The organism is Massilia sp. KIM (genome assembly GCF_002007115.1).
In the GTDB taxonomy this organism is placed as follows: Bacteria; Pseudomonadota; Gammaproteobacteria; order Burkholderiales; family Burkholderiaceae_D; genus Telluria.
Window position 1 is genome coordinate 1,364,789 of sequence record NZ_MVAD01000001.1, and the last position, 457,878, is coordinate 1,822,666.

At 68.3% G+C, this 457,878-nt stretch carries 387 protein-coding genes and 5 tRNA genes (2 of these 392 only partly in view); 177 read left to right on the forward strand and 215 right to left on the reverse strand.

The genetic code is table 11. The features are described 5' to 3' along the window. From B0920_RS05875 to B0920_RS05885, 3 genes are all read right to left on the reverse strand, one after another. Positions 1-195 carry the beginning of a glucose 1-dehydrogenase gene (locus B0920_RS05875; RefSeq protein ID WP_078031612.1) on the reverse strand. It extends 645 nt beyond the left edge of the window, so 195 of the gene's 840 nt are visible here — the first part of the coding sequence; it begins with the start codon at positions 193-195; its stop codon lies beyond the left edge, outside the window. 27 nt (positions 196-222) lie between these two features. After that, positions 223-1,356, reverse strand: a complete 1,134-nt coding sequence (locus B0920_RS05880) for a mechanosensitive ion channel family protein (protein ID WP_078031613.1) — start codon at positions 1,354-1,356, stop codon at positions 223-225. Positions 1,357-1,509: 153 nt separating this feature from the next. Further along, a complete protein-coding gene (locus tag B0920_RS05885; protein ID WP_078031614.1) occupies positions 1,510-1,686 on the reverse strand; it encodes a DUF3606 domain-containing protein in 177 nt (58 codons plus the stop codon). A gap of 214 nt (positions 1,687-1,900) precedes the next feature. Between B0920_RS05885 and B0920_RS05890 the strand changes: the two genes are divergently transcribed. The 4 genes from B0920_RS05890 to B0920_RS05905 all read left to right on the forward strand — a co-directional run bounded on the left by B0920_RS05890 (position 1,901) and on the right by B0920_RS05905 (position 5,416). Then, entirely contained in the window at positions 1,901-3,223 is a 1,323-nt protein-coding gene (locus tag B0920_RS05890) for an MFS transporter (protein ID WP_078031615.1), read from the forward strand. A 71-nt stretch (positions 3,224-3,294) separates the two neighbouring features. After that, a complete protein-coding gene (locus B0920_RS05895) occupies positions 3,295-3,618 on the forward strand; it encodes a thioredoxin family protein (RefSeq protein ID WP_078031616.1) in 324 nt (107 codons plus the stop codon). Next, positions 3,615-4,919 (forward strand): MFS transporter, encoded by a 1,305-nt coding sequence (locus B0920_RS05900; protein WP_078031617.1) that lies wholly within the window; start codon positions 3,615-3,617, stop codon positions 4,917-4,919. Before B0920_RS05895 ends, B0920_RS05900 begins: the two co-directional genes overlap by 4 nt. After that, positions 4,916-5,416 (forward strand): N-acetyltransferase, encoded by a 501-nt coding sequence (locus B0920_RS05905; protein WP_078031618.1) that lies wholly within the window; start codon positions 4,916-4,918, stop codon positions 5,414-5,416. Before B0920_RS05900 ends, B0920_RS05905 begins: the two co-directional genes overlap by 4 nt. Here the strand turns inward: B0920_RS05905 and B0920_RS05910 are convergent. Further along, positions 5,404-6,285, reverse strand: coding sequence for a YdiY family protein (locus B0920_RS05910; protein WP_229455212.1), 882 nt, complete (start codon positions 6,283-6,285; stop codon positions 5,404-5,406). The two genes, B0920_RS05905 and B0920_RS05910, sit on opposite strands and share 13 nt — an antisense overlap. 204 nt (positions 6,286-6,489) lie before the next feature. After that, positions 6,490-7,782 (reverse strand): NCS2 family permease, encoded by a 1,293-nt coding sequence (locus B0920_RS05915; protein ID WP_078031619.1) that lies wholly within the window; start codon positions 7,780-7,782, stop codon positions 6,490-6,492. 175 nt (positions 7,783-7,957) lie between these two features. On the opposite strand from B0920_RS05915, the gene B0920_RS05920 reads away from it, so the two are divergent. Together B0920_RS05920 and B0920_RS05925 are read left to right on the forward strand one after the other, a co-directional pair. After that, entirely contained in the window at positions 7,958-9,166 is a 1,209-nt protein-coding gene (locus B0920_RS05920) for a hypothetical protein (protein ID WP_078031620.1), read from the forward strand. A gap of 414 nt (positions 9,167-9,580) precedes the next feature. Then, a complete protein-coding gene (locus B0920_RS05925) occupies positions 9,581-10,759 on the forward strand; it encodes a glycosyltransferase family 1 protein (RefSeq protein WP_078031621.1) in 1,179 nt (392 codons plus the stop codon). Between the two features lie 425 nt (positions 10,760-11,184). On the opposite strand, the gene B0920_RS05930 is transcribed toward B0920_RS05925, so the two are convergent. Then, positions 11,185-12,276 (reverse strand): mechanosensitive ion channel family protein, encoded by a 1,092-nt coding sequence (locus tag B0920_RS05930; RefSeq protein ID WP_179119101.1) that lies wholly within the window; start codon positions 12,274-12,276, stop codon positions 11,185-11,187. A gap of 130 nt (positions 12,277-12,406) precedes the next feature. Between B0920_RS05930 and B0920_RS05935 the strand changes: the two genes are divergently transcribed. Beyond that, complete coding sequence (locus B0920_RS05935) at positions 12,407-12,832, forward strand: NUDIX hydrolase (RefSeq protein WP_078033306.1); 426 nt, start codon at positions 12,407-12,409, stop codon at positions 12,830-12,832. A 52-nt stretch (positions 12,833-12,884) separates the two neighbouring features. On the opposite strand, the gene B0920_RS05940 is transcribed toward B0920_RS05935, so the two are convergent. Next, complete coding sequence (locus tag B0920_RS05940) at positions 12,885-15,212, reverse strand: ATP-binding protein (RefSeq protein WP_078031623.1); 2,328 nt, start codon at positions 15,210-15,212, stop codon at positions 12,885-12,887. A gap of 185 nt (positions 15,213-15,397) precedes the next feature. Between B0920_RS05940 and B0920_RS05945 the strand changes: the two genes are divergently transcribed. Beyond that, a complete protein-coding gene (locus tag B0920_RS05945) occupies positions 15,398-16,228 on the forward strand; it encodes a phytanoyl-CoA dioxygenase family protein (RefSeq protein WP_078031624.1) in 831 nt (276 codons plus the stop codon). 33 nt (positions 16,229-16,261) lie between these two features. On the opposite strand, the gene B0920_RS05950 is transcribed toward B0920_RS05945, so the two are convergent. From B0920_RS05950 to B0920_RS05965, 4 genes are all read right to left on the reverse strand, one after another. Further along, positions 16,262-16,507 carry a hypothetical protein gene (locus B0920_RS05950; RefSeq protein ID WP_078031625.1) on the reverse strand — a complete coding sequence of 82 codons (246 nt, stop codon included), beginning with the start codon at positions 16,505-16,507 and terminating at the stop codon, positions 16,262-16,264. Between the two features lie 65 nt (positions 16,508-16,572). Next, positions 16,573-16,842, reverse strand: coding sequence for a DUF5985 family protein (locus B0920_RS05955; protein ID WP_078031626.1), 270 nt, complete (start codon positions 16,840-16,842; stop codon positions 16,573-16,575). 4 nt (positions 16,843-16,846) lie between these two features. Beyond that, a complete protein-coding gene (locus B0920_RS05960) occupies positions 16,847-17,104 on the reverse strand; it encodes a DUF5985 family protein (RefSeq protein WP_078031627.1) in 258 nt (85 codons plus the stop codon). 1 nt (position 17,105) lies between these two features. Next, a complete protein-coding gene (locus B0920_RS05965; RefSeq protein WP_078031628.1) occupies positions 17,106-17,495 on the reverse strand; it encodes a hypothetical protein in 390 nt (129 codons plus the stop codon). 167 nt (positions 17,496-17,662) lie between these two features. On the opposite strand from B0920_RS05965, the gene B0920_RS05970 reads away from it, so the two are divergent. The 5 genes from B0920_RS05970 (at position 17,663) to B0920_RS05990 (ending at position 22,416) form a co-directional block, all read left to right on the forward strand. Next, positions 17,663-18,457, forward strand: coding sequence for a DNA/RNA non-specific endonuclease (locus B0920_RS05970; protein WP_078031629.1), 795 nt, complete (start codon positions 17,663-17,665; stop codon positions 18,455-18,457). Further along, the gene (locus B0920_RS05975; protein WP_078031630.1) at positions 18,454-18,714 is read left to right on the forward strand and encodes a hypothetical protein; all 261 of its coding nucleotides are present in this window, start codon (positions 18,454-18,456) and stop codon (positions 18,712-18,714) included. Before B0920_RS05970 ends, B0920_RS05975 begins: the two co-directional genes overlap by 4 nt. Before the next feature lie 178 nt (positions 18,715-18,892). Beyond that, on the forward strand, positions 18,893-20,356 hold the full coding sequence (locus tag B0920_RS05980; protein WP_229455214.1) for a YsnF/AvaK domain-containing protein: 1,464 nt from the start codon (positions 18,893-18,895) through the stop codon (positions 20,354-20,356). A 168-nt stretch (positions 20,357-20,524) separates the two neighbouring features. Next, the gene (locus B0920_RS05985; protein ID WP_078031632.1) at positions 20,525-20,959 is read left to right on the forward strand and encodes a DUF2382 domain-containing protein; all 435 of its coding nucleotides are present in this window, start codon (positions 20,525-20,527) and stop codon (positions 20,957-20,959) included. A gap of 20 nt (positions 20,960-20,979) precedes the next feature. Next, positions 20,980-22,416: a hypothetical protein gene (locus B0920_RS05990; RefSeq protein WP_143745664.1), complete on the forward strand. Its 1,437-nt coding sequence runs from the start codon at positions 20,980-20,982 to the stop codon at positions 22,414-22,416. Between the two features lie 262 nt (positions 22,417-22,678). On the opposite strand, the gene B0920_RS05995 is transcribed toward B0920_RS05990, so the two are convergent. Both B0920_RS05995 and B0920_RS06000 read right to left on the reverse strand, forming a co-directional pair. After that, complete coding sequence (locus B0920_RS05995; protein WP_078033307.1) at positions 22,679-23,608, reverse strand: diguanylate cyclase; 930 nt, start codon at positions 23,606-23,608, stop codon at positions 22,679-22,681. Between the two features lie 205 nt (positions 23,609-23,813). Beyond that, a complete protein-coding gene (locus B0920_RS06000; RefSeq protein ID WP_143745665.1) occupies positions 23,814-24,347 on the reverse strand; it encodes a hypothetical protein in 534 nt (177 codons plus the stop codon). Positions 24,348-24,545: 198 nt separating this feature from the next. Here B0920_RS06000 and B0920_RS06005 point away from each other — a divergent pair, with 198 nt between their 5' ends. The 11 genes from B0920_RS06005 to B0920_RS06055 all read left to right on the forward strand — a co-directional run bounded on the left by B0920_RS06005 (position 24,546) and on the right by B0920_RS06055 (position 34,140). Then, positions 24,546-24,995: a hypothetical protein gene (locus B0920_RS06005; RefSeq protein WP_078031635.1), complete on the forward strand. Its 450-nt coding sequence runs from the start codon at positions 24,546-24,548 to the stop codon at positions 24,993-24,995. A 194-nt stretch (positions 24,996-25,189) separates the two neighbouring features. Further along, complete coding sequence (queE, locus tag B0920_RS06010; RefSeq protein WP_078031636.1) at positions 25,190-25,825, forward strand: 7-carboxy-7-deazaguanine synthase; 636 nt, start codon at positions 25,190-25,192, stop codon at positions 25,823-25,825. Between the two features lie 5 nt (positions 25,826-25,830). Next, a complete protein-coding gene (gene queD / locus B0920_RS06015) occupies positions 25,831-26,277 on the forward strand; it encodes a 6-carboxytetrahydropterin synthase QueD (protein ID WP_078031637.1) in 447 nt (148 codons plus the stop codon). Next, on the forward strand, positions 26,270-26,740 hold the full coding sequence (gene tadA, locus B0920_RS06020) for a tRNA adenosine(34) deaminase TadA (protein WP_078031638.1): 471 nt from the start codon (positions 26,270-26,272) through the stop codon (positions 26,738-26,740). Before queD ends, tadA begins: the two co-directional genes overlap by 8 nt. A gap of 177 nt (positions 26,741-26,917) precedes the next feature. Continuing rightward, positions 26,918-27,844, forward strand: a complete 927-nt coding sequence (locus B0920_RS06025) for an alpha/beta fold hydrolase (RefSeq protein ID WP_078031639.1) — start codon at positions 26,918-26,920, stop codon at positions 27,842-27,844. After that, the gene (gene ldcA / locus B0920_RS06030) at positions 27,841-28,758 is read left to right on the forward strand and encodes a muramoyltetrapeptide carboxypeptidase (RefSeq protein WP_078031640.1); all 918 of its coding nucleotides are present in this window, start codon (positions 27,841-27,843) and stop codon (positions 28,756-28,758) included. Before B0920_RS06025 ends, ldcA begins: the two co-directional genes overlap by 4 nt. Next, positions 28,751-30,025 (forward strand): FAD-binding oxidoreductase, encoded by a 1,275-nt coding sequence (locus B0920_RS06035; protein WP_078031641.1) that lies wholly within the window; start codon positions 28,751-28,753, stop codon positions 30,023-30,025. Before ldcA ends, B0920_RS06035 begins: the two co-directional genes overlap by 8 nt. A 115-nt stretch (positions 30,026-30,140) precedes the next feature. Continuing rightward, positions 30,141-31,745: an ABC-F family ATPase gene (locus B0920_RS06040; protein ID WP_078031642.1), complete on the forward strand. Its 1,605-nt coding sequence runs from the start codon at positions 30,141-30,143 to the stop codon at positions 31,743-31,745. Between the two features lie 66 nt (positions 31,746-31,811). Continuing rightward, entirely contained in the window at positions 31,812-32,948 is a 1,137-nt protein-coding gene (nadA, locus tag B0920_RS06045; RefSeq protein WP_078031643.1) for a quinolinate synthase NadA, read from the forward strand. Then, a complete protein-coding gene (gene nadC, locus B0920_RS06050) occupies positions 32,945-33,820 on the forward strand; it encodes a carboxylating nicotinate-nucleotide diphosphorylase (RefSeq protein ID WP_078031644.1) in 876 nt (291 codons plus the stop codon). Before nadA ends, nadC begins: the two co-directional genes overlap by 4 nt. Then, complete coding sequence (locus B0920_RS06055) at positions 33,817-34,140, forward strand: hypothetical protein (RefSeq protein ID WP_078031645.1); 324 nt, start codon at positions 33,817-33,819, stop codon at positions 34,138-34,140. Before nadC ends, B0920_RS06055 begins: the two co-directional genes overlap by 4 nt. A gap of 29 nt (positions 34,141-34,169) precedes the next feature. Here B0920_RS06055 and B0920_RS06060 read toward each other — a convergent pair whose 3' ends face one another. After that, positions 34,170-35,219, reverse strand: a complete 1,050-nt coding sequence (locus B0920_RS06060) for an alpha/beta fold hydrolase (RefSeq protein WP_229455219.1) — start codon at positions 35,217-35,219, stop codon at positions 34,170-34,172. Continuing rightward, a complete protein-coding gene (locus B0920_RS06065) occupies positions 35,216-36,124 on the reverse strand; it encodes an NAD-dependent protein deacetylase (RefSeq protein ID WP_078031646.1) in 909 nt (302 codons plus the stop codon). The genes B0920_RS06060 and B0920_RS06065 overlap by 4 nt, the downstream gene beginning before the upstream one ends. 200 nt (positions 36,125-36,324) lie before the next feature. Between B0920_RS06065 and B0920_RS06070 the strand changes: the two genes are divergently transcribed. Further along, positions 36,325-36,711, forward strand: a complete 387-nt coding sequence (locus B0920_RS06070) for a DUF5329 domain-containing protein (RefSeq protein WP_078031647.1) — start codon at positions 36,325-36,327, stop codon at positions 36,709-36,711. A 136-nt stretch (positions 36,712-36,847) separates the two neighbouring features. Continuing rightward, positions 36,848-37,633, forward strand: coding sequence for a pirin family protein (locus B0920_RS06075; protein WP_078031648.1), 786 nt, complete (start codon positions 36,848-36,850; stop codon positions 37,631-37,633). Between the two features lie 131 nt (positions 37,634-37,764). Here B0920_RS06075 and B0920_RS06080 read toward each other — a convergent pair whose 3' ends face one another. Both B0920_RS06080 and nadB read right to left on the reverse strand, forming a co-directional pair. Then, the gene (locus B0920_RS06080) at positions 37,765-38,664 is read right to left on the reverse strand and encodes a DMT family transporter (protein ID WP_078031649.1); all 900 of its coding nucleotides are present in this window, start codon (positions 38,662-38,664) and stop codon (positions 37,765-37,767) included. A 27-nt stretch (positions 38,665-38,691) separates the two neighbouring features. After that, complete coding sequence (gene nadB, locus B0920_RS06085) at positions 38,692-40,320, reverse strand: L-aspartate oxidase (protein WP_078031650.1); 1,629 nt, start codon at positions 40,318-40,320, stop codon at positions 38,692-38,694. A 191-nt stretch (positions 40,321-40,511) separates the two neighbouring features. Between nadB and B0920_RS06090 the strand changes: the two genes are divergently transcribed. Further along, positions 40,512-41,009, forward strand: coding sequence for a pyridoxamine 5'-phosphate oxidase family protein (locus tag B0920_RS06090; protein WP_078031651.1), 498 nt, complete (start codon positions 40,512-40,514; stop codon positions 41,007-41,009). Positions 41,010-41,107: 98 nt separating this feature from the next. Next, positions 41,108-41,686 (forward strand): nicotinamide riboside transporter PnuC, encoded by a 579-nt coding sequence (gene pnuC / locus B0920_RS06095; RefSeq protein WP_218669371.1) that lies wholly within the window; start codon positions 41,108-41,110, stop codon positions 41,684-41,686. On the opposite strand, the gene B0920_RS06100 is transcribed toward pnuC, so the two are convergent. The 3 genes from B0920_RS06100 to B0920_RS06110 form a co-directional block, all read right to left on the reverse strand. After that, complete coding sequence (locus B0920_RS06100; protein WP_078031653.1) at positions 41,676-42,038, reverse strand: hypothetical protein; 363 nt, start codon at positions 42,036-42,038, stop codon at positions 41,676-41,678. The genes pnuC and B0920_RS06100 overlap by 11 nt on opposite strands. A 111-nt stretch (positions 42,039-42,149) precedes the next feature. Further along, positions 42,150-42,482 (reverse strand): copper-binding protein, encoded by a 333-nt coding sequence (locus tag B0920_RS06105; RefSeq protein ID WP_078031654.1) that lies wholly within the window; start codon positions 42,480-42,482, stop codon positions 42,150-42,152. Between the two features lie 12 nt (positions 42,483-42,494). Further along, positions 42,495-42,941, reverse strand: a complete 447-nt coding sequence (locus B0920_RS06110) for a DUF411 domain-containing protein (RefSeq protein ID WP_078031655.1) — start codon at positions 42,939-42,941, stop codon at positions 42,495-42,497. Between the two features lie 154 nt (positions 42,942-43,095). Here B0920_RS06110 and B0920_RS06115 point away from each other — a divergent pair, with 154 nt between their 5' ends. Both B0920_RS06115 and B0920_RS06120 read left to right on the forward strand, forming a co-directional pair. Continuing rightward, positions 43,096-43,467: a four-helix bundle copper-binding protein gene (locus B0920_RS06115; protein WP_078031656.1), complete on the forward strand. Its 372-nt coding sequence runs from the start codon at positions 43,096-43,098 to the stop codon at positions 43,465-43,467. A gap of 71 nt (positions 43,468-43,538) precedes the next feature. Continuing rightward, positions 43,539-44,702 (forward strand): tyrosine-type recombinase/integrase, encoded by a 1,164-nt coding sequence (locus tag B0920_RS06120; RefSeq protein ID WP_078031657.1) that lies wholly within the window; start codon positions 43,539-43,541, stop codon positions 44,700-44,702. Positions 44,703-44,718: 16 nt separating this feature from the next. On the opposite strand, the gene B0920_RS06125 is transcribed toward B0920_RS06120, so the two are convergent. Together B0920_RS06125 and B0920_RS06130 are read right to left on the reverse strand one after the other, a co-directional pair. Further along, positions 44,719-45,030 carry a hypothetical protein gene (locus B0920_RS06125; RefSeq protein ID WP_143745666.1) on the reverse strand — a complete coding sequence of 104 codons (312 nt, stop codon included), beginning with the start codon at positions 45,028-45,030 and terminating at the stop codon, positions 44,719-44,721. 265 nt (positions 45,031-45,295) lie between these two features. Further along, entirely contained in the window at positions 45,296-45,574 is a 279-nt protein-coding gene (locus B0920_RS06130; protein WP_078031659.1) for a hypothetical protein, read from the reverse strand. 201 nt (positions 45,575-45,775) lie between these two features. On the opposite strand from B0920_RS06130, the gene B0920_RS06135 reads away from it, so the two are divergent. The 5 genes from B0920_RS06135 (at position 45,776) to B0920_RS06155 (ending at position 51,500) form a co-directional block, all read left to right on the forward strand. Further along, positions 45,776-47,566: an amidohydrolase gene (locus B0920_RS06135; RefSeq protein ID WP_078031660.1), complete on the forward strand. Its 1,791-nt coding sequence runs from the start codon at positions 45,776-45,778 to the stop codon at positions 47,564-47,566. Positions 47,567-48,180: 614 nt separating this feature from the next. Beyond that, the gene (locus tag B0920_RS06140; protein WP_229455220.1) at positions 48,181-48,963 is read left to right on the forward strand and encodes a hypothetical protein; all 783 of its coding nucleotides are present in this window, start codon (positions 48,181-48,183) and stop codon (positions 48,961-48,963) included. A gap of 324 nt (positions 48,964-49,287) precedes the next feature. After that, complete coding sequence (locus tag B0920_RS06145; protein ID WP_179119103.1) at positions 49,288-50,154, forward strand: methyltransferase domain-containing protein; 867 nt, start codon at positions 49,288-49,290, stop codon at positions 50,152-50,154. A gap of 300 nt (positions 50,155-50,454) precedes the next feature. Next, a complete protein-coding gene (locus B0920_RS06150) occupies positions 50,455-50,928 on the forward strand; it encodes a redoxin domain-containing protein (protein WP_078033309.1) in 474 nt (157 codons plus the stop codon). Beyond that, positions 50,925-51,500, forward strand: coding sequence for a thioredoxin domain-containing protein (locus B0920_RS06155; protein ID WP_078031664.1), 576 nt, complete (start codon positions 50,925-50,927; stop codon positions 51,498-51,500). Before B0920_RS06150 ends, B0920_RS06155 begins: the two co-directional genes overlap by 4 nt. Positions 51,501-51,962: 462 nt before the next feature. On the opposite strand, the gene B0920_RS06160 is transcribed toward B0920_RS06155, so the two are convergent. Continuing rightward, positions 51,963-52,619: a BON domain-containing protein gene (locus tag B0920_RS06160; protein ID WP_229455221.1), complete on the reverse strand. Its 657-nt coding sequence runs from the start codon at positions 52,617-52,619 to the stop codon at positions 51,963-51,965. A 247-nt stretch (positions 52,620-52,866) separates the two neighbouring features. Here B0920_RS06160 and B0920_RS06165 point away from each other — a divergent pair, with 247 nt between their 5' ends. Both B0920_RS06165 and B0920_RS06170 read left to right on the forward strand, forming a co-directional pair. Then, a complete protein-coding gene (locus tag B0920_RS06165) occupies positions 52,867-53,313 on the forward strand; it encodes a PRC-barrel domain-containing protein (protein WP_078031666.1) in 447 nt (148 codons plus the stop codon). 141 nt (positions 53,314-53,454) lie between these two features. Then, complete coding sequence (locus B0920_RS06170) at positions 53,455-54,447, forward strand: LLM class oxidoreductase (RefSeq protein WP_307188899.1); 993 nt, start codon at positions 53,455-53,457, stop codon at positions 54,445-54,447. On the opposite strand, the gene B0920_RS06175 is transcribed toward B0920_RS06170, so the two are convergent. Continuing rightward, on the reverse strand, positions 54,429-54,773 hold the full coding sequence (locus tag B0920_RS06175; RefSeq protein ID WP_078031669.1) for a DUF5335 domain-containing protein: 345 nt from the start codon (positions 54,771-54,773) through the stop codon (positions 54,429-54,431). The two genes, B0920_RS06170 and B0920_RS06175, sit on opposite strands and share 19 nt — an antisense overlap. A gap of 339 nt (positions 54,774-55,112) precedes the next feature. Between B0920_RS06175 and B0920_RS06180 the strand changes: the two genes are divergently transcribed. The 4 genes from B0920_RS06180 (at position 55,113) to B0920_RS06195 (ending at position 59,638) form a co-directional block, all read left to right on the forward strand. Further along, complete coding sequence (locus tag B0920_RS06180; protein WP_078031670.1) at positions 55,113-56,261, forward strand: low temperature requirement protein A; 1,149 nt, start codon at positions 55,113-55,115, stop codon at positions 56,259-56,261. 126 nt (positions 56,262-56,387) lie between these two features. Next, on the forward strand, positions 56,388-57,281 hold the full coding sequence (locus B0920_RS06185) for a hypothetical protein (protein ID WP_078031671.1): 894 nt from the start codon (positions 56,388-56,390) through the stop codon (positions 57,279-57,281). A gap of 4 nt (positions 57,282-57,285) precedes the next feature. Continuing rightward, positions 57,286-58,167, forward strand: coding sequence for a DUF3365 domain-containing protein (locus tag B0920_RS06190; RefSeq protein ID WP_078031672.1), 882 nt, complete (start codon positions 57,286-57,288; stop codon positions 58,165-58,167). Next, the gene (locus B0920_RS06195; RefSeq protein ID WP_078031673.1) at positions 58,160-59,638 is read left to right on the forward strand and encodes a serine/threonine-protein kinase; all 1,479 of its coding nucleotides are present in this window, start codon (positions 58,160-58,162) and stop codon (positions 59,636-59,638) included. Before B0920_RS06190 ends, B0920_RS06195 begins: the two co-directional genes overlap by 8 nt. 3 nt (positions 59,639-59,641) lie before the next feature. On the opposite strand, the gene tagF is transcribed toward B0920_RS06195, so the two are convergent. The 18 genes from tagF to B0920_RS06285 all read right to left on the reverse strand — a co-directional run bounded on the left by tagF (position 59,642) and on the right by B0920_RS06285 (position 82,919). Then, positions 59,642-60,277 carry a type VI secretion system-associated protein TagF gene (gene tagF / locus B0920_RS06200; protein ID WP_078031675.1) on the reverse strand — a complete coding sequence of 212 codons (636 nt, stop codon included), beginning with the start codon at positions 60,275-60,277 and terminating at the stop codon, positions 59,642-59,644. Beyond that, the gene (tssM, locus tag B0920_RS06205) at positions 60,274-63,774 is read right to left on the reverse strand and encodes a type VI secretion system membrane subunit TssM (RefSeq protein ID WP_078031676.1); all 3,501 of its coding nucleotides are present in this window, start codon (positions 63,772-63,774) and stop codon (positions 60,274-60,276) included. The genes tagF and tssM overlap by 4 nt, the downstream gene beginning before the upstream one ends. Before the next feature lie 28 nt (positions 63,775-63,802). Then, positions 63,803-65,188, reverse strand: a complete 1,386-nt coding sequence (gene icmH / locus B0920_RS06210; protein WP_078031677.1) for a type IVB secretion system protein IcmH/DotU — start codon at positions 65,186-65,188, stop codon at positions 63,803-63,805. Positions 65,189-65,201: 13 nt separating this feature from the next. Next, complete coding sequence (tssK, locus tag B0920_RS06215) at positions 65,202-66,539, reverse strand: type VI secretion system baseplate subunit TssK (protein WP_078031678.1); 1,338 nt, start codon at positions 66,537-66,539, stop codon at positions 65,202-65,204. Between the two features lie 29 nt (positions 66,540-66,568). Next, a complete protein-coding gene (gene tagH, locus B0920_RS06220; RefSeq protein WP_218669341.1) occupies positions 66,569-67,975 on the reverse strand; it encodes a type VI secretion system-associated FHA domain protein TagH in 1,407 nt (468 codons plus the stop codon). Positions 67,976-67,992: 17 nt separating this feature from the next. After that, positions 67,993-69,966 (reverse strand): type VI secretion system Vgr family protein, encoded by a 1,974-nt coding sequence (locus B0920_RS06225; RefSeq protein WP_078031679.1) that lies wholly within the window; start codon positions 69,964-69,966, stop codon positions 67,993-67,995. A 3-nt stretch (positions 69,967-69,969) separates the two neighbouring features. Further along, complete coding sequence (locus B0920_RS06230) at positions 69,970-70,692, reverse strand: hypothetical protein (protein ID WP_078031680.1); 723 nt, start codon at positions 70,690-70,692, stop codon at positions 69,970-69,972. 160 nt (positions 70,693-70,852) lie between these two features. Further along, on the reverse strand, positions 70,853-73,516 hold the full coding sequence (tssH, locus tag B0920_RS06235) for a type VI secretion system ATPase TssH (protein WP_078031681.1): 2,664 nt from the start codon (positions 73,514-73,516) through the stop codon (positions 70,853-70,855). 12 nt (positions 73,517-73,528) lie between these two features. Next, a complete protein-coding gene (tssG, locus tag B0920_RS06240; protein WP_218669342.1) occupies positions 73,529-74,575 on the reverse strand; it encodes a type VI secretion system baseplate subunit TssG in 1,047 nt (348 codons plus the stop codon). After that, positions 74,560-76,443 (reverse strand): type VI secretion system baseplate subunit TssF, encoded by a 1,884-nt coding sequence (tssF, locus tag B0920_RS06245; RefSeq protein ID WP_078031682.1) that lies wholly within the window; start codon positions 76,441-76,443, stop codon positions 74,560-74,562. The genes tssG and tssF overlap by 16 nt, the downstream gene beginning before the upstream one ends. Next, positions 76,440-76,955: a type VI secretion system baseplate subunit TssE gene (gene tssE / locus B0920_RS06250; RefSeq protein WP_078031683.1), complete on the reverse strand. Its 516-nt coding sequence runs from the start codon at positions 76,953-76,955 to the stop codon at positions 76,440-76,442. The genes tssF and tssE overlap by 4 nt, the downstream gene beginning before the upstream one ends. Positions 76,956-77,025: 70 nt before the next feature. Further along, positions 77,026-77,505, reverse strand: coding sequence for a type VI secretion system tube protein Hcp (locus B0920_RS06255; protein WP_078031684.1), 480 nt, complete (start codon positions 77,503-77,505; stop codon positions 77,026-77,028). Positions 77,506-77,551: 46 nt separating this feature from the next. Next, positions 77,552-79,033, reverse strand: a complete 1,482-nt coding sequence (tssC, locus tag B0920_RS06260; RefSeq protein ID WP_218669374.1) for a type VI secretion system contractile sheath large subunit — start codon at positions 79,031-79,033, stop codon at positions 77,552-77,554. Positions 79,034-79,047: 14 nt separating this feature from the next. Then, positions 79,048-79,587, reverse strand: a complete 540-nt coding sequence (gene tssB, locus B0920_RS06265) for a type VI secretion system contractile sheath small subunit (RefSeq protein ID WP_078031686.1) — start codon at positions 79,585-79,587, stop codon at positions 79,048-79,050. 74 nt (positions 79,588-79,661) lie between these two features. Then, the gene (tssA, locus tag B0920_RS06270; protein ID WP_078031687.1) at positions 79,662-80,702 is read right to left on the reverse strand and encodes a type VI secretion system protein TssA; all 1,041 of its coding nucleotides are present in this window, start codon (positions 80,700-80,702) and stop codon (positions 79,662-79,664) included. Positions 80,703-80,755: 53 nt separating this feature from the next. Beyond that, complete coding sequence (locus B0920_RS06275; protein ID WP_218669343.1) at positions 80,756-81,619, reverse strand: PP2C family serine/threonine-protein phosphatase; 864 nt, start codon at positions 81,617-81,619, stop codon at positions 80,756-80,758. Continuing rightward, a complete protein-coding gene (locus tag B0920_RS06280) occupies positions 81,601-82,317 on the reverse strand; it encodes an anti-sigma factor domain-containing protein (protein ID WP_078031689.1) in 717 nt (238 codons plus the stop codon). The genes B0920_RS06275 and B0920_RS06280 overlap by 19 nt, the downstream gene beginning before the upstream one ends. Next, positions 82,314-82,919 (reverse strand): RNA polymerase sigma factor, encoded by a 606-nt coding sequence (locus B0920_RS06285; RefSeq protein WP_078031690.1) that lies wholly within the window; start codon positions 82,917-82,919, stop codon positions 82,314-82,316. The genes B0920_RS06280 and B0920_RS06285 overlap by 4 nt, the downstream gene beginning before the upstream one ends. A 244-nt stretch (positions 82,920-83,163) precedes the next feature. Between B0920_RS06285 and B0920_RS06290 the strand changes: the two genes are divergently transcribed. Beyond that, positions 83,164-83,778, forward strand: a complete 615-nt coding sequence (locus B0920_RS06290; RefSeq protein ID WP_179119104.1) for an RNA polymerase sigma factor — start codon at positions 83,164-83,166, stop codon at positions 83,776-83,778. 72 nt (positions 83,779-83,850) lie between these two features. On the opposite strand, the gene B0920_RS06295 is transcribed toward B0920_RS06290, so the two are convergent. Both B0920_RS06295 and B0920_RS06300 read right to left on the reverse strand, forming a co-directional pair. Then, entirely contained in the window at positions 83,851-84,801 is a 951-nt protein-coding gene (locus tag B0920_RS06295) for a LysR family transcriptional regulator (protein ID WP_078031692.1), read from the reverse strand. 514 nt (positions 84,802-85,315) lie between these two features. Continuing rightward, entirely contained in the window at positions 85,316-85,642 is a 327-nt protein-coding gene (locus B0920_RS06300) for a carboxymuconolactone decarboxylase family protein (protein WP_078031693.1), read from the reverse strand. 219 nt (positions 85,643-85,861) lie between these two features. On the opposite strand from B0920_RS06300, the gene B0920_RS06305 reads away from it, so the two are divergent. After that, the gene (locus B0920_RS06305) at positions 85,862-86,650 is read left to right on the forward strand and encodes an alpha/beta fold hydrolase (protein WP_078031694.1); all 789 of its coding nucleotides are present in this window, start codon (positions 85,862-85,864) and stop codon (positions 86,648-86,650) included. On the opposite strand, the gene B0920_RS06310 is transcribed toward B0920_RS06305, so the two are convergent. Beyond that, positions 86,625-87,536, reverse strand: coding sequence for a LysR family transcriptional regulator (locus B0920_RS06310; RefSeq protein WP_078031695.1), 912 nt, complete (start codon positions 87,534-87,536; stop codon positions 86,625-86,627). The two genes, B0920_RS06305 and B0920_RS06310, sit on opposite strands and share 26 nt — an antisense overlap. 572 nt (positions 87,537-88,108) lie before the next feature. On the opposite strand from B0920_RS06310, the gene B0920_RS06315 reads away from it, so the two are divergent. Together B0920_RS06315 and B0920_RS06320 are read left to right on the forward strand one after the other, a co-directional pair. After that, on the forward strand, positions 88,109-88,810 hold the full coding sequence (locus tag B0920_RS06315; RefSeq protein WP_078031696.1) for an SDR family oxidoreductase: 702 nt from the start codon (positions 88,109-88,111) through the stop codon (positions 88,808-88,810). Between the two features lie 3 nt (positions 88,811-88,813). Next, entirely contained in the window at positions 88,814-89,260 is a 447-nt protein-coding gene (locus B0920_RS06320; RefSeq protein ID WP_078031697.1) for a hypothetical protein, read from the forward strand. Here the strand turns inward: B0920_RS06320 and B0920_RS06325 are convergent. After that, positions 89,247-89,657, reverse strand: a complete 411-nt coding sequence (locus B0920_RS06325; RefSeq protein ID WP_078031698.1) for an Rrf2 family transcriptional regulator — start codon at positions 89,655-89,657, stop codon at positions 89,247-89,249. The two genes, B0920_RS06320 and B0920_RS06325, sit on opposite strands and share 14 nt — an antisense overlap. Before the next feature lie 170 nt (positions 89,658-89,827). Beyond that, complete coding sequence (locus tag B0920_RS06330; protein WP_078031699.1) at positions 89,828-90,754, reverse strand: LysR family transcriptional regulator; 927 nt, start codon at positions 90,752-90,754, stop codon at positions 89,828-89,830. A gap of 130 nt (positions 90,755-90,884) precedes the next feature. Between B0920_RS06330 and B0920_RS06335 the strand changes: the two genes are divergently transcribed. Together B0920_RS06335 and B0920_RS06340 are read left to right on the forward strand one after the other, a co-directional pair. Continuing rightward, the gene (locus B0920_RS06335) at positions 90,885-91,277 is read left to right on the forward strand and encodes a RidA family protein (RefSeq protein ID WP_078031700.1); all 393 of its coding nucleotides are present in this window, start codon (positions 90,885-90,887) and stop codon (positions 91,275-91,277) included. 264 nt (positions 91,278-91,541) lie between these two features. Further along, entirely contained in the window at positions 91,542-93,314 is a 1,773-nt protein-coding gene (locus B0920_RS06340; RefSeq protein WP_078031701.1) for a family 16 glycosylhydrolase, read from the forward strand. Between the two features lie 62 nt (positions 93,315-93,376). On the opposite strand, the gene B0920_RS06345 is transcribed toward B0920_RS06340, so the two are convergent. Next, positions 93,377-93,883, reverse strand: coding sequence for an SgcJ/EcaC family oxidoreductase (locus tag B0920_RS06345; protein ID WP_078031702.1), 507 nt, complete (start codon positions 93,881-93,883; stop codon positions 93,377-93,379). A gap of 262 nt (positions 93,884-94,145) precedes the next feature. Here B0920_RS06345 and B0920_RS06350 point away from each other — a divergent pair, with 262 nt between their 5' ends. The 3 genes from B0920_RS06350 to B0920_RS06360 all read left to right on the forward strand — a co-directional run bounded on the left by B0920_RS06350 (position 94,146) and on the right by B0920_RS06360 (position 100,555). Then, a complete protein-coding gene (locus B0920_RS06350; protein ID WP_229455228.1) occupies positions 94,146-96,533 on the forward strand; it encodes a TIM-barrel domain-containing protein in 2,388 nt (795 codons plus the stop codon). 118 nt (positions 96,534-96,651) lie between these two features. Beyond that, positions 96,652-98,889, forward strand: coding sequence for a beta-glucosidase (locus tag B0920_RS06355; RefSeq protein WP_078031703.1), 2,238 nt, complete (start codon positions 96,652-96,654; stop codon positions 98,887-98,889). Positions 98,890-98,992: 103 nt separating this feature from the next. After that, positions 98,993-100,555 carry a glycoside hydrolase gene (locus B0920_RS06360; RefSeq protein ID WP_078031704.1) on the forward strand — a complete coding sequence of 521 codons (1,563 nt, stop codon included), beginning with the start codon at positions 98,993-98,995 and terminating at the stop codon, positions 100,553-100,555. Between the two features lie 3 nt (positions 100,556-100,558). On the opposite strand, the gene B0920_RS06365 is transcribed toward B0920_RS06360, so the two are convergent. The 6 genes from B0920_RS06365 to B0920_RS06390 form a co-directional block, all read right to left on the reverse strand. Then, the gene (locus B0920_RS06365) at positions 100,559-101,437 is read right to left on the reverse strand and encodes an SMP-30/gluconolactonase/LRE family protein (RefSeq protein WP_143745667.1); all 879 of its coding nucleotides are present in this window, start codon (positions 101,435-101,437) and stop codon (positions 100,559-100,561) included. A gap of 8 nt (positions 101,438-101,445) precedes the next feature. Beyond that, complete coding sequence (locus tag B0920_RS06370; RefSeq protein WP_078031705.1) at positions 101,446-102,840, reverse strand: MFS transporter; 1,395 nt, start codon at positions 102,838-102,840, stop codon at positions 101,446-101,448. Positions 102,841-102,900: 60 nt separating this feature from the next. Further along, positions 102,901-104,481, reverse strand: a complete 1,581-nt coding sequence (locus tag B0920_RS06375; protein ID WP_078031706.1) for an aldehyde dehydrogenase (NADP(+)) — start codon at positions 104,479-104,481, stop codon at positions 102,901-102,903. A gap of 15 nt (positions 104,482-104,496) precedes the next feature. Then, the gene (gene kdgD / locus B0920_RS06380; protein WP_078031707.1) at positions 104,497-105,408 is read right to left on the reverse strand and encodes a 5-dehydro-4-deoxyglucarate dehydratase; all 912 of its coding nucleotides are present in this window, start codon (positions 105,406-105,408) and stop codon (positions 104,497-104,499) included. 101 nt (positions 105,409-105,509) lie between these two features. Next, positions 105,510-106,238, reverse strand: coding sequence for a FadR/GntR family transcriptional regulator (locus B0920_RS06385; protein WP_078031708.1), 729 nt, complete (start codon positions 106,236-106,238; stop codon positions 105,510-105,512). A 96-nt stretch (positions 106,239-106,334) separates the two neighbouring features. Continuing rightward, positions 106,335-107,156, reverse strand: coding sequence for an NAD(P)-dependent oxidoreductase (locus tag B0920_RS06390; RefSeq protein ID WP_078031709.1), 822 nt, complete (start codon positions 107,154-107,156; stop codon positions 106,335-106,337). A gap of 249 nt (positions 107,157-107,405) precedes the next feature. Between B0920_RS06390 and B0920_RS06395 the strand changes: the two genes are divergently transcribed. Then, on the forward strand, positions 107,406-108,608 hold the full coding sequence (locus B0920_RS06395; RefSeq protein ID WP_078031710.1) for a DUF4861 family protein: 1,203 nt from the start codon (positions 107,406-107,408) through the stop codon (positions 108,606-108,608). Between the two features lie 77 nt (positions 108,609-108,685). Here B0920_RS06395 and B0920_RS06400 read toward each other — a convergent pair whose 3' ends face one another. Then, positions 108,686-109,765 carry an SGNH/GDSL hydrolase family protein gene (locus B0920_RS06400; protein ID WP_143745668.1) on the reverse strand — a complete coding sequence of 360 codons (1,080 nt, stop codon included), beginning with the start codon at positions 109,763-109,765 and terminating at the stop codon, positions 108,686-108,688. A gap of 107 nt (positions 109,766-109,872) precedes the next feature. Beyond that, positions 109,873-111,600, reverse strand: coding sequence for a DUF5597 domain-containing protein (locus B0920_RS06405; protein WP_229455230.1), 1,728 nt, complete (start codon positions 111,598-111,600; stop codon positions 109,873-109,875). A gap of 221 nt (positions 111,601-111,821) precedes the next feature. Between B0920_RS06405 and B0920_RS06410 the strand changes: the two genes are divergently transcribed. After that, positions 111,822-113,402 (forward strand): aldehyde dehydrogenase (NADP(+)), encoded by a 1,581-nt coding sequence (locus tag B0920_RS06410; RefSeq protein WP_078031712.1) that lies wholly within the window; start codon positions 111,822-111,824, stop codon positions 113,400-113,402. Between the two features lie 151 nt (positions 113,403-113,553). Here B0920_RS06410 and B0920_RS06415 read toward each other — a convergent pair whose 3' ends face one another. The 8 genes from B0920_RS06415 to B0920_RS06450 all read right to left on the reverse strand — a co-directional run bounded on the left by B0920_RS06415 (position 113,554) and on the right by B0920_RS06450 (position 123,749). Further along, positions 113,554-114,750: a sugar ABC transporter permease gene (locus B0920_RS06415; RefSeq protein ID WP_078031713.1), complete on the reverse strand. Its 1,197-nt coding sequence runs from the start codon at positions 114,748-114,750 to the stop codon at positions 113,554-113,556. A 22-nt stretch (positions 114,751-114,772) separates the two neighbouring features. After that, the gene (gene xylG / locus B0920_RS06420) at positions 114,773-116,323 is read right to left on the reverse strand and encodes a D-xylose ABC transporter ATP-binding protein (RefSeq protein ID WP_078031714.1); all 1,551 of its coding nucleotides are present in this window, start codon (positions 116,321-116,323) and stop codon (positions 114,773-114,775) included. 128 nt (positions 116,324-116,451) lie between these two features. Beyond that, positions 116,452-117,417: a D-xylose ABC transporter substrate-binding protein gene (gene xylF / locus B0920_RS06425; protein WP_229455570.1), complete on the reverse strand. Its 966-nt coding sequence runs from the start codon at positions 117,415-117,417 to the stop codon at positions 116,452-116,454. 142 nt (positions 117,418-117,559) lie between these two features. Continuing rightward, on the reverse strand, positions 117,560-119,341 hold the full coding sequence (locus B0920_RS06430) for an IlvD/Edd family dehydratase (RefSeq protein ID WP_078031716.1): 1,782 nt from the start codon (positions 119,339-119,341) through the stop codon (positions 117,560-117,562). Further along, entirely contained in the window at positions 119,338-120,219 is an 882-nt protein-coding gene (locus B0920_RS06435; RefSeq protein ID WP_078031717.1) for an SMP-30/gluconolactonase/LRE family protein, read from the reverse strand. Before B0920_RS06435 ends, B0920_RS06430 begins: the two co-directional genes overlap by 4 nt. Further along, positions 120,216-121,007: an SDR family NAD(P)-dependent oxidoreductase gene (locus tag B0920_RS06440; protein WP_078031718.1), complete on the reverse strand. Its 792-nt coding sequence runs from the start codon at positions 121,005-121,007 to the stop codon at positions 120,216-120,218. Before B0920_RS06440 ends, B0920_RS06435 begins: the two co-directional genes overlap by 4 nt. A 31-nt stretch (positions 121,008-121,038) precedes the next feature. After that, positions 121,039-122,241: a fumarylacetoacetate hydrolase family protein gene (locus B0920_RS06445; RefSeq protein WP_078031719.1), complete on the reverse strand. Its 1,203-nt coding sequence runs from the start codon at positions 122,239-122,241 to the stop codon at positions 121,039-121,041. Between the two features lie 389 nt (positions 122,242-122,630). Beyond that, positions 122,631-123,749, reverse strand: a complete 1,119-nt coding sequence (locus B0920_RS06450; RefSeq protein WP_078031720.1) for a LacI family DNA-binding transcriptional regulator — start codon at positions 123,747-123,749, stop codon at positions 122,631-122,633. Positions 123,750-124,100: 351 nt separating this feature from the next. Here B0920_RS06450 and B0920_RS06455 point away from each other — a divergent pair, with 351 nt between their 5' ends. Both B0920_RS06455 and B0920_RS06460 read left to right on the forward strand, forming a co-directional pair. Then, positions 124,101-126,917 carry a winged helix-turn-helix domain-containing protein gene (locus B0920_RS06455; RefSeq protein ID WP_078031721.1) on the forward strand — a complete coding sequence of 939 codons (2,817 nt, stop codon included), beginning with the start codon at positions 124,101-124,103 and terminating at the stop codon, positions 126,915-126,917. A 52-nt stretch (positions 126,918-126,969) separates the two neighbouring features. After that, complete coding sequence (locus B0920_RS06460) at positions 126,970-128,940, forward strand: U32 family peptidase (protein WP_078031722.1); 1,971 nt, start codon at positions 126,970-126,972, stop codon at positions 128,938-128,940. A gap of 139 nt (positions 128,941-129,079) precedes the next feature. Here B0920_RS06460 and B0920_RS06465 read toward each other — a convergent pair whose 3' ends face one another. After that, the gene (locus B0920_RS06465; protein WP_078031723.1) at positions 129,080-129,787 is read right to left on the reverse strand and encodes a CPBP family intramembrane glutamic endopeptidase; all 708 of its coding nucleotides are present in this window, start codon (positions 129,785-129,787) and stop codon (positions 129,080-129,082) included. A gap of 330 nt (positions 129,788-130,117) precedes the next feature. On the opposite strand from B0920_RS06465, the gene B0920_RS06470 reads away from it, so the two are divergent. After that, positions 130,118-130,855: an SDR family oxidoreductase gene (locus tag B0920_RS06470; protein WP_078031724.1), complete on the forward strand. Its 738-nt coding sequence runs from the start codon at positions 130,118-130,120 to the stop codon at positions 130,853-130,855. Between the two features lie 129 nt (positions 130,856-130,984). Further along, positions 130,985-131,407, forward strand: a complete 423-nt coding sequence (locus B0920_RS06475; protein ID WP_078031725.1) for a DoxX family protein — start codon at positions 130,985-130,987, stop codon at positions 131,405-131,407. A 61-nt stretch (positions 131,408-131,468) separates the two neighbouring features. Here the strand turns inward: B0920_RS06475 and B0920_RS06480 are convergent, their stop codons facing one another. From B0920_RS06480 to B0920_RS06490, 3 genes are all read right to left on the reverse strand, one after another. Further along, positions 131,469-132,167, reverse strand: a complete 699-nt coding sequence (locus tag B0920_RS06480; RefSeq protein ID WP_078031726.1) for a glutathione S-transferase N-terminal domain-containing protein — start codon at positions 132,165-132,167, stop codon at positions 131,469-131,471. 91 nt (positions 132,168-132,258) lie between these two features. After that, positions 132,259-132,858, reverse strand: coding sequence for an NAD(P)H:quinone oxidoreductase (wrbA, locus tag B0920_RS06485; RefSeq protein WP_078031727.1), 600 nt, complete (start codon positions 132,856-132,858; stop codon positions 132,259-132,261). 252 nt (positions 132,859-133,110) lie between these two features. Continuing rightward, positions 133,111-134,007 carry a LysR family transcriptional regulator gene (locus tag B0920_RS06490; protein WP_078031728.1) on the reverse strand — a complete coding sequence of 299 codons (897 nt, stop codon included), beginning with the start codon at positions 134,005-134,007 and terminating at the stop codon, positions 133,111-133,113. A 99-nt stretch (positions 134,008-134,106) separates the two neighbouring features. Between B0920_RS06490 and B0920_RS06495 the strand changes: the two genes are divergently transcribed. Both B0920_RS06495 and B0920_RS06500 read left to right on the forward strand, forming a co-directional pair. Next, positions 134,107-134,976: an SDR family oxidoreductase gene (locus B0920_RS06495; RefSeq protein ID WP_078033316.1), complete on the forward strand. Its 870-nt coding sequence runs from the start codon at positions 134,107-134,109 to the stop codon at positions 134,974-134,976. 31 nt (positions 134,977-135,007) lie between these two features. Next, positions 135,008-135,481 (forward strand): AtaL-like protein, encoded by a 474-nt coding sequence (locus tag B0920_RS06500; RefSeq protein ID WP_078031729.1) that lies wholly within the window; start codon positions 135,008-135,010, stop codon positions 135,479-135,481. Between the two features lie 72 nt (positions 135,482-135,553). Here the strand turns inward: B0920_RS06500 and B0920_RS06505 are convergent, their stop codons facing one another. The 9 genes from B0920_RS06505 to B0920_RS06545 form a co-directional block, all read right to left on the reverse strand. Continuing rightward, positions 135,554-141,187 carry a DUF4214 domain-containing protein gene (locus B0920_RS06505; protein ID WP_078031730.1) on the reverse strand — a complete coding sequence of 1,878 codons (5,634 nt, stop codon included), beginning with the start codon at positions 141,185-141,187 and terminating at the stop codon, positions 135,554-135,556. Positions 141,188-141,362: 175 nt separating this feature from the next. Beyond that, on the reverse strand, positions 141,363-144,749 hold the full coding sequence (locus tag B0920_RS25500) for a calcium-binding protein (protein ID WP_179119105.1): 3,387 nt from the start codon (positions 144,747-144,749) through the stop codon (positions 141,363-141,365). Positions 144,750-144,934: 185 nt separating this feature from the next. Continuing rightward, a complete protein-coding gene (lpxO, locus tag B0920_RS06515) occupies positions 144,935-145,834 on the reverse strand; it encodes a lipid A hydroxylase LpxO (protein WP_078031731.1) in 900 nt (299 codons plus the stop codon). A gap of 177 nt (positions 145,835-146,011) precedes the next feature. Continuing rightward, on the reverse strand, positions 146,012-146,239 hold the full coding sequence (locus tag B0920_RS06520) for a DUF6139 family protein (RefSeq protein WP_078031732.1): 228 nt from the start codon (positions 146,237-146,239) through the stop codon (positions 146,012-146,014). A gap of 110 nt (positions 146,240-146,349) precedes the next feature. Beyond that, positions 146,350-146,550 (reverse strand): hypothetical protein, encoded by a 201-nt coding sequence (locus B0920_RS06525; protein WP_078031733.1) that lies wholly within the window; start codon positions 146,548-146,550, stop codon positions 146,350-146,352. Between the two features lie 349 nt (positions 146,551-146,899). Beyond that, on the reverse strand, positions 146,900-147,814 hold the full coding sequence (locus tag B0920_RS06530) for a methyltransferase domain-containing protein (protein ID WP_078031734.1): 915 nt from the start codon (positions 147,812-147,814) through the stop codon (positions 146,900-146,902). A 117-nt stretch (positions 147,815-147,931) separates the two neighbouring features. After that, positions 147,932-148,600, reverse strand: a complete 669-nt coding sequence (locus B0920_RS06535) for an ankyrin repeat domain-containing protein (protein WP_078031735.1) — start codon at positions 148,598-148,600, stop codon at positions 147,932-147,934. 1 nt (position 148,601) lies between these two features. Further along, positions 148,602-149,384 carry a TatD family hydrolase gene (locus B0920_RS06540; RefSeq protein ID WP_078031736.1) on the reverse strand — a complete coding sequence of 261 codons (783 nt, stop codon included), beginning with the start codon at positions 149,382-149,384 and terminating at the stop codon, positions 148,602-148,604. Between the two features lie 212 nt (positions 149,385-149,596). Further along, positions 149,597-150,781, reverse strand: coding sequence for a GGDEF domain-containing protein (locus tag B0920_RS06545; RefSeq protein ID WP_078031737.1), 1,185 nt, complete (start codon positions 150,779-150,781; stop codon positions 149,597-149,599). 162 nt (positions 150,782-150,943) lie between these two features. Between B0920_RS06545 and B0920_RS06550 the strand changes: the two genes are divergently transcribed. Beyond that, positions 150,944-151,954, forward strand: coding sequence for a transporter (locus B0920_RS06550; protein WP_078031738.1), 1,011 nt, complete (start codon positions 150,944-150,946; stop codon positions 151,952-151,954). A gap of 27 nt (positions 151,955-151,981) precedes the next feature. On the opposite strand, the gene B0920_RS06555 is transcribed toward B0920_RS06550, so the two are convergent. From B0920_RS06555 to mltG, 5 genes are read right to left on the reverse strand one after another with little or no spacing between them, the layout of a single operon-like run. Next, positions 151,982-152,500 carry a GNAT family N-acetyltransferase gene (locus tag B0920_RS06555; protein WP_078031739.1) on the reverse strand — a complete coding sequence of 173 codons (519 nt, stop codon included), beginning with the start codon at positions 152,498-152,500 and terminating at the stop codon, positions 151,982-151,984. Between the two features lie 31 nt (positions 152,501-152,531). After that, complete coding sequence (locus B0920_RS06560; protein WP_078031740.1) at positions 152,532-152,909, reverse strand: PilZ domain-containing protein; 378 nt, start codon at positions 152,907-152,909, stop codon at positions 152,532-152,534. Between the two features lie 10 nt (positions 152,910-152,919). Further along, positions 152,920-153,933 carry a DNA polymerase III subunit delta' gene (locus tag B0920_RS06565; protein ID WP_078031741.1) on the reverse strand — a complete coding sequence of 338 codons (1,014 nt, stop codon included), beginning with the start codon at positions 153,931-153,933 and terminating at the stop codon, positions 152,920-152,922. A 2-nt stretch (positions 153,934-153,935) separates the two neighbouring features. Beyond that, the gene (gene tmk, locus B0920_RS06570) at positions 153,936-154,562 is read right to left on the reverse strand and encodes a dTMP kinase (RefSeq protein WP_078031742.1); all 627 of its coding nucleotides are present in this window, start codon (positions 154,560-154,562) and stop codon (positions 153,936-153,938) included. Continuing rightward, complete coding sequence (gene mltG / locus B0920_RS06575; protein WP_179119106.1) at positions 154,559-155,557, reverse strand: endolytic transglycosylase MltG; 999 nt, start codon at positions 155,555-155,557, stop codon at positions 154,559-154,561. The genes tmk and mltG overlap by 4 nt, the downstream gene beginning before the upstream one ends. A gap of 111 nt (positions 155,558-155,668) precedes the next feature. On the opposite strand from mltG, the gene B0920_RS06580 reads away from it, so the two are divergent. Genes B0920_RS06580 through B0920_RS06595 form a run of 4 tightly spaced genes read left to right on the forward strand, consistent with a single transcriptional unit; the run spans position 155,669 to position 158,598 of the window. After that, the gene (locus B0920_RS06580; RefSeq protein WP_078031743.1) at positions 155,669-156,727 is read left to right on the forward strand and encodes a folate-binding protein YgfZ; all 1,059 of its coding nucleotides are present in this window, start codon (positions 155,669-155,671) and stop codon (positions 156,725-156,727) included. A 2-nt stretch (positions 156,728-156,729) separates the two neighbouring features. After that, positions 156,730-157,020 carry a DUF4936 family protein gene (locus B0920_RS06585; RefSeq protein WP_078031744.1) on the forward strand — a complete coding sequence of 97 codons (291 nt, stop codon included), beginning with the start codon at positions 156,730-156,732 and terminating at the stop codon, positions 157,018-157,020. Further along, on the forward strand, positions 157,011-157,772 hold the full coding sequence (locus B0920_RS06590; RefSeq protein WP_078031745.1) for an NRDE family protein: 762 nt from the start codon (positions 157,011-157,013) through the stop codon (positions 157,770-157,772). Before B0920_RS06585 ends, B0920_RS06590 begins: the two co-directional genes overlap by 10 nt. 49 nt (positions 157,773-157,821) lie before the next feature. Beyond that, on the forward strand, positions 157,822-158,598 hold the full coding sequence (locus tag B0920_RS06595) for an alpha/beta hydrolase (protein ID WP_078033321.1): 777 nt from the start codon (positions 157,822-157,824) through the stop codon (positions 158,596-158,598). On the opposite strand, the gene B0920_RS06600 is transcribed toward B0920_RS06595, so the two are convergent. The 4 genes from B0920_RS06600 to B0920_RS06615 are packed head-to-tail and all read right to left on the reverse strand — an operon-like array spanning position 158,570 to position 161,834. Then, positions 158,570-159,478, reverse strand: a complete 909-nt coding sequence (locus tag B0920_RS06600; protein ID WP_078031746.1) for an SDR family oxidoreductase — start codon at positions 159,476-159,478, stop codon at positions 158,570-158,572. The two genes, B0920_RS06595 and B0920_RS06600, sit on opposite strands and share 29 nt — an antisense overlap. Positions 159,479-159,505: 27 nt before the next feature. Then, positions 159,506-160,288: an SDR family oxidoreductase gene (locus tag B0920_RS06605; protein WP_078031747.1), complete on the reverse strand. Its 783-nt coding sequence runs from the start codon at positions 160,286-160,288 to the stop codon at positions 159,506-159,508. Positions 160,289-160,320: 32 nt separating this feature from the next. Further along, the gene (locus B0920_RS06610) at positions 160,321-160,623 is read right to left on the reverse strand and encodes a Dabb family protein (protein ID WP_078031748.1); all 303 of its coding nucleotides are present in this window, start codon (positions 160,621-160,623) and stop codon (positions 160,321-160,323) included. Between the two features lie 32 nt (positions 160,624-160,655). Then, positions 160,656-161,834: an acetyl-CoA C-acyltransferase gene (locus tag B0920_RS06615; RefSeq protein WP_078031749.1), complete on the reverse strand. Its 1,179-nt coding sequence runs from the start codon at positions 161,832-161,834 to the stop codon at positions 160,656-160,658. A 287-nt stretch (positions 161,835-162,121) separates the two neighbouring features. On the opposite strand from B0920_RS06615, the gene B0920_RS06620 reads away from it, so the two are divergent. Then, positions 162,122-163,822 carry an MFS transporter gene (locus B0920_RS06620; RefSeq protein WP_078031750.1) on the forward strand — a complete coding sequence of 567 codons (1,701 nt, stop codon included), beginning with the start codon at positions 162,122-162,124 and terminating at the stop codon, positions 163,820-163,822. A gap of 73 nt (positions 163,823-163,895) precedes the next feature. Here B0920_RS06620 and B0920_RS06625 read toward each other — a convergent pair whose 3' ends face one another. Then, positions 163,896-165,986, reverse strand: a complete 2,091-nt coding sequence (locus B0920_RS06625) for a 3-hydroxyacyl-CoA dehydrogenase NAD-binding domain-containing protein (protein WP_078031751.1) — start codon at positions 165,984-165,986, stop codon at positions 163,896-163,898. A gap of 186 nt (positions 165,987-166,172) precedes the next feature. Here B0920_RS06625 and B0920_RS06630 point away from each other — a divergent pair, with 186 nt between their 5' ends. Continuing rightward, on the forward strand, positions 166,173-166,679 hold the full coding sequence (locus B0920_RS06630) for a hypothetical protein (RefSeq protein WP_078031752.1): 507 nt from the start codon (positions 166,173-166,175) through the stop codon (positions 166,677-166,679). A gap of 6 nt (positions 166,680-166,685) precedes the next feature. On the opposite strand, the gene B0920_RS06635 is transcribed toward B0920_RS06630, so the two are convergent. From B0920_RS06635 to B0920_RS06645, 3 genes are all read right to left on the reverse strand, one after another. After that, a complete protein-coding gene (locus tag B0920_RS06635) occupies positions 166,686-167,834 on the reverse strand; it encodes a DUF3616 domain-containing protein (protein WP_078031753.1) in 1,149 nt (382 codons plus the stop codon). Between the two features lie 73 nt (positions 167,835-167,907). After that, on the reverse strand, positions 167,908-168,654 hold the full coding sequence (locus B0920_RS06640; RefSeq protein ID WP_078031754.1) for a suppressor of fused domain protein: 747 nt from the start codon (positions 168,652-168,654) through the stop codon (positions 167,908-167,910). Positions 168,655-168,777: 123 nt separating this feature from the next. After that, positions 168,778-170,430, reverse strand: coding sequence for a 3-(methylthio)propionyl-CoA ligase (locus tag B0920_RS06645; protein ID WP_078031755.1), 1,653 nt, complete (start codon positions 170,428-170,430; stop codon positions 168,778-168,780). 208 nt (positions 170,431-170,638) lie between these two features. Between B0920_RS06645 and B0920_RS06650 the strand changes: the two genes are divergently transcribed. The 6 genes from B0920_RS06650 (at position 170,639) to B0920_RS06675 (ending at position 175,207) form a co-directional block, all read left to right on the forward strand. Beyond that, entirely contained in the window at positions 170,639-172,114 is a 1,476-nt protein-coding gene (locus tag B0920_RS06650) for a YdiU family protein (RefSeq protein WP_078031756.1), read from the forward strand. Positions 172,115-172,132: 18 nt separating this feature from the next. Continuing rightward, the gene (gene msrB / locus B0920_RS06655) at positions 172,133-172,528 is read left to right on the forward strand and encodes a peptide-methionine (R)-S-oxide reductase MsrB (protein ID WP_078031757.1); all 396 of its coding nucleotides are present in this window, start codon (positions 172,133-172,135) and stop codon (positions 172,526-172,528) included. A 13-nt stretch (positions 172,529-172,541) separates the two neighbouring features. After that, positions 172,542-173,171, forward strand: coding sequence for a septation protein A (locus B0920_RS06660; protein WP_078031758.1), 630 nt, complete (start codon positions 172,542-172,544; stop codon positions 173,169-173,171). After that, the gene (locus B0920_RS06665; RefSeq protein ID WP_078031759.1) at positions 173,168-173,452 is read left to right on the forward strand and encodes a BolA family transcriptional regulator; all 285 of its coding nucleotides are present in this window, start codon (positions 173,168-173,170) and stop codon (positions 173,450-173,452) included. Before B0920_RS06660 ends, B0920_RS06665 begins: the two co-directional genes overlap by 4 nt. Positions 173,453-173,560: 108 nt before the next feature. Next, positions 173,561-174,340, forward strand: a complete 780-nt coding sequence (locus B0920_RS06670) for a peptidyl-prolyl cis-trans isomerase (protein WP_078031760.1) — start codon at positions 173,561-173,563, stop codon at positions 174,338-174,340. A 90-nt stretch (positions 174,341-174,430) separates the two neighbouring features. Further along, entirely contained in the window at positions 174,431-175,207 is a 777-nt protein-coding gene (locus B0920_RS06675) for a peptidylprolyl isomerase (RefSeq protein WP_078031761.1), read from the forward strand. A gap of 59 nt (positions 175,208-175,266) precedes the next feature. Here the strand turns inward: B0920_RS06675 and B0920_RS25505 are convergent, their stop codons facing one another. The 3 genes from B0920_RS25505 to purL all read right to left on the reverse strand — a co-directional run bounded on the left by B0920_RS25505 (position 175,267) and on the right by purL (position 180,613). Continuing rightward, positions 175,267-175,452 (reverse strand): hypothetical protein, encoded by a 186-nt coding sequence (locus B0920_RS25505; protein ID WP_143745671.1) that lies wholly within the window; start codon positions 175,450-175,452, stop codon positions 175,267-175,269. Between the two features lie 125 nt (positions 175,453-175,577). Continuing rightward, positions 175,578-176,327 carry a DNA-binding protein gene (locus B0920_RS06680; RefSeq protein WP_078031762.1) on the reverse strand — a complete coding sequence of 250 codons (750 nt, stop codon included), beginning with the start codon at positions 176,325-176,327 and terminating at the stop codon, positions 175,578-175,580. A gap of 248 nt (positions 176,328-176,575) precedes the next feature. Then, positions 176,576-180,613 (reverse strand): phosphoribosylformylglycinamidine synthase, encoded by a 4,038-nt coding sequence (purL, locus tag B0920_RS06685; RefSeq protein ID WP_078031763.1) that lies wholly within the window; start codon positions 180,611-180,613, stop codon positions 176,576-176,578. A 223-nt stretch (positions 180,614-180,836) separates the two neighbouring features. Between purL and B0920_RS06690 the strand changes: the two genes are divergently transcribed. Then, positions 180,837-182,468 (forward strand): tetratricopeptide repeat-containing response regulator, encoded by a 1,632-nt coding sequence (locus B0920_RS06690; protein ID WP_078031764.1) that lies wholly within the window; start codon positions 180,837-180,839, stop codon positions 182,466-182,468. A 203-nt stretch (positions 182,469-182,671) separates the two neighbouring features. On the opposite strand, the gene B0920_RS06695 is transcribed toward B0920_RS06690, so the two are convergent. After that, positions 182,672-186,280, reverse strand: coding sequence for a hydantoinase B/oxoprolinase family protein (locus tag B0920_RS06695; protein ID WP_078031765.1), 3,609 nt, complete (start codon positions 186,278-186,280; stop codon positions 182,672-182,674). 107 nt (positions 186,281-186,387) lie between these two features. Between B0920_RS06695 and B0920_RS06700 the strand changes: the two genes are divergently transcribed. Then, complete coding sequence (locus tag B0920_RS06700) at positions 186,388-187,923, forward strand: NAD(P)H-hydrate dehydratase (RefSeq protein ID WP_078031766.1); 1,536 nt, start codon at positions 186,388-186,390, stop codon at positions 187,921-187,923. Positions 187,924-187,925: 2 nt separating this feature from the next. Here B0920_RS06700 and B0920_RS06705 read toward each other — a convergent pair whose 3' ends face one another. Next, positions 187,926-188,645 carry an ABC transporter ATP-binding protein gene (locus tag B0920_RS06705; RefSeq protein ID WP_078031767.1) on the reverse strand — a complete coding sequence of 240 codons (720 nt, stop codon included), beginning with the start codon at positions 188,643-188,645 and terminating at the stop codon, positions 187,926-187,928. Between B0920_RS06705 and B0920_RS06710 the strand changes: the two genes are divergently transcribed. Both B0920_RS06710 and mnmH read left to right on the forward strand, forming a co-directional pair. Further along, complete coding sequence (locus tag B0920_RS06710; protein ID WP_078031768.1) at positions 188,644-189,273, forward strand: arylesterase; 630 nt, start codon at positions 188,644-188,646, stop codon at positions 189,271-189,273. The two genes, B0920_RS06705 and B0920_RS06710, sit on opposite strands and share 2 nt — an antisense overlap. Then, complete coding sequence (gene mnmH / locus B0920_RS06715) at positions 189,273-190,331, forward strand: tRNA 2-selenouridine(34) synthase MnmH (RefSeq protein WP_078031769.1); 1,059 nt, start codon at positions 189,273-189,275, stop codon at positions 190,329-190,331. The genes B0920_RS06710 and mnmH overlap by 1 nt, the downstream gene beginning before the upstream one ends. Positions 190,332-190,422: 91 nt before the next feature. Here the strand turns inward: mnmH and B0920_RS06720 are convergent, their stop codons facing one another. The 11 genes from B0920_RS06720 to B0920_RS06770 all read right to left on the reverse strand — a co-directional run bounded on the left by B0920_RS06720 (position 190,423) and on the right by B0920_RS06770 (position 204,762). Beyond that, the gene (locus B0920_RS06720; protein ID WP_078031770.1) at positions 190,423-192,342 is read right to left on the reverse strand and encodes a SurA N-terminal domain-containing protein; all 1,920 of its coding nucleotides are present in this window, start codon (positions 192,340-192,342) and stop codon (positions 190,423-190,425) included. A 115-nt stretch (positions 192,343-192,457) separates the two neighbouring features. Further along, positions 192,458-192,534, reverse strand: a tRNA-Asp gene (locus tag B0920_RS06725). Positions 192,535-192,673: 139 nt separating this feature from the next. Beyond that, positions 192,674-192,750, reverse strand: a tRNA-Asp gene (locus B0920_RS06730). A 162-nt stretch (positions 192,751-192,912) separates the two neighbouring features. Then, a complete protein-coding gene (locus B0920_RS06735) occupies positions 192,913-193,185 on the reverse strand; it encodes an HU family DNA-binding protein (protein WP_005671138.1) in 273 nt (90 codons plus the stop codon). A 618-nt stretch (positions 193,186-193,803) separates the two neighbouring features. Then, positions 193,804-196,206, reverse strand: a complete 2,403-nt coding sequence (lon, locus tag B0920_RS06740; RefSeq protein WP_078031771.1) for an endopeptidase La — start codon at positions 196,204-196,206, stop codon at positions 193,804-193,806. Positions 196,207-196,478: 272 nt separating this feature from the next. After that, complete coding sequence (gene clpX / locus B0920_RS06745) at positions 196,479-197,747, reverse strand: ATP-dependent Clp protease ATP-binding subunit ClpX (protein WP_078031772.1); 1,269 nt, start codon at positions 197,745-197,747, stop codon at positions 196,479-196,481. A 271-nt stretch (positions 197,748-198,018) separates the two neighbouring features. Continuing rightward, positions 198,019-198,636 (reverse strand): ATP-dependent Clp endopeptidase proteolytic subunit ClpP, encoded by a 618-nt coding sequence (gene clpP, locus B0920_RS06750; protein ID WP_078031773.1) that lies wholly within the window; start codon positions 198,634-198,636, stop codon positions 198,019-198,021. A 215-nt stretch (positions 198,637-198,851) separates the two neighbouring features. Next, a complete protein-coding gene (gene tig, locus B0920_RS06755) occupies positions 198,852-200,192 on the reverse strand; it encodes a trigger factor (protein ID WP_078031774.1) in 1,341 nt (446 codons plus the stop codon). A gap of 31 nt (positions 200,193-200,223) precedes the next feature. After that, positions 200,224-200,310 (reverse strand) — tRNA-Leu (locus tag B0920_RS06760). Positions 200,311-200,518: 208 nt separating this feature from the next. Continuing rightward, positions 200,519-203,605, reverse strand: coding sequence for an efflux RND transporter permease subunit (locus B0920_RS06765; protein WP_078031775.1), 3,087 nt, complete (start codon positions 203,603-203,605; stop codon positions 200,519-200,521). Continuing rightward, entirely contained in the window at positions 203,602-204,762 is a 1,161-nt protein-coding gene (locus B0920_RS06770; RefSeq protein ID WP_229455233.1) for an efflux RND transporter periplasmic adaptor subunit, read from the reverse strand. The genes B0920_RS06765 and B0920_RS06770 overlap by 4 nt, the downstream gene beginning before the upstream one ends. A 118-nt stretch (positions 204,763-204,880) precedes the next feature. On the opposite strand from B0920_RS06770, the gene hpnC reads away from it, so the two are divergent. From hpnC to B0920_RS06800, 7 genes are all read left to right on the forward strand, one after another. After that, positions 204,881-205,690, forward strand: coding sequence for a squalene synthase HpnC (gene hpnC, locus B0920_RS06775; RefSeq protein WP_078031776.1), 810 nt, complete (start codon positions 204,881-204,883; stop codon positions 205,688-205,690). 122 nt (positions 205,691-205,812) lie between these two features. Further along, positions 205,813-206,646, forward strand: coding sequence for a presqualene diphosphate synthase HpnD (gene hpnD / locus B0920_RS06780; RefSeq protein WP_078031777.1), 834 nt, complete (start codon positions 205,813-205,815; stop codon positions 206,644-206,646). Further along, positions 206,633-208,051: a hydroxysqualene dehydroxylase HpnE gene (gene hpnE / locus B0920_RS06785; protein WP_078031778.1), complete on the forward strand. Its 1,419-nt coding sequence runs from the start codon at positions 206,633-206,635 to the stop codon at positions 208,049-208,051. Before hpnD ends, hpnE begins: the two co-directional genes overlap by 14 nt. A 31-nt stretch (positions 208,052-208,082) precedes the next feature. Beyond that, a complete protein-coding gene (locus B0920_RS25910; protein ID WP_179119107.1) occupies positions 208,083-208,232 on the forward strand; it encodes a hypothetical protein in 150 nt (49 codons plus the stop codon). A gap of 34 nt (positions 208,233-208,266) precedes the next feature. Further along, positions 208,267-209,046: a DUF1700 domain-containing protein gene (locus B0920_RS06790; RefSeq protein ID WP_078031779.1), complete on the forward strand. Its 780-nt coding sequence runs from the start codon at positions 208,267-208,269 to the stop codon at positions 209,044-209,046. 10 nt (positions 209,047-209,056) lie between these two features. After that, positions 209,057-209,863, forward strand: coding sequence for a GIN domain-containing protein (locus B0920_RS06795; protein ID WP_078031780.1), 807 nt, complete (start codon positions 209,057-209,059; stop codon positions 209,861-209,863). A gap of 104 nt (positions 209,864-209,967) precedes the next feature. Then, positions 209,968-210,498 carry a DUF6622 family protein gene (locus B0920_RS06800; protein WP_307188907.1) on the forward strand — a complete coding sequence of 177 codons (531 nt, stop codon included), beginning with the start codon at positions 209,968-209,970 and terminating at the stop codon, positions 210,496-210,498. Here the strand turns inward: B0920_RS06800 and B0920_RS06805 are convergent. Then, positions 210,495-210,935 carry an FKBP-type peptidyl-prolyl cis-trans isomerase gene (locus tag B0920_RS06805; protein WP_078031782.1) on the reverse strand — a complete coding sequence of 147 codons (441 nt, stop codon included), beginning with the start codon at positions 210,933-210,935 and terminating at the stop codon, positions 210,495-210,497. The two genes, B0920_RS06800 and B0920_RS06805, sit on opposite strands and share 4 nt — an antisense overlap. Positions 210,936-211,009: 74 nt before the next feature. Continuing rightward, the gene (locus B0920_RS06810; RefSeq protein WP_078031783.1) at positions 211,010-212,257 is read right to left on the reverse strand and encodes a TIGR03862 family flavoprotein; all 1,248 of its coding nucleotides are present in this window, start codon (positions 212,255-212,257) and stop codon (positions 211,010-211,012) included. Positions 212,258-212,386: 129 nt separating this feature from the next. Between B0920_RS06810 and B0920_RS06815 the strand changes: the two genes are divergently transcribed. The 5 genes from B0920_RS06815 (at position 212,387) to dctP (ending at position 215,425) form a co-directional block, all read left to right on the forward strand. Further along, a complete protein-coding gene (locus B0920_RS06815; RefSeq protein ID WP_078031784.1) occupies positions 212,387-212,773 on the forward strand; it encodes a hypothetical protein in 387 nt (128 codons plus the stop codon). Continuing rightward, positions 212,770-212,973, forward strand: coding sequence for a helix-turn-helix transcriptional regulator (locus B0920_RS06820; RefSeq protein WP_078031785.1), 204 nt, complete (start codon positions 212,770-212,772; stop codon positions 212,971-212,973). The genes B0920_RS06815 and B0920_RS06820 overlap by 4 nt, the downstream gene beginning before the upstream one ends. Then, positions 212,970-213,914 carry an alpha/beta fold hydrolase gene (locus B0920_RS06825; RefSeq protein WP_078031786.1) on the forward strand — a complete coding sequence of 315 codons (945 nt, stop codon included), beginning with the start codon at positions 212,970-212,972 and terminating at the stop codon, positions 213,912-213,914. Before B0920_RS06820 ends, B0920_RS06825 begins: the two co-directional genes overlap by 4 nt. 29 nt (positions 213,915-213,943) lie before the next feature. Further along, complete coding sequence (locus B0920_RS06830; protein WP_078031787.1) at positions 213,944-214,171, forward strand: hypothetical protein; 228 nt, start codon at positions 213,944-213,946, stop codon at positions 214,169-214,171. Between the two features lie 237 nt (positions 214,172-214,408). After that, positions 214,409-215,425, forward strand: a complete 1,017-nt coding sequence (gene dctP / locus B0920_RS06835; protein ID WP_229455235.1) for a TRAP transporter substrate-binding protein DctP — start codon at positions 214,409-214,411, stop codon at positions 215,423-215,425. Between the two features lie 52 nt (positions 215,426-215,477). Here dctP and moaD read toward each other — a convergent pair whose 3' ends face one another. From moaD to B0920_RS06865, 6 genes are all read right to left on the reverse strand, one after another. Then, positions 215,478-215,735 (reverse strand): molybdopterin converting factor subunit 1, encoded by a 258-nt coding sequence (gene moaD, locus B0920_RS06840; RefSeq protein WP_078031789.1) that lies wholly within the window; start codon positions 215,733-215,735, stop codon positions 215,478-215,480. Between the two features lie 7 nt (positions 215,736-215,742). Next, a complete protein-coding gene (gene glp, locus B0920_RS06845; RefSeq protein WP_078031790.1) occupies positions 215,743-216,984 on the reverse strand; it encodes a gephyrin-like molybdotransferase Glp in 1,242 nt (413 codons plus the stop codon). Position 216,985: 1 nt separating this feature from the next. Beyond that, complete coding sequence (gene thrC / locus B0920_RS06850) at positions 216,986-218,461, reverse strand: threonine synthase (protein WP_078031791.1); 1,476 nt, start codon at positions 218,459-218,461, stop codon at positions 216,986-216,988. Positions 218,462-218,825: 364 nt separating this feature from the next. Next, positions 218,826-220,214 (reverse strand): L-serine ammonia-lyase, encoded by a 1,389-nt coding sequence (locus tag B0920_RS06855; RefSeq protein WP_078031792.1) that lies wholly within the window; start codon positions 220,212-220,214, stop codon positions 218,826-218,828. Between the two features lie 99 nt (positions 220,215-220,313). Continuing rightward, positions 220,314-221,276, reverse strand: coding sequence for an NAD-dependent epimerase/dehydratase family protein (locus B0920_RS06860; RefSeq protein WP_078031793.1), 963 nt, complete (start codon positions 221,274-221,276; stop codon positions 220,314-220,316). 20 nt (positions 221,277-221,296) lie between these two features. Continuing rightward, entirely contained in the window at positions 221,297-222,502 is a 1,206-nt protein-coding gene (locus B0920_RS06865; protein ID WP_078031794.1) for a glycine C-acetyltransferase, read from the reverse strand. A 214-nt stretch (positions 222,503-222,716) separates the two neighbouring features. Here B0920_RS06865 and B0920_RS06870 point away from each other — a divergent pair, with 214 nt between their 5' ends. Further along, a complete protein-coding gene (locus B0920_RS06870; protein WP_078031795.1) occupies positions 222,717-223,292 on the forward strand; it encodes a helix-turn-helix domain-containing protein in 576 nt (191 codons plus the stop codon). Positions 223,293-223,359: 67 nt separating this feature from the next. Further along, positions 223,360-223,929, forward strand: coding sequence for an NUDIX domain-containing protein (locus B0920_RS06875; protein WP_078031796.1), 570 nt, complete (start codon positions 223,360-223,362; stop codon positions 223,927-223,929). A gap of 183 nt (positions 223,930-224,112) precedes the next feature. Here the strand turns inward: B0920_RS06875 and B0920_RS06880 are convergent, their stop codons facing one another. The 4 genes from B0920_RS06880 to B0920_RS06895 form a co-directional block, all read right to left on the reverse strand. Then, positions 224,113-226,284 (reverse strand): prolyl oligopeptidase family protein, encoded by a 2,172-nt coding sequence (locus tag B0920_RS06880; RefSeq protein ID WP_078031797.1) that lies wholly within the window; start codon positions 226,282-226,284, stop codon positions 224,113-224,115. A gap of 474 nt (positions 226,285-226,758) precedes the next feature. Then, positions 226,759-228,189: a tetratricopeptide repeat protein gene (locus B0920_RS06885; RefSeq protein ID WP_078031798.1), complete on the reverse strand. Its 1,431-nt coding sequence runs from the start codon at positions 228,187-228,189 to the stop codon at positions 226,759-226,761. Between the two features lie 252 nt (positions 228,190-228,441). Continuing rightward, entirely contained in the window at positions 228,442-229,092 is a 651-nt protein-coding gene (locus tag B0920_RS06890; RefSeq protein ID WP_078031799.1) for a PolC-type DNA polymerase III, read from the reverse strand. Positions 229,093-229,101: 9 nt separating this feature from the next. Then, on the reverse strand, positions 229,102-230,367 hold the full coding sequence (locus B0920_RS06895) for an Hsp70 family protein (RefSeq protein ID WP_078031800.1): 1,266 nt from the start codon (positions 230,365-230,367) through the stop codon (positions 229,102-229,104). Between the two features lie 206 nt (positions 230,368-230,573). Here B0920_RS06895 and B0920_RS06900 point away from each other — a divergent pair, with 206 nt between their 5' ends. The 4 genes from B0920_RS06900 (at position 230,574) to cphA (B0920_RS06915) (ending at position 235,544) form a co-directional block, all read left to right on the forward strand. Beyond that, positions 230,574-231,008 carry a DUF2244 domain-containing protein gene (locus B0920_RS06900; RefSeq protein WP_179119108.1) on the forward strand — a complete coding sequence of 145 codons (435 nt, stop codon included), beginning with the start codon at positions 230,574-230,576 and terminating at the stop codon, positions 231,006-231,008. Between the two features lie 152 nt (positions 231,009-231,160). After that, positions 231,161-232,072 carry an isoaspartyl peptidase/L-asparaginase gene (locus B0920_RS06905; RefSeq protein WP_078031802.1) on the forward strand — a complete coding sequence of 304 codons (912 nt, stop codon included), beginning with the start codon at positions 231,161-231,163 and terminating at the stop codon, positions 232,070-232,072. Further along, positions 232,069-232,950: a cyanophycinase gene (locus B0920_RS06910; protein WP_078031803.1), complete on the forward strand. Its 882-nt coding sequence runs from the start codon at positions 232,069-232,071 to the stop codon at positions 232,948-232,950. Before B0920_RS06905 ends, B0920_RS06910 begins: the two co-directional genes overlap by 4 nt. Beyond that, positions 232,947-235,544: a cyanophycin synthetase gene (gene cphA, locus B0920_RS06915; protein ID WP_078031804.1), complete on the forward strand. Its 2,598-nt coding sequence runs from the start codon at positions 232,947-232,949 to the stop codon at positions 235,542-235,544. The genes B0920_RS06910 and cphA (B0920_RS06915) overlap by 4 nt, the downstream gene beginning before the upstream one ends. Before the next feature lie 71 nt (positions 235,545-235,615). Here the strand turns inward: cphA (B0920_RS06915) and cphA (B0920_RS06920) are convergent, their stop codons facing one another. From cphA (B0920_RS06920) to B0920_RS06945, 6 genes are all read right to left on the reverse strand, one after another. Further along, the gene (gene cphA, locus B0920_RS06920) at positions 235,616-238,246 is read right to left on the reverse strand and encodes a cyanophycin synthetase (RefSeq protein ID WP_078031805.1); all 2,631 of its coding nucleotides are present in this window, start codon (positions 238,244-238,246) and stop codon (positions 235,616-235,618) included. A gap of 88 nt (positions 238,247-238,334) precedes the next feature. After that, complete coding sequence (locus tag B0920_RS06925) at positions 238,335-239,786, reverse strand: iron-containing redox enzyme family protein (protein WP_078031806.1); 1,452 nt, start codon at positions 239,784-239,786, stop codon at positions 238,335-238,337. Between the two features lie 146 nt (positions 239,787-239,932). Further along, positions 239,933-241,696: a thiamine pyrophosphate-requiring protein gene (locus tag B0920_RS06930; protein WP_078031807.1), complete on the reverse strand. Its 1,764-nt coding sequence runs from the start codon at positions 241,694-241,696 to the stop codon at positions 239,933-239,935. Positions 241,697-241,706: 10 nt separating this feature from the next. Continuing rightward, on the reverse strand, positions 241,707-242,930 hold the full coding sequence (locus B0920_RS06935; RefSeq protein ID WP_078031808.1) for a zinc-dependent alcohol dehydrogenase: 1,224 nt from the start codon (positions 242,928-242,930) through the stop codon (positions 241,707-241,709). 143 nt (positions 242,931-243,073) lie between these two features. Continuing rightward, entirely contained in the window at positions 243,074-243,691 is a 618-nt protein-coding gene (locus B0920_RS06940; protein WP_078031809.1) for a nicotinamidase, read from the reverse strand. A gap of 125 nt (positions 243,692-243,816) precedes the next feature. Beyond that, a complete protein-coding gene (locus tag B0920_RS06945; protein ID WP_078031810.1) occupies positions 243,817-245,217 on the reverse strand; it encodes an amino acid permease in 1,401 nt (466 codons plus the stop codon). Positions 245,218-245,620: 403 nt separating this feature from the next. On the opposite strand from B0920_RS06945, the gene B0920_RS06950 reads away from it, so the two are divergent. Beyond that, a complete protein-coding gene (locus tag B0920_RS06950; protein ID WP_229455239.1) occupies positions 245,621-247,633 on the forward strand; it encodes a tetratricopeptide repeat-containing diguanylate cyclase in 2,013 nt (670 codons plus the stop codon). Between the two features lie 84 nt (positions 247,634-247,717). Here B0920_RS06950 and B0920_RS06955 read toward each other — a convergent pair whose 3' ends face one another. From B0920_RS06955 to B0920_RS06985, 7 genes are all read right to left on the reverse strand, one after another. After that, positions 247,718-249,694: an MHYT domain-containing protein gene (locus B0920_RS06955; RefSeq protein WP_078031812.1), complete on the reverse strand. Its 1,977-nt coding sequence runs from the start codon at positions 249,692-249,694 to the stop codon at positions 247,718-247,720. 91 nt (positions 249,695-249,785) lie between these two features. After that, on the reverse strand, positions 249,786-250,550 hold the full coding sequence (locus B0920_RS06960) for a hypothetical protein (protein WP_078031813.1): 765 nt from the start codon (positions 250,548-250,550) through the stop codon (positions 249,786-249,788). Between the two features lie 88 nt (positions 250,551-250,638). Continuing rightward, positions 250,639-250,713 (reverse strand) — tRNA-Val (locus B0920_RS06965). A gap of 139 nt (positions 250,714-250,852) precedes the next feature. Next, positions 250,853-250,927, reverse strand: a tRNA-Val gene (locus B0920_RS06970). 37 nt (positions 250,928-250,964) lie between these two features. Then, complete coding sequence (dnaQ, locus tag B0920_RS06975; RefSeq protein ID WP_078031814.1) at positions 250,965-251,672, reverse strand: DNA polymerase III subunit epsilon; 708 nt, start codon at positions 251,670-251,672, stop codon at positions 250,965-250,967. A gap of 52 nt (positions 251,673-251,724) precedes the next feature. Then, positions 251,725-252,204, reverse strand: coding sequence for a ribonuclease HI (gene rnhA / locus B0920_RS06980; protein WP_078031815.1), 480 nt, complete (start codon positions 252,202-252,204; stop codon positions 251,725-251,727). Further along, positions 252,201-252,974 (reverse strand): class I SAM-dependent methyltransferase, encoded by a 774-nt coding sequence (locus tag B0920_RS06985; protein ID WP_078031816.1) that lies wholly within the window; start codon positions 252,972-252,974, stop codon positions 252,201-252,203. The genes rnhA and B0920_RS06985 overlap by 4 nt, the downstream gene beginning before the upstream one ends. 25 nt (positions 252,975-252,999) lie before the next feature. Between B0920_RS06985 and gloB the strand changes: the two genes are divergently transcribed. Beyond that, complete coding sequence (gene gloB / locus B0920_RS06990; RefSeq protein ID WP_078031817.1) at positions 253,000-253,800, forward strand: hydroxyacylglutathione hydrolase; 801 nt, start codon at positions 253,000-253,002, stop codon at positions 253,798-253,800. A 287-nt stretch (positions 253,801-254,087) separates the two neighbouring features. On the opposite strand, the gene aceB is transcribed toward gloB, so the two are convergent. After that, entirely contained in the window at positions 254,088-255,677 is a 1,590-nt protein-coding gene (gene aceB, locus B0920_RS06995; protein ID WP_078031818.1) for a malate synthase A, read from the reverse strand. Positions 255,678-255,838: 161 nt separating this feature from the next. On the opposite strand from aceB, the gene B0920_RS07000 reads away from it, so the two are divergent. Next, the gene (locus tag B0920_RS07000; protein ID WP_078031819.1) at positions 255,839-256,735 is read left to right on the forward strand and encodes a LysR family transcriptional regulator; all 897 of its coding nucleotides are present in this window, start codon (positions 255,839-255,841) and stop codon (positions 256,733-256,735) included. Positions 256,736-256,839: 104 nt separating this feature from the next. On the opposite strand, the gene B0920_RS07005 is transcribed toward B0920_RS07000, so the two are convergent. From B0920_RS07005 to B0920_RS07020, 4 genes are all read right to left on the reverse strand, one after another. Then, positions 256,840-257,043 (reverse strand): cold-shock protein, encoded by a 204-nt coding sequence (locus tag B0920_RS07005; RefSeq protein WP_036215636.1) that lies wholly within the window; start codon positions 257,041-257,043, stop codon positions 256,840-256,842. Between the two features lie 330 nt (positions 257,044-257,373). Beyond that, a complete protein-coding gene (locus B0920_RS07010) occupies positions 257,374-257,724 on the reverse strand; it encodes an Hpt domain-containing protein (protein WP_078031820.1) in 351 nt (116 codons plus the stop codon). Positions 257,725-257,734: 10 nt separating this feature from the next. Next, positions 257,735-258,385, reverse strand: a complete 651-nt coding sequence (upp, locus tag B0920_RS07015; protein ID WP_078031821.1) for a uracil phosphoribosyltransferase — start codon at positions 258,383-258,385, stop codon at positions 257,735-257,737. A 172-nt stretch (positions 258,386-258,557) separates the two neighbouring features. Then, entirely contained in the window at positions 258,558-260,240 is a 1,683-nt protein-coding gene (locus tag B0920_RS07020) for an isovaleryl-CoA dehydrogenase (RefSeq protein WP_078031822.1), read from the reverse strand. A gap of 342 nt (positions 260,241-260,582) precedes the next feature. On the opposite strand from B0920_RS07020, the gene B0920_RS07025 reads away from it, so the two are divergent. Together B0920_RS07025 and B0920_RS07030 are read left to right on the forward strand one after the other, a co-directional pair. Further along, positions 260,583-262,316, forward strand: a complete 1,734-nt coding sequence (locus B0920_RS07025) for a bifunctional diguanylate cyclase/phosphodiesterase (RefSeq protein ID WP_078031823.1) — start codon at positions 260,583-260,585, stop codon at positions 262,314-262,316. Beyond that, positions 262,313-263,806, forward strand: a complete 1,494-nt coding sequence (locus B0920_RS07030; RefSeq protein ID WP_229455243.1) for an HDOD domain-containing protein — start codon at positions 262,313-262,315, stop codon at positions 263,804-263,806. The genes B0920_RS07025 and B0920_RS07030 overlap by 4 nt, the downstream gene beginning before the upstream one ends. Positions 263,807-263,989: 183 nt before the next feature. Here the strand turns inward: B0920_RS07030 and aroC are convergent, their stop codons facing one another. Beyond that, positions 263,990-265,084, reverse strand: a complete 1,095-nt coding sequence (gene aroC, locus B0920_RS07035) for a chorismate synthase (RefSeq protein ID WP_078031825.1) — start codon at positions 265,082-265,084, stop codon at positions 263,990-263,992. 202 nt (positions 265,085-265,286) lie between these two features. Here aroC and B0920_RS07040 point away from each other — a divergent pair, with 202 nt between their 5' ends. Beyond that, positions 265,287-267,554, forward strand: a complete 2,268-nt coding sequence (locus tag B0920_RS07040) for a bifunctional diguanylate cyclase/phosphodiesterase (protein ID WP_078031826.1) — start codon at positions 265,287-265,289, stop codon at positions 267,552-267,554. An 88-nt stretch (positions 267,555-267,642) separates the two neighbouring features. Here B0920_RS07040 and B0920_RS07045 read toward each other — a convergent pair whose 3' ends face one another. Then, the gene (locus B0920_RS07045) at positions 267,643-268,095 is read right to left on the reverse strand and encodes a CBS domain-containing protein (protein ID WP_078033323.1); all 453 of its coding nucleotides are present in this window, start codon (positions 268,093-268,095) and stop codon (positions 267,643-267,645) included. Positions 268,096-268,276: 181 nt separating this feature from the next. Here B0920_RS07045 and B0920_RS07050 point away from each other — a divergent pair, with 181 nt between their 5' ends. The 7 genes from B0920_RS07050 to B0920_RS07080 are packed head-to-tail and all read left to right on the forward strand — an operon-like array spanning position 268,277 to position 277,230. Continuing rightward, positions 268,277-269,587: an O-acetylhomoserine aminocarboxypropyltransferase gene (locus B0920_RS07050; RefSeq protein WP_078031827.1), complete on the forward strand. Its 1,311-nt coding sequence runs from the start codon at positions 268,277-268,279 to the stop codon at positions 269,585-269,587. Position 269,588: 1 nt separating this feature from the next. Then, positions 269,589-270,419 (forward strand): alpha/beta fold hydrolase, encoded by an 831-nt coding sequence (locus tag B0920_RS07055; protein WP_078031828.1) that lies wholly within the window; start codon positions 269,589-269,591, stop codon positions 270,417-270,419. Continuing rightward, positions 270,416-270,727, forward strand: a complete 312-nt coding sequence (locus B0920_RS07060) for a DUF962 domain-containing protein (RefSeq protein WP_078031829.1) — start codon at positions 270,416-270,418, stop codon at positions 270,725-270,727. Before B0920_RS07055 ends, B0920_RS07060 begins: the two co-directional genes overlap by 4 nt. A gap of 40 nt (positions 270,728-270,767) precedes the next feature. Then, positions 270,768-273,302, forward strand: coding sequence for a PAS domain-containing protein (locus B0920_RS07065; protein WP_078031830.1), 2,535 nt, complete (start codon positions 270,768-270,770; stop codon positions 273,300-273,302). Then, positions 273,295-273,789: a response regulator gene (locus B0920_RS07070; protein ID WP_078031831.1), complete on the forward strand. Its 495-nt coding sequence runs from the start codon at positions 273,295-273,297 to the stop codon at positions 273,787-273,789. The genes B0920_RS07065 and B0920_RS07070 overlap by 8 nt, the downstream gene beginning before the upstream one ends. After that, the gene (locus B0920_RS07075) at positions 273,786-275,285 is read left to right on the forward strand and encodes an ATP-binding protein (protein ID WP_078031832.1); all 1,500 of its coding nucleotides are present in this window, start codon (positions 273,786-273,788) and stop codon (positions 275,283-275,285) included. Before B0920_RS07070 ends, B0920_RS07075 begins: the two co-directional genes overlap by 4 nt. Beyond that, the gene (locus B0920_RS07080; RefSeq protein WP_078031833.1) at positions 275,278-277,230 is read left to right on the forward strand and encodes a response regulator; all 1,953 of its coding nucleotides are present in this window, start codon (positions 275,278-275,280) and stop codon (positions 277,228-277,230) included. Before B0920_RS07075 ends, B0920_RS07080 begins: the two co-directional genes overlap by 8 nt. Positions 277,231-277,236: 6 nt before the next feature. On the opposite strand, the gene B0920_RS07085 is transcribed toward B0920_RS07080, so the two are convergent. After that, positions 277,237-278,589: a YihY family inner membrane protein gene (locus B0920_RS07085; protein WP_078031834.1), complete on the reverse strand. Its 1,353-nt coding sequence runs from the start codon at positions 278,587-278,589 to the stop codon at positions 277,237-277,239. 103 nt (positions 278,590-278,692) lie between these two features. On the opposite strand from B0920_RS07085, the gene wrbA (B0920_RS07090) reads away from it, so the two are divergent. The 14 genes from wrbA (B0920_RS07090) (at position 278,693) to B0920_RS07155 (ending at position 296,020) form a co-directional block, all read left to right on the forward strand. Beyond that, the gene (wrbA, locus tag B0920_RS07090; RefSeq protein ID WP_078031835.1) at positions 278,693-279,304 is read left to right on the forward strand and encodes an NAD(P)H:quinone oxidoreductase; all 612 of its coding nucleotides are present in this window, start codon (positions 278,693-278,695) and stop codon (positions 279,302-279,304) included. Next, positions 279,305-279,703: a DUF2069 domain-containing protein gene (locus B0920_RS07095; RefSeq protein WP_078031836.1), complete on the forward strand. Its 399-nt coding sequence runs from the start codon at positions 279,305-279,307 to the stop codon at positions 279,701-279,703. Beyond that, a complete protein-coding gene (locus tag B0920_RS07100; protein ID WP_078031837.1) occupies positions 279,696-281,105 on the forward strand; it encodes an FAD-binding oxidoreductase in 1,410 nt (469 codons plus the stop codon). The genes B0920_RS07095 and B0920_RS07100 overlap by 8 nt, the downstream gene beginning before the upstream one ends. Before the next feature lie 13 nt (positions 281,106-281,118). Further along, positions 281,119-281,568, forward strand: a complete 450-nt coding sequence (locus B0920_RS07105) for a DUF4124 domain-containing protein (protein ID WP_078031838.1) — start codon at positions 281,119-281,121, stop codon at positions 281,566-281,568. Then, complete coding sequence (locus B0920_RS07110; RefSeq protein WP_078031839.1) at positions 281,556-284,105, forward strand: FtsX-like permease family protein; 2,550 nt, start codon at positions 281,556-281,558, stop codon at positions 284,103-284,105. The genes B0920_RS07105 and B0920_RS07110 overlap by 13 nt, the downstream gene beginning before the upstream one ends. Continuing rightward, a complete protein-coding gene (locus tag B0920_RS07115) occupies positions 284,105-285,175 on the forward strand; it encodes a lipocalin-like domain-containing protein (RefSeq protein WP_078031840.1) in 1,071 nt (356 codons plus the stop codon). Before B0920_RS07110 ends, B0920_RS07115 begins: the two co-directional genes overlap by 1 nt. Positions 285,176-285,204: 29 nt before the next feature. Then, positions 285,205-287,025 (forward strand): ABC transporter transmembrane domain-containing protein, encoded by a 1,821-nt coding sequence (locus B0920_RS07120; protein ID WP_078031841.1) that lies wholly within the window; start codon positions 285,205-285,207, stop codon positions 287,023-287,025. A 195-nt stretch (positions 287,026-287,220) separates the two neighbouring features. Continuing rightward, positions 287,221-289,236 carry a Cache 3/Cache 2 fusion domain-containing protein gene (locus B0920_RS07125; protein WP_078031842.1) on the forward strand — a complete coding sequence of 672 codons (2,016 nt, stop codon included), beginning with the start codon at positions 287,221-287,223 and terminating at the stop codon, positions 289,234-289,236. 96 nt (positions 289,237-289,332) lie between these two features. After that, positions 289,333-290,424, forward strand: coding sequence for a low specificity L-threonine aldolase (locus B0920_RS07130; RefSeq protein ID WP_078031843.1), 1,092 nt, complete (start codon positions 289,333-289,335; stop codon positions 290,422-290,424). 56 nt (positions 290,425-290,480) lie between these two features. After that, positions 290,481-291,275, forward strand: coding sequence for a thymidylate synthase (locus B0920_RS07135; RefSeq protein WP_078031844.1), 795 nt, complete (start codon positions 290,481-290,483; stop codon positions 291,273-291,275). A gap of 165 nt (positions 291,276-291,440) precedes the next feature. Next, positions 291,441-291,941, forward strand: coding sequence for a dihydrofolate reductase (locus tag B0920_RS07140; RefSeq protein WP_078031845.1), 501 nt, complete (start codon positions 291,441-291,443; stop codon positions 291,939-291,941). Next, positions 291,934-292,572 carry a DUF4337 domain-containing protein gene (locus tag B0920_RS07145; protein WP_078031846.1) on the forward strand — a complete coding sequence of 213 codons (639 nt, stop codon included), beginning with the start codon at positions 291,934-291,936 and terminating at the stop codon, positions 292,570-292,572. The genes B0920_RS07140 and B0920_RS07145 overlap by 8 nt, the downstream gene beginning before the upstream one ends. Before the next feature lie 200 nt (positions 292,573-292,772). Beyond that, entirely contained in the window at positions 292,773-295,031 is a 2,259-nt protein-coding gene (locus tag B0920_RS07150) for an arginine/lysine/ornithine decarboxylase (protein ID WP_078031847.1), read from the forward strand. A gap of 116 nt (positions 295,032-295,147) precedes the next feature. Further along, on the forward strand, positions 295,148-296,020 hold the full coding sequence (locus tag B0920_RS07155; RefSeq protein ID WP_078031848.1) for a sigma-70 family RNA polymerase sigma factor: 873 nt from the start codon (positions 295,148-295,150) through the stop codon (positions 296,018-296,020). On the opposite strand, the gene B0920_RS07160 is transcribed toward B0920_RS07155, so the two are convergent. Next, a complete protein-coding gene (locus B0920_RS07160; RefSeq protein ID WP_078031849.1) occupies positions 296,007-296,660 on the reverse strand; it encodes a cation transporter in 654 nt (217 codons plus the stop codon). The genes B0920_RS07155 and B0920_RS07160 overlap by 14 nt on opposite strands. Positions 296,661-296,710: 50 nt before the next feature. Next, positions 296,711-297,277 carry a dCTP deaminase gene (gene dcd / locus B0920_RS07165; RefSeq protein WP_078031850.1) on the reverse strand — a complete coding sequence of 189 codons (567 nt, stop codon included), beginning with the start codon at positions 297,275-297,277 and terminating at the stop codon, positions 296,711-296,713. A gap of 149 nt (positions 297,278-297,426) precedes the next feature. Between dcd and B0920_RS07170 the strand changes: the two genes are divergently transcribed. Beyond that, positions 297,427-297,687 (forward strand): hypothetical protein, encoded by a 261-nt coding sequence (locus B0920_RS07170; RefSeq protein WP_078031851.1) that lies wholly within the window; start codon positions 297,427-297,429, stop codon positions 297,685-297,687. Between the two features lie 3 nt (positions 297,688-297,690). On the opposite strand, the gene B0920_RS07175 is transcribed toward B0920_RS07170, so the two are convergent. Continuing rightward, entirely contained in the window at positions 297,691-298,527 is an 837-nt protein-coding gene (locus B0920_RS07175) for an alpha/beta fold hydrolase (protein WP_078031852.1), read from the reverse strand. Positions 298,528-298,936: 409 nt separating this feature from the next. Between B0920_RS07175 and B0920_RS07180 the strand changes: the two genes are divergently transcribed. Further along, complete coding sequence (locus B0920_RS07180; protein WP_229455245.1) at positions 298,937-301,681, forward strand: TonB-dependent receptor; 2,745 nt, start codon at positions 298,937-298,939, stop codon at positions 301,679-301,681. A gap of 57 nt (positions 301,682-301,738) precedes the next feature. On the opposite strand, the gene B0920_RS07185 is transcribed toward B0920_RS07180, so the two are convergent. The 5 genes from B0920_RS07185 to B0920_RS07205 form a co-directional block, all read right to left on the reverse strand. Continuing rightward, on the reverse strand, positions 301,739-304,783 hold the full coding sequence (locus tag B0920_RS07185; RefSeq protein ID WP_078031854.1) for a glycosyl hydrolase family 28-related protein: 3,045 nt from the start codon (positions 304,781-304,783) through the stop codon (positions 301,739-301,741). A 78-nt stretch (positions 304,784-304,861) separates the two neighbouring features. Then, a complete protein-coding gene (locus B0920_RS07190; protein ID WP_078031855.1) occupies positions 304,862-306,172 on the reverse strand; it encodes a GntP family permease in 1,311 nt (436 codons plus the stop codon). Between the two features lie 13 nt (positions 306,173-306,185). Then, positions 306,186-309,206, reverse strand: a complete 3,021-nt coding sequence (locus tag B0920_RS07195) for a TonB-dependent receptor domain-containing protein (protein ID WP_078031856.1) — start codon at positions 309,204-309,206, stop codon at positions 306,186-306,188. Positions 309,207-310,000: 794 nt separating this feature from the next. Further along, positions 310,001-310,858, reverse strand: a complete 858-nt coding sequence (locus B0920_RS07200) for an intradiol ring-cleavage dioxygenase (protein WP_078031857.1) — start codon at positions 310,856-310,858, stop codon at positions 310,001-310,003. Between the two features lie 17 nt (positions 310,859-310,875). Continuing rightward, positions 310,876-311,373 carry a Spy/CpxP family protein refolding chaperone gene (locus tag B0920_RS07205; RefSeq protein WP_078033325.1) on the reverse strand — a complete coding sequence of 166 codons (498 nt, stop codon included), beginning with the start codon at positions 311,371-311,373 and terminating at the stop codon, positions 310,876-310,878. A 132-nt stretch (positions 311,374-311,505) separates the two neighbouring features. Between B0920_RS07205 and B0920_RS07210 the strand changes: the two genes are divergently transcribed. The 3 genes from B0920_RS07210 (at position 311,506) to B0920_RS07220 (ending at position 314,359) form a co-directional block, all read left to right on the forward strand. After that, positions 311,506-312,189 (forward strand): response regulator transcription factor, encoded by a 684-nt coding sequence (locus B0920_RS07210; RefSeq protein ID WP_078031858.1) that lies wholly within the window; start codon positions 311,506-311,508, stop codon positions 312,187-312,189. 1 nt (position 312,190) lies between these two features. Next, on the forward strand, positions 312,191-313,567 hold the full coding sequence (locus tag B0920_RS07215) for a cell wall metabolism sensor histidine kinase WalK (protein WP_078031859.1): 1,377 nt from the start codon (positions 312,191-312,193) through the stop codon (positions 313,565-313,567). A gap of 102 nt (positions 313,568-313,669) precedes the next feature. Then, complete coding sequence (locus B0920_RS07220; RefSeq protein WP_078031860.1) at positions 313,670-314,359, forward strand: response regulator transcription factor; 690 nt, start codon at positions 313,670-313,672, stop codon at positions 314,357-314,359. On the opposite strand, the gene B0920_RS07225 is transcribed toward B0920_RS07220, so the two are convergent. The 9 genes from B0920_RS07225 to B0920_RS07265 form a co-directional block, all read right to left on the reverse strand. After that, positions 314,356-316,719, reverse strand: a complete 2,364-nt coding sequence (locus B0920_RS07225) for a DNA internalization-related competence protein ComEC/Rec2 (RefSeq protein WP_078031861.1) — start codon at positions 316,717-316,719, stop codon at positions 314,356-314,358. The genes B0920_RS07220 and B0920_RS07225 overlap by 4 nt on opposite strands. 142 nt (positions 316,720-316,861) lie before the next feature. Further along, positions 316,862-319,918, reverse strand: coding sequence for a TonB-dependent siderophore receptor (locus B0920_RS07230; protein ID WP_078031862.1), 3,057 nt, complete (start codon positions 319,916-319,918; stop codon positions 316,862-316,864). A 455-nt stretch (positions 319,919-320,373) separates the two neighbouring features. Continuing rightward, positions 320,374-321,963: a T6SS immunity protein Tli4 family protein gene (locus B0920_RS07235; RefSeq protein WP_078031863.1), complete on the reverse strand. Its 1,590-nt coding sequence runs from the start codon at positions 321,961-321,963 to the stop codon at positions 320,374-320,376. A gap of 131 nt (positions 321,964-322,094) precedes the next feature. Next, positions 322,095-323,801, reverse strand: coding sequence for a triacylglycerol lipase (locus B0920_RS07240; protein ID WP_078031864.1), 1,707 nt, complete (start codon positions 323,799-323,801; stop codon positions 322,095-322,097). Continuing rightward, positions 323,798-326,641, reverse strand: coding sequence for a type VI secretion system Vgr family protein (locus B0920_RS07245; protein ID WP_078031865.1), 2,844 nt, complete (start codon positions 326,639-326,641; stop codon positions 323,798-323,800). Before B0920_RS07245 ends, B0920_RS07240 begins: the two co-directional genes overlap by 4 nt. A gap of 125 nt (positions 326,642-326,766) precedes the next feature. Further along, a complete protein-coding gene (locus tag B0920_RS07250; protein WP_078031866.1) occupies positions 326,767-327,570 on the reverse strand; it encodes a TatD family hydrolase in 804 nt (267 codons plus the stop codon). Between the two features lie 2 nt (positions 327,571-327,572). Continuing rightward, positions 327,573-328,292 (reverse strand): lipoprotein-releasing ABC transporter ATP-binding protein LolD, encoded by a 720-nt coding sequence (gene lolD / locus B0920_RS07255; protein ID WP_078031867.1) that lies wholly within the window; start codon positions 328,290-328,292, stop codon positions 327,573-327,575. After that, positions 328,285-329,547 carry a lipoprotein-releasing ABC transporter permease subunit gene (locus B0920_RS07260; RefSeq protein WP_078031868.1) on the reverse strand — a complete coding sequence of 421 codons (1,263 nt, stop codon included), beginning with the start codon at positions 329,545-329,547 and terminating at the stop codon, positions 328,285-328,287. The genes lolD and B0920_RS07260 overlap by 8 nt, the downstream gene beginning before the upstream one ends. A 51-nt stretch (positions 329,548-329,598) precedes the next feature. Further along, positions 329,599-330,870: a lipoprotein-releasing ABC transporter permease subunit gene (locus tag B0920_RS07265; RefSeq protein ID WP_078031869.1), complete on the reverse strand. Its 1,272-nt coding sequence runs from the start codon at positions 330,868-330,870 to the stop codon at positions 329,599-329,601. A gap of 179 nt (positions 330,871-331,049) precedes the next feature. Here B0920_RS07265 and B0920_RS25915 point away from each other — a divergent pair, with 179 nt between their 5' ends. From B0920_RS25915 to B0920_RS07285, 4 genes are all read left to right on the forward strand, one after another. Beyond that, complete coding sequence (locus B0920_RS25915) at positions 331,050-332,069, forward strand: hypothetical protein (protein WP_078031870.1); 1,020 nt, start codon at positions 331,050-331,052, stop codon at positions 332,067-332,069. Next, on the forward strand, positions 332,066-333,763 hold the full coding sequence (gene recJ, locus B0920_RS07275) for a single-stranded-DNA-specific exonuclease RecJ (protein ID WP_078031871.1): 1,698 nt from the start codon (positions 332,066-332,068) through the stop codon (positions 333,761-333,763). The genes B0920_RS25915 and recJ overlap by 4 nt, the downstream gene beginning before the upstream one ends. Before the next feature lie 90 nt (positions 333,764-333,853). Further along, the gene (locus B0920_RS07280) at positions 333,854-334,960 is read left to right on the forward strand and encodes a metallophosphoesterase (RefSeq protein WP_078031872.1); all 1,107 of its coding nucleotides are present in this window, start codon (positions 333,854-333,856) and stop codon (positions 334,958-334,960) included. A 125-nt stretch (positions 334,961-335,085) separates the two neighbouring features. Next, complete coding sequence (locus tag B0920_RS07285) at positions 335,086-336,771, forward strand: diguanylate cyclase (RefSeq protein ID WP_179119109.1); 1,686 nt, start codon at positions 335,086-335,088, stop codon at positions 336,769-336,771. Between the two features lie 17 nt (positions 336,772-336,788). Here the strand turns inward: B0920_RS07285 and B0920_RS07290 are convergent, their stop codons facing one another. After that, positions 336,789-337,886, reverse strand: a complete 1,098-nt coding sequence (locus B0920_RS07290; protein ID WP_078031874.1) for an MBL fold metallo-hydrolase — start codon at positions 337,884-337,886, stop codon at positions 336,789-336,791. A 330-nt stretch (positions 337,887-338,216) separates the two neighbouring features. Here B0920_RS07290 and B0920_RS07295 point away from each other — a divergent pair, with 330 nt between their 5' ends. From B0920_RS07295 to B0920_RS07310, 4 genes are read left to right on the forward strand one after another with little or no spacing between them, the layout of a single operon-like run. After that, a complete protein-coding gene (locus B0920_RS07295) occupies positions 338,217-339,347 on the forward strand; it encodes a sialidase family protein (RefSeq protein WP_229455247.1) in 1,131 nt (376 codons plus the stop codon). Further along, positions 339,347-340,066 (forward strand): hypothetical protein, encoded by a 720-nt coding sequence (locus tag B0920_RS07300; protein ID WP_078031876.1) that lies wholly within the window; start codon positions 339,347-339,349, stop codon positions 340,064-340,066. The genes B0920_RS07295 and B0920_RS07300 overlap by 1 nt, the downstream gene beginning before the upstream one ends. Then, complete coding sequence (locus tag B0920_RS07305) at positions 340,056-340,859, forward strand: hypothetical protein (protein WP_229455250.1); 804 nt, start codon at positions 340,056-340,058, stop codon at positions 340,857-340,859. The genes B0920_RS07300 and B0920_RS07305 overlap by 11 nt, the downstream gene beginning before the upstream one ends. 20 nt (positions 340,860-340,879) lie before the next feature. Further along, positions 340,880-342,901, forward strand: a complete 2,022-nt coding sequence (locus B0920_RS07310) for an LTA synthase family protein (RefSeq protein ID WP_078031877.1) — start codon at positions 340,880-340,882, stop codon at positions 342,899-342,901. 39 nt (positions 342,902-342,940) lie between these two features. Here the strand turns inward: B0920_RS07310 and B0920_RS07315 are convergent, their stop codons facing one another. Beyond that, a complete protein-coding gene (locus tag B0920_RS07315) occupies positions 342,941-343,393 on the reverse strand; it encodes a DUF4440 domain-containing protein (RefSeq protein ID WP_078031878.1) in 453 nt (150 codons plus the stop codon). Between the two features lie 118 nt (positions 343,394-343,511). Between B0920_RS07315 and B0920_RS07320 the strand changes: the two genes are divergently transcribed. The 3 genes from B0920_RS07320 to B0920_RS07330 are packed head-to-tail and all read left to right on the forward strand — an operon-like array spanning position 343,512 to position 344,961. Beyond that, the gene (locus B0920_RS07320; protein ID WP_078031879.1) at positions 343,512-343,949 is read left to right on the forward strand and encodes an MbcA/ParS/Xre antitoxin family protein; all 438 of its coding nucleotides are present in this window, start codon (positions 343,512-343,514) and stop codon (positions 343,947-343,949) included. Between the two features lies 1 nt (position 343,950). Continuing rightward, positions 343,951-344,637, forward strand: coding sequence for an RES family NAD+ phosphorylase (locus B0920_RS07325; RefSeq protein ID WP_078031880.1), 687 nt, complete (start codon positions 343,951-343,953; stop codon positions 344,635-344,637). 3 nt (positions 344,638-344,640) lie between these two features. Beyond that, positions 344,641-344,961, forward strand: a complete 321-nt coding sequence (locus B0920_RS07330; protein WP_078031881.1) for a DUF2288 domain-containing protein — start codon at positions 344,641-344,643, stop codon at positions 344,959-344,961. A 55-nt stretch (positions 344,962-345,016) separates the two neighbouring features. On the opposite strand, the gene B0920_RS07335 is transcribed toward B0920_RS07330, so the two are convergent. Continuing rightward, the gene (locus B0920_RS07335; RefSeq protein ID WP_078031882.1) at positions 345,017-345,406 is read right to left on the reverse strand and encodes a tetratricopeptide repeat protein; all 390 of its coding nucleotides are present in this window, start codon (positions 345,404-345,406) and stop codon (positions 345,017-345,019) included. Further along, positions 345,403-347,439, reverse strand: a complete 2,037-nt coding sequence (locus B0920_RS07340; RefSeq protein WP_078031883.1) for a bifunctional 2',3'-cyclic-nucleotide 2'-phosphodiesterase/3'-nucleotidase — start codon at positions 347,437-347,439, stop codon at positions 345,403-345,405. The genes B0920_RS07335 and B0920_RS07340 overlap by 4 nt, the downstream gene beginning before the upstream one ends. A gap of 145 nt (positions 347,440-347,584) precedes the next feature. Between B0920_RS07340 and prfB the strand changes: the two genes are divergently transcribed. The 3 genes from prfB (at position 347,585) to lysS (ending at position 350,916) form a co-directional block, all read left to right on the forward strand. Next, a protein-coding gene (gene prfB / locus B0920_RS07345; protein WP_143745672.1) for a peptide chain release factor 2 occupies positions 347,585-348,689 on the forward strand; the annotation gives its coding sequence in 2 pieces (ribosomal slippage) (positions 347,585-347,665 and positions 347,667-348,689; 1,104 coding nt in all). Between the two features lies 1 nt (position 348,690). After that, positions 348,691-349,353: an HAD family phosphatase gene (locus B0920_RS07350; protein WP_078031885.1), complete on the forward strand. Its 663-nt coding sequence runs from the start codon at positions 348,691-348,693 to the stop codon at positions 349,351-349,353. A 27-nt stretch (positions 349,354-349,380) separates the two neighbouring features. Next, positions 349,381-350,916, forward strand: a complete 1,536-nt coding sequence (gene lysS / locus B0920_RS07355) for a lysine--tRNA ligase (RefSeq protein ID WP_078031886.1) — start codon at positions 349,381-349,383, stop codon at positions 350,914-350,916. Positions 350,917-351,265: 349 nt separating this feature from the next. Here lysS and ppnN read toward each other — a convergent pair whose 3' ends face one another. Next, on the reverse strand, positions 351,266-352,636 hold the full coding sequence (gene ppnN / locus B0920_RS07360; protein WP_078031887.1) for a nucleotide 5'-monophosphate nucleosidase PpnN: 1,371 nt from the start codon (positions 352,634-352,636) through the stop codon (positions 351,266-351,268). Positions 352,637-352,882: 246 nt separating this feature from the next. On the opposite strand from ppnN, the gene B0920_RS07365 reads away from it, so the two are divergent. Further along, positions 352,883-354,388: a peptide MFS transporter gene (locus B0920_RS07365; protein WP_078031888.1), complete on the forward strand. Its 1,506-nt coding sequence runs from the start codon at positions 352,883-352,885 to the stop codon at positions 354,386-354,388. A 74-nt stretch (positions 354,389-354,462) separates the two neighbouring features. Here the strand turns inward: B0920_RS07365 and B0920_RS07370 are convergent, their stop codons facing one another. Further along, positions 354,463-355,362 (reverse strand): LysR substrate-binding domain-containing protein, encoded by a 900-nt coding sequence (locus B0920_RS07370; RefSeq protein ID WP_078031889.1) that lies wholly within the window; start codon positions 355,360-355,362, stop codon positions 354,463-354,465. A gap of 104 nt (positions 355,363-355,466) precedes the next feature. On the opposite strand from B0920_RS07370, the gene B0920_RS07375 reads away from it, so the two are divergent. Further along, positions 355,467-356,390: an NAD-dependent epimerase/dehydratase family protein gene (locus B0920_RS07375; RefSeq protein WP_078031890.1), complete on the forward strand. Its 924-nt coding sequence runs from the start codon at positions 355,467-355,469 to the stop codon at positions 356,388-356,390. A gap of 46 nt (positions 356,391-356,436) precedes the next feature. Here the strand turns inward: B0920_RS07375 and B0920_RS07380 are convergent, their stop codons facing one another. After that, positions 356,437-358,704: an OPT family oligopeptide transporter gene (locus tag B0920_RS07380; RefSeq protein ID WP_078031891.1), complete on the reverse strand. Its 2,268-nt coding sequence runs from the start codon at positions 358,702-358,704 to the stop codon at positions 356,437-356,439. 159 nt (positions 358,705-358,863) lie between these two features. Between B0920_RS07380 and B0920_RS07385 the strand changes: the two genes are divergently transcribed. Continuing rightward, on the forward strand, positions 358,864-361,308 hold the full coding sequence (locus B0920_RS07385; RefSeq protein WP_078031892.1) for a penicillin-binding protein 1A: 2,445 nt from the start codon (positions 358,864-358,866) through the stop codon (positions 361,306-361,308). Between the two features lie 6 nt (positions 361,309-361,314). On the opposite strand, the gene B0920_RS26230 is transcribed toward B0920_RS07385, so the two are convergent. Genes B0920_RS26230 through B0920_RS07400 form a run of 4 tightly spaced genes read right to left on the reverse strand, consistent with a single transcriptional unit; the run spans position 361,315 to position 364,283 of the window. Then, positions 361,315-361,503 carry a hypothetical protein gene (locus B0920_RS26230; protein ID WP_229455252.1) on the reverse strand — a complete coding sequence of 63 codons (189 nt, stop codon included), beginning with the start codon at positions 361,501-361,503 and terminating at the stop codon, positions 361,315-361,317. A 6-nt stretch (positions 361,504-361,509) separates the two neighbouring features. Then, positions 361,510-362,370 carry an ABC transporter substrate-binding protein gene (locus tag B0920_RS07390; protein WP_229455254.1) on the reverse strand — a complete coding sequence of 287 codons (861 nt, stop codon included), beginning with the start codon at positions 362,368-362,370 and terminating at the stop codon, positions 361,510-361,512. Further along, entirely contained in the window at positions 362,367-363,560 is a 1,194-nt protein-coding gene (locus tag B0920_RS07395) for an MFS transporter (protein ID WP_078031893.1), read from the reverse strand. Before B0920_RS07395 ends, B0920_RS07390 begins: the two co-directional genes overlap by 4 nt. Beyond that, entirely contained in the window at positions 363,561-364,283 is a 723-nt protein-coding gene (locus tag B0920_RS07400; protein ID WP_078033327.1) for a class II aldolase/adducin family protein, read from the reverse strand. A gap of 256 nt (positions 364,284-364,539) precedes the next feature. Here B0920_RS07400 and B0920_RS07405 point away from each other — a divergent pair, with 256 nt between their 5' ends. Then, entirely contained in the window at positions 364,540-365,580 is a 1,041-nt protein-coding gene (locus B0920_RS07405) for an ABC transporter substrate-binding protein (protein ID WP_078031894.1), read from the forward strand. 15 nt (positions 365,581-365,595) lie between these two features. On the opposite strand, the gene B0920_RS07410 is transcribed toward B0920_RS07405, so the two are convergent. Together B0920_RS07410 and B0920_RS07415 are read right to left on the reverse strand one after the other, a co-directional pair. Next, the gene (locus tag B0920_RS07410) at positions 365,596-366,801 is read right to left on the reverse strand and encodes a sigma-54-dependent Fis family transcriptional regulator (protein WP_078031895.1); all 1,206 of its coding nucleotides are present in this window, start codon (positions 366,799-366,801) and stop codon (positions 365,596-365,598) included. Positions 366,802-366,895: 94 nt separating this feature from the next. Then, on the reverse strand, positions 366,896-367,477 hold the full coding sequence (locus B0920_RS07415; RefSeq protein ID WP_179119110.1) for an NADPH-dependent FMN reductase: 582 nt from the start codon (positions 367,475-367,477) through the stop codon (positions 366,896-366,898). Positions 367,478-367,658: 181 nt separating this feature from the next. On the opposite strand from B0920_RS07415, the gene B0920_RS07420 reads away from it, so the two are divergent. Together B0920_RS07420 and B0920_RS07425 are read left to right on the forward strand one after the other, a co-directional pair. Continuing rightward, positions 367,659-368,735 carry an ABC transporter substrate-binding protein gene (locus B0920_RS07420; protein ID WP_078031897.1) on the forward strand — a complete coding sequence of 359 codons (1,077 nt, stop codon included), beginning with the start codon at positions 367,659-367,661 and terminating at the stop codon, positions 368,733-368,735. Further along, positions 368,725-369,792, forward strand: a complete 1,068-nt coding sequence (locus tag B0920_RS07425; RefSeq protein ID WP_078031898.1) for an LLM class flavin-dependent oxidoreductase — start codon at positions 368,725-368,727, stop codon at positions 369,790-369,792. Before B0920_RS07420 ends, B0920_RS07425 begins: the two co-directional genes overlap by 11 nt. 52 nt (positions 369,793-369,844) lie before the next feature. Here B0920_RS07425 and B0920_RS07430 read toward each other — a convergent pair whose 3' ends face one another. The 7 genes from B0920_RS07430 to B0920_RS07460 form a co-directional block, all read right to left on the reverse strand. Continuing rightward, positions 369,845-371,053 (reverse strand): LLM class flavin-dependent oxidoreductase, encoded by a 1,209-nt coding sequence (locus tag B0920_RS07430; RefSeq protein ID WP_078031899.1) that lies wholly within the window; start codon positions 371,051-371,053, stop codon positions 369,845-369,847. 10 nt (positions 371,054-371,063) lie between these two features. After that, positions 371,064-372,866: an ABC transporter ATP-binding protein gene (locus tag B0920_RS07435; protein ID WP_078031900.1), complete on the reverse strand. Its 1,803-nt coding sequence runs from the start codon at positions 372,864-372,866 to the stop codon at positions 371,064-371,066. Beyond that, positions 372,863-373,687, reverse strand: coding sequence for an ABC transporter permease (locus B0920_RS07440; protein WP_078031901.1), 825 nt, complete (start codon positions 373,685-373,687; stop codon positions 372,863-372,865). Before B0920_RS07440 ends, B0920_RS07435 begins: the two co-directional genes overlap by 4 nt. Then, on the reverse strand, positions 373,684-374,703 hold the full coding sequence (locus B0920_RS07445; protein WP_078031902.1) for an ABC transporter permease: 1,020 nt from the start codon (positions 374,701-374,703) through the stop codon (positions 373,684-373,686). Before B0920_RS07445 ends, B0920_RS07440 begins: the two co-directional genes overlap by 4 nt. 2 nt (positions 374,704-374,705) lie before the next feature. Next, entirely contained in the window at positions 374,706-376,271 is a 1,566-nt protein-coding gene (locus B0920_RS07450) for an ABC transporter substrate-binding protein (protein WP_078031903.1), read from the reverse strand. An 11-nt stretch (positions 376,272-376,282) separates the two neighbouring features. After that, positions 376,283-377,473, reverse strand: coding sequence for an LLM class flavin-dependent oxidoreductase (locus B0920_RS07455; protein ID WP_078031904.1), 1,191 nt, complete (start codon positions 377,471-377,473; stop codon positions 376,283-376,285). 151 nt (positions 377,474-377,624) lie between these two features. After that, positions 377,625-380,297, reverse strand: coding sequence for a TonB-dependent siderophore receptor (locus tag B0920_RS07460; protein WP_078031905.1), 2,673 nt, complete (start codon positions 380,295-380,297; stop codon positions 377,625-377,627). A 298-nt stretch (positions 380,298-380,595) separates the two neighbouring features. Here B0920_RS07460 and B0920_RS07465 point away from each other — a divergent pair, with 298 nt between their 5' ends. Next, positions 380,596-380,955, forward strand: a complete 360-nt coding sequence (locus B0920_RS07465) for a DUF1428 domain-containing protein (protein WP_078031906.1) — start codon at positions 380,596-380,598, stop codon at positions 380,953-380,955. 21 nt (positions 380,956-380,976) lie between these two features. Here the strand turns inward: B0920_RS07465 and B0920_RS07470 are convergent, their stop codons facing one another. After that, positions 380,977-382,251, reverse strand: a complete 1,275-nt coding sequence (locus tag B0920_RS07470; protein ID WP_078031907.1) for an AMP-binding protein — start codon at positions 382,249-382,251, stop codon at positions 380,977-380,979. 210 nt (positions 382,252-382,461) lie between these two features. On the opposite strand from B0920_RS07470, the gene B0920_RS07475 reads away from it, so the two are divergent. From B0920_RS07475 to B0920_RS07545, 15 genes are all read left to right on the forward strand, one after another. Further along, complete coding sequence (locus B0920_RS07475) at positions 382,462-382,854, forward strand: phosphonate transporter (RefSeq protein ID WP_078031908.1); 393 nt, start codon at positions 382,462-382,464, stop codon at positions 382,852-382,854. Then, on the forward strand, positions 382,851-384,194 hold the full coding sequence (locus B0920_RS07480) for a diguanylate cyclase (RefSeq protein WP_229455256.1): 1,344 nt from the start codon (positions 382,851-382,853) through the stop codon (positions 384,192-384,194). The genes B0920_RS07475 and B0920_RS07480 overlap by 4 nt, the downstream gene beginning before the upstream one ends. After that, the gene (locus tag B0920_RS07485; RefSeq protein ID WP_078031909.1) at positions 384,184-385,953 is read left to right on the forward strand and encodes a bifunctional diguanylate cyclase/phosphodiesterase; all 1,770 of its coding nucleotides are present in this window, start codon (positions 384,184-384,186) and stop codon (positions 385,951-385,953) included. The genes B0920_RS07480 and B0920_RS07485 overlap by 11 nt, the downstream gene beginning before the upstream one ends. A gap of 110 nt (positions 385,954-386,063) precedes the next feature. Continuing rightward, a complete protein-coding gene (locus B0920_RS07490) occupies positions 386,064-386,444 on the forward strand; it encodes a hypothetical protein (RefSeq protein WP_078031910.1) in 381 nt (126 codons plus the stop codon). Between the two features lie 202 nt (positions 386,445-386,646). Beyond that, positions 386,647-386,955 carry a hypothetical protein gene (locus B0920_RS07495; protein ID WP_078031911.1) on the forward strand — a complete coding sequence of 103 codons (309 nt, stop codon included), beginning with the start codon at positions 386,647-386,649 and terminating at the stop codon, positions 386,953-386,955. 160 nt (positions 386,956-387,115) lie between these two features. Next, positions 387,116-388,075: an HDOD domain-containing protein gene (locus B0920_RS07500; RefSeq protein ID WP_078031912.1), complete on the forward strand. Its 960-nt coding sequence runs from the start codon at positions 387,116-387,118 to the stop codon at positions 388,073-388,075. Continuing rightward, entirely contained in the window at positions 388,075-389,028 is a 954-nt protein-coding gene (locus tag B0920_RS07505) for a 5'-nucleotidase (protein ID WP_078031913.1), read from the forward strand. The genes B0920_RS07500 and B0920_RS07505 overlap by 1 nt, the downstream gene beginning before the upstream one ends. Positions 389,029-389,156: 128 nt before the next feature. Then, positions 389,157-391,481 carry an FdhF/YdeP family oxidoreductase gene (locus B0920_RS07510; protein ID WP_078031914.1) on the forward strand — a complete coding sequence of 775 codons (2,325 nt, stop codon included), beginning with the start codon at positions 389,157-389,159 and terminating at the stop codon, positions 391,479-391,481. Beyond that, positions 391,478-392,335 carry a formate dehydrogenase accessory sulfurtransferase FdhD gene (fdhD, locus tag B0920_RS07515; RefSeq protein ID WP_078031915.1) on the forward strand — a complete coding sequence of 286 codons (858 nt, stop codon included), beginning with the start codon at positions 391,478-391,480 and terminating at the stop codon, positions 392,333-392,335. Before B0920_RS07510 ends, fdhD begins: the two co-directional genes overlap by 4 nt. A gap of 36 nt (positions 392,336-392,371) precedes the next feature. Continuing rightward, positions 392,372-394,303, forward strand: a complete 1,932-nt coding sequence (locus B0920_RS07520; RefSeq protein WP_078031916.1) for a hypothetical protein — start codon at positions 392,372-392,374, stop codon at positions 394,301-394,303. A 109-nt stretch (positions 394,304-394,412) separates the two neighbouring features. Then, complete coding sequence (gene mfd, locus B0920_RS07525; protein WP_078031917.1) at positions 394,413-397,859, forward strand: transcription-repair coupling factor; 3,447 nt, start codon at positions 394,413-394,415, stop codon at positions 397,857-397,859. 13 nt (positions 397,860-397,872) lie between these two features. Further along, complete coding sequence (gene serB / locus B0920_RS07530) at positions 397,873-398,715, forward strand: phosphoserine phosphatase SerB (protein ID WP_179119111.1); 843 nt, start codon at positions 397,873-397,875, stop codon at positions 398,713-398,715. Positions 398,716-398,890: 175 nt separating this feature from the next. Next, positions 398,891-400,213, forward strand: a complete 1,323-nt coding sequence (locus tag B0920_RS07535; protein WP_078031919.1) for an SGNH/GDSL hydrolase family protein — start codon at positions 398,891-398,893, stop codon at positions 400,211-400,213. A gap of 140 nt (positions 400,214-400,353) precedes the next feature. Then, on the forward strand, positions 400,354-400,761 hold the full coding sequence (locus tag B0920_RS07540) for a hypothetical protein (protein WP_078031920.1): 408 nt from the start codon (positions 400,354-400,356) through the stop codon (positions 400,759-400,761). A 175-nt stretch (positions 400,762-400,936) separates the two neighbouring features. Further along, positions 400,937-401,416 carry a VOC family protein gene (locus B0920_RS07545; RefSeq protein ID WP_078031921.1) on the forward strand — a complete coding sequence of 160 codons (480 nt, stop codon included), beginning with the start codon at positions 400,937-400,939 and terminating at the stop codon, positions 401,414-401,416. A gap of 225 nt (positions 401,417-401,641) precedes the next feature. Here the strand turns inward: B0920_RS07545 and B0920_RS07550 are convergent, their stop codons facing one another. From B0920_RS07550 to B0920_RS07565, 4 genes are all read right to left on the reverse strand, one after another. Beyond that, positions 401,642-402,028: a cupin domain-containing protein gene (locus B0920_RS07550; RefSeq protein WP_078031922.1), complete on the reverse strand. Its 387-nt coding sequence runs from the start codon at positions 402,026-402,028 to the stop codon at positions 401,642-401,644. Positions 402,029-402,140: 112 nt separating this feature from the next. Further along, positions 402,141-402,473 carry a hypothetical protein gene (locus tag B0920_RS07555; RefSeq protein WP_373887895.1) on the reverse strand — a complete coding sequence of 111 codons (333 nt, stop codon included), beginning with the start codon at positions 402,471-402,473 and terminating at the stop codon, positions 402,141-402,143. 87 nt (positions 402,474-402,560) lie between these two features. Next, on the reverse strand, positions 402,561-403,391 hold the full coding sequence (locus B0920_RS07560; RefSeq protein ID WP_078031924.1) for a Mut7-C RNAse domain-containing protein: 831 nt from the start codon (positions 403,389-403,391) through the stop codon (positions 402,561-402,563). A gap of 38 nt (positions 403,392-403,429) precedes the next feature. After that, positions 403,430-404,179 (reverse strand): DUF72 domain-containing protein, encoded by a 750-nt coding sequence (locus B0920_RS07565; RefSeq protein WP_078031925.1) that lies wholly within the window; start codon positions 404,177-404,179, stop codon positions 403,430-403,432. Between the two features lie 140 nt (positions 404,180-404,319). On the opposite strand from B0920_RS07565, the gene trxC reads away from it, so the two are divergent. Together trxC and B0920_RS07575 are read left to right on the forward strand one after the other, a co-directional pair. Then, positions 404,320-404,757, forward strand: a complete 438-nt coding sequence (gene trxC / locus B0920_RS07570) for a thioredoxin TrxC (protein WP_078031926.1) — start codon at positions 404,320-404,322, stop codon at positions 404,755-404,757. A 58-nt stretch (positions 404,758-404,815) separates the two neighbouring features. Beyond that, the gene (locus tag B0920_RS07575; protein WP_078031927.1) at positions 404,816-405,178 is read left to right on the forward strand and encodes a hypothetical protein; all 363 of its coding nucleotides are present in this window, start codon (positions 404,816-404,818) and stop codon (positions 405,176-405,178) included. A 3-nt stretch (positions 405,179-405,181) separates the two neighbouring features. Here the strand turns inward: B0920_RS07575 and B0920_RS07580 are convergent, their stop codons facing one another. The 4 genes from B0920_RS07580 to phaC form a co-directional block, all read right to left on the reverse strand. Continuing rightward, on the reverse strand, positions 405,182-406,342 hold the full coding sequence (locus tag B0920_RS07580) for a cystathionine beta-lyase (protein WP_078031928.1): 1,161 nt from the start codon (positions 406,340-406,342) through the stop codon (positions 405,182-405,184). A gap of 39 nt (positions 406,343-406,381) precedes the next feature. Continuing rightward, positions 406,382-407,833, reverse strand: coding sequence for a 30S ribosomal protein S12 methylthiotransferase RimO (gene rimO, locus B0920_RS07585; protein WP_229455259.1), 1,452 nt, complete (start codon positions 407,831-407,833; stop codon positions 406,382-406,384). Between the two features lie 120 nt (positions 407,834-407,953). Beyond that, positions 407,954-408,514 (reverse strand): polyhydroxyalkanoate synthesis repressor PhaR, encoded by a 561-nt coding sequence (phaR, locus tag B0920_RS07590; RefSeq protein WP_078031929.1) that lies wholly within the window; start codon positions 408,512-408,514, stop codon positions 407,954-407,956. Between the two features lie 196 nt (positions 408,515-408,710). Then, positions 408,711-410,495 carry a class I poly(R)-hydroxyalkanoic acid synthase gene (gene phaC, locus B0920_RS07595; RefSeq protein WP_078031930.1) on the reverse strand — a complete coding sequence of 595 codons (1,785 nt, stop codon included), beginning with the start codon at positions 410,493-410,495 and terminating at the stop codon, positions 408,711-408,713. A 50-nt stretch (positions 410,496-410,545) separates the two neighbouring features. On the opposite strand from phaC, the gene B0920_RS07600 reads away from it, so the two are divergent. Continuing rightward, positions 410,546-410,752, forward strand: a complete 207-nt coding sequence (locus B0920_RS07600) for a hypothetical protein (protein WP_078031931.1) — start codon at positions 410,546-410,548, stop codon at positions 410,750-410,752. Between the two features lie 24 nt (positions 410,753-410,776). Here B0920_RS07600 and pgeF read toward each other — a convergent pair whose 3' ends face one another. Both pgeF and B0920_RS07610 read right to left on the reverse strand, forming a co-directional pair. Beyond that, on the reverse strand, positions 410,777-411,553 hold the full coding sequence (gene pgeF, locus B0920_RS07605; protein WP_078033332.1) for a peptidoglycan editing factor PgeF: 777 nt from the start codon (positions 411,551-411,553) through the stop codon (positions 410,777-410,779). Then, a complete protein-coding gene (locus tag B0920_RS07610; protein WP_078031932.1) occupies positions 411,553-412,623 on the reverse strand; it encodes an RluA family pseudouridine synthase in 1,071 nt (356 codons plus the stop codon). Before B0920_RS07610 ends, pgeF begins: the two co-directional genes overlap by 1 nt. A 96-nt stretch (positions 412,624-412,719) precedes the next feature. Between B0920_RS07610 and B0920_RS07615 the strand changes: the two genes are divergently transcribed. Continuing rightward, on the forward strand, positions 412,720-413,559 hold the full coding sequence (locus B0920_RS07615; RefSeq protein WP_078031933.1) for an outer membrane protein assembly factor BamD: 840 nt from the start codon (positions 412,720-412,722) through the stop codon (positions 413,557-413,559). A gap of 48 nt (positions 413,560-413,607) precedes the next feature. Here the strand turns inward: B0920_RS07615 and yaaA are convergent, their stop codons facing one another. Beyond that, positions 413,608-414,378 (reverse strand): peroxide stress protein YaaA, encoded by a 771-nt coding sequence (gene yaaA / locus B0920_RS07620; RefSeq protein ID WP_078031934.1) that lies wholly within the window; start codon positions 414,376-414,378, stop codon positions 413,608-413,610. Between the two features lie 30 nt (positions 414,379-414,408). Between yaaA and B0920_RS07625 the strand changes: the two genes are divergently transcribed. The 6 genes from B0920_RS07625 (at position 414,409) to B0920_RS07650 (ending at position 420,167) form a co-directional block, all read left to right on the forward strand. Continuing rightward, the gene (locus B0920_RS07625) at positions 414,409-414,864 is read left to right on the forward strand and encodes a putative toxin-antitoxin system toxin component, PIN family (protein ID WP_078031935.1); all 456 of its coding nucleotides are present in this window, start codon (positions 414,409-414,411) and stop codon (positions 414,862-414,864) included. A gap of 26 nt (positions 414,865-414,890) precedes the next feature. Continuing rightward, on the forward strand, positions 414,891-416,048 hold the full coding sequence (locus B0920_RS07630; RefSeq protein ID WP_078031936.1) for a pyridoxal phosphate-dependent aminotransferase: 1,158 nt from the start codon (positions 414,891-414,893) through the stop codon (positions 416,046-416,048). A gap of 102 nt (positions 416,049-416,150) precedes the next feature. After that, a complete protein-coding gene (locus tag B0920_RS07635; protein WP_078031937.1) occupies positions 416,151-416,339 on the forward strand; it encodes a hypothetical protein in 189 nt (62 codons plus the stop codon). A gap of 515 nt (positions 416,340-416,854) precedes the next feature. Then, entirely contained in the window at positions 416,855-417,388 is a 534-nt protein-coding gene (locus tag B0920_RS07640) for a (2Fe-2S)-binding protein (RefSeq protein ID WP_078031938.1), read from the forward strand. After that, positions 417,385-419,547 (forward strand): molybdopterin cofactor-binding domain-containing protein, encoded by a 2,163-nt coding sequence (locus B0920_RS07645; RefSeq protein WP_078031939.1) that lies wholly within the window; start codon positions 417,385-417,387, stop codon positions 419,545-419,547. The genes B0920_RS07640 and B0920_RS07645 overlap by 4 nt, the downstream gene beginning before the upstream one ends. Then, positions 419,544-420,167: an Isoquinoline 1-oxidoreductase subunit gene (locus tag B0920_RS07650; RefSeq protein ID WP_078031940.1), complete on the forward strand. Its 624-nt coding sequence runs from the start codon at positions 419,544-419,546 to the stop codon at positions 420,165-420,167. Before B0920_RS07645 ends, B0920_RS07650 begins: the two co-directional genes overlap by 4 nt. A 45-nt stretch (positions 420,168-420,212) precedes the next feature. Here the strand turns inward: B0920_RS07650 and B0920_RS07655 are convergent, their stop codons facing one another. After that, positions 420,213-421,049 carry an oxidoreductase gene (locus B0920_RS07655; protein WP_078031941.1) on the reverse strand — a complete coding sequence of 279 codons (837 nt, stop codon included), beginning with the start codon at positions 421,047-421,049 and terminating at the stop codon, positions 420,213-420,215. Between the two features lie 109 nt (positions 421,050-421,158). Here B0920_RS07655 and B0920_RS07660 point away from each other — a divergent pair, with 109 nt between their 5' ends. After that, positions 421,159-422,064: a LysR family transcriptional regulator gene (locus B0920_RS07660; RefSeq protein ID WP_078031942.1), complete on the forward strand. Its 906-nt coding sequence runs from the start codon at positions 421,159-421,161 to the stop codon at positions 422,062-422,064. Between the two features lie 9 nt (positions 422,065-422,073). On the opposite strand, the gene B0920_RS07665 is transcribed toward B0920_RS07660, so the two are convergent. The 17 genes from B0920_RS07665 to B0920_RS07745 form a co-directional block, all read right to left on the reverse strand. Continuing rightward, entirely contained in the window at positions 422,074-423,192 is a 1,119-nt protein-coding gene (locus B0920_RS07665) for a tetratricopeptide repeat protein (RefSeq protein ID WP_143745674.1), read from the reverse strand. Beyond that, positions 423,189-424,079, reverse strand: coding sequence for an ExeA family protein (locus tag B0920_RS07670; protein ID WP_078031943.1), 891 nt, complete (start codon positions 424,077-424,079; stop codon positions 423,189-423,191). The genes B0920_RS07665 and B0920_RS07670 overlap by 4 nt, the downstream gene beginning before the upstream one ends. After that, the gene (locus tag B0920_RS07675) at positions 424,079-425,890 is read right to left on the reverse strand and encodes a secretin N-terminal domain-containing protein (RefSeq protein ID WP_078033334.1); all 1,812 of its coding nucleotides are present in this window, start codon (positions 425,888-425,890) and stop codon (positions 424,079-424,081) included. Before B0920_RS07675 ends, B0920_RS07670 begins: the two co-directional genes overlap by 1 nt. 38 nt (positions 425,891-425,928) lie before the next feature. Then, on the reverse strand, positions 425,929-426,339 hold the full coding sequence (locus tag B0920_RS07680; protein WP_078031944.1) for a hypothetical protein: 411 nt from the start codon (positions 426,337-426,339) through the stop codon (positions 425,929-425,931). Beyond that, the gene (locus B0920_RS07685) at positions 426,324-427,088 is read right to left on the reverse strand and encodes a type II secretion system protein M (protein WP_078031945.1); all 765 of its coding nucleotides are present in this window, start codon (positions 427,086-427,088) and stop codon (positions 426,324-426,326) included. Before B0920_RS07685 ends, B0920_RS07680 begins: the two co-directional genes overlap by 16 nt. Continuing rightward, positions 427,085-427,732: a PilN domain-containing protein gene (locus B0920_RS07690; RefSeq protein ID WP_078031946.1), complete on the reverse strand. Its 648-nt coding sequence runs from the start codon at positions 427,730-427,732 to the stop codon at positions 427,085-427,087. The genes B0920_RS07685 and B0920_RS07690 overlap by 4 nt, the downstream gene beginning before the upstream one ends. Next, on the reverse strand, positions 427,729-428,667 hold the full coding sequence (gene pilM, locus B0920_RS07695) for a type IV pilus biogenesis protein PilM (RefSeq protein WP_078031947.1): 939 nt from the start codon (positions 428,665-428,667) through the stop codon (positions 427,729-427,731). Before pilM ends, B0920_RS07690 begins: the two co-directional genes overlap by 4 nt. Positions 428,668-428,805: 138 nt before the next feature. Then, positions 428,806-431,886 (reverse strand): DUF6701 domain-containing protein, encoded by a 3,081-nt coding sequence (locus B0920_RS07700; protein WP_078031948.1) that lies wholly within the window; start codon positions 431,884-431,886, stop codon positions 428,806-428,808. Continuing rightward, complete coding sequence (locus B0920_RS07705; protein WP_229455261.1) at positions 431,883-432,341, reverse strand: agglutinin biogenesis protein MshP; 459 nt, start codon at positions 432,339-432,341, stop codon at positions 431,883-431,885. Before B0920_RS07705 ends, B0920_RS07700 begins: the two co-directional genes overlap by 4 nt. Further along, positions 432,338-433,222: a prepilin-type N-terminal cleavage/methylation domain-containing protein gene (locus tag B0920_RS07710; RefSeq protein WP_078031949.1), complete on the reverse strand. Its 885-nt coding sequence runs from the start codon at positions 433,220-433,222 to the stop codon at positions 432,338-432,340. The genes B0920_RS07705 and B0920_RS07710 overlap by 4 nt, the downstream gene beginning before the upstream one ends. Then, positions 433,222-433,803: a type II secretion system protein gene (locus tag B0920_RS07715; RefSeq protein ID WP_179119112.1), complete on the reverse strand. Its 582-nt coding sequence runs from the start codon at positions 433,801-433,803 to the stop codon at positions 433,222-433,224. Before B0920_RS07715 ends, B0920_RS07710 begins: the two co-directional genes overlap by 1 nt. After that, entirely contained in the window at positions 433,793-434,344 is a 552-nt protein-coding gene (locus B0920_RS07720; RefSeq protein WP_078031950.1) for a type II secretion system protein, read from the reverse strand. Before B0920_RS07720 ends, B0920_RS07715 begins: the two co-directional genes overlap by 11 nt. A gap of 15 nt (positions 434,345-434,359) precedes the next feature. Next, entirely contained in the window at positions 434,360-434,833 is a 474-nt protein-coding gene (locus B0920_RS26235; RefSeq protein WP_078031951.1) for a type II secretion system protein, read from the reverse strand. Positions 434,834-434,908: 75 nt separating this feature from the next. Continuing rightward, on the reverse strand, positions 434,909-435,364 hold the full coding sequence (locus B0920_RS26440) for a prepilin-type N-terminal cleavage/methylation domain-containing protein (protein ID WP_078031952.1): 456 nt from the start codon (positions 435,362-435,364) through the stop codon (positions 434,909-434,911). Further along, positions 435,361-435,921, reverse strand: a complete 561-nt coding sequence (locus B0920_RS07735; RefSeq protein ID WP_078031953.1) for a hypothetical protein — start codon at positions 435,919-435,921, stop codon at positions 435,361-435,363. The genes B0920_RS26440 and B0920_RS07735 overlap by 4 nt, the downstream gene beginning before the upstream one ends. Further along, positions 435,918-437,156, reverse strand: a complete 1,239-nt coding sequence (locus tag B0920_RS07740) for a type II secretion system F family protein (RefSeq protein ID WP_078031954.1) — start codon at positions 437,154-437,156, stop codon at positions 435,918-435,920. The genes B0920_RS07735 and B0920_RS07740 overlap by 4 nt, the downstream gene beginning before the upstream one ends. Next, the gene (locus tag B0920_RS07745; RefSeq protein WP_078031955.1) at positions 437,156-438,859 is read right to left on the reverse strand and encodes a GspE/PulE family protein; all 1,704 of its coding nucleotides are present in this window, start codon (positions 438,857-438,859) and stop codon (positions 437,156-437,158) included. The genes B0920_RS07740 and B0920_RS07745 overlap by 1 nt, the downstream gene beginning before the upstream one ends. Before the next feature lie 163 nt (positions 438,860-439,022). Here B0920_RS07745 and B0920_RS07750 point away from each other — a divergent pair, with 163 nt between their 5' ends. The 5 genes from B0920_RS07750 (at position 439,023) to B0920_RS07770 (ending at position 447,712) form a co-directional block, all read left to right on the forward strand. Beyond that, positions 439,023-439,754: a histidine phosphatase family protein gene (locus tag B0920_RS07750; protein WP_229455263.1), complete on the forward strand. Its 732-nt coding sequence runs from the start codon at positions 439,023-439,025 to the stop codon at positions 439,752-439,754. Between the two features lie 57 nt (positions 439,755-439,811). Next, on the forward strand, positions 439,812-440,879 hold the full coding sequence (locus B0920_RS07755) for a phosphotransferase family protein (protein WP_078031956.1): 1,068 nt from the start codon (positions 439,812-439,814) through the stop codon (positions 440,877-440,879). 19 nt (positions 440,880-440,898) lie between these two features. Continuing rightward, positions 440,899-442,116 carry an acyl-CoA dehydrogenase family protein gene (locus tag B0920_RS07760; RefSeq protein ID WP_078031957.1) on the forward strand — a complete coding sequence of 406 codons (1,218 nt, stop codon included), beginning with the start codon at positions 440,899-440,901 and terminating at the stop codon, positions 442,114-442,116. A gap of 98 nt (positions 442,117-442,214) precedes the next feature. Beyond that, positions 442,215-446,789: a response regulator gene (locus B0920_RS07765; RefSeq protein ID WP_229455265.1), complete on the forward strand. Its 4,575-nt coding sequence runs from the start codon at positions 442,215-442,217 to the stop codon at positions 446,787-446,789. Further along, the gene (locus tag B0920_RS07770) at positions 446,786-447,712 is read left to right on the forward strand and encodes a diguanylate cyclase domain-containing protein (protein WP_078031959.1); all 927 of its coding nucleotides are present in this window, start codon (positions 446,786-446,788) and stop codon (positions 447,710-447,712) included. Before B0920_RS07765 ends, B0920_RS07770 begins: the two co-directional genes overlap by 4 nt. Here B0920_RS07770 and B0920_RS07775 read toward each other — a convergent pair. The 9 genes from B0920_RS07775 to B0920_RS07815 all read right to left on the reverse strand — a co-directional run. Then, the gene (locus B0920_RS07775; protein ID WP_078031960.1) at positions 447,703-448,158 is read right to left on the reverse strand and encodes a MaoC family dehydratase; all 456 of its coding nucleotides are present in this window, start codon (positions 448,156-448,158) and stop codon (positions 447,703-447,705) included. The two genes, B0920_RS07770 and B0920_RS07775, sit on opposite strands and share 10 nt — an antisense overlap. Beyond that, on the reverse strand, positions 448,155-448,619 hold the full coding sequence (locus tag B0920_RS07780) for a MaoC family dehydratase (protein ID WP_078031961.1): 465 nt from the start codon (positions 448,617-448,619) through the stop codon (positions 448,155-448,157). Before B0920_RS07780 ends, B0920_RS07775 begins: the two co-directional genes overlap by 4 nt. Next, positions 448,616-449,758 carry an acyl-CoA dehydrogenase family protein gene (locus tag B0920_RS07785; RefSeq protein ID WP_078031962.1) on the reverse strand — a complete coding sequence of 381 codons (1,143 nt, stop codon included), beginning with the start codon at positions 449,756-449,758 and terminating at the stop codon, positions 448,616-448,618. Before B0920_RS07785 ends, B0920_RS07780 begins: the two co-directional genes overlap by 4 nt. Positions 449,759-449,768: 10 nt before the next feature. Next, positions 449,769-450,959, reverse strand: a complete 1,191-nt coding sequence (locus B0920_RS07790; protein WP_078031963.1) for an acyl-CoA dehydrogenase family protein — start codon at positions 450,957-450,959, stop codon at positions 449,769-449,771. 109 nt (positions 450,960-451,068) lie between these two features. Further along, positions 451,069-451,695 carry a PEP-CTERM sorting domain-containing protein gene (locus B0920_RS07795; RefSeq protein ID WP_078031964.1) on the reverse strand — a complete coding sequence of 209 codons (627 nt, stop codon included), beginning with the start codon at positions 451,693-451,695 and terminating at the stop codon, positions 451,069-451,071. A gap of 556 nt (positions 451,696-452,251) precedes the next feature. Next, on the reverse strand, positions 452,252-454,537 hold the full coding sequence (locus tag B0920_RS07800; RefSeq protein ID WP_078031965.1) for a carboxy terminal-processing peptidase: 2,286 nt from the start codon (positions 454,535-454,537) through the stop codon (positions 452,252-452,254). Between the two features lie 171 nt (positions 454,538-454,708). Next, a complete protein-coding gene (locus B0920_RS07805; RefSeq protein ID WP_078031966.1) occupies positions 454,709-455,281 on the reverse strand; it encodes a hypothetical protein in 573 nt (190 codons plus the stop codon). 3 nt (positions 455,282-455,284) lie between these two features. Beyond that, entirely contained in the window at positions 455,285-455,836 is a 552-nt protein-coding gene (locus B0920_RS07810) for a thymidine kinase (RefSeq protein ID WP_078031967.1), read from the reverse strand. Between the two features lie 88 nt (positions 455,837-455,924). Next, positions 455,925-457,878, reverse strand: the 3' portion of a protein-coding gene (locus B0920_RS07815; RefSeq protein ID WP_143745675.1) for a penicillin acylase family protein. 281 nt of this gene lie beyond the right edge of the window; 1,954 of the gene's 2,235 nt are visible here — the last part of the coding sequence; its start codon lies off the right edge, out of view; its stop codon occupies positions 455,925-455,927.

Consider the following 457,878-nt stretch of genomic DNA (forward strand, 5'->3'; position numbering starts at 1 on the left):
AATCAGGACGTCGGCCCCTTCGCGCGCATAGGCCAGGGCCACTGCGCGCCCGATGCCGCTGTCGCCGCCCGTGATGACGGTCTTCTTGCCCTCCAGCCGCCCGCAGCCGCGGTAGCTGGTTTCGCCATGGTCGGCGGGCGGGTCGAGGGCGCGTTCGAGGCCGGGCGGTTCCTGCTGCTGCTTGGGCTGGTTCATCTGGTCTTCTCCGTGTGGGTTGCGGGCTCACTGCTTGAGGTAGCGCCTGCTGGCCGCCGGCTGGACCTCGGCCGGGCGCGCGCCTGGCGCCGGCTGCTCCTGGAGTTCCTGCAGCAGCAGGTGCTGGGGCCGCGGGGCGGTCGAGATGCCGAGCTCCTCGAACAGGCGCATGGCGTCGAGGTTGATCGCCTGCTGGGTGTCCAGGTACAGGTTGTAGTCGGTGTCGAGCATGATGTACACCACCTCGTACTCGAGCCAGTTCTGGTCGACGGTCCTGAGATGGGCACGGTCGAAGCGGACCTTATCATGCTTCTCCACCAGGGCGCGCAGGGCTGGCGGCACGCGCGCGGCCAGCTCGGGCGGGGTCGCCGGGCTCACGCGCAGCGCGAACTGGATGCGGCGCGTCACCATGCGGCGGAAGTTGAACACGGTATTGCGCAGCAGCTCGGCATTGGCCATCACGATCTGCTCGCCGCCGATGGCCCGGATGCGCGTCGTCTTCAGGCCGACATGCTCGACCGTCCCGCTGACATTGTTCACGCTGATGGAGTCGCCCACTTCGAAGGGCTTGTCGACCGCGATCGAGAGCGAGGCGAACAGGTCGCCCAGGATGTTCTGCACCGCCAGGGCGATGGCGATGCCGCCGATGCCCAGGCTGGCGACGAAGGTGGTGACGTTGATGCCGAGATTGGCCAGCATGGCCAGCACGAAGACCGCCCAGATGCTGGTCTGCAGCACCCAGATCACGAGGGTGTGCGCCACCGTGATCTGCTCGGCATTCGGACCGCGCGCGTGGGTCAGGAAGTAGCGCCGGGCCGCGACCTGCACCGCGCGGTGCAGGTAGAGCGCGACCTGGGCGCCGAGGGTGAAGAACCAGAGATGGCCGAGGCGGGTGTTCCAGGGCTCGGGCAGGTCCAGCACGGACAGCCCGATCAGGATCGCGGTGACCAGGATGGCCAGGGTCGAGGTGCGCGCCAGGGTCTTGGACAGCACTTCGGCCACCGGCCGGTGGGCGTGCTCCTCGCTGAGCTTGCCCAGGCGCCGGCGGAACAGCACCAGCGCGCCATGCATCAGGAAAAAGCTGAGCACCGTCGCCGCCAGCGCGAACAGCGCATTGGTGGGCGAGATGGCCAGGGAGCTGACAAAGCCGTGGATATCCAAACCGGGCTCCTTTCGGAAATGGGAACCGCGCCGGCGCAGCCTATGCCGCCGGCGGAACGGTCCGCTGGGATGCTGGGACTGGCGGACGGCGGGCTGCACCCGGCCGCCGCCAGGAATTGCTCACGGGCGTGGCGCCCGTGACGAGGGATGGGCTCAGCGGCCCAGGTGCTCGCGAACGGCGCTCACGCTGGTGCCGACCTGGCGCACCGCGCGCTCCAGCTCTTCGCGGCTGACGCCGAGCGCTTCGGTCCAGTGACGCACTTCCCACTCTTCGTTGACATTGATACGCGAACGGTCCTGGGGACCGTTGTTCTTCAGATCGTCGGCCATGCTTGCCTCCTTTTCAACGATGTTGGGCCCAGGGTGCCACCCATAGCCGGGGTCTTCCGTACGCTGCTTCACCCAGGCGCAGCCTTGGACCGCCTCGGCGGCGCTAGAATATGGCCGCGCTGCCGCATCCATTCCCGGGCCGGGGGCGTAACTGCACGGTCCTGGCCTGCGTGGCGGGCCGGGCCGCACAACGCACCGTATTCCTGGAGACTTCATGGATTTGAGCAGCACCAGCATCCCAACGCCCTCCCAGCCCCCGGCGCCCGCGGCCGGCGCCGCCAACCGGCCGCGCACCGTCCTGTTCGCCAGCCTGATCGGCACCACCATCGAGTTCTACGACTTCTACATCTACGCCACCGCCGCGGTGCTGGTCTTCCCGCGCCTGTTCTTCGCCGCAGCCGACCCGGCGGCGGCCACCCTGCAGTCGCTCGCCACCTTCGCGATCGCCTTCTTCGCGCGCCCGGTGGGCTCGGCCGTGTTCGGCCACTTCGGCGACCGCATCGGGCGCAAGGCCACCCTGGTGGCGGCCCTGCTGACCATGGGCCTGTCCACCGTCCTGATCGGCCTGCTGCCCACCTACGCCAGCATCGGCGCCGCCGCGCCGCTGCTGCTGGCGCTGTGCCGCTTCGGCCAGGGCCTGGGCCTGGGCGGCGAGTGGGGCGGGGCGGTGTTGCTGGCCACCGAGAACGCGCCGCCGGGCAAGCGCGCCTGGTACGGCATGTTCCCCCAGCTCGGGGCGCCGATCGGCTTCTTCCTCTCGGGCGCGACTTTCCTGCTGCTGGGCGAGCTGATGAGCGACGAAGACTTCTTCGGCTGGGGCTGGCGCATTCCCTTCCTGGCCAGCGCGCTGCTGGTGGCGGTGGGCCTGTATGTGCGCCTGAAGATCACCGAGACTCCGGATTTCCAGAAGCTCCTGGAACGCAAGGGCAGGGTGCGCCTGCCGGTGGCCACCGTGTTCTCGCGCCACCTGCGCTCCCTCGTGCTCGGGACCCTGGTCGGGATCGGCGGCTACGTCCTGTTCTACCTGATGACCGTGTTCGCCCTGAGCTGGGGCACGACGCAGCTCGGCTTCGCACGCCAGGAATTCCTGAGAGTGCAGCTGGCCGCCATCATCCTGTTCGCCCTGATGATCCCGCCCTCGGCCCTGCTGGCCGACCGCTTCGGGCGGCGCAGCGCGATGATGGCCGTGAACGCGGTGATCGCCGTCTTCGGGCTGTTCTATGGCCGCCTGTTCGGCGGCGGCGACATGGCCGCCCTCGCGCTCACCCTGGCGCTGGGCATGTTCATCACGGGTTTCGCCTACGGCCCCCTGGGCACCCAGCTGGCCGAGCTGTTCCCGGCCGAGGTGCGCTACACCGGCGCCTCGCTGTGCTTCAACTTCGCTGGCATCCTGGGCGCCTCGCTGGCGCCCTATGTCGCGACCTGGCTGGCGACCCGCCACGGCCTGGCCTACGTCGGCTATTACCTGAGCGGCGCCGCGCTGCTCAGCCTGGCAGCGCTGTTCCTGGTGCGCCGGCCGCGCTCCCGGCCGGCCTGAGACCCACGCTCGTACGGAGGGCGGTTTTGGGTTAGGCTTATGGTATCGGCAACCTGGAACAAGGAGACACCATGGCAGCACCCTACGAGACCGCCCAGCCCGAGCGCAACAGCATCGACGCCATGCCCGGCCTGGTCGCCCTGGACTTCGGCGCCAACTGGTGCGGCTATTGCCGCGCCGCCGAGCCGGCCATCGAGCAGGCCCTGGCCGACTATCCCTCGGCGCGCCACATCAAGGTCGAGGACGGCCCGGGCCGCAAGCTGGGCCGCTCGTTCCGCATCAAGCTGTGGCCGACCGTGGTGGTGCTCAAGGATGGACAGGAAGTCGCGCGCGTGACCCGCCCCGACAGCGCCGACGAGGTCCGCATGGCCCTGGCCCAGGCGGGCGCCGCATGAGCGGGGCGGCGCCAAGCCAGCCGGCCAACAAGCCCCGCACCGTGCTGTTCGCCAGCCTGATCGGGACCACCATCGAGTTCTACGACTTCTACATCTACGCCACCGCCGCGGTGCTGGTTTTCCCGCGCCTGTTCTTCCCCGCAGCCGATCCGGCGGCGGCCACCCTGCAGTCGCTCGCCACCTTCGCCATCGCCTTCTTCGCGCGCCCGGTGGGCTCGGCCGTGTTCGGTCACTTCGGCGACCGCATCGGGCGCAAGGCCACCCTGGTGGCGGCCCTGCTCACCATGGGCCTGTCCACCGTCCTGATCGGCCTGCTGCCGACCTACGCCAGCATCGGCACCGCCGCGCCGGTGCTGCTGGCGCTGTGCCGCTTCGGCCAGGGGCTGGGCCTGGGCGGCGAGTGGGGCGGGGCAGTGCTGCTGGCCACCGAGAACGCGCCGCCGGGCAAGCGCGCCTGGTATGGCATGTTCCCCCAGCTCGGGGCGCCGATCGGCTTCTTCCTTTCCGGCGCCACCTTCCTGCTGCTGGGCGAAGTGATGAGCGACGCCGCCTTCTTCGACTGGGGCTGGCGCATTCCCTTCCTGGCCAGCGCGCTGCTGGTCGCGGTCGGCCTGTGGGTGCGCCTGCGTATCACCGAGACCCCGGACTTCCAGAAGGTGCTCGACCGTAACGAGCGGGTCAAGGTGCCGGTCCTGACGGTGTTCGCGCACCACGGGCGGGCCCTGGTGCTGGGCACCCTGATCGCGCTGGCGACCTTCGTGGTGTTCTACCTGATGACCGTGTTCGCCCTCAGCTGGGGCACCGCCAAGCTGGGCTTCTCGCGCCAGCAATTCCTGCTGATGCAGCTGTTCGCGGTGCTGTTCTTCGCGCTCACCATTCCGCCCTCGGCCCTGCTGGCCGACCGCCACGGGCGGCGCATCGCGATGATGCTGGTGAGCGGCGCGATCGCCGTCTTCGGTCTGCTCTACGGGCCGCTGTTCGGCTCCGGCGGCGTCACCGAGGTCGGGCTGTTCATGGTGATCGGCATGTGCCTGACCGGTTTCACCTACGGACCGCTGGGGACCCTGCTCGCCGAGCTGTTCCCGCCAGAGGTGCGCTATACCGGCTCCTCGCTGACCTTCAACTTCGCCGGCATCCTGGGCGCCTCGCTGGCGCCCTACGTGGCCACCTGGCTGGCCACCAACTACGGGCTCGACTACGTGGGCTACTACCTGACGGCGGCCGCCTTGCTCAGCCTGTTCGCCCTGGTGCTGGCCGGCGGCATGCGGCCGGTGGGGCCGGCCCAGGCCGCCCCCCATTGAGCCAGTCCGCGCGCCGCTTCGGTCCGCTGTCGGCGCGCGCGCCCACCGCCGGCGACGCGGATTTCCTGGAGGCGCTCTACCTGGACGCCCGTCCGGACCTGGGCGCGCTGCCGGTGCCGCGCGGCGTGATCGAGGGGATCGCGCGCCACCAGCGGATGCTGCAGCGCGAAGCCTATGCGCGCGACTACCCGCTGGCCCGGGAGTGGATCGTGGAAGGGGAAGGGCGGCCGGTCGGCCGCCTGGTGCTGGACGCGAACGCCGGGGGGCTGCGCGTGGTCGACCTGTCGATCGCCGCGCCCGCGCGGCGGCGCGGGCACGCGCGCGCGCTTTTGCTGGCCCTGCAGGACGAGGCGCGCGCCGCCGGCCTCGCGCTGACGCTGCGGGTGCGGCGCGACAATGCCGCGGCGCGCCGCCTGTACGCGGGCCTGGGTTTCGTGGCGGTGGGCGGCGACGCCGCCGTGGAAGAGCTGGGCTGGCGCCCCGATCAGAAGGAATAGACCATCGTCAGCGAGGTCTGGGTGTCGGTGTTCTTCTTGTCGTCGGGGGCATTGGTGTCGTTGCGCACGCTGAAGCCGGCCTTCATCTGCATGGTGCTGTTGATCTTGGTGCTGAGCGAGGTCTCGGCGATCGAGCGGGTGTTCGAGGTGCCTTTCTCCACGCTGACGGTCTGGGCGAAGGCGGCCGAGGGGCTGACCCTCCAGCGGAACTGGGCCGCGCCGCGCACGGTGAAGCCGTTCTCGTCCTCGCCGGTGGCGCGCTCGCCGGCGAAATAGCCGGGACCGACTTCCACGTCCAGGGTCTTGTCCGTCATGTCGACCACGCGGCGGCCATGGCCGACGCCGATGGTCGAGTAGCGGGTATAGGCGCCGAAGCGGTCGTTGACATGGGTGCCGAGCACGAAGGCGCGGCGGCCCGGATCGTTGAGCTTGCGCGAGGCCTTGGCCGAGACCGCGTAGCGCTCGGCCGAGCGGGTGGTTTCCTTCTCGCCGTTCTCGTTCTCGTACTCGTCTTCCTTGAAGAAACCGCTGAGCATGAACTCGTGGCTCCAGCGCGCGGTCTCGTGGCGGGCGTCGATCTTGCCGGTCACCGAGGTGCCGGTGGTGTTGCCGGACGTGGAAATCGCGCCCAGCTCGGCCGAGGTGAACCAGCCGCCTTCGGGAATCGCGGTGGGGCGCACCACGGTCAAGGGCGCATGGACGTTGACGACGTCGGGCAGGTCGGGAGCGGCGAGGGCCGCGCCGGAGGCGCACAGGGCGAGGACGAGGATCGGCAGTGATTTCATCGGCAGGTCGAAGGCAGCATGCGCGCGCAGCGCGCCATCGTGGACGGAGGCCGCTGCGCCGGGCAGCGGCGGCTTGCGCGACATTGTAACGCAGAACTTCGCGCACGACATGCTTTTGAGCATGATGACGACACATCGGTGCAGATCCGCGTGTAATGCCTGCCGATGCGTCAGGGAGCCTGCGCGACAGGGCGAAGTCGGGTCCCAAGCGCGGGGAAAGCAGTAGCGCTGCATGCCCCCGATTGCTTGTCTGCGCTTCCGGCGCGAACCCTTCCGCCGCTGCGACTCCTAGGTGCCGACGTAGGCAATCTTGAAGGTGAACAGGGCGGCGATCACCCACACCACCGGGCGCACCTCGCGCGCGCGGCCGGTCAGGAGCTTGAGCACCGCGTAGCTGATGAAGCCGAAGGCGATCCCTTCCGCGATCGAGAAGGTGAAGGGCATGACCAGCGCGGTGACGGCGGCCGGGATGCTCTCGGTGCTGTCGCCCCATTCGACGTCGCCGAGGTCGGCCAGCATCAGGCAGGCCACGAACAGCAGGGCGGGGGCGGTGGCGTAGGCAGGCACCACGCCCGCCAGCGGCGCGATGAACAGGCAGGCCAGGAACAGCACCGCCACCGTCAGCGCGGTCAGGCCGGTGCGTCCGCCGGCCTGCACGCCGGAGGCGCTTTCCAGGTAGGCGGTGGTGCTCGAGGTGCCCAGCACGCTGCCGGCAACGATCGCGCCGCTGTCGGCCAGCAGGGCCTTGTTCAGGCGGTGCATCTTGCCCTCGACCAGCAGGCCGGCGCGGCGCGCCACGCCCATCAGGGTGCCGGTGGCGTCGAACAGCTCGACCAGGAAGAACACCAGGACCACGTTCAGGATGCCCACGGAGAGCGCGCCGGCGACGTCGAGCTTGAACAGGGTCGGCGCGATCGAGGGCGGGGCCGAGAACACGCCCTGGTAGGTATTGCCGCCGAAGATGAAGCTCAGCACCGTGACCAGCACGATGCCGATCAGGATCGCGCCGCGCACCTTGAGGCGGTCGAGGGCGACGATGACGAAGAAGCCGGCGATTGCCATCAGGGCCTCGGGCTTGTGCAGGTCGCCGGCCTTGACCAGGGTGGCTTCGTTGGGCACCACGATGCCGGCGTTCTTGAGGGCGATCAGGGCCAGGAACATGCCCAGGCCGACCGTGATCGCCACCCGCATCGAGCGCGGGATGCCGTCCACGATCATGCCGCGCAGGCCCAGCAAGGTCACCAGGATGAACAGGCAGCCCGAGATGAACACCGCCCCCAGGGCCACCGGCCAGGCGATGCCCATGCCCAGCACCACGGCGTAGGCGAAATAGGCGTTCAGCCCCATGCCCGGAGCCATCGCGATCGGGTAGTTGGCGTACAGGCCCATGACCGCGGTGCCGAGGGCCGCCACCAGGCAGGTGGCGACGAACACGGCTTCCTTCGGCATCCCGGCATCCCCGAGGATGGACGGGTTGACGAAGATGATGTACACCATGGTCAGGAAAGTGGTGAGGCCGGCGAGCAGCTCGGTGCGCACGTCGGTGCCGTTTTCCCTGAGCTTGAAGAGTCGTTCGAGCATGTAAGGTTTCCCCGTAAAGAGGGGCGGCGCCGGGGTGCGGGCCGCCCTTGTTGGCTTTTGCCCGAAGCATAACACCCCGGACGGGGACCGTCGCGGCGCCCGGCGCGCCGGCCGCTGCGCCCCTGCGCCGTGTGAGCTGCTACCATGGCGCCTTCATTAACTTACGCAGTACACCATGCCCAAGAACAAGCGTCCCGTGCCCCGCAAGTCGAACAACGTGAGGGAGCCGGACACGGCGGCCCAGGCCAAGGAGCTGGCCGACCTCGCCCTCGAGATCGCCGAACGAGAGGACGCGCCAGGCTTCGACGCCGACGACGAGCGCGAGGAAGCGCTGACGGCGGCGGTGCGCAAGGCCGTGCGCAAGAAGCGCGACGCGGTGCTGTACGAGGCGATCGAGCTGGCGCGCTACACCGATCCGCTGGCCTGCCGCCTGCTGCGCGGCCGGATCGAGGAGGAGGCGGCGACCTGGCGCTTCAAGCGCGAGGACGGTCCCGAGTACGAGATCGACGCCTTCCTGGTGCCGCTGTTCGTGCGCAGCACCGGCGGACTGGTGGCGCAGGAGAGCTTCCGGGACGAGGAGGCCTTCGCCGCCCTGGCCACCAGCTTCCAGGCCGCGGGGTTGGACAGCAAGGGCGCCAAGGTGGTGCTGATCCAGCACGCCTACGACCTGGCCGAGGTCGACCACATCGCCTACTCGACCCTGCACGAGATGCTGCGCGAGGCGGCCGCCTCGCTGCTGGAGAAGAAGCTGCAGCCGGCGCCGACCATCGAGGCCAGCATCCGGGGCTGGACCGGCGAGCCGGTGGCGCCGGACGAGACGGCGATGGAGCTGCGCTTCCTGCTCGGCTTCTCGCTCAAGCGTGCCGACGACCCCTTCTACCGGGTGCCGAAGGACGAAGCCGGCAGCGACGCCTACTTCGCGCGCCGCCTGGAGCGCTACCGCGACTGGACGGTCGACGTGGCGCCCCTGGTGCGGCGCTGCCTGGCGCTCGATCCGGAGCGCCTGAGCGTGGACTTCCTCTACCAGGACCTGTTCTACGGCGCCAAGGAGCAGGGCGTGGCCGAGCTGTCCCTGCTGGGACTGCTGTCCGAGGTGCGCCGTACCCTGGCGGCCAAGGAGCTCGAGCCCGACCAGGTGCACGCGGCCGTGGCGCCGCTCGACATGGGCGAGCACATCGTGCTGCGCGCCAACCTCTACGCCCTGGACGGCGGCCTGCCCTGGGGCAGCGTCGAGAAGGCGGTCGACCTGGCCGCCGACCTGGGGGCGGAGGTCGACGATTTGTGCGATGCACTACTGTCCATCGGACTGGAAGGCGTCTCGGTGGCGACCGGCTTCAGCCAGGACGGTCACGCCGAAGGCGCCGAGCCCTACCAGCCTGCCTGATCCATTCAGGCGCGCCACGCGCCCGCCGCCCGCCGATGTTCCGCGCGGGCCGGGCGCCGCATGCAAATATCTTCCCCAAAGCCCAGGAAAACCGTGACTTCCACGGTTTTCGATGCGCTGCACAATCAAAAGTTTTACCGTCACCCGTAGTGGATTTTCCTGTGTAGGTGTAGGAGGCCCCCTACATGAGTCCACTCAGCAATTGTTCCCCCTAGGGGAGAGAAGGAAAAAGCGCGCAAAACACAATTCCTGTTGGCAATGTTGCAATGCATAAATGAAAACATTAGAAAATTTGCATGTTACGATTGAGGGGTCAGGCCTTGGTTCAGCCGCTGTCGCACCGCGAGGAGAGAGAGAACCGGCCCGGTATTTTTGCCAACAACTATAGCGCCAGCAAGGCGAGAGGAAATCAACATGCCGACCCTGATCGTGTTTTGCCACCTGCGCTGGGACTTCGTCTTCCAGCGCCCCCAACACCTGATGACCCGTCTGGCGGAACACTACCAAATCCTGTTCATCGAGGAACCGGTATACAGCGAGGGTGAGGCACACCTGCAGAAGACGGCCGTCGCGCCGAACATTACGGTGTGCCGCCCGCATACCGCGATCCGATCCCCTGGTTTCCACGACGACCAGATCCCGACCCTGCAAACCCTGCTGGGCGACCTGGTCGCGGATGACGAAGACCCGATCGTCTGGTTCTACACCCCGATGGCGCTGCCGCTGCTGCAGGGCCTGCACCCGTCCAAGGTGGTCTACGACTGCATGGACGAACTGGCCGCCTTCCGCAATGCGCCGAAGCAGCTGCTGCAGCGCGAGAACGCGCTGCTGAACATCGCCGACCTGTGCTTCACCGGCGGCCCCAGCCTGTACCAGTCCAAGCGCGAGCGCCACGACAACGCCCATTGCTTCTCGAGCAGCGTCGACGCCAAGCACTTCCGCCAGGCCCAGGACCGTTCGCTGTCGCACCCGGACCAGGAACACGTCCCGCATCCGCGCCTCGGCTTCTACGGCGTGATCGACGAGCGCTTCGACACCGAACTGGTGCGCGCGATGGCCGCCGCCCACCCGGAATGGCAGATCGTGCTGGTCGGTCCGGTCGTGAAGATCGATCCGGCCCACCTGCCGGTGGCGCCGAACATCCACTACATGGGCCAGCGCAACTATCCGGACCTGCCGAAGTTCCTGGCCGGCTGGGACGTCTGCCTGCTGCCTTTCGCGCTCAACGAGTCGACGAAGTTCATCAGCCCGACCAAGGTGCTGGAGTACATGGCGGCCGAGCTGCCTTCGGTTTCGACCCCGATCACCGACGTCAAGGTGCCCTACGGCGACGTGGTGGCGATCGCGGAAGGCGCCGACGACTACATCGCGGCCTGCGAGCGCATGCTGGCGCTGACGGATGCCGAACGCGAGAAGATGCGCACCCGCATGCGGGAAGTCGTGGCCGGCACCTCCTGGGACAAGACCGCGGCGCGCATGCACGAGCTGATCGAGAACGTGCAGCCGGGGCACAGGGCGCTGCGCCTGAGCGGCTTCAATCCGGAGCTGGTGGCCGCCAAGGCGACGCCGCTGCCGGTCGCGAAAACGGCTTGATCCGCCTGCGACGCGGCGCCGGGCGCGAGCCCGTGCCGCGTGTGTGAACACGGGCCCCCGCGAGGGGGCCCTTTGCTTTTGGCGGCCAGAAGGCCGATCACGGCGGCCCCCCACGCAAGGAAAAAAGACCGGAGGCGCCAACCCATCAATGGGTCGCCGCTCCCGGTCCGGCTGTCCCCATGCGAGTAGGGGAACACTGCGCACTCGTCCCGCTTCCGGTGACGATGGCATGAGTTCATGGTAGGCGTGCTTCGACCGGACTGCAATAGGACCGTTCAGACCGGTCTTGTAGGCGGACTCCGGCTCGAATGCGAAGCGACGAGCTTCAACACCGACATAGAGGCGATAGGTTCACCTTGGCTCCGGCCCGACGTCGGCACAGCCCCGGCCTCCAGCGACTGGCGCTTCGCCCGGACGTCACCGGTTCAATGCCGCAGGTGGCTCGCCTGCGGCATCGAATGGGGCAGCCAGCCGCCGGCCGGGTCGCTCGGCTCGGCCACCCGGACCACCGACAGCGGGTGGGCGAACTGGATGCGCTCGCGCTCGAAAGCTCGGTAGATCTCGAGCAGGATGGCCTGCTGGGCGTCCATGTGCAGGATGTAGTCCGGGCTCTTGAAGTGGTACACGATCTCGTAGTCCAGCGACCATTCGCCGTAGCGGAAGAAGTGGGTGCGCTCGAAGTCGACGTCGCTGCGTGCCGAGACGATCTCGCGCACCAGCTGGGGGATCAGGGCCAGCTTCTGGTCGCTGGTGCCGTAGGCCACGCGCAGCACGAAGGCCACGCGCCGCGACTGCATGCGCTTGTGGTTGTGGATGCGGCTCTTGAGCAGGTCGCCGTTCGAGAACACGATCTGCTCGCCGCCCAGGCCGCGCAGGCGGGTGGTCTTCAGGCCGATGTACTCGACCGCCCCAAGGGCGTCGCCGACGATGATGAAGTCGCCGATCTCGAAGGGTTTGTCGAGCATGATCGAGAGCGAGGCGAACAGGTCGCCCAGGATGTTCTGGGTCGCCAGCGCGACCGCGATGCCGCCGATCCCCAGGCTGGCCACCAGGGTGGTGATGTTGAAGCCGAAATTATCCAGCAACATCAGGAAGGCGACCGTCCACACCAGCAGGCGCAACATGAAGAAGAGGATGGTGGCCGAGGCCTTGCGGGCGCCGTCGCCCTGGGTCAGGAGCTGGGAGCGCCAGGCGCGCACCCCGGTGTCGCCCCAGATCCCGAGCTGCAGCAGCAGGGCGCCCACGGCCACCCGCGAAATCACCAGGCTGTAGCGGTCCGGCAGCACCACGAACAGGCTGCCCAGGTAGACGCCGATCGCCAGCAGGAACACCAGGTAGGTCTTGGCCAGCATCTTGGTGACGAAGTCGTCGAGCCGGGTGGCGGTGCGCTGCGACAGCGCGTGCATCCGGCGCAGCGCGAAGGCGCGGATGAACATCATCGCCGCCGTGCTCCCGATCGCGACTCCCAAGGCGATCAGCCAGTCTTCCACAGCATTTCCTGCAAACACCAAATCCATGCGAGACTCCTCTTGCAAGCAAACCGGACAAGCCTCCAGTGTGGGGGCCGGCGGCATCCGGGCGCGCACAATTGACAGTCGCCTTATACCGCCGATACATTGAACTTTTCCATCGTGCAGGCTTTTCGGAATGGGCAAATTCTCGGTTTCATGCGGTACCCTGGTCGTCAACCCGCGCGGCGAGCTGCTGCTATGCCACGTGACCGACACCCCGAAGTGGGACATCCCGAAGGGCTTGCGCGATCCCGGCGAGACCGAGCTGGAAGCGGCCATGCGCGAACTGCGTGAGGAAGCGGGGCTGGAATTCGCCGCCGGCGCCTTCCGCGACCTCGGCCCCTTCGACTACCGGCGCGACAAGCGGCTGCACCTGTTCATGGTGGAGAGCGGACCCGGGCTCGACAGCCTGGAGCGGCTGCACTGCACCAGCTTCTTTCCGCACCACGCGACCGGCGCGCCGACGCCGGAAATGGATGGCTACCGCTGGGCGGCGCGCAAGGACTTGCGCGCCCTGTGCTGGCCGCGCATGGGCGAGGTGCTGATGGGGATCGCCTGGTAGCGCTGAATGCCGGCAGTCCGGGCGGCGCGACTTCCTTGCGCCGGACGGGCCCCTACACCCGCGCCAGCACTTCCTGGATCGCGTCCAGGGTCGCGGGCTTGGTCAGGTGCATGTCGAACCCGGCCTGCGCCGTGCGTGTGCGGTCGGCTTCGGCGCCCCAGCCGGTGAGCGCCACCAGTTTGAGTCCCGCGTAGCGCGGGTCGGCGCGGATCGCGGCCGCCACCTCGTAGCCCGACAGGCCAGGCATGCCGAGGTCGAGGAACACCACCTGGGGCTGTAGTCCCGGCAGCATGCGCAGGGCCTGGTGGCCGTCGTTGGCCACCGGCGCGCTGTGGCCCAGCAGGTTGAGCAGGGCGGACAGGGTCTCGGCGGCGTCGCGGTTGTCGTCCACCACCAGCACGGTGAGGCCGCGTCCTTCCACCGCGGCGGCGTCGGCCGGCGCAGCGGGCGCCTCCGGCGCCGTGCCTGCCGCGCCGATCGGCAGGCGCACGGTGAACACGCTGCCGGCCTTGGTGCCGGCGCTGGCCGCCGTGACGCTGCCGCCGTGCAGTTCGACCAGGCTGCGCACCAGCGACAGCCCGATCCCCAGCCCGCCAGCCCCGCCACCCGGGTGCTGGCCCTGGCCGACCTGGGTGAACATCTGGAACACGTCCTCCAGCTTGTCCGGCGGGATGCCGATGCCGTTGTCCGATACGGCGATCACCGCCTGGGCGCCGTCGCGCTCCGCCGCCAGCACGATCTTGCCGCCGCGCGGCGTGTAGCGGGCGGCGTTGTTGAGCAGGTTGCTGACCACCTGGGTCAGGCGGGTGGGGTCGGCTTCCAGCAGCAGCGGCTCGCCCGGCAGGCGCAGGTCGAGGTGGTGGCGCGCCGCCTCGATCTGGGGCATGCTGGTCTCGACCGCCGACTGCAGCACGGCGGCCAGGTCGATGCGCTCGCGCTTGAGCTGGATCTGGCCGCGCGTGATCCGGGCCACGTCCAGCAGGTCGTCGACCAGGTGCACCAGGTGTCCGAGCTGACGCTCCATGATCTCGTGCACCCGCGCCACCGCCTGGGCGTCGTCCGGCGCGCGCCGGATCAGCTGCAGGCCGCTGCGGATCGGGGCCAGCGGATTGCGCAGCTCGTGGGCCAGGGTGGCCAGGAATTCGGTCTTGAGCCGGTTGGCTTCCGCCAGGTCGGCCGCCATCTTGCGCAGCGCCTCCTCGGAGCGGCGGCGGTCGGTGATGTCGGTGAACATGATCGCCACGCGCCGCGCTTCGGGCGGGTCGACCCGCGCCGCGTACACGTCGTACCAACGCCCCAGCTCGGCCACCTCGTTCACGAAACGCACCGGCTCGCCGGTCGCGGCGACCCGCCCATAGGTGTCGAACCAGTGTTGCTCGAGGCGCGGCACCAACTGGCGCGCGGTGCGGCCGACCACGTCGTGCAGGCCGGTGTGCTTGGTGAAGGCCGGATTGGCCTCGAGGAAGCGGTAGTCGCAGGGCTGGCCGGCGCTGTCGTAGAGGATCTCGGCCACGCACAAGCCCTCGTCGATCGAGTCGAACAGGGTGCGGTAGCGCTCCTCGGTCTGGCGCAGCTGCTGCTCGGCCTCGAACTGGCGGGTGGCGTCGATCACCACACCGCGCAGGCGCGCCGGATCGCCGCCCGGGTCGCGCTCGACCTGGCCGCGCGCGATCGCCCAGCGCCAGCCGCCCCCGGGCTGGCGGATGCGGAAGGTGGCGTGGTAGGCGCGGCCTGCCGCGGCCTGGGCCAGGTTGGCCTGGACGGTGGCCATGTCGTCCGGGTGCACGGCGGCCAGGTAGGCGGCGATCGGGGCGCCGTCGGCGCGCTGCGGGGCGACGCCGAACAGGGTCGCCATGCGCGCGTCGGCGCTCACGCGGTCGCTACGGATCTCCCAGGTGAACACGGCCAGTTCGGCGGCCGAGATGGTTGCCTCCAGGCGCGCGCGCGCGTCCATCAGGGCGCTCTCGGCGCGCTGGCGCTCGGTCAGGCTGTGGAAGGCGTCGATGTAGAAACGCGCCTTGGCGCGCAGGATGGCGGCCGACAGCGGCGCATGCAGCACGGCGATGGCGCCGGCCTCGTACAAGGCCTCGATGGACATCAGGGCCGGCTGCGGCAGGCCGAGGGCGATGATCGGCGTGTGCATCGAGCGCCGCCCGGCGCGCAAGCGGCGCACCGTCTCGAGCAGCAGGGCGCTGTCGCCGCACCAGCCGGCCAGGATCAGCGCGAAATCGTGCTCGCGCGCCTGGGCCAGCGCCGCTTCCAGGGTCTCGACGCGGAGGACCGCCTGGCCGAGCTCCTCCGACACCTGGCCCACCACCGGATCGATCTCGGGCAGGTTACAGACGAAGAGGACGGTTGGACGCGGGCTGGACAGGCTCATGACTTCGTGGCGCGCAAGGATTGCCAATGCGCCATACTTGTGGACTCCGTGACAATCTATGCGTGCCCCCTCTGGCTGTCAACGTCTTATTTTCGCCATTCATGACTGTGTGGCATCGCTATGTGGAAACGCCGGCGCTATATTGCGCTCCAGGTAAAACGCTCACACCAGGAGGAGATCAGATCATGGATGCACCCACCGTTGAACAAGTCGACGTCGCCGACATCATGCGCGGACTCTATGGCGACGGCATCATTGCCTGCCGCGGCGCCTTCGAGCGCGCCTGGGTCGAGCGCCTGGGCAGCGACATCGCCGGCCTGTTCGACGCCGCCCTCAAGCGCCCCGGCGGCGCGCTCGAGCGCGGCCCCAACCGCTATTACGTCGAGGTCCACCCGGAAAGCATCAGCGGCTTCGTCGACCTGGTGAGCCACCCCTGGGTGGTGGCGGTCTGCCGCGCCGTGCTGGGGCCGGACTACCGGATCGTCGAGATCGGCTTCGACGTCCCGGGCCCGGGCGCCATGCACCAGCCCTGGCACCGCGACTTCGCGGCGCCGCCTGAGACCACGGCCGGCCGGCGTCTCAGTTCGCTCGCCTTCAACATCACCACGGTCGACGTGGACGAGGAGATGGGACCCTTCGAGATCGCACCGGGCACCCAGTGGGACACCTGGCAAGGCGACCCGATGTTCCCGCCGAAGGAGTTGTACGCCCGCTACGAGGAAAAGCGCCAGCGAAAGCTGCCGCGCATGGGCGACATCTCGGCCCGTTCGGCGCTGACCATCCACCGCGGCACCGCCAACGTCTCGAACCGTTCGCGCCCGGTGCTGGTGCTCGGGGCCGACGCGCCCGACGCCACCAATGCGGTGAAGCACGACCTGCAGGTCTCGCGCGCCTTCTACGAGAGCCTGGCGCCGGACGTGGCGCGCCACCTGAATTGCCGCGTGGTCGAGCGGCTCGAGCCGATCCAGCAGGCCCATACGATCGACGGGCTCCTGATGGGCGTCACGATGGGCTGATCGCCGATCAGCCCTTGCGCCCGGTGCTTGCGCTCAGTCCTCCTTGTCGGGGACCGGCTGGGCGGGCACCGGGGTCTTGAGGGCGTCGGGGACGGCGTCGGCAATGCCGTTGGAAGGCATCTGGCCGACCCGGCGCGCTTCGTCGGAGTGCTGGTCGAGGCTGACTTCTTCCGCGACGTCGAAGCGGCCGTCCTCCGCGCCGCCTTCGCCGGGAAGCAGGTTCTCTGAGCGCTGGTCCTGGCCGCCGGCGGCCGGGCTTGCTTTGTTGGTGCCGGTCATGGTGTTCTCCTGGGTCGTTTGGGCTTGACCGATTATGGCCCAGGCCCTTCCACGGCGGGCGCACGCTACCGGCGTTCTTCCTTGCGCGGCAGGTTCTTCTCCAGGATCGCCCACAGGATCAGGCCATAGGCCAGCAGCCGGATCAGGTAGTGCAGCGGCGAGTCCTCGCCGCCGTGGTCACGGATGGTGGCGTAGACCCGGTGCGCGCCCTGGATCGCGAAGGACAGGGCGAACCACAGGAAGAAGCGGTCGCCCGAGCTGCGCCAGAAGCGCACGAAGAACAGGGCGATGGTCAGGAGCGCCATCGCGATCGCGCCGGCCAGGAGTTCGTTCATCGTCTCATTCCTTCTCGTAGATCAGGCCGTACAGCAGGAGCAGGCAGGCCACCAGGGCGCTGATCAGGCGCAGGGGCATGAAATCCACCGTGGGGTAGATCACCTTGTCCAGCAGCAGGAACAGGTTGTTGACCGTCATGACGGCGAAGCAGGAGCCGCTCCAGAACAGCAGGCGGTAACGGGTGCGCCGGTAGCTGGAAAACAGCAGCCAGGTACAGGCCAGCGAGGTGAGCATGCACAGCGAATAGATGAGTTCGCCCATGTCAGTCGTCCTTTCGGAACCGGAAGGCGTTGGCGAAGCGCTGGGCCTTGCGGTCGAGGGTGGAATGGATCAGGTTGGTGATCTCGACCAGGTGCCGGGCGTAGAACTCGGCCAGGAGGTCGATGCGCTCGCGCAGCAGTTCGCCGGGCGCGTAGCAGTAGGCATCCTGCTGCGGCGGATCGCAGCGGCGCGCGACGCCGGCCGTGCACAGCTCGTCGAGCAGGCCCTGGGCCACCTTGTCGCTGATGTAGAGCCGCCGCGCCAGCGTCTCGCCGCGCCAGGGTTCGCCGGGAGCGCCGCGCAGCAGCAGCAGCGCTTCCAGGAAGGGTACGGAGGGGATGCTCGTCAGCACGAAGCGCCGCAAGTCCTCCGGAATCGGCGGGTTGGTCATGCGCGTGTCATCTGTTTCCTAAAAGGAAATGTGTATTGAGAAGGCGAAAAGTTTAATGCATTCCAACCAGCAATGCATTCTCAATCGTGCGCACCTATTCCTGAGCTTTTTGGACGATGCTTGCTCTAAGCTAAAATGAGGCCCGTTCTTCCTTGAGCTTAAGCAACATGTTTCGTTCATTACTAGCCCGCATCGTCCTCGCGGGCGCCATGCTCGCCGCCGGCGCCGCACAGGCCGCGAGTTGCCCCGTCCATTACCTGGATGGGCGCGCACCCGAGATCCGCAATCCCAAGCTGGCCACCGCCACCCGCGAACTGTGCTACGGCGTGTTCGGCGTCATGCACTCGGGCGTGACACGCACGCCCTTGTGGTCGGCCGAATACCTCCGCGCCGACAACCTCGAGCGCGCCGAAGGCCTGGACCGCGACAACGCCTTTCACGCCGAGCCGCGCCTGCCCCAGGGCCAGCGCGCCGAACTGTCCGACTACGCGCGCAGCGGCTTCGACCGTGGCCACCTGGCGCCCAACGGCAACATGCCGGACCGCCGCACCCAGCGCGAAAGCTTCTCCCTGGCCAACATGGTGCCCCAGGACGGCGCGCACAATCGCCATATCTGGGCTCCGATCGAACAGGCGGTGCGCAAGATGGCCAGGCGCGAGGGCGAGCTCTACGTGATCACCGGTCCGGCCTTCCTCGGCACGAGCCTGCGCAAGGTCGGCAACGTGCTCGTGCCCAGCCATCTGTACAAGGTGGTGTACAGTCCCCGCCAGAAGGCGGCCGCCGCCTGGTTTGTCGAGAACCGCGGCGACGCGCCGATCCAGGTCATCCCGGTGGCCGAGCTGGAAAGGATCGTCGGCATCGAGCTGCTGCCCTCGCTGAGCCAGCAGCAGAAGGAGCGCATGCTGCGCCTGCCGAAGATCAAGCAGCGCAAGCCCCGCAACGCAAACCAGGAGCGCACATGACATCGAAGAAGAGCAGGTTCGACCCCTACGCCAACGAAGCCGACGTGCTCGAAGTCGGCAATCTGATGCTCGAGAACCGCGTCGACCGCGTCACCATCTCGGGCGACGTCGACCTCACCGCCGACCAGGCCGGCCTGGCCGATGCGCGCCGCCTGCACGCGGCCCTCGGCGCCATCGTGGCCGCGCTGGAAGGGCGCGAGCTTCCCGATCGCCTGCCGCCACCGGACGTCAAGACGGTCGACAATCCCTTCTCTTGAGCCGCGCGCGCGGCCGCGGTCACGCGTGCATCGCTGCCTTTGATTGTCGGGGGTCAATGGTGCGCGTGCCCCAACAGGTTTGGAGTAGTCTCGATCAGGATCGGCCCACGTTGGACGCGTAGGCCAATGACTGAATCGACCTCGCCGCGGCGAGGTCCCACCTGACGGAGGAACGACCATGCAACATACGCTTGTAGCCGTGTTCGACAACCAGACCGATGCGCAGAACGCGATGAACGAATTGCTGTCGTCGAACTTTTCGCGCGAGAACGTGCGCCTCTCCGGCGCGGACACCACCGGCATGACCGGCAGTTCCAGCACCGCATCCACCACCAGCACCAGCAGCACCGCCAGCACCAGCAGCGCCGACAGCGGCGAAGGCATCGGCGCCAGCATCAAGCACTTCTTCAGCGACCTGTTCGGCGACAACGACGACGATGCGCGCCATGTCAGCCGCTACCAGAGCGCGATCAGCGGCGGCCGCCACGTGCTCACCCTGACCGCCGACTCGCTGCCCGAGGTCGAGCGCGCCGCCGACATCGTCGAGCGCTACGGCCCGACCGATATCGACGAGCACTCGGACCGCACGGGCGCGATGGCCGGCGGCCTCAGCGGCGCAGCCATGAGCGGCGGCGCCGGCCTGCAGCAATCGACCTCGATGTCGGCCCAGTCGGCCAGCGCGCAGGGCAGCCTGCAACGCAGCGACTCGCTGCAGCGCGACACCGGCGCCCAGCTCAACACCACCCAGTCCATCCCGGTGGTGGAAGAACAGCTGAAAGTCGGCAAGCGTGAGGTCCAGCGCGGCGGCGTGCGCATCTACTCGCGCATCGTCGAGACCCCGGTCAACGAGACCATCGGCCTGCGCGAGGAACACGTGAACGTCCAGCGCCGTCCGGTCGACCAGCCGGTCAATCCGCTCGACGCGACCGCCTTCAAGGAACAGACCATCGAGATGCGCGAGACCGCCGAGGAAGCGGTCGTGCAAAAGAGCGCCCGTGTGGTCGAGGAAGTGACGATCGGCAAGCAGGTCGACCAGCGCCAGGAACAGATCCGCGATACGGTGCGCCGCACGGAGGTCGAGGTCGAGCAGCTCGGCGGCGTCGGTTCGCTGCGCGACGACGACAGCGACTTCCGCAGCCACTTCAACAGCAACTACAGCGGCAGCGGCGCCTCGTACGACGACTACGCCCCGGCCTACAGCTATGGTTCGCAGATGCGCGGCGACTCGCGCTACAGCGGTCGCCAGTGGGACGATGTCGAGAGCGACCTGCGCACCGACTGGGAATCGCGCAACGCCGGCGGCGCTTCGACCTGGGAGAAGACCAAGGCGGCCGTGCGTCGCGGCTGGGATCGCATGACGGACGACGATGACGATTCCTACTACCGCAACCACTACAGCAGCATGTTCGCCAGCGGTGGGGGCAGCTACGAGGATTACGCGCCGGCCTACCGCTACGGCACCCAGATGCGCGGCGACTCGCGCTACACCAGCCGCCAGTGGGACGAGGTGGAGCCCGAGCTGCGCAGCGACTGGGAAACCCGCAATGGCGGTGGCGGATCGACCTGGGAGCGCGTGAAGGCCGCGGTTCGCCACGGTTGGGATCGGATGACGGGAGACGCGCCCTCGGGACGCGGCTACTGAGCATCGGCCACAGGCTGAACGCTGAGCACGATGGCGCCTTCGGGCGCCATTTTTCTACGACCAAGCTCGAGATCCGAGGTCGGCGAACGACTGTCCAGTCGCGCGCCCGCGACATACGGATTGGAGTACATTCAAATCGACCGCCGAGCGATCGAAGGAGCCGAACTGATGTCCAGTAACAATGCTTCAAGCAGCCCGCAGGAAGTCACCACGATTCCGGTGAGCGAAGAGCGGCTCGAGGTGGGAACGCGGACCGTCGATACCGGCCGCGGCGTCAGGGTCCACAAGACCGTGACCGAGCAGCCGGTCAGCATCGACGAGACCTTGCTGCGCGAGGAAGTGGAGGTCCGGCGCGTGCCGGTCGACCGCATCGTCGCGTTGGAGGAAGCGCCCGCCAACCGCTATGAAGGCGAGACGCTGGTGGTGCCGGTCCTCGAGGAAGTGCTGGTGGTCGAACGCCGCCTGCGCATCAAGGAGGAACTGCACATCACCCGCACGCGGCGCGAGGAGCGCTACCACGAGCAGGCCGTGCTCAAAACCGAGCAGGTGAGCGTAGAACGCTTCGACGACGCCACCGGTGGGCCGCCGGCGGACCAACCCTGACCAGAATGGAGGAAACGACCATGCAACATACACTTGTAGCCGTGTTCGACAACCGGGCCGACGCGCAGAGCGCGATGAATGAATTGCTGTCGTCGGGATTCTCCAGTGGCGACGTGCGCCTGTCGAACGCCGACCCCACGGGCCAGACCGACAGCATCACCGGCGCCTCCGACATCGCGGGCGAGCGTGACATGACGGCCGACCGGGCTGGCGATGGCGGCGGGACCGGCATCGGCGCCAGCATCAAGCATTTCTTCAGCGACCTGTTCGGCAGCGACAACGACGAGCACGTCAGCCGCTACGAAGGCGCGGTGACGCGCGGCCACCACGTGCTGACCCTGACCGCCGTGTCGTTGGTGGAAGTGGAGCGCGCCGCCGACATCGTCGAGCGCTACGGCCCGACCGACATCGACGAGCAGGCCTCGCAGTTCGGCGACGTGCCTTCCGGCACCGAGGCGCTGCGCATGGGACACGGCAGCAGCATGGGCGGCGCGGCCATGTCGGCGCAGTCGGGCGGCGCTGGCCAGTCGCTGCAGGCGGGCGGCCAGCCGACCCTGGACAATCCGGGCGACCGCAAGCTCTTCCAGCAGCAGTCGCTGAACCAGGCCGAGCCGATGGGCACCACCTACCAGGAACCGATGGGCAAGAGCGGGCTCACCGCGACCGGCGGCACCTCGCTCCAGGGTTCGACCCTGCAGGAGAATTCGGTCCAGGCCTCGTCGCTCGACGGCACCCAGCAGACCGGGGTCGGCCTGGGCAGCTCCGGCATGCAGGGCGGGACCCTGCGCTCGCCCGACCAGGGCAGCGGCGCTTACCAGGGCGGCGGGCTGCAGGGCTCGCAGCAGCGCGACACCTCGGGCGCCGCGGCGTCCACGACGCCGGGCCAGCGTGCGGGCATGCGCATCTTCTCGCGCGACAATTCGGCTTCCAGCAGCACCGGCTCCGGCATGGACGACGACGTCTACTACCGCGACCACTACAGCAGCAACTACGCCGATTCCGGCAAGGACTACGACACCTACAAGTCCGCCTATACCTATGGCCGCGAAGCCTCGCGCAGCGAGCTCTATCGCAATCGCCCCTGGGACGAGGTGCAGCCGCAACTGCAGAGCGACTGGGACAGCCGCAACGCCTCCTCGGGCGCCGGTTCGACCTGGGAGAACATGAAGGACGCGGTGCGCCATGGCTGGAACCGGCTGACCGATGACGACGATGCCGCTTACCGCAAGCACTGGAGCGCAACCTATGGCGCGGACGCCGGTTCCTACGACGAGTACCGCCCGGCCTATTCCTACGGCGAGCAGATGCGCCGCAACGCCCGCTACAGCAATCGCCAGTGGGACGAGGCCGAGAGCGACCTGCGCATGGACTGGGAGAGCCGCAATCCGAACGGGCCCTCGACCTGGGAGAAGATGAAGTCGGCCGTGCGCCAGGGTTGGGACAAGATGACCACCTGATCCCTGGGCCGGCCGGCTCGCGTCGGGCCGGCCTGTTCCGGGCCGGTTTCCCGTCGAAGCGGCGCACGAACAAGCTCATCCCGGCGCAGGCCGGGGATCCGGTTTCCCGCGCGCGCCTCTCAGGCCCACAGTAGCGGTGGGCGAGCAAACTTGGATCCCGGCCTTCGCCGGGATGACGGTGTTTGATGGTGCGATTGTTTGAAGTCGCGGGCTTCGGTGCTCGGGCGTCGAGGCCGCGGCTTGCGTTTGGCGGGGCGGCCGACTAGGCGGCGTCGCCCATGGGCAGGCTGATGCGGTTGCGCCCGAGGTGCTTGGCGCGGTAGAGGGCGGCGTCGGCGATGGCGACCAGCTGGCTGGCCGTGTTGTCGGGTCCGGCGATGGCGGTGGCGGCGCCGATCGAGACCGTGACGTGCTTGCCGCCGCCGAAGCGGCAGGGCAGCTGGAGCTGCTCGACCCGCGCGCGGATGCGCTCGGCCACGATGGCCGCGCCCTTGAGCGACTGGTTGGGCAGGATCACCGCGAATTCCTCGCCGCCATAGCGCGCCACCAGGTCGTTGGCGCGCATCTCGCTGGCCACCGCCTTGGCCACCCGCTTCAGGCACTCGTCCCCGCCCAGGTGGCCGTGGGCGTCGTTATAGGCCTTGAAGTTGTCGACGTCGACCATCAGGAGGGACAGCGGCTGCTGCTGGCGCAGGGCGCGCGCCCATTCGGCGTGCAGGGTGTCGTCGAAGCAGCGGCGGTTGGCCAGTCCGGTGAGGCCGTCGCGCGTCGCCAACTGCTCCAGGGCGACTTGGGCCATCTTTTCGTCGGTGAGGTCGCGCAGGGTTTCCACCACGGCCGACAGGCGGCCGCCGGCGTCATAGATCGGGCTGGCGTCGGCCGCCAGGTAGCGGCGCCGGCCGGCGCGCGGCATGTCGCACCAGCTCTCCAGCGAGAGCACGGCCGGCGCGCCGGCCGCGCCCTCGGTGCGTGGATAGATCTGGGGCACGGCCTCGCGGCCGTCGTCCAGGCGCCGGCGCAGCACGAGGTCGGCCAGGGTAGGGCGCTCCTGCTCGTAGAAGCTGCGCCAATGCTCGCTGGTGCCCACCATCTCGCCGGCCGGGACGCCGGTCAGCTCCTCGCAGGCGCGGTTCCAGATCATGACCCGGGCGCGGGTATCCAGCACGAACACGGGCACCGACAGGCTCGCCATCAACTGGCCGACGAAGGCCGCGTCCTGCACCGGGGATGCCGGCGGCGGAAGCTGGAGTCCTGTCTGGATACCCGTTGTGCTGATCATGGCGGTCCTTTGCGTTCACAGCAACAGCCGAATGGCTGCTGACTGGAGGCAATTTTGCTACCGCCGAGGAAACGCCTCATTGATTTTCAGCAAGTGCCCTTGCCCGTGGAAAGGCCGCTCAGGCTGCCGCCTCCATCCTCTCGCGCGGGGCGGGCGGGGGCGGGGCCCGCCCACCCCTGGCGGCCGCGACGACCTGCAGGACGCCGTCGAGCTTCCTCAAGGCGTCCCCGAGGCGCTGGCCAGCTTCCGGCGAATCTCCGGCCAGGCTGTCGTGCAGTTGCGACAATTCGGTGCGCAGGGAAACCAGGCGCCGGACCAGGCGCGGATCCGGTGTGGCCCGTCCAGGAGCTGCCACGCCCAGCGGGGCCTCGTCGCGGCAGACCAGGCTGCACAGCAGCTCGTCCTGCTCGGCCAGGGCCTGGTCGGCCATCCAGCGCGCCTCGCGCTCGGTGGCGAGCTGAAGCGCAAGGGTGTGGGCGCATTCGGCGCTGGCCAGGCTGCGGCGCAAGAGTATGCAGGCCAGCATCAGTCCGGCCAGCGCGGTCAGGGCGCAAGCCAGCAACTCGGGCGCGAGACTGCGCAGCGGGAGCGGCATGGCCTGGGCCGGCGCCGCGCCGAACAGCATGGCTAGGAAAAGCGTGGATTTGTACATAGCTTCCTTCTGACCAGATTCGGAACTTTCCGTAGGAAGGTAGCGTCTTTATCTGAAAAGAATATTGCTGATGCTCAAGAACGGTGCAGGGGAGGGGCCGCCGGCGGTGCGTGTCCACGGCCACCGGAAAGCTTGTTGAAGATATAATTCCGCCGAGCCGGGTCCGCCCGTCCCGTCCACCCGAACCGCGAAAAGCCCATGAAAAAAGCCCTGTCCTTGTTGCTCCTGGTGTCCGGCGCCGCGCTGGCCGACGATGCCGCCGTCCTGAAATGCCGCGCCCTGGCCGATACCGCGAGCCGGCTGGCGTGCTACGACGCGATGCCCCTGGCGGCAGCCGGGGCACCGGCGGCGCGCAGCGAGGCCGCCGTCCAGCCCGAAGCACGCTTCGGCCTGGCCGCTGCTCCCAAGCCGGTCAAGGACAAGGGACCGAAGATGATCCGCAGCACCGTGGCCGGCGCCTTCGAGGGCTGGTCGCCGGGCACCCGCATCGAGCTGGCCAATGGCCAGGTCTGGCGCGTCACCGAAGGCGAGGCGGTCCTGCCGCAAATGAACAATCCTCAGGTCGAGATCTCGCGCGGGGCGCTCGGCGGCTACCTGCTCCAGGTCGGCGGCTACGCCAGCACCGCGCGCGTCGCCCGCATCCAGTAAGCCAGGCCTCGCGCGACGGGCCGCCCCTTGGTGGGCGGCGGCGCTCTTCCTCCACGAACACGCCTGCAGCCAGCGCCCCCGGTCAAGGACCGGGCGAGGGCGCTGTCGCCTTTCCTACGGACCGCAAGCGGCCGGCCGGGGGCTGCGGATTGCGCCGCAGCACGCTATAATGGAAGGTTGACGAGAGGCTTACCGTGACTTACAGCATCAAAGAAATCTTCTACACCCTGCAGGGCGAAGGCGCCCATGCGGGGCGCCCGGCCGTATTCTGCCGTTTCTCGGGCTGCAACCTGTGGACCGGCCGCGAGCAGGATCGCGCCAGCGCGGTGTGCAGCTTCTGCGATACCGATTTCGTCGGCACCGACGGCGAGCGCGGCGGCAAGTTCAAGGACGCCGAGGCCCTGGCCGCCGAGATCGACAGCCTGTGGCCGGCCAGCTACACCCCCAGCAAATACGTGGTCTTCACCGGCGGCGAGCCGCTGCTGCAGCTGGACGCGGCCCTGATCGCCGCCATGCACGCGCATGGCTTCACCATCGCCATCGAGACCAACGGCACCCTGCCGGTGCCGGAAGGCGTGGACTGGGTGTGCGTGAGTCCGAAGATGGGCTCCACCCTGGTGGTCGAGAAAGGCAACGAGATCAAGGTCGTGATCCCGCAGGCGAACCAGGACCTGGCCGCCTACGAGCGCCTCGATTTCGAGAACTTCTACGTGCAGCCGATGGACGGCCCCCTGGCCGCCCACAACACGCGCCTGGCGATCGAGACCTGCCGGCGCAACCCCAAGTGGAAGCTCAGCCTCCAGACCCATAAACTCCTCCAGATTCCCTAAGCGCGATGCTGACCATTACCCGTAAACTGGAATTCGATGCCGGCCACCGGATTCCCGACCACAAGAGCCAGTGCCGCAACCTGCACGGCCACCGCTACACCCTCGAGATCACCCTGACCGGCGAAGTGATCGACGCCGACGGCAATTCCGACAACGGCATGATCATGGACTTCTCGGACGTCAAGGCGCTCGCCAAGCAGCACCTGGTCGACGTCTGGGACCATGCCTTCCTGGTCTACGAGAAGGACGAGAAGGTGCGCGACTTCCTGGCCTCGCTCCCTGGCCACAAGACCGTCGTGATCGACCGCATCCCGACCGTGGAAAACCTGGCCCAGGTGGCCTTCGGCATCCTCAAGACCGTGTTCACGGACCGCTACGGCACCGGCCTGCGCCTGCACAAGCTGGTGCTGCACGAGACCCCCAACTGCTGGGCCGAGATCGTCGATGCCTGATCGTTACATGGGGCTGGCCCTGCTCGAGGCGCGCAAGGCCTGGGAGCAGGGCGAGGTGCCGGTCGGCGCGGTGGTGGTGCGGGACGGCGAGGTGATCGCCACCGGCTACAACCAGCCGATCGGACGCCACGACCCCACCGCCCACGCCGAGATCATGGCCCTGCGCGCGGCCGCCGAAAAACTCGGCAACTACCGCCTGCCGGGCTGCGAGCTCTACGTGACCCTGGAGCCCTGCATCATGTGCTCCGGCGCCATGATGCATGCGCGCCTGGCGCGGGTGGTGTACGCCGCGGACGACCCCAAGACCGGCGCCTGCGGTTCGGTCCTCGACGTGTTCGCACAGGAGCGGCTGAATCACCATACCGAGGTGGTCAAAGGGGTGCTGGCCGAGGAGGCGAGCGCGCTCCTGAAAGCCTTCTTCGCCGAACGCCGCGCCCTGGCGCGCAAGACGCCCGCCGCCTGACCCGCCGCCCCGGCGGCGGCCGCTTCCTGCCGGTCCCGCGCCGGCGTTTGTCCGGCATGAGCGCCGCCGCCCTGGCGAAAGTGTTATGCTGATTCCACGCCGTCCCGCACGGCCACAGGAGAATCCGCTTAACCCAAGCAATGGCGCCCCACACACCCGGCGCCGACCGACTCAGCCATGCCGACTCTCAACGCCAACGGACTGCGCATCGCCTTCGACACCGCGGGCGACCCCAAATCCGTGCCCCTGCTGCTGGTGCACGGGCTGGGCATGCAGCTCACCGCCTGGCCCGAGGAATTCGTCGACGGCCTGGTGGAGCTCGGTTTCTACGTGATCCGCTTCGACCACCGCGACAGCGGCCTGTCGACCAAGTTCGAGCAGGCCGGCACGCCTCACCTGGGGCTGGCCCGTCTCAAGGCCCGCCTCGGCTGGCGCCTGCACCCGCCCTACACGCTGGAAGACATGGCCGAGGACGCCCTCGGCGTGCTCTCGGCCCTGGGCGTGGCGCGCGCCCACGTGGTCGGCGTGGCGATGGGCGGCATGGTGGCGCAGATCCTCGCCGCCCAGCATCCGCAGCGGGTCTTGAGTTTGACCTCGATCATGTCCAGCAGCGGTCGGCGCGGCCTGCCGGGGCCCACGCCCGTCGTGCGCAAGGCGCTGGCGCGCAAGCCCGCCAACAGCGCCGACATCGGCAGCGTCATCGAGCATGCCGTGGGCCTGATGCGGGCTATCGGCAGCCCGGCCTATCCCACTCCCGAAAAGACCCTGCGCAAGCGCCTCGCCCGCTCCCTAAGGCGAAGCTATTGCCCGAGCGGCATGGCGCGCCAAATGCTGGCGGTGACGGCCTCGGGCGACCGCAGCGCCTTGCTGCGTGCGATCAGCGCGCCCACTCTGGTCATCCACGGCGCCGCCGATCCGCTGGTGCCGCCCGCCTGCGGCGAAGACACCGCCCGCCAGGTCCCCGGCGCGCGCCTGGAAATCATCGAGGGCATGGGCCACGACCTGCCGCCGCAGCTGGCGGAGCGCCTGCTTGCCTTGATCGACGCCCATGCGCGGGGTAAGATGTTGCCAGACTCAACACCGCGCCTCTTCGTCAAACAGTGATCACCCCGAACATCGGCATCGCCATCGTGGCGCCGGGCGGCTACACGCCCGATCCCACGTCCGTCGAGCGCGCCATCGCGCGCCTCGAAGCCCAGGGCCACCTGGTCCACAACTATTACGATCACGGGGCGATCCATCAGCGCTTCGGCGGCACCGACGAGGCCCGCCTGGCCCAGCTCCATGCGGCGGTGCGCGATCCGGACATCCAGCTGATCGTCGCCCTGCGCGGCGCCTACGGCATGACCCGGCTGCTGCCCGACATCGACTTCGAGGCCATCGCCGCCAGCGGCAAGATCGTGGTCGGCTTTTCCGATGTCACCGCCTTGCAGATGGGCCTCTACCGGGCCACCGGCGCCCTGAGCTATGCCGGGCCGATGATCGCGGGCGACTTCGGCGCGCGCGAACCGGTGGCCTTCACCCTCGAGGATTTCTGGTCCTGTCTGGCCGGCCCGACCCACACCATCCGCGAACAGGCGGCCGGCAATCCGGCGCTGGACCTGCGCGGCACGGTCTGGGGCGGCAACCTGGCGATGATCGTCTCGCTGCTCGGCACGCCGTACTTCCCCGAGATCGAGGGGGGCATCCTCTACCTCGAGGACATCAACGAGCATCCTTTCCGCATCGAGCGCATGCTGCTGCAACTGCAGCAGGCCGGCGTGCTCGAGCGCCAGCGCGCCGTGCTGCTGGGCGATTTTTCCGGCTACAAGCTGGCGCCGACCGACAACGGCTACGACTTCGACAGCATGCTGGCCTATGTGCGCGGCAAGCTGGCGGTGCCGGTGCTGACCGGGCTTAGCTTCGGACACGGTCCCCGCCGGGTGACCATCCCCTTCGGCGCCCAGGGCCGGCTGCTGTCCGACGCCGCCGGCTTCACCCTCACGCTGTCGGATTATCCGACCCTGCGACGTGCCTGAGCGCCTCAGCGCACACACCTACTACCGGGCGAGCTGCTCGCCCGACACCTACCCAGCCTTGTCCGGCGCGCGCGAGTGCGCCGTCTGCATCATCGGCGCCGGCTTCGCCGGCCTGGGCACCGCCATGTCGCTGGCCGAGCGCGGCGAGCGCGACGTGGTCGTGCTCGAGGCGGAGGAGGTCGGCCACGGCGCTTCCGGCCGCAATGGCGGCTTCGTGTTCGGCGGTTTTTCGCTGGGCGAGCGGGCCCTGCAGCGCAGCGCCGGGCGGTCCGCGCGCCGGCTGTACGGCGACACCCTGGCCGCCGTGAACCTGATCCGCAAGCGCATCGCCCGCCACGAGATCGACTGCGACGTGCAGGAAAGCGGGGTGATCCTGGCCAACTGGTTCGACGACGACCGCATCCTGCTGGAGCAGCAGCGCTTCATGGCCGAGCACATGGGCGTCGAATGGCGCCACATCGGCCGCGCCGAGCTGGCCGACCAGCTGCGCACCACACGCTACCGGGGCGGGCTGTTCGAGCCGGACGCCTTCCACTTCCATCCGCTGCGCTACGCCCAGGGCCTGGCGCGCACCCTGGCGCGCCAGGGCGTGGCGATCCACGAGCACAGCCGTGTCACGGGCCTGAAGCGCACCCAAGGCGGCTGGCTGGTCTCGACCGGCCACGGTACGGTGTCCGCGCGCGAGGTGGTGGTGTGCTGCGGCGGCTACCTGGCCAGCCTGCACCGCCGCCTGCGCGCCGCCATCCTGCCGATCGCCACTTACGTGATGAGCACCGAGCCGCTGGGCGAACGCCTGGCCTCCAGCATCCGCACCCGGGCGGCGGTCTACGACACCCGCTTCGCCTTCGATTATTACCGCGTGCTGCCCGATACCCGGCTGCTGTGGGGCGGCCGGATCTCGATCCTGCACCGCTCGCCGCGCGCGGTCGCCCGACTGCTGTACGGCGACATGCTGCGGGTCTATCCCCAGCTCGCGGGCCTGCGGGTGGAACACGCCTGGAGCGGCCTGATGAGTTATGCGCGCCACAAGATGCCCCAGGTCGGCCGTTTGCCGGACGGCTTGTGGTACGGCATGGGCTTCGGCGGCCACGGCGTGGCCCCGACCACCCTGGCGGGCGAGCTGCTGGGCGGCGCCCTGACCGGCGAGCCGGGCCCGCTGCGCCAGTACGCACGCTGGGGCTTGCCCTGGACCGGTGGCCCGGCCGGACTGGCCGCGGCCCAGGCCACCTACTGGTATTACGGCCTGCGCGACCTGCTGCGCCGCTGAGTAGGCTGGCCGCCACGCCCCCTGCTAGGCCAGGAGGGGCGGCCGATGGTAAAATAGCCGGTTAATGTAAAGCGCGGGCAAATCTCGCGCAAAACCGCTCTTCCAAAGGTTTAACGTGCTCTCCACTGCCAATATCACGATGCAATTCGGCGCCAAGCCGCTGTTCGAAAACATTTCCGTCAAGTTCGGTGAAGGCAACCGCTATGGCCTGATCGGTGCGAACGGCTGCGGCAAGTCGACCTTCATGAAGATCCTCGGCGGCGACCTGGAGCCGTCGGCCGGCAATGTCAGCCTCGATCCGGGCGAGCGCCTGGGCAAGCTGCGCCAGGACCAGTTCGCGTACGAAGACGTGCGCGTGCTGGACGTGGTGATGATGGGCCACACCGAGCTGTGGAACGCCATCGCCGAGCGCGACGCGATCTACGCCAACCCGGAAGCCACCGACGACGACTACATGCGCGCCGCCGAGCTCGAAGGCAAGGTGGCCGAATACGACGGCTATTCGGCCGAGGCGCGCGCCGGCGAGCTGCTGCTGGGCGTGGGCATCTCGATCGACCTGCACCAGGGCCCGATGAGCGCCGTGGCGCCGGGCTGGAAGCTGCGCGTGCTGCTGGCCCAGGCCCTGTTCTCGAACCCGGACATCCTGCTGCTGGACGAACCGACCAACAACCTGGACATCCACACCATCCGCTGGCTCGAGAACGTGCTCAACGAGCGCAACTCGACCATGATCATCATCTCGCACGACCGTCACTTCCTGAACCAGGTCTGCACCCACATCGCGGACATGGACTACGGCACCCTGAAGGTCTATCCGGGCACCTACGACGACTACATGCTGGCCTCGACCCAGGCGCGCAACCAGCAGCTGGCGAACAACGCCAAGGCCAAGGAAAAAGTGGCCGAGCTGCAAGACTTCGTGCGCCGCTTCTCGGCCAACAAGTCCAAGGCCCGCCAGGCGACCTCGCGTCTCAAGCAGATCGACAAGATCAAGATCGAGGAATTCAAGCCGTCCTCGCGCGCCTACCCCTTCGTGCGCTTCGAGGGCGAGAAGAAGCTGCACCGCCTGGCGGTGGAAACCGAGGGCCTGACCAAGGCCTACGACCGTCCGCTGTTCAAGAATTTCTCGATCATGGTCGAGGCCGGCGAGCGGATCGCCATCATCGGCGCCAACGGCGCCGGCAAGACCACCTTGCTGCGCTGCATCGGTGGCGCCGAGATCACCGGTCTCGACGCCGACCAGGGCCGCACCAAGTGGGCCGAGAACGCCAACGTCGGCTATATGCCCCAGGATCCGACCGAGGAGTTCGCGAGCGACACCAACCTGACCGACTGGATGGGCCAGTGGACCCAGGAAGGCGACGACGACCAGGCCGTGCGCTCCATCCTCGGCCGCCTGCTGTTCGGCGGCGACGAAGTCAAGAAATCGGTGCGCGTGCTCTCGGGCGGTGAAAAGGGCCGCATGATGTACGGCAAGCTGATGCTGGGCCGCCACAACGTGCTGCTGCTGGACGAGCCGACCAACCACATGGACATGGAATCGATCGAGTCCCTGAACATCGCGCTCGACAAATACGCCGGCACCCTGATCTTCGTGTCGCACGACCGCGAGTTCGTGTCCTCGCTGGCGACCCGCATCCTGGAGATCCGCGAGAACGAGATCGTCGACTTCCAGGGCAATTACGAGGATTACCTGAAGAGCCAGGGCATCGACGCCTGATGCGGCAGGGCGGGGCGGCCAAGGCCGCTCCTGCGCGCCTCTTTTCATTGTGAGATCATACTTCGCATGAACACCGTACTCCCGATCAAGACCTTCGAATACGACCGGCCGGTCGCGGGCGCCGCCTGCACCGCCGAAGCCTGGGCGCGCACGCCCGCCCAACCCAGCGCGGAAGAGAAAATCGAGCTCAAGGCGCGCATCCGCCGCCTGCTCAAGGAGCGCGACGCCGTGCTGGTGGCCCACTACTACGTGGACGCCGAGCTGCAGGACCTGGCCGAGGAGACCGGCGGCTGCGTTTCGGATTCGCTGGAAATGGCGCGCTTCGGGCGCGACCATCCCGCCAAGACCCTGGTGGTGGCCGGGGTGCGCTTCATGGGCGAGACCTCGAAGATCCTGAACCCGGAAAAGACCATCCTGATGCCGGACCTGGACGCCACCTGCTCGCTCGACCTGGGCTGCCCGGCCGACGAGTTCGCGGCCTTCTGCGACCAGCACCCGGACCGCACCGTGGTGGTCTACGCCAACACCAGCGCCGCAGTGAAGGCGCGCGCCGACTGGATGGTGACTTCCTCGATCGGCCTGGACATCGTCAAGCACCTGCACGAGCAGGGCAAGAAGATCCTGTGGGCGCCCGACCGCCACCTGGGCGCCTACATCCAGAAGCAGACCGGCGCCGACATGCTGCTGTGGCAGGGCTCCTGCCTGGTGCACGACGAGTTCAAGGGCATCGAACTCGACCTGCTCAAGGCCGAACACCCGCAGGCCAAGGTGCTGGTGCACCCGGAGTCGCCGGCTGCCGTGGTGGCCCAGGCCGACGTGGTCGGCTCGACCACCCAGCTGATCAATGCGGCGCGCGAACTGGACGCCACCACCTTCATCGTGGCGACCGACAACGGGATCCTGCACAAGATGCGCATGGCCGCGCCGGGCAAGACCTTCATCGAAGCCCCGACCGCCGGCAACAGCGCCACCTGCAAGAGCTGCGCCCACTGCCCGTGGATGGCGATGAACGGCCTCAAGAACCTGGCCGAGGTGCTGGAAACCGGCGCCAACCAGATCCACGTCGATCCGGAAACCGGCCGCCAGGCCAAGCGTGCGATCGACCGCATGCTGGACTTCGCCGCCGCCAAGAAGGCCAAGGCCCTGCCGAGCGGCGCGCTGGAGCAGAACGCGACGCTGTTCTCGGGAGTGGGTCCGGCATGACGACCCTGCGCAATCCCTTCATCCCGGAAGCCGGCTTCGACGACAAGCTGCAGTCGGCCTTCGAACAGAACATCCTGGCCGCGCTGCTGGAAGACGTCGGCACCGGCGACCTGACCGGCAAGCTGGTGCCCGCCGACACGCGCGTGCAGGCGCGCGTGATCGTGCGCGAGGAAGCCGTGCTGTGCGGCGCGCCCTGGTTCGAGGGCGTGATGCTGGCGGTCGACCAGGACCTCGAGATCGACTGGAAGTACGCCGAGGGCGAGCTGATGGCGGCCGACAGCGTGGTCTGCACCATCGCCGGCGCGCCGCGCTCGTTGCTCACCGCCGAGCGCGCGGCCCTGAACTTCCTGCAACTGCTGTCGGGCGTGGCCACGGCCACCCGCCGCTACGTCGACGTGATCGCCGGCACCCGCGCCGCCATCCTCGACACCCGCAAGACCCTGCCGGGCCTGCGCCTGGCGCAAAAGTACGCGGTGCGGGTGGGCGGCGGCCAGAACCAGCGCCTGGCGCTCTACGACGGCATCCTGATCAAGGAAAACCACATCGCCGCGGCCGGCGGCGTGACCGCCGCCCTGCAGGCGGCGGACGCGCTCGATGCCGGCGTGCCGGTGCAGATCGAGGTCGAGACCATCGCCCAGCTCGAGGAAGCGCTGGCGGGCGGCGTAAAGTCTGTGTTGCTGGACAATTTCAACCTCGACATGATGCGCGAGGCGGTGCGGGTGAATGCCGGCCGCGCCTTGCTGGAAGCCTCGGGCGGCGTCAATTTGCAGACCGTGCGGGCGATCGCCGAAACCGGCGTCGACCGCATCTCGATCGGCAGCCTGACCAAGGACCTGCGCGCGACCGACTATTCGCTGCGGATCGTCGGATGAGCGCCGCGTCCAAGCTGTCGCGCTCCCTCGGCTCGCGCCTGTTCTGGCTGGGTTTCGGCCTGCTGCTGGGGCTGCCGCAACTGCTGGACGGGATCCGCTACGACCTCAACGGTGAGCTGTTCTTCGGCCTCGGCATGCTGCTGCTCGGCCTGCGCGGCTTCCTGCGCCCGGTGGTGCTGGGGCGCGCGCTGCGCATGCAGGGGCCTGCCGCGTCCGAGGACGTCACGATCGGCTCGCCCGCGCTGCTGGGCGCCCTGTCGCTGGCGATGGCGGCGGCCCTGGTCACCGGCCTGGTCCTCAAGTTCATGGCCCAGCAATAAGGGCCCGGCAATAAGGGTCCGGCGACGCCTCAGACCCCGCTCTCGCTGGCCCGCGCCAGCGCTTCCGCCCGCGCGTCGCGGAGCAGGACCGGCTCGCCGACCTGGGCGGCGATCGCATCGACCGCCGCGACCACCTTCTCGGGATGGGCGTAGTGCAGCATGTGGCCGACGCCCGGGCAGAGCTCCAGTTGTCCGTCGCGCACGCCGCCCTGCAGCCGCTCCGAATTGTGGGTGAAATCGATGATGCGGTCGCCCGTGCCGGCCAGGATCCTGACCGGCACCTTCAGTTCCCCGTAATGCCGCGCCAGCATGGCCGCGCCGGGCACCAGCATGGCGCTGTCGGCGGCCGTGGCGCGCAACTGCTTCGGCCTCAGGGCCATCCATACCGGCAGACCCTTGAAGCGGCCGGACACCGGCATCGGCGCGAAAGTGCGGCGCGTGACCGGCCGCCACAGCATGCGCGAGAGCAGGGGCGAGACCGTGTGGCTGAGCAGGTCGCCGACCACCGGCAGCGCCGGCGCCCCTGTGAAGGGGACTTCGGCGCGCAGGCTGGGGTAGTAGTAGCCGCCCAGCAGCACCAGGCCGCGCACGACCTCCGGCGCCTGCAATCCCATCGCCAGGGCCGGCAGCGTGCCCCAGGAATGGCCCAGCACGATGGCCGACTGGATCTGCAGCTCCTGCAGCGCGCGATGCAGCAGGCGCGCCTGCCGCTCCGGCGTCCAGACGGTCGTGCGCGGGCGCTCGCTGTAGCCGTAACCCGGGCGGTCGAAGGCGATCACCCGGTAATGGCGCGCCGCCGCGTCCAGCACTCCGCTGAGCTCGAAATCCTTGGCATGCACGCCGATTCCGTGCAAGAGCACCAGCACCGGACCCTCGCCGCGCTCGAGATAGTGCAGGCGCACCCCGTCGACCGTGACGAACTTGCCCTCCGGCGGGTGCTCGCGCTCGACCTCGCGCGTCTTCGCGCGCACGTAGAGCCAGGAAGCGGCCAGGCCGAGGCCGAGGCCGGCCAGCAGCAGGCCGGTGCGCGACGCGGGTGCGCGGGTGCGGAGCGCGCGGCTCCTCTGGTAGTCGCTCACAATACCCCCTTGTGGTCGATGAGCGCGGGCGGCAGGGCCGGCGGCCGGGCATTGAGCAGCTCGGCCACGAGCGGCAGCACGTGCTCGCTGGATTCATCGAGTTTGAGATGCAGCAGGTCGTCCGCACGGGTGCGTCCGAGGTTGACGGCGGCGATCAGCTTGCCGGTCTCGCGCGCCATGCGGCAGAAGCGGAAGCCCGAGTAGACCATCAGCGAGGAGCCGACCACCAGCAGGGCGTCGGCCGCTTCCATCTGGGCCAGCGCGGCGGTGGTGCGGGCCGCCGGAACGTTGTCGCCGAAGAACACCACGTCCGGCGCCAGGGCGCCGCCGCAGTGCAGGCAGCCCGGCAGCGTGAAATCGGTGATGGCGTCCGGGTCGAGCGCGGCGTCGCCGTCCGGCAGCGGCGTCGCCAGGGCCTGGGCCAGTTGCGGGTTCGCCGCTTCCAGTTGGTTCTGGACCAGGGCGCGCGGAAACTGCGCCTCGCAGGCCAGGCAGCGGACAGTGTGAATATTGCCGTGCAGCTCGAGCACGGCATGACTGCCGGCCTGGTGATGCAGGCCGTCGACGTTCTGGGTCAGGATGAAGCCGATCTTGCCGCTCGCTTCGAGCGCGGCCAGGGCCTTGTGGCCCCGGTTGGGCGTAGCCTTGGCCAGCACCGGCCAGCCCACCATGCTGCGCGCCCAGTAGCGGCGCTGCACCGCCTCGGAACGCCGGAATTCCGGTCCCTGGATAGGCTGCTTGCCGCGCCGGGCGCCGTCGCGGTCGCGGTAGTCGGGGATGCCCGACGCGGTCGACAATCCGGCCCCGGTAAGGACCAGGGTGCGCGCATGCCGCTCGAGGAAGGCGGCCAGCTCCTCGGCGCGCTGGCGCGCCGGGCCGTCCGTGATGCTGAAACCTTCTGCCATGTCGCTGAATCCTCCCTATGCCTGGGATCGTAACACCGGCGCCCAGCCGCTCGGAACACGATTCCCCGCCAACATAATGGCCCGCGAGGGGAGGGGGTGTTCCTGGTGATGTCGCCTAGATGGTTCCGTCCGCCTGGTTTCACAATGGCCGTGCGGCCGATCCACGGTATCATCGGGCATCCATTTTACGAGGGAATGTCATGCCCAGCTTCGCCCCGGCCCGCGTCCTGGCGGCCTTCTGTTTCGCCCTGAGCTGCGCGGGCGCGGCCGCCGCGCCGCCGTCGCCGGCCGTGCGGGCCGAGATCGACACCCTGCTGGAGCGGCTCAAAGGCTCCGGTTGCCATTTCGAGCGCAACCGCAGCTGGTATGGCGGCGAGCAGGCCGAGGCCCACCTGCGGCGCAAACTGCGCTACATCGAAGGGCGCAAGGAAGGCTTGACCAGCACCGAGCAGTTCATCGAACTCGCCGCCAGCGCCAGCAGCATGGCCGGCAAACCCTACCGGGTGCGTTGCGGCGGCGCGGAGCCGGTGCGCAGCCGCGACTGGCTGCTGCAGGAGCTGACCCGCATCCGCACGACCAAACCGTAACCGCTGGAGTTTCGCTTTGGCGCGGCGCGCGCCGGCTCTCAAGGAAGAGATATTGCCGAGCAAGTCCAGCGTGCTACTCTGGCAAGGGCAAGCTTGCCGACCATTTCAGGTCTCTCACCCGACGAGAGGTGCAAGGATGGAAACCCTGAGCGCGACCGACCGGACGACCCGCCCCTTGCTTGGCGCCCTGCGTCCGGAGTGGCAAAGAATGAGCGAGGGCTTGAGCATCGCCAAGATCCACCCGGCCTCGCTCTCCTGGGAGCTCGACCCGGTGCTGCAGATCGACTGGTTCAGGATGAGCAGGCGCTTCTTTCCGCCCCACCCGCATGCCGGCTTCTCGGCGGTCACCCTGATGCTGCCGAACTCCGCAGGCGGTTTCATCAACCGCGACAGCCTCGGGGACGCATCCGCGATTCCGCCCGGCGCCATGCACTGGACCGAGGCGGCGCGCGGCATGATGCACGAAGAAGTGCCGCAGATCGAAGGCCTGGAATGTCATGGGCTGCAAATTTTCGTCAACCTGCCCGCGCGCTTCAAGCTGGCCGCGCCGGCCGTGTATCACGTCGAACGCGAACAGCTGCAGCCCGTCGTGCTCGGCGGCGCGAAGGTGTATTGCTACGTGGGCGATTTCGCCGGCCTGCGGCGCGGTGCGGTCGCCCCGCGCACCACCGTCGCGCTCTGGACCATCGCGCTGGAGGCTCATGCGCCGCTGGCGCTCCCCCTGCCGCCGGACTGGAACCTGAGCCTGCTGGTCACCGAGGGCGCCATCGTCGTCGATGGCCAGACGTATCCGGAAGGCTCGGTGCTCGGCTTCGGCCATGGCGACCTGGTGCGCATCGAACCGGGCGCCACGCCGGCCGGCGCGGTCGTGCTGGCGGGGCCGGCGCTGCGTGAACCGCTCGCCGTGTCGGGCCCTTCGTGATGAGCGACCAGTCCCAGCTGACCGACGCGAAGCGCCGCTACGCGGCCGGCGAAATGGGCCGGCTCGCCCCGTCGGCCGCTGCCTAATCGCCACCGGGATCCCATGCCGCCGCCCGCGCGGCAAGGCGAGGCTCAGCGCGCCGACGCGGCGATGCCGCCCACGATCATGGCAAAGGCCAGGATGTGGTAGAGGTGGGGCGCTTCGCCCAGGAAAGCCGAGGACAGCAGGGCCGTGAACAGGGGCGTCAGGTTGATGAAGAAGGCGCCGATGCTGGGACCGGCGCGCTGCACGCCGGCGCCCCAGCAGCGCATCGCCAGGATCGCCGGGCCGAGGGCCACGTAGAGCAGGGCGGCGGCCACTCCCCAGCTCCAGGTGATGCGCAGGTCCTGGAGCGCCCATTCGCCGCCCGCCAGCGCCGCCGACCACAGCACCCCGTAGCCGACCTGGGCCAGCAGGAAGGCGGCCCAGTCGGCGCGCAGTTCCGGCGCGTCGCGCCGCTCCATCAGCATCCAGCTGTAGAAGGACCAGGCGATGGTGGCCAAAATCATGTACAGGTCGCCGATCACCAGGCGCAGCGCTGCCAGCTGGGCCAGGTCGCCGCGGCACATCACCACCAGCACCCCGGCGATCGACAGCACCGCGCCCGCCACCTGGCGCCGCTTGACCGGCGCTTTATAGAAGAGCTTGCCGACCACCAGCATCCAGACCGGCATGCCGGAGGCGACCAGGGTGACATTGATCGGGGTCGAGCTTTGCAGGGCCAGGTATTGCAGCGAGTTGTACAGGCCCACGCTGAGCAGGCCGAGCATGCTGTAGCGGCGCCAGTTCTTCAGCACGCCGCTGCCCGGGCGCAGGGCCGCGCGCCCGAGCGGCACCAGCACTGCCAGCGCCAGCACCCAGCGGATCAGGTTCAGGGTCATGGGCGGCACGGCGTCGCGCATCAGTCGGCCGACCACGGCGTTGCCGGCCCACAGGATGGGCGGCGTGGTCAGCAGCAGGATGGTCGGGAGCGTGAGCTGGGGTCGGTTCATCGCAAGGCGGTCCGCCGTCGCCGCCGGTCAGCGGCGGCGCGGCGTCAGGACGCTCGGCAGGGCCTTGGGCAGGGTGTCGGGGAAGTCGCGCGAGAAGTGCAGGCCGCGGCTCTCGTGGCGCGACAGCGCGCTGCGCACGATCAGGTGGGCCACCTCGACCAGGTTGCGCAGTTCCAGCAGGTCGGGCGTGATGCGGAAGTTGCGGTAGTACTCGTCGATCTCTTCCTTGAGCAGCTTGATGCGGTGCAGGGCGCGCTCGAGGCGCTTGGTGGTGCGCACGATGCCCACGTAGTTCCACATGAAGCGGCGCAGCTCGTCCCAGTTGTGGGCGATGACCACTTCTTCGTCGGCGTTGGTGACCCGGCTCTCGTCCCAGGCGGGCAGTGCCGGATGCTCGACCCGCGGCGCGGCCGCGATCTGGTGGGCGCAGGCGCGCCCCACCACCACGCATTCCAGCAGCGAATTGCTGGCCAGGCGGTTGGCGCCGTGCAGGCCGGTGCAGGCGGTTTCGCCCACCGCATACAGGCCAGGGATGTCGGTGCGACCGGCCAGGTCGGTGACGATGCCGCCGCAGGTGAAATGCACGGCCGGCACCACCGGAATCGGCTCCTTCGTAATGTCGATGCCGAGCTCCAGGCAGCGCGCGTAGATGGTGGGGAAATGCTCCTTGAGGAATTCCGGGTCCTGGTGGCTGATGTCGAGATGGACGTAGTCCAGGCCGCGCTTCTTCATCTCGAAGTCGATGGCGCGCGCGACCACGTCGCGCGGGGCCAGTTCGCCGCGCTCGTCGTGGGCCGGCATGAAGCGGGTCCCGGCGGCCGGTCCGGCTTCCGGCGGCAGCTTGAGCAGGCCGCCTTCGCCGCGGATCGCCTCGGTGATCAGGAAGGACTTGGCGTAGGGGTGGTACAGGCAGGTCGGATGGAACTGGATGAATTCCATGTTCGAGATGCGGCAGCCGGCGCGCCAGGCCATGGCGATGCCGTCGCCGGTGGCGGTGTCGGGATTGGTCGTGTACAGGTAGACCTTGCCGGCGCCGCCGGTGGCCAGCACGGTGTGCTCGGCTTCCACGGTCAGCACCTTGCCGTTGCGTACGTCCTGCACGTAGAGGCCGTAGCAGCGCGGCTGGCCCACCAGGTGCGGGGTGTTGCCGCGCACCCCGTCGGCGCCCAGCTTGTCGGAGGTGACCAGGTCGATCGCGCAGTGGTGCTCGAACAGCGCGATATTGGGGTGGGCGCGCACCTTCTGTTCCAGGGTGACCTGGACTGCGTGGCCGGTGGCGTCGGCGGCGTGGATGATGCGGCGCTGGCTGTGGCCGCCCTCGCGGGTCAGGTGAAAGCCCAGTTCGGCGGATTCGTCGCGGGTGAAGGGCACGCCCTGTTCGATCAGCCATTCGATGGCTTCGCGGCCATGTTCGACGATGTAGCGGGTGGCGGCCTCGTCGCACAGGCCGGCGCCGGCCACCAGGGTGTCGGCGATGTGCTGGTCGTGGCTGTCGCCCGAATCGAGCACGGCGGCGATGCCGCCCTGGGCCCAGTTGCTGGCTCCGTCGAGGAGCTCGCGCTTCGAGATGATGGCGACCTTGCGCGTTTGCGCCAGGTGCAGGGCCACCGACAGGCCGGCCAGACCGCTGCCGACGATTGCGACGTCAAATTTCATGGCGAATGTCATATTTGTACAGAGGCATCACTATAGACGATTTGCGCACCCGGCGTCAGGCGTCCGTCCGGCCGGTAAGCAGGCGAAGAGGGCGGGACAGCGGCGGGACAGCGCCCGGCCAGCGTACGGCGCCGCACCGATGCCCGCCTGGCAGCGGGCTAGGATGGCGCATCTCATCCAGGAGGATCGCCATGTCTTACGATAATTCCCAACACGCCGCCGCGCTGGCGGATCGTATCGGCGCGATGCGCTTCGCCATGTTCACCTTCCGCGACCAGCATGGCCACCTGGCCAGCCAGCCGATGACCAACCAGCAGGTCGACCGCGAGGGCGGCCTGTGGTTCTATGTGCGCACCACCACCGCCCTGTGGGACAGCATCGCCCACGACCCCGAGGTCAATGTCAGCTTCGCCAACAATGACGACAGCACCTATGTGTCGGTCAGCGGCACGGCCGAGCGCGTGGTCGACCGCGCGCAGATCCGCGCCCTGTGGAACCCGATGGTGCAGGCCTGGTTCCCGGCCGGCCCGGACGACGAGCACGTGGTCCTGGTGCGGGTGCTGCCGCACGCCGCCGAATACTGGGACTCGAACGACAGCAAGATGGTGCGCCTGTTCGCGATGGCCAAGGCGGCCGTCACCGGCAGCACCCCGGACGTCGACGCCGAGCACGGCACCATCAGGATGTAAACCTGCTTTCTTGCCTCCAGTCACGCCTGTCGCGTAGAGTAGGCGTTTTGACTGGAGCGAACCATGAGCCTGTCCTGGCGCCGCGCTGCGGCATGACGATCCCGAGCCCCCTCGAACTGGCGGCCAATGTGTTCACCGCGCTGTCCATCGTCCTCGCCGGACGCAACAGCGTTCACACCTGGTGGGCCGGCATCGTCGGCTGCAGCCTGTTCGGGCTGCTGTTCGCGCAGAGCCGGCTGTATGCGGACGTGCTGCTGCAGCTGTTTTTCGTGGGCACGAGCGTGCTGGGATGGTGGCGCTGGGCGCGCGGCGACCACGGCGCGCCCCTGCCGATCACCCATGCCGGATGGCGCACCCTGCTGTGGATGGTGCCCCTCGGCCTGGCCTGCACGGCCGCCTACGGCGCGCTGCTCCACCACTACACGGACGCCTACGCTCCCTTCGTCGACTCGGCCGTGCTGGTGTTCAGCGTGATCGCCCAGCTCCTCATGATGCAGCGGCGCATCGAGAACTGGCCGGTCTGGCTGCTCGTCAACACGGTGGCGGTGCCCCTCTACTTCAGCCGCGGGCTGACCCTGACCGCCGTCCTGTATGTGGGTTTCTGGATCAACGCCATCGTGTCCTGGATCTGGTGGCGCAAGCTGGCACGCGCCCAGGCCGCAGGCCTCAAGGCTTAGGCGGCAGGTCTTCCGGGCTTTGGTTGCCGCCGGTCTCGGGCGTGCCCAGGCCGGTGTCGCGGATGCCGGCCTGGCTCGAGCGCGTATCCTGGGCGCCGCGTCCAGGGCGCGCCATGGCGCTGTCGGGGGCGGCGACGTCCAGCGTGGGGCCGGCCGAGCCGTCCGGGGCATTGGTGGTCTCGCCGGACTGGTTGCGGCTCAGCCCGTCGCCGCCGTTGCCGCCGGTCTCCTGCTGAGTTTCGTGGCTGCGCGTGGCACCTTGCTCGCCGCTGGTCTCGCCGCCCACGCCGAGCGTGGTGGAGGGATCGTCCTGGGCCGGGGCGCCCGGGCCGGAAGGGGTCGGAGTGCTCATGATGTCGGTCCTCCTGAAATGAAGTACCGCCATTGTCCCGCTTCACGGCGCGCAAGGCTGTCGGCGCGCCGTGGATGGCCTTGTAGGAGAGCAGCTAGCCCCCCGTGCCGCTTACTTCGCGGCTTCCAGACGGGTGACGACGAAGGCGCCTTCGATGCGCTCGGCCACGAAGCGGATGGTGTCGCCCACCTTGACCTGGTCGAGCCAGGCCGGATCCTTGACCCGGAAAGCCATCGACATCGGCGGCATGTTCAGGTTCGCCAGCGGACCGTGCTTGATGGTCAGCTTGCCGGCCTCCTTGTCCACCTTGCGCACTTCGCCGCTGGCCATCTCGGCGGCGGCGGCCTGGCCGGCGTGCGCGGCATGCTGGTCCTGGGCCAGCGCCGGGGCGGCGCAAGCGGCGAAAGCGGCAACAGCGGCGAGCAGGGTGAGCGTCGATTTCATGGGCGTGTCTCCTCAGTTGTAATGTTTGTAGACGCTGGCCTTGCCGCCGTCCTTCACCAGCAGCACGTCATAGGGGTCCTTGCGCGGCCCCTGGTCCATGCCCGGCGAGCCGAGCGGCATGGCCGGCACCGCCAGGCCGCGCGCCTTGGGCTTCTCGGCCAGCATGCGCTTGATCTCGGCGGCCGGAACATGGCCTTCGAGCGCGTAGCCGTTCACGCGGCCGGAATGGCAGGAGCCGTATTGCGCCGGAATGCCGAACTTCTCGCGGTAGTCGGAGGGGTTGTCGACGTCGGTCGCCTTGACCGTGAAGCCGTTGGCCTCCAGGTGCTTGATCCATTCCTTGCAGCAGCCGCAGTAGGCCGTCTTGTAGACCTCGATCACGGGTTGGGCCGCGGCGGCGGCCAGCGGCAGCCCGATCAGCGCGGCGCTCGCGGTCTGCATGAGGAATCGTTTGATCATGGCTACTCCTGAGTAATCGGATTTCGTGTTGGTAATGTGCGTGCCCGTGGGCGCCGGCGATGCTATGGTCGCCACCACGATGCGACGCCCGCACTATACCAGCCTGGAGCGCCGCCCGCGCCCTTCGTAGCATCCACTTACATAGGGGAAGGCCATGGAAAGCCCGCGTTATACCACCTGCATCGAAGCCTGCAACGACTGCGCCGACGCCTGCGACACCTGCGCAGCCGCCTGCCTGGGCGAGGACGGGGTCAAGATGATGACGCGCTGCATTGCGCTGGACATGGACTGCGCGCAGCTTTGCCGCACCGCCGCGTCCATCATGGCACGCGGCGGCGAAGCGGCGCAGGCGGTCTGCATCGCCTGCGCCGAGGTCTGCGACCTGTGCGCCGAAGAATGCGTTCGCCATACCATGCAGCACTGCCAGGATTGCGCGGCCGCCTGCCGCCGCTGCGCCGCCGAGTGCCGCCGGATGGGCGGGCAGGCGGCGCCTGCGGCCGGCTTCGGGGTGCCCGCACCGCACTGAAGGCCCGCTCTTCCGGCAGGGGAGGGGCAATGTTATACTGTATATAAGCACAGTACTCAACCTTGCCCCCAATGCCGACTTTCCTGCCCATCGACCTCGACCCGCCGCCAGATGAGGGGGCGGAGCGGGCGCAAGCGACGCGCGCCGGCCGCGGCGCCCGCGGCGCACATGACGAGCCGATCACGGGCGCCGCCAACGACGTCGAGATCGCACGCGAATACATCGCGCACGGCGAACTGAGCGCCAAATCGATCGCCAACGTCCAGAAGGAGCTCTACCGCTTCCTGACCTGGTGCCGCGAAGAAGCCGGCAAGACCTTCCACCAGCTGAATGTGGCGGACCTCAACGCCTACAAGGAATTCCTGCGCCAGCCGCCGCCGGAATGGATCTCGGCCACCAAATGGCCGCGCAGCGATCCGCGCTACCGGCCCTTTTCCGGGCCCTTGTCCGATCCCAGCCGGCGCCAGGCCATGATCGCGGTGAAGGGGCTGCTGGCCTATGCCGAGCAGACCGGCTATCTGCGCCGCAATCCGGCGCGCCTGGTCAGGAACGTGCGCGCGCCCCACGCCAGCCGCATCACCCGCTATCTGAGCCCTCAGGCCATCGCCCTGGCCCTGGGCGCGGTCGAAGCGCGCGGCGCCGACAGCGAGGCTGCCCTGCGCCAGCGCGAGCGCGACCGCTTCCTTTTGATCGCCTTCGCCCAGACCGGCGCGCGCCTGAACGAGATCGTCGGCGCCCACATGGGCGCGATCTACAGCGAAGGCGACGGGCGCTGGTGGCTGGACGTGATGGGCAAGGGCGCCAAGCCGCGCCGCCTGCCGGTGCCACCGGCCATGCTGGCGGCCTACCGCGACTACCGGCGCGCCTACGGCCTGCCGGAGCAGACCGGCCGCGCCGACCGCATGCCCCTGGTGCTCTCCAGCCGCAGCAAGGAATTCGTGCGCGTCACCGACGAGGCGGCGTCCGAAGCCCTGAAGGCCGTGTTCCAGGCGGCCGCCGACCAGGCCGCGGCCCAGGGCGACGGCGACAGCGCCTCGGCCCTGCGCCAGGCTTCCACCCACTGGCTGCGCCACAGCATGCTCACCAACCACGCCAACAACGGGGTGCAGCTCAAGACCCTGCAGGATACCGCCGGCCATGCGAACATCGCGACCACGGCGGCCTATCTGCACAAGCAGGACCACGAAAGGCATGACGAACTGGTCGGCTCGCCGGCCGCCAGGGGCTTGTTCTAGCGGTTGCCCCGGGCGCTCAGGCCTGGGAAGGTTCGTGCTGGAGGCGGGTGACGCCGGCGGCGATCCAGACCACCGCGGCGAGGATGGACATCAGGCCCAGGAACAGCAGGGCCAGGCTCAGTTCGGGATGCAGGTCGGTGAGGTAGGCGCCGCCGAGGAAGACCACGGCCGGCAGCAGCAGGCGGTTGGCGGCGTAGCGGTTGATGCGGATGACGGCGCGCGTGGTTTCGTAGTGGACGAAGTTCAGAAGGCGGAGCGCGGGCGCCATGGTCAGCAGGCCGACGACACCCAGCAGCACCAGCGCCAGAAACAGGAATATGCCAGACACGATGATCTCCATCTCGCTACGATCGCTCCACGCGGCGCCGCGTCCGCATGCAGCGGTGGCGCCGGGATGAGTTCATTGTACTGTAATGCAAGCGCGCGCAACGCATCCATTGCTTGTTCGCGACAGCCGATCAATGCTTTTCCGCAACACATTGACCCGCGTCAATGATTCTCGTGCTTCGGGCTGATGCTTATATTCCGTAATGCCTGGAGTTGCGATTGATCGAGAATCCGCAATGTCCTGGAGTTACGGATCCGTCCCAGTCCTAGACCGGGATCGACGAGGTTCCACCGGCCGAGCTGCCGTAGTTCTGCAACTCGTCGAGTGACAGTCTGCGCTCGTTGAGCGCGGTCAGGATCGACTTGAGCTGCTCGCCATCCGGCTGGATGTAGACGATACGCTGTTCGATCTGGTTCTGCCAGTACGGGGTGTAGGGAACGTCGGTCTCGGCCATCACCTTCGCATCGAAACTGCCGTCGCCCAGTTCGCCCACCAGCGTGATGCGCGCCGTATCGGGCGTCGTATTCTTCACCGTAATGTTCATGCTGCTCCTCTCGAGTGCCCAGTTCGCATGGGTCCATTCTCCCGCAGGGGAGAGGCCGGCGCAAACCGATGGCGTCTCCCGTGCGCGGGCCGCTTGCCTTATCGTCGAAAAAATCGAACGGCACGGTCGATATTATCCGTTTTTCAATATCGAACGCCGGCCCGATACTGTCGCCATCGAAGAACACCAACAGGGAGTCCCATGAAACACCTCACACAACTGCTCACCACCTCCATGCTGGCCGCCGGCCTGCTTTCGGCCAGCGCGGCCCAGGCCCAGGCGCAGGCCCAGGCAACCCTCATCCTCAAGAACGGCAAGATCGCCACCATGGCCAGGGACGGCGAATTCGTCCAGGCGCTGGCGATCAGGGACGGCAGGATCGCCGCGACCGGCAGCAACGCCGAGGTGCTCAAGCTGCAGGGCGCGCAGACCCAGGTCATCGACGTCGGCGGCCGCACCGTGATCCCGGGCTTGAACGACTCCCACACCCACGTCATCCGCGAAGGCCTGAACTACAACATGGAAGTGCGCTGGGACGGCGTGCGCACCCTCAAGCGCGCGATGGAGATGCTCAGGGAACAGGCGGCGCGCACGCCGGAAGGGGAGTGGGTCAAGGTGGTCGGCGGCTGGAACGAATACCAGTTCGAGGAGAAGCGCCTGCCGACCCTGGCCGAGATCAATGCCGCCGTGCCCGACAAGCCGGTGTTCATCCTCTACCTCTACGGCCTGGGCTTCCTGAACAAGAAGGGCATCGAGACCCTTGGCTATACCAAGGACACCAAATACAACGAAGGCGTGGTCGAGCTGGGCCCGGACGGCAAACCGACCGGCCTGCTGGTGGCCAAGCCGAACGCCATGGTGCTGTACACCACCCTGGCCAAGACCAACAAGCTGGCCAGGGCCGACCAGGTCAACTCGACCCTGCATTATTACCGCGAGCTGAACCGCCTCGGCATCACCAGCGCGATCGACGCCGGCGGCGGCGGCCAGGCCTATCCGGACGACTACGGCGTGACCGTGGAACTGGCCAAGGAAGGCAAGGTGAGCGTGCGCACCTCCTATTACCTGTTCGTCCAGAAGCCGGGCAAGGAGCTCGAGGACTACCAGCGCTGGATCGCCACGGCCAAGCCGGACAGGAACGAGCACATGTTCTACGCCAACGGCTTCACCACCGAGGGCGCCGGCGAGAACCTGGTGTGGAGCGCGGCCGACTTCGAGAACTTCCTGGAGCCGCGTCCCGAGCTGCCGGCGCACATGGAAGACGAGCTGGAGCGGGTCGTCAGCCTGCTGGTGAAGAACCGCTGGCCCTTCCGCATCCACGCCACCTATGGCGAGAGCATCGAGCGCGACCTGGCCGTGATCGAAAAAGTGAACAAGGCCACACCCTTGAACGGCCTGCGCTGGATCGTCGACCACGCCGAGACCGTCACCGACGAGCAGCTGCGCCGCATCAAGAAGCTGGGCGGCGGCATCGCCGTGCAGAACCGCATGTACTTCCAGGGCGAAGCCTACTGGAAGCAGTACGGCGCCCAGACCCGCCAGATGCCGCCGATCCGCAAGATGCTCGAGCTCGGCCTGCCGGTCGGCCTGGGCACCGACGGCACCCGGGTCAGCAGCTACGGCCCCTGGCCTTCGCTCTACTGGGCGGTCACCGGCAAGACCGCCGGCGGGCTGGCCACCTGGCGCCCACAGGACGTGCTGAGCCGCCATGAAGCCCTCAAGCTGATGACCACGGGCAGCGCCTGGATGAGCGGCGAGGAAAAGCTCAAGGGCAAACTGGTCAAGGGCCAGTACGCCGACCTCGCGGTGCTGCCGGCGGACTACTTCACCATCGACGCCGAGAAGATCAAGGACCTCGAAAGCGTGCTCACCATCGTGGGAGGGAAGGTGGTTCATGGGAGCGGCGAGTTTGAACAACTTGCGCCCGCATTGCCGGCCGTGAGCCCGTCCTGGAGCCCGGTGAAGTATTTCGGCGGCTACCAGAACCGCTGAAGCCTCCCGAGAGGGCGAGCGACGCACCGGTCCGGGGGGGCGCCCCGGGTAGCCGGAGCGGGCAGGGGAGCGCAACTCCGCATCCGAACGACAAGGACCTGGACTTGTGTGGAGGTCTGCCCTTGTGGACGAGAGTGCGACCGCCCGGCCCTGAAGTCGGCTGGCGCGCTTCGATCGTATGGAGCGCTGGCGGCAAGCATACTGGACCTCGCGATAGGGGTAGCCGCGCAGAACACCTCTGCCGAGCACGAGGAGGTGGTCGGCATCCCGAGCTCTTATGGTAGCGAGCCGCCTGTAGGGTGCGCAGCGCAGATCGGGGTGCGCAGCGCAGATCGGCATCCTCGACCGCGCCCTGACGAAGACCTGTCGGTCCTGCACACTTGGCCCGCGGAAGACCAGGTCCTGAAACCTGATGGCTCCACTCGACATTAGCAAATATATTGTCGAGTTAATGCCGGATTGGTGGGGTTTGGTGTTGTGTTGATGGCTGGGGCTGGTTAAAGTACCTGTCTTGCATGTTTGACAGGATTTGTTTGATGGGTGTGCAAAGCCTTAGCGCAGGAGCAGGAGCTCACGAGAACGAGGATTGCGTCGCCGTGTGTGCCGGCGACGGATTGACCGATCTGATCGTGATTGACGGCGGCAGCTCGGTCGCCGAGAGGCACTACGTCGATGAGGTCCGCGGCGACGTCGCCTGGTTTGCACAGGAGTTCGCCGCGGCACTGGTTTCGACCCTCGACGCCGCGACGACACAGGGCGACGCGGCCGTCGCGGCGGCGCACCGACTCCACCGGGATTTCGTCGCCAGGACGCAAGGACAGGAGGTGCCAGCATACGCATGGCCGATCGCCGCCATGACCTGGGCCCGCATCCGCCGCGTCGAGGGCGGCCAGCGGCTCCAGCTGTACAGCCTGGGCGACTGCAAGACGCTGTTGAGGACGGCCGAAGGCCGGACGATCGATCTCGATCCTTTCGTCAATCCCCAAGAGGCGGTGTTGCAGGCCGAAATCGCCCGCCTGGTGGCCCAAGGCCTGACGGACGCGGCTCAGCGAAAGGCGCGCCTGCTGCCGATGCTGCGCGAGCGTCGCGTCCAGCAAAACGCCGCGGCTTCGCCTTCGATTCTCTGCCTGAAGCCCGCAGGCCCGTTCGCGGCGCGCACGCTCGAGCTCAGGCTGGACCCTGGCGCGGCGCTTCTGGTGATGACGGACGGCTTTTATCGCCTGGTCGATCCCTACGGACTGCACACCGACGCCAGCCTGGTCGAACGCTGCGCGGAAGCAGGCCTGAACGCGGTGCTGGAAGAACTGCGCGCCTTCGAGTCGGGCAGCGTGGCGGGTGGCGCACTGACCGTGAAGCGGGCGGACGATGCGTCCGCGGTCTTGTGGCTGCCCGACTGAGGCCTTGTGGGAAGACCTTTTTGACGAAGGGCAGTGGCCGTGGATTGGTTCGCCCAACAGCCTCCGTATGGTCCCAGCCGGTTTTGGGCTGTCGTCCATGGGGGTAGCTCGGTACCCGTCACCTGGATCGCCAGACATCCGTCCAGATATCGCATTTAACATAATATAGATTATGCGTACTTTACTCTTACACAGGCGAGCAGCGCTCTCATCCCCATTCCAATGCGATTCACGCATCCATCCACCTGACCGATGCGTATTTCTGTTGGGTCCACGGTCATCCATTTATCGCGCGGCCCGCAAACCCAGCCAAGGAGCCCTCCAGTGTCAGAGTCCATCATCCGCCGCATCAACGAACTGAGCCAAGCCGCACGCATGCTCGCCCTCATCGGAGCTGCGCTCAAGCTCAGGAACGCCGACGCCGGCGATCCCGCGATCCGCCAGGAGATCGACGCAGGCTTGCGCCTCGTCCTGGGTAGCGCGGACATCGCTATCGCGGATGCCGAGCTCACTCCTTTGCTAACGAAGATCGATATGGCCCTGACCGAAAGCGCCGAATTGTTCAAGCATCCCGCCCGCAGCGCCGGATGGCAGGTCGAGGACCAGGATCTGCTCCTGGCCATGGGGCGTGCGTCTGGCCAGGCATTCGGCCGCATACTGGCACTGGCCGAGTCGCGCCCGTCTCTTCGCAAGGCACTGGACGGCTTGTTTCTCGACGTCGGCACTGGCGTCGGCGGGATCGCTCTGGCGGCCGCGCAAAGCTGTCCCCGGCTTCGAATCGACGCCATCGACATCTGGGAACCTGCCTTACGGCTTGCCGCCGACAGCGTGGCCGCCAGCGGGCACGCGGCGCGGATTCAGTTGCGCAAGCGTGACGTGACCGAACTGGAAGCTGGTCCGCGCTACACGCTGGCCTGGCTTCCCACGATGTTCCTCAAGCGTTCCGTGCTCAATCAGGCCGTCGACCGCATCGTCGCAGCCTCACGCAGCGGGAGCTGGCTGGTCGCGCCGATCTATACGGTGCCGGATGAGCCCTTCGCGGCGCTAATGTCCTCCCTGCGCACCTTGCGCGGCGGCGGCGAACTGAGGGATCCTGCCGAGCTCACCACACTGCTGCGCTCACGCGGCTACGGGAACATCGAAGTCGACATCGGTCCGATCTCGAGCTTCGTGATCGGCAGGCTTGCCTGAACCGCTGGAAGCTGCTCTAGAATCGTCCGCGCCTGATTAAAGTCCCGTCCATGCCGGTTTAAAGCGCGCGGCTCGGTTGGCCCGTGTCATGGCCGCCGACCCAGCCATTCGGTGACCACCACGCCCTCACGCAATTCGACTTCCGGAGCTCCCCGCAGCTTCGGATGCAGCGAGGTCCGCAGCCCTGGCAGTCCCTCCATACACCCTTCCCTTTCGCCTTTCCAAAGTAAACCGGGAACTTTGTCCGACCCAGCCCGTCGTATGTTGGATGGACTTTTTATAAGAATGGGGGAGCTAAGTATGGAAACATTGAAGGCAGGCACACAGGCCCCGGAGTTCGAGCTGAACGCCACTCCGGACCAACGCGTGAAACTCTCGGATTTTCGCGGTCAGCGCGTCATCCTCGCGTTCTATCCCGCCGACTGGAGCCCGATCTGCGGAGATCAACTGGCGCTCTACAACGAGTTGCGCGAAGAGTTCACGAATCACAATGCCATCTGCATCGGCGTGTCGGTGGATGGCGCCTGGTGCCATGCCGCATTTCGCGAGCAGCGGGGATACAAGCTTGCGTTGCTGTCCGACTTCGAGCCAAAGGGCGAGGTCGCGCGCGAGTACAAGGTCTATCGGGACAAGGAAGGAGAGAGCGAACGCGCCCTGTTCGTCATCGATGAGGAAGGCGTGATTCGCTGGTCGTATGTTTCGCCAATCGGCATCAATCCGGGCGCCGACGGTATTCTGAAAGCGCTCGAACAAATGGATGGGAGCAAAAAATGAGTTTAGCAAAGCCGGTCGATGACACCGACCACAGCTTAGGACCAGCGGATGCGCCGGTGACCCTGGTCGAGTATGGCGATTTTCAATGCCCATACTGCAGGGCGGCGCACTTTTACCTGAAGAATGTGCTGGCGACCATGGGTAACGACATGCGTTTCGTGTTCCGGCACATGCCGCTGGCCCAGATCCACCCCATGGCGCAACCGGCGGCCGAGGCGGCCGAGGCGGCTGGGGCGCAAGGGAAGTTCTGGCCCATGCACGACGCGATCTACGAGCACCAGGACATGCTTGGGCCGGCGCTGCTGACGCGGCTGGCGCAGCGCCTTGGGCTCGACATGCAGCGCTTCGTGGACGACGTGCAGTCCCACCGCTTCCTGCCCAAGGTGAGAGAGGACTTCATGAGCGCCGTGCGCAGCGGTGCAGCGGGAACGCCGACCTTCTTCATCAACGGCGAACTGTACGAAGGCAGCTTCGACGACGAATCACTCATCGAAGCGTTGCGCTTTGCCGCGCATGCGCATGCCAAACACGCGGCCAAGGGGCATCACGAACCCAGGCCGCGGGCGCACTAACTTCAAGGGTGACCAGCGTTTAAGGGTATCCAGCGCGGCGCCCTCGCCGCCGCGCAGCGCCATAGCAGCGCCACAGCAGCGCATGCATCACCACGATGGATGGCCGGAGCGCTGTCCCTGCAATGGAGTGGCGTGCCGGCGGCCCGCACCCGGCCCGGCAAGCGCAGGTGCAAGCCGCGAAGCGCATCGATTGGACCCCGGTCCATGGCGGTCCCCGGGCACGAACGACTGAAGCGCAATGCGCAATTCCCTTGACTTGCCACCCTCGACGCGGATTGGCCGCGAGGCTGTTACGCCCGCGGCCAGGGAATCCGATGGAAATGATTGACCGGAGAGCGTGGGATCCAGCAACTGCACCCTGTCCCTCTATGTCGGTCGGATTTCTGCTGTAGGTCGATTACAGCTGAGGCTCAGCGCCGTCCAGGGCCGAGGATCACAGCCGTCCTGATGGTCACAGCCGCCTCAGGGCTGGATAACGATACGATCTTCCACCTTCCTCACACCCGGCGCCTGCCATGCTGCGCGCTCGGCCTGTTCGCGCTCGAACCATGAGTGCACGGTACCCTTGAGTACCACCTCGCCGTCGCTGGCCTCGACCTCGATCCTCTTCGCATCGAGCTCGGCACTGCGCAGGAAGGCTTCCTCGATCTTGCGCTTGACCTCTTGAGCGGCGACCTTGGGGGTGATCTTGATCGAGTTGATCACTCCCTTGCATCCTTTGACGCCCCTCACCGCCATATCGGCCTTCTCCTTCTGGTAGTTCCACTCGGCCTCGCCCTCCAGGGTGATCCATCCGTCCCTGACCACCACCTTGAAGTTCTGGTAGGAGTATGGCAGCTGCGTCTTCAGCGCCTCGACAGCGTCGCGTGCGATGTCCGGATCGGGACGCTGGTCGACGCTCGGCAGGCGCACCTCGAGATCGTTGGCGACACCGACCACCCCTTGCACCCGCTTCACGTCCTTCTCGGCCTCGAACTTCTGCAGGTAGCTTGGAATGAACCCTGTCAGGGTCACCACGCCGCTCTTGACGTTCACCGCAATATTGCTTGCATCGATGTCGGGGTCCCATCGCAACTCGGCCTCGACATCCCGCTTGATTTCGTCGTCCGTCTTCATCATGCCTCCCACTCGCTCCGTTTTAGAATATGACGAGTCGCTACCGCACTCGCCACCGTCCCTGCGCCGGCCGGCCTGACGCCCCCGCTGCGCATGAAGGATTCAGCATAGGTGCTCGCGGCGAGCCCGCAAGCCGGAGTTGGCCGCATAGGCCGTGGGCTTGACATAGATCAAAGTGGCAGTGACTGCGAACCGTGCGCGCCCCCCGCCCTCCTATATTTACGTGATGGCTAACCAACCAGGAGGGATCATGAAACGCATGATGGCAGTCTTGACGATATCGCTAGTTCCCCTGTGCATGGGCGTCGCATCGGCGCAGGCGCCGGCGCAATCCGCAGCACAAGCGCCAGCTGCTCCGGTTGCCGGCAGAGCGCCGCTGGGCGTTACCGTGATCGAGCTGGAAGCCGTTGTCGTCGGGTGGAGCGTCGAGCGCGACCTGCTCGGCAAAACGGTCGTCAACGACAAGAACGACAAGATCGGCAAAATCGACGACCTGATCATCTCTCCAAGCAAGGACGGCAGCACGCCCGCCGCCTCGTTCGCCATTATCGGCGTCGGCGGCTTCCTCGGAATCGGCAAACGGGACGTTGCTATCCCGATCGAGCAGATCAAGCTCAATCAAAAGCAGCTGACCTTGCCCGGGGCGACGAAGGATGCGCTCAAGGCCATGCCGCCCTTCGTGTATCAAAAGAGGTAAGCCGCAGCGTCCCTCGGCGCCAGCCCGCAGCGTCCCAGTGCGCGATTGCCGGCACGGCAGTCGCCCGCATGCCACGCTTCGGGCAGGCCGGCGGCGGTCGCGTAGCGGCGATGTCCTGGGCCCGATTCGCGGGGTGAGATCATGCCAGACATGCTGACGGTGAACCGGTCGGCCAGGCCGAGCGACAGCAAGGGTTTTCAGCGCATGTTCGCGCCGGGCCGGCTGACCCTTGGCGTATTCTTCCCGATCGAGGCTTTCCCCGGGGACCAGCCGACCATGCTCGGCCAGGAGCGCCTGGCACGGCGCGCGGAAGAGCTCGGATTCGCCGCCCTGTGGTGCCGCGACGTGCCGCTGCGCGATCCCAGCTTCGGCGACCTGGGCCAGGTCTACGATCCCTGGGTCTACCTGGGTTGGATAGCAGCGCAGACCAGGGAAATCGCGCTGGCGACCGGCGCCCTGGTCCTTACCCTGCGCCATCCCTTGCATACCGCGAAGGGCGTGGCCTCGGTGGACAGACTCTCGGGCAACCGCCTGGTCCTCGGCGTTGCCTCCGGTGACCGTCCGGTCGAGTTTCCGGCATTTGGCGTCGACTTCGATCAGCGCTACGCCCTGTTCCGCGAGAACCTGCGCGTCGTCCGCGCCACCCTGTCCGAAGAGTTCCCGCAACTACAATCGCCTTATGGCACGCTGAGCGGGAACGCAGATCTCGTGCCCAAGCCGATAAGCCCCGTGCCGATGCTCGTGACCGGTCACAGCGGGCAGCCACTGGAATGGATCGCCAAGGAAACGGACGGGTGGATCACCTACCCGCGGGCCCTCCAGCGTCAGGCCGAGGTCGCGGCGCACTGGCGCGCCGCAGTGGAGGCCGCAGCGCCAGGCGTTTTCAAACCCTTCGTGCAATCCTTCTACGTTGACCTGAGCGAAGACCCCGACGCGGCCCCGGCGCCCATCCACCTGGGCTTTCGCGGCGGCCGGAACTTCATCCTGCGCTTTCTCGAGGCGCTGCGCTCGATCGGCGTCAACCACGTCATCCTGAACCTCAAGTACGGCGCGCGTAATGCCGGCGACGTGCTGGAAGAGATCGGCAGAGAAATCCTGCCGCAGCTGGCGGCCCGTCAGGGGGACGGAGAATAAGGCAGCATCATCGGATCGCGCAGCCGGATGATCTGACGCACGTCGTCGCCGTCGATCACTTCCATGCTCGTCAGCCCTGCCGCATCCTGGTCCACGTAGATCTCGCGCGGGTGCATGATCAGGTGGTCGAGCCCGTCCAGCAGCACCTCCAGCAGATCGTTCTTGTGGTCGTAGGTGATGCCCAGCAGCTGCAACCACTTGGCTTCGGGCTGGACGCCGAACTTCAGCGACGCGGCCTCGATTTCGGTTTGCTTGCCCGTCAATAATTTCGTCATATGGTCAAAGTAGGTATGCCAAACCTCTTTGTCGAGTTTGATTGTAGCCATCGGGTCCACCTCCGCATCTCGTTGTCGACAAAGCGCCGGCCGTGATCGACCGGCGCGCCGTGCACGCACGCCGGGCCGGGCAGATCGCCGGCTGCCGGACGCAGGCACGCATCCCCGGTTAGACCGCGTGGCGCGCCCTAAATTCGCCGTGCCCAAAACGGGGGCGCATGTGCATTCGTCCATCCCTGCGCGGGCAGGCCCAAGCGATGTTGAGGCAGCCCGGCCAGCACCCAATCGTGCAAGGCGCGTTATCCGCATTCTGCTACTATCCCCTAGTCTCCACCGATCTTGGGGTGGAGGCAGCTGGAGCAGGCCCACGCAGGTCAATGTCCAGAGCTCATGTACAACACAAAATATTTCGAGGCCAACCGGCATGCCACCTGGCTCGAGCTGTTCTTCGACCTGATCTTCGTGGTGACGATCGGTGACGTCACGCATCTCCTGCACCACACCCACGAGGGGCACCTCGATCCGCTCCAGTTCTGGAAGTTCGTCCTGATTTTCGTGCCCTTGTGGTGGATCTGGGCCAGCCACACGATGTATGCCAACCACTTCGACGCGGATGACCGCAAGCACCGGATTGCAACCCTGGTCATCATGTTCCTGTTGGTCGCCGTCTCGGGCCTGATCGGTCAGCGCTTCCTGGCCAGCTATGACGCCATCGTCATCTGCTACGCCGGCGCCCAGTACATCGTTGCCCTCATGTATTTCGTCTCAAAACGCCGGCACAAGGAAGGCGAGCATCTCGCCAGGGCAGTCGGCTGGGTGATCACCATCGGAGCCACGCTCAGCCTGGCATCGATCCTGTTCCCGCCGCCACAGCGATACGTCGTGTTCTACCTCGGCATACTGTTCAATCTGCTGGCCTTCATCTTCTTCCTGTCGCGCCGTCTGGAAACCATTCCGGTGCACACCGAACACCTGATCGAACGTGTGGGCCTGCTCACCATCATCATCCTCGGCGAGTCCGTCTTCAGCCTGTCGGCCGGACTGGCCAACATCAGCTGGACGCCGGAGAGACTGGCGACCGCCGCAATCGGTTTCGTGATGATCTCGTCCATCTGGTGGGTCTATTTCGACAGTTTTCACCTGCTGACCGAGCAGAAGCTCAGCACCGGCCACTCGGTCCTGTACTCGCACTTGCTGGTCTTCATCGGCCTGTCGATCCTGGCCAGCCTGATCCGGCACGCGATCCTCGACGACATGGTGGAATCCGATTTCCGGGTGCTGGCGGCGGTTGGCTCGGTCTGCTTCTTCCTCGGCAAGCAGTACGGCTATTTCATGGAACGCCCCGAGCTGCGGACCCAACTGGTGATCAACACCACGGTCGTCTTCGTCTTGACTGGACTTGCCCTGTTACTCCGGGGGACAGGCGCGATCCTGCTCGGCCTCACCGTCGCGATGATCTGTTACGCACTGCTCAGCCTCCGTTACCTGAACGTCAAGCCTGCACGGCCAGTGCATGCGGGCGGCAGCAAGCCTCACTGACCCGCCTGCGCCAGCCCTGGCTAGCGGGCGCAAGCCCCCGCAGAAGAATTTTTCGCCGATACCCGCATCCAGTGTCGCGCGCCGCGCGTAGATGGCTTAGACCCTGACACCATCCACACCTGGCCCATGAACCTGCCGAACCAGTTACGCTGCCCCAAGCGCATCGCCCTTGGTGGCGCGCGCGGCGCCCTGGCCGCGACCGTCCTGCTGCTCGCCGTCCTGCCCGCGTTCGCCCAGAACGCCGTCATCTCGCATGCCGAAGCGCCCGCACGCCTGCTGCGCAAGACCACGGTGTTCCAGGCCCCGGCCGGGGTACGCCTGCAGGCCGGCGACATCGTCGAGGCCGGCGCGCGGAGCGTCCAGATCGAATGGGCGAACGGCGCCCGGTTCGCCCTGGGGCCGGGCGCCAGCCTGCTGGTCAAGGATGCCGGCGGCCTTCCCGCGCTCAGCGTGCTGCGCGGCTGGAGCAAGTTCGCGACCAATGCGCCCGCCGGCGGCCGGCTTTCCCTCGAGGCCGGCGCCGTGTCGCTGCAGGCGGCGGGCGCCAGCGGCATCCTCCACCTCGCCCCGGACAAGACCGAGCTTTTCGTCGAAACCGGGACCGTGGCGCTCAGCGAGACCGACCGGGCCGATGGCCAGCCGCTCGCCGTCGGCCGCGAACAATACGCGCAGCGCGACGCCGTGCGCCCGCTCGCCCTAACGCCGCGTGCGCCGCGTCTGTTCATTTCAAGCATGCCGAGGGTCTTCCTCGACCCGCTGGTCGCGGTGTCCAGCCGCGCCCCTGCGGTGGCGCCCACGCCGCTGCGCGAGGTCAACGCGGCCGACCTGGCCGCCTGGCACGAGGCCGGCCCGGCGTTGCGCAAGCGCCTGGTCGCGCAGTTCGCGCCGCGCCTGGCCGATCCGGCCTTCCGCAAGGAGGCGGAATCCACGCTGGCCGACGCCCCGGAATGGCGCGACGCGCTGCGCCGCCACACCGCCGCCCGCAACCGGGCGAACACGCCGCTCAACTACCTGTTCTGATCCCATGAAACGCTTTTCCCTGGCCGCCAAGTTCAACCTGGTCTTTCTCGCCGTGTCCGTGTTCGGCTTCTGCGCCGCCGCCATGGTCGTCAACGCCATGCTGGTCGACAGCGCGCGCGAGGAAACCCTGCAACACGCGCGCCTGCTGATGCAATCGTCCGACGCCGCCGGCAAGTACGCGGGCGCGCACGTCACGCCGCTGCTGGAGAACCGCCTGAAATTCGAGTTCCTGCCCGAGGCAGTGCCGACCTTCGCGGCCATCGAGCACCTGAACCAGCTGCTCAAGGCCTATCCGAACTACAGCTACAAGCAGGCCACGCTCAACCCGACCAATCCGCGCAACCGCGCGGCCGCCTGGGAACGCCCCCTGGTCGAGCAGTTGCGCGCGGCCCCCGGCACGGCCGAACTGGTGGGCGAGCGCGGCACCGAGGCCGGTCCCGCCCTCTACCTGGCGCGCCCGATCCGGATCAGCAACAACGCCTGCCTGGCCTGCCACGGCCGGCCGGAGGACGCGCCCCGCACCATGACCGACATCTACGGCAGCAGCAACGGATTCGGCTGGAAGCTGGGCGAAACGGTCGGCGCCCACGTCGTGTCGGTGCCGATGACGGTGCCTTTGGAACGCGCGCGCAGCCTGCTGGTGAACTACCTGTGGTCGCTGCTCGGGGTGTTCGCCTTCCTGTTCCTGACCCTGAACCTCATGGTCCACCTGTTCGTCACCCGCCGTATCGGCCGCCTGTCGCGCGTGGCCGACGAAATCAGCCTGGGCCGCTCGGGGAGCGCAGCCATCGACACCCGTGGCGGCGACGAGCTGGCCGGCCTGGCCAAGTCCTTCGACCGCATGCGCACCAGCCTGAACAGCGCCATGAAGATGCTCGATGAGTGAGCTGGCCGAACACCCGCGCGCGATCGGCAAGTATCGCCTCGAATCCGTCCTCGGCCGGGGCGCCATGGGCGTCGTCTACCGCGCCTACGATCCGCTGATCGAGCGCACCCTGGCGCTCAAGACCGTATTGCGCCAGCATGGCGACCCGGAGCAGACCCGCGAGCTGCTGCAGCGCTTCCGCAAGGAGGCCCAGGCGGCGGGGCGGCTCATGCACCCCAACATCGTCGCGGTCTACGAGTACGGCGAATCGGAGGAACTGGCCTTCATCGCCATGGAGTTCGTGGACGGCCGCCCGCTGTCGGCGCTGCCCGCCGCCGGCCCGGCCTCCCTGCCCCAGGTCCTGGCCTGGATGGGCGACCTGCTGGCGGCGCTCGCCTATTCGCATGCGCATGGCGTGGTGCACCGCGACATCAAGCCGGCCAACCTGCTGGTCACCCGCGAGGGCCGCATCAAGGTCGGCGATTTCGGCATCGCCCGCATCGAGTCCTCGACGCTGACCCAGACCGGGGCGATGCTCGGCACCCCGAGCTACATGGCGCCCGAGCAGTTCCGCGGCGAGCGCATCGACGGCCGCAGCGACCTGTTCTCGGCCGGCGTCCTGCTCTACCAGCTGCTGACCGGCGAGCGGCCTTTCACCGGCACCACTGCGACCGTCATGCAGCAGATCCTGTCGCACACCCCGCCCCCGCCTTCCTCCCTGAACCCGGCCTTGCCGTCCGCGCTGGACGCGGTGGTGCTGCGCGCCCTGGCCAAGAGCCAGGACGAACGCTTCCCGGACGCCGCCGCCTTCCGCGCCGCCCTCGAGGCGGCAAGCCTGGACCAGGCGGGCGCCGCGCAACGCTGCGCGCCAGGCCGGCGCATCGACGATGAGGACGCGACCCTGCTGCTTCCCGCAGGCGCGGGGACCTGGCCGGCGCTCCCGCCCGACAGCTCGGCCCACGGAGCGACGGCCGACCTGACGGCCTGGAAGCGGGCCGCCTTGCCGGAGCTGGAAGTGCTGCTGACCGCCCAGATCGGGCCGGTGGCGCGGCTGCTGTTGCGCCGCATCGCGGCCGCCGCGCCGGACTTCGCGGCGCTGCGCGAACAGCTGCTCTCCCACATCCCTTCGCCCGCCGCCCGCGCCGGCTTCGAGGCCGAGCTTGCGGCGCTCGAGGAGCGGCTGTTTCCGCCATCCGACATGCGCAGCACCATCGGCCGCGCTGCGGCGGCGCTGCTCCAGGAAGCGCCGCCCGCGCAGGCGCCCGCAACCCGGGACGACGCGCCGCCGGGCCCCGGCTTCGTGGCCGCCGTCAGCGCCCTGCTGGCCGCCGAGATCGGACCGATCGCCACCATCGTCGTCAAGCGCGCGCTCGCGCAGGCCGGCAGCAGCGGCCCGCTGGCCCTGCTGGAGGCGGCGGCGCGGCAGATCGAGGCGCCGCAGGCCCGCGAACGCTTCCTGGCACGCGGCCGCCAGCTTCCCGGCGCCGCCTAGCGCTCAGGCAGGGGCGGCCAGCAGCGCGCTGAAGCTGCCCGGCGCCGGCATGCCGCACTTGAGCATCAGGCCGGGCGCCTCCAGGCCGCCCTCGTCGGTCCAGAACAGCGAGCAGTCGACCAGCCCGTCGGGGCACAGCGCGCGCGCCAGGGCCAGCGATGCCGGTTGCGCCGCCGCGCCGGCGGGGGCGATGGCGGGCGCGCCGAGCACCGCGAGTTCGGCTTCCAGCGCCGCTACCGACATCGCCCCGCACATCGCGCGCAGCGCCGGCGCGGCCAGTTGCTCGAACCAGCCGCCGCCCGTGGCAGCCAGGGCCAGCAGCGCCGCGCCGTCCAGCGACGCCAGCTCGACCGCGAGGGTCAGGGGAAAATGCCGGCCCACCCGGTCCACGCTCGGCAAGAGAACGCCCGCCACCGCCGCCCGCCCGCAGACCCCCGGCCCCAGCGCGAAGCGCCATACCGGGCCGTTCAGGTAGCGCGCCAGCCAGTCCGGCCCGAGGCGCGCCCGGCTTTCCAGCATGCCGGCCTGCAGCCAGGCGTCCCAGGGCCGGATGAAGTCCGGCCCCAGGCGGCAGGACACGAAGTCACCCTGGCTGGCGAGCTTGCCGTAGAAGCCGGGCGCGGGAGTGCGCCCCCTCATAGGGCCGCCGGGCAGGCGAAGGCGGTGGCGTCGCGCCGGAAGGGGTTGATCACGCTGCCGGCGGTGAGCTCGAAGCTGGCCTTGCGGCCATCGAGCGCGAAGGCCAGGCGGTAGCGCTCGGCCTGCAGCGGCTCGAGGCTGGCGCGGTCGAGCGCGCGCAGCCAGGCCCAGGGACCATCGCTGCGTTGCTCCGGCGCTCCCGGCGCCGTCAGGCGCACCTCGCCATTGCCCTTGCCGCTGGGGAGCTGGAGGGCGACGCTGCGGCCGGCCTGGCCGGCGCGCGCGCCCACCTCCTGGCCGTCGATTTCCAGGGTCACCGCGCTCAGCCCGGGGTCGAGGGCGAGCGGCCGCAGCGCGAAGCGCAGCGAAGGCTGGCGTGCGCCGCCCGGGAAGAACATGTCGCGCAGGCGCGCGCCGCGCTGGAAGCCGTCCAGGGCGGCCTGCGAGAACCCGGCCGCGCCGCTCGCGGCGCGCCAGCGCCAGCGCGCGCCGCTCATGTCGACCGAGGCCGCCAGGTGCCTGCTGAAGAAGTCGTCCATCAGGCCCCCGGGCGCGAAGAACTTGCCGAAATCGTCGGCGGTGGCGTCGCGCGCGCTGTCGCGCGCCAGCGGGTAGCGGCCCGCGATCGCGTCGCGGCAGAACTGCGCCGGACCGGCGTTCCACAAGGCGTTCAGGCGCTCGCGCTCGCCGCCCTGGGCCAGGCCGGCGCCGGCGTCGTGCACACCGACCAGCACCGCCGCCAGCGGGGCCACCTGACCTTCGGCCCCGCGCTTGACCCGCAGCAGCGCGTCGGTGGCCGGCGCCGGGGCGCCGCTGCGGCGCGCGCCATCGGCCGCGTCGAAATACAGGGCGGCGTCGCGCAGCAGGGCCAGCATGCCGTCGAGCGGCGTCGGCGCCGGCCCGGCGACCAGCCGGTGCAGGGGCGCGAAGTGGCGGTCGACCGGATCGGCGTCGGCCGCCAGGGCCAGCGGGTCCGGGGCCGGCCCGACCGCGGCCTCGAGTTCGCGCCGGGCGGCGCCCAGCTTGGCCAGGGCGCCCTTGGCGCTGCCGGGCAGCAGGCCGTCGGGCTTGACCGCGGCCAGCCTGGTCTCGCGCGCGGCGCCCAGCAGCACCGCGCGCAGCGGCGAGTCGAGGCCGGCGAGACCGTTGGCCAGGCGCGCGGCGCTGTCAAGGCTGGGGGCGCGCGCCGGGCGCAGGTCGCCCAGGAAGGCGTCCCAGGCGCGGATGTAGTCGGCGTAGTACAACTGAAGCACGGCGGCGCGGGCCGGCTCCGCCGCCAGCGCGCCGCCCGGTCCCTCGTCCTTGCCCAGCACCCAGTTGTCGCGCGCGATGTCGAGCGCCGCCTTCCAGCTCAACTGGGCGAAGCGGCGGTAGCCGGCCAGGGTGTAGACGCCGTCGACGCCGCGCGCCAGGGGCGCGCCGCTGGCGCGCGCCAGCAGGCCGGAGGCGTCGCGCCCGGTGGCCGCGCTGACGCTGAATTCCGGCAGCCGCTCCTGGGCCAGCTGGCGCTTGACGCGGCTGTAGATGCGCTCCGAGAGCGACATCCCGGACAGGGCCTGGCGCGCCTGCGCCACCAGCGCCGCGTCCAGCTGCACCGCCTCGGCGGCCCCGTCGCCCGGCTCCAGCATGGCTTCCAGGTGGCCGAGCAGCCGCGAACGCTCCGCCTCGCCGGCCGCTCCCAGGCTGCGTTTCCAGTCCAGCTCCACCCAGGCCTGCACCGAAGCCGGGTCGAGGTACTGGCGCTGGCCCAGCATCAGGTAGACGCGCAGGGTCTCGTACAGCAGGTCCTGGCTGTTGGCGTCGCCGCGCCGCAGCGCCTCCTCCATGCGCGCGACCACGCGCGGCATGAGGGTGCTGCGCAGCAGGCGGCGATAGGTCGCGATCGCGCCGTCGCCGAGCTTCTCGCCCTGGTGCAGGCTCATGCGGTTGAGCCAGGGCACATCCCGGCCGCGCTCCGCATAGCCCGCCGGCAGGGCGCGGGCGGCGTCGAGCAAGGGAAGCGTCGCCAGCTCGTCACCCTGACCGGGGGCGGCCGCGGCCTGGCGCGCCAGGGCCGCGCTGGCGGACCTGGCCCGGTCCACCAGCGCGGCATTGCGCAGGTAGCTCACGCTCAGGGCCGCGCCCAGCGCCACGGCCAGCAGCGCGCCGCCGGCCAGCAGCGCGCGCTGCGCCAGCACGCGGCGCCGTTCGGCGCGCGGATTCAAGCCGGCCAGGCCGGCCTCGCGGAACACCACCTCGCGCAGGAGCCGGGTCAGGAAATAGCTGCGCCCCCCTCCGGGCGCGGGCGCGAGCGCGCGCCGGCCCAGGCCGAAGGAGGCGGCGACCGAGGACAGGACGCGGTCGATCGGACTGCCCTCCTGGGTGCCGCTGGTGAAGTAGACGCCGCGCAGCAAAGCCGCCTGCTCGAAGCGGTTGACCGAGAACACGGTCTGCAGGAAGGCGCCGAGCGTGCCCTCGAGCGCCGCGAACTGCTGGGGAAAGCCGTAGATCAGGGCGCGCCGCTGCGGGTCGCGCTCCTGCTGCATGCGCTCCAGCACGCGGGCTTGCAACTGGCCTTCGAGCAGGCGGAATTCGCGGACGAAGCCGCCCACGCTAGCCTGGGCCTGGGGGTCCAGCGGGAAGGTCATGCCCCACACCTGCGAGCGCTCTTCGCGCCCGAAGTGCTCGAAGAACTCCGCGAAGCCGGCCAGCAGGTCGCTCTTGGTCACCATCACATAGACCGGGAAGACCATGCCCAGCTGCTCCTGCAGCTCGTGGATGCGGGAGCGCACCGCGCGCGCCTGCGCCTCGCGCGCCGCCTCGCCGTCGCGCAGTAGGTCGGCCACGCTGATCGCGACGATGAGGCCGTTGACCGGCCGGCGCGGGCGGTGCTTCTTGAGCAAGGCGAGAAAGCCGGTCCAGGCCCCGCGCTCGGCCTGGGCCTCGCTGTCCTGGGTGGTGTAGCGCCCGGCGGTATCGAGCAGGACCGCTTCGTCGGTGAACCACCAGTCGCAGTGGCGGGTGCCGCCGACCCCGCCGATGGCTTCCGGCCCCAGGGACTGGGCTAGCGGGAACTCGAGGCCGGAGCGGGTCAGGGCCGTGGTCTTCCCGCTGCCGGGCGCCCCGACGAAGAGGTACCAGGGCAGCTGGTAGAGGTATTGACCGCGCATGCGCCAGCCGGGATTGGCCTTGCGCAGCACGTCCATGGCGGCGCGCATGCGCTCGCCCAGCGCCGCCAGCTCGTCCGCCGCCATCGCCTCGGCCGGGCTGGCGGCCACCTCGGCCATCAGGCCGGCGTTGCGGCGGCGCGCCAACCACAGGCGCAGGCCGAACACGGCGCCGGCGAGTGCGAACAGGATGCCGATCAGCAGCCAGCGCGACCAGGCGGAGGCGAACGGGGCCCGGCCGCCCAGATCGAGCAGCGGCGCCTCGAACCAGATCAGGAGCGACAACAGCGCGAGGCCGGCCAGGGTGAGTATCCAGGGCTTGCTCAGCCAATGCAGAAAACCTTGTTTCATGGGTGCAGGGTGCGAATCGCCGCGCCGGTCAGCGCGGCTGGGGAGGAGTCAGGAGGATGATGTCGACCCGCCGGTTGCGGGCGCGGTTGGCCGGACCGTCATTGGGGGCCAGTGGCTCGGTCTCGCCGCGTCCCTCGCTGGTGTAGCGCTCGGGCGGGCCGGCGCGCTCGGCCAGCAGGGCCGCCACGTTGCGGGCGCGCGCCTTGGACAGGTCGAAGTTGGAGGGCAGGCGCGCCGACAACCTGGGGCGGGTGTCGTCGGTGTGGCCGACCACCACCACCCTGCCCTGCGCCGTGCGCAAGGCGTCGCCGATGCGGCGCAGGGTGGGCAGCAGGCGCGCCTCGACCTCGTCGCTGCCGGAAGCGAAGCCGCCGTCGCCGCGCAGCGTCACCACCGAGCGCTCGGCGGTCTCGGTGACCGTCACCAGGCCGGCCGCGACCTCGGCGGCCAGGAAGCCGCCCAGGCGCGCCGGCCCGGGAGTCGACGGCGCCGGCGGCGCCGGCGGCGGCGTGCGCGCGGGCGGCGCGGCGCGTACCGCGCCCAGTCCGGCATACACCTGGTCCGACTGGCGGTTGAGCAGCCAGCTATAGGTCATCTGCAGCAGGAGCAGCACCACGCCCGCGCAGATGCCCATCACCCAGGACGGCCACACCAGCGGCCGCGCCTGGGCCTGCTGCTCGCCGCGCCAGTGCGGGGACAGGTCCTGCTCGCGGGGGCCGCGCTGCTGGGAGATCATGGCCAGCAGGCGCTCGCGCAGCAGCGCCAGTTGCTCGTGGCCGCGTTCCATCACGCGGTAGCGCCCCTCCAGGCCGAGCGCGAGGCAAAGGTACATCAGCTCCAGCAGGTCGAGGTTGCGGCGCGGGTCGGCGCTCAGGCGCTGCAGGATCAGGAAGAACTTCTCGCCGCCCCAGGCCTCGTTGTGGAAGGCCACCAGCAGGCTGCGCCGGTTCCACACGCCGCCGCCCCAGGGGGTGCTGGAGATGGTCTCGTCGATCAGGGTGCACAGGGCATAGCGGGCCGCGGCGATGCTCTCGGTGTCGATCTGGGCCGCGCGCGCCTCGGCCTCGAAGCGTCGCACGCCTTCGCTCAGCTTGTCGCGCAGGGCCGCGAGATCGGGCGCGGCGCTCAGGGTGCGCAGCGGCAGCGCCAGGTCGAGCAGCGGGTTGGCGGCGCGCACCAGCGGATTCAGTCCGCTGCCCACCGTGGCGGCCGGCAGCGCGGCCCGCGCAGCCGCGGCCTGGGCGGCGCGCAACTGCAGGGTCTCCAGCGAAGGCGGGGCCGACGGCGGGATGTCTGCCTGGCGCGCGGGCGGCTCGGCGGCCGCCGGGGCGGCGTGGCGGCGCCCGCCCGGCGTCGGGATCAGCACCGTGCGGTCCGGGTCCTGCCCGGCGTCGTAGGTATCGTTGGGGTTCATGGTGACGGCATCTTCATTGATGGTTGCGGATCGCCCAGAACTGCATCTGCAGGCCGGGGAAGCTCCCCGCCACGTGCATCGCCAGGCCGGCCGAATTCAGCAGCTGCGCCCAGTAGTCGCTGCCGCGGTCGAGCTCGAAATAGCTGTATCCGGCCAGGAAAGGCAACTGGCGCGGCGCGACCGGGAGCGGGCGCAGGACCACGCCCGGCAACTGCAGGTTGACCAGGTCGCGGATGGTCTCGACCGAACCGATCTTGACCTGGGGCGGAAAGCCGTTGCGCAGGGCCTCCGGCGGCATCTGGGCGTGCACCGCGAGCACGAAGCTGGCGGAGCGCAGCAGCGCCGGGTCGGGCATGACGGCGACCCGGATGCCGAACTGGCGCTCTTCCAGCGCGATCGGCACCACGCTCGGGTCCATTACCACCGACAGGGAGCGGCGCAGGTCGAGCATCAGGGGCGCGAAGCTGGCGTCCAGGGCGTCGTGGCGGTACACCGGGTAGCGCGGCGCGCGCTTGTCGGGACGGGTGAAGGTCGCCAGCTCGCCCGCCAGACCGCACAGCGTGCGGTAGAGGTCTTCCGGATGCAGGCTCCTGGTCGCCGCCAGGTGGCTCACCAGCGGCTCGCTGCGGTTGAGCGCCTGCAGCAGCAGGAAGTCGGCGATCTCGGACGCCCCGCTGGCCTGCGGCTGGGCCAGGCGATTCGCGAGCGCGTCGGCGCGCTGGCGCAGCAGGCCGTGCAGCTCGTCGAGAAAGGCCGCCAGGGTCGGCGCGGCGTCCAGGGCCAGGCATGGCGGCAGGTAGTCCGGGTCGAGCACCACCTGGCCGTCGGCGCGCCGCTCGACCACCCGCGCCACGCCGAGGGTCGCGTGGCCGTCCGCCACCTGCTGCTGCAGGGCCAGGCGCAGGCGCAGCTTGCCGATGCCGACCACGGCGCTCACGTCCAGCCCATTGCTGTCCCAGGCCTCGATCTCGTCGCTGCGGTGGCGCGCGAAGTTGTCCGGCCCCGGGCGGTCGTCGACCTCGGGCTGGCCATGGCGGCGCAGCGGCAGGGCCAGGGCCACCACCGCGTCGCGGGCGTCGAGCGGGATCTCGAGCGCGGGCGGCAGGTCCTCGTCGCCGTCCAGGCCGAACGGGGTGCCGTCGGGCAGGACGCCTTTGATGGCGCGCAGGGCGAGCTTGCCCAGGGCCAGCTGGGCGCGGTCGATCTCGATGTGCGCCAGGCCCCAGGCATGGGGGCGCAGCGCGCCGACGCGGGCCTCGAGGCGGGTTTCCAGGAAGCGGTCGTGCTGCTGCATGTGCTGCGGCTGCAGCAGCATGCCCTCGGACCAGATGACTTTGCTATTCCACGACATGGTGTCTCGCTAAAGAAGGACGATGGGGTTCAGGCGCGCTCGCCGCGCATGCGCGCGACCTGCTCTTCGTAGGCGACCGAGAATTTTTCGCCGAACAGGCGCTGCAGGTCCTCGTCGGCGTCGCGCGCCAGGTCGCCGTACAGCTCGACCAGGCGGTCCCACATGCGCGCCTTGCGCCGCGCGGGCAGCATGCGCTCGAGCCGGTCCGGGACCGCCAGGCGCTGCTCGATGCGGGCCGGGTCGAAGCGCTGCACCACCGCCGCCAGGGCGGCACGCATTCCGGCGATCACCGCCAGCTCATGGGCCTTGAGGTCCTCGAAGGCGGCGTCGATCGCGGCCAGCGCGCCCAGGTAGCCGGGCGCCTCGGCGCCCAGCATCTGGGCCAGGGCGCCCTCCGGGTCGGGGAAGAACTTGAGCGGATTGTTGGCGCGCGCCGCGATCATGGTCATGTCGATGTGGCTCTCGCGCTTGGTCAGGGCGCGCGCCATTAGCACGCTCATGGTGCCGCCGGTGGCGGCGCGCAGCATGGCGCCCACCAGGCGCGCCAGTTCCTCGGGCGGACGCTGGCTGCGCAGTTCGGGCAGACCCAGTCCCTGCAGCAGCGCGCGCAGCACCACCGCGTCGGCGGCGCCGGCCGGCGCGGCGGCAGGCGGGGACGGAGTCGCTTCCGGCGCCACGGGCGCGGCGACGACCGGCGGTGCGGCCGGCGCGGGCTGCGCCGGGACCGGGACCGGGACTGGGACTGGGGGTGGGGTCGGGACCGGCGCCAGCAGGCTGGCGAGCGGATCGTAGTCCTCGGGAATCGCCAGGTGGACCGGCGCCAAGGGCATGGCCTGGCGTTCGGGCGGCAGGTGGTCGCTCAGCGATCCCGGCGCGGCCAACGGCGCCGGCGCCGCCAGCCCCTCCGGCAACAGTCCATAGGGGTCGGCCGGTGGCGCCCCGCCGTCGCGCAGGATGCCGGCCAGGGCCAGGGCGTCGGCCTGGCTCGCAGGCGGCGCCAGGAAGGGACTCGAGGGCGGCGCCAGCGGCAGGGACGGCGGCGGCGGCGCGATCATGGTCTCGAGGGACTCCGGCGCGGGCGGCGGCGGGGGCAGCAGCAGCTTCACGTCGAGCTGGTAGTCGCCGATCGTCAGGCGGTCGCCGTCGGCCAGCGCGCGCGTCGCGCCGGCTCCGAGAGGCTGGCCGTTGACCAGGCTCGGGTTGGCGCCCTGGTCGCTCAACTGGAAGCGCCCGTCGACCAGGGTTACGGCCGCATGAAGGCGCGAGATGTACTTGCCCGGGTCTTCCAGGGCCAGCAGGTTGGCGGGCGCGCGCCCGATGCTGCCGCCGGCGGCGTCGAAGCGCGCTTCCAGCGGCGCCGGCGGCGGCGCGGCGCGGTAGCTCAGCACGCGCAGCAGCACGGCGGTGGCGGCGGGCGGGCGTTCCATGTTGCTCATGTTCTGGTCCTCTCGGATTACTGTTTGCCGTCGTCCGCTTCGCGGGCCGGCGCCGGCGGCGTCGGCGGCAGCACCGTCGAGGCCAGCACCATGGCGTTGGCCGCGGTCGAGGCGGAAGGCATGGGAATCGGCATGCTGGATGCCAGGATGAGCGCCGGCCCGACGGTCAGGAAGCTGGCGCCGGCCTTGAGCGTGATGCTGGCCCCGGCCTCGATCACCACGTTGGTGCCGCCCTTGATGTGCAGCGAGGTGGCGGCCTGCAGGCCGGCCCGGCCGGCGCTGGCGAGCACCATCTCCGGGCCCGCCGCCAGCGAGAACCGGCCGCCGGCGCGCTCGTTGCGGGCGCCGTCCACGTCGAGGTGGCGGTCGCCGGACGTCTTCTCGAAGCTGTCGCCGCGCGTCACGGTGTGGCGGTCGCGCCCCATCCATTCGAGGAAATCGCGTCCCACGCGGTGCTCGAGGTCGCGCTGGGCGTGCAGGTAGAACTGCTCGCTTCCCTTCTTGTCCTCGAAACGCAGCTCGTTGTAGCCGCCGCCTCCGGTGGTGGAATTGCTCTTGATGGTCGAGCGCGTGGCCTGGCCCGGCAGCGCATAGGGCGGCATGTGGTCGGCGTTGTAGACGCTGCCGGTCACCAGCGGCCGGTCCGGGTCGCCCTCCAGGAAGCTAACGATCACTTCCTGGCCGATGCGCGGCACGAACAGCGCGCCCCAGCGCTTGCCGGCCCAGCCCTGGGCCACCCGCACCCAGCACGAGCTGGTCTCGTTCTCGCGCCCTTCCCGGTCCCAGTGGAACTGGACCTTGATGCGGCCATACTTGTCGGTCCAGATCTCCTCGCCGGCCTTACCGACCACGATCGCGGTCTGCGGACCGTGGACCAGCGGCTTGCGGGTCGCGAGCGGGGCGCGGAAGTCGCGCTGCTTGGGAATCACGCTGAAGCCGCAGCTCAAGATTGGGGCGGGGTCCACCTGCTTGCCCGGGCTGGTGGCCTGGTAGGGGTCGGCGTTGAGCACATAGTCGGCCTCGATGACAAGGTAGTCGCCGTTCTGGTCGGCGCGCGGATGTTCGCGCAGCCGCAGCAGCGCCCCCGGAAACAGTCCGCGCGCGCGGGTCTCGCCGCGCACCCTGCCGTAGCTGGTGTGGGCGGCGTCCAGGCGCACCCGCGCCGCAGCGTCGCCGTCGGCGCGCTCGGTGTAGCCGCCCGGGTAGTCGTACAGCTCATGGCGCGACTCGGCATGGCCGCGGGTTGCGGCCGCCTTGACCAGCAGGTCGGCGGACGGTTTCTCGAAGTCGAAGTCCCTGAGCGTCTGGACGCCCGGCTCCACCTCGGCGCCCATGTGCCACTCGTACACCACCTCGCTCTCGCGCATGGCGTGGTCGAGCGCCGGCATGTAGAGCAGCTCGGCGTAGCCCGGCGCCGGCTTGTGGGCCGCGTAGGAGTCGGCCAGCACCAGGGTGTGGCGCCCGGCCTCGCAGCGGAAGAAATAGTAGATCCCGGCGCGCTCCAGCAGGCGGCTGACGAAGTCGAAATCGGTCTCGCGGTATTGCACGCAATACGGCAGCGGCTTGTAGCTGCGGCTGATGCCCGAGGTGTCGACGTCCGCGATCGCGTAGGGCGCGAACACCGCCTTGACGATTTCGGGCACCGCCTTGTCCTGGAAGATGCGGCAATCCGAGGAGCGGGTCAGGAACCACAGCCAGGGCCGCACCGTCGCCTGGTAGCTGCTGTAGCGGCCCTGGCGGCCGGTCATGACGAAGCGCGTGACCAGGCCGTGGAACCAGCGCTCGCCCCCGCGCGGCAGCTTGACGCTGATCGCGAGCGGGGTCGCCAGCAGCGCGTCCGGCTGCAGGTCGGCGCGCTCGCTGTACAGGTCGAGATGGTATTCGCTCAGCCGGGACAGGCCTTCGCTGCCGCGCATGTGGCGCAGCAGGAGCACGTCGGGGCCGAGGGCGCTGCGCACCGCGAGGTCGCGCCGGTTCTGTGTGGTGTTCATGGCTTATCCCAGTTTCACGCCCGGGGTGAGCTGCTTGACGTCGAGGATCTGCTGGGCCGAGCCCTTCCAGTCGGTGTACTGAATCCAGAAGGTCCAGAGGCCGCCGCGGCGCCAGCCGAACACATTGACGTAGGGATCGGCGTGCTTGGCCTTGCGGTCGAAGCGCGCCGCCAGCCCGGCATTGGACTTGCCGTTGTAGTGTTCCTTGGTCATGACGCCGAGGTTGCCGACCCCGGCATAGTCCGCGCGCGCCTCGGCGATCATGCGGGATGCGGGCAGGGTTCTGGTCCCCTTCGCGTCCATCAGGTTGTAATGGCTGAAACGCGCGGTTCCGTCGGCCTGGGCGGAATAGGCAGCGCTGCAACCGTCCATTTTCGGCGTCAGCATGATCTCGACGTCGCCGTCCGCAGGAAGCGCAGCCTGTGACTTGCCGCGCGGGACGTAGCCGCTCCAGATGGCGCGGAAGCGTTCTCCACGCGCGAGACGGTCGGCGCCGATCAACTGGGCGTCGGCCCAGCGGATCTCGTACACCCCGGCGTCCGCCTTACGGATCGACATGCCGAGGAAGACGCCGCCACGCGTGCGCGCACTGGCGTCGCGCACCGGGATCAGGACGAAGTCGAAGACGCCCCCGCCGGCCTGCGCGGGGCGTTCGCCGACATAGGTGACGATGTTATTGCGCAGGAACGCGGGAGGGTCGCGCAGGAACTCCGATAAAGCGGGCATGTGTGTCCTTCGATAAGTCAGATGGCGGGTGCGTGCACCGGCCTAGGCGAGAGCACTTACGTGCGATGGCAGCGATTGGACGCAATCGGGCGCGCCGGTTGGCGACGGGGTCCGCGACGCTGCTTCCGTGTACGGTCATGCTTCGCTCCCGGTGCGCGGATCAGTCGAATTCATAGGTGAATTCGCCATCCGCCACGCCCAGCCGGATCGCGGCCAGCGGCCTGGCGTCGAGCAGGCGGCGCAGGACTTCGCCGCTGATCGCCGGCAGCACCGTGTTGGTAAGGATGGCGTCGATCATGCGGCCGCCGCTTTCGTGCTCGGTGCAGCGGCTGGCGACCAGAGCCACCACCGCTTCGTCGTAGCCGAAGGGAACCTGGTGGCGCTCGGCGATGCGCTTGACGATCCGGTCCAGCTGCAGGCGGATGATCGCGCCCAGCATCTCGTCGCTGAGCGGGTAATAGGGCACCGTGACCAGCCGGCCCAGCAGGGCTGGCGGGAACACTTCCATCAGCGGCGCCCTGAGCGCGCCCGCGATCGCCTCGGCCGCCGGCGGCGCCGCGCGGTCGGCGCACATCCGGGTGATCAGCTCCGTGCCGACGTTCGTGGTCAGCAGGATCAGGGTGTTGCGAAAGTCGATGACCCGCCCCTCCCCGTCCTCCATCCAGCCCTTGTCGAAGACCTGGAAGAACAGCTCGTGCACGTCCGGATGGGCCTTCTCGACCTCGTCCAGCAGGACCACGCTATAGGGGCGGCGGCGCACCGCCTCGGTCAGCACCCCGCCCTCCCCATAGCCGACATAGCCCGGCGGGGCGCCCTTGAGCGAGGAGACCGTGTGCGCCTCCTGGTACTCGCTCATGTTGATGGTGATGAGATTCTGCTCGCCGCCGTACAGGGTCTCGGCCAGGGCCAGCGCGGTCTCGGTCTTGCCCACCCCCGAGGTGCCGGCCAGCAGGAAGACGCCGACCGGCTTGCCCGGGTTGTCCAGGCCGGCGCGCGCGGTCTGGACCCGGCGCGCGATGATTTCCAGCGCATGGCGCTGGCCGACGATGCGCCGGCCCAGGGCGTCGGCCAGGCCGAGCACGCCTTCTATCTCGTTCTTCATCATGCGGCCGACCGGGATGCCGGTCCAGTCCTGGACCACGGCCGCCACCGCCTGGCGGTCGACGGTGGGCAGGATCAGCGGCGACTCGCCCTGGCGCGCGGCCAGCTCTTCCTGCAGGGCGCGCAGCTCCTCCAGGCGCGCGGCGCGCCAGAATGCGTTGCCCGCTTCTTCCTCCGGTGCGCGCAGCTCGGCGCGCAGGGCCAGGATGGCGCCGACCAGCTCCTTCTCAATACTCCAGCGTTGCGCCAGTTCCTCCTCCTGTGCGCGCGCCAGGGCCAGCTCGCGCACGGCCACCCGTTCGCGCTCGCCCGGGTCGATGCCGACCGCATGCTCGCGCCCGATGATCGCCAGTTCCGTCTCCAGCGCCTCGATGCGGCGCCGGCAGTCGTCGACCTCGGCCGGGGTGGCGTGCAGGCTGATCGCCACCCGGGCGCTGGCGGTATCGAGCACGCTCACCGCCTTGTCGGGGAGCTGGCGTTCGGCGATGTAGCGGTGCGACAGGCGCACCGCGGCCTCGAGCGCCTCGTCCAGGATCTGGACCCCGTGGTAGCGTTCCAGGCTGGCGACGATCCCGCGCAGCATCAGCACCGCGCGCGCCTCTTCGGGCTGGGCCACCTCGACCGACTGGAAGCGCCGGCTCAGGGCCGGATCCTTCTCGATGTGCTTCTTGTACTCGGCGAAGGTGGTCGCGCCCACGGTGCGCAGGCTGCCGCGCGCCAGCGCCGGCTTGAGCAGGTTGGCGGCGTCGCCGGTGCCGGCCGCGCCGCCGGCCCCCACCAGGGTGTGGGTCTCGTCGACGAACAGGATCACCGGCTTGTCGCTGGCCTGGACTTCGTCGATGACCGAACGCAGGCGCTGCTCGAACTCGCCCTTCATGCTGGCGCCGGCCTGCAGCAGGCCGAGGTCGAGGGTCAGCAGGCGCACCGGCGCCAGGGCCGGCGGCACGTCGCCGCGCGCGATGCGCTGGGCCAGGCCCTCGACCACGGCGGTCTTGCCGACGCCGGCCTCGCCGACCAGGATGGGATTGTTCTGGCGCCGCCGCATCAGGATGTCGATCACCTGGCGGATCTCCTCGTCGCGGCCGACGATGGGGTCGAGCTCGCCCTTCCTGGCCTGGGCGGTCAGGTCGGTGGTGAAGCGCGCCAGCGCCTCGCCCTTGCCCAGGGCGGCCGGGGCCAGTGCCTGCGAGGCCTCACCCGGCTCGCCCGGCGTGGCCTGGAAGCCGTCGCTGGCCTGCATGGCGGCTTCCGGCGAGCCGCCCAGCAGGTCTCCGAAGCGGCCGAGCAGGTCCTCGAGCCTGATGCGCGCGAACTGGCCCGAGATGCCGACCAGGGCGTTGCGCAGGCCGGGCGTCTTGAGCAGGGCCACCACCAGGTGGCCGGAACGGACCTGGGACTCGCCGAACATCAGGGTCGCATAGACCCAGGCGCGCTCCACCCCTTCCTCGAGCTGGTGCGAGAGGTCGGTGATGGCGGCGGCGCCGCGCGGCAGGCGGTCGAGGGCGGCGGTGATGTCGCGCGCCAGGGCGGCCGCATCGATGTCGTACTCGCGCACGATGCGCAGCAGGTCCGAGTCCTGGGCCTGGAGCAGCTGGTGCAGCCAGTGGGCCAGCTCGACGTAGGGGTTGCCGCGCAGCTTGCAGAACACGGTGCTGCTTTCGATCGCGCGGTAGCACAGGGCGTTCAGTTTCCCGAACAGGGCGGTGCGGCTGATGTCAGCCATGATGTCTCCTTGTCAAGTCGAAAAAGTCCGCGCCCGGCGCGGCGCCAGCCGCAGCTGGCGGTCGTCGCTTTCCGGCGCGCGGGAGCTGAGCCAGCTGGTCCAGCCCAGCCGGGTGTCGCGGCCGAGGCGCAGCCCCGGCAGGGTTTCCCTGGTGACGATCAGCCTGAGCTCCCAGTCCAGGGCCAGGCCGGCGTATTGACGCACCCAGTCGCTCAGCTGGCGCATGCCGGGGGTGCCCGGCAGCAGCGCGCGCGCTCGCTCGGCCGTCACCGGGCCGACCAGAAGGCGGAAGCGGTGCTGGGCGTTCCAGACGCTGCGCCCCATGACCGTGCCCTGGCCCAGGCGTTCGGCGCCCGGTCCGCTCCGCAGTCGGCACAGGCCATCCTCCGGAAGGCGCATCCAGCTGCCGGCGAACTGCTCCACCTCGACCGGCGCCTGGAGGAAGTCGCCGAGGATCGCGGCCAGGCCGGTCGCGCTGCGCTGGTGCGGAGCGAGGCGCCCGGCCATGTGCAGCTTGGCCGCGTCCGGCACCGCGTCGCGTTCGCGCAGCGAGGGCATGCCGATCCCGACCAGCGCGCCGACATAGGCGGCGAAGCGGTCCTCGCCGGGCCGGTCGCGGCTCACCGCCGGCTGGGCGCTGGCCCAGGCGCGGTACAGCAGGCCGATCATGCGGTGCTGCAGCATGTCGAGGAAGCGCGCCGGGCCCGGGTCGTCGTGGTGGCGCAGGCGCTCGCGCACGTGCTCGGTCAGGTGCACCGGCATCGGCCCGTTGGCGCCGAGCAGGCCGAAGAAGTTCAGCAGCAGGCGCGGCGCGGGCATGTCCCCCTGGGCGTCGGCCTGCGCGCCCTCCCCGCCGCGCTCGAGCGCGGCCAGCATGTGCGGTTCGAAGGCGAGCGAGGCCTGCTGGCCGAAGCGCAGCGCCTCGTCCTGGGGGCGGCGCGCCTGGCCGATGCGCGGCAGTTCCGGCCAGGCGCATTCCGCCAGCCGCAGGGCCGCGTAGAAATCGAAGGACGCGGGCGTGTCCTCGAGCTCGCGCAGGAGGACTAGAGGGTCGCGCATCGTCCCATCCGTGGCGGCCAGGCCATCACCAGTCCGCGTGTGCTGCTGTGGATCCGGGTCTCGGTGAAGCTGTTCAGGCTCACGTACTTGGCCAGGAACTGCTCCAGCACCATGCCCAGCACGAACACGCCGCTTCCGGCGAAGGCGGCCTCGTCGAAACTCAGATCGACCCGCAGCCCGCGTCCGAAACTGGCGGGGCCGGGCAAGGCCAGGCGCCGCACCACGGCCTCCGCGCGCACCGAGAGCAGGCCCTCGATCTGGCGCTGGGCGCCCAGGGCCTCGCGACCGCAATACAGGCGCAGCATCTCGCGCAGGGCGCTCGCGCCGCCGGCTTCGCCATCGCCACCCTCGGCGTCGAGCAGGGACAGGTAGTTGAGCGAGAGGTGGCTGACCAGGCGCCAGGCGGTCTCGCCCTGGGCGTGCGAGGGCGCCGGCAGGCTCGGGCCGGCGACGCAGCGCACCGAGCGCACCGGGGCCCCGGCGCCGATCGTGAAATCGGTCTTGCCGGCGCCCAGCGGCATGCCGAGCACCAGGTCGCGGTTGGTGCACAAGGTCTCGACGCCGAGCTGGCGCAGACTGGCGTCATAGGGCGCCTGGCGGCCGTCCACCAGCGACAGGAAAACCTCGCTGCCGACGTAGCCGGAACGCGCTCCCTCGCGCCGCTGGCGCTCCGACAGCAGGCGCGCCTCGCGCCGCAACTGGTAGTAGGCGCGCCCCTCCCCGCCCTGCAGGTCGTTGGCGCGGTAGAAGGAATCGAAGCGCTGCACCGCGTCCGCTCCGCTGCCGTAGCCGGTCACCTCGCGCACCGCATAGACCTCGTAATCCATCGGCCGGGTGCGGTCCGGCACCACGTGGTGCTCGGCCTGGCGCTCGGACAGGTGGATGCGATCGGCGCGCTTGGGAAACAGGTTGATCGCCGGGCTGCAGTAGAGGGCGAAACAGTCGGCGTCGACCGCCGATTCGAGCAGCGGATCGAAGCTCTTGAACAGCACCGCGATCTCGATCTCGCCCTCGGCGCAGCGCCGCAGCGCCGGGTTGAGCCCGGACAGCGCCACGAACAGGAATCGCTCCGGGAGCGCGAAGTACTCGTGCAGCAGGCGGTAGCCCTCGAAGCTGCGGGCGCTGGCCGGCAGCAGGGCCTCGTCCTCGGCGCTGCCCATGGGCTGCAGGCTGGCGGCCGGCAGGAAACTGTGCCAGGCGGCGTCGCCGACCGGCTTGACCAGCACCCCGGCGGCGCGCGCCAGGAGCTGCTCCAGCATGCGCACGGGGGTGGTTTCGCTGCCGCGCAGGAACAGGGGCAGCCGGTCCAGGGCCAGTTCGGCGAAGGACAGGCCGGCGCCACAGCGCAGGCGCAGGCGCAGGGCCGCCTTCACCGGCCCCAGTCGCCCCAGGTCGACGCCGTCCAGCTGGCTGCCGCAGGCCGCATAGCGGGCCTGGGTCAGCGCCACCGGCCACAGGGTCACCTCGTGGGCGGTGCGGAATTCGCAGGCGGTCTGGTCGCCCTTGCCCAGCATGCCGTGCAGGGTGCTGCCGCGCGCCAGGGTATAGCCCTGGGCCAGGCTGCCCTCGTCCATGTCGGGCTGCATCTGCACCACCGCCATCGCCGGCGTCGGCGCCAGGTACTGGGGATAGACCAGCTCCAGCAGGTGGTTGGTGAAACGGGGGAATTCGGCGTCGACCTTGAGCTGCACCCTGGCGGCCAGGAAGCTCACGCCTTCGAGCAGGCGTTCCACATAGGGGTCGGCGCAGGCCTGGGTTTCGAGGCCCAGGCGGCCGGCGATCTTGGGGAAGGCGCGCGCGAACTCGCCACCCATCTCGCGCAGGTATTGCAGTTCGGCCTCGTAGTAGCGCAGCAGTTCCGGGCTCATCTCTCCTCCGTGTCCAGGTCGTAGAGGCGCACCGCGCCCAGTTCGAGATCGAGCTCGGTGCGCACGTAGAGCCGCTCGGGCAGGGGCTGGCCCCAGAGCTCCCCGCGGATCTCGAAGGCCAGCTGGTTGGCGCCGTCGCGCGCCTGGCCCGCCCCCAGCACCACCACGTCCAGGCTGTCGCGCAGGATGCGCGGCTCGAAGTCCCAGATCGCCTGGCGGATGGCGCGCGCCACCGCCCCGCGGTCGATGCCGGAGGCGGTCTTGCCGGCCAGGTCGGGCAGGCCGAAGTTGAGCACCGAGCGCTGCACCTGGGGCGCGCCCTCGAGCGTCTGGACGGCGGCCAGGCAGGTGGTGTTCAGCAGCCAGCCGAGGTCGCGCAGCACGGCGCGGCGCAGGCCGCGCAGGGACAGCACGCGCTGCTCGCGCGACTCCAAACGGTTGCCGCGGTCGTCGTCGGCGAGCCGGTCCAGCAGGGCCGGCTGCAGGCGGTCCTTGCTCAGCAGTTCAGCCATGCCGCCCTCCCCCGTGCCCGTGTGCGCTGTTCATAGCCCGCCTCTGCCCGCATTTGCCAAATTCGCTTCCTTAGTAGGTCGCGTTCTTTTCCAGGTCCCACTTCTTCGCGGTGCCGGTGACAACCTTGTCGCCGGTGAAGGAGTCGTACTGGTAGCTGATCTTGGTGAAGTTGATCGAGAAGGTCTCGCTCGGGCGCTCGCCGCCGCTGCTCACCGAGTAGGAGCTCACGATGGCTTCGTCCAGCTCCATCTTCAGGAACACCTGTTCCTTCTTGTCGGCGCCGCCGGTGTGGATGAAGTGGATCTCGGCCTTGCCCAGGGCCTTGCCGCACACGGCCTGCATGAACAGGTCGGCCGAGGCGATGTCGGTGGCCTTGCTGAGCGAGATCTCGGAAAACGAGGGGTTGCTGGTGTCGCGGTCGGCGCCGCCGCCGCTGCTCGAGATGGCGCGGCCGACGCCCATCTGGATCGAATCGATGGTGATCCAGTCGGCGTGGCCCGAGACGGTGGAAGTGCCTTTGATCGGGGTGGCGAATTTCAGCAGAATCATGGGTGGTCCTCAGGTGGTGGTGATCGAAATTGACGGGTGGGCGCCTTCAGGCCTTGGCCGAAGGCAGTTTGGAAACCAGGCGCAGCGACACGGTCAGGCCTTCGAGCTGGTAGTGCGGGCGCAGGAAGAACTTGGAGCTGTAGTAGCCGGGGTTGCCCTCGACTTCCTCGACCACGACTTCGGCGCCGGCCAGAGGCTTGCGCGCCTTGTCGGCCTCGGTGGCGGTGGCCGGGTTGTGCTCGACGTAGCGGCCGATCCAGTTGTTGAGCCAGATCTCCATGTCGCTGCGCTCCTTGAACGAGCCGATCTTGTCGCGGACGATGCACTTCAGGTAGTGGGCGAAGCGGCAGGTCGCGAACAGGTAAGGCAGGCGCGCGGCCAAGTTGGCGTTGGCGGTGGCGTCCGGATCGTCGTACTCGGCCGGCTTGTGCAGGGACTGGGCGCCGATGAAGGCCGCGACGTCGCTGTTCTTCTTGTGCACCAGCGGCATGAAGCCGTTCTTGGCCAGCTCGGCCTCGCGCCGGTCGCTGATCGCGATCTCGGTCGGGCAGGTCATGTCGACCCCGCCGTCGTCGGTCGGGAAGGTGTGCACGGGCAGGTCCTCGACGATGCCGCCGGACTCGATGCCGCGGATCTGCGAGCACCAGCCGTAGCGCTTGAACGAACGGTTGATGTTGACCGCCATCGCATAGGCCGCGTTGGCCCAGGTATAGTCGGCGGCGCGCGGCGCGCTGGTGGTCTCCTCGAAATCGAATTCCTCGACCGGGTTGGTCTTGGCGCCGTAGGGGGCGCGCGCCAGGAAGCGCGGCATGGCCAGGCCGACGTAGCGCGAGTCCTCGGACTCGCGGAAGGAACGCCAGGCGGCGTGCTCCGGGGTCTGGAACAGCTTGGTCAGGTCGCGCGGGTTGGCCAGCTCCTGCCAGGAATCCATCAGCATCACGCTTGGATCGGCGGCGCTGATCAGGGGCGCGTGGGCGGCGGCGGCCACCCGGGCCATCTGGGTCAGCAGCTCGACATCCGGCCCGCTGTTGTTGAAGTAGTAGTCGGCAACGAAGGCGCCATAGGGCTCGCCGCCGAACTGGCCGTATTCTTCCTCGTAGAGCTTCTTGAACACCGGGCTCTGGTCCCAGGCCACGCCCTTGTACTTGCGCAGGGTCTTGTGCAGCTCCTGCTTCGAGATGTTCATCACCCGGATCTTGAGGGTCTCGTCGCTCTCGGTATTGTTGACCAGGTAGTGCAGGCCGCGCCAGGCGCTTTCGACCGCCTGGAATTCCTTGTCGTGCAGGATGTGGTTGATCTGCTCGGTGAGCTTGCGGTCGAGCTGGGCGATCAGGCCTTCGATGGTGGCCAGCACGTCGCCCTGCAGCAGGGCCGCCCCCTCCAGGGCCTGCTCGGCCAGGGTGCGCACCGCGTTCTCGACGGCGTCGCGCGCCTTGTCGGTGCGCGGCTTGAATTCCTGCTGCAGCAGGCTGGCGAAGTCGCTGGTGGCGCTCTCCTGCGCGGCCAGCGGGGCGTTCTGTTCTTGCATGATGGCGGACATGCTCACTCCTGGGGCTGTTGTGCGGTGTCGGTGTCGGCGTCGGCCTCGGCGGGCTTCGGCGCGGAAGTCAGGGCCTGCATCAGGGCCGGGTCCTGCAGCAGGCGCGCGATCAGTTCCTCGGCGCCGGTCTTGCCGTCCATGTAGGTCAGGAGGTTGGACAGCTGGCTGCGCGCTTCCAGCAGCTTGCGCAGGGGCTCGACCTTGCGTGCGATGGCGCCGGGGGTGAAGTCGTCCATGCTCTCGAAGGTCATGTCCAGGGCGATCCGGCCCTCGCCGCTCAAGGTGTTGGGCACGCTGCTGACCACGCGCGGCTTCATCGACTTGAGGCGGTCGTCGAAGTTGTCGACGTCGATTTCGAGGAACTTGCGTTCCGCCACCGGCGGCAGCGGCTCGGCCGGCTTGCCGGACAGGTCCGAGAACACGCCCATCACGAAGGGCAGCTGCACGGTCTTCTCGGCGCCGTAGGCTTCGACGTCGTACTCGATCTGGACGCGGGGCGCGCGGTTGCGCGCGATGAATTTCTGACTGCTTTCTTTAGCCACCTTGGACTCCTGTTGATGTGGGGAGAGTTGACCTACCCGGGCTCCCCGGGCGGGTCCTGCTGTCGCGTGCGGCGCTAGGAATCGCGCCGCACGCCGCTGACCTGGGCCAGCTGGCTCAGCCCGTCCGGAGCGAGTTCCTCCAGCAGCTGAGTGAAGTTCTTGTCCACCAGCCCGCGCGCGCGCTGCAGCAGCAGGGGCACGGGACTGGAGGGTTCCTGCTGCGCATACCAGGCGCAAATGCGGTCGAGCAGGCGCAGCACGTCCTCGCGTCCGGCGATCTCGCCGCCCCTGGCCGGGGAGCGCGCCGGTCCTGCTTCCTGCGGCGCGGCCGCGTCCTCCTGCGCCTGCGGAGCGGCGGCGGCCAGGTCGAGGTAGGGCCGGAGCGCCTGCGCGGCGCGGCGCAGCAGCGTGGCCAGCGGCGCCAGGTCCAGGCCCGCCCCGGCCGCGATCCGTGCCGCCAGGGTGGTTTCGATCGCCTCGACCGCGGCGCCGGCGGCCGCCAGCGCCGCATCGAGCGCGGCCAGCGCCTCGGCCCCGGCCGCACCGAATGCGGCGTCAATGGCGGCGCGCGCCGAGCGGGCGTGTTCGCCTTCCTCGCCTTCCTTCTGCTCGGACGCGGCCTCGATGTCGCGCAGGCTGACGCTGCCGATGGCGCGCACCTGCACCAGGGGCGAGTCGCGCAGTTCGCGCAGCAGGCCGCCCTGCTCCACCAGGGCCGCCAGGGTGTTCACCCTCAGCGTCGGGTCCATGTCGTCTTCCGGGTCGAGCTGGGGATGCAGCTCGTCCCAGCGCTCGGCCAGCAGGGCCGCCACCAGGGCCAGGCCCTGGGCCAGGCCGGCCACGCCCGTCAAGCCGAGCAAGGCGCGGGTGAAGGGCACGGCGATGCGCAGGTCGCGGCTGCGCTCCATCAGGTTCAGCGCCAGTGTGCGCACCCTCGCCCAGTCGGGCGGCTCGGCGGGAGTGATGGTGCTGCCGTACTGGACTTCGGGCTTGCCGCGCGCCGCATCCTCCAGGGCGCGGAAATCGGGGTCGTACTCCAGGTTCTCGCCGGCCGGGTCGGCGCCGGCGAGCGGCGCGGCGAGCGTAAGGATGTCGGTGCTGTCGGTGAGGTGCATGTCGGTTCCAAAGCGAAGCGGGCGCTGGTGCTTGCCCGCGTGTTCGGAAGGACTTACGTGGGGGATGCGCGATTGGACGCAGGCGGCGCGATAAATTCCTGGGCTTGGGGAGCCGCGGCGCGAAAGCGCACCAGCAGCGCGGTCACGTTGTCGCGGCTGCTGTGGGCGCGCGCCAGCTCGACCAGGCCGGCGCAGGCGGCGTCGAGGGCGCGCTCGCGCGCCAGCAGGGCCTCGATCTCGGCGTGGGGCACCCAGCCGTGCAGGCCGTCGCTGCAGATCAGGAGCAGGTCGTCCGCCTGCAGTTCGTGGTAGCCGAGGTCGGGAGCGACGGCGGCGGCCGGGCCGATGGCCTGGAGCAGCAGATTCTGCGGCGGCAAAGCGCCGGGGGCGCCCGACTCCAGCGCGAGCTGGTAGGCGGTCTGATCGCGGGTGAGCTGCACCAGGCGGCCGTCGCGGTAGCGGTACAGGCGGCTGTCGCCCACGTGGAAAAGCGCGAAGGCGTCCAGCTCCGGCAGGAAGCGCAGGCCGGTGAGCGTGGTGCCCATGCCCTTGCCCTCCCCCTGGCCGCGCATGCGGTTCTCCTCGTACACCAGGTGGTTCGCGCATTCGACGGCCTGGCGCAGCAGCACCGTGCCGTGCCAGCGCGGATCGACGTCGGTCGCGTCGGGGTCAGCGCCGCCCGCTTGCGCCCCGAGGCGCGCGGGGGCGTGCGCGCCCAAAAAGGAAGCCAGCGCCGACAGGGCGGCGGCGCTGGCGATCTCGCCGCCCGCGTGGCCGCCCATGCCGTCGGCCACGGCCGCGAGGCCCAGCCGCTGGTCGACCAGGAAGCTGTCTTCGTTGTGCTCCCTGACCTCGCCCGCCACGCTGATGCCATGGGCCTCCATGAGCGCCGTCATGTTCACCAGAACTTCACGCAAGGGCCGCTCAGGACGAAGGGCGCGGTCGGCGCGGCCGCCGCCGGATCGCGCTCGTAGCTGAGCGCCAGGCGCGGGACCTTGGCGAACACCTCCTCGGCCGGCGCGGCCAGGGTGATCATGATCTTGCCGCTGGCCGGCACGTTGGCGATCGGGACCGGGACGCCGTCCTCCGGCAGGGCCCACAGGCGGGCCACCATGCCGGGCGGGATCGCCAGCGGCTGGTGGAGCTTGAGGGTCATGGTGTTGCCGCGGCGGTGCGAGCCGGCCGAGAGCACGGTGCGGCCCTGGGCGTCGCTCAGCACGCCGACGTAGCTGGCCGGCAGCGCATGGTCGACGTGGTGCATGCCGAACATGTGCGCGTTCATGTTGACGGCGCCGATTGCGAAGATGACCCCGAAGCAGAAGCCGAGCGCCGGCCGGCTCCAGGCCAGCAGGCGCTCGCGCCAGGAGGTGGCCGCCGCCTGGCGGCGCGGCCGGGTGCGCGCCGCGATCGCGGTCCACACATTGTCCGGCGGCGTCACCGGAGCCACGGCGTGGAACAGCGGCGCCAGCTTGTTGTTCCAGTCGGCCACCGCGCGCTGGGCCACGGTCGATTGACCCAGCAGGCGCGCGAAGCGCGGCCGGGCGCGCGCCGCCATGGTGCCGAGCACATAGGCGCCGGCCAGCTTGTCCAGCAGTTCGGGACGTTCGTAGTTCATCGCGCCTCCCCGGCCAGCGATTGTTGATGGGATTCCAGGCACTTGCGCAGCCGCTCCAGGCCGCGCCGCACCCAGGCTTTGGCGGTGCCCAGGGGCACCCGCAGGTGCTCGGCCAGCTCCGAGTGCGAGAGGCCGTTGTAGAAGGCCAGCGCGAGCGACTGGCGCTGGGTGGCGTCGAGCTGGGCCACACAGCGGTTCAGGGCGATCGCCTCGGTGGCGGCGTCGAACAGCTCATGCGGGTCGGCGTGTTCGGCGATGCCGTCCGGGCGGCTGATCTCGCCGTCGTCGTAGGAGTCGGTGTGCTCGGACTCGTTCTTGAACTTGCGCAGGTGGTCGAGGGCCTTGTTGCGCACCACGCTGATGAGCCAGGTCATGGGCGTGGACAGGGTCGATGCATAACTGCCGGCCTGCTGCCAGACATTGATGAAGGCCTCCTGCAGGATCTCGTCGGCGGTGGAGCGCGAGCGCAGGTAGCGCAGGGCGACCCCGTACAGGTGGGCGCTGGTGAGCTGGTAGAGCTGCTTGAAGGCTTCGTGGTCCTCGTGGGCAACGCGAGCGAGCAGGTCGACCAGGCGCTGGTTCTCGGGTGTATGTGTGAGCATGGGCTGGCTTAAGGGATAGGTTGGACTGGCGCGCCGTGCGCGCGACGATTGCTTGAGCCCAGATACGCCGAGGGGCCGCATCTGGATGCAGCCCGACGTGCTCCCGCGCCGGAAAACTTTATTTGAAAAATGGAAACGACTGTTATATGATTATTAGCGCAAGCTATCGCATCCAAAACCCTGATAGTTTTGTATAAGCAGAAACGATTGGCCCTGCCCGGCAGTTTGTCGCACGATGCCGGCCATGGATTTCACACTTGACCGACACGGCCGGCTTTCGGCCCTTATCACCGCAGCGGCCGCCGGCGACGAGCGCGCCTTCACCGAATTGCACCGGCTCACCCACAGCTACCTGCACCACGTCGCCCTGCGCCTGCTGCGCGTGCCCAGCGTGGCGGACGAAGTGCTGCAGGACGCCTATCTCAGCATCTGGCTGCATGCCGGCTCGTTCCGGCCGGGCGAAGGCAGTCCCATGACCTGGCTGATCGCCATCGTGCGCCACCGGGCGCTCAGCGTGCTGCGCAGCGCCCGCGAGGGGGACCTCGCATGGACCGGGGACGATGAGTTCGAACGCGCCGAGTGCGCGGCCGAGGATGCCGGCGAGGCCGAGACCGCCGACCTGATCCAGTGCCTGCGACTGCGCGAGGCGATGGGCAAGCTCGATCCCGCGCATCGCAACAGCCTTGCGCTCGCGTTCGGACAGGAGATGACGCACATGGAGATGGCGCGGCACATGGCCGTGCCGCTGGGGACGGTGAAGAGCTGGGTGCGGCGCGGCCTGAGCCGGCTGCGCCATTACCTCGACCACCCGGTCGACGTCGCCCCCTTGCGCAAGGTGACGGCCGGCGCCGCCGTCTAGGCCTGGCCGCCGAATCTGGCCGCCGAAACTCCCACTAAAGCTGGCCGCTGAATGCGGCCATTCGCAAGCTGCTCAGGCGCCGTCGGCGCCCATGGCCTCGAGCAGCTGGCCGCGCAGCCAGCGCAGCCCGGGCTCGTCTTCGGCGCCCGGGTGCCAGGCCATGCACAGCTGGTAGGCCTGGAGCGGGAAGCCGAGCGCGCACGCCTCCACCCCGGATTCCGGCGCGGGCGCCATGAAGGCGGGGACGGTGCAGACCAGGTCGCTGCCGGCGACGATCGCGCCGACGGCGCTGAAGTCGCGCACCGCGATCGCGACGCTGCGCGTTCGTCCCAGCCGGTACAGCTGTTCGTCCAGGAAGCCATGCAGGCTGCTGTCGCGCGCGACGTTGACGTGGTCGAGCGAACAATAGTCATCGAGCGTCGCCGGCCCGGCGCCGCGCGGATGCCCCTGGCGCTGGATCAGCACATAGGGCGAGGCCACCAGCTGGCTGGTGCTGAGCCCCGGCGGCAGCATGCAGGCGGCGCTCAGGCACAGGTCGACCTCGCCGCGTTCCAGCATGCCGCCGAGGCGCGCGTCGTCCGGCTCGGCGACGGTCAGGCGCAACTGGCGGTTGCCCAGGGCCTGCAGGCGCGCCGACAGCGCCGGGATGACGGCCGCCGCCGCCGTGTTGTTGGCGACGATGCCGAAGGTGCGCGCATCGGTGTCGGGGTCGAAGTCGTCGACGGCCGGCCGGATCGCGGCGGTCAGCGCGCCGAGCGCGGGCTGCAGGCGGCGGTGGAGCTTGAGCGCGAAGGGCGACGGCGCCAGGCCACGACCATTCTCGGCCGGCACCAGCAAGGGATCGTCGAAGAGTACGCGCAGGCGCGACAGCTTGGCCGAGAGTGCAGGTTGGCTGACATGAAGACGGGCGGCCGCCCGCGTTACGTTACATTCTTGCAACAGGATGTCGAGCGCGATCAGCAAGGGCAGATCTGCGCCGCGAAGGCGGGTCGGTACGTCCTGTAGTGTCAATGGCTTGGTCATGATGGTCGAATCCGTCGCGCTGCAAGCCGTCGCGGGCGGTGGACGGTGTGCTGCGGCGTCCACGCCGACTCCCTGCAGCGCGTTAGAGTGTAGAGTTGTTTGGAGCAGAGAAAAAGCGCAAATCGCCAATACGCTATTAACCTCAGGTTATGTACTCCCGGGCAAGGGAGTCACAAAACAGCTTCCTGAGATTGTCTCGACGACATCAGTATAGGGAGTAGACACCCGGCGCCATATCGGTCGATTTACCGATGCGGTACACGGACCGTGGGCGATTTGCCTGATCCCGAACCGGAGATACGGAGAAATGCGCCTACCGGACGCAAGCGGCGCCGACAGCTAGATGGCGCTGAGGAGGGCCGCGACGGACAGCGCAGGCGCCCATGCGCAGGTGTTCCGGCCCGCCGATGTGCGGGCAGCTCGGAGAGGAAGCTCCGCGTTCCGCGATGACCTAGGGTAGCGCCGCGACGCGACCTGAGGTATGCCGACGGCGCGCGCAGCGCTGCGGCCGCGCTCAGGGTCGCTGCGGACGGATCACGTCGTCAGCCCAGCTCAAGGCGCGCGACACGGTGGGATAACCGACGGTACACATGAGTAACAGGATCGCGTGCCGGATTTCCTCCGCAGTCGCGCCGGCTTCCAGCGCCCGGCGCACGTGGCTATGCGTCGATCCCTCCGAGCCGATCGCGATGGCCGCCGCCATCTTGATGAGATGCGCTTCCTTCGGCCCGACAGGCCCGGCCGCCGCCACAGCGCGTCCCAGCGTTTCCAGGGCAGCGAACACTTCGGTATGCTCCGCGCGTTCGGTCAAATAGTGCTGGGGAATCTGCTCATACGACATTTTCAGCTCCTGTGTGGGCCCCAGCCCAGTATAGGACACGCTGACGATCGGTCAATCTGCCATGGGCCGCAGTTCTGCAGTCGCAAACTGCGCCTTTGCGCGTTCCGGCTTTCATTCTCCAGGAATAGACTCGCTTCACATCCGGCGTGGACCGGCTGTGCCAGAAGCGCCGAAATCATCGCGCACTATTTGTCAACGCACTAATGATTTGGAGTACATATGAACCGTCTTGCTACCACCCTCGTCGCCGCCGCGCTCCTGAGCATCGCGGCCGCCCCCCTCGCTACCGCCGCCGAGGCCGGCGCCAAGCCCACCATCGTCCTCGTGCACGGCGCATTCGCCGATTCTTCCGGCTGGGACGGCGTTGCCGCCAATCTCACGAAAGACGGCTATCGCGTGGTCGCCGCCTACAACCCGCTGCGCGGCGTGAAGAACGACGCGGAGGCTGTTGCCAGCGTCCTGAGATCGATTCCGGGTTCCGTGGTGCTGGTCGGCCATTCGTACGGGGGCGCCGTCATCACGACCGCCGCCCTCGGCAACGAAAACGTCAAAAGCCTCGTCTATGTGGGCGGCTTCGCGCCCGACGCCGGCGAGAACGTGCTCGAACTGACCACCCGCTTCCCGGGCAGCACCCTGCCGGCGGCGCTGGCCGCCCCGGCGCAGCTGGCGGACGGCACGAAGGACTTCTACATCGACCAGGACAAGTTCCACCAGCAGTTTGCCGCCGACCTCACGCCAGCGAAGGCGCGCCTGATGGCGATCGGCCAGCGCCCGATCGCGGAAGCGGCGCTGAAGGAAGCGACGGCGGCGGCGGCTTGGAAACAACTGCCCTCCTACTTCATCTACGGCAGCGCGGACAAGAATATTCCGCCGGCCTCGCTGTCCTTCATGGCGGAACGGGCCCAATCACGTCGCACCGTGGTGATCAAGGGCGCCTCGCACGTCGTGATGAGCTCGCACCCGACAGCGGTCGCACAACTGATCAGGCAAGCCGCGCAGGCAAAGTGACGTCGCTCCCCTCGAGCCGGTCGCGGCTGCGTACGCATGCCTCGACCAGCCAGTCGGTGACCGCACGGTTGCGCACGCTCGTCACCGCGTCCCGGTGACTTAGCAGCCATAGCTCGCGCCTGACCTCGACCTGGGGAGACAGGCGAACCAGGCCCGGTGTCCCCTCGACCAAGCAGGGCAGCAAGGCCAGGCCAGCGCCCGCGCGGCAGGCCTGGATCATCGTACTCAAGCTGTCCAGCCGCAGCGGCGAACGCGCGGCGGGCACGCGTTGCGCAATCCACTCCATCTCGGGAAGATGGCGCAGACCCTCGTGATAACTGAGCCAGGGCAAGCTGGCCCAGTCATCAGGAACGGCTCCGCCCAGCCCTTCCCCGCCGAATACCGACCATCCGATATCCGCGAGCTTGCGCATGGCAGCCGCCGCGTCGTTTTCCGGTCGGCCGAGCCTGAGGGCGAAATCGGCCTCGCCACGGGTGAAGGAGGTATTCCGGTTCTCGCCCGCCAGCACCAGGTCGAGCGCAGGATGGCGTGCAATCAGATCGGGAACGCGCTCGAGGAGCCAATGGTCGAACAGGAAGTCGATCGCACTGACGCGCACCGGACCGCTCACACTGCCGGACAATCTCTTCGTCGAACGCAGCATCGCGGTAACGTGCCGGGCGGCGAGTTCAGCATGAGCCAGGAAGGCGCTCCCGGCCGCGGTTGGCCGTATCCCCATATGGTCACGTACGAACAGCCGCGTGCCGACGCGACGCTCGGCCGCATTCAGCCGGCGACTCACCGTCGTTGCCGCTACACCAAGACGCTCCGCTGCCGCGTTGACGCTTCCCGCTTCGAACAGCGCCAGGATGTAGGGGATATCGCCCCAGTCGAGGTCTTCTTGCATGAGCTGCTCCAGATCAGGGTGTCGTTGGACTGCCCGCGTGGCCTTGCCGTCCAGTGAATAATGCTCCTTGTTTGTCGAAGCGATTGTAGGAAGCGGCGTCCTCAGAAAAAACAGCGCGGAGGGCAATTGACTCTTTCACTGGGCAGTGCCAATCGCCGGTGCATCGAATCAGCCGCTCGCCCATGAAAGGCCTTCATGCGGAGCTGCCGCCACCGACGCTTCCCTGGCAGCCCGCCGCATTCGAGCACGAATTGAGCGACGCCCCGCCATTCGGCGCAGTCCCGCGCGCCGGTTCCCCGCCGAACCCTCCGCAGGGCGCCGTCGTCCGACGCCGCCCGATCGCTGTCCAAGCCGCACGCGCCGGGGCCGGCGCTATGGAGTCGGGGCCACATTCCGGTCGTCACAGACCACCCGAGGCGCAGGCCTACGGACTACAAGGGGGCATGCCCGATACGCGGACCGGGCTCGCTTCACGGGTACATGCATTCTTGCAGGAAGGTTCTGCACTCCGCTCACTGGGCAGCGTGCGGCGCCGTGCTTAGGATGGCGGTTTTCGAAGCACAAGGAACACCATGAACGACATCGTGATTATCGGCGGGACCCGCGGCATCGGGCGCGAATTGGCGCTGGCCTGCGCACGGAGGGGCGACGCGGTGGTGATCGCCGGCCGCGACCCTGCACGCGCGGCCGACGCCGCGCATGACATCCTTCGCGAAGCAGGACACGGGTCGGTGCGCGGCATAGCGGCGGACCTCGGCCAGCCGGCGCTGCTTCCCGCTGCCCTGTCCGGCATCCAAGGCGTGCGGCATCTCGTGATCGCCGGGGTGGAGCGCGACCATCAATCACTCGCCGGCTACGATGTCGAACGCGCCCTCAAGCTTGCCACGGTCAAGATGGTGGGCTACGCCGCGGCCGTGGCTGCACTGCGCGGACGTTTCGCGCCCGGCGCATCGGTCCTGCTGTTCGGGGGAATTTCGAAAGACCGCCCCTACCCCGGTTCGACGACCATCACGTCGGTGAACACCGGGATCGACGGACTGGTGAGGACCATGGCCCAGGAACTCAGCCCGCATCGCTGCAACGCCATTCATCCCGGCGTCGTCGCGGACAGTCCATTTTGCGCGGGTAACGAAGCCGTCCTCTCCATGGGCCGCAGCATGACACTCGCGGGCGAGTTGCCGCGCATGCGCGATATCGTGGAGGGCTGCCTGTTCCTGATGAACTGCCAGGCCGCGAACGCTGTCAGCCTGAGTCTTGACGGCGGCAGGCGCTGAACGATGCCCACGCCTGCGGTCGATCTACGGGAACTTGGATGGCACGAGGCTGCGGGTCCCTTGTCGTTCGATGGGCTGCGCGGGCGCGTGTTCGTCGTGGTCGAACTGAACCTCGGATCGAGCCTGTGCCTGCGACACAGCCTGCCACAGGCGCGCGCGATGCGACGCGCTTTCCCGGAAAGCAGTGTCGGCGTGCTGGGCCTGGTTTCGGCCGGGCTCGAGGGGATTCCGGAGGAGGAGCACAGGCGGCTAGGGCGTTGCGCCGGCATCGACTTCCCCTTCGCTGTCCTGCCCGGCCCCGCTCCGACCTCGGACCCAGGCTGCGTGATGCTGTTCGGACCTTGCGGTCGCATTGCCGCAAGCTACGCGGGTCCCGTCAGCGACAGTGAACTGGGGCGCGCCATCGGGCGCCTGCTGGCCGAGCCAGCGCTGCCGCCTACTGCTTGTTAGGCAGAAAAGCCGAGAGCTTCATCTCGCCGAATTGGCGCAGCAGATTGCCGGCGGCCGAGGCCAGCGCCAGGTCGAGCGCCCCGGTGATCGCGCCCTCGATGCGGCAGCCGGGATGGTCCACCGTGGTGCCGATCGCGAACAGCACCGGTTCTTCCAGCGCCTGGTAGACGTCCAGCACGGTGATCTCGTCCGGATCGGCGACCAGGGTCCAGCCGCCGTTGCGGCCACCGGTCGAGCTCACGTAACCGGCCTCGCGCAGGCCCGCCATCATCCGGCGCACCAACACCGGGTTGGTATCGAGCATGAGGGCCAGGTCTTCCGAACTGGCGGCCTTCTCGCGACCGTGGATATGGATCAGGACATGCAGCATTCGCGACAGGCGGAAGTCGGCTCGCATCGGGTGGCTCCAGGAATATTCTGTAACCTCAGGGGTTGCGCAATCCCGCCGAGGTCATACTGTAACGATTGAAGTATCGGAATTTACCACCGATACCTTGCCCGAACAACACCTCGCCTTTCCGCCACTCCACAAGTTGCGCGAAACACCGGGTTGCGCCACTCCAGGACTTACGGTATCCGACGCCCGGCCTGCGGCGCATAGGGCGCCAGCAGCTCGACCACCCAGTCGATGAAGACCCGCAGCTTCTTGCTCACGCGCCGGTTGGCCGGCCAGGCCACGTAGAGCGGCATCGGGGCGATCTCCCAGTCGGCGAACAGGCGCACCAGCTCTCCCTTCTCCTCGTGGCGCTGGGCCATGTAGTCCGGCAGCCAGAGCACGCCCAGGCCGGCAAGACCGGCCGCCAGATAAGCGTTGCCGTCGTCGATCGCGAGCAGGTGCCTGCCTTCCAGCCTGACCTGCTCCGCGCCGCGCCGCAGGTGGTAGGCGAAGCCCTGGCCGGCGCGTGAGCCGCGAAAACAGACGATGCGGTGGCGCGCGTCGGCCAGTTCGCCCGGGTGCGCCGGGACGCCGTGGACCGCGAGATAGGACGGGGCCGCATACACGCGCAGCGGCAGGTCCGCCACGTGGCGCGCCTGCAGCCATTGTTCGCTCATCTGGCCACCGCGCACCACGCAATCGACCTTGTCCTCGATCAGGTCGACGATGCGGTCGCTGGCGCCCATGTCGAGCTGGATGTCGGGATAGCGCGCATAAAAGCCGGGCAAGGCCGGCACCAGCAGTATGGACGCGAGCGGACTGGGCACGTCCACGCGCAATTGTCCGGACGGCGAAGCGGCCGCATTCGGCAGGCCGGATTCGAGTTCCTCGAGTTCGCCCAGCAGGCGCGCGGCGCGCTCGTAGTACACCGCGCCGTCCTCGGTCACGTTGACCTTGCGGGTGGTCCGGTGCAGCAGCTTCACGCGCAGACCGGCCTCGAGGCGCTGCACCAGCTGGGTGACGCTGGTCCTGCTCATATGCAGGGTCTGTGCGGCCTTGGTGAAGCTCCCGGCCTCCACCACCCTGACGAACACCCGCATCGCGTCGAACTTGTCCATGCCCCGCCTTTCACCATGATTGTTTGGATTATACAAATAGTGTTGGCGCGAAACGGCGGTTTATCGGGGCCGCGGCCGGCACTACAGTAGCGTCATGCCCTTGACGGCATTCACACCCAAGGAGAACCCCATGACTGTCCGAGACGTCGTCTTCCCGCCCGGCCGCCAGGCCCTGTATGACATCAACCGCTATTCGCCCGCCGTGCGCGCCAACGGCTTCCTGTTCGTATCCGGCCAGGTCGGCAGCCGCGAGGACGGCACGCCGGAGCCCACCCTGGAAGCCCAGGTAAAGCGCGCGTTCGCCAACCTCAATGCCATTCTCGAAGCGGCCGGCTGCAGCTTCAAGGACGTGGTCGACGTCACCATCTTCATGGTCAACCCGGCCGACAACTTCGAGCCCGCATGGGAAGTCGCGCGCGAATTCTGGGGCGAAGCGCCCTACCCCAACGCCACCGCAGTGGGCGTGACCTGGTTGTACGGCTTCGACTTCGAAATCAAGGTCATCGCCAAGCTGCCCGCCTGAGCCGGCCTCCCCGCTCGCCCGCGCGCCCGAGTCGCGCGGGCTTTCCACCCGCACCTGATCTTTATCAAGCGGCGCCATCGGGAATTGTGACGCGTCGCACAATTGGATTTGACGCTTGTAAAGAATCGGACTATATTTTCTCGCAATTGACTGGAAACGTTTCCACCTCCAGCTTCCCCGTATCCGAATCCAACCCCAAGAGTTGGCAAGCCGCGGTCCGGCGCCACCGGCCCGCATCATCAACGGAGTCATAGAGGAGTCGAAGTGAACAACCAACACCAACATCGTCACTCGAAGTGGAAAGCTTTCCAGACCCTTGCCGCCGGCCTCGTGCTGGCCTGGGGCACCCAGGCCGCGGCCAGCGTCAGCAATCCCGTCATCGGCCAGTTGCTCTGGTCCGAAGAATTCAACGGCCCCAGCCTCGACGGCAGCGCCTGGACCGCCTCGGACGGCAACGGCTGCCAGATCAACCTGTGCGGCTACGGCAACGCCGAACTCCAGTACTACAGCCCCAACAACGTCTCGATCGCCAACGTCCCCTTCGAATCGGGCACCCGCGCGCTGGCGATCCGGGCCCAGAACCAGACCGTGGGCAGCAATGTCTTCACCTCCGGGAAGATCGACACCAAGGGCAAGGTGCAGGTCCAGTACGGCATGGTCGAGGTGCGCATGAGCACCCCGGCGGTCGGCACCGGCCTGTGGCCTGCGGCCTGGATGCTGGGCGTCAGCCCCCAGACCTGGCCGCGCAACGGCGAGATCGACATCATGGAGATGGGGCACAAGGCCTCGGTGCGCGCCGGCGCCGGCAATGCCCCGGCCAACAATTTCGTGGGCGCCAACGTGATCACCTGGCAGCAGGCCGCCTGCGTGCCGGGCAACGAGAGCTGCGCCGCTTCCACCGCCTGGCAGACCAAGAACTGGTACATCTCGTCCGCACCCCTGGTCAACCGCTTCGTGATCTACCGCCTGTACTGGACCGAGAGCGAAATGCGCTTCACCGTGGTCGACAATGGCGTCGAGCGCAACCTGTACGATGCGCCGCTGCCGGTCAATTCGGCGTCCTTGCAGGCGCCCTTCTACCTCCTGCTCAACTTGGCCGTGGGCGGCAACTTCACCGACGCCGCCAACCCGAGCCAGGTGACCGCGCCGCTGCCGGCCACCATGTACGTCGACTACGTGCGGGTCTACCAGCTCGACGGCAAGGGAACGGTCAAGCTCGGCAACCAGACGGTGCCGGAAGTCGGCAAGTTCGGCATCTTCACCGACACAACGGCGGTGAACAACAAGCTGGTGGCGGGCACCAGCTCCGACATCTTCCTGTGGAACGGCGCCTCGACCGGCGCCGGCAATACCGCGCCCTTCGAAGGCGCCAACGTGATCGCCTGGAATTACTTCGCGCCCAACCAATGGTTCGGCGGCGGGATCCAGTCGCGCCAGGCGCGCGACCTGAGCAACTTCCGTAACGGCACGGTGCGCTTCCGCATCAAGATACCGGCCAACGTGTCCTTCAACATCGGCGTCGGCGACACCTACACCAACCAGAACTGGGTCAACTTCCCCGCAAACACCACCACGCATGGGCTGGTGCGCAACGGCGAATGGGCCACCGCGACCATCCCGGTCAGCACCCTGATCGGTCCCAAGGTGGCGCTCCAGTCCCTGCTCGACGTCTTCATGATCTCGAGCGACGCCAACCGCCTGCCCACGACCGCCTTCCAGTTTGCGATCGACGACATCGTCTGGGATTCCGGCAGCGGCGGCACCACCACCCCGCCGCAGAGCGGGCCGACCTATGTCACCCAGCTCTCCGCCACCACCCTGCAGTTCACCGCCAACACCGGCAGCTGGGCAGACGTCCACTACACGGTTAATGGCGGGGCCCAGCAGAACGTGCGCATGCGCCTGGACGGCAGCAGCAACACCTACATCGCCGGCGGGCTGAAAATCGGCGACGTGGTGCGCTACAGCTTCACCTACTGGGATCCGGCGCGCAACTACGCGATCGATACCGCCCAGCAGAGCTACACGATGAAGTAAGGCGACGCTAGACGACTCACCCCTCCGGACCGCGCCCGCGGCCGGAGGCTTCCCGGGGCTGGTCAGCCGGCGGGCCTGGCGGCCGGCCGCGGTGGCGGCCCCAAACGCATGTTCGCGTTCTCGATGTCCGACTGGATCAGCCAGCGCCCGTCGACCCTGCGCAGCACCAGCACGAACTTGCCGAAGTCGGTGTCCTGGCCCGCCGGCCCATAGCCGCCGACGAGATAGGCGAGCTCGCCCGCGCTGCGGTAATCCATCACCCGCAAATAGGTCGGCATGCCGCCGCCACCCGCGTAGGCCTTGGCGATGTCCGCGCGCCCGCGCGCCAGCGGCCGGTTGCTGGGCAAGGCGATTCCGTCCTCGGTGAACAGGGCCGCCAGGGCTTGGGCGTCATTCGCGGCCCAGGCCTTCTCGTAGTCGCGCAGGACACGCTCGACCTCCGGCGGAACGGCGACAGACGGCAGGGTGTTCGCCGGCGCCGGCACGGGGACCGCAGGCGAGGTTTGCGCCACCGCCGGAACGGCGCCCAGAAAGGCCGCCAGCATGGGCGCCACCAGATATGCACGCATCGTTTCCTCCAGATTTGAACGAACGAAGGGCCGATTCTAGCCTCGCGGCAGGCTGCCCGCCACTGAAAGTCGATACGTATGTCCTGTCCCGATGCCCGGCCGAGCCGATGTCGAATTGCAATCAAAAGGATGATTGCGCCCAACATAAAGTGTTATATTAATTAGAGAACAGCGCGAGCGGACCGGACGGAATGTTAGCGCCCGATAACGCAAAGCGCGCCCGCTGCCAGGCGGCGCGGACAGATAATTGGAGACCCAGCGCATGAGCATGAGCCACTTCCGGCAGAATTCGCCTTTCCCACTGCATCGAACTGCCGGCGTGGCCCGGGCATTGTGCGCCGCCCTCGCCTCCGCCCTGGCTGGCGGCGCCGTCGCCGCGCCCCTGGTCACCCTCGACCGCAATGGCGCCTGGGTCTCGGTCGAGGCCTATGGCCCGAACATCCTGCACGTCACCATCGCCGCGGACAAGGCCGAAGCCCTCAAGGGCCCGGGCTACGGCATCCTGGCGAAGAACGCCGACAACGGCGGCTTCCGCCACACGGCCGCCAAGGACGGCGACCTGTTCGCCTCGAACGGCATGACGGTGCGCGTCAAGCCGGCGCCCGCGCCCAGCATCCCGAGCCAGAGCTCGAAGTATTTCGCGCCCGCGCTGGCGCCGGTCGGCCTGGAGGTGAGCAACGCGCGCGGCGAGAAGATCCTCGACATGACCGGCTGGGAGATGTCGCCCCATACCGTGAACGGCGAGAAGACCTACCAGGTCGGCGCCTCCTTCTTCGCGCCTGCCGACGAACATTACTACGGCATGGGCCAGAACCAGGAACTGCTCACCGGGCTGTCCTTGCGCGGCCGTGTGATCGACTGCAAGCACTGGTACGACGCGCCGGCCGGCGAGACCGTCTGCGTGCCCTTCATGGTGTCGTCCAAGGGCTATGGCATCGTCTGGGACAACCCCTCGCCTACCCGCTTCCAGGGCGCCGTCAACGGCGTGACCCGCTTCCAGTCCCAGGTGGGCGAGCGCGTCAGCTTCTTCGTCATCACCGGCGCCGGCGTGCAGGACCTGTACACCAATTACGCGCGCCTGACCGGCAAGACTCCGATCCCGCCCAAGTCGGCCTTCGGCCTGATCCAGTCCAAGGCCCGCTACGAAAGCCAGGCCGAGGTCATGCGGGTGGCGAACACCTACCGCCAGAAGGGCTACCCGCTCGACATCATGGTGGTCGACTGGTTCTACTGGACCCGCATGGGCCAGCTCGACATCGATCCGGCCCAGTACCCGGACCCGGTGGGCATGAACAAGCAGCTGCACGACATGGGCATGCAGTCCATCATCTCGCTGTGGCCCCGCTTCGAGACCGCCGGCCGCTACTTCAACGAACTGGACGCCAAGGGCTACCTGCTCAAGGACAAGGACGGCAAGACCCAGGATGGCCTGCCCTTCCGCTCCGACCGCACCGGCGGCCTGATCGACTCCACCAACCCGGCCGCGCGCAAGTGGTTCTTCGAGAAGACCCGCGACAACGTGATGTCCAAGGGCTTCGACTATCCCTGGCTGGACGAGACCGAACCGGACCTGGTGCCGAGCGGCCTGTTCTACTCGATCGGCTCGGGCGACCGCTACTACAACCTCTACCCGCTGGTCCACGTCGAGGGCTATGCGGAACAGCTGCGCGCCTGGCGCCCGCAGCGCCGCGCCATGGTCCTGGCGCGCGCCGCCTACCTCGGCTCGCAACGCACCGGCGCCCTGTTCTGGTCCTCGGACATCAAGTCGACCTGGGAAGCCCTGGCGCGCCAGGTGCCGGCCGGCCTGAACATGACGGCTTCCGGCATCGCCTACTGGAGCAGCGACATCGGCGGCTGGCAGTCGCTCCCCAGCGTCACCCACGCCACCAAGGCCCCGCTGCTCGATCCGTCCGACGCGCGCGAGATCGTCGGTAACTACCATGATTATCCCGAGCTCTTCACGCGCTGGTTCCAGTACGGCACCTTCACGCCCACCCTGCGCCTGCACGGCTCGCGCAAGGGCAACGAGATGTGGTCCTTCGGCAAGCAGGCCGAGGCCGTCATGGCCAGGTTCAACCACCTGCGCTACCAGCTGATCCCCTACATGTACAGCCAGGCCAAGATGACCTGGGACACCGGCGCGCCCTTCATGCGCCCGCTGTGGATGGACTTCCCCCAGGACCCGAGGGTCGCCGACCTCGGCACGCAGTACATGTTCGGCCCGGCCTTCCTGGTGGCGCCGGTCACCGAGCAGGGACAGGTCGAAAAGGACGTCTACCTGCCGGCCGGCAGCGATTGGTACGACTTCTGGACCAACGAGAAGCACGCCGGCGGCCGCTGGATCAAGGCCCAGGCGCCGATCGACCGCATCCCGGTATTCGTCAAGGCCGGCTCCATCGTGCCGCTGGGCGCCCCGGTGCCCTCCACCGCGACCAGGCAGGCGATCGCCCAGATCCTGGTCTACCCGGGCAAGGACGCCGAGTTCACGCTCTACGACGACGACGGCCTGTCCTACGACTACGAAAAGGGCAAGGGCGCGAGCAGCGCGCAGCTCCGCTGGAGCGACGCCGACGGCAAGTTCAGCGCCAGCGGCGGCGAGCGCGGCTTCGCCGGCGGGGCCGCGAAACTGGTCAAGGTAATCGGCCGCTGATGGCGGCGCACGGCCGGTCCGGCGCCCCGGGCCGGCACGGCCGGACAAGGATTTGATAGCGCTCACATTTCATATATACTCGACAAGTTCCACATAAAAACCTCAAGGAGACCGTTTCATGACCAAGCCCCTGCAGCCGTCGCGCTGGGCACTCGCACTCGCCGCCGCCTTTGCCGTCCAGTTCAGCATGCCCGCCAGCGCGCAGGTCGCGCAGCCCGCGCCGAACGCCTACGCCGCAGCCAACGCCAAGGCCGAGGAGCGCGCCACCCAGCTGGTGAACCAGATGACGATCGACGAGAAGATCAGCCTGGTGTTCGGCTACTTCGGCTCTGAATTCCAGGGCAAGGTCCCGCCCAAGGAGGCGCTGGTGCAATCGGCAGGCTACGTCAAGGGCATCCCGCGCCTGGGCATCACCCCGCAGTGGCTGACCGACGCCGGCATCGGCGTGGCTTCGCAGCCGGGCAAGCAGGTGCGCGAGCGCACCAGCCTGCCGGCCGGCATCGCCACCGCCGCCACCTGGAACCCGGAACTGGCCTACAAGGGCGCGGCCATGATCGGCAAGGAAGCCCGCCTCTCGGGCTTCAACGTGATGCTGGGCGGGAGCGTGAACCTGGCGCGCGAGCCACGCAATGGCCGCAACTTCGAATACACCGGTGAAGACCCGCTCCTGGCCGGTATCATGGCCGGCGAACAGATCCGCGGCGTGCAGTCGAACGGCGTGGTCTCGACCATGAAGCACTTCGCCTACAACGACCAGGAAACCGGCCGCAACCACCTGAACGTCAAGATCGAGGACCCTGCCGGCCGCATGTCCGACCTGCTCGCCTTCCAGATCGCCCTGGAGCGCGGCAACCCCGGCTCGGTGATGTGCGCCTACAACCGCATCAACGGTCCCTACGCCTGCGAACACGATCACCTGCTCAACAAGGTGCTCAAGGGCGACTGGGGCTTCAAGGGCTATGTGATGTCGGACTGGGGCGCGACCCACTCCACCATCCCGGCCGCGCTGGCGGGGCTGGACCAGCAGTCCGGCTACCCCTTCGACAAGTCGCCCTACTTCGACGGCGCCCTTAAAGAAGCAGTGCAGAACGGCCACGTGCCGGAAGCCCGCCTGACCGACATGGCCAAGCGCATCGTCTGGGCGCTGGCCGTCAACGGCGCGCTCGACCAGCCGGTCAAGGTGGAGCCGGAGAAGATCGACTACACCGCCCACGGCAAGATCTCCCAGCTCGACGCCGAGGAAGGCATCGTCCTGCTCAAGAACGACAGCAATGTGCTGCCGCTGGCGGGCAACCTGAAACGCATCGCCATCATCGGCGGCCACGCCAACAAGGGCGTGCTGTCGGGCGGCGGCTCGGCCCAGGTCTATCCGCGCGGCGGCATGGCGGTGCCGAACGAAGGCCCGAAGGAGTGGCCGGGCCCGATCACCTATCTTCCGAATTCGCCGATGAAGGCGCTGGCGGCGCGCAGCAAGGCCAAGCTGACCTGGCATGACGGCAAGGACCCGGCGGCGGCGGCCAAGGCGGCAGCCGGCGCCGACGTTGTGCTGGTGTTCGCGACCCAGTGGACCTCCGAAAGCACCGACGTGCCCAGCCTCTCGCTGCCGAACAAGCAGGACGCCCTGATCGAGGCGGTGGCCAAGGCCAACCGCCGCACCGTGGTCGTGCTCGAGACCGGCGGCCCGGTCACCATGCCCTGGCTGGGCAGCGTGGCGGGCGTGGTCCAGGCCTGGTACCCGGGCACCAACGGCGGCGAGGCGATCGCGCGCGTGCTGACCGGCGAAGTGGATGCCTCCGGGCGCCTGCCGCAGACCTTCCCGGCCTCGGAAAGCCAGCTGCCGCGTCCCAAGGTGGACGGTGTCGGCCTGCCCAAGGACAGCCGCTTCGACGTCGACTACAACATCGAGGGCGCGGCGGTCGGCTACAAGTGGTTCGACAAGAAGGGCATCAAGCCGCTGTTCGCCTTCGGCCACGGCCTGTCCTACACCAGCTTCGGCTACGCCAACCTGCGCGCTGAACCGGCCGAGGGCACGATCCGGGTCGGCTTCTCGACCTCGAACACCGGCCAGCGCGAAGGCAAGGCCGTGCCCCAGGTCTACGTGGCCAAGGTCGGCGGCGGCTGGGAAGCGCCCAAGCGTCTCGGCGCCTGGGACAAGCTGACGCTCAAGCCGGGCGAGAGCAAGACCAGCAGCGTGACGGTCGATCCGCGCACCCTGGCCGTGTTCGACGGCGCCAGCGGCAAGTGGAAGATCGCCGCCGGCGACTACCAGGTGATCCTGGCCACCGCCGCCGACGCCCCGGTCGCGACCGTCACCGTGCGCCTGCCGGCGCGCGAGTTCGCGGCCGGCGGCCGCTGATCCGGCGCCCGCCCGGAATCCCGGACCACCCCGCCGCCGCCGCGCATTCTGCCAGGATGCCCGTCGGCGGCGGGCCGAGCACTGCTACCGACGGAGTCGCCCCATGCTGCCCAAGTCCCTGCTTTCCTTCCTGGCCGGCGCCCTGCTGGCCCTGCCCCTGTACGCCCAGGACCGCGCCATTAACGTGGACGCGCGCGCCATACAGGGCCCCTTGGGGTCCGTGCACAACCTGGTGATCGGCGCCGGCCGCGCCAACGAGGGCCTGCGCGCCGACTGGCAGCAGCAGCTCGCCGAGGTCAAGCGCGACGCGGGTTTCCGCTACATCCGCTTCCACGGCCTGCTGAGCGACGACATGGGGGTCTACAAGGTCGACGCCCAGGGCAAGGAGCACTACAACTTCCAATACATCGACGCCCTCTACGACTACCTGCTGGGCATCGGCGTCAAACCCTTCGTGGAACTGGGCTTCATGCCCACGGCGATGGCAAGCGGCACCAAGACCATCTTCTGGTGGCGCGGGAACATCACCCCGCCGCGCAGCTACGAGCGCTGGGAAGCCCTGGTCAAGGCGCTGCTCGAACACTGGACCCGGCGCTACGGCGCCGACGAGGTGGCGACTTGGTATTTCGAGGTCTGGAACGAGCCCAACCTCGACCTGTTCTGGTCCGGCACCCAGGACGACTATTTCAAGCTGTACACCCACGCGGCGCGCGCGATCAAGAGCGTCGACCGGCGCTACCGGGTCGGTGGGCCGGCCACCGCCGGCGCGGCCTGGATCCCGGAGATGATCGCCTACGCGGACAAGAACAAGGTGCCGCTCGACTTCGTCTCGACCCACTCGTATGGCGTCAACCAGGGCTTCCTGGACGAATACGGCACCCAGGGCACGGTGCTCAGCAAGGACGAATGGGCGGTCTCGGGCGACGTGCTCAAGAACCGCAAGGAGATCGCCGCCTCCGCCATGCCCAGGCTGGACCTGCACTACACCGAGTGGAGCTCCTCCTACACACCATCCGATCCGACCCACGACAGCTACCACCAGCCGGCCTATATCCTGACCAAGCTGAAGCAGGTAGGCAATGCGGCCCAGTCGATGTCCTACTGGGTGTTCACCGACATCTTCGAGGAAGCGGGGCCGCGCTTCCAGGCCTTCCACGGCGGCTTCGGGCTGATGAATACCCAGGGCATCAAGAAACCGGCCTACTTCGCCTACCAGTTCCTCAACCAGCTCGGGCCGACGGAACTCAAGAACGCCGACCAGCGATCGTATGCGACGGTGGACGCCCGCGGCAACGTCCAGGTCCTGGCCTGGGACTATACGCAGACCCTGCCGGAGGGGATCAACAACCAGCAGTACTTCATCAAGGACCTGCCGGCGCGCGACAAGGGCAAGCTGCGGGTGCAGGTGGACGGGATCAAGCCGGGCGCCTACACCCTGAGCCTGTCCCAGGTGGGCTACCGGAAGAACGACGCCTTCACGGCTTACATCGACATGGGTTCGCCCAGCCAGCTCAGTCGCCAGCAGGTGGCGAGCCTGAAGTCGCTCGCCACCGGCAAGCCCCAGGAGCAGCGCAAGGAGCGCGTGGGGGCGGACGGCAGGTTCAGCCTCGCGCTGCCGCTGCGCGAGAACGACGTCTACCTGCTGCGCCTGACCCGTTCCAACTGAGGTTCACGCCCCGAACGGGGTCTCGGCCAGGCCGCGCACGCCGGGGCGCAGCAGCAGCACCGCGCCGGCGTCGCCGCCGGTGCCGGGGTCGATCGAGGTCACCAGCATGGTGTCCAGTTCCGGCCCGCCGAAGCTGCACATCGAGGGCTTGGCCATCGGCAGCGCGATCTCGCGATCGAGCCTGCCTTGCGGCGTGAAGCGCTGCAGCAGGCCGCCGTCGTTGGCGCAGGTCCAGTAGCAGCCCTCGGCGTCCACCGCGGCGCCGTCCGGCCTGCCGGCCTGGCCGCTCAGGTCGAGGAAGAGGCGCTGCCTGGACGGCGTGCCAGTGTCCACGTCATAGTCGAAGGCCCACACGGCGCGCCGCTGCGGATGCGAGTCCGACAGGTACATGGTGCGGCCGTCCGGCGACCAGGCCAGGCCGTTCTGGGTGATCAGGCCGCTGACGAAGGGACCGCGCAAGCCCTGCTCCCTGCTGTAGCAATACAGGCCACCGACCGCCCGGGCCGCGCCCATGTCCATGAACATGGTCCCGCTCCAGAAGCGTCCCTGGCGGTCGGTGCGGCCGTCGTTGAAGCGCATGCCCTCGCCCAGTTCTTCGCGCGGCGGGCGCGCCACGCGCTCGGCCTGCACGCTGCCGTCGTCGTTCAGGCCCAGGTGGAAGATGCCGGTTTCCAGGCCGGCGATCAGCCCACCCTGTGCCGCGGCGGCGATGCAGGCCACCATTTCCGGCGCCTTCCAGTTGCGCAGCTCCCGGCTCGCATGGTCCATGCGCCAGATGCGGCGCGCCGGAATGTCGACCCAGTACCAGGCCTGTTCCTGCGCGTGCCAGGTCGGGCTTTCGCCGGTGGCGCAGTGCACGCCCTCGATGCGTTCGATGTCCATCGTTCCCCTTACAGGTCGGTGATCTCGCGGTGCGCGGGCACCAGCGCCTTCATGACGATCCAGGCGACCAGGTAGGCCAGCGCGCAGATCGAGAACATGATCATATACCCGGTCTGCAGCTCGCCCAGCGCGCCGTAGTGGTCGAACAGCCAGCCACCCAGCTTGGTGAGCAGCACTCCGCCCAGGCCGCCCGCCATGCCGCCGATGCCGACCACCGAGCCCACCGCGTGTTTCGGGAACATGTCCGACACCGTGGTGAACAGGTTGGCCGACCAGGCCTGGTGGGCCGAGGCGCCGACGCCGATCAGGATCACCGGCACCCAGAAGCTCAGGTAGCCGAGCGGCTGCGCCAGCAGCACCACCAGCGGAAACAGCGCGATGGTGAGCATGGCCCGCATGCGGCCGTGGTAGATGTCGCTGCCACGGTTGATGAACCAGGTCGGCAGCCAGCCGCCGCCGATGCTGCCCACCATGGTCATGCTGTACAGGACGGCCAGGGGCACGATCATGTCGGTGGCCGAGATGCCGTACTGCGCGCTCATGTACTTGGGCAGCCAGAACAGGAAGAACCACCATACGCCGTCGGTCATGAACTTGCCGAACACGAAGGACCAGGTCTGGCGGTAGCCCAGCAGCTTGAACCAGGAAGACTTGGGCGCGACAACCGCACCGGACGCCGGCGCGGCCGCGATGGAGTCGCTGTTGATGTAGGCCAGTTCCGCCTTGCTCAGGCGCGGTTGGCGCTCCGGCGTGTCGTACAACCACATCCACGCGATCATCCACACGAAGCCGATGGCGCCGATGCTGATGAATGCCGCCTGCCAGCCCCAGTAGGCGGCGATCACCGGCACCGTGAGCGGCGCCAGGATGGCGCCGACATTGGCGCCAGAGTTGAAGATGCCGGTGGCGAAGGAGCGCTCCTTCTTCGGGAAGTATTCGGCCGTGGCCTTGATCGCGGCCGGGAAGTTGCCCGCCTCGCCGATCGCCAGCACCGCACGCCCGACCATGAAGCCGATGATCGAGACCGGCACGGCGGCGAGACCCAGGGTGGTCAGGATGCCGTTGGCGGCTTCGCCGATGGAAATCGCGTAGGCATGCCCGATCGCGCCCAGCGACCAGACGACGATGGCCAGCACATAGGCGCGCTTGGTGCCCATGCGGTCGATCACGCGGCCCGCGAACAGCATCGAGATCGCGTAGACGAACTGGAAGGTCGCGGTGATGTTCGCGTAATCGGTGTTGGACCAGCCGAACTCCTTGCTGAGCATCGGCGCCAGCAGGCTGAGGACCTGGCGGTCCAGGTAGTTGATGGTGGTGGCAAAGAACAGCAGCGCGCAGATCGTCCAGCGATACCTGCCCACCACCGTTTGCTCCGGCACGAAGCCTATGACTTGCTGATTCATGTGATCAGTTCTTTTCCGGTTGACGGCCGGTGTCTCCCCCGGCCGGTGCTGCACTCGAATTTAACCTGCGGTCTGCATCTCCCCATTCACGATGCGCGAAAGGCCCAGGGGATTGTCGTCCCGCAGCGCCTCCGGAAGCAAGGCTGGCGGCAGGCCCTGGTAGCACACCGGCCGCAGGAAGCGGTCGATGGCGGTGGCGCCCACCGAGGTGCTGCGACTGTCGCTGGTCGCCGGGAAGGGCCCGCCGTGCACCATCGCATGGCACACCTCGACGCCGGTCGGGAAGCCATTGAAGAGCACCCTGCCCGCCTTGCGTTCCAGGACCGGCAGCAGGCGCGCGGCCAGCCCGAGGTCCTCGTCGCGCGCATGCACGGTCGCGGTGAGCTGGCCGTGCAGGTCTTCCGCAGCGGCCAGCATCTGCCCGGCGCTCTCGAAACGCACCACCAGTGCGCAGGGGCCGAACACCTCGTCCTGCAGGGCCGGATCGGCCAGGAAGCTGGCCGCGTCGCAGACGTAGAGCGCGGCCTGGGCGGCGCAGCCCGCGCCCTGCTCCAGGCCCCGGGCGACCAGTTGCAGCCCCGCGATGGCGCCGAATCGGGCGACGCCGCTCTGGTAGGCTTCGTGGATGCCGGCGGTGAGCATGGTGCCCGCGCCCTTGGCGCCGAGCGCCTGCCCGGCGGCGGCGAGAAAGGTGTCCAGCTCGGCGCCCTCGACGGCGAACACCAGGCCGGGATTGGTGCAGAACTGGCCCACGCCCAGGGTCAGCGACTCGACGAAGCCCTGTGCCAGTGCCGCCCCGCCCTCGCGCAGCGCGGCCGGCAGCAGGAACACAGGATTCACGCTGCTCATCTCGGCATAGACCGGAATCGGCTCGGGGCGCGCGGCCGCGGCGCGCATCAGCGCCATGCCGCCCTGGCGCGAGCCGGTGAAGCCGACCGCCTTGATCGCCGGATGGGCGACCAGCTGCTGGCCGATGCTGCGGCCATCGCCGTAGAGCATGGAGAACACGCCCTCCGGCAGCTCGCAATCGATGGCGGCGCGCTGCATGGCGCGGCCCACCAGCTCCGAGGTGCCCGGGTGGGCGCCATGGGCCTTGACCACCACCGGACAGCCGGCCGCCAGCGCCGAGGCGGTGTCGCCGCCCGCCACCGAGAACGCCAGCGGAAAATTACTGGCGCCGAAGACCGCCACCGGTCCGAGGCCGATCTTGCGCAGCCGCAGGTCGGGACGCGGCGGCGCGCGCTCCGGCAGCGCGCTGTCGAGGGTCGCGCCGAGGAAGTGGCCGTCGCGGACGACCTTGGCGAACAGGCGCAGCTGGTTCACCGTGCGCATGCGTTCGCCCTCCAGGCGCGCGGCGGGCAAGCCGGTTTCCTGCTGCGCGCGCTCGATCAGGGCCGGGCCCACGGCCAGGATCTGCTCCGCGATCGCTTCCAGGAAGCGCGCGCGCCGCTCGGGCGGCAGCGCGCGATAGGGGTCGAAGGCCTGGGCCGCGAGGGCGCAGGCCTGTTCCACGTCGGCGCTGGTCGCCTGGCCGAAGGCCGGACCGAAGGCGGCGCGCGTGGATGGGTTGTAAGCGTTCTGGTCGCCGCCGGCGCCGCGCACGGTGCGCCGGCCGATCACCATCAATCCCTGGATCTCCATGAGGCTCTCCATGGATCAGCGCAGGTTCTGCTTTTGGATCAGCTCGAGCAGCATCTGGTCTTCTTCCGGCGTCAGGTCGGTCAGCGGCGGACGCACCGGACCGGCGCCGTGGCCGACCAGGCGCGCGCCGGCCTTGATGATGCTGACCGCGTAGCCGGGCTTGCGGTTACGGATCTGCAGGTAAGGCAGGAAGAATTCGTCCAGCAGGCGGTTGGTGGTGGCGGTGTCGCCGGCGGCGGTGGCGTGATAGAAGTCCATCGCCAGTTGCGGCACGAAGTTGAACACGGCCGACGAGTAGACCGGCGTGCCCAGGGCCTTGTAGGCCCCGGCATAGACTTCCGCGGTCGGGAGGCCGCCCAGGTAGCTGAAGCGGTCGCCCATCCTGCGCCAGATCGAGACCATCAGCTCGATGTCGCCGATGCCGTCCTTGAAGCCGATCAGGTTGGGGTTGCGGTCGGCCAGCTTGGCCAGCGAGTCCGGGGTCAGGCGGCACTGGGCGCGGTTGTAGACCACGACGCCGATGTCCACCGAGCGGCACACCGCTTCCACGTGGGCGATCAGGCCCTCCTGGCTGGCCTCGGTCAGGTAGTGCGGCAGCAGCAGCAGGCCCTGGGCGCCCTGGCGCTGGGCTTCCTGGGCGTGGGCGATGGCGTTGCGGGTCGGGCCGCCGCAGCCGGCCAGGATGGCGACCTTGCCGCGGCAGGTCTCGACCGCGGTGCGGATCACCTGCCCGTATTCTTCGCCGACCAGCGAGAAGTATTCGCCGGTGCCGCCGGCCGCGAACAGGGCGGTGGCGCCGTAGGGCGCCAGCCATTCGAGGCGGGCCGCGTAGCCGGCGGGGTCGAACTCCCCTTGCGCGTCGAAATCGGTGATCGGGAAGGACAAGAGGCCGTGGGAGAGGGTCTTTTGTAGGTCCAGCGGGTGCATGCGAGGTCTCCAGTGTGGGATGTGTCAGGACATTGCGGGGATCAGTTGTATGTCATCGTACAACTGAGCTGACCAGCTCGCAAGCAGAAATTACAGTTTTTTCAGTTGAGCATGGACTCCAGGCGGCGCTGGGCCTGCATCAGGCGTTCGCGGCTGTTGGAAAGATGGGTGCGCATCGCGGCGCGCGCGGCCTCGGCGTCCTGGCGCTCGATGGCGCGGAAGATGTCGTCGTGCTCGCGGCCTACCCGCTCGTTGAAGTCGGCCGGACGGTCCTGCTCCAGCTCGACCGTATTCAGGCGGGCGCGCGGGATGATCGCGTTGCCGAGCTGCTCGAGGATGTCGACGAAATAGCGGTTGCCGGTAGCCTGGGCGATCAACAGGTGGAAGCGCTTGTCCGCCTCCACCGCCGGCCTGCCCTCGGCCATGGCGCGCTGCATCTCGGCCAGGGTCGCGCCCAGCTCCGCCACCTGCCCGCTGCTGCGGCGCGCAGCGGCCAGGCCCGCGGTCTCGGTCTCGACGCCGATCCGCAGCTCCAGGATCGCCAGCACGTCGCGCAGGGTCAGGATCTTCTCGGCCTCGAGCCCCAGCCCGGCTTGCGCCCGTTCGAGCACGAAGGTGCCGATGCCGTGCCGGGTCTGCACCATGCCGCCCGCCTGCAGGTGCGAGATCGCCTCCCTCACCACGGTGCGGCTGACCCCGTGCTGCGCCATCATGGCCGACTCTGTCGGCAGCTTGTCGCCGGGTTTCAGGTCACCCCGGCGGATGCTGTTGCTGATGGCTTCGACCACGCCCTGGGCGAGGTTGCGGTGCTTGCGCGGCGCTGGAATCATGGTTGCTCTGATGGGTGATGACGGTCCATTATAGAGCAAATCTAGTTGTATGATGTCTTATAAGAAGACGTCTTACTGTCCCGATCGGGAGCAAGCTCAGTATTTCGGGCCGTCGAGCAGGAACTTGCCACCCTGGTAGATGGTCGTCACATCGTCCGGCGCAGGATATTCCGCGCTGTCCGGGAACAGGTGCGCGAACCTGGCCGAGCTGTCCTTCGGCTTGAAGCCCAGGTGCGCGGCCAGGCGGTTGTCCCACCACACGCTATCGTTATCGGACATGCCGTACACGATGGTGTGACCGACGCGCGGCGCGAACAGGGAGCAGCGCAGCAGTTCGGTCAGGTCGTCGTAGGACAGGAAGGTGCTCATCATGCGCTTGTTGGCCGGCTCGGGGAAGCTGGAGCCGATGCGGATGCACACCGTCTCGATGCCGAAGCGGTCGAAGTAATAGCGGGCCAGTTGCTCGCCGAAGACCTTGGACAGGCCGTAATAGCCGTCCGGCCGGGTCGGCGAGTTCGCGTCCAGCACCTCGGTCACCCGGTGGTAGCCGATCGCGTGGTTGGAGCTGGCGAACACCACGCGCCGCGTGCCGGCCTTGTGCAGCGCCTCGTACAGGTTGACCATGCCCAGGATGTTGGCCTGCATGATAGGCTCGAACGGCTGCTCGGTCGAGATGCCGCCGAAGTGCAGCACCGCGTCGACGCCCTCCAGCAGCGCGAGCACTGCCTGCTTGTCGGCAAGGTCGCACTGCACCAGTTCCTCACCCGGGCGCGCCTCGCCCAGGTCGGCGACGTCGGACAGGCGCAGCACCTCGGCCCAGGGCTTGATGCGCTCGCGCAGCACCTTGCCCAGGCCGCCCGCGGCGCCGGTCAGCAGGATGCGTTTGAAGGGCTTGCGCGGGCCGGCTTTCTCGGTCATTCAACAACTCCTCTATCGTGTTCGGATCGGCGGCGCCGGATGGAGCAGGCGCCTGGCCGCGGCCATTGCAGCGCTGGCGGCGCGCCTCGGAAGGGCGTTTTTCAGTATGCCACAGGCGTTTGCGAGGTGGCTAGCCCGGCTTGCGGGGCCGGGCCGGGCAAATTAGAATGGCCCGCCATACCCAGGCGCCGGGCGACAGGCGCCGGCGAGGACGCGCGGCCGGCAGCCGTGAACAACAATGAGGCGAGCATGAAACCGATACTCCTTGCAGCACTGTTCGCGGCCGCCGCTCCGGCAGTCGCCGCCGAGCGCCTGGTCGTCACCGTCCAGCACGAGCTCGACATCGCGCGACCTTCCGAGACCATCGCCATTCCCTGGAGCGAAGTCAACGCCGCCCTGCCCCACGCCCTGATCCAGAAGATCGCCGTCAAGGATGCAAGCGGCCGGGTGCTGCCGCACCAGGTCACGAATATCGCGCCCCAGGCCAAGGACCCTCGGAATGTCGGCCTCGCTTACGGCGAACTGCTGTTCCAGCACAGTTTCAAGCCGGGCGAGAAACGCGCCAGCTTCACGGTCGAGAGAATCGAGGGCGTCGCGCCGCTGTTCCCCACCAGGACATTCGCGCGCCAGGTGCCGGAGCGCCTCGACGATTTCGCCTGGGAGAACGACAAGCTCGCGCACCGCACCTACGGTCCTTCGCTGGCGGCTCCGGCGCCCGCCGGCGTCGACAAGGAAGTGCTGGTGACCAGCGGCCTCGATCTGTGGTTCAAGCGGGTCGACTACCCCATCGTCGACCGCTGGTACAACAAGGGCCATGACCACTACCACAAGGACGAGGGCGAAGGCATGGACATGTACAGCGTCGGCAAGTCGCGGGGCGCTGGCGGGGTCGGGGTCTGGGACGGCACGCGCCTCCATACCAGCGTGAACTATGCGGGCTGGAAGATCCTGGCCAACGGCCCGGTGCGCACGGTGTTCGAGCTCTACTATGCCGCCTGGGACGCCGCCGGGCGTCCGGTCACCGAGACCAAGCGCTTCACCGTCGACGCCGGCCAGTACCTGGACCGCATCGACAGCACTTTCGGCGCACCCGGAGACGCACCCTTGACCATCGCCGCGGGCCTGAACAGGAATCCGGTCGACAAGAGCCAGCAGCCGAAGATCGCGGTCAAGCGCGAGGGCGCGGTGCTGCTGCAATGGATCGAGCAGGCCGGCAACGGCGCCTTCGGCACCGCGGTCGTGATGCCGGGCGCCGAGGGGTTCGCGCAGGACGAGCTGAACGAATTGATACTCGCCAGGGCCACGCCGGGCAAGCCGCTGCGCTACTACGCCGGCGGCGCCTGGAGCCGCGCCGGCGAGATCACCAGCCGGGCCGACTGGGAGCGCGTGGTCGCGGAGACCGCCGCACGCGCCGCCAACCCGGTGCGCGTCAGCCTGGAGCGCCGGCAGTAAGGCCAGGCGCCGCCGGCCCGGTTACGGAGCCGATGCGGCGACGAAGGGACGGTATCGCTGCACTCAGCCCGTCAGGGCTACCAGCCGAGTTTTTGGCGAATGAAGGTGGTGAGCCTTTTGGCATTGGCCTCATGGTGCTGCACCCGTGGATGCTTGCTGTAGCCGGTGTACTCGAAGAACAGGGTATCGATGCGGCGGTCGCCACTGGCCTGCAGCGTGCGCACGGCGGCGCTCACGTAGCCGGGCCAGACGGAACCGGCCCTGGTGGCGTCCATGCTGCCGAGGGCGCAGACGATGTAGGCCTTGGGATAGAGCGCGCGGATGCGCTCGACGAAGGCCTGGTAGGCGGCCACGCGCTGGGCGTCGTCCGGCTCCGGCTGCAGCTTGTGGTCGCGCCCGATCAGCCAGGAATCGTTCTGCATCAGGTTGATCACCACCACGTCCGGGGTCCACTTCCGGAAATCCCATTTGCTGTCGTTGTCGCCGTCCGCGTTCACCTGGTCGTAGTAATCCGGCATCGTGAACGGGAACCAGCTGATCATCACGCCGATGCCGCTGCGCGAGGTCATGTGCAGCTCGGCGTTCAGCGCGCGCGCCGTGAGTGCGGCGTAGGAGCGGAAGCTGTTCTTGTCCTTGGCGAAATCGTCGTCACCGTCCGGCGGCGCCTCGTTGCCCATGCCGCTCGTGATCGAGTCGCCGAAGAACTCGATGCGCCGCTGCAGCCGCGCCGGCGGCGCCTGCAGGCGCTCGTTGTCGTCCAGTTCCAGTCCCTGGAAGACGGTCGTGCCCTCCTCGCCCTCGGTGCGCTTGGTGATCAGAAAGCGGTGCACGCCGGGCTTGAGGCCGTTCGCGACGAGGTAGGTCTTGCTGCCCTTGTCGGCCTGGATGATGGTGGGGCGCGTCAGGTCGCCGTCAAGGAAGACGTTGAAGAAGTTCTTGCCATGCTGGTCGTCGAGCTTGACGGCCAGCGAGGTGCCGGTGAAGTTGCCGGCGATCTGGGTGTTCGGCCAGGACAGCACCGGTGCGCCGGGCGCGCTGAAATCGACCCGGCCGGTGTACTGGAGGTAGGGGTTGTCGGGCGCGATGACGGTGGCGGACAGGCCGGGCTGGGACAGGAGGGCCAGGCTCAGGGCCAGGGCGGTGGAGATCGGTTTCATGCGCATGTATGGGTTGGTGGATGATAGGTATTGGATCCTGCCTGCGGCGCCAGGGTTCGCGCGGCCGCACAGACCTGCTGCGCGAACACCCCCCGGTGCCTTCAGGACTAGTCTTGATAGGTGCCGAGGCGAACCTTGAGCACGGTCGGCTGCGCGGGCAGGTTCAGGCCATAGTCGGTCTGGTCGCCGTTCCAGTTGCGCTCCATCGTCCACCTGCCCCTGGCGTCGAAACGTCCCTCCTCCACCCGCGCCCACAAGGAGGGCTTGCCGGCATTGGCGCCGTGCGGCGCGATCTTCACCCGCGCCTGCTGGCCGACGATGAGGAACTCGTCGTCGCCCAGTTGGGCGATGGCCACGCCGCCACTCGGTTGATCAGTGCCCGCGGCATACTCGGACTTGTCCTTCAGCCATTCGCGCTCGCCGAACTGGAATTCGCGGAAGGACACGGTCGCCTTCGAGCCCTTCATCTCGACCGTCTGCGGCGCCCGGTCGTCGCCTTCGGCCACCCCATAGGTGCGACCCTCCAGCGCCCAGCGCGCCCACTGGCGCTGCATCGGCGCGAACACGCCGAAGACTCTGGCGAAGGGCTCGACCATGCGGCGGTCGGTGTACTTCGAGCCGAGCGGATAATTGCTGTAGTCGGCATAGTCGATGCCGAAGGGTGCGATGCCGATCGCGCCCATGCCCAGCGCCTGGTAGACGTAACGCGCATAGCCGGCCGCATTGCCCATCTCAGGGATCATCAGCGCATTGTCCGGGCGCTGGAACTGCCTGAGGATGGCCGTCACCTTGCTGGACTCGGGCTTGTAGATGTCCGGGCCGGCGAAGTCGATGTGGGGTGCCGCCGCCTTGTAGATGTCGAGCACGTCGTAGGTCGGGCCGCCGCTGGCGAAATTCGCCTTCCAGGGCTGGGGCGGCTGCGGGAAGGGATCGCGCAGCGCGTTGTTGACGAACATCGGCAGGTCGTAGACGGCTCGGCCGGCCTTCGCGATCTCCTCGATATAGCTGGCGATGGCCCAGGAATGGAAGTACTGCTCGGCGTAGTCGCCATAGACTTCGCGCCAGCTCCCCTTGGCCGCGCCGGGCACGGGCGCCTTCTGGCGCCCCAGCACGGCGTCCGGCACCGGCTGCGCGAAGGCGGCCTGCGCACGCGGCCCGTAGTCGCGCACCAGGCCGTAGGTGCCGACCTCGTTCTCGACCTGCACCATCAGCACCGTGCGCTCTTTGGCGTCGATCCGGCGGATGTGCTCCATCAGGGCCACGAAGGCCTTGCGGTCGGCCGCCAGGGTCGCTTCCCCGAAGGGCGAATGCGAGTAGCTGGTCTTGCCGTCCTTGTCGATCATGCGCGGAAAGCGCCGGTTGTCGAACTTGACCCATTCCGGGAGGTAGCCGGGGCCGGTGTTCTTCCAGGTGCCGAACCAGACGATCACGAGGCGCATCCCGTTGTCACGCGCACCCTTGACCAGGACGTCGACGAAGCTGAAGTCGAACTTTCCCTCCTGGGGCTCGATCTGCTCCCAGGCCACCGGCATCTCGAGCGTGTTTGCCCGCGCATCCTTCAGCGCGGCCCAGACCTTGGGCAGGGCCGCCGGGTAGTTGCTGGAGTTATGGGCCTGTCCCGCCAGCATCAGGAAGGGCTGGCCGTCGACCAGCAGCGCGTGGCGGCCGTCCTTGGCGACGATGCGCGGCAAGTCTCCCGGTGCGGCGGCCAAGTTGGCGCTCGTGGACAGGGTCAGGGCCAGGGCGGCCAGGCGCTGCATGAGGCCTTTGGCCTGGCGGGAGCCGGACGCGGACGGCGCGGCCGCGGCGGCGAAACGGGGATTCGGGACGGGCATGGGTCTCCTGAGCTGCGCTCTTGACGGCGTACCGGGCGATCCTAAACCCGCCATGTTTGATTTGCAAGAAATATGTTCGCGCTAACAAACACCTCAACCGGGGCGGCTGAGCTTAGGACCCTGCCCGGTCCGCCCCAAGCAGGAACCGTGGCTATTTGCTATGATAGCGCCCAACAATCCAGCTCCGCCCCCACCTCAACGATTACCTGCAAGGAGTATCCATGACCATCAACGGAGACATGATCATCGGCCGCCGTGTCGTGCGCGGCAGCGCCGGCAGCGTCCAGAGCTACGACCCCGCGCGCGGCGTCGCGCTCGAGCCGGCCTTCGGCGGCGCCAGCGCCGAGCAGCTGGCGCAAGCCTGCGAACTGGCCGAGGGCGCGTTCGATGCCTACCGTGCGATCGGTCTGGAGCAGCGCGCCCGCTTCCTCGAGACGATCGCCGAGCGCATCATGGAGATCGGCCCGGCGCTGATCGAGCGCGCCGGCCAGGAGAGCGGCCTGCCGGCGGCGCGCCTCGAAGGTGAGCGTGGCCGCACGGTGAACCAGTTGCGCCTGTTCGCCAAGGTGGTGCGCGACGGCCGCTTCCTCGATGCGACCCTGGACTCGGCCCTGCCCGAGCGCACCCCGCCGCGCCCCGACCTGCGCATGCGCAAGATTCCCCTCGGCCCGGTCGCCGTCTTCGGCGCCAGCAACTTCCCGCTGGCCTTCTCGGTGGCGGGCGGCGACACCGCGTCGGCGCTGGCGGCGGGCTGCCCGGTCGTGGTCAAGGCCCACAACGCCCACCTCGGCACTTCGGAGCTGGTGGCGCGCGCCGTGCACCAGGCTGCGCTCGACTGCGACATGCCGGAAGGCGTGTTCTCGATGGTGGTCGGCGAAGGCAACCAGATCGGCCAGGACCTGGTCAGCCACCCGGCGATCCGCGCGGTCGGCTTCACCGGTTCGCGCCAGGGCGGCCTGGCGCTGGTGCGCATCGCCAACGGCCGCGAGGAGCCGATTCCGGTGTATGCGGAGATGAGCAGCATTAACCCGCTGTTCCTGCTGCCGGGCGCCCTCAAGGCCGGCGGCGCAAAGCTGGCTTCCGGCTTCGTGGATTCGCTGACCCTGGGCGTGGGCCAGTTCTGCACCAATCCCGGCCTGGTGATCGGCCTCGCCGGCCCGGACCTTGACGCCTTCCGCGCCGCCACGGTCGAAGCGCTGCAGCTCAAGACCGCCGGCACCATGCTCACCGCCGGCATCCACCAGGCTTACCAGAGCGCCGTCGAGCGCCGCTCGGGCCTGAGCGGGGTGGAACTCGTCGCCCACGGCAGCCCGGAAGGCAAAGGCTGCGCCGCGCGCGCCGCCTTCTACCAGTGCGACGCGGCGACCTACCTGGCCACGCCGGCGCTGGAAGAAGAAATCTTCGGGCCGACCTCGGTGCTGGTGGTGTGCCGCGACGAAGCCGAGGTGCTGGCGGTGGCGCGTCACCTGGAGGGCCAGCTGACCGCGACCGTGCACGCCACCGAGGCGGACCACGGCATCGCCGGATCGCTGATTCCGCTGCTGGAGCGCAAGGTCGGCCGCATCCTGTTCAACGGCTTCCCGACCGGGGTCGAAGTGGCCTACGCCATGGTGCACGGCGGGCCCTACCCGGCGACCTCGGACAGCCGCAGCACTTCGGTGGGCGCGACCGCGATCGAGCGCTTCCTGCGTCCGGTGTGCTATCAGGACGTGCCTGAGGGGCTGCTGCCACAGGAACTGCGCAACGAGAACACGCTGGGCGTGCCGCGCCTGGTGGATGGGCAGCTGAAGCTGCCGGCGTGATCGTCTCGCTCTCAACACACCGCTAACCTAAAAGCGTCGTCCCCGCGAAGGCGGGGACCCAAGTTCTCTTAGCGCCGTCGTAATGCTTGAAAACTTGGGTCCCCGCCTCCGCGGGGACGACGTTAGTGGTGGAGTGGGATTTGCGTGACGCTTACCTACGCCCCGTCCTGGTCGCCACATCAAGCCACACGGCCAGGGTCAGGATCAATCCCTTGACGATCATCTGCCAGTAAGTGTCGACATCCAGCATCGACATGCCGTTGTCCAGACTGGCCATCACCAGCGCCCCCACCAGCGCGCCATGCACCGTTCCGGCGCCGCCACGCATCGAAGTCCCGCCGATGAAGCAGGCGGCGATCACGTCCAGCTCACCCGAGACGCCCGCCGAGGGCGAGCCTGCAGCCAGGCGCGCGGTATTGATCAGGCCCGCCAGCGCGCACATCAGGCCCATGAGGCCGAAGATCCACAGCTTGACCGCCTTGACGTTGATGCCCGACAGCCGCGTCGCCTCCATATTGCTGCCGACCGCGTAGATGCGGCGTCCGAACACGGTCTGCTTCGCGATGTAGCTGAACACCCCCAGCAGCACCAGCAGGATCAGCACCGGCAGCGGAATCCCTTCGTAGCTGTTGAAGGTCGAGATCAGGCCCGCCAGGACGACGCCCACCAGGGCCACACGGAACACCGAGCGCCACAGGGCGATCACCGGCAGGTTGTGGCGCGCCTGGTTGACGCGCTGGCGCCAGGCCAGCACGCAGGCCAGCGCGAACAAGACCAGGCCCAGCGCCACGCCAAAGGAGGCCGGCAGGTAGGCCTGGCCCAGCTGTTCCATCTCTGGCGAGACCGGCGCGATGGTGGCGCCGTCGGTCAGCCCCAGCACCACGCCCCGGTAGGCCAGCATGCCCCCGAGGCCGACAATGAACGAGGGTATCCCCGCATAGGCCGTCAGGAAGCCGTTGAGCAGGCCGAACACCAGCCCCGCACCGAGCACCACCGCGATCGAGAGCGGCAAGGGCATGCCATGGGTGACGTCGAGCACCGCCGCCAGCCCGCCGAGCAGGCCGAGGAGCGAGCCGACCGAGAGATCGATCTCGCCCGCGATGATGACGAACACCATGCCGCAGGCCAGGATGCCGGTGATCGACATCTGGCGCATCAGGTTCGACAGGTTGCGCGCCGAGGTGAAGCCGCCGTCGGTCTTCCAGCTGAAGAAGGCCCAGATCAGCGCGATCGCCACCAGCAGGGCGAGGATCTTGTACTGGGTGAAGATCTGCTTGAGATTGATGCCGCCGCCCGCGGCCGGGCGGCCCGCTGCCTGTCGCGGCGCCTGGAGGGTGTCGATGTTCATGTTTGTGCTTGCCTAATCAAAGTTAAACGGCCGCGCCGGCGGCCAGGCTGTCGGACTGCCCGAGCGCCGCGGCCAGCACCATTTCCTGGGTCAGGTGCTGGTTGACGAATTCGCCGCGCAGGCGGCCTTCGCCCATCACCAGCACGCGGTCGGACACGCCCAGCACCTCGGCCAGTTCGGACGAGACCATGATGATGGCGATGCCCTGGGCGGCCAGTTCCAGCATCAGCTTGTAGATCTCGAACTTGGCGCCGACGTCGACCCCGCGCGTGGGCTCGTCCAGGATCAGCACCTTGGGCTTGGTGAGCAGCATCTTGGCCAGCACCGCCTTCTGCTGGTTGCCGCCGGAAAGCGCGGTGATCGGCAGCGCCGGGCTGGCGGTCTTGAGGGCCAGGCGCCGGATCTGGTCGGCGATCTCGCGCGCCTCCTCGCCCTCGTCGATGCGGGACAAATGAGAGAAGCGGCCCAGCACCGACAAGGTGATGTTCTCGCCCACCGACAGGTCGCGTACGATGCCGTGCTGCTTGCGGTCTTCCGGCACCAGGGCGAAGCCGTGGCGGATGGCCTTGAGCGGCTCGGAGGTGTCGACCTTGCGCCCCTCGAGCCAGACTTCGCCTTCGTACTTGCCCGGGTAGGAACCGAAAAGCGCGGTTACCAGCTCGGTGCGCCCTGCCCCGACGATGCCGGCGATGCCGAGGATCTCGCCGCGCCGCAACTGGAAGGAGACGTCGTCCACCTTCTTGCGCTGCGGCTGGTCCGGGTCCCAGCAGCTCACATGCCGCGCTTCCATCACCACCTCGCCGACGGCATGCGGCAGCGACGGGTAGAGCTGGTTCAGCTCGCGCCCGCACATCTGGGCGATGATGCGGTCCACGCTCATCTCGGGCATCGGGGTGGTGGCAATGTGCTTGCCGTCGCGGATGACAACGATGGTGTCGCAGATCGCCGCCACCTCTTCCAGCTTGTGAGAAATGTAGACGCAGGCCACGCCCTTGGCCTTGAGGTCGCGGATGATGCCGAGCAGGACCTCGATCTCGGAGGCGGTGAGCGAGGCCGAGGGTTCGTCGAGGATCAGCAGGCGCGCGTTCTTGTTCAGGGCCTTGCCGATCTCGATCAACTGCTGGTGGCCGCCGCCGTAGTTCTTCACCGGCAGGACCACGTTCACATCCGGCAGCTTCAGTTCGCGCAGGATTTCCTCTGCACGGCGGTTCATGGCCGGGTAGTTCAGGCGGCCGCCCGGTAGGGTGAGCTCGTTCCCGAGGAAGATGTTCTCGGCCACCGAGAGCTCCGGCACGAGCATCAGCTCCTGGTGGATGATGATGATGCCGGCTTCCTCGGTCTCGCGCACCGAGCGCGCGCGCAGCGGCTGGCCGTCGAGCAGGATCTCGCCGTCCCAGGTCCCGTGCGGGTAGACCGCCGACAAGACCTTCATCAGGGTGGACTTGCCGGCGCCGTTCTCGCCGCACAGGCCGATGCATTCCCCTGGCCGGATCGCCAGGTCGATGCCGTCGAGCGCGGGCACGCCGTCGAATCGCTTCGCGATTCCCTTCATTTCAAGCAGATAGCCGGACATGGCGGACTCAATGTGATGCGTTGAAGATCAGGACGCGGCAGGAACAGCGCAAGCCGCACCCGGCTTGCGTGCCCCAGCCAGCCGGACGCCCGATGCGGGGCGTCGGCAGACGCTGATGGTTCAGGCGCTTATTTGCCGGCCAGCTGCGCCTGGGTGTAGAAGCCGTCCTTGACCAGGACGTCGACGTTCGACTTGTTCAGCAGCACCGGCTTGAGCAGCACGGTGTCGACCTGCTTGAAGTTGTTGTTCATCTTGGCATTGAAGGCGGGCTTCTCGTTGCGCACCAGTTGCACCGCCAGACGCGCGGCGCTGGAGGCGATCTCCTTGAGCGGCTTGTAGACGGTCATCGACTGGGTGCCGGCGATCACGCGGCGCACGGCGGCGAGGTCGGCGTCCTGGCCCGACACGGCCACTTTGCCGGCCAGCTTCTGCGCGGCCAGGGCCTGGATCGCGCCGCCTGCGGTGGCGTCGTTGGACGCGACCACTGCGTCGATCTTGTTGCCGTTGGCGGTCAGCGCGTTCTCGACGATGGCCATGGCTTCCGAGGCGCTCCAGTCCTTCACCCACTGCTGGCCGACGACCTTGATGTCGCCCTTGTCGACCAGGGGCTTGAGCACCTTGAGCTGGCCTTCGCGAAGCATCTTGGCGTTGTTGTCGGTCGGGGCGCCGCCCAGCAGGTAGTAGTTGCCCTTCGGCTTGAGCTGGACCAGGGACTGGGCCTGCAGCTCGCCGACGGTGGTGTTGTCGAAGGAGATGTAGGCGTCGACGTCGGCGCCGAGGATAAGGCGGTCGTAGGAAACCACCTTGATCTTGGCCTTCTTGGCTTCGCGGATGGCGTTGTTCAGCACCGTGGCGTTGTAGGGCACGATCACCAGCACGTCGACGCCGCGCGAGATCAGGTTTTCGATCTGGGCGATCTGGCGCTGCTCGCTGGCGTCGGCCGATTGCACGTACACCTTGGCGCCGAGTTTTTCGGCAGCCTGGGTGAAGTAGTCGCGGTCGCGCGTCCAGCGCTCCAGCCGCAGGTCGTCGATCGAGAAGCCGATTTTCGGATTCTTGGCATCCGCTTGCGCGGCGCCTGCGGAAAACAGCATCGCGCAGGCGAGGCCGACGGCCGTGATCATCTTGTTCATTTACGTCTCCTGTTGGTCTTCATCTTCTCCACGGCGCTGCCCTGCCGTGGGGTCTTGCTATTCTGCTCAAAAAACCGAACCCGCGCCACTGGCGCACGCCTGATCAGTGGTTATGGCGCGGCATGTCCTGCCCCACTCCCCGGTAGGCGAGCGCCATCTCCATGCAGGCGCCGGTGTGCAGCTGGCCGACGCTGGCGCGGTAGATCTCCTGCCACGGGGTCTGGCTGGCCGGGATCGGGGGCGGCGCGTCGCGGCGGCGCGCTTCCAGTTCCTCGTTCGAGAGCAGCACGTCGCAGCTGCCTGCGTTCAGGTCGACCCGCACCACGTCGCCGGTGCGCAGCAGCGCGAGATTGCCGCCCGCGGCGCTCTCGGGCGAGGCATTCAGGATCGAGGGGCTGTCCGAGGTGCCGGACTGGCGGCCGTCGCCCAGGGCCGGCAGCGCGTTGATGCCCTGGCGGATCAGGGCGTCGGGCGGCTGCATGTTGACCACCTCGGCCGAACCGGGCCAGCCGATCGGGCCGGAGCCGCGGATCACCAGCATGGTGCGCTCGTCGATGTTCAGGGAGGGATCGTTGATGCGGTGGTGGTAGTCGTCGGAACCGTCGAACACCACCACGCGGCACTCGAAGCGGTTCTCCGATCCGGGCGTGGACAGGTAGCGTTCGCGGAAGGCCGGCGAGATCACGCTGGTCTTCATGATCGCGAAATCGAACAGGTTGCCCTTCAGGACCATGAAGCCGGCGTTTTGCTTGAGCGGTTCGGCGAAGGGACGGATCATCTCGCGGTCTGCGCTCTCGCGGCCTTCCAGGTTGGCGGCCATGCTGGCGCCGGTGACGGTCGGGCGCTGCGAGCGCAGCAGGCCAGCCTGCTCCAGCTCCCACATGATGGCCGGCACGCCGCCGGCGCGGTGGAAGCGCTCGCCCAGGTATTTGCCGGCCGGCTGCATGTTGAGCAGCAGCGGCACCTCGTAGCCGTACTCCATCCAGTCCTCGGGCGTGATCTCGACGCCGGCGTGGCGCGCCATGGCCACGATGTGCGGCTGGGCGTTGCTGGAGCCGCCGATGGCGGCGTTGACCACGATGGCGTCGAGGAAGGCCTCGCGCGTCAGGATCTGCGAGGGACGCAGGTCCTCGTGCGCCATCTCGACGATGCGCCGGCCGGTTTCATAGGCCATCTGCCCGCGTTCGCGGTAAGGCGCGGGGATCGCCGAGCAGCCGGTGAGCGACATGCCCAGGGCTTCGGCGACGGCGTTCATGGTCGAGGCGGTGCCCATGGTGTTGCAATGGCCGGCAGATGGCGCCGAGGCGGTGGCGATCTTGAGGAACTTCTCTTCGTCGATGGAGCCGGCCGCCAGCAGGCGGCGGCCCTTCCAGATTGCGGCGCCCGAGCCCACCAGCTCGCCCTCGAACCAGCCGTCCAGCATCGGGCCGCCCGAGAGCACGATGGCCGGGATGTCGACGGTGGCGGCGGCCATCAGCTGCGCCGGGGTGGTCTTGTCGCAGCCGGTGGTCAGGACCACGGCGTCGATCGGGTAGCCGTGCAGGATCTCGACCAGGCCCAGGTAGGCCAGGTTGCGGTCCAGCGCCGCAGTCGGGCGGCGGCAGTTCTCGAAGATCGGGTGCAGCGGGAATTCCATAGGGATGCCGCCGGCGTCGCGGATGCCGTCGCGCACCCGCTTGGCCAGTTCGAGGTGGATGCGGTTGCAGGGCGAGATGTCGCTGCCGCTCTGGGCGATGCCGATGATCGGTTTGCCCGAGCGCAGCTCTTCCGGGGTGATCCCGTAGTTCATGAAGCGCTCGAGGTAGAGCGCGGTCATGTCGATGCGCTCAGGGTTGTCGAACCAGTCCTGGGACCGGAAGCGGCGCTTGGGGGTGTTCGCGTTCATGGAGTTCCTTGGTTCTGGAGGCGCAGCAGATGCTGCGACTGCCCGGGCGTCTCGACCCGGAAGGTGAACAGGCCGCCGGCCAGGGGCTGTTCGGCCAGCGCCTGCTCGCTCAGTCCCTTGCGCGCGGTGGTCGCGTAGACGGTGCGCAGGTCGTCGCCGCCGAAGGCCAGCTTGGTGACGTTGGCGCAGGGGAAGCGCACCTCGCCCGCCTTGCGGCCGCGCGGATCGAAGCAGTCGATGCGCCAGCCGCCGAAGGTCGCGACCCAGACGTAGCCCTGGGCGTCGACCGCCATGCCGTCCGGGTAGCCGCCGTCCGTCAGTTCGGTGAACAGGCGCTTGTTGGCGAGGCCGCCGGCGGGATCGAGGTCGAAGGCGTAAATCTTTTTCGCCAGGGTGTCGGTGTGGTAGAGGGTGAGTCCGTCGGGGCTGATGGCGGGGCCGTTGGTGATCACGTAGCCCTCGTCCATGGCGGCCACGCGGCCGTCATAGCGGTACAGCACCCCGGTGGGGGCTTCTTCCGCGTCGTCCATGGAGCCGAACCAAAGCCGCCCCTGGGCATCGACGTGGCCGTCGTTGAAGCGGTTGCCCGGCAGGTCGTCCTCGACCTTGGCCCAGGGCAGGAAGGCGCCGCCCTGCTCGTCGAAGCGGTACAGGCCATCCTCCAGCGAGCACACCATGCCGCCGTCGCTGGCCGGCACGATGAAGCTCACCTGGCCCGGCGCGTCCCAGCTGCGGCGCTGGCCGCCCTCGGGATCGCAGCGGTGCAGGCGCTTGCCCTTGATGTCCACGAACCAGACCTGGCGGCGCGCGGCGTCCCACAGGACGCCCTCGCCCAGGGTGGCGCCCACCTCCCACAGGCAGCGCGGCGCGGTGCTCATGCGCCGTACCAGCCCGCGTCGACGAAGTACTCGCGGCCGCTGCAGCGGCGCGCGTTGTTGGAGGCCAGGAACAGCGACAGCGCCGCCACGTCCTGCATCTCGACGCGCTCGCGCAGGCATTGGCCGGCCAGGATGCGCGCTTCTTCTTCCGGGGTGTGCCACAGGGCCTGCTGGCGCGGGGTGCGCACCGCGCCCGGGATCACGGAATTGACGCGGATATTGTGTTCGCCCAGGTCGCGCGCCAGGCCGCGGCTCAGGCCCTCGATGGCCGCCTTGGCGGTCATGTACAGCGACAGCTGCGAGGACGCCAGGTGCCAGGAGATCGAACCGAAATTCAGGATCACGCCGCCGCCGTCGCGGCGCATCGAACGCACCGCCGCCTGGGCGCAGAAGAACTGGTGGCGCAGGTTGACCGCCATCCGGTTTTCCCAGTACTCCGGGGTGACGTCGTCGATGCCGTGGCGATCGTCGTTGGCGGCGTTGTTGAGCAGGACGTCGATCCCGCCGGCTTCGCTCTCGATGGCGGCGAAGGTGGCGGCCAGGGCGTTGAGATCGGTCAGGTCGCAGCGCATGAAGCGCGGCGGATGGGCCGCGCCGGCGAGCGAGTCGGCGAGCTGGCGCGAAGCCTCGTCGGCGATGTCGAGGAACCACACGCGTGCGCCCTGCCCGACGAAGGCGCTCACCAGTTCGCTGCCGATGCCGGTGCCGCCGCCGGTGATGACGACCCGCTTGTCGCGCAGGTCGGGATAGGTCGCATAGACGAATGCGTCGTTCTTGTTGTCAGGCATAGTGTGCTCGCTAGTTTTGAAGAAGGGGCGCTCAGGCGCCGTGGTCGCGGGCGGCCAGCAGGCCGCGGCGCGCCAGGTTGTTGTAAAGGGCGCGCACGCCGAAGGTCCAGGGCGCGAGCTGGTCGCTGCGCTGCACGCTGTTGACCAGGGCGCCCAGCGCGGGCGTCGAGATCGTGACCCGGTCGCCGAGATGATGGGTAAAGCCGCCGCCGGCCGCGTCGCGGTCCTTGATGGGCGAGAACATCGTGCCCAAAAAGAGCATGAAGCCGTCCGGATACTGGTGATGCGCGCCGCAGGTCTGGGCCACCAGGTCGAGCGGGTCGCGGCTGATCTCGCGCATGCGGCTGCGGCCTTCGAGCTCGAAGCCGTCGTCCTCGCCCTGGATCAGCATGCGCAGTTCGAGCTGGCGCAGGGTGTCCATGCTGAACGCGCCGTCGAACAGGCGGATGAATGGGCCGATGGCGCAGGAAGCATTGTTGTCCTTGGCCTTGCCCAGCAGCAGCGCGCTGCGGCCTTCGATGTCGCGCAGGTTGACGTCGTTGCCGAGGGTGGCGCCGACCACCTCCGCGCGGCTGTTCACGGCCAGCACGATCTCGGGCTCGGGATTGTTCCATTGCGAGCTCGGATGCAGGCCGACTGCGGCGCCGAAGCCGACCGCCGACATCGGCTGCGACTTGGTGAAGACCTCGGCGTCCGGGCCGATGCCCACTTCCATGTACTGGGACCACAGGCCGCGCTCGACCAGCTCGGCCTTCAGGCGCATGGCCGAGTCGGAGCCAGGCTTGATGTCGGAAAGGTTGCCGCCGATCGTGGCCTGGAGCTGCTCGCGCAGGGCGCTGGCGCGCGCCGGCTCGCCCTTGGCCTGCTCTTCGATCACCCGTTCGAGCAGGCTGACCGCGAAGGTGACGCCGCAGGCCTTGATGGCCTGCACGTCGCAGGGGGCCAGCAGGCGCAGGCCGCCGGGTCCGGGCTGGCCGGCCAGGGCCGCGGCCAGCAGGCCCTCGACCTCGCCGAGGTCTTCGCCCTCGGCCTCGCGCACGATCGCCAGCAGCTCGGCGCTGCTGCGCTCGAACAGGTCGGCGACGGTGGGGGCATGGGCGCTGATGTCGATCACGCGCCCGCCGCGCACGGCGACCACGGCGGGGCCGTCGACCGGCGCGGGGCGCCACACGCGCCCGACCAGGAGCGCGCGTGCGGCGTCTTCGGGCAGCAGATTGGCTTGAAGTGCAGTCATGATGTCTCTCGTCTCAGGAGCGCCGCGTGACGGCGTGCGCGCTGTCCGTCGCGGCGGGCAGTCGGGCAGTGTTCATCGAAAGGAGACCCCGGCGTGACGAGGCGGACGGCGAATGGCCGGCCGGACCGGCGCGGTGGCGCGGGCTGCCGTGACGAAGCATGGCGTGTCTCCTTGTTCTTATTTTGGTGCTACCGGTGCGATCACAGCGCTGTAACGCAAAATGTTACCGCAACCATTTCAGTCTAAACGGCTCACGCGAGGCTTGTCAATCGATTATTTGGAGCTCGGAACAGGAAGCCTGCGGGACGCCCGCGCGGGCGGGCGAAGCGGCGCGCGCACCGCCTTTCCCGGCGGGCGCGGGGTGGCGCTCAGCGGGCGCAATGCGCCGCTCAGCCGGCGCGGCTGCGCGTGCCCGCCGTCACTGGCAGGCGCGCGGGCGGGCGGATGCGCGGGGCGGCGTCGGACTGGCGGCGCACCAGCTCAGAATCCATGGTGATCTGCTCCGGATCGGCCGGCTCGCCGTCGCGCATCGCGCGCACGCGCCGCACCAGCGACTGCACCGCCTCGCGCGCCATGCCCGCGATCGGCTGGCGAACGGTGGTGAGCTCGGGCCAGATGGTGGTCGCCAGGGCGGTGTCGTCGAAGCCGGTGACGGTGAGGTCGCCCGGCACGTCCAGGCCCAGGCGGTGCGCCACGGCGACCGTGGCGGCAGCCATGTCGTCGTTGCTGGCGAAGATGGCGGTCGGGCGCTCGGGCAGCGAGAGCAGCAGCTCGGCCGCGTCCAGGCCCGAACGGTAGGTGAACATGCCCTGCACCACCAGTTCCTCGGCGGCGTCCGCACCCTTCTCGGCAATCGCGGCCCGATAGCCCTCCAGGCGGCGCGCGCTGGCGGTCTGGTTCGGGTGGCCGACGATGAAGCCGATGCGCTGGTGCCCCAGGCTAATCAGGTGGCGCGTCATGCGGTAGGCGGCGTCGTAGTCGTCGATGCTGACCGCGCCCACGCGCGCATCGGGCAGGCCGCAGGCGACCACCACGGCCGGGACGCCGGCCTCGGTGATACAGCGCAGCACGGCTTCGCTGTCGCACAGCGGCGGCGGCAGGATGATGCCGTCCAGTCCGTTCTCGATCAGGCGCCGGGTCTGCTCGGCCTCCTGGGTGCCGGCCTCGCACTTCTCGACGAAGAGCTGGACGTTGTTCAGGCCCGACTGGGTCAGCAGGCCGACCAGGAACTCGCTCAGGTAGGCGGCGCTGGGATTGCTGTACAGGAAGCCGACGCGGATCGGCTTGGAGCCGGCCAGGTTGCGGGCTTCCTGGTTGGGGGTGTAATTCAGCGCGGCGACCGCCTCGGCCACCTTGCGCCGGGTACTCTCGCGCACCAGGCCCTTGCCGTTCATGACGCGCGACACCGTCATCGCGGAAACCCCGGCGAGCCTGGCGACGTCGACCATCGTCGGTTTGCCGCTGCGGTCCACCGGTTCGCGAAGGGCCTCTTGTTTGGCTTTCGTCATGTCTGGTTTATCCCTGGATATCTTGAGTCTCGCCATATGTTATCACATTTGCAGTAATGCAAGCCGCCCCCGGCCCTCGCCGCCGCCAGCCCGGAAGATCGCTGCACGACGCGTTTTCCGGCCATCCCGATTGCGCTAACATCGCGGGCCTTCCAAGACGTATGCATGTCAAATTAATCGCATGAATATGCAATCTTCGTGAAAGAAATGTATTGCATAATGGGTGCAGACGCTCTTATTAACGTTGCGGCAAGCCGACACTGTCTTTACGCTTGCGCTAAGATGTTGCATGTTCATCACATATAGAACAACAGCCGCCACCGATCTGGCGGCACCCTGGACCCAAGCCGTATGACCAGCGACCCGACCACCACGTTCACGTTCGGTCCTTACGCCCTGCAACCGGTGCGCCGGCTGCTGCTGCGCGACGGCGAGCCGGTCCAGATCGGCAGTCGCGCCTTCGACGTGCTCACCCTGCTGCTGGAGCGGGCGGGCGACGTCGTCTCGAAAGAAGAACTGCTGGCGCGCGCCTGGCCGCGCACCTTCGTCGAGGAATCCAACCTGAGGGTGCACATCAGCGTGCTGCGCAAGGTCTTGCGCGAGACGCTCGACGGCGTGCGCTACATCGACAACGTCGCCGGTCGCGGCTACAGCTTCGTCGGCCTCGTCTCCGCCCTGGGGCCTGCCCCGGGCCCGTTGCGGCGCGGTGCGCCGCTTGCGCCGCCGCAGCGCCTGGCTGCGCGCCTGGTCGGACGCGGCGACGAACTCGACGCCCTGGGCACGGCCCTGTCCGTGGCGCCGCTCCTGACCCTGGTCGGTCCGGGCGGGGTCGGCAAGACGGCGCTGGCGCTGGCCGCCGCGCGCCGCTATGCGCCCGACTTCCCGGACGGCGTCTTCCTGGCCGAACTCGGCGCCATCCGCGACCCGTCCCAGGCACGCGAGGTGCTGGCCGCCGCCGTCGAGCTGCCGGCCGAGGCCAGGCTTGAGGCCATCTGCGACCACCTGCGCGCACGCCGCGCGCTGGTGATCCTCGACAGCTGCGAGCACCTGGGCGATGCGCCGGCGCGCCTGGCCGCCGCCCTGCTGGCCGGCGCCCCCGGCGTGAACCTGCTCGCCACCAGCCGCGAAGCCCTCGGCCTGCCCGAGGAACGCGTGCATGCCCTGGCCCCGCTCGCCCTGCCGCTGGAAGGCAGTTCGCTGGAGGGCGTGGCGCTGGAGAGCTATGGCGCCCTGGCGCTGTTCGCCCAGTGCGCCGCCGGCGCCCTCGCCCCCGGCCAGCCCGGTCCGGCCGAGCTGGCGCTGATCGCCCGCATCTGCCGCCGGCTCGACGGCCTGCCGCTCGCCATCGAACTGGCGGCGGCGCGCGTGCCCATGCTGGGCCTGCACGGGGTGGACGCCAGCCTGGGCGACTCGCTCGACCTGCTCTCGCGCAGCCGTCCCGGCGGCGAGCCGCGCCACCAGTCGCTGCGCGACGTGTTGGACTGGAGCTATGCGCTGCTGAGCCCGGGCGAGCAGCGCATGCTGCGCTGCCTCTCGGTCTACCGCGCCAGCTTCACCATCGACTGCGCGCGCGCCGTGTGCGCGGCCGCGCCCGAGCCTTTCGAGCCGGCCGCGCTCTACAACCTGGCGGCGCGCTCGCTGCTGGTGTGCGAATACGACGGCGCCGAGGTGCGCTACCGGATGCTGGAGACCACGCGCGTCTATGCCGCCAGCCGGCTGGCCCAGGCGGGCGAACACGACGCGGTGCTGCGCGCCTACGCGCTGCGCTGCATCGGCTTGATGGCGGTCGCCAACGGCGAACGCGAGGGCCTGGAGGCCGCGCGCTGGCAGGCGCGTTACGGCGTGCGCCTGGACGACCTGCGCGCCGCCCTCGACTGGTGCTTCGGCCCGACGGGCGACACGCCGCTGGGCGTGCAACTGGCGGCAGCCGGCACCTTGCTGTGGAACGAACTTTCGCTGCTGGAAGAGCTGCGCGCCCAGGTACTGCGCGCCCTGCCCCACGCGCGCGAACCCCAGGCCGAGATGCTGCTCCAGACCAGCCTGGGAGGCGCTCTGGTCCACCTCGGCTATCCGCCCGAGCGCGCGGTCGCGGCCTTCTCGCGCGCCTACGAACTGGCGCGCAGCCACGGCGACAGCGCCCAGCTCACCAGGACCTATGCCGGACTGTGCTTCAACCACATCATCCAGGGCCAGTATCCGCAGGCGATGGCGCTGAGCCACGCCTTCGCTCCCTACCGCAACAAGGCGCGCGACCGCATCGCCGAGGACATCCACGACCGCGTGATGGCCGCCACCCTGCACTTCCAGGGCGAGCAGCGCCAGGCGCGCTTCCATGCCGAGCGCATCTACCGGTTGCCGCGCAGCACCCAGCGCGGCGCCGGCGGCAGCTCGGTCCAGTACGACGGCAAGGCGGCTTCGAGCGCCATCCTGGCGCGGGTGCGCTGGCTCACCGGACATGCCGAGGAAGCCGCCGCGCTCGCGCTCGAATCCGTGGAGCGCGCCCAGGAGATCGAGCATCCGGCCTCGCTCTGCCTGTCGCTGGCGCTCACCGCCTGTCCGGTCGCGTTCTGGAACGGCGACCAGCAGTCGGCGGCCTACTTCTCCAATTTGCTCTGTGAGCGCTCACAGGCGCATGGACTGCAGCAGTGGCAGTCCTGGGCCGAGCAGTTCCGCGCGCTGGCCTCCGGCACCTACCCGCAAGGGGCGCCGCCGCTCATGCCCGGGCCGCAGGCGGAGACCATGCATACCATCCTGCCGGGGCTGGCCGGGCCGGCGGATTTCGCCCGCGTCGGCCAGGGCCTGGCCGGCTGGTGCGCCGCCGAGCTGACCCGACAGAAGGCGGTCTGGATGCGCACCGCCGGCCGTCCGGCCGCCCAGGCCGAGGCCGAGCTGATGCGCGCAGCCTGCTTCGCCGAGAGCCAGGGCGCGCTGGCCTGGCTGCTGCGCATCGCCATCACCCGGGCCCAGTGGGCCCAGGGCACGCCGCGCCTCGGGCAGGCGCTGCAGCAGCTCTACGCCACCCTGCGCCGCTTCCCGCCGGGCTTCCCGGCACGCGGCCAGCGCGAGGCCCAGGCCCTGCTCGACGCCGCCGGGTCACCCACGTTCCCATTCCACCCAGCAAGCCACGCCGGCGGGCGCGGACGGGGCGCCGAAACCACAAGCCGCTGACGTGCGGGCGCGATCTGGCTATAATTCCGGCCTTCGCCCACAGGATCGTCCCATGTCCCTCCTCGACCACCAGCTCGAACTGCTCGCGCCCGCCAAGACCGCCGAGATCGGCCGCGAAGCCATTCTTCATGGCGCCGACGCCGTCTACATCGGTGGCCCGGCCTTCGGCGCCCGCCACAATGCCAGCAATCCGATCGAGGACATCACCGCGCTGGTCGAGTTCGCGCACCGCTACCGGGCGCGCATCTTCGTGACCATGAACACCATCATGCACGACGCGGAGCTGGAGCTGGCGCGCAAGCAGATCTGGCAGCTGTACGAGGCCGGCGTCGATGCGCTCATCATCCAGGACATGGGCCTGCTCGAAATCGACCTGCCGCCGATCCAGCTGCACGCCAGCACCCAGTGCGACATCCGCACCGTGGAGAAGGCGAAGTTCCTGGGCGACGTCGGCTTTTCGCAGCTGGTGCTGGCGCGCGAGCTCACCATCGAGCAGATCCGCAAGATCCGCGCCGAGGTCGACACCCCGCTCGAATACTTCATCCACGGCGCGCTGTGCGTGGCCTTCTCGGGCCAGTGCTACATCTCGCACGCCGACACCGGCCGCAGCGCCAACCGCGGCGACTGCTCCCAGGCCTGCCGCCTGCCCTACACCCTGAGCGACGGCCAGGGCCGCGTGGTGGCCTACGAAAAACACCTGCTGTCGATGAAGGACAACGACCAGAGCGCCAACCTGGAAGCCCTGGTCGATGCCGGCATCCGCTCCTTCAAGATCGAAGGGCGTTACAAGGACATGGGCTATGTGAAGAACATCACGGCCCATTACCGCCTGCTGCTGGACGAGATCCTGGAGCGCCGCGGCGAATTCGCGCGCGCCTCGAGCGGGACCACCCGCGTGCTGTTCAGCCCCGACGTGGACAAGAACTTCCACCGCGGCCACACCGACTATTTTGCCCAGGGCCGCCAGCAGACCATCGGCGCCTTCGACTCGCCCAAGTACGTGGGCGTGGAACTGGGCAGCGTGACCCGCATCGGCGGCGACCACTTCGACCTGCTGACCCAGGCCCCGATGGCCAATGGCGACGGCCTGAACTACATGCACAAGCGCGACACGGTCGGGATCCAGGCCAACCGCGCCGAGAAGCTGGGCGAGGACGAGGAAGGCCAGCGCTGGCGCGTGTACCCGAACGAGACCCTGTCCACCCTGCCGGGACTGAAGGTCGGCACCGTGGTGTCGCGCAACCGCGATCACCAGTGGGAGGCGGCGCTCAACAAGAAATCGTCCGAACGCAAGCTGCGCCTGGACCTCGCCCTGAGCGAAGTCGCGGGCGGGCTGCGCCTGTCGCTGGTGGACGAGGACGGGATCGCCAGCGCCCTTGATGCCGCGGTCGCGCTGAAGCCGGCCCAGCAGGCGGCCCAGGCCGAGGCCGGGCTGCGCGCCAGCCTGGGCAAGCTGGGCAACACCATGTTCGAGGCGGGCGAGATCACCCTGGACCTGAGCCAGCCCTGGTTCGTGCCCTCGGCCGCCATCAACGGGCTGCGCCGCGACGCCATCGCCGCCCACGAAGCCGCGCGCCTGGCGGCCTGGGAGCGTCCGCCGCGCAAGGCCCCGCGCGAGCCTCGCGCGGTCTATCCCGAAACCCAGCTCAGCTACCTGGCGAACGTCTACAACGAGAAGGCGCGCGCCTTCTACCACAAGCATGGCGTGCAGCTGATCGATGCGGCCTACGAGGCCCACGAAGAGCCGGGCGAAGTCTCGCTGATGATCACCAAGCATTGCCTGCGCTTCTCCTTCAACCTGTGCCCGAAGCAGGCCAAGGGTGTCCAGGGCGTGCAGGGCCAGGTGCGGGCCGAGCCCATGACCCTGGTCAGCGGCGGCGAGAAGTACACGCTCCGCTTCGACTGCAAGCCTTGCGAGATGCACGTGGTGGGCGCGATGAAGCCGGGCATCCTGAATTCGCCGCCGCCCTCGGCGGTGCCCTACAGCCCGCTGGTATTCCACAAGCAGCGGCCACGGGCTTGAGTTCTTTCGGGGCGCCTGGCATCGCTGATCGCCGAGGTTGAAAAACCGCGGTCCCATATGCGCCCCGGGTCCCGGCTTGCCGGCTTGATGCCTGGCTCGTGGCTAAGCTCATCCATATCCAGGGCACGGCGCCGTCAAACTACTTGCGTACCACGGAGTCGGCGACGGACGCCGCCTGCATCCGGCGGACGGCCGATACCATCGTCAGTGGCGCTGCCGCATGCAGCACGATCAGCCACCATAAACTGCCGGTAAAAGCATAGGCAATCGTAAAAGCGAATGCCGCAATGACGGATCCGAGCAATTGGCGGGTATTCGTAAAGCCATGTGCGACGCCGTATGAGACTGACGCCAGTATGACTCCCGTTGGCAGACCGAGGAGCGGCGTCAGGATGAGCAGCAGATAACCCCGGTATAAAATTTCCCAAGTCGCGGTGGCGATGCTCATGCATAGCACATACACCAGGGTTTCGAGTCGTGTCGCGGGCATGCGAAAAGGCAGCGAATCCAGCATAGCCTTTTGTTTGGCCAGATCCTCGGGAGAGGTTTTTCGCTCGAAATACATCTCTCCCAAACGCAGGCAAGCCAGGAGAACGAAGGCGAACAGCAAATCCCATCGTCCAGGCTGTGATAGCGGCAGGTCGAGCCCGATCTCTCGTAGCGAGTGGTCGCTCAGCAAGGACACCAGCCACAATACGACCAGCAAGCCGAGGGAAAACCTCGCCTGCCTCCAGTAATCGTGCAACGCGCCCTTGGAAGCTGTTGCCGGCTTCTGGCGAATACTCGTCCACACGCTGTAGGCGGGCAAGACGACAAGCAAGTAGACGGTAAAGAGATAGTCGTGCATGCCGATGAATGAATGACTGACGCAGTCATCGATTGCGACAGTAAATGGTCCCAGGCGCCAAGATAATGGACGAGTGAGCGCAGCTTAACACCGTCCATGCGCCGATATGCCAGCTTCCGGGTATTGCATGCGGCAGGCATCAAAACGCTCATTTCGTCTCTCGCCGAATACGACCGATGAGCCAGACACCACGCCACCAGGAATCCGGCGATGGCGGAGACTTCAACTTCTGGAGAATTGTGCAATGCGCGCCGATTATCCGGCATGTTCAGCCGCCGCGCCGGGTTTCATACTTGCTCCCACTTTTCAACCAAACATAGGGAGCAAGACATGGTCGTCAGCAATTCCAAAGTCGTTCTCATCACCGGCGCCAGCAGCGGCATCGGCGAAGCCACCGCCCGTCACCTGGCGGCCCAGGGCATGCGCGTGATCCTGGGCGCGCGCCGCACCGATCGCCTGGTCGCCCTCGCCAACGAGATCCGCGCCGCCGGCGGCGTGGCCGAAGTCGCCCAGCTCGACGTGACCGACCTCGACAGCATGCGCCGCTTCGTCGACTTCGCCGTCGACCTGCACGGCCGCGTCGACGTCCTCATCAACAACGCGGGCGTCATGCCGCTCTCGAAGCTCGAGGCCCTCAAGGTCGACGAGTGGAACCAAATGCTCGACGTCAACGTACGCGGCGTCCTGCACGGGATCGCCAGCGTGCTGCCCCTGATGCAGGCGCGGCGCAGCGGCCAGATCATCAACATCGCCTCGATCGGCGCCTACACCGTCAGCCCGACGGCCGCAGTCTACTGCGCCACCAAGTTCGCGGTGGCCGCCATCACCGAAGGCCTGCGCCAGGAAGTCGGCGGCGACATCCGCGTGACCCTGGTCTCGCCGGGCGTGGTCGAGTCGGAACTGGCGGACTCGATCTCGGACGAGCTCGCCCGCGACACCATGCGCGAGTTCCGCCGCATCGCGATCAAGCCCGAGGCCATTGCGCGCGCCATCCAGTTCGCCATCGACCAGCCGGCCGACGTCGACGTGAGCGAGATGATCGTGCGCCCGACCGCCAGCCCGTTCTGAGTCATCCATCGGCTTCGCAGATGGCTGGTATCGAAAGATATCGGCTTCTGCGATGCTCGGCCCAGGCCTAAGATGCTTTCCATCGTTCGGCACCCGGCGAACAGCTCACACACAAGGAAAGGAAAGATCATGAACGCGACCACCACCCAAACTGCCCAGGCCACCCTCTCGGTCATCGCCCGCATCCTGCTGGCCAGCATCTTCGTCGTCAGCGGCATCGGCAAGCTGTTCGCACCGGAAGCCACCATCGGCTACATCGCATCGACCGGCCTGCCCTTCGCCGGCGCCGGCCTGGCCCTCGCCATCGCGGTCGAGCTCGGCGGTGGCCTGCTGCTGGCCCTGGGCGTCAAGACCCGCATCGTCGCCCTGGCCCTGGCCGCGTTCTCGGTCGTGACCGCGCTCGTGTTCCACAACGCGCTCGGCGACCAGAACCAGATGATCCACTTCCTGAAGAACATTGCGATGGCCGGTGGCCTGCTGCAGGTGGCGGCCTTCGGGGCCGGCGCCTACAGCGTGGACCGCAAGGTGCTGCGCCCGGCTGCCGCCCGCTGAAGCCGCACGCCGGCCGCCTCGACGCCAGTCCCGTGCGGACTGGCGTCCTGCTTTACTGCGCTCAGGAAGGAATCGTCAGTCCGCGCTGCACGGCGGGCCTGGCGCGGAAGCGCTCCAGCGCCTCGGTGACGCGCGGGAAATCCTTGATGCCGACCAGCTCGCCCGCGTCGTAGAAGCCGAGCAGGTTGTTCACCCAGGGGAAGGTAGCGATGTCGGCGATGCCGTAGTCCTCGCCTGCAATCCAGGCGTGTTTCGCCAGTTGCCCCTCCAGCACACCCAGCAGGCGGCGCGACTCGGCCACGTAGCGGTCGCGCGGGCGCTTGTCCTCGTAGTCCTTGCCGGCGAACTTGTGGAAGAAGCCGAGCTGGCCGAACATCGGGCCGACCCCGCCCATCTGGAACATCAGCCACTGGATCACGCCATAGCGCGCCGCCGGGTCCTCGGGCAGGAAACGGCCGCTCTTCTCGGCCAGGTAGAGCAGGATGGCGCCCGATTCGAACAACGCCAGGGGCTTGCCGCCCGGGCCCTCGGGGTCGAGGATGGCGGGGATCTTGTTGTTCGGGTTGAGCGACAGGAAGGCCGGCGAGAGCTGGTCGTTGTTCGCGAAGTCGACCCGGTGCGCTTCGTAGGGAAGCCCGGTCTCCTCCAGCATGATGGCGGCCTTGACGCCGTTAGGCGTGGGCAGCGAGTAGAGCTGGATGCGGTCGGGATGGCGCGCAGGCCATTTTTCGGTGATGGGGAAAGCGGATAGATCGGTCATGGTATCGTGCGCTCGCTCGGAATATTGAGAGAGCGACAATACCAAACTTCGCGGGCGCCTGCCGGAGACGCCCGCGTTTTCCTGGTCCCGCTCAGCCGAACAGCTTGGCCGCGGTGCGGGCGATCAGTTCACCCTGGTGGCGCGCGCCGCCCAGTTCGAGTTCGCTCGGCTGGCGCTGGCCCTGGCCGCCCGCGATGGTCGTGGCGCCGTAGGGGCTGCCGCCGGTGATCTCGTCCAGCGTCATCTGGCCCTGGTAGCTGTAGGGCAGGCCGACGATGGTCATGCCGAAGTGCAGCAGGTTGGTGATGATCGAGAACAGGGTCGCTTCCTGGCCGCCGTGCTGGGTCGCGGTCGAGGTGAAGGCGCCGCCGACCTTGCCGTTCAGGGCGCCGCGCGCCCACAGGCCGCCGGTCTGGTCGAGGAAGGCCGCCATCTGCGAGGGCATGCGGCCGTAGCGGGTGGGCGCGCCGACGATGATCGCGTCGTAGTTTTCGAGCTCGGCGACGGTGGCGACCGGGGGGTCCTGCTGCAGCTTGAAGTGGGCGCCCTTGGCGACTTCCTCAGGAACCGTTTCGGGCACCCGTTTGACGTCGACCGTGGCCCCGGCCGCACGCGCGCCCTCGGCGACCGCCTTGGCCATGGTTTCGATGTGCCCGTAGCTCGAGTAATACAGTACCAGTACTTTTGCCATTGTCTTGCCTCCAGTTGATTGATGAGTGATGCGGTGCGCGACCATAGCATAAGGCTAATGTCTGCAGGATGGCGGCAGTTTAGCGAGATTTAACATCGGCGGCCGCACCCGCTCTGGCGCGCCGGCGCGCGCGGGCCCGGCGCACCGCCACCGGGGGCAAGCCCAGGTCCCTCCTTGGGAAGAAGCCCGTTCGCCGGCCCCGGGCAGCCCCCTGTCGGTCGCGATCAGCCGGTCGCGATCAGTCGGGCGCCGTCAATCGGCCGCCATCAAGGCGGCGAGTTCGTCCGGCGTCCCCTTGGGAAAGGCTTGCTTGAGGTAGGCCAGGAAGGCGGAGACCCGCGGGCTCAGCAGACGGCGCGAGGGGTACAGGACCCACACGGCGATCTCCGGGCCGTCGAGCTCGCCCCAGCTGAGCAGCTTGCCGGCCTCGAGGTCGCGGGCCACCAGCGACACCGGCAGGCGCGCGGCGCCGACCCCGAGGCGCGCGGCATCGCGCACCATGTAGAGCGAGGACAGCCGCAGCACCGGGTCCACCGAGATGCTGGCCGGCCCCTGCTCCGTCTTCACCGCCCACGTCCGCTCGCGGGCGCCCGCCTCGCGCACGATGGCGGGCGCGGGCCGGCCCTGCTCGGGGACCGGCAGCGCCGGATGGGCCACCACCAGCAGGCGGTCGTAGAGGACGATGCGTCCCACCAGGGTTTCGTCCGGATCCGGGTTGACCCGGATCGCCAGGTCATAGCCCTCCTCCACCATGTCCACCGGCCGGTCCTCGGTGGTCACCTCCAGCCGCACCTCGGGATAGGCGAGCGCGAAACCAGCGGCCAGCTTCCCCATCGCCATCTGCGAGAACAGCAGCGGCGCGCTGATGCGCAGGCGGCCGCGCGGCCGGTCGTTGCCGGAGGCGATGTCGCCGGCGGTCTGGTCGATCTCGGTGAGCAGCACGCTGGTGCGCTCGTAGAGCGCCCGGCCTTCCTCCGTGAGCTTGAGCAGGCGCGCGCCGCGCTCGATCAGGCGCACGCCCAGGCTGGCTTCGAGTTCGGTCACCCGGCGCGAGAGCGTCGCCTTGGGTCGGCCGCTGGCACGCGCCGCGCGACCGAATCCGCCGTGGCGGGCAACCAGGTTGAAATCGGCAAGGTCGAGCAAGTCCATGTGTTCCACCATTGAGACGAGGTGTCCCATTCTAAGGGCTATCGGTCCGCCTGTGGAATACCTACCATGGACTCACTCAACCACTTCAAGGAGCACAACATGACCATCCTCGTCACTGGCGCCACCGGCACCGTCGGCCGCCATCTGGTCCAGCAACTCGCCGCCCGCGGCGCCAAGGTCCGCGCCCTCGTGCGCGATCCCGCCAAGGCGGACTTCCCGGCCGGCGTGGAGCTGGCGCAGGGCGACCTGCTCGACCCGAGCTCGCTGCGTCCGGCCTTCGACGGCGTTTCCTCGCTCTTCCTGCTCAATGCCGTCGCCGCCGACGAGTTCACCCAGGCGCTGATCGCGCTGAACCTGGCCAAGGCGGCCGGCGTGAAACGTGTCGTCTACCTCTCGGTGATCCATAGCGACCTGTACGCCAACGTGCCCCATTTCGCCGGCAAGCTGGGCGTCGAACGCGCGATCGAACAGCTGGGCTTTTCCGGCACGATCTTGCGGCCGACCTATTTCATGGACAACGATGTGATGGTCAAGGACGTGGTTCTGGGCCACGGCGTGTACCCGATGCCGCTCGGATCGAAAGGCATCGCCATGATCGACAGCCGCGACATCGCCGAGATCGCCGCCCGGGAACTGCTGCGCCACGAGGCGAGCGACGCGCCCCTGGGCCTGGAGCGCATCAACCTGGTAGGCCCGGATACCCTGACCGGCAGCGCCGTAGCCGCCCTCTGGACCGAGGTGCTCGACCGGCCGGTCGCCTACGTCGGCGACGACACCGCCGGCTTCGAGGCGAACCTGCGCCATTTCATGCCCGAATGGATGGCCTACGACATGCGCCTGATGGGCGAACGCTTCCTGAGCGATGGCATGGTCCCGAACGAGGGCGACGTCGCCCGCCTGACCACCCTGCTGGGCCGTCCGCTGCGCAGCTACCGCGACTTCGCCGCCGGCCTCGCCGCGGCAGCCTGAACCATTCACTCAACCGACAAGGAGCCTCATCATGATCTATTCGACCGCCACCGTCCCCGTCAATCCCGAAGGCCAGCCGGCGCTGACACGCGCCCAGGTGTGGAAGGGCCTGGTGCTGAAGGCGCGCGACGCCCGCCAGTTCCTGCCGCCCGGCCTGTGCACCCGCTGTGAAGTGGTGGAAGACAGCGCCACCCACATCGTGCGCGAAGCCACCATCGCCGGCGCCGAACTGCGCGAAATCATCGGTTTCGAGCCCGAGCGCAAGGTGTCCTTCTTCCAGGCCAGCGGCCCGCGCGAAGGGGTGATCGTCAACGAGCTGTTCGAGGACGACACGGGCGCACTGCAGCTGCGCTTCTACTGCTACCTGGGCTTGCGCGACAAGGCGCCGGGCGGCCCGGAAGAGCGGGCCGAACAGGAATGGATGGACAGCGACAAGGGCTACCGCTCGGCCCTGCTGTCGACCCTGCAGCGCACCCGCGAGCTGGTTGCCCAGGGCAAGCTGTAAGCCAGGCCGGCGGCACCGGTCCCGTCCGTCACCGGGCGGGACCGGGAGGCTGCCGGCGCAGCCATGACGTCCTCAGGACGCGAAGGCGTAGTCCGCCAGCGCCGTGGCCGGCGTGCCGACCAGCTCGGCGATCAGGGTGAGCTCGCTTGCGGAAACTTCCTTGTCCTTCCCGCTCGAGGTGAACAGGTAGACCGCACTGTCGACGCCGTTGTCGACCACGAACAAGACCTTGGCCCCTGCGATATAGTCCGCCGTGGCCGAGCCGATGGTGCTGGCCGCCGCCGCCTCGGTGATATCGCCGGCGATATTGGTGCTGAAGATCACCAGTTCCGCCTTGTCGCTGAATCCGCCGGCCGAGGTACGCACCAGGCCGCCCTCGACCACCGCATCGCCGTCGCCGATCTTGAAGGCGGACTGGGAAATACGCAGCTTGTCCTGCAGGGTGGTGAAATCGCCCACGGTGTCGTAGCCCTCCGCGCTGTCGAGGACGACGATGTCCTTGCCGGCCCCCGTCAACACTTCGTCAGCGCCCGCGCCGCCATTCAGGATATCGTTGCCCAGGCCGCCGGACAGGATGTCGTCGCCGCCTGCGCCCAGCAGGGTATTGGCGCCGCCATTGCCGGTCAGGTGATTGGCCAGGGCGTTGCCGGTCAGGTTCACGGCCAGCGTGGCAGCCGCGGTCACGCTCGCGTTCTCTACGTTTGCCGCCAGGACGTAGCTGCCATTCGCCGTGAACGCGACCTCGACGAGGTCGAGGCCTTCGTCGACCTCTTCCTTCACGATATCGGCCGCGATGCTGACGACATAGGTGTCGTCGCCTCTACCGCCGGTCATGGTGTCCACGCCGCCGCCGCCGTCGAGGACGTCGTCACCGTCGGTGCCGTTGAGCACGTCGTTGGTCGCGGTGCCCCGGTCGGCAAGCAATTGCTCGATGGTTTTCTCGGCATCCATGAAGACGATGTTTTCGACGTTGCGCAGGGTGACCTGCTCGCCGGTCTTCTTGTTCGCCAGCACCAGGTCGGTCGCATTCGGACGCGACCGGGTGTAGTCGGCCAGCTTGCCCTCCAGGTAGAGGGTGTCCTGGTCGGCGCCGCCGTCGACGATGTCGACGCCCGTGCCGGCGTACAGTTCGTCCTTGCCCGCCCCACCCAGCAGGGTGTCGTTGCCGGCGCCGCCGAGCAGGCGGTCGTCGTCGAGGCCGCCGTCGAGGCTGTCGTTACCGTCGCCACCGTACAGGTAGTCCTCGCCGGCGCCGCCAATCAGCTTGTCGGCGCCGACGTTACCGAGAATCACGTTATTACCGGCGTTGCCGGTGCCGGTAAAGCCCTTGTTGCCGGTGTAGGTCAGGTTCTCGACGAAATCGGAGAGCTTGTAGCTCACGGCGCTGGTCTTGACCAGGTCGGTGCCGCCATCCTGGGTCTCGGTAACGAGGTCGGCAGTGATGTCCGCCACGTAGACGTCGTCGCCCGCGCCGCCGATCATGGTGTCCTTGCCCGCACCACCGTCGAGCAGGTCGTCGCCTGCGCCCGCGTTCAGGATGTTGGCGCCTGCGCCGCCCTTGAGCTCATTGTCGAGCGCGTTGCCGGTCACGTTGATGGCGCCGGAGGCATTCACGATGGCGTTCTCGACGTGCTCTCCCAGCACGTAGTTTGCCGCGCCCTTGAAGCCGAGCACGACGGTATCGATGCCTGCGCCCTCTTCTTCGATCACGCTGTCGGAGACGACGTCGAGGAAGTAGCGGTCGTCGCCTTCGCCGCCCTCCATGGTGTCGCTGCCCAGGCCGCCGTCGATCTCGTCGTCGTCGTCGGTACCAACGAGGGTGTCGTTGCCGATGCTGGCCAGATTCTCGTTGACCTGGTCGATGCTCCAGGTGTCGGTGCCGTTGGTGACCGACTCGATGTTGCGCAGCGTGATGCGTACGCCGCGCTCGGCATTGGTCAGCACGGTGTCGGTGGCGGAGATACGTACCCGCACATACTCGTCCAGGGAACCTTCGATATAGGCCGTATCCTGGCCGGCGCCGCCGTCCAGCACATTCTCGCCGCTGCCGCCGTCCAGGTAGTCGTCGCCGTCGCCGCCCAGCAGGGTATCGTTGCCGCCCTCGCCGAACAGGGTATCGTCGCCCGCCAGGCCGCTCAGCTTGTCACTGCCGCCGGCGCCCGCGATCAGGTTGTCGCCACCGTTGCCGGTCCCGGCGAACGCGCCCTTGCCGTCGTAGAGGAGGTTCTCGACCTCGGCGGCGAGCGTGATGCTGGCGAGCGTCGTGATCACCGTGTCCCGACCCTCGTCCTTCGATTCGCGCACCACATCGCCTGCATTGTCGACGACGAAGAAATCGTCGCCGGTGCCGCCGCTCAAGGTGTCTTTCCCGGCGCCGCCATCGATGAAGTCGTTTCCGGCGCCGCCATTGATGACGTTCGTCGCCCCGTTGCCGACCAGGTTGTTGTTCAGCTCATTGCCTTCCAGGTTGACGGCGATCGATGCGGCCGAGGTCACGATGGCGCGTTCGACGTTATCCGCCAGGGTGAAAGTGCCTTTCACCGTGTAGGCGACCCGCACCTCGTCGGTGCCGGCGTCGGCATCCTCGATGATCGTATCTCCCGGGCCGCTGACGACGTAGCGGTCGTGGCCGAGGCCGCCGCTCATCGTGTCGTTGCCCAGCCCGCCGTCGAGGAGATCGGCCTCATCGCTGCCCGTCAGCTCGTCGTCGAAGGGGGTGGCGATATTATCGTGCAGCTCGGCGAGCGTGAGGTCGGCGTCGATAAAAACGACCCTTTCCACGTTGCGCAGGGTTATCGTCGCACCACTGACCTTGTGGACGAGCACCGTATCCGTCCCGTTCGGGCGCGAGCGGGTGTACTCGCCCAGGGTGCCGTTCATGATGACCACGTCGTTGCCGGCGCCGCCATCGATCAGGTCGTTGCCGCTGTCAAAACGGATCACGTCCGCGCCTTCCCCGCCCGACACGGTGTCGTTGCCGGCGCCGGTCCAGATCTGGTCGTCGCCATCCCCGCCGTTCAGCTTGTCGTTGCCATCGCCGCCGACCATCTGGTCGCCGTCGGCGCCGCCGTCCAGCACGTCGTCGCCGGCGTCGCCCCACAGCTTGTCGGCGCCCGCGCCGCCAAGCACGTTGTCGTTGCCATCGCCACCGACCAGCTGATCAGCGCCATTGCCGCCGTCCAGGCTGTCGGCGCCGGCCGAGCCCCAGAGCCAGTCGTTGTCGTCGCCGCCGGACAGCTTGTCGTTGCCGTCGCCGCCGTTCATGATGTCTGCGCCCGCGCCGCCGTCCAGGCTGTCCTCACCCGCGCCGCCCTCCATCTCGTCATCGCCTTCGCCGCCGAACAGCTTGTCGCTGCCGTCGCCGCCGTGCAGCCGGTCGGCGCCGCTGCCGCCATCGAGGGTGTCGCTGCCCGCCAAGCCATGCATCGTGTCGCCGCCGGCGGCGCCGCTGAGCTTGTCATCGCCCGTTCCCCCGACGAGGAAATTGTCCAGTTCGTTGCCCGTACCGGTGAAATTGCCCTTTCCGCCGAAGTAGAGTCCTTCGACATTGGCGCCGAGCGTGTAGCTGTTCACCGTCGCGGTGACCCTGTCCTGGCCCTGGTCGGCCAGTTCGGTGATCACGTCGGCGACATTGTCGACGGTGTAGTAATCGTCGCCCACGCCACCGACCAGGGTGTCCTTGCCGCCGCGGCCATCGAGGAAGTCGTTGCCCTCGCCGCCGATCAGGGTATTGGCGCCGTCGTTACCGGTGAGGACATTGCTCGTCGCGTTGCCGGTAATGTTGACGGGGGCCGTCCCGCTCGCCGCAGTGCCCTTCTCGACGTTCGCGGGCAGCACGAAGGTCCCGCCATTGGCCAGGCTGACCAGGGCCGTATCGATGCCCTCGTGGGCCTTCTCGACGATCTGGTCACCGGCATGGTTGATCACATAGATGTCGTCGCCGATGCCGCCGGCCAGGGTGTCGGCGCCGGCGCTGCCGGCGTGCGTCTGGATGGCCTGCAGCGGATAGCTGTCGAAGCTCTCTTCAAACCCGCGCTCGTCGACATAGGAAAAGCTCACCGTGATGGTGGCGCCGGCGTAGGCGGCCTGGACCACATATTTGCTCGAGGTGGCGCCGGGGATTGCCACCCCGTTCGCCTTCCACTGGTAACTCAGGGGGCCGACGCCGTCCTCGTCCTCGATCGGATCGATGAACTTGAGCTCCAGGGTATTCCCGACGGCCACCTCGCCGACGATCTGGTAGGAGAATTGCGGCCAATGGTTGGGGGCGAGCTCGGTCAGGCCGTAAACGGCTTCCGCTGCTTCCGCCAGGGCCGCGTCGCGCGAGGCAAGGTCGGTCACGCCTGCGATGAATCCGCGGCCGAGGGCGTAGGCATCGTAGCCGGCGTAGATCATCTTCAGGTAATTGTCGTCGAGCGAACCGCTGAAGGCCTCGGCAGCCCAGACCTTGTTGTCCAGCACGGCCCGATCCTCGCCCTGCGCCCCCTTGGCCACTTCGCGGATCACGGAGCCGATGTCCATCGTTCCGTCCTTCAAAGTGCCCGCCCAGTACGCCAAGCCTTCCGGTTCGGGAGGACGGCCGAACAGGGTCTGGAACACCTGTTCGACCTTCTGCTCGGCGGTCTTCCCGGAATAGAGCCTGGCGAATTCGGTCGAGGCAAGCACTGCGGTACGCAAGGACTGGATCCCAGTCCCCTGCTGCGCTTCGACGATGGCGGTCCAGCGCTCGAGGGCCTCAGCGTCGGCGGGGCGGCCGAGATATTCGACATAAACCTGCTCCACGGCCTTGGCCGCAGGGCTCATGCGCACCGGATTGGTCGGCTGGGTGCCAGCGGTCCCGACTTCACCCCGCAGGTCGGCAAAGGCAGCCGTGACCCAGAGGCTCTTTCCAGCGAACTCCTCGGTAATCTCGAGCGTCGCGCTGGTCGAACTTTGCACCAGCCGGTAGCCGGAGTACCACAGGTAGACGATGGCGCCCAGCCCGTCGCCGTCCTGCAGGTTATGGGTTGCGGTAACGGTAGCGCCGACAGCGAGTTCGCCTTCGATGGACACCGTCCCAGTAAAGTGAAGGTTCTCGGGGAGGGCCGCGATGTCGGCCATCACCTCCGGCAGCGCCGCAATCGCGGCGTCGAGCGAGGCGCTGGTCGCCACCGCGGCGACGAAGTCGATCGCTGCCCCGGCGTCGATCTGCTCATCGTGTTCGAACGCTTCGGCCGCCGCCTCGGCAAACGCCTGGGCGGCGGAGACCTTGTTTTCGTATGCGAGCTTGTCGGCTCCTTGTGCGCCTTCAGCCAGCACGCGCATCAGGCCACCTGCGGTGATGGTGTGCTTGTCGAGCTGTTCTTTCCAAAAAGCCTGGCCCGCCGCGTCCGGGTCGCGGTTGAACAGGCGCGCGTAGGCGCTTGCGACGATCTGGGAATTGCTCTGACCCGCAAGCCGGGCATGGAATTCCGGCATCGATTCACCGAAAATGAAGTGCGCGGACTCGGTATCGCCGTGGACGATGAATTCTTCGATCTGGCCCGTCCAATAGGCAGCCTCATCGGGGAAGGCGGGACGTCCGAAATAGGTGACGAAGAGTTCCTGTATCACCCGGCCCACGTCGGGGGCTGCTTCCAGACTGGCGCTGGAGGCGATGCTGCCGGCACTGATGAGGTTCTGGGAAAAGGTGGAAGATTCTTGTACTACGTCGGCGCGACTCGGCATGCGGGGCTCTTTGCGTAATGTTAGGAAAAAAGGCTCGCCTACTGTTGCAAATTGGCAAGCGAACCTGATACTAACATTTACCTTAGAAGATCATCAATTTCTTTGACGCAATTAGTGTGGCGCCGATGGCAATCTCTCAAAAAACCACCGGATTCACACCCCGTACCAGTAAAAATCAGCCGAAAGCGAAGTCGCCGACGGCGACCGAGGGCGTCCCCAGCAGCTCCACGACCATCTGCAGCTCGTCCGCCGCGACCAGGCTGTCGGCGCCGTTCGAGGTGAACAGGAACACCGCGCTGTCCTTGCCGTCACCGACCACGAACAAGGTTTGCGCGCCGGCGGTGTAGGCGGACTGCGCGCTGCCGATTGCCGTCGCCACGGTTTCCGCCGTCAATTCACCGCTGAGCTTGGTGGTCAGGATCACCAGTTCGGCACTCGCCGCGAATCCGCCCGGGCCGGTGCGCAGCACCGCCCCTTCGACCACGGCGTCGCCGTCGCCGATCCGGAAGGCGTCCTGCAGAACCCGCAGCTTGTCCGTACGGGTGACGAAGTCCGTCACCGTGTCGACGCCGATCGCGCTGTCGAGCACGAACACGTCCTTGCCGGCGCCGCCCGTCAAGCGGTCGGCCCCGTCCCCGCCGGCGATCATGTTGGCGCCGGCGTGGCCGATCAGCCGGTTGTCGAGCGCGTTGCCGCTCACGTCCACCGCGATGCCAGCCGCCGCGACCACCACCGCCTCCTCGAGGTGCTCGGCAAGGGTGAAGGCGCCTTTCGCAGTAAAGGCAAGCGCGACGGTGTCCCTGCCCTCGCCCTCCCGCTCCACCACCTTGTCGTTCCCCACATTGATGACATAGCGATCGTCGCCGAGGCCGCCTCGCAACGTATCGGCTCCGGCGCCACCGTCGAGCAGGTCGTCGCCATCCGTGCCGTCCAGCTCGTCGTTGCCGGCGGTGGCCAGGTTGTCCTGGAGCTCGGCCAGCGTGATTTCGCCTTCCGAGGTCACGAACTGCTCCACGTTGCGCACGCTGATCTGGATGCCGAGCACCTTGTTGACCAGTACCGTTTCCTCGAGCGAAGGCCGGCTGCGGACGTAATCGCCGAACTCGCCGGCCAGCATGAGAGTGTCCTGGCCGGCACCACCGTCGACCTTGCTCGCTCCCTTGCCGACGACCAGCTTGTCGTCACCATTGCCGCCCTCCAGCACATCGTTGCCGCCATGGCCGTCCAAAAAGTCGCCACCGTCCGCGCCACTCAGCTTGTCCGCGCCGGCGCCGCCGACGATGACGTTGGCCTGGGCGTTGCCGGTTCCGACGAAGCCCTTGGCGCCGGTGTAGTGCAGGGATTCGAGGTGATCGCCGAGCTTGTAGCTGCCCAGGTTCGTCCGCACCAGGTCGGCGCCTTCGCCGGCTGCCTCGACCACCACGTCGCTGGCGAGGTCGACCACGTAGGTGTCGTCGCCGGTGCCGCCGACCAGCTTGTCCTTGCCGGCGCCGCCGTCGAGAATGTCGTTACCGGCTCCGCCTTGCAGCAGGTTGGCGGCGGCATTGCCCACCAGGGTATTGTCCAGGCCGTTACCGAACAGGTTCACGGCGATCTTGGCTGAGGCGGTCACGCTTGCATGCTCGACGTGATCGGCGAGCGTATAGCTGCCGGCGACGCGGAAGGCGACCTCGACCCGATCGGTCCCGCCATCCGCGAGCTCGGTGACGAGGTCGCCCGCCACGTCGACGACGTAACGGTCATTCCCGAGGCCCCCAAGCATGGCGTCGGCCCCGAGGCCGCCGTCGAGCAGGTCCGCGCCGTCCGTACCCACCAGGACATCGTCGCCGGCACTGGGGAGTGACAGCTGCACCTCGGCCAGGCTCCTGCTCCCATCGGCGAACACCACATGTTCGACATTGCGAAGGGTAATCGCATCCTTGGTCAGCTTATGCACCAGCAAGGTATCGGTGGCATTTGGCCGGCTGCGCTCGTAGTCGCCGAAGGCCCCGGACAGGTACGCGCTGTCCTCGCCCGCGCCTCCGTCGAGCAGGTCGGCGCCGCCTCCGGCATGCAAGGCATCGTCGCCCGTACCACCCAACAGACTGTCGTTGCCGCCAGCCCCGTACAGGGTGTCGTCGTCGGCGCCCCCATCGAGTTTGTCGCTGCCCTTGCCGCCGCGCAGGACGTCCTTGCCTGCATTGCCGGCGAGCCTGGCGCCGCCGTCGCCCCCGGCGATCTCATTCGCGCCCGCGTTGCCGTTCCCGGTGAAGGACTGGCTGCCGGTGTAGCGCAGGTTTTCCAGGTTGCTCCCCAGCGTATAGCTGGTCAGCGCGGTGTCGATCCGGTCGACGCCGCCGTCGACGCCTTCGACCACGAGGTCGGCGGCATCGACGATGTAGACGTCGTCGCCGGCGCCGCCGACCAGCGTGTCCTTGCCGCCCTTCCCGTCGAGGGCATCGTTGCCGGCCCCGCCGGTCAGGGTATTGGCGCCGGCATTGCCGGTCAGGCGGTTGTCCTGCGCGTTGCCGACCAGGTTGACGGCCAGCGTCCCGGCCGAGACGACAGTGGCGTTCTCGACGTGCGGCGACAGCGTATAGGTTCCGGCCGCGGTGAAGGCCACATCGACCTGGTCCGTGCCCTGGTTCTCCTTCTCGACAATGAGGTCGCCGGCGCGGTTGACGCGGTACAGGTCGTCGCCTTCTCCGCCGAGGAAGAAGTCCTCGCCGGGGGTGCCGTCGAAGCGGTCATTCCCGGATTTCACGGTCTCGCTGACGTGCACCGTGGTGAAGCCGCGCGCGTCGGTGATCGTAACGCGCAGCGCGATGTCCATGCCGGCCAGCAGGCTGCTGATCTCCAGCGTGTCCTCATAGGCCCAGGGAATCGGCGCGCCATTGGCAAGCCAGCGCACTTCCTGGAAGGAGACCCCGTCCGGGTCCGTGCTGCGGTAAGTGGCGTGCAGGGTGGCGCCCAGCGTCGGCGTCCCCGCGATGCTCATCTGCACTTGTGCGGGGCGATCCGGCGGTAATTGGAGCAATTCCTCCATGGTGGCGTCGAGCGTCCCCAGCGCCAGTTCCAGCGAGCCTGGGCCCTTGATTCCAGTCAGGAATTCAGTACCGAGGCGCAAGCCGGCGTAGCCCGCATACGCCTTCATCTCGGCCGGGGTATCGAGCGCGCCGACGAAGGCTTCGGCAGCCGCGATCTTACTGGCAAGCACAGTCGCATCGTCGCCAGCGGCGCCGTCGCTCAGCTCGCGGACCACATTGCCCAGGCCCATGAGCGGATCCGCATTCAAGCGTGCGATCCAGCCTGCCACCGTTTCCGCGTCCGGCGTGCGCTCGAACAAGGTCTGATAGATCCGGTCGATATTGTCCGGGTTAGTACGGTCGAAATACGGATACGGGAATTCGCGCGACACCGAAAGTTCGTAGCGCAGCATGCCGATCGAAAGCTCCTCGCCATACTCCTCGAAGATGCCCAACCAGCGGCTCAAGTTGGATGCGTCGACTGGACGTCCGAGATATTCAACGTAGGTTTTGACGATGGTCTGGAAGGGGGATTCCTGTTGCGCGCTCGCTTGCATGGACGACTCGGTGGGAGTGGAAGGAAAGCGCGGCCGCGCGCTCATGAATATTGCATATGTAGCAATAGAGCGCGTATCTTAGCATTGATAGCGGGAAACGAATAGCCAGCGGCAGGCGCCGCTGCAACAGGGGAAATGCGGGAATTCCCCTCGTCAGGCCGCGCCTGTAGGCGCGGCTACCGGGCTCAGACCCAGACGACGAAGGCGACCAGGGCCATGATCAGGGCGACCTTGGTGAGGTTGTAGGCGGTTTTGTTCCAGGCCTTGTAGCGGCGGCGGTACTGGCCGGCGTAATACGAGATACGGAACAGCTTGCTCACCAGGCCGACCTGGTCGCCGGTCTCGTTGGGAGAGGCGGCGGCGGTCATCATGGTGCGACCGAGCCAGCGGTTGACCGACTGCATCCAGCGGTAGCGCATCGGACGCTCGACGTCGCAGAACAGGATGATGCGGTCGCTCTCGCTGCCGTTGATCGCCCAGTGGATATAGGTTTCGTCGAAGACCACGCCCTGGCCGTCGCGCCAGCTGTGGCGCTCGCCATCCACCTCGATGAAGCAGCGGTCGTCGTTCGGCGTGGCCAGGCCCAGGTGGTAGCGCATCGAGCCGGCGAACGGATCGCGGTGCGGGTTCAGCTTGCCGCCCGGCGGCAACTCGGCGAACATCGCCGCCTTGACCGAGGGAATGGACTGCAGCAGCGCATAGGTCTGCGGGCAGAGGCGCTCGGCCGAGGGGTGGCTGGCGTCGTACCACTTCAGGTAGAAGCGCTTCCAGCCATTCTTGAAGAAGGAATTGAAGCCGGCGTCGTCGTTCTTTTCGGCCGCCTTGATCTTCTTGAGGGCGAGCAGGTTTTCGGCTTCGGCGCGGATCACCTGCCAGTTCTCCTGCAGGCGGGCCAGTTCGGGGAATTCGCTCACGGGGATGAAGGGCTTGGCCGGCACCCGCGAGAACTTGTGCATGAAGATGTTAATCGGCGCCATGAACGACGAATGATCGAACAACTGGCGGCGAAACGGCAGGCGCACGCGCCCGCGAAAATGGATGTGCAGGATCGACAACAGATAGAAACCCACGACAACCCACTTCATTACGTCCTCCATCTCAGCCGATTCGACGGCTGGCTTGCTTGATCAAGGACGCAGGATACCATAACGGCCGTGCAGCGGTGGGGGCTGGGCCGACATCGACGGCAACGTGAAGCGCCGGATACACACTCCGGCGCGCGCCACCGGCCCGGTTGCCTCGGGCCGGCCGCCGGCTGCAGCTTAGTGCAGCACGGAGGTCATTGCATAGCCTTTTTCGGCGATCTGACCGCTGAGGTTATTGATGTCGAAATCCGGCAATTCGCTGGCATCGTCCTCGACTTCGACGGCCCTGGCCTCGATCTGCCAATCCGTATTGGTGGCCTCTTCAGGAATGTTCTTCGCTTCGGGTACAGCCAAATACGAGTATTTGCCGTCGCTTTCTGGTCTGCGGTAAATATCCAGGCGCATAGTCTTTTCCTCTAGTCAAAAACCCGCTTTCCGGATGAAAGCGGGCAGTTCCACAGTAGAAGATCCGGATGCTGTCGTCTGTTAATTAGACCACACTCAACCGAGCGCCCTCATCTGCCTGGAGAGTGACCCAGGACCCGGGCCGGCAGCATGACGATAGCGCGCAGCAACTCGAACACGGCCTCGACGCCGACGCCGAGCAGGCGGAAAGGCAGCAGCAGGAGCCAGACCAGCGGGTAGAGGACCAGGGCCAGCAGGGCGATCGGCCAGCACAGGAAGAGCAGCAGCAGCCACACCAGGAAACTCAGCATTGTTCGCTCCAATTCGTCAGAGGGCATGGCCACTCTATGCACGCTGGGGCGCGGGCTCAAACTGCTTGCGACGGATGGTGGAAAAGGCGGGGTGAGTGGTGGAAATAGGCGGGTGGGCGGGGGACGCTCAGGGCCTGTCGGCAAACCTAGGTGTCCGCCTACGTGGGAAGTCGTTCCCTGCACTGCTGCAAAGTCGGTCCCGGCAGCGCCGGTAAGTCGTTCCCAACAGTGCTGCATAGTCGGTCCCGGCAGTGCCGGGACCAACGATATTGGGCAAGGGGTAAGAGTCGAGCATTCAAACCGTCGTTCCCGCGCAGGCGGGAACCCAAGTTCGCCCCCTACCCGCAACTCAAGCGTAAGCCGCCACCCTCGCCTCCACTTCGCGATTCACCACCTGCGTCTGGATCGACGCCTGCAGCGAGGGAATCGACCCGCCTGCGCGATACTGGAAGGCCACCCGCAGCAGGTCGCCCGCCTGCACCTGCAGCGGCTGGGCCAGCGGCAGGGTCATGTAATGGTTCAGCCAGTCGATCGTGGTCGACTGCTCCTGCACCACCGCCAGCACGTTCTTGGTGATGAAGCGCATCGCATTGAGCGTGCCGCTCTTCTCGATCACCATCGAGCCTTCGTAGGCGATCTGGGTGTCGACCGGCTGCTGGAAGTCCATGATGCTGTACACCGCCGGCTGCCCCAGCTCGAGCGTGCCCGGATACACGACGCCGGTTTCCTGGAACTGGACGATCGGGGCGTAGAAGCCCTCGAAGTCGTATTCCTGCTGGATGGGCTGGGCCGCCATGATGACGGCTTCCGGCATGAACAGCGGCAGCGGGCCGCCGAAGCGCGCCAGATAGCGGCGCTTGAAGGATTCGATGACTTCGACCTGCTTTTCACGCAGCATGCCCACGTGGATCATCTCGCAGATCACCACATCCACCGGCTCCGGCGGCAGGTAATCGAAGGCGTCCGCATGGACCACCTCGACCTTGTGGCCGTTGGGATTGATCGCCAGGAACTTGCGCGCCTCGCGCACCATGTCCGGGTTGTACTCGACGCAGTAGACCTTGCTGGCCTGCTGGGCCGCGAAGAAAGACAGCACCCCGGTGCCACCGCCCAGTTCCAGCACCTTGGCGCCGGGGAAGACGGAGTAATGGATGGCGGATTTGAAGCTGTGCATCCGGTTCTGGTCCATCAGCATATTGTGATGGTAGTGGACCGGGATAAACTGCCCCAGGTAGCAGCTTTCGATTTCGCGTTCGTTCAGCATGATTGTCCTTGTCGTACGGAGGTGTACCGTAGCGCCATTATGGACAAGCAGGCATCGCGGGAAAACGCGGAGCTGCGGGGTGTTTACCGTCTAGTTCCGTGGTGAAACTTCAGGGCCTCAAGGCTTGAAGCCGGAAATGGCGCCCGCGAGCTCGCTGCGCCCTGCCCGCTCGGCGATCTGGGCGGCGGTCAAGCCTTCGCCATTCTTCAGGCCGGCCTTGGCGCCGCGCCGCAGCAGGAGCAGGGCCGTCGCCTCCTGCCCTTCGCGGGCAGCCATCATCAGCGGCGTATAGGCGCCGCTCGCGCGCGGCGAGGGTGTGTCCAGCCGGGCGCCGCGCTCGATCAGCAGTTGCGCGATCTCCGCGTCGCCGGCGGCGGCGGCGTAGTGCAGCGGCGTCCAGCCGGCGCGGTTGACGGCCGCGCCCTTGGCCAGCAGCGCCTGCACGGCTTGCTTGTTGCGCTTGAAGGCCGCCATCATCAGCGCCGTGTTGCCATTGGCCGCCTGGGCATTCAGGTCGGTGCCCGGGTGGGCCAGCAACACTTCCAATACCCGCATCGAGCCCTCGCGCGCAGCCAGCACCAGGGCCGGCTCGCCACCCACCGGATTGATCTCGTTGGCGTTCACCACCGCGCCCACCATCTGGGCCACCGTGCGCTGGTCGTCGACCTGCACCGCGCGGAAGAAGGCCGCCACCTGGGCCGGCGTCGGCGCTTCCACGCCCCGGGCCAGCGGCAGCACGCCGGCGAACAGCCCGGCAAGGACGAACACGCGGCGGGTCGTGGGCATGTCAGGGCCTCGCGGTCTGGAACAGGTTGAAGAAGTTTTCGCTGGTCTGGCTGGCCACGTCGCGCAGCGGGACGCCCTTCAGGGTCGCGATGAACTCGGCCACGTGGGCGACATAGCCCGGCTCGTTCATCTTGCCGCGGAAAGGCACCGGCGCCAGGTAGGGCGAATCGGTCTCGATCAGCATGCGCTCGAGCGGCACGGCCCTGGCGACCTCCTGCAGTTCGCGGGCGCTCTTGAAGGTGACGATGCCCGAGAACGAGATGTAGAAGCCCTGGGCCATCGCCGCCTCGGCCACTTCCAGCGATTCGGTGAAGCAGTGCATCACCCCGGCCACGCCGCCCGCATCGGTGCCCGCGCCCTCTTCCTTCATGATGCGGATGGTGTCGGCGCTGGCCGAGCGCGTGTGGATGATCAGCGGCTTGCGGGTCTCTCTCGAAGCGCGGATGTGGGTGCGGAAGCGTTCGCGCTGCCACTCCAGGTCGCCTTCGAGACGGTAATAGTCGAGGCCGGTCTCGCCGATGGCGACGATCTTCGGGTGATCGGCCAGTTCGACCAGTTGCTGCACGCTCGGTTCGGGCGTGTCTTCATAGTCGGGATGCACGCCGACCGAGGCGAGAATATGCGGATGCTGCTCGGCCAGGGCCAGCACCTGGGGGAAGTCGGGCAGGTCGACCGAGACGCAGAGCGCATGCGTGACCTTGTTCTCGGCCATCTTGGCCAGAATCTCGGGCATCCGGGCAGCCAACTCCGGGAAATTGATGTGGCAATGGGAATCGATAAACATCCCGCTATTGTAATCGAGCCCGCGCCCTCCCATCGCGCGGGGCGGTGGCCTGGCCCCTGTGCGCCAGATGGGTTCAAGCCAAGCCGGTCGGACACCGGCGAGGGTTGGCGATACGGGCAAACCGATAGCTGGAGGATTGGCGCCGCGCACAGCGCCCAAGGCTGGCGGTTTCGCGGCGGCTCGGGCCGAACTTGCTTGTCCCGCGCAGCCCCCTAGGCCGCGACGTGCCTGCACACGGCGCCCGCCGCCGCGACGCAGACCCGGTTACGGCCGAGTTGCTTGGCCTGGTACAAGGCGGTGTCGGCGCGCCTGAGCACTTCTTCCCAGCTCAGGTCGCCGGGTGCGAGCGCTGCCAGGCCGACGCTGACGGTCAGTCCCAGGCTCTCTCCACCGGTCTGGAGCGGGTTGGCCGCAATGCGCGCGCGCATGCGCTCGGCGAGTTCGCGCGCCCGCTCCAGTCCCATGTCGGTCAGCAGCACCGCGAATTCCTCGCCCCCGGTCCGGAAGCGCGCTTCGCAACCGGGGAGCTCGGCGGCCGCCATCGCCGCCACGTGGCGGATCGCCGCGTCGCCCGCCGCATGGCCGTGGCGATCGTTGACCGCCTTGAAGTGATCGATGTCGAAGGCAAGAAAGACCATCCCGGCCGGGCGGCTGAGGCAGCGCTGGTAGGCCCGGGTGGCGACTTCGTGCAAGGCCCTGCGGTTCAGCCAGCCTGTCAGCGCGTCGGTGATCGAGGCGCGGCGCAGCTCGCGCGACTGCTCGTGGCTGACGATCAGGGCGCAGCACATGGTCGCAACCGACAGGAAGACGAGCACGAAGAGCGAGCCGGAGGTCTGCAAGAACTGGCTGCCCATGAAGGTCAGGCGGTGGCCCTCGCTCAAAATCAGGTAGGCCGCGCGCATGCTGAGCTGGCACATGAACACCAGCTCCAGCACGGTGAGCGGCAGATAGGGGACGTAGGCCTCACGGCCCAGCTTGAGCCAGGGAGTCGCCGCCACGGCCAGGTTCACGCCCACGATCAGTGGCGTGAACAGGAACAGGCGGTGCACCACCGAACCATGGACGATGGGGAGGAAATGCACGGCGAGCACCGCCGTGGCTGCCCATCCGAGCAGCTTCCAGCACGGGTCCAGCCCGAGCTGGCGACGCAGCCCGGCGAGTATGCCGAAATGGCCGGCAAGGTAGAAGGCGTTGCCGAAACCCGGCAACAGGAAGTGGGTCACGCCGAACTTGGCGGCATAGGCGCCCAGCACGCTGCTCGCGAAAAAGAAGAAGCCGGCCAGCGCCCAGTCGAGCAACCACGGCTTGCGCGATCCCGCCAGGTAGAGCAGCGCCATGCTGCCCGCCATGATGGCGCCAGCCAAGGCCGAGGCCAGCACGAGTGTGAACGTGTCCATGGTCCGCGGGGCTTGCCGTTCCCCGCCTCAATACAATTGTCTGAGTATAAATCCGGCTTTCTCCCCGAATTCTCACGAATTATTGCATCGCCAACAAATGGCAAGCCGGCAGCCCACAACAGGCTCTACAATGTTGCGAACGCACAATCGGATGGACGGCAGATGGCGATACAGCAGTTCAACTATGGCTCGGACGAATCCGGGCTGGTCTGGGGTTTCCTGATGGGGCGCGACGAGCGCGCGCGGGCCGTTGGCGCGGGCGAGGCCAAGGCCTGGCTTACCGCCCCGGCGCCGAACCAGTTCCTGTGGCTGCACTTCAACCTGTCCAATGCCGCCAGCGAGCGCTGGATGCGCGCCCACGCCAAACTGTCCGACGAGTACTTTGCCACCCTGCACCAGGGCTCCAGTTCGACCCGCCTCGAGGTCGCGGACAATTGCCTGATCGCCGTGGTGAACGACGTCCTCCACAATTTCTCGCTCGACAACGCCGACATTTCGACCCTCTGGGTGCAAGTCACGCCCCAGCTCGTCATCAGCGCCCGGCGCAAGCCGCTCGAATCGATCGAGCGCCTGCGCCAGGACGTGCTGAACGGGGCTCCACTGCACACCCCGGTCGAGCTGCTGGTGCACCTCCTGCGCGACCAGGCCGACATCCTGGTCCACATCGTGCGCGACGCCGTCAGCCGGGTCGACCGCATCGAGGACCGCCTCCTGACCGGGCGGCTGACGCGCAAGCGCGAGGAGCTGGGCAATCTGCGCCGGGTGCTGGTGCGGCTGCGCCGCCTGCTGGCGCCGGAGCCGGCCGCCGTGTTCCGCCTGCTGCAACGCCCGCCGCTCTGGATCAGGGCGGAAGACCGCGAGGAATTACGCCAGGCGACGGAGGAATTCGCGGTGGTGCTGAGCGACCTCACTTCGCTGCAGGAGCGCATCAAGCTGCTGCAGGAAGAGATCGCGGCCCGGGTGAACGAGGACAACAACCGCAGCCTCTTCCTGCTGACCATCGTCACCGTGATGGCGCTGCCGATCAACATCGTGGCCGGCCTGATGGGCATGAACGTGGGCGGCGTGCCGCTGGGCCAGCACCCGCACGGCTTCTGGATCGTGCTGGGCCTGATCGGCGCCTTCAGCCTGCTGGTCGCGGTAGTCCTGCTGAGGCTGCAGCGCCAGCGCTGAGGCCGGCCCTGGGGGCGGACCGGCGCCTCAGGCGACCCGCTTGCCGAGGATGATCAGGTCGCGCTCGATGCCGTCCAGGTTCGCCACGCGCGGGAAATGCGCCCAGGTGTCGAAACCGTATTTGCGGAACAAGGCCAGGCTGGGCGCGTTGTGCCCGAAGATGAAGCCCAGCAGGGTATGCACCCTGACCTGGGGCGCGAAGGCCATGGCCAGTTCCAGGCAGTAGCGACCGATTCCCTTGCCGCGCGCCTGCTCGGCGATGTAGATCGACACCTCGGCCGTGCCGGAATACGCCGGCCGCCCGTAGAAATTCGAGTAGGACAGCCAGCCCAGCACCTCGGGCTGCTCGCGTTTGTCCTCGGCGTCGTGGATCACCCACAGCGGACGCCGGTCCGGCGTATGGTCGGCAAACCATTGCTCGCGAGATTGCACGGTGATCGGCTCGGTGTCGGCCGTGACTTCGCGCGAGGCGATGGTGGAGTTGTAGATGTCGACGATGACCGGCAGGTCGTCGCGTCGTGCCAGGCGGTGGACGTAGGACGGCATACAGCGTATTGACGTGAAGGTTGAGGAAGGCTTACAGGGTATGGGTCGCGCGCGAGGAACGCAGCGCCGCGCCGAGGATCTCTTCGATGCGCAGCTTGGCGCGCTGCCCGGCCTCGTCGGCCGGGAAGTGCACGCCGATGCCCTGCGCCTTGTTGTTGTTCGCGCCCGCCGGGGTGATCCAGGCCACTTTGCCGGCGATCGGGTATTTGTTCGGGTCGTCCATCAGCGACAGGATCAGGTAGATCTCGTCGCCGATCTTGTAGGGCTTGTTGGTCGGCACGAACATGCCGCCATTCTTCAGGAAAGGCATGTAGGCGGCGTACAGGGCCGCCTTCTCCTTGATGGCCAGCGACAGCACGGACGGCCGCGGTGCTTGCGGTGCGTTCGGGTCAATCGAGTTGGCGCTCATCCATTTCCTTTCAGGTGCAGCACGAAGTGTACTCAAGCAACATGTCTTCGACAAACAATTTTGCCGAGAGCGGGTGCTCGGCCACCGCGCGGCGCTCGCCCGTGGCCTTGATCGCCCGCATCAGGCTGGCAGTGTGCACCTTGCCGGCCAGGGCCGCAAGTTCGCGCTGGTAGCGCGGGTAATAACGGATCTTGCCGGACAGTTTGAGCGAGAAGGCGTCGTACAGCCAGCGCTGCAGCCAGGCCACCAGGGCCGGCAGCTCGCTCTTGGACAGGCGCTCGGCCGTGCGCAGCGCGCCCTCGACCGAGGGCTGGGCCAGGAAATGCAGCAGGACTTCGAGCTCCTCGCGGCTGCCGCCCTCGGCCTCGGCCAGGGCGGCCAGCGGCGCCCCGCCCTGCTCGCGCAGCCAGCTGTCGGCGTCCTGCACGCCCTGTTCCTTGAGCCAGGCCAGGGCCTCCTCGTGGGACGGCAGGGGCAGCGCGAACTTGCGGCAGCGCGACAGGATCGTCGGCAGCATGCGGTCCAGGCTGTTCGACGCCAGCAGGAAGACGGTGCCCGGCGGCGGCTCTTCCAAAGTCTTGAGCAGGGCGTTGGACGCCGGCATGTTGAGCGTCTCGGCCGGATAGAGCACCACCACCCGCAGCCCCTGGCGATGGGTGGAAATGTTCATGAAGTCGGCCAGGGAACGGATCTGCTCGATCTTGATCTCCCTGGACGGCGCCTTGCTCGCCTTCTTCTTCTCGCCCTCGCCTTCCTCGCCCTCGGCGGGCGGCTCGTCCTCCATGGATTCCGGACGCACCCGGCGGTAGTCGGGATGGTTGTGCTGCACGAACCAGCCGCAGGAGGCGCACTCGCCGCAGGCCTGGCCATCCGGCTTCGCGTTCTCGCACAGGAGGGCCTGGGCGAAGGTTTCCAGGAAGTCGGCCTTGCCGGTGCCGGCCGGGCCGTGGAACAGGATGGCGTGCGGCAGACGCTCGCGCATCTGCTGCAACTGGGCCCACGCGGCTTTCTGCCACGGATACATCGTCACAACAATTTCTCCAAAACTTCGGTGAGCTCGGCGCGGATCGCTTCGATGCTGCGGGTCGAATCGATCACCACGATGCGCTGCGGGAACTGGGCGGCGCGGCGCAGGTATTCGCTGCGGCATTTCTCGAAGAAGTCGGCCTGCTCGCGCTCGAACTTGTCGAGGGTGCGGGTGGCGTCCAGGCGCTCGCGCGCAACCGCCAGCGGCACGTCGAACAGCAGGGTCAGGTCGGGTTGCAGCGCCGGGTGCACCCAGCGTTCCAGCGTTTCCAGCTTCTCGCGCGCCAGGCCGCGTCCGCCGCTCTGGTAGGCGAAGCTGGCGTCGGTGAAGCGGTCCGACAGCACCCAGCGGCCCGCTGCCAGGTTCGGTTCGATGAGCTGGGCGATGTGTTCGCGTCGGCTGGCGAACATCAGCAAGGCCTCGGTCTCCAGGTGCATCTTCTCGTGCAGCACCAGGTCGCGCAGCTTCTCGCCGAGCGGCGTGCCGCCCGGCTCGCGCGAGGCGGTCACCAGCTTGCCGCGCCGGCTCAGGAAGTCCTCGACGAAGCCGATGTGGGTCGATTTGCCCGCCCCGTCGATGCCCTCGAAGGTGATGAACTTACCGCGGGGGCGACTGCTGTCGGTCATTGCTTGATCTTTCGCTGGTACAGGTTCACGGCGCGGTTGTGGTCGTTCAGGTTGTCCGAGAACTGGCTGGTGCCGTCGCCGCGCGAGACGAAATACAGGGCCGGCGTCTTTTCCGGCGCCATCGCGGCCTTGAGCGACTGGATGCCCGGCAAGGCGATCGGGGTCGGCGGCAGGCCGCCGCGGGTGTAGGTATTGTAGGGGGTGTCGGTTTCCAGGTCCTTCTTGCGGATCTGGCCGTCGAAGCGCTCGCCCATGCCGTAGATGACGGTCGGGTCGGTCTGCAGCAGCATGCCGGTGCGCAGGCGGTTGACGAACACGCCGGCGATCATCCCGCGTTCGCTCTTCTGGCCGGTCTCCTTTTCCACGATCGAGGCCATGATCAAGGCCTCGTAGGGGTTCTTGTACGGCAGGCTGGGGTCGCGCTTTTCCCAGGCGCTCTCGAGATGGCTGAGCATGGCCTGGTGGGCCTTCCTGTAGATATCGAGTTCCGAGGAGCCCTTGGCGAACAGATAGGTATCCGGGAAGAACAGCCCTTCCGGATCTTTATAGTCGCTTGAGATCTTGGCCATCAGCTCCTGGTCGGAGAGCTTGACGGTATCGTGCTTGAGGCGCTGGTGGGCGGCCAGGGCCTGGCGCATCTGGCGGAAGGTCCAGCCCTCGATGATGGTGATCGATTCCTGGGCGAATTCTCCGCGCACCAGCTGGGTGAGCAGCTGGCGCGGCGAGGTGTTCGGCTTGAGCTCGTAGCTGCCGGCCTTGATCTTCGCGGCCTGGCCGGTCACGCGCGCCAGCAGCGCGAACAGGTAGCGGTTGAGCGGAATGCCCGCGCTGGCGATCTGCTGCGCGGCGGCACCGGCGCCGCTGCCCGGGTTGACGGTGAATTCGATCGGCTGCGCGGCCGTGGTCAGGGGCTGCTTGGCCCACCACGAGAAGCTGCCCACCGCGACGATGGAAACGACGACGCCGGCGACGACGAGTTTTTTTATCAGTGCCATGTGTTTTTGTTGGGTTTGACCGGGAATTGCGCCGTGTCCGGCGCGTTTTCCACGACAACTTTATAATGAGCCCGTAATGATAAAGCCTAATTGCAAAATTAATCGGTATTTATGAGTAACTGGACTGATCAATTAAACGCCCTCGGCGCCCGCTTCCCTGCCGACCAGCCGCACGAGGTCGAGGACTTCGGGCATCCGCTCACCGCCGCCGACCTGGCCGGCGGTTTCGTGGCCCCCGTCACCGACCTGGGCCTGATCGCCGTCAGCGGCGAGGACGCGGCCAGTTTCCTGCACAACCAGCTCACCAACGACGTCGAACACCTGGGCCAGGACGAAGCCCGCCTGGCCGGCTACTGCACGCCCAAGGGGCGCCTGCAGGCCAGCTTCCTGATCTGGCGCGATCCGGACGCCATCTACCTGCAACTCCCGCGCGCCATCCAGCCTCCGCTGCAAAAACGCCTGAGCATGTTCGTGCTGCGCTCCAAGGCCAAGCTGCGCGACGCCAGCGCCGAATCGCCCTTCGAGGCGGTGATCGGCATCGGCGGCGCCAGGGGCGAAGCCGCGCTGCGCCGCCACGTCGACACGCTGCCGGGCGCGCCCATGGGCAAGACCAGTGGCGACTTCGGCACCGTGATCCGCCTGCACGACGGGTTCGAGGCGCCGCGCTACCTGTGGTTCACCACTGCGCAAGCCGGCGCCGCCGCCCTCGACACGCTCAAGACCGATCTCGCCCTGGGCGGCAACCAGGCCTGGCGCCTGGCCGCGATCCATGCGGGCGAGCCCCAGGTCACGGCGGCCACCCAGGAGCAGTTCGTGCCCCAGATGGTCAACCTCGAACTCCTGGGCGGCATCAATTTCAAGAAGGGCTGCTACCCCGGCCAGGAGATCGTCGCACGCACGAAGTATCTTGGCAAGATCAAGCGCCGCACCGCCTTGGCCAGCATCCAGGACGGCGCCGCTCGGGCCGGCGACGAGGTGTTCTCCGCCCTCGATCCCGACCAGCCTTGCGGCATGGTGGTCAACGCCGCGCCGGATGGCCAGGGCGGGACCGACGTCCTGGTCGAGATCAAGCTGGCCGCGCTGGACGGAGAGGTCCGCCTGGGCTCGGCCGGCGGTCCCCCGCTGCGCTTCCAGCCCCTGCCCTACAGCCTAGATGCGGTCGACGACTAGCGATGATCGACCTGTACGTCTACTACAAGGTGCGTGACGAAGACGCGGCGCGGCTCGCGCCGCTGGTGCGAAGCATGCAGCAAGGCCTGGCCGCCGATGGCGGCGCCACCTTTCAGCTCAAGCGCCGGCCCGAGGCCAAGGACGGCCTGCAGACCTGGATGGAAGTCTATCCCGGCGTGGACGCGCCGTTCGCCGCCGCCCTCGAGCGCGCCTGCGAGGCGGCCGGCCTGCACGGCCTGATCGCCGGCCCGCGCCGCGCCGAAGTATTTACGGAACTCGCCCCATGTGCCTGATCGTCTTCGCATGGCAGGTCGTGCCCGGCGTGCCCGTCATCGCCGCCGCCAACCGCGACGAATTCTACGACCGCCCGGCCTCGCCGGCCGCCCCCTGGCCCGAGCACCCGCACGTCATCGCCGGCCGCGATCTGCAGGGCGGCGGCAGCTGGATGGGGGTGTCGCTCCAGGGCGCCAAGGGGCCGCGCTTCGCGGCCATCACCAACATCCGCGCGCCGGGCGAACGCCGTCCGGACGCGCCCTCGCGCGGCGCCCTCGTGGCGGGCTTCCTCAAGCAGGACATCAGCGCCGCCGACTACGTGGCGCGGCTGGCGTCGGCCGAGGACCTCTACAACGGCTACAACCTGGTGCTGGGCGACGCCGACGCCCTCTACTGGTACTCGAACCGGGGCCACGACGACCCGCGCAACGGCCAGCCCCTGGAGCCGGGCCGCATCTACGGGCTGGCCAACGGCCTGCTCGACGCGCCCTGGCCCAAGGTGCTGCGCACCAAGGCCCAGTTCGCGAGCCTGCTGTGCCAGGGAGCGCCGGAGGATGCCTATTTCGAGATGCTGGCCGACACCACGCGCGCGCCCGATGTGCGCCTGCCCGAGACCGGGGTCCCGATCGAGGTGGAGCGGATGCTGTCGCCGGTGTGCATCGAGTCGCCGGGCTACGGCACCCGCACCTCCACCGTGGTCAAGCTCTACCGCGACGGCGCGCCCGAACTGCGCGAACGGATCGTGCAGCCCGGGGCCCCGGTCGCCGCCTGATGCGCACGCGGCCGGGCGCCGCGCCGGCCCTGAACAGGAGCGCTTGATCATGCTCAAGACACTCGGCATCCTGGCCGGCGGCGCGCTGCTGCTCTACGCGCTGGCCTGCCTCGCGCTCTTCCTGCTCCAGCGTTCGCTGATCTATTTCCCGCCCCGGGCCGCGGCACTCGATGCGCCCGCGAGCACCATCCTCCATGTGCCGGGCGCCGCGCTGAAGGTGTCGGAGCGTCCCGCCCCCGGCCGCCCGGCCCTGATCTACCTGGGCGGCAATGCCGAAGACGTCAGCACCAGCCTGCCCGAGCTGGACGCCGCCTTCCCCGGCCATGCCCTCTACCTGCTGCATTACCGTGGTTTTCCCGGCAGCACGGGCGAGCCGAGCGAAGCGGCGCTGGTGGCGGACGCGCTCGCCCTGTTCGACCGCGTCGCCGCCGGCCATCCGGAAGTCCTGGTGCTCGGCCGCAGCCTCGGCAGCGGCGTGGCGGTGCAGGTGGCCGCGCGGCGCCCGGTCGCCCGGCTGATCCTGGTCACGCCTTTCGACAGCCTGGCCGCGCTGGCCGCCAAGCAATTCCCCTGGGTGCCGACCGGCTGGCTGCTGCGCGACCGCTACGATTCCGGCGCCCATGCTGCGCGCGTGAAGGCCCCGACCCTGATCATCGCCGCCGCCGAGGACGAGATCGTTCCCCTCGCCAGCAGCAGGCTACTGCTGTCGCGCTTCCCGGCGGGCGTCGCCAGCATGGAGATCGTGGCGGACGCCGGGCACAACACGATTTCCGGCAGCCCGCGCTACCAGCGACTGCTCAGCGCCGCCCCTTCACCCCGGCCTTGAGCAGCTCGCGGATCTGGGGCGTGGCCGCATACGGATCGGCCGGCTGTTGCGCGTGCACGATGGCCTCGCAGCGTTGCGCCACCGCGCCCAGCGCCTGCGGGTGCGAGTACAGGTAGAAGCGCTTCTCGCGGATGCCGTCGAAGGTCAAGCTCGCGACGTCGGCCGCCGACACCTTGCCCGAGCCCACCGCCTTCTCGGTCAGCGCCTGGGCCGCCATTTGGCTGGCGGTCACGCTTTCCTCGCTCTGCAGATCATCCGGCCGGTGGCGGTGCGAGTGGGCGATCCCGGTCGGGACGAAGTAAGGGCAGAGCACCGAGGCGCCGATCGGCGCCTCCACCAGCTGCAGGTCGTGGTACAGGGTTTCGCTCAAGGCCACCACCGCGTGCTTGGAGACGTTGTAGACCCCCATCGCCGGAGCGGTGAGCAGGCCGGCCATCGAGGCGGTGTTCACAATATGGCCCTCGTAGGCCGGATCGGCCGCCGCGCACTCCAGCATCACGCGGGTGAACACCCTGACCCCGTGGATCACGCCCCACAGGTTCACGCCCAGCACCCACTCCCAGTCCTGCTCCGAGTTCTCCCAGATCAGGCCGCCCGAGCCGACCCCGGCATTGTTGAACACCAGGTGCACCGCGCCGAAGCGGGCGACCGCCGAATCGGCCAGTTCCTGCACGTGCGCGCCCTTGCTGACATCGACCACCATCGCCAGCACCTCGGCGCCCTGGTGCTGCAATTCCTCGCTGGCGCGCTCCAGCGCCTTGGCCTGCACGTCGGCCAGCACCAGCCGCATGCCCAGGCCGGCCGCCACATTGGCGAACTCGCGCCCCAGGCCGCTGGCGGCGCCGGTGATGACGGCCACCCTGCCGCGAAATTCCTTCATCGCTCTCTCCCCCTGTTCTGGTGCCGGTCAGACCGCCGAGACGCCGCCGTCGACGGCCAGGATCTGCCCGGTGATATGCTTGCCCGCGTCGGAGGCGAACAGCACCACCGCGCCCTTCAGGTCTTCGTCGTCGCCCAGGCGATTGAGCGGCGCGTCCTTGGCCAGGTTCTCCTCGCCGAAGGCCGCCAGCACGCCCTTGGTCATCTTGGACGGGAAGAAGCCCGGCGCGATCGAATTGACCGTGATGCCGTAGCGTCCCCACTCGCCGGCCAGGGTACGGGTGAAATTTACCACCGCCGCCTTGGACGTGTTGTACGCGAGGGTCTGCATCAGTCCGGGCGGGTTGCCGGCCAGGCCGGCGATCGACGAGATGTTGACGATACGCCCGTAGCCGCGCGGGATCATCGACAGCTTGCCCACCCGCTGCGACACCAGGAAGATCGCGCGCACGTTCAGGTTCATCACCTTGTCCCAGGCCTCCACCGGATAGTCCTCGGCCGGCGCGCCCCAGCTGGCGCCGGCATTGTTGACCAGGATGTCGACGTGGCCGAGCTGGCGCAGCGCCTCGTCCACGAAAGCGTGGGCCTGGGCCTCGTCCGACAGGTCGGCGGCGATGCTGGAAGCTTCCACGCCGCGTTCCTTCAGGAAGGCGACCGCCTGGTCCAGCTCATCCTGCTTGCGCGAGGAGACCAGGACGCGCGCGCCCTGCTCCCCCAGCGCCAGCGCCATCTGCAGGCCCAGCCCGCGCGAGCCGCCGGTGACGATGGCCGTCTTGTCCTTCAGTGAAAACAATTCCTGGGTAGTGCGCATGCGGTCTCCTTGCTTGTCGTTGTAGGGGTCGGTCAGACTTCGTAGTCCATGCACTGGCGCGCTTCGCGGATCGCGCCGATGAAGGGCACCAGCGCCTGGTGGGTGGGATGTTTCGCATAAGCCTCGAGCGCGGCCCTGTCCTCGAATTCCGAGTACAACACCACGTCGTAGGTGGCCTCCAGGCCCGGCTGGGCGATCACGACTTCGAAGGTATGGATGCCGGGGACGATGGCGGCGCACTCGTCCAGCCGGCGCTTCATCTCGCGCGCGTTGGCGGCGCGGTCGCGGCCCTCGGCATGCTCCTTGAGCTTCCACATCACGATATGCTTGAGCATGAATACTCCTGGGTTAAGATCGAACTGCAGGTTCAAAGGACTTCGAACAGGCCGGCCGCGCCCTGGCCGCCGCCCACGCACATGGTCGCGACCACGTACTTAACGCCGCGCCGCTTGCCCTCGATCAGGGCATGGCCCACCAGGCGGGCGCCGGACACCCCGTAAGGGTGGCCGACGGCGATCGCGCCGCCGTTCACGTTGAGGCGGTCCATCGGAATACCGAGCCGGTCGGCGCAATACAGCACCTGCACCGCGAAGGCCTCGTTCAGCTCCCACAGGCCGATGTCCTCGACCGTGAGGCCGGCCTTCTGCAGCAGCTTGGGCACCGCGAACACCGGCCCCACGCCCATCTCGTCCGGCTCGCAGCCGGCCACCGCGAAACCGCGGAAGACGCCGAGCGGCGCCAGGCCCTTGGCCTCGGCGGCGCGGCTGCTCATCACGATGGTGGCGGCGGCGCCGTCCGAGAACTGGCTGGCGTTGCCGGCGTTGATCACGCCGCCCGGCAGCGCGGGACGGATCTTCGAGACCCCTTCGATGGTGGTGTCGGCGCGGATCCCTTCGTCGGCCGCGACGGTCACCTCGCGGGTCAGCAGCATGCCGGACGCCTTGTCCGCCACGCCCATCACGGTCGTCATCGGCACGATCTCGGCCTCGAACAGGCCGGCCGCCTGGGCCGCGGCGGCGCGCTGTTGGCTGCGCACGCCGTATTCGTCCTGGCGCTCGCGGCTGATCCCGTAGCGGCGCGCGACCGTCTCGGCGGTCTGCAGCATGGGCCAGTAGATCTCGGGCTTGTTCTTCTTGAGCCACAGCTCGTAGAGCATGTGGCGGTTCATTTCCTGCTGCACGCAGGAGATCGATTCGACCCCGCCGGCGGCGTAGATCTCGCCTTCGCCGCTCAGGATGCGCTGGGCGGCCAGGGCGATGGTCTGCAGGCCAGAGGAACAGAAGCGGTTGACGGTCATGCCGGGCACGCTCACCGGGCAGCCGGCGCGCAGCGCGATCTGGCGCGCGATGTTGACGCCGGTGGCGCCCTCCGGGTTGGCGCAGCCCATCATCACGTCCTCGATCTCGCCGGGCGCGATGCCGGCCCGCTCGATGGCGGCCGCCAGCACGTGGGCGCCGAGGGTGGCGCCGTGGGTCATGTTGAAGGCGCCCTTCCAGGACTTGGCTAGGCCGGTGCGGGCGGTCGATACGATCACGGCGTCTACCATGCGTGTCTCCTGTCGTTGGTATGTTGATCAGATGAGAATAGCACATTAAGCACGGTCGTTCGCAATGAAACGGGATGGTCATCTGTAGGAGGGGATAGGACCAGGCTGCCGAATGAAAGAGGCATCGTCCGACAAGACGCTGCGGCGCAGCATTCTTGCGTGTAAGTTTCGCGTAAGCTTGGTGAAAGAATCGTGTAAGGTTTGCGGCACACACTCAGTAACAGCTGATAGGTAATTAGCAATGCAAGTCAGCTTTCCGGACACACAATTACTAAACGGAGACACACATGGCAATCACACCCGGCATGACCGCCGGTGGAAAGGCACCCTCCTCCACCGCCGGGCTGACCAAGGAAGAACGCAAGGTCATCGTCGCTTCTTCCCTCGGTACCGTTTTTGAATGGTACGACTTCTACCTCTACGGCTCGCTCGCCAGCATCATCGCCAAGCAGTTCTTCATCGGCGACCCCACCACCACCTTCATCTTCGCCCTCCTCGCCTTCGCCGCCGGCTTCATCGTCCGCCCCTTCGGCGCACTGGTGTTCGGCCGCCTGGGCGACATGATCGGCCGGAAGTACACCTTCCTGGTGACCATCCTGCTCATGGGCGCATCGACCTTCATCGTCGGCCTGCTGCCTAGCCACTCGCAGATCGGCATCGCAGCCCCGATCATCCTGGTGACCCTGCGCATTCTTCAGGGCCTGGCGCTGGGCGGCGAGTACGGCGGCGCGGCGACCTATGTCGCCGAGCACGCCCCGCACGGCAAGCGCGGCCTGTTCACCTCCTTCATCCAGACCACCGCCACCATCGGCCTGTTCATGTCGCTGCTGGTGATCCTGGGCACCCGCACCGCGATGGGCGAGGAAGAATTCCAGGCCTGGGGCTGGCGCATTCCTTTCCTGCTGTCCATCGTCCTGCTGGGCATCTCGGTCTGGATCCGCCTGTCGATGAACGAGTCGCCGGCTTTTGCCAAGATGAAGGCCGAGGGCAAGACCTCGAAGGCGCCGCTGTCGGAAGCCTTCCTGAACTGGAAGAACGGCAAGATCGCCCTGCTGGCCCTGGTCGGCCTGACCATGGGCCAGGCGGTGGTGTGGTACACCGGCCAGTTCTACGCCCTGTTCTTCCTGACCAAGACGCTCAAGATCGACGAGCCGACCGCGAACATCCTGATCGCGATCTCGCTGGCCCTGGCCACGCCCTTCTTCATCTTCTTCGGCTCGCTGTCCGACCGCATCGGCCGCAAGAAGATCATCCTGGGCGGCTGCCTGATCGCGGCGGTGACCTACTTCCCGATCTTCAAGGCCATCACCCACTACGGCAACCCGGCCCTGGAAAACGCGATCAACACCTCGCCGGTGGTGGTCGTGGCCGACCCGGCCACCTGCAGCTTCCAGGTTGACGCGACCGGCACCAAGAAATTCCCCTCGTCCTGCGACATCGCCACCCGCATGCTGACCGCGGCCTCGGTGAGCTATACCCGCCAGGACGCGCCGGCCGGCACCGTCGCCTCGGTCAAGGTGGGCGAGACCACCTTCCAGTCCTTCAACGCCGTCATGACCCCCGACAACCTGAACTTCGACGACGCCTCCAAGGCCCGCGAAGCCGCGCTGAAGAAGGACGTGACCGCCGCGCTGAAGGCCGCCGGCTATCCGGAGAAGGCCGACCCGGCCGCGGTGAACAAGCCGATGCTGGTGCTGCTGCTGTTCATCCTGGTGATCTACGTGACCATGGTCTACGGCCCGATCGCGGCCATGCTGGTGGAGATGTTCCCGACCCGCATCCGCTACACCTCGATGTCCCTGCCCTACCACATCGGTAACGGCTGGTTCGGCGGCCTGCTGCCGACCACCACCTTCGCGCTGGTGGCCTTCAAGGGCGACATCTACTACGGCCTGTGGTACCCGATCGTGATCGCCCTGATCACCGTGGTCATCGGCGGCCTGTTCATCCGCGAGACCAAGGACAACGACATCTACGCGCATGACTGAACGCCTCACGCAAGCATGAAAAAAATGCCGCTGGAAACAGCGGCATTTTTTTTGCTTCGGAACGGCGCGGCGTCTAGCCGTTGAACCCCTTGCCCTCGGCCGCCAGCTTCACTATCAAGTCCGCCGGCTTCCATGCCTCCCCGTGCCGGCCGCGCCCATACTTTTCCATCGCGATCAGGACGTTCGGCAACCCGACGGTGTCGGCATAGAACATCGGCCCGCCGCGATGCAGCGGGAAGCCGTAGCCGGTCAGGTAGACCATGTCGATGTCCGAGGCGCGCAGCGCGATGCCTTCCTCGAGGATCTTGGCGCCTTCGTTCACCAGCGCGAACACCAGGCGTTCGACGATCTCCTGGTCCGGAATCTGGCGCCGCTCCAGGCCCAGGTCCGCCGAGTGCTGGACGATCATCGCGTTCACGGCTTCCGAGGGATAGGCCTTGCGGTCGCCCGGCTTGTAGTCGTACCAGCCGGCGCCGGTCTTCTGGCCGAAGCGTCCCTGTTCGCACAGCAGGTCGGCGGTCTTTGAATAGGCGATCTCGGGCTGCTCCACCGCGCGCCGCTTGCGGATGTACCAGCCGATGTCGTTGCCGGCCAGGTCGCTCATGCGGAACGGCCCCATGGCGAAGCCGAAGCCTTCGATCGCCGCATCGACCTGTTCCGGCAGCGCGCCTTCGTCGAGCAGGAAGAAGGCCTGGCGCAGGTATTGTTCCAGCATGCGGTTGCCGATGAAGCCGTCGCACACGCCGGACACCACCCCGGTCTTCTTGATCTTCTTCGATAGCGCCATGGCGGTGGCTAGCACGTCCTTGGCGGTCTGCTTCCCGCGCACGATCTCCAGCAGCTTCATCACGTTGGCCGGGCTGAAGAAATGCAGGCCGATCACGTCCTGGGGGCGGCTGGTGAAGGCGGCGATCTTGTCCAGGTCCAGGGTCGAGGTGTTCGAGGCCAGGATCGCGCCCGGCTTCATCACCTTGTCCAGTTCGCGGAACACGGCCTCCTTCACCTTCAGGTCCTCGAACACCGCTTCGATCACGATGTCGGCCTGGGCGATGTCCGCATACGACAGGGTGGTGCGGATCAGGGCCATGCGCTGCTCCAGCTTGTCGGCTGTCAGCTTGCCCTTCTTGACGCTGCTCTCGTAGTTCTTGCGGATCGTGGCCAGGCCCTTGTCGAGCGCCTCCTGCCGGGTCTCGAGGATGGTGACCGGGATGCCGGCGTTGGCGAAGTTCATGGCGATGCCGCCGCCCATGGTGCCCGCGCCGATCACGGCCGCGCTGCCGATGGCGCGCACCGGCGTGTCGGCCGGCACGTCAGGCAGCTTGCCGGCGGCGCGCTCGGCGAAGAAGGCATGGCGCAGAGCCTTCGATTCCGGGGTCTGGGTCAGGTGCAGGAAGCGCTCGCGCTCGAACTTCAGGCCGGCTTCGAAATCCTTGCTGGTGACGGCCGCCGCCACCGCCTCGATGCATTCGAGCGGCGCCGGGAAGGGACCGGCCATGGCCTTGACCGTATTGCGCGAGAACTGGAGGAAGGCTTCGTGGTTCGGATAGTCGACCGTGCGATCGCGCACCTTGGGCAGCGGGCGCACCGCCGCCACCTTGCGCGCGAAGGCGAGCGCCGAATCGAGCAGGTCGGCGCCGGCCGGGAAGACCTCGTCGAACAGGGCGGTGCCGGCCAGCTTCTCGGACTGCACCGGGGTGCCGGACACGATCATGTTGAGCGCCATTTCCAGGCCCAGCACGCGCGGCAGGCGCTGGGTGCCGCCGGCGCCCGGCAGCAGGCCAAGCTTAACTTCCGGCAGGGCGATCTGGGCGCCCGGCAGCGCCACGCGGTAGTTGCAGCCCAGGGCCAGTTCGAGGCCGCCGCCCATGCAGACGCTGTGGATCGCGGCAACCACCGGCTTGGACGCGTTCTCGACCACGCGGATCAGGGAATGCAGGGTCGGCTCGGTGAGCGCCTTGGGCGAATTGAACTCGCGGATGTCCGCCCCGCCCGAGAACGCCTTGCCGGCGCCGGTGATCACGATCGCCTCGACGGCGTCGTCGGCCTCGGCCCGGCGCACGCCCTCGACGGCGGCGCTGCGGGTCTCGAGGCCAAGGCCGTTCACCGGCGGATTGTTCAGGGTGATGACGGCAACATTGCCATGAACCTGGTAGTCGGCGCTCATGTCTCTTCCTTCTCCTTGTTGGTTGAACTGACTAGCCCGTCAACTATACCCGAAATAATCGAACGCTCGTATTATTCGCGGCGGCCCGCCACCGCTGCCGAGGGCCGGGTGCGGCGGTATGCTCTGGGCATTGCAAAAATTGCCATACCTGCCACAATCAGGATATAACAACATGGGGAGACGGCAATGCGCGGCAAACTCACTTTGGGTCTGGCCACCGTGATCGCGGTGGCGCTGATGTGGCAGCACCTCCACGGCGGCGTCCCCGCCCACCACCTGCTGGCGCGCGAGGACCTGCCTTCGCTCTCGAACTGGTGGGGCGTGCTGCTGCTGCCGGCGCTGGCCTGGTTCACCCTGGGCCGCGTGGAGGTGCTGCGCGCCGAGGGCCGCGAACGCACAGTGGTGCGTGACGGCGCCGTGGCCGCCCTGCTCGGCCTGGCGCTCGCGGTGTTCTTCAGCCTCGGACGGGTGGACGTCTGCCAGCTCATCATGCAGGGCGTGCTGCTGCTCGCGTTGTTCTTCCCGATCTACCGCGCGGCCTGCATGCTGGGCTTCGCGCTCGGCATGACCTACGCCTTCGGCCCGGTGCTGCCGGTGCTCGTGGTCTGCGTGCTGGCGGCCATCGGCTTCCTGCTGCACCAGGCGGTGCGCCTGGTCGCCTCCACCCTGCGCGGCCTGTTCCGCCATCGCTGAGGCGGTTCAAGCCTTTCCGCGCTTCCTGCGCGCCGGAAGCGGGAAGACGTCGGCCACGATGGTGCTGTCGCCGATCTGGCGGCTGGGCGCGGCCGAGTCGTAGACCACCATCAGCGCCTCTTCCTTGCCGTCGCCGCTCTGGAACAGGGTCATGCCCTCGGGGTGGTCGACGCCGACGCCGTAGGGCAGGCTCAGGACCCGCTCCAGCTGGTCCGCGTGCATGACCGGCTCGCTCCCGGGCTGGGCCCCGCCGACCCAGCGGTAGACGTGGACCGGGCCGTCCAGGTCCATGGTGGGGCCGGCCAGGATCAGGAGGTCCTTGCCCTGGGCGCACAGGTCGCGGATGCCCAGGCCGCCCAGGTCGAGGAAGTGCTTGCGCAGCAGCGCGCCCTCGGCGTCGACCGGCGCCAGTTTTAGCCGGCCCGGCTGCTCGTCGTCCACCAGCGCCACTTCGAGGATCGCGGCCCATCCGCGCAGCACCGGGCCGCGCAAGCCCAGCAGCAGGTGCTTGCCGGCCACCGCGATGCCCTCGATGTCGAAGCCGTTGTCCTTGCCGGGGATGTGCAGGAAGGGGCCGAAGTGCTCGTCGTCCTTGAGCAGCGCGGTCAGCTCGTTGCCGTGCTCGTCCCCGCGCAGCATGGCGGCGCTGCGGCGCTTGCCCTCCTGGCCGGTCTCCTTCACCAGGGTGTAGGCGCCCGCCTCCTCGACGATGGGAATGCGCGCCAGCAGGTAGCGGTTGCCGTCCGCGCCCACCGAGCACAGGCGCTTGTGCGCCTTCTTCGCGCCATCGTCCGGCCTGGGCTGCTTGCGGCGCAGGCTGTGCGAGCCGGTCAGCCACAGGTACTTGTTGTCGCAGGCCAAGCCCTCGATGTCGGCCTCGTTGATGTCCTCGCGGGTCTCGCCATGCGGTGGCAGCGGCAGGTCGAGGTAGTCGTGCAGGCGGAACTGGGTATGGTCGCGGGTGAAGCTGCTCTTGCCCCGGCTGTCCTCCTCGCACAAGGTGACGCGCTCGAGGCTGACCGACTCGTCGTTGGCCAGCCAGATCGTGTTCCCCATGCGCAGGGCCACCGACAGGCCGTCGCGCAGCTCCTTGTCGTGGGTCAGGTTGTCTTGTTCGGGATGGAATTCGAGCAGAACGATATTTGTCGGATGCATGCGTTATCCCATGGTTGAGCGTAACGCAAGCATACCCGGATTGCCGCATCAGGAGAGCATGCGCACGTGCGCTTCACACGACCGGGAGACGCTCCAGGTCCGACAGGCGCTGGCGGCCGGCCGCGCCCGCGTACAGGCGCGCCAGCTCGGCACGGCCGGCAGCGCCGTGCTCCAGCGCGTAGCGCAATTCCTCCGGCCGCATCAGCTTGGCGTTGACGGGGGCGAAGCCGCCCTCGGACAAGGCCACCTCGGCCGGAAGCTCCGGATTGGAGAGGCCGAGGAAGATGCCGATGTTGCCGTCCGGATGGTCTAGCGACCATTCCTGCGGCGCCCCGACCATGTCCAGCTGCACCGTGAGATAAGGCTGCTCGCGCAGGCGCGCGCGCAGCGCGCCGTGGTTCACCGCCAGCCGGGCCAGTTCGAGCAGCAGGTTCACCGCCCAGCCCTGGTTGATGCTGCCCACTTCATCCTCGGTCTCCAGATAGAGTTCCAGGCCCAGGCCCGACTCCGGTCCGCCCGCGCCCTGCGCCGGATCGGCATAGGCGTCCGAGAGGCCGTCGGTATAGGCGATGCGTCCGCCTCCGCGCCGCGCCAGCAGGCGAAAGCGCTGCACCCGGCCCGGCCACTTCGGGTAGGCGGCGAAGAAGGGGTTGAAGGGTTCGACCTCGAAGGCGTCGATCACGGTCCCGAAGCGGGCCCAGAACCGGTCGCGCAGCACACGGTCGCTGACCGGCTCGGGCGCTTCGGGGGCGGCCAGCGCGGGAGGCATGGCGCCGAAGCCCATCATGGCCCCCAGCTTCAGTACTGCACGTCGTATCATCCTGCATATCTCTTGAAACACGAGAAATTTCTCGTGTGGCAAGTATATGCATCAGGTTTCTCAACAGCAATGAAATCAGCCACTTATCACGTGTTTACGTGGCTGCCCTGCAACGCCGGCCGTTCAGGCGCTCGGCAAGCGATGCTGCTGGTAGGCTTCGCGCAGCTTGTTCTTCTGGATCTTGCCGGTGCCGCCCACCGGCAGGCTGTCGGCGAACACCACGTCGTCCGGGATCCACCACTTCGCCACCTTGCCCTCGAAGAAGGCCAGCAAGTCCTCGCGCCTGAGCTCCATGCCGGGCCGGCGCACCACCACCAGCAAGGGCCGCTCGGCCCATTTCGGATGCGGCACCGCGATGCAGGCCGCCTGCAGCACCGCCGGGTGGGCCATGGCCACGTTTTCCAGGTCGATCGAGCCGATCCACTCGCCGCCGGACTTGATCACGTCCTTGCTGCGGTCCGTGATCGCCAGGTAGCCGTCGGGATCGATGGTGGCCACGTCCCCGGTCGGGAACCAGCCGTCCTGCAGCACCTCGCCCCCTTCGCCGCGGAAGTAGCCCGACACCACCCACGGCCCCTTCACCAGCAGGTGGCCGGAGGTGGCGCCGTCCCAGGGCAGCTCGGCGCCGTCGTCGTCGACGATCTTCATGTCGACGCCGTAGATGGCGTGGCCCTGCTTGCGCAGCACGGCGCGCTGGGCCTCAGGCGGCTGCTGCAGGTGCTTGCCCATCAGGGTGCAGGCGGTGCCCAGCGGCGACATCTCGGTCATGCCCCAGGCGTGCACCACCTGCACCCGCAGGCGGTCGATCAGGGTGTCCATCATGGCCGGCGGGCAGCTCGAGCCGCCGATCACGGTGCGGCGGAAGGTCGAGAAGCGCAGGTCGTTCTCCAGCACGTAGTTGATCAGGCCCAGCCACACGGTCGGCACGCCGGCCGAGAAGCTCACCCCCTCCTGCTCGAACAGTTCGTAGAGCGACTTGCCGTCCAGCGCAGCGCCCGGGTAGACCATCTTGGCGCCCGACAGCGGCACCGAGTAAGGCAGGCCCCAGGCGTTGACGTGGAACATGGGCACCACCGGCAGCACCACGTCGGCCGCCGAGACGTTGAGCGCGTTCGGCATGGCCGAGGCGTAGGCGTGCAGCACCGTCGAGCGGTGCGAGTACAGCGCGCCCTTGGGGTTGCCGGTGGTGCCCGAGGTATAGCACAGCGAAGCGGCAGAGCGCTCGTCGAATTCGGGCCAGGCATAGTCCTCGGAACCGCCTTCGACCAGCTCCTCGTAGCACAGCAGCGCAGGAATGCTGGTCTCGCGCGGCATGTGCTCGCGGCCGCACAAGGCCACGTAGCGCTTCACGGTCTTGCAGCTGCGCGCCATGATCTCGATCGCGGGCAGGAAAGTCAGGTCGAAGAACAGGATCTGGTCTTCGGCGTGGTTGACGATGTAGGCGATCTGCTCGGGGTGCAGGCGCGGGTTGATCGTATGCAGCACGGCGCCGGAGCCGGACACGCCGTAATACAGTTCCATGTGGCGGTAGCCGTTCCAGGCCAGGGTGGCGACCCGGTCGCCCATGCGGATGCCCAGGTGTTCCAGGGCGTCGGCCAGCTTGCGCGCGCGCCGCTCGCAGTCGCGGTAGGTGTAGCGGTGGATGTCGCCCTCGACCCGGCGCGAGACGATCTCGCTGTCGCCATAGTGGCGGGCGGCGAAGGCAATGATGCTCGAAATCAGGAGGGGCTGGTCCATCATCTGGCCGGCCAGGGGGCTCATCGGGTACTCAGGCATCGGTGTCTCCACGTTATCTTGTTTCTTAGACACTAGTAACGTGAGCCGCCTCAGCCTGTCAACGGGATTCCATGCTGCAACGCAGCAGCAGCATGGGAGCTTGCGGCAGCTGAAGCGTTACCGGCCGTAACAGCCATTGCGAGGGCACCCGTGCGCCAATAGAATCCGCCGCGTACGGTAGAATTCCACCAAGCTTACCCACTTTGTATTGGACACTGCCATCACTGCCGACGAACTGCCACTGAACAATTCCTTCGCCGAATTGCCCCCGGCCTTCTACACGCGCCTCATGCCGACGCCTTTGCCGTCGCCCTATTTCATCGCGGCCAGCGCTTCCGCCGCCGCCCTGGTGGGGCTGGACCCGGCTACGCTCGCGCAGGAGGATTTCGTTGCCGTCTTCACCGGCAACAAGGTGGCGGTGCGTTCGCAGCCCCTGTCGGCCGTGTATTCGGGCCACCAGTTCGGCGTCTGGGCCGGCCAGCTCGGCGACGGCCGCGCGATCACCATCGGCGACCTGCCCACGGCAGGGGGTTCGATGGAGCTCCAGCTCAAGGGCGCCGGCCGGACCCCGTATTCGCGCATGGGCGACGGTCGCGCCGTCCTGCGCTCCTCGATCCGCGAATTCCTGTGTTCGGAAGCGATGGCCGCTCTCGGCATCCCGACCACCCGCGCCCTGGTGGTCACCGGCTCCAACCAGCCGGTGGTGCGCGAAACGGTGGAGAGCGCCGCGGTCGTCACCCGCATGGCGCCCTCCTTCATCCGCTTCGGCTCCTTCGAGCACTGGTATTACCGCGACAAGCCGGACGAGCTGCGCCTGCTGGCCGACACCGTCATCGCGCGCTTCTACCCCGAACTGGCGGGCGCCGCCAATCCCTACAAGGAGCTGCTGGCCGAAGTCACCCGCCGCACCGCGCGCATGATCGCGCACTGGCAGGCGGTCGGCTTCATGCACGGCGTCATGAACACCGACAATATGTCGATCCTGGGCCTGACCCTGGACTACGGCCCCTTCGGTTTCATGGAAGCCTTCGACGCCAATCACATCTGCAACCACACCGACCAGGGCGGACGCTATTCCTACGCCAACCAGGTGCCGGTCGGCCACTGGAACTGCTACGCGCTGGGCAATGCCCTGCTGCCCCTGATCGGCGCCCCCGAGGAGGCCGAGGAGGCGCTGGACGTCTACCGCCCCGCCTTCGGCGCCAAGCTCGACGAGTTGCTGCACGCCAAGCTCGGGCTGAAGGAAAGCCGCGAGGGCGATGGCGCGCTGTTCGACGCGATGTTCGGGCTGCTGCAGGCCAACCATGCGGATTTCACCTTGTTCTTCCGGCGCCTCGGCGAGCTGAAGCTGGACGATCCGGGCCAGGACGCACCCCTGCGCGACCTTTTCATCGACCGCGAAGCCTTCGACGCCTGGGCCGCGACCTACCGCGAACGCCTGCGTGCCGAAGGCAGCCAGGATGGGCCGCGGCGGGAAGCCATGCACCGGGTCAATCCGAAATATGTGCTGCGCAACTATCTGGCCCAGGTCGCGATCGAACAGGCGCAAAATGGGAACTACGAAGGGGTGCACAAGCTGCTGGCCGTGCTCGAGCGCCCCTTCGACGAACAACCCGAGAACGCAGCCTATGCGGCCCTGCCCCCTGACTGGGCGGCCCATCTTGAAGTAAGCTGCTCATCCTGAACCACGAGAAAGACCATCATGACCGAGAAAGTGACCAAGACCGACCAAGAGTGGCGCGCCCAGCTCGACCCCATGGAATACCAGGTGACCCGCCATGCGGCCACCGAGCGCGCCTTCACCGGCAAGTACTGGGACCACCACGAGCACGGCATCTATCACTGCGTGTGCTGCGAGACCCCGCTGTTCGAGTCCGACGCCAAGTTCGATTCGGGCTGCGGCTGGCCCAGCTATTTCCGCGCCCTCGACCCCGATAATGTGATCGAGAAGGAAGACGGGACCCACGGCATGGTGCGCACCGAGATCATCTGCGCCGTCTGCGACGCCCACCTCGGCCACGTGTTCCCGGACGGCCCGCCGCCGACCGGCCTGCGCTACTGCATCAATTCCGCCGCCCTGCGGTTCGAGCCGATCTGAGGATGCGCCCAGCATGAAATTCCTGTTCGACCTGTTTCCCCTGATTCTTTTCTTCGGCGTCTACAAGTACGGCGACAGCCACCAGGACTGGGCCCACGGCCTGGCCACCCAGTACCTGGGCGGCCTGATCGCCGGCGGCGTGGTGCCGCCCGGGCAGTCGGCCATCCTGCTGGCGACCGCGGTCGCCATCGTCGCCACCTTCCTGCAGATCGGCTACCTCCTGGTGCGCGGGCGCAAGGTCGACAACATGCTTTGGGTTACCCTGGCCGTCATCGTGGTCGCCGGCGGCGCCACCATCTACTTCCATGACGACACCTTCATCAAGTGGAAGCCGACCATCCTGTACTGGGCCTTCGGCGTGGCCTTGCTGGTGGCCCAGGTGTTCTACCGCAAGAACCTGATCCGCTCGGTGATGGAAGCCCAGATCAAGCTGCCCGATCCGGTCTGGAGCCGGGTCGGCTACGCCTGGATCGCCTTCTTCTTCGCGGTCGGCCTGCTGAACCTGGTGATGGCCTTCGTGGTCTTCCGCTCCGACACCAGCGCCTGGGTCAGCTTCAAGGTCTTCGGCATCACCGCGATCTTCTTCGGCTTCGTCATAGTCCAGACCCTGTTCCTTTCCAAACATATCCAGGAGGACGCATGAGCACCCCCAGCGAACGCACCGAGCGCCTGCGCGCCCGGCTGGAGGCCGAACTGGCCCCCACCCTGCTCGAAATCACCGACGACTCCCACCTGCACGCCGGCCATGCCGGCGCGGCCTCCGGGGGCAGCCACTACAGCGTGAAAATCGCTTCCGAGAAGTTCGAAGGGCGCACGCTAGTCATGCGCCATCGTCTTGTGTATGATGCCGTGCACGAAATGATTAACAAGGCGGAGATACACGCGCTTGCCATTACGGCGATCGCGCCCTCCGAGCAGTCCTGAGGGGTCGGCTTCAGGCTGCTTTAAGAAAACTCCCCGACAATTGAACTGCTAGTCAGAAGAACTAATCTAATCTCGTCCAAGCAACTCTTCCCGTCACAGGAACACCACATGACTTTTAAGCCAGCACGCCTGCTGTTAGCCCTGATCGCCGTTGCATCGGCGCCCGCCTTTGCCCAGAACCTCGCTGTGGTCAACGGCAAGCCGATCCCGTCGTCGCGTGCCGATGCGGTCGTCAAGCAGGTCGTGGCGCAAGGCCAGGGCCAGGATTCGCCGCAACTGCGTGAAGTGATCAAGCGCGACCTGATCGCGCGCGAAGTCCTCATGCAGGAGGCGATCAAGCAGGGTTACGACAAGAAGCCGGAAGTCAAGGCCGCGCTCGACCAGGCCCGCCAGGCCATCGTCGTCAACCAGCTGGCCAAGGACTACATCGCCAAGAACCCGGTGAGCGACGCGGAAATCAAGGCCGAGTACGACAAGTTCAAGGCCCAGACCGGCGACAAGGAATACCACGTGCGCCACATCCTGACCGAGAACGAAGCCGACGCCAAGGCGATCATCGCCAAGCTCAAGGGCGGCGCCAAGTTCGAGGAACTGGCCAAGCAATCGAAGGACACCGGCACCGCCAACAATGGCGGCGACCTGGAATGGGCCGTGCCGGCCTCGTTCCCGCCTGAGTTCGCTGCTGGTTTCACCAAGCTGCAGAAAGGCGCGATCACCGAGACCCCGGTCAAGACCCAGGCCGGCTTCCACGTGATCAAGCTGGACGACACCCGCCCGGCCAAGCTGCCGTCGCTGGAAGAAGTGAAGCCGCAGATCGCCGAGTCCCTGACCCAGACCAAGCTGCAGGCTTACCAGGACGAAATGGTCAAAAAGGCAAAGGTGCAGTAAGATGTGCTGTCTCCGGGGCTGAGCGCCTGTGCCCGCCCCGGTTTTCGTCGCCCGCGGCGATACTTTTCGTGTTTATATAGGATCTCAACAATGATTTTGAAGCCAGCCCGCCTGTTGTTAGCCATGACCGCAATGGTTGCCATGCCAGCATTCGCGCAAAACGTTGCTACCGTCAATGGCAAGCCGATCCCGCAGGCCAAGGTAGACCAGCTGGTCAAGCAAGTCGTCGCCCAAGGCCGCGCCACCGATTCGCCGCAACTGCGCGAAGCGATCAAGCGTGACCTGATCGGCCGCGAAGTGTTGATCCAGGAAGCCGACAAGCAGAACATCGGCGCGCGCGCCGACGTGAAGGCAGCGATCGACAACGCCCGCCAGAGCATCATCATCAACGCCATGCTCGCGGACTACGTCAAGAAGAACCCGATCAAGGATGCCGAGATCAAGGCCGAGTACGACAAGTACAAGGCACAGGTGGGCGACAAGGAATACCACGCACGCCACATCCTGGTGGGCACCGAGGACGAAGCCAAGGCCATCATCACCAAGCTGAAGGGTGGCGCCAAGTTCGAAGAGCTGGCCAAGCAGTCGAAGGACGGCACCGCCCAGAACGGCGGCGACCTGGACTGGGCGAGCCCGGCGGCCTACGTGCCTGAGTTCTCGAAAGCCATGACCGCCCTGCAAAAAGGCGCGATCACCGAGACCCCGGTCAAGACCCAGTTCGGTTTCCACGTGATCAAGCTGGAAGACACCCGTGCGGCCAAGATCCCTGCCCTGGACGAAGTCAAGCAGCAGGTCGCGGAACAGCTGCAGCAGCGTCAGCTGGCGCAGTACCGCGAAAGCTTGGTCAAGAAGGCCAAGATCCAGTAATCGCCGGCTATGCCGACCGAAAAGCGCTCCCGAGGGAGCGCTTTTTTATTGCCCGCCCTTCAGCTGCGCTGGCCTTGCGGCGCCTGGGCGTCCGCGGTGTGGCCGCCGTCCTGCGCCGGCTTGGCGGCGAGCGGCGCATGCGGCAGCGCCGGGGCGGCGCCGGCGTTGACATACAGGCCGATCACGATGCCGAGCGGGATCGCCGCGCGCACCAGGATGCAGGTCAAGAGTGTGCTTTGCTTCATTGCATCCTCCCAGGAGAACGCGGCCGGAGACGGCCGCGCCTGGAGGATGATGCGCGCGCTGCGCGGGGCTGGGTTTGCGTGAACTCAGCCGCGCAGGCTGTTGAATTTCTTTCGAAAAACTAGGTTCAACGCTTGCTGCGCAGGACCTCGAGTTCGGCGCGCAGGTTGCTGCGTTCCGCATACGAGGTTTCGAGCTGGCGCCGGACTTCCTTCAGTTCGGCGGCCAGGCTGTCGCGCTCGGTGGTGGCGCCGACCAGCTCCATCTCGGCCGCCAGGCGGCGGTCGGATTCCTCGGCCTGGGCCGTGACGTTGCGTTCGAGCTGGGCGCGCAGTTCGGCCAGCTGCTTGTCCTTGCCGTCGATCGCCAGCTGGTCCTTGGCCTTGCTGACCAGGGCCTCGGTGGCGATCTGGCGGGCGTTGCGCAGTTCGGCGTTGAGGCGCTCGATTTCTTCCGCCTGGTCGGCCGAGGTCGCCAGGGCGCGGTCGCGCTCCAGGCGCAGGGCGTCGCGTTCGGCGCCCAGGCTGTCACTGGCGCGCAGCAGGGCTTCGGTGTCGCTGGCGCTCTGGGCCAGCGAGTCGCGCACGCCGGCGCTGGCCTGGTCGGCGAACTGGCGGACCCAGTCGACCAGGCCGTTGACCACCGCTTCCGGCAGCTCCGGGCGCGGCAGTTCGGGTTGCTTCACGTGCTCGGCGCGCCAGGCGGCCAGGTGCTTGAAGACGACGGCGGCGGGGGCGTCGCCGAGGGCTTCGCGCACGGCGTCCAGGGTCACTTCGCTACCCGCGTCCTGCAGGCGGCTGGCGACGGCGGCGACGGCGTCGTAGCCGGGTTCGCCGTCGGTCGGGGTGTCGTGGTTCGGTTGTCGTTTTGCGTTCATCGTGTATCCAATCGTGTGCCGGGGCCACAGCCCCAAAAACCGTCATCCCCGCGAAGGCGGGGATCCAAGTACTGCATGCGTGTCGGCGATGCTAGCAAACTTGGATCCCCGCCTGCGCGGGGATGACGTTGGTGGTCGAGTGACGGCGGAGGCGGCGGGACCGGTAGCGGCGGTGGGGCCGGTAGCGGCGGCGAAGCCGGTCAGCGCCAAGTCAGTGCCAATCCATACCGCCGGATGCCTGGTCCGGCTTAACCCACCCACTTGCGCGCATTGCGGAACATGCGCATCCACGGCGACTCGTCCGGCCAGCCCTCCGGCGCCCAGGACATCACCGCGGTGCGGAACACGCGCTCGGCGTGCGGCATCATCGCGGTGAAGCGGCCGTCCTCGGTGGTGACCGCGGTCAGCCCGCCCGGCGAGCCGTTCGGGTTGAACGGATAGGTCTCGGTCGCCTGCCCGCGGTTGTCCACGTAGCGCAGCGCCTTGACCGCCGCATCGATGTCGCCGGTCAGCGAGAAGTCGGCATAGCCTTCGCCGTGGGCGATGGCGAGCGGCGCCTGGGTGCCGGCCATACCCTGGAAGAAGATCGAGGGCGAATCGAGCACTTCCACCATACCGTAGCGCGCCTCGAACTGCTCCGACTTGTTGCGGGTGAACTTCGGCCAGGCGTGCGCGCCCGGGATGATTGATTTCAGGTTGCTCAGCATCTGGCAGCCGTTGCAGACGCCCAGGCCAAAGGTGTCCTGGCGCTGGAAGAACTTGGCGAACTGCTCGGCCAGGGCCGGATTGAACAGGATGGTCTTGGCCCAGCCCTCACCCGCGCCCAGCACGTCGCCGTAGGAGAAGCCGCCCACGGCGATGATGCCGTGGAAGTCGTCCAGCTTGGCGCGGCCGGCGATCAGGTCGCTCATGTGCACGTCGACGGCGGCAAAGCCCGACTGGTGCATCACCCAGGCGGTCTCGATGTGCGAGTTCACGCCCTGCTCGCGCAGGATGGCCACGCGCGGACGCACGCCGCTGGCGATGAAGGGCGCGGCGACGTTATCGGACAGGTCGAAGCTCAGCTTGGGGCTGATGCCGGGGTCGCTATCGTCCAGCAGGCGATCGTATTCCTGGTCCACGCAGTCCGGGTTGTCGCGCAGGCGGGCGATGCGCCAGCTGGTCTCGCTCCACAGGCGGTGCAGCTCGCTGCGCTTGACGTTGTAGATCACCTTGGCGTCGCGGGTGAACTCGACCACGCCACGGTCGTTCAGCTTGCCGATGATGTGGCTGCAGGCGCCCAGGCCCAGCTCGCGCAGCACGTTCATCACGGCGCTCTTGTCCTCGGCGCGCACCTGCAGCACGGCGCCCAGCTCTTCGTTGAACAGGGCGCGCAGGGTCAACTCGTTGCGGCGCTCGGCCACCTGGCCGGCCCAGTTCTTGGCGTCGCCCCAGTCGGCCGCGTGCTCGCCTTCCATCGCCAGGATGTCCAGGTTGACCGAGACGCCGGCGCGGCCGGCGAAGGCCATCTCGCACAGGGTGGCGAACAGGCCGCCGTCGGAACGGTCGTGGTAGGCCAGCAGCTTGCCGTCACGGTTCAGTTGCTGGACGGCCTGGAAGAAGGCCTTCAGGTCCTGCGGATCGTCGACGTCGGGCACCGAGTCGCCCAGTTGCTGGGTCACTTGCGCCAGCACCGAGGCGCCCAGGCGGTTCTTGCCGCGGCCCAGGTCGATCAGCACCAGGGCGGTCTCGCCCGCATCGCTGCGCAGTTGCGGGGTCAGCGAGCGGCGGATGTCCTCGACCGGCGAGAAGGCCGAGACGATCAGCGACACCGGCGAGATCACCGCCTTGTTCTGGCCATCGTCGTTCCAGGTGGTGCGCATCGACAGCGAATCCTTGCCGACCGGGATGGACACGCCCAGGGCCGGGCACAGCTCCATGCCCACCGCCTTCACGGTGTCGAACAGCGCGGCGTCCTGGCCCGGCTGGCCGCAGGCCGCCATCCAGTTGGCCGACAGCTTGATGTCGGAAATGTCGCGGATCGCGGCGGCGGCGATGTTGGTGATCGCCTCGCCCACGGCCATGCGGCCCGAGGCGGCGGCGTCGATCACGGCGAGCGGGGTGCGCTCGCCCATCGCCATCGCCTCGCCCAGGTTGCCCTCGTAGGACATCGCGGTGACGGCGCAGTCGGCCACCGGCACCTGCCAGGGGCCGACCATCTGGTCGCGCACCGTCATCGCGCCCACGCTGCGGTCGCCGATGGTGATCAGGAAGGATTTATCGGCCACGGTCGGGTTGAGCAGCACGCGGCGGCCGGCTTCCTCGAGCTCGATGCCGGTCAGGTCGACCGGCGGGAAGTCGTGCTTCACGTGTTCCACGGTGCGCTGCATCTTGGGCGGCTTGCCGAGCAGGACGTCCATCGGCATGTCGACCGGCGCGGCGTTCACCGGCTCGCTGGCTTGGTCGTCGATCAGGCGCAGCTGGCGTTCTTCGGTCGCGGTGCCGACCACGGCGAAGGGGCAACGCTCGCGTTCGCACAGGGCGGCGAAGGCCGGCAGGTCCTGCGGCAGGATGGCCAGCACGTAGCGTTCCTGCGATTCGTTGGACCAGATCTCCTTCGGGGCCATGCCGCTCTCTTCCAGCGGCACCTTGCGCAGCTCGAAGATCGCGCCGCGCTTGGCGTCGTTGACCATTTCAGGGAAGGCGTTCGACAGGCCGCCCGCGCCGACGTCGTGGATCGAGATGATCGGGTTGGCGTCGCCCAGCTGCCAGCAGCCGTTGATGACTTCCTGGGCGCGGCGTTCCATTTCCGGGTTGCCGCGCTGGACCGAATCGAAGTCCAGGTCGGCGGTGTTGGTGCCGGTGGCCATCGAGGACGCGGCCGAGCCGCCCATGCCGATGCGCATGCCGGGGCCGCCCAGCTGGATCAGGAGCGCGCCAACCGGGATCTCGTCCTTGTGGGTGTGCTTGGCCGAGATGTTGCCGATGCCGCCGGCGATCATGATCGGCTTGTGGTAGCCGTAGACCGCGCCCGCCGCGCCCACGTTCTGCTCGTAGGTGCGGAAATAGCCGCCCAGGACGGGGCGGCCGAATTCGTTGCTGAAGGCGGCGCCGCCGATCGGGCCGTCGATCATGATCTGCAGCGGCGAGGCGATGCGCTCCGGCTTGCCGTACGCGCTGTCCACGCGGCCGGCTTCGCCCTTGGTGACGTCGCTGGCGTTCTCCCACGGACGCTGGGCGTCCGGCAGCAGCAGGTTGGAGACCGTGAAGCCGGTCAGGCCCGCCTTCGGCTTGGCGCCGCGGCCGGTCGCGCCCTCGTCGCGGATCTCGCCGCCGGCGCCGGTCGATGCGCCCGGGAAGGGCGAGATCGCGGTCGGGTGGTTATGGGTCTCGACCTTCATCAGGGTGTGGGTCAGCTCGGTCGAGGCCGCATACACCTGGCCGGCGCGCGGGTAGAAGCGGGTCACGCTCGCGCCTTCGATGATCGAGGAGTTGTCGCTGTAGGCCACCACGGTGCCGCGCGGGTTCAGCTGGTGGGTATTCTTGATCATCTGGAACAGCGACTTGTCCTGCTTGACGCCGTCGATGACCCAGTCCGCGTTGAAGATCTTGTGGCGGCAGTGTTCGCTGTTCGCCTGGGCGAACATCATCAGCTCGACGTCGGTCGGGTTACGCTGGGCCTTGGTGAAGGCCTCGAGCAGGTAGTCGATCTCGTCTTCCGACATCGCCAGGCCCAGCTCGGTATTGGCGCGCACCAGGGCCTCGCGCCCGACGCCGATCACGTCCACGGTTTCCAGCGCCTTGCCGGCGAGCTCATTGAAGAGTTGCTGGGCCTCGTCGGCATTGCGCAGCACGGTCTCGGTCATGCGGTCGTGCAGCAGCGCAGCAACCTGCGCGAGTTCTTCTTCGCCCAGCTTCTTGGGGGCGCCCAGGCTGGTGCCCAGGATGCCGCTCTTGAGCACCACGGTGTAGCCGACGCCGCGCTCGATGCGGTGCACGTGGCTCATGCCGCAGTTGTGGGCGATGTCCGTCGCCTTCGAGGCCCAGGGCGAGATGGTGCCCAGGCGCGGGATGACGAAGAATTCCTCGGTCACGCCCTCGTACAGGGTTTCCGCCGCCGGCTCGCCGTAGGTGAGCATGGCGGACAGCCGGTTGGTGTCGTCCGTGCTCAGCGGCGCGCTGGCATCGATGAAGTGGTAGAAGCGCGCCTGCACGGCAGCGATCGACGGGGCGACGGCTTGCAGCTGGTTCAGGAGGCGTTGGCTACGGAAGGCGGAGAGGGCGTTGGAACCCGGCAGAATCAACATGGCTTGGACAGTCGGTTGATGCAGCGTGGCTGCTAGGGTGGAAGATAGCCCGCTATTATACAGCGTTGCAGATAGGCCCGGGGCGAGCGGCCTCTCGTGTACATTTCTTGATCCAGACGATGCTTATGGGTATCTTTAGGGGTCAGAATGACAAAAGGCGCGCCCGGACCATGCTGGCAAGGCGGGCGCAAGACGGCTGCCACGGGTGGAGACAAGAACAACGATGCAAGAAAATGGAAATCTGGCGGTCCTGGTCGTCGACCCCAACCAGGGGATGCGGGCCAGCCTGCAGAACATGCTGAACCAGATCGGCATCAGCAAGGTCGAGTATGCGATCAACGCCAACACGGCGATCAAGCAGCTCACGCGGCGCTCCTACGACATCATCCTGTGCGAGTACGACCTGGCCGGCGGCACCGGCGAAGGCCAGGACGGCCAGCAGCTGCTCGAGGATTTGCGCCATCACAAGCTGATAGCCGCCTCGACCATCTTCATCATGCTCACCTCCGAAGGCGTGTACGGCAAGGTGGTCAGCGCGGCCGAGCTGACGCCGACCGACTACGTGCTCAAGCCCTTCACCGTGGACATGCTCAGCGGGCGCATCAAGCGCGCGCTGGAGCGCCGCGCCGCCCTGCTCCCGGCCTGGCAGCAGGCGGCCCAGGGCCGGCTGCGCGAGGCGGCCCGCACCTGCGAGGAGGCACAGGTGGCCAATCCGCGCTTCGCCCTTGACTTCGCGCGCCTGCGGGCCGACCTGCTGGTGGCCCTGGGCGAACATGCCGAGGCAGCCTCGGTCTACCGCGAGGTGCTGTCCGAAAGGCCGCTGGGCTGGGCCGGCCTGGGCCTGGCGCGCACCCTGTTCGCCCTCGACCAGGTCGAGGATGCGCGCGCCGTCCTCGAACAGCTCCTGCAGGGCAATCCGCGCCTGATGGCGGCCTACGACCTGCTGGCGCGCTGCATGGAGAGCAGCGGCGAACTGCACGAAGCCCAGAAGGTGCTCGAGGAAGCCGTCTCGATCTCGCCGCACATGGTGCGCCGCCTGCGCAAGCTGGGCGAGGTGGCGATGGAAGCCGGCGACGCCGAGGCGGCCGAAAAGTCCTTCCGCCAGGTGGTGAACAAGGCCCGCTATTCCGAATTCCGCAGTCCCGAAGACCACGTCATGCTGGTCAAGGCCCTGGTCGCCCGCGGCGACGTGGCCCAGGCCGGCAACGTGGTGCGCGACCTGGAGCGCAGCATGCGCGGCAATCCGGCGGCGGACGCCTGCAAGGCCTATTCCAGCGCCCTGGTGCAGGACAAGGCGGGCAACCCGGCCGGCGCGGTGGCCGAGCTGCATGCGGCCGTGAACGCGGTGCGCGCGGCCAGCGGGCTCACGCCCCAGCTCAAGATCGGCCTGGCCCAGGCCTGCCTCGACCACAAGCTCGACGACCAGGCATCAAGCGTCATGCTGACCGTGATGAACGACGTCGACAGCGGCGTCAGCGTGGACCAGGCGATCGGGGTCTTCGTGCGCGCCGGCCGGCCCGACCTGGCCGACGGCATGGGCCAGCAGCTCAAGGCCCAGGCCCAGATCCTGCTGGGCGTGGCCGACGAGAAGCGCAACATGGGCGACGTGCGCGGCGCGGTCCAGACCCTGCTCGAGGCCCTGCACATGGCGCCGGGCAACCTGCAGGTCATGGTCGCCGTGAGCGGCGGGATACTACGGCAGATCAACGAACTGGGCTGGGATCACCAGCTCGGCGAGGTGGCGGCCGAGCAGCTCGAGAACATCCGGGCGGCCGACCCGCAGCATCCGCGGCTGGCGGCGCTGCTGGACGAGTTTGGCGCGGCCAAGCGCAAGTACGGTATTGCGGCTGCGTGAACCGGCTCCAGGTCTAATGCGGTTAAGTTAGCGCCCGCACGTCGTCCCGGCGTAGGCCGGGACCCAAGTCTACGTGCGTGTCTGGCCTAGAGAACTTAGGTTCCGGCCTTCGCCGGAACGACGGTTTTATGGCTAACTTAACCGCAACAGGCCCGGGGCCGGACTCCCGTTCAGGGACTACGGCCTCACGCCCAAGCGTCGCGTCACGCCCTGCCGAAGCCCCCTCCCCCCGGCGTCTCGATCACGAACACGTCGCCGACGCCCATGTCGGTCTTGCCGATATGGCCCAGGTGCTCGACGCTGCCATCGGCCCGGATCACATAGTTGCGGCCCTTTTCGCCGGGCTCACCGCCCGCCATGCCGAAGGGCGCGTAATTGCGGTTGTTGGACAGGATCGCCGCCGTCATCGGCTCCAGGAACCTGACTTTGCGCGTGCCGCCATTGCCGCCGCGCCAGCGCCCCGCCCCGCCCGAGCCCGGCCGGATCTCGTAGCTCTCCAGCCGCACCGGGAAGCGGAATTCCAGGATCTCGGGATCGGTCAGGCGCGAATTGGTCATGTTGGTCTGCACCACGTCGGTCCCGTCGAAGCCTTCGCCCGCCCCCGAGCCGCCCGAGATGGTCTCGTAGTACTGGTAGCGCGCGTTCCCGAAGGTGAAGTTGTTCATGGTGCCCTGGGCCGCCGCCAGCACGCCCAGCGCCCCGTACAAGGCGTTGGTGATGCAGGTCGAGGTCTCCACGTTGCCCGACACCACCGAGGCCGGATAGTGGGGATTGAGCATGGAGCCCGGTGGAATAATGACCTTCAAGGGCTTCAGGCAGCCCGCGTTCAGCGGGATCTCGTCGTCGACCAGGGTGCGGAACACGTACAGCACCGCCGCCATGCACACCGCCGAGGGCGCGTTGAAGTTGTTGGGCAACTGGCCAGAGGTGCCGGTGAAATCGATCTCCGCGCTGCGCGCCGCCTGGTCGACCCGGATGCGCACCTCGATCCGGGCGCCGTTGTCGAGCTCATTGACGAAATGCCCGTCCTTGAGCGCCGAGATCACGCGCCGCACCGCTTCCTCGGCATTGTCCTGCACGTGGCCCATGTAGGCGCGCACCACGTCCAACCCGAAGTGGGCCACCATCCTGCGCAGCTCCTCCACGCCCTTCTGGTTGGCCGCCACCTGGGCGCGCAGGTCGGCCAGGTTCTGGTCCGGGTTGCGCGCCGGGTAGCGCGCGCCGCCCAGCAGGGCCCGGGTTTCCTCCTCGCGCAGCACGCCGTCCTGGCCGTCCACCAGCTTGAAGTTGTCGATCAGGACGCCCTCTTCTTCGATGTGGCTGGAGTCGGGCGGCATCGAGCCGGGCGTGGTGCCGCCAATGTCCGCATGGTGGCCGCGCGAGCCGACATAGAACAGGATCTCTTCGCCGGCCTCGTCGAACACGGGCGAGATGACGGTCACGTCCGGCAGGTGGGTGCCGCCGTTGTAGGGGTCGTTGAGCACGTAGACGTCGCCTGCGCGCATGCGGCCCGCGTTCTCGCGCATCACGGTCTTGATGCTCTCGCCCATGGAACCCAGGTGGACCGGCATGTGGGGCGCGTTGGCGACAAGGTTGCCCTCGTGGTCGAAGATCGCGCAGCTGAAGTCGAGGCGCTCCTTGATGTTGACCGAGTAGGCGGTGTTCTGCAGGCGCAGCCCCATCTGCTCGGCGATCGACATGAACAGGTTGTTGAAGATTTCCAGCATCACCGGGTCGGCCGTGGTGCCGATGGCGCGCCGCTCGGGCAAGGCCTCGACGCGGGTCAGCACCAGGTGCCTGTAGTTGCTGACCTCGGCCTGCCAGCCGGGTTCGACCACGGTGGTGGCGTTGTCCTCGGCGATGATGGCCGGCCCGCGCAGCGTGTGTCCCGGTTCCAGGGAAGCGCGCGCGTACACTGCGGTGTCGCGCCAGCTGCCGCCGCTGTACATGCGCACCTGCTCCTGGGGCGCCGGCGCTTCCAATGCCTGGCCCTCGCCCGCTCCCGCGACCGGCTGTTCCGGCGGCGCGTCCGAGCGGCCGATGGCCTCGACCGACACCGCCTCGATCACCAGGGCTCGCGAGGGCATGAGGAAGGAATAGCGGCGCTTGTAGGCCTGCTCGAATTGGGCCACCATCGCGGCCAGATCGCCATGCAGGACCACCAGCGCGGAATCGGTGCCTTCGTAGCGCAGGTGCACGCGCTCGACCAGCGCGATGCGCTCCACGCCCACGCCCTGGGCCAGCAATTCCGCCCGCGCCTGCTCGCCCAACGCGGCCAGGCGCGCCGCCAGCGCGGGCAAGGCCTCCTGCGCCAAGCGCTCCTCGACCGCCTGCTCGCGCATCGCGGTCTGGTCGGCCAGGCCCATGCCGTAGGCCGACAGCACCCCGGCCAGCGAATGGATGAAGACCGTCTTCATCCCCAGCGCATCGGCCACCAGGCAGGCATGCTGGCCGCCGGCGCCGCCGAAGCTGGTCAGGGCGTACTCGGTCACGTCGTGGCCGCGCTGGACCGAGATCTGCTTGATCGCGTTGGCCATGTTGCCCACCGCGATCTGGATGAAACCCTCGGCCACGGCTTCGGGCGTCGGGCGCGCGCCAAGCGCGTCGCCGATGCGGTCGGCCATCTCGGCGAAGCGCGCCTTGACGGCGGCGGCGTCGAGCGGTTCGTCGCCGCCCGGCCCGAACAGGTGGGGGAAGTAGCGCGGCTGGATCTTGCCCACCATGACGTTGCAGTCTGTGACGGCCAGCGGGCCGCCGCGGCGGTAGCTGGCCGGACCCGGATTGGCGCCGGCGCTGTCCGGACCGACGCGGTAACGGCTGCCGTCGAAGTGCAGGATCGAGCCGCCGCCGGCCGCCACGGTGTGGATGCTCATCATCGGCGCGCGCATGCGCACGCCCGCGACCTGGGTCTCGAAGACCCGCTCGAACTCGCCCGAGAAATGCGAGACGTCGGTCGAGGTGCCGCCCATGTCGAAACCGATGATGCGCTCGAAGCCGGCCAGCTGGCTGGCCCGCACCATGCCGACGATGCCGCCGGCGGGGCCGGACAGGATGCTGTCCTTGCCCTGGAAGGCGCGGGCGTCGGTCAGGCCGCCGCTGGACTGCATGAACTGCAGGTTCACGCCGGGCAGTTCGCCGGCCACCTGGTCGACGTAGCGGCGCAGGATGGGCGACAGGTAGGCGTCGACCACGGTGGTGTCGCCGCGCGCGACCAGCTTCATCATCGGGCTCACCTGGTGCGAGACCGAGACCTGGGTGTAGCCGATCTCGCGCGCGATGCGCGCCACCGCCGCCTCGTGGGCCGTGTGGCGGTAGCCGTGCATGAAGACGATGGCGATCGAGCGCAGACCCCGCTCGAAGGACTGGCGCAGCGCCGCGCGCGCCGCCGCTTCATCGAGCGGCTGCACCACCTCGCCATGCGCGCCGATACGCTCGTCGATCTCGATCACCTCGCCGTAGAGCAGTTCGGGCAGCACGATGTGGCGGTCGAACAGGCGCGGACGGTTCTGGTAGGCGATGCGCAAGGCGTCGCGGAAGCCCCGCGTGATCGCGAGCACGGTGGCTTCGCCCTTGCGCTCCAGCAGCGCGTTGGTGGCGACCGTGGTGCCCATCTTTACCGCCTCGATGCGCTCGACCGGCAACGCGCCGGCGCCCTGCACGCCGAGCAGATGGCGGATGCCCGCGACTGCGGCGTCGCGGTATTGCTCGGGGTTTTCCGACAGCAGCTTGTGGGTCACGAGGCTGCCGTCCGGCCGCCTTGCCACGATGTCGGTGAAGGTGCCGCCACGGTCGATCCAGAACTGCCAGTCCATGTATTTACTCCGCAACAATCAATGGAGCGGATATTGTAGTCGCACGGCGCGCGCGATTTGGTCAAAATGCATCACAATCCGGTCTGGATTCATCTACGTGAGCGAGTATGGAACAGCATCTTTACACCGTCGCGCAGATCCGCGCCATCGAGGAAGCGGCGTATGCCGGCCTGGAGCCCGGCGCCCTGATGCGGCGCGCCGGCCGGGCCGCGGCCGACCATGCCCTGGAACTGCTGGAAGGACGGCGCGATCGCCCGGTGCTGGTGCTCGCCGGCCCCGGCAACAATGGCGGCGACGCGCTGGAGCTGGCCGCCAACCTGGCCGAGGCCGGCGTCGATGCGACCGTGCTGCACCTGCCCGGACGGCGCGAGGCTTCCGCCGAGACGGCCGCCGCCTATGAGCGGGCGCGCGCCGGTTCGGTGGGCTGGATCGACATGCTGCCGCCCGGGGCCGACTGGGCGCTGGTGGTCGATGGTTTGTTCGGGATTGGACTGGAACGTCCGCTCGAGGGCGAAGCCCGCGAACTGGTCGAGGGCGTGAACGCGCTGCGCTGCCCGATGCTGGCCCTGGACGTGCCGAGCGGGCTTGATGCCGATACCGGCGCCGTGGTCGGCCCGGACGGCGTCGCCGTGCGCGCCACCCACACCATCACCTTCCTGGGCGACAAGCCGGGCCTGCACACGGGCGACGGCCGCGATTATGCGGGCGAGGTCCGGGTCGACATGCTGGGCGTCGCCACGGCGGACGCCACGGCGGAGGCAAAGGCGGACGGCGAGACGCCGTTGCCGCGCGCGGCGGCCCGTCTCGGCGGGGTCGATCTGTTCGCCGGCCAGCTCGCCGCGCGGCGCCACAACTCGCACAAGGGCAGCTTCGGCGACGTCGCCGTGGTCGGCGGCGCCCACGGGATGGCGGGCGCGCCGGTGCTGGCCGCGCGCGGGGCGCTGTTCGCGGGCGCCGGCCGGGTCTATGTGGCGGCGCTGGACCACCCGCCTGGCTACGACAGCACCCAGCCCGAGATCATGTTCCGCCTTGCCGACGAATTCGAGTTCGACCGGCGCACGCTGGTGATCGGCCCGGGGATGGGCGGCTCGGCGAACGCCATGCGCCTGCTGGCCAAGGCCCTCGACGGCGACGGCCCGCTGGTGGTCGACGCCGACGCCCTGAACCTGATCGGGGCAAGTCCGGACCTGCAATCGCGGCTGGCGCAGCGCAAGGCGCCGGCCGTATTGACGCCGCATCCGCTGGAAGGCGCGCGGCTGCTGGGGATGACTACGGCGGTGGTCCAGGCCGACCGCCTGGAGGCGGCGCGCGAGATGGCCTTGCGGACCAATGCCGTGGTGGTGCTGAAAGGCTCGGGCAGCGTGATCGCGCGGCCTGATGGCGAGGTCGTGGTCAACCCGACCGGCAATGCGGGCCTGGCGACCGGCGGCAGCGGCGACGTGCTGGCGGGGATCTGCGGCGCGCTGCTGGCGCAGGGATGGCCGGCGTGGGAGGCTGCCGCCGGCGCGGTCTGGATCCATGGCGCCGCGGCCGACCTCCTGGTGGAGCAAGGCGTCGGGCCGATCGGCATGACGGCCGGGGAACTGCCGGCGGCCGCGCGCGCGGTGATCAACCGGCTGGTGCGCGAGGCCGGCGCGCGCTGAACTCAGGCGAGCAGGCGGCCGGCCGAGATGGTGAGGGTGCGGCTGCAGCGCGCCGCCATCGCCGGGTCGTGGGTCACGAGCACCAGCGTCGATCCGCGCTCACGGTTGAGCTCGAACATCAGGCGGATCACCGCCTCGCCGGTCGCGGCATCCAGGCTGCCGGTCGGTTCGTCCGCGAACAGCAGGGGCGGCTCGGTGACGAAGGCGCGCGCCAGGGCCACGCGCTGCTGCTCGCCGCCCGACAGGTACTTGGGATAATGCTTCAGGCGGCTGGACAGGCCCACCCGTCCCAGCATCTCGGCCGCCTTCTCGCGCGCCTGCGCGTCGCCGCGCAGTTCGAGCGGCAGCATGACGTTTTCCAGCGCGTTCAGGTGCGCCAGCAACTGGAAGGACTGGAACACAAAGCCCAGCTTGGCCTTGCGAAACGCCGCCCGGCCGTCCTCGTCCAGGGCGAAGATGTCGGTGCCGTCGAGCAGCACCTTGCCGGTCGAGGGGGTATCGAGCCCGGCGAGCAGGCCCAGCAGGGTCGACTTGCCGGAGCCCGAGGCGCCGACCAAGGCGAGCGTTTCGGCCGCTTGCACGGTAAAATCGATGTTTTGCAGGATGGTGAGCTCGCCACTGGCATCGGCCACCGTCTTCGACAGGCTGCTCACGACAATCGCGGGCGGCCGCCCTGCTTCACTGGTGACGACTTGTTTCACAGCCTCGGGATGATCACGCATGCTTGCTTTTCTTAAGAAATTGTCTGTACTACTGGTCGTAACGCTGGCCGCGTCGGGCAGCGCCTATTCTGCACCAAAAACCGTGCTCGTGGTGGGTGACAGCCTCTCGGCCGAATACGGCATCGCACGCGGCGCGGGCTGGGTGGCCCTGCTGGACCAGAAGCTCAAAAGCGAAAAGATACCCGCCACCGTGGTCAACGCCAGCATCAGCGGCGAAACCACCAGCGGCGGCCGTGCGCGCCTGCCGGCCCTGCTGACCCAGTATCGTCCCGAGATCGTCGTGATCGAGCTGGGCGCCAACGACGGCCTGCGCGGCCTGCCGGTGGCCTCGGCCGAGGCCAACCTGCGCGCCATGGTCGCCATGGCCAAGGACAGCAAGGCCAAGGTGCTGCTGGTCGGCATGCGCATGCCGCCGAACTACGGCCGCGCCTACACCGAGAAGTTCTTCGGCATGTTCAAGCAGGTCGCCGACGACACCAAATCGGCACTGGTGCCCTTCATGCTGGAAGGCGTGGCCGAGAAGCCGGCCCTGTTCCAGCAGGACCGCCTGCACCCGACCGCGGCGGCCCACCCCATCATCTTCTCCAACATCTGGCCGCAGCTCGCTGCGCTGATCAAAAAACAATAATGAAATACCCTGCCGTCCTGGGCTTCGCCGACATCCTGCCGGAGCTCGACCAATTCGACACCATCATCGACGCGCGCAGCGAGTCGGAATACGCCCTCGACCGCATCCCGGGCGCGATCAGCTGCCCGGTGCTGAACGACGAGGAGCGCGTGCGCGTGGGCACCCTGTACAAGCAGGTCGGCGCCTTCGAGGCGAAGAAGGTCGGCGCGCCGCTGGTGGCCGCCAACATCGCGCGTCACATCGAACAGCTGTTCGCCGACAAGCCGCGCGACTGGAAGCCGCTGGTCTACTGCTGGCGCGGCGGCAACCGCAGCGGCTCGCTGGCCCATATCCTGGCCAAGATCGGCTGGCCGGTGGTGCAGCTCGACGGCGGCTACAAGGCCTATCGCGCCCACGTCGCGGCCGCTTTGCTGGACCCGCCGCCGGTCCAGTTCCGCGTGGTCTGCGGCACCACCGGCAGTGGCAAGAGCCGCCTGCTGGAAACCCTGGAGCGCGTCGGCGCCCAGGTGCTGGACCTGGAGCGCCTGGCGGCCCACCGCGGCTCCGTGCTGGGCCACCTGCCGGACGAGCCCCAGCCGACCCAGAAGATGTTCGAGAGCCAGATCTGGGACAAGCTGCGCCGCTTCGACCCGTCCAGGCCGGTGTTCGTCGAATCGGAAAGCAAGAAGGTCGGCAACCTGCGCGTACCTGACGCCGTGATGGAGCGCATGCGCGCCTCGCCCTGCATCGCCCTGGAGCTGTCGCGCCCGAACCGGGTGCGCCTGCTGATGGAAGACTACGAGCACTTCTGCGCCGATCCGGCGGCCCTGAATGGCCAGCTGGAGCACCTGGTGCAGCTGCACGGGCGCGAACGCATCGACGCCTGGCACGCGCTGGCCAACGGGGGCGCGATGGCCGAGCTGGTCGACCAGCTGCTGGTCGAGCACTACGACCCGGCCTACCTGCGTTCGATCGACCGCAACTTCGTCCACTACCCCAAGGCACAGACCGTGACGCTGGACGATATCGCGCCCAGGGACTTCGAGGCCGCCGCGCGCGCCCTGCACGCCGCCGCCTGACGCCTGACGCCTGACGCCGGCGCCGTGGCCGGCGGAAAACAAAAAGCCCGGTTGCTCGCGCAACCGGGCTTTTTCGTTTCCGTCTTCCTGCTTACTCGGCCTGGTTGGTGCCCAGTTCGGCCGGCTTGACGTTGATCTTGACCTTCGCCTTGGTCTTCAGGGCTTCGATGTAGTTGTACATCTCTTGCTGGCCCAGGAGGGACGCGATCTGCTGCGCTTCCTGCTGGCGGCGCGCCTGGTCAGGCTGGGCCGGCTGCGCCACCTTGCCGATGCGGTAGACCGCATAGCCCTGGCCCGGCAGTTCCACGCCCACGTAGGCCGGCAGCTTGCTCACGTCGGCTTTCAGCGCCGCGATGGCGCCGGTCGGGTTGAACGGCGGTTCCTTGGTGCGGGTGACGATCTTGGCTTCGCCGAAACCGGTGGCATCGCCCGACGCCTTCACGGCGGCCAGCTTCTGCTCGCCGGCCTGGCGCGCCAGGCGGCCGGCTTCTTCCAGGGTCACGCGCTGGCGGATCGAAGCTTCCACCTCGGCCAGCGGACGCTTGCTGGCCGGCTTGAATTCGACCACGCGGCCTGCGACCAGCACGCTGGGCGCCACTTCGACGGCTTCGGTATTGCGCTTGTTCTTGATGGCGTCGGTGCCGAAGATCGCGGCCAGGAACTTCTCGTTGTTCACCGGCGAATCGCCCAGGACCGGGCTCGGCTTGCGGCTCAGGCTCTCCACGGTCTGGATCTTGATCTGCAGCTTGTCGGCCACCGGCTTCAGGCTGTCCGACTGCTCGTACACGGTGTTGCTGAAGACTTCAGCCAGCTCCGAGTACTTCTTGGACATCTTCTGCTTCTTCAGGTCGGCGGCGATTTCCTCCTTGGCGGCGTCCAGGGGCTTCTGGGCGGCCGGCTTGATCGCGGTGACCTTGATGATGTGCCAGCCGAACTCCGACTGCACCAGCTGGCTCGTTTCGCCTTCCTTGAGCGCGTAGATCGCGTCCTCGACCGGCTTGACGAACACGCCCTTCTCGACCACGCCGAGGTCGCCGCCGGCCTGGGCCGAGCCCGGGTCCTGCGAATTCGCCTTGGCGATCTCGGCAAAGTTGGCCGGGTTCTTGCGCACCTCGGCCAGCACCGATTCGGCCTTGGCCTTGGCGGCGGCCTGGTCGGCCGGCTTGGCGTCGCGCGGCACCGTGATCAGGATGTGGCTGGCGCTGCGCTGTTCCGGGGTGGTGTAGGTCTTGAGGTTCTTGTTGTAGTACTCGGTGATCTCGGCGTCGGTGACCTGCACCTGGCTTTCCACCACGGCCTGGTCGAACACGACGTATTCGGCCTTCACCTGCTCGGGGATCGAGAACAGCTGGGCGTTCTTGTCGTAGTACGCCTTGACCATCTCGTCGGTGACTTTCACCTGCGGCAGGAAGTTGGTGATCGGGAACAGCAGTTCCTGGACTTCACGTTCCTGGTCGTTGATGTTCGACAGGCGGTTCGAGACGCTGCGCGGCGCGAAGGCGGTGGACTGGATCGAGCTGGCCAGCTGCTGGGCCGTCAGGTCGCGGCGCAGGCGCTGGTCGAACATGGCCGGGGTCATGCCCTGGGCCGCCAGGGCGGCCTTGTACTGTTCCATGTCGAAGCTGCCGTCCGGCTTGCGGAAAGCCTGGATCGAGCTGATGGTCTTGGCCAGCGCTTCGTCGCCCACGGTCATGTGGCTGCGGTTGATTTCGGCGTTGATGGCGCGTTCGGCGACGAGGTTATTGAGCACGGCCTGCTTGGCTTCCGGCGTGTCGAACAGCTTCTGGTCGAACTGCGGGCCCATGGCCTGGCGTGCCTGGTCGATCTGGCGGCGCTGGGCGTCTTCCCATTCCTGCTGGGTGACCTTCTGGCCGGCGACGGTGGCCACGCCTTCGGCGGCATTGCCGCGGTCCTGGTAGCTCTCGATCCCGACGAACACGAACGACGGCACGATCAGCAGCAGCAGAGCGCCCTGCATGATGCGCTTGTGGTTACGGACAAAATCAAACATGGTCAGCCATTCAAGGTTGAAAATGCTTTAACAGCACGATTAAAAAAAAAGGCGAACTTACGTTCGCCCCTTCTTCGATTGCGAAGCCTTTGCAGGCTCCGGCCTTACTGAATTCTGGCGGAGCGGACGGGGCTCGAACCCGCGACCCCCGGCGTGACAGGCCGGTATTCTAACCAACTGAACTACCGCTCCAGATTCTGTGGTGTTGCGTTTGCTGGCGGAGCGGACGGGGCTCGCCGACGTTCCGCCGGCCGCGGTTTCCCTTGCAAGGGAAACCCTTCTCGCCCTAATCCGTTTTCCCCGCAGGGGGAAAACTCCGTTACCAATTTGCTGGCGGAGCGGACGGGGCTCGAACCCGCGACCCCCGGCGTGACAGGCCGGTATTCTAACCAACTGAACTACCGCTCCAGCAATCACACACTACAACGCGCACCGAACACAGTCGGAATCGAGAGGCCCGATTCCACGTCTTGGTCTTCGATTCACGCCCTCGAAAAACACGGGCATTGAACTGCATGACCAGACACCGGTTTGATGCTGCTCTCTTCGCGTGTCACCGCGAAGAAGGCATTAGTTTACAGCATCTTTTAACGCTTTACCAGCCTTAAATTTCGGAACCTTCGCAGCCTTGATCTTGATGGGCTCCTTGGTGCGCGGATCGCGGCCGGTACGTGCAGCGCGCTCGCCCACGGTGAAGGTGCCGAAGCCCACCAGCGTGACGCTGTCGTTCTTCTTCAGGCTTTCGGTGACCGCTTCGATCATGGCGTCGAGTGCGCGCGTCGCCGAGGCTTTGGTAATGTCCGCGGACTTCGCGATTTCTTCGATGAGTTCTGTCTTGTTCACTCGTTTCCTCGTTTTCGTTCCCGACGCTGCAACGCGGATCGCGCGGCGCCTTCCTGCAAAAGTGCAAGGGCGTATTAAACAAGGGCAACTATGGTCTGTCAAGCAAGGCAGGTGGAAGGAGGCTTCGGTTGCGGAAAAGCGTCAGTGTGGGGTGGCAAATATTCGCGGTGGGAAGCGCGTGAGCACGCTGGTGGCACTGATTTGGGCCACACCCAGTAGCGTCAGCACTTCAGTCTCTTAGCGTCGGGGCGGCGTTTCGCAACGGCGACATGTCAGACGCTCAGCGCCCGCGCGTCAGTCCTTCAGCGTCCGCGCGTCAGTTCCCCAGCCCCCGCACGTCATCCCTCAGCTGACGCACGGCATTCCTCGACTGGCGCACGTCATTCCTCAGCGTCCGCACGTCAGTCCCGCGCCCTCAGCACGTCATTCCGGCGAAGGCCGGAATCCAAGTTTGCACGCGCAGCCAGGAAAGTATGCGTTCTCACTGAGCGGAGGACTTGGATTCCGGCCTTCGCCGGAATGACGGCTCATAGGTAGCGGGCCGCAGGGGGGCGCATGTCATCCCCCAAGAAAAACAGGCGCCCGCAGGCGCCTGTTCAGTGGATCAGCGAAGGCCGATCAGTGCTTGACCACGTCCCCCTGCCCTTCGGCAGCAGCCGGGGTCACGGCCACGCTGGGAACGTCCACCAGCGGCTCTGGCTGGCGTTCCAGGGCGATTTCCAGGACCTTGTCGATCCAGCGCACCGGCACGATCTCGAGCTTGTTCTTGACGTTGTCCGGGATCTCGGCCAGGTCCTTCACGTTCTGCTCGGGGATCAGCACCGTCTTGGTGCCGCCGCGTTGCGCCGCCAGCAGCTTCTCCTTCAGGCCGCCGATCGGCAGGACTTCGCCGCGCAGGGTGATCTCGCCCGTCATCGCCACATCGGCGCGCACCGGGATGCCGGTCAGGATCGACACCAGCGCGGTGGTCATCGCGATACCGGCGGACGGACCGTCCTTCGGCGTCGCGCCTTCCGGCACGTGGATGTGGATGTCGGTCTTCTCGAACACCTCGTTCTTGATGCCCAGACGCTGGGCACGGCTGCGCACCACGGTGCGGGCCGCTTCGATCGATTCCTTCATCACGTCACCCAGGGTACCGGTGCGGATGATGGCGCCCTTGCCCGGCACGCCCACGGCTTCGATGGTCAGCAGATCGCCGCCCACCTCGGTCCAGGCCAGACCGACCACCTGGCCGACCTGGTTCTCCTTTTCGGCCACGCCGAAATCGTAGCGCCGCACACCCAGGAACTTGTCCAGGTTCTTGGAGTTCACGATCACGCGCTTGTCGCTCTTCTTGAGCAGCAGCATCTTCACCACCTTGCGGCAGATCTTGGACACTTCACGCTCGAGCGAACGCACGCCGGCTTCGCGGGTGTAGTAACGGATGATGTCGCGGATCGCCGACTCGTCGACCTTGATCTCTTCTTCCTTCAGGCCGTTGTTCTTGATCTGCTTCGGCAGCAGGTAGCGCTGCGCGATGCTGGTCTTCTCGTCCTCGGTGTAACCCGAGAGGCGGATCACTTCCATCCGGTCCAGCAGCGCCGGCGGGATGTTGAAGGAGTTCGAGGTCGCCACGAACATCACGTCCGACAGGTCGAAGTCGACTTCGATGTAGTGGTCCGAGAACGTGTGGTTCTGGGCCGGATCCAGCACTTCGAGCAGGGCCGAGCTCGGGTCGCCGCGGAAATCGGCGCCCATCTTGTCGATCTCGTCGAGCAGGAACAGCGGGTTACGGACACCGACCTTCGACAGCGACTGCAGCACCTTGCCCGGCATCGAGCCGATGTAGGTACGGCGGTGGCCGCGGATCTCGGCTTCGTCACGCACGCCGCCGAGGGCCATGCGCACATACTTGCGGCCGGTCGCGCGGGCGATCGATTCGCCCAGCGAGGTCTTGCCGACGCCCGGAGGACCGACGAAGCACAGGATCGGCGCCTTCAGCTTGTCGACGCGCTGCTGCACCGCGAGGTACTCGAGGATGCGTTCCTTGATCTTGTCGAGGCCGTAGTGGTCCGACTCCAGCACCTGCTGGGCCTTCTCGAGGTCGATCGTGACCTTGGTCTTCTTCTTCCAGGGCAGCGACACCAGGGTGTCGATGTAGTTGCGCACGACGGTGGCTTCGGCCGACATCGGCGACATCAGCTTGAGCTTTTTGATCTCGGCCTGGGCCTTTTCCAGCGCTTCCTTCGGCATCTTGGCAGCCAGGATTTTCTTCTCCAGCTCTTCGATGTCGGCGCCTTCCTCGCCCTCGCCCAGTTCCTTCTGGATCGCCTTGACCTGCTCGTTCAGGTAGTACTCGCGCTGCGACTTTTCCATCTGGCGCTTGACGCGGCCACGAATGCGTTTTTCGACTTGCAGGATATCGAGTTCGCCTTCCAGCTGGCCGAGCAGGTGCTCCAGGCGCTTGGCGACGTTGAAGATCTCCAGGATGACCTGCTTCTGCTCGAGCTTGAGCGGCAGGTGGGCGGCCACGGTGTCGGCCAGGCGGCCGGCGTCGTCGATGCCGGCCAGCGAAGCCAGGATCTCGGGCGGGATCTTCTTGTTCAGTTTGACGTACTGGTCGAACTGCTGGACGATGGCGCGGCGCATCGCCTCGACTTCGGAATCGTCACCGATTTCCGAGGACACCGGGGTCAGGTCGGCCACGAAGTGGGTCGGCGCATCGACGATGTTGTTGATGCGCGCGCGCTGGGCGCCTTCGACCAGGACCTTCACGGTGCCGTCGGGCAGCTTCAGCATTTGCAGAATATTGGCCACGCAGCCGATCTCGTAGATGTCTGCGGCGGAAGGTTCGTCCTTGGCGGCGGCTTTTTGGGCAGCCAGCATGATGCTCTTGCCCTGCTCCATCGCGGCTTCCAGGGCCTTGATGGACTTCGGACGGCCGACGAACAGAGGTATCACCATATGCGGAAAGACGACCACATCGCGCAACGGCAGAAGGGGCAGCGTCGTTTGCTCGGTTAATTTGGAAGTTGTCATGGCATACCTTATAGAAAGCGTGTTGCTGAACTTGGGCACTCAAGGGGGAAAACTCAAGACGCCCCCTGAAAATATTTTCTACAAGTAAAAGAACTTCAACTTGCTGCGAAAACTCTGGCCGTTCCAATAAAAGTCGTGGCCTGAATAGAAAAAGCCACTGCGCGGTGAACCGCGAGTGGCTTTTCGGTTGAAGCCTGCGTCTTTTATTGAGATCGATTTTACCGAGTTGAGTCCGCGCGGCAAGCCTTTTGTTGCAAGCGTGCAGGCTTTTTTCAGTTTTCGCCCGATGCTTTTGGCGATTCGCTGTAAATCAATAAAGGTTTTGCGGCATTCGTGATCGTATTTTCATCGATCACCACCTTGACCACATTCTGCTGGCTTGGCAATTCGTACATCACGTCGAGCAGCGCGTGCTCGAGGATCGAACGCAGGCCGCGCGCGCCGGTCTTGCGGGCCAGCGCCTTGCGGGCGATCGCGTGCAGGGCCGCAGGACGAATCTCGAGTTCGGCGCCTTCCATTTCGAGCAGCTTCGAGTACTGCTTGATCAGCGCGTTCTTCGGCTCGATCAGGATCTGGATCAGGGCTTCCTCGGTCAGTTCGCTCAGCGTGGCGACCACCGGCAGGCGGCCGACCAGTTCGGGAATCAGGCCGAACTTGATCAGGTCCTCGGGCTCGGCTTCCATCAGGATGTCGCTGTTGGAGCGCTCGTTCTGGCTCTTCACCGTGGCCGCGAAACCGATGCCGCTCTTCTCCGAACGGTTCTGGATGATCTTGGCCAGGCCGTCGAAGGCGCCGCCGCAGATGAACATGATGTTGGTCGTGTCGATCTGCACGAAGTCCTGGTTCGGATGCTTGCGGCCGCCCTGGGGCGGGACCGAGGCCATGGTGCCTTCGATCAGCTTGAGCAGGGCCTGCTGCACGCCCTCGCCCGAGACGTCGCGGGTGATCGATGGATTGTCCGACTTGCGCGAGATCTTGTCGATTTCGTCGATGTAGACGATGCCGCGCTGGGCCTTCTCGACTTCGTAGTTGCAGCTCTGGAGCAGCTTCTGGATGATGTTCTCGACGTCCTCGCCGACATAGCCGGCTTCGGTCAGCGTGGTCGCGTCGGCGATCACGAAGGGGACGTTGAGCATGCGCGCCAGGGTCTGGGCCAGCAGGGTCTTGCCGGAACCGGTCGGGCCGACGAGCAGGATGTTGCTCTTGGCCAGTTCGACCTCGTCCTTCTTGCCCAGGTGCTTGAGGCGCTTGTAGTGGTTGTACACCGCCACCGACAGGATGCGCTTGGCCGTCTGCTGGCCGATCACGTACTGGTCGAGCAGTTCGGTGATTTCGTGCGGCGTCGGCAGATCGGACTTCGCGCCCGCCACCGACTCGACGTTCGAGGTCTCGTCGCGGATGATGTCGTTGCACAGATCGATGCATTCATCGCAGATGAACACCGACGGTCCCGCGATCAGCTTCTTCACCTCGTGCTGGCTCTTTCCGCAGAAGGAGCAGTACAGAAGTTTTTCGCCGCTGGAGGATTTTTTGTCAGACATGGGGCAGGTTTCTATTGAATTGCTATGAATATAACGCTAATACGGGTACGCAACAAGTGCGGTGACGCACATAGGCAAACACTACACTTATTACCCATATGGGGTCGGACGTACGCAAGCGCAACTGCTGCGTACACGGACATGCTACCCGAAATAAAAACGAAACGCCCGAACGTGTTTGCGTCCGGGCGTTTTTTTCCAACACCTGAGAGGAAGTCCAACACACTGCTGCGCGTTGCAGCAGCTCCTCCGGGCGTCGGCGCAGGTCCGGTCAGCCGCGGCTGGACAGCACGCGGTCGATCAGGCCGTATTCCACGGCCTCATCGCCCGACATGAAGCGGTCGCGGTCGGTGTCCTTGTGGATCTGCTCCATGGTCTGGCCGGTGCGCTCGGCCAGGATGCGGTTCAGGCGTTCACGCAGGTACAGGATTTCCTTGGCCTGGATTTCGATGTCCGAAGCCTGGCCTTGCGAGCCGCCCGAAGGCTGGTGAATCATGATGCGCGAGTTCGGCAGCGAGAAACGCTTGCCCTTGGCGCCGGCGGCCAGCAGGAAGGCGCCCATCGAGGCAGCCAGGCCGGTGCACAGGGTGGAGACGTCCGGCTTGATGAAGTTCATCGTGTCGAAGATCGCCAGGCCCGCCGAGACGGAGCCGCCCGGGGAGTTGATGTAGAGGGAGATGTCCTTGTCGGGATTCTCGCTCTCCAGGAACAGCAGCTGGGCCACGATGAGGTTGGCCATCTGGTCGTTGACAGGGCCGACCAGGAAGATCACGCGCTCCTTCAGGAGTCGCGAGTAAATGTCGTAGGCGCGCTCGCCGCGTCCACTTTGTTCGATCACCATCGGCACCATGCCGAGTGCCTGTGTATCCAATGCCGGATTTCGAATCATACCTGTCTCGTTCCTTGTAGAAATGGGCCTTGGAAAAAACCGGCCTGTGCCGCGGGACCCTCCAGCTTCTCCGTCCTTCCCGCGCAGGGAACCCAAGCTCAGCATGCGTCGGCCACTTTTCGTGGTCATGTACACTGACTTGGATCCCCGCCTGCGCGGGGATGACGTCGATGGTGCTGGCTGGTCCTCCTCGAGCCCGATGCCGGCGGTTTTCTTTAGGCTTGTGGGATGGAGCCCATCAGTTCATCGAAAGCGATGGTCTTGGTCGAGACCTTCGCCTTGCCAAGCACATAGTTAACGACGTTTTCTTCCAATACAAGAGCTTCCACTTCAGCCAGGCGGCGGCGGTCGCTGTAATAGTACTTCAGGACTTCCTTCGGATCTTCGTAGCTCTGCGAGAAGTCTTCGATCTGGGCCTTCACCTGCTCTTGGCTAGCTTGCAGGTTATTGTCGTTGACCAGTTGACCCAGGATCAGACCCAGGCGCACGCGGCGCTCGGCCTTGTCCTTGAACATGTCAGCCGGGAACGGCAGGTTCTTGACGTCCATGCCGCGCTGGGCCATGTCCTGGCGGGTCATCTCGGCCAGGCGCTCGGCGTCCTGTTCGATCATGACGTTCGGCACGTCCAGTTCGACCGACTTCACCAGGGCGTCCATCACGGCGTCCTTGTTGCGTGCTTTGACGCGCGCCTTGACTTCGCGTTCCAGGTTGACCTTGATGTCTTCGCGCATTTTCTCGATCGAGCCGTCTTCGATGCCCAGCGACTTGGCGAACTCGGCGTCGACTTCCGGCATGTGGGCCCACTCGAGCTTCTTCAGGGTGATGGTGAACTCGGCGGTCTTGCCGGCCACGTCCTTGCCATGGTAGTCCTCGGGGAAGGCCAGCGGGAAGGTCTTGCTTTCGCCAACTTTCAGGCCGACGGTCGCGGCTTCGAATTCCGGCAGCATGCGGCCTTCGCCCAGCACGAAGGCGTAGTTGTCGGCCTTGCCGCCGGCGAACTCGACGCCATCCAGGGTGCCGACGAAGTCGACGGTGACGCGGTCGCCATTGGCGGCCACGGCTTCGCCGCCGGTGCCGTGCTCGCCCGCCTCACCCTTGGTGTGGTAGTGCACGCGCTGCTTGCGCAGGATGTCGATGGTCTTGTCGATCTCGGCGTCGGTCACTTCGGTGGCGACGGTTTCGACTTCAACATTGGCCAGGTCGCCGATGCTGACTTCCGGGTAGACTTCGAAAGTCGCGTCGAAGGCCAGCATGCCTTCCGGTGCATCCTGCTTCGGTTCGATTTTGGGGAAGCCGGCAACGCGCAGCTGGTTCTCGTTGGCTGCGTCGTTGAAAGCGCGGCCGACCTTGTCGTTCAGGACGTCGGTCTCGATCTGGTAGCCGTACTGGGCAGCGACCATCTTCAGAGGCACTTTACCCGGACGGAAGCCAGGCGCCTTGGCCGTCTTGGCCTGCTTCTTCAGGCGCTTTTCAACTTCCGTACGGACGTCAGCGACCGGAAAGGAGATCGTCAAGCGACGCTCGAGTTTACCCAGGGTTTCGACTGCAGTTGCCATTGTAAAAATCGTCCAAAAAAATAATTGTTCGTGGTGCGAGGAGGGGGACTCGAACCCCCACACCATTGCTGGCGTCAGGACCTAAACCTGGTGCGTCTACCAATTTCGCCATCCTCGCGCAGGATGCATATTGCCACAAAAACAAAGGGCGCCCGACAGTGAAACCGGCCGCCCTGCACTCCTCCGTTTAGGGGCTACAACTTCAAACGAATATTTTACTGGATTTTCTGACACTATTGGGGCGCTTTTTTTTTTGGCATGTGGGATGCCGCCCCCCCCCCTCCGCCCGCCCGAGGGCGCGCGGAGGGAAAAGCCGGCCGGCGCGCTCAGGCCGCCGGCTTCCTGACCCGGAACCAGGCCGCGTACAAGGCGGGCAGGAACAGCAGGGTCAGCGCGGTCGCCACCAGCAGGCCGCCCATGATGGCCACCGCCATCGGACCCCAGAATACCGAGCGCGACAGCGGAATCATGGCCAGCGCGGCGGCCGCCGCGGTCAGCAGGATCGGGCGGCAGCGCCGCACCGCCGCCTCGACGATGGCGGTCCAGGCGTCGACCCCGGCCGCGATGTCCTGCTCGATCTGGTCGACCAGGATCACCGAGTTACGGATGATCATGCCGAACAGCGCGATCACGCCCAGGTTGGCCACGAAGCCGAACGGACGACCGAGCAGCAGCAGCGCCATCGCGGCGCCGGCCACGCCCAGCGGCCCGGTGAGGAAGACCAGCAGCGCGCGCGAGAAGCTGTGCAACTGCAGCATGAGCAGGGTGAACACGATGAACAGCACCAGCGGCAGATTGGCCGTGATCGAGGCCTCGGCCTCCGAGCTGTCGGCCGCCGCGCCTTCGACCACCACCTGGTAGCCGGCCGGCAGCTTGGCGCGGATGTCCGCCAGCTTGGCGTCGACCTGGGTGGTGACGGTCGGGCCCTGGATGCCCTCGACCACGTCGGACTGGACCATGATGGCCCACTCGCGCCCTTCGCGCCACACCACGCCCGGCTCCCACACGAACTGCACCCGCGCCACCTGGCCGATGGTCACCGCGCGCCCGCCGGCGGTCGGCACCAGCGCCTCGGACAGCCGGGTGATGGTCGAGCGCTCTTCCACCGGCTGGCGCACCACGATGTCGATCAGGCGGTTGGACTCGCGGAACTGGGCGATCGGAGTGCCGGTCAGGGTGGTGTTGACCACCCGCCGCACCGCCTGCGAGGTCACCCCCAGCGCGCGCAGCTTGTCCTGGTCGAGGTCCAGGCGCAGCACCTTCACCGCCTCGTTCCAGTTGTCGTTCACGCCCACCGTGTTGGGGTTGGCGCGCATGATTTCCTTGACCTGGTCGGCCACGCCGCGCACCACCCCGATGTCCGGGCCGCGCACCTGGAACTGCACCGGATACTGCACCGGCGGACCGTTCGGCAGCAGCTTGACCCGGCCTCGCACCTCGGGGAACTCGGTCGCGAAGGCCTGGATGATCTTCATGCGCAGGCGTTCGCGCGCCTGCGCATCCACCGGCAGCACCACCAGCTGCGAGACGTTCGACTGGGGGAAGATCTGGTCGAGCGGCAGGTAGAAGCGCGGGCTGCCGGTGCCGACGTAGCTGGTCACGCTCTTGACCCCTTCCTGCTTGGCCAGGAAGGCCTCGAAGCGCTTGACGGTGGCCTCGTTGGCGGCGAAGCTGGTGCCCTCCGGCGACCACATTTCCACCATCAGCTCGGGGCGGCTGGAGTCCGGAAAGAACTGCTTCTCGATGAAGTTAAAGCCGAACACGCCGAGCGCGAACACGCCCAGGCTCAGGGCGATGGTGGTCTTGCGCCACTCCACGCACCAGTTCACCAGGCGCCGGAAACGCTGGTACATGGGGGTGTCGAAGACGTCGTGCGCACTCTCGCCGTGGTCGTGCGGCTTGACCTTGAGCAGGATGAAGCCGATGTAGGGCGTGAACACCACCGCCACCACCCAGGAGACGATCAGGGCGATCGCGTTCACCGAGAACATGGTGAAGGTGTATTCGCCCGCCGCCGACTTGGCCAGGCCGATCGGCAGGAAGCCAGCGGCCGTGATCAGGGTGCCGGTCAGCATCGGCATCGCAGTGGAGGTGTAGGCGAAGGTGGCGGCCTCGAAGCGCGACAGGCCCTCTTCCATCTTCCTCACCATCATCTCGACCGCGATGATGGCGTCGTCCACCAGCAGGCCGAGCGCGATGATCAGGGCGCCGAGCGAGATCTTGTGCAGCGAGATGTCGAGGATGTGCATGCACAGGAAGGTAATCGCCAGCACCAGCGGAATGGTCAGCGCCACCACCAGGCCGGGCCAGATGTCGACCCGCAGCTTCGGCTTGGTGTGCAGGCCGAGCGAGAGGAAGGACACCAGCAGCACGATCACCACCGCCTCGATCAGCACCTTGACGAACTCGCCCACCGAGGCCTGGACCGCGCGCGGCTGGTCGGCCACCCGTTCCAGCTCGATGCCCACCGGGAGCTGGGAGCGGATCCGCTCCACGGTCTCGTCCAGTCCCTTGCCCAGTTCGATGATGTTGCCGCCCTTCTCCATCGACACGCCCAGGCCGATCACTTCCTTGCCGTTGAAGCGCATCTTTTCCTGCGGCGGGTCCTGGTAGCCACGCTTGACGGTGGCGAAGTCGCCCAGGCGGAAGGTGGTTCCGCCGGCGCGCAGCTGCAGGTTTTCGAGCTGGGCCAGGCTCTTGATGGCGCCGGTCACCCGCACCTGCAGGTTGTCGCTCGGCGTGACCAGCACGCCGCTGGCCTCGATCTCGTTCTGGGTCGCGATCTGGTTGACGATCTGCTCGAAGGGCAGGCCCAGCTGGGCGAACTTCTTGCTGGAGAATTCGATGTAGACCTTCTCGTTCTGCACCCCGAATTGCTCGACCTTCGAGACCAGGGGCACGCGCAGCAGCTGCTGGCGCACGAAGTCGGCGTAGTCGCGCATCTCGGCGTAGGTGAAGCCGTCGGCGGAAAGCGCGAAGATCGAGCCGTAGGTGTCGCCGAACTCGTCGTTGAAGAAGGGACCGATCACGCCCTGGGGCAGGGTCGCGGCCATGTCGCCGATCTTCTTGCGCACCTGGTACCAGGTGGGCGGGATCTCCTTGGGCGGGGCGGACTCGCGCAGCTCGAGGATGATGGTGGTCTCGCCCGGCTTGGAGAAGCTGCGGATGCGGTCGACGTAGGGCGTCTCCTGGAGCTTGCGCTCGAGCGGGTCGGTGACCTGCTCGGCCATCTGCAGCGCGGTGGCGCCCGGCCACACCACGCGCAGCACCATGGCGCGGAAGGTGAAGGGCGGATCCTCGTCCTGGCCAAGCTGCTGGTAGCTCAGGACGCCGAAGATCAGCAGGGCCGCGATCAGGTAGCGCGTGAGCGGGATGTGTTCCAGCGCCCAGCGCGACAGGTTGAAGCCCTTCATTTGCCGCCCCCGGCCGCGCCCGGGCCGCTCACCGCCGCCTCGGTATCGGCGCGGCGCGACACGTCGGCGGTCAGGATGCGGACCTTCTGGCCGTTCTTGAGCTGGTGCACGCCGGCGGTCACCACCTGCTGCCCGGCCTGCACGCCGCCGGCCAGCAGCACGTCGTTGTCGACCTGGCCCGCCACCTGGACCGGCACCATGCGCACCGCGCCCTTCTCGACCAGCCAGACGCTGGTCCTGCCCTTGTCCTGGACCAGGGCGCTGAGCGGCACGCGCAGGGCCGTGGCCCCGTTGCCGCCGGCGATCTGCACGATGGCGGTCATGCCGAGCCGGACTTCCGGCTGGGCCGGAATCGAGACCTTGACGGTATAGGTGCGGGTGGCCGGATCGGCCACCGGCGAGACCTCGCGGATCTTGCCGGGGATGGACTGCTGCTGGTTGGCCCACAGGCGCACGCTCACGTCCACGGTGTTGCGCAGCAGTTCGAGCTTGTCCTCGGGAATGCCGATCACCACTTCCTTCTCGTCGGTGCGGGCCACCCGCACTACCGGGCTGCCCGGGGCCACCACCTGGCCGACCTCGGCGTCGATGCCGGTCACCACCCCGTCGGCGTCGGCGCTCAGGCTGGCGTAGCCGGCCTGATTGGATTGGCCGCGGAAGGCGGCGCGGGCGGCGTCGACATTGGCCTGGGCGGCCTTGAGGGTGCTCTGCTTGGCGTCCAGCACGGCCTGGCTGACGAAATTCTGGGCGCGCAGGTTCTGGTGGCGCTTGTAGTCGGCCTGGGCCAGGTCGCGTTCGGTCTCGGCGGCGCGCAGGGCGGCCCGGGCCTGGCTTTCGGCCAGGCGCAGGTCTTGCGGGTCGAGCCGCATCAGGACGTTGCCGCGCTTGACCGCCGCACCCACGTCCACCTTGCGCTCGACGATCTTGCCGCCGACCCGGAAGCCCAGGCGCGACTCATAGCGCGGGCGCACGTCGCCGGAAAACTCCAGGCGCTCGCCGACGCTGCCGGCGGCCAGCGCGACCACGCGCACCGGACGCACGTCCTCCTGCCTGGGTTCGGGTTTATCGCAGGCGGCCAGCAGGGCCGCAACAAGGGGAACAAGAACGGGGGCCGCGAGGGCGGCGCGCAGGCGGGGTGCGGAGAATCGGGCGAACACTTATTGTCCTTCTCATGGTTGATCGTCCAGCGGCCGCCCGGAGGGGCGGTTTTGTAATTCTGCAATTATAATCAGGCTGCAAACAAAAAAATTGACTTTAGAGTCAACAGTCAAAAACATGGCCGTCGATCACTACGAGAACTTCCCCGTCGCTTCTTTCCTGCTGCCGCGCCGCCTGGCGCCGGCGGTCGAGGCGATCTACGCCTTCGCCCGCAGCGCCGACGACCTGGCCGACGAGGGCGAGGCCACGCCCGACGAGCGCCTGGCCGCCCTGGCCCGTTATGAGCGCGAGCTGGACGGCATCGCCAGGGGCGAGCCCAGCCAGGACCCGATGTTCGTCCGCTTGGCCACCGTGGTCGAGGAGTTCGCCCTGCCCCTGCAACCCATGCGCGACCTGCTCTCGGCCTTCCGCCAGGACGTGGTCACCACCCGCTACCCCGACTACCCCGCCCTGCTCGACTACTGCCGCCGCTCGGCCGACCCGGTCGGCCGCCTGATGCTGGCCCTGTACGGGGCCGACCATGGCGACAACCTGCGCGACTCCGACGCGATCTGCACCGCCCTGCAACTGATCAATTTTTGGCAGGACGTGGCGATCGACCTGGCCAAGGGCCGCATCTACCTGCCGCTGGAAGACCTGGAGCGCCACGGGGTAAGCGAAGCCGCCCTGCTGGCCGGGGTCCAGGACGGCAACTGGCGCTGCCTGATGCGTTTCGAGGTCGAGCGGGCGCGCAGCCTGATGCTGTCGGGGGCGCCGCTGGCGCTGCGCCTGCCGGGACGGATCGGCTGGGAACTCAGGATGGTGGTCCAGGGCGGCCTGCGCATCCTGGAAGCGATCGAGCGCGCCGACTACGACGTGTTCCAGCGCCGCCCGGTGCTCAGGGCCCCGGACTGGGCGGTGGTGGGCTGGCGCGCCCTGCGCATGTAGTCAGCACATCCAGAGAGCACATCCGGTGCGCGCAACCGGTTCAGCCACCCAGTTCACCCTGTCCGGCCTGCTCCGCATCGGCTAAGATAGCGGATTCGCACCGCGCTCTCACCAAGAACTACATGTCCCCAGACGAATACTGCCAGCAAAAGACGCTCCAGAGCGGCTCCAGCTTCTATTACAGCTTCCTGTTCCTGCCGCCCGAACGCCGGCGCGCGATCACGGCGCTGTATGCGTTCTGCCGCGAGGTCGACGACACCGTCGACGACGCCACCGACAGCTCGGTGGCGCGCATCAAGCTGGCCTGGTGGCGCACCGAGGTGTCGAGCATGTACAAGGGCACCCCGACCCACCCGGTGACCCAGGCCCTGAAGCCCCACGTGGAGGTCTACAAGCTGGAAGAGAAGCACCTGCTGGCCATCGTGGACGGCATGGAGATGGACCTGGACCAGAGCCGCTACCTCGATTACGCCGGCCTGCAGCGCTATTGCTGGCACGTGGCCGGCGTGGTCGGCATCCTGTCGGCCAGCATCTTCGGCTACACCAATCCGCAGACCCTGGCCTATGCCGAGAAGCTGGGCCTGGCCTTCCAGCTCACCAACATCATCCGCGACGTCGGCGAGGATGCGCGCAAGGGCCGGATCTACCTGCCGGTGAACGAGCTGCAGCAGTTCAACGTCACCGCGGCCGACCTGCTGAACGCCCGCCACAGCGAAAAGTTCGAGGCGCTGATGCGCTTCCAGACCGAGCGCGCGCAGCGCACCTACGACGAGGCCCTGGCCCTGCTGCCCAAGGAAGACCGGCGCGCCCAGCGTCCGGGCCTGATGATGGCGGCGATCTACCGCACCCTGCTGGACGAGATCCAGCGCGACGGTTTCCACGTCCTCACCCAGCGCATCTCGCTCACGCCCCTGCGCAAGCTGTGGCTGGCCTGGAAAACCTATGTCCGTGCCTGACAAGGGCCTGCGGGTCCTGGTCGCCGGCGGCGGCTGGGCCGGCTGCGCCGCGGCGCTCGAGCTGCAGCGCCAGGGCCATGCGGTCAGCCTGGTCGAGGCGGCGCGCAGCCTGGGCGGACGGGCGCGCGGCGTCGCCCTGCACGGGCGCAACCTGGACAACGGCCAGCACATCCTGCTCGGCGCCTATGCCGAGACCCTGCGCCTGATGCGCCTGGCCGGGGTCGACCCGGACCGGGCGCTGCTGCGCCTGCCCGTGCAGATGCGCTATCCGCAGGGTGGCGAGGGCATGGACTTCGTCGCTCCACGCCTGCCCGCGCCCTGGCACCTGGGCCTGGCCCTGCTGCGCGCCAAGGGGCTGGCGCGCGCCGACAAGCTGGCCCTGGCCCGCTTCACCACCACCGCGCGCTGGATGGGCTGGGTGCTGTACCAGGACTGCACGGTGCAGGAATTGCTGGAGCGCTTCGACCAGACCCCGCGCCTGACCCGCTTGATGTGGCGTCCGCTGTGCATTGCCGCCCTCAACACCCCGCCGGAGCGGGCCTCGGCCAAGGTCTTCCTGGCGGTGCTGCGCGACAGCCTGGGCGCCAAACGGCGCGCGGCCTCCGACATGCTGATCCCGCGCCTGCCCCTGGGCGCCCTCTTCCCCGAAGCCGCCGCCGCCCACCTGGCCAGGCAGGGAGCCAGCGTGCGCACCGGCGTCAAACTGGGCGCGATCGCCCCCGACGGAAAAGGCGGCTGGACGGCGCGCCTGGGCGAGGACGCGCCCGCGGAAACCTACGACGCGGTGGTGCTGGCCACCCCGGCCTGGCAGAGCGCGTCCCTGCTCGCGCCCCACCTGGAAGCGCGGGAGCTGGCCGCTCAGCTGGAAGGCTTCGAGCACGAGCCGATCGCCACCTGCTATCTGCAATATGGCCCCGGCACCCGGCTCGAGCTGCCTTTTTACGCGCTGGAAGACGATCCGGCCGCGGGCCGCTGGGGCCAGTTCGTGTTCGACCGCGGCCAGCTCGACTCCGCCCAGGACGGCCTGCTGGCGGTGGTGGTCAGCGCCGCCCGTGACGCCGCCGCCCTGCCGCAGGAAACCCTGGCGGCGGCCATCGCGGCCCAGCTGGCGCATGATTTCAAAAACGAAACGTTGGCGAAGCCACAATGGTCGCAGGTGATCACCGAAAAGCGCGCGACCTTCGCCTGCACGCCCGGCCTGGCCCGTCCCGGCGTCGAGACGCCCCTGCCGGGGGTGTTCCTGGCGGGCGACTTCACGGCCAGCGACTACCCGGCCACCCTGGAGACGGCGGTGCGCAGCGCGGTGCAGGCGGCGACGGCCATCCGCGCCTACGGCGCCCTGCCCCGCGAAAAGCGCAGCCTGTCGCACAGCCATGGCGTCCCGGCCGGCGATTCCGTAAGGTAGCAGCATCGAAACAGGTCTGATGAGAATCGACATGAACATCCAACTCGGCTTGCGTACCCTGGCGTTACTGGCGCTGGTCGCCCTCAGCACCGCCGTGCTGGTGCACCCGGAGCTGATCGGCGGTTCCTCGCCGGCGGTCACCCCTGCGCTGGGCGCGATTCCCGTGGTCGGCCACCACTGAATTCTTAGCTGTAAAGACGGAGACCCCGCCACCCATGGGCAAACTGGAATACCTCGACGCGCTGAAGCGGGCCATGCTGGGCCTGCCGCCGGAAACCCAGGCCAAGACCCTGGCCTGGTACGAGCAGCGTTTCGTCGACGGCAGCGCGGCCGGACGGCGCGAGCAGGACGTCGCCGAGGAACTCGGCGACCCGCGCAAGATCGCCGTGTCGCTGCGCGCCAGCGTCCACCTGGACGCTTTCAAGGAAAAGAAAAGCCCGACCAACATGCTGCGCGTGATCGCGTCCGGCGCGGGACTGCTGGTGTTCAACCTGTTCATGGCGATTCCGGCCGCGGTCTACGCCTCGCTGCTGCTTTCCGTGTACATATGCGCCTTTGGCTTCTACGTATCCGGCATCGCGATCACGGCGAGCGGCCTGGCCGGCGCCAATGAGCTGATCCTGAACGGGCCCCTGCACAGCATCACGATCGGCGACGATGGGCGCGAGCGCGCCTCGGTCCAGACCCGGGTCTCGATCGACGAGACCGGCATCCACGTGTTCGAGGAACAATCCCCCGACCCGGCCGATAATGGCGCGGAGGACGAACCTGCTTCCTCCCGGGTGATCCGAGGCGCAGAGAAAGTGGCCGAAAGTAAGATTCAAATCACCACCGACCTCGATCCGGAGTCGCGCACCACCCAGACCCTGTTCGGCTCGGGACTGGTGCTGGGCGGGATCGCCCTGTTCCTGGTCTCCATCGTGATCACCCGCTACACCATCGTCGGCGTACGCAAGTACGTCCGGATGAATTTGTCGCTTCTCAAAGGAAAGTGAGGGAGGCGCCATGCGATCCTTGTTGAAAGTCGGATTCAGCCTGCTGGCCCTGGCCGTGGTCCTGATCGCCCTCAGCTACAGCATGCTACGCGCCAACGGCGTCAGCGCGGCCAGCGAAGGCCGCCAGGTCGCCACCGAGACGCGCGAAGTCCCGGGCGGCATCAGCGGCGTCGAGCTCAACGGCCCGATCGACCTCAATCTGCGCTACGGCGCCACGCCCTCGCTGAAGATCCGGGGCGAGCAGCGCATGCTGGGCAATATCGAGGTGAACGCCGAAGGTCCCGTGCTCAACATAGGCGTGCGCGGCATCGTGCTGCGCCACCGCCAGCCGCTCGAAGTGGAACTGGTGCTGCCCGCCTTGAATTCGGCCGTCATCGACGGCAGCGGCGACAGCAGCATCAACGGTTTCTCGGGCGAGCGGGTCGAAGTGCGCCTGAACGGCTCGGGGAGCGTCAAGTTCAACGGGCGCTTCCGCTACGTCGACACCGGCCTGAACGGCAGCGGCGACCTGGACGTGAACGCCGGCGCCGCGATCGAGCGCGTCAAGGCGGAACTGATGGGCAGCGGCCGCATGACCCTGGTGGGCACCACCCGCGAACTCGAGGCCAAGGCCAATGGCTCGGGCGACCTTGACGCCCGCCACCTGCGCGCCCAGCGGGTGCAGATCGGCCAGACCGGCTCGGGCAGCAGCACGGTGCAGGCGCGTTCCATGGTGGCCGCCTCGGTCAGCGGCAGCGGCGACATCGACGTCCTGGGCAACCCCGACGAGCGCAGCATCAGCCGCACCGGCAGCGGCAGCGTTTCCTTCGAAGAGTAAGGGGGCGGGCGCTTCCGCGCCGCCCCCGGCCCGGTTCACGCCGCCCCAAGCCCTTTCCGTCGCACGGCCTGCGCAGGCTGGCGGCGCTGCGGCACAGTGATGGCATTTCCACATCACGGAGCCGCGCCATGCAACAGATACTCAGCCACACCCCTCTCTACGTCTGGGCCATCCTGGCCTTCCTGGTCTACCGCGGCCTGGCAGCCGCGCGCACGCGCGAGCTCGCCCCGCGCGCGCTGTTCATCGTGCCGGTGCTGATGCTGGGATTGTCGCTGCAGGGTATCGTGACCGCGTTCGGCGCCGGTGGCGGCGCCCTGCCCGCCTGGGTGGCGGGCGCGGTGCTGGTGGCGCTGCCGGCGCTGCGCTGGTCCGGCTCGCGCATCGCCGCAGCCGGCGCGGCCGGCAAGGTGCGCGTCGCCGGGAGCTGGTCGCCGCTGGCGGCCATGCTGGCCATCTTCGCCCTCAAGTACGCGGTCGCGGTGACGATGGCGTTGCGGCCCGCTCTGGTGCACGAAGCGAGCTTCGGGGCCGCGGTGTGCGGCCTGTACGGCATGCTGAACGGCTATTTCATCGCCCGGATGCTGCGCAACCTGAGGAGGTTGCGCGCGCTCGGCATGCCGGCGCTGGCCGCTTAACGGACTTCCAGCAGCTCGACCTCGAAGATCAGGTTGGCGTTCGGCGGAATCGGGCCCGCGCCGCTGGCGCCGTAACCCATGTCGGGCGGCAGGATCAGGGTGCGCTTGCCGCCGACCTTCATGCCCTGCACGCCTTCATCCCAGCCCTTGATCACCTGTCCGCCGCCGACCTGGAAGCTGAAGGGCGAGCCACCTTTCGAGGAGTCGAACTGGGCGCCGTGCTGCGAAGGCGCGCTCGGGTCGAACAGCCAGCCGGTGTAGTGCACCACGGCGGTGGAGCCGGCCACGGCTTCCTTGCCGGCGCCGGTGACGGTGTCGATCTTCTGGAAGGCCGCCGCCGGCGCCTGGGACGCGGGCGCCGCCGCCTCGCGCTTGCAGGCCGCCAGGGTGGACGAGAGCGCCAGGCCGAGGACGCAATAAGAGAGCAGTCGTTTCAAGGTGTTCTTTCGTTGTTGTTAACCAGATGAAATACTAGCCGAGCATACAAGGTCCTCGGGCCGGTGACAACACCTCAGCCCCCGGCTTGCAGCCAGGCCAGGACGTCGCGCCCGGCCGCACGCCCGCCGGCAAAGCAGGCGCTCAGCAGGTAGCCGCCGGTCGGCGCCTCCCAGTCGACCATCTCGCCGGCCACGAACACGCCGGGCAGCGCGCGCAGCATGGTGCCCGCGCCGGCCAGGGCCTCGAAGCGCACCCCGCCGGCGCTGCTGATCGCTTCGTCGATTGGGCGCGGCCGCAAGAGCTTCAGGGGCAGCGCCTTGATCGCCGCCGCCAGCCGCGCCGGATCGGCGTATTCCTCGGCCGACAGGCATTCGCGCAGCAGGCCCGCCTTCACGCCCTTTAGGCCGAGGCGGCTTTGCAGGTGGCTGGACAGCGAACGCGATCCGCGCGGGCGGCTCACCTCGTCCAGCACCCTGGATGCATCGTGGTCGGGCGCGAGGTCGATCCAGACCGTGGCCACGCCCTCGCGCGCGATCTGGTCGCGGATCGGGGCCGACAAGGCGTACACCAGGCTGCCTTCGATGCCGGTTTCGGTGACCACGAACTGGCCCTTGCGGCGCAGCATCGCGCCATCCTCGCCACGACAGGCAAGCGCCACGGTGGTCAAGGGCGCGCCGGCATGGCGGCTGCTGAAATGCGCGCTCCAGTCGGCGTCGAAACCGCAATTGCTGGGCGCAAGGGGCGTGATCCCGACGCCGCGTTCGGCCAGCAGCGGCGCCCAGGCACCGTCCGATCCGAGCCGGGCCCAGCTCGCGCCGCCCAACGCCAGGATCACGGCGTCGGCCTCGACCAGCCGTTCGCCCTCCGGCGTGGCCATGCGCAGGCGCTCGCCGCTCCAGCCGGTCCAGCGGTGCCGCATGTGGAACACCACCCCGCTCTCGCGCAGCCGGTGCAGCCAGGCGCGCAGCAGCGGCGCGGCCTTCATGTCGGTGGGGAAGACGCGGCCCGAGCTGCCCACGAAGGTGGCGATGCCCAGCCCGTGGATCCAGGCGCGCACCTGTTCCGGCGTGAAGTGCTCCAGCCAGCGCCCCACTTCCACGCTGCGCGCGCGGTAGCGGGCGACGAAGTCGGGATAGGGTTCGGAATGGGTGATATTCATGCCGCCCTTGCCGGCCAGCAGGAACTTGCGGCCTACCGAGGGCATCGCATCATAGACGTCTACCCGCACGCCGCCCGCCGCCAGCACCTCGGCGGCCATCAGGCCGGCGGGGCCGCCGCCGATAACGGCGACGTGGAAACGGGGAGAGGACGGCTGGCTCATGGCGGGAACGAAAAACGGGGGAGCCGCATTGTAGTCGAGTTCGCGGCGCCGGGCACTCTGTAAAGTTTGCTTGACATCGCGGAAGGTCCGTCCTACGATGTCAAGCATACTTGACCTGGAGGTGTCATCATGCATGAGCGCCGCGTCGGCAAAGCCTATATGAAGGAACTGGGCGCTGCCATCCTGATCTATGCGCTGCTGCTGGTGGCGGCGATCCGCTACGGCCGCCCGATGGACGCCGGCCTGCCGCGCACCCTGTTCCTGCTCTCGCCCATGCTCGGCTTCGGCCTGGCGCTGTGGGCCATCGCGCGCCACCTGGCGCGGGTCGACGAATACATCCGCATGTTCCTGCTCGAGTCGCTGGCCCTGGCGGCCGCCATTACCGCCGGGCTCAGCTTCACCTACGGCTTCCTCGAGACCGCCGGCTTTCCGCGCCTGTCGATGTTCAGCGTCTGGTGCGTGCTGTGCGCTTGCATGGTGGTGGTCTGCGGCCTGCGCCGTCTGCTGAACCGATGAAGAACCGCATCCGCGAGCTGCGGGCCGAACGCGGCTGGAGCCAGGCCGACCTGGCCGAGCAGCTGGACGTGTCGCGCCAGAGCGTGAACGCCATCGAGACCGGGCGCTACGACCCGAGCCTGCCGCTCGCCTTCGCCATCGGCCGCCTGTTCGGCGTGCCGCTGGAATCCATCTTTTCACCCGATCCGGAGAACGCATGAAACCATCCTTCCTGCTCGCCCTCGCCCTGCCCCTCGTCCTGGCCGCTCCGCTCGCGGCCCTGGCCCAGCCGGGCGCCGCCGCGCCTTCGCCGAGCCGCTTCGCGGTCGCCGGAACGCCCGCAGAACGCTTCGAGATCGATGGCATGCTGGTGGAGCGCTACGGCAGCCGCGGCCGGCAGGTGATCCTGATCCCGGGCCTGGCCAGCGGCCCCTGGGTGTGGCAGGACGTGGTGCGCCGCTTCAGCCCCGAACAGACCCTGTACGTGCTCACCCTGCCCGGCTTCGACGGCCGGCCGGGCCCGAGCGGACCGGCCTTCGAGGGCGCGCGCGCCGCGCTGCGCGAGCTCGTCACCAGCCGGCGCCTGGACCGGCCGGTGCTTGTGGGCCACAGCATGGGCGGCACCCTGGCCCTGGCGCTGGCGGCCGATCTCGGCAACCGCATCGGCGCCGTGCTCTCGCTCGACGGCCTGCCGGTCTTTCCCGGCACCGAGACCCTGGACCCGGCCCAGCGGCCGCAGATGGCGGCCGGCGTCCAGGCGCGCCTGGCCGGCACGCCGCCGAACGCCTACGGACAGCAGCAGCGCCAGTACCTGCGCGGCCAGGGCGTGCTGGACATCGGCAAGGCGGACGACCTAGCGCCCCTGCTGCTGCGCAGCGACCGCGCCGCGGTCGGCGCCTACATGGGCGACCTGCTCGGCCTCGACCTGCGCCCCGAGCTCGGCAAGATCACCGCGCCGGTCACGGTGCTGGTACCCTATTTCGAACCCGACGCCAGCCAGGACCAGCTGAGCGCCGCCGCCAAGGTCGATCACTACCGCAGCCTGCTGCCCGAGGTGGCCAGGCTGGACGTGCTGCCGGTGTCGCCGGCGCGCCACTTCCTGACCATCGACCAGCCGCAGGCGGTGGCCGATGCCCTGCGCCGCGTGCTCGATCGCCGCTGAAACCCTCAACCCCGGACCCAAGGAAAACCATGCGCACTCCCCTCTACTGGATCGGCCAATACCTGCTGGCCTCGAGCACCATGTTCCTGCTGCTCGCCGCGATCGACCTGCTGCGCGGCGACAGCCTGGCCAACACCTGGCCGGCCACCCTCGGCTGGTCCTGCGCGGCGGCGGCCATTTTCGTGGCCTCGCGCTGGCGCCAGGCGAAGTCCGGCGCCGCCTGCGCGGTGTGCGAGGACGGCAAACCGCGGCGCTGAAACCGCCATCCTCCCGGTTGCGTCAATACGGCGGGCGGCGGCCTGCGGGATACTGCCGCCTTGGCATGCATATGCTTTTGCCAGATCTACAAGATTCTGCTTGACAATAAGAACAGCAGGAATATTCTTGTACCGCCAATGCAGACGATGCGCTCCCGCTCGACGAGGGGCCACGATCTGCGGCAGTCCGTTAAAACATCTTGGAGGATGTGTATGTCGGTAATGACAAGGTCAGCAATGACCCGTAGGACCATGCTGGGCGTGCTCGCGTCCAGTCCCCTCTGGATGCAGTCCGCATGGGCGCAGCCAGGCAATTTCAAAATCTCCCATCAATTCCCCGGCGGCAGCATCGCCCAGGGCGACTTCCGTGACCGGCTGTGCCGCATGTTCGCGGCCGAGGTCGAGAAGCGCACCCGCGGCGCCATGAAGTTCTCGATCTACCCCGGCTCCTCGCTGATGGCCGCCAACGCCCAGTTCAGCGCCTTGCGCGGCGGTTCGCTCGACATGGCCCTGGTGCCGCTGTCCTATGCCGGGACCGAGTCGCCGGAAGCCAACATCGGCCTGATGCCGGCCCTGGTCACCTCCTACGAGCAGGGCTATGGCTGGAAAGACGCCCCGGTGGGGCGCGAACTGGCGCGCATCATGGGCGAACAGGGGCTGGTGATCGTCAGCTGGATCTGGCAAGCCGGCGGCGTCGCCTCGCGCGGCAATCCGATCGTCGACCCGGAGGACGTGCGCGGCCTGAAGGTGCGCGGCGGCTCGCACGAGATGGACCAGCTCCTGCAGGATGCGGGCGCGACGGTCGTTAACATTCCCTCGAACGAGATCGCGCCGGCCCTGCGCAGCGGCGCCCTGGACGCCGCCCTGACCTCGTCGACCTCGCTCATTTCCTTCCGCCTGCACGAGTCGGCCAAGGCGCTGACCACGGCGCGCGGCGGCTCCTACTGGTTCATGTTCGAGCCGCTGATGATGTCGAAAACGGTGTTCGACCGCCTGAACAAGCAGCAGCAAGCGGCCGTGATGGCGGTCGGGGCGGACCTGGAGAAATTCGCGCTCAAGGCGGCCCGCGCCGACGACGCGCGGGTGGCCTCGATCTACCAGAACGTCGGCGCGCGCGTCACTGACATGAACGCCGAATCGCTGCGCAAATGGCAGGCGGTGGCGCGCACCACGGCGTGGAAGGAGTTCGCCGAACGCAGCGACAACTGCGCCAGGCTGATGCAACTGGCCGAGCAGTCGCTGGCCCTGCTGTAAGCGGCGGGGTGGACGGCCAAGGCTGTCCACCCGCTGTGCCCACGCGCCTCGTTCAGCCTCCCGTCACGGGCGGGAAAAAGGCCACTTCGGCGCCATCCGCGAGCGCGGTGTCGGCGCCGCACATCACCTGGTTGAAGGCCATGCGCACGGCGCGCTGGGGCGCGAGCGCCTCGGCCCATGCGCCGCCGCGTTCCGCCAGCAGGCTCCTGAGCTCGCCCACCGACTTCACGCCGGGCGGAAGCTCCAGCGCTTCCTGTCCGGTGCCGACCGCCTCGCGCACCGAGGCGAAATACTTCAGATTGATCTTCATGCTCTCCCTAATGCTGTAGTTCCGCGAACGGAATGAAGCGTACCAGATCGCCGGCAGCGATCGGGTTCCCCGGCGGATTGTCCACCAGGCCGTCGCCCCACACGGTCGAGGTCAGCACGCCCGAACCCTGGTTCGGGAACAGGTCCAGCCCGCCCGCCGAGTTCAGGCGCACGCGCAGGAATTCGTTGCGCCGGTCGGCCTTGGGCAGGGTGAAATCGGCGCGCACCATGTAGCCGCGCGGCTCGACCGGGCCGCTCGCGCCCTGCAGGCGCAGCAGGAAGGGGCGCACGAACAGCAGGAAGGTCACGAAGCTCGACACCGGATTGCCCGGCAGGCCCAGGAAGAAGGCGGATCCGCCCTCGCGGCGCACCTCGCCGAAGGCCAGCGGCTTGCCCGGCTTGACCGCGATCTGCCACATGTTCAGGCGTCCTTCGGCCTCGACCGCCGGCTTGATGTGGTCTTCCTCGCCGACCGAGACGCCGCCCGAGGTGATGATCAGGTCATGCTCGCGCGCCGCCTCGCGCAGGGTGGCGCGGGTGGCTTCCAGCGAATCGGGCACGATGCCGTAGTCGGCGATCTCGCAGCCGAAGTTCTCCAGCAGGCCGCGCAGGGTGAAGCGGTTGGAGTTGTAGATCGCGCCCGGCGCCAGCTGGCCGCCCGGCGCTTCGCCCGGCATGGTCAGCTCGTCGCCGGTGAAGAACACGGCCACGCGCAGGCGGCGGCGCACCGGCAGCCTCGCCAGACCCACCGAGGCGGCCAGGCCAAGCTCCTGGCTGCGCAGGCGGGCGCCGGCCGGCAGGATCACGGCCCCGGAGACGATGTCTTCGCCGGTGCGGCGTATCCACTCGCCGGCGCGCGGCGCGTGGCGCACGGTGACGCTGTCGCCGACCGTCTCGCACTGCTCCTGCATCACCACCGCGTCCGCCCCAGGCGGAATCAGGGCGCCGGTGAAGATGCGCGCCGCCGTGCCCGGCTCAAGCGGCTGGCCGACGCTGCCGGCAGGGATGCGCTGGCTCACGCGAAGGGTGGCGCTGCCGCTGGCGCAGTCCTCGGCGCGCACGGCGTAACCGTCCATCTGGGTGTTGTCGGCCGAGGGCACGTTGATGGTCGAGGCGACGTCCTCGGCCAGCACGCGCCCATTGGCCTCGAGCGTAGGCACGGTCTCGACGCCCTCGACCGGACGCGCGGCGTCCAGCAGGAAGTCGATCGCTTCGCGCACGGACAGCATCGGTGGCTTCGGTGCGTTCATCTCACAGCCCCGTGTGTTCGGCGATGTAGGCCTTCATGCGCGCGACGTCCGGCGGCATCACCACGAAGCGCTGCGGCAGCGCCTCGATGTTCTCGAAGCCGGCCGGACGCTCAGCGTCCGTGCCCAGCGCTTCCAGGATGGTTTCGTTGAACTTGGCGGCCAGCGCCGTCTCCAGCACGATCATCGTTACCCCGGGCGTCATGTGCTCGCGCGCGACCTTGATGCCGTCGGCGGTGTGGGTGTCGATGGTGATGCCGTAGTCGTCGGCCACGTCGCGGATGGTGGCCAGGCGGTCGGCGTGGGTCGAGCGGCCGGACAGGAAGCCGTATTTGGCGACGTCCTTGAACTCGTCGCCGTCGCTGCCCAGCGCGCCGGACAGGTCGAAGCCGCCTTCAAGCTCGACCTTGCGGAACAGCGCGTGGGTGCGCTCCGGGTCGCGGCCCACGAGTTCGTAGACGAAGCGCTCGAAGTTGGAGGCCTTCGAGATGTCCATCGACGGGCTGCTGGTATGGAAGGTCTCGGCCGACTTGCGCACGCGGTAGACGCCGGTGCGGAAGAATTCGTCCAGGACGTCGTTCTCGTTGGTGGCGACCACCAGCTTGTCGATCGGCAGGCCCATCATGCGTGCGATGTGGCCGGCGCAGATGTTGCCGAAGTTCCCCGAGGGGACGGTGAACGAGACCTTTTGTTCGTTGCTGGTGGTGGCTGCGAGGTAGCCGCGGAAGTAGTAGACCACCTGGGCCACGACGCGCGCCCAGTTGATCGAATTGACGGTGCCGATCTTGTGGCGGGCCTTGAAGGACAGGTCGTTCGAGACCGCCTTGACCAGGTCCTGGCAGTCGTCGAACACGCCTTCGACCGCGATGTTGAAGATGTTCGGGTCCTGGAGGCTGAACATCTGCGCGGTCTGGAAAGCGCTCATCTTCTTGTGCGGAGAGAGCATGAAGACACGCACGCCGCGCTTGCCGCGCATCGCGTATTCGGCGGCGCTGCCGGTGTCGCCCGAGGTGGCGCCGAAGATGTTCAGTTCCTCGTTGTTCTTGGCTAGCGCGTACTCGAACAGGTTGCCGAGCAGTTGCATCGCCATGTCCTTGAACGCGAGCGTCGGACCGTTGGACAGCGCCTGCAGGACCAGGGTGCCGCCCTCCCCCTGCTCCAGGGTGCGCAGCGGCGTGATGTCGGCGGCCGATTCGCCGGCGCGGGCATTCCGGTAGACCTCCGGCGTATAGGTGCGCGCGGTGAGGGCCTTCAGGTCGGCGTCGGGGATGTCGGTGGCGAACTTGCGCAGGATTTCATAGGCCAGCTCAGCGTAGGACAGCTTGCGCCAGGCATCGAGTTCGGCGCCCGTCACCTGCGGGTAGTCGGCCGGCAGATACAGGCCGCCATCGGGGGCGAGGCCGCCAAGCAGGATGTCGGAAAAGAGCTGGGGATTGCGTGCTGCGGACGCGCTGGTCGCGCGGGTGGACACATAATGCATACTGTAGAAGATCCGGTTGGGGGCTCACGTTGAAACTTTATTATAGTGTGAGGCGGACAAAATGTATGCGGGAGTGAGAAAAACTGAGCTTGGGTGAATAAAATTCAGGGATCTGCGCTGTGTGCGATGAGGGCGGGCGGGCCGGGACGGCGGGCAAGCTTGGATCCCGGCCTTCGCCGGGATGACGTTCACGCGCTGGCGGGCCCAGCGGAGTCGGATACCCAACCCGAGGAGCCTGTCGCCTGCCCCAACGGGTCACGGAAGATCCGCTCGTTAGCTACCGTGGAACGTCGTCCCGGCGAAGGCCTCCGCAGCCCCGCCGGGATCCAGGTCTGCCTGAACGGGCACTAGGGCAAGCAGTAGTTCAACACGCCGCGTGATTGACGGTGACTACGTGTACCGCCAGCCCGCCCAGCGAGGTTTCCTTGTACTTCACCTGCATGTCCGCCCCGGTCTGGCGCATGGTCTCGATCACGTTGTCCAGGCTGACGAAGTGGGTGCCGTCGCCCTTCATGGCCAGCGACGCAGCGGTGATCGCCTTGATCGCCCCCATGCCGTTGCGTTCGATGCAGGGAATCTGCACCAGGCCGCCGATCGGATCGCAGGTCATGCCCAGGTGGTGCTCGATCCCGATCTCCGCCGCGTTCTCGATGCGCTCGTTGGAACCGCCCAGCGCCGCCACCAGCCCGGCCGCCGCCATGGCGCAGGCCACGCCGACCTCGCCCTGGCAGCCGATTTCGGCCCCGGAGATCGACGCGTTCTTCTTGCACAGCATGCCGATCGCCGCGGAGGTAAGCAGGAAATCGCGGATGCCGCGCGCCGGATCGCTCGGGCGGCAGTCCTCGGCGTAGTAGCGCAGCACCGCCGGGATGATGCCGGCCGCGCCGTTGGTCGGCGCCGTCACCACGCGCCCGCCCGCCGCGTTCTCTTCGTTGACTGCCATGGCGTACAGGGTCACGTGGTGGGTCGCATCGTGGGGCAGCTCATTCACGCGCTTGCCTTCGGTGCAGTGGGCCTGCTTCCACAGGCTGGCGGCGCGACGGCGCACGTTCAGGCCGCCCGGCAACTGGCCTTCGCTCACCAGCCCGCGCGCGATGCAGTCGCGCATGACCTGCCAGATGCGGTCCAGGCCCGCGTCCAGCTCGGCCTCGCTCATGCGCGCCAGCTCGTTCGCGCGCAGCATGTGCGGGATGCTCAGGCCGTGCTCCTTGCCCTGAGCCAGCAGCTCGCTCATGGTGCCGAAGGGGAAAGGCAGCTTGTGCGCCGGCGCCTCCAGGGCGCGCGCCTGGCTCTCGCCGGCGGCGGTGATGAAGCCGCCCCCCACCGAGTAATAGATGCGTTCGATCAGGCTGCCGTCGGCCAGCTGGAGCACGAACTTCATGCCGTTCGGATGCTCCGGCAGGGTCGATGCCTTGTGCCACACCAGGCCGGTCTTGTAGCTGAATGGCACCATCTTCTTGCCGAGCAGCTTGAGCGCGCCTTCCATCTCGGCCTCGGCCAGCTTGTCCTCCACCGCGTCCGGATCGAGGTCCTGGGGCGTCTCGCCCATCAGGCCCAGGATCACCGCCTTGTCGGTGGCGTGGCCGACGCCGGTCAGCGCCAGCGAGCCGTACAGGTGGGCTTCGACGCCGACCGCGGCGTCCAGCGGGCCGCATTCGAGCAGGAAGCGGCGCGCCGCCACCATCGGGCCGACGGTGTGGGAGCTCGAAGGGCCGATACCGATCTTGAAAAGATCAAAAACACTCATGTCCATATTGTCTCTGCTATTTCCCTGTTGTTGTAATGGGATACGGGCCCCGTCGCTTGTGGCGGCGGGGCCCGGTTCATGGCGTGGACCGAGGGGCGAACACCCTTATGCGGCGGCGCCCAGGCTCACGTCGATGTTCTTCAGCATGTCGGCCACCATCTCGCGGGTGCCGATCTGCGCCTTCCAGCCCCAGTCGGCTTGCGCGCGGCTGTCGTCCAGGCTCTTGGGCCAGGAGTCGGCGATGGCCTGGCGGCTGTCCGGCTTGTAGGCAATCTTGAATGCAGGCAGCGCGGCGCTGATCTCGGCGGCCAGTTCGCGTGGGTTGAACGAGACGCCGGCGACGTTGTACGAGGAGCGGATCGCCACCTTGTCGGCGGGCGCTTCCATCAGTTCGATGGTGGCGCGGATCGCGTCTGGCATGTAGATCATCGGCAGCGTGGTTTCCGGGCCGAGGAAGCACTCGTAGGTCTCGCCGCGCAGCGCCGCGTGGAAGATCGCGATCGCGTAGTCGGTGGTGCCGCCGCCCGGGGGCGACTTGTAGCTGATGATACCCGGATAGCGGATCGAACGCACGTCCACGCCGTACTTGCTGTGGTAGTACTCGCACAGGCGCTCGCCGGCCAGCTTGCTGATGCCGTAGATCGTGGTCGGATCCATGATCGTGTACTGGGGCGTGCCCTCGTTCGGCGTGTTGGGGCCGAAGGCCGCGATCGACGAGGGCCAGAACACCTTCAGCGGCTTGCCGGCTTCGCCGCGCTCGCGGGCGATCTCGAGGATGTTCAGCAGGCCGTCCATGTTCAGGGTCCAGGCCTTGAGCGGGGCCTTCTCGCCGGTGGCCGAGAGCAGCGCGGCCAGCTGGTAGACCTGGGTCACGCCTTCGTCGGCGATCAGGCGTGCGACCGCGTCGCGGTCGAGCACGTCGAGCTGGGTGTAGCGCGCGGCGCCATACACGTTGGTGGCGCCAATGTCCGAGGCGATCACGTTGTCGGGACCGTGCTTGTCGGCCAGCGCCGCGACCAGTTCACTGCCGATCTGGCCGTTGGCGCCGATGATGAGGATGCGTTCCATGCGTTGATTCCCTGCTGCGATTAGTTGTTCTTGATGATGCCCAGCTCGCGCCCGGCCTGTTCGAATGCGGCCAGCACCTTGTCGAGCTGCTCGCGGGTGTGGGCGGCCGACAGCTGCACGCGCACGCGCGCCTGGCCCATCGGCACCACCGGGTAGAAGAAGCCCGACAGCAGCACGCCCAGCTCGAACATGCGGGCCGCGAACTTCTGCGCCACCGGGGCGTCGAACAGCATCACCGGCACCACCGGGTGGGTGCCCGGCTTGATGGTGAAGCCGATGCGCTCGATCTCCTTGCGGAAGTAGGCGGTGTTCTCGTGCAGGCGGTCGCGCAGCTCGGTCGACTTGCTGATCCGGTCCAGCACCGCCAGCGAGGCGCCGGCGATCATCGGCGCCAGGGTGTTGGAGAACAGGTAGGGGCGCGACTTCTGGCGCAGGGTCTCGATCACTTCCTTGCGGCCCGAGGTGAAGCCGCCCATCGCGCCGCCCAGGGCCTTGCCCAGGGTGCCGGTGATGATGTCGATCTTGCCGATCACGCCGCAGTGCTCGTGGGTGCCGCGCCCGGTCTTGCCCATGAAGCCGGAGGCGTGCGATTCGTCGATCATGGTCAGGGCGCCGTATTTCCCGGCCAGTTCGACGATCTTGTCGAGCTGGGCGATGGTGCCGTCCATCGAGAACACACCGTCGGTGACGATGATCTTGTGGCGCTTGCCGGCCTCCGTGGCGGCCTGGAGCTGCTTCTCCAGGTCGGCCATGTCGTTGTTGGCATAACGGTAACGCGCGGCCTTGCACAGGCGGACGCCGTCGATGATCGAGGCGTGGTTCAGGGCGTCGGAGATAATGGCGTCGTTCTCGTCGAACAGCGGCTCGAACACGCCGCCGTTGGCGTCGAAGGCGGCGGCGTACAGGATGGTGTCCTCGGTGCCCAGGAATTCGGACAGCTTCTGCTCCAGCTCCTTGTGCACGGTCTGGGTGCCGCAGATGAAGCGCACCGAGGACAGGCCATAGCCGTACTTCTCGAGTGCGGCGGCGGCGGCTTTCTGCGTTTCGACATCGCCGGACAGGCCCAGATAATTGTTGGCACACATATTGATCAGGGTACGGCCATCCTGTGCCACCACCTCGGCGCCCTGGCGCGAGGCCAGCACGCGCTCGGGCTTGAACAGGCCCTCATCCTTCAAGGTCGCGAGTTTTTGCTGCAGGCTGCTGTAGAAAGCTTGATCGCTCATGGTGTTCCTCTGTTCCCAGGTGGTTGGCGTGATCGGCGGCTTGACCGGCGGTCCGCGAATGTTGTACCGTTGGTTCGTTCGATGTAGAGAACTGGTTCGCTATGTCGAACAAAAATTCGATATATTGAATATTACGCCCAGCCAATGAACTTGGCAAGCGACTTCAAATATACTTATAAGCAATTTGCAATAGGCAAGGGCGTCAAGACGGAAAATGGGTACCACTCTAACAAACAATGCGCCGCCGGAAGTTGGCGCGACGCTACAACGCTTGCGGCTGGCGCGCGGCCTGACGCTGGAAGACCTGTCGCGCATCGCCGGCGTGTCCAAGTCGATGTTGTCCCAGATCGAGCGCGAGAAGGCCAATCCGACCATCGCCATCACCTGGCGCCTGGCCAATGCGCTGGGCGTACAGATCGGCGAACTGCTTTCCGCCGAGGTACGCACGACGGAGTTGATCCGGGTGGTCGACGCCCACGAAATCCCCACCCTGCCCGGCGTCCACGCCGGTTACTCCCTGCGCATCCTGGGGCCGATGGACCTGGCCGGCAAGTACGAATGGTATGAGCTGACCCTGGCGCCTGGGGGAGAGCTGGCCTCCCAGGCCCATGACCCGGGGACGGGCGAGCACCTGACGGTCATCACGGGCGCGCTCGAGTTGGAGGTTGGCAAGGAGAAGAAAAAGCTGCGGCACGGGGCCACCGCACGCTACCCGGCCGACCAGGACCATGTGATCCGCAATGTCGGCAAGACCGAGGCCAAGGCGATGCTGGTGGTCGTGCACCGCTAGCCGAATGCATCCAGCCGGGGGGCGACTGCGTAGATTGCTGTAACCAACGCAGCCATCCGGGAGTCCGATGCAAGTCTATACCGCCCTCTATACCGACTCGGGGATCGTCCTGATCGCCATGAAGCGCCACGAGAACCAGTTCTGGGACGGCGCCAATACCGGGATCAACTCCCTCATGAAGCAGGCTGGCCAGTTCTGTCTGCCGGGAGGCAAGCAGAATTCCGGCGAAACCGTGTATGAATGCGCCAAGCGCGAATTCCTCGAAGAAACCGGGGTGCAGGTGCCCATGTACAGCGAGAGCTGGGACTGGGCATCGCCTGCGGGATTCACCCTCGTCGGCTTCAAGGTCACCGCGCTGACGGAACTCGAGCGGCGCATCAATGCCGGGCTCGCGAGAGGGCACGGCAACTCGCCGGCGAACAGCGCCGTGCGCGACTGGGAATTAAGCGAAGTCAGTGTCGTGGCGCTGTCCGTCATCGAGGACTTTCTCGGCAAGCACAACGACCTCCCACCACACATCCAGGCCCGCGTCGACCAGGAGCTGGCGGTCCGGCGGACCCGATACAATCACTCCATCGACTGGTATGGGCAGTGCGCGAGGGAACTCAAACGCCGTATCCGTATCACTTACCGTTGACGGCAATGCGCCGCACAACCCGCCTCGAGGCTGAGCTTGGAAACTCGCGTGTCCAGCGATACCCTGCTCGAGAGCATCGTCGAGCCGCCGCCCTGCCCGTTCAGCCAATCCCGTGAGCAGCTGGACGGGCCGTGGCCGCCGGCACCCGCTCGCAAGCGTCTGCCGGCGCCACGTCCAGTAGCGCTAGTTCGCGCCACCCACCGTACTTGCCGCCTCTCCCATTTTCAGCTCGCGCGACAGGAAGCCCCAGCGGTCCGCCACTTCCTCGATCTGCTTCGAGGTCGGCTTGCCGGCGCCGTGGCCGGCCTTGGTCTCAATGCGGATCAGGATCGGCGCCGCGCCCGCCTGAGCGGCCTGGGCCGCTGCGGCGTACTTGAAGCTGTGCGCCGGCACCACGCGGTCGTCATGGTCGGCCGTGGTCACCATGGTGGCCGGGTAGCAGGTGCCCGGCTTCAGGTTGTGCAGCGGCGAGTACTTGACCAGGGCCTTGAATTCCTCCGGGTTCTCCGAGGAGCCATAGTCCGAGGTCCAGGCCCAGCCGATGGTGAACTTGTGGAAGCGCAGCATGTCCATCACGCCCACGGCCGGCAGCGCCGCGCCGAACAGCTCCGGACGCTGGGTCATGGCCGCGCCCACCAGCAGGCCGCCGTTCGAGCCGCCGCCGATCGCCAGCTTCTGCGGCGAGGTGATCTTGTTCTGGATCAGCCATTCGGCCGCGCCAATGAAGTCGTCGAACACGTTCTGCTTCTGCAGCTTGGTGCCGGCCTGGTGCCAGGCTTCGCCGTATTCGCCGCCGCCGCGCAGGTTCGCCACCGCGTAGACGCCGCCCATTTCCATCCAGGCCAGGTTGGCCGGCGAGAAGGCCGGGGTCAGCGAGATGTTGAAGCCGCCATAGCCGTAGAGGTAGGTCGGGTTCGAGCCATCGAGCTTGATGCCCTTCTTCGAGACGATGAACATCGGCACCTTGGTGCCGTCGCGGCTGGTGTAGAACTGCTGGCGGGTCTCGTAGTCGGCCGGGTTGAAGGCGACCTTGGGCTGGCGGAAGACCGTGCTCTTGCCGGTCTTGAGGTTCAGGCGGTAGATCGTGGTCGGGTTGGTGAAGCCGGTGAAGGAGTAGAAGGTCTCGCCTTCGCCGCGCTTGCCCTGCAGGCCGCCCACCGAGCCGATGCCCGGCAGCGCGATCTCGCGCAGGGGCTTGCCCTTGAGATCGGTCACGCGCACGACGCTGCGCGCATCCTTCAGGTATTCCAGGACCAGCTGGTTATTGACGATGTCGGCGCCCACCAGGGTGTCCGCGCCCTCGGGCACGATCTCCTTCCAGTTCGACTCCGCCGGCTTGCTCACGTCGATCGCGACGATGCGCTTGCGCGGCGCGTTGCGGTCGGTGCTGAAGAAGAACACGGTGCCGACGTTGTCGATGAAATCGTAGCCGGCGTCGAAGTTGTCGATCAGGTCGACCACCTTGGAGTCCGCCTTGGCCAGGTCCTTGTACGAGATGCGGTACTTCGGCGCCGTGCCCTTGGTGGTGGTGATGATCAGGTAGCGGCCGTCGTCGCTGGTCTGGGCGCCGAAGCCCCATTCCTTCTGGTCGGGACGGTCGTAGACCAGGGTGTCCTGGCTCTGCGGGGTGCCGATCCGGTGGAAGTAGAGCTTCTGGAAGTAGTTGACGTCGGCCAGCTTGGTCGCCTCCTTCGGCTCGTCGTAGCGGCTGTAGAAGAAGCCCTTGCCGTCCCTGGTCCAGGCGGTGTTGGAGAACTTCACCCACTTGACGTGATCCTCGAGGTCCTTGCCGCTCTCGATGTCGCGCACGCGGATCTCGTTCCAGTCCGAGCCCGAAGCGGCGGTGCTGTAGGCCAGCAGCTTGCCGTCCGGGCTGACCGCGGCGCCGGCCAGGGCGATGGTGCCGTCGGCGGCCAGGGTGTTGGGGTCGAGCAGGACGCGCGCGGTGTCGTTCAGGTTCTTGAGGGTGTAGAGCACGGCCTGGTTTTGCAGCCCGTCGTTGCGGGTGTAGAAGTAACGGCCGCCTTCCTTGTAGGGCACGCTGTAGCGCTCGTAGTTCCACAACTGGGTCAGGCGCTGGCGGATCGCTTCGCGCTGCGGGATCTGCGCCAGGTAGGCCTGGGTCACCTTGTTCTGGGCCTCGACCCACGACTTGGTCTCGGCGCTGTTCGCGTCTTCGAGCCAGCGGTAGGGGTCGGCCACTTTCGTGCCGTGGTAGTCATCAAGCTGGTCCAGCTTCTTGGAGACCGGGTAGGTCAGCGAAGCGCCGGTGGCCGGGCAGGATTGGGCCAGCGCGGATTGCGCGCCGAAGGCCGCGGCCAGCAATGCGACAAGGGTTGCGTGTCTCAGGTGCATAGGGTTCTCGGTCGGAAGGGTGAACGATATGGCAAGTGCCGACGGGCATCATAGCGCAGCTTGCCGCGCATGCCTACCGCTGGGACATGAGTGCGCAGGCACCTGTGCGGACGTCAATACGGCGCTGCGCCAGGGCCGCTCGTGAACTCGTGAACTCGTGGGCTCGTGGACTCGTGGGCTCGTGGACTTGTGGGCTCGTGGGCTCGTGGCCTTGTGGGCTCGTGGACTCGTGGACTCGTGGGCACGTGGGCACGTGAGCTCGTGGGCTCGTCCGTTCGCTCGTGCGTGCGTTCGCGCGTGCGCTCGTGCGTGCTCTTGGGCGTGCTCTAGTGCATACGCTAGTGCGTTCGCTCTTGCGTGCTCTCGTGCGTGCGCTAGTGCGTTCGCTCGTGCGTCGTCTTGTGCGCTCGCTAGCGTGATCCATCTCGCGCGCCTCAGCGTTCTGCGACACGGGGACCGTCGCGAGGGCCCAGCCTAGGCCGCGTCGATGCGGCGCACGTCGTCCGGGTCGCGCGCGCCGCCGCTGTCGCCCTCATGCCGGGTCGCGTGGGTCGCCAGCCAGCGCTCGGCCAGCGCCTGGGCGCGGGCCCGCTCGGCCGGCGTGAGCGAACCCGCCAGCTGAGCCAGGCGCTCGCTCGCCGCCTTGCTGCGCCGCGCCGCAAGTCCCAGCCACATGCAGGCCTGCACCAGGTCGCATTCGACCCCGCGCCCGGCCGCGTACAGGGAAGCCAGGTTGTACTGGGCCAGCGCATTGCCCTGCTCGGCCGCCTGGGCATACCAGTAGGCGGCGAGCACGTCGTCCCGGCCCACGCCTTCCCCACGCACGTACATGGCGCCGAGATTGTTCTGGGCGCTGGCGTCGCCCTGGCGCGCCGCGCGCCGGTACCACTCGGCGGCGCGGGCCGGGTCGCACGCCACGCCTTCGCCGGTGGCGTACAACAGGCCCAGGGCGAACTGGGCGTTGGCCGCGCCCTGCTCGGCCGCGCGCAGGTAGTAGGCCAGCGCGCGCGGCGCATCGCGCTTGCAGCCGGCCCCGCCCGACAGCAGGTTGCCGGCCCGGTACTGCGCCTGCGCATGGCCCTGGTCGGCGGCGCGCTCGAACCAGCTCAGGGCTCGGGCCCGCGCCCTTGGCGAGCGGCCGCCGGCGACCAGCAGGTCGCCCAGCGCATACTGGGCGTCGCGGTCACCCTGCTGGGCCGCGCGCTCGAGCCAGTGGCGAGCGCACAGCGGGTCGCGCTGCACGCCCTGTCCGTGGGCGAAGGCCAGGCCGAGATGGCGCTGGGCCACGGCGTCGCCGGCGGCGGCCGCGTAGCGGAACCAGTACAGGGCCTGCTGCGGGCTGGGCGCCACGCCCTGGCCGCGCTCGTACATGAGGCCGAGATGCAACTGGGCGTGCGGATAGCCCTGCAGCGCCGCCTTGCGGAACCAGGTGACCGCCAGCGGGTAGTTGACGGCGGCCCCCAGCCCGTGCAGGTAGCAGTCGGCCAGATGGCTCTGGGCGCGCGCCATGCCTTGCTCGGCCGCGCGCCAGAACCAGCCCAGCGCGCATTCGTGCGACTGGCGCACGCCGCGGCCGCGCCGGTACAGCAGGCCCAGGTTGTACTGGGCCGAGCGGTCGCCCTGCTCGGCCGCGCGGCGGAACCAGCAGGCGGCCTGCTCGTCGCTGCGCGGCAGGCCGCGTCCGTTGTAGTAGAGGGCCCCGAGATGGCTCTGGGCGAAGGCCAGGCCCTGCTCGGCGGCGCGCATCATGAGGGCGGCCCCGCGGACGTCGTCGCGCTCGAGCCCGTCGCCATTGAGGTGCAGCAGGGCCAGGTTGAACTGGGCGTAGGGATTGTCGCGCTCGGCCGAGCGACAGTACCACTGGTAGGTGTCATCGCCCTCGCGGGCGGCGTTCTCACGGCTCATCCATGTCCCCTGGCGGTGCTTGCCGCAACAAGCTTGCGGCGGCAATAGGATACTTGCGGCAGAAGGGATCCCGACGGCGGACCCTGGCATGGCGGCCCGTTCGCGGCCGCGGCGACGTCCGGCACGCCCGGGGGCGCGCATGCAGCGCGCATCGAGGCGTGCCGGACCACTTGCTAAAATTTTAATGAGAGCGGGGACTCCGGGGTTTGCGTCGGCACAATCGTGCCGACCGGAGGCGCCCGATCGCCGCGATCAGGCGGCTTCGCGGGCGGCGCGCACGGTGGCGGCGTACTTGTCGAGGAAGACGGGGATTTTGGCTGCGGCGACCTTGTTGATCGAGACCAGCAGGTCCGGCGCCACCCGTTCCACGCCGCAGGTGCGGCCCAGGTGGCGGGCCGCGTGCAGCAGCACCTCGGCTGCGACCTCGGCGTCGGCCTCGGCCCGGTGGGCGCTGCCGCGAAACGCGATGCCGAGCTGGCGCGAGAGCTGGCCCAGCTTGTAGCTGGCGAGGCCCGGATACAGGCGGCGCGCCAGCTTGAGCGAGCACACCAGGCCCGCGTGGGCCGTGGCGCGGCCCAGGCGCCCGCCCTCGGCCTTCAGGAACTTCTCGTCGAAGCTCGCATTATGGGCGGACAGCACGTCGCCGCCGATGAAGTCGAGCAGCTCCGGCACCACCTTGCTGGCCGGCGGCGCGCCGTCCACCATCTCTTGCGTGATCCCGGTCAGGGCGGTGATGAAGGACGGGATGCGCACCCCGCAATTGACCAGCGAGACATAGCGCTCGGTGATCTCGCCGCCGACGATGCGCAATGCCGCCACCTCGGTAATGCGGTCGCCCATCTCGGGCGACAGGCCGGTGGTCTCGAAGTCCAGCATCACGATCGGACGCTCATAGCTGCTCATGCTGCTTCCTTATCCAAATTTGCGTTGCGCGTCCAGGGCCAGGCCGGCCCCGATGCTGCCGAACAGGTCGCCCTCGACCCGGCGCGCGCCGGGCGCCATCGCGCCGATGCGCTCGCGCAGCAGGCTGACGCCGCTCGAGCCGCCGGTGAAGAAAATGGTGTCGACCGCTTCCGGCTTCACCTGGGCCTGGGCGAACAGGGCGCCGACGGTGGCGCCGACGCTGTCGACCAGTTGGCCGATGGCGGCCTCGAAGCCGGCGCGCGTCACCTCCAGCTCGCCCGGCGGCGACAGGCGGTCGAGTTCGATCAGCACCTGGGGCTGGGCGGACAGCCCGATCTTCGCGGCCTCCACCTGGATCGCCAGCCAGTGGCCGGCGCGGTCCTCGATCAGGTTGCGCAGGCGCGCGATCTTGTCCGGCTCGGCCGCGTCGCGCGCCAGGTCGGCCAGTTGCGCCTGGCTGCGGCGGGTGTAGGCCTGGTTGATCGTATGCCAGGTGGCCAGGTTGAAGTAATAGCTGGACGGGATCGCCGCGCCCGACAGCAGATTGCTGCCGTAGCCGAGCAGCGGCATCACGCTGGCCAGGCTCAGGTACTTGTCGAAGTCGGTGCCGCCGATGTGCACGCCGCCATTGGCGAGGATGTCCTCGCGCCGGTCGGTGCGGCCGGCGCGCTCCGGGCCGAGCCGCACCAGCGAGAAGTCCGAGGTGCCGCCGCCGATGTCGGCGATCAGGACCAGTTCCTCGCGCTCGATGCCGGCTTCGTAGTCGAAGGCGGCGGCGATCGGCTCGTACTGGAAGCTCACCTCGCGAAAGCCGACCGAGCGCGCCACCTCGAGCAGGGTTTGCTCGGCCAGCTTGTCGGCCTCGGGATCGTCGTCGACGAAGAACACCGGGCGGCCGAACACCGCCTGCTCGAAGCCGCGCCCGGCCTGGCCTTCGGCGCGCCGCTTGAGTTCGCCGATAAACTGGGCCAGCAGGCTGCGGAAAGGCAGCGCCCGGCCGGCGACCTCGGTCTGGCCGTCGATCAGGCTGGTGCCCAGCAGGCTTTTCAGCGAGCGCATCAGCCGCCCTTCATAGCCCTCCAGGTATTCGGCCAGCGCCTCGCGCCCGTAGCAGACGCGATCGTCGTCGGCGTTGAAGAACACCACCGAGGGCAAGGTCGGCTTGCCCTCCTCGAGCGGCAGCAGCGCGCCGGCGGCGGAATGGGGCGCGCCCGGGCGCAGCCAGCCGACGGTGGAATTGGACGTGCCGAAGTCAAGGCCGCATGCCTGCGTCATAGAAAGCTTTGATGGGAAAGGGGGCGGTATGGTAACAGATAAGCGGCCGCTTGTATCGCTCTGCGGCGCACGCGCCACGCCGGCTTGGCGGTATGATAAGGCTTGCCAAGTCGACCACCGGAGCCCCCATGGACCACAGCCGCAGCGGCGCCCTGCCCTCCGCCCTCCAGGGCGCAAGGCCAGCCCCTGGGCGCGCGGAATGGCTCATGAAGCGCAACTGCTCGCTCAGCCCGCGCCAGGCGCTGCAGGTGTACGCCCTGCTGTCCGCCGCCACCCTCGGCATCGCCCTCGCCTTCACCCTGCGCGGCGCCTGGATGGTGCTGGCCTTCGCCCTGCTGGAAACCGCCGCGGTCGGGGCCGCCCTGCTGTACTACGCGCGCCACGCCCTCGACCACGAGCGCATCGTGCTGGCCGACGGCTGGCTGATGGTCGAGCACCAGGATGGCGCCCGCCTGGTGACATCGCGCCTCGACCCCCACCATACCCGCGTGTCGCTGGCGGACGCCGGCATGCGCACCCTGATCCAGCTCGAGGCCCGCGGCCAGCAGGTCGGCGTCGGCCGCTACCTGACGCCGCCGGACCGCCAGCGCCTGGCGCAGGAGTTGCGCCTCGCCCTGCGCCCCGGTTCCCTGCTCGCTTGATGCCCTCCCTCTCCCTGTAAGCAGCCTCTTACACACACACGGCAGCGCAACCGATATGGTGCGCGAACGGGATCTTGCATAATTTTTATCAGTGCACGTGATAACTCATTGTTATCCGGATAAAACAAGAATGTAGAGAAAGAACACATTTCATGAGTGCTTACCCCCAAGCCGGCGCCGTCGTGGTGCACGGCGGCGCTGGCGCATCCCGCGATCACGAGGATGCCTGCGTACTGGCCGCGCGCCGCGCGCTGGCCCAACTGGAAGTCAAGGGCGACGCCCTGGAAGCCGCCATCGCGGCCGTGGTCGCCCTGGAGGACGACGGCCGCCTGAACGCGGGCAGTGGCGCGGTCCTCGGCCTGGACGGCGCCACCGTCGAGATGGACGCTTCGATCATGGATACACGTGGTCGCCTGGGCGCGGTGGCCTGCGTCCAGTCGGTGAAGAACCCTGTGCTGCTGGCGCGCGCCATCGCCGACACCCCGCACTGGATGCTGGCCGGCGAAGGCGCCCAGCGCTTTGCGCGCGCCATCGGCCTGCCCGAAAGCCTCCCGGTCACCGAACGTCAGCGCAGCCAGCACCGCGAACTCATGCGCCAGCTCGCGGGTTCGGTGCCCGCCATGCCGGGCGTCGACAACAGCCTGTTCGCGCGCACCTGGAACTACAACAGCCCCATGCTGCTGCCCGAGGCGAGCGCCTGCGACACCGTGGGCGCCGTGGTGCGCGGACCGGACGGCCACTTCGCCGTCGCCACCTCGACCGGCGGCTCGGCCCCGTCGCTGCTGGGCCGCGTGGGCGACAGCCCGATCATCGGCAGCGGCTTCTACGCCGGACCGGAAGGCGCGGTGGCGGCCACCGGCATCGGCGAACACATCGTGCGCCACCTGCTGGCGCGCACCGTCTACGGCTGGATCGCCGAGGGTGCGCCCCTGGACCAGGCCCTGCGTCGCGGCATCGAGCTGTTCGACCCGGACGTGGCGGTCGGCCTGATCGCCGTCAGCCGGCGCGAAGCCGGCGCCTGCAGCAACCGCGACATGCCCCAATCCAGGATGACCCAGCGATGAGCGCTCACGACCAGCAGCAACGCAATGGCCACCTGGTGATCATCGGCGGCGGCGAAGACCGCAAGCACGACAAGGAGATCCTGTCGCGTTTCGTCGAGCTCTGCGGCGGCGCCGACGCGCGCATCGTCGTCATCACTGCCGCCAGCCAGATCGCGACCGAGATGTGGCAGATCTATGACCGCGCCTTCCGCGAGCTCGGCGTCAGCCGCCACAGCCACCTGGAACTGAGCAGCCGCCAGGACGCCAACAGCGAGGAATTCGTGCGCCAGGTCGCCGAGAGCGACGGCATCTTCATGACCGGCGGCGACCAGAAGCGCCTGCTGGCCCTGATCGGCGGCACCGCCCTCGACGCCGAGATGCACGTGGCGCTCAAGCTGCGCGGGGCGACCATCGGCGGCACCAGCGCGGGGGCCTCGGCGATGTCGGGCCACATGCTGGCCCAGGGTCGCGCCGAGCCGCGCCCCGAGAAGGGTTCGGTCAGCCTGGGCGCCGGCCTGGGCTTCCTGCATCGCGTCGTCATCGACCAGCATTTCTCCGAGCGCCAGCGCCTGGCGCGCCTGCTGTCGGTGGTGTCCCAGAACCCCTACCTGCAGGGCATCGGCATCGACGAGGACACCGCCCTCATCGTCGAGCGCGGCGTCGGCATCGAGGTGGTGGGCGAAGGGGCCGTCACCATCGTCGACGGCCGCACGATGATCACCAACGTCGCCGACATCGCCGGCGGCGACACGCCCGAACTGATCGACGTGCGCCTGCACCTGCTGCCGGCGGGCAGCAAATACCAGCTTCCCGGCGCCGACCCAGCGCAGGGCAAGCGCCTGCCCGCGCCGCTGCTGGACTTCCTGGAAAACGTCACCAAACGGAACCCGATCTCATGAGAATCAAGGAAAAACGGGTGCTGCGCGGGCCCAATCTGTACGCCGACAGCCCCTGCGTGATGGCGGTGGTGGAGAACCCGGGGCCGAAGGCGCCGGGCTTCGCCGCCCGCCTGCTCGAGCTCCTGCCGGCCCTGCCGGCCGAGGCGGCCGTGCGCCTGGCCGAGGACGCCCTGCTGGTCGACGCCCTGGAACCGGTGGCGATGGAACTGCAGCGCCTGGCCGGCGCGCCGGGCGCCTGTTCGGCCACCCTCCCCGTGACGGGCGAGCCTGCGCGCCGCCGCGTGGTGTGCGGCTACGCCACGCAGCAGGTTGCCGAGGAAGCCCTGAACGCCGCCATCGCGCTGCTGGCTGGCGTCGCGGCCGGCCGCGCGCCGGACTTGCGCCAGCTCGTCGCCGGGCTGCGCGAGACCGCCCAGCGCTACGCGATCGGCACCAGCACCGGCGCCGTGGTGGCCGCCGCGCAGCGGCGAGGCATCCCCGCCCTGCGACTGCTGGACGAGGCCAACCTGTTCCAGCTCGGCTGGGGCAGCCGCCAGAAGCGCCTGCAGGCCACCATCACCGGCGCCACCAATTCGATCGCGGTGGGCATCGCCAGCGACAAGCAGTTGACCAAGACCCTGCTCGACCAGGCCGGCGTGCCGGTGCCGGCGGGCGACACCGTCACCACCCTGGAAGCGGCCCAGCGCGTCGCGCGCCGCCTGCGCGGCCCGGTCACGATCAAGCCGCTCGACGGCAACCAGGGCAAGGGCGTCACCGTCAACTGCGCCACGCCCGAGGAGGTGGAGCGCGCCTTCCATCACGCGCGCAAGCATGGCCGCAAGCTGATCGTCGAAGAGCACCTGGTCGGGCGCGACTACCGCGTGCTGGTCACCGGCGGCAGGATCGCGGCCGCCTCCTGGCGCCGTCCGCCCAGCGTCCTAGGGGACGGGGTGTCCAGCATCCGCACCCTGGTGGAGCTGGAGAACCGCAATCCGGCCCGTGGCGAAGGCCACACCAATATCCTGACGAAGATTCCGATGGACGCGCTGGCCAAGGAGACCCTGGCCAGGCAGGGACTTGACTTCGACACCGTGCTGCCGGCCGGCGTGCAGGCCGAGTTGCGCGGCAACGCCAACCTGTCCACCGGCGGCACCGCCGAGGACGTGACCGATCTGCTGCCCGAGGAAACGCGCGAGATCTGCATCCGCGCCGCCCGCAGCATCGGCCTGGACGTCGCCGGCCTGGACATCGTGTGCCAGGACATCGCCCTGCCGCTGCGCGCGCAGAAAGGCGGCGTCATCGAGGTCAATGCGGCGCCCGGCATCCGCATGCACCAGTACCCGAGCCGAGGCACCCCGCGCGACGCCGGCGACGCCATCGTCGAGGCCATGTTCGGCGGCTGCGACGGCCGCATTCCGCTGGTGGCCGTCACCGGCACCAACGGCAAGACCACCACCAGCCTCCTGATCGGCCACACCGCGCGCACGGCCGGCCTGCGCGACGGCGTGAGCATTACCAGCGGCGTCTACGTGGGCGGCCGGCTGGTGCGCGAAGGCGACTGCACCGGTTACCGCTCGGGGCGCAGCGTGCTGGGCGACCCCGGGGTGGACTTCGCGGTGCTGGAGACCGCGCGCGGCGGCATTCTCAAGCGTGGCCTGGCCTACGACCGCTGCGACGTGGCGGTGGTGCTGAACGTCTCGGCCGATCACCTGGGCATGGACGGCATCGACACCATCGAGGAGCTGGCCAGGGTCAAGGCGGTGGTGGCCAGGCGCGCCAGCCGCGCCGTGGTGCTCAACGCCGAGGACGACTGCTGCGTCAGGATGGCGGCCGAACTGGCCGAGGGCGTGGAAGTGATCTACTTCGCCCTCGACCCCGAGGACCCGGTGCTGCTGCGCCACGTCGGGAGCGGCGGGCGCGCGGTCTACCTGCAGGACAGCGTCATGGTGCTGGCCAACGGCCTGCGCCACGAGGCCCTGATGGACGTGCGCGACATGCCGGTCTCGCTGGGCGGCTGCGCGCGCTACAACATCGCCAATGCGATGGCCGCAGCGGCGGCGCTGACCGCCTGCGGCTTCGGCAAGGCCGAGATCGAGGACGGGCTGCGCAGCTTCGTCTCGGACAGCAGGCACAATCCGCTGCGCGCCAACGTGTTCGACGTCGACGGCGTGACGGTGATCGTCGACTACGCGCACAACCCGGCGGCCTACGCGGCCCTGGCCGAGACCGCGCGCGCCATGACGGCGGGACGCCTGGTGGGCGTGGTGGCGGCCCCGGGCGACCGGCGCGACGCCGACCTGGTGGACGTGGGGCAGACTTGCGCCGCCGGCTTCGACGAGCTGGTGATCTACGAGACCGACCGGCGCGGACGCGCCGAGGGCGAGATCGCGGCCCTGATGGCGCGCGGGGCGCGCCTGGGCCGGATCGACGCCGACCTCTTGAAGATCGAGCTCGACGTGCACCGCGCGATCCGGCTCGGCCTGAGCCTGTGCCAGCCGGGCGACGTGCTGGTGTTCGGCTGCGGCTCCTCGATTTCCGACCTGACCGAGGCCCTGCGCCCGACCAGGCCCGATATCGCGCGCCGGATCGAGGCCGAAGCGACCGCGGGCGCCTGAATTATCCCCTGCAGAAAGCATCGTCCCCGCTCATGGCGGGGACGATGCTTTGTTTCGATCAGGCCGACAACCTACACCTGGGCCGCGATCTCGTCCGCGCACTCCGGGTCCATCACCCGCACCGCCTCGATGAAGACGTCGAGCGAGGCCCCGGTCGCGAACACCAGCACGTCGCCCGGCTCGCACAGGCTGAGCCCGAGGCGCACCGCCTTGCCCACCTCGATCTCCCGGTGCAGGGTGTCGCTCATCCCGACCGCCGCCTGCGCCCCTTCCAGGATCAGGTCCACCGCCGCGCCCACGGCGCGGCCGCGGCTCTGGGACTCGTAGACCACCAGCTCGTCGAAGCGCGCCCCGCACACTTCGCCGATCTGGCGCAGGTCCTCGTCGCGGCGGTCGCCGGGGGCGGTGACGATGCCCACCAGCTGGCGCGGCAGCATGGCGCGCGCCATGTCGGCCATCGCCGCGTAGGCCGCCGCATTGTGCGCATAGTCGACGAACACGGTCACCCCGCGCACGTCGAACATGTTGGTGCGCAGCGGATTGGTGCGCCCGTTGGACACAAAAGTCGACAGGCCGGCAGCGATCTGCAGATTGCCCATGTTGGAGGCCATCAGGGCCGCGGCCGCCGCCAGGCTGTTGGCGATGTTGAAGCGCGCCGCGCCATTGAAGGACACTGGCATGCTCTCGACCTTGACCAGGGCCTGGTGGCTGTGGCCGTCGGCCACGATCACGGCGCCGTCCTGGAGATAGACGCCGCGCCCGCCGTCCGCCAGGTGCTTGAGCAGGACCGGATTCTCCGCGTCCATCGAGAAGAAGATCACTTCGGCGCCCGGCTTGACCCGGCGCGCCATCGCCACGCACAGTGCGTCCTCGGCATTGAGCACCGCCGCCCGCGTGGCCGACAAGGCCACCAGGGCCTTGACCTGGGCCAGGTCCTCGATGGTCTCGATGCCGTCCAGGCCCAGGTGGTCGGCCGCCACGTTCAGCACCACGCCGACGTCGCAGCGGTCGAAGGCCAGGCCGCGCTTGAGCAGGCCGCCGCGCGCCGTCTCCAGCACCGCGAACTCCACCGTGGGGTCGCTCAGCACGGTGCGCGCCGACCAGTAGCCGGTGCAGTCGCCCTTGACGATCTGCTTGCCGTCGATGAACACGCCCTCGGTGGTGGTGACGCCGGTGGTGTGGCCGGCCAGGCGCACCGCGTGCGCGATCAGGAGCGTGGTGGTGGTCTTGCCGTTGGTGCCGGTGACCGCGACCAGAGGGATGCGGCCGTCCGAATCGCCCATCAGGCCCTCGACGATCGCTTCGCCCGCATCGCGCGGCGCGCCGCCCGAGGGGTATTGGTGCATGCGAATGCCGGGCGCCGCGTTGATCTCGATGACGGCGCCGCGCTGGGCCGCCAGCGGCTGGGAGATGTCCTTGCAGACGATGTCGATGCCGGCCACGTCCAGTCCGATCTTGGCGGCCGCACGCACGCACAGCAGGCGGGTCGATTCCGGCAGCAGGTCGGTCACGTCCTCGGCGGTGCCGCCGGTGGACAGGTTGGCATTGCCGCGCAGCTCGGCGACCGCGCCCTCGGGCGGCACGCTGTCGAACTCATAGCCCTGGCGCGCCAGCATGTCGGCCGCGTGGGCGTCGAGCGCGATCTGGGTCAGGATGTTGGTGTGGCCTTCGCCGCGCGCCGGGTTGCGGTTCTCGACCTCCACCAGCTGGCGGATGGTGGAGACGCCGTCACCCACCACGTGGGCGGGACGGCGGCAGGACGCGGCCGAGACCTTGCCGCCGGCGACAAGCACGCGGTAATCGCGCCCTTCGATGAAGCGCTCGACGATGATGCGGCGTCCATACTGGCGCGCGAACTCGAAGGCGCGCGCCACGTCCTCGGGCGTGGCGCAATTGACGGTCACCCCCTTGCCCTGGTTGGCGTCCAGCGGCTTGAGCGTCACCGGCGCGCGCAGGCGCGCAGCCACGCGCTGGGCCGCCTCGACCGTGGTCACGGTCTCGCCCTCGGGCACCGGCACGCCCGCTTCCTTGAGCAAGGCCTTGGTCAGTTGCTTGTCGCTGGCGATCTTGACCGCGATGAAGCTGGTGTCGCCGGTGGTGGTGGCCTGCAGGCGCTTCTGCTTCACGCCCCAGCCCAGCAGGAACAGGTTGGCGTCCTCGGTGATGCGCTGGGTCGGGATTCCCCGCTCATGGGCGGCGGCCAGCACCGCGGCGGTGCTGGTGCCGATCGCGTAGCGCCCGGCGATCTCGCGCAGTTCCTCCAGGCGCTCCTCCACCTCGATACTTTCGCCGTGCGCGAGCGCGTCGACGATGTCCAGCGCCAGCTGGAAGGCCGGCTGGACCAGCTTTTCGAGGCTGTAGGCGCAGACGATGCGGAACTGTCCGGGTTCGCCGGCAACCGGTCGCGTGCGCCCGTAGCTGGCCGGCGCGCCGGCCTGGGTCTGCAGGTCCAGCGTCAGGTGTTCGATGACCCGGCCCAGGTAGGTCCCTTCGCGCAGGCGCTGGGCGAAGCCGCCCGGCTGGCCGGTCGGCAGCAGTTGCCCGTGCAGCGAAGGCAGCAGCGCCAGCAGGGCCTCGTTAAAGCCCGGAATGTCCTTGGTGGAGCGCCCATACAGGTCTTCCAGGTCGAGCAGGGTCAGCAGGCAAGGGGAATCTGCGTGAACGTTCGGTCCGCGCAGGAAGCGTTGTTCGAGGATCTGCACCGGTAATTCCTTGTGATAGTGGTCGTCATATGCGCGGACGGGGCCTCCGTTGGGAGGCCCCGTCCGCTGTGCCGCGTGCCGGCGCGCGTCAGGCGTCGAACAGCTGCGTGTACATCCGGGTGGCCATCAGGCCGGCGTCGGTGTGGTGCCGCTCGGGCGACATCAGCCCGGCAAGCAGGCTCATGGCCTCGTGCTTGCCCTTGGCGGCCGCCACCTGCCTTTCGAGCAGGCGCAATTCGTTGTCCGGCTCGTCCAGGCGCGGGTGGCGGCGGATCAGGCCGCGCTCCGGGTGGGCGATGCCGCGGTCGGCGTGCTGGCCGAGGGTGTCCAGGGTGCGCAGGCGCGCGCGGTGGCTGAGGATGCGCGGGCCGGGCGCCTGCTCGCCGCCGGGGCTGGTGGCGATCCAGTCGCGCAGCACCTGCAGCTCGTAGGCGCTGAACACGCCGAACATCTCGGCGCGCTCGCCGTGCACCAGGCGCCAGAAGCGGCTGTGCTCCGGGTCTTCGCCGCGCTTGATCCAACCCGCGTTCTCCAGCGCGCCCAGGAAATCGGGAATGCGCTCGGGCTGGGCCAGCCACTCGTTCACCGAGCGTCCGGCGACACGGCAGTAGTCCGAGTGCATGTTCTTGCCCACGCCGCTCTTGGCCGCGAGGATGTTCACCAGTTCGGCCTGCAAGTCGAATTCGGCGATCACCGAGGTGGTGCAGGCGCCCAGGTCGTTGAGCTTGTAGCCGTCCAGCACGCGGCGCAGGAAGCCCTCGCGGTCGCCCACGCGTGGCATCAGCTCGGCCAGGGCCTGGACCGCCTTGCGGGCGTGGCCGCTGGCGGCGTTGTCGACCGTGACGTGCAGGGTGAAATAATAGGGATCGATGCCGAGCTCGTTCAACTCGTAGGAAGTGATCAGGAGGTGCAGCGGCAGTTGCTCGTAGCCGAGGTTGTAGCCGATGACCTCGGGCAGGAAGTCCTCGGCGTGGTGGCCCAGCACCAGCTGGATCGCGCCCTGCACGAAATGCTCCTCGTCCAGCGCTTCCCAGCCTTCGCAGCCGTGGGTCGCCAGCAGCTTGCGGTAGAGGGTCACGTGGTTCTTGTCCGGCACGCCCTCGCCCAGCTCTTCGAGGTAGGTCTTGATCAGGGGATGGAAGGCCTGCTTGTCCCACTGGCCCAGCAGCCCGTAGAGCCAGGCGCCGTCGACCAGCTTGGTCGGCGCCACACCCTTGATGAAGTAGAGCGCGTGCGCGCGGCAGGTAAAGTAGCGGCGCGGGGCGCCGGCCTTGCGCGCGGCCAGGTACTCGCGGTACTGGACGCCGACGGCATCGGTGCGTTGCTCGATCCAGCCCGCCATCTCGGCGATATTGGCCGGCAGGTCGGCCGGCAGCTTTCTGGCAACTGCGATGTGTTCGCGCAGGAAAGCCTGCGCCTCCTCCGGCATGGCGGACGGATCTTCATACAGCGAAAAATAGACTTTCTTCGCCTTTCCCGCCGCGGCCGCGCCTCGTGGGGCGGCGCTGGCGGGAGCTTCGGCTAACAGCGCTTGGTTCATGGGTAGCGAGCGTTCTCGTGAGTCTTTGCGACGATGCAAACATTATCCGGACTGGTCCGTTACACGAGAATCGGTAGTGGCGCTGTGAGACTGTAAGAAAGGGATTACAAGACCTGATGCAATGCCTGGACAGGCCTTTCTTTCCCTTACGAACTGCCCTGCTGGTCCACGCCGCGCTGCGCTTCATGCGCTTCCGGATCGCCCTTGCCGATCGCTTCGCGCACCTGGGCTTCCTGCTTGTCGACGGTCTGGGGCGGCAGCGGCGGAATGTTGGGATCGGCGACCACTTCCAGCACATAGGGGCATCCCGCGCTCAGGGCCGCCTCCCAGGCCGGGCCGAGTTGTTCGGGGTCATCGATACGCGCGCCCTCCAGCCCAAGCATGCGGGCGAAACCAGCATACGAGAAGTCCGGCAGCTGCTGCGATTCCTCGAACTTCGGCTCGCCCTGCATGCCGCGCTGTTCCCAGGTCACGAAGTTCAGGTCGCGGTTGTTGAGCACCAGGACCACGAAGCTGGGGTTCGACCAGCGCCGCCAATAGCGCGCCACCGTCATCAGGCAGTTGATGCCGTTCATCTGCATGGCGCCGTCGCCGGCCAGCGCGATCACCGGCCGCTGCGGATGGGCCATCTTGGCCGCAAAGGCATAGGGCACGGCCGAGCCCATGGTGGCCAGGGTGCCGGACAGCGAGGCCAGCATGCCGGGCCGGATCTCCAGGTGCAGCGCGTACCAGGCGGCCACCGAGCCGGAGTCGCCGGCCAGGATGGCCTGGTCCGGCAGGCGCGCCGACAGTTCGGTGAAGGCGCGTTGCGGATTGACGGGCTTGCCCGGCAGGCGCGCCCTCTCCTGCAACTGGCGCCGGCTGTCCCGGACCAGGCTCTCGATGCGCTCGCGCCAGCCGCGCTCCTGCTTGTGCTCGAGCAGGGGGATCAGGGCGCGCAGGGTCGCGCCGGCGTCGCCGGCCAGGTTGACTTCCATCGGGTAGCGCAGGCCCAGCATGCGCGCGTCGATGTCGATCTGGACGCCGCGCGCCTGGCCGTCCGCCGGCAGGAACTCGGCGTAGGGAAAGCTCGAGCCCACCATCAGGAGGGTGTCGCATTCGTTCATCATGGTTTCGCTGGCCTGGGTGCCGATCACCCCGATCGAACCGGTGCAGAACGGCAGCGCGTCCGGCACCACGGCCTTGCCCAGCAGGGCCTTGGCGATGCCGGCCCCGAGGAGCTCGGCCACCTGCACCAGTTCCTCGCCGGCCCCGTGCGCCCCGGCGCCGGCCAGGATGGCCACGCGGCGGCCGGCGTTGAGCGCCTCGGCGGCGGCCCGCAGCGCGTCCGGCGGCGGCACCGGCAGCGAGCGCGCCGCGCCCACGCCGGAGAAGGTGTAGCCGTGCTCGCGCGGCGGACTGGGCACGGCGTCCTGGTCCTGCAGGTCGTTGGGCACGATGATGCAGGTGACGCAGCGCTCGGCCAGGGCGATGCGCACGGCGCGGTCGAGCAGGTGGCGCAGCTGCTCCGACGTGGTGGCCATCTGCACGTACTCGCCGGCCACGTCCTTGAACAGCGACACCAGGTCGACCTCCTGCTGGTAGCTGGCGCCGAGCGCGGCGCGCTTCTGCTGGCCGACGATGGCGACCACCGGCTGGTGGTCGAGCTTGGCGTCGTAGAGGCCATTGAGCAGGTGGATCGCGCCGGGGCCGGAAGTGGCCAGGCAGACCCCGGCCTCCCCCGTGAACTTGGCGTGACCGCAGGCCATGAAGGCCGCCATTTCCTCGTGCCGGGTCTGCACGAATTCGATCGCGTCCTGGCGCGCGAAGGCGCCCAGGATGCCGTTGATCCCGTCCCCGGGATAGCCGTAGATGCGGCGCACGCCCCACTGGGCCAGCCGCTCCAGCATGAAATCGCCGACGCTCGCCATCGCGGCCTCCTCAGCCGCCGTGCTGCGAGGGCTTGAGCTCGACCTTCAGCCAGCCGGGCCGGCGCAGGTCGAACTGCTTGTAAGCGTCGATCACCGATTCCAGGTCCTGCTGCTGGGTGATGATCGCGGTCGGATCGACCACCCCGGTACGCACCAGGTCGACCAGGTGCGGAATGTACTTGCGGTGGTTGCAGTTGCCCATCTTGATGGTGATGTTCTTGTTCATCGCCTTCCCGATGGGGAAAGAGGTATCGTCAGGCGGATAGACCCCGATGATCGACAGCGTGCCGGCCTTGGCCAGGGCGGCGATCGCCCACTGCTGGGCCTGGGAAGGCGCCTGGCCGGGCTTCCAGTTCTCGCCGTCCGGATGCTGGACCGGCGCCACCGCCTCTACCTCTTTCCTGAATTCGCCGGCCTGTTCCTGCGCCTGCTTCGCGGCCGGGCCGTGGTGCGGGCACTCGGCATCCACGCCCACGGCGTCGATCGCGCAGTCGGCGCCGATGCCGCCGGTCAGGTCGAGGATCGCCTGCACCGGGTCTTCCCGGTCGAAGTCGATCACCTCGGCGCCCTGGCGGCGCGCCATGTCCAGGCGATCCGGCAGATTGTCGACCGCCAGCACGCGCCCGGCCCCCAGCAGCTTGGCCGAGACGATCGCGAACTGCCCCACCGGGCCGCAGCCGAACACCACCACGGTATGGCCGGGCTTGATGTCGGCGAGGTCGGCGCCAAAATAGCCGGTCGGGAAGATGTCGGACAGCAGGATGGCCTGATCGTCGCTCACCTCGTCCGGAAGCCGGACCAGGTTGATGCTGGCGAAGGGTACCCGCGCCTTCTCGGCCTGCAGGCCGTTGAAGGGGCCGCTGTCCTTGGGCCCGCCATAGAAGGCGGTGCCCGCCGACGGACCGTTGGGGTTGGCGTTGTCGCACTGGGCGTAGTAGCCGGCGCGGCAGTAGGAACAGTAGCCGCAGGCGATGGTTGAGGGAATCACGACGCGGTCGCCCACCGACAGGTTGCGCACGCCCTCGCCGATCCGCTCGACCACGCCGACCGCCTCGTGGCCGAGGATGGTGCCGCCCTGCATGCCGCTGAAGGTGCCGCGCACGAAGTGCAGGTCGGTGCCGCAGATGGCGCTGGCCGTGATGCGCACGATCGCATCCTGCGGCTGCTCGATGGCTGGTTCGGGAACGTCTTCCAGGCGGATGTCGCCCACATCGTGGAACACAACGGCTTTCATCGCTTCTCCTCTCGCTGGTCGGTATGCATGAGGTCCGCGCCGGTGGGTGTGGCGGACCGAGCATGCACTCTAAGCCGCGTCGCGGGCAGCGACTGTGCGCCAGCACGCATAAACGGCCGGCGCGGGAGAAGCCGGGCTGCGGCTCAGGGCTGGGCGCCGAGGGAGAGGTCGGCCACCAGCTTCCCTTCCGACAGGCGCACCGGCAGCGCGCCGCGGCTGAGCATGCGGGTGACGGCGCGGTCGCCGTCGCCCGGCTTGACGTCCACCGCGCGCATGGCCTCCGGCACCAGCAGCACCTCGAAGCCGTGCTCGATGCCGTCGAGCGCGGTGTTCAGCACGCAGTAGTCGGTGGCCAGGCCGCACACCGCCACGCGGCGCACGCCGCGCTCGCGCAGCGTCTCGGCCAGGCCGGTGCCGTTGAAGGCCGAATAGGCGTCCACCGGCGCCGTCACGGCCTTGGAGACCACGATGGTGTCCGGGGCGAGCGCCAGCTCGCTGGTGAAGGCCGCGCCCGCGGTGTCGGCCACGCAGTGCGGCGGCCAGGGGCCGCCCTGGGCGGCGAAGGAACAGTGGTCGTGCGGGTGCCAGTCGCGCGAGGCGTAGACCGGCAGGCTGCGTGCGCGGTACAGGGCGATCAGCTGGTTGATCGGTGCGATGACTTCATCGCCCCGCGGCACGCCGAGGGCGCCGCCCGGCAGGAAATCGTTCTGCAGGTCGACGATCAGGAGGGCGTCGCCGGGACCGAGAATGATGGCGCTCATGAAGATATGCTCCCCAAATGAAAAAGGCGCGCCGGGCTGGCGCGCCTGGTGCCCCAGCTTACCATGGGGCGGGATGTGGCCGCTGACGCCATCCCCCCGCACGCGGCGGGCGGATGGCGCAGGACTCAAGCCTGGGTGGGATGCAGCAGCGAGCGCTGGCGCGCGTAGCCGAAGTAGACCAGCAGGCCGAGCGCCAGCCAGACGATGAAGGCGACCCAGGTGTGCCAGCTCAGGAAGGACATCAGGGCCAGGCAGAACACGATCGCGAGGGCCGGGATCACCGGCACGCCCGGGCAACGGAAGGCGCGGTGCAGGTCCGGACGCTTCTTGCGCAGGATGATCACGGCCACCGAGACCAGCGAGAACGCGGCCAGGGTGCCGATGTTGACCAGCTCGGCCAGCACGCCCAGCGGCACCACGGCGGCGATCAGGCCGAAGATGATGCCGACCATCCAGGTGGCGAAGAAAGGCGTGCCGTATTTCGGGTGCACGGTCGAGAGCTTGGCCGGCAGCAGGCCGTCGCGCGACATGGCGAACAGGATGCGGGTCTGGCCGTAGGCCATCACCAGGATCACGGTGCTCATGCCCAGGATCGCGGCCAGGTCGACGAAGCCGGCGACCCAGTTCTGGCCCGCCACCTGCAGGGCCAGCGACACCGGGTGGTCGACGCCCTTGAAGTCCATGAAGGGCACGATGCCGGTCATGATGGCGGCCACCACCACGTAGAGCACGGTGCAGACGGCCAGCGAGCCGATGATGCCGATCGGCAGGTCGCGCGAGGGGTTCTTGACTTCCTCGGCGGCCGAGGTCACGGCGTCGAAGCCGATGAAGGCGAAGAACACCAGGGCGGCAGCGCTCATCACGCCGGTCATGCCGAAGGGCAGGAAAGGCGTCCAGTTATCCGGCTTGACGTAGTTCATGCCCACGAAAATGAAGAGCAGCACGACGCCGGTCTTGATCAGCACCATGATGTTGTTCAGGCGCGCCGATTCGCGCACGCCCAGCGACAGCAGGAAGGTCAGGACCATCATGATCAGGAAGGCCGGCAGGTTGAACACGGTGTTCACGCCGGGGATGGCGCCCGGCGCGGCGCGCAAGGCTTCCGGCAGGACGATGCCGATGCCCTTGAGCAGCGACTGGAAGTAGCCGGACCAGCCGACCGCGACGGTCGAAGTGGCCAGGCCGTATTCGAGCAGCAGGTCCCAGCCGATCATCCAGGCCACCAGTTCGCCCAGGGTGGCGTAGCTGTAGGTGTAGATCGAGCCGGCGACCGGCACGGTGGAGGCGAATTCCGCGTAGCACAGGGCGGCGAAGGCGCAAGCCAGGGCCGCGACCACGAAGGAGAGCGTCAGCCCGGGGCCGGCGGTCACGGCGCCCGTGCCGGTGAGCACGAAGATACCGGTGCCGACGATGGCGCCGATACCCATCAGGACGAGGTCGAACGGGCCCAGGACTTTTTTGAGTCCGCTGGGCTTGTTGGCCGCCGCCACCATGGTGTCGAGATTCTTGGTTCTAAAAAGACTCACTACATGTTCTCCAATGAAAAAAGTGTTGGTCCCGCGTCTTGTCTTTATAGACGCCGGCGCAGGTCATGCGCCGCCGCTGTACGGCATGCCTGTCTGATCGACCGCATGCCCGACTTGAAACCGCCCGTACCACGCCCTGCCAACCCGCCAGATGTCGCAGACGTGACATTATCTACAGAATGTTGTTTGGAATCAAAGCAAAGTGATGAGCGAGCTGCAATTCGTTCGCCAAACGCGCAAAAACACGCCGTTGTATAAACACCTCCCCCTGTTTTCCGGCGCTTGCTTTCCCTAGATCAACATCACATAATGGAACATACATGCTTTTGAAACCGCGCCGGCCTGCCACCTGGGAACGGGCGCTCCTGATTCCCCACTTGACACGGCCACAGTCCGGAACCTGATGAAGATTCGACAGCCATTGCGAGCGGCGCACGACGCGCTGCGCAGGGCCGCCCCATCCGTGCTGTTAGCGCTAGCGCTGTCGGGTCCCGCCTGGGCGGTGGATACGGAACAGCGCCTGAACGAACTGGCCGCGCTCTCGGAGAAGAACAACGCGAAGGCGCGCGCGGCCCTGCTGGCCGAGGCGCGCGAGCTGGGCGAAACGGCCTCCTACGCCTCCCGTATCCGCTACCTGCGCCTGCTGCGCCGGGTCCAGAACGATGCCGGCGACAGGCGCGCGGCCTACGAGATCAACGAGCGTATCATGGACCTCGCGCAAGCCGAGCGCGACCAGGTCAATATCGCGCTCGCCAGCCTGGTGCGCATCAACCGCCAGCTCGACGAGAACGACCCGGTCGCCGCCCTCGCCCTGCTCGAAACCCTGGGCGCGCGCTACCGCAACCTAGGCAACCTCGAATTCAGCGCCAGCCTCGAAGTCGTGACCGGCATGGCCTACAACGCCACCGGCCAGTTCGACAAGGGCCTGCACCACTTCCTGCGCGGGCTGGAGATCGTGCAGCGCAATCCGGGCCTGTGGAGCCCGCGCGAAGCCGACATCCGCCTTGCCGTAGCGCGCCTGTACGACAACTCGGGCGACGCCGAAAAGGCGCTCGACACCGTGCGCGAGCTGCGCGCCAGCGTCGCCGTCCTGCCGCCGCGCGTGGTCACCCATTCCCACTTCCTGGAAGGCCGGGCCCTGGTCAGCGCCGGCCGCGTCAAGGAAGGCCTGGAGGCCTTCGACCAGGCCCTGTCGCTGGCGCGAGCAAGCGAACTGCGGGTGCTGGAGGCCGGCATCGTCGGCCACATCGCCGACGCCCACCTGCGCGTGCACCACTATGAGGCGGCCGAACGCGCGGCGCGCCTGGCCCTACCCCTCGCCGAACGGATCCAGGACCAGACCAGCGTCCAGATGGCCAAGGCCAACCTCGGTTTCGCCCTGTTCGGCCAGGGCCGTGTGCGCGAAGGCCTGGTCCACATCGACGAGGTCGCGCAGGCCCTGGCGGCCAAGGGGGCGATGGCGGGCGTGGCCAACGTGCTGTCCGAAAAAGCCCAGGCGCTGGAAAAGGCCGGCATGTACCGCGAGGCGCTGGCCACCATCCGCGAGCGCGAGGACATCCAGGCCCAGCTTGCGAGCAAGGACCGCAACAAGGCCATCTCGGCGTTGCAGGAACAGTTCAAGGCCAAGGAAAGGGTGGCCCAGATCGACCGCCTGCGCCAGGAGAATGACCTCAAGGACGTCGAGATCCGCAACCGCAGCCTGCGCCAGACGGTCGCCTGGCTGGCGGCGGCGCTGGCCCTGGTCCTGTCCGGCTTCGTCTTCTTCCTGTACCAGAAGTCGGTGCGCACCGGCCGCCGCCTGTCAGAACTGAACGAAGAACTGGCCTACCGCTCGGCCCACGATCCCCTCACTGGCCTCTACAACCGGCGCTCCTTCCAGGAGCGCATGCGCCACCGCGGCGACGAGGAAGCGGCCCGGGTCGAGGCGGCGGATTGCTTCACCCTGCTCGACATCGACCACTTCAAGCGCATCAACGACGTCCACGGCCACGCGGCCGGCGACGCGGTGCTGGTCGAAGTGGGCCGCCGCCTGAGCCAGACGGTGCGCGAATCGGACATGGTGCTGCGCTGGGGCGGCGAGGAATTCCTGGTGTATTCGCAGGGCGTGAGCCCGGCCCAGCGTCCGCTGCTGGTGCAGCGCATCCTCGACACCATCGCCGCCACCCCGGTGGTGCTGGAAGACGGGACGAGCCTGCAGATCAGCGCCACCGCAGGCGCGGTCTCGCTGCCGCTGGCGGCCGGACCGGACGAGGCGGTGGGCTGGGAACAGGCGATCGCCCTGGCCGACCGCGCGCTCTACAAGGGCAAGGAAGGCGGACGCAATCGGGGCTATATCGTGCACGGCGTGGAGCGCGGCGGCGACGACAGCCTCGGCGCGCTCGACCTGCACCTGGTGCTGCCGGCCCAGGCGGCCTGAACCTCGGGCCACGCGTCTCACAGCCGGCCTCGGCCTCGGCCTCGCCCTCGGCCCTGGCCGGCATCGGCGGCCGCCCGAATGTTCTCACACCTCCCGCAGCAAGTCCTTGCGCTGCGCGATCGCCACCACCGCCTGCACCAGCACCGCCGGCCGCAGCGGCTTGGTCAGGAATTCGTCGAAGCCCGCCTCCAGCGCCCTCTGCTGGTCTTCCTTGCGCGAGAACGCGGTCAGCGCGATGGCCGGAATGGTCGAGACCTGGCGGTCGCGCAGGTCGCGGATGCGGCGGATCAGGCCGAAGCCGTCCATCAGCGGCATGCCGATATCGCTGATCAGGAGATCGGGCTTGCTGCGCTCGACGATGCGCAGCGCTTCCTGGGCGCTCATCGCGCCCAGCACCGTCGCCTGCGTGTCGGCCAGCACCTGCTGCACCAGCTCCAGCGAATCGAGCTCGTCGTCCACCACCAGCACGGTCAGGCCGGACAGGTCGGCGCTGGGCGCCTGCGCACCGAACAGGCCGAGGGGCTCGGGCGCATCCTCGGGCAGCTGGTCCTGTCCCGCTGCCGGCAGGTGCAGGGTGAAGGTGGCGCCCTGGTCGACGCCGGGGCTGGCGACCGTGATGGTGCCGCCCTGCAGCTCCACCAGCTGGCGCGCGATGGCCAGGCCCAGGCCCAGGCCGCCGTGGCGCCGCGCCGAGGAGGCGTCGGCCTGGCGGAAGCGCTCGAACACATAAGGCAGGAAGGCGGGATCGATGCCGACCCCGGTGTCGCTCACGTCGATCGCCACGCCGTCGTCCTCGCGCCGCAGGCTGACCTTGACCTTGCCGCCCTGCTCGGTGAACTTGACCGCGTTCGAGATCAGGTTGGACATCACCTGCTGCATGCGCGCGATGTCGCCCGAGACCAGCCCGACGTCGGGGTCGAGCACGGTGGTCAGCTGGATGCGCTTGGCCATCGCCGCCGGACGCGCGGTCTCGACGGCGGCCAGCACGAACTCGCCGGGCGCGATCGGCTTTGCCTCGACCCGCACCTTGCCCGCGATCAGGCGGCTCATGTCGAGCATGTCTTCGATCAGCTGGGATTGGGCGCGCGCGTTGCGTTCGATGGTCTCGAGCCCGCGGCGCAGCATGGCCTCGTCGCGGAAGCCCTGCAACAGGAGCTGGGACCAGCCCAGCATGGCATTGAGCGGGGTGCGCAGTTCGTGCGACAGGGTGGCCAGGAATTCGTCCTTCAGCTGGCTCAGGTGCTCGGCCTCCACCCTCGCCTTCTGCTCGCGCACCAGCAGCTGCTGGCGCTCGGCCGCGGTTTCGAGCGAGGCCGCCAGGGTCTTGTTGCGCGACTCCAGGCGCGCGTCGAAGATGGCGGCCAGCAGCGCTATGCTGAGCAGGGCCACGATGGCGACCGTGACCAGCACTGCCAGGTGATCCTGGTTGACGCCATCCTGGGCCGCGCGGCAGATGCTGCCGGCCTCGAAGCGGGCCGCCGCCATCCCGGTGTAGTGCATGCCGGCGATGGCGAAGCCCATCACCACGGCGGCGCCGGCCTGGATCAGGCGCGGATGGCGCACGCTGTCGTTGAGGCGGAAGGCGATCCACAGGGCCATGGCCGAGGCGCCGACGGCGATCAGGACCGAGGCCGCGAACAGCAGCGGATCGTAGACGATGGGCGGATCCATGCGCATGCCGGCCATGCCGGTGTAGTGCATGGCGTTGATGCCCAGGCCCATCAGGATCGCGCCCCAGAGCAGGTGGCGGCCGTCGATCTCGCGATGGCGCACCTGCCACAGCGCCAGGTAGGAGACCACCACCGGCAACAGCCAGGAGACGAAGGTGATGCGGCCGTCGTAGCCGACCGGGATGCTGAGCCGGAAGGCCAGCATGCCGATGAAGTGCATGGCCCAGATGCCGCTGCCCATGGCCAGCGCGCCGCCGGCCATCCAGAAGTAGGGAGCACGGCCCTGGGTTTCCTTGACCCGCAAGGCCATGCTGAGGGCCGTGTAGGAAGCCAGGATGGCGACGAGGATCGATACCAGTACCAGGAGGGGTTCGTAGTAGCCGCTCAACATGGGGTCTCAGCTGATTGTTCTTCTTCGCTGTGAAAATGGGCTTGGGCCGAGTGTACACGAGGCGTCGCGACTTGGGAGCCGGGCAGGAAACTCATGCACGGCGCTTGAGCCGTTTGCGCCTGGGCCGATAAGGCTGGTCCGACTGTAGCAGTTGCTTCCCGAGCTTGCGCTCCAGTGCAAGGATGCGTGCCGCCTGGCCGAGATGCATGCCGATCATCTGGGCGATACTTGCGAGCAGGAGGGTGAAACCGAGGGCCGCGATGGCGAATCCGGCGACATGGTACTCCCAGATCAGGAGGCCGGCCGGTAGCGACACCAGCGCCAGCATGGCGGCCAGGGCGTCGGCGCGCCAGGCCGCCAGACCCGGCAGGTAGACACCCAGCTCAAGGCGCATCGGCGCGAGCACCGCCGACCAGTCCAGCACCGCGCTACCGCGCGGCCGGACCTGCTCGAAGGCGGCTTGCCCGACCCGCTGCCACTCGGCGTCGAATTTCCTGACGCCGGCCAGCAGGTTCAGCCCGAGCAACCACAGGGAGGCCACAAGCGTCGCGCGCACCAGCAGCACGGACAGATCCGGATCGAAGATGCTTGGCAATCCCATGCTTAACAGGAAATAAGCGAGGCCAAGACCTGCCGTTGCGCGGTACAGGATGTGCTCGACCAGCCGCCCACTGCGGCGCAGGCACACCCAGCACTGGCTCAGGAATAGCGCGGCAACGAAGGCGCCGCCACCGATGGCGTAGCGCTGCGCGGCTGGCGCGCCAGCCACATCCTCGCACATCAGGGCCCCAGCCAGCGTGGCAGCAGCGCCCAGGAACAGCAGGCCGAGACTGAGCTTCAGGGATGGTGTTTCCATGGGCGACCCGCTCCGCATGAACTCCGAAAACGACAAAGGCCGCGCAGTGCGCGGCCTTTGCGGCGCCGGCTCGAAGCCGGCTGAATCCTGGTGGGAAGTGCAAGTTTCGAACTTGCGACCCCTGCAGTGTGAATGCAGTGCTCTACCCCTGAGCTAACCTCCCGGTGAAGACGCTATTATGCCACAGATCGTACGTAATGCCAAATAGCAATCACGTCCTTCCGCATGCCGCGCGCTGCGCGTGGCTGCGCGCAGTGGCCCGAAAATGAAACAGGCCAGCACGAAGCTGACCTGTCGAATCCTGGTGGGAAGTGCAAGTTTCGAACTTGCGACCCCTGCAGTGTGAATGCAGTGCTCTACCCCTGAGCTAACCTCCCAAAGCGAGGCGTATTATGGCACAGAATCTGCCTCTCGTCACCCCTGCGGAGCATAATTTCTCCACACGCAGCTCCCCTTCATGCTCTTGTCGAGGTCGGCCAGCACCGCCTCGTGCAGTGCGAGTTCCTCGGCCGCGGCCGCCACCACGATGATCTCGCCAAGCGGCCCGACGTCGATCAGTTCACCGCCCGCCGAGCTCTCGACCTCGACGTCCATGGTCAGCGAGTTCTGGCCGCGCGTCATCGCGAGGTAGACGTCGGCCAACAGCTCCGCGTCCAGCAAGGCGCCGTGCAGCTTGCGGTGGGCATTCGAGATTTCGTAGCGGTCGCACAGCGCGTCCAGCGAGTTGCGCTTGCCGGGGAAGATTTCCTTGGCCTGCACCAGGGTGTCGATGATGGGACCGCAGTGCTCCACGAAAGGCCGCATGCCGAGACGGGTGAACTCGTGGTTCAGGAAGCCGAGGTCGAAAGGCGCGTTGTGGATGATGACCTCGGCGCCGGCCACGTAGGCGCGCAGCTCCTCGGCGATCTCGTGGAATTTCGGCTTATCGCTCAGGAACTCGGTGGTCAGGCCGTGCACCGCCAGCGCCGCTTCGTCGGAATCGCGTTCCGGATTGATATAGCGGTGGAAGTTATTCCCGGTCAGCTTGCGGTTGAAGATCTCGACGCAGCCGACCTCGATGATGCGGTCGCCGGTGCGTGGATTCAGGCCGGTGGTTTCGGTATCGAGGACGATCTGGCGCATGGAGTAGACGGATGAGTGAAAGCGGAGCGCAGTATAGCAAAGCCCGGACGGTTCAACGGCGGACCGAGGCCGCGCCGCGGTTGGCCAGCACGTCGGCGCGCTCGTTGCCCGGATGGCCGTTGTGGCCGCGTACCCAGCGCCACTCGACGGCGTGCTGCTGCTGGGCCAGGTCGAGCGCCTTCCACAGGTCGTCGTTCTTGACCGGTTCCTTGGTCGAGGTCTTCCAGCCGCGCGCCTTCCAGCCGTGGATCCATTCCGAGATCCCCTTCTGCACGTACTGGCTGTCGGTGTGCAGCACCACCTGGCAGGGACGGTTGAGGACCGTCAGGGCCTCGATCACTGCCTGGAGTTCCATGCGGTTGTTGGTGGTGTTCGGCGCGCCGCCGAAGATTTCCTTCTCGTGGCCGTTGGAGACCAGGAGCGCGCCCCAGCCGCCGGTGCCCGGATTGCCCTTGCAGGCGCCGTCGGTGAAGATCTCGACCTTGGTGAGATTGGTGGACGTGTCCTTGTGTGCGTTATCTGCTTCGTTCATTCTCTGTTCGCCGCCGGCACTGCCTGCGGACGCTTGCTCGTTTTCTTGTTCCACGCGGGACCGATGATGTGCATGCCCTTGACCCGCTTGATCGCATGCACGATGTAGACCGCACCCAGGTAGGGCCACCAGCGCCGGCCGGCCGATTCCATCATCGCGAAGCGTTCCAGCCACTGCGAAGTGCGGCAAGGCGGCGCATAACAGCCATAATGGCTGCGGCTGACGCCAAGGTTCAGCAATTTTAGCCAGTCTTTGAGCCGCGGCATAGAAATGAATTCGCCCGAGGCCGGCAAATAGCCGTTGCTGGTGAAGCGGCCCATGCCCTGGCGCACACCCCACAGGCTGAGCGGATTGAAGCCGCAGATGATCACCTGCCCTTCCGGAATCAGGACCCGCTCGACCTCGCGCAGCACCTGGTGCGGCTCGGCGGCGAACTCCAGCACGTGGGGCAGGACCACCAGGTCGATGCTCTGCGAGGCGAAGGGCAGCTCGGCGAAGTCGAGCGCGACCGCGATCTGCCGGCCGCTGGCGGCGAAGGCCAGCTCGTCGGCGGTGGAGGTGCGGGTGGCCGCCTGCCACTTGTTGGGCATGCGGTTGGCGGCCAGCGCGTCGAGCTGGGGCACGCCGATCTGCACCGCGTTGAAGCCGAAAATATCCGCCGTGAGCTCGTCCAGGCAAGCCTGTTCGAAGGCGCGCACGTATGCGCCGGCCGGCGATTGCAGCCAGACATCGAGCGCTATAATGGATTTTTCGGAAGCCGTGCTGTCCATGCCATCCCTTTTGAAACATTCCACCATGACGAATTCGCCGCGAACGGAGCTGTCCGTCCTCACCGTACCCGCCTTCAACGACAACTATCTGTGGCTGATCCACGACGGCGTCCATGCTGCGGTGGTCGATCCGGGCGACGCCCAGCCGATCCGTGACGCATTGGCCGCGCACAAGCTGACCTTGACCGCCATTCTACTCACCCATCACCACGCTGACCACATCGGCGGCGTGCCGGCCCTGCTGGCCGAGTATCCGGTCCCGGTCTTCGGTCCACGCAAGGATGATATTCCGAATCTCACCCGGACGCTGGGCGAAGGCGACCGGGTGCAGGTGCCCGGGCTGGACCTGGAACTCGAGGTGCTGGACGTGCCCGGCCACACGCGCGGGCACATCGCCTACGTGCGGCGGGGGGCGCGGGCCAACTGGCTGTTCTGTGGAGACACCCTGTTCGCGGGCGGTTGCGGCCGCCTGTTCGAGGGCACACCGGAACAGATGGCGGCCTCGCTCGGCAAGCTCGCGGCGCTGCCGGACGACACCCTGGTGTATTGCGCGCACGAGTACACGGTGGCGAACCTGCGTTTCGCGCAGGCGGTGGAGCCGGACAACCAGGCGATCCGGCTGCGCATGATCGACGCGACGGCCAGGCGCGGCACGCGCCTGCCGACCGTGCCCTCGACCATCGGGCTGGAGAAAGGCTCGAACCCTTTCCTGCGCTATACCGAGCCGGGGGTAGTGCGCAGCCTGGTCGAGGCCGGACGCCTGCCGGAGGGCGCGGCGCCGGTGCAGGCTTTTGCGGCCCTGAGAGAGTGGAAGAACGTGTTCTAGGGCACGCTACATTAGTTGTTTTCTGCGTCGCGATTGCGCTACCGGATGAGTACCGATGCACTTTAACAGCGTTCCGGCAAAGTGTCGGTCGGACACTGCGGAACCCAGGCGTGCAGCGCATTGGTAATGCATGCAAACTTGGGTTCCGGCCTTCGCCGGAACGACGGTCTCAAGGATAGCGGCTAGCGGTTTGCGAATCACGGTTTGCGGTGTGCGGGTCGCACTTGTCGCTGGCCGTGTTGGCTTTCGTCGTCAGCAATCGGACATCGACAACGGACTCCACCCGGTCAGATCTCTTCGTACAGCGGCAGGGTCAGGAACTCGGCGAATTGCTCCGAGGTCGACATCTGCTCGAAGATCTCGGCGGCCCGCACATAGCTCGGGTTGTCGCCGTTCGGCGCCACCGCCTTCACCTTGGCCAGCTCTTCCGGGATCATGGCGCGCACCATGTCGGCCGTGACCTTGCGTCCGTCCTCGAGCACGCCCTTGGGCGAGCGGATCCATTGCCACACCTGCGAGCGGCTGATCTCGGCCGTGGCCGCGTCTTCCATCAGGTTGTGGATGGGCACGCAGCCATTGCCGGCCAGCCAGGCGCCCAGGTAGTGGATGCCGACGTTGATGTTGTAGCGCAGGCCCTCTTCCGTGATCGGGGTCTCGGGCTTGAAGTCGAGCAGTTCCTTCGCCGTCACGGCGACGTCAGGACGCTGCTTGTCGATCTGGTTCGGGCGATCGCCCAGCACCTTCTTGAACTCGGTCATCGCCAGCTCGACCAGGCCCGGGTGGGCCACCCAGCCGCCGTCGTAGCCGTCGTTCGCATCGCGCGCCTTGTCGGTGCGCACGCCGCCCATGGCGACCTCGTTCTTGGCCGGGTCGTTCTTGATCGGGATCAGGGCCGACATGCCACCGATCGCCGGCGCGCCGCGCTTGTGGCAGGTCTTGAGCAGCAGCAGCGCGTAGGCGCGCATGAAGGGCGCGGTCATGGTGACCTTGGCGCGGTCGGCCAGGCAGAAGTCCTTGTCCAGCTTGAACTTCTTGATGCACGAGAAGATGTAGTCCCAGCGGCCCGCGTTCAGGCCGGCGCTGTGCTCGCGCAGCTCGTAGAGGATCTCGTCCATCTCGAAGGCGGCCAGGATGGTTTCGATCAGGACCGTGGCCTTGATCGTGCCCTGCGGCAGGCCGAGCGCATCCTGGGTCATGACGAAGATGTCGTTCCACAGGCGCGCCTCGAGGTGGGATTCCATCTTCGGCAGGTAGAAATAGGGGCCGGCGCCGCGCGCCAGCTGTTCCTTGGCGTTGTGGAACATGAACAGCGCGAAATCGAAGATGCCGCCCGAGACCCGCTTGCCGTCGACCAGCACGTGCTTCTCGTCCAGGTGCCAGCCGCGCGGACGCACCACCAGGGTCGCGACCTTGTCGCCCAGTTGGTAGCGCTTGCCGCCCTGCTCCAGCGAGATGGTGCGGCGCACGGCGTCGCGCATGTTGATCTGGCCGGTGATCTGGTTGTCCCAGTTGGGCGAGTTCGAGTCCTCGAAGTCGGTCATGTAGCTGTCGGCGCCCGAGTTCAGCGCATTGATGACCATCTTGCGCTCGACCGGCCCGGTGATCTCGACGCGGCGGCATTCCAGGGCCTTGGGGATCGGGGCGATCTTCCAGTCGCCGTCGCGGATCGCGGCGGTCTGAGGCAGGAAGTCGGGGCGCTTGCCGGCGTCCAGGCGGCGCGCGCGCTCGGCGCGGGCGGCCAGCAGTTCCTGGCGGCGCGGCTCGAAGGCGCGCGTCAGCCTGGCGACCAGCTCGAGGGCTTCCGGGGTGAGGATCTGTTCGTAGCCGGGCTTGATCTCGGCCCGGATCTCCATTCCGGCGGGGGTGGCGATGCTCATGGTTGGCTCCTGATGGTGTGAAAGAATGCGGTGCGCCTGCCGCGCAAGCCGGACAGGTCGGCTTGGCGTTTGTCATACCATCAAGTATATTCACTCGCAGATAGCTAAACCATACAAATACTCACTACATCTGTGCGTTTTTGTATGAAATCGGAGAGTGGATGGGCAAGTTCAAGGAAATCTCGACTTTCGTCGAAGTCGTCGCGCGCGGCAGCCTGTCGGCGGCGGCGCGCGCCGAAGGCATCGCCCCGGCCATGATCGGGCGCCGCCTGGACGCGCTCGAATCGCGCCTGGGCGTCAAGCTCCTGCAGCGCACCACGCGCCGCCTGGCCCTGACCGACGAGGGCGCCGCCTTCCTCGAGGATTGCCAGCGCATCCTCGGCGAGCTCGACGAAGCCGAAAGCGCGGTCTCGGAACGCAGCGCGCGCGCCACCGGCCACCTGCTGGTCTCGGCCCCGGCCGGCTTCGGACGCCAGCACGTGGCGCCCCTGCTGCCCTCCTTCCTGGCCGAGCACCGCGACCTGACGGTCAACCTGAACCTGAACGACCGCGTGGTCGACGTGGTGGCCGAGGGCGTGGACGTGGCGATCCGCATCGCCAGCCTGAACGACTCGAACCTGGTGGGGGTGAAGCTGGCCGACAACCACCGGGTGGTGGTGGCCACGCCCGCCTACCTGAAGCGCCACGGCCGGCCGCAGACCCTGGCCGACCTGGCGCGCCACAACTGCCTGGCGATCAGCAGCGAAGGCAGCCAGCGCGGCTGGACCTTCCTCGACAAGGGCAAGCCGGTAACCCTCAAGGTCGGCGGCAACATGGTGTGCAACGACGGCGCGGTGCTGCACGCCTGGGCCCTGGCCGGCAAGGGCCTGGCCTGGCGCTCGATGTGGGAGGTGGGCGGACAGATCGCCAGCGGCGAGCTGTGCACAGTGCTGGACGACTACGCGGCGCCCGGCAACGACATCTACGCGGTGTTCGCGCAGCGCCGCCACCTGCCCCTGCGGATCCGCGCCTTCGTGGACTTCCTGCGCCGCACCTACGCCCAGCCGGACTACTGGTAGCCGTCCACGCCGCGGGCCCGCGCCGGCGGCGCGCGGGCAAAAAAAATCCCCGGCTGGTCCGGGGATTTTCTATGGCGCTATGCGCGCGGCGCTATGCGCAGGTATTACAGAGGCTGGATGTTCGCAGCCTGCTTGCCCTTCGGGCCAGTGGTCACGTCGAACGAGACGCGCTGGTTTTCCTGCAGCGACTTGAAGCCGGTGCTCTGGATAGCCGAGAAGTGTGCAAACAGATCTTCGCCGCCTTCGTCCGGGGTGATGAAGCCGAAGCCCTTCGAGTCATTGAACCATTTTACGATGCCAGTTGCCATTACAATTTCCTATTTCAGTTAAGTTGGGCTTGCGCCCGTTTAGATCGTTTGAAGAAGCAAGAAAGGAATGACAGACAGACTGCACTACTAGCTCGAACCCAACGATCCCACATTATACCGAATAAAAACAGGGTATGCCCTATTCGTTAAATAAATTCGCGACACCGCAACGATTCTTTCAATCAACTATTACCGTGGCGCGTGTTTTTTTGTATTCGGCAGTATCGAAAATATAGGGTAAAGCCGGGGCCAATGTTTGCGGTGAATCAAATTTGGGAGGGCTAAGCAAATGAAGAAAGCTTGAGCGGCGCGCTTGCGCCGGCTCACGTTTCAGGCAATCGATTTGGGATCAATGCGCGCCTCGGCGATGAAGCGGGCCAGCTCGGCCAGCCAGTCCTGCCAGTCGGCGCTGGCGGCGGCCTCGAAGGTCTGCAGCACGCGCAGGCGCTGCTCCAGCATGCGGGCGCGCTGGCCCAGGCCGCGAAAGCCGAAGGTGGCGGCCGAGCCGGCCACCGTGTGCAGCATGGCCTGCAGTTCGCCCGCCACCGGGGCCGGCGCGGCCAGGTCGAGGCGCGCGGCCAGGCTGGCCAGGCGGTCGAGCGTGGCCGGCAGGCCGAGCGCGAACTTATCGTTCAGCGCGGCCAGGCGCGCGAAGAATTGCTGGTCAGCCGGGTGGGCCATGGCGCCGGCCTTACTTGGTGCCGAAGATGCGGTCGCCGGCGTCGCCCAGGCCCGGCACGATGTAGGCGTCGGCGTTCAGGTGGCTGTCGAGCGAGGCCACGTAGACCTTGACGTTCGGATGGGCCTTGTGGAACACGCTCACGCCTTCCGGCGCCGCCACCAGGGCCAGGAACAGGATCTGCTCGTCGGGCACGCCGCGCTTCTTGAGCACGTCCACCGCATGCACGGCCGAATTGCCCGTCGCGACCATCGGGTCGCACAGGATGAAGGTGCGGTCGGTGACGTCCGGCAGGCGCACCAGGTATTCGACCGGCTCGTGGGTCTCGGGATCGCGGAACACGCCGATGTGGCCGACACGGGCCGAGGGCACCAGTTCCAGCAGGCCGTCGCTCATGCCGATGCCGGCGCGCAGGATCGGCACCACGGCCAGTTTCTTGCCGGCGATGACGGGGGCGTCGATGGTCATCAGGGGGGTCGTGATCTGGCGCGTGGTGAGCGGCAGGTCGCGGGTGATCTCATACCCCATCAGCAGCGTGATCTCGCGCAGCAGCTCGCGGAAGGTGCGGGTCGAGGTGTCGTGCTCGCGCATGTGCGACAGCTTATGCTGGATCAGCGGATGGTTCAGGATGTAGAGGTTGGGAAAACGCTGGTCTTGTTTCATGGTCGATATTCTGGGTATGCGGATCGCTGGGCGGTGTCGCCTGTATAGGCGAGCATTATCCCAGCCACGCGGCGGTTTGTCCCTACTTTGCCGAAGAAATAATTGTCCTGCACGCCGGGAAACAGGCGCCAACCCCGGCGCGCCCCGGCCGCGCCGGCATGACGCACGCGATTCAGGTCGCCAGGGCGCGGGCCAGGATCGCCGCGCAGTCCGTGCCGGCCGGCAGGCGCCCGAAGGCCCCGCCCGGGTCCTGGGCGATGCGCGAGGCGACGAAGGCCTGCGCCACGCAGGCCGGCGCGTAGCGCAGCAGCAGCGCGCCCTGCACCGCCAGCACCAGCCGCTCGGCCAGCCTGCGCGCGCCAAATTCGTCCTGGAGGCGCAGCGGCAGGTCGTCCAGCAGCTGGCCGGCGTAGGCGGCGTAGCGGGCGTCCAGGCCGGCCGCCGGCATCAATTCCGCCGCCAGCGCTTCGCGCGCCGCCGCCGGCGACTTGCCGAGCGCGCGCAGCACGTCCAGGCACATCACGTTGCCCGAACCTTCCCAGATCGAGTTGACCGGGAATTCGCGGTACAGGCGCGCCAGCGGGCCGTCCTCGACATAGCCGTTGCCGCCCATGACTTCCATGGCCTCGGCGCCGAAGGCCGGGCCGCGCTTGCAGATCCAGTACTTGCCGGCCGGGGTGAGGATGCGTCCCAGCAGGGCTTCCTGCGGATCGTCCTGGCGGTCGAAACAGCGCGCCAGGCGCAGGGAAAAGGCGGTCGCGGCTTCCGACTCCAGGGCCAGGTCGGCCAGCACGTTCTGCATCAAGGGCTGCTCGGCGAGCTTGCGCCCGAAGGCGGCGCGCCCGCGCGCATGGTGCAGGGCGTGGCAGAGGGCGGCGCGCATGATGCCGGCGCTGCCCAGCACGCAGTCCAGGCGGGTGTGGCTGCCCATCTCCAGGATGGTCGGGATGCCGCGCCCCGGCTCGCCGATCATCCAGCCCACGGCGTCCTGGAACTCGACCTCGGACGAGGCGTTCGAGCGGTTGCCCAGCTTGTCCTTCAGGCGCTGCACCCGGATCGCGTTGCGGCTGCCGTCGGGCAGGAAGCGCGGCACCAGGAAGCAGCTCGGAGCGCCGCCTTCGCCGTCCTCGAGCCGCGCCAGGATCAGGTGCGCGTCCGACTGCGGCACCGAGAAGAACCACTTGTGGCCGACGATGCGGTGGGCGCCCTCGCCCGCCGCGCCGAAGCGCGCGCTGGCCTCGGCCGGCAGCAGCGGCGCTGCGCGGGTGGTATTGGCGCGCACGTCGGTGCCGCCCTGCTTCTCGGTCATGCCCATGCCGATCAGGGCGCCGCGCTTGTGCGCCAAAGGCAGCGAGCGCGGGTCGTACTCGCGCGACAGGATCTTGGGCAGCCAGTGCGCCGCCAGCACCGGATGGCGGCGCAGGGCCGGCACCGAGGCATAGGTCATGGTCACCGGGCACTGGGCGCCGTTCTCGAGCTGGCCGAACAGCAGGTACTGGGCCGCGCGCGCCACCTGGGCGCCCGGCCGCGGCTCGGACCAGGGCGCGGCATGGGCGCCGGCCGCGATCATCATGCCCAGGATCTCGTGCCAGGCCGGGTGGAACTCGAGCTCGTCGACGCGGCGCCCGGCGCGGTCGTAGGACTGCAGGCGCGGGCCGTGCTGGTTGGCCAGCCGCGCCAGCTCCTGCGCATGCTCGCTGCCCAGGCGTGCGCCCAGTTCCGCGAGCGCAGGCGCAGCCCAGCCGCCACCCTCGCGCTGCAAGGCTTCCTGCAGCGCCGGGTCGCAGGCGTACAGGTTCACTCCGACAAAAGGTGGAGCCTGGTTGAATACCTCGTGGGTATCGTAGGGGTTCATGCGGCTTGTCTCCTCGCGCGGATCACGCGCATTTTCTCGTCATGTTGCAGGCAAGCATCAAAATGTAGCTCAATCATTTGCCGCGGCGCAAGAATCGGCGACAATGAGAGCGTAGGTACGCTTGACGATATTACAAGCAGGCTAGCGCAAAACACGGCGGCGTGACAAGGACGCGACGCCGCGACTGTTCCAGCGCAAACGGCAATGAAATGAAACCGGGTTTGTGTTTTCTAATGCCTTTTGGAATCTTTCAGTGATAGAGTCGCACCAGGTTTGGTAAACTTGCACGGTTTTGGATGGCATGTCGTGCACGTGCCAGCGATAAGAAGGCAAACATCAATAATGCACACCAGTTTCTCCGCCGTGCCCCAGCCGGATCGCAAGCCGCTCCCGCCGGCGCTGCTCGACGGTCTGATGGAAACGGCCGGCGACGCCGTGTTCCGTGTCACGCCCGGCGGCCTGATCCGCGCGGCCAGCGCCCGCGCCCAGCGCCTGGCCGGAGTCGAGGCCGGCCGCGCCCTGGTGTCCCTGGTCCATGAGATCGACCAGCCGGCGCTGCGCAACGCCCTGGTGAGCGCCGCCTCCAGCCTCGAAGCCGCCGTGCTCGAAGTGCGCTTCCGGATGGGCGAGCGCGACATCTGGTTCGAGCTGCGCCTGGCCCTGCTCGAGACCGGCGACGACGCCCCGGTCCTGGTAATCGGCCGCGACATGTCGTCCCAGCATGCCACCGAAGAGCGCCTGCGCCACATGGCGACCCACGACGCGCTCACCGAACTGCCCAACCGGGTCCTGCTGTCCGACCGCATCCGCATGGTGATCGCCAACGCGCGCCGCTCGGGCCAGGGCTTCGCCGTCGCGACCATCGGCCTGGACGGCTTCAAGAAGGTCAACGACGGCCTCGGCCACCCGGTCGGCGACGCCGTGCTGCAGATGGCGGCCAGCCGCCTGCGCCGCACCCTGCGCGACAGCGACACCCTGGCGCGCGTCGGCGGCGACGAATTCGTCGCGGTCCTGCCGGGCACCTTCACCGACGCCCAGATCAAGCTGGTCACCGGCCGCCTGATGGCGACCCTGCAGTCGCCCTTCGAGATCCAGGGCCACACCATCTACCTGGGCGCCTCGATCGGCGTCGCGATCTACCCCGACCACGCCGAGGACGAAGTGCGCCTGGTGACCCTGGCCGACACCGCGATGTCGCGCGCCAAGGAAACCGGCAAGGCCCGCACCGTGGTCTACAGCCCGCGCGACCAGGGCCCGCCCGAGCACGACATCTCGCTCGAGGCGGCGATGTTCAACGCGGTGCGCGAAGGCGAGTTCCTGCTGTTCTACCAGCCCATCGTGGACGCCCGCACCCGCACCATCGAGGGCTTCGAGACCCTGATGCGCTGGAAGCACCCGACCCTCGGCATGGTCGCCCCGAGCCGCTTCATCCCGATCGCCGAGACCAACGGCCTGATCAACCTGCTGGGGGCCTGGGCCCTGAAGGCGGCCTGCATGCAGATCCGCCAGTTCCAGGAAGTCGCCGGGCGCGAGCTCTACATCTCGGTCAACATCAGCCCGCGCCAGTTCCGCAACGACCGCTTCCTGAACGTGCTGGACGACGCCCTGGCCCTGTCGGGCACGCCGGGCCGCCAGGTGGTGCTCGAGATCACCGAAGGCACCCTGATGGTCGACCCGGTGCATGCCGAGGCGATCCTGACCAAGATGGCCGAGCGCGAGGCGCGCATCGCGATCGACGACTTCGGCACCGGTTATTCTTCCCTCGCCTACCTCAAGCGCTTCCCGATCTCGGTGCTCAAGGTCGACCGCGCCTTCGTCAAGGACCTGCCGCACGCCGAGAAGGACGCGGCGATCTGCAACGCCGTGCTCGACCTGGCCAAGCACCTCGACCTGTCGGTGGTCGCCGAAGGCGTCGAGACCGAAGAGCAGCTCAGCTGGCTCGACACCCAGGGCGTGCACTACGTCCAGGGCTACCTGACCGGCAAGCCGATGCCGGCCAACGTGGCGCTCGCCGCCCTCAAGGAAAACCTGTACACCGCTCTCCTTCCGCACGAAAACCGGACGGGCACATCATGACGAATTCAGCCAACACCATGCGCTCACCCAAAGGGGAAGCCACTCTCGCCACCCTGTGGGAACGGATCCGCAGGCAGGGCGACATGCCCGGGTTCACCAAGGCGATCAACGCCATCCTGGCCTCCATGCGCGGCGAGGACGAGCGCGAGTTCTCCATGACCCAGACCGTGCTCTCGGATCCCGTGCTCACCCAGAAGGTGCTGCGCCTGGCCAACAGCAGCATGTATTCGGCCTTCGGCCAGCGCATCAACACCGTGTCCAAGGCCGTGCTGGTGCTGGGCACCGAGGCCATCGGCCACCTGGCCCTGGGCCTGAAGCTGATCGAGGAACTGAGCCGCAATACCCCGGACACCGAGCAGGCCCACATCGAGATGGAAAAGGCGGTGCTGGCCGGGATGGTGGCCCAGCAGGTGGCGGCCAGCGCGGCCACCCGCGACCCCGAGGAAGCCGTGGTTTGCTCGATCCTGCATTCGCTGGGCCGCATGATGATCACCTTCTACATGCCGGAGCGCTGGACCCAGATGGGCGAGACCGCCGGGGCGGGCCGCGAGGAGAGCGCCGCCGAGGCGGTGCTGGGCATGAGCCTGGAAGAGATCGGCCGCGCCACCGCCAGCCACTGGGGCCTGCCGCGCAACCTGATCGCCGGCATGCGCCGGGTCGAGCCGAGCGAGCGCGGCGACGGCTTCGGCCACGACGACTGGCTGGCGGCCCTCGGCACCATGTCGACCCTGGCCGCCGACGCCCTGTGGAGCGACGACGAGGCCGGCGCGGCGCGCGTGGCCTCGCTGGCCGAAAGCTTCTCGCCGATGCTGGGCATGGCGCCGACCGGGATCCTGGGCGCCATCGACAAGGCCAAGCTCGAAGCGGCCTCCGACCTGTCGATCGCGCCGCTAGCCAAGCCGCTGGAAAAGCGCGCCCAGGAAGCGGCGGCCACGCGCAAGCGCATGGCCGGCAACAAGGTACTGATGAGCGGCGTGGCCGACATGCGCGACGCCGGCCCCAACGCCACCGCCGGCCAGATGATCTCGATGGCGCTGGAGACCATGCACAAGGGGCTGTCGTTCTCGCGCTCCTTCGCCTTCCTGCGCAACCGCCGCGACGGCAAGTACACGGCGCGCATCGGCTTCGGCGAGGGCGCCAAGGCGCTGCTGCCGAACCTGGTGTTCGACGACGTCTACGAGCCCAACGTGTTCCATGCCGCCTTGGGCAGCGACCGCGTGATCTTCATCGAGAACGCGCGCGACGCCAAGTTCGCGGCCAAGCTGCCGGGCTGGTGGAAAGGGACCTTGTCGGAGTCGCGCTGCTTCGTGGTGATTCCGCTATGCGCGCACGGACAGCCGGCCGGCTTCATCTATGGGGATTGGGACGACAGCTTCCCGTCGGTGATTTTGAGCCAGACCGAGTTCGCCCTGCTCAACGACTTGCGCGGGCTGGTGGTGCGCACGGTGGAGAGAAGGCATCAGCTCGAGGCGATTGCGACGCGGGTTTGATGTTGCGTCGTCAGTGCGACATCATCGGCTCGCGTTTGACGCTCTCGCTGCGCGTCGGACTTGGATCCCCGCCTTCGCGGGGATGACGTTTACGCGTTATCGGGGAATGGTACGTACACTATTCCGCTTCCACCAACCCGTCGTTCCCGCGAAGGCGGGAACCCAAGTTTCTAAACCTACCGTTTACGCCAGCTTCGGCGTCCCCACCCGCACATCCCCACACTGCGCCCTGTGCATCAGCGCGTGATCCATCAGCACCAGCGCCAGCATCGCCTCCGCGATCGGCGTCGCCCGGATCCCCACGCAGGGGTCGTGGCGGCCGAAGGTTTCCACCATCACCGGATTGCCCGCCTTGTCGATCGAGCGGCGCGGCGTGCGGATCGAGGACGTGGGCTTGATGGCTATCGACACCGTGATGTCCTGCCCGGTCGAAATCCCGCCCAGCACCCCGCCCGCGTTGTTGCCCACGAAGCCTTCCGGCGTCAGTTCGTCACCGTGCTCCGACCCCTTCTGCGCCACCGAGCCGAAGCCGGCCCCGATCTCCACGCCCTTGACCGCGTTAATCCCCATCATGGCGTAGGCGATGTCGGCATCGAGCTTGTCGTAGATCGGCTGGCCCAGCCCCACCGGCACATTGCGCGCCACCACGTCGATGCGTGCGCCGATCGAGTCGCCAGCGCGGCGCAGTTCGTCCATCGCGGCTTCCATGCGGGCGATCAGGGCCGCGTCCGCGGTGGCGGCGAAGAAGGGATTGGCGTGCACGTGCTCGAAGGACTCGAAGGGCACCTCGATGTCGCCCAGCTGGCGCATGCAGCCGAAGAATTCGGTGCCGAAGTGCTCGCGCAGCCACTTCCTGGCGATCGCCCCCGCCCCCACCACCGGCGCGGTCAGGCGCGCCGAGGAACGGCCGCCGCCGCGCGGATCGCGCACGCCGTACTTGTGCCAGTAGGTGTAGTCGGCATGGCCCGGCCGGAAGCTCTCGGCGATGTTGCCGTAGTCCTTGCTGCGCTGGTCCTCGTTCGGGATCAGCAGCGCGATCGGGGTGCCGGTGGTGACGCCCTCGTAGACGCCGGACAGGATCTGCACCCGGTCCGCCTCCTGGCGCTGGGTCACGTGGCGCGAGGTGCCCGGCTTCCTGCGGTCCAGTTCCGGCTGGATGTCGGCTTCGCTCAGGGCCAGCCCCGGCGGGCAGCCGTCGATGACGCAGCCGATCGCCGGTCCATGGGACTCGCCGAAGGTGGTTACGGAAAACAGCTTGCCGAAGGTATTGCCGGACATGGGATCGCGCTCACAGGTATTGGTCGAAATACCATTCTACCAGCCGCCCTGACAAGTAGAAAATTGTCGCCCATGTTATGAATGTCGCAAAAATGTTTCCACACGGATATATTTTATGCGTTTGGGGGAATTGGTGAATTTCTTACGGGTAATTGCATATATACTGGGTCGTTCAAGTGCCGAGCAAACTGGAGATGTACCCATGCCCGCTTCGATGACGCCCCGTGGCGCCTTGGAGGAAGTGAACGCGTTTCACGATGAGCTTGTCTTCGCGGACGAAGCCGAACCCGCCACACTAGGCCTTACCCGTGCTGCATGGCGGGTCCTGGTGGTCGATGACGACGCCGACGTGCACTCGACAACCACCTTCGCGCTCGGGAACGTGGAAATGCAGGGCCGCCCGCTGAGCTTCCTGCACGCCTACAGCGCCAGCGAAGCCTTCGAACTGCTGCGCCGCGAGCCGGACGTGGCCGTGCTCCTGCTCGACGTGGTGATGGAAAGCTCCGACGCCGGCCTGTCCCTGGTGCGCCGCATCCGCGAGGAACTCGGCCTGCGCGACCTGCGCATCATCCTGCGCACCGGCCAGCCCGGCTACGCGCCGGAGATGGAAGCGATCCGCGGCTACGACATCAACGACTACCGCACCAAGTCCGAACTCACCCGCACCAAGCTGTACACCGCGGTGGCGGCGGCGATCCGCTCCTACCAGCAGATCCGCGCCCTGGACGACAACCGCCTCGGCCTGGAGCGCGTGGTCGCCGCCAGCGCCGAACTGATGGCGCTGCACGGCCTGCGCGACGTCGCCCTCGGGATCCTGAACCAGGTCGGCCTGCTGCTCGGCCAGCCGGCCGAGGGCCTGCTGTGCGTGCGCGAGACCGGTCACGCCCACCCCGACATCCTGCGCACCGTGGCCGCCGTCGGCGCCTGCCGCCACCTCGACGGCCGCGAGCTGAACGTGGCGCGCGGCGGTCCGCTCGCGGCCGCGGTCGAGCGCACCCTGCTGAACCGCCGCTGCGCCATCGGCGACGGCCTGCTCAGCCTGTACTTCCCGGGCAAGGCCGGACGCGACTTCGTGGCCTGCGTCCCGCTCGAGCGCGAGCTCGACGAGCACGAGAACCGCCTGCTGCAGGTCTTCGCCGGCATGGTCACCATCAGCCTCGACAACGTGGAGCTGGTGACCCACCTGAACCAGGCTGCCTTCCACGATCCCCTCACCGGCCTGCCGAACCGCACCCGCCTGGTCGAACTGATCGACGCCACCCTGGCCCTGCCCACGCGCGCGCAGGCGATCCTGGCCCTGGTCGACCTCGACCACTTCGCCGAGACCAACGACGCCCTCGGCCACCATTTCGGCGACCTGCTGCTGGTGGCGGTGGGCCGGCGCCTGCAGTCCAAGCTCGACCCCGGCCTGCACGTGGCGCGCATCGGCGGCGACATCTTCTGCGTGCTGGGCGAGGCCGGCGCGGTGCAGCCGGCGCCGATCCAGGCCCTGTTCCGCGAGCCCTTCCACATCGACGGCCAGGACGTCCAGGTCTCGGCCACCCTGGGCCTGGTGCGCCTGGGCGAGCACGACGGCGCCGGCGCGGACGCGCTCAAGGACGCCGACATCGCCCTCAAGCGCGCCAAGTCCCAGCAGCGCGCCGGCCATTTCTACTTCTCGCGCAGCATGGGGGTCGAGATCCGCGAGCGGGTGCGCATGATGCACGCGCTGCGCGGCGGCTTCCAGCGCAACCAGCTGTTCCTGGCCTACCAGCCCCAGGTCGACCTGTTGAGCAACCGTCCCTTCGGCGCCGAAGCCCTGCTCCGCTGGCGCACCGAGGACGGCCGCCTGGTGCCGCCCGACCGCTTCATCCCGATCGCCGAATACTCGGGCCTGATCGTCGACATCGGCGAATGGGTCCTGCGCCAGGCCTGCGCCGAGCTGATGCGCCTGCGCGCGGCCGGGCACACCGCCTTCACCATGTCGGTCAACGTCTCCCAGGTGCAGTTCCGCCATCCGCACTTCCTCGACATGCTGCGCCGCGCGCTGGACGACACCGGCGCCCCGCCCGAATTCATCGAACTGGAAATCACGGAATCGATGGCGATGGAGGAGCCGGCCCTGCTGGTCGAGAAGCTGGCCCAGGTCAAGCGCACTGGCGTGTCGATCGCGATCGACGATTTCGGCACCGGTTTTTCCTCGCTCTCGCACCTGCAGCGCCTGCAGGTGGACCGCCTCAAGATCGACCGCGCCTTCGTCACCGAGATCACCGGCTCGGCGCGCGGCAGCAGCATCGCCGAGATGGTGATCCAGCTCGGTCGCAACCTGGGACTGTCGGTGATCGCCGAGGGCGTGGAGGACGAGCGCCAGGCGCAGATCCTGCGCCAGCTCGGCTGTCCGCTGGCCCAGGGCTTCCTGTATTCGCGCCCGCTGTCGCCCGAAGACCTGCTGGCCTGGCTGGCCGATCGCGCGCTGCACCAGGCCGCATGAAGCCCGGCGGCTGGGCCGCGCGGGCGCGCCCGCCTCAGCAGCGCGAGGGCAAAGCGACGGAAGGACGGCGGCAGCGCCGCCGCGCGACTCAGTCGGTCGCGGTTTCCTCGGCCGGCCAGTCGCGGATGTAGGCCTTGAGCATGCGGTTCTCGAAGCTCTGCGCCTCCAGCACCGCCTTGGCCACGTCGTAGAAGGAGATCACGCCCAGCAGGGTGCGGGCGTTCATCACCGGCAGGTAGCGCGCGTGCTTCTCGAGCATGATGCGGCGCACCTCGTTGACTTCGGTGTCGGGGGTGACGGTGATCGGGCTGTCGTCCATGTGCTTGCGCACCGTGCCGCCGCCGAGGGCGCCGCGGTTGCCGTGCAGGGCCTTCATCACTTCGCGGAAGGTCAGCATGCCGACCAGGTCGCCGTATTCCATCACCACCAGCGAACCGATGTCTTTCTCGGACATCGTTTCCACCGCATCGACCAGCGGCGTGTCGGGCGCTACGGTATACAGGACTTCACCCTTGACCTGCAGGATCTCGGAGACTTTCATGTTGGCCACCCCGGTGTTGTTGAGAAGAGCGCTAGATGAGTCATTTGTAGAATGCATGATTTGACTGTAGCCGATGGCCGCGAAAAAATCCAGCGGGACTCTTGCACACGCATCAACTTGTTGCGCAAAGATAAATAAGTGCTAGGATGCCGGCCATCGCAACCCTCCGAGAACCCCGACCATGAGCGGTCCCCGTTACCCCGGCTTCGATACGCTTTCCCTGCACGCAGGCGCCACGGCCGACCCCGCCACCGGCGCGCGCGCGACCCCGATCCATTTCACCTCCTCCTTCGCCTTCCGCGACGCCGACCACGCCGCCGCCCTGTTCAACATGGAGCGCGCCGGCCACGTCTATACACGCATCTCGAACCCGACCAACGCCGTGCTGGAAGAGCGCATCGCCGCCCTCGAAGGCGGGGTGGCCGGCATCGCCACCGCCAGCGGCCAGGCCGCGCTGCACCTGGGCCTGGCGACCATCGCCGGCGCCGGCTCGCACATCGTGGCCTCGCGCGCCCTGTACGGCGGCTCGCACAACCTGCTGGCCTATACCCTGCGCCGCTTCGGCGTCGAGACCAGCTTCGTCGATCCGCGCGACCACGACGCCTGGCGCGCCGCGATCCGTCCGAACACCCGGGTCCTGTTCGGCGAGACCCTCGGCAATCCGGGCCTGGACGTGCTCGACATCCCGGCGCTGAGCGCCATCGCCCACGAGCACGACCTGCCGCTGATGGTCGACGCGACCTTCACCACGCCCTATCTGCAGCAGCCCCTGGAACTGGGCGCCGACCTGCTGTTCCACTCGGCCACCAAGTTCCTGTGCGGGCACGGCACCGCCGTCGGCGGCCTGCTGGTCGATGGCGGCCGCTTCGACTGGCAGGCGGCGCACGAGAGGAGCGGCCGCTTTCCCGAGTTGTGCGAACCCTACGAGGGCTTCCATGGCATGGTGTTCAGCGAAGAGTCGACGGTCGGCGCGTTTGCCCTGCGCGCGCGGCGCGAAGGCCTGCGCGACTTCGGCGCGGCCATGAGCCCGCACAACGCCTTCGCCATCCTGCAGGGGATCGAAACCCTGGGCCTGCGCATGGAGCGCCACGTGGCCAACGCGCGCCGCGTGGTCGAGTTCCTGCTCGCCCATCCGGCGGTGGCCTCGGTGTCCTGGCCCGAGCTCGACAGCCACCCCGACCACCTGCTGGCGCGGCGCCTGCTGCCCAAGGGCTGCGGCGCCGTGTTCACCTTCGAGCTCAAGGGCGACCGCGCCGCCGGCCGCCGCTTCGCCGACGGCCTGCAGCTGTTCTCGCACCTGGCCAACGTGGGCGACGCCAAGTCCCTGGTCATCCACCCGGCCTCGACCACCCATTTCCGCGTCCCGGCCGCGCAACTGGCCGCCAGCGGCATCACCGAGGCCACGATGCGACTCTCGGTCGGCCTGGAAGACCCGGACGACCTGATCGAGGACCTCAAGCGCGGCCTGAAGCTGGCCCAGAAAGGCGCCTGACATGATGCTCGACGTCCACGGCAAGCCAGCCTACTGCTACACCGGCGGCAATGCCTTCGATCCGCGGCTGCCGGCGATCGTGCTGGTCCACGGCGCCCAGAACGACCATTCGGTCTGGGGCCTGCAGAGCCGCTACCTGGCCCACCACGGCTACGCGGTGCTGGTGCCCGACCTGCCCGGCCATGGCAGGAGCGGCGGCCCGGCCCTGCGCAGCGTCGAGGCCCTCGCCGACTGGCTGCTGGCCCTGCTGGACGCCGCGGGCGTCGGGCGCGCCCTCCTGGCCGGCCACAGCATGGGCTCCCTGGTCGCCCTCGAAGCCGGCGCGCGCGCGCCCAAGCGCGTCACCGGACTCGCCCTGCTCGGCACCACCTGGCCGATGAAGGTGTCCGACGCCCTGCTCGCCAGCGCCCTGAATGACGAAGCGGCGGCGATCGACATGGTCAACATCTTCTCGCACTCGACGCTCGCCGCCAAACCCTCGGCCCCCGGCCCCGGCTTTTCGGTGATGGGCGGCGCGCGCCGGCTGATGCAGCGCATGTCGGCCCGCAATCCCGACCAGCTCTTCCATACCGACTTCAGCACTTGCAACGACTATGCCGGCGGCGAGGCGGCCGCCCGGGCGCTCGACTGCCCCGTGCTCTTTGTGTTCGGCAACAAAGACGTGATGACCCCGCCACGCTCCGCGAAACTCCTGACCGGCGCGGTCAGGCATGGCAGAATCGTCACCGTGGAAGCCGGCCACTCCCTCATGACCGAGGCACCCGATGCGGTGCTCGACGCCCTGGCCGGTTTCGCCGCGTCCGCCACCCAGGAAGGAGGAACCGCCCCATGACCGCCCCCGCCCGCTACGCCAGCTTCGCGGAGTTCTATCCCTATTACCTGACCCAGCACGCCGACCGGCGCTGCCGGCGCGCCCACTTCATCGGCACCTCGTCCGCCATCGCGGCGATCGCCCAGTTCATCGACAGCATGAACGCGTGGTGGCTGCTGTTCGCCCTGGTCAGCGGCTATGGCGGGGCCTGGATCGGCCACTTCTTCTACGAGAAGAACAAGCCGGCCAGCTTCGGCTACCCCTGGTATTCGTTCCGGGCCGACTGGGTCATGTACTGGCAGATGCTTACGGGCAAGCTGAGCTGGTGAGCGCGGCGTTTTCCAGAATTCCTGCGGGGACGGCGCGGCCATGAAAGGCTTCTCGCTGCGCTCCCCGATCACGCTGGCGACGGCCTTCAGCGTGCTGGCCCTGGTCCTGGCCTTCGTCACGCTCAGCCGCGGCATCCGCGCCGAGGCCGAGTCCTGGCGCTGGGTGGCGCATACCCGCGAGGTCCTGCAGCAGATCCAGGCCGCCCATACCCTCACCAGCGAAGCCGAATCCGCCCAGCGCGGGTTCTTGCTTACGAACAACGAATCCTTCGCCACCGCCTTCAGCCAGGCGCGCGCCGACCTGACCAGGGAGGTGCGCCTGCTGGACGCGCTCACCAGCGACAACCCGCAGCAGCAGCGCCTGCTGCCCGAACTCGAAGCCCTGCTCGACCAGCGCATGCTGCTGCTCGAGCGGGTACTGGCGCGCGCCCGCGCCGGGGCGGCGCCGGACGCCGCCACGCTCGAGGAAGGCCGCCAGATCAAGCTGCGCATCCTCGCGCAGGCGCGCGCCATGCGCGACGAGGAAGAACGCCTGCTGGTCATGCGCGAGCGGGCCGCCGAGCGGGCGCGCCGCGAACTGGTGCTGGCCGTCGGGCTGGTCGCGGGCCTGGCGGTCTTCCTGGTGGTGATGCTGTGGCTGCTGTCCCACCGCTACACGGCGCGCCTGCGTTTCGGCCAGGCGCGCCTGGACGCCACCCTGCGCAGCATCGGCGACGGCGTGATCGCGGCCGACGCGCAGGGCCGGGTCCGGATGCTCAACCCGGTGGCCCAGGAACTGACCGGGCTGACCGAACGGGCCGCCGACGGCAAGGCCCTGGACCAGCTGCTGGACCTGCGCAGCGACGCCGGCGCCGCGCTCACGCCCGCGGCCGCCCAGGGCGCCATCGCGCCGCCCATCCTGCGCGCGGCCGACGGACGCGAATTCGCGGTCGAGCTGTCGATGCGCCCGATCGCGCCTCCCGACGGTCCGGCCGAGGGGACCGTCGTGGTGCTGCGCGACGTCAGCGAGCGCAGCGCGCGCCAGCGCGCCCTGGCCGAATCCGAGGCCAACTACCGCTACACGATCGAGCTCAATCCGCAGATCCCGTGGAAGGCCGGCCCCGGCGGCGCCCTCGTCGACGTGTCCGAGCGCCTGCTGGTCCTGACCGGCAAGCCGCGCGCGGCCCTGCTCGAGGAAGGCTGGGCGGCGGTCGCCGATCCGGCCGACCTGGCCGCCATGCAGACCGCCTGGAAACGCGCCCTCGCGAGCGGCAGGTCCTACGACCTCGAACACCGGATCCGCACGGCGCAGGGCGAGACGCGCTGGATGCGCTCGCGCGCCAGCCCGCGCCGCGCCGCCGACGGCGCCGTGATCGCCTGGTATGGCCTGACCGAAGACATCCACGCGCGCAAGAAGGCGGAGCTGGCGCTCCTCACCCGCGAGGGCGAACTGCGCGACCGGCTGGTGCAGCTCGACACCATCAGCCGCGCCGTGCCGGTCTGCCTGGGCTACATCGCCCCGGACGGCCGCCTGCTCGAGATGAACGAGGCGCTCGCGCAGTTCCTCGGCCCGGGCGCCGCCGCCGGCATCGGCAGGCCGCTCGCCGAGCAGCTTCCCGGCCCGCTCGCGGGGCCGTTCACGCTGGCGATGCAGCAGGTCCGGCGCGAACGCAGGCCGCTGGCCGAGCTGGCCTTCTCGACCGGGGAGGCGCCGGCGCCGCGGCGCGACTGGGTGGGCGGCTTCTACCCCGCCATCGAGCACGGCGAACTGCGCGGCGTGGTCCTGGCCCTGCTCGACGTCAGCCCGCTCAAGGCGGCCCAGCGCGAACTGGAAGAAGCCAACCTGCTGCTGGAACGCCGCATCGAGGAACGCACCGCGCGCCTGGCCGACGCCAACGCCGAACTGCGCGCCTTCGCCCATACCGTCGCGCACGACCTGCGCGCCCCGCTGCGCAATCTCGAGGGCTTCGCCAGCGCCCTGCTCGAGGACGAGTCGGAGCGGATGTCGGAAGACGGCCGCATGTTCGCGCGCCGGATCGTGGCCGCCGCCACCCGCATGGACCGCCTGATCACCGACCTGCTGGCCTACAGCCGCCTGGCGCGCGCCGAGGTCCACCTCGAGCGGGTCGAACTGGCGAGCGTGATGCAGGCCGTGCTGCGCGACCTGGAATCGGCGGTCGCCGCCGCCCACGCCCGGATCGAGGTCGACCCCGGGCTGCCGGCGGTGCGCGGCAATGCCGCGATCCTGGTCCAGGTGCTGGCCAACCTGGTGGGCAATGCGATCAAGTTCGTCGCCCCCGGGGTGGCGCCGGAGGTCGCGGTGGGCGCCCTGCGGGCGGAAAACACGGTCGAGCTCTGGATAGAGGATAATGGCATCGGCATCGCCCCCGAGCACCATGAGCAGGTGTTCGGCGTGTTCGAGCGCCTGCATGGCCAGGAACAGTATCCCGGCACGGGCATCGGACTGGCGATCGTCAGGAAAGGCGTGGAACGCATGGGCGGCAGCGTCGCGATCAAGGCCGGCGCCCGGGGCGGCGCCCGCTTCGAACTGCGCCTGCCGGCGGCGGATATTCAACACAAGGGAACACATGAATAATGGGGCGATCGACCTGCGGGCGGATGGCCTGCCCACCGTCCTGCTGGTCGAGGACAGCGTGGACGACGTGCTGCTGGTGCGGCGCGCACTGAACAAGGCCGGGCTCGCGGTGCGCCTGGAGGTGGCGGCCGACGGCGACGCCGCCCTCGCCTGCCTGGGCGCGGACACGTCCGGCCGGGAGCGGCTGGCGCCCGACCTGATCCTGCTCGACCTGAAGCTGCCGCGGCGCTCGGGCCTGGACGTGCTGCGCTGGATCCGCTCGCGCGCCGAGCTGGCCGCCACGCCGGTGGTGGTGCTGACCTCCTCGGCCGAACACGAGGACATCCAGGGCGCCTACGCGGCGGGCGCCAACTCCTACCTGCAGAAACCGGTGGCCTTCCAGGGCCTGGTCCAGCTGCTGGCGGCGCTAGACCTCTACTGGTTCAGGCATAATCTGAGCGCGCCGCCCTTCCCCGCGCCGCACAGCCATGACAGAAGCACGACGTGACCCTCACTATCCTACTGCTTGACGACAATCCGGACGACCGCGCCCTCGCCCGGCGCGAACTCGAACGCCATTTCCCCGGCTGCCTGGTGCGCGAAGTCGGCGACCGCGCCAGCTTCGACGCCGAGATGCAGGCCGGCCTGAAAGTCGACCTCATCATCACCGATTTCCAGATGCGCTGGATCACCGGCCTGGACATCCTCAAGCAGGTCAAGGCCTACGACGCCCAGCTGCCGGTCATCATGTTCACCGCCACCGGCACCCAGGAAGTCGCGGTCGAGGCCATGAAGCTGGGCCTGGACGACTACGTGATCAAGAGTCCGCGCCACTACGCCCGCCTGCCGGTGGCCGTGCGCACCTGCCTCGACCGCCACGAGATCCGGGCGCGCGCGATCCGTTCCGAAACCCGCCTGGCGGCCCTGCTGGAGAACATCCAGCTGGGCGTGTTCCGCATGTCGCTCGACGGCCAGCTGGAGGAAGCCAACCGCGCCTTCTGGAGCATGCTGGGCGGCGACCCCTCGGCGCCCCAGGGCTGGGGCCACCCCTTGCGCGAACACGTGCTGGCGCGCCTGCCGCAACTGCACGCCGCCCTCGACAGCGCCGAACTGCAGGCGGAGCTGCCCGACACCTCGGGCGAGACCCCGGGCGGCAGCCGCTTCTACGTGGTCAAGCTGGTGCGGGTGAAGGTCAACGGCCACGACGCCATCGACGGCATCGTCGAGGACGCGACCACCTTGCGCCGCGCCAGCGCCGAGATCCTGCGCCTGAACACCGAACTCGAACGCCGGATCGTCGAGCGCACCCGCCAGCTCGAGGAGGCCAACGAAGCCCTGGAGACCTTCGGCTTCTCGGTCTCGCACGACCTGCGCGAGCCGCTGCGCACCATCCAGGGCTATGCCAATGCGCTGCGCCAGGATCTGCACACCGGCCGCCCCGCCGACCTCGAGCGCTATGCCGAGCGCATCGACAGCATCGCCGCCCGGGTCGACCTGATGGTGTCCGACCTGCTGGAGTTCGCGCGCCTGTCGCGCGCCGATATTCCATCGGAGAACGTGGCCCTGGCCCAGGCGGTGAGCGACGCCCAGGCCGGCCTGCAGAACGACCCGGCCTACCGCGCGGCGGTGGTCCAGGTCGACGTCGACGCATGCCTGCAGGTGCGCGCCCACCGCCCGGTGCTGGTCCAGGCCATCTGCAACCTGCTGGGCAACGCCGTCAAGTTCGTGCGCCCGAACACCCACGCCGCGGTGAACATCGTCGCCCGCATCCACGGCGACCAGGTGCGGCTCGAGGTCCAGGACAACGGCATCGGCATGGCCGACGAAGCGCGCGAGCGCGTCTTCAACGTGTTCGAGCGCCTGCACGGGGAAGAAGAGTATCCCGGCACCGGCATTGGCCTCGCGATCGTCAAGAAGGGCGTGGAACGCATGGGCGGCCGGGTGGGCGTGGAATCGGCCCCGGGTGTCGGCTCGACCTTCTGGATCGAGTTGCCCAATGCTTGAGGACCCGAAGTCCGGTGCGCCGCTGCGCCTGATCCTGATCGACGACAATCCCGACGACAGGGCGCTGGTCGAACGCGAACTGCGCCTGCGCATCGCCGAACTGGAGGTGCGCCACGTCCCCGACGCCGCGGCCCTCGAAGCCGCGCTGGCGCAAGGGGCCTTCGACGTCGCGGTCACCGACTACCGGCTGCGCTGGACCCTCGGCACCGAGGTGCTGCGGGCGATCAAGGCGCACTACCCGGACGTGCCGGTGGTCATGTTCACCGGCAGCGGGAACGAGGAAGTGGCGGTCCAGGCCATGAAGGACGGCCTGGACGACTACATCACCAAGACGCCCAAGCATTACCCGCGCGTTCCCTACGCGGTGCTGGCCTGCTTCGAGCGCGCCAGCAACCGGGTCAGGCTGCGCGAGGCGCTGGAGCGCGAGTCGCTGGCCAAGGCCAGGCTCGAGGTCGCCCTGCGCTCGGCCGGCATGGGGACCTGGCAGTTCCTGCCCGCCGCCGCCCGCTTTTCGCTCTCGCCCGAAGTGGGGCCCATGCTGGGCCGCCAAGCCGCCGCGCTGGAACTGACGGCGCAGGAGCTGCAGGCCCAGGTCGATCCCCAGGACCTGGAGGCCCTGCGCCAGGCTTGGGACGCGGCGCTGGCCGCCGACGCCGCCGACCCCGCCTTCAGCGCCGAGTTCCGCGTCCACGGCGCCGACGGCCTCACCCGCTGGCTGGGCGTCAGCGGCGCCGCGGTGCAAGCCGAGGCGGGCCCGCCCCGGCTGCTGATCGGCACCGCGCGCGACGTCAGCGCGGCGGTCGCGGCGCGCGAGGAGCAGCGCCGCCAGCAGCGCGAACTCGAACTGGCCAATCGCCAGAAGACCGAATTCCTGTCGGTGCTGGCGCACGAGCTGCGTAATCCCATGGCGGCGATCGGCTACTCGGCCGGTATGCTGGCCCGCCACGCGCCGCCGGAAACGGTGATGCGCGCGCGCGAGGTGATCGGGCGCCAGAGCGCCCACATGAAAAAGCTGCTCGACGACCTGCTCGACCTGAGCCGGATTACCCACCAGCGCATCGAGCTGGCCATGGTCCCGCTCGACCTGCGGCGCGTGATCGAGCATTCCTTCGACAGCGTGCGCCCGGTCATGGAGACGCTCGGCCACGTGGCCAGCTTCGACCTCGGCCAGGCGCCGCTGACCGTGCTGGGCGACGAGGTCCGCCTCACCCAGGTGATGAGCAACCTGCTGCAGAACGCCGCCAAGTTCACCCCGCCCGGCGGACGCATCGACGTCAGCGCCACGGTCGAAGGCGCGATGGCGGTGGTGACGGTGGCCGACAACGGCGTCGGGATTCCCGCCGACCAACTCGAGCGGGTGTTCGAAATGTTCTCCCAGGCCGAATCCAAGGTCAGCGGCGGCACGCCGGGCCTGGGCATCGGCCTGGCGGTGGTGCGCAGGCTGGTGGAACTGCACGGCGGCGCGGCGCGCGCCGACAGCGGGGGTCCGGGGAGCGGCACCCGCATCCGCCTGACCCTGCCCCTCACCCAGGCGCTGCCGGCGCACGACGCGGAGTACGAGAAACCGGGCGGGCCGATGCGCGCGCGCCTGCTGGTGGCCGACGACAACGCGGACGCCGCCGAACTGCTCGCCGACCTGCTCAGGCTGGAAGGCTACGAGGTCAAGGTCGCCTACGACGGCAAGCAGGCGATCGAGATCGCCACCGCCTGGCGGCCCGAGCTGATGGTGCTCGACGTCGGCATGCCCCACCGCAGCGGCCACGACGTGGCGCGCTGGGTGCGCGCCCAAGCCTGGGGCCGCGAGGTGAGGCTGGCGGCCCTGACGGGCTGGGGTCAGCGCGAGGACAAGGCGGCCAGCGCCGACGCCGGCTTCGACCTGCACCTGGTCAAGCCGGTGGCGCCCGAGGAGATCGTCGCCGCGCTGCGGCGCCTTGCCGACGCCTGAGCGGCCTCAGGCGCCGGTGGCCGAAGCCGCCTGGGCTTGCCTGCCCGGATCGCCGAAATGGCTGGCCAGGCTCTGCTCCAGCCCCTGCTCGACCGCGCCCTCGACCTGGCGCGCCAGCGCCGCCGTGTCGAGCGCCAGCGGCGTGGCCGGCAGCGGCTCTTCCGCCTTGCCGGGCTCGGCGTCCGGTGCCTCGAACACGAACAGGCGGTAGACGTCGGCCAGGCGCAGCTTGTCCGGGTCGATCAACAAGACCCAGTTGTCGGCCGTCTCCCTGACCCCGCGCCCCCAGCGCGAACGCGCCGACAGATCGTCCTTGACCCGTCCGACCCAGCCCGCCGCCACCATCTTCTCCAGCAGCATCTCCATTTCCTCGTAGCCGATCCGGGTATGGGTGCGGATCGCGGAACTCGGCACCAGGGCGGTGCCGGTCAGGTGGGTGCTGCCGTACAGCACCTTGAGCACGGCCATCGCGTCCACGAAGGCGCTGCCCGGCACCGGCTGGTGGCGCCAGCGCTCGTACTTCACCACCGGCAGCGCCGCGGTCAGCACCGCGCCGACCAGGGTGATCAGCCAGGACAGGTAGATCCAGATCAGGAACAGCGGCAGCGCCGCCAGCGCGCCGTAGATGATGGCGTAGGTCGGGAACTGGCGGATGAAGAGCGCGAACAGGCGCTTGGCGATTTCGAAGGCGATGGCCGCCGCCAGGCCGCCCCAGACGGCGTCGCGCCAGTCGACCGCGCGGTTGGGCACGGTCATGTACAGCAGGGTGTAGGCGCCGGTGGTGAGGCCGATCGACACCACGGTATAGAACAGCGCCCCGACGAAGGGCAGCTGGCGGGTCAGCCCGCCGGTGGCGGTGAACAGCTGCGAGGTCGCGGTCAGCGACAGGCCGAACAGGATCGGCCCCAGCGACACCAGGGCCCAGTAGACCAGGATGCGCTGCGACAGCTTGCGCGGCCGGCGCACGCCCCAGATCCGGTTGAAGGCGCGCTCGATCATGCCCATCATCATCGTGGTGGTGAACAGCAGGGCCACCGCGCCCACCGCCGACAGGCCCTTGGCCTTGCTGGCGAACTGGGTCAGGTTGGACGAGATCGTGTTGGCGATCGCCTTCGGCATCAGGGTCTGCACAAACCAGGTGTCGAGGGCCGTGCGCAACTGACCGAAGACCGGAAACGTGGTAAAAATGGCCAGTACGATCGTCAGCAGGGGCACCAGGGCCAGGGTGGTGGTGAAGGTGAGGCTGCCCGCGACCTGGGGCAGTTTCTCCTCGGTCAGGCGGCGCCGCGCGAAACGCACGAGGTCGCGCGTTTCGGCCCAGGTGAGCCCGCGCATGCGGTCGACGCTGACGTTGAACATCCCGCTGGTGGAACGCGAGAGCTGATTGACGGTTCTGGAAAGCATGAGGTTTGCGTCCAATCATGGACATGTCATTACAGCAAAGCATTCTATAATACCAACGATGAACCCTAGCATCCTGACCATCCTCGTGTTGTACTACTCGCGCCATGGCGCCACCCGCAAGCTGGCCGAATACATCGGCCAGGGCATCGACAGCGTTCCCGGCTGCGAGGCGCGGCTGCGCACGGTGCCGGCCGTGTCGACCGTGGCGGAGGCGAGCGCGCCCGCGATTCCCCTTGAGGGCGCGCCCTACGTCGAGCTCGAGGACCTGGCGGACTGCGCCGGCCTGGCCCTGGGTTCGCCCACCCGTTTCGGCAACATGGCCTCCGCCATGAAATACTTCCTCGACGGGACCGCCGCCGACTGGGTCAACGGCACGCTGGCCGGCAAGCCGGCGGTCGTGTTCACCTCCACCGGCAGCCTGCACGGCGGCCAGGAAGCGACCCTGCTGTCGATGATGATCCCGTTGTTGCACCACGGTATGCTGGTGATGGGCCTGCCCTACACCCATCCGGAACTGATGAACACCGCCAGCGGCGGCAGCCCCTACGGCGCGACCCACTGGGCCGGCGTCGATGGCAAGCGCGCCCTCACCGAAGACGAGCGCGTGCTGGCGGTCGCGCTCGGGCGCCGCCTCGCCGAGGCGGCCGTGAAACTGCATGGAATGCGCTGAATGGATACCGCAAAAATCTTCCATACCGGGGCCATCGCGAGCCTGATCTGGCTGATCGGCTGGCTGGTCGCCTGGGAGGCCGTCGTCGCCCCGCTGCATCCCGGCAGCTGGCTGCTGGCGCTCAAGGCCCTGCCCCTGCTGCTGCCGCTGCGCGGGGTGATCAAGCGCGACCTCTACACCCTGCAGTGGTCGTCGATGATGATCCTGGTGTATTTCGCCGAGGGCGTGGTGCGGGCCTGGGCCGACCTGACCGAGACCTCGCGCATCATGGCCATGGGCGAAGTGGCCCTGGTGCTGGTGTACTTCGCCTGCTGCCTGCTCTACCTGCGCCCCTACAAGAAGGAAGCCCAGCGCCTGGCCAAGGAATTGCTCGACAAGGTCAAAGTCCCGCATGACTGATGCCTTGCTGGCGCAGTGCCGCGCCATCGCCGGGGACGCCCATGTCCTCGCCGACGCGCAGGACATGGCGCCTTTCCTGACCGACTGGCGCGGCCGCCACACCGGCAAGGCGCGCGCCGTGGTGATGCCGGGCACGGCCGACGAAGTGGCCGCCATCGTGCGCGCCTGCGCCGCCAGCCGCACCCCGATCGTGCCCCAGGGCGGGCGCACCGGGCTGGTGTTGGGCAGCGTGCCGGACGCCAGCGGCGCCGCCGTGGTGCTTTCGCTGCGCCGCCTGAACCGCATCCGCGCCATCGATCCCGCCAACCGCAGCATCACCGTGGAGGCCGGCTGCCTGCTGCACGAGGTCCAGCAGGCGGCGGCCGGGGCCGGCATGCTGTTCCCGCTGTCGCTGGCGGCCGAAGGCAGTTGCACCATCGGCGGCAACCTCGCCACCAATGCCGGCGGCACCGCGGTGCTGCGCTACGGGAATGCGCGCGAACTCTGCCTGGGGCTGGAAGTCGTCACCGCCCAGGGCGAGCGCTGGGATGGCTTGCGCGCCCTGCGCAAGGACAACACCGGCTACGACCTGCGCGACCTCTTCATCGGCGCCGAGGGCACGCTCGGCGTGATCACGGCGGCCGTGCTCAAGCTCTATCCGCAACCGAAGGCGGTGCTGAGCAGCCTGGTGGCCCTGGAGTCGCCGCGCCAGGCGCTGGCCCTGCTGAACCTGCTGCAGGAAGCCTGGGGCGCCGCCCTCACCGGCTTCGAGCTGATGTCGGACTTCTGCCTGCAACTGGTGGCCACCCACTTCCCGGCCATGCCGCGTCCCTTCGCCGCCCGCTTCCCTCAATACGCGCTGGTCGAGCTGTCGAGCAGCGAATCCGAGGAGCATGCGCGCGCCCTGATGGAAGAAGGCATCGGCCTGGCCTTGACGCGCGGGGTCGCGCGCGATGCGGCCCTGGCCAGCTCGCTCGCCCAGGGCCTTGCGCTGTGGCAGTTGCGCGAACATATACCGCTGGCCCAGGCGGCGGACGGCAAGAACATCAAGCACGACATCTCGCTGCCGGTGTCCAGCATCCCCGACTTCATCGAGCGCACCGACGCCCTGCTGCTGGCGGCCTTCCCCGGCTGCCGGCTGGTCACCTTCGGCCACCTGGGCGACGGCAACCTGCACTACAACGTCGCGCCGCCGGACGGCCAGGACCACGAGGCCTTCCTCGCCAACCAGGACGCGGTCAACCGCATCGTCTACGACAGCGTGGCGGCCTTCGACGGATCGATCTCGGCCGAACACGGGATCGGGGCGCTCAAGCGCGAGGAACTGGCGCGCGCCAGGTCGCCGGTCGAACTCGGCATGATGCGTGCCATCAAAGCCGCGCTGGACCCGCTCGGCATTATGAACCCTGGCAAAATTCTTTGACCGGGAGAGCATCATGCTGCGCACCTTCAGTTTCTTCACCGCCTGGGCCCTGAGCGGGGCCGTCCTGGCCCAGGCCATGGCGGATCAGGCGCAAGCCATCTACAAATGCCGCGACGGCGAGCGCGTCACCTATGGCGACCAGCCCTGCCGCCAGGACGGCGGCCGGCTGGCTGTGCAGGCCGCGCCAGCGCCCGATCCGGAGGCCGCCGCCCGCCTCGAACGGGCGCGCGCGTTCCTGGCCGAGGCCGAGCAGGCGCGCGCCGCCGAGGCGCTGCGCGAGGAAAGGACGCTGGCGCGCGCGCGGCGCGACGCCGCCACCCAGCGCCGCCGCTGCGACAAGCTGCGCCTGCAGCAGAAATGGGCCGAGGAAGACCTGGCCCGCGCCGGCGGCGAGCGCGCCGCCCAGGCGCGCCTGAAGGCCCGGCGCCAGCAAGAGGCGCTGGCGGTGGAATGCCCGGCCTGAGCCGCCTCTCGCGCTGGCTGCTGCTCGGCGAGTGGCGCGCGCATCCGGTGCGCGCCCTGGTCGCGGTGGCGGCGATCGCGGTCGGGGTGGCGATGGGCTTCGCCATCCACCTCATCAATGCCGCCGCCTTCAACGAATTCTCGGCGGCGGTCAAGACCCTGTCCGGCCAGGCCGACATTCAGGTGGCCGGGCGCGAACCCCTGTTCGACGAAGCCGTCTACCCGCGCCTGGCCAGCGATCCCGCGGTGGCGGTGGCCTCGCCCCTGCTCGAGGTGGCGGCCGGCATCGCCGGCCAGGACGGCGCCCTGCGCATCGTCGGCGTGGACGCCTTCCGCGCCGGCTTCATCGCCCCCGACCTGGCCGGGGTCGTCGAGGACGGGCGCCTGACCGACGTGCTGGCCGACGACGCCATCTTCCTCTCGCCCGCGGCCCAGGCCTGGCTGGGCGTGAAGCCCGGAGACCGCCTGCGCCTGCGCGCCGGCACCGAGGACGTCGAGCTGCGCGTGGCCGGCCCGACCGCCGGCAGCCGCCCCGGCCAGCGCATCGCGGTGATGGACATCGGCGCCCTGCAATGGCGCTTCAAGCGCCTCGGCCAGCTCTCGCGGATCGACCTGAAGCTGCGCGACGGGGTCGACCGCGGCGCCTACCAGGCGCGCCTGGCTCAGGAGCTGGAGCGCACCGCGCCGGGCCGCTACACGGTGGGGCAGCCGAACGACGCCAACCAGGAAAGCCGCACCGACAACATGAGCCGCGCCTACCGGGTCAACCTCACGGTGCTGGCCCTGGTGGCCCTGTTCACAGGCGCCTTCCTGGTGTTCTCGACCCAGGCGCTGTCGGTGATGCGCCGGCGCAGCCAGTTCGCGCTGCTGCGCGTGCTGGGTCTGGCGCGCGGCCAGCTGCTGCGCCAGGTCCTGCTCGAAGGCGGCAGCCTGGGCGTGCTCGGCGCGCTGCTGGGCGTGGCGGCCGGCTATGGCCTGGCGGCCGCCGCCCTCTACTATTTCGGCGGCGACCTCGGGGCCGGCTACTTCCCCGGCATCCGCCCCCAGGTCATCTTCACGCCCTGGGCGGCCCTGGGCTTCTTCGCGCTCGGACTGGGCGTGGCCCTGCTGGGCTGCGCCCTGCCGGCGCTGGAGGCGGCGCGGGCGCGCCCGGCGGTGGCGATCAAGTCGGGCGGCGACGAAGGCGCGCTGGCGCGCCTGGCGCGGGTCTGGCCTTCGCTCCTGTGCCTGCTACTGGCCGCCGCCTTCGCCTTCGCGCCGCCGGTGTTCGAGCTGCCCCTGTTCGGCTACTTCTCGATCGCCCTGCTCCTGATCGGCGGCATCGGCCTGATGCCGCGCTTCGCCGCCGCCACCTTCCGCACCCTCGAGGCATTGGCGCAGCGCACGCGGCGCGCGCCGCCGGTGCTCGGCCTGTCGCTGGCGCGCCTGGCCAATGCGCCCGGCCAGGCCTCGATCGCCCTCGGCGGCGTGCTGGCCAGCTTCAGCCTGATGGTCGCGATGGGCATCATGGTGGCGAGCTTCCGCATCTCGGTCGACGAATGGATGGGCCATATCCTGCCGGCCGACCTCTACGTGCGCACGGCGGACGGCGGCAACACCGGCTTCCTCAGCCCCGGGCAGCAGGCCAGCCTGGCGGCCAGCCCGGGCGTGGCCCAGGCCCAGTTCCTGCGCACCCGCCGGGTCTCGCTCGACCCCGGCCGGCCGGAGGTGGTGGTGATCGCGCGCGACATCGATGCGCGCGATCCCGGCAACCTGCTCTACCTGGTCGGCGAGAGCGTCCAGGCCCCGCCCGGCGCGCGCCCGGCCTGGGTCTCGGAAGCCATGGTCGACCTCTACGGCGCCCGCGTGGGCGCCACCATCCGCCTGCCCCTGGGCGGCAGGCAGGCCGAATTCTTCGTGGCCGGCGTGTGGCGCGACTACGCCAACCAGTCCGGATCGATCGTCATGCGCCTGTCCGACTACCGTGCCCTCACCGGCGAGGGCGAGGTGACCGACGCCGCCCTGTGGGCCGCGCGCGGCGTGCCGCTCGAGCGCGTCGAGGAAGGCCTGCGCGCCCTGCCCTTCGGCGCTTCGCTGCGCTTCATGCGCCCGGGCGACATCCGCGCCATGAGCCTGCGCATCTTCGACCGCAGCTTCGCCGTCACCTATCTGCTGGAGGCGATCGCGATCGCCATCGGCCTGTCCGGCGTGGCGGCCAGCTTCTCGGCCCAGACCCTGGCGCGCGCGAGAGAGTTCGGCATGCTGCGCCACGTCGGCGTCACCCGCCGCCAGGTGCTGGGCATCCTCGCCTTCGAGGGCGGGCTCCTGAGCCTGCTGGGCGTGGCCTGCGGCTTCGCCCTGGGCCTCTTGATCAGCCTGATCCTGGTCCACGTCGTCAATCCGCAATCCTTCCACTGGACCATGCAGCTGCACCTGCCGTGGACGCTGCTGGCCAGCGTGGCCGCCGTGCTGGTGGCGGCCTCGGTCGCCACCGCCCTGGTGTCGGGGCGCCAGGCGCTGTCCGCCGGTCCGGTGCGCGCCGTCAGGGAGGACTGGTAATGCGCTTCATCCTGTGTCTGCTGATGCTGTTCCTCGCGCTGCCGGCGACGGCCGCGCCGCCGCAGTTCGCGCCCGTCACGCCCGGCGGCGCGCTGTCCTTCCCGCGCGACTACGGGGCCCATCCGGAATTCCGCACCGAGTGGTGGTACGCCACCGGCTGGGTCGAGACCCCGGACGGCAAGCCGCTCGGCTTCCAGGTCACCTTCTTCCGCAGCCGCACCGAACACGACCAGGACAACCCGAGCGCCTTCGCGCCGCGCCAGCTGGTGATCGGCCACGCCGCCCTGTCCGACCCGGCCGTGGGGCGCCTGGTGCACGACCAGCGCAGCGCGCGCGAGGGCTTCGGCCTGGCCTGGGCGCGCACCGGCAACACCGACCTCAAGCTCGACGACTGGCGCATGGTGCGCGGGGCCGACGGCGTCTACCGCGTCACCATCCGCTCCAGCGAACTGACGCTCGAACTGCGCCTGCGCCCCACCCAGCCGGTGCTGGTGCAGGGCGAAGGCGGCTATTCGCGCAAGGGCCCGAGCCCGCGCCACGCCAGCTACTACTACAGCGAACCGCAACTGGCGGTGAGCGGCAGCGTGGGGCGCGCCGGCATGGCCCCGGTCGAGGTCAAGGGCAGCGCCTGGCTCGACCACGAATGGTCGAGCGAAGCCCTGCAGCCGGAGGCGGCGGGCTGGGACTGGATCGGCGTCAACCTCGACGATGGCGGGGCCCTGATGGCTTTCCAGATCCGCGCCAGGCGAGGTGGTAAACTATGGGCGCACGCAAGCCTGCGCGACGCGTCGGGAAAGGTGACGCGCTTCGCGCCCGAGCAGGTCGGTTTCACCCCCCAAGCGCGCTGGAAGTCGCCGCGCACCCAGGCCGAGTACCCGGTTGCCGCCGAGGTGGCGACCGGCCCGCTGCGCTGGCAGATCGCTCCCCTGCAGCCTGACCAGGAACTGGACTCGCGCCGCTCGACCGGCGCGGTCTACTGGGAAGGCGCGGTCACGGTCAGCCGCGACGGCAAGCGGGTGGGACGCGGCTACCTGGAGATGACCGGTTACGTGCAGCCGATGAAGCTGTAGCAGCATAGACGACAACAACAAGCGACACGATGAGCAAGCCTTCCCCCAGCAGCACCGATTCCGACGCATCCCGCAAAGGCAGCCTGGCGACCCTCAAGGGCCTGCTGCCCTTCCTCCGACCCTACCGCCGCCAGTTCGTCCTGGCCGGCATCGCCCTGCTGTTCGCGGCCGCCTCCACCCTGGCCATCCCCGCGGCCTTCAAGAAGATGATCGACCTCGGCTTCGGCGCCTCGTCCGCCGGCCAGAGCATCGAGCACGTGGACGCCACCTTCCTCGCCCTGTTCGGCCTGGCCGCGATGCTGGCCCTGGCCACCGCGGCGCGCTTCTTCACCGTGTCCTGGCTGGGCGAACGGGTCACCGCCGACATCCGCAGCGCGGTCTACCGCCACGTGGTCCAGCAGAGCCCCGAGTTCTTCGAGACCACCCGCACCGGCGAAGTGCTGTCGCGCCTGACCACCGACACCACCCTGATCCAGACCGTGGTCGGCACCAGCATCTCGCTCGCGCTGCGCAACACCCTGCTGTTCGCGGGCGGCCTGGTGATGCTCTTCATTACCAGCCCCAAGCTCACCAGCATCATCCTGGGCCTGCTGGTGCTGGTGGTGCTGCCGATCGTGCTGTTCGGGCGCCGCGTGCGCAAGCTCTCGCGCGACTCCCAGGACCGGATCGCCGACGCCTCGGCCCTGGCCGGCGAGATCCTCAACGCCATGCCCACGGTGCAGGCCTTCACCCACGAGCAGCGCGAAGCCGCGCGCTTCGGCGGCACCGTGGAGGAAGCCTTCCGCACCGCGATCCGGCGCGTGCGCGCGCGCGCCTTCCTCACCATGCTGGCGATCCTGCTGGTGTTCGGCGCCATCGTGTTCGTGCTCTGGCTGGGCGCGCACGCGGTGCTGCAGGGCAGCATGACGGGCGGCGACCTCGGCCAGTTCATCCTGTACGCGGCCATCGTGGCCGGTTCGATCGGCGCGCTGGCCGAGGTGATGGGCGACGCCCAGCGCGCCGCCGGCGCCACCGAGCGCCTGCTGGAACTGCTGGGCGCGCGCTCCGACATCCAGGACCCGCTCCATCCCAAGGCCCTGCCGCCGCGCACCGCCAACGGCGCGCGCCTGAGCCTGCAGGACCTGAGCTTCTCCTACCCCTCGCGCCCCGAAAGCGCGGCGCTGTCGCACCTGAGCCTGGACATCCGCGCCGGCGAGACCGTGGCCGTGGTCGGCCCCTCGGGCGCCGGCAAGACCACCCTGTTCCAGCTGCTGCTGCGCTTCTACGACCCGCAGGCCGGCAGCATCCGGCTGGACGGCGTGGACATCCGCGACCTCGCCCTGCACACCCTGCGCGGCGCGATCGGCATCGTGCCCCAGGACACCGTGATCTTCTCGGCCAACGCCCTCGAGAACATCCGCTACGGCCGTCCGGACGCCAGCGACGAGGAAGTGTTCGCGGCGGCGCGCATGGCCGCGGCCCATGAGTTCATCGAGCGCCTGCCCGAGGGCTATGCGTCCTTCCTGGGCGAGCGCGGGGTGCGCCTGTCGGGCGGCCAGCGGCAGCGCATCGCGATCGCGCGCGCCCTGCTCAAGAACCCGCCGCTGCTGCTGCTGGACGAAGCCACCAGCGCCCTGGACGCGGAATCCGAGCGCCTGGTGCAGCGCGCCCTGGAAGCGGCCATGCTCGGCCGCACCACCATCATCATCGCCCACCGCCTGGCGACGGTGCAGCGCGCCGACCGCATCGTGGTGCTCGACGAAGGCCGCATCGTCGAAGCCGGCAGCCACGCCGAGCTGGTCGCCCTGGGCGGCGTCTACGCCAAGCTAGCGGCCCTGCAGTTCCAGCCGCACACTCCGGCCGCCGCCTGAGCGCATTTTATTCCGGCGGCATAGGCCCCTTCGCGGCGCGCTTCGGCGCGCCGTTTTCCTTTACAAATCAGACAATTATCTTTCAGACAGGCTGTTGTTTGGTGACACAAATTTGCTGCCCGACGGCGCATTTACATTGCCCGCTTTCGTTTCCAGACGGTAATATGCGATTTCCTTCTATCTTTATTCGGTCTTATGGCAAACAGCAAATATCACCCTGCCAACTGGAGCGTTGGTGCGCGCATTAGCGCAATCACCTTCGGCCTGGCGAGTGTCATCATCGCCGTCCTGGTCGCAGCCATCTCCGTGTCGACCTCCAGCATGCTGGAACAGCGCGCCGCGCAAAGCGTCGCCAACGAATTGAAAGGCGTGACCAGCACGGTCGAGCTGTTCAACAAGACCGTGAGCGGCCAGGCGGTCAGCCTCGGCCACATCTTCCGCGCCTCGCTGCCGGGAACCTTCGAGCTCGACACCGAATCCACCACCACCATCGGCGAGGTCGCCCTGCCGCGCCTGAAACTGGACGGCAATCCGCTGAACCTCGACTTCAGCGCGCCCGACGGCTTCACCGAGCAGACCGGCGGCAACGCCACCATCTTCGTGGCCCAAGGCGACGACTTCTACCGCATCAGCACCTCGGTCAAGAAGGAAAACGGCCAGCGCGCCGTCGGCACCATGCTCGACCGCGCCAGCCCGGCCTACGCCGCCCTGCGCGCCGGCCAGAAATACATCGGCATGGTGACCCTGTTCGGCAAGCCGACCATCGTCCAGTACGAACCGGCGCGCGACGCGGCCGGCAAGATCGTCGGCGCCCTCTACGTGGGCGTCGACATCTCGAAGGACATGGCTGTCCTGAAGGACCGCATCCGCTCGATCAAGATCGGCGACACCGGCTACTTCTACGTGCTGAACTCGGCGCCCGGCAAGGCCTACGGCGACCTGATCGTCCACCCGGCCAAGGAAGGCCAGAACATCCTGGAGAGCAAGGACGCCGACGGCCGCGCCTTCATCAAGGAAATCCTCGAGACCAAGAACGGCCAGATCGTCTACGACTGGCAAAACCCGGGCGAGAGCTCGGCGCGCCAGAAGTTCGTCGCCTACGCCCACGTCAAGGACTGGAACTGGGTGATCGCCGGCGGCACCTACCGCGACGAGATCACGGCCGCCGCCACCGAGCTGCGCAACCGCTTCATCGTGCTCGGCCTGGTCTGCCTGGCGGTCCTGTGCGGCGTGCTGCACTACGTGGTGCGGCGCAGCGTCTCGCGTCCGCTGGCCGAGGCGCGTGAAGTCGCCGCCCGCATCGCCGAGGGCGACCTGACCGCCCGCACCGCCAGCCGCCGCCGCGACGAGATCGGCCTGCTGACCGAGGCCATCAACGCCGTCGGCGCCCGCCTCTCGGGCGTGGTCGGCAAGGTGCGCGAAGGCGCGGAGCAGATCGCCAACGCCTCGCAAGAGATCTCGGCCGGCAACCAGGACCTGTGCAACCGCACCGAAGCCCAGGCCATCAGCCTGGCCAGCACCGCGTCCTCGATGGACCAGCTGACCTCCACCGTGCGCCAGAACGCCGAGCATGCCCAGCAGGCCAACGAGCTGGCGCGCAGCGCCTCCGGCGTGGCCCAGAAGGGCGGCGACACCGTGGCCCAGGTGATCCAGCGCATGGACTCGATCAACCAGGCCTCGCGCAAGATCTCGGACATCACCGGCGTCATCGACGGCATCGCCTTCCAGACCAACATCCTGGCGCTGAACGCCGCCGTGGAAGCGGCGCGCGCCGGCGAACAGGGCCGCGGCTTCGCGGTGGTCGCCAACGAAGTGCGCTCGCTGGCCCAGCGCTGCGCCGCCGCGGCCAAGGAGATCAAGGGCCTGATCGAAGCCTCGAACGGGGAAGTCGACGCCGGCAGCCGCCTGGTCGCCGAAGCCGGCGTCACCATGAAGGAAGTGCTGGCCAGCGTCGGCCGCGTGACCGACATCATGGCCGACATCAGCGCCGCCAGCCGCGAGCAGACCAGCGGCATCGAGAGCGTCAACCGCTCGGTGGTCGAGATGGACGCCGCGACCCAGCAGAACGCCGCCCTGGTCGAGGAAGCCAGCGCCGCCGCGCACGCGATGCAGGAACAGGCCGACGCGCTGGCGCGTTCGGTGCGCCAGTTCCGCCTGGCCGAGGAAAGCGCCGCCGTCCTGGCCCAGCCGCGCCGCCCGGCCCTCAAGTAAGCAGGTGGACGGGGAAACCCGTCCACCCGGCGCCGCCGCGCGAGCGTGGCATGGCGCCTTCGGTTACAGTAGCGGGCAACCCAACAGGAGCCCGCCTTGTCCGAATCCTCCCTGCAGCGCAGCTGCCACACGATCTTCCCCGGCCACCGCCAGCGCAGCCCCGCCGAGACCTTCGCCGCCATGGCCGCATGGTGCGAGCGCGAAGGCGTCGAGCACGACGTCTACGGCCACGGCGCCCTGCTCCAGGACTTCGAACAGCGCATCGCGCGCCTGCTCGGCTGCGAGGCGGCGGTGTTCTGCATCACCGGCACCATGGCCCAGGTGACCGCGCTGCGCCTCGGCGCGCGCGAGCGCGGCAGCGAGCTCGTGGCCCTGCACCCGACTTCCCACATCCTGGTCCACGAACGCGCCAACCACCAGTTGCTGGGGCACTTCCATGCCCTGCAGGCGGGCGACCGCCACCGCCCCTGGACCGTGGCCGACCTCGAAGCGATCCCCGACCGCCTGGGCGCGGTCGGCCTCGAAATCCCGATGCGCGAGATCGGCGGCCAGCTCTCGAGCTGGGAAGAACTCGAGGCGATCAAGCAGCACTGCCGCCGCCGCGGCGTGCACCTGCACATGGACGGTGCGCGCCTGTGGGAAGCCCAGGCCGGCTACGGCCGCAGCGCCGCCGAGATCGCGGCCGGCTTCGATTCCGTCTACGTCTCGCTGTACAAGGGCATCGGCGGCCTGGGCGGGGCCATGCTGGCCGGCGGGCGCGACTTCGTCGCCCGCGCCGCCGAGTGGTTCAAGCGCCAGGGCGGCAACCTGATCCACAGGACGCCCTATGTGGTGGCGGCCGCCATGCAGTTCGAGGAAAGGCTGGCGGCCATGCCGGCCTGCTTCGCGCGCACCCAGTTCCTGTATGCGGCCTTGCGCCTGCACCCCGAGATCCGGGTCAACCCGGCCGCGCCCCAGGCCAACATGCTGCACCTGCACCTGCCGGTGAGCCGCGAGCGCGCGCTGGCCATCCGCGACGAGCTGGCGCGCGAAGACGGGATCTGGATGTACAACCGCGCCATGCACGGCGCGCTGCCTGACACCAGCGTGGTCGAGATCTACGTGGGCGAGAACCTGGTGGCCGCCAGCGACGAGGCGGTGCAGCATGCGCTGGGCCGCTTCGCCGCCCGGCTGGCAGAGGCTGACTGAGTTGCAACTGGGTTACAATATCGCGCTCCCGTAGAACGACAGTCCTCACTTTCATCATGCGCCAATACCTCGATTTCATGCGTCACGTGCAGCAGCATGGCGCCCTCAAGACCGACCGCACCGGCACCGGCACCCGCTCGGTGTTCGGCTACCAGATGCGCTTCGACCTGCAACAGGGCTTCCCCCTGCTCACCACCAAGAAGGTGCACCTGAAATCGATCATCCACGAGCTGCTGTGGTTCCTGCAGGGCTCGACCAATATCGCCTACCTGAAGGAGAACGGGGTGACGATCTGGGACGAATGGGCCGACGAGCACGGCAACCTGGGCCCGATCTACGGCTACCAGTGGCGCAGCTGGCCGACCCCGTCGGGCGAACACATCGACCAGATCGCGCAGGTGCTGGACCAGATCCGCAACAACCCGGACTCGCGCCGCATGATCGTCTCGGCATGGAACGTGGCCGACATCCCGCGCATGAAGCTGCCGCCCTGCCACGCCTTCTTCCAGTTCTACGTGGCCGACGGCAAGCTGTCCTGCCAGCTCTACCAGCGCAGCGCCGACATCTTCCTCGGCGTGCCCTTCAACATCGCCTCCTACGCCATCCTCACCCACATGATGGCCCAGCAGGCGGGCCTCGAGGTGGGCGACTTCGTCTGGACCGGCGGCGACTGCCACCTGTACGCCAACCACATGGAACAGGTCGCGCTGCAGCTCTCGCGCGAGACCCGCGAACTGCCGCGCCTGCTCATCCACCGCAAGCCGGATTCGCTCTTCGACTACCGCTTCGAGGACTTCGAGGTGGTTGGCTACGACCCGCATCCGGCGATCAAGGCCCCGGTCGCCGTGTAAATACGTCGGGGATGCGCAACAAACCGGCATCCGAGCCTGACATCCGCTTGACAGCGAGCTTGCAAACAGACAACATTTACGACTAGAAATTACAACCATCGTGACAACGGCACCCTCGATGCGGACCACCGCCCTTTTCCTCCTCACTCCCAGGGCGGCATCCTGATGGCGCAGCTGACCCTCGTCGTCGCGGTCGATGCGCAGAACGGCATCGGGATCGACAACCGGCTGCCCTGGCACCTGCCCGAAGACCTGGCCCACTTCAAGCGCGTCACCCTGGACAAGCCGGTGATCATGGGTCGCAAGACCTTCGACTCGATCGGCCGGCCCCTGCCCAAGCGCCGCAATATCGTCGTGACCCGCAACCCGGACTGGTCGCACGAGGGCGTCGAGAGCGCGGCCTCGCTGGCCGAGGCCGTGGCGCTGGCCGGCGGGCAGCCCGCCAGCATCATCGGCGGCGCCCAGATCTTCGAGGAAGCCCTGGGCCTTGCCGACGCGATGATCGTGACCCACATCGCGCACAGCTTCCGCTGCGATACCTTCTTCCCGCCGATCGACCCGGCCGTCTGGGTCGAAAGCGCGCGCGAAGCCCACCATTCCGACGAGCAGGGCTACGACTACGCCTTCGTCACCTACGTCCGCAGGGAGACAGCCTCCGATGTCTGACCGTACCCTCCTGCCGCCCGGCTCGCGCGGCGGCGACGGCTTCGCTGGCAAGCTGGCCGTCCTGATCGCCGTCCTGGCCACCCTCGGCACCCTGTTCGCCTTCCTCGGCAGCGCGGCCCACAACGACGCCGCCATGTTCAAGAGCAACGCGGCGATCGACAAGACCAGCGCCGCCAACGCCTGGAGCCATTACCAGGCCAAGTCGAACAAGCAGAACCTGGCGGAAGTCGCCTCCAACCTGCCTGGCGTGAACCAGCTGCGCTACCGCGACGAGGCGGCGCGCTACCAGACCGAGAAGGAAGTGATCCGCAAGGAAGCCGAGCGCTGGGAATCAGCCTCGGCCGAATGGAACCGCCGCGCCGAGGACGAGCTGCACCGCCACCGCCAGTGGTCGGCCGCCTCGGTGGCCCAGCAGATCGCGATCTCGCTGGCCGCCATTACCCTGCTGGCGCGCCGCACCTGGCTCCTCACCCTGACCTGCGCCACCGCCGCCTTCGGTCTCACCCTGGCGGTCTTCGCCGCCCTGCACACCACTCCCAGCGCCTTCTCGCCGGTGCCCTTCATGAGCGCGGCCGCGGCGGCCGTCCTGACCGAAGGCCTGCGCCGCGCCGGCCGCCGGCTGGAGGGGTGAAGCCCCTCGTGTGCGCCCCCGTTTGCGGACTCTGGCTACTCTAGCTACTTGATGTAGCAAAAAAAATTGCACAGGAGTCCGCAATTTCTGCGAAAATCCGCTTCTTCTTTTTTTCGGTGCCGTGCGCGGCGGCCGGACCCGTCCGGGATTGACCCGGTGAGGGACCGCCGCCTCCACGGCGCTTCGCTTTGGAGCTGTCGATGAAATTTCGTTTCCCCATCGTCATCATTGACGAGGACTTCCGCTCGGAGAACACCTCCGGTCTCGGCATTCGCGCCCTGGCGGCCGCGATGGAACAGGAAGGCATGGAGGTGGTGGGCGTGACCAGCTACGGCGACCTGTCGCAGTTCGCCCAGCAGCAGTCGCGCGCCTCGGCCTTCGTGCTCTCGATCGACGACGAGGAATTCGGCGGCGGTTCGCTGGAAGAGACGGATTTCGCCCTGACCGGCCTGCGCGCCTTCGTGCAGGAGATCCGTCACAAGAACGCCGACATCCCGATCTACATCTACGGCGAGACCCGCACCAGCCGTCACATCCCGAACGACATCCTGAAGGAGCTGCACGGCTTCATCCACATGTTCGAGGACACCCCGGAATTCGTGGCGCGCCACATCATCCGCGAAGCCAAGTCCTACCTCGACAGCCTGGCCCCGCCCTTCTTCCGCGCGCTGGTGAACTACGCCTACGACGGCTCCTATTCCTGGCACTGCCCGGGGCACTCGGGCGGCGTGGCCTTCCTGAAGTCGCCGATCGGCCAGATGTTCCACCAGTTCTTCGGCGAGAACATGCTGCGCGCCGACGTCTGCAACGCGGTCGAGGAACTCGGCCAGCTGCTCGACCACACCGGCCCGGTCGCCAAGTCCGAGCGCAACGCGGCGCGCATCTACAACGCCGACCACTGCTACTTCGTCACCAACGGCACCTCGACCTCGAACAAGATGGTCTGGCACTCGACCGTGGCGCCGGGCGACATCGTGGTCGTGGACCGCAACTGCCACAAGTCGATCCTGCACTCGATCATCATGTGCGGCGCGATTCCCGTGTTCCTGATGCCGACTCGTAACCACCTCGGCATCATCGGCCCGATCCCGCTCGAGGAGTTCACTCCCGAATCGATCGCCCGCAAGATCGAAGCGAATCCGTTCGCGCGCGAAGCCGTGAACAAAAAGCCGCGCATCCTGACCATCACCCAGTCGACCTACGACGGCGTGGTGTACAACGTCGAGACCCTGCGCGAAATGCTGGACGGGAAGATCGACACCCTGCACTTCGACGAAGCCTGGCTGCCGCACGCCGCCTTCCACGACTTCTACAAGAACATGCACGCGATCGGCAAGGACCGCCCGCGCGCCAAGCAGTCGATGATCTTCTCGACCCAGTCCACGCACAAGCTGCTGGCCGGCCTGTCGCAGGCCTCGCAGGTGCTGGTGCGCGAGTCGGAATCGGTCAAGCTGGACCAGGACGCCTTCAACGAGGCCTACCTGATGCACACCTCGACCTCGCCGCAATACTCGATCATCGCCTCCTGCGACGTCGCGGCGGCGATGATGGAAGCGCCGGGCGGCACCGCCCTGGTCGAGGAATCGATCCTGGAAGCGCTCGACTTCCGCCGCGCCATGAAGAAGGTGGACGAGGAATTCGGCCAGGACTGGTGGTTCAAGGTCTGGGGTCCGGACAGCTTCTCGGAAGAAGGCATCGGCGAGCAGGAAGACTGGATGATCCGCGCCGAGGACGAGTGGCACGGCTTCGGCAAGCTGGCGCCGGGCTTCAACATGCTGGACCCGATCAAGGCCACCATCGTGACCCCGGGTCTGGGCCTGGACGGCAAGTTTGGCGAGACCGGCATCCCGGCCTCGATCGTGACCAAGTACCTGGCCGAGCACGGCGTCATCATCGAGAAGTGCGGCCTGTACTCCTTCTTCATCATGTTCACCATCGGCATCACCAAGGGCCGCTGGAACACCCTGGTGACCGCGCTCCAGCAGTTCAAGGACGACTACGACAAGAACCAGCCGATGTGGCGCGTGATGCCGCAGTACGCCTCGGCCAACCCGCGCTACGAGAACCGCGGCCTGCGCGACCTGTGCACCGAGATCCACCAGTTCTACAAGCAGTACGACGTGGCGCGCCTGACCACCGAGATGTACCTGTCGGACATGGTGCCGGCCATGAAGCCCTCGGACGCCTTCGCCAAGATGGCCCACCGCCAGATCGAGCGCGTGGCGATCGACGAGCTGGAAGGCCGCATCACGGCGATCCTGCTGACGCCTTACCCGCCGGGCATTCCGCTTCTGATCCCGGGCGAGCGCTTCAACAAGACCATCGTCGACTACCTGCGCTTCGCGCGCGACTTCAACGAGCGCTTCCCGGGCTTCGAGACCGACGTGCACGGCCTGGTCAAGCGCGAGGTGGACGGCAAGCTGGGCTACTTCGTGGACTGCGTCAAGCAGGACGGGTAAGCATCGCCTGCGCATCAGCGAAAAGCCCGGGCCGTCGGCCCGGGCTTTTTTCTTTGTCGCGGCCCATCCGTTTGCCCAGTGGCGCGGCGCTCCCATCCGGGGTAAGCTCGCGCCCCATGGACACCATCGACACCGACGCCGCCCAGTTCTTCGCCGCGCGCCGTCCCCGGCTGCAGCGCATCGCCTACCGCATGCTCGGCTCCCTCGCCGAGGCCGAGGACGTGGTGCAGGACGCCTACCTGCGCTGGCATGGGGCCGAACGCGAGGCCGTGCGCGAGCCGGAGGCCTACCTGGTGCGCACCGTCACCCGCCTGTGCCTGGACGTGCTCAAGTCCGCCCGCATCAAGCGCGAGGAATACATCGGCCCATGGCTGCCCGAACCCTACATCGACCCCGAGGACGAGGGCGACGACATCACCCTGCCCCTGATGCTGGCCATGGAACGCCTGTCGCCGCTGGAACGCGCGGCCTTCCTGCTGCACGACGTGTTCGACATGGAATTCAGCGAGGTGGCCGAGGCCCTGGGCCGCGACAGCGCCGCCTGCCGCCAGCTGGCCAGCCGCGCGCGCGCCCACGTGCAGGCCGCCCGGCCGCGCTTTCCGGTGCCCGCCGAGCGCCAGCAGGAACTGGCCTCGGCCTTCTTCGACGCCGCCCGCAGCGGCGACCTGGGAAGGCTGCGGCAGCTGCTGGCCAGCGACGTGGTGTTCTACGGCGACGGCGGCGGTAAGCGCAACTCGGCCATCAATCCGATTTATGGCATGGAGAAGGTGGTACGCCTGCTGGCGGCGCTGTCCACCAAGGCGGGATGGGATTCCTCGACCATCCTGGCCGAGCGCCTCATCGACGGGCTGCCGGGCCGCATCAGCCTCGAGAACGACGCCCTTCCCCAGACCATCGCGCTGGAATTCGATGATGGCAGGATCAAGGCGATCTACGTGACGCGCAACCCGGACAAGCTGGGCCACCTGCAAGGCTTTAGCGGCGCTTGAGCTCCACGGCGGCGGTGGCCGCCGGCGCCGGGCGCAGCTCCGCCAGCGCCTGCCGGATGACGGTGCGCGCCGCCGACAGGCCGAGCAGGCCCATGACGGTGGCCACCAGCAGGTCGGGAACGCCGCTGCCGGACTGCCACACGCCGAGCGCGGCCAGCAGAACGGCCAGGTTGCCGATCGCGTCGTTGCGGGTGCATAGCCAGACCGAGCGCATGTTGGCGTCGCCCTTGCGATAGGAGAACAGCAGGGCCCCGACCAGGCAGTTGGCCGCCAGCGCCGCCAGGCCGACCGCGCCCATGGTGTGGGCCTGGGGCACGGTGCCGCTCTTCAGGTGCCAGAAGGCCGAGGCCAGCACGAATACGCCGTAGGCGCCCATGGTCGCGCCCTTGAGCAGGGCCGTGCGCGAGCGCCACACCGGCGCCAGCGCCAGCACGAACAGCGAGATGCCGTAGTTGGCCGCGTCGCCCAGGAAGTCGACCGCGTCGGCCAGCAGCGACACCGAGCCGGCGGCCCAGCCGCCTGCCAGCTCGACCACGAACATCAGGGCGTTGACCCACAGCGCGATCCAGAGGATGCGGCGGTAGCGCGGATCGACCGGCGGCGTGCTCGACGAGCAGCCGCCGCTGCAGCAGGCGGACATGCGGGCTCCGGCGTGAATCAGTGGTGCATCAGTGGTGAATCAGTCTCGCATCAGGTCTTGGGCAGGGTCACGCCATGCTGGCCCTGGTACTTGCCGCCGCGGTCCTTGTACGAGGTTTCGCAGACTTCGTCGCTCTCGAAGAACAGCACCTGGGCGCAGCCCTCGCCGGCGTAGATCTTGGCCGGCAGCGGCGTGGTGTTCGAGAACTCCAGGGTCACATAGCCTTCCCACTCCGGCTCGAAGGGAGTGACGTTGACGATGATACCGCAACGCGCGTAGGTGGACTTGCCCAGGCAGACGGTGAGCACGTTGCGCGGAATGCGGAAGTACTCGATGGTGCGCGCCAGCGCGAAGGAGTTCGGCGGGATGATGCAGACGTCGCTCTTCACATCGACAAAGGAATTCGAGTCGAAGTTCTTGGGGTCCACGATGGTGCTGTTGATGTTCGTGAACACCTTGAACTCGTCGGCGCAGCGGATGTCGTAGCCGTAGGACGAGGTACCCCAGGAGATGATCTTGCGGCCATCCGCCTCGCGCACCTGGTGCGGCGAGAAGGGTTCGATCATGCCGTGCCCCTCCGCCATGCGGCGGATCCATTTGTCGCTCTTGATTGTCATTGTCGCGTTTCCAAAGCAGGAAGAAAATTCTGCAATTTTACGCGAAATCCTCGGGCAAAACGCAGCCGGCCTTGCCTTCGGTTTTGCCAGATTGCCAAAGGGGCAATTTAGCCTTAGCATGAGCAAGAAAAGACACCGAGGAGAACCCGATGGACCACGCACCCAAGGCCTTGATCCTGTCCGGCATCCTGCTGCTGGGCGGATGTTCGCTGCCGCAGCAGGCCGAAGAAACCCCGGCGCCAGCCGAGGCCGCGGCAGGCCCTGCGCTTGCGGCCACCAGCCAGGACCGCAACCTCACCGGTTCGCGCATCCCCAACCCGCAGACCACCGACCGCGTGCTGCGCTCGGTCGGCCAGCAGGAAGTGCGCAACGCGATGGATTCGGCGCCGCGCCCCCTGCAGACCAACTGAGGATCAGGTCGCCTGCACGGCGGCCACGGCGGCCGTCCTGCCGGGCGACTGCGCCAGCAGGCGCTCGATCATGGCCTCGGTCAGGCGCGCCGTTTCTTCCGGCTTTTCCATTGGGTACAGGTGCGAGCCTTCGATCGTCACCAGGTTCGGGCCCACCAGTTGGCGCGTCGGGCCCAGGGTCGCCTGGCGCAGCTCTTCGGAGTCGCTGCCAGCGATGAAGCCGATAGGCAGCGGATAGGGTTCACGCAGCAGCTTGCCCAGATGATGGGGCAAGGTGGTGTAGATCTCGGTTTCGACTTCGCGGCTGAAGCGCAGCGCGACGCCTTCCGGATGCGGCTCCAGGCCATGCTCGAGATAGTCGTCCAGCACCCCCGGGGCCCAGGCCTGGAACAGGGGCTTGGACTGGAAGTGGGCGTAGGCCGCCGCCCGGTCCGGCCAGTGCTGGCGGCGCTTGTGCGAAAAGCGCGCCGGCGACAGGCGGTCGCCCCACCCCGCCAGCTTGGCGATGCGCCAGGCCCAGGCGCGCCAGCCCGCCACCACCGGCGAATCCAGCATCACCACGCAGCGCGCCAGCTCCGGGCGGCGCTTGGCCGCCATCATGCTCAGCATCCCGCCCAGCGAGTGCCCGACCAGGATCGCGGGTTGGCCGTAGCTTTCGAGGCGCGCGATCAGCTCGTCCACCAGGCCATGCCAGCCATCGGTGACCGGAAAGCGCTGGTCGTGGCCATGCATCTCGAGGGTGCGCACCTCGTAGTGCCTTCCCAGCTGATCGAGCAGTTGGCGATAGGTCCCGGACGGGAATCCGTTCCCGTGAGAAAAATGCAATAAAGGTTTGTCCATCGGAGTCCATTCGACATCGGTGCGCCGATTGTATGTGAGGGACACAATCTTGTTTAGAGGGAAACACCTACTGCCCTCGAAGCGCACCCTAAGTAGAAATACGTAAAACCCCGAAAAATGGTTGCGCGAATGCGACAGCTCAACAATAACGATAAAATTCGTGCGTTTTGCAGATTTTTAGCAGAAACATGCATACATTCATCATCTCGTAACATACATAGAGTACAAAACGGCAAGTATGCTATTTGAATACTCCCCGGCGGATACAAAATTGCGTTGACTTTTTAAAAACTTTTCCGAGCAACATCAACTTTCGATCGTTATAGTGCCCGCGCGACGGAGCTGAGGAACCGCCTTGGCAGCTGTATCGCGCGTTATCAAGCAACAAAGTTTCGAAAGAAGGTAATTGATGTTGAAAGAGAAGATGGGCGCCCGCTCCGTGCGACTCGCCCTGGGCCTGCTGTCCGGCCTCGTTGCAAGCACCTCGTTTGCCCAAGATAAACCCATTCAGCGCGTCGAGATCACCGGTTCGGCGATCAAGCGCATCAACTCGGAAGGCGCCCTGCCTGTCCAGACCCTGAGCTCGGAAGCGATCGCCAAGACCGGCGCGACCAACGCGGCGGAACTGATGCAAAGCCTGCCGGCCATGCAAGGTTTCAGCGTCACCGCTACCGCCGCCGGCACCGACTCCGGTGGTTTCGCATCGGCGTCGATCCACGACATCGGCGAAGAATACACCCTGGTCCTGCTGAACGGCCGCCGCCTCGCGCCGACCGGTTCGGGCAGCGCCGTCAACCTGCAGTCGATCCCCCTGAGCGCGGTCGAGCGCGTCGAGATCCTGACCGACGGCGCATCGGCGCTGTACGGCTCGGACGCCATCGCCGGCGTGGTCAACTTCATCCTCAAGCGCAACCAGCAAGGCGGCGACATCGAGGCCAACTACACCCAGCCGAACGACGGCCGTCCGGGCCGCTCGAAGTACGTCTCGGCCACCTACGGCTGGGGCGACCTGGACACCCAGGGCTGGAACATCCTGGCCTCCTTCCGCCACGACGAGCAGGACCAGATCAAGTCGACCGACCGTGACTTCGCCAAGACCGGCTACCTGCCCTTCAAGGCCAACGGCAACAGCTACATCTACGACCGCACCAGCACCTCGGCCATCCCGGCCAACGTGACCGCGACCTTCAACAGCGCCAGCGGCCTGCCCTCGGTCGGCTTCTCGCCCTACCTGAAGCAGTACGGCAGCTGCCCGGAACGTAACTTCATCAGCGCCAACAACAACGCGAATGCGCAGAACTGCGGCTTCGACTCGGTGTCGACCATCGAGATCGTCCCCGAGAACAAGCGCGACAGCGTGTTCCTGAAGGGCTCGCTGAAGCTGAACGACAACTGGACCCTGACTTCGGACCTGGCCTACTCGCGCTTCGACCTGACCGCGCGCATCGCCCCGAATACGGCGCCGTTCAGCATCCCGGTCGGCTCGGCCAACTACAACACCTACGTCGCTCCTTACCTGACCCCGGAACAGCGCGCCAACGTGCGCACCGTGAACGGCAGCTACCGCACCTTTGACTGGGGCACCCGCGACAGCCAGACCATCACCGAGTCGAAGCACTTCGTGGCCGGCCTGGACGGCAGCATCGGCGCCTGGAACGTCAGCGGCGCCTTGACCTGGTCGGAGAACTCGCTCGACGAGCGCTACGTCGGCGGCTATGTGAAGGACAAGGAATTCCGCTCGATGCTGACGAACGGCTCCTTCAACCCGTTCGCACCGATCGGCGCGCAAAGCGAAGCAACCAAGCAGCTGATCCGCGATTCGATCTACCACGGCTCGGTGCGCGAAGCCTCGACCACCCTGAAGGCGGCCGAAGCACGCGGTTCGCGCGAGATCTGGACCCTGCCGGCCGGCCCGGTGCTGCTGGGCCTGGGCGCGGACTTCCGTCAGTACGCCTACGAACAGACCCCGTCGGCCGACGCAGTCGCCGGCGTGCTGTACAACTTCGACGCCGATCCGGCCTACGACATGAAGCGCGACAACGCCGGCGCCTTTGCCGAAGTCATCGTGCCTGTCACCAAGCAGATCGAGATCACCGGCGCCCTGCGTCACGACCGCATCTCGGCGATCGACAACGACCTGACCGGCAAGAAGATCGGCGAGGATCAGTCGAAGACCACCTACAAGATCTCGGCCCGTTACCAGCCGACCCAGGCCCTGCTCTTCCGCGGTTCTTACGGCACCGGCTTCAAGGCCCCGAGCATGCTGGACATCGCCCAGCCGCCGGTCAGCGCAGGCTTCACCGCCAGCTCGTGGGATTGCCCGATCGCCCATCCTGACTACTGCCGTCCGGGCAAGACCCAGTACAACGTGATCTCGAGCGGCAACGAGAAGCTGCGTCCGGAAACCTCGAAGCAGTTCACCATCGGCGCCCGTTACGAGCCTTCGTCGCGCTTCGGCGTCGGCCTGGACCTGTGGGACGTGAAGATCCGTGACGCGGTGTCGTCGGTCAGCGAGCAGCAGGCATGGGCCAATCCGGCCGCCTTCCGCGACCTGTTCACCACCTACACCGAATCGTCGACCGGCGCCACCTACTGGGCCTTCCGCGAATCCTCGGTCAACATCGGCAAGTCGCACTACCGCGGCCTGGACTGGGACCTGACCGCGCGTCATCGCTTCGGTTTCGGCAACCTGACCGTCGGCGTCAACGGCACCCACATGCTGAAGGCCGACTACACCAGGCCGGGCACCAACAACGACTGGACGAACAGCCTGAACTACTTCGGCATCAACAACGCCGTGACGTTCAAGAACATCGCCCGTCTGACCGCGACCCTGGACACCGGCAAGCTGTCGAACAGCGTGATCGTGAACTACCGCGACGGCTACACCGACGCGGCAGCGACCGTGCGTAACGTCGGCACCGGCAAGAACGAAAGCATCCGTCTGGAAGTGCCGTCGTTCACCACCTTCGACTACCAGCTGAAGTACAAGCTGACCGAAGCCATCACCATTCGTGGCGGCGTCAAGAACCTGTTCGACCGCCAGCCGCCGCTCTCGCTGCGCGCCTCGTCGGGCCACCAGGTCGGCTTCGATCCGCGCTACGCGGATCCGCTGGGCCGCACCACCTACGTGACCGCCAACTACAAGTTCTGAACGAAGCTGTAGCGTAGTCCAAAGCCGCCCCGCGCAAGCCGGGCGGCTTTTTTCTTGTCAGATCTGGGTCGCGTACAGCGCGTGGTGGGTCAGGATGAACAGGGTGCGCCTGTCCGGACCACCGAAGACCAGCTGCAGCGGCCTGGCCGGCACGTCGATGCGGCCGCTTTCCTTGCCATCCGGGCCGTAGATGAAGATCTGGCCGTTGGCCACGTACACCTTGCCGTCCGGACCCACCGCGGCGCTCTCGCCGCCCCGGTCCGCCACCTTCCTGAGATCGGTGATGGCGCCGCCGGCGCCCACCAGGCCGCTATACGTGATGTTGCGCGAGGCATTGGTGAACACCGCGCGCTGTCCCACCGGCGCAAACACGAAGCCATAGCTGTCGAGGGTGTCCGACCAGCGGTAGCCCAGGTGGTCGAGCGAGCCGTGGCGGGTGACGCGGAAGGCCGGCAGCACCAGGCTGCCGTCCGGCGACACGTATTCGCGCGTCTTCGGCGTGGAGGTATCGCGCGCGAACATCTCGTCGAGCGTGGTGAACTCCATGGTGTCGAAGTTGAGCTGGTCCTTGAACTCGCCGTTGTTCCAGAAGTTGCCCGGCAAGGCCACCCGCGCGTTGGGGCGCGGCGCCACCGCGGTCGGCTTGATCAGCTGCACCAGCGCGCCCGGCACGCCCGGCTTGAGCGAATACACCGTGCCTTCCTTGCCGCTCGAGGACAGCACCATCAGGTTGTCGCTGCCATCCACCGCCAGGTTGACCGGGTCGAGCGAATAGTCGCTCACGGTCTTCAGGCCCTCGCCCTTCAGGTAGCTGAAGATGTGCTTGAAGTGGCGGTCGATGAAGTACAGCCGGCCCTTCGAGTCCACCGCCGCGCCGGCGATCGAGTAGAAGCCCTCTTCCAGCTTGTCCACCCGCGGCTGGTTGGGCGCGGCCGGCGCGCTGGTCTGCTTGCCGTCGTAGTCGAGCACCGAGAACATGCGCTCGCGCACCTGCAGCCGGTTGGTGACGTCGGTGATCGCGTTCTCGTAGGCGTACTTCGACACCCGCAGGTCGGCCACGCAGCCGTATTCATCGCAGGTGGGGAAGCCGCTTTCGGCGTTCACCGCGACGTTGCGGAAGCGGATGCCGCTCGAGTTGGTGATCTTCACCGCGGTCGGCGCCGAACGGATCGAACGCGTTACGCGGTAGTTGTGCATGTTGGCGAACAACAGGTTCTTCGAATTGCGGATGTCCAGCGCCACCGCGTCGGCCCCGTCTTCCACCTCTTCCTCGGTCTGGGGCGCATAGAATTCCCAGTTCTCCACGCCGTCCAGCACGATCTCGTTGCGGATGTGGTGCTCGGCCGAGAGCTCGTACACGCGGCCCGGGGTCTTGGTGTTGGTCACGTAGAGGCCCGCCTGCGCATGGCCGGCCGGGGCCCAGACGCCGGTGAAGGTGCCGCCGCCGCCATCGGTCACCCACAGGTTCGGATACTGGCGGTCCCACCAGGCCGAGGTGTTGAAGCGCGGCCCCTTCTTGTAGGGGTCGGTGTCGGCGCCGGCGCTCCACTGGAAGCGGATGTCGTCCACCAGCGATTTCTCGCCGGCGCGCCACAGGATGCCCACCGCGCGGTTGTTCACTTCGCCGCTGTTGATGCCGATGCCGGTGATGATGGCGTCGCCGCCGCGCGCGCTCTCGAGGATGGCCTTGGGCGTGTCGCTGCCCTGGTAGAGCGGCGAGCCGTTCGGCAGGCGCAGCTGGGTCAGTCCCGGGTGCAGGCCGATCAGCACGGTGTCGGGCTTGAGGCGGATGGTGTCGTTGACCACGTAGATGCCAAGCGGCAGGTAGACCACGCGCTGGCTGTCGATCGCCTTCTGGATGGCGGCGGTGTCGTCGCTGACGCCGTCGCCCTTGGCGCCGTACTCGTGGACGCTGGCCCAGTCCCGGGTGGGCGGCAGCGCGCGCAGGATGCGCTCGGTCTTCTCCTTGGCCGGCAGCGCGGCGGTCTTGAAGTTGGTGTCGAACTGGCCCGGCTGGCCCAGGCCGGACAGCTTGAGGCCGTGGTTGAACTCGGTCACCTGGTAGGCGCGGCCCTTGCCCTCGACCTTCTTGCCGCTGTCGCGGAAGTGGGCGAAGACCGGCACGTTGCGCGCGCTGATGCGCTCGAAGCCGACCTGGGTATACACGTTGTTCTCGTTGCTGATGATGACGCCGGCCTTCGACACGTTCTCGAAGCGCACGTCATGGCCCCACAACCAGTCGCCGTAGCCACGGTTGATCTCGATCCCGACCGGGGTGTTGCGGATGTCGGTATTGGCGAGCGTCAGCGCCGCCTCGTGCTCGCGGATGGCGGCGTCGCGCTGGCCGTCGAAGTGCGAGTCGAGCAGCGTGAACTGCCAGGCCGGCGAGGTCTTCTCGGCCAGGATGCCATAGCGGCCGCCGTAGAAGCGCAGGTTGTAGGCGATGTTGCCGACCTGGTAGACGCCGGACAGGCCGGAGCCCATGCGGAAATCGATGTGCGAGAGGTTGGAATGCTGGGCGGTGTGCATGCGCACGCCGCTGGCCGCCGGGTTGCCCTCGCCGACCTCGAAGTCGACGTTCGACAGGACCGAATAGAAGGTCGCGGAATTGGCGTCGCGCACCGCCTTGCCCGGCTCGGTGCTGAACGGCACCGCGCTCGGCACCGGCATCGCCACCCGGCCGATGCCGTAGGTGTCGGTGCCGGTGAAGATCACCATGTTGGCCACGCCCTTCTGGAAACCCGGCGTGTTCGGCGCCAGCAGCAGCACCGGGCGGGTCTTGCCGATGCCGTACACGCGCACGGCGATCGGGATCAGGATGGTGCGCGTGATTCGGTAGCGGCCCGAGGGCAGAAACACCACGCCGCCGGCGCCCTTGTTGGCGGCGCTGTCGATGGCCTGCTGCAGCGCGTCGCTGTCGTCGGCCTTGCCGTCGCCCTTGCCGCGCACCACCACCGCGCGCGGATCGTCGGGCAGGCTCTGGTAGGCCGAGACGGACGGCGGCGGCGTGCTGGCGGCAAGGGCCGCGCCGGCGGCGCCCTGGGCCGCCACCAGCGTGGCGCACAGGGCCAGCGAGTGTAGCTTGAACGGATTGACTCTCAAATTGCTCTCCTAGGTTTTTTTATGGTTGCGAGGCGGCCAGCCGGAACCGGCCGCCTGCGGTGCTTCCAGCTGAGGTCTTCAGCCGACGAACAAGGACAGGATCAGCACGAAGACGATGCCGAAAATGCCCACGAGGGTCTCCATCATGGTCCAGGAGCGGAAGGTGTCCTTCAGCGACAGGCCGAAGTATTCCTTGAACATCCAGAACGCGGAGTCGTTCACGTGGCTGAACATGAGGCTGCCCGCGCCGACGGCGAGCACCATCAGGTTGGGGTCGACCCCGGTGGTCTCCACCAGCGGCCCGACGATCCCGGCCGCGGTGACGCCGGCCACGGTGGCCGAGCCCAGGCAGACACGGATCACGGTGGCGACCGCCCAGGCCAGCAGCAGCGGGGTCACCGGCAGGCTGGCCAGCAGCGCGCCCAGCTCGGCGCTGATGCCGGACTGGGTGAGCACCTGCTTCAGGCCGCCGGCGCCGGCGATGATCAGGAGGATGGGCGCGATCTCGCGCAGCGCGTCCTGGGCCGAACCCATCACCTGCGGCAGCGATTGGCCGCGGCTCGTGCCCAGCAAGAAAACCGCGACGATGTAGGACACCAGCATCACCACCAGGGGACTCGAGACGAAGGCGAGCGACTTGCTCAGCTCCGGCCTCGCCAGGGTGATCACGGTAAAAATCCCCAGCAGCAGCACCGGCAACAGCGCGGTGAAGAAGCTGGCAAAAGCGCTCGGCAGCTCGTGCACGGGCTTGGGTTCGCCACGGAAGATGGCGGCCGGTTCGGCGCGGATGTGCTTGAGCGTCATCGCGAAGATCGGGCCGGCGATGATCAGGGTCGGGATCGCGACGATGAAGCCGTACAGCAGGGTCTTGCCCATGTCCGCGTGCACCGCCGCGACCAGGGCGATCGGCGACGGGTGCGGCGGCAGGAAGCCGTGCGCGATCGACAGGCCGGCCAGCAGCGGCATGCCGAGCGCCACCGCCGGACGCCCGGACTGGGCCACCAGCGAGAAGATCAGCGGGATCATCAGCACGAAGCCGACGTTGTAGTACAGCGGCAGGCCGACCACGAAGCCGGTGACGGTCATCGCGATCGGCATCCGGCTCGGACCCAGGGTATCGATCAGGCTGATCGCGATGCGCCTGGCGGCGCCGCTGTCGGCGATCAGCTTGCCGAACACCGCCCCCAGGCAGATCACCACCACCAGGGAACCGAGCAGATCGCCGATGCCTTTTTCGATGGCGCCGGGGATCTGCTCCGGCGGCATGCCGAGCATGACGGCGGCGAGCATGGCCGCCACCACGAAGGCCAGGAGCGGCTGAACCTTGCCCCAGGCGATCATGATGGTGAGCAAACCGACCGCCAGCAGAACGGAAACGACATTCCACATGGCGGACGCCCCCTTAGAAGTTCATGCGGAGACCAGCGCGGTAGGTACGGCCGGTTGCGTCATAGACTGCGGGGTTGAGTGCGATGCTCAGGTTGGTTTGCGGGACCAGGACCGGGTCGCGGTCGGCCACATTGTCGATCTTGAAGTAGGCCTGCAGGTTCTTCGAGAAGTTGTACGAACCGCCGAAGTCGATGTAGGTGGCGCCCGGCATGTAGTTGTCGTAGATGGTCGGGTGGGCCGCGGTCGGCAGCGGGCAGGCGGTCTGGCACTCGATGTACTCGTTGTTGAACTTGCCCGAGCTGATCCAGCGCTCGGTCAGGGTCAGGCTGAGTTTCCCGTTTTCCCAGGTCTGCGACAGCAGGGCTTTCCACTTCGGGGTCGGACCGGTCATGTTGCCTGCGCCTTCGCTCGGGGTGGTGCCCGGCACGCCCGGATCCGAGATCGCGTGGATCATGCGGGTCGCCAGGCCACGCAGGGTGAAGGTGCCCGGCAGGCCGACATCACGCAGGTTCAGGCGGTAAGCGGTCTCGATGTCGACGCCGCGGGTATGCAGCGAAGCGAAGTTGAAGCTCTGCGCCAGCACGTAGTTGGTGCCGGCCGGACCGTTGATCGACACCGCCTTGCAGACTTCCTGGTTGCCGCCGTAGCACAGGTCGACTTCCTGCTGCGGGTTCAGCGAACTGATCACGTTAGCGACCTTGATGTCGAAGTAGTCGACCGACAGGTTGAAGCCGCGCGCCCAGCTCGGCTGGCTCAGGATGATGCCGAAGGAATTGTTGCGTGCTTTTTCCGGCTTCAGGTTCGGGTTGCCGACGTTGCGCTGCTGGATCTGGATCGACTGGCCCTGGTTGTTGTTGACCGCCTGGTTGGTCACGGTCATGGCCGCGTACAATTCGCTCAGGTTGGGAGCGCGCACGTCGCTCGAGCTCACCGCGCGCAGGCGCAGGCCGTCGATCGGGGTCTTCCAGGTGGCGCCCAGTTTCCAGGCGCGGGCATGGCCGGCGGTGCTGTACTTCTCTTCGCGGTCGGCGATGTTCAGGTTGGCTTCACCCCAGGTGTCCGACTTCAGGAAAGGGATGTTGAACTCGACGTAGGCTTCCTTGACGTTGAAGGAGCCGCGGCCGTTGTGGTAGTTGCCCGCAAACCAGTTGTCGCCGGTGATCGACAGGGTCGGATCGGCCGGGTAGTCGGCGCTGTAGGGCGACGCCAGTTCGACGCCGGCGCCATACGGGTCGCCGTTCACTTCATACCACTCGCGGCGGTATTCGGCGCCGAAGGCCATCGAGATCGGGCCGGCCCAGCCTTCATGGATTTCGCCGTTGAAGTTGATGCTGGCCACGTCCTGGGTCGATTCGGTGTGCTGGCGCGGGCCGGCCGAGGGGGCGATGTAGTTCCACCCCGCCATATTCATCGGTACATTACCCAGGATATTGATTGGCTGGCAGCCCGCCATGCGCGCGGCCGGGTTGCGGCAGACGATCGCGCCGGTGGCCGGATCGCGGATCGCGTCGATCGCGAAGTTGTAGCGCGGGTTGAGGGTGATGTTGTCGACGTTGATGTTGGTGGTGTTCTCGCCATGCTCGGCATAGGCGTCGTAGTTCCACTCTTTGCCGAACAGGCCGAACTTGCCGTTGGCGCCGATCACGAAGCGGCGCTGGGTGCGGGTCGGCTGGACCTTGATGTTTTCCGGGAAGGTCGCATTGGCGGTACCGACCGGCATCGCGCCGCTCGGATAGCCGGCCAGGCAAGGCGCCACCAGCGACGCCGGCAGGAAGGCGTTGTCGCAGCGGATGTTCAGGTTGCCCTGCTTGGCCGCGCCCGGGTTCGGCGAGAACTCGGAAGCGACCTGGGCCCAGTTGCCGGTGACGTAGATCTCGTTGTCGGCGTCCAGGTTCCAGGACACGCGGCCATAGCCGACCTGGCGCTTGAACTGCATCGACAGGTTGGTGCCCGCGCCCACACTGCCGCTGCGGTCGCCGCCGATACAGAAGTTGCCGACGCAATCGGTGCCGTACTCGAAGGGGTAAGGGGTGCCGCCGTCGCCGAAGGCGGTGCCGCGCAGCGGGCCGCCGGTGATCAGGCCGTATTTGGCGTACTGGATGTGCTGGGCGTGCACGATGCTCTTGTAGCGCGGGGCGCCGGCGGCCTGCATGGCGCGCGTCGATTCCTGCAGCGCCGGGTTGTTGTACCAGGTGCGGCCGTTCGGGCCGACCTCGCCGAAGCCCGGCGACTCGATCCCGTTTTCCTTGGTGAATTCGCCGCTCAGGGTGACGTGCAGGCGGCCGTCCATGAAGCCCTTGCCCCAGGCGGCCTGCAGGGTGCCGCCCTTGTCGTCGTGGTAGCGGGTCATGCCGCCCTGGACGTTGGCCTTGAAGCCTTCGAATTTCTTGTCGGTGATGAAGTTGACCACACCGCCGATCGCGTCCGAACCATAGGACGCCGAGGCGCCGCCGGTGACCACGTCGACACGCTTGACCAGCAGTTGCGGGAATTGGCTGACGTCGGTCACGCCGGTGACGTTGGCGCCGACCACGCGCTGGCCATCCAGCAGGGTCAAGGTACGCAGGGTGCCCAGGCCGCGCAGCGACAGCGAGGACAGGCCCTGGATACCGCTCGAGGTGCTGAAGGTGTTGGTGGTGCGGCCGGTGCTGCCCTGCAGGGCCGGCAGTTCGGTCAGGGTATTGAACAGGTTCGGCTTGGCCGCCTTTTCCAGGTCGGCGCTCGACAGGCTGGTGGTCGGCGTCGGCTGGGTGAAGCCGCGCGTGGCGATGCGCGAGCCGGAGACCACGACGGTGTTGACCGGGCCCTGGTTGGCCGGGGCGGCGGTCGGCGCGGCCAGCGGCGTGACGGTGGTGGAAGCGGTAGCGGCCTGGTCGGCAGCCTGGGCGCCTTCTGCGGCCGGCGCAGACGCTTGGGCGCCTTCTGCGGCCGGCGCGGAGGCCTGGGCTTCCTGGGCGTGGGCCGACATGGCGAGCACGCCGCAGGCGCTGGCCACGGCGAGGTTGATCAGTTTTCGTTGAAATCGCGTATTCATCGTGTCTCCGTGTTTTTATAGGTGGTCTGGGCCCGGTCTGTTGGATGCCGGCCTCAGCCTTGCGATGCGCTGCTTCTTGGTGCTGATGCTGTGTTTTCCTGCTGGTCCTTCCTCCTTACATGTACAACTTGTCTTGGTAGCGCTAACTTAACATAGTTTGTTAGCGCTAACGTGGCTAAATGGCAACAGCCCTCGATTTGGGCCATCGTCCGAGCGCAGCGCTAGCTGGGTGAAATAGTGATGCCGCTGGTGCGCGAAACAGCGTTTGTTTGCGTCAACCGCGATGCCACGCTGCGGCGCGCATCAGGGTGAAGGCCGAAGGACACAGGACCGGGCAACAGCTCAGTTCTTGGGTTCCGGAGCTATCCGGCGCCTTTGCTTGTTCACCGATCGCTGGCCAATGGCCGTTGCGGAATACTACGACCGTGGATCAATAAGCATCCAATAACTTTTATGTACGCGGCGATATCGAAATTGGTATGTCAACTGTAGATACGCGGTGTTGCAAGCACCGGCGCAGGTGGCAAGAGTGAATACGGCGTCCACACGCCGATTTCCGCGAGCATCAATATCCGTTTCGAAACGGCGAGTATCGTAGCGCAGATGCAACACCGTACCTGGGCTGCCCGCAGCTCGATCGGGTGCGCTTGGCCCCCTCACCGCGTGATGTCGATATCGTGGCCGTCGCGCCAACGCAGGCCCGGCCGGCCCGGCGCGCAGGCGGCCGGCAAGGCCGGTAACAGGCACTTCTCCGCTCCGGGACTGCGCCTTCTGGCGCGGCATCCGGCTCCGACTCAGAGGCTGATGCCGACGTTGAGCGTCACCACATAACCCTGGACCGGATTGCCGCTCACGCTGGCCATCTGCAAACCGACGCCGTCGGCGAACACCATGTCGGTGGCATAGCTGATCCGCGCCAGCTTGGCCGCGCTGCCGGCGTAGCCGGCCGTCGCATAGGCCTCGTTCAGCGTCGCCAGCGGGAAGGTGAACTGCGAGGTCTTGATGCGGTTGGCGGCATTGCCGGCCTTCGCCAGCGACGGATAGACCTCGAAGTGCACGTGCGGCATGCGCCCGTCGTAGCAGCCGGGGAAGACGGTGGTGAACGCGAGTTGCCCCTGGCTGTCCGCCTCCTGCACGCCGCGCAGGAAGTTCTCGTCCAGAAGGCCGTCCGAGTACATCGAGTAGCCGCCCTCGCGGGTGCAGTGCCACAGGTAGACCGCGGCCCCGGCGGCCGGCGTGCAGCCCGCGCCCACGTTCACCATCTGCAGGCGGATCGTGAGCGGAATGCCGTCCGCCACACCGCTTGCGCCGGCCACGCTGGCGCGGATGTCGCTGCGGACGATGCCGGCCAGCGCCAGCGCGTTGACGACGCCCTTGGCGTTGTGGTTGCTGCCGTCCCCGGGATAGGGGCCGGCCGTCTCTTCCGGAATCACCGAGCAGGCGACCGGCGTGCCGCTGCCGGTCGCGACGTCGCTGCTGGAGGTCGTGATGCCGAAGTTGGCATCCGCCCGGTCGGCGCCGCCGCCGCATCCGGCCAGCGGCAGCGAGACGCCGGCGACCAGCCAACGCAGCGACTGGCGACGCGTCGCGCGCTGGGCCAGGATCCGGTCGAGGTCGGCGCTCAGGCCGCGGTCATGGTCTTGCTCTCGCATGCGCAACCCTGCCCCGCTCATGAACGATCCCGGCGCGGCTGGGCGCGGCGTCGTTCGAGCTGCGCACGCTGCTCCGGCGTGAGGACCGCCATCACCGCTGCCTCCTGTTTCAGACGCAGCATCGCTTCGTCGGCGACCGCCTCGCCCAGGGCCCTGGCGTGGCTGCTCGCCTTCCCGAGGTCGAGTTGCGGTGCGCTCGCCATGTCGCGCAAGGCGAGGCGTGCCTGGCGCTCCTTCTTGTCCAGCTCGCGCCGCTTGGGGACGTTCTCGTGGACGATGGCGAAAATGCGGTCCCGCTGCGCCTCGGTGAGATCGAGGCCGCGCAGGCCGGCCAGCGCACCGCCGCCGTGGCCGTGGCCGCCAAAGCGAGGATGAGCGTGCAGTGCGGGCGGTCCGCCGTGCGGGTCGTCCGGACCGGCCAGACCGCCATGCGGCGCGGTTTGCGCCACCACGGCGGGGGCGGCGATCATGCAGGCGGCGCAGGCGGCTGCCAGGCGTGCAACAGAGGTCTTCATGGTCATCCTTGGGTGTTGAGGAGCGGTCATTCTGTGGTTGGCCCATGTAAAGCGCCTGCAAGCGAGGTAAATATAGGTAAAGCTTCCCCCGTGACAACAGAAGAGACCGCCGCACTTTGCTATCCTTGCGCCATGAACCACGTACTCCTCATCGACGACGACGTCGAACTGGTCGGCATGTTCTCCGAATACCTGGAGCAAGAGGGCTTCCGGGTCACCTGCGTCCACAAGGGCGAGGACGGCGTGCGCGAAGCCCTGAACGGGCAGCACGCAATCGCCGTCCTCGACGTCATGATGCCGGGCATGAGCGGGATCGAGGCCTTGCGCCAGATCCGCGCCGCGAGCCGCATTCCAGTCCTGATGCTGACCGCGCGCGGCGACGACGCCGACCGCATCCTCGGCCTGGAACTGGGCGCAGACGACTACGTCGCCAAGCCCTGCACCCCGCGCGAACTCACGGCCCGCGTGCGCGCCATCCTGCGCCGCACCCAGGCCAGCGCCGCCGGCCCTGGCGTGGTGATCACGGTCGGCAAGCTGAGCATGATCCCCGAGCAGCGCCGCGCCACCTGGGACGGCCGCCCGCTCGAACTCACCAGCACAGAATTCAACCTGCTCGAAGTCCTGGCCCGCAACGCCGGCCGGCCGGTCAGCAAGAACGAGCTGTCCGAGCAGGGCCTGGGCCGGCCGCTGGCACGCTTCGACCGCAACATCGACGTGCACCTGAGCAGCCTGCGCCACAAGCTCGGCCCGCTGTCGGACGGCCGCTCCTGCCTGCAGACGATCTACCGCCAGGGCTACCAGCTGATCCGGGAATAGCATGGGCCGGCTGTTCTGGAAGTTCTTTCTTTCGATCCTGCTGGCCCAGGTGGCCGCCACCATCGGCATCGGCGGTGCCTTCTGGCTGCGCGACCAGGCGCGCCAGCGCTCCGCCCCCATGCTCGACACCGGGCCGCCGGGCGCGATCGCCCTCGACGCCGCCGCCGCCACCCTCCGCCACGGCGGCGTGCACGCCCTGCGCGGCATGCTGGGCGAGCTGCGCCGGCCGCAAGTCTATGTGCTGGACGCCGGGCGGCGCGAGCTGCTCGGACGCGAGGTGCCTTCCGAGCTGGTACAGGAAGCGGAACGCGAACTGGCGGCCGACCCGATGCCGCGCGGCGCGCGCCAGTTGCTCGCGCCGGACGGCGCGCGCTACCTGGCCCTGGTCTCGCGCCGCAACGGTCCGCCGCCCGAGGGCATGCGCGGACGCGGCGGACCAGGCATGGAACCGGGCTGGGGCCGGCGCCTGGGCCAGGTCTTCGGCATCGTCGCGGCGGTGCTGGCCAGCCTGCTGTTCGCCGCCCTGCTGGCCTGGTACTTCGCGCGCCCGATCCGCGCGCTGCGCAGCGCCTTCGACGCCGCCGCCGCCGGCGACCTGGCGCCGCGCTTCCAGGACAAGCCCCTCGGCGGTGACGAGCTGAGCGACCTGGGACGCGACTTCGACCGCATGAGCGACCAGCTGCGCATGCTGATGGATGGCCAACGCCGCCTGCTGCACGACGTCTCCCACGAACTGCGCTCGCCGCTGGCGCGGCTGCAGGCGGCGGTCGGACTGGCGCACCAGCAGCCGGAGCGCCTGGCCTCCTCGCTCGAACGGATCGAGCGCGAGAGCGTGCGCATGGACAAGCTGGTGGGCGAGCTGCTCACCCTGTCGCGCCTGGAAGCCGCGAGCGGGATCAAGCGCCGCGAGCCGGTCGACCTGGGCGAGCTGGCCGATGCCATCGTCGAGGATGCACGTTTCGAGGCCGGCGAGTCGGGCGCCGCACAGGCGCCCGAGATCGTGCTGCGCTGCGAACCCGGCATCGGCGTCGCCGGCGACCCGGATCTGCTGTGGAGCGCGCTGGAGAACGTGGTCCGCAACGCGGTCAAGCACGGCGCCGGCGGCGGCATCGTCGAAGTCTCGGTCGCGGCGCGCCAGGGACTGGCGCGGGTCGAGGTGAGCGACCGCGGGCCGGGCATCGCGCCGGAGCAACTGGCGCATATCTTCGAGCCCTTCTACCGCGCCAATCCGGCCGGCACCGGCGTCGACGGGCACGGCCTCGGCCTGGCGATCGCGCAGCGCGTGGTGCGCGCCCATGGCGGCGAGATCGCCGCCGCCAACCGCGCGGGCGGCGGCCTGCAGCTCAGCATCTCGCTGCCCCTCCACCGCAACGCCTGACGCCCACGTGCCGGCAGGCGCAGCGGCGCCTCAACATCCGGGAAACCTCGCGCGGGCGCGATCCGTACATCGCACGGATGGCGCTTTTGCTATGATTTTTCGATGAGCCCCGTACTGCTGATTGACGACGACGTCGAGCTCGTTGGCCTGTTCGCCGATTACCTCGAGCGCGAAGGCTTTCCCGTCGGTTGCGCCCACGACGGCGAGTCCGGCGCGCGGGAGGCGCTGTCGGGCCAGTACGCCATCGCCGTGCTCGACGTCATGATGCCCGGCATGAGCGGCATCGCCACCCTGCGCACCATCCGAACGCGCAGCGCCATTCCAGTCCTGATGCTCACCGGCCGCGCCGACGACGCCGACCGCATCCTTGGCCTGGAGCTGGGCGCCGACGACTACGTCACCAAGCCCTGCACCCCGCGCGAACTGACCGCGCGCCTGCGCGCCATCCTGCGCCGCGCCGGGCAAGGTTCTGGCGCCGGGGACGGCCCCGGCATCGCGCTCCAGGTCGGCAAGCTGGCCGTCTATCCCGCCCTGCGCCGCGTCTACTGGGACGGGCAGCCGGTGGAGCTGACCAGCACCGAGTTCAAGCTGCTCGAAATCCTGGCGCGCAATCCCGGTCGGCCTGTGAGCAAGCACGAGCTGTCCGAGCAGGGCCTGGGACGGCCGCTGGCGCGCTACGACCGCAACGTCGACGTGCACCTGAGCAGCCTGCGCCACAAGCTGGGGCGCATGGAGGACGGGCGTTCCTGCCTGCAGACCGTGTACCGGCTCGGCTACCAGCTGCTGCGCTAGCGCCCGTGCCAGTAGCGGGCGTGCGTCCGCCGGTATTCCTCGATGCCGATGCGCGCGCCGAAGTCCATGGTGATGGCCCCGCTCTGGTCGGTGCGCAGGCGGCGGATGCCGAGCTCGCCGTAGCGGGCGTAGACCTCTTTCTTCGGATGCCGGTAGCGGTTGCGGTAGCCGACCTGGAAGATGCCAAGCGTGGGGCGCACGGCCTGCAGAAAGGCGGGCGTGGACGAGGTGCCGCTGCCGTGGTGGGGCGCGAGCAGCACGTCGGCGCGCAGGGCCGCAGGCACTCGCCGAAGCAGCTCGGCTTCCTGGGCGGCTTCGATGTCGGCGGCCAGCAGGATCGCCTTGCCACCCGCCTCGATGCGCAGTACGCAGCTGCGGGCGTTGGCCTTGAGCGCGGGATCGTCGTAGCTTTGCATAGGCGGCCCCAGCATCTCGAAGCCCACGCCGTCCCAGCGCCAGCGCCGGCCCGCCTCGCAGCGCGCGTGGAGCGCCGAGCGCCGCACCGCCGGATGGCCTTCCGGCAGGGAGGACAGCGTATGCGCCACCGGCAGCGCCGCCAGCACCGACAGCGCGCCGCCCGCGTGATCGAGGTCGCTGTGCGAGACGATCAGGGTGTCCAACCGTGCAATGCCGCGCCCGCGCAGGTAGGGCAGGATCACCCGGGTCGCGCCGTCCGCGCCCGGCGCGTATTGCGGTCCGGCGTCGTAGAGCAGGCGGTGGCGGTGGGTCTCCACCAGCAGGGCCATGCCCTGCCCGACGTCGAAGGCGGTGACGCGGAAGGCACCCGGCGGCGGCGCCGTGGGCAACTGGGTCAGGAGCGGTGTCCAGGCGGCCAGCCCGGCCCAGCGATGCGGCCAGCCGCGCGGCGCCAGCAGCCAGGCGGTGCCGGCCAGGGCCAGGGCCAGCATCCAGGGCTGCGGCGCGGGCGCGCTCCAGACCGCGAGGCGCGGCGCGGCCAGCCACTCCAGACCCGCCGCCAGGATGGCGACCGCGGCATGGGCGGCGCCCAGCACCGGCTCGGCGAGGGGCGACGGCAGCATGCTGCCCGCCAGGGCCAGCGGGGTGACGAACAGGCTGATGACCGGAATCGCGACTGCGTTCGCGAGCGGGCTCACCAGCGACACCTGTCCAAACATCAGGATGGTGAGCGGCACCAGCGCGACGGTCACCGCCCACTGGGTACGCGCCGCCAGCAGCAAGGTCCCGCGCCAGCCGGGCCGGCGGCGCTCCAGCCGTCCCACGCTGGCATACAGGATGGCGGCCACCGCGCCGAAGGAGAGCCAGAAGCCCGGCCACAACATGGCCCAGGGGTCGAGCAGCACCACCACGCCGAGGGCCAGGCAGAGCACGTGGAAGGCGGAGGCGATGCGCCCCAGCCAGAGCGCCGCCGCGACCACCGCCAGCATGTAGAAGGTGCGCTGGGCCGGCACGCCGAAGCCGGCCAGCAGCACGTAGAGCAGCGCGACCAGGGCGCCGGCCAGGGCGGCGACCCGCTGCGCCGGCACACGGAGCGGCAGTTGCGCCGCCGTGAAGAAGGAGCGGCGCCAGAGGAAGGCCGTGATCCAGGCGGCCAGCCCGGCGAGCATCGTGACGTGCAGGCCTGAGATCGACACCAGGTGGCTGATGCCGGTGCGATTGAAGACCTCCCAGTCCGACTGGGCGATGCCGCGCTGGTCGCCGACCACCAGGGCTACGATCACGCCGCGATAGGGCGCGCCCTCGAGCGCAACCAGGATGCGCGCCCGCAGCGCGTCGCGCGCACGTTCCAGCGCATGGCGCGGGCCCGGCACCCATTGCGCCAGCAGCTCGTTGCGGCCCGGCCGCACGTAGCCGGTGGCGCGTACACCCTGTTCCAGCAGCCAGGCCTCGTAGTCGAAGCCATGCGGGTTGGCGTTGCCGTGGGGGCGTTGCAGGCGGACCGTGAGCCGCCAGCGCTGGCCAGGCTGCACCTCGACCATGGCGCCATGCCGGTCGCGCGTGCCCGCATACCAGGACAGCGCGACCCGCCGTGGAACCCTGGACGCGTTGCCCGCGACCTGCTCCACCGCGACATGGAAACGCACCCCGCCGTCGAAACGGTAGGGCAGATTGTCGATGGTGCCGACCAGCTGGAGATCGCGTCCTTCGTCCGCCTGCGCCAGGTCGTCCGCGAGGGCGGCATGCGCCAGCAAGGCGGCCCAGCCAACGCCCGCCAGGACTCCGCCGGCAAGCAGCAGGGGAATCCGGCGGCGGGTCGCCCGAAACAGGAGGCAGGACAGCACCAGCGCCGCTGCGAGCGCAAGTGCCCGCCATGATGGAAGGGCCGCCTGGCACTGCAGCCAGGCAGCGCCGGCGGCGAAGCTGAGTATGGCGATGTGCATGGCGATCCGCAGGGCGCCGGCCGCCTGGCCGGCACTGTCCAGCGGATAGCTTACGCAGTCGGGCGCAGCGCCGCCGTACTAGATCGCCCCTGCTTGATCTGGCACAGCGAACCAGGAAGGCGGCGCCCCGCCCTCCCCCGGCTCAGAAGCTGAAGCGCAAGCCGGCCCGGTACATGCGCCCGAGGACGTCGTAGAGGGATGGGTTGAGACCGTATCCCACGTTCGGTCCCGGCGCGGTCGGCGCGTTGCGGTCGGCCAGGTTGTCGATCTTGGCATAGGCCATGATGTTGTCCGACACCTTGTAGGTCACCCCCAGGTCGAAGTACAGCGCGCCCTTCATCTGGTTGTTGTCGATGGTCGGATGGATCGTCGTGGCCACCGGGCAGTTGGTCTTGCACTCGATGTACTCGTTGTTGTAGACCCCGTTGCTGACCCAGCGCTCGGTCAGGGTCACGCTGGCGCGATCGCTCGACCAGCCTTGCGTGGCCATCACTTTCCAGCGCGGCGTGGAGCCCAGGTTGACGCCCGCCGCCTCGCTCGGGATCGTGCCCGGCACACCCGGATCGGTGATGTTGTCGATCGTGTGCGTGGCCAGCGCGCGCAGGGTGAACATGCCGGGCAGGCCCAGTGGGGCCATGCTGCCCCGGTACGAGGTCTCGATGTCGAATCCCCTGAGCTTGAGCGAGGCCAGGTTGAACTGCTGCAGGCGCACGTAGTTATTCGAGGGCACCGGGCTGTCGAGCACCATGGCCGCGCACAGCTCCTGGTAACCGGCCACGCACAGGTCCACTTCCTGCTGCAGGCCCAGGGTCGAAATGACGCCGTCCACCTTGATCTTGTAGTAATCGATCGAGGCGCTGAAGCCCGGCGCCCAGCGCGGCTGGGTCAGGACCACGCCCACCTCCGTGCTGCGCGCGATCTCCGGCCGCAGGTTCGTATTTCCGGTCACCTGCTGCTGCACCGTCAGGGTGGTGCCACGATAGTTCACCACATTGTTGGTGGTCACGATCGGCGCGAACAACTCGCTCAGGTTGGGCGCGCGGACGTCGCGCGAGGTCACGGCGCGCAGGCGCAGGCCGTCGACCGTGGTCTTCCAGGTGCCGCCGATCTTCCAGGTCTTGGCGTTGCCGGCCGTGCTGTAGACGGTGCCGCGTCCGGCCACGTTCAGGTTGGCCTCGCCCCAGGTATCCGATTTGAACATCGGCAGGTTGAGTTCCAGGTAGCCCTCGCGCACGTCGTACTTGCCTTCGCCGTTACGGTAATTGCCGGCGAACCAGTTCCCGCCCGTCCTCGCGTTCAGCACCGGATCGGCCGGATACTCGACCGAGTTGGGGCTGTCGGCCGTCACGCCATTGCCGTACGGGTCGGCACGCACCACGTATTCTTCCTTGCGGTACTCGAGACCGGCGGCCACGGCCAGCGGACCGGCCCACAGGGTCAGCGGCTCGCCGCTGATGTTCAGGCTGGCCACGTCCTGGGTCTGGCGGGTGTGCTGCTGCGGACCGAAGCCCGGCATCACGTAGGCCAGCGCGCCGGTGCTCTGCGGCACGTTGCCGATGATGTTGAGCGGCTGGCAGCCGGCGTTGCGCGCGACCACGCTGCGGCAGACGATGCTGCCGTCGGGCAGCCTGATGGCGTCGATGGCGGCGTTGTAGCGCGGCGTCAGGGTGATGTTCTTGACGTACAGGTCGGTGTGGTTGATGCCGCGCTGGTAGTAGGCATTGTACGACCAGCTGGTGCCGCCGGCGTCGAAGCGGCCGTCGGCGCCGATCACGTAGCGGTTCTGGCGGCGCAGCGGCTCGACACTGATGTTCGCCGGGAAGTTGGCGTTGCCCGTGCCGTACTGGAAGCTGGTGATGTTGTTGGCCGCGCAGGCCGCCACGATCGAGGCCGGCAGGAAGGGGTTTTCGCACTGGATGGTGAGGTTGGCGTTCTTCGGTGCGCCTGCATTCGGCTGGTTTTGCGAGTCGACCTGGGCCGCGTTCACGGTCATGAAGATCTCGTGGTTCGGCGTCAGGGCATAGCTGATGCGGGTGTACAGGTTCTCGCGGGTGAGCGCCGAGGCCAGGCTGGTGGTGTTGCCCGAGGTGCCGGTCAGGTCGCCGCCCACGCAGAACGGGCTGATGCAACCGCTGACCCCGCCTTTGCCGTCGGGTACGCCGTTGCCGCCGTAGTTGAACCGGTAGGGAACGCCACCGTCGCCGAAGGCCGTGCCTTGCAGCGGACCCGAGGTGATCAGGCCGTAGCGGTTGTACTGGTAGGGCTGGGCGTTGCGGATGTCGAACATCTGCGGCCTGCCGTCGGTGGTCTGGGACACCGGACGGATCTGGAAGGCCGGCGCGTTGAAATAGGTGCGGCCGTTCGGGCCCGGCCCCATGCCGAAGCCGTCGGCCGGCACGCCGTCCTCCTTGCTGCGCTCGGCGCTGAGCACCAGGTGCAGCTTGTCATTCAGGAAGCTGCGGCCGAAGGCCGCCTGCAGCGTGACGCTGCGGTTGTCGTCGTAGGTGCTCTGGCCGCCCTCGACGTTGGCCTTGAAGCCCGTGAACTTCTTGTCCGTGATGAAGTTAACGACGCCGCCGACGGCGTCCGAACCATACGAAGCCGAGGCGCCGCCGGTGACCACGTCGACGCGCTTGACCAGCAGCTGCGGGAACTGGCTGACGTCGGTGACGCCGGTAACGTTGGCGGGCACCACGCGCTGGCCATCGATCAGGGTCAGCGTGCGCGACGCGCCCAGGCCGCGCAGGCTGAAGGCGCTCAGTCCCTGCAAGCCGCTCGAGGTGCTGTAGGTCAGCACCGAATTGCCGGTGCTGCCCTGCAGCGCGGGCAACTGGGCGATGGTGGTGAAGATATTCGGGTGGGCCGACTTTTCGATGTCATCGGAGGTCAGCGTGGTGGTCGGCGTCGGCTGGTTGAACCCGCGCGCGGCGATGCGCGAGCCGGTCACCGTCACTACATGCTCGTCGCCTTTCGGCGCGGCTGCGGGCGGTGGCGCGGTCCGCTGCGAGACCGTAGATTCGGCCTGCTGCGAGGCTGCGGGCGTGGCATCCTGCGCAGGCGCGGGCGCGGGCCCGGCTTCCTGCGCGCAGACCGATGCGCTGCTGATCAGGCCCGCGCCGAGCAGGGTCGCGGTGATGAGTTTCAATGGAAGTGGTCGTGCACGCTCGGCCGCGAGGCGGCCGCCGGTATAGATCGTCATGGTGTCTCCGTTATGATTATTTGTTCACCTTGCTGATACGGAAACCGATCTTATGGATGTCAAGACGAACGATCCAATCGTTTTTTTGCGGCCTGCGATACCTGTTTGAGTATCGCGCTCGCATGCGATATGCGGCCGGCATATGCGGAGAACGGAGGCCCGCCCGCGTCGGCTTTGCGGACAAGGATGGACGGAAGGATGGTCGCCACGCGCTCGCTCAACATGGCGTGCGCCGGCATGGCCGCGCTGGTATGCCTGCATCGGTATGGCCGCGTGGGTGTGGCCGCGTGGGTGTGGCCGCGTGGGTGTGGCCGGCCGCAGTGGGCAGCACGACGCGGCGCCCAAGACCTGCGCGACCATCGAGGCAGTGAGGAGTATCGGCTACGGCCGCACGGAGGCCGCGTCCTGCACGGACCGTGCGACGCCCAGGCGCGCACGCCGGGCGGCAGCGGCGCTCAGGCCGCGCTAGGACCGCTCGGGCCGGGCCGGGGCGGCACGCCGTCCGCGCCGTGCTCGGGCTTCTCGGCGTCGGCGCGCCGGACCAGTTGCCATGAACTTCTGCGGTGGATCAGCTCGGGGAAGCCGCTGCCGCGCCCGTGGATCTGGGTGCGGAAGGTGGCCGCTGGCAGCACGCTGCCGGCCGCGAACCAGCGCGTGCCGTCCAGGGCGTGGCTGTCCTCGCAGCGCCACCAGCCGCTGGCTGGACAGGCCGCCCCGGTCGGGACGACGCTGCCGAGCGGGAGCTCCACGCTCGCGGTCGGCGAGGCGCTCGCCGGAACCCGGCCCGCGTCCGCCATCATCAATGCCTGGGCCAGCCCCGGCGCCTGCGCCAGCCTGGGCGTGGCCCGTTTGTCCGCCAAGGTCCAGAGGGTCGGATTGCGGCTCTCGAAGCTCGGCTGAAGCCCGCGCAACCTCTGCCAGAGCGTGGGCGGAGGCAGCAGCAAGGCCTGGGGCATGCGCTGGCCCTTCTTGAGGAACTGGCGCTCTCCGCCGAACACGCCGATGCCCTCGCCGCCATCGCCGCAGCGCCACCAGCCGCTCTCGGGACACACCTCACCTGCCAGCGCGCTCGTGCCCAAGGCTACCGGAACGGGCGACGCCGCAGTCGCCTTGCCGGCGGCGGCGGGCCTCACTCGCAGGCTGCCCGAGATGCGTTCCCAGAGCTCCAGCATCGCTTCCTCGGACAGGGTGGACTGCACCGGCTTGCCGCCGCTGACCGGATTGGTGCCCGACTCGAATTCCAGGTTGAGCAGCGGCGTGGTGACCTCGTTTCCCTCCACCGGTTTTTCCCACTGAAAGGAGTAGCCGGTCGTGAAGTTGGGTTCCCGCACGCGCAATCCCACCTCCTCGCCCGCAAGGCCGTTGATGCTGCGCGCCCGCTCGAACAGGCTGGTCGTCGCCAGCTGGACGAAGACCGGCAAGCGTTCCTTCGTCCTGGCGCGGCGCGCCAGCAAACCCGGCGCCGGCTCCGTGCCGGCCATGCTGGACAGGACGATGTTGACGTCGGGGTGGTCCGGCAGGCCGGCGAACATCACCACCTTCTCGGTATCGGCGTCCTCGATCGGCTCGCCCACCATGACATGGTCGATGCAGAAACCCTTTTCCGCCGGAATCTCGTCCGTGCCGGTCGGCCGGGTCTTGCGCAGCAGCCGCTCCAGGCGCTCGCCCGCGTCGAGCGCCATGTGGTCGGCGCTGGCGCTCACGCTCACACCCGGAAAGCGCAGCATCGCCCGCACGCTCACGTCTTCGATCTCGACCACCTTGTCGTCGACCACGGTCTCGCCGCGCCGCCGGTTGTACACGAAGAGCTCGCCGTGCGCGCCGTCGAAGGACAAGGCTCTCCGCAGCTGGAGCGCCGGCCTGCCGTCCTCGCTCGGGGAGGCCAGCACTTCCTCTTCCAGGGCCCGCAGGCGGTCCGCGAACTCCTCCTCGGTCTCGTCGGCGCTGCTGGTGAAATGGAAGCCGCCGGTATAGCCCTGGCTGACGTCGACCTGGGCTTCGGCCGGCAGATCGATGAGAAAGCGACCGACGCACACCGTTTTCATTTTTCCGCTCATCTTTGCCACCGCATTCTTCCCGTTGTGGAACTGTACCGAATTGGCAAAGCAGGACACCAGGGCCAGTGCCAGTGCTGCCAAACCGCCGATCCACCTTATCCGTCGGCTACGGAGCCACTTCATGGTATGCCCTGGACGATCTTGACGATCAGGTGCCGCGTGAGCAGCAGCATGTCGCTGCTCTTGAAGCTGTCCTGGTGCCGGAAGCCGCCCGCCGAGAACAGCTGGCGCACGTGCAGCTCCGGCCCCAGCGCGGACGGCAGCGGCACCGTCTCGTCGCCGTGGCTGTCCTGGGGCGAGACGCGGAAGCGCAGGCGCAGGTCCTTCTCGATCGCGACCTCGCGCGCGCCATCGCGGCTCGTTTCCACGGCCCTGCCGTCGCGGATGTTCCTCGGCGTCAGGGCGACGCGGCTCGATCCCGGCACCCGCGCCACCCATTGGATACGGCTGTATGTCTTGAGCGCCGGGTCGGCCCCGTAGAAGGCATAGGTGTTCGGATGGTAGTAGGGCCTGGACGGCGTGAGCTTGTTACCGTCGATACTTAGCGTGCGCGTATGGAAGCGCTCGGCTTCGTCGACGTGGCGCCGTATCCTGCCCAGCAGGCCGCCGCGCTCCTTGGCGTACTTGCGCGCCGGATCGGCCAGCCCGGGGTCGATCATGCGGTACCAGGACACGGTATCGCGATACAAGTCGTACGGGTTCCCGTCCGGCAGGGCCACGTGGTCGCGGACCTCGTCCTTCCCGTTCACGGCGTGCACGGTCTTGAGGAACAGCCACGGCCTCGGGTAGAGATGGTTCGGCAGCAGTTGCAGCACGCCCGGCGCCAGGGCCATCACGGGCGTGGTCTCCTCCGGGGTGTCGCCGGCGATCTCGGCGAATCCTCCCGCATCGAGGTTGTCGAGCAGGTGCTTGGTGTAGTTCCCGCCTTCGGTGCCGCAGGCGATGCGGCGGTAGGCGACCGGTGCGCCGAGGGCCGGCATGACGCCGTGGATGATGCCGGCGATGTCGGTGACGCCGGCGTCGGCCTGTTCGCTCAGGCGGGCGCAGGCGCGCGCGACCAGGCCGCCCATGGAGTGGGTCACCAGGATCACCTTCCTGCATTCGTGCTTGCGGTCGGACCAGAATTTCCTGATCTCGTCGATGCGCGCGCGCAGGCGCCGCGCCGAGACCTCGCAGGACTCCAGCCAGTTGTAGCCGAAGGCGTAGACCGGATACTGGTAGCCCGCGTATTTTTCCAGCTCCTGTTCGGTGATCCGCTCGATCTGGCGCACGCCCCAGCGTTCCGGCGGCGTCTCCATCACCCGCTTCCAGGCCGGCCGGATCTCGCGCGCGCCCGACTGGGAACGCTGGAAGGTCTTGTCGAGACGGCGCTGCAACTCGACCAGCAAGGCCCCGTAGGAGTCGGCGTAGACCTCGCCCCAGCCGCGCTCGCGCATGACCTGCGCATCGAGCATGGAGCCGTGGTAGGCGAGTTCGCCGTCCGGGTCGACTTCGAGCAGCTCGGCGTCGAGGATGCGCTGGCGCAGCGCGGGACTGCGGTCGGACCAGATGCTGACCGCCTTGTAGCTGTCGAGCAGCCCGTTGGGCGGGCGCCAGGCGGCTTCGCCGGGCCGCAAGGGGTCGCCGGCCCCTGGGGCGCGCTTGCGCTTGACGCGCAGGTTCGAGCCCATGATGCCCGGCACGAAGATCACCGGCACCACCTTGCGCGAGCCCACGGTCAGCTTGGCCCGCACCTTGAAGGAGGTGGGGGTCGCAACCGTATGCGCCACCAGGCTGCCGTCGGGGTCGACTCTCGGCTGGTGGATGGGGCGGGTCGGCTCGCTCATGCCAGGTCCGCACCGGGTGGGTCTTCATCGTCGGGCAACAGCCGTATCTCGATGTCGCCCATCGCATAGGTGTGGAGGATGCTGGTGCGCCCCTCCTCGTCGGTCACGCCCTGGATCGTGGTGCCGTCCTCGTGGCGGGCGACGTAGCGCTTGCCCTTGGCCGGCATCCCGGTCTGGCGGTCGAACACCACCACCCGCTCGTCGGTCTCGAGGGTGGTGGCCGGCAGCTTGAGCCCGACCGGGGCGCCGTCGCCGCCCGTGACGTAGTCGATGCTCGCGGACTTCACCACGTGCCCGCCACTGCTCTGGTGGGTGATGGTGCCGCCCTCCCAGTCGGTCTGGGCGCCCTGCGAGACCACCTTGACCGTGGGCGCTTCGAGTTCGATGCCCTGGGCGGCGATCAGCCTGATCTTGCCGGACGACTTGAGCTCGATGTCGCCCTTGTCGGTCTGGACCACGATGTCGCCGCGCCCGGCGATCAGGCGCAGGCCCAGCTCGTAGGCGAACAGGTTGAGCGCGCGCGCGGCGCGCAGGAACAGGCCGCGGCCAGCCGAGACCTCGACGTCGCCACCCGAGACCACGTCCACCTTCTGCTGGGCGCCCACCGCGACATTGTCTTCGCTGGCCAGCACCACGCCGGCCGGCGCGGTCAACGCGGCCAGCGCCTCGCCGCCCTTGCCGGCGCCGGGGGCGACATTCGAGCCCTCGTGCCAGCGCTTGAGCTTGCCCAGCAGCTCGGCCAGGCGCGGCTTGGCCTTTTCCTCTTCGCCGTGCTCGGCGGCCAGGCGCCCGAGCTCCTCCAGCACGCTGTGCATGAGTTCGCCGATGCCGACCAGGCCCTCGCGCTCGAGCTGCCCGCCGCCGTCGTCGAGCCGGCCGCCGGCGCTGATCAGGACGCCTTCGCCGCCGCGCACCGCGACCGCCTTGTCGCTGCGCAGCTCGGCGCCCTCCCCGCGCGGGGCTGCGCTGCCGTTGGCGCGCGGCTCGCCCAGCCAGCCGAGGTTCAGGCTCGAGGCCGCATGCTCGCTGCTGACCTGGACGCCAATCTGGCCGGGGGTGTCGTCGAACATCAGGTGGTTGCTGCGCGCGCCGCCCACCTCGTGGCTGCGCATGCCGGACAGATAGCGGTTGCCGGGAAGCTCGCCCAGCCGGCTCAGGGCCGGCGGCTGGGCGCGCTGGTTGAAGAGCTGGGACAGGACCACCGGCCGGTCCGGGTCGCCGCCCAGGAAGGCCACCAGCACCTCGGTGCCGACCCGCGGCAGGCCGAGGGTGCCGGCCTGCTGCTGGCTGCCGGGTCCGCTGCCGGCCCAGTTGGTGGCGACCCGCACCCAGGCCGAGTCGGCCGGGGTGTCGGAGGCGCCGGCGCCGTGCGCGTGGCGGTGGTCCTGCACCCGCATGCCGGGGAAGCGGATCTTGACGCGGCCGAGGGCGTCGCAATGCACTTCCTCGCCCGGCGGGCCGGTGACGATGGCGCTCTGGAGCTGCGGATGCGGCAGGTCGTAGCGCGGATCGAAGGCCGGCACCAGCGCAATGCCGCGCCGCACGGCGTCGAAGCTGACCCGCACCCGCGAACTGTCGAGCAGGCTGCCGCGCCCGCCCGTCGCCAGCAGGCCGCCGCCTTCGCGGTAGGGGCCCATCAGGCGGTCGACCCGCGCCGACAGGTCGGCCGGCAGGTTGCTCTCGGCCTCGATGCGCAGCGCCACCACCGTGAAGTCGCGCTCGGCCGCCGGGTGGGTGTCGATCTCGGGGTGGCCAGTGAGCGTGAAGTACTCGCCCGCGCGCAGGTCGCGCACCGTGCCTTCGCCGTGGAAGCACTTGGTCTCGAACTCGTGGCGGTTCATGCGCACCTGGCCCAGGCGCCAGTGGTCTTCGGTATCGTTGCCGGCGTGGGGCATCTCGACCAGGTAGTCGTCGAGGGTGGCGGCCAGCTCGTTGCCGCTGCGGCCCTGGTCGGCCATGCTGCGCGCGGTGGTGGTCATGAACTGGGCGCCTAGCGGGTTGCGGTAGTCCCAGCTGTGGCGGGTGATGCTGCCCGGCTGCAGGCGGCGCGCCGCGCACCAGGAGACGATGGTGTCGCGCTCCTCGGTGGCGTCGCTGCGGTGGTAGCGGATGCTGCCGGCGCTGGCGCGTGGCAGCGATTGCGGATCGGAGAACAGCACCAGGGTGTGGGCCGGCGCCCCGTCGTGTTCCGGCGCCTCGCCGGCCGCGCGCTCGCGCGTGGGCCGGGCCCGGCCCGGACGGAAATACCAGGCCACGCCGCGCCGCTTGAGCAGGCGGCGCACGAAGGCGGCGTCGGATTCGTTGTGCTGCATGGTCTGCTCGCGCGGCGGGAACTGGCGCAGGTCGAACAGTGGGTCGAGCTCGTAGTCGAAGGCGTTGGCCATCACGCCGCTGGACTGGCTCCATTCCTCGAACAGGAGCTGCACGATGTCGAGCTCGCTCTGGTAGCGGAACACCCGGCTGTTGACGCGCTTTTCCATGATCGCCAGGGCGTCGCGGATCACCAGCTGGTAGACGGCGAGCGAGCCGTCGAAGTCGCCGGCGCGGGCCTCGGCCACGATGCCGCACACGCCGCGCAGCTGGCCGCGGTCGGTGACCAGCTGGATTTCGGCCGGCAGCGCGATCAGCTCCTTGAGCGGCAGGCGCGGCGTGCTGGCCACGCAGGTGACCACGTACTCGATGCCGCCGCACACCGCCTCGACGCCGCTCACGCGCTGGGGCAGCAGGACCTCGTCGGCGAGGTGGTCGGCATGGCCGAGACGCAGCCGGATCGGACGGTGGGCCGTCGTCAGCGACTTCTCGTGCTCCAGCATGCGCAGGAATTCGCTCGCGCTGTCCAAGTGTCTCTCCTGTGCGTTAGAACGGGCCAGGAAGCCATCTTGGCAGAAGAGCACGCCTTACGCGTTGCTTCCGATCATGAGCACAAGAGTGAACTTTTGCGAAGCGCGGCGGTCGTCAAGCAGGCTCAAAGTCCGGCCAGCCCGCGCAGGCGCGGAATTGCCCTCAAGGAATTCTCCTGTACCGCCTCGCGCACGCTGTCCGGGGCCATGCCGCGCAATTCGGCCAGCACGGCGCCGATGCGCGGCAGCTCCTCCGGGCTGTTGCGGCCCGGATGGATCCAGTTCGGCGCGATGTCGGGCGCGTCGGTCTCGAGCACGATGGACTCGAGCGGCAGCTCGGCCGCCAGGCGCCGGATCTGGAGCGCGCGGGTAAAGGTCATGGCGCCGCCGAAGCCCAGGTGGAAACCCAGGTCGATGAAGGTCCGGGCCTGCTGGAAGCTGCCGTTGAAGGCATGGGCGATACCGCCCGCCGGACGGATCTGGCGCAGGTGCTTGAGCACCTGGTCCTGCGAGCGCCGCACGTGGGTCAACACAGGCAGGTCGAAGTCGCGCGCGATGCGCAGCTGTTCGCGAAAGAAGCGCTCCTGCTTTTCGCGCATGGCCGGCTCGCACAGCAGCGGGATGAAGAAGTCCAGGCCGATCTCGCCCACGCCCACGAAGCGCGGGTCGTCGAGCGCGGCCTCCACCGCCGCGCGCAAGGCCGCCAGGTCCTCGTCGCGCGCCTGGGGCACGAAGATCGGGTGGATGCCGAGCGCATAACAGGCGTTGGGCGCCTGGGCCGCGAGTTGGGCCACGGCCTCGAAATTGCCGCGGTCGACCGCCACCAGCACGATCATGCCCACCCCCGCCTCCCGGGCGCGGCGCGCGATCTCCACGCCCTCGCCCTGGAATTCGTGGGCGTCGAGGTGGCAGTGGGTGTCGATCCACATGTTCAAGCCTCCAGCGGCTGCAGGCCGTGCTCGGTCAGGCGCAGCACGCGGTCGCAGCGGCGCGCCAGTTCCATGTCGTGGGTGACGATCACGAAGGCGGTGCCGAGGGTGCGCGAGAGCTCCAGCATCAGGTCGAAGATGGCTTGCGCGGTCGAGTGATCGAGGTTGCCGGTCGGTTCGTCGGCCAGCACGCAGGCCGGCTGGGTCACCAGGGCCCGCGCCAGCGCCACCCGCTGGCGTTCGCCGCCGGACAGCTCGCCCGGACGGTGCACGACGCGCTTGCCCAGCTTGACCCGTTCCAGGATCGCCTGGGCCTTGGCCTGCGCGGCGTCGCGCTTCTCGCGCCGGATCAGGAGCGGCATGGTGACGTTGTCCAGGGCCGAGAATTCCGGCAGCAGGTGGTGGAACTGGTAGACGAAGCCGAGCGAGGTGTTGCGCAGCTCGCCCCGGCGCGCCTCGGACAGGGTGGCGAAATCCTCGCCCAGCAGGGTCACGCTGCCGGTGCTCGGCGTGTCCAGCCCGCCCAGCAGGTGCAAGAGCGTCGACTTGCCCGAGCCCGAGGCGCCGACGATGGCGACCCGCTCGCCGCGGTAGACGGCGAAGTCGATGTTGGCCAGCACCTGCACGGTGTAGTCGCCCTGCTTGAAGGTCTTGCCCAGGCCGCGGCAGGCCAGGACCGGTGCGCCCTCTGCCTTGTTCACCCCATTGTTCACCTCACTCATAGCGCAGCGCCTCCGCCGGTTTGACGCGCGCCGCCGAACGGCTCGGGTAGAGGGTGGCGGCGAAGGCCAGCAGGACCGAGACGACGCCGATGCGGGCCACGTCCGGCCAGCGCAGGTCGGACGGAACGGTACTGATCAGGTAGATATCTTTCGACAAGAACTGCACTCCCAGCAGGTTTTCAATGAATGGAACGATGAGGTCGATGTTCAGGGCCACCAGCACGCCGAGCACCAGGCCGGCCGCCGTGCCCAGCAGGCCGATCACGGCGCCCTGGATCATGAAGATCTTCTGGATCGATCCGGGCGAGGCGCCGAGGGTGCGCAGGATGGCGATGTCGGCCTGCTTGTCGGTCACGGTCATCACCAGGCTCGAGACCAGGTTGAAGGCGGCCACCGCGATGATCAGGGTGAGGACGATGAACATCATCTTCTTTTCGGTCTGGACGGCGGCGAACCAGTTGGCATTGAGCTTGGACCAGTCGCGCACCTCGCTGCCGGCCGGCAGCAGGGGCTCCAGTTCCTTGGCCACCAGCGGCGCCTCGCGCACGTCGGCAATGCGCAGGCGCAGCCCGGCGGGGGCGCTCAGGCGTTCCATGCGCTGCGCATCCTCGATGTGCACGAAAGACAGGCTGGCGTCGAATTCCGGATGGCCAGACTTGAAGATCCCGGCCACGGTGAAGGAGCGGGTGCGCGGCAGCATGCCGGCCGGGGTCATCTGGGCCTGGGCCAGGTACATGGTGACCCGGTCGCCGATGCCCACATTCATGGCGCGCGCCAGGCCGTCGCCCAGCACGATGTTGAAACGGCCCGGTTCCAGGGCCGCGAAACTGCCCTGCACCACCTGGCGCGCCACGTCCGACACTTTTTCTTCCTCGCCCGGCAGCACGCCGCGCACCGCCGAGGGACGCATCGCGCCGCCCTTCTGCAGCAGGCCCTGGGTCTCGACGAAAGGCGCGGCCCCGCGCACGGCCGGGTGGCGCATCGCCTGCTGCGCGGAAGCGCGCCAGTCGGGCATGCCGCCTTCCTGGAACACCTCGACGTGGGCCAGCACCGACAACATGCGGTCGGTGACGTCCTTCTGGAAGCCGTTCATCACCGACAGCACGATGATCAGGGCGGCCACGCCGAGGGCGATGCCGGTCACCGAGATCAGCGAGATGAAGGAGATGAAACTGTCGCGGCCGCTACGCTTGCCGGCGCGCGTGTAGCGCAGGCCGACCAGCCATTCGTAGGGCAATGCCTGGATGATGCTCATGTACTTTGCGGTTTTCCTTGGGTGTGGTGGACGGGTCGATCCGGGCCGCGCTCATTCATAGCGCAGGGCCTCGGCCGGCTTGACGCGCGAGGCCGACCAGCTAGGGTAGAGGGTGGCCAGGAAGGACAGCAGCACCGCCACGCCGCCGATCCAGCCGACGTCGGCCCAGTGCAGGTCGGAGGGAATCTCGTCGATCAGGTAGACCTCCTGCGACAGGAAGTGCACCCCGAACAGGCGCTCGATCAGCGGCACGATGACGTCGACGTTGAGCGCCACCGCGACCCCGGCGCCCACGCCCAGCAGCGCGCCCAGCAGGCCCACCAGGGTGCCCTGGACCATGAAGATCTTCATGATCGACAGGGGCGAGGCCCCCAGGGTGCGCAGGATAGCGATGTCGGCCTGCTTGTCGCGCACCGTCATGACCAGGGTCGAGACCAGGTTGAAGGCGGCGACCGCGACGATCATGGTCAGGATGATGAACATCATGCGCTTCTGCGACTGCACGGCGGCGAACCAGATCGCGTTGACCTTGGTCCAGTCCCGCAAAATCAGTTCGCCCGACATGTCGCGCCGGAGCTCCTCGGCCACGCGCGGGGCGGCGTGCAGGTCGGCCAGGCGCAGGCGCAGGCCGTTGGGCGCGTCCACGCCCAGCGCGCTCTCGGCGTCGGCCAGGTGCAGGAAGCCGAGCGAGGAATCGAATTCGAAATGGCCGGCCTCGAAGATGCCGGCCACCGTCAGCGCGCGGCCGCGCGGCGCGGCCTGGGGCGTCTCGCCCGGCAGGCCGTTCGAGGCCAGCAGCATGGTGAGGCGGTCGCCGACCTTGACGTCGAGGGCGCGCGCCAGCGCGCTGCCGATGATCACGTTGGAGGACCCCGGCTGCAGGGCCTCGAAGCTGCCGGCCTTCGTCTGGCGCGTCACGTCCGCCACCTTGGCCTCGTCGGCCGGCAGGACCCCGCGCAGCAGGGCCGGCTTCATCACCTCGCCCGACAGCAGCATGGCCTGGGCGTCGACGAAAGGCGCGGCGGCGCGCACCTCGGGGTGGCGCAGGGCTTCCTGGCGCGCGCCTTCCCAGCCGCGCATGGCGCCGCGGGCGTCGTAGACCTCGACGTGGGAGAGCACCGAGAGCATGCGGTTGGTGACTTCCCTGGTGAAGCCGTTCATGACCGACAGGACCACGATCAGGGCGGCGACCCCGAGGGCGATGCCGGCCACCGAGGCCAGCGAGATGAACGAAATGAAGCGGTTGCGCCCGCTGCGCTTGCCTGCCCGCGTGTAGCGCAGGCCGATCTGCCATTCGTAGGGAAAGGTGTGGGTGGTGCTCATGTAATCCGGTTCGGGTCCGCCAAGCTCGCAGTTTGCCAGACAAACCCCTACCCTGGCATGAATTGTTAAAATCGACAGCTTGACATTGTAACAAGGATAGAGCGCAGGGCTCGCGCCTGACCCGCCGAAAAGCGGGCCGCCGGTTCTCCTCCGGCCCCGGTTTGCCCTAAAATAGCGGGATGGCCCATCTCACGCTCGTCCTGCCTTACGCACTGCCGCTCCCCGAATTCGCCCCCGACCTGGCGCGCGCCCTGAACACCCCGGCGCTGGCCGCCCTGCTCTCGCGCACGTCCAGCCACGCCCAGCACCGGACCGGCGAGGCCGTGCACGCCCTGCCGCACGAGACCTGGCTGGCGCGCAGCCTCGGCCTGGAGCGCGAGGGCCGGCCCGCCTTCGCCGCGGCCGCCATGCGCGGCCTGGGCCTCGACCCCGGCGAGGGCAACTGGTTCATCGTCAACCCGGCCCATATCCAGATCGCGCGCAGCCACCTGATGATGGCCGACCTGCGCCAGCTGGCCTTGAGCGAGGACGAGGGCCGCGCCCTGTTCGAGGCCGCGCGTCCCCTGTGCGAGGAAGCCGGCCACCGGCTGGCCTATGGCGACGCCGGCACCTGGTTCCTGCGCGCTGACGCCTGGACCGGCCTCGACCTGGCGACCCCGGACACCGTGGTCGGCATGGACCTGACCGATTTCATGCCCAAGGGCGACAAGGCCCTGCCCTACCGCCGCCTGCAGAACGAGATCCAGATGCTGTGGTACGCCCATCCGGTGAACGCCGCGCGCGAAGCGCGCCGCCTGCCGCCGGTGAACGCGTTCTGGCTGTGGGGCGCGGCCGACACCAACGCCGGCCGCCACAGCGCCATGCTGACCCACGCCGTGCCCGGCTGGCTGGCCGCGCTCGGCGGGCGCCGCCTCGACACCCTCGCCGGCCTCGACGCCGTGCTCGGGCAGGACGCCATGCTGGTGGCCGGCGACCTGGCCGAAGCGGCCATCGCCGCCGACTGGGGCAGCTGGGTGATGGGCATGCAGCGCTTCGAGGAGCAGCTGTTCGCGCCCCTGCTGGCGACCCTCAAGGATGGCCGCCTGAAGCGGCTGCGGCTGGTCCTGAGCAGCCGCGAAGCCCTGCTCGACCTGAGCACCACTGGCCTGGCCCAGCGCAAGTTCTGGAACCGTCCGACTCTCGCACGACTGTCCGCATGAAGACCCGCATCGCCACCCGTCCCTGCTCCTGGCGCACCTCCGAGATGCTGCGCCAGTCCGGCGTGCACCCGGTGCTGGCGCGCATCTACGCCGCGCGCGGCCTGGAAGACGCACGCGAACTGGCCAGCGAGCTGGCCGCGCTCTCGCCGCCCGGCGGCCTGAAGCACATCGACGCCGCCGCCCTGTTCCTGGCCGACGCCATCCAGGCGCGCCGTCGCATGACCATCGTCGCCGACTACGACTGCGACGGCGCCACCGCCTGCGCGACCGCGCTGCGCGGGCTGCGCGCCATGGGCGCCGAGGTCGACTACATCGTCCCCAACCGCTTCGAGTACGGCTATGGCCTGACACCCGAGATCGTGGCCCTGACCGCGCGCGAGAAGTCGCCCGAGGTCATCATCACGGTCGACAACGGCATCGCCAGCATCGAAGGCGTGGAGGAAGCCAACCGGCGCGGCATCGACGTGGTCGTCACCGACCACCACCTGCCGGGCGACGCCCTGCCGCGTGCGCGCGTGATCGTCAACCCGAACCAGCCGGAGTGCGGCTTCCCCAGCAAGCACCTGGCCGGCGTCGGCGTGGTGTTCTACGTGCTGCTGGCCCTTCGCGCCGAACTGCGCCGGCGCGGCGTGTTCGACGCCCAGACCCAGCCCAAGCTCGACAGCCTGCTCGACCTGGTGGCCCTGGGCACCGTGGCCGACGTGGTCAAGCTCGACGCCAACAACCGCATCCTGGTGGCGCAGGGCATCCGCCGCATGCGCGCCGGCCGCATGCACGCCGGCGTCGCCGCCCTGTTCCGGGTGGCGGGCCGCGAAGCGCGCTGCGCCTCACCCTTCGACCTCGGTTTCGCCCTCGGCCCGCGCCTGAACGCCGCCGGGCGACTGGAAGACATGTCGCTCGGCATCGAGTGCCTGGTGACGGACGATCCGGGCCGCGCCTGGGCCATCGCCCAGCAGCTCAACGAGATCAACCTCAAGCGCCGCGAGATCGAGGCCGAGATGCAGGACACCGCCCTGCTGCACCTGGACAGCTTCCAGCCGGCCGACGCCAGCACCATCGCGGTGTTCGACGAAGGCTGGCACCAGGGCGTGATCGGCATCGTCGCCTCGCGCCTGAAGGAAAAATTCTACCGCCCGACCATCACCTTCGCCCCGGCCGGGGACGGCTGGATCAAGGGTTCCGGACGCTCGATCCCGGGCTTTCACCTGCGCGACGCCCTCGACCTGGTGTCCAAGCGCGTGCCCGGCCTGATCGACAAGTTCGGCGGCCACGCGATGGCGGCCGGCCTGTCGATCCGCGGCGAGTCCTTCGACGCCTTCTCGCAGGCCTTCGAGGCGGTGGGCCGCGCCTGGCTCACCGAGGCCCAGCTGGAACGCATCGTCGAGACCGACGGCCCGCTCGAGGACGAGTATTACTCGACCCAGTTCATCGAGCTGTGCGACGGCCAGGTCTGGGGCCAGGGCTTCGCGCCGCCGGTGTTCTGCGACGAGTTCCGCGTGGTCAGCCAGCGGGTGCTGAAGGAGCGCCACCTCAAGCTGCTGCTGGAGCGTAACGGCCGGCGCTACGACGCGATCTGGTTCGGCCACAACGAGGCCTTGCCGGAGCGCGCCCGGGTCGCTTTCCGCCTCGACGCCAACGAATACAACGGCGTCACCAAGGTCCAGCTGCTGGTCGAACACGCCGAGCCGGCCTAGCGCAGACTCCCGGGCGTCCCGGCCTGGCGGGCGACGCCGGCGCCGGCGGGCGGCTATGATGCGCCCGCCAATCCCCTTTCATGGAAGAGCATGTTTTCGATCGTCCTGAACATCTTCGGCACGCTGATGCACCTGTACGTGACGGCGCGCCTGTACCGCATCGACGCCATCCGCCGCCACGTTCCGGCGCGCGCCTGGACGCTGGGCGCGCTCGCCCTGTGGCTGGTCTACCTGGGCGGCGTCCACCTGGGCGACGAGGCGCTCGACTGGCGCTGGTGGCCCGGCCAGTTCGCCATGAGCTGGATCGGCTTCCTGTTCATCATGTCGGTCTGCCTGCTGGCCGCCGACCTGGTGACCGGCTTCGGCTTCTGGTGGAAGGCGCACAACCGTAAGGTGACGGCGGGCGCCGCCCTCCTCGGGGTCCTGGTGAGCGGCTTCGCGGTCTACCAGGCGATGCGCACGCCGGTGGTGGTCGAGCACGAGATCGTCCTGCCCGGCCTGCCGCCGGCCCTGGACGGCACGGTGCTGGCTGCCGCCAGTGACCTGCACCTGGGTGCCCAGCGCCGCGCGCCCTGGATGAAGGACGTGGTGGAGACCATCAACGGCCTGCAGCCGGCCGCCGTGCTGCTGCTGGGCGACCAGGTCGAGGACGAGCCGACCGCCGATCCGGCCCTGCCGGGCGTGCTGCGCGGACTGCGCGCGCCTCGGGGCGTGTGGGCGGTCACCGGCAACCACGAGTTCTACGGCGACGCCGCCGGCACCATCGCCGAGTTCGAGCAAGGCGGGGTGCGCTGGCTGCGCGACGCGAAGATCGAACTGCTGCCGGGCCTGCACCTGGCGGGCATCGACGATATCGGCAGCCGGCTGCGCGGCGGCGGCACGGTGCTGCAGGGCCTGGACGCGCTGTATCCCGCGCCGGCGCAGGGCGCGACCATCCTGATGGCCCACATCCCGGCCGCGCCGGTGATCGAACGCGCGCGCGAGCTGGGCATCGGCCTGCTCCTGTCCGGGCATACCCACGGGGGCCAGATCTGGCCTTTCAACTACGCGGTGGCGCGCCGCTTCCCGCACGTGGCGGGCGCCTATCGCGCCGGGGAGCTGCAGGGCATCGTGACGCGCGGCGCCGGCAGCTGGGGGCCGCGCATGCGCCTGTGGAAACCGGGTGAGATCCTGAAAATCACCCTTCGCGCTCCCTGAGCGGTTCATGCACGCTGGCTGAACCACAATTATGTATCGCATGCAACGTTAGTTGTTTCGTTGCAACCAAAATGTGTAAGTACGCGGGTAAGCTGTGCGAATACTCACACATTTCCACACCAGCGATGCGCAAACTCGACAGTGGGCTGCGGCTCTTCGGCCTGATCATGGCCATCATCGTCATCTGCCTTGGTACCCTGCCCTTCGTCAGCAGCCACCAGGCGACCGAGACCCTGGACCTGGTCAAGGAGGTGGCGGCGCGCGAGCGCGCCTATAACAGCGTGATGGCCTCGCTGGTGGCGGCCGAAAATGGGGAACGCGGCTACCTGCTCGGCAACCCGTCCGCGCTGGCCGCCTACCAGGCCAACGCGGCCCGGATCCCGGCCGCCCTCGCGGAACTCGCGCGCGGCGCGGAATCCGAACGCGAACGGCAACTCATCGCAAGGATCGCGGCACTCGGCACGGCCAGGCTGGACGCGATGGCGGCCACCATCGCCCGGCACCGGGACGGCCGCGCCGCGCCGATGGCCGATGGCCAGACGGCGGTCGACGAGCGCGAGCTCGACGAGCTCCAGGGCCTGCTCGCGCTCCAGGCGCAGCACCTGGCGGATCGGCGCAACGGCTTGCGCGAGGCGCTTGCCGTCTCGCTCAAGTACAACACCGCCCTTGGCGTCGGCGCCTCGCTGGCCACCCTGGTCGTGCTGGTGGCGGCCGTCTACATCGGCGCCAGCAGCCTGCGCGAGCGCTCGGAGGCGGCGCGCCAGGCGGGCCTGCTGGCCCGCGCGAACGCGGAACATGCGGCCCAGGCCTCGCTGCGGGCCGACCGCAGCGCCGCCACGGCCCGCATGCTGCAAGCCCTGGACAGCAGCAAGGGAACCGCCGAGCTGGAGCATGTGCTGCCGGGCTTCCTGCAGCAGTTGTTGCCGGCCAGCTCGGGAGGAATCTACCTGTACCGCCATGGCCACCAGCTGCTGGACTTGAAAGCCGCCTGGGGCGCCGCTGCGCGGCCACCCGCCGCGGTCTGCCCGGAAGACTGCTGGGGTCTACGGCTCGGCAAGCCCCACATGGCCGCCGAGGCTTGCGGGCTGTGCTGCTGCCACGGGGACGGGGCGGCAACGGACCAGCCATGCCTTCCCATGATCTCCCAGGGCGAAGTGCTGGGCTTGATGGTGGTGAGCGGCGAGGCGGCCCGGTCGCCGGAGCTGGTCGCGCCGCTTGCCGAGCAGCTCGGCCTGGCGATCAACAACGTGATCCTGCGCGCCACCTTGCACCGCCAGTCGATCGTCGACCCTCTTACCGGCCTGTACAACCGGCGCCACCTCGATGAGGCGCTGCAGCGCGAACTGTCGCGCTCCGAGCGCGAGAGCGCACTCGTCATGATCGATCTGGACCATTTCAAGCTGGTCAACGATACCTACGGCCACGAAGGCGGCGACCTGGTGCTGCAGGAGGCGGCCAGGATGGTGTCGGCGCGCGTGCGCGCCAATGATCTGGTGTGCCGCCATGGTGGCGAGGAGCTGGTGATCCTGATGCCCGATTGCGGCGCCGACGCGGCCCTGCGCTGCGCCGAGCAACTCCGCCAGTCGCTGACCGAACTCGTCATCCCGTGCGGGGCCCGTTCCATCACCGGCCTGTCGGCCTCCTTCGGCGTCGCCGCCTGGCCGGCGCACGGAAGGAACGGCGCCGAGCTGCTGGCAGCGGCGGACCGCGCTCTGTACGCGGCCAAGAGCGCGGGGCGCAACAGGGTGGTGCGGGCCGAGCCTCTGGACGAGAAGGTGGTCGCCCTGCACGGGTGGGTCCGGTCCGCCTGAGCCGGTGCGGCGCGCGCTCAGGGCACGCGCGCCGCCTTTCCGAAGGCCGTGCCGCCGACCGGCAACACGAAGAAATCCTCCTCCTTGACGCCCTGTGCGGCGCGCGCGATCGCCAGGTCGCGCGGCGCCTGGTCCAGCCTTTCCTGCCCCATCGGGAAGGTCCCCCAATGCATGCCGACGCTGCGCTTGACCTTGAGCTCGCGGTGGATGCGCACCGCCTCGTCCGGGCTGACGTGGGAATTGCGGTACCACACCGGCTGGTAGGCGCCGATCCCGATCGCCGCCAGGTCGAAACCCTCCGGATAGCGCGCCGCGATGTCGAGGATGTCGCGCGAATAGCCCAGGTCGCCGGAGAAGAAGAAGGAGAAGCCCGGCCGCGTCACCGCGTAGCCGCCCCACAGGGTCTGGTTGCGGTCCCAGGGCGAGCGCGCCGACCAGTGGAAGACCGGCAGCAGCTGGATCTCGTGCCCCTGCACCGTGGTCTTGTCCCACCAGTCGAGCTTGACGATCCGGCTGCGCTCGCCGCCGGTCACGTTCTTTTCCAGCCAGATGTCCACGCCCAGCGGCGCGACCAGCAGCGGCGGCCCGCCCTTCTGCCGGTACAGCGCGCGCAGCGAATCCTGCGACAGGTGGTCGTAATGCGAATGGCTCAGCACCACCACGTCGATGCGCGGCAGCTCGGCCAGGGCGATGGCGGGCGGCTGGTGGCGCTTCGGCCCGGCGAAGGAGACCGGCGAGGCGCGCTCCTCGAACACCGGGTCGGTCAGGATATTCAGGCCGGCGCCGGTCTGGAACAGGAAGGTGGCGTGGCCGATCCAGATCAGGGCGGGCTCGCTGCCGTTCGCGTGCAGGTAGGCCAAATCCGGCTTGGCCGTCGGGATCGGCGCCAGCGGCAGGCGCTCCGATCCGTCCGAGGTCCAGTTCCGGATGCGGCTGGTCCAGCCCTCGACGAAGCCCTGGGGCGGACGGCGGTAGGCCGGATTCGGCGGATAATTGTTGGCGAAGCCCTCGGGCCGGTGGTGGGGCCTGGCGGCGTCGTAATAAGGATTCTGGTGCGCGCAACCGGCGACAAGGAGGCCTGCGGCGAGGAAAACCAGGGAAGACAGGAGGCGCATGGACGGCGGGAAGTGTCGAAAAGACACAAGTATAAGCCCCGGCACAGGCCGCCCGGCGCGCGTGGATGGTCCGCATGTCACATTTGTCCGCGCCGGGCCCGGGCTGTTACAAACTCGGGACTGTGCACGTCCTTACGTTTCCGGTAGGATAGCGCTTTTTTCAGAGGGCAGCCCCGCCATACCAAGGGATGTCCGATGCGCCTCCCGAGGCGATCCCAGGGGTGGCGCGGCTTACGTGAACGACCGGGAACCCGCCTGAGGCAAGGTTTCCTTAACTGGAAGACTATGGAGCGTCCCCAGATACCGCAGTCGCGCAGTGCACAGTGGACTATGCTGGTCTGCGCCCTGGTCGTGCTCCTTGTTGCCGGTTTTGAAACGCTGCGCTGGGCCCGCGTGACGCGCCCGAGCGCCGTCCCCAGCACCCCGCAGGCCGTGTCGTCCGGACCCGTCGAGCTGCAGGAACTCTCCCATTCCCATATTCCGATGCCCCGGGGCGTGCCCTCGGCCCATGCCAGCGCCCTCGCGACCCTGCCGGGCGGCGGCATGATCGCCTTCTGGTGGGCCGGCAGCCGCGAGAGCGGACCGGACGTCAAGGTCTACGCCTCGCGCTGGCACCAGGGCAGCTGGAGCGCGCCTTGGGAAGCGGCCAGCCGCGGCTCGCTGGGCGAAGCCCTGGCCTTCGGCGTGCGCCGCATCGGCAACCCGGTCGCCTGGACCGACCGCGAGGGACGCATCCACCTCTACGTGGTCGCCACCGGCCTGGGTGGCTGGGCCGCCTCGCGTGTCGCCCACCTGGTCTCGAAGGACCAGGGCGCCAGCTTCCAGCTGCGCCGGGTGCTGCCGGCCGCGCCCCTGTTCAACACCAGCGTCCTGGTGCGCACCAATCCCATCGCCATGGCCGACGGCGGCTGGTGGCTGCCCCTGTATTTCGAGATCGGCATCAAGTACCCGATGCTGATGGCCTTCGGCGCCGACGGCGAGCCGGCCTGGCTGGGCCGCATCGGCCACCGCACCCACACCCTGCAACCCGCCATCGTGCCGGTCTCCAGCACCGAGGTGCGCGCCTGGATGCGCGACGCCGGCGACGAGCAGCGCGTCCAGCACGCGACCAGCCGCGACGGCGGCGCCAGCTGGGAAGACCTGCCGGCGGCGGCCGACATGCCGAACCACGACACCTCGCTGGCCGCGATCCGCCTGAGCAGCGGCGACTTCCTGATGCTGCACAACCACGTCGAGACAGGCGGCTCCGCGCGCAGCACCCTGCGCCTCTCGATTTCCAAGGACAGCCACGACTGGCGCACCGTGGCCGACGTCGCGCGCGGGACGGCCGGCGACGAGTTCTCCTACCCGACCATGCAGCAGGTCGGCGACGAACTGCACATCACCTATACCCACCAGCGGCAATCCATCGCCCACCACCGCTACCGGATCACGCTTGGCGCGACAGGGGAGAAAATCTGATGAGTTTGCCTGATTTCGCCTGGCAGGTGGTCTACGGACGCCTGGCCTGGGCCGTGGTGCTGGCCAGCGTGCTGGTCGCCATCTTCCCCGGCCCCTGGCGCCGCAGCCCGCGCCTGCCGGCCTGCATGCTGGCCCTGAGCCTGGGCCTGATGCTGCTGCCCGGCCAGGCCTCCCCGGCCTACTGGCTGGTGCTGGCCTTCCAGTATCCGAGCGCCCTGCTGGCCGCCTGCTGCCTGCTCGCGCTGGCCGAGCGCCGCCAGGGCGCGCGCGCCATCGGCGTGCTGCCGCCCGGCCTGGCGGGCGCGCTGGCCGTCGCCGGCGCCGCCCTGTATCTCGACGGCTTCGGCCTGCTCTCCCAGGGCTATTATTACGCCGGCTTCTCGGCCGTCGGCGTGCCGCTGCTGACCGTGGCCGCCAGCCTGGCCTGCGCCTGGGCCATCGTGCGCGGCAGGCATCGCCGCCATGCCATCCCGCTGCTGGGCGCGCTGGCCCTGTTCGCCGTCCTGCGCCTGCCCACCGGGAATCTATGGGACGCGCTGATCGACCCGCTGCTGTGGGCCTGGGCCGTGTTCGCCCTGGCCCGCGCCGGCCTGCGCAGGCTGCGCCGCGCGCCGGCCGCGCCGGTCCCGCCGCTGGAAGCCGCGAGCGCCCTGCCCGTGCTGGGCGTGGCCGGCGTCGACACCTATTCAACCAACAAGGAGCAAGTCAGTGGTAACTAGGAATTGGCTCACCCATCCGGCGATCGCCACGGGGATCGCCGTCAACCTCTTCATTCTCGGCCTGGCGATCGCCTGGTCCAACGACAAGGCCATGCTGTGGCTGCTGCTGAGCGAGGACGGCATCACCGAGTGGATGCAGTTCCTGTGCTTCACCGTGACCGCCGGCCTGCTGGCCTTCATCGCCCTCGAACGCCTGCGCGAACCGGGCGCCTCGAAGTTCGGCTTCCTGGTGCTGGCGGGCCTGAGCCTGGTCGTGGCCCTGGCCGCCCTCGAAGAGATCAGCTGGTTCCAGCGCGTGCTCAAGGTCCAGTCGCCCGAGTTCTTCCTGCAGAATAACCGCCAGGCCGAAACCAACCTGCACAACCTGGCCGTCGGCAGCGGCAGCCTGCACAAGAACGTGATCCTCAAGCTGATCGTGATCGTCGGCCTGACCCACAACCTGATCCTGCCGCTGCTGGCGCGCAAGCGCCCGGCCATCCGCGCCTTCGTCGAGCGCTTCGGCCTCTACCTGCCGCCGCTGGCCGCCTCCATCCCCTACCTGGTGATGGTGATCCTCTCGCACCTGCTGATCGAGCACGAGCGCAAGGGCGAGCTGGGCGAGATGTTCGGCGCCGTGCATTACCTGGTCACCGTGTTCGGCGCCTACTGCGTCGGCATCGCCACCAATCACAAGCCGCTGTTCGAGGGCGCGAAGGAAAGCGGGCGCCTGAGCGTCCTGTTCTCCATGCTGCTCGTCTTCCTCCTGCTGGTGGCCTGGATCATGAGCGCCGGCACCGGCGTCGTCGGCACCTGAGCTTTACCGGACCCACACCCATGCGCATCGATTCGACCAGCATCTTCCGCCGTCCAAGCTTTGCGCGCCAGCCGCTGTGGGTCAGCGCCGCGCACCTGAGCGCGCTCACCCGCTGGGCCGGCCCCTATGTGAGCCTGCTCCAGATGCTGGTGATCGGGCTCGGCCTGCTCTCGCTGTCGCGCATCGGCCTGATGCTGTGGCAATGGGAGCGGGTCGCCGCCACCGGCATCGTCGGCGAGATGCTGGTCCAGGGCGTGCGGGCCGACCTGATCCTGCTCGGCTACCTGCTGCTGCCGGCCCTGCTGCTGGCGCCGCTGCTGGCCCACCGGGCCAGTTTCCGGTTCTGGCGCGGCCTCACGGTGGCCTGGGCCGCCGCCGCGCTGATCTTCATCGTCTTCATGGAAGTGTCGTCGCCGCAGTTCATCATGCAGTACGACGTGCGGCCGAACCGGCTCTTCATCGAATACCTTTCGCATCCGAAGGAAGTCTTCGCCACCCTGTGGAACGGCTTTCGCGTCGCCCTGCTGCTGGGCGTGGGCGCGACCCTCGTGCTGGGCGTGACCCTGCTGCGCCTGCTGCGCGCCGCCGCCGTCGAAGCCAGCCCCTGGTCCTCGAAGAAGCTGCTGCTCACCTGGCCGCTGCTGGTGCTGGTGGTGTTCGTCCAGATCCGCTCGACCACCGCGCACCGCCCCGCCAATCCGGCCCTGTTCGCGCTGACCGAGGACGCGATGGTCAATTCGCTGATCATCAATTCGCCCTGGTCGGTGCTGGACGCGATCAACTCGATGAAGAAGGAAGCGAATTCCTCCGAGATCTACGGCAAGCTGGAACGCGAGAAGGTGTTCGCCCACGTGAAGGCGGCCCCCTGGCTCAAGGACTACCAGTTCACGAACGCCGAGCTGCCGACCCTGCACCGCCAGCAGGCCGTGGTCCAGCGCGCCCGGCCGCTCAACCTGGTGATCGTGCTGGAAGAAAGCCTGGGCGCGACCTTCGTCAAGTCCCTGGGTGGCAATGGGGTGACGCCGGAGCTGGAAAAGCTCAAGGGCGAAGGCTGGTGGTTCGAGCAGCTGTACGCCACCGGCACCCGCTCGGTGCGCGGCATCGAGGCCGTGGTCGCCGGCTATGCGCCGACGCCGGCGCGCAGCGTGGTCAAGCTCTCCCTGGCCCAGCACAATTTCTATACCCTGGCCGCCGGCCTGGAGAAACAGGGCTACCACACCGAATTCGTGTACGGCGGCGAAGCCCACTTCGACAACATGCGCAGCTTCTTCACCGGGAACGGCTTCAACAGCGTGGTGGACCAGGCCGACATGAAGCCGAAGTTCGTCGGCAGCTGGGGCGCTTCGGACGAAGACCTGTTCGACAAGTCGCTGGAACGCCTCAAGCACCTGCATGGCCAGGGCAAGCCCTTCTTCAGCCTGATCTTCAGCTCGTCCAACCACGAGCCCTTCGAGTTCCCGGACGGGAAGATCGCGCTGCACGACCCCACCAAGCAGACCGTCAACAACGCGGTGAAGTACGCCGACTACGCGCTCGGCAAATTCATCGCCGAGGCCAAGCGCCAGGACTACTGGAAGGACACCGTGTTCCTGATCGTGGCCGACCACGACACCCGGGTGTATGGCGACACCCTGGTGCCGATCAAGAAATTCCACATCCCGGGGCTAATCCTGGGGGCGGACATCCAGCCCCGCAGCATCACGACGGTCGCCAGCCAGGTCGACCTGGGACCGACCCTGCTGTCGCTGATGGGCGTGAACAGCGAGCACCCGATGATCGGCCGCGACCTGGCGCGCGACGCCGAGACCCCGGGCCGGGCCCTGATCCAGTTCAACAATTATTTCGCCTGGCTGGACCAGGACAAGATGGCGACCATCCTGAGGCCGGGCCAGCCTGCGCTGCTCGGCAGGTACGATCCGGCCAGCGGCAACGTGGACGTGCATGCGGGCACGCCCAGCGCCCAGCAGGTCGAGAATGCGATGGCGCACGTCATGCTGCCTTCCCTGCTCTACCGCGAACAGCGCTATCGCCTGCCGAAGTGAATGCGGGAGGCCGGGTCTTCCCGGCCTCCTGATCAGGATCTATTTGGCGCAGTCGCAGAAGTCCGAACCGCGGTCGAACACGACCTTCCACCTGCCCGGCGCTTCCAGGCGCCAGATCGAATTGAAGCGCCCGATCTTCTTGCCACCGCGGTCATAGATCGGCCCGCCGCTGTAGGCCAGCGTGCCCGACTCCACCACCTCGACCTCTTCTGGCGCCCACGAGAACGGCGCCTCCGGCTTGTCGTAGTACTTGCGCCAGGCCCTGACCACCGCCTCCTTGCCGCGCAGCGCGCCTTCGGCCGACATGAAGATGGCCTCGTCCGCCACGAAGCGCGTGAAACCCTCGAAATCCCTGGCCTTCATGGTGGCGGCGAAGGCCCGCTCGCTTTCCAGCACCTGCTTCCTGAGGTCTTCCTGGGACACCCGTGCATTGCCAGCGGTCGCCGCCAGCAGGAGGCAGGCCGACAGCAGGGAAATCGCTCCTAGACGCATGGACAAATCCTTTTCGATTCGGCAACTTTAAGATTGTGTCACGGTCGCACACCCTTGACAACCGGCGGTTGCATTTAGTCCGAATTCGGAGTATAAATACTCCAACAATGGAGGAACCATGAGCTTAGCCTATTCGTACCCCAAGAGCCGATTCGAGCCGGCGGTACTGGTCGACCTGAATTCCAAGGCCGAGCGCGAGCGTCTCTCGCGTTCCGCCCTGAAGGGCTTTTTCAAGCTGACGGCGGCCTGGCACGTACGCGAGGACGAGGCCCGCGAACTCCTGGGCGGCCTCTCGTCCTCCTCCTATTACGACTGGAAGAAGAACCCCGACCGGGTGCTCGAGGTCGACCGCATCACCCGCATTTCCTACCTGCTGGGCATCTACAAGGCCCTGCACATCCTGTACGGCGACAAGCTCGCCGACGAATGGATCCACCTGCCCAACACCAATCCGGTCTTCGCCGGACGCACCCCGCTCGCCTACATGCTGGCCGGCGGGCTGATCGCGATGCAAACGGTACGCAAGCTCCTCGACGCGCGCCGCGGAGGCCTGTGATTTGACCGTTATCCCCAAACTGACCCCGCTGCGCCAGTTCGACACCTGCCGCCTCATCCCTTCCCGCTTCGCCGACCTGGAGGATTCCGTCCTCGCCCCGCTGGCCGAGGACGACGACATGCTGCGCGACCTGTTCGACCTCGACAACGCGACCAACGAGCGCCTGCGCGCCGAGTCGGGCCTGCTGCCCGGCATCGGCATGGACGAACTGGTGTTCGGCGTGCCCAACTTCCGCATCATCAATGCCGCCTACACCTACGCGCGGCCGGAGGGCAGCCGCTTCAACGACGGCGAGCGCGGCGCCTGGTATTGCGCCTTCGCGGCCGAGACCTCGCTGGCCGAAGTCATCTTCCACAAGACGGTCGAGTACAGCGAGATCCAGCGTTTCGACGACTCGGTGAGCTACCAGTGCCTGCTGGCCGACTTCAGCGCCTCTTTCCACGACATCCGCGGCGTGGCGGCCTATGGCGACTGCCTCGACCCGCAGAGCTACGTGGCCTCGCAGGCGCTGGCCGCCGAGCTGCTCGAGCAGGGCTCGATGGGTGTGATCTACCCCAGCGTGCGACAGCAGGGCGGGGTTTGCCTGGCCTGCTTCCGTCCCGCACTGGTGGGCAATGTGCGCAAGGCCCAGACCTATCGGTTAACATGGCGGGGTTCGCCGCAGCCCGCGGTAGAGATCCTGAGCTGAACGATGAAAACGAATCCCGAGAAAGACACCGAACTGCACGACAAGATCAACCGCGAGACCGGCCGCATCAAGTGGGCCGAGCTGGAGCGGCATTTCGCCAGCGGTTCGGTAGTGTATGTGAGCGAAGAGCTGGACCTGATCGAAGTGGCGCTGCGCATCGCGCACGACGACAAGGAGAGCGTGACGCGCTGGATGCAGTCTGGCGCGCTGGCCAAGGTGAGCGATGCCCAGGCCAAGACCTGGCTGGAGTCCGACGCCACGCTCTGGGCCTCGGTGGTGAGTCCCTTCGTGCTGGTGCAGGCGGAGAAGCGCCAGCTGCACTGAGCGCCCCGCCCCGGGGCACTGGGTTCGAGCCCCTATGCCCTGCGCTCGCCGCGGTCTAGCGCCGCCCCTCGCCCCGGTGCGACAGGGCATGCGCGGCGCGCTTCATCAACTGCGCAGCCCTGACCGGATCCTGTTCCATCAGCGCCAGCTGCTGCCAGGCTTCTGCGTAATCATGCTGCGCCGCCTCCTCCAGCAGGCGGCGCGCCTGCACCTCGTCCTTCGCCACGCCCTCGCCGTCGAGCAGCATGTTCGCCAGGATGAACATCGCCTCCGGCATCCCGCGCGCCGCCGCCACCTTCAGCCAGTGCGCGGCCAGCGCCGGCTCGCCGTTCGCGCGATGGGCGAGCGCACGACGGAAGGCCCCGTCGCCCTCGTCCCCATGCTGGGCCGCAGCGGGCCCGCACAGCGCCAGGGCGGCCAGCGCCGCCAGGAGCAGCCGCCTCATTGGGCCAGGTCGATCGCGTACAGGGCGGTGCCCTTGCCGCGCCCGTCGTCCACCGCCAGCTGGCTCACGTTGTGCAGCCCCGCCTCGTGCGCCAGTTCGACCAGGCCCGGGGCCGAATGGAAGACCACCGGCCCGGCCGTCTTGACCCGGGCGAAGCGCCAGCTGCGCGCCGACCCATGCTGCTGGCGCGTCAGGGTCTTGGTGTCCTTCACGTAGGCGATCAGGACTTCGCGGTTGTTGTCGGGCGAGGCGATCACGGTCTTGCTGCCGTCCAGCCCCGGGAAGTTGCCGCCGCCGCTGGCGCGGTAGTTGTTGGTCGCGACCAGGAATTCCTGCCCCGGCTCGACCGGCTTGCCGCGATAGCTGAGCTGGCGGATGCGTTCGCCCGGCGCCTGGGTCACGTCGATCTCGTAGCTGACCTCGGGCGAAGTGAGCGTGTCGAAGTTATAGCTCGGCACCGAAAGGTTCACCAGTTCCTGGGGCTCCGCCTTGTGCGGGTCGATGGTGTTGAAGCGCTGGGCCGCCTTCTCCAGCCAGGCCTTGAGCTGGACGCCGTTGACCTTCACCGCGTACAGGGCGTTCGGGTACAGGTAGAGGTCGGCCGCATTGTTCAGCGCGAGCGGGCCGGGTTGCACGTCGGTGTAGTCCGAAGGTCCCGCGAGGCCGCTCTTGAAGGGCGCCGACACCGACAGCACCGGCAGCTTGGCGTACTGCGGCAGGTTGGCCGCCACGTAGTTCGCCACGTAGGCCGCCTGGGCCTGGTTGACCACCTCGATCGCCGACACGTCGCCGACGTCAGCGAAATAGGTCGACATGCGGAAGGCCGTGCTGCCCACCGGGGTCTTGACGTAGCGGATGGTGGCCTCGTGCTCTTCCTTCACCAGCGCCATGATGGCGGGGTCGGGTTCCACGAAGGACTTGGCCCCGGTCTGGGCCGCGCGCGCCTGCACGAAGGTCTTGTCCTTCTCGATCGTCCAGCGCTTGCCGTCGTGCTTCAGGTGCAGGCCGATCACGCCCAGGTGCTTGCCCCACAGGTTGGCCATCACGGTCGGCACGCCGTGCACGAAGCCGCGCGCCTTGTCCACGCCAGGCAGGTTGAACTGGGCGACGTTGCTGTCGGGGTTGGGGAAGAGCTGGTGCGAATGCCCCAGCAGCATGGCGTCCACGCCCGGGACCTGGGCCAGGTAGTAGTTGGCGTTCTCCATGCTTGGCGAATAGCGGCTGGCGTCCAGGCCGCCGTGCGAGATCGCCACCACCAGCTCGGCGCCCTTGGCGCGCATCTCGGGGATGTACTTCTCGGCCGCTTCGCGCACGCCGGTCGTGTAGACGCGGCCCTCAAGCCAGCGCTTGTCCCACGACATGATGGTCGGCGGGGTGAAGCCGATGATGCCCACCTTGACGGTGGCGCTCACCGGCTTGCCCTCGGCGTCCACGGCGGCGATCTTCTTCTCGATGATGTGGTAGGGAGAGAACAGGGGCTTGTTGGTCTTCGCGCTGTGGACGTTGGCCAGCACCAGCGGGAAGGATGGGCCGGCGCACTTCTTCGCCGGCTTCACTCCCTTGACCTCGAAGCGGCTGCCGGTCACCTGCGAGAGAAACGCCAGGCCGTAGTTGAACTCGTGGTTGCCCACGCCGGCGCCGTCGTAGCCGAGCTGGTTCATCACCTTGTAGATGCTCAGGGTCTGGTCGCAGCGCAGCGGCTTGACCAGGGCCTGGTAGTCGGCCAGGGCGCTGCCCTGGATGGTGTCGCCGTTGTCGAGCAGGAGGGTGTTGGGGAATTCCTTGCGCGCCTGGGCGATCAGGCTCGCGGTGCGGTCCAGGCCGAACGAGGGCTCGCCCACCAGCTTGTAATAGTCGTAACCCACCACGTTCGAGTGCAGGTCGGTGGTTTCCAGCACGGCCAGCAGCGCCGTCGCGCCGGCGGGCGGCCTGGCGTTCGCCTTGCCTTGCGCATTGGGGGCGGCCAGGGCCGGCAGGCTGAGGAGCGCCGGAACGAGCGCGATGCAAATCTGATAACGCAAAGTGAGGGCCATGGGGTTTCCGTTCAGTGGGACCGGGCGATGATACGGTAGCCGCATATGCATGGGCAAGGGAGAAACCCGGCGCGAGCCCGGTTCCCACCACGCTTGGGGTATAATCTAGGGTTCGATTCAACCCAACAACGAGACTGCCACGACCATGGAAGCTGAACGCATCAATGCCATTTCGTCCCTGCTGAACGACCTGTCCGGTCGCGAAGCCGAACTTCGGAGGTATCTTTGACTTCGATAAGAAGTCGGAGAAACTAGAACAGGTCAACCAGGAGCTGGAAGACCCGACCATCTGGAACGACCAGAAACGCGCCCAGGACCTCGGCAAGGAAAAGAAGGCCCTGGAGGGTGTCGTCCTGACGCTGGAGAAAGCGAAGGCCGACCTCACGGACGCCGCCGACCTGTTCGAGATGGCGCGCGAGGAAGGCGACGACGCCACGCTGGAAGCGGTGGCGGGCGACGCCGCCGAGATCCAGAAAGTCATCGAGGCGATGGAATTCCGCCGGATGTTCAGCAACCCGATGGACCACGCCAACTGCTTCATCGACATCCAGGCCGGCGCCGGCGGCACAGAGGCCCAGGACTGGGCGTCCATGCTGCTGCGCCAGTACCTGCGCTATTGCGAGCGCAAGGGCTTCAAGGCCGAGGTCATGGAACAGTCCGAGGGCGAGGTCGCGGGCATCAAGACCGCCACCATCAAGGTCGAGGGCGAGTACGCCTATGGCCACCTGCGCACCGAAACCGGCGTGCACCGCCTGGTGCGCAAGTCGCCCTTCGATTCGGCCAACGGACGCCACACCTCGTTCACTTCGCTGTTCGTGTACCCGGAAGTCGACGACTCGATCGAAATCGAGATCAATCCGGCGGACGTGCGCATCGACACCTACCGCGCATCGGGCGCGGGCGGCCAGCACATCAACAAGACCGACTCCGCGGTGCGCCTGACGCACGCGCCGACCGGCATCGTGGTGCAGTGCCAGAACGACCGCTCGCAGCACCGCAACAAGGCCGAAGCCTTCGACATGCTGCGCGCCAAGCTCTACGAGCTGGAGCTGCGCAAGCGCATGAGCGAGCAGCAGAAGCTGGAAGACTCCAAGACCGACGTCGGCTGGGGCCACCAGATCCGCTCCTACGTGCTGGACCAGTCGCGCATCAAGGACCTGCGCACCGGCTTCGAGACCGGCAACACCAAGAACGTGCTGGACGGCGACCTGGACGACTTCATCTCCGCTTCGCTCAAGCAGGGCATCTAGGATGGGCCAGACCACCCGCGCATTCGTGTTCGACATGGACGGCACCATCGTCGACAACATGGACTTCCATACCCGCTCGTGGATCGCCTTCTTCGAGCGCCGCGGCGTCACGGTCGATGCGGACGAGTTCTTCCGCACCACGGCCGGCCGCCAGGGCAAGGAGATCATCGGCTCCCACCTGCAGGAGGAGTTCGGCGAGGACGACATCGCCCTGCTGATCCATGAGAAGGAAGCCGTCTACCGCGAGCTCTACGCGCCCCACCTCGAGGCCGTCGCCGGCTTCGAGGACGTGATCGCGACCGCCAGGGCCAACGGCGCCAAGCTGGCCGTGGCCACCGCCGCGCCGCCGGCGAACATCGCCTTCACCCTCGACGGCCTCGACCTGCGCCGCCACTTCGACGCGATCGTCGGCGCCGCCGACGTCGCGCGCGGCAAGCCGCATCCGGACGTGTTCCTGAAGGCGGCCGAGCGCTGCGGCGTCGCGCCCGAGCACTGCATCGTGTTCGAGGACGCGCCGCTGGGCGTGGAAGCGGCGCGCCGCGCCGGCATGCGCTGCGTGGTCCTGACGACCACCCTGCCCGCCAGCGCCTTCGCCGAATTCGACAATGTCGTGGCCATCGTCAACGATTTCACGGCCCTGGACGTTGACGCTTTGTTCGCCTGACAACTCACACAGAACCACCCACCCATCATGACTACGGAAAACCAAGACCAGGCGCCCATCGTGGCCGCCGACGAGAACAAGATCATGGCCGAGCGCCGCGCCAAGCTGGCCGCCATCCGCCAGCAAGGCCAGGCCTTCCCCAACGACTTCGTTCCCCAGGACAAGGCTGCCGACCTGCAGGAGACCTACCGCGGCAAGTCGCGCGAGGAACTCGAAGCCGAACCGGTGAAGGTGGTGCTGGCCGGGCGCATGATGCTCAAGCGTGAAGCCGGCAAGAAGGCCGCTTTCGCGACCCTGCAGGATTCCTCGGGCCCGATGGCCGATGGCCGCATCCAGATCTACGTCACCCTGGATAACGCCGGCGCGCAGGCGATGGAAGCCCTGCACCACTACGACCTGGGCGACATCCTGGGCGTGGAAGGCACGCTGTTCAAGACCAAGACCGACGAGTTGACCGTCAAGGTGAGCACCCTGCGCCTGATCGCCAAGTCGCTGCGCCCGCTGCCGGACAAGTTCCACGGCCTGCACGACCAGGAGACCAAATACCGCCAGCGCTACGTCGACCTGATCATGAATGAGGAGACGCGCCGCACCTTCAAGGCGCGCACCGCCGCGATGTCCTCCATCCGCCGCTTCATGGAGAAGCACAACTTCATGGAAGTCGAGACGCCGATGCTGCACCCGATCCCGGGCGGCGCGGCGGCCAAGCCCTTCATCACCCACCACAACGCGCTGGACATGGAAATGTACCTGCGCATCGCGCCCGAGCTTTACCTGAAGCGCCTGGTGGTGGGCGGTTTCGACCGCGTGTTCGAGATCAACCGCAACTTCCGCAACGAAGGCGTGTCGGTCCGTCACAACCCGGAATTCACGATGATGGAATTCTATGCGGCCTACACCGACTACAAGTGGATCATGGACTTCACCGAGCAGGTGATCCGCCAGGCCGCGATCGACGCCCACGGCAGCGCCGTGCTGACCTACGGCGGCCGCGAGCTGGACCTGTCCAAGCCCTTCCAGCGCCTGACCATCGTCGAGGCGATCGACAAGTACGCACCGGGCTATACCCCGGAGCAGCTGAACGACGCCGGCTTCATCAAGCAGGAACTGGCGAAGTTCGGCGTCAAGCCCTTCGCCACCGCCGGCCTGGGCGCGCTGCAGCTGGCGCTGTTCGAGGAGACCGCGGAAGCCCTGCTGTGGGAGCCGACCTTCATCATCGACTACCCGGTCGAAGTCTCGCCGCTGGCGCGCGCCTCTGACACCCGGGAGGGCATCACCGAGCGCTTCGAGCTGTTCATGGTGGGCCGCGAGATCGCCAACGGCTTCTCGGAGCTGAACGATCCGGAAGACCAGGCCGCGCGCTTCCTGGCCCAGGTGGCCGCCAAGGACGCGGGCGACGAGGAGGCGATGTACTACGACGCCGACTACATCCGCGCGCTGGAATACGGCATGCCGCCGGCGGGCGGCTGCGGCATCGGCATCGACCGCCTGATGATGCTGATCACCGATTCGCCGAACATCCGCGACGTGCTGCTGTTCCCGCACCTGCGCAAGGAAGACTGAGCGGAATTACGGGGAAGTGTGGCCGCGAAGGCGGCCAAGTGAAAAGGCGGCGTGCGAAGGCACGGCCGCCTTTTTTGTTTGTCCTGCAAGGCGTCCACAAACCATGACCATGACCCTGATCGTGATCGTGATCGTGTCCGTGAGACGCCCGCGCGCGGATTAGGGGGAGCACGCAACCGACTGCATTAGCACCCATAGCCCCAAGCCCGTCATTCCGGCGAAGGCCGGAATCCAAGTTTGCGTGAAGGGCCACTACGCTTGAAGTCAGTGGGACGCGACGAACTTGGATTCCGGCCTTCGCCGGAATGACGGTTTTGCGGCTAACTATACGGAAGCTGTCTGCCTGATCTTACTGGACCACGGTATAGCACGGCGTATAGGCCTTGCCCGGCAACTTCATGCGGCTCTGCTCCACGAAGGACGCCAGCAGCGCATCCATCGGCCCCATGATCGCGCTCTCACCCGAAATCTCGTACTTCCCGTGCTGTTCGATCGCCCGGATCCCCTCTTCCTTGACGTTACCCGCCACCACCCCCGAGAAGGCGCGGCGCAGATCCGCCGCCAGCAGATGCGATTCCTGGTTGCGGTGCAGGTTCAGGTTGCGCATGTTCTCGTGCGTCGGGCGGAAAGGCTTCTGGAATTCGTGGTCGATCTTCAGGCGCCAATTGAAATAATAGGCGTCGCTGTGCGCCTTGCGGTATTCGCGCACCAGCTTGATCCCCGCTTCCATCTCGCGCGCCACCGCCTCCGGATCGTCGATGATGATCTTGTAGCGGCGCTGGGCCTTCTCGCCCAGGGTCAGGCCGATGAAGTGGTCGATCTGGGCGAAATACTCGCGCGCCGTCGCCGGGCCGGTGAAGATCAGCGGGAAGGGAATCTCGGCGTTGTCCGGGTGCAGCAGGATGCCGAGGATGTACAGGATTTCCTCGCAAGTGCCGGCCCCGCCCGGGAACACGACGATGCCGTGCCCGGTGCGGACAAACGCCTCGAGGCGCTTCTCGATGTCCGGCATGATCACCAGGTCGTTCACGATCGGGTTCGGCGACTCGGCGGCGATGATGCCCGGCTCCGAAATGCCCAGGTAGCGCCCGCCGTGGCGGCGCTGCTTGGCGTGGCCGATCGCCGCGCCCTTCATCGGGCCCTTCATCGCGCCCGGGCCACAGCCGGTGCAGATGTCGAGCTCGCGCAGTCCCAGCGCGTATCCGACGTGCTTGGTGTAGTTGTACTCGTTGCGGCTGATCGAGTGGCCGCCCCAGCACACCACCAGGTTGGGATTGCGCTGCGGCTGCAGCACGTTGGCGTTGCGCAGGATGTGGAACACCGCGTCGGTGATGCCTTCGGTGCGCGACAGGTCGAATTTGGGATTGTCGGTGACGTCGAAATGGACGTACACGATGTCGCGCAGCACCGCGAACAGGTGCTCGTGGATACCCTTGATCATTTTGCCGTCGACGAAGGCATGGGCCGGCGCGCCGCGGATGTCGAGCTTGATGCCGCGCTCGCGCTGCAGGATGCTGATATCGAAACTGGCATAGCGCTCCATCAGCTCCTTGCCGTCGTCGATGTCGCTGCCGCTGTTCAGGACCGCGAGCGCGCATTTGCGGAAGATGTCGTACAGGCCGGCCTTGCTGGTGTCGAGCAGCTTGGCCACTTCGGCCTTGGACAGCACTTCCAGCCGTCCTTCGGGGGAAATCAGCGTATCGACTACTTCGTGGGTCATGGTGTTCTATTCCTTTTCTCTTCTTAAAAACGCACTAGCCTGGTTGGCAATATACGCCAAAGCGCAAGGTTTTGCCTCTGCCACGCACCACCTCCGTGCATGGTCTTGCGCGCGTAATAACACAACCGGAAAAAATTCGCTGGATGCGGGGAATATGCACTAGAATGCGAGCCTAATTGGAATTCCGGCATGCCGAATCTCCAACCATTCCATCAATCGAGACAAATATCATTTCGGAGGAACCGCATGAGCGGTGCAGCTAATACACCCGCCAAGGGACCTATTCCGGAATTCAAGCAGATCATGGGCCACCCAGCACCGCTGTGGATGCTGTTCATGACCGAATTCTGGGAGCGTTTCGCGTTTTACGGCATTCGTTGGGCCCTGGTGCTCTACATCGTCGCCCAATTCTATGGCGGCGACGCGGTCGGACAGGCCGACGCCAACCTGACCTACGGTTCCTACCTGGCGCTGGTCTATGCCGGCGCCGTCTTCGGCGGCTACGTGGCTGACCGCGTGATCGGCTACCAGCGCTCCATCCTGGTCGGCGCGATCTTCATGGCCGCCGGCCTGTTCATGATCACCATCCCGAGCCAGGACGTGTTCAAGCTCGGCCTGGCCACCATCATCGTCGGCAACGGCATGTTCAAGCCGAACATCTCGGCCATGGTCGGCCAGCTCTACGCGCTGAACGACACCCGCCGCGATTCGGGCTTCACCATCTTCTACATGGGCATCAACGCAGGCGCCTTCATCTCGCCGATCCTGACCCAGCAACTGGCCCAGAACGTCTTCAACACCGGCGACACCCCGGCCTACAAGATCGTGTTCTTCGCCTCGGGCGTGGGCATGCTGCTGTCGCTGGTGTGGTTCTACATCGGCCGCAAGCAGCTCAAGGGCATCGGCGCACCGGTCGGCGACCTGGCCAACCCGAAGCGCCTGATCGGCGTGATCGTCGGCTCGCTGGTCGTGATCCCGATCGTCTACCTGCTGCTGCAGGCCGGCGCGGCCAACCTGCAGATCGTGCTGACCGTGCTGTTCATCATCCTGGCCCTGATGCTGATCGTCGAAGGCGTGCGCGAAGGCGCGGTCTCGCGCGACAAGACCATCGCCATGATGATCATCTTCTTCTTCAACATCCTGTTCTGGTGCTTCTTCGAGCAGGCCGGCAGCTCCTTCACCTTCCTGGCCGACCAGATCGTGAACCGCGGTTTCGGCGACTGGACCTTCCCGGTGGCCTGGTTCCAGTCGGTGAACTCGATCGCCATCATAGTCTGCGCGCCGATCATCGCCGCGATCTGGGTGATGCTGGGCAAGCGCAACGCCAACCCCTCGATCCCGCGCAAGTTCGGCCTGGGCATCATCTTCAACGGCCTGGCCTTCGGCCTGCTGATGTACGCCCTGACCCAGCTCATCGACGACAACGGCAAGATCCCGTTCTGGACCCTGTTCATGGTCTACGTGATCCAGTCCATCGGTGAACTCTGCCTGTCGCCGATCGGCCTGTCGATGGTGACCAAGCTGGCACCGACCCGCCTGGTGGGCCTGGGCATGGGCGGCTGGTTCCTGTCGACCGGCATCGGCAACAACCTGTCGGGCATCTTCGCCTCGCACGTGTCGGGCGAGACCGGCATGTCGGCCGCCTCGGCCCTGGACGGCTACACCTTCGGCTTCTGGATCCTGCTGGGCGGCGGCGTGCTGCTGTTCCTGCTCGCGCCGCTCATCCAGAAATTGATGCACGGCGTGAAGTAAGCGCCACCTCGGCCTCGAGCAAGAACGGCAGCCCGCGTGGCTGCCGTTTTTTTTGATCGGGGCCTCGGCGCGCTTCACGCCCTGTCCAGCTGCCCCCGCATCTCCTCCATCTCCGCCACCATCCAGTCCCTGAAGCGCTGCACCTTGAGCATGTGCTCCTTGTGCGGATTGGCCAGGAACTTGTAGCCGTTCCCGAAGGGTGCGCTGCGGCAGGCGATCTTGCGCAGCGCCCCCGAAGCGATGTCCTGGAACGCGATCCCGTAGGGCACCAGGGCCACGCCCTGCCCCGCCACCGCCGCCTGCACCAGCACGCCCCAGTGGCTGTAGCCGCGGGAAAAATCGTACTTGCCCTTGAGCGCCTTGTTCTCGTTCAGCAGCTGCAGCCAGGCCTCCGGCGACTGCTCGACCAGCAGGCGGACATTGGGCAGATCGGCCAGCGTCAGGTCCGGGTGGCTAGGGGGCAGGAGTTCGGGACTGTAGACCGGCACCAGGCGCTCGCGGAACAGCACTGCCGGATCGCCCTCGCGCACCGGCCCGTAGCGGATCGCCACGTCGGTGCTGTCCGCATGCAGGTCGACCGGCGCGTCGTTCGAGTCGATGCGGATGTCCAGCTCCGGATACAGCTTGGTGAAGCGGTGCATGCGCGGCACCAGCCACTTGATCGCGAAGGAATGGGTGGTCGAGATGCGCAGCACCGATTCCTCGTCGCCGCGCTGCAGGGCCGCCACCTTGGCGCGCAGGTCGCCCAGCATGCGGCCGGTGGCGATCGCCAGCTCCTGCCCTTTTTCCGTGAGCGAGATGTGGCGGGGATGACGCACGAAGAGCGGAAACCCGATGTTCTCCTCGAGCTGCTTGACCTGCAAACTGACCGCCGCCGGCGTCTTGTGCAGCTCGCGCGCGGCCAGCTTGAAGCTGCCCCAACGCGCCGCGCACTCGAAGTCGATCAGCCCGGAAAGGCTGCGCAAGGGCTTCATGGGCCCTCCATGCATAAGTTATTCTTATTCAATCCACTACTTTTTCTAGTTTGAGGAATTTTACTGCTAGACGGAAAATATAGCCGAACACACAAGGAAAAGTCATGCCCAAGAATATTTTGGTGATCGGTGGCACCCGCTTTTTCGGAAAACTGCTCGTCCAGCGCCTGCTGCGGGCCGGCCACCGTGTGACAATCGCGACCCGCGGCTATGCGCCCGACCCCTTCGGCGAGCGCATCGCCCGCGTGCGGGTGGACCGCCGCAACGAGAACGCCATGCGCGCCGCCTTCGGCCACAGCCGTTTCGACGTCGTCTACGACCAGATGTGCTATTCGCCCCTCGACGCGGCGATTTCGGTGCGGGTCTTCGGCGGCCGGACCGGACGCTACGTGATGACCTCGACCATCGACGCCTACCGCGAGCTGGAGCCCGCCGGCCGCGCCTTCGTCGAGGACGACCTGCACGTCGAGGCCCAGCCGATCGACGCCTGTTATCCCTGGCACGATCCCGCGCGGGCCATCGAGTCTTATGTTTGTGGCAAGATCCAGGCCGAGGCCTACCTCTACCGCGACGGCAGCCTGCCCTGCGTGACCGCGCGCCTGGCCCACGTGCTGGGTGGCCCGGACGACTTCACCGGGCGCCTGGCGCATTACGTCGACCTGGTGCGCCGGCGCCAGGCCCTGCCGTATTCCAACCCGCAGGCCCAGGTCTCGTTCATGGAAGCCAAGCAGGCGGCCAACTTCCTGGTATGGGCGGGCGAGCAGGACTTCACCGGACCGGTGAACGCGGCCGCCGACGGCCCGCTGTCGGCCTACGCCCTGCACGCGCGGGTGGCCCGGACCCTGGACGAGACCGCGCACGCGCGCCAGGCGGCCCAGGTGGCGGCGCCGGGCAGCCTGTCGCCCTTCGATTTCCCCTCGCCCCTGGTGCTCGACACCAGCCGCGCCCAGTCGCTCGGTTACCGCTTCGGGCATACCGACGACTGGCTCGACATCGTCATTCGCCAGCACGACCTGGCCTACGTCTGAGCGGCCAGGACCATGAAAAACGCCGGCATCTGCCGGCGTTTTTCATTTACCGATCGGCCGGCTTGCCCGGCTTTTCGCGCGCCACCCACCACAGCAGCAGGATGATGGCCGCGTAGGGAATCAGGGTCAGCAGGTCGGCATTCGGCCCGGCGTAGAAGGGGTTCGAGGCCAGCGCCCACTCGGTCATGCTCGAGTCGAAATTGGTCAGCACCCCGGCCGTGATGGCGATGATGATGCCGGCCAGCGCGCCGCCCGCGATGTAGCCCGACGCCAGCAGCGTGCCTTCGCTGCGGTCGCCCGCCGCCTGGCACTGCTCCGGCGTCAGCTTCTCGTACTGCGGCAGCTTGTTGTTCCGGCGGTCGACCATCCACCGCAGCAGGCCGCCCACCGCGATCGGCAGGGTCGACACCAGCGGCAGGTAGACGCCCACGGTGAAGGCCAGCGAGGCGATTCCCGCCATTTCCAGCACCACCGAGATCATCACCCCGAACAGCACCAGGGTCCAGGGCAGCTCGCGGTCCAGGATGCCCTTGATGATGTAGGACATCAAGACCGCCTTGGGCGCGTCGTACTTCTTCACCTCGGTGCCGTCGGGACGGGTCTTGTGGGTGCCATTGATGCCCGGATCGACCAGGTAGGCCACCTTGCCGTCCTCCGCCACCAGGTATTTGCCGGCCGGGCCGCCCACGCTGTCGGTCTTGTGCCAGACCTTGTAGGTGTTGCGGTCGGTCTCGCCCTGCGGCCCCTCGAGGCGGGCGGTTGCCGAGAGCGTCGAGGAGTCGACCTTCAGGCCGGGCGCCACCTGCGCGGCCGGCACGTAGACGGTGCCGGCGTCGTTCAGCTTGAGCAGGATCGGCCCGAGGATCAGGGCGGCGGCGAAGGCGCCGCACAGGATCGCGTACTGCTGGTAGCGCGGGGTCGAGCCGACCAGGAAGCCGGTCTTGAGGTCTTGCGAGGTGGTGCCGGCGTTGCTGGCGGCGATGCAGACGATGGCGCCCACCGACAGCGCGGTCACGTAATACTGGCCGCCGGTCCAGCCCAGGGCCAGGAAGATCAGGCAGGTGAACAGCAGGGTCGCTACCGCCATGCCCGAGATCGGGTTGGACGAGGAGCCAACCTCGCCGGTCAGGCGCGAGGACACGGTGGCGAACAGGAAGCCGAACACCAGGATCAGCAGCGCGCCCAGCAGGTTCATGTGCAGCGGGGTGGCGACGGTGATGATGGCGATGATGGCCAGGCAGCCGATCAGCACCCATTTCATGGGGATGTCGCGCTCCGTGCGCACCGAAGCGTCGGCGCTGCTCGCCTTGCCCATGCCGGCCAGGCCCGAACTCAGGCTTTTCCAGATCATGGGCATCGAGCGCACCAGCGAGATCAGGCCGGCGGCGGCCACCGCGCCCGCGCCGATGTAGAGCACGTAGGCATTGCGGATGTCGTCCGGCCCCATGTCCTTGATCAGCATGGTGCCCGGCGCCAGCGGCACGGTCAATGCCTCGCCGAAGAACTTGATCATCGGGATCAGGAGCAGGTAGGACAGCACGCCGCCGGCCGCCATCGTGAAGGCGATGCGCGGGCCGATGATGTATCCCACGCCCAGCAGTTCCGGCGAGACCTCGGCCCCGGCCGAGCCGCCCTTGAGCGGGGCGCCGAACTCGAAGTTGACGTAATCCTTCCAGCCCTTGAAGGACACGCTCAGGCTCTTGTACAGCAGGCCGATGCCGAAGCCGCCGAAGATGATGGCGGCGCGCCGTTTGGCGTCGCGCATGGCCTCGGCGTCGCCCTTGGTCGATTCGCCCGCGGCTTCGCGCGAGACGTCGGTGGCGGCGGCCTTGAGCACCTCGGCGCAGGCCGTGCCTTCCGGGTATTTCAGCTCGCCGTGCTTGTCAACGATCATGGTGCGGCGCATCGGGATCATCATCAGGATGCCCAGCAGGCCGCCCAGCACGCCCACCAGCATGACGCGCGAGATCTCGAGGTCGAAGCCGAGGATCAGGATCGCCGGCATGGTCACGCCCAGGCCGAAGGCCAGCGACTCGCCGGCCGAGCCGGCGGTCTGGGTGATGCTGTTCTCGAGGATGGTCGATTCGCGCGCGCCGAGCTTGCGCGCCACCCCGAACAGGGTGATGGCGATGACGGCGACCGGGATCGAGGCGCTCACCGTCAGGCCGACCTTCAGCACCAGGTAGAGCGAGGAGGCGCCGAACACCATGCCCAGCAAGGTGCCCATGATCAGGGCGCGCAGGGTGAATTCGGGGAGCTGGGCGGTCGCGGGAATATAGGGCTTGAATCCGGTCGGATTCGGATCGTAGGGCATGCTGGCGGTATCCTTTGCTGCGGACGGCTGTGGCTGGGCGGGCACACCCCCTTGGGCGGCCTGAAGGCGTGAATATCGCACATGCCGTTCTGGAATGAAAGCGGATTATAATGCGCGCCTGATGGCCGCAACCCAGGGCCCCAACTCGAGAGTTCCGTAGTGACCAAGTCCACCAGCGCGCCCGGCCCGGGCAAGAAGCGCCAGAGCCGGATCGTCCTGATCCTGCTCATCCTCTTCGCCGCCATCCTGCTCGCCTTCGCGGCCGCCGCCACCTATGTGATGACGGCGATCATGCCCAACGTGCCGGCGATCGACGCGGTGACCGACTACCGGCCCAAGATCCCGCTGCGCATCTACACCGCCGACAAGGTCCTGATCGGCCAGTTCGGCGTCGAGCACCGCGACTTCGTCCCGATCGACAAGGTGCCGCCGATGATGAAGAAGGCCTTGCTGGCGATCGAGGACACCCGCTTCTACGAGCACGGCGGCATCGACTGGATCCGCGCCATGGGCGCGGCGAAATCCAACCTGGGCGGCGGTTTCCGCCAGGGCGCCTCGACCATCACCATGCAGGTGGCGCGCAACTTCTTCCTGTCGCGCGAAAAGGTCATTTCGCGCAAGCTGACCGAGATCGCCCTCGCCTACAAGATCGAGGCCGCCTTGAGCAAGGACCAGATCCTGGAGCTGTACATGAACCAGATCTACCTCGGGCAGCGCGCCTACGGCTTCTCGAGCGCGGCGCGCAGCTACTTCGGCAAGTCCCTGGACCAGCTCTCGCTGGCCGAGATCGCGATGCTGGCCGGCCTGCCGCAGAACCCGGCCCGCCACAACCCGGTGGCCAACCCCAAGCGCGCCGAGCAGCGCCAGCACGCGGTGCTGCGTCGCCTGCTCGACCTGGGCGAGATCAGCGACGCGCAATACCGCCAGGCGATGACCGAGCCGCTGCGCATCAAGCGCGACGCCCTGCAGACCTACGACACCCACGCCGACTACGTGGCCGAGCTGGCGCGCCAGGCGGTCTACGACCAGTTCAAGGAAGAAGCCTACACGCGCGGCATCACCGTCGTCACCACCATCGTCTCCAGCGAGCAGGAGGCGGCCTACCAGTCGGTGCGGCGCAACGTGATCGCCTACGACCAGCGGCACGGCTACCGCGGCCCCGAGGCGCGCATCGAACTGCCGCTCGATCCGGACGAGCGCGAGGACGCCATCGTCGAGGCCTTGCAGAAGCGCCCCGCCAGCGACGGCCTGCTGCCGGCCATGGTGCTGGCCGCCAGCCCCAGCGTGGTGAAGGTCGAGACCCTGGCCGGCGAAGAGATCGAGATCCGCGGCGCCGGCCTGAAGTTCGCGGCGCGCGGCTTGTCGGACAAGGCCTCCGCGGCGCACCGGATCGCCCCCGGCGCCATCGTCCGCGTCAGCCGCTCCGACAAGAACGAGTGGTCGATCACCCAGGTGCCGCAGGTGGCGGCTGCCTTCGTGGCGATCGACGCCGAGACCGGGTCCTACCATGCGCTGGTGGGCGGCTTCGACTACAACCTGCAGAAGTTCAACCACGTGACCCAGGCCTGGCGCCAGCCCGGCTCGGTCATCAAGCCCTTCATCTATTCGGCCGCGCTGGAACGCGGCTACTCGCCGTCCACCCGCATCCTCGACGAGCCGCTCGACCTGCCGGGCGAGGACAATGGGGAAACCTGGTCGCCGCAGAACGACGACGGCGTCTACGACGGGGAAGTCACGCTTCGCCGCTCGCTCGCGCATTCGAAGAACGTGCCGACCGTGCGCCTGATCCGCGCGCTCGGCGTGGACGCGGCCCACGACTGGCTCGGCCACTTCGGCTTCGACCCGGCGCGCCAGCCCAGGAACCTGACCCTGGCCCTGGGCACCGGCGCGGTCACGCCGCTGCAGCTGGCCGGCGCCTACGCGGTGTTCGCCAACGGCGGCTACCGCGTCAAGCCCTACCTGATCGCCAGCATCACCGATGGCAACGGCGCCGTCATCCTCGAGAACAAGCCGCCCAAGCCCTACCAGGAGGAAAATCGCGCCATCAGCGCGCGCAACGCCTTCGTCACCGACAGCATCCTGCGCGACGTGACCCGCTACGGCACCGCCGCCGCCGCGACCCAGCGCCTGGGCCGCGCCGACCTGGCCGGCAAGACCGGCACCACCAGCGACGCCATCGACGGCTGGTTCGCCGGCTATGCGGGCAAGGTGGTGGCCGTGGCCTGGATGGGCTACGACGAGCCGCGTTCGCTGGGCGGCCGCGAGTTCGGCGCCACGCTGGCGATGCCGATCTGGATCGACTACATGAAAGTGGCCCTGGACAAGCGGCCGGAGGTGGAGCCGGTGGCGCCGGAAGACGTGATGCGCGATGATGGCGACTGGATCTATCCGGAATTCTTCGACGCGCCCGAGCTGCGCACCATCGACATCGATCCGGCGCTCGACGAGCCGCAGGCCCCAGCCGTCGCCCCGGAGGGCGAGGCCGCGCCGGACGCGCCGGACGCGCCGGCTCAGGCGCCGCCCGCCGCGCCGATTCCAGCCCCGCCGCCGGCGCCGCCGGCGATCCCGGTGAGCCCGGCGACCCCGGCGACCCAGCTGCGCTGAGGGGTCTCAGGCGGCCTGGCGCCGCAGCGCCAGCGCCGCCTCGAAGGGCCGCGCATCGATCCAGGCGCGCACGTCGACGGCCGCCGGCAGGAAGCCCCAGCGCAGCAGGAAGTCGCTGAAGTCCTGCAGGCCGGCGATGTTCGCCTCCGACAGCGTGGTGTCGAGCCGCTCGTGGGCGTCCAGCCCGTAAGCCACCGTGACCTAGTATTCGCTGGTATTGGACTCGCGCGCCAGGAAGCGCCGGGTGTCGTCCGGATGGGCGCGCGCCCAGTCCTGGGCCCGCAGCACCTGGGACACGATGTCCACCGCCACCTCGAAGTGCTGCTCCACCAGGTGCGCGTCCACCGTCAGGGTGCGCGGGGTGCCGTTGTTGGCGCGCACCAGCGGGTCCGGATGGGCGCCGGTGTCGATCACGGTGTGCAGGCCGAAGAGCTGGGCCAGCTGGGCCGCCTGGGCGCCCTTCAGGAAGATCGCGTCGACCTCGCCACGCAGCAGTCCCGCCAGCTCGGCCGCCTGGCCGCCGCGGCGCTGGCCGCCGAACACGTTGGTGCCGGCCACGCGCTCGGCCGGCGCGTCGCTCTGGCCCTGCTCGATCACGTAGTCGACCAGTTCGACCTCGCTCACTTCCAGGCCCTCCAGCCGCAGCGCGTTCTCCAGGCCCCGGATGGCCTGGGCGCGCGCGAAGTCGATCTGGGCGTTCACCCATTTCGGCAGCCCGAAGCGGCGTCCCTTGAGGTCGCGCACGGTGCGGATCCCGCTGTCGGGCAGGCTCAGGATGCGCTGGGTCTCGTCCGACCAGGACAGCCCGAGCAGGCGCGTGTCGCGGCCCGCCGCGCGGGCCCACACGGCCGGGATGTTGCCGCCATGGCGGACCGAATTGCGCAGGCTGTGGTCGAAGTGCGATTCGCGCACCGCGCGCTCGCTCGACTCGCGCAGCGACTGCACCGCGGTGCCCCTGGCGGCCAGCGCCGCGTCCAGCCAGCCCTGCTGCACGGCGATGCCCAGGCCGGTCGGGACCGGGCAGCGGGTGTACCACAGGGTGTCAAGCAGCTTGTGACTCATGATGTTTTCCTCGTTGTAGGTAAATGAAAGACCAGCCAGGCGGCCGCCCAGGGCAGCAGCCAGAGCAGGAAGACGGTGCGCAGGCCGATGCCGTCGGCAAGGCGGCCCGCCAGCAGCGCGCCGGCGCTGCCGCCGGCCATGCCGAACAGGGTCAGGTGGGCCGACACGCGCGCCTTGTCGACCGGCGCGCGCGCGATGCGGTCGGTGTTGACCAGGTTGTTGACGCCCAGCCCGGCGCCCAGCAGCAGCGCCGCCGCCAGATAGGCCAGGCTGTGCGGCCAGGCCCCGAACAGCAGCAGGGCCAGCATGATCGCGCCGTGGGCCGCCGCGTAGATGCGCGCGCGCGCCGGGCTGCCCAGCACCGCGCGGCCCAGGAACAGCAGCACGCCTACATAGGCCAGGCCCTGGGCCGCCATCAGCCACACGGCGTGCTGGCGCGGCCAGTGCAGCTCGCGGATCGCCAGCAGCAGGGAAAACACCCCGACGCTGGAGGCCGTGAAGCTGGCCAGGATCTCGAAGGCATAGGTGAGCCGCACTTCGGGCAGGCGCAGCAGGCTGCGCAGCGCCGCCGGCGCCCCCGGCTGCGACTCGCGCCGCACCGGCTGGGCCGGCAGCACCTGCCAGCCCAGCAGGGCGAGCGCGGCGAAGGCCGCGCCCGACACCAGGAAGCCCGCGTGCAGCCCGAGGTGGGCGATCAGGTAGTTGCCGGTCAGGGGGCCGGCGAACTGGATGCCGAGCATCAGGGTGCCGCGGTACCAGCCGGCCCTGGCCTGGCCCAGCTCCGGCAGGCGGATCAGGAACACGGTGCTCATGGCCACGATGCGCACCGAGATGCACAGGCCCACCACGAACATGGCCAGCGCCACCCAGTGCCAGCCGGGCAGCCAGGGCAGCGCGCAGAACAGGCCGGCCAGGGCCAGGCTCACGCCGCCGTACCAGCGGCGCGGGTCGCCCTGGGCCAGCAGCCGGCCCGCGGGCAAGGTGCCGAGCGCCATCGCCACCGATTCGGCCGAGCTGATCACGGCGAGCTCCAGGTTGCTGACATGCAGGTGCAGGCCCAGCAGGGTGCCCAGCACCTTGTTCATGCCGATCGTCAGGCCGGACAGCAGGGTCAGGCCGACGAAGCCGATCAGGAAGCGGCGCAGCTCGCCCCCGTCGGCGGCGGCCCCGGTGGCAAGCTCCGCCGCCACTTACAGGTCGCTCGCCGGCAGCAGGGACAGCGAGCGCGCCGTCTCCAGCAGATTGCTCATCTTCCACTGCTGGCGCAGCACCCCAGGACCGAAGTCGCGCGAGCCGCCCAGGGCCTCGGCCTGGATCTGGATGCTGGCGCCCTCTTCCAGGATCAGGATGAATTCGGCCAGCTTCTGCAGGCCCTGGCGTCCCCAGACGGTGGCGCCGCCATTGGCTTCGAGGATCGCGACGGCGTGCGGGTTCTTGCCGATCTCGTCGAGGATGAAATCGACTTCCGGCTGGCGGCGATCGATGTAGATCGGAATCTCGCGCACCAGCTGGAAGCGCTGGACCGGCACGTAGCGGATCGGCAGCGTGCGGTGGGTCTGGGCCCAGGCGCCCAGCGAGGGCGAATGCACGTGGGAGATCGAGGTGACGTCCGGCTGCTCGCGGAACAGCTTGAGGTAACGGCTGCCGCCGGCCGGATTGCCCTGGTAGACGGTGCCGTCCAGGCCCACGATCGAGGCCACCGGTTCCTCGCCCTTGCGGAAGGGTCCCGGGTCGTTGACCACCACCACCTTGTCTTCGCCGGGCACGCGCTCGACGAAGCCGACGGTGCCGTTGGCGGTCAGGCTGCCGGTCTCGCGCAGGACCGCGAAAGCCTGGGCCGCCGTCCTGCGCACCTGTTCCGCGAAGGCCAGGACCTCGCTGCCGAGTTGTTGTGCCGCTTCTGCTTCTGCCATCTCGTTCTCCATTCGTGAGTGCCGCGCCGGCCGGCCCGGCTTCCTCCATGGATTCGCAAGACACGTGCCAGCGCCGGGAGGGCGCGCGCTGCTGGCGCGCTAACAGTCGATGCTGGCGCGGCAACAAGCGGCCGCGCGGCAGCTGCGGCGAATCCAGCATCGCAGGGGCTGCGGCCGGCAAGGCGGCGGGAACGCTTCCTGCATCGGGAGGGGGAACCGGAATGTCCCGGTCCAACCGCTGAAGGAGTTTCACCCCATGAGCATCGACACGATCTGGTTCACCCGCTGCCCCGTCCCCACCGCCACCGGCCTGGCCTACAAGCTGGGCTGGCTCGCGCGCGAGTTCGAGCCCGACGGCATCGCCATCCGCACCCTGCAGGAGGTGGGCGGCGAGCAGGCGCGCCACCATTACGACCATGGCTTGCCGACCCTGATCCGCGAGGGCGGCAACCTGTTCGCGCTGCCGGCCCGCGCCCAGGGCGCCGCCACGCGCCTGATCGGCCTGACCTGGATCGACGAATGGCAGGCGATCCTGGTGCGCCCCGGCTCCGGCATCGCCGGCCCGGCCGACCTGGAAGGCAAGCGCCTGGCGCTGCCGGTCTACCGCCGCATCGACCTGCAGGAAAACCGGCGCGGGCGCAGCATCGCGCGCGGCATGAGCCTGGCCGGCTACCACGGGGCCCTCGCCAGCGCCGGGCTCACCCTGTCCGACGTGCGCCTGGTCGAGGTGGGCGAGGACGGCAGCGCGCCGTCCTGCGCGCCGCCCGGCGCCAGCCTGTGGCAGGGCATCGCCGCCCTCGAGCGCGGCGAGGTGGACGCGGTCTACGTCAAGGGCGCGGCGGCGGTGGAGGCCGCGCGCGCCGCCGGCGTGGTGGTCGGGATCGATCTCGACAAGCTGCCCGAGCGCCGCTTCCGGGTCAACAACGGCACGCCGCGTCCGATCACCGTGCACCAGGATTTCCTCGACCATCATTTCGACCTGGTGGTGCGCTTCCTGGGCCAGACCCTGCGCGCCGCCGAGTGGGCGCGCAGCCGCCGCGAGGAAGTGCTGGCGATCCTGCAGGGCGAGACCCGCGCCGGCGGCGCCGCGGTGGCGACGGCTTACCGCGACGGCTTCCACGCCGCGCTGGCGCCCGACCTGTCGGAAGAGCGCCTGTCCCTGTTCGAACAGCAGAAGAACTTCCAGCTGACCCACGGCTTCCTGGATCGCGACGTCGACGTGCGCGCCTGGGCCGACCACCGCCCGCTGGCGGCGGCCCGGGAGTGGCTGCGGGCCACGCAGGCCCGGGCGGCGTAGGGAGCGAAGCCGGCGTCAGGCCAGGACGCCGGCTTTCTTGAGGTAGGTGCGCAGCACGTTGCGGCTGATGTCGAGGTAGCGTGCGGTGCGCAACTGGTTGCGGTCGCTGCTCTCCCAGGCGGCCAGCACCAGCTGGAGCTGCAGCGCCTCGAAGGTGATCTGCTCGCCGGAATCGAGCAGGGCTTGCCAGGCGGCGCGGAAGCGTTCGGATTCGGGCGCCGCGGCCGGCGGCGCAGGAGCCGCCGGCGCGAAGGCGCCGAAGTAGGACGGCGGCGCGGGCGCGGGCGCGGGAGTCGACGCGGGCGCAGGCGCGCCGGGCGGCGCTGCCGGCGCCATGGCCATCAGCGGCGACAAGCCGAGATCGAGCGCGCTCACCCTGGCCTCGCGGCACACCAGCAGCGCGCGGTGGATCACGTTCTCGAGCTCGCGGATATTCCCCGGCCACGGGTACTGGCGCAAGGCCAGTTCCGCATCGGGCGCCAGGGTCACTTCGCCCAGGTGCAGGCGCTCGGCGTAACTCTGCAGGAAATGGCGCGCCAAAGGCATCACGTCGCCCGGCCGCTCGCGCAGCGGCAGCAGCGGCAGCGACACCACCTGGAGGCGATAGTACAAGTCCTCGCGGAAGCGCCCTGCCCGCACCGCCTCCGCCAGGTCGACGTTGGTGGCGGCCATCAGGCGCACGTCGATCGGGACCGGCTGGCGCGAGCCCAGGCGCACCACCTCGCGCTCCTGCAGCACCCGCAACAGCTTGACCTGCATCGGCAGCGGCAGGTCGCCGATCTCGTCCAGGAACAGGGTGCCGCCGTTGGCGCTCTCGAACCAGCCCGGCTTGGACTGGCTGGCGCCGGTGAAGGCGCCGCGCTCGTAACCGAACAACTCGCTCTCGATCAGGGTCTCGGAAAACGCGCCGCAGTTGATCGCCACGAACTTGCCGCCGCCGCGGCGGCTCAGGGCGTGGACGTGGCGCGCGATGAGCTCCTTGCCGGTGCCGGTTTCGCCGGTGATCAGGACCGTCGCTTCGCTCGGCGCGATGCGTTCGATCAGCTCCTGCAGCGCGCGCGAGCGCGGGTCGGCGAACACGAAGGCGGTGGCGCGCACCAGCAGGCTGGTCTTGGGGGCATGGGTGAAGGCCACCAGCGGCTCGGCGTCCGGACCGCCGCCGCGCGCGAGGTGGGCCGCGCGGGCGAAATCGTCGGGGAGGTGTTGGGTGCTCAGGTTCATGGCTCGACTATAGTGCAGCCCCCGCGCGGGGTGAACGAATAGTCCGACGCAAGCTTATCCGCATATCGCATAACGCCCCGGCCTGCGCCCGCCCTCATGCGGGAACGGCGGGCCGGATCGCCTCGGCGAAGCGGGCCACCGTGTCGCTCAGCTCGGCGCCGAGCTGGGGGTCGAGCAGGCGGCCGCGTTCGTCGAAGGCGCCGTGGGCCTGCGGCAGCACGAACTGGCGGCCGAAGGGCGACGCCCTGAGGTGCTCGAACTGGCGGCGCAATTGCTGCAGGCCGGCCGGGCCGCCCGAGCGTCCGGCCACGGCCGACAGCAGCAGCACCGGGCGGCCGGCGAAGACCGCGTGGCGCTCCTCGCCCAGCGCGGGCCGCGACAGCCAGTCGAGCGCGTTCTTGAGCACCGGCGGGAAGAAGCCGTTGTACTCGGGCGAGGCGACGATGAAGGCGTCGTGGCCCGCGAACAGCGCGCGCAGGCGCAGCAGCGCGGGCGGCAGGCCCTGCGCCTCGATGTCGGCGTCGTACAGGGGCAGCGGATGGTCGCGCAGGTCGATCCAGGTGACGCTGGTGTGCGCGGCCACGGCCGCGTGGGCGGCGGCGCGGCTGAGTTTCTTGTTGCTCGATTCGCGGCGGGTGCTGCCGGCGAAGGCGAGGATGCGGGCGATCGCGGTCATCGGGTTCTCCAAAGGGGTGAGCTTCCCTTCACTGCAGCTTTCATGCCAGCGTTTCGCGCAGGCCGGGGCGGGCCGGCTGCGCGCCAGGCAACAGCGAGTGCGCGAAAACCAGCAGAAAGCGGCCCGTGACGCTGGCCCGCCGCTTGCTACCACTAGCTCAGTCCAACCCGAACAGCGAGACATGACCTCCACCACCACTCCGACCGAACTCTGGTACAGCCATCGCGGCGGCGCCACCGCCACCGCCGTCGCCGCCCGCCTGAGCTGGCTGCGCGACGCCTTCGCCACCGGCCACACCCGCCTGCGCTCCCTCGAGGAAGCCGACAGCCGCGACATCCGCCTCGCCCACTACCACCACGGCCAGACCGGCCTGATCCGCGAAGGCGGCAACATCCCGGCGATCTGGGCCCGCTCCGAGGGCCAGAACGCGGTGGTGGTCGGCATCACCTGGGTCGACGAATACCAGGGCATCCTGGTGCGGCGCGACAGCGGCATCCGCAGCGTGCAGGAGCTCAGGCGCCGGCGCCTCGGCCTGCCGCTGCGCAGGCAGGCCCTGATCGACCTGCAGCGCGCCAGCGCCCGGCGCGGCTTCGCCACCGCCCTGGCCCTGGCCGGCCTCGATCCGCGCGCGGCGCGCTGGACCCACATCCAGTCGCCGGATTTCGAGTACCCGCAGCGGCGTCCGGGCGAGGACGTGGAGCTGGACGCCCTGCGCTCCGGCTACGTCGACGCCGTGTTCCTGCGCGGCGCCCCCGGCTACGCCGCCGCGCAGGACCCGGGGCTGCTGGAACTGACGGACCTGAACCGGCTCGACGACCCGCTGCTGCGCGCCAACAACGGCACCCCGCGCCCGATCACGGTCGACCGCGCCTTCCTCGAGCGCCACCCGGCCATCGTGCGCCGCTTCCTCGGCGTGCTGGCAAGCGCCGCCTACTGGGCGCGCCGCCATCCGGAGGAGGTCGCGGCCCTGGTCGCGGCCGAGAATCCCGGCTGTACGACGGCCGAGGTGGCGGGCGCGCACGGCGCCAGCCTGCACCGCGGCCTGCTCCCTTCCCTCTCGCCCCTGAGCGTGGCCGGCCTGACGGCGCAGAAGGATTTCCTGCTCGACTGGGGCTACATCCGGCGCGACTTCGACGTCCAGCAGTGGATCGACCCGGCGCCCCTGGCCGAGGCGCTCGCGGAACAGCAATCCCTCCCCCCTCCCGAGGCGCCCCGGCCGCGCCCCATCGTCCTGAAGGAGCATTACCATGTCCATTGAATTCGTCGGCGGGCTGTTCCCGCGCAACCAGCTCGCGCCGCGCGCCTCCTACCGCAGCCCGATCGACCTGGCCTGGGTGCGCGACCTGGCGCGCGCCCACGAGCACGCCGGCTTCGACCGGGTCCTGATCGCCACCGGCGGCGGCGACCCGGCGACCCTGGCCGCCTACGCCGCCGCCCACACCGAGCGGCTCGGCTTCATGATCGCCCACCGTCCCGGGCTGGTCCCGCCGGTGCAGGCGGCGCGCAGCTTCGCCACCCTCGACCAGGCCACGGGCGGGCGCATCCGCCTGCATGCGGTGACCGGGCACGCGCCCGAGCAGGAATACGGCGACACCCTGGCCGACAAGGAAGCGCGCTACGCGCGCGCCGACGAATACCTCGGGATCCTGCGCCGCACCTGGCTGGAGGACGAGCCCTTCGACCACGAGGGACGCTTCTATTCCCTGCGCGGCGCCTTCTCGCCGGTCAAGCCGCTGCAACAGCCGCATATTCCGGTCTCGCTGGGGGGCTCGTCGGACGCCGCCTATCATGTGGCGGTGCGGCATACCGACCTGTATGCCCTGTGGGCCGAACCGCTGGCCGACACCGCGGCGCGGATCGACAAGCTGCGCGCGATCGCCGCGGCGGCCGGCAAGCCAGCGCCGCGGGTCAGCCTCTCGGTGCGCCTGATCATCGGCGCGACCGAGGAGCTGGCCTGGAAGCGGGCGCGCGAGATCGCGGCGGCGCTGGCGCGCAACACCCCGGCCGGCAGCGGCGGCGACCGTGGCCAGAGCGGCGGCGGCCAGCGCCAGCTGGCCCTGGCGGCGCGCGGCGAGGTGTTCGACAAGGCGCTCTTCCTCGGCACCTCGAGCGCGATCGGCGGCGGCACCGATTCGACCTCGCTGGTGGGCACGCCCGACACCATCATCGCATCCCTGCTGGCCTACGCCGACATCGGCGTCACCACCTTCCTGAGCCGGGGCTACGATCCGCTGCACGACGCCATCGACTACGGACGCTACATCATCCCCGCGGTGCGCGAGGAGATCGCGCGCCGCGCCCGGGCCGCCGCCTGAATGCCCGCGCGCCCCGCCCTGCCCGGCGGGCCGGGGCGGGGCGTGGCGGCGCTCAGCCGTTGGCCGCCAGCGGCAGCGGGTCGCCGGGCCGGTGGGCGCCGGCGGCCGCGCGCTCGGCGCGGAAATGCGGCAGGATATGCTCGCCGATCCGGTAGGCCTCTTCCAGGTGCGGGTAGCCGGCCAGGAAGAACAGCTCGATCCCCACGCCCTGGTATTCGCGGATGCGCGCCACCACGTCCTGGTAGCTGCCCACCAGCGCGCAGCCGGGCGGGATGCCGATGTAGCCGAAGCCCGCCCACACGTTCGGATGGATGAAGAACTCGTCGTAGCCGCGTTCCTTGTCGGCTTCGCGCTGGAACTCGTTCTCGTAGCCCAGCTTGCGCGCCGAGCGCAGGCCCGCATGGGCCGCGGCCGCCCTGGCCGCGCCGCGCTCCTTCGCTTCCTCGAAGAAGCGGCGCGCTTCCGCGCGCGCCTCCTCGTCGGTCTCGCGCGCGATCACGTCGATCGACAGGCCGAAGCGGATCGCGTCCTCGCGGCCCCACTGGCGCGCCCGGCGCCGCACGTCGGCGATCAGCTCGGCCACCTCGTGCGGGCGCTCGGCCCGCATCAGGTAGTAGTCGGCATGCTTGGCGCCGAACTCGCGCGCCGCCTCCGAGGATCCGGCGGTGCAGATCAAGGGCAGCGCGGCCTTGGCGAGCGGCCCCTTCAGGCCGCCCCCTTGCGCGCGGTAGAACCTGCCCTCGTAATGGAAGTCGGGATTGCTCCAGTAGCCGCGCACCACGTCCATGAACTCGGTGGCGCGCGCATAGCGCTCGTCGTGCGGCACGAAGTCGCCGACCTGGCGCTGCACCACCTCGGAGCCGCCGTTGATGATGTTCCACACCAGCCGGTTGCCGCTGGCGCGCTGGTAGGTGGCCGCCATCTGCACCGCCGCATAGGGCGAGAAGTGAAAAGGCTGGAAGGCGGTCACGAAGCGCAGGCGGCGCGTCTCGCGCGCCAGCAGCGAACACACGGTCCAGGGCTCCTCGCCGCTGGCGCCGTTCACCATCAGCACCCCGCCGAAGCCGTTGATCTCGGTCGCCTTGGCCACCTGGGCCAGGTAATCGATGTAGCCGAAGTCGTCGCCCGGGCTGATATCTGATAGGGCGCCGGTGCTCTGGCCCGGCCCCAGGGCGTGCCAGTCGCCGCGGTTGCGGCCGTCGCCGGGAAGATGCTTGGTTTCGCCGTGCAGCGGCAGGCGCGAGAAGAAATCGATGCTCATGCGGATTCCGTCAGAATGGTTGAAATGAAAGGATGCTCGGGGAGTCGCCCACCAGGGCGCGCGTATACGGGTGGCGCGGGCGCACCAGCACCTCGCTAGTTGGGCCCTCCTCGACCACCCGCCCGTGGCGCAGCACCACGGTGCGGCCGGCCAGGGAGCGCACCACGCCCAGGTTGTGGGTGACGAACAGGATCGCCAGGCCGCCCGCCTGCAGGCGCTGCAGCAGTTCGATGATCGCCGCCTGCACCGAGACGTCGAGCGCGGAGGTGATCTCGTCGCAGATCAGGAGCTTGGGCCGGCACAGCAGCGCACGGGCGATGGCCACCCGCTGGCGCTCGCCGCCGGACAGCGCGCCCGGGTGGCTCGCCAGGACCCGCTCCGGCAGCGCCACCTGGCGCAGCACCTCGGCCAGCCGCTCGGCGGGCTTGGGCGCCTCGGGCTCCACATGGCGCAGCACCTGGCCCAGGATGGCGCCCACCGTCTGGCGCGGGTTCAGCGCGCGGTAGGGGTTCTGGAAGATGTACTGGATCTCGCGCCGCTGGGTGGCGGTGCGCGCGTCGACCCGCAGGTCGAGCAGCCCGCCGCGGTAGCGCAGGTCGGCCTGGACCCCGGCGCCCAGCCCGGCGAGCAGGCGCGCCAGGGTGGTCTTGCCGGAGCCGGACTCTCCGACCAGGGCCAAGCACTCGCCGGGCGCCACCGCCAGCGCGGCGTCGAACAGTACCTGTCGCTCGCCGTACCAGGCGCGCGCATGGCGCAGTTCGAGCAGGGCGTCGGCGGCCGGCGCGTCGCCGGCCAGGTCGACCAGGCGGATGCTGGCCACGGCCGCCAGCGCTTCCGGCCTCACGCAGGCGGCCTGGTGGGCATGCGCCACCGGCGCCAGCGCCGGCTCGGCCCCGCATTCGCCGCCGCGCCAGGCGCAGCGCGGCGCGAAGGCGCAGCCGGAGGGACGCGCCAGCGGTCCCGGCGCCTGGCCCGGGATCGGCCGCGGCGCGCAAGGCTTGGCGACGTCGGGGATGGCGGCCAGCAGGCCCTTGGTGTAGGGGTGGGCGGGCGCGGCGAACAGCCGCGCCGCCGGCGCGCTTTCGACGATCCGCCCGGCGTACAGGACCAGCACGCGGTCGGCCAGCTGGCTGACCACCGCCAGGTCGTGCGAGACGTAGACGGCGGCCGTGCCGTAGCCGGTGCACAGGCGGCGGATGGTGTCGAGGATGCGCGCCTGGGTGCTGACGTCGAGCGCGGTGGTCGGCTCGTCGAGCACGATCAGCGCGGGGCGCGGCAGGAAGGCCAGCGCCAGCAGCACCCGCTGCTGCTGGCCGCCCGAGAGCTGGTGCGGGAAGCGGCGCAGGAAAGCGGCGTCGCAGGGCAGTCCCACGTCCTGCAGCACCCCCTCCAGACGCGCGCGGCGCTCGGCCGGGCGCAGTTCGGGCGCGTGCAGGTCGATCACCTCGTCCAGCGCGCGTCCGATGCGCTGCAGCGGGTTGAGCGCGGTGGCCGGGTCCTGGGCCACATGGCCCAGCACCCGGCCGCGCAGGCGGCGCAAGCTGGCGGGGTCGGCCCCCAGCACCTGGTGGCCGGCCACCCTGACCTCGCCGGCGGCGATGCGCGCGCCCTTGCGCGCGTGGCCGAGCAAGGCGCTGGCCACGGTGGTCTTGCCGGAGCCCGATTCGCCGACCAGGCCGAGCACCTGCCCGGCTTCGAGCTCGATGTCGATGCCGGCGACGATGTCGGGCCCGCCGTCGAGGGCCACGCGCAGCCCGCGCACCGACAGCGCCGGGGCGGCCAGCAGGCCGCTGTGCCTGAGGGGCGCGTTCATGCGGCGGTCCTCGCGTTGATCCGCGCCAGCCCCTCGGCCAGCAGGTTGGCGCCGAGCGCGAACAGCACGATCATCAGCGCCGGCGCCAGCACCGCCAGCGGCTGCACCTGCAGGCCGGCGCGGTTCTCGTTGATCATCAGGCCCCAGTCGGCGGCCGGTGGGGCCACCCCGTAGCCCAGGAAGCTCAGGCCCGAGAGGATGGTCACGGCCCAGGACAGCATGCTGCCGAAATGGACCAGCAGGGGCGTAAGCAGATTCGGCAGGATCTCGCGCAGCAGCACCTGGCGGCGCGGATAGCCCAGCAGCCGGGCCGCCTCGACGAACTCCTGGGCGGCGATGCCGAGGGCCAGGCTGCGCACCAGCCGCAGCACGCCCGGCACGAAGGCCAGCGCGGCGGTCAGCACGATCAGCCACTGCTCGCGCCCGAGGAGCGACACCACCAGCAGCACCAGGATCAGGTTCGGGAAGGCCAGCAGCACGTCGGCGCCCCAGGCCAGCAGGCGGTCGGTGCGGCCGCCGGCGCCGGCCGCGACCAGGCCCAGCACGCTGCCCGCCGCCAGGGCGGCGCAGGCGGCGCCGCTGGCCATCCAGACCACCGACCAGCCGCCCAGCAGCACGCGCGAGAGGACGTCGCGTCCCAGGTAGTCGTAGCCGAGCGGGGCCCCCGGCGCCGGCGCGCCGTAGACCGCGCCCACGAACGCGTCGGCCGCGTGCGGCGCCAGCGCCGGCCCCAGCACGGCGGCCATCAGCGCGAGCAGCGAGAGCAGCAGGCCGGCGCGCGCCTGCGGCTGCCGCATCCAGGCGGGCAGGCGGCGGCTCATGCGCGCTCCCCCGAGACCGCGGTGCGCAGGCGCGGCGTGAGCAGCACCGTGAGCAGGTCGGCCGCCAGGTTGATCAGGACCACGCCGCCCGCCACCAGCAGGACGATGGCCTGGATCACCGGCAGGTCGCGCATCTCGATGGCGGCGTTCAGCAGGCTGCCCAGGCCCGGATAGGTGAACACCACCTCGACCACCAGGGTGCCGCCCAGCAGCACGCTCAGGGTCAGGGCCAGGCCCTGGATCGCCGGGATCAGGGCGTTGGGCAGGGCGTGGCGCAGGACCACGCTGCGCTCGGTTACGCCGCGCAGGCGCGCCGCCTGCACGTAGTCGGCGTCGAGCGCCTCGATCATCGCGGCGCGCACCAGGCGCGCCAGGTGGGGCAGGCCGCCCAGCACCAGGGTGGCCGCCGGCAAGGCCAGGAAGTGCGGCTGGGCCAGCGGCGACTTGCCCGGCTCCAGCAGCGAGACCGCCGGCAGCACCGGCCACACGGTGGTGGCGAGCAGCATCACCAGGCCGATGCCGAGCGCGAAGTTCGGAATCGCCTTGAGCGCGATCAGCAGGGACACGCCGTGGCGGTCGAGCACGGCGTCACGCCGCAAGGCCATGCCCACCCCGAGCAGCAGCGCGGACGGCACCAGCAGCGCCAGCACGCAGGCCAGCAGGGCCAGCGAGTTGCCGGCGCGCGCCCGCACCAGCTGGGCCACCGGCGCCTGCGAATCGAGCGAGCGTCCGAGGTCGCCGCGCGCCAGGCGCGCGGCCCAATCGAGGTATTGCACCGGCACCGGCCGGTCCAGCCCAAGCTGGCGCTGCAGGGTGCGCACCGAGGATTCCGGGGCTTCCGGCCCCAGCACCATGCGCGCCGGATCGGAGGGCAGCGCCTGGGTGGCGCCGAACACGATCACGCTGATCGCCGCGACCGCGCCCAGGCCGGCCAGCAGGCGCGCGCCAAGCCAGCGCAGCCAGGGCCAGGCGCCGCGCCAGGGCGCCGCGAAGGCTATCGTCAGGCTTGCGTTCATGCTCAGCTCCTCAGCCACAGTTCGTCGAAGCGCCAGGTCGGGAAGTGCGAGCGTTCCGCTCGCGCGCCGCCGACCCGGGCGGCGATGCCGTCGACCACGTCGGTGAAGCCCCAGATCAGGAGCCCGCCCCGGTCGTGCTGGATCTGCTGGGCCTCGTGCACCAGCAGCTTGCGCTTGCCGACGTCGGTCTCGCCCAGCGCCTGCTCGAACAGGGCGGAGAAGCGGGCGTCCTCGAAGTGGGTCTTGTTGACCGCCGCCAGCGGCGCGTCGGTGATCGAGGCGGTGTGCAGGAATTCGCCGCCCAGGCGGTAGGTGGTGCTCATGGTCCAGCTGTCGCGCAGCGGGCCGTTGTAGGTCGCGGCGTCCACCTGGCGCACCCGGACCTCGACGCCGGCCAGCCTGGCCTGGGCCGCGAACACCTGGGCCGCGGCGCTGCCGCCCGGCCCGGCCGCCAGCTCCAGGCGCAGGTCGGCCTGCCCGGCCGCCCGCAGCAGGGATTTCGCCTGCGCCAGGTCGTAGGGGCGTTGCGCGATCCCGGCGTTGAAGGTGGGGTCGAGCGGCGAATACAGGTCGTTGGCGATGCGCCCCTGCCCGCCGAGCGCGCGCGCCACCAGTTCCGGGCGGTTGGCCAGCAGCCGGAAGGCCTGGCGCACGCGCGCATCGCGGAAGGGCTCGGCCGCCGTGTTCATCTCGAAGCCGTGCCAGCCATGGGTGCGGCTGACCAGGACCGAGGCCCCGCCATGGGCCTGGAGCGGCACGATCTGTTCCGGCGTGAGCGCGTAGGCGGTGTCGATCTGGCCGGCCAGCAGGGCCGCCACGCGCGAAGTCTGGTCCTTGAACTCGATGATCTCCAGCTCGTCCGCATAGGGGCGGCCCGGCTTGAAATAGTTCTCGAAACGCACGAACAGCGAGCGCTGGCCGGGGGTGAACTCCTTGAGCTTGTAGGGGCCGGCGCCGACGGGATTACGCACCGGGTCGTAGTCGGTCGGGACGATGCCGCCGAAGTTGACCCAGCCGTCCGGCAGCGGCAGGAAGCCGGCCCCGTCCTTGATCGGCACGCGGATGGTGCGCTCGTCGAGCTTGACGATGTTGTCGCGGTCGATGCGGCTCACCAGGGCCGCGTAGGGCGAGGCCAGTTGCGGGTCGGACAGCCGCCGCGCCGAGAAGATCAGGTCGTCCGCCGAGATGGTTTTACCATGATGGAACTCCAGGTCCTTGCGCAGGCGGATGGTCCAGGCGCTGGCGTTGGCGTTGATGCTCACCTCCTCCGCCAGGGCCAGCTCGGGCGTCATGCGCTCGCTCCACTCCCACAACTTGCTGTACAGGGCGAAGCCGCGGATGATCCCGCTGCCGACCGGCTTGTGCACGTCCAGGTTGCCGCTCTGGCTGCCGTCCACGATGCCCAGGCGCAGGCGCCCGCCGCGCCGAGGCCCGGCGTCCGCCGGCGTCGCCGCCGCCGGCGCCGGATCGCGCCGGCAGCCGGCCAGCAGGCCCGCGCCCAGCGTGGCCCCGGCGCCCAGGGCGGCGCCCCGGATCAGGAAGTCCCTGCGGGAAGTCGGATCAGGCATGCTTCCTCCTTTCAGGCGGCCGCCGCCAGGCTGGCCTGCGGCTTGCGCTGAGGCGACAGCAGCGGCACCTCGAAGCCGTGGTCGAGATCGAGCAGCGGGAACAGCAGGTCCGCCACGCGGTAGGCTTCCTCGATCAGCGGCCACCCGGACAGGATGAAGGTGCCCACCCCCTGCTCCTGGAATTCGCGGATGCGCGCCGCCACGTTCTCGGCGCTGCCCACCAGGGTCGTGCCCTGGGCCGGACCGAGCACGTTGAAGCCGTGCAGGGCCGGACCGGTCCAGATGTTCGGATAGATCTCGTAGTCGCGCGCCTTCGGCAGGCGTCCGGCGCGGATCTGCTCCAGGTTGCGGTTGACCTGGGGATCGGGGCTGACGTAGGTCTCGAAGCGCTCGCCCGGCGGCAGCTGGCGCTCGATCGACTGGCGCGCATACTCGACCGAAGTGCGGTCGACCAGGTATTGCGCGTACTCCCAGGCTTCCTCCTCGGTCTCGCGCACGATGATCTGCAGGCGGGTGCCATACTCCAGGCGGCGGCCGATCTTGGCGGCCTCGGCGCCCACGCGGCGGAACTTGTCGCCCAGTTTCTGCGGGGTGTTGGCGAAGCTCAGGTAGACGTCGAGCGACTGCACCGAGTGCGCCACCCCGGCGCTGGAAGTGCCGGCGCCCCACAGTTCGAAGGGCGCGTAGCGCGGCGGCGCGGCCCCGCGCTGGCTGCCGCCGCCGAAGTCCGCCGGCCGCGGCGCGATCTGGATGTACTTGCCCTGGTAGCCGTCGGTGCTGCCGGCGTACAGGCGCTTGAAGGCCTCCCAGTATTCGAGGCTGTAGGCGTAGCGCTCGTCGTGCGCCAGGTGGATGCCCTGGGCCGGCAGCATCTTGTCGTTGCCGTTGACCGCGTTGTAGATCAGGCGACCGCCCGAGAAGCGGTTGATGGTCTGGGCGATCTGGGCCAGCTTGGCCGGGGCGATCAGGCCCGGGTAGATCGCCGCCACGAACTTCATGCGCTGGGTGCTGGACAGCACCGAGGCGGCCAGCACGTTGACCTCGTCGGCGCCGGTGGCCAGCAGCGCGCCGTAGTAGCCCAGCTTGTCGATGGCGCCTGCCAGTTGCTGCAGGTGGCCGAAGCCGGTGTGCCAGCGCCCGTCCGCCTCCCAGGGCACCTGGCCGTCCGGCGCGGTGAGATACCACAAGACTTTGATTCCCATGTGTGACTCCTTGTTCTGTGTCGATCCGGTATTCGCAAGAGGCGTGCCAGGCCGGCCGTGCGCCTGCCGCCCGCCGGCTGCTGCCTGCGCAGCGCGCCGCTGCTGCTTTTGCAGCAGCGCTTCAACAAGCTGCTGCCGCCCGCCCAGGCGCTCAGAAGCGGTAGGCGAAGCTGGCCTGCAGCGCGCGCGGGATCGAGGGCTGCAGGAATTCGGTGGTCGGGCCGGTCAGGCCGTTGACGAAGTTGCGCTCGTCGGTCAGGTTGAGGATGCGCAGCCCGAGGTCCCACTTCGGCCTGCGCAGGTAGAGCGTCAGGTTGAGGGCATGCTCGTTCGGCACCACCGCCGTGCGCGTCAGGCTGGTGGCCCAGTCGCTGGTCCACCAGGCCGACAGTTCGGCGCCGAAGCCCTGGCCGAACTTGACGTCCACCCAGCCCGACAGTGAATGCTTGGGGATTCCCGGCGCGGCCGCCTGGCCCGGGGCCGGACGCGCGTTGAGGGCGTTGCCGTCAGCGAACACGGTGGCGTTGTCGGGCACGAAGCCCCAGGGCGAGAAGAAGCCCGGCGGGAAGCTCACGTAGGTGTATTTGGCGTTGATCAGGGTGTAGTTCAGGCCTGCGCTGATGTCGCGCGCGGCCTGCAAGCGCAGCGCGGCGTCCACGCCGTGGATCTCGATCTTGGGGATGCTGCCGTCGGTAAGCGGGGCGACGTCGCGTTTCTGGCGGTAGCCGGCCAGGCTGGCCTGGAGCCGGTCGGGGATCAGCTCGGCCTTCACGCCGACTTCCAGCAGCCGGCTCAGGCTGCGGAAATTGAGCGGGTTGAGCTGGTTGTTGGCGCCCCAGGTCAGCACGTCGGCGAAGCCGCCGGTGTTGATCGCGTAGGAACGGTCGTGGGTCAGGTAGAACGTGCTGCCCGGGCTCGCCTTGTACAACAGGCTGAGCTGGGCCGCCGGCAGGTGGAAGCGCTTGCCGTCGCGCACTTCCTGGGCCGGCGTGAGGAAGACCGGATTGTGGATGTCGGCGTTGACGCGGGTGCCGGACAGGCCGAGGTTCAGGCCCCAACGCTCGTCCAGCAGGAAGTTCTGCTGGGTGAACAGGGCCAGGTTGGTCCAGCGTCCGTCCGAGGTATAGGTGGCGCCCCCGGACGCCGGCGAGCCGCCGCGCTCGGCATAGAAGTCGCCGCCGGCCGGGTACATGGCCGGCAGGCTGAGCCAGCCGAAGGCGCTCGAGCGCTGCGGCACCCCGGCCGTGCCGATCCAGGAACCCGGACCGGCCGGCGACGGCAAGGCGTACAGGGCGCCGGGCGTCTTGAGCTCGAGCGGCGCCGTCAGGTCGTAGGGATTGATGGTGAAGCTGTTGTTGGCGGCGCGCGTGATGTAGCGTTCGCGCCGGTAGCTCACGCCGGTGTTGCTGTCGTGGCGCAGCGGCAGGCCGAACAGGGTGAAGTCGTTCCGGCCGCGCAGCTCCAGGCGGTTCTCGAAGATGCGGTCCTCGAACTGGGTGAAGAAGCTGCCGACCGAGTTGCCGCTGTCGCGCGAGCGCTGGTAGAGGGTGCTGTTGTGCAGCGACCAGCGATCGTTCAGGTCCCAGGCCACGCGCAGCTGGCTGGTGTCGCGCCGGGCGGTGTTGCGGTCCTGCGGGCGCGAATAGGCGGAATCGGAGAGTTCGACCAGGCCGTTGCCGGCCAGCTTAGGATCGTAGACCCAGCCGCGCACCGTGCCCGGCGTCGACTGGCTGGTGAGGAAGGACGGCCACTGGCTGGCGGGCAGCAGCGGCCCGGCCACGAACTGGCGCACGCCGGCCGCGTTGGTGACCGGCGTGCGCTGCTGCCAGCCGACGACGGCGGAATCGTAGGCGCCGCTGGCGAACACCGGCGAATAGTAGCGCGTCGCCGCGCCGCTGCCCTGGCTGATGATCGGCGTGGCGCGCCCCGCATGATAGCGGCCGTCGTCGATCAGCTGCTGGGTCACGCGGTTCCAGCCGTGGGTGACGTTGAAATCGTGGTAGTCGTCGACGCTCAGGTTCCAGTCCAGGCGCAGGCCGGCGCGCGGCTTCCAGGCCAGCGCGCCGTAGAAGGCGTCGAAGTCGTTGCGCACGCCCTCGGCGTAGTCGTCGGCGCGCTGGGCGGTCACGCTGACCCGGTAGGCCAGGGTGTCCGAGAGCGGCCCGGTGAGATCGGCGGTCAGGGCATGGGCCGGGTAGGAGCCGCCACCCGGCACCCAGGTGCCGACCTGGCCGCTGAGCTGGCCCCGCTGGCGCTCGAAGTCGGGCTTCTTGGCCAGGTAGTTGGCATAGCCGCCGCTGCGCGAGGAAATCCCGAACACCTGCGGGGCCGGGCCGGCGACGATGTCCACGCCCTCGAAGGCATTGGTGTTGAAGGGGTGGCGCACGTTGTAGGTGCGCTGGCCGTCCTGGTAGAGCTCCGAGGCCTGGCCGCGGATCAGGGGCGCGACCGAGACGTTCTGGCCGCCGTTGCGGGTCAGGCCGGGCGCATACTTGACCAGGTCGTCGGCGGTGCGGATGCCGTCGCGCAGCAGTTGCTCGGCCGAGATCTGCGACACCGCGCGCGGGGTGTCGAGCAGGCTGGTGTCGGTGCCGTAGACCGAGGACACGGGCCGCGGCGCCAGTGCCCGGTTGGCCTGGGCGCCGATCACCACCACCGAGGCCACCGGCACCAGGGGCTCGCCACCAGGCGCGGGCGCCTCGTCGGCGCCCTTCCCGGCCGGCAGCTCCGGCGCCGCCGGTTCCGCCGCGCCGGCGCACATGGCGGCCAGGGCGAGGTGCACGGTCAGGGCCAGACGATGGACTCGGTGTGGGGACTGCTTCATTGCGTTTCTCCTGGATGGATGACAAGGGATGTCCATCCAGGTGCAGGTTCCATGCCACGCCGAATCCGGCCCCGCGCGGCGCTTTTTTGCACCGCAACACGCAGCATTGCTGGATTTACACCAACCGGGCCGGCGGGCAAGTGTTGGAATTCGCGCAGCGCGCGGTTCAGCGGGGGATGCGCGGCGGGCGCAACAGGAGTAATCTGGCCGGCGTCAAGTCCAGGGCCGGAACATGCCGACCCTGTCGCGGGTCTGTAGTAGACCCATCCACCCCAGCAGTCACGATCAGGAGACGAACATGGCGTATGTCGACGGTTTTGTGCTTCCCCTCCCCATTGCAAACATCGACGCCTACCGCGCGATGGCGACCAAGGCCGGCCAGATCTGGCGCGAGCACGGCGCCCTCCAGTTTCGCGAATGCATAGGCGACGACGTCAAGCCCGGCGTGCACACCTCCTTCCCCCAGAGCGTCAAGCTGGAGGAAGGCGAAACCGTGGTGTTCTCCTGGATCGTCTACGAGTCGCGCGCCCAGCGTGACGAGGTCAACGAGAAGGTCATGAAGGACCCGCGCATGGCCGAGATGATGCAGCCCGAGGCCATGCCCTTCGACGGCAAGCGCATGATCTACGGCGGCTTCGAGATGCTGGTCGACCTCTAGGAAGCCGCGCGGAACAAGGCTTCAGTCCCCGGCGTCGATGATCCAGTCGGCCGGCTTGCCGCTGCTGGTACGCGGCAGCGCGCGGCCGAAGGTATAGGCGGCCGGCCGTTCGGGAGCCGACAGGCGCTCACCCATCCAGGCATCGAGTGCGCCGCGCAGCGCATCCGTATCGACATCGACATTGGCATCGGCATCGGCATCGTCAACTGCGCCGGCGCCGGCGCGCGGGACCACGAAGGCCTTGAGCCGGTGGCCCTCGTCCGGCCGCATCAGACGCACCGCCGCCTCCAGGACCTCGGGGTGCATGCGCAGCACCTCGGCCATGTAGGCGGGGAAGACATTCACCCCGCCCACCTGCACCGCATGGTCGATCCGTCCCTCCGGGCGAAAGGCGCGCTCGCCGCTCCACGCGAGCCGGTCCTGCAGCGGGTAGCTGCGCGCCTGCCCGTCGGGGCCGGGCCGCAGCAGCTGGTCCGGATCGGCCGCACGCGACCAGTAGGGGAACAAGGCATAGGGCGCGTCCGGATCCTCGCGCCAGCCGACCCCGGCGGTCTCGGAGCTGCCATACACCTGCACCAGGCGCGCCAGCCCGGCAGCGCGCACGCCCCGCGCCACCTCCGGCGGACAGGGGGCGGTCGAGCTCACCCCGGTCACGTCCGGAGCGACCACCGCACCAGTCTCGGCGAACGCGCGCCAGAAGTCGGGAAAGCCCAGCACCAGGTCGCCGGCGCGCATGCGGCCGGCGATGGCGCCGGGCGCATGGCCGCGCCGGTCCAGCACCGCATCCGGCGCGAGCCCCAGGGCCTGGGGCAGGAGCACCGAGAACAGGAAGCCGTAGATGTGGTGGGACGGCACCACGCTCAGGATGCGGCGCCGCCCTGGGAACAGGCTGGCGAGGTGGCGGGCTTCCTCCCACAGCAGCGTGGTCTCGTGCACGATGGTCTTGGGTGCGCCGGAACTGCCGGACGTGCGAAAGCGCAGCGTCGTGCTCTCCTGCTCCAGCCCGGCGCGCGCCACGGCCAGCCAGTCGCCCAGCCGGGTCTGCGCCAGCAGCGGCGCGTCGGCGCCACGGCGCAGGCCCAGCAAGCCTTCCATGGCCGTCGCCAGGCCGATCAGCTCGAGCGAGTCGGCGCCCAGTTCCCGCGCCAGATCGAGCTCTTCCGGCCACGGCGGCGGCGGGCGCCGTACGCCGGGGCGCATCGACGCCAGTTCGGCCGCGAGAAGATCGTTGACGACCCGGGTCAGGCTGGCGTGCTGGCGCCACCAGGGCGCGGGCGAGTCGGTAACAATGTTCATGGGCTTGGATGTCGAACTGGCATGATGGGACGGCGCAGATGGTGACAGCCTCGCGCCCGGGCTGTCAATGCCACGCCGACGCAACATCCGCGCGCTAAATACCTGAGAAAATTTACAATTTCTATCGCGCGCAATTGACACGCGCATTTGTCTCATGCCAACATCAATTTCTGAGAAACAATTGCCAGTGAAGCTGGCCCGGAGCCGACCATGAACGCCACCACCTTGTCTTTCGCTACCCCGGATCTGGCGGCGCAGCTCGACGCCTGCAGCGATGCGGACCTCGACCAGCTCGACTTCGGCGTGATCGGCTTCGACGCCGACACCCAGGTCCAGCGCTACAACAGCTTCGAATCCCAGGCCGCCGGCCTGTCGCCCCAGCGCGTGCTGGGCCAGCCCCTATTCACCAATGTCGCGCCCTGCCTGAACAATTTCATGGTGGCCCAGCGCTTCGAGGACGCCGAGGAAACCGGCAGCGAGCTCGACGACACGATCGACTACGTGCTGACCCTGCGCATGCGTCCGGTGAAAGTCCAGTTGCGCCTGCTGGCGGGCCCCGGCCGCGCCCACCGCTACGTCCTCGTCCAGCGCGTGCTCAAGTGAACGGCGGCCTGCACCACGATCTCGATCAGCTCGGCGCCGAGTACGAGGCGCTGATCCAGTTCCTTTACCTGGCGCCGGTCGGGCTGGTGCAAGCCGACGTGGACGGCGAGATCGCCCTGATGAACCCGGTCGCGGCCCAGCTCCTGATGCCGCATTCGCGCGACGGCGGGCTCGACAACCTGTTCGTGGCCCTGGAATCGGTGGCGCCCGACCTGCGCTTCCAGGTCGAGCGTTTCGCCCAGCCCAGCGGCAAGATCTGCGACGGCCTGCACGTGCACCTGAACGCCGGCGCCGCCGGCAAGAAACTGCCGCAGATTCTCTCGCTCAGCCTGCTCAAGCTCGACGCCAGGCGCGTGATGGCCGTCATCAACGACGTCACCCTCCAGGTCCAGCGCGAGCGCCAGCTGCGCCAGAGCGACGCCTGGTTCAACGCGATCCTGACCGGGATCACCGACTACGCCCTGGCCGGCCTGGACGCCGACGGCCGCCTGGTCGAATGGAACGAGAGCGTGCGGCGCGTCACCGGCTTCGAGGCCGAGGCGATCGGCCAGCCCTATTCGATCTTCTATCCGGCCGAGGGCATGACCGCCGAACACCTGCGCGACCGCCTGCGCGAGGCCGACGCCAACGGCTGGAGCCTGGACGAGGGCCGCCGCATGCGCGCCGACGGCAGCAGCTTCTGGGGCAGCGTCCTGATCGCCCCCCTGCCCGATAGCGACGCGCCGCCCGGCCAGGAAGCGCTAGGCGCCGCCTATTGCCTGATCCTGCGCGACATCAGCGACAAGCGCGACGTGTTCGAGCGCCGCCGCCGCGAAACCTTCGGCGACCACCTGACCGGCCTGGCCAACCGCCGCGCCTTCTTCGACGCCGCCGAGCAGGAGCTGGCGCGCAGCAGGGTCTCGCCCCGCCCCACCGCCGTGCTGGTGCTCGACGCCGACCACTTCAAGTCGATCAACGACCGCTACGGCCACCCGGGCGGCGACGCGGTGCTGCAGCACCTGGCGGCGATCCTCGGCGACACCTTCCGCGAAGTCGACGTGGTCGCGCGCATCGGCGGCGAGGAATTCGCCGTGCTGCTGCCCTCGACCGACCTGGCCTGCGCCGCCGTGGTGGCCGAACGCCTGCGCGCCAGCGTGGCGTCCCAGCCGGCGCGCTACGAGGGCCAGGCGATCGCCTGCACGGTCAGCGCCGGCGTCGCCGCCAGCGTGGACGGCGCCGAGAACGTCGACCAGCTGCTCAAGCGCGCCGACCAGGCCCTGTACGCCGCCAAGCGCGGCGGCCGCAACCGCGTCGAACGCTGGCGCCCGGAGCTGTCGATCGGGAGGTCCGGTGCAGCTTGACGCCCAGCAGGCCTACGAGGGCCTGATCGAATTCCTGTACCGCGCCCCGATCGGCCTGGCCCAGACCACGCTCGACGGCGCCGTCGACATGCTCAACCCGATGGCGTCCAGCCTGCTGATGCCGATCGCGCCCCAGGCCGCGCTGGACAATATGTTCGCCGTGCTGGAGCCGCTCGCGCCCGAGCTGCGCGCCATGGTGGCCGCCTTCGAGGCGCCGTCCGGCATCATCGCCGAGGGCCTGCGCCTGGTGCTGCCGCCCGCGGCGCAGTCCCAGCGCAGCAGCAGCAGCGCGCCCCAGGTGCTGTCCCTGAACCTGATGAAGACCGACCCGCAGCGCCTGATGTTCGTGGTGGCCGACGCCACCCTCGAGGTCCAGCGCGAGCACGAGACCCTGTCGCGCCGCCTGCGCAGCGCGGCGCGCACCGACCAGCTCACCCGCATGCCGAACCGCGAGGCGGTGCGCGAGGAAATCGCACGGCTCCTGATGCGCCCGGACGACGGCGACTCCCGTTTCGCCGTGCTGTTCCTGAACTGCGACCGCTTCCGCCAGGTCAACGACAGCCTGGGCCAGGCGGTGGGCGACCAGCTGCTGGTCCTGGTCGGCGAGCGCATCCGCGGCGCGCTGCGCCCGCCGAGCGACCGCATCGATCCGCACGCCGGCGCCGGCCAGCTGGCCGCGCGGGTCGGCGGCGACGAGTTCGTGGTGGTGCTGGACGGCATGCGCTCCTGCGCCGACGCCGAGAAGGTCGCGGCGCGCCTGCTGGACGCCGTCGCCCGGCCCTACGCGGTCGGCGGCCACGACATCGTCTGCAGCGCCAGCCTCGGCATCGTCTGGGGCGCCGGCGCCGCCCGCGACCCCGACGAGGTGCTGCGCGACGCCGGCATCGCCATGGTCGAGGCCAAGCGCGCCGGCGGCGCGCGCCAGCGCGTGTTCGAATCCGCGATGCGCGAACGCGCGGCGCGCCGCGCCGACATCGAGAGCGAGCTGCGCCAGGCCCTGGTGGAGGAGCAGCTGTTCGTGGTCTACCAGCCGGTGGTCGGCATGCTGCCGGATGGCCGCACCGACCATGCGGCCGGGGTCGAGGCCCTGGTGCGCTGGCGCCATCCGGTGCGCGGCATCGTGCCCCCCATCGACTTCATCCAGGTCGCCGAGGAATGCGGCCTGATCGGCGCGGTGGGCGACTTCGTGCTCGAACGCGCCTGCCGCGACTTCATGGCATGGCGCGCCGAACTCGGCGAGCGGGCGCCGCGCCTGATGGCCGTGAACCTGTCGCGCGCCCAGCTCGGCCAGGCCGGCTGGATCGACACGGTCCAGCGCATCCTGCACGCGACCGGCATGCCGGCGGCCCAGCTCCAGCTGGAGGTGACGGAGAGCCTGGCGGCCCAGGGCGAGGACGTGCAGCAGCGCCTGCACGAGCTCAAGCGCCTGGGCGTGAAGCTCGCGCTCGACGATTTCGGCACCGGCTATTCCTCGCTCTCCAGCCTGCACCTGCTGCCGGTGGACACGGTCAAGATCGACCGCTCCTTCGTCAGCCAGGCCGACACCTCGGCCCACCACCGTGTGCTGATCGAGGCCACCGTGAAGGTCGCGCAGAGCCTGGGCATGCGCACCGTCGCCGAAGGCATCGAGACCCTGTCGCAGGCCGAGGTGGTGCGCGCCTATTCGTGCAACAAGGCCCAGGGCTATTTCTACAGCCGGCCGCTGCCGGCGCCCGACCTGCTGGCCTGGCTGGACAGCCACCACGCGGTGGCAGCCTAGACAGTATGTGAGGCTGGTCCTACAGTCCTTGCCGAAATGCTCCTATTTTGTGTGGCCCGCCGCGCTCCCATGATTGCGGCACCCATCCATACATAAATAAGGAGCATTCAATGAAACGCAATTTCCAGGGCGCCCTCGTCGCCGGCCTGATGGCCATGGCTCTCGCCGCATGCAGCTCGACCGGCGACACCACCGACAGCACCAGCGGTTCGACCGGTTCGTCGGCCACCTCCAGCGGTTCCTCGTCGATGGAATCGAGCAGCCCGAGCACCGGCAACACCACCGGCGGTTCGAGCTGGGGCGCGGGTTCGACCGGCACCACCGGCACCACCTCGGGCTCGACCGGCAGCACCTCGGCCACCCAGGGCACTTCCTCGGGCGCCACCGGCACCACCGGCACCACCTCGGGCAGCACCGGCACTACCGGCACGACCTCGGGCAGCACCACCCCGACCTCGACCAACAGCAGCACCTCGGATACCGGTCGCTAAGCGCATCCAATGCCTGAGACCACGGCCGCCTCCGGGTGGCCGTGTTCGTTCAGGCTCCCCGCTTGTCCCGGCGGACATTCCGAGCAGAAATGATTCCCGGAGATTGTGAGCCGGGTCCTACATCTGTTCTCGATCTCATCCTATTTCATGTCCTGGTCGCCGTCCGCATGATGGCAAGACCACACAACCGAGGAGAAAGACGATGAAGAACAAGTACCAAGGCGTACTGCTGGGCGCCGTGATGGCCCTGGCCCTGAGCGCATGCAGCTCGACCGGCGACACCACCGACAGCGCGACCGGCTCCAGTGGCTCGTCCATGAGCAGCGGCAGCTCGGGCAGCGCCACCGGCACGACCGGCAGCATGGGCACGACCGGCACCACGGGCACGACCGGAACCACCGGCACCACCGGCACGACCGGGACCACCAGCGGCACGACCGGTACGACCGGCACCACGGGCACCACCAGCACCACCACCACCGACCCTGCGACCAGCGGCACCACGCGCTGATCTCCCCCGAGGCTGGTCAGGCCAGCCTCGCTTGCGGCCGTGTTCCCGGAGCCCGCGTGGTCCGGGAACACGGCCGCTTGTTTGTCGCAGCCGGAGGCCTGGCGCCGCGGCTCGGGTACAATCGTCCCATGATCCGCCCCCTGTTCCGCGTCCCGCCGCGATGAAGACCTGGCTCTCCCGCCTGTTCGGCGGCGCACGCGCCGTGCAGTCCACGCATCCTGCCGCGCCGCCGGCCGCCGCGCCTGTGGGCCGCACCCAGCCTGAGCCCACCCGCGACCTCGCGCCCGCCTTCATGGCCTGGCTGATCGGCCCCTGCGGCGCGCCGGCCATCGCCGGCGCCGGGGTGGTCCTCGACGAACTCGAACGCCTGGCCGCCCGCCCGGAGGAGGCGGCGCAACTGGTGCCGCGCGTGCCCGAACTGATCCCCCAGCTGCTGCGCGGCCTGCGCGACGAAGCGAGCTCCGCCGCCGACATGGCGCGCCTGGTGGCGCAGGACCCGGTGCTGGTCGCCGAGCTGCTGCGCGAGGTCAACAGCCCCTATTACAATCCGGCCAAGCCGGTGCGCAATCTCGAGGGCGCCCTGATGCTGCTCGGCCAGAACGGCCTGCGCATGCTGCTGGCCCGGGTGGCCTTCCGCCCCATCATCAACCTCCAGACCGGGCCGATCGCACGCCAGCTGGCCCCGCGGCTGTGGGCCCAGTCCGAGAAATCCGCGCTCGCGGCGTCCCTGCTGGCGCCCGACCACGGCGCCGACGCCTTCGAGGCCTATCTCGCCGGCCTGGTCTCCAACGTCGGCCTGGTGGTGGCCCTGCGGATCGCCGACCAGGCCCTGCCGGCCGGCCTGCTGCCCGACGACGAGGCCTACGCCCTGGCGCTGCTGGGCGGCGCGCGGCGCCTGTCCGCGCGCATCGCGGCCCAGTGGGAACTGCCGCCCGCGGTCGCCGGCGCGATCGCCCACCCCGAGGGCGGCGCGCTGTCGCGCACGCTGGCGGCGGCCGAGCGCCTCGCCACCCTGCGCCTGCTGGCCGACGCCGCCCAGCCGGGCTGCGTGCGCGCGGCCGGCGCCCTCGACCCGGCGCTGCGCCGGGTGTTCGATCAACTCCAGGACCGGGAAGACTGATGGCTTTCGACATCGAGCAGAAACTCGTGATCGGCGTCGCCTCCAGCGCGCTGTTCGACCTCTCCGAATCGCACCAGGTGTATCTCCAGGAGGGCCCCGAGGCCTACCGCGCCTACCAGGAACGCCAGCGCGACGTCGTGCTGGAGCGCGGCGTGGCTTTTCCCTTCATCCGGCGCTTCCTCAGCATCAACAAGTGCTTCCCCGCCGAATCGCCGGTCGAGGTGGTGCTGTTCTCGCGCAACTCGCCGGAGACCGGGCTGCGCGTGATGCGGTCCATCGCCCACTACGGCCTGGACATCTCGCGCGCCGCCTTCATGAACGGCAAGTCGCCCTATGCCTACCTGCCGGCCTTCAACGCCTCGCTCTTCCTGAGCGCCAACGAGGGCGACGTCCAGAGCGCGATCGCGGTCAACTACCCGGCCGGGCTGGTGCTCCCCTCGCGCATCGCCGACGACGAAGAGGACCTGGAGCTGCGGGTCGCCTTCGATTTCGACGGCGTGCTGGCGGACGACGAATCCGAGACCGTCTTCAAGCGCAACAACGACATCGACGAATTCCACGCCCACGAGACCCTGCACGTTTCGCGCCCGCACCAGCCGGGTCCCCTGGCCGCCCTGTTCCAGAAGCTGGCCATGCTGCAGCGCCTCGAGGACGAGGCCCAGCGCGGCGACCCGGCCTACCGGCGCATCGTGCGCATCGCCATCATCACGGCGCGCAATGCGCCTTCGCACGAGCGCGTGGTCACCACGCTCAGGAGCTGGGGCGTGTCGGCCGACGAAACCTTCTTCCTGGGCGGGATGAACAAGGCGCGCGTCCTGTCGGTCTTCAAGCCCCACATCTTCTTCGACGACCAGCTCACCCACCTGAAGGCCGCCCCCGGCGGCGCCATCCCGATGGTCCACGTGCCCTTCGGGATCGCCAACCGGCGCGCGCCCGACGCGGCCGCGGCCTGAGGCCCGGCTGCCGGCGCGGCGGCGCCCGACCCGCCCTTGCCCCGTCCCGGGGCTAGTTGCGTGCGCCCACGCACCGAACTGCGCGCCATGGCGGGCTAGGGTAAGGCCTTTCCACGCGAGGAGCCGCCATGAGCCAGGACCCCGGCAAGCCAGCAGCGCAGCCGCGCATCAGCAACCCGACCATGCCGGCCGGCGGCTGGAATTCGGTGCGCGACGTGACCACCATCCTGCTCGATCAGGGTTCGCCGGCCGAGGGCGGCGCCCTCCTGCTCAAGCAGAACAAGCCGGACGGCTTCGCCTGCGTGAGCTGCGCCTGGGCCAAGCCGGCCCACCCCCATCCTTTCGAGTTCTGCTCCAGCGGCGCCAAGGCCACCGCCTGGGAAACCACCAGCCGCCGCATCGGCCCCGACTTCTTCGCGCGCCATACCGTCGCCGAGCTGGAAAGCTGGGACGACCACCGCCTCGAGGACCAGGGCCGCCTGACCGTGCCCCTGCGCTGGGATGCCGCCACCGACAAGTACACGGAGACGAGCTGGGACGCCGCCTTCGCCGAGATCGGCGCCCTGCTGCGCGGCTTCGAGCGCGAGCGGGTGGTGTTCTACAGCTCCGGCCGCGCCTCGCTCGAGACCTCCTACATGTACCAACTGCTGGCCCGCATGTACGGTAACAACAATCTGCCGGACAGCTCCAACATGTGCCACGAGAGCACCTCGGTGGGCCTGCAGAAGACCATCGGCGTCGGGGTCGGCACGGTGGAGCTGGCGGACTTCGAGCACACCGACTGCATCTTCTTCTTCGGCCAGAACGTGGGCGTGAACAGTCCGCGCATGCTGCATCAGCTGCAGGCGGCGCGCCGCCGCGGCGTGCCGGTCATCACCTTCAACCCGCTGCGCGAGCGCGGGCTGGTCAGCTTCACCAACCCGCAGTCGCCGACCGAGATGCTGACCGGGCACGAGACCGTGATCAGCACCCAGTACCACCAGGTGCGCCCCGGCGGCGACAGCGCCGCCATCATGGGCCTGTGCAAGGCCATCCTGGCCTGCGACGACGCGGCGCGCGCGGCCGGCGAGGCGCGCGTGATCGACACCGCCTTCATCGCGGAGCACACCCATGGCTTCGGCGAATTCGAGGCCGCCGTGCGGGCCTGCGCCTGGGCCGACATCGAGCGCGAATCCGGCCTGGCGCGCGGCGCCCTGGAGGCGGCGGCGGAGGTCTGGACGCGCTCGCGCGCGGTGATGGCGGTGTACGGCATGGGGGTCACCCAGCACCGCCTCGGCGTGCAGAACGTGGCCATGATCGTCAACCTGCTGCTGATGGGCGGCCACATCGGCCGGCGCGGCGCCGGCGTGTGCCCGGTGCGCGGCCACTCCAACGTGCAGGGCCAGCGCACCGTCGGCATCACCGAGAAGCCCGAGCTCGCGCCGCTGGACCAGCTGGCGCGCCAGTTCGGCTTCGCGCCGCCGCGCAAGCCCGGCATGAACACGGTCGAGGCCTGCGAGGCCATCCTGGAGGGCAAGGTCCAGGCCTTCGTCGGCCTGGGCGGCAACTTCGTGCGCGCCGTGCCGGACACCGCCCGGATGGAAGCCGCCTGGCGCGCCCTGCCCCTGACGGTCCAGGTCTCGACCAAGCTCAATCGCAACCACGTCATCCACGGCAAGGTCTCCTACATCCTGCCCTGCCTGGGCCGCACCGAGATCGACCGCCAGGCCGGCGGCGAGCAGGCTCTGACGGTCGAGGACAGCACCTCCTGCATGCACGGCTCGCGCGGCATGGTGGAACCGGCGGCGCCCACCCTGCTGTCGGAGCCGGCGATCGTGGCCGGCATCGCCAAGGCCGCGCTGGACCCGAACCCGAAGCTGGACTGGGACGCCTGGGTCGCCGACTACGCCAGGGTGCGCGACGCCATCGCCGAGACCTGGCCCGAGATCTTCCACGACTTCAACGCGCGCATGTGGACGCCGGGCGGATTCCGCAAGCCGATCGCCGCCGCCGGGCGCAGCTGGCACACCGAAACCGGCAAGGCCAACTTCAGCGTGCCCGAGAGCCTGGCCGGCGACCCCGACCTGAGCCCGGGGCCGCGCACCCTGCGCCTGTTCACGGTGCGCAGCGACGGCCAGTTCAACACCACGGTCTACAGCTACGACGACCGCTTCCGCGGTGTGCACGGCAGCCGCATGGTGCTGTTCATGGCGCCCGCCGACATGGCGCGCATGAAGCTCGCCAAGGGCGACCTGGTCAGGCTGCGCACCCCGAGCGGCCCGTCCGGCGACGGCGTCGAGCGCAGCGTCGAAGGCCTGGCGGTGGTGCCCTACGACGTCCCGGCGGGCTGCGTGGCGGCCTACTACCCGGAGTGCAATCCCCTGATTCCGCTCTGGCACCACGCCAAGGAAAGCAAGGTGCCGGCCGCCAAGGCCATCGACGTGCTGGTCGAAGCCGCCGGGAGGCCGGCATGAAAGCCGCCGCCCGCCTGCCCGCGCAGCGCTGGCGCGAGGGCGCCCTGGAGGCGCAGGCCGACGAGCTGCTGGCCGAGGAAGTGCCGGTGGCGCTCTGCTACAACGGCATCGCCCACGCCGTGATGCTGGCCTCCCCGCTCGACCTCGAGGACTTCGCGCTCGGCTTCTCGCTGGGGGAGCGCATCGTGCGCGCCGCGCGTGACATCCACGACATCGAGATCGAGGAAAGCTGCGAGGGCATCGCCATCGAGATGCGCATCGCGGCCGGGGCCATGGCCCGCCTCAAGGAGGGGCGGCGCGCCCGCCTGGGCCGCACCGGCTGCGGCCTGTGCGGGGTCGAGAGCCTGGGCTGGTTCGCCCAGGCCGCCGTCCACGACACCGGCGCCGGCGCGCAGCCGGCGCTGCGCATCGATCCCGCCGCCCTGCACCGGGCGATGGCGGCGCTGGGAACGCGCCAGCGGCTGCACCAGGCCACCGGGGCAGTCCATGCGGCCGGCTGGGCCGCTCCCGACGGCGAGCTGCTGTGCGTGCGCGAGGACGTGGGCCGCCATAACGCCCTCGACAAGCTGGTCGGCGCGCTGGCGCGCTCCGGCATGGACGCCGGCGCCGGCTTCGCGCTGGTGACCAGCCGCGCCAGCTACGAGATGGTGCAGAAGGCCGCGCGCGCCGGGATGCCCCTGCTGGCCGCCATCTCCGCGCCGACCGCCATGGCCGTGCGCCTGGCGGACCAGGCCGGTCTGACCCTGGCCGGCTTCGTGCGCGAAGGCCGCCACGTGCTCTACAGCCACCCGCAGCGCGTCGCGGCGGACCTCGCGGCGACAAACCGAGAAGATTGTTTGGCCGGGATTGACTAAAATACCAGGCTTCGCAGTCCGGATCCTTCCGCCTTCATGCCTGTTTCCTCCCTGCCGGCCAGGGCCGGCGCGCTCGCGCACTGGCTCCTCATCGGTCTGTTCGCCGTGTTCGCGGCGGCCAGCCTGACCCGCGCGCGCCTGACCGGCGACGGCCTCGAATACCTGCTGATGTCGCAAGCCCTGGTGGCCCACGGATCGCCCGAAGTGCGCGAATCCGACCTCGCGGCCCTGGCGGCCCTGCCGGCCAAGGCGCGCGAACGCGCGCGCCTCGATCCCGGACGCTGGCAGGAAGCGATGACCCGCGTCCGGCGCGACGGCGCGCTGGAACTCGGCTTCGCGCGCGGCGCGGACGGCGAGGTCTACGCCATCCATTTCTGGGTGTATTCGCTGCTGGCCGCGCCCCTGTACGCCCTTGCCGCCCTGCTGCAGGTGAATCCCTTCCTCGCGCTCGCGAGCCTGAACCTGGTCTTCGTCGCCGCCACCGCCGCCTGCCTGCGCGCCTGGTTTCCCCAAGCCGGCGCCGCGCCGCCGCTGCTGCTGCTGGTCATGGGACCGCTGTTCTACGGCTTCTGGCCCGGCCCCGAGGTCATGAGCGGCTGTTGCGTGCTGCTGGCGGTGCTGGCGGCCCTGCGGCGCGACCTGGCGCTGGCGGTCTTCCTGGCCGGCCTGGGCGCCACCCAGAATCCGCCGATCGCGGGCCTGATCCCGGCCGCGGGCGCCTACTGGCTGCTGTACCGCCTGTTCCCCGGCACGATCCTGCTGCCGGCCACGGCGCGCCCGCGCGGCGCCAAAGCGGCCCTGGTCTGCGCCGGCATCGCGCTGGCCGCCCTGCCCTGGGCCTACAACCAGCGGGTGTTCGGCACGCCCAGCATCATCGGCAAGTACTTCACCGACCGCGCCCTGGTGACGCCGGAGCGCATGTTCTCCTTCCTGTTCGACCTCAACCAGGGCCTGTTCGTCGGTTTCCCGGCCCTGCTGGCCATCGGCGCCGTGGTGCTGGCGAGCGTGCCGGCGCAACGCCGCGCCGCCTGGTCCGCCCATTTCCTGATCGCCTTCCTGCTGACGCTGGGCATGGCGGCGCCGGCGCTGTCGGCTACCAATTGGAACAGCGGCGCGGTGTTCGTCTCGCGCTACGCCTACTGGGGAGCGATGCCCATGCTGGCGGTCGGCATCGCCGGGCTGGCGGCGGCCCCGCGCGCGCGCCGCGCGGCGCTGGCCCTGGCCCTCCTGCTCCAGCTGCTGGCCGCCTGGCAGGTCTGGCAAGGCGGCGCCCCGACCTACCTCGCGCATTCGCGCCTGGCGCAGTGGGTGCTCGACCATGCGCCGCGCTTCTACAACCCCGATCCGGAAATCTTCCTCAAGCGCAGCGCGCGCCGCGAACTGCTGCCCACCCACGACCTGGTCGGCCTCCACCAGGGGCCGCAGGGACCGACCAAGCTGCTGCGCTACTGGACCAATGCGGAGTCGGCCGGCCTGTGCGGCCCGGGCACCCAGCTCGCGGCCGAGCACGTGGTGACCCTCGCCTCGGGCTGGCGTTATTACAACGGCAAGCTGCGCTGCGTGCCGGGCCGCGCGCCGGGCGTGGGCTGGACCATCGGCGCGCGCCAGGGCCGCAGCGCCATCCTCGGCGCCGGCTGGTCGCAGGTCGAGGACAGCGGGGTCTGGACCGACGGCCGGCGCGCCGTCCTGGTCCTGCCGCTGCCCGAAGGACGACAGGCGCGCGCCCTGTCGCTCGAGGGCGGGTATGTCGATGCCGTCCACGAGACCGAACTGGCGGTCAACGGCGTCGACCTGGGCCCGGTGAGGCTGGGCCGCGGCGCCGTCGCGCTGCCGCCCGCCGCCCGCGCCGGCCACACGCTGACGGTCGAGCTGCGCCATCCGCATCCGGCCTTGCCGGCGGGCGCCCCGGCGGGCAGCCGGGCACTTGGCTTCTTCCTGCGCGGCGTGTATGTCGAACTGAGTCCCTGAGCCTGCGCCGCACGGGACAAACACGGCGCCCGGCGGGCGCGGCGCGGCGGCGTCCGCCCGCCCGTTCGTCTATAATGGGCGACCCATCGTCGCGACTGAAGCACGCTGCATGCCCTTCGATCTCAAGAAACATCTACCCAAGCCAGGTCACCGTTTTGCCCTGCCGTCCCTGCACGGCTCTTCCGACGCCTACGCGCTCGCGGTCGCCGCGCTCGCGCTGAAGGCCAACAAGCAGATGCTCACCGTGATCGTCGCCAGCGCCAGCGACGGCCAGCGCCTGCTCGACGAGATCCCCTGGTTTGCCGAAGGCAAGCTGTCCTGCCACCTGCTGCCCGACTGGGAAACCCTGCCCTACGACGCATTCTCGCCGCACCAGGACCTGGTCTCGGAGCGCCTGGCGACCCTGCACGAGATCCGCAACGGCCAGTGCGACGTGCTGGTGGTGCCCGCCACCACCGCCCTGGTGCGCCTGGCGCCGCCGTCCTTCCTGGCGGCCTACACCTTCTTCTTCCGCCAGGGCGAGAACCTGGACGAGGCCAAGCTCAAGGCCCAGCTGACCCTGGCCGGCTACACCCACGTGTCGCAGGTGATGTCGCCGGGGGAATATTCGGTGCGCGGCGGCCTGATCGACCTGTTCCCGATGGGCTCGGCCCTGCCTTACCGCCTCGACCTGTTCGGCGACGAGATCGAGACCATCCGCACCTTCGACGCCGACACCCAGCGCTCGCTCTATCCCGTCAAGGAAGTGCGCCTGCTGCCGGGCCGCGAGTTCCCGATGGACGAGGCCGCGCGCACCGGCTTCCGCGGCCGCTGGCGCGAACGCTTCGAGGGCGATCCCTCGCGCTCGCCCATGTACCGGGACATCGGCAACGGCATCGCGCCGGCCGGCATCGAGTACTACCTGCCGCTGTTCTTCGACCAGACCGCGAGCCTGTTCGACTACCTGCCCGAGGAGTCGCCCCTGGCCCTGGTGGGCGACATCGACGGCGCGATCCAGCGCTTCTGGAGCGACACCGAATCGCGCTACCGCTTCCTCAAGGCCGACCGCGAACGCCCGCTGCTGGAGCCGCGCGAGCTGTTCCTGAGCGGCGAGCAGTTCTTCACCTGCGCCAAGCCGCATGGCCGCTGGGCGATCGCGCGCGATCCCGCGTCGCCGGCCTCCGAGCTCACCGCGCCGGTGCCCGACATCGCCGTCAACCGGCGCCTGGACGACCCGCTCGCCAACCTGCGCGCCTACCTTCAGCGGGTCGACGCGCGCGTGATGATCTGCGCCGACTCGGCCGGCCGCCGCGAAACCCTGCAGCAGTATTTCGCCGAGTACAAGCTGGACCTGGCCGCGGTCGAGGGCTTCGAGGGGCTGCGCGCCACCGATGCCCGCATCGCGCTCGGGGTCGCGCCGCTGCAGGCCGGCTTCGAGCTGCACGACGAGAGCGCCGGCCACCTGGTCTTCATCACCGAGACCGAGCTGTACGCCGGCTCGGGCCGGCGCGCCGGCAAGAAGAAGCAGGAAGCGACCAGCCAGGTCGAATCGATGGTGCGCGACCTGTCGGAGCTGAAGATCGGCGACCCGGTGGTGCACATCAACCACGGCATCGGCCGCTACATGGGCCTGGCCAGCATGGACCTGGGCGAAGGCGAGACCGAGTTCCTGCACCTGGAGTACGCCAAGGACACCAAGCTCTACGTCCCGGTCTCCCAGCTGCACGTGATCTCGCGCTATTCCGGCGCCTCGCCCGAGGACGCGCCCCTGCACAGCCTCGGCTCCGGCCAGTGGGAAAAGGCCAAGCGCAAGGCCGCCGAGCAGGTGCGCGACACCGCCGCCGAGCTGCTCAACCTGTACGCCCGCCGCGCAGCGCGCCAGGGCCACTCCTTCGAGTACTCGGCGGTCGACTACGAGAACTTCGCCACCAGCTTCGGCTTCGACGAGACGCCGGACCAGGCCGAGGCGATCAACAACGTGATCCGCGACATGACCTCGGGCCGGCCGATGGACCGCCTGGTGTGCGGCGACGTCGGCTTCGGCAAGACCGAGGTGGCGCTGCGCGCCGCCTTCATCGCCGTCATGGGCGGCAAGCAGGTCGCGATCCTGGCGCCCACCACCCTGCTGGCCGAGCAGCACGCCCAGACCTTCGCCGACCGCTTCGCCGACTGGCCGGTGAAGATCGCCGAGCTGTCGCGCTTTCGCACCGGCAAGGAGGTCAACAGCGCCATCAAGGGCATGGCCGAAGGCACCGTCGACATCGTGATCGGCACCCACAAGCTGCTCTCGTCCGACGTGAAATTCCAGCGCCTGGGCCTGGTCATCATCGACGAGGAGCACCGCTTCGGGGTGCGCCAGAAGGAAGCCCTGAAGGCCTTGCGCGCCGAGGTCGACGTCCTGACCCTGACCGCGACCCCGATCCCGCGCACCCTGGGCATGGCCCTGGAAGGCCTGCGCGACTTCTCGGTGATCGCCACCGCGCCCCAGAAGCGGCTGGCGATCAAGACCTTTGTCCGCAGCGAGGACGGCTCGATCATCCGCGAGGCCTGCCTGCGCGAACTCAAGCGCGGCGGCCAGATCTACTTCCTGCACAACGAGGTCGAGACCATCGAGAACCGCCGCGCCATGCTGCAAGAGCTGCTGCCCGAGGCGCGCATCGCCGTGGCCCACGGCCAGATGCACGAGCGCGACCTGGAGCGCGTGATGCGTGACTTCGTCCAGCAGCGCTTCAACATCCTGCTGTGCACCACGATCATCGAGACCGGCATCGACGTGCCCACCGCGAACACCATCATCATGCACCGCGCCGACAAGTTCGGCCTGGCCCAGCTGCACCAGCTGCGCGGCCGTGTCGGCCGCTCGCACCACCAGGCCTATGCCTACCTGCTGGTGAACGACCTGCAGGGCCTGAGCAAGCAGGCGCAGCGCCGCCTGGACGCGATCCAGGCGATGGAGGAACTGGGCTCCGGCTTCTACCTGGCCATGCACGACCTCGAGATCCGCGGCGCCGGCGAGGTCCTGGGCGAGAACCAGTCGGGCGAGATGCTGGAAGTCGGCTTCCAGCTCTACTCCGACATGCTGAACGAGGCGGTCAAGGCGCTCAAGGCCGGCAAGGAGCCCGACATGTCGGCCCCGCTGGCCACGACCACCGAGATCAACCTGCACGTGCCGGCCCTGCTGCCCTCCGACTACTGCGGCGACGTGCACGAGCGCCTCTCGATCTACAAGCGCCTGGCCAACTGCGAGTCGCAGGACAAGATCGACGACATGCAGGAAGAACTGATCGACCGCTTCGGCAAGATGCCGGACCCGGTGCGCGCCCTGATCGAGACCCACCGCCTGCGCATCGCCGCCAAGGCGGTCGGCATCGTCAAGATCGACGCCCACGGCGAAGCGGTGAACATGCAGTTCATGGAAAAGCCGCCGATCGACCCGATCCGGATCATCACCTTGATCCAGAAGAACCGCCACGTCAAGCTGGCCGGCCAGGACAAGCTGCGCATCAGCGCCGCCATGCCCGACCTGGCAGCCCGCGTGAACCAGGTAAAACAGACCATCAAACAACTGCTCGCCTAATCCATCCATGACCATGAACCTGGTGCTTCAGGGGCCGCAGGCCTCGACCGACACCCTGGCCCGGCTCGCCCAGCTCGCCCGGCCGGCCCGCAGCCTGCCGCTCGGCGCGCACGCGCTGCGCTGCGAAGACCTGCCCTACAGCCCGACCCTGCGGGCGGAGATCGAGCAAGCCGCCTTCGCGGCCGGGGTCGACGCCAGCTTCATCGAGGCCGGGCGCAGCCTGCGCGACTTCGGCCTGGTGGCGATGGACATGGACTCGACCCTGATCACCATCGAATGCATCGACGAGATCGCCGACATGCAGGGACTCAAGCCCCAGGTCGCCGAGATCACCGAGGCCGCCATGCGCGGCGAGCTCGATTTCGCGGCCAGCCTGACCCGGCGCGTGGCCCTGCTCGAAGGCCTGGACGCCAGCGCCCTGCAGCGCGTGTACGACGAGCGCCTGCGCATCTCGCCCGGCGGCGAGGCGATGCTGGCGGCGGTGCAAGCGGCCGGCCTCAAGACCCTGCTGGTGTCGGGCGGCTTCACCTTCTTCACCGAGCGCCTGCGCGAGCGTTTCAAGCTGGACTATGCCCACGCCAACGTGCTCGAGGTGCAGGACGGCAAACTGACCGGGCGTGTGATCGGCGGCATCGTCGATGCGGAAGAGAAAAAGCGCACCGTCCAGCGTGTCTGCGCGGAACTCGGCATCCCGACCAGCCGCGCCATCGTCATGGGCGACGGCGCCAACGACCTCCAGATGATGGGCGTGGCGGGGCTGTCGGTGGCCTTCCGCGCCAAGCCGGTGGTGCGGGCCCAGGCCAGCGTGGCCCTGAATTTCTCGGGCCTCGACGGGCTGTTGACTATCCTGGCCTGAAGCATGGCGCCGGCCGTGCTGCCTGACGGCACGGCGAAACGAAAATCGACACACATGGCGAGGCAGCGCAAGCGCGCGCGCTTCTCCGGTTGGAAGCCGGCAGCCCCTGGACTAAGGTAAGGGTGCGGCCGGGACGTGGACGTTACCGAGGCCGCGTCACCGACAGGAGCCTGCCATGCAAGGTCCAGCCACCCCGCTTTCCCCTTCCTCCCCGCCTCCTACGCGCGGCCTCGACGAGGCCGGCCCCGATCGCGCACGGCGCCGCCTGCTGGTCGGCGCACCGGCGCTGGCGGGCGCCCTTGCCGCACCCGCCCTGCCCGCGCTGGCCCAGGCCGGCCGCGCGCCGGCCTGGTATGCGGTCTGGGGCTGCGCCCCGGCCGGCCCGCCGCCGGCGGCCAGCACCCTGAGCATCAGCAACCAGACCCTGCGCCTGGTCGTGCGCGCCAGCCACGCGGCCGGACGGCTGCGCGTGCGCGTGTCGAACGAGATGGGCAGCAGCGACCTGCGCCTGGGCGGCGCCCATATCGGGCTGCGCAGCGCCGGCGCCAACCTGTACGCGGGCAGCAGCCGCCAGCTCAGCTTCGGCGGCCGGCCGGGGATCGTCATACCGGCGGGCGCGCCGGTGCTGTCGGATCCGGTCGATCTCTCCATCGGCGCCTTCGCCGACCTTGCGGTCAGCCTGTATTTCCCGGCTTCGGTACAGCTGAGCACGCTGCACAGCGCGGCCTACCAGACCAACTACATTTCCAGCAGCGGCGACCACGGCGCCAGCACGGCGCTGCCGGTACAGCGCACGATCGGCTCCTGGCCCTTCCTGACCGAGGTCGAATCGGACCGCCGCGCCCCGGTGATCGTCGCGGTCGGCGATTCGATCACCGATGGCGTCGGCAGCACCTCGAACGCCAACCGCCGCTGGCCCGACTGGCTGGCGCGGCGCTTACAGGCCGAGCTTGCCAGCGCCGGGCCGTTTGCCGTGGTCAACCGCGGCATCGCCTCGAACCGCCTGCTGGCCGATCTCGGCACGGCGCTGCTGGCCGGCAAGGACTTGCTCGAACGTTTCGACCGCGACGTGCTGGCCACTGCCGGCGTCAGCGCACTGTGCGTGCTCATCGGTATCAACGACATCGTCTACAGCCCCGTGGCTAACCTGGTCCGGGCCGAGGACATGGCGGCCGGCTACGGCCAGCTGATCGAACGCGCGCATGCGCACGGCATTCCCGTGATCGGCGCCACCCTGACGCCCTTCGAGGGCCAGGCCTATTTCACGCCGGCGCGCGAGACGGTGCGGCGCACCGTCAACGCCTGGCTGCGTTCCTCGGGACGCTTCGACCTGCTGGTCGACTGGGACGCCGCGCTGCGCGACCCGCAGGCACAGACCCGCCTGCGCAGCGACTACGACAGCGGCGGCCACCTGCATCCCAACGACGCCGGCTACCAGGCGATGGCGGCGGCGGTGCCGCTGGCGGAACTGGGGGCGCTGGCGCGCGGAACGGGCTGACGCGGGTGAAACCAGGACGGCAGCCCGGCCGTTGTGCAGCCGGGCGGCGTGTCGGGGACGCCACGCCGTCTGTAACAAGCTGTAATTCCCCAGCATCCGGGCGCGGGAACTTTTATCATGCAAGTATCAGGAGGTTCGCCATGAAAAAGTTTGCCATCATCATCGCATCGTGCGCCGGCCTGGCCGGCTGCGCTACCCAGGGGCCGGGCTATGCGACCCGCAACTATGTGCCGCAGGGCGATCCGAGCCAGTGGCAGGTGGTGTCGGTCACCCCGGTTCCGGTCGGCACCGGCGCCCGCGCCGCCGCCTCGGGCCAGGCCACTGAGCTCAGCCGCGGCCCGGTCGTAACCTACACCACGCCGACCACGGTCTCGCCGGTGTCGCCGGTGTACGTGCCGCAGCCAGTCTACGTGCCGCAACCGGTGTACGTAGAGCGGCCGCGCTACTGGTATCCGCCGGTCTCGATCGGCCTCGGCTTCGGTTTCGGCCGGGGCGGCTGGGGTCATCGGCGCGGCTGGGGCGGCCACATCGGCACCCACTGGCCCTGAACCCATCGGGGCTTCGCTACCCAAGCCGGCGCCTGCCGGCTTTTTTTCGCCCGCGAGTCCACACGATCCCGAACGAGCCGTCTGGCTTGCCGTGTCGGCAAGGACGCGCTTACACTGGATGCAGCCGCGCAAGACGGCCTGTGCGAGGGTGCGACGCTCATCATTGGAGGAAAACATGGTCAGCAAAAACACGGTGTGTCTGTGGTTCGACAAGGATGCTTTGGACGCGGCGCAATTCTACGCCGACACCTTCCCCGACAGCGTCGTGCGGGCGGTGCATAGGGCGCCTGCGGACTATCCCTCAGGTAAAAAGGGCGATGTGCTCACGGTCGAGTTCACGGTGGCGGGCATACCCTGTATTGGCCTGAACGGTGGGCCGATCTTTCCCCATAGCGAAGCCTTTTCCTTCCAGATCGCAACCGAGGACCAGGAGGAGACGGACCGGCTCTGGAATGCCATCGTGGGCAATGGCGGCCAAGAAAGCGCCTGCGGGTGGTGCAAGGACAAGTGGGGGCTCAACTGGCAGATCACGCCGCGCGTGCTGAGCGAGGCGATTGCCGATCCCGACCCAGAGGCGGCAAGGCGAGCCTTCGAGGCGATGATGCAGATGCGGAAGATCGATATCGCGACGATTGAAGTGGCGCGACGCGGCTGAGGCCCTTGCTTGTTGCACGGGGAGCGCATTTCGCTTCCGGCGGCTGCGGGGAGAGATTTGCTGGCGCTTCGATGGAGCACGCAGAACTTGGGTCCGCGCCTTCGCGGGGACGACGGCTCGGCCGAGGTCAACGGTTCGGCCTGGGCCGACGGCTAAAACGGGACATGGGCGCAGCGGAGAGCTCGGGTGGCGACGGCCACGCGAGAGCCGCGTTCGCCCCCGGTCTCAGTGCCCGTGCTGGCGCTCGTACTCGTCCGCCTCGGCCTTGGTGGCGTGGATGATGCCGTCCGGATGCTCGGGCGGCGTGTACAGGGTGTACAGACGCATCGGCTCGCTCGTCGAGGTATTGATCACGTTGTGCTCGGTGCCGGCGGGAATCACGACGGCCACGCCGTCTTCCAGCTTGTGCTTCTCCCCGTCCAGCAGCGCCACGCCCTCGCCCGCTTCCACGCGGATGAACTGGTCGTGGCCCTCGTGGCGCTCGACGCCGATTTCCTCGCCCGGCTGCAAGGTCATGATCACCAGCTGGCTGCGCTGGGTGGTGTACAGGACCTCGCGGAAGTTGTTCCCTGCAAGCGTTTTTTCTTCGATGTTGATGCTGTAGCCCGACATGTCTTCTCCTTGGAACGCAGCGGCCAGGGCCGTGCGCATGTTGCAGGCGGCTGCGCCGCCCAAGGGCACGATTGTATAAGAGCCAGGCGCAACGCGCATTGGAGCGCCTTGCTCAGGGCGCACCGAACAGGTCATGGGCGTCGAGGATGGCCCAGGCGATCTCGGGCCGCTCGGCCAGCCTGCGCCGCACCGCGGCCGGCACCGACTGCCTCAGCTTCTTGCACAGGCCGGGCTTTTCGTCGAGCACGATGAGGATGCCGCGCACCGTGCGGACCTCGTTCGGCCCCGGCGCGATGCGCAGCGCGGCGCCGATGTTGCGCTCGATGAGGGCCTGGACGTGGAGCAGGTCGGCGTAGCTGTCGACGCGCTCGATGCGCTCGATCAGTTTCTGTTCCTGCTGGCGGGTGATCATCAAGGGCCGATGGTCGCCCTGCGGGTCCGCCATCAGGCGCTCGCGCTCGCACACGCAGGCCCCGGGCGGGCACTCGGTGCGGATCGGAAATGGGAAAGGCGTTGCGGCTTCGGTCACGCGTCAAGGATGGTGGTCGTTTTCCTCGGGTGATTCTACATCGGCGAAGCCGGCCAGGGTATCGGCGCCGGACTCGCGCACCGCCGCCAGCAGCGCATCCATGCGCCGGTAGTGCGACCCCTTCCAGTACACGCGCAGGCACTGGTCGCAGGTCGTGAAGCTGTCGTGCTGGGCCGCCACCGATGCCGGCAGGCGCGCGGCGACCTCCTCCTTGCCGACCGCGCGCAACTGGCGGTTGCAGTGCAGACAGAGCGAGAACGGACGCACCCGGTAGCCGAGATCGAGGCGCTGGAACAGTTCGCGCAACTGGTCCGGCGGGTCGAGCGCGTGGATGTAGCAGCCATGCAGGATCGCGCGGCGCTTGAGCAGCTCGCGGTCGCGCGTCAGCACGATGCGGTCCTGGTCATGGGCCAGGTCCTCGACGTCGTCGTCGTGATAATGGTTGTCGTAGAGGGTGTCGAAGCCGGCCATGCGCAGCAGGCGGGCCAGGCCGCCGAGATGGGAGTCGGCGACGAAGCGCATGCGTTCGCGCGGACGCTCGCGCAGGCGTTCGAGTGGCGACACCTCGTCCGGCTCCTCGCCGTGCGGCACCGCCAGCACCTCGAAGCGCGGATAGACGGCGACCCGGTCGCCTTCGCGCAGCACGCGGTCGAAGCCGCTCTCCTCGCCGTTGACCAGCACCGCCTCGACCTCCGTGTGGGGCACGCCCAGGGCCTCGATCATGTGCTTGGTGGTGGCCGCTTGCGCACAGACGGAGGCGAAATCGCGGCCGCGCCGCTCGCGCGGCAGGAAATCGTTCAGCTCATCGTGGAAACGGAAAATCGCGGTAACCATGTGGACAGTATGGCACTTCCACACAATGCTTGCACACTCTATCCGTGCATCAATTCAAGCGCGTTCGGGACCGATTCGCCGGCCGCCGTATTATCGAAGATGCACCAGCAAGTGCGGCCCGCGGCGGCCTGCGCATCGAGTTCGCGGCGGACTTCGGCGATGGCCTCGCGCGGGTAGCGCGAGTAGTAAATACGCGGCGCGCCATGCAGGCGCATGTAGACGCCCTCCTCGCTGGTGGGCTGGTGCGGGCCCGGCTGGCCGGCAGGCGGATCGGCGATCACGCGCACCACGCGGCGCTCGCGCAGCAGCTCGGTGGCCGGCTCCGAAAACCAGCTCGGGTGGCGGGCCTCGAACGCGATCATGCAGCCGAACAGCTCCTGCAACTGGCCGAAGAAGCCGCGCGCCGGTTCGTCCGTGAAGCCGAACTTGGGCGGGAGCTGCACCAGCAGGCAGCCGAGCTTGTCGCCCAGGCGGCCGGCCTCGCGCGCGAACTGGGCCAGTTGCGGCCCGCACTCGCCCAGGCGCGCATCGTGGCTGATGGCGCGCGGCACCTTGACCGCGAAGCGGAAGGCGTCCGGCACGCTGTCGGCCCAGCGCGCATAGGTCTCGGGCTTGTGCGGGCGGTAGAAAGAGGAATTGATCTCGACGGCGGGGAAAACGGACGCATAGCGTTCGAGGTGGCTGCCGCCGGCCGGGAAGGCGTCGAAGTGTTCCTTGCGCAGGTTCCAGCCGGCGCATCCCACCAGGATGCGACCGCTTCCTGCGCCCTGCTGTGCGGGTGCGCTCATCGTCGGGCTGCGAATGTCGATGGGCCCGATTCTACGGAAAGCCCGACCGGCACGGCGCATGGATGCCCCCAGCGCGCGTTGCGGCGGGTGGGCATACAATACCGCGAATGAGCACCGGGACCCGAACCGAGGAGAACACCATGAGCGACCCGCTTCACATCGTCTGTCCGCATTGCGATGCGGTCAACCGCCTGCCCCAGGCCCGGCTGCAGGATGCGCCGGTATGCGGCAAATGCGCGCAACTCCTGTTCAACGGCCGTCCGCTCGACGTCGACAGCGCGCGCTTCGAGAAGCACGTCTCGCGCAACGACATCCCGGTGCTGGTCGATTTCTGGGCTGAGTGGTGTGGGCCGTGCAAGACCATGGCGCCGCATTACTCCCAGGCCGCCCAGCGCCTGGAGCCGGGTGTGCGCCTGCTCAAGGTGGATACCGAACGCAGCCAGGACCTGGCGGCGCGTTTCGGGATCCGCAGCATTCCGACCCTGGCGCTGTTTCGCGGCGGACGCGAGGTCGCGCGCCAGCCCGGGGCCATGGATGCCGGCAGCATCACCGTCTGGGTGAACCGCCACGCCGCCTAGCCCGCGGCACCCCGAATCGGTTATCATCCATGCAACACCAACCCTTTTGGAGCAGCCCATGTCCCAGGAACTCGTTCTCGACCGCGTCACCGAAGATGCGAAGCAGTTCGCGCGCATCCTCTACGTGGTGCACGCGCTCACCTTCTTCTTCTCGGTCGGCACGCTGTCGATCCTGGTGCTGATCGTCAATTACGTGAAGCGTCCGGATACCCAGGGCACGATCGTGTATTCGCACCACACCTGGATGATCCGTTCGTTCTGGTGGTATCTCGCCTGGATGATCTTGGGTGGCGTCATCTGGGTCACCCTGATCGGGATCCCGCTCGCGATGCTGATCTGGGGCGTGGCATGGCTGTGGATGGCCTACCGCATCATCCGCGGCTTTATCGACCTCAACAACAACAAGCCGATGCCGGTCTGATTCTCAGAGCCGGCCGAGGGCCTGCTCGAGGTCGCGGATCAGGTCGGCCGGATCTTCCAGGCCCACGTTGAGGCGCACCAGCACGCCCTCGTCCGCCCACTGGCGGCGCATGGCCTTGATCCGGTAAGGCATCACCAGGCTGTTCGGTCCGCCCCAGCTGTAGCCGATGCCGAACAGGCTCAGGGCATCCACGAATCGATCGGTCTGCTCCTCGCTGTAGCGCGGATCGAAGACCACCGAAAACAGTCCGCCCGCGCCGCTGAAGTCGCGCTTCCAGAACGCGTGGCCCGGGCAGTCCTCGAAGGCCGGGTGCAGCACCCTGGCGATTTCCGGCCGCGCCTTCAGCCAGGCCGCCACCCGGCGCGCATTCGCGTCATGGGTCTCGAAGCGCAGCTTCATGGTCGGCAGGCCGCGCAGCACCAGGTAGGCGTCGTCGGCGCCGACGCCATAGCCGAGCCGCATGTGGGCCTGGGCCAGGCGCTCGTTGAGGGCCTTGTCGCGCGTGATCACCGCCCCCATCAGGAGATCGGCGCCGCCCGACTGGTATTTGGTGAGCGCGTGCATCACGATGTCGGCGCCGGCGTCGAAGCCGCGCAGCGCCAGCCCGGCCGACCAGGTGTTGTCCAGGGCCACCAGCACGCCCTTCTCCTTCGCCGCCTTGCAGATCGCCGGCAGGTCGGGCACCTCCATCGACACCGAGCCCGGGGCCTCGGTCCACACCAGCCTGGTGTTCGGCTGGATCAGGTCGGCGATGCCGCTGCCGATCATCGGGTCGTAGAAGCGCGCCGAGACGCCGAAGTCCTGGCTCAGCCAGCGGCCCAGCTCGCGGTTCGGGTTGTAGACGTTATCCGGCAGCAGCACGTCGTCGCCGCTCTTGAGCAGGGCGAGATCGATCATCGTGATCGCCGCCAGGCCCGAGGGCGCCAGCAGGGTGTGGCTGCCGCCTTCGATCTCGGCCAGGCGCGCTTCCAGCGTGAAGGTGGTGGGCGTGCCGTGCAGGCCGTAGGTGTAGGCGTTCTTGTCCTTCCACTGGCCAGAGCGCATCGCGGCCACGTTCGGGAACAGCACCGTGGAGGCGTGGTGGATACCGGTCGGGAAGGCCGCGAAGCCTTCCGGGGCGACGTAGTCGCTGTGGATCAGGGCGGTCTGGACCGACTTCTTCATGCGTGCTCCGGTGCTGCGGCGATAGGGTTCTGCGGAAACTCAGGCGACCGTGGCCCACAGGTCGTGGGCGTCGGCCTTGGTGATCACGACGTCGATGAACTGGCCCACGGCCGGCTTGGCCTTGCCGGGCGCCAGCGCGCGCTTGATGTGCACCACGCCGTCGATCTCGGGCGCGTCGGCGGCGGTGCGGCCGATGGCTTCGCGCGGACCGACCTCGTCGACCAGCACGCGCAGGGTCTTGCCGACCTTGGCCTGCATGCGCTTGAGCGAGATCTCTTCTTGCAGCAGCATGACGCGCGCGCGGCGCTCCTCGCGCACCGCTTCCGGCACCGGATTGGCCAGCGCGTTCGCGGTGGCGCCCTCGACCGGCGAATAGGCGAAGCAGCCCAGTCGGTCGATCTGCGCTTCGCGCAGGAAGTCCAGCAGGTATTCGAACTCTTCCTCGGTCTCGCCCGGGAAGCCGGCGATGAAGGTCGAGCGAATCACCAGGTCCGGGTTCATCTTGCGCCAGGCCAGGATGCGGTCCAGGTTCTTCTCGCCGCTGGCCGGACGCTTCATGCGCTTGAGCACGTCCGGGTGGGCGTGCTGGAGCGGGATGTCGAGATAGGGCAGCACGTGGCCGTCGTTCATCAGGGGGATCACCTGGTCGACGTGGGGATACGGGTAGACGTAGTGCATGCGCACCCAGGCGCCGTACTGGCGCGCCAGCTGGCCCAGGGCTTCGGTGAGCTGGGTCAGATGGGTCTTGATCGGGCGGCCGTTCCAGAAGCCGGTGCGGAACTTGACGTCGACGCCGTAGGCGCTGGTGTCCTGGGAGATCACCAGCAGTTCCTTGACGCCGGCCTTGAACAGGTTCTCGGCTTCCTGCAGCACCTCGTGGATCGGCCGCGAGACCAGGTCGCCGCGCATCGAGGGGATGATGCAGAAGCTGCAACGGTGGTTGCAGCCTTCCGAGATCTTCAGGTAGGCGTAGTGCTTGGGGGTCAGCTTGACGCCATGGTCCGGCACCAGGTCGATGAAGGGGTCGTGCGGCTTGGGCAGGTGCAGGTGGACCGACTCCATCACCTCGGCCACCGCGTGCGGGCCGGTCACGGCCAGCACCTTGGGGTGGACCTTGGTGATGATGTCCGCGCCATCGGCGTCCTTCTTGGCGCCCAGGCAGCCGGTGACGATCACCTTGCCGTTCTCGGCCAGGGCCTCGCCGATCGCGTCCAGCGATTCCTGCACCGCGGCATCGATGAAGCCGCAGGTGTTGACGATCACCAGGTCGGCGCCGTCATAGGACTTGGCGGTCTCGTAGCCTTCCGCGCGCAGCTGGGTCAGGATCTGCTCGGAGTCGACCAGGGCCTTCGGGCAGCCGAGCGAGACGAAACCGACCTTGGGAGCGGTCACGCCGGGCGCGGGCGCGGGAATGGCGAGCTCGGGCACGGCTGCGGTGGCGGCGGCGCTGGCACTTGAAGCGGGAAGCGGATTGCGGCGGAGTTCAGGCATGTGCGGACGACAAAGAAGCTGGGCAATCCGCGATTGTACCCGAAGCGGGCCGCCCGGTGGGACCGGGGGCCATGCGGCCGGCCAGTTACGGGGCCGGCGCTGTCGTGCACGGACGACGATTTACTTCTTGTCGACCGGCATCCCTGGGAAGGGGAAGGCGCCGAACATGGCCTTGCTCTGGTTTTGCATCTGTTCCTGCATCTGCAGGAACAGGTTCTTGCTCTGGTCGATGTAGTTGTTCATCATGCCCTGCATCATCGGGCCCTGGACGTTCATGAACTGGGTCCACATCTCCGGGCTGAAGGGCTTGCCCTCGAAGGCGCCGCCGGCCGCCGCGTTGGTGAACTTGTTCTGGATGTCGGTGAAGGCCTGGACGTTCTTTTCCAGGTAGGAGCCCATCATGCCCTGCATCGCGTGGCCGTAGTAGCGGATGATTTGGGCCAGCACGGAACTCGAGAACATGGGGATGCCGTTGGCTTCTTCTTCCAGGATGATCTGCAAGAGGATGCTGCGGGTCAGGTCTTCGTTCGTCTTCGCGTCGACCACGGTGAACTCGTCGGCGTCCAGCACCAGTTGCTTCACGTCCGACAGCGTGATGTAGGAGCTGGTCTGGGTGTCGTAGAGACGACGGTTCGGGTATTTCTTGATCAGGCGTTCAGCACTCTTCTTTGCACTACTCATCTCAAGTTCCATAGGTTGCGCGGCAGGTCGCCACGCATGTGTTTGGTGTCCATAGCCCTGGTCGGCTCCGGGGATTGCCCGGAGGGACGAGCAAGGCTAACCATACCACGCAATCAACGCAGGTGCAGCAATTATTAGAATTATCACTTATGTAAATTCTCTGTCAACACGCCGCACCATGAACGCAGGAGGCCGCTCAATCGGCCCTGGCCTTCACGTAGCGGCCCGGCGCCGGTTCCAGCGCCACGTAGCGGCTGTTGCCCGGGCTGGTCGGGGCCGGTACCTGGTCGCCGCCATGCTGGGCCAGGAACTTTGCCCATTCCGGCCACCAGCTGCCCTTGCGCTCCTCGGCGCCCTCGAACCAGGCCTCGGCAGTCCGGGGACGCGCGCGGCCGTTCTTGTCGTTAACCCAGTAGCTGCGCTTGTTCTTCGAGGCCGGGTTGATCACGCCGGCGATGTGGCCGGACGCGCCCAGCACGAAGCGGTTGGCCTTGGCGTTCTTGGGATTGAGCAGGTTCATCGAGGCGAAGGCCGCGCTCCAGGGCACGATGTGGTCTTCCTTGGAGCCGTAGATGAAGGTCGGGGCCTCGATCGCGCCCAGGTCGACCGGCACGCCGCAGACGGTAAGCGCGCCCGGCACCCGCAGCTTGTTCTCGAGATAGGTATTGCGCAGGTACCAGCAGAACATCGGACCCGGCAGGTTGGTGGAGTCGGCGTTCCAGTACAGCAGGTCGAAGGCCGGCGGCTCCTTGCCCTTGAGATAGTTCTGCTGCACGTAGTTCCACACCAGGTCGTTCGGACGCAGGGCCGAGAAGGTGGTGGCCAGGTCGCGCCCCGGCATCAGGCCGCCATGCCCCAGGGTCTGCTCGCGCAAGGCCACCTGGGCTTCGTCGACGAAGACCTCGAGCACGCCGGTGTCGCTGAAATCGAGCAAGGTGGTCAGCAGCGAGAGGCTGGCGGCCGGCTGGCGCCCGCGCGCGGCCAGCACCGCCAGCGCGGTGGCGGCGATGGTGCCGCCCACGCAGAAGCCGAACACATGGGCCTTGTCCTCGCCGCTGATCTCGGCCACCACGTCGAGCGCGCGGATCGCGCCTTTCTCGACGTAATCGTCCCAGGTCACGCCGGCCATGCCGCGATCCGGGTTGCGCCAGGACACCATGAACACGGTATTGCCCTGCTCCACCACGTAGCGCACCAGGGAGTTCTCCGGCTGCAGGTCGAGGATGTAGAACTTGTTGATGCAAGGCGGGATCATGACCAGCGGCAGCTTGTGCACGGTCGGGGTGGTCGGGGTGTACTGGATCAGTTGGAACAGCTCGTTCTCGTAGACCACCGTGCCGGCCGTGGTGCCGACGTTGCGTCCAACCTCGAAGGCGCGCTCGTCGGACTGGGAGATGCGGCCCTTCTGCAGGTCGGCCAGCATATTGGCCAGGCCCTTGCTCAGGCTCTCGCCCTTGGTCTCCAGCATGTGCTGCTGGGCTTCCGGATTCGTTGCAAAGAAATTGGCCGGCGACAGAGCGTCGACCATCTGCTGCACCGCGAAGCGGATCTTCTGGCGCTCGCGTGGGCCGGCGTCGACCGCATCGGCCAGGGCCAGCAGGAATTCGCTGTTGAGCAGGTAGGAGGCGGCCGAAAAGGCCGACACCGGATTGGCGGTCCAGGCCGAGCCCGAGAAGCGGCGGTCGTGCAGTTCCGGGGTCTTGCCGGACATGAAGTCGTGCCACAGCTGGCCGATCTTCTTGAGGTAGTCGTCGCGCAGTTGCTCCAGCTTGGCCGGAGCGATGCCGGCGCCGAAGTCCTTGAGCACACCCGCCAGAGGATTCGCTCCCGCTTCCGCGTTCGCGTTCGCGCCGGCCCCGTTCATGGCCTGGCCAGCGGCGGGCGTCATGGGCGGCATCATCATCCAGTTCTGCCAGGCGCTGGGGTCGGCGAACTGGGACATCCAGTTGGTGGCGAAAGCTTGCGGGTCAGGCATGTTCATGTAGGCGTCCGTTGTTTAGAATCGGGGTACATCACCAAAGGAAACAAATCATGTGGATCGTCGCTGTCGCCTGGATTTACGTCGTCGTCCTGATGGCGGCAACCGAACCGACCCTTACCGCCGGGATTATGACCTTTCTGGCCTATTGTGTCCTGCCTTTATCCATTCTTTTTTACCTCACCGGCGGCAAGCGGCGGCGCGCGCGGCGCGCCATGAAGGAAGCCAGGCAGGCGCAGGACAGGCCGAAGGACCAGTGAAGGCCGGTCTTTCCGGTCCCTGCCCTACTTGAGCCAAATCAAGCTGGCCTGGCGTCCGGTGACCCCGTCGCGCCGGTAGGAATAGAAGCGTTCCGGAGCGCTCGCGGTGCACAGCGCGCCGCCGTGGACGCGGGTGACACCGTCGCGCGCCAGCATCAGTCTGGCCAGCGCGGACATGTCCGCAAGGTATTTGCCCGGACGGCCAGGATAGGGCCGGAAGGCAGCGCGCGTGGCCTCGCCCGGCAGCGCCGCCACGAAAGCGTCCAGCACGTCGGGCCCGACCTCGAAGGCGTCCGGGCCGATGGCCGGGCCAAGCCAGGCCGTGATCTCCCCTGCTCCCGCCTGGCGCATGGCCGCCAGCGTGGCGCCGAGCACGCCGCCGGCCAGGCCGCGCCAGCCGGCATGGGCCGCGCCCACAACCTTGCCGCCGAGGTCGGCGAACAGCACCGGCAGGCAGTCGGCGGTGAGGATGGCGCTGACCACGCCGGGCGAGGTGGCGATGCTGGCGTCGCCGACCCGCACCGGCTGCTCCGGGCCGACCGTGGCGGCGTCGACCACATCGGCGCCGTGCACCTGGGAAATCCAGGCGGGGCGGCCGGGCAGCCATTCCTGCAGGCGGGCGCGGTTGGCGCGCACCGCCTCCGCATCGTCGCCGACGTGCAGGCCGAGGTTGAGCCCGCCGCCACCCTTGCCGTCGTCATAGGGGCCGCCGCTCACGCCGCCGTCGCGGCTGGTGGCCAGGGCGCCGACCGAGGGCGGCAGGTCCGGCCAGTCGGGAAAGACCAGGGCGGAGCGCTCCATCATTCGACGTCCGGATCGTCGTGCCGGTCGTGGCCGTGATCGTGGTCGTGGTCGTGGTCCTGGTCGAGGTCCTTGTCACTTGGCTCGGGAATGCCGGCCTGGGCGATCAGCTCGGCGAAGTCCAGGGCCAGGGGCACCGTCCACTCGCAGGGCTGGCCGGTGCGCGGATGCATCAGGCCAAGGCGGCGCGCCTGCAGCGCCTGGCGGTGGAAGACCGGGGTCAGGTGGCGCTTGCCATAGACGGAGTCGCCCACCAGGGCAAAGCCCAGGGCCTGCATGTGGACGCGGATCTGGTGCGTGCGTCCGGTTTCCAGGCGGCAGCGCACCAGGCTGACCGGACGGCGGTCGAGCTCGCCAGTGGCGACGCGCTCGTAATGGGTGATGGCCGGCTTGGCGAAGGGGCTGGCCAGCACCGCCATCTTGACCCGGTCGCGCGGATCGCGGCCGATGGCCGAATCGATGGTGCCGGACAGGCGCGGCGTGCCCCAGACCAGCGCGAAATACTCGCGCTTGACGGTGCGCGCCTGCAACTGGCGCACCAAATCGGTCTGGGCGGCCAGGGTCTTGCCCACCACCATCAGGCCGCTCGTGTCCTTGTCGAGGCGGTGCACGATGCCGGCGCGCGGCACGCCCACCAGTTGCGGGCAATGGTGCAGCAGGCCGTTGAGCAGGGTCCCGGTCCAGTTGCCGGCGCCCGGGTGCACGACCAGGCCGGCCGGCTTGTTGATCACCAGGATGTCCTCGTCTTCATGGACGATGTTCAGGTCCATCGCCTCGGGCGTGAAGGCGGTGTCTTCCGGCGCCGCCTGGGGCTCGATCAGCACGGTTTCGTCGCCGTAGGCGGTATCCTTGCCGCGCGCCGCCTTGCCGTCGACCTTGACGTGGCCGCCCTCGAACCAGAGTTGCAGGCGGCTGCGCGAAAACTGCGGCACCAGGCCGGCGAGGACCTTGTCCAGGCGTTGGCCGCAGTGTTCCGGGTTCAGTTGCAGGGTAATCGGCGAGAGATCGACGCCGGGGGCGGCGCTGAAGCCACCCTCCAGGTCGTCGTCCAAATCGGCGTCAAGAGGCATTTCCGCCGAATCCGGCGCAGGAGTTAATATCACGTCAGTCCCATCAGCTATAATCAGCTGTTCGTTGAATCTCGGTAAAACTTTCTGCACAAAGCTATGCAAAAAAAATTGTCTGTATTGGTCGCTACTTGCGCCCTCGTCGGCCTGTCGGCATGCGGTATTTTGCCGGAACGGACGGACGAAACCAAAAACTGGTCAGCGGAGAAATTATACGCTGAGGCGCGCGATGAGATGGCCGGCGGGCATTACGAAGCCGCAATCAAGCTGTTCGAGCGCCTCGAATCCAACTATCCCTTCGGCACCTACGCCGCCCAGGCGCAGATGGAGATCGCCTACGCCCACTACAAGGCGCAGGACCAGGCCGAGGCCCTGGCGGCGGTCGAGCGCTTCATCAAGCTGCACCCGAACCATCCGCAGGTCGACTACATGTACTACCTGCGCGGCCTGATCAACTTCAACGACCAGCTGGGCTTCCTGAGCTTCATCTACGAGCAGGATCCGACCGAGCGCGACCCCAAGGCCACCCGCGAAGCTTTCGCCGCCTTCAAGGCCCTGGTCGACAAGTTCCCGAACAGCAAGTACGCGCCGGATTCGATCTCGCGCATGAACTACCTGATCAACGCGATGGCCCAGTACGAAGTGCACGTGGCGAATTACTACTACCGCCGCGGCGCCTACCTGGCCGCCCTGAACCGCGCCCAGGAAGCGGTGACCAACTACACCGACGCGCCGGCGCGCGAGGAAGCGCTGTTCATCATGATGCGCGCCTACGACAAGCTGGGCATGCCGGTGCTGCGCGACGACACCCAGCGCGTGCTGACCCTGAACTACCCGAACAGCCACTTCCTCAACCCGAACGCGCGCGGCGACGCGCCGTGGTGGAAGTTCTGGTCGAAGAACACGGCCAAGCCTTCGCCGAAGGACGCGGTGCAATAAACGGGCGGCGCGGCCTGCCGCGCCCTGCCTGAGCGGCGCTTGATTCGACTATTGCTCGATCCGGCGCCGGAACACCCACTCGCGTTCGCTCGATGCCGCGGGCTCGAAGGCGTAAGCGTCGACATCGAAGTCCTTGAGCTGTTCCGGATCGGTGATGCCGTGCTCGGCCGCATAACGCGCCATCATGCCGCGCGCCCGCTTGGCGAAGAACGAGATGATCTTGTACTTGCCGTTCTTCCAGTCCTCGAACACCGGATAGATCACGGGCGCAGCCAGCTTCTTCGGCTTGACCGACTTGAAGTACTCTTCCGAGGCCAGGTCGACCAGGGCCGTCGAACCGGTCTCGTCCAGCTGGCGGTTGAGGGCCTCGGTGATGGTGTCGCCCCAGAACGCATACAAGTCCTTGCCGCGCGCCGTCGCCAGCCTGGTGCCCATTTCCAGGCGGTAGGGATGGATCAGGTCCAGCGGGCGCAGCAAGCCGTAGAGGCCGGACAGGATGCGCACATGTCGCTGGGCATAGGACAGGGCGCCGGGCGCCAGGCTGCGCGCATCGAAGCCGGCGTAGACGTCGCCGTTGAAGGCCATGATGGCCTGGCGGCCCTTGCTGTGGTCCGGGTGCCAGTCGGCATAGCGCGTGACGTTGAGCACCGAGAGCGCGTCGGACAGGTCCATCAGCTCGGCGACCTGGGCCGGCGAGTAGCCGCGCAGCACCTTGACCAGCTCGGCGGCGCTGTCGATGAAATCGGGCGTGGTGTGCTGCGGGGTGGTGCTCGGGGTGTCGAGATCGAGGGATTTGGCAGGCGACAGAACAATCAGCATGAGTACGAATTCTTGAAACAAACGACCGACATGATACCCGCTTTGCCGAAACCCATCGTCATCGACACCAATGTGCTGCTCGACCTGTTCGTGTTCGAGGACCCGCGCTGGGCCGATCTGCTGGCCGCGCTGGAGTCGCGCGAGATCGATGCGGTGACCCGCGCGGATTGCCGCGAGGAATACCTGGCGGTGCTGCACTACCCACACCTGCCGCTGGACGAGGCCAAGCGCGCGCAAGCCGCGGCCCGCTTCGACGCCCTGCTGCGGGTGGTCGCGCCGGATGCGAAGCACGTGCGCCTGCCGGTGTGCAGCGACCGCGACGACCAGAAATTCCTCGAACTGGCGCGCGACAGCGGCGCCGCCGTGCTGGTGACCAAGGACAAGGCCTTGCTGAAGCTCGGCAAGCGCACCGCGCGCGAAGGCATGTTCAAGATCATGTTGCCGGAAGCCTGGGTCAAGGCCCGCGCTGCCGGCACGCTAGAATAAGCACGCACCGTTCTTCCTTTACGACCATGACCACCCCTGCTCTCGTCTCCCGCCTGCCCCACGTGGGCACGACCGTGTTCACCCAGATGTCCGCGCTGGCCGCCCAGCACCAGGCCGTCAACCTCGGCCAGGGCTTTCCCGACTTCCACTGCGACCCGCGCCTGGTCGCCCTGGTGGACGAGGCCATGCGCGCCGGCCACAACCAGTACCCCTTCATGACCGGCGTCCCGGCCCTGCGCGAAGCCATCGCCGCCAAGATCGCGGCCTTGTACGGCCACCGCTACGACAGCGCGGCCGAGATCACCGTGACCAGCGGCGCGACCCAGGGCCTGACCACGGCCATCCAGTGCAGCGTGCACCCGGGCGACGAGGTGATCGTAATCGAGCCGGCCTACGACAGCTATGCGCCGGCGATCACGCTGGCGGGCGGCGTCGTGGTGCCGGTGCGCATGCGCGTGGGCGAGGACGGCTACAGCGTGCCCTGGGATGCGGTGACGAGTGCCATCAGCCCGCGCACGCGCATGATCGTCATCAACACGCCACACAACCCGACCGGCAGCATCCTGCGCCAGGCCGACCTCGACGCGCTGGCCACCATCGTGGTGGACACCGACATCCTGATCCTCTCGGACGAGGTGTACGAGCACATGGTCTACGACGGCGAAGCGCACGCCTCGGTCTCGCGCCACCCGGTGTTGGCCGAGCGTGCCTTCGTGGTCTCGAGCTTCGGCAAGACCTACCACGTGACCGGCTGGAAGATCGGCTACGTGGCGGCGCCGGCGGCCCTGACCCAGGAATTCCGCAAGGTCCACCAGTACAACGTGTTCAGCGTCAACGCGCCGATGCAGCACGGGATCGCGGGCTATATGCAGGATGCCCAGCCCTATCTCGAACTGCCCGCCTTCTACCAGCGCAAGCGCGACCTGTTCCGCGAGGGGCTGGCCAGCAGCCGCTTCAGCCTGCTGCCCTCCGACGGCACCTATTTCCAGTGCGTGCGCTATGAAGCGATTTCAGACCTGCCGGAGGCGGAGTTCGCGAAGTGGCTGACGGTGGAGGCCAAGGTGGCGGCGATTCCGGTGTCGGCTTTCTACAGCGAACCGACGGAATCGGGCATCGTGCGCTTCTGCTTCGCCAAGAAGGACGAAACCTTGCAGCTCGCCCTCGACCGGCTGGCGCGGCTCTAGGCGAAAGCGCTGCCCGGCGCCCCGTGAGTATCCGCGCATCTTTCCCGATTGCGCAGCGCTATACTCGTCGGCACCACTTCACGGGGGACTGCAATGGCAGGCATGAAGCTGACGAAGACGCTGGCCCTGGCCGCGGCCCTGGCCCCCGGCACGGCGTGCTCGTCGCTACAGGAAGATGCCTGCGTGCGGAGCACGCCGGCGCCGCTGTTCTCCTCCTCAGGAAACGGCGTCACGCCGCAATCCTTCACAGTCGTTTCGAGCCACGAGGCGCTCGAACAGTTCCAGCTCTAGCTCCGCTTCGAGTCCGCGGACCTGTTTGCGCAAGGCTACACTGACGCCCTGGCTTACGATCGCGCCGTCGCCCTGCTGCGCCTTTTGCAATATGCCCGGCCCGCGCTCAGCCTCGATCTGAATCTGGCAGGCACGGCGCTGTTGCGTGCGGGAGCGCGCGAACCTTCCCTGCGACAGGAATGGGTGTTCCAGGGACGCTCCGGCGAGCCGCTCGCCGCCACGGTGCGGCTCGACGCCGCCGGGCGCAGCGGCTCGCTCGGTTATGTCGAACTCACCCTGGCCCAGGGCCCGCTGTAGCGCAGCCCACGCCGCCTGCCAATCCCTCAACAGCGGAGCGCCCCAGCGGGCTTCAGAGCGTCATGCCGCCAGGCTGCGATCTCCCTAAAGATGGAGTGAGCAAAACCTTACCGAAAATCCGCAAGCGAGTGCTACGGCTGGCTTCCGCTCAGATCAATAATCTTTCGGCAAGATTCTGACGGGTGCTCCCATGCACCTTCCCTTCTTCGGAGGCAAGGATGAGCGAAGCCAACAGCGCCACCCCGGCGGCCAGCCAGGGCGGGGCCACCAGTTACTCCCTCAACGTCAATGGCAAGCCGCAGCGCGCCCGGGTCGATGGCGACACGCCCCTGCTCTGGGTGCTGCGCGACGAACTCGGCATGACGGGCACAAAATACGGCTGCGGCGGCGCGTTCTGCGGCGCCTGCACCGTCCACCTGGACGGCGAGGCGCGCCGCTCCTGCGTCACTCCGGTGTCGATGGTCGGCAAGGCGAAGGTGCGCACCATCGAAGCCCTGGACGCCACCCCGACCGGGCGCGCGCTGCAGCGCGCCTGGCTCGAACTCGACGTCGCCCAGTGCGGCTACTGCCAGCCCGGCCAGCTGATGCAGGCGGCCTCGCTGCTGCAGTCCACGCCCAACCCGAGCGACGAGGACATCGACGCCACCATGTCCGGCAACCTGTGCCGCTGCGGCACCTACGGCCGCATCCGCGCCGCCATCAAGCTTGCCGCCAGCCAATTGGCCCAGGGCGCCAAAGGAGCGGCGACATGAGGCCCGCACCCGACGTCAACCTGCGGCGGCGCGCCCTGCTGGTCGCCAGCCTCACGGCGGGCGGCGGCCTGTTGGTCGGCGCCCTGCCCCTGCCGGCTGCCGGCGCCCCCGATCGGAAGGGCGCACTGCAGCCGAACGCCTTCGTCCGCGTCAACCGCGACAACACGGTCACCGTGATCCTGCCCTATGTCGAGATGGGCCAGGGCGCCTACACCTCGCAGATGATGGTGGTCGCCGAGGAGCTGGAGGTCGCGCCCGCGCGCGTCGTGCTGGAGGCCGCGCCGGCCGACGAAAAGTTGTACGGCAGCCCGCTGTTCGGCGGGCAGATTACCGGCGGCTCGGGCTCGCTGCGCGGCTGCTGGATGACGATGCGCAGCGCCAGCGCCGCCGCGCGCATGATGCTGGTCGGCGCCGCCGCGCGCCAATGGGGCGTGGACCCGTCGGCCTGCGAGTGCGCTGAGGGCGTGGTGCATCACCGCGCCAGTGGCCGCAGCCTGCCCTACGGCCAGCTGACCGAGGCCGCCGCCCGCCTGCCGGTGCCAGCAGAGCCGCCGCTCAAGCAGATCGGGAGCTACAAGCTGATCGGCAAACCGCTCAAGCGCGTCGACGGACCGGACAAGGTCAAGGGCAAGGCCCGCTTCGGCATCGACATGCGCCTGCCGCGCATGCGCTACGCCGTGGTGGCGGCCAGCCCGGTGTTCGGCGGCACCCTGGCATCGGTCGACGACAGCGCCGCCATGCGGGTGCGCGGCGTGCGCCAGGTGGTCAAGCTGGACGACGCGGTGGCCGTGGTGGCCGACCATACCTGGGCCGCGATCAAGGGAATGAACGCGCTCAAGGTCGCGTGGAACGAGGGGCCGAACGCGGCCCTCGGCAGCGCCGACCTGACGGCCCGCGCCGACGCCGCGCTCGACGCGCCCGGCAAAGTGTTCACCAGTCAGGGCAACGTGCAAAACGCCGAGGCCGGCGCCGCGAGCCGCTACGAGGCCGTGTTCCGCCTGCCGATCCTGGCGCACGCGGCGATCGAGCCCCTGAGCTGCACCGTCCACGTGCAAAGCGCGAGTTGCGAGGTCTGGTGCGGCAGCCAGGTCGTCGGGCGCGCGCAGAAGGCGGCGGCCGAAGCCTGCGGACTGCCGCTCGACAAGGTCAAGGTGCACAACCAGCTGCTGGGCGGCGGTTTCGGGCGCCGGCTCGAGGTCGACTACGTGGCCCAGGCGGCGCGCATCGGCAAGCAGGTCGCCGGACCGGTGAAGGTGACCTGGACCCGCTCCGAGGAATTCCAGCACGACTACTACCGGGGCCAGAACCACAGCCGGATCACGGTGGCGCTCGACCGCGAGAACCGGCCGCAGAGCTGGCGCCACCGCATCGTCGGCCCCAACATCATGTCGCGCTGGCTGCCGGTCTACACCAAGGACGGGATCGACCTCGACATCGTCCACGGCGCCAGCGGGCCCTACGACATTCCCAACATGCTGATCGACGTCAACCACCACGAGGCGCCCAAGGGCATGAACGCCGGAAACTGGCGCGGTGTCGGGCCGACGCGCAACGTGTTCATCGTCGAAAGCGCGATCGAGGAGCTGGCCCGGCGCGCCAAGGCCGACCCGCTGGCCTACCGCCTCGCCATGATGGGCAAGGCGCCGCCGCGCATCCGCGCGGTGCTCGAACAGGCCGCGCGCGACGCCGGCTGGGGCTCGCCCCTGCCCGCCCGCAGCGGCCGCGGGATCGCGGTGTTCGACGCCTTCGGCAGCTACCTGGCAATGGTGGCGCAGGTGAGCGTGGCGCCGCAGGGCGACATCCGGGTCGAGCGCGTGACCTGCGCGGTGGACTGCGGCCTGGTGATCAACCCCGACATCGTGCTGGCCCAGCTCGAAGGCGGAGTCACCTTCGGCCTGTCGTCGGCGCTGTACGAGCGCATCACGGTGAAAAACGGGCGGGTGGAGCAAGCCAACTTCGACACCTATCCGCTGCTGCGCATGCACGAGGCGCCGCCGATCACGGTGCGCATCATGCCCAGCAAGGAGGAGCCGGGCGGGGTCGGCGAACTGGGCACGGCGGGCGCGATCGCTGCCGTTGCCAACGCGGTCAGCGCCGCCACCGGCGTGCGCGCCTATTCCCTTCCCCTCGACCCGGCCCTGTTCAAGGTGGCATCATGAAGACCAGACTGCTCCTCTCCCTCGCCTTCTGCGCCGCCTGCCTGCCGGCCGGCGCCCAGCCCAGCCAGGTGACGCCGCCCGGCACCGCGCTCAAGGCCCCGTCGGACTTCCAGAACGTCCAGGACCAGCGCGCGCGTTCCCAGGCCCTGTTCATCGAGGCCGGCAAGGTGATCAATCACCCGCGCTGCCTGAACTGCCATCCGAACGGCAAGGTGCCGACCCAGGGCGAGGATCTGCATGCCCACATCCCGCCCGTGCACGGCGGGCCGGACGGCAAAGGACGCCAGGGCCTGCTGTGCGTGTCCTGCCACCAGGCCAAGAACGTCGAGGCGACCGGCACCGCCTTCCGCGCCATCCCCGGCCACGAGCACTGGCATCTGGCGCCGCTGTCGATGGCCTGGCAGGGCAAGTCGCTGGGCGAGATCTGCGAGCAGCTCAAGGACACGACCCGCAACGGCGGCCGCAACCTCAAGCAGATCAGCGAGCACATGGGCAAGGACAGCCTGGTGGGCTGGGCCTGGCGGCCGCACGCCGGGCGCGAGCCCGCGCCCGGCACCCAGAAGCTGTTCGGAGAGCTGATCCAGGCCTGGATCGACACCGGCGCCCATTGTCCGCGCTGAGCGCCATGCGGCGCCCACCGCCGGGGCGCGCGCCGCGCGCCCGCCTCAAGCAGCCTGCGCGTGGTCGGTCGACAGCGCCAGCGGCAGCCATTCCTGCAGTTCGCGCTCGACCGATTCGTTCTTGGCGCGCACCCGGGCCACGGTATCGCTGCCCAGTTGCAGGCGCACCGGCGGCTTCTCGGCGTCGGCCAGCACCAGCATGGCGGCGGCCAGCTTGTCCGGGTCGCCCGGCTGCTGGTGGTTGGCGCCGGCGGCGAAGCTGCGCATCGCACCCACGGTCTCGGCATAGTCATCGATCTGGGCCGCCGTCGACACCAGCGAGCTGGCATCCAGGAAGTCGGTCCGGAAGAAGCCCGGCTCCACCACCGTCACATGCACGCCCAGCGGCGCCAGTTCCATGGAGAGGGCTTCCGAGATGCCCTCCACGGCGAACTTGGTCGAGCCGTACACGCCCCAGCCGTAGTAGGCCGAGTAGCCGCCGATCGAGGAGATGTTGATCACGTGGCCGCTGCGCTGGCGGCGCATCGCCGGCAGCACCGCACGCGTCACGTTCAGCACGCCGAACACATTGGTCTCGTACAGGCGGCGCACTTCCTCGGCCGATGACTCCTCGACCGCGCCCAGCAGGCCGTAGCCGGCATTGTTGACCAGCACGTCGATGCGGCCGAAGCGGGTCAGCGCCTGCTGGGCCGCCGAGAAGGCGGCCGCCTCGTCGGTCACGTCCAGCGCCAGGGCCAGCAGGTTGTCGTGGGCGCCGATGGCATCGACGACAGTCTGGGGCTTGCGCGCGGTGGCGACCACCTTGTCGCCGCGCGCCAGCGCGAGCCTGGCGATGAGCAGGCCGAAACCACGGGAGGCGCCAGTGATGAACCAGGTTTTCATGATCGTTTCCTTTCAGGTGGGTGGTTGATGAAAGGAAGTGTAGGCGTCGGAGACCTGCTACACTAGCTAGTGTAAAGCTGAATGATTTTCACCTTTTGGTTGCAAATCCATGGATAAGGCCCGGGTCATTTCTCTCTTCATCGGCGTGGTGCGCGCCGGCAGTTTCAGCCAGGCGGCGGTGGCCGAGGGGCTGTCCGCCCAATCGGTCAGCAAGGCCATCCGCCAGCTCGAGGAGCACCTTGGCCTTCGCCTGTTCCACCGCACCACGCGCAGCCTCTCGCTCACCGACGAGGGCCAGCGCCTGTACGAGCTGGCCCACCCCGGCCTGCGCCTGCTGGACGAGGCGCTGGAACAGGTGCGCGGCAGCCGCGACGAGGTCGAGGGCCTGATCCGCGTGGCCGCTCCCACCTCGCTCGGCATCCATTTGCTGGCGCCGATCCTGCGCGGCTTCCAGGAGCGCTATCCGGGCGCCCACTTCGACCTGGTGCTGGCCGACCAGTTCACCGACCTGGTGGCGGCGCGCATCGACGTCGGTTTCCGGGCCGGCAATCCGCCCGAGCGCAACCTGGTGGCGCGCAAGCTGGCCGACATCGTGTTGAAAATCTGCGCCGCGCCCGACTATCTCGAGCGCCACGGCGCGCCGCGCGACGCCGACGAGTTGCTGCGGCACCGCTGCACCGGCTACCGCCAGGCCAATACGGGGCGCCTGATGCCCTGGGAGCTGAAGGGGGATGGCGGCACCGTCTATCTCGACGTGCCCTGCGTGGCGAGCTTCAACACCACCGAGAGCGAGGTGGCGGCGGTAAGGAATGGGCTCGGGATCGGCCAGTTGGCCCACTACATGGTGGACGAAGACCTGGCCGCGGGCCGCCTGGTGCACCTGCTGCCCAGGCTCGACACCCGCAACGCCGCGATCTACATGTACTACGCGCAGCGCACCCGCATTGCCTCGCGGGTGAGGCTGTTCATCGACTACGCCTTCGAGGCGGCGCGCCGCCAGCTGGGCGGCGCGTGAAGCGGCAGCTCAGCGGCCGACCTGCTTGAGCTTGCGCTCGACGAAGGCCTGCAGCTCGGGCGTCAGCGTGCCGGACGCCTGCGCCTTCTGGAAGGCCTCGTACGCCTCGGGCTTGCGTTTTTCCGCCTGCAGCGAGATGCCAAGGCCCATCCACCACACGCCGTTCTGCGGCGCGCCGCGCAGCGCGGCCTGGTAATGCTCGGCCGCTTCGCGGTGACGCCCCTCGCGCTGCAGCGCGCCGGCCAGGAAGGCGTGGTAGTCGCCATCGCCGGCCGCGTAAGGCAGGGTGCGCTGCAGGGTCTCGATCGCCGGTCCGCCGCGTTCGATCTGCAGGCGCGCCAGCAGCATCGCCATCGCCGGCTGGCGCGGGTCGAGGGCCAGGGCGGTCTGGAGCTGCCCCATCGCCTCGTCCGGACGCTTGGCCTCGATCAGCAGGCTGACCAGGGTCTGGCGCGCGGCTTCGTGGCGCGGCTCCGCCTTGAGCGCCGCCTGCAGGTGGCCGACCGCCTCGCTGACACGCCCGTCTTCCAGGCTGGCCAGGGCACGGCGGTAGCCGTTCTCGGCGCGCTGCGCCGTGGTTTCGGTGCGGCCCGAGGCCGCGGGCGCGGCGGGCTTCGCGCCGGCCTCGCGCCGCGCCGTCGGCGCCGCCTTTACCGGGCTGCGTGCTTCCTCACGCTTGCGCTCGACCTGCGGCGCCGTCTGCTGCGGCGGCGCGGGCGGCGGCTCCTCGGCCTTCGCCTGCGCCGGCTCGGGCGTCGGAGTGGCCGCGGCTTCGGGCGTCGCCGGCGTTGCGGGCGCCGTTTCGGCGGCGGGCGCAGACGCCGGAGTTTCAAGGGTTTCTTCCGGGCGCGGCAGCGGCGTCACCACCGACTGGGTCGAGGCGCCGGCCGCCGGCGCCTGGGCCACGGGAATCTCGACGGCGACCGTGTTCTTGATGCGCCAGGCCAGCCAGGCCGCGTAGCCGCCCCCGCCCAGCAGGGCCGCCGCCAGGCCCACCAGGGCGATCCGCATCCAGGGCGCGCGGCGCTCCGGCGGCAGCACCGGTTTCAGGTCGCCCGCCACGCCCTCCACGCCCGGCTGGCCGCCGCGCGCATCGAGGTCCTGCAGCATCTTGTTAATCAGGCTCATCGCGCCACCACCCATGCCAGTCCGGCCGCGGTCGCGGCCACGGCGGCCCCGCCCGCCAGCCAGGACAGGATATCGCGGCGCACGCCGACGGTGTCGCGCGCGGCGGTCAGCACGTGGCCGCCGCCGACCTGCTGCTTGCCCTGGCCATAGCTCAGCATCAGCGCCTTGTGCGCCATGATGTTGACCAGGCGCGGCACTCCGCCGCTGGCCTTGTACAGGCCACGGATCGCCGAGCGGGTGAACAGGCGCGCGCCGGTGAAGCCGGCCACGCGCAGGCGGTGGGCCACGTAGAAATCAAGGTCGTCGCGGCTCATCGGCCCCAGGTGGTAATGGAAGGTGATGCGCTGCGCCAGCTGGCGGATCGATTCGAGTTCCAGCTTGGCGTTCAGTTCCGGCTGGCCGAACAGCACGATCTGGAGCAGCTTGCGCTTCTCGGTCTCGAGGTTGGTCAGGAGGCGCAGCGCTTCCAGGCTCTCCACCGGGATCGCCTGGGCCTCGTCGAGGCACAGCACCACGCGCTTGTCCTGCGCCGCCAGGTCCAGCAGGCGCAGGTTGATCGCCTTGAGCAGCTGGTGCTGGTCGACCTCGCGCTCGAGCGCGATCTCGAGTTCGTCGGCCAGGGCCAGCATCAGGGTGCGCGGCTCGAGGTAGGGATTGGGGATGTAGGCGGTGACGAAATCCTCGCCCAGGATGGCCATGAACTTGCGGCACAACAGGGTCTTGCCGGTGCCGACTTCGCCCGTGATCTTGATGAAGCCTTCGCCGGTGCGCGCCGCCACCAGCAGCGTGTTCAAGGCTTCCTGGGAACGCGGGCTGCCGAAGAAGAAGCTGGTGTCAGGCGTGATCCCGAAGGGCAGCTCGCGCAGCCCGAAGTGGGCCGCGTACATCAGTCGCGCCCCCGGCCGCGCGGGTCGAGCTGCTCGATGCGGCGCGTCGCGTCCATCAGGTCCTGGCTCCAGTCGTTGGCGCTTTCGACGATGGTCGGCTTGATCAGGACCACCAGCTCACGCTTCTGGCTCACCCGGTTCTTGTTGCGGAACAGCGCGCCAAGCACCGGCAAGCGGTCGGCGCCCGGCAGCTGGTCGACGTCGCCGGTCGAGGCCTGGCGCATCAGGCCGCCGATCGCGACCACCTGGCCGTTCTGGCCGCGCACGATGCTGTCCAGCTCCGAGGTGCTGGACGCCGCCAGCGGCAGGCGCACGGTGCCGGCCGAACCCAGGTCGACGTCCTTGTTGACGGTGCTGACCTGGCTCACCGAGGGATGCACGTGGAGCAGGATGTTGCCCTTGTCGTCGATCTGCGGGGTCACGTCCAGCACCACGCCCGAGAAGAAGGGCTGCACGATCACGCTCGGGGTGACGATGGTGCCGTTCTCGCTGTTGTTGATGGTGTTGGTGATGCCGGTGACGAAGAACTCGTCGGTGCCGATCTTGAGCACGGCCTTTTGGTTATTGACCGCCGCCACGCGCGGGCTGGACAGCACGTGCACCGTGCCCTGGGATTCCAGGAAGGTCAGCAGGGCCGCGAAATTGTTGGTCTGGACGGCCAGGCCGAACAGCGAACCGGCCGCCTCGGCCGCGTTCGAGAGCGAAAAGCCGGTGCTGGCCGCGAGACCCCGGCCGCTATTGATCGGAGCGGGCTGGCCGCCGTCGCGCGGCAGCGGCGCCAGGTTGGCGCCGGGGCTGATCATGCCGGTCGAGACCCGGTTCGGGTGCGAGCTCTTGATCGAGGCGAAGGACGCCCAGTTGATGCCGCTCTGGAAGCGGTCGTTCAGCTCGACCTCGATGATCTTGGCTTCCAGGATCACCTGGCGGTCGACCGAGAGCTGGGTGGCCTTGAGGTAGGCGTCGACGTTGCGCAGTTCGTCCGGCATGGCGCGGATCACCACCACGCCAGACTGCGGGCTGATGACCACGCTGCGCCCGCCTTCCCTGCCGCCGACGATGGCTTCCATCGCCGTCTTGAGCTCGAGCCAGAAGTCGCTTTCGGACAGGGTGGAGACGTCGCTGCTGTCGAGCTGCACGCGGTTGCCGTCGTTGTTATTGTTGTTATTGTTGTTATTGTTGTTCTGGTTGTTCTGGTTGTTGCCGCCGCTGCCGCTGCCACTGCCGCTGTTGTTGCCGCGGTTGTTGTTATTGTTGTTGTAGTTGCCGACGTCCGCCACCGAGGTCGAGGTCACGCGCAGGTTGGACAGGCCGCGCCGCTTGGCGCTCAGGTAGTTCACCTGGAACATGCGGGTCTGCATGGTCAGCGGCCGGATCGTGATGCGGGTGCCGTCGATCCGGTAGTCGTAGCCGTACATCTCGCGGATCGCGTCCAGGGTCTCGGTGAGCGTGACGTCCTTGAGGTTGGCGCTGATGTTGCCGCTGACGTCCGGATGGACCAGCATGTTGTAGCGGGTGCCCGCCACGATCGAGCGGAAGAACTGCTGGGCCGGGACGTTGTTGAAGGAGACGTTGAAGCGCTCTTCCAGCGCCGGACGCGCCTTGGGCAGCTGGCTGGCCAGGGCCGCCGGCGGCGGCAGCAGCGCGTTGGCGACCGCGTCGTCCACTGCCGGCGTGGCCGCGGGCCGCGCATTGGCCTTGGCCATTTCCTTGTTGATGGTGTCGACCGCTTCGTGGCGTGGGGCGCTCTGGCAGCCGGCCAGCAGGGTGGCGCCGGCGACCGCGCCGGCGATCAGGGAGAGACGATTGAACATGCTTGCCTTGCGCGTCTTGCGAATGGAGGTCATGGAAATCATCGCGGGGTCTGGACCAGGCCGGCGACGGCCGCCGCCGGAGGGTGCGCCGCGCTCATTCCGGGCACGGGTTCGGGAATGCCTTCGAGACGGAGCACCTGGCGCTCGGCCCCGCGCACCAGCTCGACCTCGGTCTGGCTCATGCGCGTCACACGCGCGCCGCGGAAGCTCTGGCCGAGGCGCACGGTTTCGCCGTCGATCACGGCCACATGGCGCCCGCCGGCGCGCGGCGAGATCAGCACCGACTGCAGTCGCGGCTGGCCGCCGCCGGCGTCCGGCCCGGCGCGGCTGATGTCGAGCGCCGCCGGGGGGCGGGTCGGATCGTTCAGGGTCTGGGCGCCCGCAGGCAGGTGGGCGAGCGCCAGGCCCGCGAAAGTCGTCAGGATCAGGGTCTTCACAGCTTCATCCATTTGCGGTCCAGGCTGAGGGTATACAGGGTAAGGGTCAGGCGCGCCGACGGATACTGCTCGACGTCGAGCTGGGCGCGGCCCCAGAACAGGCGGGTCGGCATCGCCTCCAGGGCGCTCATGTAGTCGACCATGTCGAGGTAGCTGCCGCGCACCGTCACTTCGACTCCGTGCCGGTACAGCAGCTCGCCGGCCTTGGGCAGGGCCGGCGCTTCGCCCGGCTGGGCGGCGGGTTTGACCAGCACCGGCGACAGGCCGACCGGCTGCGCCGGCTGGGCCGCCGGCGCCTGGGCGCGTGCCTCCGGCGCGTTGCCCGGTTGCTCGCCGGTCACCGGCTCGACCGGGAGGGTGCGCATCGACACCAGCTTGAGGCGGCCGTTGGCGCGCAAGATCGATTCGACCAGGGGCCCCATGCGCTCGGCCGGCACCAGGCCATGCTCCATCGCCAGCAGGGCGTTGTGCATGCGCGCGGTCTGGTCCTTCACCGACGCCAGGCGGGCGCGGGTCGGGGCATCCGGGTCGTTCTCGTAGGCGCGCACCTTGGCGGTGATCTCGCCGTCCAGGCCCATCATGTTGTTGCGCTGCTGGTCGATCTGGGCGCGCAGCGCGTCCTGGGTCTTGAGCAGCGGACCGAGGGCGACCGTATGCACCAGGAATACCATCGCCGCGGCAACGGCGGCGAACAGCATCCCGCGTTCGCGCAGGCTCAGCGCGTCGACGCGCGCGGCCAGGTCCAGGAGCCGCTGCTTCATGGGCGCGACTCCTCGGGCACCGACTGCAGGCTGAACTCGACGTAGGGCGCCGGGGCGTTGCCCTGCTTGCCGTCGGCGCCGGTGGTCGCCACGGGTGCGGCCTCGCCGATCTGCAGGCTGGCGAAGGCCTTGCCCTGCATGAGGGGTTCCTGGGTCAGGCGGTTCAGGTAGCCCGGCACCTTGCCCGGGTCGAGGGTGCGGCCCTTGATGCCGATGTCGTTGCCGGCGCCGGCGACCGTGACCGCGGTCAGCCACAGGCCGTCCACGCTCTGGCGCGCCAGCGCCTTGAAATAGCCGGCGTAGCCGCGCGTGTCGCCCAACTCGCCGCGCTCGATCACGTCCGAGATCCGGGTCAAGGCGGCCAGCTGGGCTTCGGCCTCGGCCAGCTCGGCTTCGAGGTCCTTGCTGGCCACGCGCGGCGCGAATTCGGTGTTCACGTTGTCCATGCGCGCCTGCTTCTGCTTGAGGCGCTCGGCGCCGGCGTCGGCCTGGTGCTGCAGCTCGGCCGTGCGCACCTTGCCGTAGGAGACCATCAGGCCCAAACCGACCGCCAGCACCAGCAGCGCGAGCGCCATGCGGGTCGCCGACAGCACCTGCTTGCGCGGCTGGAAGGCCGGGTTGAACAGGTTGATCTGCTGGCTCATGCGGCCACCTCCTCGCGCAGGGCGGCGCCTAGCGGCAGCAGGAAGCGGCACTGCAAGGCCTTGTCGCTCAGTTCGGGCGTGCGCGAGAAGTCGAGCAGGCTGGCCAGGTCGAGGGTCTCGACCGGCGTGTACAGATTGCTCGACAGGTATTCTTCCAGGCCGCTGATCTCGGAGGGGCCGAGCACCAGCTTGGCCACGCTGATGAAGGAGTACTGGCGCTCGAAATGGTCGAGCGAACGCTGGAGTTCGAGGGTGATGCGGTCGAAGCTGGCGTGCTTGCGTTCGTGGTCGGTTTCGAGCAACTGGGCCAGGCTCACGTCGAAGCGGCGCGACAGGTAGAGTTCGCCCTTGTATGACACGGTCAGCAGCCCGCCCTCCTCGCTGAAGGAGAGCATGGCCACGCCGCGGCCCTCGGGTTCGAGCATGGCCGAGAGATTACGCTGGGCCATTTCGGGAATGTCGATCACGGACAGCTCGATCTTCGCGTCCAGGAACAGCTTCTGGCGCGGAGCGATGACGCTGTTGCGCGCGGCGACCGCGAAGATCGATTGCTGGACCCGGCCGGCGGCGGCGCCGTCCACGGGGATGTCGAGCACGTCGATGGTGGCCTGGTCGACCGGGAAGTCGAGGATGTCCTTGAGGCGCCAGCGCACGGCCGTCTTCATCTCTTCCTTCGGCACGTTGGGGGCTTCGACGTTGATGAGCTGGTAGTCCCCACTGGCCAGCAAGGTGGCGCAGCGGTAGCTGTCGGCATGCCCTTCCTTTCCCGCCTTGCCCAGCATGGCCGCGGTGTCCTGGCCCGGCAGGAAGTGGGCGAAGCGGACGAAGGGCTTCCCGCCCGCAATCCGCTTGACGCTGGCGGCGGCGATCCCGTCGCGCTGGACGGCGATGCTGAGCCAACCTTCTTTCTTCTTTGCTCTCTTAAAAAAACGCATGCGGGCGGCGCGGTGACGGAAGCGGCAAAGTCTTGATTATAGTCAAGATACGCCAGAAACCATCAAGAAAAGTCGCCGGAAATGACAGATGTGTGCGTTTCTCGCTGCGCTTTATGCAGAGTATGACAATTTCGATGATTAATAGATCTCGCGAACGTAGATCACGGGGCTGCGGTATTGGCCGAATGACACGCGTCCGCGGGTGCTCGGCAGCCAGCCGTGATCCGTGCTGTCGACATGGACGTGCACACTCCCCTCCATCTTCGCACCGACCGGCGCCAGTGAGAACACGGTGCGACCGTCGTCCAGCGGCATCGCGCCGGCCTTGGCGGCCGAAAGCGGGACGCAGTTGTTGGTCTTGTCTGTGGAGCTCGCCAGGCGCAGCGCGCGCGTGCACTCGGTGTAGCGGACCTCGCTCGTGCTGAGCAGGGTGGCATGATCGAGGCTGGTGGTAGTGGCCCAGCCCGTGCCGGTCCAGAACTGCGCCTGCATCGGGACACGCGTCTTGAGCAGTTCGGAACCGAAGACGTTGGCTACTTCGATGCGGCCGGTCACGACCATCACCCCGCCTTCGATCGATTCCTCCGGCTCTGCCTGGAGCGAGCTGAGTTTCTCCCTGGCCGTCGTTCCCGCACGCGGGGTCGTGGCAGTTGCGCGCAGGTAGACCGGGGTCGGCGCCGGCCAGCCGCCGCTGCGGGCGCCGTCCGCGACGAAGGGGAGCCCCAGCTTGAAGGATACCGCGCGCAAGGTTTCGTACCGAAGTTCGGCCTTGGTCGGATCGGTCAGGCCGCCATCCTTGACCACCAGCGCGCCCTGCCCCGGCAATACAACGGGGCTCAGCGCCAGGTCTTCCGGCACCACGGCCTGCTGGTACTTGGGATCGTTAAACACCGGCAGTTCCAGTCCGTTCACGTCATGGGCCTTGACGCGCACCTGGAAAGGCTGGGTCGAGTGAGTGGCGGTTTCGATCTCGGCCAGGCCTTGCGCGGGACAGCGCATCTTCGGCACACAGTCGAAGTTGCCGGTGACGACAGTCGAGAAATAGGCCGGATAGAAGCGCCCCACCCGCTTGGTCACGTCCAGGTTGCGGCCGCTGCCGAGGTAGTTGTCCACCTTTGCGCTCAGGTCCATGCTGCCCAGCTGGCTCCAGGTGAAGGTGCCGCTGAAATCGGTCGTGTTCTCGGCAAAGCCGCCGCCGAGTTCACCGAGCTGCTTCGGGTCCAGACCCTCGATCGCGCCGGCGCCGGCCAGCGACAACTGCATCTTGGGGCGGTAGCCGTTGACTTCCTTGCCAAAGCTCGGCAGCACCTGCCCTGCCTTGCCGAGGGCGCTCACGCGCAGGTCGAAGGGCTCGCCGGCGCGCACGAACCCGGGTTCCGCCAGCTTGTTGGTGGCCGGGTTCTCCACCCCGTCCGCGCTGCGGGTCAGCGCCATCTCGAGTCGGTCCGGCACCGACACGATCTCGGCCTCGTCCATCAGGCCCTTGGAATCCTGCAGCATCAGGCGCAGCATGCCCACGTCGGCATAGCTGAATTTCGTCTCGACCGAGGCCACCTTGGCCGGGAAATCGATGGTCTGCGCACTCCAGGCCGGGGTCGCGTCCGGACCGACGCAGGCGCTCAGCGGCGCGCTGGAGGCCGGCGTCACGTACTGCGCCTTGGCCTGGGCTCCGGCCGCCAGCGGCAGCGGATTGGTGCAGCGGAACGCGAACTTGAGCGCCGCCTTCCCCGTCTGGGTGGTGGACAGCGGCGTGGCCTTGCCGTCGGTGACTGCCGTGATGTAGACGGTGGCGGTGTCGCCAGCCACCAGCGTGGCGTCGTACAACGGACAGGCGCTGGTGCCGATCGCCGCGCCGGCCGCGCAGGCGATGGTGGTGAACTTGTAGGCCGCCGCTTGCGGCACCACCGTGGTCGCCTTGTGGGTCTTGCTGTTGTTGCTGGTATCGGGATCGCGCGAGCCGGTGACGGTGGCGCTGACCGCCATCTCGCCGGTCTTGGTGACCTTGGTCTTGAGCGCGATCGCCGGCGTGGTCTGGCCCATCTCGAGCGTCGGACCGTAGGTGCAGGTGACGATCTGACCAAGCGCCGAGCAGCTCCAGTCGGTGCCGGTGGCGGAGGTATAGGTCTGGCCGGCCGGCAGCGTGATACGCACCGTGATCGGGCCGTCGTCCGGCGCCGGCCCCTTGTTGGCAACCGTGAGCGAATAGCTGGCCGGCCCGTTCTCGACCAGCGAACCGTTGAGCACCAGGTCGAGCGCCAGATCCGATTCCGGCGCGCTCGGCAGCGCCAGCACGGCGGTGCTCAGGATGATCATGTCCTCGGTGGCGCGGAAGGTGGCGCTGGCCACGCCCTGCTTGGGCGTGAAGTTGCCGATCTCGTAAGTGTCGAAGTCGACCCCGACCGAGTAGGCATCCTTGTTGATGCTGCTCTGCGAGTTGAACTGGTTGCCAGCCGGGGCGTAGCTGCCGTTGGTCAGGGTCGACGTGCTGCCGTTCTGGGTGAAGAATACGGCTTCCGCATTGGCCGACAGCGCCTGGTCGCCTTCCCAGACCACGTGGCCGAAGCGCCCCTTCTCGTTGCTGGTGACGTTGTCCGGCACCCGGAAATTCGTCATCGTAAACTTGACTTCGGCGTAGTACAGCGGCTGGAAGCCGTCGTAGATGTTCAAGTTGCGGAAGGGTTCCGCGTAGTGCGAGTACACGACCACCAGAGAGAAGCCGCCGAGCACCGCGTTACGCTCGCAATGCGGGCTGCCGGTGTTCACGCTCAGGCCCGAGAAGGTGTAGTCGCCGCTGCCCTTTGCCTGGACCAGCTTGGTGACGTCGGCCGCCCCGCTGAAATAGGGGATGCCGTTGGCGACGCTGGCGGTCCAGACGCGGCCGGCCGTGACCGAGTTGCCGTTCATGGTGACGGTCTTGTCGATGCTGCTGCTCGATCCCGCCCAGTACAGGTGGGCCGAGACCACGCTGGCGCCGAAAGGCAGGCTCAGGCTGGCCTTCTCGTTGGTGTTGGGCGAGGTCACGTAGCAGGCATACTTCCCCTCGGGGTAGCTGCGCAGGCTGGCCTGGGTGCCGGTGAAGTTGATGTTGCCGGCAAATGTCTTGTACAGGGTGAGCGCGGTCTGGGCCTGGGCCGGCGGCAGGCCGAACAAGCAGGCCAGCAAGGCGAGGCCCGCGAGCAGCGCGCGCCATGCCTTCGATGAGGGGGTGGCGCGTTTCATAGTTCAACCTCGACCTGGCGCCGGACGAAGTCCGGGCTGTTGTTGTTGGCCACCGCATCGCAGGCGCCATTGACTGGCTGGTTGCAGGCGACGGCGCGGATGTGGAAGCGGGTGAGCGCGGCCGTGTTGCCGTCTTCGTCGGCCAGCCCCGGGATCACGCGGCAGCTGACGGTGACGGTATAGCTGGCCAGCACGCTGTCCGGCATGCGGAAGGAAGCGCCGGCGCACTGGTTGTTGCGGCGCTGCTGGAACAGGCCCCATTCGACCCCGGCGCGCGCCGCCTGGTAGGCGCGCGCGCCCTCGACGTCGAGGCTGGAGCTGGCCTGCTGGGTATTGAACAGGCTGACGGCGGCCACGCCCATGGCGGCCAGCACCACCAGCAGGAAGATGGCGGTGACCAGGCCGACGCCGGCGCTGCGCGCGCGGCGAGGAAGCGAAGGAGCGCGTTGCATCATGGCGTGTTGTCCACGTGGATCTGGTGCACCAGGCGCACCGTCGAAGAAGCGTCGTCCTGGGCCCGCAGGGCCAGGTTCATCACCACCAGCGCGCTGCGGCGGGCGGCTGCGCTGCCGTAACTGAAAATGCCGCCGCAGCTGGCCACGCGGGCGGCGATCACGGCGCGCTGTGGGTTGCCCTGGGGCGGCATGTTCTGGGTGTCGCTGATCGGGTAGTTCCAGTAGCGCACCAGCGCATCGCTGCCGTCGGACTGGCGCTCGCACACATAGGTCACCGGCGTCTCGACCACGTGAAAGCGCCGGTTGGGCGAGGTCATCGGGACGGTCTGCATCGCGAACGGGTTGTAGGCCAGGCTCACCACCGGGTTGACCGGGTCGGCATTGTTGACCGCCGTGACGCGTGCGATGTTGCGGTCGGCCTGTCCTTCACGCGCCATCCAGGCGTCCGAGGGCACCGTGGCGTCGCCCAGGTTGAACACGACCACGAAATTGCCGGGCACGATGGGACGCATGGTGCCACCGGCCACGGTGAAGTCACGCCGGTTCGGATCGTTGAAGTCGAGCACCTCGCGGTTGGGGACGAAGTCCTCGGCCGCGAGGTAGCGTCCACCGGTGGAGGTGAGCAGGAAATCGATGCCGTTACCGTTCGCGGTCACGCGGATGCTGTTGGGCAGCGCCAGGCGCAAGTCGCGCGCGATGCGGCGCAGCGCCAGGTCGGCTTCGTCGGTCACCGTGGCGCGCACCGCGCTTTGCGCGTACCCCTCCATCGGCGCGCGGATGAACACAGCGACGATGGCGCCGACGATGCCGATGATGACGATCACGAGGACCGCTTCGACCAGGGTGAAGCCGCGCGCACGGCGTGTTCGACGGACGTTCATCAGTGGAAGGTCGGCGCGTAACGCGTACGATAACCGTCGAGCACCAGCTGGTCGCCGTCGTAGCTGACGGTGATGCGGATGCGCAGCACGTCGGTATCGGCCAGGCTGCCGTTCGAGCCGACGCCGTTCAGCACCTGGGGGGTGATCGTCACCGTGGCCCGGTAGCCCGGCAGGTTGAGGGAATTGCCGTTGGCGTCCGACAGCACGCCGCCCAGGTCGAAGGCGCTGGTGGCCTGGTTGGCCGCGGCCACGTAGTCGTTGACGTTGTCGAAGGGCCGGCCGTCGGTGTTCGGTTCCTGGCCCCAGTTCTCGCCGAGCGCGCAGGCCGCCGTGCCGGCGACCGTCTCGGGCTCGGGGTCGTTGGAACTCGGGTCACAAAAACTGAACTTCGCCTGGCGCACCTCTTCCATCAGGCCCTCGGCGATCATCAGGGCCTGCTTGCGGCGCAGCGGGTCGGCGCTGTTCTTGGTGGTCATGGTGAGCACGCCCAGCACCGCGGCCAGCGCCACGCCGACGATCACGATGAAGAGGATCAGCTCGATCAGTGTCAGGCCGGCCTGGCGCCGCAGCTTACTGGACATAGCCGGTCTCCTGCGTCACCAGCACCGTGCGGCGCTCGCCCTCGCCGCTGATGCTCAGCGACAGCCCGCCAAAGGTGCCGTTCTGGAGCTGGGGACGACCGAGGGCGTCGAAGGCGAACTGGTTGACGGTGCTCGACACCGCGAAACTGACGCCGTCCGGCCGGCCGACGCAGTACCACCCGCTCGCCTGGCACCATGTTTCGCTGGCCTTGCCGACGGTGGAGCCGCCGGGGAACGCCACCCGGCTGGCGGCCGGGCAGTTGCCGTTCGGGGCCACGTGGCACAGGGCGATGCGGTTGTCGCCCAGTTCCACGAACACCGGTTCGTTGCGGGCGATGGCTGTCTTCTGGGCGTAGCGCAGCAAGGCGCGGGTCTGGTCGGCGAAGAAGGCGGCGTCGTAGCTCCCCCGGCTGAAATACCGGCCGACGCCGATCGCGCCCAGGATGCCGATCAGGACCAGCACGACGATCAGCTCCACCATCGTGAAGCCGGCATGGCGCGCGGGCCGCCCGCATCCAGCTGAGTGAGGGATGGTAAGCATGTGCTCGAAGCCGGGCTATTCGCAGATCAGCGGATTGCTTGCCGGGCGGATGGTCGGCGGGAGATTGGCCCCGGTCGGCGCGCTGTATGAAATGAGACAGGTGCCGATGACAGGCGAACTGTCGTCCAGGCTGGCGGGGGACACGATCATCTCGTCCTTGTCGACCTCGATGCGGTAGGCCGGATCGTCCAAGCCTGCCACGGCAGCGAATGCCGTGCTGGCCTTCGGATAGCCGTTCACGATCTCGACTTCGATCCCTTCTACGATCACCTTGTCACTCGGCTTGAGCAACCACTGCCCGTGGACGATCGCCGACGCCGAATTAAGCGCGCCGCGCGCAGCCTTCATCGTCGCCACTCGGGCATCGCCGCTGACGCGGGTAAACTTCGGCAACGCCACCGCCGCGAGAATGCCCAGCACAACGATCACGACGATCAGTTCGATCAAAGTGAAGCCTTGGTGATGCTTGCGCTGATGACGGATATGCATGTCGTGTCCCGGAAAGTCAGCGGGCACGCTCGCAATGCGACCGTGCCCGCTGGTGTCACCTATTGACGCGCTGTGTTATTCGCAGCTCGTCAGGCTCTGCGTGAAGGTCGGCGCAGCGTTGGTTGCAGCTTCGGCGTACTGCACATAGCAGTTCAGTCGCTGGTCAGCGGTCAGGCCGACAGGGTGAAGCTTGGTGGTGGTGCCGGAGGTCACCACATCGTAGTCCACGCCGTTGGTGATGCCAGAGATCGGCGCAATGGTCGCCGCACTCGGATAGCCATTGACGAAAGCCACAGTGACGCCTTCGATCGAATTCGTGGTGTTGGTGATCAGCCATTTGCCGTGTGCCATCGCCGAGGCCGATGCCATCGAACCACGGGCGGCGGTCAGGCTCGCCTTGCGCGCATCGGCGCTCAGGTTGGCGAACTTCGGCAGCGCGGTCGCGGCCAGAATGCCCAGAATGACGATCACGACGATCAGTTCGATCAGCGTGAAACCGCCCTGCGCGCCTTTGTTAAAACCTTTGTTCATTGAATTCTCTCCGTATTTGAAGTAGTGCGGACCAGCGGCCGCGTCGATACTGCCGTTTGATTGTCGGGGCCTGCCACAGCGACCTCCTGCAGCAGCAACCCTTGCGATCCCCCGTCAATCCGGCCGGTCCGGCGCGTCTGGGGCGAACCAGTGAATTCTACCTTGAACTTCAGCAAGTTTGATGTCCCACGAGAAAAAGTGTCGCGGCTAAACAAATAATTGATGCTTTTGTCGGTCCTGTCGAAGAACCAGCTGCCCTTGCTCAAACTCTTCAGGTCTGGAGCGTAGTATTCGCCGAGGTAATTCGGCGGCAAACCGCCCAGCCATTGCATGGGATTCTCCTCCGCCAGCCGTGCCAGTTCCGCAGCGTCGGCAACGCGCGCCGCGCGCACGGCGAGCGCAGTCCGAACAGCGGCCGCGACCTGGTGCGCCGCTGTCCGCTCGGACTCTGCGCGGACATCCAGCAAACGTATGAGCAGCACACCCGCGAGCACAGCGGCCATGGCTGCGCACACCGCGAACTCGAAGCTGCTCGCACCGCGCTGGTGCTGCATCATTTCGCGTGCAGCGCCGCCTGGCCCAGGTCCCAGATCGGCAGGAAGATGCCGAGCGCCAGCACCAGCACCATGATGCCCAGGAAGGTGATCAGGATCGGTTCGATCTGGCTCGACAGGGTCTTGAGCTCGTAGTCCACCTCGCGCTCATACATCTGCGCGATCTCGTCCATCAGGTCGTCGAGCGAACCCGACTCCTCGCCCACCGCGATCATCTGCAGCACGATGGGCGTAAATACGTTTGCAGCCACCGAGGTGCGCAAGATGCTCTCGCCACGCTCCACGCCGTCGCGCATCTGCTCGATGCGCGAACTCAGGTAGGCGTTGTCGGCGGTCTGGGACACCACGTTCAGGGCCTGCACGATCGGCACCCCGCTGCGCATCGACAGGGCGAAGCTGCGCGCGAAGCGCGCCATGGTGGCCTTGTGGATGATCTTGCCGGCGATGGGCAGGCGCAGCTTGCGCCGGTCCCAGGTCATGCGGCCCTTGGGCGTGCGGGTCCAGTGGCGGAAGCCCCATACGCCCGCCACCAGCATGGTCGCCAGCATCGGCCAGTACTGCACCGTGAAGTCCGAGGTGCCCAGCAGGATGCGGGTCATCAGGGGCAGTTCGGCGTTGAAGGACTTGAACACCTTGGCGAACTGGGGAATCACGAACATGTTCACCACCGCCATCGCCAGCACCATCGCGATCACCACGAAAGTCGGGTAGCGCAGCGCCGTCTTGACCCGCTCGCGCATGTCGCGGTCGAATTCCATGTGGTCGAACAGGCGCAGGAAGACTTCTTCCAGGCGGCCGGTCATCTCCCCCACCCTGACCATCGACAGGTAGAAGGGGCTGAAGCAGTGCGGGTGGCGCATCATGGCGGCCGACAGCTCGCGGCCGGCGTCGAGCGACTCGCGCAGGTCCTTGATCACCTTGGCGAAGGATTTGTTGATGGCAGATTCCTGCAGCCCGGCCAGGCCGCGCATGATCGGCACCCCGGACTTGAGCAGGGTGTAGATCTGGCGGCTGAACAGCTGCACGTCCATGTGGCCGACCTTTTTTTCGGTCAGGCGCTCGCGCAGCGAGCCCTTGGCGCCCGCCTCCCCCGGCCCCTTCTTGCTGACCACGATCTCGATCGGCGTGATGCCGTTGCCGAACAGGAGGTCGGCGATCGAGGACGGGTCCACGCCTTCCAGCACGCCCTGGGTCAGCTCGCCGCGCGCGTCGCGGCCCTTGTAGGCGAAATAAGGCATCAGTCGTCGAGCTGGTTACTGACCCGCATCGCCTCGGCGATGGTCGAGCGGCCCTGGACCGCCAGCTGCACCGCATGACGGCGCAGGGTCTCGCCGCCCATCTCGGCATGGGCCACCTTCAGGAAGTGGGCCGGGTCGGGATGGTTTGCGGCGTCGGTCACGGCGCGTGTCATCTCCAGCAGCTCGTAGACCCCGGTGCGGCCGCGGTAGCCGGTGCCGTTGCAGTGCGAGCAGCCCTTGCCGTGGAAGAAACGGGTGCTGGCCGCGTGCTCGCCCAGTTCGGCGCGCAGCCAGTTGACCTCTGGCGCCTGCGGCTGGTATTCGGTGCTGCAGCTTTCGCAGATCACGCGCACCAGGCGCTGGGCCAGCACGGCCTGGAGCGAACCGCCCACCATATAGCGCGGCACGCCCATGTCCATCAGGCGCAGCGGGGTGCTGGCGGCGTCGTTGGTGTGCAGGGTCGAGAGCACCAGGTGGCCGGTCATCGCGGCCCGCAGGCCGATCTGGGCGGTTTCCTGGTCGCGCATCTCGCCTACCAGCACGATGTCCGGGTCCTGGCGCAGCGCCGAGCGCAGCACGCGCGCGAAGCTCAGGTCGATCTTGTCGTTGACCTGCACCTGGTTGATGCCGGGCAGGCGGTATTCGACCGGGTCCTCGACCGTGATCAGCTTCTTCTCGACCGAGTTCAATTCTGACAGCGCGCTGTACAGGGTAGTGGTCTTGCCGCTGCCGGTCGGCCCGGTCACCAGCACCAGGCCGTTGGGACGCTGGACGATGCTGCGGAAGCGCTCCACGATGCGCGAAGGCATGCCGATCGCGTCCAGGCGCAGGGTGGCGCCGTTCTGGTTCAGCAGACGCATGACCACCGACTCGCCGTACTGGGTCGGCATGGTCGAGATACGCACGTCGACGCGCTGGTTGCGCACCTTGACTGCGAAGCGGCCGTCCTGGGGCAGGCGCTTTTCGGAGATGTCGAGGTCGGCCATCAGCTTGAGGCGCAGCGCCAGCGGGGTGGCGACCTTGAGGTCGGCCTCGGTCTGCAGGTGCAGCACGCCGTCGATGCGGAAGCGGATCTGCAGGCGGCCGTCCTGGGGCTCGATGTGGATGTCGGAGGCGCGCACCGCCACCGCATCGTCGAACACCGACTGCAGCAGCTTGACGATCGGCGCTTCTTCCAGGCTCGGGTTGGCGGCCAGGGCGCCGAAGTCGATCGAGGTGTCGCCCAGGTCGGCCTCGACCTCGCGCGCCAGGCCGGTGATCTCGCCGGTGCGGCGGTAGATGCGGTCGATCGCGCCCAGGACTTCGGTCTCGTTGACCACCGCCAGTTCGACCGGACGCTTGAGCAGGCGCGCGATCTCGTCGTAGGCGAACAGGTCGGTCGGGTCGGAGACGCCGACCAGCAGGGTCTCGCGCCGGTCTTCCAGCACCAGGGCGCGGAAGCGCCGCGCGGCCGTCTCGGGCAACTGGCGCACCAGGTCGGCGTTGATGTTATAGAACTTGAGATGGATGTAGGGGATGTTCAGCTGGCGCGCCAGCGCGCCCGAGATCTGCTCCTCGGTCACGTAGCCGCTCTCGACGAACACCCGGCCGAGCTTGCGCCCGGTGCGTTTCTGGTCCGCCAGCGCCTGGTTGAGCTGTTCCTCGCTCAGCAGCTTTTGCTGCATGAGCACTTCACCAAGACGAACTTTTTCCGGCCTAGCCATGACATCCCTTGTTGGTTATGTGTTGCGGACACAATTCTATGTCAGTTAGAACGAAAATTGACTCGCGGCATCATCAAACTGTCGCGGTTTAACCTCGCGCGCCGCCCGGCTCGGTGTAAGATGACCAACATTGGGCCCGCCCAGGCCCCCTTGAGGAGAGCGAATGCAGGTTTCGACCCACGAACACACGCCTGGCGAGCGGCGCCGCATCTACCTGATGCGGCACGGCAGCGTCACCTATTTCGACGACAGCGGCAAACCCTTCCTGCCCGAGACCGTGCCCCTCAACGACGCCGGCCGGGCCCAGGCCGACAGCGCCGGCCGGGCCTTTTTCGACGCGGGTATCCATTTCGACAAGGTGATCGTCTCCGGCCTGCCGCGCACGGTGGAAACCGCGGCCCGGGTGCTGGCCGTGACCGGCCAGGACATCGCCCCCGAAACCTGGCCCGAACTGCACGAGATCCGCGGCGGCCGCCTGTCCAGCATCCCGACGGCCGAACTGCGGCGCGCCTTCACCGGGGCCTTCGAGGGCCTGGTCGAGGAAGATCAGCGCTTCCTGGGCGGCGAATCGGTGGGCGAGATGATGGACCGGGTCCATCCGGCCATCGCACGCCTGCGCGCGCAGCGCGACTGGGACACCGCCCTGCTGGTCCTGCACGGAGGCGTCAATTGCGCCATCCTGTCGCTGGCCCTGACCGGGCGCCGCCTCTTCCTCGGCGGCCTGTCGCAGGCGGCGGGCTGCATCAACGCCCTCGACGTCGGCGACGCGCCGGCCGACTGGGTGGTCCGCTTCGTCAATTACGTCCCGCCCGGGCCCTTGCAGCCGGGGGCGCGCAGCACCACGATGGAACAGTTGTTCGAGCAATACCGCAAAGGCCGCCAAGACTTGGCCTAAAAATAGTACGCCCGTGCCATTTACGGCGTCTTGTCCACATAACGATACGGAGACACGATGTACGAAGACATGATGGGGACCAAGCCGGTCTCCAGCCGCCAGCAGTTCGACGCCGCCGCCCTGGCGGCCTGGATGCGCGAGCAGGTCGAGGGCTATGACGGCGGCCCGCTCGATGTCCAGCAGTTCAAGGGCGGGCAATCGAACCCCACCTTCCTCCTGAACACCGGCCGCGCGAAATACGTCCTGCGCACCAAGCCCGGCCCGGCGGCCAAGCTGCTGCCCTCGGCCCATGCGATCGACCGCGAGCACCGCGTGATGACGGCCCTGCACGGGGCAGGCTTTCCCGTGCCGCGCCAACTGGCGCTGTGCATGGACGAGGCCATCATCGGCCGCGCCTTCTACCTGATGGAGCACGTCGAGGGGCGGGTGCTATGGGACCAGTCCCTGCCCGGCATGAGCCCGGCGCAGCGGGCCGCCATCTACGACGAGCAGAACCGCGTGATCGCGCGCCTGCACAGCCTCGACTACGCCGCCATCGGCCTGGGCGACTATGGCAAGCCAGGCAACTACTTCGCGCGCCAGATCGAGCGCTGGACCAAACAGTACCAGGCTTCGGTCACCGAGCCGATCGAGGCCATGGAACGCCTGATCGAATGGCTGCCGGCCCATATCCCGCCGGGCGACGACACCGCCATCGTGCACGGTGACTACCGCCTCGACAACATGATCTTCCACCCGACCGAACCGCGCATCCTGGCGGTGCTGGACTGGGAGCTCTCGACCCTCGGCCACCCGCTGGCCGACTTCTCCTACCACTGCATGAGCTGGCACATCCCGCCCGGCCAGTTCCGCGGCATCGCCGGACTGGACCTGCCGGCGCTCGGCATCCCTTCCCTGCAGGACTACGTGGCGCGCTATTGCGAGCGCACCGGCAAGACCATCCGCGAGGAGGATTTCGATTTTTACCTGGCCTACAACATGTTCCGCCTGGCCGGCATCATGCAGGGCATCATGAAACGCTACGTGGACGGCACCGCCGCCAGCGCCGCCGCGCTGGAGAACGGCAAGGCCGCGCGCCCGATGGCAGAGATGGCCTGGCGCTTCGCCTCGCGCAGCAAGGCCTGACCCCGAACCCGGAGACCCCATGGATTTCGCCTATTCCGACCGCTGCCAGGCACTGCGCAGCCGCCTGCTCGCCTTCATGGACGAGCACATCTACCCGAACGAAGCCGCCTTCAACGAGGAGGTCGCGCGCAACGGCGCGGCCGGCAACCGCTGGCAGCCGCTGGCCCTGATCGAGCGCCTCAAGCCGCTGGCGCGCGAGGCCGGCCTGTGGAACCTGTTCCTGCCGCGCTCGACCCGCGCTCCCGAGGGACTGTCCAACCTCGACTACGCCCCGCTGTGCGAGATCATGGGCCGCGTGCCCTGGGCGCCCGAGGTGTTCAACTGTTCGGCCCCGGACACCGGCAACATGGAAACCCTGGAGCGCTACGCCAGCGAGGAACTCAAGCACGCCTGGCTCGAGCCCCTGCTGCGCGGCGAGATCCGCTCGGCCTTCGCCATGACCGAACCCGAGGTCGCCTCCTCGGACGCGACCAACATCGCCACCCGCATCGCGCGCGACGGCGACGACTACGTGATCAACGGCCGCAAGTGGTGGATCTCGGGCGCGGGCGACCCGCGCTGCCGCGTGTACATCGTGATGGGCAAGACCGATCCGGATGGCGAGCGCCACCGCCAGCAGTCGATGATCGTGGTCCCGGCCGACACGCCCGGCATCACGGTCCTGCGCCCGCTGCCGGTGTTCGGCTACGACGACGCGCCGCACGGGCATTGCGAGATCCTGTTCGAGAACGTGCGCGTCCCCGCCGCCAACCTGCTGCTGGGGGAAGGGCGCGGCTTCGAGATCGCCCAGGGCCGCCTGGGCCCGGGCCGCATCCACCACTGCATGCGCGCCATCGGCGTGGCCGAGCGCGCGCTGGAGCTGATGTGCCGCCGCCTGGACAGCCGGGTCGCCTTCGGGCGCAAGCTGTCCGAGCAAGGCGTGTGGCGCGAGCGGATCGCCGAGAGCCGCATCCGGATCGAGACCGCGCGCCTCCTGACCCTCAAGACCGCCTACATGATGGACACCGTCGGCAACAAGGTGGCCCAGTCCGAGATCGCCATGATCAAGGTGCTGGCCCCGACCGTGGCCCAGGACGTGCTGGACTGGGCGATCCAGGCCCACGGCGCGGCCGGGGTGTCGGAGGAATTCCCGTTGGCCTACCAGTGGGCGGCCAACCGCACCCTGCGCCTGGCCGACGGCCCGGACGAAGTGCACCGCAACGCCATCGCCAAGCTGGAGCTCGGCAAACTAGGCTGACCCCGGCGCCCGGCCACCCATGCTCTATGCATGAGGGCCGGGCTCGGCTACCATGGGATATCGCGGCGCCAGGCGCCGCTTTGCCCGGGGGAGTCCCCTTGCCCTTGCCACCGATCTTCTCGACGCGCCGCCGCCCAACGCTGCCGACCATCCGGTCCAAGCTCTACACCCTGGTGCTGGCCTGCGCGCTGCCGATCCTGATCGGCTACCTGGCGCTGGCGCGCGACGCCTCGGTGCGCGAGCGGCTGCACGTCTCGGAAGACGCCCACACCGTGGCCGAAGTGCTGGCGGCAGCGGTCGACCGCGACCTGGACAGCGGCGAGACGGCCGCCCGGGTGCTGGCCAACAGCGCCATGCTGGCGCGCGGCGAGCTGGAGGCTTTCCATGCGGCGGCGCGGCGCCTGCTGCGGCCCGAATTCCCGGCCCAGTCCTTTTCCCTCAGCGGCCCCGACGGCGAACTGCTGCTGCACACCCGCTATCCCTGGGGCGCGCCGCTGCCGCGCCCCGGCAACCGCGAGGGCATCCGTGCCGTGTTCGCCAGCGGCGACGCCCTCGCCTCCGGCCTGCACCGGGCCGACCCCGACCAGCCCTATGCGCTCACGGTCGATGTGCCGGTCTGGATCGAGGGCAAGGTGCGCTACGTGCTGTCGGTTCAGCTTCGACCGCGCCGCCTGGCCGAGCTGCTCGAGAACCAGCGCCTGCCGGACGGCTGGATCGCCGAGATCTACGACCGCGGCCGGCTGATGGTGTCGCGCAGCGCCGAACCCGATGCCCACCTGGGCGCGCGCATGGACCAGATGCTGGCCACCGCGCTGGCCCAGGCCGGCTCGGGCGTGGCGCGCTACGACCCGGGCGGCGACGGCGCCGGCTTCGTGGCCTATGCGCGCTCGCCCAAGCATGGCTGGGTGGTGGCGATCCGCTATCCGCCCGACGCCGCGCGCGAGCTGCTCGGGCGTTCGCTGGCCACCACCATGGTCGCCATCGCGGTCTTGCTGGCGATCAGCCTGGGGCTGGCGCGCGCCCTGGGCGGGGGGATCGCGCGCGCGGTCCAGGGACTGGCCGGGCCGGCCAAGAACCTGGGCCGGGGCGAGCCGCTGGTGCTGCCGCCGCCCGAGATCCGCGAGGTCGAGACCGTGGCGCGCAGCCTGCAGCGGGTCGACGCCGAGCTGCAGGCCTACCGCACCCGCCTGGAGAGCCTGGTGGCGGAGCGCACGGCCGAACTCGAACGCTCCAAGGCCCAGCTCGAAATCGTCTACGCCTCGGCCCCGGTCGGCCTGTGCTTCATGGACGACCAGCTGCGGGTGGTGATGATCAACGACTACCTGGCCGGCATGAACGCCCTGCCGCCCCAGGCCCACGTCGGCCATACCCTGCCCGAGCTGATGGGCGAGGTCGGCGCCGAATTCGAGCGCAACTACCGCGTCGCCCGCGACACCGGCCGCCCCCTGCTCGAGGTCGAGCACAGCGGCGAGGTGCCGGGCGCGCCGGGCGAAACCCGCCACTGGATCTCGAGCTACTACCCGGTGTGGGGGCGCGAGCGCCAGCTGATGGGGGTGAGCGCCGTGGTGCTCGACATCACCGAACGCAAGCGCGAGGAACAGCGCAACCGCGACAACGAAGAGATGTTCCGCGCCCTGTTCGAGGCCTCGGGCGACGCCCACGTGCTGCTGGCCTTCGGCGCCGGCTACGTCAGCGCCAACCACGCCGCGGCCGAGCTGTTCGGCTATCCGGACGTGGCCGCGCTGCTGGAGCAGTCCCCGATCAGCACCTCGCCGCCCTTCCAGCTCGACGGCCGTCCGAGCAACGAGGCGACCATGGATTACATGCGCCGCACCCTGGCCGAGGGCCGCTGCCAGTTCGAGTGGCTGCACCAGCGCGTCGACGGCAGCGTGTTCCACGCCGACGTGCTGCTCAACCGGGTCGACATCGGCGGGGTCGGCATGATGCAGGGGACGATCCGTGACATCAGCGAACGGGTGGCCGCCGACGCCGCCCTGCGCGCGGCCGGCGAGCGCCTGGCCCAGCGCGAGCGCTTCCTGCGCACCATCACCGACAACCTGCCGGCCCTGGTCGGCTACTGGGACGCGGACGAGCGCTGCCGCTTCGCCAACCGCGCCTACCTCGACTGGCTCGGACGCGACGAGGACACCACGCTCGGGCGCAGCGCGGCCGAGCTGCTCGACCCGCAGGACATGCGCGAAGTGCGCCCCCACCTGGACGGCGTCCTGCGCGGCGAGCCCCAGGTCTTCGAGCGCCGCCTGGCGCGGCCCGGCAAGCCGGTGATCCACGCCCTCAGCACCTACATTCCCGACGTCGACGAGGCCGGCAAGGTGCGCGGCTTCTACATGCTGCATGCCGACGTGACCGACCTGAAGCGCACCCAGTCGCAGCTCGAGGAAGCCCTGCACCAGGCCGAAGCCGGCAACCGCGCCAAGGGCGAATTCCTGGCCAACATGAGCCATGAGCTGCGCACGCCGATGAACGCCATCGTCGGCCTGGCGCGCCTGCTCGAGGAAAGCCAGCTCGGCAAGCGCGAGCGCGGCTACCTGGCGCGCATCCAGACCGCGGCGCGCTCCCTGCTCGGCATGCTGAGCGACCTGCTCAACTTCTCGCGCATCGAGGCCGGCCAGCTGGTGCTGGAGCGCACCCCCTTCACCCTCGACCGCGTGCTCGGCAACATCGCGGTGCTGACCGCCTCGAGCGCCTGGGCCAAGGGCGTGGAGCCGGTGTTCGCGGTTGCGCCCGACGTGCCGGCGGCGCTGCTGGGCGACCCGATGCGCCTCGAGCAGGTGCTGCTCAACCTGGTCGGCAACGCGGTCAAGTTCACCGAGCGCGGAGAGATCGTCCTGAGCATCCGGGTGCTGGCGCGCCGCCCCGGCGAGGTCGAACTCGGGTTCTCGGTGCGCGACACCGGCATCGGCATCCCCGAGGAGCAGCAGGCCCGCATGTTCGAGGCCTTCTCGCAGGGCGACAGCTCGACCAGCCGCAAGTACGGCGGGGCCGGCCTCGGGCTGTCGATCGCGCGCCGGCTGGTGGAACTGGCCGGCGGGCGCCTGGGCTTGAGCAGCGCGGCCGGGGCCGGGGCCGACTTCCATTTCGCGCTCGCGTTCCCGGTCGTCGAAGAGGCGCGCGCGGCGCCGCCCGCGCCCCCGGCGCTGGACGCCGCCAGGCCGGCGGCGCTGGTCGCCGACGACAACGCCAGCACCCGCGAGGCCCTCGCCGCCCTGCTCGCGGCCGGCGGCTGGGAAGTCGACGCGCTGGACTCCGGCGAGGCCGCGCTCGCGCGCCTGCGCGCCGGCCGCCGCTACGCCCTGGCCTTCCTCGACAGCGCCATGCCCGACCTCGACGGCATGGGGGTGCTGGCGCGGGCGCGCGCCGGCAGGCTGGGGCCGCTGCCCCGGGTATGCCTGCTCGCGCCCGACCCGGACGCCCCGCGCCTGGCCGAGCTGGCGCAGGAACTCCAGGTCGAGGCGGTGCTCGGCAAACCCTTCACCCAGGGGGCGCTGCACGCGGCCTGCGCCCGCCTGCTGGACGGCGCCCAGGCCGACGAAGCGGCCCCCGCCCCCGCCCTGCCGCTGGCGGCGCGCCTGCAGGGCATGCGCGTGCTGCTGGTGGAAGACAATCCGATCAACCAGGAAGTGGCCAGCTTCATCCTGAGCCATGCCGGCGCCAGCGTGGACATCGCCGCCAACGGCCGCGCGGCCCTGGCCATGCTGGCCGAGCGCGCCGCCTACGACGTGGTCCTGATGGACTTGCAGATGCCGGTCATGAACGGCTTCGAGGCGACCGCCGCGATCCGCGCCGCCGGCATCGCGGTGCCGATCGTGGCGATGACGGCCAACGCCATGCCCGAAGACCGCGAGCGCTCGCTCGCGGCCGGCATGCAGGGACACCTGGGCAAGCCGATCGACGTCGACGAGCTGGTCGAGACCCTCGCGCGCCTGGCCCGCGCCGACGGCGCGCCGACCGGCGCGGCCGCCGGTAGCTCCGGCGCGGCCGCGGCGCCGCCGGCGGCCGCGCCGGCGGCCCCGCTGCCGGTGCCGGCGCGCCTGCCCGGCATCGACCTGCAGGCCACCCTGCCGCGCTTCGGCGGCAGCTTCGAGCGCTATGCGGCGGTCTACGCGCGCTTCGCCGCCAGCCGCGAGGCCACCCTGGGCGAACTGCGCGCCCTGGCGCACGCGGGAGAGCGCGTCGGCGCGCAGCAACTGGCGCACCGCCTGCGCGGGGTGGCCGCCAACCTCGGCGCCGAGGAAGTCGCGCGCCAGGCGCTGGCGCTGGAACAGGCCCTGCGCGACGCCGACCAGCCCACCGTGGTGCTTCGCCTGGCCGAGCTGGCGGCGGCCTTCGAGCTGGCCGCGAGCGGGGCGCGCGAACTGGACGATCCCTGCCCTGGCTGCCCGCCGGCCAGCCCCGGCGCGCGACCTGCTGATGGCCACGACAGCGGCGCCGGCGCGGACGGCGCGCCGCTGCACGAGGCACTGGCGCGCCTGCTGCATTTGCTGGAGAATAACAACATGAAAGCCATCGCCGAATTCGAGGCCTTGCGCCCGGCGCTGGCGGCCAGCGCCGGCGTCGACCCCGCTGCCGCGCTGGCGGACGCCATCGGCGCGCTGCGTTTCGAGCGGGCCGCGGCGCTCGCGCGCGACCTCATGCACGGGAGGGCGGCACCATGAGCTGGACCGACATGGCCCTGAACGGGCGCATCCTGGTGGTCGACGACGCCATGGAGAACATCCAGATCCTGTACGGCGCGCTGCAGGACGAGCAGGAAGTGCTGTTCGCCCTCGATGGCCGGCGCGCCATCGAGCTGGCGCGCAGCCAGCATCCCGACCTGATCCTGCTCGACGCCGTGATGCCGGGGATGGACGGCTACGCCGTGTGCGCGGCCCTGCGCGCATCCAGCGAGACGCGCGACATCCCGGTGATGTTCGTCACCGCCCTCAAGAGTCCCGAGGACGAAACCCGCGCCCTGGAAGCCGGCGCCGCCGACTTCATCACCAAGCCGATCAACGCGGCCGTGGTGCGGGCCCGGGTGCGCACCCAGCTGACCGTCAAGCGCCAGGCCGACGCCCTGCGCGCCCTGAGCCTGACCGACCCGCTGACCGGGGTGGCCAACCGCCGCGCCTTCGACGAACGCCTGGTCACCGAATGGCGGCGCTGCGCGCGCGCCGGGCTGCCGGTGTCGCTGGTGCTGGCCGACATCGACCACTTCAAGATGTACAACGACCACTACGGCCACCCGGCCGGCGACGCCTGCCTGGTGCAGGTGGCGGCCGCGCTGCGGCGCGGCGCCGGCCGCACCCACGACCTGGTGGCGCGCTACGGCGGTGAGGAATTCGCGATCCTGCTGCCCCAGCTCGACGCCCACGGCGCCGAAGGGGTCGCGCGCCGCCTGCAGGACGAGCTGGCCCAGCTCGACCTGCCGCATGCGGCCTCGCCGACCGCGCCGCGCCTGACCATGAGCATGGGCATCGCCAGCCAGGTGCCGCGCGAAGGCCAGGCGCCGGACGCCCTGGTGGTCAGCGCCGACGCCCGCCTCTACCAGGCCAAGGACGCCGGCCGCAACTGCTACCGCGGCGAAGCGCCTCAGGGGTAGCAGCGCACCAGGAACTCGGCCGCGCACACCGGCTTGTCCGCGCCTTCGCGCTCGACCGCCACCTCCCAGGTCAGCTGCAGGCCGCCTGCCACCGGCTCCACCGCGCCCAGGGTCCAGCGTCCCCGCACCCGGCTGCCGGCCGGCAGCGGACTCGGGAAGCGCACCTTGTTCAGGCCGTAGTTCAGGCCCATGCGCATGCCCTCGATGCGCAGCGCGCTCTCGAGCATGGCCGGCAGCAGCGACAGGGTCAGGAAGCCGTGCGCCACCGTGCCGCCGAAGGGCGATTCGCGCACGCAGCGCTCGGGGTCGGTGTGGATCCACTGGCGGTCCTCGGTGGCGTCGGCGAAGGCGTCGATGCGGGTCTGGCCGACCGCGAACCAGGCCGAGAGGGCGAGCTCCTGGCCCACCAGCGCCGGCAGCGCGGCGAACTCCAGGACCCGGCTCATGGCTTGTCCCCCGGCGGACGGCGGCCGAACATGGCCATGCCGTCCACGGTGCAGACTTCCTCGCCGTGCTGGTTGGTGGCGATCCAGGTCGACCACACCACGCCGCGATCGGGCTTGGAGCTGGAGGCCTTGACCTGGCGTGTGCGGTAGCGCACCCGCAGCGTGTCGCCGGGACGCAGAGGACGCAGCCAGCGCACCCCGTCCAGGCCGGGCGAACCCATGCTGGATGCGCCGGCCATCAGGCCGTCCACCACCATGCGCATCATCATGGCGCAGGTGTGCCAGCCGCTGGCGATCACGCTGCCGTAGATCGAGGCGCCGGCGGCCTCCGGGTCGACGTGGAAGGGCTGGGGATCGAAGTCGCGCGCGAAGGCGAGGATCTCTTCCTCGCTCACGATGCGTTCGCCCAGCTCGATCTCCTGGCCCGGAAAGAAGTCCTCGAAATAGCGCTCCCCGCTCATGCCGCCTCCGCCCGGAACGCCGGCTGCGCCGCGAAGCGCGCCAGGTGGTGCTCGCTGTCGCCCAGGGTCAGCTCGATCATCGACAGGCGCTTGAAATAGTGCGAGGCCACCAGCTCGTCGGTCACACCCATGCCGCCGTGCAGCTGGATGGCCTGCTGGCCGACGAAGCGCGCCGCCTGGCCGACTCGGTACTTGGCCGCCGAGACCGCGCTGCGGCGCGCTTGCGCATCCCCGCTGGCCACGCGTACCGCCGCCAGCATGGCCATCGAGCGCGCCTGCTCCAGGTGGATATACATGTCCGCCATGCGGTGCTGCAGCGCCTGGAACTTGCCGATCGGCGCGCCGAACTGCTGGCGCGTCTTGAGGTAGTCCAGGGTGGCCTCGAACAGCGCCTCCATCGCCCCCAGGGCTTCGGCGCACAGCAGGGCCGCGCCGTAGTCGTGGGCGGCGTCGAGGATGGCGCCGCCCTCGCCCTCCGGGCCGATCAGGCTGGCCGCCGGCAGCCGCACGCCGTCCAGGCGCACGTCGGCCGCGCGCTGGCCGTCCAGCATCCGGTAGCCGGTGACGCTCAGGCCCGGGGTGTCGGCGGGCACCGCGAACAGGCTCACGCCCGCGGCCTCGCGCTGACCGCCGCCGCTCCTGGCCGAGACCACCAGCAGGCCGGCGGCCGCGCCATGCAGCACCACCTTCTTTTCGCCGTCCAGGAGGTAACCGTCGGCGTCGCGCCGGGCGCGGGTGGCGATGTCGAAGGGGTCGTGGCGCGACTGGCGCTCGCCCAGGGCGCAGGCCAGCTTCAGCTCCCCGGCCGCGACCTGCGCCAGCAGCGCGCCATGGCCGCCGCCCAGACGCAGGAACTCCGCGCCCAGCACGGTGGCGAAATAGGGCTCGACCACCAGGCCGCGTCCGAGCTCGCGCATCACGACGAACATGTCCTGGGCGCTGCCGCTGAAGCCGCCATGCTCCTCGGGCACGGGCAGCGCCGTCATGCCCAGTTCGGCCAGGGTGGCCCAGGCCGCGTCCGAGGTGCCGGCGGGCGAGGCGACGATGGCGCGGCGCTGCTCGGCACCGTAGTCGCGCCCTATCCAGCGCCGCAGGGCGTCGGCGAACTGCTGCTGCTCTTCCTTGAATTCGAAGTTCATCGGTCGTCCCTCACAGTCCCAGGATCATCTGGGTGATGATGTTGCGCTGGATTTCGTTCGATCCGCCGTAGATCGAGGTCTTGCGGTAGTTGAAGTAGTAAGGCGCGAGCGGCGCGGCGTCGTCGTCGCCGGCGATGCTGTGCTCACGCTCGCCCTCCAGATACGCAGGGTCGAAGGGAAAGGCCATCGGACCGGCGGCATCGAGCATCAGCTCGGTCAGGGCCTGCTGCACCTCGGTGCCCTTCACCTTCAGCACCGAGGCCTCGGGCCCGGGCGCATGATCCGGGCGGGACAGCACGCGCAGCACCGTCATCTCGAGCGCCATCAGCTCGATCTCGACCGCCGCCACACGCGCGCCGAACAGCGGATCCTCGAGCAGCGGGCGGCCGTTCCTCTGTTCGCGCATGGCCAGGCGCTTGACGAAGGCCAGCTCGCGGCGCGAGCGGCCGACCGCGGCGATGCCGGTGCGTTCGTGGCCGAGCAGGTACTTGGCATAGGTCCAGCCCTTGTTCTCCTGGCCGACCAGGTTGGCCACCGGCACGCGCACGTTGTCGAAGAAGACCTCGTTCACTTCGTGGTCCTCGTCCAGCATGATGATCGGGCGCACCGTGACGCCCGGCGCATGCATGTCGATCAGGAGGAAGGAGATGCCCTCCTGCTTGCGCACGCCCGGATCGGTGCGCACCAGGCAGAAGATCATGTCGGCATGCTGGGCCAGGGTGGTCCAGGTCTTCTGGCCGTTGACCACGTAGTGCTCGCCCTCGCGCACGGCGGTGGTCTTGAGGGAGGCCAGGTCGGAGCCGGCGCCCGGCTCGGAATAGCCCTGGCACCACCAGTCCTCGCAGGACAGGATGCGCGGCAGGTAGTACTCCTTCTGGGCCTGGGAGCCGAAGGCCATGATGACCGGGGCCACCATGTTGACGCCGAAGGGCATGATGGGCGGCGCGCCCGCCAGCGCGCACTCTTCCTCGAACAGATGGCGCTGCACCGGCGTCCAGCCGGGGCCGCCGTATTCGACCGGCCAGGCCGGCGCCACCCAGCCTTTGGCCGCGAGGATCTTGTGCCAGCGAACGTAGTCGTCCTTACTCAGGCGCAGGTGCTTGCGCACCTTGTCTTGCAGATCGGGGGGAAGATGGGAATCGAGGAAGGCGCGGACCTGGTCGCGAAAGGCCAGGTCCTCGTCCGAGTAGTGCAGGTCCATGTCGTCTCCTTGTTATCGTCGCCTGGAAAAGCACGATCGTTCACAAGGATTGTACATGACAAACCGGCCACCATGGAGGTGGCCGGCGCTGGGCTTTCGGGCCCGGGAATTACTGCTTGCGGCGGCGGCTCAGGCCACCGGCGCCCAATAGGCCGGCCAGCAGCAGGGCCACCGAGGACGGCTCCGGCACGGCGGCCGGATCGTCCTCCAGCTCGCCCGGCACTTGGACCGGCAGGCCAGGCAGGTTGCCAGCCGGCTGCTCGCCCGGGTTCACGGCGCCGTCGTCGCCGACCGGCAGGGTGACGCCACCCTGGTCGCCGCCGGGGCCGGGAGTGGCGCCGCCCGGCGTCGTGCCGCTGCCCGGGGTGGTGCCGCCGCCGGCCGGCGGCTTGCCGCCGGGTGCGCCGCCCGGCGCGCCGGGGACGCCGACAGGTGCGCCAGGTGCGCCCGGCGCGACGCCCGCGTTGCCGTCGGTGATGATCACGCCTTCCGAGGAGCCGACCACCGAGACGCCGTTGCCGAGGCGGGCCGCCAGCAGGCCGTGGCCCGAACCCAGCAGGTAGGTGCCTTCGATGCCGCGCTCGAAGAAGAGCGTGGTTTGGCCATTGGATTGGCTCAGGCTGGCGCTTGCCTTGCCATACAGAACGTCGCTCAGGCTGGCGCTGGTCCCGCCTGCGGTGTGGGAAATCCCGCCGATCAGGTTGAGGTTGCCCGAGAGGACGCCCGAGCCGAGCACGTCAGTTCCATTGCCTGTCGTCCATCCCGACAGAAAACCCGGCTGAGTCTGCGCGGTCGAAACGACCTCAGCGTGGGCAACACCTGCGCCGGCGAGCAGCGCGGCAATAACGAGGCGGCGGATTGTCATTGCGATAACTCCTTTGTTGGTAGTCAATTATTATTATTACAACGGTAGAGTTATCCTAGCATAGCTCTGAGAAAATGAATTCTTCTGCGAAATCAAATCGTGCGCACTGTTGTATTGCTGAGTTGTAGTTTGATCTGACTCAAGTTCAAATCAAGAAAGAATGATTGATCTATTCTTAGGCCGCGATTCGGCACTGCCATTCACGCAACACGCGCGGGGTGGGAGGAGATTAATTCTGGACAAACGCACAAGCCGAGAGGATTTCGACTTTCCTAGCGTATGCATGCTCGACAGTCTGTTAAGTGACGCACCTTCGGCAGCAAATGAACCTTGCGGGACTGGTAACATCTTTTGCCCAAAAAAAACGGCTGCGTTCCTGGGAACGCAGCCGTTGTCGGGCGCACTGCGGGGCTGTCGCCCCATCCGCTCAATTGCGCGGAGGCGTTGCCATATAGGGCATGGCGCGGGTCGCCAGGCGGGTGTCGGTCTTGAGCATGCCCACCTCGTCGGCCAGGATGTTGGCCGCTTCCTGGAGCAGCACGTCCTTGGCGTCCTTGGCGGCCTTCTCGGCCTCGAGCTCGGCCTGGAGATTGCGCTCGTCCGCCTGCAGGCCATCGTCCTGGCGCGGTGCGCCGCGCAGAGCCACCACCGACTTGGCCGGCTTGGTCGCATCCGGCACCTTGGCGCGCGCCTCCTTGCCGCCCGGCGCACGCGCCGGCTCGTCGGTCGGGGCGCCGGTCCCGGCGGCCAGGCGCGCTTCGCGCAGCTTGGCGCGGGCGTCCTGGGCGTCGCGTTCCTTGCGGCGCACGGTTTCGTTCAGCGAGATCGCGTTCTCCTTGCGCAGGCGCAGCACCTCGGCGATGTCTTCCTGCAGAAACTGGAAGTCCTTGTCCTTGGCGATGCGGGCCTCGTGACGCTTCTGCAGTGGAGCGATCAGCTCCTTCAGGTCGCCGGCCGGCAGGTAGGTCGCCGGCTTGATCGCCACCCAGGGCAGCGCATTGTCGTAGGACGACTCGCCGAAGTTGTCGACGTCCGACAGCACAGGCAGCTTGATGTCCGGCGTCACGCCGCGCAGCTGGGTGGTGCCGCCATTGATGCGGAAGAACTGGGCGATGGTCATCTTCAGCTCGCCGTAGCGCACCTTGTCGCTCTGCGAGAAGCGGTCGAGGTCGATCAGGGTCTGGACCGTGCCCTTGCCGAAGCTCGGCTCGCCGATCACCAGGCCGCGGCCATAATCCTGGATCGCGGCCGCGAAGATCTCGGAGGCCGAGGCCGAACCGCGGTTGATCAGGACGCCCATCGGGCCGTCCCAGGCCAGGCCGGGAACGGTGTCTGCTTCGACTTCGACGCGGCCCTCGGCGGTGCGCTGCATGACCACCGGTCCCTTGTCGATGAACAGGCCGGTCAGCTCGATCGCCTCGATCAGGGAGCCGCCGCCGTTGTTGCGCAGGTCGATCAGGACGTTGTCCACCTTGTCCTTCTTGAGCTCGCCCAGGATGCGGGCCACGTCGCGGGTGGCGCTGCGGTAATCCTTGTCGCCCTTGCGGCGCGCCTCGAAGTCGAGATAGAAGGTCGGCAGCGAGATCACGCCGATGCGGCGCTCGACGCCGTTGTCCTTGACCTTGATGATCGACTTCTTGGCGGCCTGCTCTTCCATGCTGATCTTCTTGCGCACCATGGTCACGGTCACGTGCTTGGCGTCCGGTCCGCCGTCGCCGGGGATCACGTCCAGGCGCACGGTGCTGCCCTTCTCGCCGCGCACCAGCGCCACCACGTCGTCCAGGCGCCAGCCCAACACGTCGGTGAAGGGCGCGTTGCCTTGCGCCACGCCGACGATGCGGTCGCCGACCTTGAGCTTGCCCGATTTCTCGGCCGGGCTGCCCGGCACGATCTCGCGGATGATGGTGTAGTCGTCGCGCGACTGCAGCACCGCACCGATGCCTTCCAGGGACAGGCGCATCGAGATGTCGAAATTGTCGGCCGAGCGCGGGCCCAGGTAGTTGGTGTGCGGCTCGATCGCGGTGGCGTACGCGTTCATGAACATCTGGAACACGTCTTCGTTGTTCAGCTTCTTGATGCGGGTGACGTAGTTGTCGTAGCGCTTCTCCAGCGTTTCGCGGATCGCCTTGTCTTCCTTGCCGGCCAGCTTCAGGCGCAGCCAGTCGTTCTTGACGCGCTTGCGCCACAGGTCGCGGATCTCGTCCTCGGACTTGGCCCAGGGCGCCTTCTCGCGGTCCAGTTGCAGGGTTTCGTCGCTGCTGAAATCGAACTTGGTCTTGAGCAAGTCCTTGGCGTAGGCCATGCGCTCGGCAAAGCGCTGCTGGTACACGTTGTAGATCGCGAACGGCACCGTCAGGTTCTCGCTGTTGATCGCGTCGTCCATCTTGGTGCGCATGGGCGCGAACTGGTCGATGTCCGCTTGCACGAAGTACAACTTCTCGCTGTCCAGGGCCTCGAAGTAGTTATCGAAGATCTTGACCGACATCGTATCGTCCAGGGGCACCGCCTTGTAGTGGTAGCGCGCCAGCACCCGCGAAGCCCACAGCGCGGCCTGGGTCTGGGCGGCGATCGGTTTCATCTGGGAGCCGGCTGCGGCGGCGCTGGGGGCGGCGGTGGCGAGTGCGGCGGGCGCGGCGGCCTTTTCGGGCTGGGCCGTCACCACATGAGCGGACATCGCGAAAGCCATGGCGGCGATGAACACATGCTTCTTCATTCTTCGTTTCTCCGAAGGGATACTGTTGCAGGCGCCGGGCGCCAGGTGTGGCAAGGCCGGCGCAGGCCGGTCCCACCACGCTTTCGGCCCATTCTACAGGAAGGTGCAGGCAAGCAGAGCGGCTTTGTGCGCCGGGAAAGCTCCAGCTTAAGGCTGGCATAAGCCAAGTATTCAGGCTTTGACAACAGCAAGCAGGCGCTCGTGGTAAAAATAGAAAGCGAGCACCAGCACCAGCAGTGGCGCATAGGGCCAGGAGCGCGCCGCCAGGCGCCAGTCGACCGGGGATGGCCAGAACGACAGGAATTGCGGCGCGAGGAAGAACATCAGGGCCAGGTCGAGGGGCTCGAACACCCAGCCGCCGCGGGTGCGCCACCAGGCCACCGCGAAGGGGACGCACAGCACCAGCAGGGGCGCGAGGGCGGCCGGCGCCGCGTTGTACCAGCGCAGGTTGGCGAAGGTCACCGAACCGAGCTCCCAGTTGTGGCCCTTGCCCGGTTTCGCGATCCGGCGCGGGATCACGCTCATGCCCACCGGTTCGGCATTGGTCAGCAGCCCGACCGAGAAATGGGCCAGCTCGTGGCACAAGGTGCCAGCGGCGGTGAACAGGAAGAAGAAGGGATGGGCGCCGGAACCGATCCAGAGCAGGAAGGCGAGCGCCGCCGAGGGCAGCAGGTAGAGCAGCAGGTCGCCCTGGGCGCAGGCCGCCGCGGGCAGCCAGGCGGCGCACGCGAACGGCGCGCTCACCGCTCAGCTCGCGTAGAAGCAGCGGCCGCAGGCCTGGCGGTAGCTCTCGTTGCCGCCGATGCTGACCTGCTCGCCTTCGCGGATGCGGCGGCCCTCGGCGTCGACGCGCACGTTCATGGTCGCCTTCTTGCCGCAGGTGCAGATGTTCTTGATTTCCTCGATGTCGTCGGCCAGGGCCAGCAGGTAGGCCGAGCCGGGGAAGGGATCGCCGCGGAAATCGCTGCGCAGGCCGTAGCAGATCACAGGCACGCCACGCACCTGGGCTAGCTGGTGCAGCTGCTGGACCTGGGCGGTGCTGAGGAACTGGGCTTCGTCGACCAGCACGCAGGCCACGCGCGGCGCGCTGTCGAGGAAATTGGTGTTGGCGTCGTAGACGTCGACTTCGCGCTGGGGCCCCAGGCGCGACGTGATCAGGCCGACGCCGTAGCGGTCGTCGATGGCGGCGGTGTAGAGCTTGACCTGCTGGCCCTGCTCTTCATAGTTGTGCGCCACTTGCAGCAGCGCCGTCGATTTGCCGGCGTTCATCGCCGAATACCTGAAATAGAGTTTTGCCACAGCCCTGCCCTACGACCCGAAGGAAACAAAGATTCGATTATAGCAACCGGGGGCGCCCGGCCGCCAGCGCGGCCGGGCGCTTTTCACCTCACAGCCCGGGGTGGTAGCGGCGCTCCAGCTGCTTCTCGATGTCTTCCTTGTAGAACAGGACATCCTTGAACTCGCCGCGGCTGTACATCGCGGCCTGGTCGGCAAAATGGGGCGAGCGCGGGTCGCCGCTCTGGCCGCCGGCCAGGATGCTCTTGGCGCGCACCCGCGGACCGAATTCCACGGCCGCCACGAAGCTGTTGCCGCGGTCGCCATAGATGCGCTTGGTCTTTTGCTTGGCCACCATGCCGAACGAGGCCAGCGAACCCCAGTTGGCCGACGCGAAGGCCACCGGGTAGCTCGGCTTGGCGTCGTCGTACTGCTGGTCGACCTCGCCGCTGATGCGCTGGAAGCGGTTGATCTCTCCCCAGGGCGTGCGCCAGGTCCCGAAGTCCCGGCCCAGCTTGTCGAGCGCGCGGCCGAAGGCGGCCAGGCGCTCTTCGGCGTTCAGCTTCTCGGTGATGAAATCGACGGCCGACGTGGCTTGGGCGCGGGCGCGCGCGCCGTGCTCGGCCACCATTTCCTGGCCCCAGTAGATGGCGAGCGAGGTCGGCACCGAATCGACCGCATAGCGCAGGTCCCAGGCGCGCAGGGCCGCGACCGGCTCGGCCAGCGCCGCCTTGCGGGCGTCGCCGGCCGGCAGCGCATCGTAATCGCGCAGCAGTTGCGGCAGCAGCGGCTCGAAGGCCGTCAGGTGGCTGTCGTAGGCGGCCGCGATCAGGCTGTCGATGGTGAAGTCCCGGGCGTCCTTGAGCACGCGCTCGGCGTGGCGTCCGCGCGCGTTCTCGGGCAGCGACCACATGTAGTCAGGATAGTCCGCGCGCCGTGGGCTGCTGGCGCCGGAACTGCTGAAGGGCCAATTGTTCGTGTTCGAGATATAGCCGCTGGCCGGATTGAACAGGGTGATGGTTTCCTTGATCTCGTGCAGACCCTTCCAGGCGGTGGCCGGGTTGCTGCCGTCGACCGGGCGGCTCCAGTCGAAGCGCGGATCGCGGCGCGGGATGAAGTTGCCGTGGAAGTAGGCGATATTGCCCTGGGCATCCGCGTACACCGTGTTGTTCGAGGAATTGGTGCGCAACTCCATCGCCTTGTAGAAGGACTGGTAGTCCCTGGCCTTGGTCCGCGTATAGGACTGGGTCAGGGCCTTGAGCGGCTCGTCCATCATCTTCACCGCCACCCACTTGCCGTCCTGCTCGCGCACCACCGGGCCGTGGTGGCTGAAGTAGGCGGTGACGGTGCGGCTGGCCATGGCGCCCGAGGGCAGCCTGTAGGGCAAGGTGATGGGCGTGGCACGCACCGGGCGCTCGCCCGCGCCGTATTTCGTGAAGAAGCTGCCGCCCCGTTCGACCACGGTTTCCAGGTATTCGTCGATGACGTCGCCACCGCCCGAGGTATGCATCCAGCCCAGCTTGTCGTTGAATCCCTGGTAGATGAAGAACTGGCCCCAGGTCACGGCGCCATAGGCGTTCAGACCCTCCTCGCTCACCATGTGCACTTCCGGCCGGAAGTAGAAGGAGGTGTGGGGGTTGATCATCAGGAGCGCATGGCCGCCCTTGGTGAGCGCCGGCGCGATGGCGAAACCGTTCGAGCCGCGCGGCTCGGGGTCGAACCCGGCCTTGGCCCCGGCGTCCAGCGCCGCGAGCTGGGGCCGCTTGCCGTAGAAGGCTTCGAGCTGCTTGAGGTCGATCGACTCGATGTCGCCGCCGATGCTGCCCTCGCTGAAGGACAGGGCCATCCAGGGTTCGAAACGGGTGATCAGCCTGGGCTTGACCTCGGGATGGGTATACAGATACCAGTTCAGGCCGTCGGCGAAGCTGTTCATCAGCTTCTTCAGCCAGGCCGGGCTGGCGGCGTACTTCGCCTTCAGGGCTTCGGGCTGGATATAAAGCTTCATGCGCAGATCGCGCCAGATTTCCTTTTCGCCCTCGACCTCGGCCAGGCGGCCCATGGCGTTG

Excerpts from the sequence above, each read along its gene's own strand:
- B0920_RS05885 (WP_078031614.1), bottom strand. The coding sequence starts at position 1,686 with ATGGCCGACGATCTGAAGAACAACGGTCCCCAGGACCGTTCGCGTATC.
- B0920_RS05890 (WP_078031615.1), top strand. The coding sequence starts at position 1,901 with ATGGATTTGAGCAGCACCAGCATCCCAACGCCCTCCCAGCCCCCGGCG.
- B0920_RS05895 (WP_078031616.1), top strand. The coding sequence starts at position 3,295 with ATGGCAGCACCCTACGAGACCGCCCAGCCCGAGCGCAACAGCATCGAC.
- B0920_RS05900 (WP_078031617.1), top strand. The coding sequence starts at position 3,615 with ATGAGCGGGGCGGCGCCAAGCCAGCCGGCCAACAAGCCCCGCACCGTG.
- B0920_RS05910 (WP_229455212.1), bottom strand. The coding sequence starts at position 6,285 with ATGTCGCGCAAGCCGCCGCTGCCCGGCGCAGCGGCCTCCGTCCACGAT.
- B0920_RS05915 (WP_078031619.1), bottom strand. The coding sequence starts at position 7,782 with ATGCTCGAACGACTCTTCAAGCTCAGGGAAAACGGCACCGACGTGCGC.
- B0920_RS05920 (WP_078031620.1), top strand. The coding sequence starts at position 7,958 with ATGCCCAAGAACAAGCGTCCCGTGCCCCGCAAGTCGAACAACGTGAGG.
- B0920_RS05925 (WP_078031621.1), top strand. The coding sequence starts at position 9,581 with ATGCCGACCCTGATCGTGTTTTGCCACCTGCGCTGGGACTTCGTCTTC.
- B0920_RS05930 (WP_179119101.1), bottom strand. The coding sequence starts at position 12,276 with ATGGATTTGGTGTTTGCAGGAAATGCTGTGGAAGACTGGCTGATCGCC.
- B0920_RS05935 (WP_078033306.1), top strand. The coding sequence starts at position 12,407 with ATGGGCAAATTCTCGGTTTCATGCGGTACCCTGGTCGTCAACCCGCGC.
- B0920_RS05940 (WP_078031623.1), bottom strand. The coding sequence starts at position 15,212 with ATGAGCCTGTCCAGCCCGCGTCCAACCGTCCTCTTCGTCTGTAACCTG.
- B0920_RS05945 (WP_078031624.1), top strand. The coding sequence starts at position 15,398 with ATGGATGCACCCACCGTTGAACAAGTCGACGTCGCCGACATCATGCGC.
- B0920_RS05950 (WP_078031625.1), bottom strand. The coding sequence starts at position 16,507 with ATGACCGGCACCAACAAAGCAAGCCCGGCCGCCGGCGGCCAGGACCAG.
- B0920_RS05955 (WP_078031626.1), bottom strand. The coding sequence starts at position 16,842 with ATGAACGAACTCCTGGCCGGCGCGATCGCGATGGCGCTCCTGACCATC.
- B0920_RS05960 (WP_078031627.1), bottom strand. The coding sequence starts at position 17,104 with ATGGGCGAACTCATCTATTCGCTGTGCATGCTCACCTCGCTGGCCTGT.
- B0920_RS05965 (WP_078031628.1), bottom strand. The coding sequence starts at position 17,495 with ATGACCAACCCGCCGATTCCGGAGGACTTGCGGCGCTTCGTGCTGACG.
- B0920_RS05970 (WP_078031629.1), top strand. The coding sequence starts at position 17,663 with ATGTTTCGTTCATTACTAGCCCGCATCGTCCTCGCGGGCGCCATGCTC.
- B0920_RS05975 (WP_078031630.1), top strand. The coding sequence starts at position 18,454 with ATGACATCGAAGAAGAGCAGGTTCGACCCCTACGCCAACGAAGCCGAC.
- B0920_RS05980 (WP_229455214.1), top strand. The coding sequence starts at position 18,893 with ATGCAACATACGCTTGTAGCCGTGTTCGACAACCAGACCGATGCGCAG.
- B0920_RS05985 (WP_078031632.1), top strand. The coding sequence starts at position 20,525 with ATGTCCAGTAACAATGCTTCAAGCAGCCCGCAGGAAGTCACCACGATT.
- B0920_RS05990 (WP_143745664.1), top strand. The coding sequence starts at position 20,980 with ATGCAACATACACTTGTAGCCGTGTTCGACAACCGGGCCGACGCGCAG.
- B0920_RS05995 (WP_078033307.1), bottom strand. The coding sequence starts at position 23,608 with ATGGCGAGCCTGTCGGTGCCCGTGTTCGTGCTGGATACCCGCGCCCGG.
- B0920_RS06000 (WP_143745665.1), bottom strand. The coding sequence starts at position 24,347 with ATGTACAAATCCACGCTTTTCCTAGCCATGCTGTTCGGCGCGGCGCCG.
- B0920_RS06005 (WP_078031635.1), top strand. The coding sequence starts at position 24,546 with ATGAAAAAAGCCCTGTCCTTGTTGCTCCTGGTGTCCGGCGCCGCGCTG.
- queD (WP_078031637.1), top strand. The coding sequence starts at position 25,831 with ATGCTGACCATTACCCGTAAACTGGAATTCGATGCCGGCCACCGGATT.
- tadA (WP_078031638.1), top strand. The coding sequence starts at position 26,270 with ATGCCTGATCGTTACATGGGGCTGGCCCTGCTCGAGGCGCGCAAGGCC.
- B0920_RS06025 (WP_078031639.1), top strand. The coding sequence starts at position 26,918 with ATGCCGACTCTCAACGCCAACGGACTGCGCATCGCCTTCGACACCGCG.
- nadA (WP_078031643.1), top strand. The coding sequence starts at position 31,812 with ATGAACACCGTACTCCCGATCAAGACCTTCGAATACGACCGGCCGGTC.
- nadC (WP_078031644.1), top strand. The coding sequence starts at position 32,945 with ATGACGACCCTGCGCAATCCCTTCATCCCGGAAGCCGGCTTCGACGAC.
- B0920_RS06055 (WP_078031645.1), top strand. The coding sequence starts at position 33,817 with ATGAGCGCCGCGTCCAAGCTGTCGCGCTCCCTCGGCTCGCGCCTGTTC.
- B0920_RS06065 (WP_078031646.1), bottom strand. The coding sequence starts at position 36,124 with ATGGCAGAAGGTTTCAGCATCACGGACGGCCCGGCGCGCCAGCGCGCC.
- B0920_RS06070 (WP_078031647.1), top strand. The coding sequence starts at position 36,325 with ATGCCCAGCTTCGCCCCGGCCCGCGTCCTGGCGGCCTTCTGTTTCGCC.
- B0920_RS06075 (WP_078031648.1), top strand. The coding sequence starts at position 36,848 with ATGGAAACCCTGAGCGCGACCGACCGGACGACCCGCCCCTTGCTTGGC.
- B0920_RS06080 (WP_078031649.1), bottom strand. The coding sequence starts at position 38,664 with ATGAACCGACCCCAGCTCACGCTCCCGACCATCCTGCTGCTGACCACG.
- nadB (WP_078031650.1), bottom strand. The coding sequence starts at position 40,320 with ATGAAATTTGACGTCGCAATCGTCGGCAGCGGTCTGGCCGGCCTGTCG.
- B0920_RS06090 (WP_078031651.1), top strand. The coding sequence starts at position 40,512 with ATGTCTTACGATAATTCCCAACACGCCGCCGCGCTGGCGGATCGTATC.
- B0920_RS06100 (WP_078031653.1), bottom strand. The coding sequence starts at position 42,038 with ATGAGCACTCCGACCCCTTCCGGCCCGGGCGCCCCGGCCCAGGACGAT.
- B0920_RS06105 (WP_078031654.1), bottom strand. The coding sequence starts at position 42,482 with ATGAAATCGACGCTCACCCTGCTCGCCGCTGTTGCCGCTTTCGCCGCT.
- B0920_RS06110 (WP_078031655.1), bottom strand. The coding sequence starts at position 42,941 with ATGATCAAACGATTCCTCATGCAGACCGCGAGCGCCGCGCTGATCGGG.
- B0920_RS06115 (WP_078031656.1), top strand. The coding sequence starts at position 43,096 with ATGGAAAGCCCGCGTTATACCACCTGCATCGAAGCCTGCAACGACTGC.
- B0920_RS06120 (WP_078031657.1), top strand. The coding sequence starts at position 43,539 with ATGCCGACTTTCCTGCCCATCGACCTCGACCCGCCGCCAGATGAGGGG.
- B0920_RS06130 (WP_078031659.1), bottom strand. The coding sequence starts at position 45,574 with ATGAACATTACGGTGAAGAATACGACGCCCGATACGGCGCGCATCACG.
- B0920_RS06135 (WP_078031660.1), top strand. The coding sequence starts at position 45,776 with ATGAAACACCTCACACAACTGCTCACCACCTCCATGCTGGCCGCCGGC.
- B0920_RS06150 (WP_078033309.1), top strand. The coding sequence starts at position 50,455 with ATGGAAACATTGAAGGCAGGCACACAGGCCCCGGAGTTCGAGCTGAAC.
- B0920_RS06155 (WP_078031664.1), top strand. The coding sequence starts at position 50,925 with ATGAGTTTAGCAAAGCCGGTCGATGACACCGACCACAGCTTAGGACCA.
- B0920_RS06160 (WP_229455221.1), bottom strand. The coding sequence starts at position 52,619 with ATGATGAAGACGGACGACGAAATCAAGCGGGATGTCGAGGCCGAGTTG.
- B0920_RS06165 (WP_078031666.1), top strand. The coding sequence starts at position 52,867 with ATGAAACGCATGATGGCAGTCTTGACGATATCGCTAGTTCCCCTGTGC.
- B0920_RS06170 (WP_307188899.1), top strand. The coding sequence starts at position 53,455 with ATGCCAGACATGCTGACGGTGAACCGGTCGGCCAGGCCGAGCGACAGC.
- B0920_RS06175 (WP_078031669.1), bottom strand. The coding sequence starts at position 54,773 with ATGGCTACAATCAAACTCGACAAAGAGGTTTGGCATACCTACTTTGAC.
- B0920_RS06180 (WP_078031670.1), top strand. The coding sequence starts at position 55,113 with ATGTACAACACAAAATATTTCGAGGCCAACCGGCATGCCACCTGGCTC.
- B0920_RS06185 (WP_078031671.1), top strand. The coding sequence starts at position 56,388 with ATGAACCTGCCGAACCAGTTACGCTGCCCCAAGCGCATCGCCCTTGGT.
- B0920_RS06190 (WP_078031672.1), top strand. The coding sequence starts at position 57,286 with ATGAAACGCTTTTCCCTGGCCGCCAAGTTCAACCTGGTCTTTCTCGCC.
- B0920_RS06195 (WP_078031673.1), top strand. The coding sequence starts at position 58,160 with ATGAGTGAGCTGGCCGAACACCCGCGCGCGATCGGCAAGTATCGCCTC.
- tagF (WP_078031675.1), bottom strand. The coding sequence starts at position 60,277 with ATGAGGGGGCGCACTCCCGCGCCCGGCTTCTACGGCAAGCTCGCCAGC.
- tssM (WP_078031676.1), bottom strand. The coding sequence starts at position 63,774 with ATGAAACAAGGTTTTCTGCATTGGCTGAGCAAGCCCTGGATACTCACC.
- icmH (WP_078031677.1), bottom strand. The coding sequence starts at position 65,188 with ATGAACCCCAACGATACCTACGACGCCGGGCAGGACCCGGACCGCACG.
- tssK (WP_078031678.1), bottom strand. The coding sequence starts at position 66,539 with ATGTCGTGGAATAGCAAAGTCATCTGGTCCGAGGGCATGCTGCTGCAG.
- tagH (WP_218669341.1), bottom strand. The coding sequence starts at position 67,975 with ATGAGCAACATGGAACGCCCGCCCGCCGCCACCGCCGTGCTGCTGCGC.
- B0920_RS06225 (WP_078031679.1), bottom strand. The coding sequence starts at position 69,966 with ATGAACACCACACAGAACCGGCGCGACCTCGCGGTGCGCAGCGCCCTC.
- B0920_RS06230 (WP_078031680.1), bottom strand. The coding sequence starts at position 70,692 with ATGCCCGCTTTATCGGAGTTCCTGCGCGACCCTCCCGCGTTCCTGCGC.
- tssH (WP_078031681.1), bottom strand. The coding sequence starts at position 73,516 with ATGGCTGACATCAGCCGCACCGCCCTGTTCGGGAAACTGAACGCCCTG.
- tssG (WP_218669342.1), bottom strand. The coding sequence starts at position 74,575 with ATGCGCGACCCTCTAGTCCTCCTGCGCGAGCTCGAGGACACGCCCGCG.
- tssF (WP_078031682.1), bottom strand. The coding sequence starts at position 76,443 with ATGAGCCCGGAACTGCTGCGCTACTACGAGGCCGAACTGCAATACCTG.
- tssE (WP_078031683.1), bottom strand. The coding sequence starts at position 76,955 with ATGGCTGAACTGCTGAGCAAGGACCGCCTGCAGCCGGCCCTGCTGGAC.
- B0920_RS06255 (WP_078031684.1), bottom strand. The coding sequence starts at position 77,505 with ATGATTCTGCTGAAATTCGCCACCCCGATCAAAGGCACTTCCACCGTC.
- tssC (WP_218669374.1), bottom strand. The coding sequence starts at position 79,033 with ATGCAAGAACAGAACGCCCCGCTGGCCGCGCAGGAGAGCGCCACCAGC.
- tssA (WP_078031687.1), bottom strand. The coding sequence starts at position 80,702 with ATGCACCTCACCGACAGCACCGACATCCTTACGCTCGCCGCGCCGCTC.
- B0920_RS06280 (WP_078031689.1), bottom strand. The coding sequence starts at position 82,317 with ATGAACTACGAACGTCCCGAACTGCTGGACAAGCTGGCCGGCGCCTAT.
- B0920_RS06285 (WP_078031690.1), bottom strand. The coding sequence starts at position 82,919 with ATGCTCACACATACACCCGAGAACCAGCGCCTGGTCGACCTGCTCGCT.
- B0920_RS06290 (WP_179119104.1), top strand. The coding sequence starts at position 83,164 with ATGGATTTCACACTTGACCGACACGGCCGGCTTTCGGCCCTTATCACC.
- B0920_RS06295 (WP_078031692.1), bottom strand. The coding sequence starts at position 84,801 with ATGACCAAGCCATTGACACTACAGGACGTACCGACCCGCCTTCGCGGC.
- B0920_RS06300 (WP_078031693.1), bottom strand. The coding sequence starts at position 85,642 with ATGTCGTATGAGCAGATTCCCCAGCACTATTTGACCGAACGCGCGGAG.
- B0920_RS06305 (WP_078031694.1), top strand. The coding sequence starts at position 85,862 with ATGAACCGTCTTGCTACCACCCTCGTCGCCGCCGCGCTCCTGAGCATC.
- B0920_RS06310 (WP_078031695.1), bottom strand. The coding sequence starts at position 87,536 with ATGCAAGAAGACCTCGACTGGGGCGATATCCCCTACATCCTGGCGCTG.
- B0920_RS06315 (WP_078031696.1), top strand. The coding sequence starts at position 88,109 with ATGAACGACATCGTGATTATCGGCGGGACCCGCGGCATCGGGCGCGAA.
- B0920_RS06320 (WP_078031697.1), top strand. The coding sequence starts at position 88,814 with ATGCCCACGCCTGCGGTCGATCTACGGGAACTTGGATGGCACGAGGCT.
- B0920_RS06325 (WP_078031698.1), bottom strand. The coding sequence starts at position 89,657 with ATGCGAGCCGACTTCCGCCTGTCGCGAATGCTGCATGTCCTGATCCAT.
- B0920_RS06330 (WP_078031699.1), bottom strand. The coding sequence starts at position 90,754 with ATGGACAAGTTCGACGCGATGCGGGTGTTCGTCAGGGTGGTGGAGGCC.
- B0920_RS06335 (WP_078031700.1), top strand. The coding sequence starts at position 90,885 with ATGACTGTCCGAGACGTCGTCTTCCCGCCCGGCCGCCAGGCCCTGTAT.
- B0920_RS06345 (WP_078031702.1), bottom strand. The coding sequence starts at position 93,883 with ATGCGTGCATATCTGGTGGCGCCCATGCTGGCGGCCTTTCTGGGCGCC.
- B0920_RS06350 (WP_229455228.1), top strand. The coding sequence starts at position 94,146 with ATGAGCATGAGCCACTTCCGGCAGAATTCGCCTTTCCCACTGCATCGA.
- B0920_RS06355 (WP_078031703.1), top strand. The coding sequence starts at position 96,652 with ATGACCAAGCCCCTGCAGCCGTCGCGCTGGGCACTCGCACTCGCCGCC.
- B0920_RS06360 (WP_078031704.1), top strand. The coding sequence starts at position 98,993 with ATGCTGCCCAAGTCCCTGCTTTCCTTCCTGGCCGGCGCCCTGCTGGCC.
- B0920_RS06365 (WP_143745667.1), bottom strand. The coding sequence starts at position 101,437 with ATGGACATCGAACGCATCGAGGGCGTGCACTGCGCCACCGGCGAAAGC.
- B0920_RS06370 (WP_078031705.1), bottom strand. The coding sequence starts at position 102,840 with ATGAATCAGCAAGTCATAGGCTTCGTGCCGGAGCAAACGGTGGTGGGC.
- B0920_RS06375 (WP_078031706.1), bottom strand. The coding sequence starts at position 104,481 with ATGGAGATCCAGGGATTGATGGTGATCGGCCGGCGCACCGTGCGCGGC.
- kdgD (WP_078031707.1), bottom strand. The coding sequence starts at position 105,408 with ATGCACCCGCTGGACCTACAAAAGACCCTCTCCCACGGCCTCTTGTCC.
- B0920_RS06385 (WP_078031708.1), bottom strand. The coding sequence starts at position 106,238 with ATGATTCCAGCGCCGCGCAAGCACCGCAACCTCGCCCAGGGCGTGGTC.
- B0920_RS06390 (WP_078031709.1), bottom strand. The coding sequence starts at position 107,156 with ATGACCGAGAAAGCCGGCCCGCGCAAGCCCTTCAAACGCATCCTGCTG.
- B0920_RS06395 (WP_078031710.1), top strand. The coding sequence starts at position 107,406 with ATGAAACCGATACTCCTTGCAGCACTGTTCGCGGCCGCCGCTCCGGCA.
- B0920_RS06400 (WP_143745668.1), bottom strand. The coding sequence starts at position 109,765 with ATGAAACCGATCTCCACCGCCCTGGCCCTGAGCCTGGCCCTCCTGTCC.
- B0920_RS06405 (WP_229455230.1), bottom strand. The coding sequence starts at position 111,600 with ATGCCCGTCCCGAATCCCCGTTTCGCCGCCGCGGCCGCGCCGTCCGCG.
- B0920_RS06410 (WP_078031712.1), top strand. The coding sequence starts at position 111,822 with ATGACCATCAACGGAGACATGATCATCGGCCGCCGTGTCGTGCGCGGC.
- B0920_RS06415 (WP_078031713.1), bottom strand. The coding sequence starts at position 114,750 with ATGAACATCGACACCCTCCAGGCGCCGCGACAGGCAGCGGGCCGCCCG.
- xylG (WP_078031714.1), bottom strand. The coding sequence starts at position 116,323 with ATGTCCGGCTATCTGCTTGAAATGAAGGGAATCGCGAAGCGATTCGAC.
- xylF (WP_229455570.1), bottom strand. The coding sequence starts at position 117,417 with ATGCTGTTTTCCGCAGGCGCCGCGCAAGCGGATGCCAAGAATCCGAAA.
- B0920_RS06430 (WP_078031716.1), bottom strand. The coding sequence starts at position 119,341 with ATGAACGCGAACACCCCCAAGCGCCGCTTCCGGTCCCAGGACTGGTTC.
- B0920_RS06435 (WP_078031717.1), bottom strand. The coding sequence starts at position 120,219 with ATGAGCACCGCGCCGCGCTGCCTGTGGGAGGTGGGCGCCACCCTGGGC.
- B0920_RS06440 (WP_078031718.1), bottom strand. The coding sequence starts at position 121,007 with ATGCCTGACAACAAGAACGACGCATTCGTCTATGCGACCTATCCCGAC.
- B0920_RS06445 (WP_078031719.1), bottom strand. The coding sequence starts at position 122,241 with ATGACTGCACTTCAAGCCAATCTGCTGCCCGAAGACGCCGCACGCGCG.
- B0920_RS06450 (WP_078031720.1), bottom strand. The coding sequence starts at position 123,749 with ATGACGAAAGCCAAACAAGAGGCCCTTCGCGAACCGGTGGACCGCAGC.
- B0920_RS06455 (WP_078031721.1), top strand. The coding sequence starts at position 124,101 with ATGACCAGCGACCCGACCACCACGTTCACGTTCGGTCCTTACGCCCTG.
- B0920_RS06460 (WP_078031722.1), top strand. The coding sequence starts at position 126,970 with ATGTCCCTCCTCGACCACCAGCTCGAACTGCTCGCGCCCGCCAAGACC.
- B0920_RS06465 (WP_078031723.1), bottom strand. The coding sequence starts at position 129,787 with ATGCACGACTATCTCTTTACCGTCTACTTGCTTGTCGTCTTGCCCGCC.
- B0920_RS06470 (WP_078031724.1), top strand. The coding sequence starts at position 130,118 with ATGGTCGTCAGCAATTCCAAAGTCGTTCTCATCACCGGCGCCAGCAGC.
- B0920_RS06475 (WP_078031725.1), top strand. The coding sequence starts at position 130,985 with ATGAACGCGACCACCACCCAAACTGCCCAGGCCACCCTCTCGGTCATC.
- B0920_RS06480 (WP_078031726.1), bottom strand. The coding sequence starts at position 132,167 with ATGACCGATCTATCCGCTTTCCCCATCACCGAAAAATGGCCTGCGCGC.
- wrbA (WP_078031727.1), bottom strand. The coding sequence starts at position 132,858 with ATGGCAAAAGTACTGGTACTGTATTACTCGAGCTACGGGCACATCGAA.
- B0920_RS06490 (WP_078031728.1), bottom strand. The coding sequence starts at position 134,007 with ATGGACTTGCTCGACCTTGCCGATTTCAACCTGGTTGCCCGCCACGGC.
- B0920_RS06495 (WP_078033316.1), top strand. The coding sequence starts at position 134,107 with ATGACCATCCTCGTCACTGGCGCCACCGGCACCGTCGGCCGCCATCTG.
- B0920_RS06500 (WP_078031729.1), top strand. The coding sequence starts at position 135,008 with ATGATCTATTCGACCGCCACCGTCCCCGTCAATCCCGAAGGCCAGCCG.
- B0920_RS06505 (WP_078031730.1), bottom strand. The coding sequence starts at position 141,187 with ATGCCGAGTCGCGCCGACGTAGTACAAGAATCTTCCACCTTTTCCCAG.
- B0920_RS25500 (WP_179119105.1), bottom strand. The coding sequence starts at position 144,749 with ATGCAAGCGAGCGCGCAACAGGAATCCCCCTTCCAGACCATCGTCAAA.
- lpxO (WP_078031731.1), bottom strand. The coding sequence starts at position 145,834 with ATGAAGTGGGTTGTCGTGGGTTTCTATCTGTTGTCGATCCTGCACATC.
- B0920_RS06520 (WP_078031732.1), bottom strand. The coding sequence starts at position 146,239 with ATGCGCCTGGATATTTACCGCAGACCAGAAAGCGACGGCAAATACTCG.
- B0920_RS06525 (WP_078031733.1), bottom strand. The coding sequence starts at position 146,550 with ATGCTGAGTTTCCTGGTGTGGCTGCTGCTGCTCTTCCTGTGCTGGCCG.
- B0920_RS06530 (WP_078031734.1), bottom strand. The coding sequence starts at position 147,814 with ATGCTGAACGAACGCGAAATCGAAAGCTGCTACCTGGGGCAGTTTATC.
- B0920_RS06535 (WP_078031735.1), bottom strand. The coding sequence starts at position 148,600 with ATGCCCACGACCCGCCGCGTGTTCGTCCTTGCCGGGCTGTTCGCCGGC.
- B0920_RS06540 (WP_078031736.1), bottom strand. The coding sequence starts at position 149,384 with ATGTTTATCGATTCCCATTGCCACATCAATTTCCCGGAGTTGGCTGCC.
- B0920_RS06545 (WP_078031737.1), bottom strand. The coding sequence starts at position 150,781 with ATGGACACGTTCACACTCGTGCTGGCCTCGGCCTTGGCTGGCGCCATC.
- B0920_RS06550 (WP_078031738.1), top strand. The coding sequence starts at position 150,944 with ATGGCGATACAGCAGTTCAACTATGGCTCGGACGAATCCGGGCTGGTC.
- B0920_RS06555 (WP_078031739.1), bottom strand. The coding sequence starts at position 152,500 with ATGCCGTCCTACGTCCACCGCCTGGCACGACGCGACGACCTGCCGGTC.
- B0920_RS06560 (WP_078031740.1), bottom strand. The coding sequence starts at position 152,909 with ATGAGCGCCAACTCGATTGACCCGAACGCACCGCAAGCACCGCGGCCG.
- B0920_RS06565 (WP_078031741.1), bottom strand. The coding sequence starts at position 153,933 with ATGTATCCGTGGCAGAAAGCCGCGTGGGCCCAGTTGCAGCAGATGCGC.
- tmk (WP_078031742.1), bottom strand. The coding sequence starts at position 154,562 with ATGACCGACAGCAGTCGCCCCCGCGGTAAGTTCATCACCTTCGAGGGC.
- mltG (WP_179119106.1), bottom strand. The coding sequence starts at position 155,557 with ATGGCACTGATAAAAAAACTCGTCGTCGCCGGCGTCGTCGTTTCCATC.
- B0920_RS06580 (WP_078031743.1), top strand. The coding sequence starts at position 155,669 with ATGAGTAACTGGACTGATCAATTAAACGCCCTCGGCGCCCGCTTCCCT.
- B0920_RS06585 (WP_078031744.1), top strand. The coding sequence starts at position 156,730 with ATGATCGACCTGTACGTCTACTACAAGGTGCGTGACGAAGACGCGGCG.
- B0920_RS06590 (WP_078031745.1), top strand. The coding sequence starts at position 157,011 with ATGTGCCTGATCGTCTTCGCATGGCAGGTCGTGCCCGGCGTGCCCGTC.
- B0920_RS06595 (WP_078033321.1), top strand. The coding sequence starts at position 157,822 with ATGCTCAAGACACTCGGCATCCTGGCCGGCGGCGCGCTGCTGCTCTAC.
- B0920_RS06600 (WP_078031746.1), bottom strand. The coding sequence starts at position 159,478 with ATGAAGGAATTTCGCGGCAGGGTGGCCGTCATCACCGGCGCCGCCAGC.
- B0920_RS06605 (WP_078031747.1), bottom strand. The coding sequence starts at position 160,288 with ATGCGCACTACCCAGGAATTGTTTTCACTGAAGGACAAGACGGCCATC.
- B0920_RS06610 (WP_078031748.1), bottom strand. The coding sequence starts at position 160,623 with ATGCTCAAGCATATCGTGATGTGGAAGCTCAAGGAGCATGCCGAGGGC.
- B0920_RS06615 (WP_078031749.1), bottom strand. The coding sequence starts at position 161,834 with ATGGTAGACGCCGTGATCGTATCGACCGCCCGCACCGGCCTAGCCAAG.
- B0920_RS06620 (WP_078031750.1), top strand. The coding sequence starts at position 162,122 with ATGGCAATCACACCCGGCATGACCGCCGGTGGAAAGGCACCCTCCTCC.
- B0920_RS06625 (WP_078031751.1), bottom strand. The coding sequence starts at position 165,986 with ATGAGCGCCGACTACCAGGTTCATGGCAATGTTGCCGTCATCACCCTG.
- B0920_RS06630 (WP_078031752.1), top strand. The coding sequence starts at position 166,173 with ATGCGCGGCAAACTCACTTTGGGTCTGGCCACCGTGATCGCGGTGGCG.
- B0920_RS06635 (WP_078031753.1), bottom strand. The coding sequence starts at position 167,834 with ATGCATCCGACAAATATCGTTCTGCTCGAATTCCATCCCGAACAAGAC.
- B0920_RS06640 (WP_078031754.1), bottom strand. The coding sequence starts at position 168,654 with ATGATACGACGTGCAGTACTGAAGCTGGGGGCCATGATGGGCTTCGGC.
- B0920_RS06645 (WP_078031755.1), bottom strand. The coding sequence starts at position 170,430 with ATGCCTGAGTACCCGATGAGCCCCCTGGCCGGCCAGATGATGGACCAG.
- msrB (WP_078031757.1), top strand. The coding sequence starts at position 172,133 with ATGACCGAGAAAGTGACCAAGACCGACCAAGAGTGGCGCGCCCAGCTC.
- B0920_RS06660 (WP_078031758.1), top strand. The coding sequence starts at position 172,542 with ATGAAATTCCTGTTCGACCTGTTTCCCCTGATTCTTTTCTTCGGCGTC.
- B0920_RS06665 (WP_078031759.1), top strand. The coding sequence starts at position 173,168 with ATGAGCACCCCCAGCGAACGCACCGAGCGCCTGCGCGCCCGGCTGGAG.
- B0920_RS06670 (WP_078031760.1), top strand. The coding sequence starts at position 173,561 with ATGACTTTTAAGCCAGCACGCCTGCTGTTAGCCCTGATCGCCGTTGCA.
- B0920_RS06675 (WP_078031761.1), top strand. The coding sequence starts at position 174,431 with ATGATTTTGAAGCCAGCCCGCCTGTTGTTAGCCATGACCGCAATGGTT.
- B0920_RS25505 (WP_143745671.1), bottom strand. The coding sequence starts at position 175,452 with ATGAAGCAAAGCACACTCTTGACCTGCATCCTGGTGCGCGCGGCGATC.
- B0920_RS06680 (WP_078031762.1), bottom strand. The coding sequence starts at position 176,327 with ATGAACGCAAAACGACAACCGAACCACGACACCCCGACCGACGGCGAA.
- purL (WP_078031763.1), bottom strand. The coding sequence starts at position 180,613 with ATGTTGATTCTGCCGGGTTCCAACGCCCTCTCCGCCTTCCGTAGCCAA.
- B0920_RS06690 (WP_078031764.1), top strand. The coding sequence starts at position 180,837 with ATGCAAGAAAATGGAAATCTGGCGGTCCTGGTCGTCGACCCCAACCAG.
- B0920_RS06695 (WP_078031765.1), bottom strand. The coding sequence starts at position 186,280 with ATGGACTGGCAGTTCTGGATCGACCGTGGCGGCACCTTCACCGACATC.
- B0920_RS06700 (WP_078031766.1), top strand. The coding sequence starts at position 186,388 with ATGGAACAGCATCTTTACACCGTCGCGCAGATCCGCGCCATCGAGGAA.
- B0920_RS06710 (WP_078031768.1), top strand. The coding sequence starts at position 188,644 with ATGCTTGCTTTTCTTAAGAAATTGTCTGTACTACTGGTCGTAACGCTG.
- B0920_RS06705 (WP_078031767.1), bottom strand. The coding sequence starts at position 188,645 with ATGCGTGATCATCCCGAGGCTGTGAAACAAGTCGTCACCAGTGAAGCA.
- mnmH (WP_078031769.1), top strand. The coding sequence starts at position 189,273 with ATGAAATACCCTGCCGTCCTGGGCTTCGCCGACATCCTGCCGGAGCTC.
- B0920_RS06720 (WP_078031770.1), bottom strand. The coding sequence starts at position 192,342 with ATGTTTGATTTTGTCCGTAACCACAAGCGCATCATGCAGGGCGCTCTG.
- lon (WP_078031771.1), bottom strand. The coding sequence starts at position 196,206 with ATGACAACTTCCAAATTAACCGAGCAAACGACGCTGCCCCTTCTGCCG.
- clpX (WP_078031772.1), bottom strand. The coding sequence starts at position 197,747 with ATGTCTGACAAAAAATCCTCCAGCGGCGAAAAACTTCTGTACTGCTCC.
- clpP (WP_078031773.1), bottom strand. The coding sequence starts at position 198,636 with ATGATTCGAAATCCGGCATTGGATACACAGGCACTCGGCATGGTGCCG.
- tig (WP_078031774.1), bottom strand. The coding sequence starts at position 200,192 with ATGGCAACTGCAGTCGAAACCCTGGGTAAACTCGAGCGTCGCTTGACG.
- B0920_RS06765 (WP_078031775.1), bottom strand. The coding sequence starts at position 203,605 with ATGAAGGGCTTCAACCTGTCGCGCTGGGCGCTGGAACACATCCCGCTC.
- hpnC (WP_078031776.1), top strand. The coding sequence starts at position 204,881 with ATGGCCGTCGATCACTACGAGAACTTCCCCGTCGCTTCTTTCCTGCTG.
- hpnD (WP_078031777.1), top strand. The coding sequence starts at position 205,813 with ATGTCCCCAGACGAATACTGCCAGCAAAAGACGCTCCAGAGCGGCTCC.
- hpnE (WP_078031778.1), top strand. The coding sequence starts at position 206,633 with ATGTCCGTGCCTGACAAGGGCCTGCGGGTCCTGGTCGCCGGCGGCGGC.
- B0920_RS25910 (WP_179119107.1), top strand. The coding sequence starts at position 208,083 with ATGAACATCCAACTCGGCTTGCGTACCCTGGCGTTACTGGCGCTGGTC.
- B0920_RS06790 (WP_078031779.1), top strand. The coding sequence starts at position 208,267 with ATGGGCAAACTGGAATACCTCGACGCGCTGAAGCGGGCCATGCTGGGC.
- B0920_RS06795 (WP_078031780.1), top strand. The coding sequence starts at position 209,057 with ATGCGATCCTTGTTGAAAGTCGGATTCAGCCTGCTGGCCCTGGCCGTG.
- B0920_RS06810 (WP_078031783.1), bottom strand. The coding sequence starts at position 212,257 with ATGAGCCAGCCGTCCTCTCCCCGTTTCCACGTCGCCGTTATCGGCGGC.
- B0920_RS06815 (WP_078031784.1), top strand. The coding sequence starts at position 212,387 with ATGCATGAGCGCCGCGTCGGCAAAGCCTATATGAAGGAACTGGGCGCT.
- B0920_RS06820 (WP_078031785.1), top strand. The coding sequence starts at position 212,770 with ATGAAGAACCGCATCCGCGAGCTGCGGGCCGAACGCGGCTGGAGCCAG.
- B0920_RS06825 (WP_078031786.1), top strand. The coding sequence starts at position 212,970 with ATGAAACCATCCTTCCTGCTCGCCCTCGCCCTGCCCCTCGTCCTGGCC.
- B0920_RS06830 (WP_078031787.1), top strand. The coding sequence starts at position 213,944 with ATGCGCACTCCCCTCTACTGGATCGGCCAATACCTGCTGGCCTCGAGC.
- dctP (WP_229455235.1), top strand. The coding sequence starts at position 214,409 with ATGACCCGTAGGACCATGCTGGGCGTGCTCGCGTCCAGTCCCCTCTGG.
- moaD (WP_078031789.1), bottom strand. The coding sequence starts at position 215,735 with ATGAAGATCAATCTGAAGTATTTCGCCTCGGTGCGCGAGGCGGTCGGC.
- glp (WP_078031790.1), bottom strand. The coding sequence starts at position 216,984 with ATGAACGCACCGAAGCCACCGATGCTGTCCGTGCGCGAAGCGATCGAC.
- thrC (WP_078031791.1), bottom strand. The coding sequence starts at position 218,461 with ATGCATTATGTGTCCACCCGCGCGACCAGCGCGTCCGCAGCACGCAAT.
- B0920_RS06855 (WP_078031792.1), bottom strand. The coding sequence starts at position 220,214 with ATGGACATGAGTGTTTTTGATCTTTTCAAGATCGGTATCGGCCCTTCG.
- B0920_RS06860 (WP_078031793.1), bottom strand. The coding sequence starts at position 221,276 with ATGGAACGCATCCTCATCATCGGCGCCAACGGCCAGATCGGCAGTGAA.
- B0920_RS06865 (WP_078031794.1), bottom strand. The coding sequence starts at position 222,502 with ATGAGCGATCAAGCTTTCTACAGCAGCCTGCAGCAAAAACTCGCGACC.
- B0920_RS06870 (WP_078031795.1), top strand. The coding sequence starts at position 222,717 with ATGGGTACCACTCTAACAAACAATGCGCCGCCGGAAGTTGGCGCGACG.
- B0920_RS06875 (WP_078031796.1), top strand. The coding sequence starts at position 223,360 with ATGCAAGTCTATACCGCCCTCTATACCGACTCGGGGATCGTCCTGATC.
- B0920_RS06880 (WP_078031797.1), bottom strand. The coding sequence starts at position 226,284 with ATGCACCTGAGACACGCAACCCTTGTCGCATTGCTGGCCGCGGCCTTC.
- B0920_RS06885 (WP_078031798.1), bottom strand. The coding sequence starts at position 228,189 with ATGAGCCGTGAGAACGCCGCCCGCGAGGGCGATGACACCTACCAGTGG.
- B0920_RS06890 (WP_078031799.1), bottom strand. The coding sequence starts at position 229,092 with ATGAGCAGCTATGAGCGTCCGATCGTGATGCTGGACTTCGAGACCACC.
- B0920_RS06895 (WP_078031800.1), bottom strand. The coding sequence starts at position 230,367 with ATGACGCAGGCATGCGGCCTTGACTTCGGCACGTCCAATTCCACCGTC.
- B0920_RS06900 (WP_179119108.1), top strand. The coding sequence starts at position 230,574 with ATGAAGCGCAACTGCTCGCTCAGCCCGCGCCAGGCGCTGCAGGTGTAC.
- B0920_RS06905 (WP_078031802.1), top strand. The coding sequence starts at position 231,161 with ATGAGTGCTTACCCCCAAGCCGGCGCCGTCGTGGTGCACGGCGGCGCT.
- B0920_RS06910 (WP_078031803.1), top strand. The coding sequence starts at position 232,069 with ATGAGCGCTCACGACCAGCAGCAACGCAATGGCCACCTGGTGATCATC.
- cphA (WP_078031804.1), top strand. The coding sequence starts at position 232,947 with ATGAGAATCAAGGAAAAACGGGTGCTGCGCGGGCCCAATCTGTACGCC.
- B0920_RS06925 (WP_078031806.1), bottom strand. The coding sequence starts at position 239,786 with ATGAACCAAGCGCTGTTAGCCGAAGCTCCCGCCAGCGCCGCCCCACGA.
- B0920_RS06930 (WP_078031807.1), bottom strand. The coding sequence starts at position 241,696 with ATGGCGAGCGTCGGCGATTTCATGCTGGAGCGGCTGGCCCAGTGGGGC.
- B0920_RS06935 (WP_078031808.1), bottom strand. The coding sequence starts at position 242,930 with ATGAAAGCCGTTGTGTTCCACGATGTGGGCGACATCCGCCTGGAAGAC.
- B0920_RS06940 (WP_078031809.1), bottom strand. The coding sequence starts at position 243,691 with ATGAGCGCCATCATTCTCGGTCCCGGCGACGCCCTCCTGATCGTCGAC.
- B0920_RS06950 (WP_229455239.1), top strand. The coding sequence starts at position 245,621 with ATGAAGATTCGACAGCCATTGCGAGCGGCGCACGACGCGCTGCGCAGG.
- B0920_RS06955 (WP_078031812.1), bottom strand. The coding sequence starts at position 249,694 with ATGTTGAGCGGCTACTACGAACCCCTCCTGGTACTGGTATCGATCCTC.
- B0920_RS06960 (WP_078031813.1), bottom strand. The coding sequence starts at position 250,550 with ATGGAAACACCATCCCTGAAGCTCAGTCTCGGCCTGCTGTTCCTGGGC.
- dnaQ (WP_078031814.1), bottom strand. The coding sequence starts at position 251,672 with ATGCGCCAGATCGTCCTCGATACCGAAACCACCGGCCTGAATCCACGC.
- rnhA (WP_078031815.1), bottom strand. The coding sequence starts at position 252,204 with ATGAACGAAGCAGATAACGCACACAAGGACACGTCCACCAATCTCACC.
- B0920_RS06985 (WP_078031816.1), bottom strand. The coding sequence starts at position 252,974 with ATGGACAGCACGGCTTCCGAAAAATCCATTATAGCGCTCGATGTCTGG.
- gloB (WP_078031817.1), top strand. The coding sequence starts at position 253,000 with ATGACGAATTCGCCGCGAACGGAGCTGTCCGTCCTCACCGTACCCGCC.
- aceB (WP_078031818.1), bottom strand. The coding sequence starts at position 255,677 with ATGAGCATCGCCACCCCCGCCGGAATGGAGATCCGGGCCGAGATCAAG.
- B0920_RS07000 (WP_078031819.1), top strand. The coding sequence starts at position 255,839 with ATGGGCAAGTTCAAGGAAATCTCGACTTTCGTCGAAGTCGTCGCGCGC.
- B0920_RS07005 (WP_036215636.1), bottom strand. The coding sequence starts at position 257,043 with ATGGCAACTGGCATCGTAAAATGGTTCAATGACTCGAAGGGCTTCGGC.
- B0920_RS07010 (WP_078031820.1), bottom strand. The coding sequence starts at position 257,724 with ATGGCCCACCCGGCTGACCAGCAATTCTTCGCGCGCCTGGCCGCGCTG.
- upp (WP_078031821.1), bottom strand. The coding sequence starts at position 258,385 with ATGAAACAAGACCAGCGTTTTCCCAACCTCTACATCCTGAACCATCCG.
- B0920_RS07020 (WP_078031822.1), bottom strand. The coding sequence starts at position 260,240 with ATGAACCCCTACGATACCCACGAGGTATTCAACCAGGCTCCACCTTTT.
- B0920_RS07025 (WP_078031823.1), top strand. The coding sequence starts at position 260,583 with ATGCACACCAGTTTCTCCGCCGTGCCCCAGCCGGATCGCAAGCCGCTC.
- B0920_RS07030 (WP_229455243.1), top strand. The coding sequence starts at position 262,313 with ATGACGAATTCAGCCAACACCATGCGCTCACCCAAAGGGGAAGCCACT.
- aroC (WP_078031825.1), bottom strand. The coding sequence starts at position 265,084 with ATGTCCGGCAATACCTTCGGCAAGCTGTTTTCCGTAACCACCTTCGGC.
- B0920_RS07040 (WP_078031826.1), top strand. The coding sequence starts at position 265,287 with ATGCCCGCTTCGATGACGCCCCGTGGCGCCTTGGAGGAAGTGAACGCG.
- B0920_RS07045 (WP_078033323.1), bottom strand. The coding sequence starts at position 268,095 with ATGAAAGTCTCCGAGATCCTGCAGGTCAAGGGTGAAGTCCTGTATACC.
- B0920_RS07050 (WP_078031827.1), top strand. The coding sequence starts at position 268,277 with ATGAGCGGTCCCCGTTACCCCGGCTTCGATACGCTTTCCCTGCACGCA.
- B0920_RS07055 (WP_078031828.1), top strand. The coding sequence starts at position 269,589 with ATGATGCTCGACGTCCACGGCAAGCCAGCCTACTGCTACACCGGCGGC.
- B0920_RS07060 (WP_078031829.1), top strand. The coding sequence starts at position 270,416 with ATGACCGCCCCCGCCCGCTACGCCAGCTTCGCGGAGTTCTATCCCTAT.
- B0920_RS07065 (WP_078031830.1), top strand. The coding sequence starts at position 270,768 with ATGAAAGGCTTCTCGCTGCGCTCCCCGATCACGCTGGCGACGGCCTTC.
- B0920_RS07070 (WP_078031831.1), top strand. The coding sequence starts at position 273,295 with ATGAATAATGGGGCGATCGACCTGCGGGCGGATGGCCTGCCCACCGTC.
- B0920_RS07080 (WP_078031833.1), top strand. The coding sequence starts at position 275,278 with ATGCTTGAGGACCCGAAGTCCGGTGCGCCGCTGCGCCTGATCCTGATC.
- B0920_RS07085 (WP_078031834.1), bottom strand. The coding sequence starts at position 278,589 with ATGTTCAACGTCAGCGTCGACCGCATGCGCGGGCTCACCTGGGCCGAA.
- wrbA (WP_078031835.1), top strand. The coding sequence starts at position 278,693 with ATGAACCCTAGCATCCTGACCATCCTCGTGTTGTACTACTCGCGCCAT.
- B0920_RS07095 (WP_078031836.1), top strand. The coding sequence starts at position 279,305 with ATGGATACCGCAAAAATCTTCCATACCGGGGCCATCGCGAGCCTGATC.
- B0920_RS07100 (WP_078031837.1), top strand. The coding sequence starts at position 279,696 with ATGACTGATGCCTTGCTGGCGCAGTGCCGCGCCATCGCCGGGGACGCC.
- B0920_RS07105 (WP_078031838.1), top strand. The coding sequence starts at position 281,119 with ATGCTGCGCACCTTCAGTTTCTTCACCGCCTGGGCCCTGAGCGGGGCC.
- B0920_RS07110 (WP_078031839.1), top strand. The coding sequence starts at position 281,556 with ATGCCCGGCCTGAGCCGCCTCTCGCGCTGGCTGCTGCTCGGCGAGTGG.
- B0920_RS07115 (WP_078031840.1), top strand. The coding sequence starts at position 284,105 with ATGCGCTTCATCCTGTGTCTGCTGATGCTGTTCCTCGCGCTGCCGGCG.
- B0920_RS07120 (WP_078031841.1), top strand. The coding sequence starts at position 285,205 with ATGAGCAAGCCTTCCCCCAGCAGCACCGATTCCGACGCATCCCGCAAA.
- B0920_RS07125 (WP_078031842.1), top strand. The coding sequence starts at position 287,221 with ATGGCAAACAGCAAATATCACCCTGCCAACTGGAGCGTTGGTGCGCGC.
- B0920_RS07135 (WP_078031844.1), top strand. The coding sequence starts at position 290,481 with ATGCGCCAATACCTCGATTTCATGCGTCACGTGCAGCAGCATGGCGCC.
- B0920_RS07140 (WP_078031845.1), top strand. The coding sequence starts at position 291,441 with ATGGCGCAGCTGACCCTCGTCGTCGCGGTCGATGCGCAGAACGGCATC.
- B0920_RS07145 (WP_078031846.1), top strand. The coding sequence starts at position 291,934 with ATGTCTGACCGTACCCTCCTGCCGCCCGGCTCGCGCGGCGGCGACGGC.
- B0920_RS07150 (WP_078031847.1), top strand. The coding sequence starts at position 292,773 with ATGAAATTTCGTTTCCCCATCGTCATCATTGACGAGGACTTCCGCTCG.
- B0920_RS07155 (WP_078031848.1), top strand. The coding sequence starts at position 295,148 with ATGGACACCATCGACACCGACGCCGCCCAGTTCTTCGCCGCGCGCCGT.
- B0920_RS07160 (WP_078031849.1), bottom strand. The coding sequence starts at position 296,660 with ATGTCCGCCTGCTGCAGCGGCGGCTGCTCGTCGAGCACGCCGCCGGTC.
- dcd (WP_078031850.1), bottom strand. The coding sequence starts at position 297,277 with ATGACAATCAAGAGCGACAAATGGATCCGCCGCATGGCGGAGGGGCAC.
- B0920_RS07170 (WP_078031851.1), top strand. The coding sequence starts at position 297,427 with ATGGACCACGCACCCAAGGCCTTGATCCTGTCCGGCATCCTGCTGCTG.
- B0920_RS07175 (WP_078031852.1), bottom strand. The coding sequence starts at position 298,527 with ATGGACAAACCTTTATTGCATTTTTCTCACGGGAACGGATTCCCGTCC.
- B0920_RS07180 (WP_229455245.1), top strand. The coding sequence starts at position 298,937 with ATGTTGAAAGAGAAGATGGGCGCCCGCTCCGTGCGACTCGCCCTGGGC.
- B0920_RS07190 (WP_078031855.1), bottom strand. The coding sequence starts at position 306,172 with ATGTGGAATGTCGTTTCCGTTCTGCTGGCGGTCGGTTTGCTCACCATC.
- B0920_RS07195 (WP_078031856.1), bottom strand. The coding sequence starts at position 309,206 with ATGAATACGCGATTTCAACGAAAACTGATCAACCTCGCCGTGGCCAGC.
- B0920_RS07200 (WP_078031857.1), bottom strand. The coding sequence starts at position 310,858 with ATGCGAGAGCAAGACCATGACCGCGGCCTGAGCGCCGACCTCGACCGG.
- B0920_RS07205 (WP_078033325.1), bottom strand. The coding sequence starts at position 311,373 with ATGAAGACCTCTGTTGCACGCCTGGCAGCCGCCTGCGCCGCCTGCATG.
- B0920_RS07210 (WP_078031858.1), top strand. The coding sequence starts at position 311,506 with ATGAACCACGTACTCCTCATCGACGACGACGTCGAACTGGTCGGCATG.
- B0920_RS07215 (WP_078031859.1), top strand. The coding sequence starts at position 312,191 with ATGGGCCGGCTGTTCTGGAAGTTCTTTCTTTCGATCCTGCTGGCCCAG.
- B0920_RS07220 (WP_078031860.1), top strand. The coding sequence starts at position 313,670 with ATGAGCCCCGTACTGCTGATTGACGACGACGTCGAGCTCGTTGGCCTG.
- B0920_RS07225 (WP_078031861.1), bottom strand. The coding sequence starts at position 316,719 with ATGCACATCGCCATACTCAGCTTCGCCGCCGGCGCTGCCTGGCTGCAG.
- B0920_RS07230 (WP_078031862.1), bottom strand. The coding sequence starts at position 319,918 with ATGACGATCTATACCGGCGGCCGCCTCGCGGCCGAGCGTGCACGACCA.
- B0920_RS07235 (WP_078031863.1), bottom strand. The coding sequence starts at position 321,963 with ATGAAAACGGTGTGCGTCGGTCGCTTTCTCATCGATCTGCCGGCCGAA.
- B0920_RS07240 (WP_078031864.1), bottom strand. The coding sequence starts at position 323,801 with ATGAGCGAGCCGACCCGCCCCATCCACCAGCCGAGAGTCGACCCCGAC.
- B0920_RS07250 (WP_078031866.1), bottom strand. The coding sequence starts at position 327,570 with ATGTGGATCGACACCCACTGCCACCTCGACGCCCACGAATTCCAGGGC.
- lolD (WP_078031867.1), bottom strand. The coding sequence starts at position 328,292 with ATGAGTGAGGTGAACAATGGGGTGAACAAGGCAGAGGGCGCACCGGTC.
- B0920_RS07260 (WP_078031868.1), bottom strand. The coding sequence starts at position 329,547 with ATGAGCATCATCCAGGCATTGCCCTACGAATGGCTGGTCGGCCTGCGC.
- B0920_RS07265 (WP_078031869.1), bottom strand. The coding sequence starts at position 330,870 with ATGAGCACCACCCACACCTTTCCCTACGAATGGCAGATCGGCCTGCGC.
- B0920_RS25915 (WP_078031870.1), top strand. The coding sequence starts at position 331,050 with ATGGCCCATCTCACGCTCGTCCTGCCTTACGCACTGCCGCTCCCCGAA.
- recJ (WP_078031871.1), top strand. The coding sequence starts at position 332,066 with ATGAAGACCCGCATCGCCACCCGTCCCTGCTCCTGGCGCACCTCCGAG.
- B0920_RS07280 (WP_078031872.1), top strand. The coding sequence starts at position 333,854 with ATGTTTTCGATCGTCCTGAACATCTTCGGCACGCTGATGCACCTGTAC.
- B0920_RS07285 (WP_179119109.1), top strand. The coding sequence starts at position 335,086 with ATGCGCAAACTCGACAGTGGGCTGCGGCTCTTCGGCCTGATCATGGCC.
- B0920_RS07290 (WP_078031874.1), bottom strand. The coding sequence starts at position 337,886 with ATGCGCCTCCTGTCTTCCCTGGTTTTCCTCGCCGCAGGCCTCCTTGTC.
- B0920_RS07295 (WP_229455247.1), top strand. The coding sequence starts at position 338,217 with ATGCTGGTCTGCGCCCTGGTCGTGCTCCTTGTTGCCGGTTTTGAAACG.
- B0920_RS07300 (WP_078031876.1), top strand. The coding sequence starts at position 339,347 with ATGAGTTTGCCTGATTTCGCCTGGCAGGTGGTCTACGGACGCCTGGCC.
- B0920_RS07310 (WP_078031877.1), top strand. The coding sequence starts at position 340,880 with ATGCGCATCGATTCGACCAGCATCTTCCGCCGTCCAAGCTTTGCGCGC.
- B0920_RS07315 (WP_078031878.1), bottom strand. The coding sequence starts at position 343,393 with ATGCGTCTAGGAGCGATTTCCCTGCTGTCGGCCTGCCTCCTGCTGGCG.
- B0920_RS07320 (WP_078031879.1), top strand. The coding sequence starts at position 343,512 with ATGAGCTTAGCCTATTCGTACCCCAAGAGCCGATTCGAGCCGGCGGTA.
- B0920_RS07330 (WP_078031881.1), top strand. The coding sequence starts at position 344,641 with ATGAAAACGAATCCCGAGAAAGACACCGAACTGCACGACAAGATCAAC.
- B0920_RS07335 (WP_078031882.1), bottom strand. The coding sequence starts at position 345,406 with ATGAGGCGGCTGCTCCTGGCGGCGCTGGCCGCCCTGGCGCTGTGCGGG.
- B0920_RS07340 (WP_078031883.1), bottom strand. The coding sequence starts at position 347,439 with ATGGCCCTCACTTTGCGTTATCAGATTTGCATCGCGCTCGTTCCGGCG.
- B0920_RS07350 (WP_078031885.1), top strand. The coding sequence starts at position 348,691 with ATGGGCCAGACCACCCGCGCATTCGTGTTCGACATGGACGGCACCATC.
- lysS (WP_078031886.1), top strand. The coding sequence starts at position 349,381 with ATGACTACGGAAAACCAAGACCAGGCGCCCATCGTGGCCGCCGACGAG.
- ppnN (WP_078031887.1), bottom strand. The coding sequence starts at position 352,636 with ATGACCCACGAAGTAGTCGATACGCTGATTTCCCCCGAAGGACGGCTG.
- B0920_RS07365 (WP_078031888.1), top strand. The coding sequence starts at position 352,883 with ATGAGCGGTGCAGCTAATACACCCGCCAAGGGACCTATTCCGGAATTC.
- B0920_RS07370 (WP_078031889.1), bottom strand. The coding sequence starts at position 355,362 with ATGAAGCCCTTGCGCAGCCTTTCCGGGCTGATCGACTTCGAGTGCGCG.
- B0920_RS07375 (WP_078031890.1), top strand. The coding sequence starts at position 355,467 with ATGCCCAAGAATATTTTGGTGATCGGTGGCACCCGCTTTTTCGGAAAA.
- B0920_RS07380 (WP_078031891.1), bottom strand. The coding sequence starts at position 358,704 with ATGCCCTACGATCCGAATCCGACCGGATTCAAGCCCTATATTCCCGCG.
- B0920_RS07390 (WP_229455254.1), bottom strand. The coding sequence starts at position 362,370 with ATGAGTCACAAGCTGCTTGACACCCTGTGGTACACCCGCTGCCCGGTC.
- B0920_RS07400 (WP_078033327.1), bottom strand. The coding sequence starts at position 364,283 with ATGGCAGAAGCAGAAGCGGCACAACAACTCGGCAGCGAGGTCCTGGCC.
- B0920_RS07405 (WP_078031894.1), top strand. The coding sequence starts at position 364,540 with ATGAGCATCGACACGATCTGGTTCACCCGCTGCCCCGTCCCCACCGCC.
- B0920_RS07410 (WP_078031895.1), bottom strand. The coding sequence starts at position 366,801 with ATGAACCTGAGCACCCAACACCTCCCCGACGATTTCGCCCGCGCGGCC.
- B0920_RS07415 (WP_179119110.1), bottom strand. The coding sequence starts at position 367,477 with ATGACCGCGATCGCCCGCATCCTCGCCTTCGCCGGCAGCACCCGCCGC.
- B0920_RS07420 (WP_078031897.1), top strand. The coding sequence starts at position 367,659 with ATGACCTCCACCACCACTCCGACCGAACTCTGGTACAGCCATCGCGGC.
- B0920_RS07425 (WP_078031898.1), top strand. The coding sequence starts at position 368,725 with ATGTCCATTGAATTCGTCGGCGGGCTGTTCCCGCGCAACCAGCTCGCG.
- B0920_RS07430 (WP_078031899.1), bottom strand. The coding sequence starts at position 371,053 with ATGAGCATCGATTTCTTCTCGCGCCTGCCGCTGCACGGCGAAACCAAG.
- B0920_RS07435 (WP_078031900.1), bottom strand. The coding sequence starts at position 372,866 with ATGAACGCGCCCCTCAGGCACAGCGGCCTGCTGGCCGCCCCGGCGCTG.
- B0920_RS07440 (WP_078031901.1), bottom strand. The coding sequence starts at position 373,687 with ATGAGCCGCCGCCTGCCCGCCTGGATGCGGCAGCCGCAGGCGCGCGCC.
- B0920_RS07445 (WP_078031902.1), bottom strand. The coding sequence starts at position 374,703 with ATGAACGCAAGCCTGACGATAGCCTTCGCGGCGCCCTGGCGCGGCGCC.
- B0920_RS07450 (WP_078031903.1), bottom strand. The coding sequence starts at position 376,271 with ATGCCTGATCCGACTTCCCGCAGGGACTTCCTGATCCGGGGCGCCGCC.
- B0920_RS07455 (WP_078031904.1), bottom strand. The coding sequence starts at position 377,473 with ATGGGAATCAAAGTCTTGTGGTATCTCACCGCGCCGGACGGCCAGGTG.
- B0920_RS07460 (WP_078031905.1), bottom strand. The coding sequence starts at position 380,297 with ATGAAGCAGTCCCCACACCGAGTCCATCGTCTGGCCCTGACCGTGCAC.
- B0920_RS07465 (WP_078031906.1), top strand. The coding sequence starts at position 380,596 with ATGGCGTATGTCGACGGTTTTGTGCTTCCCCTCCCCATTGCAAACATC.
- B0920_RS07470 (WP_078031907.1), bottom strand. The coding sequence starts at position 382,251 with ATGAACATTGTTACCGACTCGCCCGCGCCCTGGTGGCGCCAGCACGCC.
- B0920_RS07475 (WP_078031908.1), top strand. The coding sequence starts at position 382,462 with ATGAACGCCACCACCTTGTCTTTCGCTACCCCGGATCTGGCGGCGCAG.
- B0920_RS07490 (WP_078031910.1), top strand. The coding sequence starts at position 386,064 with ATGAAACGCAATTTCCAGGGCGCCCTCGTCGCCGGCCTGATGGCCATG.
- B0920_RS07495 (WP_078031911.1), top strand. The coding sequence starts at position 386,647 with ATGAAGAACAAGTACCAAGGCGTACTGCTGGGCGCCGTGATGGCCCTG.
- B0920_RS07500 (WP_078031912.1), top strand. The coding sequence starts at position 387,116 with ATGAAGACCTGGCTCTCCCGCCTGTTCGGCGGCGCACGCGCCGTGCAG.
- B0920_RS07505 (WP_078031913.1), top strand. The coding sequence starts at position 388,075 with ATGGCTTTCGACATCGAGCAGAAACTCGTGATCGGCGTCGCCTCCAGC.
- B0920_RS07510 (WP_078031914.1), top strand. The coding sequence starts at position 389,157 with ATGAGCCAGGACCCCGGCAAGCCAGCAGCGCAGCCGCGCATCAGCAAC.
- fdhD (WP_078031915.1), top strand. The coding sequence starts at position 391,478 with ATGAAAGCCGCCGCCCGCCTGCCCGCGCAGCGCTGGCGCGAGGGCGCC.
- B0920_RS07520 (WP_078031916.1), top strand. The coding sequence starts at position 392,372 with ATGCCTGTTTCCTCCCTGCCGGCCAGGGCCGGCGCGCTCGCGCACTGG.
- mfd (WP_078031917.1), top strand. The coding sequence starts at position 394,413 with ATGCCCTTCGATCTCAAGAAACATCTACCCAAGCCAGGTCACCGTTTT.
- serB (WP_179119111.1), top strand. The coding sequence starts at position 397,873 with ATGAACCTGGTGCTTCAGGGGCCGCAGGCCTCGACCGACACCCTGGCC.
- B0920_RS07535 (WP_078031919.1), top strand. The coding sequence starts at position 398,891 with ATGCAAGGTCCAGCCACCCCGCTTTCCCCTTCCTCCCCGCCTCCTACG.
- B0920_RS07540 (WP_078031920.1), top strand. The coding sequence starts at position 400,354 with ATGAAAAAGTTTGCCATCATCATCGCATCGTGCGCCGGCCTGGCCGGC.
- B0920_RS07545 (WP_078031921.1), top strand. The coding sequence starts at position 400,937 with ATGGTCAGCAAAAACACGGTGTGTCTGTGGTTCGACAAGGATGCTTTG.
- B0920_RS07550 (WP_078031922.1), bottom strand. The coding sequence starts at position 402,028 with ATGTCGGGCTACAGCATCAACATCGAAGAAAAAACGCTTGCAGGGAAC.
- B0920_RS07555 (WP_373887895.1), bottom strand. The coding sequence starts at position 402,473 with ATGGCGGACCCGCAGGGCGACCATCGGCCCTTGATGATCACCCGCCAG.
- B0920_RS07560 (WP_078031924.1), bottom strand. The coding sequence starts at position 403,391 with ATGGTTACCGCGATTTTCCGTTTCCACGATGAGCTGAACGATTTCCTG.
- B0920_RS07565 (WP_078031925.1), bottom strand. The coding sequence starts at position 404,179 with ATGAGCGCACCCGCACAGCAGGGCGCAGGAAGCGGTCGCATCCTGGTG.
- trxC (WP_078031926.1), top strand. The coding sequence starts at position 404,320 with ATGAGCGACCCGCTTCACATCGTCTGTCCGCATTGCGATGCGGTCAAC.
- B0920_RS07575 (WP_078031927.1), top strand. The coding sequence starts at position 404,816 with ATGTCCCAGGAACTCGTTCTCGACCGCGTCACCGAAGATGCGAAGCAG.
- B0920_RS07580 (WP_078031928.1), bottom strand. The coding sequence starts at position 406,342 with ATGAAGAAGTCGGTCCAGACCGCCCTGATCCACAGCGACTACGTCGCC.
- rimO (WP_229455259.1), bottom strand. The coding sequence starts at position 407,833 with ATGCCTGAACTCCGCCGCAATCCGCTTCCCGCTTCAAGTGCCAGCGCC.
- phaR (WP_078031929.1), bottom strand. The coding sequence starts at position 408,514 with ATGAGTAGTGCAAAGAAGAGTGCTGAACGCCTGATCAAGAAATACCCG.
- phaC (WP_078031930.1), bottom strand. The coding sequence starts at position 410,495 with ATGAACATGCCTGACCCGCAAGCTTTCGCCACCAACTGGATGTCCCAG.
- B0920_RS07600 (WP_078031931.1), top strand. The coding sequence starts at position 410,546 with ATGTGGATCGTCGCTGTCGCCTGGATTTACGTCGTCGTCCTGATGGCG.
- pgeF (WP_078033332.1), bottom strand. The coding sequence starts at position 411,553 with ATGGAGCGCTCCGCCCTGGTCTTTCCCGACTGGCCGGACCTGCCGCCC.
- B0920_RS07610 (WP_078031932.1), bottom strand. The coding sequence starts at position 412,623 with ATGCCTCTTGACGCCGATTTGGACGACGACCTGGAGGGTGGCTTCAGC.
- B0920_RS07615 (WP_078031933.1), top strand. The coding sequence starts at position 412,720 with ATGCAAAAAAAATTGTCTGTATTGGTCGCTACTTGCGCCCTCGTCGGC.
- yaaA (WP_078031934.1), bottom strand. The coding sequence starts at position 414,378 with ATGCTGATTGTTCTGTCGCCTGCCAAATCCCTCGATCTCGACACCCCG.
- B0920_RS07625 (WP_078031935.1), top strand. The coding sequence starts at position 414,409 with ATGATACCCGCTTTGCCGAAACCCATCGTCATCGACACCAATGTGCTG.
- B0920_RS07630 (WP_078031936.1), top strand. The coding sequence starts at position 414,891 with ATGACCACCCCTGCTCTCGTCTCCCGCCTGCCCCACGTGGGCACGACC.
- B0920_RS07635 (WP_078031937.1), top strand. The coding sequence starts at position 416,151 with ATGAAGCTGACGAAGACGCTGGCCCTGGCCGCGGCCCTGGCCCCCGGC.
- B0920_RS07640 (WP_078031938.1), top strand. The coding sequence starts at position 416,855 with ATGAGCGAAGCCAACAGCGCCACCCCGGCGGCCAGCCAGGGCGGGGCC.
- B0920_RS07645 (WP_078031939.1), top strand. The coding sequence starts at position 417,385 with ATGAGGCCCGCACCCGACGTCAACCTGCGGCGGCGCGCCCTGCTGGTC.
- B0920_RS07650 (WP_078031940.1), top strand. The coding sequence starts at position 419,544 with ATGAAGACCAGACTGCTCCTCTCCCTCGCCTTCTGCGCCGCCTGCCTG.
- B0920_RS07655 (WP_078031941.1), bottom strand. The coding sequence starts at position 421,049 with ATGAAAACCTGGTTCATCACTGGCGCCTCCCGTGGTTTCGGCCTGCTC.
- B0920_RS07660 (WP_078031942.1), top strand. The coding sequence starts at position 421,159 with ATGGATAAGGCCCGGGTCATTTCTCTCTTCATCGGCGTGGTGCGCGCC.
- B0920_RS07665 (WP_143745674.1), bottom strand. The coding sequence starts at position 423,192 with ATGAGCCTGATTAACAAGATGCTGCAGGACCTCGATGCGCGCGGCGGC.
- B0920_RS07670 (WP_078031943.1), bottom strand. The coding sequence starts at position 424,079 with ATGTACGCGGCCCACTTCGGGCTGCGCGAGCTGCCCTTCGGGATCACG.
- B0920_RS07675 (WP_078033334.1), bottom strand. The coding sequence starts at position 425,890 with ATGTTCAATCGTCTCTCCCTGATCGCCGGCGCGGTCGCCGGCGCCACC.
- B0920_RS07680 (WP_078031944.1), bottom strand. The coding sequence starts at position 426,339 with ATGGATGAAGCTGTGAAGACCCTGATCCTGACGACTTTCGCGGGCCTG.
- B0920_RS07685 (WP_078031945.1), bottom strand. The coding sequence starts at position 427,088 with ATGAAGCAGCGGCTCCTGGACCTGGCCGCGCGCGTCGACGCGCTGAGC.
- B0920_RS07690 (WP_078031946.1), bottom strand. The coding sequence starts at position 427,732 with ATGAGCCAGCAGATCAACCTGTTCAACCCGGCCTTCCAGCCGCGCAAG.
- pilM (WP_078031947.1), bottom strand. The coding sequence starts at position 428,667 with ATGCGTTTTTTTAAGAGAGCAAAGAAGAAAGAAGGTTGGCTCAGCATC.
- B0920_RS07700 (WP_078031948.1), bottom strand. The coding sequence starts at position 431,886 with ATGAAACGCGCCACCCCCTCATCGAAGGCATGGCGCGCGCTGCTCGCG.
- B0920_RS07705 (WP_229455261.1), bottom strand. The coding sequence starts at position 432,341 with ATGATGCAACGCGCTCCTTCGCTTCCTCGCCGCGCGCGCAGCGCCGGC.
- B0920_RS07710 (WP_078031949.1), bottom strand. The coding sequence starts at position 433,222 with ATGAACGTCCGTCGAACACGCCGTGCGCGCGGCTTCACCCTGGTCGAA.
- B0920_RS07715 (WP_179119112.1), bottom strand. The coding sequence starts at position 433,803 with ATGTCCAGTAAGCTGCGGCGCCAGGCCGGCCTGACACTGATCGAGCTG.
- B0920_RS07720 (WP_078031950.1), bottom strand. The coding sequence starts at position 434,344 with ATGCTTACCATCCCTCACTCAGCTGGATGCGGGCGGCCCGCGCGCCAT.
- B0920_RS26235 (WP_078031951.1), bottom strand. The coding sequence starts at position 434,833 with ATGCATATCCGTCATCAGCGCAAGCATCACCAAGGCTTCACTTTGATC.
- B0920_RS26440 (WP_078031952.1), bottom strand. The coding sequence starts at position 435,364 with ATGAACAAAGGTTTTAACAAAGGCGCGCAGGGCGGTTTCACGCTGATC.
- B0920_RS07735 (WP_078031953.1), bottom strand. The coding sequence starts at position 435,921 with ATGATGCAGCACCAGCGCGGTGCGAGCAGCTTCGAGTTCGCGGTGTGC.
- B0920_RS07740 (WP_078031954.1), bottom strand. The coding sequence starts at position 437,156 with ATGCCTTATTTCGCCTACAAGGGCCGCGACGCGCGCGGCGAGCTGACC.
- B0920_RS07745 (WP_078031955.1), bottom strand. The coding sequence starts at position 438,859 with ATGGCTAGGCCGGAAAAAGTTCGTCTTGGTGAAGTGCTCATGCAGCAA.
- B0920_RS07750 (WP_229455263.1), top strand. The coding sequence starts at position 439,023 with ATGCAGGTTTCGACCCACGAACACACGCCTGGCGAGCGGCGCCGCATC.
- B0920_RS07755 (WP_078031956.1), top strand. The coding sequence starts at position 439,812 with ATGTACGAAGACATGATGGGGACCAAGCCGGTCTCCAGCCGCCAGCAG.
- B0920_RS07760 (WP_078031957.1), top strand. The coding sequence starts at position 440,899 with ATGGATTTCGCCTATTCCGACCGCTGCCAGGCACTGCGCAGCCGCCTG.
- B0920_RS07770 (WP_078031959.1), top strand. The coding sequence starts at position 446,786 with ATGAGCTGGACCGACATGGCCCTGAACGGGCGCATCCTGGTGGTCGAC.
- B0920_RS07775 (WP_078031960.1), bottom strand. The coding sequence starts at position 448,158 with ATGAGCCGGGTCCTGGAGTTCGCCGCGCTGCCGGCGCTGGTGGGCCAG.
- B0920_RS07780 (WP_078031961.1), bottom strand. The coding sequence starts at position 448,619 with ATGAGCGGGGAGCGCTATTTCGAGGACTTCTTTCCGGGCCAGGAGATC.
- B0920_RS07785 (WP_078031962.1), bottom strand. The coding sequence starts at position 449,758 with ATGAACTTCGAATTCAAGGAAGAGCAGCAGCAGTTCGCCGACGCCCTG.
- B0920_RS07790 (WP_078031963.1), bottom strand. The coding sequence starts at position 450,959 with ATGGACCTGCACTACTCGGACGAGGACCTGGCCTTTCGCGACCAGGTC.
- B0920_RS07800 (WP_078031965.1), bottom strand. The coding sequence starts at position 454,537 with ATGAAGAAGCATGTGTTCATCGCCGCCATGGCTTTCGCGATGTCCGCT.